Origin of the sequence: Bifidobacterium cebidarum (assembly GCF_009193305.1) — a bacterium.
In the GTDB taxonomy this organism is placed as follows: Bacteria; Actinomycetota; Actinomycetes; order Actinomycetales; family Bifidobacteriaceae; genus Bifidobacterium; species Bifidobacterium cebidarum.
The window spans coordinates 1-461,373 of sequence record NZ_WBVS01000001.1 but is presented as its reverse complement, the minus strand read 5'-3'; the positions used below and the strand labels follow the sequence as shown (position 1 = coordinate 461,373).

Genomic DNA, 461,373 nt, shown 5'->3' with positions numbered 1-461,373 from the left:
TGTCCCAACTCAGGCCAATAATCACCTTTCAGTCATTCGGAGTCGAATGCCGCAGCGTCGACTCCAGTCCACGCCCGGCGAGCCCCGAGGCGAGGAGCAGAAGTAACGAATACGTCACATTCGGCCACCTCGCTGGTCTAAACTGACACCTGACATTGAAGAAGCAGGAGGCGTGAGAATGAACGAAGCCCTTTTGAACGGGTTAGCTTTGGCCGCGGACGGTCCGAAATTCCCGACCGTTAACGACTTCCTTCTTCCGCAGATCATCTTCCCCGGAACTCCGTTCGCCATGAACCGCATCATCATGGTGCGCATCATCGCCACGGTAATCATGCTGATTATCCTCGGCATCTCCGCCGCACGAGCCAAGCTGATTCCCGGCCGCTGGCAGGGAGCTGTGGAATGGGTCATCGAGTTCGTGCGTGACCAGATCGTCTATCAGGTGATGGGCAAGGAGCGCGGCCAGCGCTACCTGCCGATGATCACCACCATGTTCTTCACCATTCTGGTGTTCAACCTGTGCGGCATCATCCCCGGCTTCAACATCGCAGCCACCGCCACCATCACCATGCCGTTGGTCTTCGCCGGCTGGTGCTTCTGCCAGTACTGGATCGCCGGCATCCGCGAGAAGGGCCTCGGCTCCTTCCTGAAGGACGAGCTCTTCCCGAAGGGCGTGCCCGCTCCGATCTACATCCTGCTCACCCCGATTCAGATCCTTGAGCTGCTGGTGATTCGCCCGGTCTCCCTGACCCTGCGACTCTTCGCCAACATGGTCTCCGGCCACATCACCGTCGGTGTGTGCCTTGCCGCCACCCAGTGGTTCCTCATCGAAATCCCGAACAAGCTGTGGTCCATCCTCGGCGTCGGCACACTTGCCGCAGGCCTGATCATGACCCTGTTCGAGATTCTGGTCGCTGCGCTGCAAGCCTTCATCTTCGCCATGCTGACCACCGCATACATCAACATGAGCTACCCGGAAACCGAGTGATTCAAGGGCGTCGCCCCCATCACCGGTACATCAAGATTTTCAAGATTTCCTTCGTTACAGAAGAAAAACCAGAAAGGAAAAACCCATGGATATCATCACCCTCGCTGAGGTCGCTGGTAATCTCAACGCAATCGGTTACGGCCTTGCCGCCATCGGCCCTGGCATCGGTCTGGGCATCCTGATCGGCAAGACCATCGAAGGTACCGCTCGTCAGCCTGAGCTCGGCGGCCGTCTGCAGACCCTGATGTTCCTGGGCCTGGCATTCGTCGAGATTCTGGCCCTCCTCGGACTGGTGGCCGGCTTCATCTTCCAGTGATCGCCGTCGTTACCCGCCGCACGACCGCACGATGCGCATGCATGGCAGCCGACCGGTGGTAACGAAGCAATCGCAAACGGAAATGAAGCTATGAAAGGAGAACGACAATGACTTTAGCGGAAGAGAACGGCATCAACCTGTTCATCCCCGAGGTCTACGACATCGTGTGGTCGCTGGTTATTCTGGCCGTCATCGCGGTGTTCTTCTACAAGTTCTTCATGCCGAAGTTCCAGGCCATTTTCGATGAGCGTACCGCCAAGATTGAAGGCGGCATCGCCAAGGCTGAACAGGCTCAGAAGGAAGCTGCCGAAGCCAAGGCCAAGTATGAGAGCCAGCTGAGCAACGCCCGCGTGGAAGCCGCCAAGATTCGCGACGACGCTCGCGCCGAGGCATCGCATATCGTTGCCGATGCCCGCGCCCGTGCCGAAGCCGATGCCGCTCAGATTACCGCCAACGCTCAGCGTTCGCTGGAATCCCAGCAGCAGCAGGCCATGGTCTCGCTCAAGGGCGAGGTCGGCGCTCTGGCCACCGCTCTGGCCGGCAAGATTCTTGGTGCCAAGCTTCAGGACAGCGATGTGCAGTCCTCGATGATTGACTCCATGATCGCGGACCTGGACGCCAAGAAGTGACCGTGAACATCGTCAGGAACATCCGTAACCAGAAAGGGAGGTGACCATGCGAGGAGAGGCATCTCGTATTGCAGACCGCGAGTCGCGTGATTCGCTGGCCCCGAAGCTGCGTGACACCCGTGAGGATGCATGGCGAATCGGCAATGAACTGTTCAAGATCACCAGTGTGCTGGACCACAATATCGCGTTGGAACGTGCACTGACTGATCCCTCCCGCCCGGTCTCAGACAAGGTTGCGGTGCTGAACGAACTGTTCAAGGGCGAGGCCCACCCGATGACGATGGAGATCATGACCGATCTGGTCGCTCGTCGTTGGAGCCGCGCTCGTGATATCGCCAACGCGGTCGAAGACTTCGGCGTGGACGCCATGATGTACTACGCCGACGCCACCGACGCTACGTTGCAGGTGTCCATTGAGCTCTCCCGGCTGCATTCGGCACTGCTGACCCTGCCGGTCGTGCGCGCCAAGCTGTACGACGATCAGGCTTCCAGCGATGCTCGTGTGAAGCTCTTCCGCGAAATCTTCGACGGCAAGGGCCTGAACAAGATCACGATGAGGCTCGCCGAGCACGCCACCTGCAATCTGCGTCGCCGCCGCTATCTGGAGACCATCCAGTGGTTGATCAACAAGTTCTCGCGCCATATGGGTGAGTCGATGGTCACGGTGACCACCGCGACCCCGTTGAAGCTTGAACAGGTCGAACGCCTGACCAAGGTCTATTCGGCCAAGGCCGGACGCCCGGTGCACATCAACTCCGTGGTCGATCCGAGCGTGCTGGGCGGCATGCGCATCCAGGTGGGCGATGAGGTCACGGACAACACCGTGGTGGCCCAGCTGCAGCACCTCAACCGTACCGTGAAAGCGGGCAGCAACTGAGCGATTGGAGTGCATACAGCACCTGTCGCACAGCGGAACACAAGCAAAGACTTGACTGAACAATAACCAATAGAAGGAGTGATCATGGCAGAACTGACCATCGATCCCGCCTCGATTCGCAAGGCCTTGGACGATTTCGTGTCGTCCTACCAGCCGAGCGACACCCCCACCCAAGAAGTGGGATATGTCGCCACGGCAGGCGATGGCATTGCCCACGTGACGGGGTTGCCTGGTTGCATGGCCAATGAGCTGCTGACGTTCGAAGACGGCACGCTCGGCCTGGCGTTCAACCTTGACGCCCGTGAAATCGGCGTGGTTATCCTCGGCGATTTCGCTGGAATTGAGGAAGGCCAGGAAGTGCGCCGTACCGGCGAAGTGCTCTCCGTGCCTGTCGGCGACGGCTACCTCGGCCGCGTCGTGGACCCGCTGGGCAAGCCGATCGACGGCCTCGGCGAGATCAAGAGCGAAGGCCGACGCATCCTCGAAGCCCAGGCTCCGGACGTGATGCACCGCCACCCGGTCGACGAACCGCTGTCCACCGGCCTCAAGGCCATCGACGCGATGACCCCGATCGGCCGCGGCCAGCGCCAGCTCATTATCGGCGACCGCCAGACCGGTAAGACCGCCATCGCGATCGATACCATCATCAACCAGAAGGCCAACTGGGAATCCGGCGACCCGAAGAAGCAGGTGCGCTGCATCTACGTGGCTGTGGGCCAGAAGGGCTCCACCATCGCCTCGGTGAAGCAGAGCCTGGAAGACGCCGGCGCCATGGAGTACACCACCATCGTGGCCTCCCCGGCTTCCGATTCCGCAGGCTTCAAGTACATTGCCCCGTACACCGGCTCCGCCATCGGACAGCACTGGATGTACAACGGCAAGCACGTGCTCATCGTCTTCGACGATCTGTCGAAGCAGGCTGAAGCCTATCGTTCGATTTCCCTGCTGCTTCGTCGTCCGCCGGGGCGTGAAGCCTACCCGGGTGATGTGTTCTACCTGCACTCCCGTCTGCTCGAACGCTGCGCCAAGGTCTCCGATGACCTCGGTGGCGGCTCGATGACGGGTCTGCCGATCGTCGAGACCAAGGCAAACGATGTGTCTGCCTACATCCCGACCAACGTGATCTCCATCACCGACGGTCAGATCTTCCTGCAGTCCGACCTGTTCAACGCCAACCAGCGTCCTGCTGTGGACGTCGGTATCTCCGTCTCCCGAGTCGGTGGCGCCGCACAGACCAAGGCACTGAAGAAGGTCTCCGGCACGCTGAAGATCTCCCTGGCGCAGTACCGCTCGCTGGAATCCTTCGCCATGTTCGCCTCCGATCTGGATGCGGCATCCAAGGCCCAGCTGACCCGTGGTGCTCACCTGACCGAGCTGTTGAAGCAGCCGCAGTTCCACCCGTACTCGATGGAACAGGAAGTCGTCTCCGTGTGGACCGGTACCCACGGCAAGCTCGACGATCTCGAGCTGGCGGACGTGCTTCCGTTCGAGCAGGGGCTGCTGGACTACCTCGACCACAACACCGATATCCTCAAGACCATCCGCGAGACCGAGGACTTCACCGCCGACACCGAGGCTGCCCTCGCCAAGGCTGTGGATGCCTTCCGTGCCACCTTCGTGACCTCCAGCGGCAAGCCGCTGATCGACAAGAAGCCTGACACCTCCAAGGCCGCTCCGGTCGAGCAGGAAAAGATCGTGGCGGGAGAGAAGTAAGCCATGGGCTCGCAACTCGCATTGAAATCACGCATCCACTCCACTGAGTCGTTGGAGAAGATTTTCAACGCTCAGGAGATGATCGCGTCTTCGCACATTGCCAAGGCCCGCGATGTGGCCCTGAACGCGAAGCCGTACACCGATGCGATTTTCGATGCCGTGCAAGCGTTGGTGGCACATACCCATATCACGCATCCGATCGCTGTGAAGGACGAGAACAACCCGCGTGTGGCTGTTCTCGCCCTCACCTCGGATCGTGGCATGGCCGGCCCGTACACCTCTTCGATCATCCGTGAAACGGAATCGCTGCTGGCCCGCCTTGAGGCGGATGGCAAGCAGCCGGAGCTGTTCGTGTACGGCCGTCGTGGTTCGACGTACTACAAGTACCGCAACCGTGACGTGGCGGCCACATGGGAAGGCGACACCGATCAGCCCGGCGTCGAGATCGCCGAGACGATCTCCAAGACACTGATGGACGCCTATATGAAGCCGGCGGAGCAGGGTGGAGTTTCTGAGCTCTACATCGTCTTCACCGAATTCATCAACATGGTGGTTCAGAAGGTGCGTGTGCTGCGCATGCTGCCGGTCGAGATCGTGGAGAACGAAGCCAAGGTTCCGGATCCGGAGAATGAGAAGGCCGCGGAGGATATTCCGCCGCTGTATGCCTTCGAGCCGAGCCTGGATGAAGTACTGGACGCTATCTTGCCGAAGTACGTTCAGTCCCGTATCCACGAATGCCTGCTGACCGCTGCGGCATCCGAGACCGCAAGCCGCCAGAACGCCATGCACACGGCAACGGACAACGCACGCAATCTGGTCGACGACCTTACCCGCAAGCTCAATGCTTCTCGTCAGGCTTCGATCACCCAGGAACTTACCGAAATCATCGGCAGTGCTGATGCACTGAACACAAAGGAAGAGTAGGAACGCACTATGGCTGAGAATCAGACCACTGTGGCTTCCGAGACCAACGGCGAGCCGATTCACGGACGCGTCACCCGAGTCCAGGGTTCGGTTATCGACGTTGAGTTCCCGGTCGGCCATATGCCCGACATCTACAACGCCCTCCATGTGACCATCGTCAACACGGGCGCCAAGGAGGAAGGCGAAGCCAAGTCGACCGAGATCACTCTCGAAGTCGAACAGCACCTCGGTGACTCCACCGTGCGCTGCGTGGCACTGAAGCCGACTGACGGCCTGGTGCGCGGCGCCGCTGTGTACGACACCGGTGCTCCGATCTCGGTGCCGGTCGGCGATGTGACCAAGGGCCACGTCTTTGACGTGTCCGGCAACATCCTCAACAAGAAGCCGGATGAGCAGATCACCGTCACCGAGCGCTGGCCCATCCACCGCAACCCGCCGGCATTCGACCAGCTAGAGTCCAAGACCCAGATGTTCGAGACCGGCATCAAGGTCATCGACCTGCTGACCCCGTACGTGCAGGGCGGCAAGATCGGTCTGTTCGGTGGTGCAGGCGTGGGCAAGACCGTGCTGATTCAGGAGATGATTCAGCGCGTGGCCCAGAACCACGGCGGTGTGTCCGTGTTCGCAGGCGTCGGCGAGCGCACCCGTGAGGGTAACGATCTGATCGGCGAAATGGACGAGGCCGGCGTGCTTGAGAAGACCGCTCTGGTCTTCGGCCAGATGGATGAGCAGCCGGGTACCCGTCTGCGTGTGCCGCTGACCGCACTGACCATGGCAGAGTACTTCCGTGACGTGCAGAACCAGGACGTGCTGCTGTTCATCGACAACATCTTCCGCTTCACGCAGGCAGGTTCCGAGGTGTCCACGCTGCTGGGCCGTATGCCTTCCGCTGTGGGTTACCAGCCGAACCTGGCCGATGAGATGGGTGCTCTGCAGGAGCGCATCACCTCCACTCGTGGTCACTCCATCACCTCGCTGCAGGCCATCTACGTGCCGGCCGATGATTACACCGACCCGGCGCCGGCCACGACCTTCGCCCACTTGGATGCAACCACCGAGCTTTCTCGTGACATCGCTTCCAAGGGTATCTACCCGGCAGTGGACCCGCTGAGCTCCACCTCGCGAATCCTCGATCCGCGTTACGTGGGCCAGGCTCACTACGAGTGCGCCAACCGCGTCAAGGCCATTCTGCAGCGTAACAAGGAGCTGCAGGACATCATCGCCCTGATCGGTATCGACGAGCTCTCCGAGGAAGACAAGACCACCGTGAACCGTGCTCGTCGTATTGAGCAGTTCCTCGGCCAGAACTTCTACGTGGCTGAGAAGTTCACCGGTCGTCCGGGCTCCTACGTGCCGGCCGACGAGACCATCGAGGCCTTCACCCGCATCTGCGACGGCGTGTACGACGACGTTCCTGAGCAGGCATTCTCGGGCATCGGCGGCATCGACGATCTCGAAGAGAAGTGGCACAACATGCAGAAGGAACTGGGTGAGTGATGGCTGAATCGGAAAAGACCACGATGAAGGTGAATATCGTCGCTGCCGACCATCCTGTGTGGCACGGCGAAGCGGCCAGCGTGACCATTCCCGCCTCTGAGGGCGGCATGGGCATCCTGCCGGACCACGAGCCTGTGCTCACGGTCATCAAGCAGGGGACGCTCACCGTGGTTGAGCCCGATGGCGATCGCCATATGTTCGAGGTGACCGACGGATTCATTTCCTTCGACTCGAACAAGCTCACCGTGGCGGTTGAACGCGGCCGCGACGTTCAGTACTCCAGCACGGAGGCCTGAGATCGCACGGTTGGCTAGCAGCTAGCGCGACATAGCGTAGAGGGGCTTCTCTGATTCGTTCAGAGAAGCCCCTCTTTCATGCCGGGACAACCGCGTTAGAACAATCTCAGCGAATCGTCTTCGGTGCCCTTCATATCGTCATAGTCGAGAATCAGACAGGTGAAGCCGCGGTCCTTGGCCAGCACCTGGGCTTGAGGCGTGATGGTCTGTGCGGCGAAGATGCCATGCACAGGGGCCAATAGCGGGTCGCGATTGAGCAGTTCGCAGTAGCGGGTCAGCTGCTCGACGCCATCGATGCCGCCATGGCGCTTGATCTCCACCGCCACATGCTCGCCTTCGGCATTGACGGCCATGATGTCCACCGGGCCGATGGCGGTCGGGTATTCGCGGCGTACGAGCTTCGCGCCCTTGCCGATGCGTTCGATCTGCTCGGCAAGGTAACGCTGCAGATGGTCTTCCACACCGTCCTTGATGAGCCCTGGATCCTCGCCCAAATCATAGGATTGATCGGAATACACGTGCTGCAACGTGACCTCCAACACATCGGAGCCCTTATCGGCAGTAACGCGCAGTACCTTCTCGGGAGTCTCCTGTTCACTGTCAGGCTCCTGAGCATCCTGTGTATCCGGCACGATTTCCTTGATCGTGCACGGAGCGGTCATCCAGTTGAGCGGCTTGTATGAGCCCAGCTCCGAGAAAATCAGCAGACTGGAATCGGCCTTGATGAGCAGTACTCGTTTGGCCGGCGGAAGTGTGGCGTTGAGTCGGCCGGAGTATTCGGCCGAGCAGTCGGCAACAATAATGCGCATAGGCACCCACTGTAACGTAATCCATAACAAAAAGGCTCCCTTACGTACAGGGAGCCAAAGTCGGAAACCGGGGAAATATAGGAATCAGTACGCGGCGAGGATGTCGATCACGAACACCAGCGTGGAGTTCGCGGGGATCGAGCCCTGAGCTGTGTCGCCGTAAGCCTCGTCCGGAGGGATCACCAGCAGCACTTGGGATCCGACGGTCTGACCGACCAGGCCCTTCTGCCAGCCGGTGATCACCGTGTGCTGGCCGCCGGAGTACAGGTCGGCGTCAAGCGTGGTGTTCTTGGTCCAGGAGGAATCGAACCGGGTGCCGTCGGTGAGCCAGCCGGAGTATTTGACCACCACGGTGTTCTTATCGGTCAGCTCCTTGCCGGAGCCCTTGATCAGCGTCTGGGAGATCAGCGAATCCGTTGCGCCCTGCCCGTTCATATCGATGGAGGGCTTGCCGTTCTTGGCGCGGGTCACCTTGGGCAGGTTGGCCGGTACGTCCTTGACCTCCTCGCCGGTGGCCTTCTCGAGATCCTTGGACTTGGAGACGAAGGTCATCGCCAGAATGTAGGAGTAGCCGGAGGAATCGGAATCGTTGACGCCGAAACCGATGGTGGTGTTGATCTTCGCGCCCTTGATCTGGTTGTAGTAGGTGGAGGAGAGCGTGGAGGAATCCACCTTGAGCGAACAATCCGGGGTGTTCTTGGTCCAGGTGTCCATCAGCTCGGTGCCATCCTTGACGTTGAGGGCGATGCCCTGGGCGCAGACGCGATCGCCATCCTCGATGACATCGCCGTCACCCTTTTGCAGCACTACATAGGAGCCGTCGGACACGGTCATCGGGGTGTTGAAGGAGATGGTCGGCTTTTCGCCGAGCTTGCCTTTGGCGGTCACGCCGGCGATCTGGTTGGCGGAGGACTTCGAGGAATCCTTGGCATCGGAAGAGGAAGAGGAGCTTGAGCAGGCGGCCAGAGAGACGCACATGGCGAGCGAGCAGGCCAGAGCCGCGGCCTTGAGCAGCGGCTGGAAATAAGACTTACGCATGGCATCCCAGCGTACTGGCAAACCCTGATTTTTCGCGTTCCAAGGTAATAGACAGGTGAAGATTGTAGAATAGTGTCGTTATGAGTGCTCAAGAACAGACCATGAGTCCAGATCAGGATGTCATCGATCCCCTGAAGATCAGTGCCGAGGAATCCGAATCCGAGACCAATGATTCCGGGGAGAACAAGGACGGCGAGCCCAAGCGTGCCGCGCGTCCAACTCGTCATGCCATGATCATGCGCGGCATTGTGACGCCGATTTTCGGCCTGCTGGCCGTGGCGTCCGTGGTGTTGGGAGTGTTGAACGCCACGATATGGAAACCGTCCGCCGAGATCACGGCAACCTCCACCATCACCGGTTCGCGGTATATCGTCACCGACCCGGGTGTGCTGCCGCTGCTCGACCAGAAGGTCACGTTGAGTGTGGACCCGGTTTCCTCCAAGAACGAAGTATGCGTGGCGCTGGGCGCGTCCAAGGACGTGGCCGGTTGGGTGGCCTCCGAATCGTCGTATACCCGTATCTCCGGATTGTCCTCATGGACCTCGCTGTCCACGCAGACAAGCAAGGCGACCGGTCAGGTCGAGGCGACCGATAGCGAGAATGCCGTGGAGTTCAAGGACTCGGACATGTGGTCTTCGGTCAAGTGCGGCAACAGCGATGTGTCGTTGACCAGCACCAAAACCACTGATTCCACGATGGCCATCATCGATTTGGGCAGGGGAGCTGCCAGCACAGGCGCACAGGTCTCGATGCATTGGGTGCGTTCGCAGGTGCCTGACTTCGCCATGCCGTTCTACCTGTCCGGTGGTTTGCTGGCCGTTGTCGCCGTGCTGTGCGCTTCCGTGTTCGCCATGCCGCCGCACAAGCGCCGCAAGCGCGTGGTGGAGGGCAAGGCCACCATCCATACCGACCTTTCCTTCGCCGAACGTGCCGAACAGGGGCTGATAGGCGCTCGACTGCCCGAATCCGTGCCAGCGCGCAAGCATCGTCGCCATGCCGCGCATCGCCGTGGTGGCGTTGCCGAAGCCGATCACGAAGCCAACGGAGCCAACGGGTCGGGCGAGCAGATCGGCACCCCGGTGATCGTCGATCCGGCTTCCCGCAACCTCGTGGCCGACCAGCAGGCAGCGGCAGGACGGAACGCTGCCGAAATCCTCCTGAACGGTAACGATTCGGCTGCCGGATCCTCCAAGGCGGTCACAAGCGCTGCCGATGCTGCGGACTCCACTGAATTCGCTACTTCTGCAAGGCCTGTGGATGAGGAGGCGACTTCCGTCATCACATCCGATGAATTGGCCGCGTACTTCGCGCGATTGGCGCAGGAAGTGCAGCAATCCAATGAATCCGCAGACGATACCGATGAGCAGACGAATGAGGAGGGGGGAAACCGATGAGCAAACGTTGGCGTGCATGGAAGAGAATTGGCGTGGCCATGGCCGCGTCCATGGCGCTCGTGCTGCCGCTGGCCGCCTGCGAAGGGCAACTGCCCACCCCTACCGCGGCTACCGCTTCCAAAGCCTCTCCGGATTTGACCGAAGCCCAGGAAAAGAAGATCCGCACCAAGATTCTGGATACCCTGACCAAGGCTGACGAAGCACGTTCCGCCGATGGATATAAGGCGGTGATGGGCGGCCCGCAGCTGGAGATCCGCACAAGCCAGGCGACCATCGCCCAGAAGAGCGGCAGTATGAACAAATACGCCACGATTCCGAAGGATGTCGCCCAGGTGGTGATTCCCACGGATGATGGATGGCCGCGTTCGGTGTTCACGATCACCACGACCACCGAGGATCAGCAGTCACAGCGTCTGCTGGTCCTGGACCAGAACAGCGCGCGTGAGAACTACAAGCTGGTCGCCATGGCCCGTCTGTTCGACGGTGTGAGCATGCCGAAGTTCGAGGTGCCGACATCCGGCTCCCAGATGGGTACCGCCAAGGACGAAGGCCTGGTGGTCACTCCTACCGAGGCATTGACCCAATACGCCGATGTGCTGCAGAACGGGTCGAACAGCAAATACGCATCCACGTTCGCCGATGACATGCTGCGTCAGCGCATCGCCACGTTGACCAGTACGGTGCAGGAAGGCATCGCTCGCAATAACGGCACCCAGTCGCAGACGTTCACCGCGGTGCCGGATCAAATGTGGATTATGCGCACTGCCGACGGCGGTGATCTGGTGGTGGGGCGCATCGACTCCGTGTGGACGCGTCAGGCCGGCGACGGTCGCGAGTCCCAGCCTGCCTCCGATGATGAGAAGATTCTCTACAATTCCGATCAGTACACCAGCACGATGAAGGTCACCTACGTCAATGTGGTGGCGTTGTACGTGCCTCAGTCCGGCGATGGTGCGCAGGTAACCGCGGTTGGCGCGGACCGGCAGCCGGTGAAGGTGGAGGCGCTGTAATCCTGGGCGGGTCCCCGCATAAGCCTCTATAAGCCGCCATCGGCGCTTCAGCGGGTCTCCGCCTATCGCTGAGACGCGACTTTTCCGAAGCTCAATTTCGATGCTGGAACTACAATCGGTTCCAGCATCGTTTTGTTATGCGCAAGTATGTGTGACTATGCGCGATACCATGTGGAGGCAGCAATGGCTGATCAGCAATTCAATCCTGGGGTTTCTCTGGCAGGCGCGGTCGACTTGGAAGCATTGAAGCATCAGGTCAAGGCCGAACCGGGGCAGGCGGGTGGCGCCCCGGCTGCCGGTGGTTACGTGATTGATACCACCGAGAACACGTTCCAGGCCATGGTGCAGACCTCCGCCACCTTCCCAATCCTGTTGCTGCTGTGGGTGCCGACCGATGACCGTCTGTTCCCGATGGCCCGCGCATTGGGCGACGCCGTGAATGCGTTGGACGGCAAGATTCAGCTTTCTCGTATTGATATTGCTACGAATCCGTCTATTGCCCAGGCGCTGCAGGTGCAGGGTGCCCCTGCGCTGTTCGCCTTGATCGGCGGTCGTCCGATGCCGTTGCTGCAGGGCCTGCCGGGTGACGATGAACTCAAGCAGCTGTGCGATGAGGTTATTCCGAAGATCATTCAGGCCGCGGCTCAGGCCGGCGTAAGTGGCACTGCGCCATACTCCGGTGATCCGGATTCCGATGCCGCCAAGAGTGCCGGTGCTGATGGCGCAGGAGCCGCGCAGCAGGTGCCGCCGGAGCATGCGGAAGCGCACCGTCTGGCTGAAGAGGGGGATTATGCCGGTGCCGCCGCCGCATATGAGCATGTGTTGGAAATGAACCCGGGTGATTCTTTGGCTGCACGTGAACGCGCCAAGGCCCTGTTGCTGGCCCGCTCCGGCCAGGCCAATGTGCGCGAGGTGCGTGCTGCCGGTGCCGCCGCCCCGGATGATGTTGAGGCGCAGCTGGCAGTGGCTGACATCGATATGATCGGCGGTCAGATTCAGGATGCGTTCGACCGTCTGCTGGACTTTCTCGCTGCCGGTCACAAGGCTGACATCGAGCCGGTGCGCAAGCGTCTGCTGGAATACTTCGCTATTCCCGAGCCAACCGACGAACGCTTGAAGCGCGCTCGCCGCCGCCTGGCCACGCTGATGTACTGATCACATACGTTTTCTATACGTTCTCGCGGTAGCTGGCGGCCGGGGATATGCCGCTCTCGAGTAAAGCTTGGCCTGAGCGGTCTGGAGCGGCCCCAAGAGTGATATAAATCCCAGCCGCCAGCCTGAAGTCACACCATGCGGTTTTTGCCGAAGTAGGGCTGGAATTTCGGGCCGTTCTCGGCGAGTTCGGCTTCGAAATCGCCGGCCCATTCGTTGAATGGCAAGGCGGCAAGCCCGTCGTTGTTGAATCGAGGCTGATCGGTGATTTCGGTGATGCAGAATTTCGGAATCGTCAGATTGGTGACCGGTCCTGATCGTTCGGCCTCCGCCACGATGAGCGGCGCATTCGGACCGCCGAAGACATCGATGCTCCAGCCATCTTCCGCGATCCACACGGAATAGCGATTTTTGATGATCACCTCGCCGCCGCGCTTGATGAGCTCCGCGGCGATGCGCGTATCGATTTCCCGCTCGACCTCATACCGCGTGCCGCCCACGGATGGGCCTTTGACGGTCACGTAGGCTTCGGTGAAGCGCTCGCGATACTGGTCGAGAATGGCCAGCGGGTCGACGTCGGGCGTCATATCGATGTGCAGCGTATGCGAGGCGAGGCGTATGCGCAGCGCGTAGTTGTCGGCATGCACGTAATAGCTTTGGATGATTAGCGTGGGCGTATCGCCGTCATCGTATTCCGCCGGCAGCTCGCGGCAGAAGAATCGGCGCTCGTATTCGAAGTCATCTGTAAGTTCCGACATAATCCCATTGTAGAGCGGATTTGCGGGATCGCCGGGAACCAGCGGAATACCGAGTTGTGCGACGATGCGGGCGCGGCCGGGTGGCGCGTGGTGTACAGTAGTGAAGTTGTTCGGGTCCGTAGCTCAGTGGATAGAGCGTCTGTCTCCGGAACAGAAGGTCGAGGGTTCGATTCCCTTTGGGCCCACCATCAAGGTCCTGCTTTCCTGACGAAAGCAGGACCTTTTACGTACCAGCCGCGCAGATAATGCCGTTATCAGCCCCAAAACAGGCAGTACATGCGCGGCGCCTTGGCTGGAGCGCGCAGATACACCCTGAGATTTCCCTGAGATAACCATGAAGTTGCCATGAAAGCGGGGGATTGGGCTGCGCTGGCATCGCATAATGAAATCGCTACGTAGTGTGTGCATGCCGAACATGGCTGTGCCGCTTCAGGGAGGTGCGAGATGGCAGGGTCCGAGTGTGTCGCTCAGCTGACAAGCCGGGCGAACCGGCGTTGGATGACGCGGATTCTCATTCTTGTATTGTCGCTGGCTTTGGTGCTGGGCGTGGGAATGCTATCTGCTGTGCGCACGAGGCGCAAAGAGCAGGATGAGGTAGGCGGCTGGCAGGTCAAGCCGCTGAGTATTGCGCACCGAGGTGACGATTCCGCTCCGGAAAACTCCACGCATGCCATTGCCAATGCTGGAGCCAATGGCGCTGATTACGCGGAAGTCGATGTGCGGTTGGATGCCGACGGGGTGCCGGTGGTGTTTCACGACCGCATGACGGGCCGTCTTGCCGCTGGTGGACGCAACGTGCCGGTGGACAGTCTGAGTACGCATGAGCTGCAGCATATGCATATGCGCCAAAACGGGGAGAACTTCCACGTGCCCACGTTGGATGAGGCGATTATGGCGGCGCAGCATGCCAATGATCATTTGGGCTTGCTGCTTGACCTGAAAACCGGGTCGGCTGGTGCCGGGCGGCTGACCCATGCGGTCTCCGACGTGATAGAACGGCGTGACTTCGCCGGCCGTGTGATGGTGATGGCGGTAAACGATGATGCGATTACGGCCATGCGTGCGCTGCATCCCGATTGGCAGATTGGCAAATGCGTGAGTCCCGCCGGTCATCCGGAAGTCGGCTGGCCTCGTGATGCCAGCTTTGTGGTGATGAGGGGCGATCGTATGGACGAGGCTATCGTGAGCCGCGCGAATCGTGACAATGTGCCGATTTATGCCGGGGTGAGCGCCAATTATCGTGAGGGTAGCCGATGCCTGAAGATGGGAGCGGACGGTGTGCTGGGTTCCAGCGCGCGCAGTGTGCATGAATTGGCCGATCGGTTCGCTCTCGCCGTGCATGATGGAGAGGGCGGTTCGGAGGCCGGCCGCCCGGTGTGGAGGTAGTTGGTCGGTGATGCTTGCCTGCGGCGCATGGCACAGGGCCGTATGGTCGTGGGACCCATGGCCGCATGGCGGGCATCATGAATCGTGCGTGGGAAGTCAGCCATTAGACTGCAACGTAATCGGCATATGCCGGGAATAACAGGCGCGGCGGCCGGAGTCCGGAGTTCTGTGCGGCGGATGGTGTGCAATCCGTTCGAATGGAGTGGCATCGGATGCCGCTGGCAATGAGAGGACTCGATCATGAGTGAAAAGATGGAAGCTGTAGCTACTTCCGAAGCGCCGGCAGCTCTGGGCGCATACAGCCAGGCCGTGAAGGTCAACGGTTTCGTGTTCGTCTCCGGCCAGCTGGGCATTGACCCGGCTACCGGCGAACTGGCCGGCGAGACCGCTGGCGAGCAGGCCGCACAAGCGCTGAAGAACATCAAGCATATTCTCGATACGGCCGGTACCGGCATCGAGCATGTGGTGCGTGCCACCATCTACCTGAAGAACGTTGAGGACTTCAAGGAAGTCGACGCTCGTTACGCCGAGGTGTTCATCGGTTCCGTGAAGCCGGCTCGTGTGGCCTTCGGCAACAACATGATCCCCAAGGGCGCCCTTGTGGAGATCGATGCCATCGCCGTGCTGTGATGGCTGCGATATTCCCCCGGATTACGCTAGAAATTTAGGAAAATAGCCGCATCAGCCCGAATTTCTTGCACTGATATGGTGTAAGTGCAAGAAATTCGGGCTGATGCCGTTGATTTCCGGAATTTCTGGCGCTGAGAGCTGCTCAGTGTACAGAATTCGGGCTGACTGGGCGGATTACCCGAATTTCTGGCGCTGCTCACTATTGGATACGCATGTACCGGGGCAATGTCGGGCTGAGTCTCTTTGCCGGCTTAAGTCCCGGGGCGTGCAACAATAGTGGGCATGGCATCCAAAGGAAAACCGTCACCGCGCTCCGCGGTCAGCCCACTCTCTGACGAACAGGTCGCCAAGCTTGCAAAGCGGCATCAGCTGGTTGACCCTATGCATGATTTCCCCACCGGTCCGGATCGCAAAGCCAAGGTTGAGGAAATCAACGCCCAGAACCCCAAAGCCACCAAGCGGTTGCTCACTGGTGTGGACGTAGTGTTCAACGCCAGCTGCAAGACGCTCGCTTGGGGGTTGGACCGTGTTCCCGAGGATGGTCCGTTCATCACCGCCGCAAGCCATGTGACGATGTTCGACGTGTTCGTGCCGATGGCCAGCCTGTTCCATATGGGCCGTAGGCCGCGCTATATGGCCAAGGCCGAGATGGCGAAATGGCCGTTGATCGGCAAATGGTTCCAACTGGTCGGCATGCAGCCGGTACAGCGTCATTCCGGCAAGGCCAAGCAGATCGAAGAGACCTCCATCGACATTCTGACTTCAGGCCGCCCACTGACCGTTTGGCCTGAAGGCACGGTGACTCGCGACCCGAAGAAATGGGTGATGAGCATCAAGGAGGGTGTGGCGTACATTGCGCTGGAGTCTTCCCGCCGATTGGGTCATCAGGTGCCGCTGTATCCGGCTGTGACTTGGGGTGCGGCCTCGATTAACCACTGGTGGCCATGGCCGCGTAAGAACGTGGTGATGTGCTACGACCGGCAGCTTGATTATTCGGATCTGCTTGTCGATATGGATTCCTGGGGGGAGGAGCCTCCGGCTGAAGCGGTGAATGAGCTGATGTGGCGCGTTTTGAAGCGCATGAACACGGTACTCGCCGAGATTCGTGGTGAGCGATTCCCCGCCGAAGGCTATTGGGATTATCGCAGCATGTCGCGCAAGCCGTGGCCGGGGGCCGGCGGACCGTTCCCCGCCGGCGAAGTGGAGTAGCATTGCACAAGGTGCAGTGAAGCTTGAAATTCAGACAGTAGGAGTAATCAAATCATGGGTAAAAAGGTAACGGTTCTTGGTGCAGGAGCATGGGGTACCGCCTTCGGCCAGGTTCTGGCCGACGCCGGCAATGATGTGACCATGTGGGCCATCGAGCCGGAAATCGTGGAAGGCATCCGCGACCATCATCGCAACGCGGTGCGTCTGCCTTCTGTGGAGAAGCTGCCGGACAACATGACCGCCACCGGCGATCGCGCCGAAGCCGTGAAGGACGCCGAAATCATCGTGGTGGCCATTGCAGCCCAGTTCGCGCGCATCGCGCTCGCCGAATTCAAGGGTCTGATTCCCGAGAATGCCATTGTGGTAAGCCTGATGAAGGGCATCGAGCGCAAGACCAACAAGCGCATGGACGAGGTTGTGCGTGAGGCTCTTGACTTGCCGGCCGATCGTTTCGCCGCCATCTCCGGCCCGAACCTGTCCAAGGAGATCGCCGATCGCCATCCGGCCGCCACTGTGGTGGGCTGTGCGGACCTCGACAATGCCAAGAAGGTGGCCGAGACCTGCACCACCAGCTACTTCAAGCCATTCGTGACCAATGACGTGATCGGCTTGGAAATGTGCGGCAGCTTGAAGAACGTCACCGCTCTCGCTGTGGGCATGGCCCGTGGTGCCGGCTACGGCGAGAACACCGCCGCCATGATTGAAACCCGTGGTCTTGCGGAACTGACCGCTCTCGGTGCCGCGGCCGGTGCCGATCCGAAGACCTTCGCCGGTCTTGCTGGCGTTGGCGATCTGATTGCCACCTGCGGCTCCCCACTGTCCCGCAACTACACGTTCGGCTCCAACCTCGGTAAGGGCATGAGCGTTGAGGAGGCCACCAAGGTGAGCAATGGTGTGGCCGAAGGCGTGCCGACCACGGATGCCGTGGTGGCGCTCGGCAAGCAGCTCGGCGTGCCGACTCCGTTGGCCTACCAGATGAGCCGTGTGCTCAACGAAGGCATCTCCTGCTCTGAAATGCTGTCTGGATTGTTTGGCCGTGAGGTCACGGCCGAGTAGGCTACCAGTAGGTTGATTCGCTGATAATCGCTAGTAGACGTGAAGTAGTTATTTAAAGGATGGTTATGGCCAAGAAGCGTATTGTGGTCCTGTACGGTGGTCGCGCGGACGAGCACTCTATTTCATGCATTTCCACGGCCGGTGTGCTGGGTGCATTGGATACCGAGCGTTTTGAGCCGATTCCGGTCGGCATCACCAAAGACGGCAAGTGGATTGTAAATGGTGAGGATCCACGCGGTTGGTCGCTGGATGGTGGCGAGCTGCCGACGGTGAGGATCACGCCGGAATCCCGCCCGGTGATGATCGATCCCTCCCGTGGCAAGGACGGCTTCTTCGCCGGCGAGCCTGCGCATCTCAACGGCACCGATTCCAACCTGGTCAACGTGAACGACCCAGACATGCATCACACGTTGACATCTCTCGGCCATGTGGATGCCGTGCTGCCGGTGCTGCACGGCCCGTACGGCGAAGATGGCACGGTTCAGGGTCTGCTGGAAATGATGGGTGTGCCGTACGTGGGATGCGGCGTGTTCGCATCCGCCGCCTGCATGGACAAGCACTACACCAAGATCGTGCTCAACGCCGCCGGCATTCCCACGGCTCCCGGCATCATGGTGGACGCACGCAACTTCACCGCCGCCGATGTGTTGGAGCAGGTCGAAGCCGCAGACCTCGCCTATCCGCTATTCGTCAAGCCCTCTCGCGCTGGCTCCAGCTTCGGTGTGACCAAGGTCGAAAAGGCCGAGGATCGCGAAACCCAGCAGGACAGGCTGGCCGCCGCCGTGGCCACCGCTGGCGAGCACGATTGGAAGGTGCTGATCGAACAAGGCATCGACGGCCGTGAAATCGAATGCGCCGTACTGTGCCCGAAGGCGGGCGAGGAGCCTGAAGCCAGCTGGCCGGGTGAGATTGTGCTCGACCACCAGGATGACGATCAGTTCTATGACTTCGATTCCAAGTACATGGACGCTTCCGCCAGCCACGTGGAGGTGCCTGCCAACCTGCCGGTCAGCGTCCTGGAAGACGTGCGCGACGTGGCCCGTCGCGCCTTCAAGGCCGTGGACGGCGCCGGACTGAGCCGTGTGGATACGTTCGTGACCCCGGATGGCACGGTGATGATCAACGAGATCAACACGATGCCTGGCTTTACCCCGATTTCCATGTATCCCAAGGCCTGGGAGGCCACGGGAGTCGGCTACACCGAGCTCATCACCCGCCTGATCGAAGGCGTGCTGTGCTAAGCGGCCGATAATTTCGGGAGAAATCCCAAGTTCGTGAAAATGAGCCACTGACTCGTTGCCAGTGGCTCATTTTTGGTAATTTGGCCATATCGCGAGAAGGCGCCACTGAGCAGCCGCCAGTGACGCCTTCTCACGAGGTTAGGCGTTCGACCAGGCTTACGGTCGAGAACAGCATATGCCAGACCCCCAAAACGTCGACTACGTAATTGACACATCGTCAGTAACCGTCACTAATTCACTTTCAGTTTCCTTTTGTTCAACAGATGTACCGCAAACGGTGAAAACAGTTCACCTGAGCGCCAGTGTCGGGACAGATAACCCGCATACCTTCATGTCTTGGAATTATGGGCCGCGCAAGTTCGTCGCCAACCGTGCACGAGCCAAGCGCGAATAGAAGCCCCGACTCCCAAGATTCGGCTTATCAGGCCGCGTCTGGATGTATGTTGAGCAAAGGAATAATCAATGAACAACCTGCGTAAGATTGCGGTTGCCTCCGTGGCTGCCGTACTCGCGTTCTCGATGGCCGCATGCGGCTCCTCTAGCGCTTCCTCCGATGGCAACTCCGGTTCCACCGGCAAGGCCGTGAAGGTGAACGAAAAGTCCGCCAAGGCCACCTCCCTCTCCGATTTCGGCACCATGGACGACCTGGTCAAGGCCGCTGAAGAAGAAGGCGCCCTGAACGTCATCGCTCTGCCGCACGACTGGTCCAACTACGGCGAAGTGATTAGCACCTTCAAGAAGAAGTACCCGAAGATCAAGATCACCGAGCTCAACCCGAACGCTTCCTCCAAGGAAGAGCTCGATGCCGCCAAGACCAACAAGGGCACCGACGCCGCTCCTGACGTGTTCGATGTCGGCCAGTCCATCGCCGCCACCTCCACCGACGCCTTCGCTCCGTACAAGGTGCAGGCCTGGGACAAGATCCCGGACGAGAACAAGGACGCCAACGGCGCGTACTACGCCGACTACACCGGCATCATGTCCATCGGCTGGAACAAGGACAAGTACGGTGAAATCACCAAGCTTGACGACCTGCTCGACCCGAAGTTCGCCGGCACCGTGGCCCTCAACGGCAAGCCTGCCGAGGCCGGCGCCGCCTTCAACGGCTACCTGATGGTCAACCAGCTCGCCGGTGGCGACATCAACAACCTGCAGCCCGGCCTTGACTTCTTCAAGAAGCTCAAGGACTCCGGCAACCTGACCACCGTTGACGTGACCAACGGCACCATCGATTCCGGCCAGACCGGCGTGGTGATGGACTGGACCTACAACCAGGCTTCCTACAAGAAGGAGCTCAAGTCCAAGGGCGTGAACTGGGAGTACAAGACCTTCCCGAAGGCCCAGGTCGTCAGCTACTACAACCAGGCCATCAACAAGGACGCTCCGCACCCGGCCGCCGCACGACTCTGGGAAGAGTACCTGTACACCGCCGAGGCCCAGAACCTGTGGTTCAAGGGTGGCGCCAACCCGGTGCTGCTCGACTCCATGAAGCAGGACGGCACGGTTGATCAGGACACCCTGAAGGATGCCGTGACCATCGAGGGCAAGCCGGTCTCCTACTCCAACGATGATGCCAACCGCATCACCGAATGGCTCCAGAACAACTGGGACAAGACGATCGGCAACTGAGAGATTCTCTCGGGAATAAGGTCTGAATCATTATGACCGCTGCAATCGCACAGAACGGGCCTGCTGCCGCCAAGGCGGCGGGTCCGTCCGCTTCTTCCGCCTCCTCCTCGCTGGCCAAGCATCGCCAGGAACTTGGCACCATCGCCGTCTCCCTGCCGTTCTTCGCATACACCGCGTGCTTCCTGCTGGCGCCAACCGTCATCGTCATCGTCGGTGCCTTCCAGGACCGCAGCGGCGCGTTCACGCTGGCGAACTTCAATAACCTGTTCGCGCCGAATACCATCGCCGCATTCATCACCTCCATTCTGGTCTCCATCGCCTCCTCGGTGATTGGCGCCGTGGTGGGCGGCCTCGCCTCCTACGCGCTGGTGATCGGCGCCAAGCCGAACGGCCTGCTGCGCCGCATGGTCTCCGCCATCTCCTCCGTGCTCGCCCAGTTCGGCGGTGTAATGCTGGCATTCGCGTTCATCGCCACCATCGGCATCAACGGCATCGGCACCATGCTGATCAAAACCCTGACCGGCTACACCGTGAACCCGAATTGGCTGAGCTCCCTGCCTGGCCTGATCACGATCTACTGCTACTTCCAGATTCCGCTGATGATCATCATCTTCCTGCCGGCAGTCGATTCGATTCGCCCGCAGTGGCGTGAGGCCTGTGAATCCCTGGGCGGCAACACTTTCCAGTACTGGACGCGCGTGGCGCTGCCGATCCTGGCCCCCCGCTTCATCTCCGCGTTCCTGCTGCTGTTCGCCTCCGCGTTCTCCGCATACGCCACCGCAGCCGCGCTGTTTTCCCAGCGTTCGATTCTGGTGCCGCTGATGATTCAAGGCGCTATGCGCAACGAAATGGACGCCAACCAGCAGGGCTTCGCGCAGGTGCTGGCGTTCGCCATGATCGTGGTCGTAGCCATTGTGATGCTGCTGAGCCACGCCGTAGAAAAGAGGGCCGGACGTTGGCAGTGAACGAAACCTCTGCAACCACTGAAACGACTGCCGTGGCCGGCGAAACCTCCGCAGTGAAGCCGCCGCAGCTTCGTGCCGCCCGTGTGCGCAAGCAGAGCATCATCAAGTTCGTGATTCTGTTTGTCACGCTCGCCTTCCTGTTCGTGCCGCTCTTGGCCATGCTGATCTTCACGCTGCGCCATCCGCTGTCCGGCCGCTGGTCCGCCGCCCCCTGGATTGCGATCTTCACCGGTAACGGCGAATCCCTGGGCGCCGACCTGACCGTGCTGTGGCAGGGTCTCGGCACCTCGCTGGCATTGAGCGTGGTCACAGTGGTGCTCATGCTGCTGCTGTTGGTGCCCACGATGGTGATCGTGCACATTCGCTCCAAGGCTTTGGAACGCGCCATCGAATGGGTGGCGACGCTCCCGTTGACCATTCCGGCCATCGTGCTGGTCGTGGGTCTGGGCCCGATCTACCGCTGGCTGTCCGCCGACGTGCTCAACACTAATCCGATCTGGCTGTGCTTCGCCTACGTGATTCTGGTCATGCCGTTCGCCTTCCGCGCGATTGCCGTGGGCCTGAACTCCATCGACGTGAAGACCCTGGTCGAGGCTTCCCGCTCGCTGGGCGCCTCCTGGCCGAAGGTGTTCTTCCGCGTGATCATCCCGAACCTGTGGCAGTCGATTCTGTCGGCCTCCTTCATCTCCATTGCCGTGGTGCTGGGCGAATACACCGTCGCCTCGCTGCTTGGCCGCATGAACCTGCAGGTCGCGCTCTACCAGCTCGGCCAGTCCAACTCTCAAATCTCCACCGCCATGTCGCTGCTTGCCTTGCTCTTCGGCGTGGTGCTGCTCGTCGCGCTCGACCTGATTTCCGACGCGATGCGCAAGTCTAAGGAAGGTAAGTAACCTATGACCGCAGAACGCAATATTGCGACTACCCCCATTGCCGCCAGCGCAGCCGCCGCTGAAGACGCATTCAAGAACGATCCCACCGCCACTCTCGAAGGTGTGCGCGGCAAGGACGTGACGAAGGCCGCCAAGGCCTTGCTCAAGGATTCCGCCAAACGCGGTGGCGGCTCCATCCAGATGCAGGATGTCGTCAAGATCTACCCTGGTGCCCACAAGCGTGCACTGGATGACTTCAATCTCGACATCAAGCCGGGCGAAATGGTCGTGCTGCTCGGCGGCTCCGGTTGCGGCAAGTCCACGGCTTTGCGCTCGCTCGCGGGCCTTGAGGATATTCAGGGCGGCCGCATCATGGTCGGCGGCCAGGATGTTACTGGCGTGCCGGTCAACAAGCGTGAGATGGCCATGGTGTTCCAGGCCTACTCCCTCTTCCCTCACATGACCGCACTCGAGAACGTGGAATTCGGCCTTGAGGTGCGTGGAGTCGGCAAGGAGGAACGCCGCAAGGTGGCCATGGAGCAGCTGGAGCTGGTGGGTCTAGCCGATCAGGCCAAGAAATACACCCAGCAGATGTCCGGCGGTCAGCAGCAGCGTGTGGCCCTGGCCCGTGCACTGGCCATCAAGCCGCGCGTGCTGCTTCTGGACGAGCCGCTTTCCGCACTGGACGCCAAGGTGCGCGTGCAGCTGCGCGACCAGATTCGCCGCATTCAGCTGAGCACCGGCACCACCACCGTGTTCGTGACCCACGATCAGGAGGAGGCCCTGGCCGTGGCCGATCGCATCGGCGTGATGAACAAGGGCAAGATCGAGCAGATCGCCGCCCCTCAGGACTTGTACCAGCGTCCGGCCACCGAATATGTGGCCACCTTCATCGGTCTGACCAACCGCTTGCCCGGTGCTTCCAACGGCGAGGAGGCTGTGGTCTTCGGCCAGCGTCTGCCGCTGATCTCCGGTTCCGCCAAGGGAGATTCGGTTGCCGTACTGGTGCGTCCCGAGAACCTTGCGCTGTCGCTGCCTGGCCAAAATGACTCCAAGGTTGGCGAACATGCCCGCGTGGAGGTCATCCACTTCCTCGGCTCCCTGGTGCGCGTGGACACGGTGATCACCTCCGGCGAATTCCAGCGCTGGAACAAGGGCGAGCAGCTCAAGGTCACGGTGCAGCTCCCGGCCAATGAGCTGCCTGCCGGCCTGGCTTCCGGCGATGACGTGATCATCACGCCGCGCCCGGTCGCCGCGCTTGCCTGCTGATTGTTTCCGTAGAGCGATGAAATGAGCCGCTAGATACAACGCTGGCGGCTCATTTTTTCGTAGTGAATCCGACTTTCGTGAGTATGAGCCACTGAGTCATTGTCGGTGGCTCATACTCACGAAATGAAGCCATAGTTCGTGAAAAGAAACCGATGGCAATGGCTCAGTGGCTTCTTTTCACGAAGTTTGGCATAGACTCAAGAATTTAAGCCGCTACCGTTGCAGCATCTTGTGCCGTATCCTGATAGCAAAGGATACGAGCCGTACCGAGCGGGGGATGAGTATGAGCCAGCCAATGCCACAGCCTATTGAACCGCAGCAGCAATCACAGCAATCACAACAACCACAGCGCAACTGGTGGTTTGTGGCTCATCGTCGTTTCGCGTTGATTGGCGCTGCCCTCACCGTGATGATGGTGGCTTGGCTGGGGTTGAATTTTCTGGCCACTGATGCGTTACATCAGTTGTTTGGCTCCAACGTGCCTACTTGGGCGATATTGTTGGCTTCCTCGGGGCCGCTCTATGTGGTGGCAATGCCGCTGAGCATGCTGATATTCAGACTGGTGCCGGCAATCAGAACCCGACAGTATTCGATGAAGCCCGGTGAATTCATACAGCTGTTCATCATGTGTTTTCCGGTGATGTACGCGGGCAGCATCATCGGCAATATTCTCTCCGCCGCTATGACGGATGGTCAGGCATCCAACAGACTCAATGAATTGATGGTGGATGGCGACTGGTGGATGAATGTGCTCTTTATCGGCGTGCTGGCACCGATATTCGAGGAGTGGATTTGCCGTAAGGAAATCATCTCCCGTACCCGTAGGTATGGGGAGAAAACCGCGATCGTATTGTCGGCATTGGCATTTGCGCTGTTCCATTTGAATCTGTTTCAGTTCTTCTATGCCTTTGGCTTGGGCCTGATTCTTGGATATGTATACACGCGCACCTCGAAGCTTCTCTACACCATAGCCATGCATATGTTGATCAATCTCAATGGTTCGGTACTTGCGCCGGCGTTGATGCGCTTGGTTGACCCCAAATTGTTGAGTGGTCAGATGAATCAGAGCGAGATCATGCGCATGGCGGAGAGCGGCAACTCGGTTTGTCTGGAAATCTTCGGATTTTACTCGATGGCGATATTTGCGCTGATTATCGCCGGCATTGTGCTGTTGGTGCGTTGGACCAGGCAGCGTCGCTGGGAATTCTACACTGCGCCTGAAGAGTTGCCGGCAGGGCTCAAAGTGCGCACCGCATATGCCAATCCCGGTGTCGTCATCTACATATTGCTTACCGTGGGATTGACTATCTGGACGTTATTCATGTGATCGGGCAATACGAAAAATCGGCCGAGACCGTCAAAGACCTCGGCCGATTTTTCGTATGATGCGTGCGGTATCGAATCAGCGGATCACAGGTTGTCGGAGGAGCCGCCGTCTTCCACCAGATACTGCTGATCCGATTCGGCGATGGCCCGGGCGGCCTTGTCGCGAATCGTTGAGAGCAACACGCCTTGGCGCGCGAACAGCAACACCTCGCCGGTGATGCCGTAGGGGGAGAATCCAGTGAACTTCACCAGCGGAGGCTGGCCTTCCAGAGCCACGTCCGCAGTGGCAGCGCCGACAAGCGCCAAAATATCGCGACTCACCGTATCCGGGTCGCTGGAGGCCTTGGCCGTGAACTCGAGTTTTGTCATGCTTTCAGTCAACGGAGCGAGCTTGGTCAATGCCGCCGTGTTCAACACGGAATTCGGAATCACCATAATGTCGCCGCCGCGCGTACGTACGGCGGTGTGGCGCCACGTAATGTCGTGCACCACGCCGGTCACGCCCTGCACGGTCACCAAATCTCCCGGCTGAATCACGCGGCCCAGCATCAGGCCGAAGCCGCCGATCACGTTCGCAATCGTATCTTTGAGGCCCAAGGAAAGGGCAACGCCGCCGACGCCAAGGGCGGTGACCAACGTGGTCGGATTGATGCCGAACACCGGCTGCAGCACCATTGCGATTGCCGCCACCCAAATCAATACGCGTGTCAGATTCACGAAAATCGAGGCGCTGGGAATCTGGGAGTTATCCAGCACCTTTCTCAACAGGCGGCTCAGGAAGCGGTCGGCTACGAACGCCACCGCAATCATCAGCACCAGCCAAATCAATCGGCCGGCGTTGGCGTGGAACCATTGTTCGATGCTTAATCCAAAATCATCCATACTGCCCACTGTATCGGTTGATTTGGGGGAAGCTGTGGAGATAGGTGGAGGTTCGCTGAATATACCGGCCGGCTACAAGCAGACGAAGGCAGCCCGTAGCCGGCCGGCATACGATTATTCCTGATGCTCGCGGCAGGTCTGACCGAGACCGCGAGCCAAACGAATCGGGTCGAGAATCTCGTCGAGCTGCTCGGCCGGCAGGTCCGTGCGCTCGCCGGCCACCTCGCGCACCGAACGGCCTGAGTGCACGGCTTCGGCCGCGATGTCGGCGGCCTTCTCATAGCCGATGTAGTGGTTGAGCGCGGCCGCGATGGACGGTGAGGACTGCGCATAGGCGCGGCCGATCTGAGCGTTGATTTCGATGTCCTCCACACAGTTGGTGCGGAAGATGGTCATGGCGCGGGTCAGCAGCGCCATGCCGGTGAGCAGCTCGTGCACCATTACCGGGTCAAAGGCGTTGAGCTGCAGCTGGCCTTCGGCAACCGCCCAGTTCACGGTCACATCCATGCCGAAAATCGTGAAGCAGCACTGGTTGACACATTCGGGAATCACTGGATTCACCTTGGCCGGCATGATCGACGAACCGGCCTGGCGTGCGGGAACATTGAGGTCATTGAATCCGCAGCGTGGGCCGGAGTTGAGCAGGCGCAAGTCGTCGGCCGCCTTCTTCAGGTGCACGGCCAGACTCTTGACAGCGGCGGACGTGGCCACATACGCGCCCATGTCGGTCATGGCGGCCACTGGATCTGGAGCCGCGGTGATGGGCAGCCCGGTGATTCGAGCCAGATGCTCGGTGGCGGATTTGCGGAAACGCAGGTCCGCGCAGATGCCGGTGCCGATGGCGGTGGCGCCGAGATTCAGTTGGGCCAGCAAGGGCACCACGCGGTCGAACGCCGCCAGATCGGACTTCAGCAGAGTGGCGAAGGCGTGGAATTCCTGACCGTAGGTCATCGGCACGGCGTCCTGCAGCTGCGTGCGGCCAATGGTCACGTCATTGATGTGTTTGTCGGCCAGATCATGGAAGGCCTTGGCGAGCTTCTTGGTGGCCTCGGCCAGCGGGCCTATCGCATCGATGAGCGCAAGCTTGCAGGCGGCGGGGTAGGTGTCGTTAGTGGATTGGGATTCATTGACGTCATCGTTCGGGTGGATGTATGCATAATCACCGCGTTTGTGGCCTGCGATCTCCAACGCGCGGTTGGCGATGACCTCGTTCATGTTCATGTTCGCCGAGGTGCCGGCGCCGCCTTGCATCACGTCCACGGGGAACTGGTCGGCCAGCTTGCCGAGTTCGATTTCCTGGCAGGCCTGGCGAATCGCCTCGGCCTTGGTGTGGTCCAACAGGCCAAGCTCTTCGTTGGCTATGGCGCACGCGCGCTTGACTGTGGCGTAGGCGCGGATCAGTTCGGGATGCTGACCGTCCGTGATGCCGGAGACCGGGAAGTTCTCGATGGCGCGCTGGGTGTGGATACCCCAATACACATGGTTCGGCACTTCCTTCGTGCCGATGCAGTCATGTTCCAAACGGGTTGTGTTCTGTTCACTCATACTGTCCATCTTCCTGTGCGGAAGACTGAAACGCCAGTATTGGTGGCGGATTGCGCTTTGTGAGAAACCTCTCAAATCGGGCGGACGCTGCCGGGGCGCTTAGGCGCCTGGCTTTTGCGTGGTGTGCGCGAAGATGCGGTTCCAATAGGTGAGCATGTTCTCACGGCTCATGGCCAGATAAATGCCCATGGCCAGCACGGCCACATCTTCCTTGAGCAGATCCTTAAGTTCGATGGTACCGCTGAGTTCCGGCCAGCGTTGCAACACGGACAGCATGCCGCCAACGGAGAACTCGACCATCAGGTCGGTTTTCAGATCAAGGTGATCCGGGTCTTTTTGCAGCATGCTGATCATCTGCAACCGGGCGAAGTCGCGCAGTGACTCGCCGAGCTCGACCGTGCTGTGCGGGCCGGCGAGCAATGCCAATCGGTCAAGGCGACGATGCTGGTCGGGGTCGGAGAGCAGGGCAGTGATGCGTTCGCGCCATTGCTCCTCCGGGTCGCCGCTCGGGTCGGGGGGCTGATTGATCGGAATGGATTCCACCTGATGCATGATGGCGGAATCGGCCAGTTCGGGAAGGCTGGAGAAGTGGTAGTAGAAGGAATTGCGGTTCACGCCGGCTTCGTGCACCACGTCGGTGACGGTGATTTTGCGATAGTCGCGGTCGGCGAGTAGCTCCCAGAAAGCGTTTTCAAGGCGATCTCTGGCGGGAAGCACTTCGGAGTCATGGCGTGGGCGTGACATTGTTTCCTCGTTCGGTGTGGTTGCTCGCGGCTGCATCGATGATGATGTAGTCATAATGTCTAATTTTGAGCATTATTATACAGCTCAACCAATTAATGGCAAATCATTATTGGCCGAGGAGTGGAGGGCTACTGTTCGGCGGTGGATTCCGATGGGGTGTCTGGTTGCGATTCGTGCGCCGGTTTCGCCGCGCTGTTTTTGGCGGTGGATGCCTTGAGCAAAATCAGTAATGCCGATGTCAGGTGGCGGCGATCCTCTGGAGTCAGGCCCACAAAAGCGCCGAACATCGAAGGCAGCGATGCGGGGAATCGACTCATCATCTCACTGAAGCTGTTCGCTCCCGTGGCGCCAAGCACCGTAAACAGGGCATCGACCGCACGCTCGCGTTGCTCGGTGGTGAGATTGGTGATCCATTGGTTCAATTCCTCGTTGAACAGTTGTGAGCTGGAGCTTAAATCCGGTTCAGTGACGAATCGGTCGCCGTCGACCTGCCATGTGTATGCAGAGTGCTGCATGATGCCCTGCGAATCGGAGGCGACCACACGGCATGGTTCCGGGGTGTCGAAAATCATGCCGACGATCGACGAGCTTGGCACGATTTTCGTCACTTTTGGCTGTATGGCACGGTATGCGGGGCTGGATACCACATGAGGCGGGAAACCTGGGCTGTCGAGTGAATAGACATGGCGGATGCGTTTCTGGACGCTGGCGTCGGCGTTCATCGCGGCGTAAATGGCCAGATTGCCGCCCTTGGAGTGTCCGACCAGCATAATCGGCCCGGCCCATAGCCGGGCCACTGTGTCCAGATAGGCGCTGGCCGCGCGTTGGGCAGGTACCGGGTACTGGAAGGTCATATTGAAGTCCTCCTTCCAGCCGATCAGGGAATCATCGGTGCCCCGGAAGGAGATGACCAAAGTGCCCTTATGCGTGGGATTGCGGCGGTTGCGGCCGTCCGGCAGCTGAAATGTTGCGGCTGCGAATTGGGTCTGCTCGCCGCGATTGATGTGCTCGACCACTGCGCCAAGACGTACGTCGGCAAAACGCGGGGAACGCGCACAAGTTTGGAACAGCGTATGGGTCAGATTCGGGTCGATGACCGAAACGACCTGCGGCTCATGGGGCTTATCATCCGCGGTGGTCGCCAGCGATCGGTGCAGCTCATCGTTCGCCTCGGTGAGACTGACGGATTCAAGCGCGGGATGCCACAGATTTCTGAACCAAATCAGTGGATGATGCGGCTCGAAAGCGCGCAGGCGGGAGGCGAACGAACTGCCGGACGACTGTGGCTGCGATTCGTCCAGCATCAGGGTCGGGCTGATATTGGCCACATCCTCATAGACCAGGGTCGCGATAATCAACGCATCGACCTCATTGAATGGCAGCTCGTGAAACGAGCGCTCCTCGGTGCGCGCGTATTCGGTGATATCGTTCATGCCGCGCCCTCCTTAGTGCCGCCGTTTCCCGTATGCCAACACTGTCTATTATGCGCTTGCTTGTATGCGCTTGTTCTCCGCTCAGGGCCCAATATCTCGCAAAATGTACGTTGGCTGCCGCTCAGCGTACGTTCTGCGAGATGCTATGGTCGCGAAGATCGAAGCGGGAAAGGTCAACGCCCTCGTGTTCCAGCAGTTCGGCCTTGATGTCCAACCGGCCTCCGTAGCCGCCGAACGCCTTTCCTGCGCCGACCACGCGGTGACAGGGCACGATGATGGTGATCGGATTGCGCTTCACTGCGCCTCCTACCGCCTGGGCCGCCATGCGCCCGCCGCCGCGTCGTTCGGACAACTCGGCCGCCAACTCGCCGTAACTCACGGTTTGCCCGTACGGGATTTCGGCGACAAGCCGCCATACTTCATGCTGAAATGTGGTGCCATGCGCGGCCAATGGAGGAGCGGAATCGAGGCTTGGGCGCTTGCCGACAAAATAGGCATCGAGCCACTCGCGTGTCTGCAGCAGTACCGGCAAATCCGAGGTGCCTGCAGTGCGTGCGTTGCTGGTTGGACTAGTCTTGGCCCACCACCAATCCTCGAGGCAGAGCTCCGTCAGGGCTGTGCCGTCCGAGCCCATGAGCATTCGGCCGATTGGTGTGCTCATGGTGGTCCAGAATGTCTGTGTCATGCATCCATTATCGTGCGGTTGGCGGCGTTGCGATGCCTTTCATGGGAGATAACTCGCTTGGCAGGGGTAGGTCGGAGCTCTTTACGGCATCTATCTGCGTTGCAAGGGGTGCCCTGCCGGGTGCCTGACGCTCTGAAATGGCGCAACGCCAACGCTTGAATATCGTTTTTCAGTGGCATGGTACCCCTTGCAACGCAGATAGATGTCGTAAGAGGTTGAAATGTACCCCTGCCAACGCAGAAACCCTGCCGAACGGTAGTGGTCGGCAGGGTTTCGTGAATGAATGAATGAGCTAGAACGCTGAAGCTCAGGCCTCAACGAACTTCAGGAAGGCATCGGCCTCGGCAGCCAGCTTGGCCTTGCCCTCATCGGTCAGGCCCAGTTCGCCGGTGCCCCAAGCTTCCGGAGCCAGGGCGAAGCCAGCCTGCTCGTCCACGGGCAGCACCTCAGCCTTGTTGAAGCCCAGCACCTCGTTGAGCTTGGCACGGGTGCCGGCGCCAGCGGACTGGCCGGCCACGGAGGAGATGGCGACCTTCTTGCCGGCCAGCACGGAGGCGGACTCAGCCGGGAACGGCTCCAGCGGGCGAGACAGCCAGTCGAGCAGGTTCTTCAGCACGCCCGGGTAGCTGTAGTTGTACTCCGGAGAGAAGATCCACACGCCATCAGCCTCAACGACGGCCTTGCGGGCGGCGTTGACGGCGGCCGGCGGGTTCGGGAACTCGACGTCCTGATCGAAGAACGGAACATCGGCGTAGTCGAGGAATTCCACCTCGGCGCGGTCGCCGATCAGGGTCTTGGCTTCTTCGGCCAGCTGGTGGTTGAAGCCGTTCTTGTGGAGGCTGCCCACAACGAACAGAAGCTTGGTCATAATTGCGCTCCTTGCTGATTCGTGGTCGCCTGCCGATACGCGCGAAGTATTCGTGGCAGCGGTATGCGAAACCTGATTGTTATTATTTCCGCACCTATTGTGCGATGGGCCATCCGACAACTTCTTCGCGCTAGGCGGAAGATTGCCGCGTGTGGCGTGTAACTGTGACGAGGGTCACTTTTCTATGTTGTGGCAGGTTGCGCTCTGGTGTGTGATGCAGATGTGCTGGATGATGTGGAACATGTAAAAACCTTGAAATTCTGCGGAGACACGCGGAGGTGATGCATTTTTCCGCAAAGTAGCGTATCTTATTCACCTGTTGCTTCAAAACAACACATGCGGACATAGCTTAGTTGGTAAAGCGCAACCTTGCCAAGGTTGAGACCGCGGGTTCGAGTCCCGTTGTCCGCTCTCGGAAGGCTAGTTCAGCCTGATGGATGACCCGGGCGGTTGGCGCAGTGGTAGCGCACTTCCCTGACACGGAAGGGGTCACAAGTTCGAATCTTGTATCGCCCACTCGCATAGACCGGCATCTTGCCGGTTTTTCTATGCCGATCGGGCGATTGGCGCAGCGGCTAGCGCACTTCGTTCACACCGAAGGGGTCGTAGGTTCGATTCCTACATCGCCCACCCGATATCCCGCCAAGCTGGGCGGGATTTTTGTTTTCTAGGCATATATCTATAGCCCGCGCTGCTTCAGCGCTGCCACGATCTGCACATAGAACTCGCGCACATCGAACCCCGGAATATTCTCGCGATTGAGATCGATCATATCCGCGTGCGAAATGCCTCGAGTGCCGTTTGGCTCCAGCCAGGTGAAGTGCTCGCCCCACGGGAACGACGGCTGCGCCACCAGCCCATCATTGGGTCCGTCAAACCATTTGACCAGCGGATACGTGAAGTTGAGCGGAAACTTGCCGGTCGTGGCATGCGCCAGCCTGGACCCGATGCTCTGGCAGACGATACCGGCGAACGGTCCGGTGTCGCTTACGTGGCCGCTGATCTCATTCCGGTCGCCGATTTCGACGTTGAGCCGGGCGCATCCAGCCTGGGTCAAGTCATGCACGGCGGCCATGAAATCAGGCTGCTTGTCGCCCAGATGCGAGGCTGCGGTATTGTATGCGGTCTCCACCTGCCGTTGAGCGGCCAATGGAATCTTCTCCAGCAGATAATCGGCGAAACCGCAGCCGTGATGAGGCGTATTGATGGTGGTCAGCGATGCGACATATGGTGCCGCTCCGCAGCGGGCGATGGCGTAGCGCATGTCGAGCCCACCCTTGGAATGGGCGATCACATTGACTTTGCCGCAACCGGTCTGTGCCACGATCTGACGGATCCGCTCGGTGAGCTCCCGCGCGGAATCCGCCACTGAAGCGGCCGACTGATGATTGCCGTAGTAGATCACCGCGCCATTGCGCTGCAATTCGGCAGGTATGCGACCCCAATAATTCAGTGCTTTCGTATCGCGGAAGAACACACCATGTACCAACAGCACCGGGTACCGTGTGGCGCAGATACGGGCCCCGGCGCGCGAGCGGTCGAGCTGCTCCTTTGCCGATTCAAAACGCACTTCCTCGCCTACTGTGCGAATAATGAGTCGCAGCGCGATGAGATTGGCAACGGGAATCCAGCCACACAGCACGCCGATGACGCGAATTTTGATGCCGAGCTGCACGGACGTGGCATAGACGGTGATGATGCCGATCCAGAAGATGATGGATTCGATGATGATGACGGCGATTAACGCGATTGTCCATATGGGCCAGCCATCCACCCAAGTAGCCGGCCAGCCGACGGTCAGTATGGTGGTGAGGGAGGCAATAAGGGCGATGGTGGCGATGAGCGTGGTCCACCAGAAAATCCTGAGCATAATGACGCCGAAGCGGCATGCAGCAATGCGACCGGTCATAAGGCCTATGGTAGGCGTGGCCGGTTCCCGCACACTTTGGTTGAGATGAACAAAAAGTGTAGGGATTCTTGTGTTGCAATCGCACATCGTTCATAGACGGTGATTCAGTGCGGGGTCTACCATGTGCAGCATGGCTGGATTAGCGCGATATTCCGATGTGATCTTCGATTTCTGCGATGTGTTAGTCGATTGGCAACCTCGTATGCCTCTGGAGGGTCAGGTGCCGGCTGCGGTAATCGGCCATCTGTTTGATCGCGATGATCCCTATGGCTTCTGGCATTATGATGAGCTGTCCGACCTCGGCTGGAGCGAAGAAAGGATTCTGGCTGATTATGCCGAACATCATGGGTTGACTGGGGTTGGGGCTACTGGCGGCAATGGCGACTATGCAGCTGGAGCGGACTCCAACCGTGCGCTGGATTCAGCGGCGCTCGAAGCTTTCCGGGTGTATTTCGACCGCCAGCGATTGGCCTTGGTCGGTATGTTGCCTGGAATGCCTGAAATCCTCAATGATCTGGCCGCTGCCGGAGTGCGCTGCTGGGGGTTGACGAACTTCACCGTCAAATATGTTGATGCCGCTCGCGAGCTATTTGCGCCGCTGCGGCTTCTCGATGACGTGGTGGTCTCCAGTGCCGAGCGGATTCACAAACCCGACCCGGAAATCTTCCGCCGAGCCATCGCCCGCTTCGGCGTGGACCACGCGCATACCGCATTCGTGGACGATAAGCCGTGGAACGCCGAAGCCGGCACTGCAGCAGGGCTGGGCGGCATCCGCTTCACCGATGCTGAGTCGCTGCATGGCCAGTTGTTTGCATAAGCATTGTTCAGATGCAGGATTGGCAATCCCTCTGATATGAACGGGGTCCTGATTGCAGGAACAATCAGGACCCCGGGCCGTTATGGGCAAGAACGAATCATGGCAGCTGCAATGGCTCGTCCTCCTCGCGCGGGTGTTTCTTGCGCCACCACTGCTGCACGAAGTAGGCGACATAGCAGAGAGCGAGGAATGCCAGTTCCGCGCCCAGCGCGAAACGCTGCTCCTTGTCGAAGAAGACCAGCAGGAACGAGGCGGTGCACAGAATGAAGGCGCCCCAGGACGTCCACGGATATCCGGGCGTGCGGTACTTCAACTCCTCCGCCGTGTGCCCGGAAGCAATCCAACGCTTGCGGAACACAATCTGGCAGTAGGCGATGGCGATCCACACCACCACGGCGGACAGGCCGGAGAGCGCCACCAGCACCAGGTACACGGTGGAGGCGGCCACCACGGAGGAAAGCAGCGCCAGCAGGCCGCCAGCCATGGCCGTGCACAGCGCCAGCACCGGTACGCCATGGCGGTTCGTCTTGGCGAACCAGCGGGGAATCATGCCTTCATGGCCCATCGACCACACCATGCGGGTGGAGGCATAAAGGCCGGAATTCGAGGCGGAAAGCACGGCGGTCAACACCACGAAGTTCATGATATCCGCCGCATACGGGATGCCGATGGAGCTGAACACCAGCACGAACGGGCTTTCGCCCACGCCGGCCTGGCGCCACGGAATCAGCGCGCACATCACCACGATGGAGCCGATGAAGAACAGGACCAAGCGCCACAGCGTGGTGTGGATGGCCTTCGGCACGGCGGTTTCCGGGTCGCGCGTCTCGCCGGCGGTCACGCCGATGAGCTCGGTGCCGGAGAACGCGAAGTTCACGGTCAAAATGGTGGCGAACACCGGCATGAACCCGTTCGGGAAGATGCCGTCCTTCACCAGGTTGCCGAACATCGGGGCGTGCGTGTAGCCCTTCATCGGAATAATGCCGAAAATCGCGAGCAGACCAATGGCGATAAACGCGCAGATGGCGAACACTTTAATCGAGGCGAACCAGAATTCCGCCTCCGCGAAGAATCGTACGGAGAGTGCGTTGAGGGTGAATATCAGTACGATGCAGGCTGCCGACCATGCCCATGTTGGCGTATCCGGGAACCATCGCTGCATCAATAGGCCGGCCGCCGTGAATTCCGAGCCGAGCGCCACCGTCCATGTGAGCCAATATTGAATCGCGATCACGAAGCCGGTGCCGGGGCCGATGAACTTCTCCGCATATACATGGAACGAACCGGTGACCGGCATCGCCACGGACAGTTCGCCGAGCGTGAGCATCACCAAGTACACGATGACCGCACCAATGGCATAGGCCAGGATCGTGCCCATCGGGCCGGCCTGCTGAATCGTGTAGCCGGAGCTCAGGAACAGGCCGGTGCCAATCACGCCGCCGAGCGAGATCATCTGCAGATGGCGTGATTCCATGCCGCGCTTCAGATTCGTGTGCAGCGCGTGCTTGGTGTTATTGCCGGTGCCGATGGTTTCGGTGGATGCTGCCGCCGGCGTATCGGAGATGTGCGGCTGCGACTGTGCGGCCGCGTCGGGTTCGGTCTGACTCATACTGCTCTCTTTGACGTGTGTTCCTGCCAGGGTGGCACGTGGGGATGCAGATGTCCCGCCGCGCCCAGAATAGTATACGCGTGGGGCGGGCCGCAGAGCCGGCCGGTGGAATTCAGGCGCGGCGGGCGAGATTGAGATCCATGGCCAGACGGTAATAGTCGATGAGCCGATCGACCATCATCGGCCATGTGCGGCCCTGCACGGCGGCAAGACCATTGGTGCCCATCAGCCGGCGCAATGATGCGTCTTCGATCAGCCGCGTCACGCAGGCGCGCAGGTCGTCTGCATCATTGGGTTTGTAGAGCAATCCGGTCACGTTGCTTTCCACCAGATCGATTGGCCCGCCGCTGGCTGGGGCAATCACCGGCAGTCCGGAGGCCATGGCCTCCTGAATGGTCTGTCCGAACGTCTCCTCGTTGCCGGTGTGCACGAAGATGCCGAGTGCGGCATAGGCGTCGGCCAGATCGTCGCCGTGCAGCATGCCGGTGAACACTGCGTCGGGCAGACGCTGATGCAGTTCATCCTCCATCGGGCCCGCGCCCACCACAACCAGCTGCACATTGAGATCGTTCAGTGCCGCGAGCTGCTCGACCTGTTTTTCGGGGGCGAGCCGGCCCACATAGCCGATGACCGGCATGGTGCCGTCATGGCTCCATGCGCGGTGCAGCTGCGTCGCTTGTGCATTGGTGGCGCGTGAGGGATTGAAGAGCGTGGAATCCACGCCGCGACCCCACAGCTGGATCAGTGACGGTTTCACTCCGAACGATTCCAAATGCTGCTTCGCCTGATTGGTGGGGGCGAGCGTCAATGTGGCCATATTATGCATCTGTGCGATGCGCTTGGCCACGATGCCTTCGGCTTTGTCTCCCGCCGCTTTGCTGACCTTGCGCAGCCAGCCGGTGTGATGCGGGGCGACTCCATCCACTGCCTGCCGGGCGAATCGACGTGCGTACTGCGCCACATCGGTCTGGTAGATGGCCACAGTCGGCACGCCAAGTTCCTCGCCGGCGATGAGCGCGGCATGGCCGAGTTTGGAGATTGGTGCGGCAATATGAATGATATCCGGTTTAGGCCCGTCTTCGATGGATTGGATAATCGGGGTTTTGGGGGAGATGGCGACGTTGAACTTCTGGATTGGCACAGTCGGGACTTCGTCCACTTCGAATCCCGCGTAAGTGCCGTTCGAGGGAGCCGGTTGCGGCGCGATGACATGGGCGCTGAACCCGCGCTCGGCAAACCGCTCGAGAATATGCTTGACGCTGCCGGATACGCCATTGGTCTGCTCCAGCGACGATTCGCTGACCACCAGCACGGACAGGGGACGTCGACCATCCTTGATGAGATTCGTGCTTGGTAAGGCGATGGGATCGTCGACGATATTGTGCCCCAGCTGCTCGGTCATACCAGCCAATGCTACATTGTCGATTCGTTGAAATTACAGGGATTCACGGTATGGCATCATGCTGTTTCCCTATTGTTTGGCCACGGGGCTGTAAGGTGCGGCTAGGGAGTGCATCTGTTTGTCAATAGCGGTATGCGGAGTTGCCACAACTTGCGAAAGATGCCGTTTCCGTCGATTCGTGGCAACGCTACAGTGTGTTGGGTTTTCTGACTGTTTGAAAGAATGGCGGATTTTCAATGATTCCATATAAGGCGAATTGTCCCGATATGCGATTTCACTGCGGAATCGCACATCGGGACACGGTTGCGTGGTACATGACGGCCGAAAGTCCGATAATCACATATCGTGGCGCATTGGTCTCATAGTCAGAGGCAGCAAAGTCCACGCCATGAGAAGGCTGCTTCTCTCCGCCTAATTACCCTGCATACAACTCCCATCACGCCTTGGTGGGGTCCTTCTGGAGGGTGAGGAAGACCAACGCCACGACGAGCAGAATCGCGATGGACAGCACGCCGAGCGAGGCGTTGCCGGTCAGGGACGTGGTGGTAGCCACAAGGAAGGTGCCGAGAATCGAGGCGGTCTTGCCGAAGATATCGTAGAATCCGTAGTACTCGTTGGCGTGGTCCTTCGGGATGATCTTGCCGTAATAAGACCGCGAAAGCGCCTGGATGCCTCCTTGGAACATGCCGACCAAGATTGCCAGAATCCAGAACTCAACCGCGGACTTCAGAAAGAACGTGGCGAAGAACACGATGCCCATGTACGCCACCACGGCCGCGGTGATCATCGGCTTGCAACCGAAGCGGCCTGCCAGGCGGCCGTACAGAATCGCGCACGGGAAGGCAACGAACTGGGTGACCAGCAGCGCCACCACCAGCTGTGTGGAGTCGATGCCCAGCTGCGTGCCATAGGACGTGCTCATCGAAATCACCGTGTTCACGGCATCGATGTAGAAGAAGAACGCGATCATGAACATCCACAGCGGCTTGTTCTTGACGATCTTGCCAAACGTGGAGCCCAACTCGCTGAACGTACCGTGAATCGCCTCGCGTGCATGGTCGCGAGTGGCGCGGTAATGCACCTGACGGTAGCTGGTGATCAGCGGAATCGTAAAGGCCACCCACCAGATCGCGGTGATCACGAACGAAGCGCGCGTGCAGGCTGCGGTGGACCAGTCGAACAGCGCCGGACCGCCGAAAATCAATGCGATGCACACGATGAACGGCACCGTGGAGCCCACATAGCCCCAGCCATAGCCGTGTGATGACACCTTATCCATACGTTCGTTGGTCGTCGTATCGATAAGCATCGAATCATAGAAGGTCAGCGAACCATTCAGACCGATGGTGGCGAGCACATAAATAATGAGGAACGGCAGCCAAGTCAATGGCAAGGCCATCGCGCAGCACATCACTACACCGGTGCCGAAGAAGCCGAGGAAGAACTTGATCTTCATGCCCTGCACATCGGCGATGGAGCCGAGCAACGGCATCAGCAAAGCGATCACCAGCGAGGCGATCGTCTGCGCATAGCCCCAGGCGGATACGATATTGCCGTCCGCAGGCATCAATGATTTCGCGTAGATCGGGATGACCGCAGTGGAGAGCAGTACGAACGCCGAGTTGCCCACGTCGTAGATGATCCACTTCTTCTCACGTGCGGACAGTTTGCCGTTCGCACCATTGGACGGTTGCGATGCAATGCTGGCAGTGCTCATTAATCCATGCTCCTCGCGGATTTGATATGACTGCATTCCATCGTAAAGGCGGCGAATGGAGTCATAACGCCGTTCAAGTTGAACGGAACATGAACAATGGCATGGATGTGTGATGCACTGCCATGCTCGAATCGGATTTTTGGCTGCGGGCTATGCCGCCTGCTTGATCAGTGCCAGTGCCTCGTCGTAGTCCGGGCACTGCGGGATGCCGTTGCGACTGCGGGAGATGGCGATGGAGGTGGCGGCGTTCGCAATTTTGACTGCTTCGGGCAGTCCTCGACCTTCGGCCAGCATCGCGCACATCACGCCGGTGTGGCATCCGCCGGCGGAGCGGGTGTGCACGGCCTTGGTGGGGAAACCGGGGATGTGCATCGTCTCGCCGCCTGGCTCGCGCACCCAAGCGCCCAACGAACCCACACGCACCACCAATGGGGCGCGCAGCGTAGTGCCCAGTCCATCACAGAGCTGATGCATGAAGTCATCGAGTCCGCCGCCGATGGTCACCTTGCTGTCGTCGATCGGGGCGCCGAGACGTTCGGCCAAAGTCATGGCCTCCTGACGGTTGCATGACCAGATCGGGCGTGCCAGCACCAAGTCCTCGAGCATGTGGTCATTGACCAAGCGCAGCGTATTGGTGGGATTGATCACTAGAGCGTAATCGCGCGTGGCTGGATCGGTGCCGGCCTGCAGCAGGAATCCGTCCACGCCGGCGGCCGTGTGGTCCATCAACGTATTGCCGCTGATGTGCACCACATCATGGTTTTGCGGTTCGAGCATAACGAATGTATCGGCGTCGCCATGGGCCTCGGCGCCGTAGGAGGCGATGAAGGTTTTCTTCGGGTCCCCTGAATTCAGCACCACGCGGAAGCCCGAATCCTCATCCAGCCGGTCCTGACCGATGTGGTTGATGCCGTTGTCTTGGAATGATTGCCGGATGAAGTTGGCCCACAGGCCATTGCCGAGAATGCCGGCGTGCTCTGCGGCAACGCCCATGCGGCTGACCGCCTCGAGCACTCGGTAGCTGCCGCCGATCGAAGGCTTGGGATGGTCGGCCACGGCGAATCCACCTTGTGGCGGCACCGAATCCACGTTCATCATGATGTCCACCCACACTTGACCGAGTGAAATGACGCTTGGTTGATGGGTGCCGATACCTCGCCTGAGATCCAACATGACAGCCTCCTTTGCTTGCCGGTTATGCCGCGTGCCGCTCTGATGCGCGGAGGTGGAGCTGTGCCGTTGCATACGTGCCGCGCCACTTGCCTCGCGGGAGAGCCCCTTCGCTCCCTTGGTCTCTTATATATCGATGTTATATGGGAGTTGGCTGGAACGGTCAATAGACGCGGCGGCGAGTTGTATCGAATTTCGAGGCGTTCCGCTAGACTCGCTCGAAGCGCTCAAGCCGTCATTGCCGCGGCATGATACACGCAAGGGTTGCGGTTGTCGGTATTGAGCTATATATTTGTAAAGTTGTGTGTTCGGCATGTCGGGCAAAACCGGCGGCTGGACGCGTGAAAGACTTGAAACATCAAGGTTTAAGGGAGTCCATCATGGCAGCTCGTTGCGCAGTGTGCGGTAAGGGTCCGCAGACCGGTTACACCGTATCTCATTCGCATCGTCGTACCAAGCGTACCTTCCGCCCGAACCTGCAGTCTGTGCGCACCACCATCGACGGCGAGAACACTCGCCTGCGCGTGTGCGGCAAGTGCCTCAAGGCTGGCAAGGTTCAGCGCGTGGCCGCGTGAATCACGTATTGACGTTTGCGAAACCCGCTTAGCTTCGGCTGGGCGGGTTTTGTTTTATCCCCCACCCGTCATTTCTCCTACCTGGTCTCTTTGACTGTAGGTTTTTGAACACTGACTGTAGGTTTTTGAACGTATTTCGTTCGATTTCCTACAGTCAACGTTCAAAAACCTACAGTCAGAAGAGGTGGGCGGGGCGTGGTGTGGAGAAGCGTGGCTCATAAGGCCACGAAGGGGAGCAATAGAATAGGCAGTCATGAGCATTACGTTGAACACCGCACTCGCATCGTTGATCACCAACAAGCGACGCGTGTCCGCGCTCAAATCGCTGGGCGTCACCACGGTGGGTGAGGCCCTGACCTATTTTCCGTTCCGCGTCACCGACCCAGTACGTCTCGCGACCCTGCGCGAGGCACAGCTCGGCCGGCAGATGGCATTCGTAGCCGCCGTGCGCGATGTGCGTGTGGTGCCAGGCCGTATGCTGCGTGTCATCGCCACTGTTGATGACGCTGATTTCGCCCGTGCCCACAACATGCCCGGCGGCACTGCACAGCTCACCTTCTTCGGCGGGAGAAAGAACTACATCGACTGGGTGAGCATGCGACTCAAGTCCAGTCCGGTATTGGTGGTCTCCGGTACGCCCAGCGAATATATGGGCCAGTTGCAATTCACCCACCCGGATTTTCTGACCGTAGCCCCACCAGAGTTCGCCGGCGCGACTGCTGCTGCAGCACTGCCGACCGGTTCGAAACTCAAATATGACGCCGATTCCATTGACGAAGCAACACTGCGCGTCACTCGCCCGCGCCCGGTCTACCATGCCAGCTCGCGCATCTCCTCCGAACATATCCATGAAACGATTCTGAATCTCTTATGGATGATGGGTGCGCGTACCTCGACTTCGCAAAGCGCGCAAACCTCGTTGGTGCCGCCATCTACCAACAGCATCGCCGTGCAGCCAGGTGAGAATCAGTCGGCTGATACTGCAGAGGACGATGCATCGAACATGCCGAACGACGCCGAGGGTAACAACGCGATGGCATCGGCGGTTGGCGCGCTAGCTCATGCCATTCCCGACATTCTGCCCGAGCAGATCCGTGCGTCCAAAGGCCTGATGCACCGAGCCGAAGCGTTCCTTGCCATTCACGATCCTGATTCACGTGCACGATTCAATGAAGCTATTGATACGCTGCGCTATGAGGAAGCGTTCATCTCCCAGGTATCGTTGCTCAAAGCCCGATCGCATGCGCATACATCCGCGGCCCATCCCTGCCTATTGGATAATACGTCGGCAGCTACTGCAGCGAATATCACTGAAAGTGGCAATGGTGCGCACAACCTGCGCGATCAGTTCATCAGCTCCCTGCCGTTTACGCTGACGTCCGGCCAGCAGCAGGTCATTGACGATATCGCCGCCGACCTTGCCCGCGACTGGCCGATGCAACGCCTGCTCCAAGGCGAAGTGGGCTCCGGCAAAACCGTGGTGGCGCTCGCCGCCATGCTGCAGGCTGTGGGTGCGGGCTATCAGGCCGTGCTTGTGGCACCGACCCAAGTGCTGGCCGAGCAGCATGCCGAAACCATCAGCGCAATGGTGGCAGACCTCAGTCCGCAAGTGCCGGTCACACTTCTGACCGGTGGCATGAAGCTGGCCGCCCGCCGCAAGGCGTTGGCCGCGGCAGCCAGCGGCGAGCAGGGCATCATCGTGGCCACGCATGCGGCTTTCTCCAAAACCTTCCAAGCCCCGCACCTGGCCTTGGTGGTGATCGACGAGCAACACCGCTTCGGCGTGGAACAGCGCGAAAGCCTCAACGCCAAAACCGATGACGGCACCACGCCGCATCTCCTGGTCATGACCGCCACACCGATTCCGCGCACTGCCGCCATGACATGGTTCGGCGACCTCGACATCTCCTGGCTCACCGAGCTGCCGGGCGGGCGCAAGCCGATTCGCACGGTGGTGGTGAACGAAGCCGACGCACCCACGATGGTGCGTATGTTCCAACACATCCGTGCACGAGTTGACGCGGGGGAGCGGGCCTATATCGTCTGCCCACGCATCGATATGGACGATGAAGCTGAGACCGCCTCGGCTGGCAGGCGCAAGCGAAGCGCGGAAGCCGACGACAGCATCGGCATCGATAATCCTTACGAAACCTATGATGACAACGGTGAAGCCGAGGCCCGCCCGCCGCTGCACTCGGTGGAGGAGATTGCCGGGCGCCTGCAAAAGCTGCCGCAGTTCGCCGGCATCCAGTTCGCCACGCTGACCGGTCGCGATAAGGATGAGGTCAAAACCCAAGTCATGGCCGATTTCGCAACAGGCAAGACGCCGATTCTGGTCTCCACCACGGTGATTGAAGTCGGTGTGGATGTGAAACAGGCCAGCTGCATCGTCATTTTCGATGCCGATCGATATGGCCTCTCTCAGCTGCACCAGTTGCGTGGCCGCGTGGGTCGTGGTGGCACGAATTCCTGGGCATTCCTGATTTCGCGGGCTGAACCAGGTTCGATTGCCGAGCAACGACTCGAAGTCATCCATAATTCGCTTGACGGCGCCGAAATCGCACAGGCCGACTTGGAATTCCGCGGTGCCGGCGATGTACTGGGTGATGCCCAGTCCGGTGGCAAGTCAAGCCTGAAGCTGCTTCGCGTGGTCAAGGATGCGGACATGATCGCGGATGCCCGTGTGCGTGCCGAACAGTTGCTGGCTGCCGATCCGGAGCTCAACAATGACGTGCAGTTGGCCGGTGCCGTGCTTGACTTCACGCGCGGCAACGAAACCTTCCTGACCTCCAGCTGAGCATGTAACGCGCCAGTTTACGTGCATTCAGTACGGTGTGGGCCCAACATCAGATTGTTCAATGATGCGGGAGGGCCCATGGGCGAGAACGTGCGCGATGTGCTGTTTCTGGTCGTGCTGTTTGCCGCGAACGTGATTCAGGCGATCACCGGATTCGCGGGAACCGTGCTCGCCATGCCGTTCTCGATGCTGCTGCTCGGCACCGATACCGCCAAAGTGGTGCTGAATATCACCACATTGCTGGCTTGCCTATGGCTGGGCGTGCAGCATCGCGCCCATATTCGCTGGAGGATTCTCGGCGAAATGGTGGGGTTGATGGCCATCGGCATGGCGGTGGGCGTGGTGCTGTATGCCGCATTGCCGCTCGCTCCATTACAGAAGGCCTATGGCGTGTTCATCATCGTGATTGCGCTGAAGAACCTGATATGGCCATCGCATGGCGAGCCGCCGCATTGGCTGCTCATCGTCATCGTGCTCTTGGCCGGTGTGATCCATGGCATGTTCATCTCCGGCGGTGCGCTATTGGTGATCTACGCGGCTGCGCGGCTCAAAGACAAGAACGAATTCCGTGCCACGATGGCGTGCGTATGGGTGGCGTTGAACTCGGTGCTGACCGTGCAGCAAGGGGCTGCTGGCGTGATTACACCGCATGCGCTTATGCTCACTGCCGTGTCGATTCCCCTGCTGATCGTGGCGATTGCTATCGGCAATCGGCTGCAGCAACATGTCAGCCAGGAGGCTTTTCTGAAGCTTACGTATGTGCTATTGGTGATTTCCGGCGCCTCGATTGTGCTGTAATCCAAGACAGTGGTACCAAGACAAGGAGAGGGCGAATGACCGTCCGGTTGAAGGAACTGGTGGAACAGGCCGCCGATAAGGACATGGTGCTGGTGGCCGGCAACAATGGCCTCGAAAAGCCGGTGCGCTGGGTGCATATGGTGGAGAACGAGGAGATCGCCAGCTTCCTGGAAGGGCAGGAGATCGCCTTCACCACCGGTATCGGTTTGGAGACGCAGGAGGATCTGTATCCGCTGGGCAAAAGTGCTTATGCTTCCGGCGCGACGGGCGTGGTGGTGAACATCGGACCGTTCATCCACCAGATTAGCCCGGAAACCATCCGGTTCTGCGATGAACATGATTTTCCGCTGTTCAAGGTGCCGTGGAGCGTGCATATGGCGCAGATCATGCACAGCTTCAGCCTGGCGATCACGATGAGCGAAAAGCACAGCATGGAGTTGGCCGCAGCGCTGGAGAACGCCATATTCCACCCAGACCGGGAGGAAATGTACCTCGAATACTTGGAGCAATCCGGCTTCGGCAAGGATTGGAACTATTGCGTCACCGTGTTCAGCGCATGCGCGGATGCGGAACACGGCGGTCATGATGCCGAGCTCATCGCCAAATATTCGCGCGAGGCCGAATCGCTGATCACGGCGAACCAATGGCGTGTGGCGCTGGTGCATATCGAAGAGCGTCTAGTACTGGTGTTCGCGCGGTACACAGCCGAACAGGTGGAGATGATGGTACGCGAGATCATTGCTGCCATTCGCAGACGTGGTGTGATACTCGAACGCACCTATATCGGCGTCGGCAAAGTCACCAAATCCGCCCGGTGCATCGGCAAAAGCTACAATCAAGCGCTCAAGCTCGAGCGATTGCAGCATCTGCGCGGTCGTGTGGGTGAAGTCGCGCTCTATGACAATTCCGGCATCGACAAGTTGCTATTGGCCGTCTCGGACCGTGCGATTTTGGAGGATTACTACCAGGACAGCATCGGTCCGCTGGTGGAATACGATCGCGTGAACGGCACGGATCTGACCGAAACGTTGCGTGCATATTTCCAGTTCTCCGGCTCGGTCAAAGAGACCGCGGCCAGCATGTTTGTGCATCGCAACACCGTGAGCTACAAACTCAACAAAATCGAGGACATCCTCGGTGTGAGCCTGTCCGATTTCCGTACGCGCGAGTTCCTCTCGGTGGGGTTGCAGGTGCGGGAGATCCTTGACTGCTGACATCTGATTGTGCTGGAGCACAATCATCTTTAGGTTCTGCGATATAGAACATCAGCGCGTTCGCTCGTAGACTGCAAAGCAATCACGGAATCCACAAGGATTTCATGCAGTTGCCGAACGGATGGCTTCGACAGAGTGCAATCCGGTACATGCGAAACAAATGTTTCGATTGTGTATCGTGCACATTTCTGTCTCACGCGGTCTCGTCCATTCGGCCTACCAAAGCCCCAAGAAAGGACGAGACGATGAGCGAATCACTGGCTGAAAAGGAACTGACCGGCGAAGAAGTTGCCGAGCTGCACCGCGAGTATGTGATGCAGTCCTGGCACAAGCAGGGCGAGCCGGTGATGCCGGTCAAGTCCGCCAAGGGCATCTACGTCTACGATTACGACGGCAATAAGTACGCCGACATGTCGTCCTTGCTGGTGTGTTCCAACCTGGGCCACGAACTGCCGGAGATTGTGGATGCCATCAAGGATCAGGCCAGCAAGATGTGCTTCATGGCACCGGCCTACGCATCCGAGCCGAAGTCCAAGCTCGCCAAGATGATCGTCGACCTTGCCGGTAACGACTTCTACCAGCGCGTGTTCTTCACCAACGGCGGTGCCGATTCCAACGAGAACGCCATCAAGATGGCACGCATGGTGACCGGCCGCCAGAAGATCTTCAGCTGCTACCGCTCCTACCACGGCTCCACGCTGGGCGCATCCTTCGCATCCGGCGACTGGCGCCGCTTCGCCACTGAAGCCGGTGGCGCTGCCCCGAGCTTCGTGCACTTCATGAACCCGAACATGTACGAGGACGGCTTCAACCGAGGTGAGGACGACGAGAAGGTCACCGCCCTGTACCTGAAGCGCCTCGAAGACCAGCTCATCTATGAGAACCCGGATGATGTGGCCGCCATCCTGATGGAATCCATCGTCGGCGCCAACGGCGTGATTCTGCCGCCAAAGGGCTACATGGAAGGCGTGCGCGCTCTGTGCGACAAGTACGGCATCCTGATGATCTGCGACGAGGTCATGGCCGGCTGGTGCCGCACCGGCAAGATGTTCGCCTGGCAGAACTTCGACATCAAGCCTGATATCTTCACCTTCGCCAAGGGCGTCACCTGCGGCTACGTGCCGCTGGGCGGCGTGGTCGTCTCCAAGCAGATCTCCGACTACTTCACCGACCACGTGCTGCAGTGCGGCCTGACCTACTCCGGCCACACGCTGGCCTGCGCCGCAGGCGTCGCCGCCGTGAACTACTACGTCGAGCACGACATCGCCGGCCACGTCAAGGAGATGGAAGGCATCCTGAAGCCATTCCTCGAGGAAATGGAAGCCAAGCACAAGTGCGTGGGCGAATCCCGCTGCATCGGCCTCTTCTCCGCCATGACCATCGTGAAGAACAAGGAGACCCGCGAGCTGATGAGTCCGTACCACACCGCCAACCCGGTGATGGGCAAGATCATGGGCGCCTTGAAGGACAAGGGCTTCCTGACCTTCGGCCGCGAAACCAACGTGAACATCTGCCCGCCGCTGACCATCACCGCCGAAGAACTCAAGGCCGAACTGCCCAAGGTGGACGAGGTCCTGACCTGGGTCGACGACAACTTCTGCGACTGAGACGCACTCAGGCTCGGAAAGGAAACACCATGCTTTGGGATTATCAACAGCCGGTGGCTATTCGCTTCGGCAATGGTCGCGTCCGTGAAATCAAGGATGTGGCTGCGGAAATGGGCCTGGCGGACGGCGGTCTGCTGGTTTGCGAGCGGTTCTTCGCCAAGAACGGCACCGCCGAGAAGATCGTCAAGGACTCTGAAGGCGCAATCAGCGAGATTTTCTCCGATTTCTCGCCGAACCCGGACGTCACCGAAGTAGACAAGGCTGCGTCCCTGATTCGCAGTAAGCATCTGAAGTTCGTGGTAGCGATGGGTGGCGGCAGCGCAATGGACCTCGCCAAGTCGGCGGCAAGCATCGCGCTGACCAATGACTCTATCGCCGAATACCACGGCACCGGTAAGGCCATGCCGCAGGAACATCTGCCCATCATCGCCGTGCCCACCACCGCTGGCACCGGCTCCGAAGTCACCTGCGTATCCGTGCTCACCAACCGTGCGCTCGGCAAGAAGGCGCCGATTGTCTCCGACGGGTTCTTCCCGTCCGTGGCCATCATCGATCCGGAACTCACCTACTCGGTGCCGCCGCATGTCACCGCCTCGACCGGCATGGATGTGTTGAGCCAGGCTATTGAAGGTTACTGGAGCAAAGGCCATCAGCCGATCTGTGATGCCTGCGCCATCCATGCGGCACCGCTGGTGTTCAAATACCTGCCGATTGCCGTGGCTGAGCCGGACAATGCCGAAGCCCGCCAGAAGATGTGCGAAGCATCGGTAATCGCCGGCCTTGCGTTCACGTTGCCGAAGACCACGTCTTCCCACGCCTGCTCCTTCCCGCTGACCAACATCCACGGCATTCCGCACGGCGAGGCCTGCGGTCTGACCCTGGACTGGTTCGCCCGCATCAACAAGGACGCTCAGCACGGTCGAGTGCAGGAGTTCGCTCGCGCAATCGGTTTCGAGGATGTCGACGCAATGGCCGACGCCATCCATGAGCTCAAGGTCAAGGTGGGATTGCGCACCGGATTGAAGGATCTCAACCTGAGCGCCGAGCAGATCGCCGACCTGGTGCGTATCAGTCGCCACCCGAACCTGTACAACAACCCAGTCGAAATCACCGATGAGATGCTCCAGGACATGTACGAGCACCTCGCTGTAACCGACTGATCGGCAGCCGAATAACCAGTACAGCGTACGGAACCGGTACACAGTACTAACCAACACGAGGAGACGATGATGGCAACGCTCTACACCGGCGGCACAATCCGCACTATGACCGCGCCTGACGCAACAGCGGAAGCGCTGCTTACGGATGACCGTGGCCGCATCGTCTTCGTGGGAGGCCTCGATGAAGCCCGTGATCGCGCGGGCGCCATGATCACCGTAGGTGGCCGCAAGCCGCAGGAGTGTGATCTGGCCGGTGCCTGTCTGATGCCGGGCTTCATCGACTCCCATTCGCATTTCGCCGGCATGGGTCAGCGTCTCACCGACGCCGACCTGGCCGGCTGCGCCGATTTTGCCGAAATCGGCTCACGACTCACAGAGTTCCTCGCCGCGCACCCGCTGCCCCAAGGCGGCGTGCTGCATGGTTTCAATTATGACCAGAACGAGCTGGCCGAAGGCGTGCATCCCGACCGTCATGTGCTCGACTCCTTATTGGGCGACGTGCCGACGGTCATCGCCCATGTATCCGGCCATGTCATCGTCTGCAACACCGCACTGCTTCGCTTGATTGGCCTCGAGCTTGATGCCGAAGCGCCGGCCGGCGGCGTGTATGGCACAGACGCCGATGGAAAACTCAACGGCTACTTCGCCGAAACGCCCGCAATCATGCCGATTCTGATGCACCCGGCGGTTATGCCCAGTAAAAGCGTTGAAGATCTGGCCGAGGACATTCAGAACGAATATGCGTCCCACGGCATCACCACTTGTCAGGATGGAGCCACTGCTCCCGGATATGCCGAGCGATTCGTCAAACTCGCTGAAGCCCATAAGCTCAAGCTTGACCTGACCTGCTATCCGATGATGGGGCAGGATTTGGATGCGGTGTTCGAATCCGTTGGCTCTTATGCCAGCGGCGGCACCAGTGAAGGCATTCAGTACCTGAATCATCTGCGCTTTGGTGGTGTGAAGTTGTTCGTGGACGGTTCCCCGCAGGCACGCGGCGCATGGCTCTCCGAGCCATACGAGCCGCTGCCCGCATCCGCCAACTCCAGCGAGCCGGCCGGCTACCGAGGCGCGGGAATCCTCAGCGATGAAGCCATGCGCGCGTTCCTTGACCATGCACTCGAGCGTGGTTGGAAAGTCATGGCGCATTGCAATGGCGATGCCGCCAGCGAACAGTTTTTGACCCAATACACCGCCGCCTATCATGCGAGCACCACACTGGGCAAATTCGATCTGCGCCCGGTGATGGTCCACTGCCAGCTCACTCGCCACGATCAATACGCGCGTATGGCTGCCGTGCACATGATTCCCTCGATCTTCGTCTCCCACTGCTGGTTCTGGGGTGATGCGCACATCAAGAACCTGGGATTCGCACGCGCATCCCGCATCTCGGCGGTGCATGACGCACTGGACTACGATCTTCCCTTCACCTTCCACACCGACTCACCCATTGTGCCGCCGGACCTCATCTTCGCCGCATGGTGCGCCATGACCCGCGTGACCAAGCATGGCGTGCAGCTCGACCGGTCGCAGTGCGTCGGGGCATGGGAGGCATTCAGTGCCATCACGCGCAACGCTGCCTACCAGTATGGCGAGGAAGCACGTAAGGGCACCCTGGAAGCCGGCAAAATCGCCGATCTGACCATTCTTGACGCGGACCCGCTGGCCGCGTCGGCGGACAGCGCCGAAGCTGCGGCCCGCGTCCGCGAACGCAACGTACTCGCAACCATCAAGGAAGGAACCACGGTTTGGACAGCGTGACTGCTGCCCGCGAATGATATGCGGCGCAGCGCAAGACTAGAGAGGCAACATCATGGGAAAGACACACAGCAGCAAGTCAGCATCAGCGGACGGCGGTAGCTCGACCGCCGTCAGACCATTCGGCTGGCGAGACAAAATCGGATACATGTGCGGCGATTTCGGCACTGACTTCATGTTCGTGTTTGCCGGCACCTGGTTCATGATTTTCTACACCAAGGTCATGGGCATCCCCGGTACCATCGTCGGCACGCTCTTCCTGCTGGCGCGCGTGCTCGACGCGGTAATGGATGTGACCGTCGGCGTGGTAGTCGACCGTTCCAAGGACCATCCGGGCGGTAAATTCCGCGTAACCATGATGCGATTCACCGCACCGCTCGTGATTCTCTCCTTCCTCATGTACCAGACGTTCGCCATCGACGCCGACATGTGGGTCAAGATCGTCTACATGTCCGTGACCTACGTGGTGTGGTGCTTCTTCTACTCCTGCGTCAACATCCCATTCGGTTCCCTGGCCTCCACCATTTCCGCCGAAGCTGACGACCGCACCAGCCTGTCCACCATGCGCAGCATGGGCGGCACCATCGGAGGCCTGATTCTCGGTATCGTGGCACCTATCGTGATCTATCAGAAGGTGGACGGTCATCAGGTCATCCGTGGTGGAGACGGCACCCACATCTTCGCCATCGTGGCCGCCGTGGTCTCCATCGCCGCATTCATCGGCTACCTGATCTGCTACTTCAACGTGACCGAACGTGTGCATCCCGATCCCGACCAGAACACGAAGGAAGGCGAGAAGCGCTCGCCGCTGCATATGATCGCCAACGCGTTCTCCTCCCGCTCGATGCTGGGCATTGTGGCCGCGGCCCTGTGCCTCTTGGTGGCGCAGCTGTTCAGCAACCAGCTGATGACCTATGTGTACACCGATGTATTCGGTTCGGCGGCGCTCGCCTCCATCTCCGGTCTGCTCGGTACGGCGGTGATGTTCCTGGTGGTGCCGTTCGTGAAGCCGTTGACCCGGCGCTTCGGGCGCAAGTCCATTTGCTCGTTCGCTTCGGCGCTGGGTGCCGTCTCCATGTTGCTGTTGTTTGTGATTCAAACCCGCAATGGCATTGTGTTCCTGCTTGGCGCGGTGTTCATGTACTTCGCGCTGATGGGTTTCAATCTGGTGATTTGGGCCATGATCACCGATGTGATCGACGATATCGAAGTCACCCGGGACACCCGCGAGGAAGCCACCTGTTTCTCATGCTATTCGTTCGCCCGCAAGATCGGTCAGGCTGTGGCTGGCGAACTTGCCGGATTGTCGCTTGACTGGGTCGGCTATCAGTCCGGTGCCACCGCAGTGCAATCCGCCGCGACCAAAACCGCCCTCTACAATGTGGCGACCTTGGTGCCCGGCGTATTCTTCCTGCTCACGTTCGTGTGCTTGGTGATTATCTACCCGTTGAGCCGCGACCGAGTGCTCTACAACGTTGAGGTGCTGCGCGTCAAGCGCAAGGGCGTCACCGGCGAAGAGGCCCGTCTGCTCGTCAAGTACGAGGGCATCACGCCGACTGGTACCGCACCGGAAGGCAGCACAATCGAATGGCCTGACTTCCACGAGCTCGAACGTGCCCGCGAACTGTCCGCTCGTACTGGAGTCGCGATTCGCGATCCGCAAGCTGACACATCCGCTGACGCCGACCAGTGATGCTGCCGGCAACGTGGTGAAGGAACTTGAACAATAAGGAGAGATGACTATGAGCGATGCGACAACACCGGCTCCCAATACGTCGAATACGCCAGACACTCCGGTGGTGGCGGGCACGGCAGTGGTCGGCACCTCGATTGTGGAGGGCGCCGCTACAGCCAAGCGCAAGCCGATGCCGGCGTGGATGAAGTCGAAGAAAATCCAGCCGATTATTTCGCTGATGCTGCTGATTGCCGTCTGGTGGGGCGTGACCTCGGCCGGTTTGATCAATTCTCTGTATCTGCCCGGGCCAAAAGCCGTGTGGGATGCGTTCATCGAAGCCAACAGCTGCCGTCCGGCATCGGCGGGCTCCTCGCGCATCGTCTGCGGTGAACAGCAGTACTTCCTCTGGCAGCATCTCGTGGTCTCGCTCGAACGCATCGGCATCGGCATGGCGCTGGGCATTGCGGTCGGCGTGCTGGTCGGCTTCATTCTGGCAGAAATCGGCTGGCTCAACCGCATCATCCTGCCCTACATCAACTTCATTCGCGCGCTGCCGCCGCTGGGCTACATCGGCCTCTTGATCGTCTGGTTCGGCATCGGCGACACCACCAAGATCTGGCTGCTGTTCCTTGCGGCATTCCCGCCGATCGTGCTCGCCACCGTTGATGGCATCAACGGCGTGAATCGCGATCGCGTGAACTCCGCACTATCCTTAGGCGCATCCCGCCCGAAGGCGTTCCTGTTCGTGGTGTTCCCGAGCGCGTTGCCATCCATTATGAACGGCATTCGACTGGCGGTCGGCTTCGCATGGACCACCGTGGTGGCCGCCGAGCTCAACAATGGCATTCCGGGCATCGGCGCGCTCGCCTACCTCTCCGGCACGGAACTCAATACACCGCTGACCATCGCCTGCATCTTCGTCATCGGCATCGCGGCCTTGCTGCTCGACTGGCTGATTCTGGGCATCACCCATCTGGTGACTCCGTGGGTCGGTAAGGAATAGCACTCGCTCGAGCATCCGAGTAGGCGTAAGAGAAGGACTTGAACATGATGAAGAACCTGTGTGAAACACGTCGTGAAACAATTCGTAAAGTTGGTGCGCTATTGACTTCCGCAGCAGTGCTTGCCGGTCTCGCCGGCTGCGGCAAGATGCCGACCGCCGACGAACTGGTCGGCAACACCTCGGGTGCAGCCGTCGCCGAATGCCCAGTGCCATCGGCTAAGAACGAGGACTTCAGCGGAACCATCCGCATCGCATGGCAGGCCATCCCGAACGCGGATCTGATCGTCAAAGACAAGGGACTGCTGGAAGCCTGCTTGCCGAACGCCACCATCCAATGGAGCCAGTTCAACTCCGGTGGCGATGTGATCCAGGCGTTCGGCTCGAACTCACTGGACATCGGCCTCGCCGGTTCCTCCCCGGCCGTGCGCGCGGCATCCGCTCCGCTGAACCTGCCGGTGAAGGTGATTTGGATTCATGACATCATCGGCGACGCCGAGTCGCTGGTGGCCCGCGGCGGCGACTACAAGTCCATCAAGGATCTCGCGGGCAAGAACATCGCCGTGCCGTTCGGCTCCACCTCGCACTTCTCGCTGCTTTCCGCCCTGCACAACGCCGGTATGAACGAGACCAGCGTGAACCTCATCAACCTTGATCCGGACAAGATGTCCGCCGCTTGGACCCGCGGTGAAATCGATGCGGCCTGGGTGTGGGATCCGGTCTTGAGCAAGCTGAAGGCGGACGGCGGCACCATCGTGACCTCCAGCGCGGCCACGGCCAAAACCGGCTCCGCCACCTACGATATGGAGCTCGCCACGGACGCATTCATCAAGGCCAATCCGAAGGTAATGGACACTTGGACCGCCGTGGAGAATTACGCGGCCGGACTCATCTCCAGCAAGACGGATGATTCCGCAGAATCCATCTCCACCATCCTCGGTAACTCGGTGGCCGATGTGAAGAAGCAATTCAAGGGATACACCTACCCGCAGGCCAAGGACCAAAGCGATATCTTCCATGGGCAATTGCCCGGCATTTTCAAGGACACCGCTGAATTCCTGAAGACCCAGGGCAGCTTGGACAAGGTGAGTGACGACTACTCCAGCGTGCTGTACACCGATGCCATCGACCAAGTGGCCAAGCAGTAGCGGCTGCTCATCCGCAGTAAGAAAGGACCTATCATGGCGAACGACAACGCACTCACTTGGGGTGAGCTCACCGAAAAGAAGACGATGGATGATCAGGGCGTGGCCGTGGATATCCGCGGCGTCAACAAGCGCTTCGTCACCCAGCAGGGCGATCACGTAACCGCCCTGCACGACATCAACCTGACCATCAACAAGCACGACTTCATTTGCGTGGTCGGCCGTTCCGGTTGCGGCAAAACCACGCTGCTCAACATGCTCGCAGGCTTTGAAAAGCCTTCGGACGGTGAACTGATCTCCGGTGGCGTGGCCATCAACGGCCCCAGTCCGAAGCGTGGCGTGGTGTTCCAGAAGCCGCCGCTCTACCCATGGCTCACCGTGCGCAAGAACGTGGAGTTCGGCATGAAAATGCAAGGGGTGCCGGCGTCCGAGCGCAAAGAGAAGGCCGACCACTTCCTTGACCTGGTGGGCCTGACCTCCGCCGCCGACCGTCGGCCATACGAACTCTCCGGAGGCATGCAGCAGCGTGCGCAGATCGCCCGCGTGCTCGCCACCGAGCCGGACCTGATTCTGATGGACGAACCCTATGGCGCACTGGACGCCCTGACCCGTGAAAAACTGCAGAACGAGCTGCTGCGCATCTGGCGCGAACGCCACAGCACGGTGTTCTTCATCACTCACAGCGTGGATGAGGCCATTTTCCTGGCTACCCGCGTGATCGTGATGAGCGCTCACCCTGGCACGGTGAAAATGGATATTCCAATCACGCTTCCGCGCGACCCTGATGATCCGGACAATATGGAGAAGGTGCGCGCCATGCCGGAATTCGTGAAGCTGCGTGAGGAAATCACCCAGGCCATCTACGTCCAGGACGATCAGGAGTAGTTTTCGGCAGCGGCTAAGCTGGTGGCCATGCGCGTAATTTCAGGACGATTCAAAGGCATGGCACTCGCCACCCCGAAGACCGGCACCCGGCCCACCACCGACCGCACCAAGGAAGCGATTTTCTCCCATCTGGACTCATGGGGGGTCCTGGACGATGCCCGTGTCTTGGACCTGTTCGCCGGCACGGGCGCACTTGGCATTGAAGCGTTGAGCCGAGGCGCCCGCGAACTGGTGGCCGTGGAAAGCTCCCGCCCGGCTGCCGCGCTGATTACCAAGACGCTGGCTGATTTGAAGAAGAATCGGTCATGGAGCACCGATCTGCGTGCCCGCGTACTGGTGAAGAAGGCCGAAGCGGTGGCCGAAGGCTTCGGCGAACCGTTCGACGTGATTTTCATCGACCCGCCGTACGCCTATGAGACCGATGCCTGCAATCAACTGCTCTCCGATCTGGCAGCCGGCAGCGCCACCAGCGAGCACACGGTGATCATGCTCGAACGTTCGATTCGCTCCGACGATCCCATCGCGCCCGACGGCTGGGAAATCACCGAGCGCCGCAACTACGGCGAGACCGCCGTCTTTTATATTGAACCTGTTACTGATTAGCGGCGATCGTCAGCTCAACTTGCGCGGGTGGGCGGCGGAAACCTCCCAGCCCAGAGCCATCAACGTTTTGCGATCGGCCTTATCCAGTGCCTTGCAATCCAAGGCTTTGATAAGGTCCGGCCGTATGTCATTGGTGCGGGCCAGCGCCTCATCGCGGCGGAATCGGTCGACCTTGCCGTGATCGCCGGAAAGCAGCACGTCCGGTACCTTCAGACCACGCCACACCGCCGGCTTCGTGTACTGACGATGCTCCAGCAACGCGCCTTCGCCGGTGTAGGATTCCTCCACAATCGAATCCGGGTTGCCCATGAATCCCGGCATCAGGCGGGTGATGGCCTCAAGCATCACGGAAACCGCCACTTCGCCGCCGTTCAACACATAATCGCCAATGGAATACTCGCGCACATCGATGCCTTGCGCGCGGTAATAATCAGGAATGCGCGAGTCATAGCCCTCATACCGACCGCAGCCGAACAGCAGATGCCCGGCATGGCTCAGCTCGGTGGCATCACGCTGAGTGAACAGGGGTGCGGATGGATTCGGGAAAATCAGTACCGGAGCGGCGGCGGAACCGTGAGCGTCAGTTGCCGGCGGCTGCATGGTTGCCGCCTCGGCCTGCGCAGAGGATTCCTGCTGCGCCGGAGCGCCCAAGCCCAGCAGCTCATCCAGGCACTCCGCCCACACTTCCGGCTTCATCACCATGCCGGCGCCGCCGCCGACCGGAGTATCGTCCACCGAATGATGCACATCATGGGTCCAGTCACGCAGGTTGTGCGCGGTGATCTCCAGCAGGCCCTTGTCCTGCGCCTTGCCCATCAGACTCAGATTCAGCACTTCGAAGTATTCGGGGAATACGCTCACGATATCGATCTTCATGAGACACAGCCTACCGATACCCACCCATAAAACGGTGTGACGACCGATGACTGTAGGTTTTCCAACACTGACTGTAGGTTTTTGGACACCGACTGTAGGTTTTCTAACGTTTTTCGTTCAAAAACCTACAGTCGGTGTCCAAAAACCTACAGTCAATGTTGGGCAGCCAGACCATATCTAGGGTTCGGACCGTATTCGGCAGGGGACCTCGGCGCCATAATGCAGGCGGGATGGGCATGTGCAATGTATTCATTACACTATTGCGTGATGAATACGACGATGAGAATCCCCACACGCAAGAAGCCGGAAGTACTGTCTCCGGCCGGCAACCTGCGCGGACTGAAAACCGCGGTCGATTATGGTGCCGACGCCGTCTACTGCGGCGGCAAGGCCTTCGGCATGCGTTCGGCGCCGAAGAACCTGAGCCTTGAGGACTTCGAGGAAGGCTCTCGCTATGCGCATGAGCGTGGCGCCCGCGTCTACGTGACCTGCAATGTGTTGCCGCGCAACAACGAGATCGAGGCGATGCGCGAGTACGTGGGCCAGCTCAAAGACACCGGCGTGGACGCGCTGATCGTCTCTGATATCGGTGTGATGATGATGGCCCGCCAAGTGGCGCCGAATCTGGAACTGCACGTCTCCACCCAGGCTGGCGTGACCAACTATCAGGCCGCCAACGCGTTTTACGAGCTTGGCGCTCGACGCGTGGTGCTGGCCCGTGAGATGGATTTGCAGGCCGTGCGCGATATCCGCGCGAATATTCCGGATGACCTCGACATCGAATGCTTTGTGCATGGCGCAATGTGCATGGCTTTCTCCGGCCGTTGCCTGTTCTCCAATTACCTGACCGGCCGCGACGGCAACCATGGCGAATGCGCGCAGCCATGCCGCTGGAAGTATTCGATCGTGGAGGAGAAGCGCCCCGGCCAGTACTTCCCGATCGAACAGACCAAGGATGGCGCCTATCTGTTCAACTCGCAGGACATGAACATGCTGGGTCACTTGGATGACCTGATCGACTCCGGTGCCACGAGCCTGAAAATCGAAGGTCGTGCGAAAAGCGCTTACTATATCGCCGCCATGACCAATGCCTATAAAACCGCGGTGAACGAGTACATGATTCAGCGCGGCTTCGAGGATGCCGATGGCACGGTATTGAAACCCTTCCATGATCAGGTGATTCGCCCGGGCGATCCGGACTTCGGCAAGGCGGATGATGAGGACGCGATCATGCGCAATGCCGACAAGGCTTTCGCCGGTGTCGCCGACGAAGGCTATGAACGCGTCGAAGCCGGCGATGCCGCTTCCACTCCGGAACCGGACGGTATGAGCTCCCACGCCCGTGCCACCCGCCGCAAGTCCAATACGGCGATTGAAGTGATTGAAAGCAACTGGAAGCATGCGGCGGTACGCCCGGCTCCACACGTTGAACTGCCCGAATGGCTGCTGGGGGAAACCGACAAGGTGGCCCACCGCGACTATTCCACCGGTTTCTATTACCCGGAACACAAGGTGACGCAGAACACCGACCGCTCCGCCTACTTCCGCTCATGGCTGGTGGTCGGCGAAGTGCTGAGCTGGAGTGCCGACGAAGGCGGTCGCGTGACCCTGATGAGCCGCAACAAGATCGAGCCCGGCCAGGAAGTCGAATTCCTGCTGCCAGGTGAGCGGCCTCTGGTGTTCACCGTGCCGGAAGACGGCTTAAGGGATGCCGACGGTTTGCCGGTGCCCGCCATCAATAATCCGGCGCATGTGTTCTCTATGCCCTGCCCGCATCAAGTACCCGTCAATGCGGCCATTCGTTCCCGCACTAAAAAGCCCACCCTGAAAGCCGAATAATTACATATCTTTACGTATCTGTTTATCGTTCTGGTTTCTCAGTGCAAAGATTTCAGGAAATAATCCCATAAATCCTGAATTTCTTGCACTGAGATGATGGCAATGCAAGAAATTCGGGAAGACAGCCTTATTCTCCCGAATTCCTTGCACTGACGAACACTGAGTGCAAGAAATTCCGGCTGTTGCCACTATGTACCGGAATTTCTTGCACTGAATTACGGTAAGCATGGCTATGACAATATAGAAAGCTCGCAATATGACCGAATACAGTGATGAGATCCTCGACTCCAGTGCCATGAGCTCCACCGACCGCAATGGCCGGCCGATTCCGGTGACCATTCCGATCGCACTGGCCCCCGGCATCACCGTGGTATACACCACACGCCTCGGTGGCCTCAGCACCGGCGCCTACGGCAATCTGAACTTGGGCGGCAAGTCCGGCGATGATCCGGAAGCTGTGCTCTCCAATCGCATCGCCTTGTCTGATGCGATACATGCGCCGCTTTCGCTAGTCAGCCAGGTGCACTCCGGCATTGCCATCGACATTGATGAGCCAGGTCATGATCCCAATGTCGACTTCGGCTTTGACGCTTCCGGCACCCATGGCGCAGCGGGGCTTCCCGCTATTGAAGCGGACGGTCAGGTGACCGCCCGCCCGGACATCGCTCTTGGCATGTTCGCCGCAGACTGCCTACCGGTGCTGATGGCCGACCCGGAAACCGGCATCATCGGGGCCGCCCACTGCGGCCGCCGCGGATTGGAACGCGGCGTCATCGGAGCCACCGTGGAACTGATGAAAAGCAAAGGTGCCGATCCGAGCCGCATCATCGCCACGCTTGGCCCCCGCATTTGCGGCGATTGCTATGAGGTGGGCGATGAGATCGCCGATGCCTTTATCAAGCGTTTCCCGTTGACCAAAACCCAGACGCGCTTCGGCGGCGCGGGCATCGACATCGCCGAAGCCGCGATGATCGATTTGGCATTCGCCGGCGTGCATCAGGTGGTCGATTCGATGCCTCGCGTGCATGCGGCTACCGAATACCTCGAGGAAGACGCGGAGCTTGCCGAATTGTGCCGTACCGATGGCGAAGGCCCGACTGAACTGTCCGAGCGCATCGGCAACATCAGCCGCAGCATGTGCACGCTGGAAAACCCGCTGTGGTATTCGCATCGCCGTGCCGCGCTCGCCGGCAAGGCCCATGAAGGCCGACTGCTTGCCCTCATCGTGCGCCACTAGCGCGCACATTCCGTGGAGAAGATGTGAGGCAGGTCACGGACGGGCATGCCTCACCCTACGGTGGAGCCTATGACTGAGACTGAGAGAGCAGACGAGACTGCAATGAATACGATGGCTGACGATTCCAAGCCCCAGGCCGTACCTGTGGTGGCCGTGGTGCTGGCAGCCGGCTTCGGGACGCGATTCGATCCGGACAATCCCAAACAGCTGGTATCCGTAGGTGGCAAGCCCATCGTGTGCTGGAGCATCGAGGCGTTCGAGCGTTGCGCGCGCGTGAGCGATATCGTCGTGGTGGTCAACAGCAAGGTCCGCGGGGAGGTCGAATCATTGATTGACCAGCGGGGTTACGGCAAGGTTCGCGTGGTCATCGATGGCGGCGCCGAACGTGTGGACAGCACGGCGGCCGCTTTGGACACCTTGGCCCAGGCCGGTATTCCAGGCGATGCCAAGATCCTCATTCACGATGCCGTCCGACCATTCGTCGCCCAGTCCGCCATTGATGGCTCCATCGATGCCCTCGACCAGTTCAAGGCGGCCACGGTTGCCTACGCCTCCACCGACACCGTGCTGCTGACCCAGGATCTGGGTGATTTGAAGGTCGTCAAGTCGGTTCCCGACCGTCCGAACACGTTCCGTGCACAGACGCCGCAATCCTTCCGCTTCTCCACGATTCGCAAGGCCTACGGACTGGCCTCCCAGGACCCGGATTTCCATCCCACGGACGATACGCGCGTGGTGGTCGATTATCTGCCGAACGAGCCGGTTGCCATTGTCTCCGGCGCTGAGACCAACCTGAAGATCACTACGCTGGAAGACATCCCAACCGCCGAGCGCATCGCCGAGCAGTTGGAAGGATTCGACCCTAAGGAGGCGGCGCGCGCCCGTATGCATGCCATGCTCGCCCAGGCCGCTGGGCAGATGCGCTAGTGCTTTCAGCTGCGCCAAGACGCTACACTAGGCATTATGCGTGAACTCAATGTGGTGATTTCCGGATTCGACCATTATGAAGGCGTGGATGTCAACCCGGCATATGAAGTGCCCAAGTCCATCGCCGAACAGGGGCTGGGCGCGCCATCAGGGGCCGACGACCCGTTGAACGATGTTCACGTGACCATCCATGCCGTGCAGCTTCCGGTCAGCTTCACCAAAGCATGGCCGCAGCTGAAGGAAACCATCGAGGCCACGAATCCGGACATCATCATCGCCACCGGACTCAAGCATTCAGCTCGCAGCGTCATGCTGGAACGTTGCGCCACGAATCTGATGGACGCCGAACGTCCGGATGCCGATAACGTGATTCAGCGCCGCAAGCCGATAGATCCCAACGGTCCTGCGGCGTACTGGACTCGTCTGCCATTGCGCTCCATTCTGCAGGATTTCACCGATGATTCCATCGCGGCATCACTAAGCTCCGATGCCGGCACGTTCGTGTGCAATTCGCTGTTCTACAATCTGCTGAACTGGACAGCCACGCAGGATCGTGTTCTTGGCGGTTTCGTGAGCTTTCCTCCAGTGCGCCCTGCTGGCTCGGCACAGCATGGACTGCCGCTCGAGCAACAGGTCGAGGCTGGGCGAGATGTGGTACGCGAAGCGATTCGGTATTATCTGAAGCCATCCAGCTCCGATATTCTCATCGCATAGCATACGCCGTTTCCCGTGTTCTCTCCCTGAGGGAAACTGTCCGCATCACGGACTGAAAGAGCGCGTATCGGCAACAAACTAGAACATCATTCGCACGCATTGTAACGATTGCATATCAATGTGTGTCTCCAGTGCCCCTATGCGCTACAGTGCATGAGGACATGCCAAAGGCTTATGGATGTGAAAGGATATTCAGCCATGGTGGATCGTTTCCCGGTGGTGCTGCGAGGATATGATAAAGAGAAGGTTGACTTGGCGTTCGACGCTGCCCAGGACAGCCTGAACCAGGCCCAGAAGACGCTGGCCAGTATGCGCGAGCAGATTGCCGCGGATGATGATCGTATTTTGCAGCTGCAGGCTCAGCTGCAGGAAGAGCGCAACAAGAAGCCGCAGAACAACAGCTTCGCATCGCTGGGCGCCAACGCCCAGCAGATGCTCGCCTCCGCCGAGCAGACCAGCACCGAACTGCTCAACCGCGCCAAGCAGGATGCCTCCGCGACGCGTACCGCCGCTCAGGCTCAGGCTGAGACTCTGATCAACAATGCCAAGCTCGATGCCCAGCACATTCTTGACGATGCCAACGCCAAAGCTTCTTCGATTCTGCAGAATGCCAATAATCAGGCCGAATCCTTGACCTCCTCCGCCAAGCAGGAAACCGATCAGCTTCGCTCCGAAACCACCAAGAACATCACCGAGCAGCGTCAGGCCGTTGAACTCGAGCTCAGCAATGCCCGCGAAGAGCACAACAAGAAGCTGTCCTCCGAACGCGCCACCCAGGAGCGCGAGCTCGCTGAGATGAAGGCCGAAGCCACCGCGAAGATCGCCGAACAGCGTAAGAGCGCCAATGAGGAGATCTCCAAGCTGAAGTCCGACTCCAACGATCAGATCGAAGCCGCACTTGCCGAGGCCAACAAGAAGCTGGCGGACGTGCGCGAGCAGGTCTCCAAGATGATGACCGAAGCACAGCGCAAGGCTGGTGAGATCATCGACACCGCGAAGTCCAAGGCCCAGGAGATTACCGACGAGGCCGAGGTCAGCCGCACCAACACCATCAGCCAGGTCAGCGCCGAAGTGGAGCAGATTCGCTCCGACATCGCCGCCCAGCAGGATGAGGCCACCACCAAGGTCAATGAGCTGCTCTCCCACCTTGAAGAGCGTCGAGCCGCAGCTAAGAAGGAAGCCGACGAACTGGTCAGCCAGGCGAAGACCACTCGCGAAGAGGCTGACTCCTACGCTGCCAACAAGCGTCAGGAAGCCGATGCGCAGGCCGCTGCCATCGTGCACAAGGCCGGTGAGGATGCCGACGCCCAGATCGAAGAGCGTCGAGCCGCCGCTCAGAGCGAGCTTGACAGCCTGAGCAAGCACATCGCCGACCTGCAGGAACGTGAGGCCACCATCACTCAGCGTGTCTCCGAGCTGCGTTCCATGTTCGCTCAGGCCTTCTCCGGCTTCGCGTTCGACGCGGTGAACAAGCAGGAGGAAGCTCAGTCGCTGCCGGTGGTCAACCCGGTTCCTGACCAGGGCAAGGGCGCCGGCGAGCCGGAATCCGATCAGCAGGAGGCTGAATCCGCCAACGAATCCGAGCAGCCGGCCGAAGCGGAAGCTGAAAACTAAGCATTCCTGCATGAATGACAAGCCCTCGACTACACTGCTAGAGGCAAAAGAACTGCGGCACCTGTGCACTTTCGCCAGGTGCCGCAGTCGTTGTAAAACCGCGCCACAAGCGCACCAATCCAAAGAAGGAGTAGACATGAGTGAACTGACGCCGCTCACCGGCGAAGCGCTGAACGCACTGCGCGACGAGTTCGACGCCGATGGCACCAGCCGTCTGGCCATGAACGCCGTGACCGCAGCCGGCATCGAGAAGGTGGCGCGCAACTACGATCGTGCCCGCCTGCTGCAGCGCCGCTTCTCCACCGTGGTCGATAACGGCGAAGCCACCCATCAGGATCGTTCCGGCCGCTGCTGGCTGTTCAGCTCCCTGAACGTGGCCCGCTTCATCGCCAAGAAGAACATGAACCTGAAGGAGTTCGAGTTCTCCCAGAACTACGCGATGTACTACGACAAGCTGGAGCGCGTCAACTACTTCCTGAAGGATATGGCCGCTCTGGTCGCAGCCGGCGAGCCGTCCGACTCCCGTCTGGTGCAGCACCTGCTCGCCGACGTGATGGGCGACGGTGGCCAGTGGACCATGGCCATGAACGTGTACAAGAAGTACGGTGCCGTGCCGAAGGATCTGTTCCCGGAGACCGAATCCTCCAAGAACACCCGTGAGATGAACGTCCAGCTGCGTGCTCTGCTGCACACCGCAGTGGCTCACATGTACGCCGCCGCCGGCGATCAGGCCGCCATCGATCAGATTGTGTCTGACACCACTGCCGCCGGTCACCGTATCCTCACCATCCACCTTGGCGAGCCGCCGGTCTCCTTCGACTGGGAATGGACCGACAAGGACGGCGAGTTCCACCGCGACGGCGAGATCACGCCGGTGGAGTTCTGGAAGAAGTATGTGGGTCCGGCCGGTCTCGAGGATTACGTGTGCCTCGTGGACGACCCGCGTGCCGAGCATGCCAAGGGTAAGAAGATCGGCATCGAGCACCTGGGCAACGTGGCCGGCGGCGACGCCACCGAGTACCTCAACGTCCCGAACCAGTTCATGAAGGACTGCGTCAAGCAGATTCTCGTTGAGCAGGGCATCCCGGTGTGGTTCGGCGCCGACTGCCATCCCTTCATGGATCGCGAGAACGGCGCTTGGGCCACCGATCTGTTCGAATACGGCAAGGTCTACGACGTGGACTTCGACCTCGACAAGGAAGCCCGCGTGCGCTTCGGCGATTCCGCCATGAACCACGCCATGGCATTCGCCGGCGTTGACGTGGCCGATGACGGCTCCACCCGCCGTTGGCGCGTGGAGAACTCCTGGGGCTCCAAGATCGCCGACAAGGGCTACTTCACCATGTCCGACGGCTGGTTCACCGAGTACGTCTACGAGGTGGCCGTCCCGAAGGCCATGCTCCCGGAGGAGTATCAGCAGGCCCTCGAAGAGCCCGCCACCATGCTTCCTGCATGGGATCCGATGGGCGCGCTCGCATAAGAAAGAGCCCGGTGGGCTCTTTCGCGAGCGCGCCGAGCCGCGACAGCGGCGAGGTAATGTTGAGCACCGCCGAAGGCGGTTCCTTAATTGCAGGGCTCGGAGAGCTTTGGCCTGAAATGGAAGTCTCAACTCTTTGCCCGTCCACGCGCCCGGCCGTCCACGAAACGGCCGGGCGCTTCCATATCTACCCGCCCGCAGGTAGACTTACGTCTTCGCATGCTTACGCAATCGGAGAAGAGAGAGGAGAGTCGGCATGGCAGCACTTCGTGGTCCGGATAGTTCCGAGGACGAACGTCGTTTGGGGGAGCAGGCCGTCTTTCCTGAGACGGTTGATGTCAATATTCGTCAGCTCGACCCGATTCCTGCACCTCGCGCGTTCCTGAAGGAACAGCCACTCACTGATGAGATGAGCAATCTTGTGTTGCATTCCCGTCAGGAGATCCGTGATGTGCTCAATGGTCGCGACGACCGTCTGCTCGTCATCGTGGGGCCGTGCTCCATTCATGATCCCAAGGCCGCTCACGAATACGCTGAGAAATTGGCTGCGGTCAAGCGCGAGCTGGAAGACCGCCTTGTCATCGTGATGCGCGTCTACTTCGAGAAGCCTCGCACCACCATCGGCTGGAAGGGTTTGATCAACGATCCTGATCTGGACGGCCGTTTCAATATTCGCAAAGGCATGTGGCTGGCCCGCAAGGTGCTCACCGACGTGTTGAGCCTTGGCCTGCCCGCCGCCACTGAATGGCTCGACCCCATCACCCCGCAGTACATCTGCGATGCCATCAGCTGGGGTGCCATCGGTGCTCGCAACACTGAGAGTCAGGTTCATCGCGAGCTGGCCAGCGGCCTGTCGATGCCGGTCGGCTTCAAGAACTCCACCGACGGATCCATCAAAGCCGCCGCCGACTCCTGCTATACCGCAGGTTTCGAACATCATTTCCTGTCCATCAATCTGGATGGTCGCGTCATTTCCGCCGAGACCAAGGGCAATCCTGATTGCCATCTGGTGCTGCGTGGCTCCAGCTCCGGCCCGAACTACGACGCCGAATCCGTGCGGAATGCTTTGGAGGCGCTGAAGGCTTCCAAGGCTTCCGGACCAAGCCAATACGGTTTGGTCATCGATGCCGCACACGGCAACTGCGGCAAGAATGAGGTTCGTGAGGCCGAAGTCATCGAGGAGATTGCCGCTCGTCTGGCCCAAGGTGAGCAGGGCATCACTGGCGTGATGATGGAAAGCTTCCTCGTGGGCGGCCATCAGAAGCCCGCTCCGCTCGACCAGTTGGTCTACGGCCAATCCGTCACCGATGCCTGCGTGCCGTGGGATCGCACCAACGAGCTGCTGCACACGCTGGCCGACGCCGTCACCGCCCGTCGCGCACTGTAATTTGTGTTGTTGCTGTGGATGACCCAAAGTTATCCACAGCATTGTTTACTGCGTCACAATATGCACATTGCTGGGTGACGCTTGCTTTTTGAGCATCGGCATCCATCATGGGTCTTTACAGGATTAAGCGCGGCTTTGGCGTTGGTGGTAGTTGATGTTGATGGTCTTGGGCGTCAGCGTCAGCGTTGGATGTCGGTGTCGATATCACTGGTGTGCGTGTAGTTGCTGATAATAATGCTGCCGCATTTAACGGCCAGCACTATTGCCGCTATGGTTAGGTATCCTTGGTGTGGATAAGTCACAAGGAGTACAAGACATGCAGCAGCAGCAAGGCGCAGCCTCGGCCGCGAACCCATTTGAGGTCGGGCCGCAGCCATTGAACACGCCTGAAGAGCTTCGCGCTATTCGCCAGGCCATGGGCGAAGGCAAGAATCCATTGATCGCCACGGATGTGCCGCGCTGGGAGGATCAGGTCGGCGTCAGCCGCATCATCAATCGTCGAGTATTGGAGCTCGAGCCACTGCCTACGCCAGCCCAGGTGCTTGCGGAACTGCCTCTGACTCCTCAGGCTCAGGAAATCGTCGCCTATTCGCGCGATGAGATTCGCGCATGCCTCTATGGGCAGGATGACCGACTCCTGGTCATCGTGGGCCCGTGTTCGGTGCATGATCCCAAGGCCGCGCTCGACTATGCGCACCGATTGGCCAAGGTGATGAAGGAAACCGAGCGCGAGCTGCTCATTGTGATGCGCGTGTACTTCGAGAAGCCACGTACCACTGTGGGCTGGAAGGGCCTCATCAACGACCCGGATATCGACGGCAGCCACCATATCAAGAAGGGTCTGCTGCTTGCTAGGAAGACGTTGCTGGGTGTGCTTGGCGAAGGCTTGGCCGCCGCCACGGAATTCCTCGAGCCCACAAGCCCACAGTTCATCGCCGATGCGGTGAGTTGGGGCGCCATCGGCGCGCGCAACACTGAAAGCCAGGTGCATCGTCAGCTGGCCAGTGGTCTGTCGATGCCGGTCGGTTTCAAGAACGCTACGGATGGCTCGGTTAAAGCCGCGGTCAATGGATGTTTCGCGGCCGCCCAGCAGCACACGTTCTTCGGCATCGATCATATGGGCCGCGCATGTGCAGTGGAGACACTGGGCAATCCAGATTGCCATGTGGTGCTACGCGGTTCGATTCACGGCCCGAACTATGACGCCGAATCCGTGGCAAAAGCCATGGCGACCATTCGCGATGAGATGCCGGCTGATTCCGCGGCGTCCCACGGTCTGATTGTGGACTGCTCGCATGGCAACTCCGGCAAGGACGAGCATCGTCAGGCCGAAGTGGTGCGCGATATCGCTCGCCGTATCGCGGCGGGGGAGCGCGGCATCACCGGCATCATGATGGAAAGCTTCATCGAGGGCGGCAATCAGAAGGCCGCGCCGTTGGATCAGCTGGTGTATGGCAAGTCCATTACCGATAAGTGCATCAGCTGGCCGGATACCGAGGCGTTGTTGCATGAACTTGCCGAAGCCGTGGCCGCACGCCGTTGGAAGTAATGGAACTCAGGGAAGGATTTCGATATGGGCATGAAAACCGTTGCAATCATTGGTGCATTGCATGAGGAAGTGGCGTTGATTGCCAAGTCGTTGACTCACGTCACTCATGTGAACAAGGGCAGCCTTGATATCGCCGTGGGTACGGTGGATTCCTTTGGATCCGATGTGATCAAGGTCGCTGCCACCGTCGGCGGCATGGGCTTGGTCAACGCCGCGGCCACCGCCCAGCTGCTGATCGACGAATTCAATCCGGATGCCGTGATCTTCAGCGGCATCGCCGGCAACCTCAACAAGCACCTGCACATCAACGATGTGGTGCTCGGCGGCACGCTGCGCTACCTCGATACCGACATGCGTCTGGTGGGTCAGTGGAAGCCTGGAACCGAGGATAAGCCGGTCACGGAGTTCTTCTCCGATCCCAAGCTGCTCGAAGTGGCCGATCAGGCGCTGAGCAATGCAGACATCACGCATATCACCGGCATCATCGCCTCCGGCAACTACTTTGTGGACACCCCCGAAAAGGTCGAGGAGGTCATTCGTCTGACCGGCGCCGATGCGGTGGAGATGGAAGGTGCCGCCGTGGCTCAGGTCGCGGCCCGCAACGAAGTGCCGGCATTGGTGATTCGCGCGCTGTCCGATAACGCGGATACCGATTATGAGGTGTTCAAGGAATTCGATATTTCCGAATACGCCGATACCGCAGCGCGCCTTGCCGTGGACATCGTCAAGCGCCTGTAGGGCCTTGGGATTTGTCGGCTTCCCATGTGGCGGAAGCCGGCGGTGCGGTTGACTGATGGGAGGTTCACGAGGAAGTGGACCTCCCCTTTTCGGATTGATGGCCGTCTCGCCGATTTCACTATGTGAACTCTCTCGCCTCACTCGCCGCCATGTGGGCCATACTCATGCATCAGGCACAGCGATGTGTGGGGAGCGTTGCTGTGGCCACAAGCCGTAATAGCTCTTCTCCCACTTGCCTGTCGTTGTGCTCAATACTTTGAGCCAAGCAATACATCGATTGCGAGGCCATGCTGCATTCGGATGATATATGCGCAGCATGATGAAGAGAGGGATTATGTCTGCAACTGCTACTGCGGCCGTGAACAAACCGGTGAAGAAGGATTCGGTTCCTGAGATCATCGCCGCTTCCATGGTCGGTACGGCCATCGAATTCTACGACAACTACTGTTACTCCATTGCGGCCGCCAGCTACTTCGGCATGGTGTTCTTCACCGAAGTCGCCAAGTCCAATCAGGCGCTGGCCACGCTGATGGCGTTCGTCACCTTCGCCGTCTCCTTCCTCGCCCGTCCGTTCGGTTCCATGCTGTTCGGCCACTTCGGCGACAAGATGGGCCGCAAGAAGACGCTGGTGATCGCCCTGATGACCATGGGTATCGCCACCTTCCTGGTCGGCTGCCTGCCGGGCTACGACCAGATCGGAGCCTGGTCCGTGGTGATTCTGTGCATCTGCCGTGCATGCCAGGGTGTGGGCCTCGCCGGCGAATGGTCCGGCGCCGCACTGGTGGCCACCGAGAACGCTCCAGCTGATAAGCGCGCCCTCTATGGTTCTTTCCCGAACCTCGGCGCCCCGATTGGCTTCTTCTGCGCCTACGGCCTGAACCTGCTGCTTGAATCCAACCTGAGCCAGGAGCAGATGGTGGCCTTCGGCTGGCGTATCCCGTTCCTGTGCTCCGCAGTGCTCGTGGCCATCGGCCTGTACGTGCGTGCTCGCATGTCCGAGACCCCGGTGTTCCAGAAGGCCTCCGATGAGAAGCGTACCTCCAAGCACCCGCTCACCGACCTGCTGCCGTACTGGAAGGAAGTCCTTCTCGGCACCGTGGCCATGGGCATCACCTACACCCTGTTCTACATCCTCGGCACTTGGTCCCTCGCTTACGGCGTCAAGGGTCTGAAGTTCACTCAGGGTGAGTACCTGCTCATGCAGATGACCTCCGTGGTGTTCTTCGCCATCTTCATCATCATCTCCTGCGTCTACGCCGATAAGATCGGCCGCAAGAAGGTGCTGATCGCGGCAACCTTCTGCACGCTGGTCTTCAGCTTCTTCACCCCGCTGCTGCTCGTGCACTCCGCGGCCCACATCATGATCTTCCTGTGCGTCGGCTTCGTGTTCATGGGCAGCCTCTTCGGACCGTGCGGCGCTTACCTGCCTGAGCTCTTCCCGGTGCATGTGCGTTACTCCGGCGCTGGCTTGAGCTACAACCTGGCCGCCATCTTCGGTGGCGCTTTCGCCCCGACCATCGCCCAGGCTCTGGTCACCTCCAAGTTCGGTGTTGCCGGTGTGGGCTGGTACATGGCCATCATGGCCGCCGTCGCCCTGCTTGCCCTCTTCCTGATCAAGGAGAGCAAGGATAAGGATTACGAGCTGTGATCGCTTGATCTGATTGGCTGACACAGCCGATGTCAAGGCGCCATCCCCAAGGGGTGGCGCCTTTTTTGATGGCATATGGGGAAATGAACAATAGGCGAACTTACGTAGTTTGGCGTGAATGCTACGCCAGGTGCGTTTTACTCTTGAAACCATGAGTATCTGGCAGTTCATAGTGATTGTGGTGCTTCTGGCACTGGTCTTGGCATGGGCCATCGTCATCGCATACGGCAAGGGCCGGGCTTCGGGCCGTGCCGCTGCGGAGGAGGCCTTCTCCTCCGACAAGGATGCGAAGTCGCTATTCGGCGATGACGTGCCCGTGCGGCCCACGGAACGTCGATTGATCGAAGTGCTGCCGGAAGCGTTGATCGTCACCGATCGCAACGGTCTTGTGCACTATGCCTCTCCTGGATCCGTGCCGTTCGGTCTGGTTTCCGGCAAGCGCATCAATTCGCGTGAGGTCGAGGATATTCTGACCCAAGCGGCATCCGATGGCGGCGTACGCGAGCGCGAGGTGCAGCTGCCATTGGATCGCGGCCCGTTCCCCTCGCTCACGGGCAAGGGCATCGAAGCAGGCCAGTTGCGCCCCTCGAACACCAGATACCTGCGTGTGCGCATCGGAGACGTCGGCGATGATCTGTATGCGATTTTCATCAGCGATATGTCCGAGCAGCGTCGTTTCGAAGCGGTGCGTCGCGATTTCGTGACCAACGTGTCGCATGAGTTGAAGACGCCTGCCGGCGCGATCTCCCTGCTTGCCGAAACCGTGACCGACGCCGCCGACGATCCGGATGCCGTGCGCTACTTCTCCGGCCGTATTTCCAAGGAATCCGCGCGCCTGACGGAACTGGTGCATCATCTGATTGATCTGCAGCGTGCGCAAAGTTCGCAAGGCATGAGCGACGCGAAGCGTATTTCCGCGCTGGCCGTGGCCCGTGCGGCGATTTCGGATAACCAGGTGCAGGCCGAAGCCCATCATGTGGACATCCGTTTGAACGCCAACGGGCGTGCCGTGCCGCTTGATTCCACGGATGCGACCGACGAGGACGTCGAAGCCGGCAAGAACCTCACCATCCTCGCCGACGCCGATGCCATGCAGACGGCTGTGAAGAATCTTGTGGAGAACGCCATCCACTACTCGCCCGAACACACCACGGTCGCGGTTGATGTGGCCGTCCGCGATGGCAAGGTCACCATTCGTGTGGTCGATCAAGGCATCGGGATTCCGGAGGAATCCCTGGACCGTGTGTTCGAACGCTTCTACCGCGTCGATCCCGCACGTTCGCGTCAGACGGGCGGTTCCGGCCTGGGCCTGGCCATCACCAAACATTGCGTGCAAGAGAACGGCGGTCGCATTTCGGTATGGTCCAGGCAGGGTGAAGGCTCGACGTTCACCATCGAGCTGCCGGCGGCTCCGCAGAAGGATGAACAGCCGGCGGCCAAGGAAGATAAGCGCGATGGCCGATAATCGCTGCGGGGAAACTGCTGCAAGCGCACAACAGTGCAGTTCATTACGCTGATACGGTGTAGCGTGTAGCAGAAAATTACGTACTTTAGGCAAACGGCAGGCGAACGAAGAGGGAATGGTTACGATGGTATCTGAGAATTTTGCGCTTACGCGAACGGGCACCTACCCGAGAAAGGCCACTATGACACGCATTCTTATCGTCGAAGACGAGGAATCCTATCGCGAACCACTGGTCTACCAACTTACACGCGAGGGGTACGACGTGTCTGCTGCTGCCACCGGCGAGGAAGGCTTGGAGCTGTTCACCAAGGGCGGCATCGACCTGGTGCTGCTCGATCTGATGTTGCCGGGCATCGACGGCACCGCATTGTGCCGCCGCATTCGTGAGCAGAGCCGTGTGCCGATTATCATGCTGACCGCCAAAAGCGCGGAGATCGATAAGGTGGTCGGTCTGGAAATCGGCGCCGATGATTATGTGACCAAACCGTATTCCTTCCGCGAACTGCTGGCCCGCATTCGCGCCGTGCTGCGCCGCAATCAGGTCACCGCCCAGGCCGCAGGCTCCGTGGATGACGATATCCCACTGGTGTGCGGCGATATCTCGATGCAGGTCGGCCAGCATCAGGTCACCGTGCGTGGCGAAACCGTGTTCTTCCCGCTGAAGGAATTCGAGCTTCTGGAATACCTGATGCAGAACAAGGGCCGCGTGATGACCCGTCACCAACTCATCGACCGCATCTGGGGCTCGGACTACGTGGGGGATACGAAGACCCTGGACGTGCATGTCAAGCGCGTGCGTTCCAAGATCGAAGAGGACCCTGCTCACCCCAAATATCTGACCACCGTGCGCGGCCTGGGGTATAAGATCGACACCCCGGCGGAGCAGTAAGGTCCGCTGAGTAGATTCAAGGAGATGTTGCTCCTTCTCAAACATGGGAAAGCGGTCGGAAGCGGCCGCTTTTTCATTGCGCAGACAGGTTCGCGAATGTCTTGGGCACGCGGCGTTCGCCAATCTCATACGCTTGTAAACTACGTAGTATTTACGTAGTTTCATATATCAGCAAGTGTTCATCTTCTGTTTACTGATTTCGGTATAGCGCTCCCTCCAACGCAAATAGGCTTGTAGTTGTCACGAAATGACCGGGCCTTGCGCACATCGTGCACATCGTCCGAGATTTATTGATAGAGGGAATAAGAAACAATTATGCAGAAGAACATTTTCGTTCGCTCCCTTGCCGCTCTGTCCGGCATCGCGATGCTCGCCACCGTCGCTGCCTGCGGCGATAACACTGCTTCCACTAGCAACAGCTCTTCTTCCGACCAGACCGCCAAGGCCGCTCCGATCTCCGGCGACTTCCAGGGCGCTGGCGCTACCTCCCAGCAGGCCGCTGTCGAGGCTTGGATCGCTGGCTTCCAGGGCACCAACCCTGATGCCAAGATCGCTTACAACCCGACTGGTTCCGGCGCTGGTGTGACCACCTTCCTGACCGGTGCTACCGCTTGGGCTGGCTCCGATAAGGCTCTCTCCGATGACAACATCGCCAAGTCCAAGGCCGTCTGCGCTTCCGGCCAGGCCTTCGACGTGCCGGTCTACATTTCCCCGATTGCCATCGTCTTCAACCTGAAGGGCGTTTCCGACGCCGGCAAGCACATCAACCTTGATGCCGCCACCGCCGCCAAGATCTTCGACGGCAAGATCACCACCTGGAACGATCCGGCCATCCAGGACCAGAATAAGGACCTGAAGCTGCCGAGCACCCCGATCACCGTGGTACACCGTTCCGATAAGTCCGGCACCACCCAGAACTTCGTCTCCTACTTCAAGGATCAGGCTCCTGACGCTTGGACTTACGATCTTTCCGAGAACTGGCCGAACGAGGTTGGCCAGGGTGCCAAGGGCACTTCCGGCGTGATCTCCACCGTCAAGCAGGCCGATGGCACCATCGGCTACGCTGACTTCTCCCAGGTCGGCGACCTCGGTACCGCTGCCATCAAGGTCGGCGACTCCTACAACGAGATTTCCGCTGAGGCTGGCTCCAAGGTCATCGAGGACTCCAAGCTCGACGACACCGCCAAGGGTGAGAACCGTGTGGTCGTCAAGATCAACCACGCCACCGAAGCCAAGGGCGCTTACCCGATCGTCTTGGTCTCCTACGACATCGTCTGCCCGGCATACAAGGACACCAAGCAGGCTGAGTTCGCCAAGGCTTGGCTGACCTACGTGACCTCCGACGAGGGCCAGAAGGCCGCTCAGGATGCCGCCGGCTCCGCTCCGCTGCCGTCCAGCCTGACCTCCCAGATCTCCAAGTCCATCGAGGCTATCAAGACCAAGTGAGCAGACGGTTCCAAGAAACCGCATGAATCACTGGCTGGTTCCGATAACTGAAATACAACTGAATAAGACCATTTCGGTCTGAACTTTGAGCCGCAGTCGTAAGCAATACGGCTGCGGCTCAAAGTGGGTCAAGGGGCATACGGTTTTGCAGGCTTTTTGACCACTGATCCTTACATCCTTACCAATATCTTCGTTAAGGAGAACCCGTGAGTTCGCAAGACAAAACGGCTCTCGCACCATCGGGCGGCAAAACCGCCGACAAGGTGTTCCGTGGTGTGGCATACGCCTGCGGCATTTTGATCCTTGTAGTGCTTGCCGCCGTGTTCCTCTTCCTCTTCTTCCGCGCCTGGCCGCTTATCGGCGGCGATCAGAAGGCCAACAGCGATGTGATCTCCAGCTTCACCGGTGGCAAGGTCTCCAGCTTCTGGGGCTATGTGCTGCCGTTGCTGTTCGGCACTGTGCTCATCTCCATCTTGGCCCTGATCATCGCATTCTTCGTGTCCATCGGCATCGCACTGTTCATCTCCCACTACGCGCCGAAGAAGGTCGCCACCGGCCTGAGCTACGTCATCGATTTGCTCGCCGCCATTCCTTCCGTTATCTACGGTCTGTGGGGCGGTCTGATCCTGGTGCCTGCCATCTACCCGTTCTGGAACTGGGTGGCCAACCACCTCGGCTTCATCCCGCTGTTCGCAGGCCCGGCCGCCAACCCGCAGCGTACGGTCGCCACCGTGGCCGTGGTGCTCGCCGTCATGGTGCTGCCGATCATCACCTCCATGTCGCGTGATATCTTCCTGCAGACCCCTACCCTTCAGCAGGAGGCCGCCTACGGCTTGGGCGCCACCAAGTGGGAAATGATCAAGCTCGCCGTTATTCCGTTCGGCCGCTCCGGCATCGTCTCCGCATCCATGCTGGCCCTGGGCCGTGCACTCGGTGAGACGATGGCCGTGTTGATGATTCTTTCCCCGAGCGTCACCGGCTACTCCATCAAGATTCTGCAGGCTTCCCAGAGCAACGCAATCGCATCCAACATTGCCGCCCAGTACCCTGAAGCCAACGATCTTGGTGTGTCCGTGCTGATCGGAACCGGTTTGATCCTGTTCCTCATCACCTTCATCGTGAACTTCGTGGCTCGTAAGATCACCGAGAAAGCGGGTGCCTGATGGCTGAAGAAACCAAGAAGAAGAACTTGGACGGCGCTCCCGTCATCGACTTCGACAAGTTCCGCCCCTCCCGCTCCTCCGAGCAGCGCCGTAATGTCATGGACAAGTTCATGGCCGGCCTCATCGCTTTGGCCTTCGTGATCGCCTGCATCCCGCTGGTCTCCGTGCTGTGGACCACCATCGTCAACGGCATCAAGCGTCTGAACCTGAACTTCCTGACTTACAACATGACCGGTGTGGTCGGCGGCAACCCGACTCCTTCCGGCGGTTACGGCGGTGTGCTCCACGCCATCATCGGCACGTTGGAGATCACCGGCGGCGCCATGCTGATCTCCATCCCGATCGGCATCATGTGCGCCGTGTACCTCGTTGAGTACGCTCACGGTGGCAAGCTCGCCATGACCGTCTCCCTGCTGGTCGACGTGATGAGTGGTATTCCTTCCATCGTTGCTGGTTTGTTCGCGTTCTCGATGTTCACCATCGTGTTCGGACCTGGAACCATCAACGGCATCGAAGGCTCCGTGGCATTGTCCCTGCTGATGCTGCCTACCGTGGTCAAGTCCTGCGAAGAGATGCTCAAGATCGTGCCGAACGATCTGCGCGAAGCCTCTCTGGCACTGGGCGTCACCAAGCAGCGCACCATCGCCAAGATCGTGCTGCGCACCGCACTGCCGGGCATCGTTTCCGGCTGCATCCTCGCCATCGCCCGTGTGATTGGTGAGACCGCACCGTTGCTGATGACCGCAGGCTACATCGCCAGCACCAACGTCAACCTGTTCGCAGGACAGATGACCACGCTGCCAGTGTATGTCTACCAGGAGTACTCCAAGCTCTCCGCCAACTGCCCGGCCAACGCCACCGCAGCTTGCGTGCCCACCATCCCGATGGAACGCGCTTGGGCCGCTGCTCTCGTGCTGATCGTCGTGGTGCTGGTGCTCAACCTCATCGGTCGTCTGGTGGCCAAGATCTTCGCCGTCAAGACCGAGCGCTAAACCGTTCGGAAACAAGGAAAATAAGGAATCATCATGGGACAACGTATTGACGTCAACCACGAGAACATCTACTACGGTGACTTCCTTGCCGTGGAAGATGTGAACATCAACATCGAGGCCAACAAGGTCACCGCCTTCATCGGCCCTTCTGGCTGCGGTAAGTCCACCGTGCTGCGCACGCTCGACCGTATGCACGAGCTCATCCCCGGCGCTCACGTCGAGGGCGAGGTGCTGCTCGAGGGCAAGAACCTCTACGACAAGGACGTGGATCCTGTCTCCGTCCGTCGTGACGTCGGCATGGTCTTCCAGCGCCCGAACCCGTTCCCGACCATGTCCATCCGCGAGAACGTGCTCGCCGGTGTGCGCCTGAACAACAAGCACATCAGCAAGTCCGACGCCGATGACCTGGTTGAGTGGGCCCTGCGCGGCGCCAACCTGTGGAACGAAGTCAAGGATCGTCTGGACAACCCGGGCATCGGCCTTTCCGGTGGCCAGCAGCAGCGTCTGTGCATCGCCCGCGCTGTGGCTGTGCACCCGCAGGTCGTACTGATGGATGAGCCGTGCTCCGCCCTTGACCCGATCTCCACCCTGGCCGTTGAGGATCTGATCAACGAGCTCAAGGACGATTACACCATCGTGATCGTGACCCACAACATGCAGCAGGCTGCTCGTATCGCTGACTACACCGCCTTCTTCAACCTGAAGGCCGTCGGCCAGCCTGGTCACCTCGAGTACTTCGCTGACACCACCACGATGTTCAACAACCCGCAGAACGAAGAAGCCGAGCGTTACATCTCCGGCCGCTTCGGCTGATCCGTGAAGCAGGCAGTCCAGTGGACTGCCTGTAGGATCGGCCTGAGTGAGGCAATAGCCGAACGATGGTGGGTTGAGCCCGCCGTCAGGCGGCCTATTCTTGCTGGGCTGATCGACTGGTTTCGCCTTACTGTTGCGCCAGTGTTTGCTGTGCGTGGCATTTCCACTGATGAGAAGGTCCCGTATGGTTGCTTTCCATACGGGACCTTCCCATATTCACGGAACAATTGCTCTTTGAGGGTTTGTCGGGTATAAAGTTTCAACGGTTTGGCACGACCTGTAGTCAATCGTTCGATGACGTTGTTGTGGCAATATGCAGTGGTACGACTTACTGGCTTCGAGGTTTTACGTCAGTCGTGACAATTATTCTTGCCGCAATCGATTTATTTAGCCTAATTCATGACTATTGTGGCAAGAAAAACGGCATAACATGGTTGCTGCATGCTGAACAGTGTTGGCACATTATTTTTAAACTGGCCGAAATCAATTGTTGTGGCAGGCGCGAAGGCATGTATGAATAATCTTTGCTGGGCGCGATGCACCATCGAATACAAATTGAATACAAAAAGGCTGGACTCGATGAGGAGTCCAGCCTTTTCGCTGTGAATCTATTTAGTAATTCACAGAATCGCCATGCAGACGAAGTCCAGGATGAACAGCGCGGAGACGATCCACAGGATCGGGTGCACTTCCTTGGCCTTGCCCTTGCAGGTCTTCACGATGCAGTACATGATGAAGCCGCCGGCGATGCCGTAAGAGATGGAGTAGGAGAAGGCCATGAACACGGCGGCGAAGAACGCCGGAATCGCGTCATCGATGTTGGCCCAATCGATTTCCTTGAGGGATGCGGCCATCAGGCAGCCCACGATCACCAGCACACCTGCGGTGGCGGCGGACGGTACGGCGGAAACCACCGGAGCCAGGAAGGCGGACAGGGCGAAGCAGACGGCCACGACCACGGAGGTCAGACCAGTGCGGCCGCCCGCGGCGATACCAGCGGAGGATTCCACGTAGGTCGTGGTGTTGGAGGTACCGCAGATAGCGCCGATGGAGGTGGCGATGGAGTCGGCGAACAGGGCCTTATCCATCTTGGAGGAGAAGCCGTGGCCGTTCTCCAGAGCCTCTTCGTCGGCGGCGGAGAAGATGCCGGTGCGGCGACCGGTGCCGATGAAGGTGCCGAGGGTGTCGAACGTATCGGACATCGAGAAGGCGAAGATGGTCACGATGACCAGCGGCAGCTTGGTCGGGTCGGAGAACAGGGCCGGGAAGCCATCGGCGGAGAAGATGGCGCCGAAGGTCTGCGGCAGCTGGGAGAAGGTCTCGGAGATGGACATCGAAGAGCCGAAGTTGGTCACGCCGAACGGGATGCCGATTACCGTGGTGATGGCGATGGCCAGCAGCAGGCCGCCCTTGACCTTCATCACGGTGAACACGATGGACAGCACGAGGCCGATGAGGAAGACCCACAGCACCTTGTCGTTGAAGGTGGCGAGGCCTGGAGTAGCGGCCACGGCGCCACCCTTGGCGGCAGCCTTCGGGTCTCCGGGGGTGAACTTGATGAGACCCACGTTCAGCATGCCCACGTAGGCCACGAACAGACCGATACCGCCGCCGATGGCCTGCTGCAGCACCTCGGGGATGGCCATGATGATCATCTTGCGGATCTTGGTGACGGTGATGATGATGTTGATCAAACCACACAGGAACACCATGCACATGGTCTGCTGCCAAGTGAAGCCCAGGCCGAAGCACACCGTGTAGGTGAAGAATGCGTTGAGGCCCATGCCGGCTGCCTGGGCATACGGCACATTGGCGAACAGGCCCATGACCAGGGTGCCGATGATGGCCGCGATGATGGTGGCCAGGAACACGCCGCCCCACGGCATACCGGTCTGGGACAGGATCTGCGGATTGACGACGATGATGTACGCCATTGCGAAGAACGTAGTCAGGCCGGCCAGGATTTCGGTCGAAACCGTCGTGTTGTTCTCCTTCAAATGGAAGAACTTCTCCATTACTCTCTACTTCCTTGGGTTGTGCGGGGCCTGCACGCGAGCGGATGCGCTCCGGTTGCCCCGGCGAGAATTGCGACTCGCCCTGATCGGCCTGGCCGCGTGCGTATGGCGCGCCCACCCAATCAGAACCATCGCTGATTATAACCGGTGCATATATCGTGAATTTCGCGGGATGGCCCAGTGGGGGCGCGCATTACACTGAAGGCAGTTGCGAAGTGGATTGTGCAAGTACATAAGCCATAGGTAGAGGAATGAGGGAAAGATGGTGAAGACACCGGTGGAAGTCAGCATCACATCATGGCGCAAGAACACGGTGAAGCCAGGTCAGGAGCATGGTCGCGTGCTGCTGATGCCCGGCACCGGATACAACTGCGACCGCCCGCTGCTGTATTGGTCGGCGCAGGCCTTGGCCGAGAACGGCTGGCGCATCGACCGCATGAATGTGCGCAATGCTTCCGATGATTTGTCTACGGTGATTCCGGTGCTGAACAACGCCATTGACGGCTGGGTTGCATCGGCGAAGACCGAACGGCTGTTGCTCATCGGCAAATCGCTGACCACGATGACTTATCCGCACGTTGCCTCCCACTATGGGTTGCCGTTCGTGCTGTTGACTCCGGTGCTGCACCACGCTGATTTTGATCCATCCGCTCGTGTGATTCCGGTGCCTGCCGTCGGCGATGACATTGTGGGGGAGGATGAAGCGCCGAGCGTCGATGAGGCGGCACAGGTGATTCGTTCGGAGCATGCCGGCGATTCCCATGCCCGCGGTTCTCGCTACGCTGGCCCTGCTCCGCTGATTTGCGCCGGCACCGCCGACCCGTTCTATGACAGGATCCGCGCCAATGCGCTGACCCCGCACGTGCATGAGTACCCTGATGCCAACCATTCGATTGAAGTGCCTGGTCATTGGCGCCGCTCGTTGGATTATCTGAAGGAAGTCACCGCCTCGGTGGCACAGTACGCCGCAACGTTGTGATGATTCTCGGACAACGTACGCCGACAGGCCGTCAGCGTACGTTGTCCGAGAAGGGGCTCAGCAGCGGGATAATGGCATCATTGCGACACGCCGAAGTGTCGCGTTGTCGCTGTCCGCACGTAAATTATCAGACCGTAAACCACAGACCGTTGGTTGAAGTGCGCGTGAGTGCGCTTCCGAAGTTTGGTTCGCCAAGCCAACGCAGGTTGAGAGATATAAGCCCGTAAAGGGCTCGTGCAAGTCACTTCACGAGATTATGTTGCTCTGCCTGCGTGCAGGGCTTTTTTATTGCCCAGCCGAGCGTTCCGATTTCAAGTCAACGGCCGATTTAGGAAGGAACGCCATGAAGAGGCCCGAAAAGGAAGCGGTGGTCGCACAGCTTACGGAGCAGTTCCGTAACGCCGATGCTGTCTACCTGACCGAGTACCGCGGGCTTACCGTTCCGCAGGTTTCCGAACTGCGCGAAAAGCTAGGCCGCGATACTTCCTACACTGTGGCTAAGAACACGCTGGCACGCATCGCCGCCAAGGAAGCGGGCATTGAGGGTCTTGACGACCTGCTCAAGGGCCCGACCGCCATCACCTTCGTGAAGGGCGACTTCATTGAGGCTGCGAAGGTCCTGCGTGATTTTGCCAAGACCAACAAGGCTCTTGTCATCTCGGGCGGCTATGCCGATGGCACCGTCTACGACGGCGAGGGTGCAAAGAAGCTGGCAGACATGATGTCTCGTCCGCAGCTTCTGTCCAAGTTCGCTGGCGACCTCAAGGCTACCACTGCCAAGGCCGCTTACCTGTTCGTCGCTCTGCCGACCAAGGCCGTGCGTACGATCGACGCTCTGCGCGAGAAGCAGGAAAAGGCAGCTTGATTTTCATGCGGCTTGCCGCGTGACTCATTCGGAAAACAAACAAAACATTGAGACGGTGCGTCCACCGAGTCGTGTGGATCGCCGCCAGAATGAAAGGAAGCCATCATGGCTAAGTACACCAACGAAGAGCTCCTGGAAGCCTTTGGTGAAATGACCCTCGTCGAGCTCTCCGAGTTCGTCAAGGCCTTCGAAGAGAAGTTCGACGTCGAGGCTGCTGCCCCGGTCGCTGCTGTTGCTGCCGCTCCGGCTGCTGGCGCTGGCGCTGAGGAAGAAGAGAAGACCGAGTTCGACGTCGTCCTGACCGCTGTCGGCGACAAGAAGATCCAGGTCATCAAGGCTGTCAAGGCCATCACCAACGCTGGCCTGGCTGACGCCAAGGCCATGGTTGACGGCGCTCCGAAGACCATCCTCGAGAAGGCCAAGAAGGAAGACGCCGAGAAGGCCAAGTCCCAGCTGGAAGAGGCTGGCGCCACCGTCGAGCTCAAGTGATTTGTGCGGCATAAGCCGCGAATCACGAGCTTTCGATAGCTTGAGAAACCCCGCACCTGAGCAGTCAGGTTGCGGGGTTTTCCGCATTTGCACCATAATCAGGTAGACTTGGCGATTCTTCGCTGATTAATCCATGAAAAATCAGCACAAGATGACACAATTGCACGTAATGTGGTCTGTAGTGCGTTTAGGAAGGCGGTCACGGTGAGCGAGTGGACGGTGCGGATCAATGGGGTTGATCAAGTCAGCGTCAAACCTGGCAATAGCTTGGAGATAGGTCGTAAACCATTGCGCCCGCTTGCCGCTGATGGTGCCCAGCGTCTCGATGTGACCGATCAGACCAAATCGATGTCGAAGCGCCACGTCTTGTTCACGGTGAACGAGAACGGTTCGGCCAGCGTACGCGATCTTGGCTCCACGAATGGATCATATGTGGTGCGAGACAACGGTGATTTGCTGCGATTGCCGCCGAACGCCGATTTTCTGCTGCCATCCTCGCCCATGCGCATGCAGTTCGGCGATGTTCCCGCAGACTTCATCCGCATTGACGAGCCATCATTGAGTGAGCAGCAGCCGGTTCCGGATCTGTTCGGGTACGCCGCCTCGGATGCTCCTCAGGAGCCGGACGCCGCTGACATGTCCGTCGACGACATTCTTGATTTACGCGCGGGCGAGCCCACCGCGATATTCAGTGCGGACAGTGTGAAGCACAAGGTTGATGAGCTCGAAATCGGCAGCCTCAACATCGTGCAGCTGAACCAGAAGCCCGAAGAGCCGGATTTGCCGCGTGACCTGTTCGCGGACGCCGAAGCGAAGCAGCAGGAGGAGGAAGAGCAGCGCAAGGCCAAGGAAGCCATGGCTGCGGTAGCCTTGCCCGACCCGGTGGAACCGGAACCGAAGCCTGCGCTGCGGCCGGGTATCCGTATTTCCGGGCTGGTGCCGGTCGATGCCATTGCGCACCCGGCTCATGTGCAGCCGCATGTCACGATCCTTGCCGACCCAGCTCAGGCTGAGCCGGCAACAGCACCCACTGAACCAACCGAGCCTAAGCATGTGGAACCTGAGACTCCTGCAGTGCCGGAGGAGACGTCTGATGCCCAGGAGCCGTCGCAATTGCCCGCCGCTGCTGGAGCGGCCGATGCCGTTGAGGAGTCCGCAGAGCGGCAGTCCGAACAATCTCAGACTGTTGATGCGGCAGTGGAGCCGCATGTGTCTGAATCAGTGGATGATGGCGTACGGACTGCACAGACTGCGGCAGATCAGGCGGAAGTATCAACGGCACAGCAGGGTGAAGCCGAACAGCCTGATTCACAGAACACCAACCCGGCTTTGGTCTTTGAACCGATAGGGGACACGGCTCACGAGAGTGCGGACGGGACCGTCGGCGCTTCGGATGAGTCGGCTTCCGCGGCCTCGAACGCAACCGCAACCGCTGCGGTTGTGATGAATGATACGGACATGGATGAAAATGGCGGGTACAAGCCGGCTTTTGAACCCGGATCGGTATTCGACCGTGTGGCCAAGGGTGAGCTGAAGGCTCAGGAACCGGTTGTGGAGGTCGATGGATTGAATTCCAACGATGCGAAAACCACGCAGGATTTCTCCCTGCAGTTCGAGATTGCGCGTCATCCGGAGCTCTTGGCCTTCCTCGCCATGAACCCCTACCTGTACGACGACATGTATGCATGGCTTGCCGCTCGCGGCGAAGCTGATATCGACGAAGCTCTGGCCCACAACAAGGGCTACCAGGAATACCGCGAAGCGGTTGGAAAGTGAGCCGGGAGATGACTCAAACGCAGAACCAACAGGATTCGAAGACCGATACCGTATCTACCGACGTTATCGCCAACGGCGGGGCGCCTGCCACTGTGAGCGCTCCGGCCAATCCTGCTGCCGAGGCGGTGATTGGATTGAACCGTATTCGCGGCTGGCGGGACAAGTATCGTGCCATGCTGGCGCCCTCGCCACTGGAGGACGTGAACCAGTTGGTCGCCAAACTGGATATGACCCATGCCCACCCCTCCGGCATCGCCCAGCTGTTCGCATCCGGCCATGTGCGCCTGGATTCGCTGTTCCGCGATACCGGCATGTTGAAGGCGGCCGAGCGTCATCTCACCCGCGTGCTCGATGACCAGACCGCCAAGCGCCGGATTTCCGGTGTGGCCGAGCTGTCGATGGCTGTCGGCGTGGCCACGTGGAAGGGCAATGCTCTGCCGGTGCTGCTGTACCCGGTGACCGTTTTCGTGCCCAAGGAAGGCTCGGCGCCGACCATCCAGTTCGCCGGACGTGTGACGCTCAATAGCGCATTCGTCAATGTGCTGCGCGAACAGCGTGTGTATCTGGATGAAGACTCCCTGTTCGACGGTTCCAGTTACGACAGTGGCACCCCGGAAACCTCGGCCATGTTCTCCCGCATTACCGCAGAGGCCAGCGACTATATTGCCGACTTCTCCATCGAACGCCATATCGTAGTCGGCTGCTTCATGGATCCCTCATCGCTGATTGTGGCCGAAAGCCAACAGTTCATCGACCAGTTGGAGAACGGCGCCACCGGCAACGTGCTGCTTGACGCCCTTGCCGGTGATGAGAACGCACGTGCCTCGCTCAAGGATACGAACCCGCCGCAATACAGCCCGTTCGACTCCGATCCGCATTCCGAGTTCGAAGTCGGCGATGTGGACAATACCGTGCGTTATGCCGCATCGCTGGCCGCTGCCGGCCATAGCATCGTGGTTGACGGCTCTTTCCCCAAGGGTGCCGCCGAACAGGCCGTAGCCATCGCGTCGCGCTGCATTATGAGCGGCCGTTCCGTGCTGTATGTGCCGGGTGTGACCGAACAGAAGCGTCGCTTCATGCAGGCGGCTTCCGCCAATGAGCTGAAGGCCCAGCTGCTGGATGTGTCTGATGAGCAGGGCAACGCCGCCATCGATAAGCAACTAATCGCCGCCGTCGGCTTCCAGCAGGGCGTCGCCACCCAACGATTCGACCAGCTTGCCGATGAACTTGTGGGAGTCCGCTCCCGTCTGACCCGTTACCTGGGCGATCTGCACGGTGTGAGCGACAAGTGGAATGTCTCTGCGTACGAGACGATCCAGAACCTTGCTCGCATCTCCGTGCTGCCCACTCATCCGGCCACGCATGTCAGGCTGCGCGAACAGAGCGCGCTCGCTGTCGGCTCGGATATGGAATCCTGGATCGGCAAGCTGGAACGTGCCGGCGAGCTTGGCGAATTCACCATCGGACCGGAAGACACCGCTTGGTATAAGGCGAACCTCACCACCGAAGATCAGGCCATCGATGTCTACCAGCGCGTGGACGACCTTCTGCGCCGATATCTGCCCGCCACCCGCGAACAGGTGACGCGCACAGTGCAGACCTGTGGTTTCCCGGTTCCTGCCACCACTCGCGAGTGGGAGCGCCAGGTCACGGTGCTGAAGAACCTGAGGCGTGTGCTGGATGTGTTCCAGCCTGAGATTTTCGAACGAGACATCGATTCGATGATTGAGGCCACCATGCCCAAGGCGCAGCGCAAGGCCGAGGGCACTTCGATGGGCTTCTGGGAGCGCCGCCGCCATATCAAGGAGGCCAAGTCGCTGCTGCGCGTCGGCGCGCAGGTGGAGGACCTGCATGAGGCCCTTAAGGTGGTCGCCAAACAAGGCGAACAGTGGCGCCAGTTCGTGCCGCACGGCGGATGGCCGGTGCTGCCCACCAAGCTGGATGACATCATCACCACGCTTGATGGCTTGCTGGGCAACATGACGTCGCTTGATACGGTGCTGGCCACCACACCGACGGGCGGCAATATAGAGACCGCTGATTTCAACACGGTTGAGACGCGTCTCAAGGCATTGCTCGATGATCGCAAGGCTTTGGATACGCTGCCTGAGCGTTGCCGTTTGGAGCAGGAGCTGGCTGCCGTTGGCCTGACCGAACTGGTCAATGACCTGACCATCCGCCATGTCGGCGTCGATCAGGTGCGCGGCGAATTGCAATTGGCGTGGTGGACCACGGTGTTCGACGACATCGTGCGTTCCTCGGCGATCATCTCCAATCAGGATGGTTCGGCGCTGCAGACCGCCTCCGATCGTTTTATCCAGGTCGATGTGGAGCATGTGCGTTCCGTAGGCCCGATGGTGGCTCAGGAATCGATGCGCAGGCTGTGCGACATGCTCTTCTCCCGCACTCAGGAAGCCAACCAGCTGCATACCGTGCTTGCCGGCCGCACCAACGTGACCTTGAGCCGTATTCGTCGCGATCATCCGGAGATCCTTGCCGCCGCCAAACCGATTATGGTGGCCGCGCCTGGCACGCTTGCCGCGCTCACTGAACCGGGCGTGCTCGCCGACGTGGCCATTCTTGACTCCTGCGCGCATATTCCTTCCATCGAACTGCTCTCGATTCTCAGCCGCGTACGCCAGGTCGTGGTGATCGCGCATTGCGCCACCGTGACCAGCGAATCCGTCAAGGAGCTAATCGGCATGCTGCCGCACGTTGAGGTGGCTGCCCAGCCATCCTGCCGCGCTCCTCGTCTGGCGGCATTCCTCGAATCCGAAGGATACGGGGCCGTCGACTACGATGTGGCGACCGAGCCAGCCACCGGCACGGTGAGGTTCCACCGTGTGGAGGCCAATGGCGTGCCGGTGATGTCCTCCGGCTTGGTGGAATCCAGCCAGCAGGAAATCGACGAGGTGGTGCGCATCATCACCGAGCGCGCCGCCAGCTTCACCGTGGTACCGTCACGCTACATTCTGGCCGTGGTGGTGCTGACTGACGTGTTCCGCACCCGTCTGGGTGCCGAATTGAAGTCGCTGGCATCCAAGAACAAGCCGATGGGTCGATTCCTGCGCCATGTGCGTCTGGTTCCGTTGCGCGATGTGGCAGGGACGCAGGCCACGGATGTGATTATCTCCATGAGCTACGCGAAAACCGTGCACGGTCGATTGCTGCAGCAGTTCGGCGTGCTGGAAAACGAAGGCGGTCGCGGCATGCTGCTGGATGCGTTGGCGCTTGCCGATCGCAACCTCGACATCGTCGCTGCCTTTGGTCCGGAGGATATGGATGATGAACGCCTCCACCAGACCGGTCCAAGGTTCCTGAAGACCGTGCTGAGCTGGGTCGATCAGTTGGATGGCCGTCCGGTGCTGCCGGTGCGTAACGCCGATGGAGACAATGTGCTTTTCAACGATATCGCCGATCGTCTGCGTGCTCGCGGTCTCGACGCCGCGGTGGATTACGGTTTCGACAAGGGCATCAAGATTCCGCTGGTCGTGGGTCTGAAGGACAAGCCGTTCGCGTTGGCGGTGGAAACCGATGATGCGAACTTCATGTCCATCCAGTCGACGCGTCGCCGCCATCGCTTGGGCAGTCAGGATCTGATGTCCCTCGGCTGGAACGTGATGACCGTATGGAGCGTGGCCGCGTTCGTGAATCCGGATAAGGAAGTCGACCGCATCGTGGCGCGCATCAGCGAAATCTACCGCGAGGTGGAATAACGATGGCTGAGTATTCGGCAACTCGCCGCACGCCTCGCAAGCACAAGCGCGTGGTGATGAAAGGCACTGAGCGGTTTGATGCCGACGGCGTCAAACTTGAGCCAGGCGATATGCAAACCGCTCAGCAGCGCCAAGCTGATGATGACAAGCGCATCCTCGGCGAGCTGCCGCCTCACTGGGCTGTGTTCAATGAAAAGCGGTGAACGCTCCTCTCACTGCATCACGGCTACAATGGCGCCCGCTTCTTGCAGCTGCATCACTCGTGCGGCGGCATCCGGCGCCATGGCGAACGACACCAACTGTCGACCGTCTGCATAAGACGAGTCGGCAGTCGTGCTGATGCCCATCACCAGTGCATCATCGGCAAGTATGCAGCTATCGCCCTTGATTTCGTTCGTGATTGTGCGATCCGCATCTGTCCCACAGCCGAATGCCGATACCAGCTGCACCGTGTCTCCGACCACGAGTTCATCAATCGAACTGGTCAGCTGCACATCCATTACCGTGGAGCCCGCTGGCACCATGGGTGCGGCACGTGTCATATGCGTGAGTATCGGATCGCCATTCGTGATGTCGATAGATGCTATGCGTCCTGCCGCATCATCAACCGCGCCGATCATCGAATCGCTTACGACCGATGGCGGGAAATGCCGAACAGCTACATCCGTTGGGTTCACCGTGCTTCCGCGAGAGATATGCCGTATGGCGACCACCACTGGCACGGTGGCGATATACGCGGTCACCGTCCCGAGGGCGAACAGCACGGCCAGTCCCGCGCATGCCGCTGCGGCAATACGTCGCAGCATATGCAGCATTCTGCGCTGCTTCAGTGAGCCGGAGGGCAGGAGCCTGCGCATTGAGGGCATAGAAAAGGTCACCATGAATCCATGGTGACCTGAACGCTTGCACCTGCGCAAGCCCAACCGACCTATGTGGTTCGAGCTTGCCGAGTTATCCACATGTCACGGCATGACACCGCATCATGCGTTACTTGGACGACTTGTCCGTACGGTAGAAGCCGTGGCCCTTAAACTCGATCGGCACGGCGGAGTAGACCTTGCGCACCTGCTCCTGGGCGCACTTCGGGCACACGGTAATCGGATCGTCGGAGAACGACTGCTGTTCAGTGAAATCGTAGCCGCAGTTCTTGCAGCGGTAATGATAAGTAGGCAACGGATTCCTCCACACAAATAAACGCAAATTCGCATGGCCTAACGCCATGCCAAGCAACCGTTCATATCCTAGTCATTGCCCTGACACTTTGCTGCGGGGAATATCATGGTTTGCATTACGGTCCAGCAAGCGGAACCCCTTTGGCGTAAGCACCGCGTCGGCGGGCACATCATGCGGTTCGGCGGGCAGGCTACGCTCCATGACTTCCCACGGCCAGCAGATGGCAATCAGTGGGCAGTCCGGGTTGCGATTGGCCAGTGCACGGTCATACCATCCGGCGCCGCGACCCAGACGGTAGCCACGCGGGTCCACGCCGAGCGCCGGCGCGAATACCGCACTGGCCTGAATCAGCGCCTGTGGAGGCAGCGTATCGCCTTCGGGCTCATCAGGGCGCAGATGGCCATGGCCGTCCACCACATGCAGATCGTCCAACGAATGAAGCATGCTCCAGCCGAGGTCCAACCCGGATCCCAGCTTCGGTACAAGTACCTCACATCCGCGTTCCAGCAGCCAGCCGAGCAGCGGTCGGGTTTCGATCTCCGAGCCCATGGACACATAGGCAGCCACTGTGACGCCTGATTTCAGCGCCCCTATTGCCGTGACGAATTCGGGGGAGTCCTTCAACACGCGCACCAGCGTGCGTCCGGCGTCCAATCGCTCCTCGGCAGTGGTGAACTTGCGTTTGGCCAAAGCCTGATGTCGCAGTTCGGTTTTATCGGCGGCCTGACCATTCGCTTTGTCCGTAATCCCTACACCACTCATACCGTTCAACGTAGCACGGCTACAATAAGGGCCGTGTCAGTATTCCAGTCCATTAAAGAGGCGCTCAGGCCGGACAATCAGATTCGCATGCCTCGCCTGACCCATCCTGGTTGTCCAATTGCGCTGCGCCCGCTCACCATGGATGATGAAGAGGCGTGGAACGAAGTGCGTTGGCGCAACAATGCATGGCTGGCTCCCTGGGAATCCGGGGATCCGATGCACGGCGGAGCCATCACCTTCAACCAATGGATCCAACGCCAGCGTCGCAATGAGCAGCATGGCACAGGGGCACTGTTCGCCATCGAATACCAGATGCGCATCGTCGGCCAGATTTCGTTGGGCGCCATATCGTATGGCGCAATGCGCACGGGAGTGGTGGGATACTGGGTCGATCAGCTTTACGCCGGGCGCGGCTTCGCTCCGATGGCCCTCGCCATGCTTGCCGATTGGGCTCTGGCCGATCCATTCGGCCCGGCATTGCATCGTTTGGAAATCGCGATTCTGCCTGACAATGCGCGCTCGCTGGCCGTGGTTCGCAAGGTCGGCGCGCATCATGAGGGGTTGCGCGAGCGATATATGTATGTCAACGGGCAATGGCGGGACCACGTGACGTTCTCACTGTTGGCCGAAAACGCCGGAGAGGGATTCACCACGCGTCTGCTTCAGCCGGGTTCATCATCCGACACGCCCGGCGAGTAACAACCCAGTTCGTCGGCACGTCTCCTATTCTTGACTCTATGGGTTACGAGTCACTAAGCACCATTATTGTGCTGGTGATTGCGGTGATTGTTATTGCTGTATGGCTGCCTGCACGCACGGCCAACGGCATGAAGCGTGCAGCCGAACACCGACAGGATCGTTACTCGCCGTCACTGCGCATAGTGGAAGCGGAGGATGGCAGGCGATTCGGCGATGTCAAGCCGCGTGAGGCGAAAGGGGCAGCAATGCCAGCATCTACAACGTCAGCGAAGCTGACACCGGCGCATATTGCACATGTGCGTGAGCTGCGCAAGCAGTCCATTCGGCGTCGTCAGATTCTGGTCGGTTCGCTGCTTGCCGTGACGGTGCTGGTGCTGGTGCTGGCGTTTACTTTGCGCTTCAGCCCGCTCTTCGCTTTGATTCCGTTTGCACTGACCGTTGTGGTTCTGGCCTTGGGGGCCAATGCAGCACGCCATGCTCGCGAGTGGGAGCACAGGGTGCAGCGCTATGAGCGTGCGCGTAAACGTGCCGCACAGCTGGCCAAGCGTCAGCAGAAGGCCGCCGCAGTTACCGATACAACTGCTGAAAAGAACGTACAGGTGGCAGCACAGGACGCGGCTGATGCCGCTGAATCAACGACTGAGGCCGCTGCCGAGGCCTCCACTGAGGTGATGGAGAGCCGCCAGATTCGCCGTGCTCTGCGCGCGGCTGAAATTGAGCAGGCCAAGGCCAAAGCGGCGCGTGAGGCTGCGGCCCAGAAGAAGGCTGTAGCCGGTGAAGATGCGTCTGATGTGGCCGGTGTGAGCCAGCAGGTCGAGCCGGCCAAGGTGCAGCCTTCCCTGACGGTTCGCGATGAACGCGATGATGAAACTGAAGCTGCTGATGCCACTTCCGAACTGTCTTCGGTCAAGCCTGCACGCGCTCTGGACGTGTTCGATATGGCCACCTCCCAGGACCTCATCTCCTTCTCGCTGGGCGAGCCCCGCAACGAAGGCAACGCCCCTGAGAGCTTGGAGATCAAGTCCACCCGTCAGGTGTCCAAGGCTGAGCCGGTAGCGCCTGAAGTCGCCGAGCGGCTGATCGATGAGGCCCGTGCGGTGAAGGCCGCTGATGACGCCCAGGCCGTGGCCGGCGACAAGTCCGCCGAGGTTGAGTCTGAAGTCGTTGATGCTGGAGCACAGGGCTCGACTGCCGACGATAAGGCTGCGAGCGGCGCTGTTCAGGAGTCCCAGGAATCGTTCCGCGAGCGTGAGGAACATGCCGAAGTGGAGGCTCCGGCTGCTACGTCCGATTCCCTGAGCGTGGGCTTGGACTCCATCCTCGCCCGTCGCGGCAACTGATTTTCTCTCACAGCGTTAGCACTCGAGTTGGCAGAGTGCTAATAATCGCGCTACCATGTGTCCTAGCGCAAAGGGACAACGCAAGTGATCGTCAGCCTCTTGAGGCGTTCTGGCGCGGCATTATCGAACTGAACTACAAGCAGATACGAGGTGACCCACAGTGTCGATTAAGCTCACACCGTTGGAAGACAAGATCATCGTCAAGCAGGCAGAAGCCCAGACCCAGACCGCATCCGGCCTGTACATTCCGGACAATGCCAAGGAGAAGCCGCAGCAGGGTGAAGTGCTGGCCGTTGGCCCGGGCCGTCGTGACGACAAGGGCGAGCGTATCCCGATGGACGTCAAGGTCGGCGACAAGGTGCTGTACTCCAAGTACGGCGGCACCGAAGTGCACTACGAGGGTGAGGATTACCTCATCATCGGCGCTCGTGACGTGCTGGCCATCCTTGGCTGAGACGCTGCGTGAATAACGCTTATCAATCCCGGTTGTTCTTCCTCGAACGGCCGGGATTTTTCATGCCCAATTACCTCAGCAAACGCACACTGAGCCGGTGTAAGCGTACGTTTGCTGAGTAGGGGAGGCGCAGGTATGGCCGACCATGCTCACAGCGTATTTGGGCCAGTACAGACGGCGCACGTACACTGGGAAGCGGTGAAGTCCCTATGAAAGAGGCTGTCTATGACCGCTACCGCTCCCACCTTCGAATCGGTTGCCACTGTGCCTGCAATGCCGCACGCTGAGTCTGTTGCAACGTCAGTCACGCCGGATGCGCTCGTTCGCATCGCCGATATGCTTGAATCCGCGCTGTCCAGTTCTCGCGAGGTCATCGACTTGGTAATCACCACGTTCGCGGCAGGTGGCCACCTGCTGCTCGAAGACGTGCCTGGCGTAGGGAAAACCACACTTGCCCGTGCCATGAGCCAGGCCATCGGCGGGGTTGCCAGCCGCATTCAGTTCACCCCCGATCTGCTGCCCAGCGATCTGACCGGCGTCAGCATCTATTCGCAGGACTCCCATGATTTCGAATTCCATCCCGGCCCGCTGTTCGCGAATATCGTCATAGCCGATGAAATCAACCGTGCGAACCCGAAAACCCAGTCGGCGATGTTGGAGGCCATGAACGAGGGGCAGATCAGCGTCGATGGGCACAGCCACTCGCTGCCCAATCCATACTTCGTCATCGCCACCCAAAATCCCATTGAGCTTGAGGGCACGTATCCGCTTCCTGAAGCGCAGCTTGATCGTTTCATGGCCTGCACGGGTTTCGGGTACCCCTCCGCCAAAGCCGAAGCGGCCATGCTGACCTCCGCTGATTGGTCCAATCCGCTTGACCGAGTCAGTCAGGTGTGCGGCGCGCATGAAGCCAACGCCATACGGGAGGCGGTGCGCAAGGTGGCCGTCGCCAAGACGGTCGCCGATTATCTGGTTTCGATTACCCGCGCCACACGGGAGCATGAGGGTGTGCGCTTCGGTGCTTCTCCGCGTGCCAGCTTGCATTTGGCGGCCATGGCCCGTGCCCGCGCCTATATCGCGGGTCGGGACTATGTGCTGCCGGATGATGTACAGGCGCTTGCCGAGCCGGTGCTCGCCCATCGACTGGTGCTGGATGATGCCGGCTTTGGCTCCGGCGATATGAACCGTGCTCGGCAGATTATCGCGGATATCGTGTCCGGCACCCCTGCGCCTCGCGCATAAAGGCGCGCATGATCATGGCCATGAGCAAACGATTCCAACGGCAGCATCATCGTCGGCACGGATTGATTCGTCCTACGGTTGGCGGGCTCATATTGTTGGGTGCAGGCGGCGCAAGCTGCTTCGGCGGTTTGCTGCTCGACGAGCGGATGCTGATGGATGCGACCATTGCCATAGTGGTGCTGTTCGTGTGCTCATTGGTGATGGTGCTGCTGCAATGGTTTGGTCTGCTGGCCATCGGGCGCCCGAGCTATCGAAAGCAGATCGAGCAACGGGACCAATTCGGACATATGGTGGAGTGTCTGGTCGGCGATCCGCCTGCGGGCCGACGCGGACGCTATGTAACGCTGAGTACGGCGGTGCGTTGGGTCGCGCCATTGGGCCTGTTCACGGCGACCAAAATCATGCCGGCCTCAGACGAGACCCTGATATTGCCGCAGATCAACACCGTTGCCGATACTGTCGGCGTCGCAGCCGATATGCGGCAGGCCGGCAACAGCCATCAGGAGCAATCCGGCGGCGTTCGCACCTATGCCCCTGGCGACCCGCTGAAGCTGATTTCATGGAAGCATACGGCCCGCCGCGGTGAATTGATGACGCGTGAAACCGGGCGCGATGCCCGTCCTGCAATCATCGTGGTGATGCACACCGATGCGAGTGCCCGACAGCTTGATGTTCAGGTGGCTTCCGTGTTGCCGATCGTGCGTGCGGCGGGAAAACGCGGACAGCGCATTGTGGTTACCGATGGCGTTCAAATTCATGAGGGTATCGACAATGTCGAGCGATTCCTGGCGGCGGTATGCCCGGCGGAGCCGATGTCGGTGCGCGTACGTGAAGCAGCCGTCCGTCGCCTTGCCGCCCAAGGGCCGTCGCTGGTGGTAGATGCGACGGAAGTGCAGCCCCTTGCAGTGGAGTTCGCTCCGAAGAAAACGGTTCCAAACGAGGCCTTCTCCTCTACAAGGGGCTGCCTCCCGCTGCTCATCTCCTTCTCCGTTGCTCTCAACGCGCTTACGGGTCTTATCGCTCCAGCGGGCATGTGGATTTGGTTCGCCGCCTCCCTCTTCGCGGTGATCGCCGCCGGAAGCGCTATTTCGAGTGCGCGCCTGGCGACGCGTGTTCATCGCCCGCGATGGGTTGTGGACGCGTTCAGAATCACCGCCTTTGCCATGGTGGAAGTGCTAGTCGTCGCTGTGCTCTCCATCGTGCATCTCAAAGACCTATTGGCTCCGATCTGGTCACGGGGCGGTCTGGCTGCAAACCTCGCTGATTCGTGGAGTCTGTACACCGGCACCGTGGCCAGCGGCTTCAACTCGCTGAATCTGCAATTGCCGCCGCTCAAGGTCGTGGGGCATGCGGACCTGTTTCTGCTGTTGCTCATTGCCGCAGCGGCGCTGCTTATTCGTTTCGTGTTGATTTGGCGGGCGGCCCAACCGGTTATGGCTGTGTTGCCGGTTGCGGCATTGGCTGCGGATTACGCACTTGCCGGCCATACGGCGCCACTATGGGCCATAGGGGCCGTCGTCGTGGCTTTCCCCCTGCTGCTCTGGTCGGCGCATCCTGAACGCGCTCGCCCTGATGCCGTGCTAGGTGCCGGCTGGTCTGGCCATAAGGCTTCTGTATGGGGCGTCAGTGGCAATGTTGCCGCAGCGAAGTCGCTACGTATTCACGCGGCATGGCCATCTCTTGCGAGCGATGCTCGGCTCAACGCCTTGAGACTCACGCCGTTGTTTGCCGCCATACTCGCCGCTGCCGTCACTTTGCCGCTTACCGCATCGGCCTCCGCGTTGGCCTATCGGGTGCCGCTCTCCATCGGCGAAGGCGGTGGCATGTTCACCTCGAACACCGTCAGCCCGATGATCGATCTGAATCGCAACATCGAATCCGGCTCGGATATCACCGTGCTGACCTATCAGGCGTATAAACGCAGTTATCTGCGCCTGACCACACTGGATAACTTCGACGGCGACTCCTGGGGCTATGATCGCGAGCTCGCGCTCGATGCCGGCTTGTACGGTTCGGGCATCCAGCTCGGCCGCAACAGCGAAGACGAGCTCACCCGCGAACAGCGTCGCGGCATGAACCCTTTAAGCATGTACATGTATTCCCTAGGGTACGACGGCTACATGGTGGCCACCTCCAACCAGAACACGCTCGAACAGTTCATGGTGAATGCCACCGTGCGTATCGACACGCTCAAATCCCGTTTTCTCCCAGTGCCCGGCATGGCCTCCTATGTGGAAGGCGCCGGCGATGACTGGCTGATGTATCAGGATGGCACGGTATACAACCGCACATCCGGCACCTCGGCGGACACCTCGTACACCGTGTTCGGAGCGGACATTGACCCCATTACCAATTCAAGCGGGTTCAGCAAGCTTTCCGTCATCGCGGACGCGAAAAACAGTCTGATTGGCACCAAGGCCGCAGCCGGGGAAGAGGAAAAGAACGCGTGGTATCAGGCTCGCCGCAACCTTGCCGATACTGGGCTTGCCAGTATCCAAGACGATACGCTGATTATCAGTGCCGCCATCAATGATGACGGCTCGGTGATCGGACCGTCGGGTTGGTATCTGGGCAAAGCCAGTGATGGCGGCGGAGAGACGCGAACCGCTGACGGTGCATACATCAGTATGCCGAGCGGCATTGTTTTTGACGATACCGTAGTTAATCAACTGGGGTTTGGACGAGATGATTATGTCATTGGTGTAGGCGCACCAAATATCCTTGTGCTCGCCATGCCCATTACTGATACAGGCGGTCAGGCTGTGGGTGGTGGCGCCACCACATTCTATGGCCAGGAATTGTGGGACCGCCAAGCCATTGCCACATTAGAAAGCGCGGACCCGGGGCTTTCCGGCTATACGATGATGCCCGGCAGCGATAGCGACGTCAGCAATCCAATCACTGAACGATTGAAACAGTATGTGGAGCGCAGCGACGAACGTGCGCATGAAAGCCGGTACACGTCCCTGCCCAAGCAGCTGCCGGTCAACATTCGTGCCGTGATTCAGCAGGCTCAGGCGGCAGGAATATCCATCACCAGTTCCAGTTACGACGATCAGGCGCGCGCGATGCGCTGGCTTGTGGAATATTTCACCAATCCAGATAATCACTTCACGTATTCGCTCAACGCCCCGGATGGCGATGGGCGGGACAATCTGGAAGTCATCGACGATTTCCTCGATCCGGCAAACGGGCACACGGGCTATTGCCAGCATTACGCTTCGGCGCTCGCTGTGCTTGGCCGCGCATTGGGTATCCCCACACGCATCGTGATTGGGTACAACGCCGGTGTGGAGCCTCGCAACAAAGACGGCTTCTTCGCTGTGCAATCCAAACAATTGCATGCATGGGTGGAAGCCTATCTGGATGGCGTGGGCTGGGTGCCGTTTGATGTGACACCCGCCACCGCTGAAAATGGATCGGCCTCTTCGAGCGCTGATTCCACTTCCGACACCGCCGGCTCTTCGAGCGACGCCAATGCTCCGGAGACGACGATTTCCCCGGATTCAAACTCATTCGAACAATCCACTGAAAACAACGACACCGGCAATGCTCAATCCTCTGATGCCACCAATAATGCCGACAAGCAGCTGGCTGTCGATACCGTTGCCAATGCCTCTGGAAACATCTGGACCCAAACAGTTGATTGGTTGGTGGCCAGACCGATATGGCTGCGCGTTGTGGTCGTCGCCGCGCTGGTACTGGCAGTAATTGGTGCCGGTTTCGGCATGTCGCGACTATGGCGTTGGCTGAGGCGCAGGCATGTGCTGGCCGTGATAGGTCGGGCGGAAGCCGATCCGGACAATTATCGACTGACTTCAGCGGCATGGCAGGCAGCGTGGCACGAGATACGTCGGACTGCGAAGCCGGCCAGGCCGGCACCCGCCGATACGGATTTGGACATTGCCGAAGCCATCGCGTGCCAATACCCCGATTGTGGCGATGCTATACGTGCCATCGCGCGCAACGTCACCGCATCTGCCTTCGGTGGCGCGCCCAAGTCTGTGGATGGACTTGCCGACCAATTGCAGTCGTTCTGGAGCCTGACGGCGTCCCAACGGTGACGTTGCTCAACGCGCGGATGTGCTCTTCGGATGGGGCTCACACTGCGAAGCCGGCCGCGACCAGCGCGTGATCAATGTCGCGGATCAGATCGTCGGTATCCTCCAAGCCGATTGCCAGGCGGAAGAATCCGCGGTGGAACTCCGGCGGATAGAGGTACTGGCGCTCGTCATCTTCGCCCAAGAAGACGATCAGCGATTCATCATGGCCCAAGGAAACCGCGGAGGTGATCACATTGAGCTTGGAGACGAAGCGGTTGTGGCCGTCATGGTCGGTGTCCAAGCCGAATGAGAGCACACCGCCGAAACCGGAGTCAGGGCGGGCGAGCTGGCTCACCGCGACATCATGATGCGGATGCGATTCCAGGCCAGGATAGGCCACGAACCGCACCGAGGGAATCGACTCCAGGTGCTTGGCGATGGCCAGAGCCGAAGCGTTATGCTGGCGGATGCGCAGCGGTAGCGTCACCGATCCGCGGTTGATGAGCCAGGCGTTGAACGGTGAGATGATGCCGCCGAAGTTCACCTGTGCGGTGAATCGAATCTCGTCGGTGCGCGCCTTCGTGGTGGCGATGACGCCACCCAGTGCGTCGCCATGGCCATTGATGTATTTGGTGAGCGACTCGATGACGATATCCGCCCCCAAATCAAGCGGTCGCACATTGTACGGCGTATTGAACGTGTTATCCACGCTGACCAAGGTCTCGACACCGGTCTTCTTGCCGTGTTCGTGCACCAGATCGGCAATCGCCTTGATGTCGGAGACCTTGAGCGTCGGATTGGCCGGCGTCTCGATATGCACGAGCTTGGTGTTCGGACGCAGCGCGGCGGCGACGTTCTGTGGGTCGGAGGTATCTACGATCGAGGTCTCGATGCCATATTTCTCCGGCAAAATCTGGTTCAGCAGACGGTAAGCCGCAATATAGGTGGTATCGGAGAAGATCGCATGGTCCCCGCGGTTGAGGAACGTGGTGAAGGTGGCGGAAAGAGCGGCCACGCCGGAGGCGAGCACCACCGCGTCTTCGGAGCCTTCCAAGCGGGCGAGCTTCTCCTCCAGATACCGCTGGTTCGGGTGGCCGTTGCGGGTGTAGAGATTCACATCCGAGCTGGACCAGTTGATATCGGACGGGTCGTAGGGAAGCGCATAGGCGTTGGCGAGCGTGATAGGGCGGCGGATGGCGCCGGTTTCGGCGTCGACACCATTGCCGAGATGGATGGACAGCGTGCCGAACCCCAAGGGCTTGCCGTCGAAGGATTTGCCGTGATGTACCAGATCAGAAGTCATGTACCCCAGCATGCCAGCAGCCGGCATTGATGCGCAAGCATGCCCGATCAGCTGAAAACCGCGCAAATTCGGGCTTTTTGAGCACTGTATAAGAAAAACGGTATAGGATAGGGCCATGAGTTTCAAACATCGCAGCATCATCGACACCATCCCCTCCTACAAACAGGGCAAGCCGGCCCCCAAGGTGGAAGGCCAGCGTTCGTTTAAGATTTCCAGCAATGAGAGTGCTTTCGACCCGCTGCCCAGTGTGGTCAAGGCCATTGAAGGCCATGCGTTGCCGCATCTCAATCGTTACCCGGATATGCGTGGTTGGGCTGTGGTGGAGCGCCTGGCCGAGGAGATCGGCGTCAAGCCGGAGAACATCGTGCTCGGCTGCGGATCCACCGAAGTTATCACCCAGCTGGTGCAGCTCGTGGCCGGCCCCGGCGACGAAGTCGTCTATCCGTGGCGCAGCTTCGAGGCTTATCCGATCATCGTGGCTGGTGCTGGAGCCACCAGTGTGCAGGTGCCGAACCTGCCGGACGGCTCGCATGACATCGACGGTCTGATCAATGCGGTCAACGAGAAGACCCGTTTGGTGATTGTCAACAATCCGAACAACCCGACCTCCACCTCCGTGGCCGCAGCCGACGCCCACCGCCTTATAGAGGCCGTGCCTTCCGACGTGCTGGTGCTGTTCGACGAAGCCTACTTCCAGTTCAACACGGATGCCGATACCTCCGTGGCCATGGACCTCTTCCGTGAATTCCCGAACGTGGTGGTGGCCCACACCTTCTCCAAGGCCTACGGCCTGGCCGGCCTGCGTATCGGTTACGGCATCGCCCCGGAGGATGTGATCGACGGCATGCGTAAGGTGGCATTGCCGTTCGGCGTGACCGATGTGGCGCAAACTGCCGCGCTCGCCAGCCTCAATGCCTACGATGAGCTGACCGACCGTGTGAAGTCGATCATCTCCGAACGCAACCGTGTGGTGGCGGCGCTGAAGGATCAAGGATGGGAATTCCCGGAGCCATATGCGAACTTCTTCTGGCTGCCTCTGGGGGAGAAGACCGACGAAGCTGCCGCCCAGTTCCTGGCCGCGGGACTGTCCACGCGCGTCTTCTCCGGTGAGGGCATCCGTATCTCCATTGGTGAGGTGGAGGCCAACGACCTGGTCATCGACGTGTGTGCCAAGCTTAAGGCCGCTGGTTTCTAACTGGCCCTCTTGGGAATTCCAGGGAAAACCAGTTATGTAACGGATAGTGGAGGCTGTTGCGACACGCCGGAAGTGCACCTAAAGTTGCGTGAGTCCGCTGGATGTGTTTATATATCCGAGTTGCCTGTTGAGGTCGAACACCGCAGCGGGAAACAGACTGGCGGATTTCCCAAGCGGTCAAAGGGAGCTGACTGTAAATCAGCCGCTTCGTGCTTCAGTGGTTCGAATCCACTATCCGCCACGCCCCGATAGCTCAGTGGTAGAGCACTTCCTTGGTAAGGAAGAGGTCGTGAGTCCAATTCTCACTCGGGGCTCTCTGGCGGGGTAGCTCAGCTGGCTAGAGCGTACGACTCATAATCGTAAGGTCAAGAGTTCGAGCCTCTTCCTCGCTACAAACTGCGCCCGCTAACCGGTGGGCGCATATTATACCTAGTAAACACAGAGGTGAATGAGAATGGCTAAGAGCGCCGACATCCGTCCGGGCATCACGCTGGCCTGCACCGAGTGCAAGGAGCGCAACTACATTACGACGAAGAACCGTCGTAACACCCCAGATCGTCTTGAGCTCAAGAAGTTCTGCCCGCGCTGCGGCAAGCAGACCGTGCACCGCGAGACTCGTTGATCGCACGGTATCAAGCTTCAAAACCCAGTCCATGTGGCTGGGTTTTTTCATATCTGTCACCGATTACGGGCTGAAATGGACGTTTCTGACGATTCGAAGCGCCAAATCGGTCATTCAAGAGTCGAAAAACGTCCATTCCGGCCCGTATTTCAACTTAAGCCTATTCCCACTAGGATAGAGAACCATGACTAGCTTTGCGGATATCACCACTATGGGCGTGGGCGGCGAAATCGCCCATTTCATTGAACCAACCACGCGTGTCGGCCTGATTGAGGCCGTGGAGGACGCCGATTCCAAGGGCCTGCCGCTGGTGGTGATCGGCGGAGGCTCGAATATGCTTATCGCCGACGAGCCATTCAACGGTGTGGTGGTGCGTGACGCTCGCAAACTCATCACTGTGCCGGATGAGGCCGCGCCGGTGGAAGGTCAGGACCGTACCGTTCATGTGAATGCGGAGGCTGGTGCCAACTGGGATGATTTCGTGGCTTTCACCGTGGAAATCGGGCTCGAGGGCGTTGAAGGTCTTTCCGGCATCCCCGGCACGGTAGGCGCGTCCGTGGTGCAGAATATTGGAGCTTACGGCCAGGAAGTGGCCACCTCGGTGGAATCAGTGGAGGTTTGGGATCGCAAGACCAAGACCACGCGTGACCTGACGCCTGAGGATTTTCATTTCGGCTACCGTTACTCCGCGCTCAAAGCCAGCATGTACCAGGCTCCAGGCGTTCCGGCCGCCGAATTCTTCCCGACCCCGCGTTATGTGGTGCTCTCGGTGACATTCGCGCTCACTCACTCCGCACAAGGCACGGTGGGGTATGGTCAGCTTGCCAGGGCTCTGGGCGTTGAGGTCGGTGATCGCATGTCCACCGAGGAAATCCGCGAAGCGGTGCTCAACGTGCGTGCGGCCAAGGGCATGCTCGAGGATCCCACCCGATATGCATTGCCGGCGATGGCCGATGCCAAGCGTGAGCATAATATTCTGGCTGACCTTCGCCGTTTGGAGACGCTCAACGAGGCGGCCGGCGCCAATCCAACCGAAGATGGTTTGCCCGCCCCCGACTACAATCGCCACAGTTGTGGTTCGTTCTTTATGAATCCGATTTTGCCGGTCGATCAGGCGAAAAACCTGCCTGAGGATGCGCCTCGATTCGATGCGACCTTGCCGAGCGGCGAACCGGGCATCAAGACTTCCGCCGCATGGCTGATTGACCATGCCGGCTGCCACAAGGGATTCGCCATCGCTTCCGATGCGCCGGCCAGCCTGTCCACACAGCATACATTGGCGCTCACCAATCGAGGGAAGGCGACGGCCAAGGATATCGAGCAGCTCGCTCGCGCGGTTCAGCAGCATGTGCGCGACGCGTTCGGCATCGAGCTGATTCCCGAACCGGTGTGCGTGGGCGTGCTGGGCAAGTAGGTGTCATGGAAGTTACCGATAGGTAATAGACAAGTCACACGGCCTCTTCTATACTCGTTTCTCGATGTTTTTTGCGTGCTCAGGTGCGCTCTAGAGAAAAGAGAAGGCTTTATGCAACTGTTCCGTACGAAATCCGTCGAACAGACCATTGCCGAAACAGGTGAAGAGGGCCGCAAGCTCAAGCGCAACCTGACTTGGTGGGATCTGTCCATTATGGGCGTCGCCGTCGCTGTCGGCGCCGGCATCTTCTCCGTGGGTGCTCAGGCGGCCGCCTTCCATGCCGGGCCAGCCGTGATCATCAGCTTCCTGATCGCCGGCATCGTGTGCGGTGCGGCCGTGATGTGCTACGCCGAATTCGCGTCGATGATTCCGGTGGCCGGCTCCGCCTACACCTTCACCTACACCACGGTGGGCGAACTGATGGCATGGATCATCGGCTGGGATCTGATTCTGGAAATGCTCATGGCCGGTTCCGTGATTTCCAAGTACTGGGGCGTGTACCTCAACGACTTCATGCGCCTGATGGGCTGGAACGCCAACACCAACCTGACCTTCGGCTCCTTCCACATCGATGTGGCGCCGATCATCATCGTGGCGTTCTTCACCACCCTGCTCGTCTTCGGCACCAAGATCGGCGCCCGTGTGGATGGCGCGATGACCGTGCTCAAGATTGCCATCGTGTTCTTCGTGGTGATCGTCGGTTTCTTCTACGTCAAGGCCTCCAACTTCACGCCGTTCATTCCGCCGGCCGAGCCGGCCTCCTCGGTGCAGAGCTCCACGGCCGTCTCCGGTGTGATGGGCCAGCCGTTGTGGCAGTGGGCCACCGGCATGGTGCCGTCCATCTATGGCGTGCCGGGCATCCTCTCGGGTGCGGCGCTCGTGTTCTTTGCGTTCATCGGCTTCGACGTAGTGGCCACTGCCTCCGAGGAGACCAAGGATCCGCACAAGAACGTGCCGCTGGGTATCGGCGTGGGCATGGCCCTGATCATCATCATGTACATGCTCGTGGCCATCGTGACCACCGGCATGGTCTCCTACAAGGAGCTCGCCCAGCAGGATAGCCCGTCGCTCGCCACCGCGTTCGAGCTGGTCGGCGCCAATTGGGCGGCCAAGATCATCAGCTTCGGTATCGTGCTGGGCCTCGCCACCGTGGTGATGGTGCTGTTGCTCGGCCTGACTCGTATCGTCTTCGCTATGAGTCGTGACGGCCTGCTGCCTCGCAGCCTGTCCAAGACCGGTAAGCATGGCACTCCGGCAGGCCTGCAGATCGCCGTGGGCGTTGTGGTGGCACTGGTCGCTGCCCTGTTCGACATCGGCGTGCTCTCCGACATGGTGAACATCGGCACGCTGTCCGCCTTCACGCTGGTGGCCATCTCCATTCCGATCATGCGTAAGAAGCGCCCTGATCTGCCGCGTGCCTTCAAGATTCCGGGCAACCCGTGGGTGCCGATTGTGATTGGCCTGGCGAACCTGTGGCTCATGCTGAACCTCACCGTGCTCACCTGGATTCGTTTCATCGTGTGGCTGGTGGTCGGCTTCGCCATTTACTTCGGCTACGGTTATTGGCATGCGCGTCTGGGAACCGGTGACCTGACCGAGAAGCTTTCCGCCGAAACCGATAAGGCCATCAACGGCTGACACGCTCGTTGAAACGCGTGCTGACGCCGTGTCAAAGCGTCCGGTCGCGAGCCTAGAATTGACACAGCGTTATTTCCAAGGAGGATTCCATGCCATACGTTGTTGCGCAGCCTTGCGTGGATGTCAAGGACAAGGCCTGTGTGGACGAGTGCCCGGTCGACTGCATCTACGAAGGCTCTCGTTCTCTGTACATCAATCCGAACGAATGCGTTGACTGCGGCGCATGCGAGCCGGTGTGCCCCACCGAAGCCATCTTCTATGAGGATGATCTGCCGGATGAGTGGGCTTGGTACAAGGACGCCGCTGTGAGCTTCTTCGCTGAAGTCGGCGATCTGGGTGGTGCTTCCGCCCACGGCCCGATTGGTAAGGATCCCGAACAGGTGGCAGCTCTACCCCCGCAGAATCAGTGAATTTCAGTGATGTATTGAGTGCATGCTGATTTGCGCATCTCGAACCCCCGACCGCACTGGCCGGGGGTTCGTCGTATCTTAGGAACAGCACTGTGAAGAAAGGGTTTCTATGGGCTTCCACGCATACTCCTCCCCGTACGATTGGTCTCGCATCGCCGGTTATAAGGCCACAGCCAAAACCGTGCCCGGCGGCATGATTGATTTATCGGTCGGCTCTCCCGTGGACCCTGTGCCTTCCAGCGTGCAGCAGGCGCTCATTGCCGCGGCGGATGCTTCCAATGCGCATGGCTATCCGGTCACCGCCGGTACCGCAGACCTGAAAGATGCCATCGATGATTGGTTCCGCGTCATGCGCGGTGTGGACTTGAAGTCCATCAACGCAGCTGCCGTGCCCACAGTCGGCTCCAAGGAAGCCGTGGCGCTTATGGCCAGTCTGCTGCATCTCGGTCCCGGAGATGTGGTGGTGCAGCCGCGCGTATCCTACCCGACCTACGAAATCGGCACCCAGCTGGCCGGGGCCACCGTGCTCAAGGTCGATGACGTGACCGATGTGGACTCCTGGGCCGACGTGCCGAACGTCAAGGCCATCTGGGTCAACTCTCCATGCAATCCCACCGGTGAGGTCATCGGAGCTGATTGGCTTGCCGGCATCATCGCTGCCGCACGTCGCATTGGCGCCGTCGTGCTTTCGGATGAATGCTATGCATTGATGGACTGGCGCTCGGCGCGTTCGGCCGCTGGCGCTTCCATAAACGGGGAGCTGGAATCCAATGAACCCGCTGCCGCGGACCGTTCCTTCATGCTGTCCGCTACGCCGTGCGCATTGAGCCCGCAGGTCTGTGAGGGGTCTGCAGACGGCATTCTGGTGCTGTATTCGCTTTCCAAACAGTCGAATATGGCCGGTTACCGTACGGCTCTGATCGCCGGTGACTACCGTCTGGTGCGCGAGATGAGCGAATACCGCAAGCAGATTGGCGAGATCATCCCCGGACCGGTGCAGGCGGCCATGGCCGCAGGCCTGCGCGATACCGCTGCCGTGCATCAGCAGTGGACTCGCTATCGTAACCGTTTGACTGCGCTGGTCGAGGCGCTGAAGGCCTATGGGTATGATTCCGTTCGCATGCCTGCCGGCGCGCTGTATGTGTGGGTGCGGGCCAAGTCCGACGATTGCTGGACCGATATGGCCAAGCTCGCCGAAATCGGCATCATTCCAAGCCCTGGCGAGTTCTATGGCGCTCCTGCATACCTGCGTTTCTCCGCCACCGCCACCGATGAAGCCATCCGGGAGGCGTGCGTTCGTCTACGCGCCTAGACGAGCCGCGCTGCTGCCGAATTTGCGGCGAACCGCATCAAGCGCGGCCTCGGCATCATGCCGGCGTGCCTGCGCCGTGCTGCCGTGCGTATCAATGGTTTCCTCAAGCATGTCGTCCAGAGAAGGCTGCACGGCAGTGGACGCGGCGTCACTCAACGACGATGCGCTCATGCCCGCTAGTCGGATCAGTTTCGGCAGCTGGGTATCCGCCCCGACGGCAAGCGGCATGCCCAGCATGATTTTCAACTGCTTGACGGATTCGGGATACAGCACACCTGCCGTATTGGTCGGGCGCTCCATAGTGAACGATCGAGTCTGATAGCTCAGATCGGCAAACCGTAGCTTGACCGTAAGCGTGCGAGCCACCAATCCCTTGCGCCGCAATGTGCAGGCCACCTCATCGCAGGCCGAACGCAGCAGATCGCACACCACACGCATATTGCGCGTATCCTGCATCAGCGTGCGCTCCGAACCAATGGATTTCTCCTCGCGTACCGGGGTGACCTGACGTGCATCCAATCCATGGGAGGCCGCCCATAATCCACGCGCCACAGCTGTGGACCCCGTGGCGCGGGCCAGGGACGTTTCATCCATGCTGGCCAGCTCAGCCACTGAAGCCACACCCCAGGCGTTCAACCGCTTCTCCAGCGAAGGGCCGATGCCCGGTATGCCGCGCAACGGCATCATCTGCACGAATTCAGCGGACCGGGCCGCGGGAATCAGCAGCATGCCGTCCGGTTTGGCGTTGGTGGAGGCCATCTTGGCCACCAGTTTGTTGGTGGCGATGCCAACAGAGCATGTCACATGGAAGCGTTGCGAGACCTGTTCTCGAATCCAAGCGCCGATTGCGCTTGGCTCGCCCCATTGCAGCAGTGCGGCGGACACGTCCATATAGCCTTCATCCACCGAGACCTGCTCAAAGCGGTCGGTGACGGTCAGGAATACCTCATGCATGATCCGGTGCGACATCATGCGGTAATAGCGCATATCCACCGGCAGAAAAATACCGTTCGGGCACAGCTGACGTGCCCGGGCCGAGGGCATGGCCGAATTGATGCCATAACGTCGCGCCTCATAGCTCGCGGCGGACACAACCGAACGCGGCCCGGTGCCGATGATCACCGGCTTGCCTGTGAGTTCCGGATGCCTCGCCACCTCAAGCGAGGCGTAAAACGCATCCATATCGATATGCAGCACCGTGCAGCCGGTCTCATCATGACCCCAATCGCGTTTGGCGGCAGCCAGCCTCGGTGCAGTACTCATGCCATGTATTCTATGTCCACGCAACGTCTTGGACGATGTGTTGGACAGTGTTCACTATGTGTGCATGAATGGCCGAATCCCATCATCGGGTTCGCATCGTGGCACAGTTCACGCGAGCGCGGCACTGTCCCGGCTCTGCGTGTAGCGTGAGGTCTATGAAGAAGGCAGTGGTCGGTATTCTCAATCGTGTTCCTGTGGTGCTTATCGTGATTGGCGAGGCGCTGGTCATCTATACGGCCACGGCCATTGCCAAACTGGCGTTCACTCAACTCGATCCGTTGTATTCCGTGTGGTATCGCGTTGGATTCATGACGCTGCTGCTGCTCGCTTGGCGCAGGCCTTGGCAGCGGTCCAAGCGGAACAGGCTGTTTCGTCGCAGCGCTCGCAGTTGGGGGCTTGTGGTGTTGTTCGGATGCGCATTGGTGCTGATGAACACGATGTTTTATGTGGCCATCAGCAATATGGATATGGGCATTGCCGTGGCCATCGAATTCATTGGGCCTTTATCCGTGGCGGTGATTACCGGGCGTAGCTGGCGCGAACGGTTGGGCATCGGCATCGCCGCGATCGGCGTGGTGTTGCTTGCCGGCATTTCATTATCCAATCCGGCCGGCAGCGGCAGCTTCCTTGTTGGTCTGATCGCGATTCTGATCGGCGGCTCGATGTGGGGCGTGTATATTGTCACTGGGCGTCGTGTGGCTGCTGGCGGCAACTCGTTGGACAATTTATGCATTGCCGTGACCATTGGTTGGTTCGTGCAATCGCTGTTCCTGGGCGTCCCGGCGGTGAAACATGTGATCTGGCCCAAATCCGATGCCACATGGGCGTTGGAGGCAGGCGGGCCGATCAAGTTGCTGGCGCTATTGTTCGTGATTTCCTTTATGGCCTCGTTCATCCCGTACATAGTGGAGCAGATCACGTTGAGACGGGCCACGTCTGGCGCATTCTCCGTCATGCAGTCCATCAACCCTGCCATGGCAGTGGTTGTGGGTCTTGCCATTGGCGAGATTCCAGGTGTCGGGGAACTGATTGGCGTGGCATTGGTCATCTTCGCGGTGATTGTCACCTTCTCCGGTGATGCGGCGCCAGCGAAAGGAAAATGACTGCGCGCGGCACGCCGTATCCGCGGTTCGTGATACAGTAATGTGCTGTTGCGCTCAACGTGCAACGTGGAGTCATGCCTGAGTGGCCGATAGGGGCACCCTGCTAAGGTGTTAGTCGCGTAAGCGGCTCGAGGGTTCGAATCCCTCTGACTCCGCCACCAAGGGTTTTGCGAGAAATCGCAAAACCCTTTTTTTATGCCGAAAACGGCGGAATAATGCCGGTTTCAGAGGTATGGGGCAAGAACTGGAATCGCGGAAATACCTTGTATGGGACCATGTGGGGAGTAAACGAAAGGGCGGAGCCGAATCCGCTGCAGCCGGCAACCGACGTGTAGCGGAGCCGGAGGTACGCCATTGTCCGCCCGTCTCCATCCGCTATTCTAGCGGCAGCGAAAAAACGGCACGGCGAAAAAAGACCATCATTTGACCCGAATGTGTCATATTCTGGCCATGAGAGAAGTTCAACAACGATGTGCGAGGGTGAGGCAATGGGTCATATCAGAGGTCAAGGGCAGCACAGGGGAGCTCGATCAGGCGGTGAGCGCGTTGCCGCTGTCGTCGTATTCATTTGCGCATTGGCCATTGCGCTTGGCGTCGGACTGTGGTTCGGTATTCAGCACCGCAATGCTGCGCAGCAGGATTATGCCTCCGCTACGGCTACGAGCAAAGAGTTGAGCAAAGCGCAGCATGCTCCGGTTCCGGTGTCTGAACATCATGGCAATTCACCGGACTGCCCGGATCAGGATTGCATCGCATTGCTGGTCAATGGCGATTTGCTATTCCATGCTGGTCTGTGGAACCAATTCAGTGGCGTCGATACCAGTGCCACGGATGGCACCGCATTCAACTTCGATCCGCTTTTCGAACCGATGAAGCAGTACATTCAGGCATCGGACATCGCCGTGTGCAATTTCGAGACCCCGGTTGCCCAGCGTGGCGGTCCATACTCCGCCTACCCGATTTTCAATGTTCCGCCTGAAGTGGCGGATGCCGCTCGCAATGTGGGATATAACGCATGCACGCATGCGACTAATCACTCGTGGGACCAAGGTGCGGATGGCATCGCACGCCTCTGGGATACGCTGGCGGCCGACGGCATCGCACAGACCGGTTCCTACAAAACCGAAGAGGACTCCATGCAGCCGTTGGTCATCGATTCTCCGACCGGCGGCGGCAAGCTTGGCTTGATTGCCGGAACGGTGTCGCTTAACGGGCAGGTCGCGGATGCCGACTGGCGCGTCGACCGACTGCGCGACACGGATGACCCCCATCATGCCAGCGATATTCAGCGTGCCGTCGATAAGGCCAACAAGGCGCGTGAACAAGGCGCTGATATCGTGGCCATCGCCATGCATTCGGTCGTGGAATACATCGACTACGCTGACTCCTGGCAGATCACTGAGGCGCATGAGCTTGCGGATACCGGCGCATTCGATGTGATCTACGGCGCCGGATGCCATTGCGCACAGCCCATCGAGAACTATAACGGCACGTGGATCATCTATGGACTGGGCAACGCCGTTACTGAAAGCGCGTCTGCCGAAACCATAGTGAACAACCAAGGTGTCACCGCACGCATCCAATTCGCAGGAAGGAAAGGCGTCAAAGGATCCTGGCGCGTGAGCCGCATCGATTGGCTGCCCACCGCGAACCAGCAGCAGGGCGCATACCGATGGTGCCCGATCTCCAGCGACCACCCGATAGGCGCATGCTGGTCCGAAACGCAGGATGCCCAAGTGCGCCAGCGTATCTGGGATGTCATCTACTCCATGGGCGCGGACCAGAACGTGGTGCGCGAGTGGAACATCACACAGGAATAGCGGCCGAATCATGCTGATTCTCCCATGGGCGGCCTAATGTGGTTGCCATGACCGAGATCTATGAAACGCAGCCTGAACGCACTGATTTGCCGCTGGTCGTTATGCCTTCCGTATTGCAGTCGATGATCGAACCCATCAAGGCCCAATTTCCTGCATTGCATGACGTGGCTCGTGTGCGCATGTTCGAGGAATTCACCTCGGACGAGTCGGTGATTGCCGAGCGAGTCACCGATGCTGATGCCCTGCTTGTGGGCGGTTACCATATCTCGGATGACCTGTTGAATGGTTTGGGTGAACATAGCAATGTCAAATGCATTGTGTTCTGCGGCACTGGCGTGGCCAGCTACATCAATCTGGACCTTGCCCGCCAGCTCAAGATTCGTGTGTGTAACGCCGAACATTACGGTGATCATGCAGTAGCCGAGCATACGTTCGCATTGATGCTCGAACTCGTACGCCGCACCGGTCAGCTGGATGCCGACGTGAAGGCCGGCAACTGGGCATGGGCCGGTGGCGATGGCCTGCAACTGGCCGGTCGCAAGCTCGGCATCATCGGACTGGGCGGCATCGGTTCCACGGTGGCGGGCATCGCACAGGCGTTCGGCCTTCAGGTCAGTGCATGGAACTCGCATGTGCCGGAAGAACACTTCGCGCGCACCGGTGCACGTCCCGTCGATGACTTGGATGAGCTGATCGCCGGCAGCGATATCGTCTCCGTGCATCTGCCGCTCAACAATGCCACGCGAGGCATCATCACCGCTGAGAATCTCGCGCATCTGAGGCCTGGCACGTTGTTCATCAACACCGCACGTTCCGAAGTCATCGAATCCGGGGCTTTGCTCGCACGCCTGAGCAATGGCGACATTCCCGCGGGATTGGATGTGTTCGACCATGAGCCGCTGGCCGCCGACGATCCCATCTGCCATGTGTCCGGTATTGTGCTCACCCCGCATGTCGGCTGGCGCACCGATGGCGCCTTCAAGGAGCTCACTCGCCAGATGATTCAGTGCCTGACCGCATACTTCGCCGGAGAAGACTACAACGTCGTCGTCTCCGAACGCGGATGATTGTTCTGATACGCTCACGCCTATGCAGACGATTCTGAACACTCCCGAAACCCCTGCGCATGATGCGCTGGTCGAGAAAAAGTCCGAATTCATCGGAGACGCCGCGCATGTATCCACGCTCGAAGACGCGATCGCGTTCGTCAACACCATCCGTGAGCGGCATCCCAAAGCACGCCATGTGGCGTATGCGGCGGTGTGCGGCGGTGCCGATGGGCGGCTTTCCGAACGTATGAGCGATGACGGCGAGCCGTCCGGAACGGCGGGGAAGCCGATTCTTGATGTGCTCAAGCAATCCGGCACCACTGATTGCGTGGTGGCGGTCACCCGGTACTTCGGTGGCATTCTGCTGGGCTCGGGAGGCCTGGTTCGCGCCTATTCCTCGGCGGCTTCCTTGGCCATGAAAGCCGCGCAGGTGGCGCGTATCATGACTGCACAACGGTACTGTGTGCGGCTCGAATATCCGCAGCTTGCGCGATTCCAGCAGATATTGGCACAAGTCGGCGGCAGCCAGGAAGATGAGCAGTACACAATGAATGTGGTCTTGACTGCCGTGGTACCTGTGGAATCTGCCGCACGATTCGAAGAACGTGTGCGAGAAGCCTTCAATGCTGCAGTGGTACCGGAATCGCTTGACCGGATCAATATCCCCGTTGCCGTAGCGCACTGAATGCCGCAAAACCGGCTAAGGTGGAGAGCATGACTGACAACGACGAAACCGAACAGCAAATCGACTCGGCAGCCGATGATTCTGCGACAACGGAGGCGAAGAACTTCGAGCCGCTGACCGTGGCGTATGAACGGCTGCGCCACTCCACCGATTCCGCCGAACTCTCGGAATTCGCACGCAGACCCTTGCCGGATCGATCCAATCAGGCCGCGTTTTCCCGTGCCACCGCATTGTTGGAAGCCGTGGCCGGCAATCGTCACACCCCGGTCGAAGATCGCGTATTCCTGGCCACCACCATGCCGTTCCCGAACGTGTTGGTCAAACTATCAGAAGACCCGGAGGCTTCGGTTCGCCAGGCCGTGGCGGCCAACGAGGATGATAAGAACTGGCTGGTGGGCCGTCTGACCAAGGATCCTGTGCCGGAGGTGCGCGACCACGCTTTACGCAATAAGCGCACGAGTTGGAAGATGCGTCTTGAAGGGGCTCAGGACCCCACGGCTGACACCGAGACGCTGGATTTCCTTGGCTCTCTCGGTACCGAGCGTGAAGAGGGCGCTCCAGCGGTACTGGCTTCGATGGTGCGCAGGGCGGTAGCGTTGAACCCGAATACTTCTCAGAGCATGCTGGAGAAGCTGGCGAACGATCCATCTCAGGAGGTTCGTAACGCTCTCGCACAGCGATAGTTTTCGCATCCTCACGGTATCGCCTACTGAACAATAGGAAAATTCAGCCAATTGAGTCGTTTGCGTTACAGCGTTGCGTGCATAAGGGGCGTTAGACTGAGGCTATGAGTGAGAACACTGAGAATGAGGAGCGATTGGCCCGCCCGCTGATTCGTCTTGCCAAGCTTGTCGGCATCGGCACTAGCTACATGGGTATGAGCCATGATTACCACGAAATCGACGACGAAGTCCTGATCGAGGTACTTGCCGCTTTGGGCATCGAAGCCCGTGACGAAGACAGTCAGGATGCCGCGATCCGTCGCATCCTGAAAGAACGCTATTCCAGGCTGGTGGCGCCGACCGTGCTGCACACGGCTGGTGTGGAAGATCAGGTGCTGGTCAACACCGGCATTCTGGAGACCCCGAGCGCCACCATCACGCTGGAAAATGGCGAGATGTACGAGGGCGTGGTGGAGGTAGGGCCGGGGGACGGCTCGCAGGCATTCGACCTCGGCGATCGATTCGTCTCCACCGCCGCGCTGGTCATCCCGGCAGATTTGCCCGTGGGGTACCACAAGCTGCATGTCACGGTGGGCGAGCGTACGCAGGATGCCACGCTGATCAGCGCGCCCAGCAAGGTCGATCTGCTCGACCCGATGAAGAACGGCAGCCTTTGGGGCTGGATGGCACAGCTGTATTCGATTCGTTCGTCCGGATCATGGGGTGTGGGCGATTACGAGGATTTGAAGACGATGCTGGTCGACGCCAAGAAGAAGACCGGTGCTGATTTCATTCTCATCAACCCGGTGCATGCCGCCGAGCCGGTTTCTCCCCTCACTCCATCACCGTATCTGCCGGTGAGCCGCCGACTCGTCAACTTCACCTATATTCGCCCTGAGTCAGTCCCCGAATATGCCGGGCTCCCCGAGGACGCCAGGAATCAGGTGGACTCGCTTCACTCCGATGTGGACCCGTTGAATGGCGATGCGCAGCTGATCGATCGCGACGCCATGTGGCGCAGCAAGATGCACGCGCTATGGATCATCTTCAAGGCGGGCCGCAGCGCACAGCGCCAGGCCGAGTTCGACCAGTTCAAGGCCAACAGCGGCTCCGATCTGGAGGCATACGCCACGTGGTGCCTGTGCTACGACAAGTGGGGTGCCCCCACCGCCGACAAGAACGGTTGGGAACAGGCGCTGAACCGCGATTCCACGCAAATCGCCAATCTGAAAGACCAGTTCCCGGATACCCTGGACTTCTACCGCTGGCTCGAATGGATTGCCGTGGAACAGCTTGCCGCAGCCCAACAGGCGGCTAAGGATGCCGGCATGCGCATCGGCATCATGTCCGATATGGCTGTGGGCGTGCACCCTTACGGTGCCGATGTGTGGTGGAACCCCGAACGGTTCGCCAAGGGTGCCACAGTCGGCGCTCCGCCGGATATGTTCAATCAGCAGGGGCAGAATTGGAGCCAGCCTCCGCTGAGTCCGCTTGATCTTGAAGCCACGGGATACCAGACCTATCGCAATATGGTGCATGACATGTTCGCGCGTGCCGGTGCGGTGCGCATCGATCATATTCTCGGCCTGTTCCGTTTATGGTGGATTCCGGAAGGCCATTCCGCCGTGGACGGTGCCTACGTGTACTACGACTCAGACATCATGCTGGGCATTCTGGCCATCGAAGCCTCTCGCGCAGGTGGCGTGGTCGTCGGCGAGGATCTGGGTGTGGTTCCGGAGCATGTGGCTGATTCTCTGGCGAGCCACGGTATTCTGGGCTGCGCGGTGGAATGGTTCGAGCAGCGTGATGGCGTGTTCCGCAAGCCGTCCGGGTACCGTCCTTATGCGTTGGCCTCGGTGAACACGCATGATTTGCCGCCGGCCGCCGGGTATCTTGAGTATGAGCACGTCAAGATTCGTGAACGGCTTGGCCTGCTCACCGGGCCGGCCGAGGAGTTCGAAGCTTCGGCCAAGGCCGAGCAGGATGCCATGATCGCCATGCTGGTCGATCAGGGCTATCTGGATGCCGCCGCCGCAGAGGATCGCGTGGCTCATGAATCTGAAATCGTCGATGCGTTGTATCGCGCACTGAAGGATGCGCCTTGCAAGCTGTTCGCCGCTTCCATCACCGATGCGGTGGGGGAGAAGCGCGCGCAGAACCAGCCCGGCACCAATAACGAATACCCGAACTGGCGTATTCCGTTGGCTGATGCCAAGGGCAACGTGGTGCCGCTCGACTCGATCTTCGACACCCCGGGGGCCCAGCGGTTCGCACAGATTTTCAACAGCTAAATCGGATTATTTCGGGTACCTCAATGCCGACGCTAGTTGCAGCGTCGGCATTTTCTTTTTGACTGTAGGATTTTGAACACTGACTGTAGGATTTCCAACGTTTTTCGTTCAAAATCCTACAGTCAACGTGTATATTCCTACAGTCAGTGTTCAAAATCCTACAGTCAGTGATTAGTGGAGCGAAACAGGCTTTACGTGGAAGTCGTGCTCGTAGTGGGGCAATGCGGTCGGCGTGTGAAATGTCAGGAGTGGCGATATACTAGTGGATTGTTGTGTTTCCCTAAGGGGTCCTTCAAAGCGCTATCCCACTCGCCATCGAGGACTTTCAGGGAGCCCACGGATAATGAGGTTCAAAGCTTTTTGGATGCGGTCCTAACCAAACCACGCCAGGCAGCCGAGACCCGGAACACAATATATAGAAAAGGTACTCCAGTGAAAACTTTCACTCCGAAGCCAGCTGATCTGACTCACGACTGGTACATCGTCGACGCCACCGACGTGGTGCTGGGCCGTCTTGCCTCCCAGGTTGCAACCCTGCTGCGCGGCAAGAACAAGCCGACCTACGCTCCGCACGCTGATCTCGGCGATTACGTCATCGTCATCAACGCCGACAAGATCGCTCTCACCGGCAACAAGATGGGCAAGGAACTCTACTCTCACTCCGGTCGTCCCGGCGGTCTGCGTCGCGACTCCTACGCCGAGCTGCTTGAGAACAACCCCGAGCGCATCATCAAGGCCGCTGTCAAGGGCATGCTGCCGAAGAACCGTCTGGCCAAGGTGCAGCTTGATCGTCTCCGCGTCTTCCGCGGTGCCGAGCATCCGCACACCCCGCAGCAGCCGAAGACCTTCGAGATCGCTCAGATCTCGCAGCAGGCCAAGTGAAACCTGAGAGGAGATAGATATCATGGCTGAAAACACCAACGACTCCCAGGTTGTCGAGACCGAAGAGGAGCTCACCAACTACACCACCGAGACCAACGCTGGCGCTGGCACCGGCACTTCTGCTATCGAGCCGGGCTACGGCACCGGTCGTCGTAAGGAAGCTGTCGCCCGTGTCCGTCTGGTTCCGGGCACTGGCAAGTGGACCATCAACGGCCGCACCCTGGAGGAGTACTTCCCCTCCAAGCTGCTGCAGCGTGAGGTCAACTCCCCGATCGTTCTGCTCAAGCTCGAAGGCAAGTTCGACGCTATCGTCCTCGTTGACGGCGGCGGCACCACCGGCCAGGCCGGTGCTATCCGCCTCGGCGTTGCCCGCGCTCTGAACGCCATCGATCGTGATGCTAACCGCGCTACCCTGAAGAAGGCTGGCTTCCTGACCCGCGACTCCCGTGTCGTGGAGCGCAAGAAGGCCGGTCTGCACAAGGCACGTCGCGCACCGCAGTTCTCCAAGCGTTAATTTCGCTGCGAACTGTTTCTACCGAGCACAAAGAACCCCTCGTGGATTACCACGAGGGGTTCTTTGGTATGTACCAGGTCCGTTCTAATGCTGAACCTGCTTCATCAGCGTGATGCTCAGCGCCGGCATGGTCCACACGTGAGAGGGCTGAGCCTCGCCTTCATCAGAGGGGGAGATGGCAGGAGTGTCGTCGTTTACGACAGCGGCTGCAGATTGTCCGACTGCGTTGAGTGCTTCGGTGACACGCAGCAATTGCGCAGCGTCCATTGCGGCCTTATCTGCCGCCGCCTTGTCATCGGCAGTGGTGCGAGCTCGCTTGACTGTAGGGAATTCAGCGGTCACTATGGATTCCTCGTCGCTCAGCTGCGTGGTATGCGACTGCACGGTTCGTGCTTGATCGATGGACTGTGCGGGCTTTGTGGATCGTACGTCATTGGTCGGCGTAGCCGCCGCTTTGGCCCGAGCCTCCTCGGCAAGCCTGCGTACAGTCTCATCGGCGTTCTGCACATGCTGCATCCAGACGCTGATATCCTCCGAATCCTGATCCGCCAGCACATGGCCACCCTGTCCAGGCCACAGACCGTTAACTTCCGCGGAGCACCACTTGGGAACCCACGTGCTGTCATCGGGCAGATGGAAGTCACGGTTCTCGGCTATGCCGTTGACCACGATGCACACGTCCACTTCGGTATTGGACAACAAGCGCATCGTGAAACTGCGGATGCCGAGATCGAACCAGTCACGTTCCACCGGCGAGGAACCGTCGGGCAGGAACCACTTCACACGGCTGGAGGGCTTCAAGAGTCCAAGCTGCGTAAGCCTGGTGAAGAAGTCCTCATGGTGGTAGAGGTCAAGCGACTTACGCAGTGAAACCAGCTGGGAAACAGTTTCCAACCGGCGCATTTCACGCGTCTTATGCGGCGAATACAGCCAATCCCAGTTCAACCAGGTCAGATCGTTGTCCTGGCAGTAAGCGTTGTTATTGCCGTCCTGAGTATTACGGAATTCATCGCCGGCAAGCATCATCGGAGTGCCCAGCGACAAGAGCATGGTGCCGGTCAGATTCATGGCAGCCTGCTCACGGGCCGCGATGATCTCCGGCTCGTCCGTGATGCCTTCCACGCCGAAGTTGGCGGAATGATTGTTGGAGGAGCCATCGTTATTATGCTCGCCGTTGGCTTCATTATGTTTGGTGCGGTATCGCGTCAGGTCGGTGAGTGTGAAACCGTCATGGCAGGCCACGAAATTGATGGATGCCGTGGCGCCTCGGCCAGGGTCGGTGGCGAACAGATCCGCGGAACCGCACAGGCGTGTGGCCATCTCCTGCAGGCTGGTGCGGCCATAATCCGCGCTGCCGTCCACATCCTCAAGCCAGAACGTACGCGTGGTGTCGCGGAAACGATCGTTCCACTCGGCGAACGGAATGCCGAATTGACCGGTGCGCCATCCAAGATTCCCCAGATCCCAAGGCTCCATGATGAGCTTCAGGTTGCCGAGCAGCAAATCGGAGCGCAAGGCATATAGGAACGGATGATGCTGGGTGAACTCTCCGTTCAGACGGGCCAGCGTCACGCCCAGGTCGAAGCGGAATCCGTCGATGCCGATGCGCTTGGCCCAATAGCGGAGCGAATCAACGGCGAATGTCACCACATGGGTGTTGGTGAAGTCGAACGTATTGCCGCAGCCGGTGGTATCCTCCAAGCGTCCCGCGTTCGACTTCTGATGGCGGTAGTAGGCCAGGTCATCCAGACCACGCCAGCAGACGGTAGGGCCTTCCACGCCGCCTTCGCAGGTATGGTTGTAGACCACGTCCATAATCACTTCAAAACCGGCCTCATGCAGGGCGCGCACCATGTTGATGACTTCCTGGCGCACGGCCGTGGCGCCCTTCTCCTGTGCGGCTTTCGTGGCGTACGAGGGTTCGGGGGAGAAGTAGCTCAGGGTGGAGTAGCCCCAGTAGTTTTTGCGGCCATGCTCCTGCAGGAACAATTCATCCTGCTTGGCTTGGATCGGCAGCAGCTCGATGGAGGTGACGCCTAGGTTTTGCAGGTAGGCCAGAGTGATGGGATGGGCCAGGCCGGCATAGGTGCCGCGAAGCTCCTCGGGCAGCCAGGGCGCGTTGGCGGTGAAGCCTTTGACGTGCATCTCGTAGATCACGGTTTTACGCCATGGCACATGTGGATGGTCCGGATCGCCCTCGTGCTTGTGCACGTCACGATCATCGATGGCCACAGACACCGGCACGTGACCCAAGGAGTCGATGGTGCTCATCGATCCGTAAGCCGAGCCGATGACTTTGCGGTCCTCGACGGTGCATTCGTAGGAGAATGCGGCCGGATCCAAGTCCATGGATCCCTCGATACCCTTGCCATACGGGTCGAGCAGGAATTTGTACGGGTTGAACCGCACGCCATGCTTCGGGTCCCAGGCGCCATCCACGCGGTAGCCGTATTGCATGCCATCCCAGGCCTTGGGCAGATGCACATACCACAGCCCATAGTTGGGGCCGGTCATGCGGAACAGCGTCTCGCGCAGGTAGAGGTGCTCGAGGATGCGTGTGCAGACCGGGAATTCGTGAATCTGCTGAATAAACGAGGTGTTCGGGTCCGAAAACAGTCGGATCGAGTCCTGGAAGAACGCACTGGGCTTATCGATTGGCTCGAGCACGCACAACCAGACTTGATCGGCGGTTTCCGAGCGGACGACGACGTCCGCGCCACCGTCATCAGTGAAGTACAAACCTGGGCGGGTGGCATAACGATGCAACGGTGGATTTCTCATACACCCATTGTAGGTGTGGGTATGCGCATGGCTAGGTATCGGTTGGCGCGCATCGCGAGAGGGGATGGCTCGTTGCACGTGCATGGCAATGGAGGGGTCTGATCATCTGGCGCTTGTATATGGCCTAGGCGCTGTGGGCTTGGAGTGTCATTGATACTTTGCTAACAGTGTTTGATATTTTGCTGACATGAATGGCGGTATTCGTTTTCCGCTCAAACTTTTTGATTTATTTTTATAAAACCACTAGTCATAAGTCTTCGCATCGGCGCGAAATAGCTGAGATTGGTGGCCAGAACATGCGTGAGATGCACTGTTCTCAGGTGAAAGGAAAACGAGACCATGACTTTCAACAATACTCGCAAAGTAGTTGCAGCGCTTTCAACATTGGCTATCTGCGGCAGCCTTGCTGCATGTGGTTCAAGCAATTCTGCAACAGATGATAAAAATCTGGTATTTCTTGATGGCTACCCGCAATATGATGAGAACTCCGCTTGGGGCAAAGTCGTTCAGAAGTGCGCTCCTGACGGCTATACGGTTGAGCGCCAGCTTCAAGACGAGACCATGAATCCGTTGACGACTGCTGTCAAGGAAGATAACGCTCCGGACATCGCCATGATTGATAACCCGACTTTGCCGAGTGCTGTGGATGCTGGCATGGTGGTCGATCTTGAGGCCGCCGGCGTAAAAACCGATGGTTTCAATGAAGGCATTATTGATACCGGTAAGGTTGATGGTACTCAGTACGGCATCAGTTATGGCATCAATACGCTTGGCCTGTATTACAAGCCCGACATCCTCGAGAAGGCGGGCGTGGACCCGGCCTCCATCACGGATTGGGATTCGCTGAACGCGGCCATCGGGAAGGTGGTGGACGCCGGATACAAGGGCATCACGTTCTCGGGCATCGCCACCGAGGAGGGCGTCTTCCAGTACCTGCCGTGGTTCTGGGGTGCGGGCGGGGACCTGTCCAAGCCCGATTCGCAGGCCGCCCAGGACGCGCGTGACCTGCTGGCCGGCTGGGTGAGCAAGGGCTGGGCCCCGAAGTCCTCCACCACGAACAACCAATCCGCAGCATGGGACGTGTTCATGAGTGAGGATTATGCATTCGCGGAGAATGGCTCTTGGCAGGCGCAGAGCGCCACTGAAAAGGGGTACGAAGTCATCGCAATTCCGTCTAAGGACGGTGGTGACAGTGCTCCTGTGCCATTCGGCGGTGAGTTCCTTGTTCTTCCGTATCACAAGACCGCCAATGACGCCAAGCAGAAGGCCGCGGCGGAGTTCATCAACTGCATGACCGATACCAACCTGCTTGAAGTGTCTGAATCTATTGGCTATTTGGCACCGAAGGACGATGTACTTGAGCAACAGCTGAAGGATCAGACTTACCTCGCGGATTGGGCGGAACCGGCAAGTAGTGCTCAGGGCCGTACTACAGAACTCGGACTGAAGTACGAGAGCATCTCCTCGGGCCTATCCCAGAAGCTTCAAGACGCACTGAACCAGAAGTAAGCAGTTTTGATAAATGGCAGGTTTGTTGGTCGTCGTCCAACGAGGGGCGACGACCAACAAACTAGGCGATGTCATTGTCGCCAAATCAGTGTCATATGAAAAGAGGACTAATGAGTGCGGCTTTATCTACCGGGTCTGAGGCGTTGCCTCAGCGCAATTCCGGTCAAAATTTCTTTTCTCGGTATCGTTCTCGGTTGGCTGCGTTTGGTTTTGCGGCTCCGTTGGTTGTGTATTTGTTGTTGTTCTATGTGTCGCCGTTGGTGCAGAACGTGTCGATGAGTCTGCATCGGTATACGCGTAGGACGTTCGTGACGGGTGATGCGCCGTTCGCGGGGTTGGATGTGTATCGGGAGGTGGTGTCGTCCCGGGAGTTCTGGGTGACGTTGGGTCAGACGTTGGTGTTCGTGTTCGCGTCGATTCTGGTGCAGTATGCGTTGGGGTTGGCGTTGGCGGTGTTCTTCAACCAGAGTTTCCGTCTGTCGGGTTTCCTTCGTGGTGTGTTCCTGGTGCCGTGGTTGCTGCCGCCGATGGTGTCGGGCACGACGTGGCAGTGGATGATGGACGCGGACAACGGGATCCTGAACCGGTTCCTGGGTGTGTTCGGTGTGGATCCGGTGTGGTGGCTGCAGGCGGACAATTCCCTGTGGGCGGTGATTATAGCGAATATCTGGCTGGGCATCCCGTTCAATCTGGTGATCCTGTATTCGGGGTTGCAGAACATCAACGGGGATCTGTACGAGGCGGCGTCGATCGACGGGTGCAACGGGTGGCAGCGGTTCTGGAGGATCACGTTCCCCTTGTTGCGTCCGGTGACGTTGATCACGTTGATGCTGGGTTTCGTGTACACGCTCAAGACGGTGGACATCATCTGGCTGATGACGCAGGGCACGGGCACGTCGCAGACGCTGGCGACGTGGGCGTACGCGCTGGCGTTCGCGAAGGGCAGCCATATGACGATCCAGTATTCGGAGGCCTCGGTGATCGGCACGATCCTGATCCTGGTGGCTTTGGCGTTCGCGTTCGTGTACCTGTGGGCGCAGAAGAGGGAAGAGGAGGCGTGAGATGAGGCATCGTCCTACCTGGTGGAAGACGCTTGTCGCGTTGGTGCTGACGGGGGTCATGCTGTTCCCGTTGTATTGGATGGTGAACATCTCGTTCACGCAGCGCCGGTCGATCCGTTCGGCGGATCTGTGGCCGAGGGACTTCACGCTGGCGAACTACGGGTCGGTGCTCAGGACGCAGCTGCCGTATCTGGGCACGTCGCTGCTGATCGCGTTCAGCGTGGTCCTGGTGACGCTCGTGATCGCGCTGCCGGCGTCGTATTCGGTCAGCTTCCTGGACTTCGCGGGCGCGAGGGCCATGAACTTCGTGCTGATCCTGGCGCAGATGATCCCGGCGGTGGTCATGTCCCTGGGCTTCTACTCGCTGTTCAACGATTTGGGGCTCCTGGACTCGATACCGGGCCTGATTCTGGCGGACAGCACGCTGTCGATCCCGTTCGCGGTGATCCTGCAGACCGCGTTCATGCGGACCATGCCGAGGTCCCTGATCGAGGCCGCGAAGATCGACGGCGCGTCGGACTGGAGGATTTTCACGCAGATCGTGGTGCCCCTGTCGCGCAACACGATCGTGACCACGTCCCTGTTCGCGTTCCTGTGGGCCTGGTCCGACTTCATGTTCGCATCCACGCTCAACCCGGGCGGCGGCAAACTCAGGCCGATCACGATGGGCATCTACGACTTCATCTCCGCGAACAACGAGGAGTGGGGTCCGCTGATGGCCACGGCCGTGCTCGCCTCGGTGCCCACCGCGGTGCTGCTGCTCGTGGCCCAGAAGTACGTGGCCGCGGGCGTGACCGCGGGCGCCATCAAGGACTGACGCCCGCCCCGCCCATCCGCTCGTCCCATTCATCCATTCATTCATTCATTCATTCATTTCATTTCATTTCATCCGTTCGTCGGGAACGCCGGACGGGATCGCCGAAGGAGGACGATCATGACCCAATTCGCTTTATCGGCCGACGGGTCCGCGCTGCTGTGGACCGGCGACGGCGAGTACCTGCGCATCGAGCCGTGGGGCGCCAACAGCGTGCGCGTGCGCTCGGCGCGCATGCACCCGGTCGAGGACACCGCGTGGGCCCTCGGGGACAGGCCCCGCGCCGAGGGCTTCCGCATCGAGATCGACGAGGAGGGCGACGAGGCCGTCGTGTCGAACGGGGGCATCGTGGTCAGGGCCCGCGCCCGCCACTGGTGGAACGGATGCCAGGGGTACGAGGCGTTCGTCTGCCGCCTGTCCTTCCACAGGGCCGACGGCACGCTCCTGTTCGAGGAGACCGGCGAGGGCGGCTCCCTGAATCTCAGGGCCCGCTCCTACCGGCCCATCACCGGAGGCGACCACGAGATCTCGGTCTCCTTCCTCGCGCCGAGGGACGAGCACCTGTACGGCATGGGCGAGTACCAGCAGGACACGCTCGACCTCAAGGGGTGCGAGCTCGAGCTCGCCCACCGCAACTCCCAGGCGTCGGTCCCGTTCGTGGTCTCCTCGGCCGGATACGGGTTCCTGTGGAACAACCCCGCGATCGGCTCGGTCGACTTCGCGTCCAACCGGACCCGGTGGACCGCGCGCTCGAGCCGCCAGCTCGACTACTGGGTCACCGCCGGCGACACGCCCGCCCAGATCGAGTCCCAGTACGCCGACGCGACCGGCCACGCGCCCGCCATGCCCGAATGGGGGCTCGGCTTCTGGCAGTGCAAGCTGCGCTACTGGAACCAGGAGCAGCTCCTCGAGACCGCCCGCGGGTTCAAACGCCGCGGCATCCCCCTCGACCTCATCGTCGTCGACTTCTTCCACTGGCCCCACATGGGCGACTTCCGCTTCGAGGACGAGTTCTGGCCCGACCCCAAGGCCATGTGCGACGAGCTGCACGCCATGGGCGTCAGGCTCATGGTCTCCGTATGGCCCCAGGTCGCGCTCACCAGCGAGAACTACGTCGAGCTCAAGTCCAGGAACCTGCTCGTGCGCCCCGAACGCGGCGAGGACATCGCCATGATGGCCTGGGAGCCGTGCACGTTCATCGACGCGACCAACCCCGACACCCGCGCCTACGTATGGGACAAATGCCGCGCGAACTACGCCGACCTGGGCGTCGACGCGTTCTGGCTCGACGAGGCCGAACCCGAATACGGCTCCTACGACTTCGAGAACTGGCGCTACCACGCCGGCCCCAACGAGCAGGTCGGCAACATCTACCCCGTCGAATACAACCGCGGCTTCTACGAGGGCCAGCAGGCCATGGGACGCGACGGCCGGATCGTCAACCTCACCCGATGCGCGTGGGCCGGCTCCCAGAAATACGGGGCCCTGGTCTGGAGCGGCGACGTCGGCTCCACGTTCGGGGACCTCAAGGCCCAAATCACCTGCGCGATCCACATGGGCATGGCCGGCATCCCCTGGTTCACCACCGACATGGGCGGCTTCCACAACGGCGACATCGAATCCGAGGCGTTCCGCGAGCTGTTCATCCGCTGGGCCCAGTTCTCCTGCTTCCTGCCCGTCATGCGCAACCACGGCAACCGCAGCCTCCACACGCCCGAACACACCCGCGACCAGATCACCCCCCTCGACAAGGCCCACGAGGCCATCCTCTACGAGGAGGGCGCCCTCAAGGAAATGGTCCGCGCCGCCGACGGCACGCCGCGCTTCTACTCCGGCGCCGACAACGAGCCATGGAGCATGGGCCCGCAGGTCGAGGACATCCTCGTCAAATACATCCGCGTGCGCGAGGCCATGCGCCCCTACACGCGGGAACTGTTCGACCAGGCCCACAGGAACGGCCAACCCCTCGTGCGCGGCCTCTTCTACGAATTCCCCCACGACCCGAACACGGCCGACATCAACGACGAATACATGTTCGGCCCCGACCTGCTCATAGCCCCCGTCACCCAGGCCGGCGCCACCGCCAGGACCGTCTACCTGCCCGGCGGCCCCGACACCACCTGGACCGACCTCCACGACAACACCACCCACCCGGGCGGCACCACCATCCAAGCCAACGCGCCACTCGACGTCATCCCCGTCTACGCACGCAACGGCAAACACCACAACCTAACCAACCTGATATAAACAGCGTTCCGCTCATATATCTGACAGTGACCGCTGCTGCGTGAGCATTCCAGCGGTCACTTTTGATTTATTTGAAAGGGGGTTCCTTGAGTACGAAGTTCAATACCGGCGAATTCGAATTCATGGAGCCCCTTCATAATGTGTCAATTCGTTGGGCGGAACACGGATATCCATCGGATTTGGCCCGTTGGCATCATCACGATGAGGTTGAGATACATCTTATCCGTCAAGGATTCGGACAGATGATGGTGGGGGATATGCTTTTGCCTTATGCCCCTGGGCAGGTGTCGATGATTGGCAGGAATGTCCCTCACAATTGGATTTCTGATATAGATGCCGGTGAACGTTTGGACCGGCGTGATGTATTCTGCCAGTTCCGTGATGAGCAAATTGAGTCATTAAGTATTCAATTCCCTGAGACACTGCCCTTTAGGCGTCTGATGAGCCGATCTAATCGTGTCATTGTGTTGCAGGGGGAATCCCGCAGACGTGTAGCCAACATTCTTGAAGTGATGGGCGAGCATAGCGAGACTGATCGGTTCGTGGACCTGATGTCTATTTTGTCGACATTTGTGCAGGCGCCGGATGATGAGTGGAATATGGTGCTTGATGGCAATTATGCTCCTAGCACTCGATTCGATGCCACCGGTCGAATAAATGCGGTGATTTCATATGTGAATGAGCATTTGAGCGACGACATTACTGTGCAAGATGTCGCCAAAGTGGTGGTGATGCATCCGAATGCTTTCTCGCGTTTCTTCCATGCGACATCTGGCATGAGATTTTCTGACTTGGTGACACGGTTGAGGATTTCGAAGGCGTGCCGATTGCTGGTCTCCACTGGATTGAGCATTGCGCAAATCAGAAAAGAAGTCGGCTACTCTAATGCGGCGAATTTCAATCGCAGTTTCTTGAAAGAAGTCGGCTCTACTCCTTCCGAGTATAGAAGGCAACATCGTGATTAGTGGTGAAGTCCTATGATGGGCGGCAAGGAACAAGGATCACTTGAAATCATCGTGTCAGAATGCGATGAGGCAATTCGTTGGTCTGAACACGGTTATCCTTCGGTATTGGCGCGGTGGCATCATCATCCCGAAATTGAGATTCATCTCATCCGAGAGGGGAGCGGGTTCATGATGGCAGGGGATGCCATGGTGCCTTTTCATGAGGGGCAAGTGTTCATGCTTGGACCGAATCTTCCGCACAATTGGATTTCGAATTTAGATGCAGGGCAGACGTTGGCTGAGCGGGATGTACTCTGTCAAGTGCATCCTAATCGTTTGAACGCATTAATACGTGTTTTCCCTGAAGTCTCGAGGCTTTATGGTTTGCTTCGTCGATCTGAGCGGGCGATTGTGCTTGACGGACAATCAGCGGCAAAGGCGGCGCAACTCTTAGAAAAGATGGGACGATGCGTCGGGTTTGATAGGTTAATTGTTCTGCTGAATCTATTGCGGGTTTTTGCGGATGCCCCTACGGATGAATGGTCTTGCGTGGTGACTCCCGGGTATGACTGTAACGTGGCGTCAAGCAGTGAGCAGCGTATTAATGCGGTGCTCTCATACATCGAAGAGCATTTGTCTGAGGATGTATCACTGCAGACGGTCGCTCGTGAAATATCTATGAGCGGCCCGGCTTTTTCTAGATTCTTTAAACAGTCTGCCGGTGTGAGCTTTTCGGACATGGTACGAAGATTGCGAGTCGCCAAGGCTTGCAGATTGCTTGATTCCACAAACTATGGCATTTCGCGTATTCAGGCCGAATGCGGATATGCCAATACAGCGAATTTTAATCGTAGGTTCCGTCAGGAAACCGGCATGACTCCTTCGGAATATCGGCGCAGGCACAGATAGGAGGAATTGTATCTAGGTTTTTGTGGAGGGTGGATGCCGCCGGTGATTCTTTGGACGAAGAATCTATATTTCGATGACCGGTGTTTTCTGTACGTGTCATGAAAGTACATATGTTGGGTACCTCAGTACAGAAAAGGAGGCGTTTAGGCTCTTACGCTTGAGAATACGACGAGGACGTCGATAGGTAATTTCAAGGAGGCAATTATGAAGGCAGTGGTCCTAGAGCGTAAGGGCGTCATCAATGTTCGTCAGGTGCCGGATATGTCCGCGCCTGGTCCTGGCGAGCTCCGTATCGCGCCTCACACCGTGGGGATCTGCGGGTCGGATTTGCATTATTACACCCATGGGCGTGTTGGCAAATACATTGTTGAACAACCCATGATTTTGGGGCACGAGGCATCGGGAACGGTTCTTGAAGTTGGGCCAGGGGTCACTGGTTTCAAGGTCGGCGACCGGGTGGCTATGGAGCCGGGAATCCCCGATATGAATTCCAAAGCCGTCAAATTGGGCCTGTATAATATCGATCCCGCGGTTCGCTTCTTCGCGACGCCGCCGGTGGACGGCTGCCTCTGCGAAGAGGTCATCCATCCAGCTGCATTCACGTATAGACTCCCTGAAAATGTAAGCTATGGAGAGGGAGCTCTTCTTGAGCCGTTGGCTGTCGGAATGTGGTCTGCTACGAAGGCCGCCATAAAGCCGGGCGACGTGGCTGTGGTGGTGGGCGCAGGAACCATCGGCCTGATGGTTGCTGCCGCTGCGATGGCAGGTGGGTGCTCGAAGGTGCTTGTCTCCGATGTCTCAGATGTCAAACTGGCGCTCGCCGGCAAGATTCCAGGTGTGATTCCTGTGGATATCAAGAAGGAAGACTTGCTGCAGCGTATCGCTGAGGAGACTGATGGCTGGGGCGCCGATCGCGTGTTCGAATGCTCTGGCAATTTGAAGGCGTATGACAACCTATGGAAGTTGGGCGCTCCTGGCAATGTGACGGTGATTGTCGGCATCCCGGCTGATGGCGTAGTGCCTATGGACATTACTGAGGTCCAGGCCCGGGAAACGCGAATCGAGAACGTGTTCCGTTACGCCAATGTGTATCAGAAGGCTATTGATTTGGTTGCCGCGGGCAAGATTAATCTGAAGCCGTTTATTTCGGACGTCTTTGATATGGATCATGCCAAGGATGCATTCGATCGTGTGGCTGAAGCTCGTCCTGAAGATGTGAAAATTCAGATTACGGTTGGTTGAGGAGTGTGCTGCAATGATTCGGAGTGACTCACCGTGGCCTGCCGTCATAGCGGTGATAACGGTGCTGGTGATAACTGTTGTGATGATGCTGGCCTATGGCAGCAGCTTGTCGCCATGGAATCTTATGTAGGGCAGCGCCGACGGTTGTAGGAGCGACTGGATATGCGATCCATTCGCTCCTACTTTATTTCAAAACTTTTAGAAAAATGATTTGTGTAAATAGTTTTTAAATGATATGCTTAGAGGCAGCAATTCAAGGAATGGAACGGATTGCGTCAGTTGCCTCTGAACAACGTAGTTGCATGGGGCGTTTTGTACCGAAAGGACCTGCCATGAAGGCTCTCGTGCTTACCGGCGTCAAAGAATTTGAGATTCAAGACCTGCCTACTCCGGAAATCAAGCCGAATGAAGTGTTGATTGACACCGCCTATGCTGGCGTGTGCGGCACGGATCATGATTTGTATGCCGGTCGTCCAGGTTCAGCCGCGGCTGTGCCGCCAATTGTGCTTGGCCATGAGAATTCCGGTGTTGTTGCCGCCATCGGTGCCGAAGTCACCGGGGTAAAGGTGGGCGATCGTGTAGCCGTCGATCCGAACATTTACTGTGGCCAGTGCGAATATTGTCTGACTCAACGTCCTGAGCTATGCGATCATCTTTCCGCGGTCGGCGTGACCCGTAATGGTGGTCTTGCTGAACAATTTACCGCTCCTGCAACCGTGGTGTACAGGTTGCCTGACAATGTCTCCCTCAAGGATGCTGCTGCTATCGAGCCTATTTCCTGTGCGGTGCACGGTGTGGATTTGCTCAAGTTGCGCCCCTATCAGAAGGCTCTGGTGATTGGTGATGGTTTCATGGGGCAGTTGTTTGTGCAGATCGTGCAGGCCTATGGTGTGCATCAGGTGGATCTAGCCGGTATCTTCGACGAAAAACTCCGGCGCAACCAAGAACTCTTCGGTGTCAAGAACGTCTTCAATACCACGCGCGAAGATGTGCCGACTGATGCTTATGATGTGATTATCGAGGCCGTAGGTTTGCCACAGACCCAGGCTCAGGCCGTCGCTGCCGCGAAGAAGGGCGCACAGGTACTCATGTTCGGCGTGGGGCCGCAAGAGGCGCACTTCGAGATGAACACCTACGACATTTACAAGAAGCAGCTGACCATTCAGGGTTCCTTCATCAACCCGCTCACATTCAAGGATGCCATCAGTCTGCTTGAATCAGGCAAGATGAACGTAGCCCCGCTCATCAGCCATGAACTGGAACTTGAGGAAGTTCAGGATTTCCTTGATGGCAGGATTGAGGGCGTCTCCAAGGCCGTGGTGAAGGTCGGCGAGTAATCACATACTTGGCCGCCGGCTTCCCCTTTTTCCCGGCGGCCGAATTCTTGTATTGCATGTTTTCATGTGTCGCACATTTTTTATGGAAGCATGCTTTATTGTTGGTAACAATAGCAATAAGGTTCAAAGGAGAACACCATGGCCGAGCCAATGACTGCATTTACTACGGATTTCCAGCATTCCGGAATGCCTGCAAAAGATTTGGATGAGACTATTGAGTTTTATACTCAGAAACTTGGTTTTGAGCTTGCGGGATTGTTCCATAACGGCGAAAACCGCTGTGCATTCTTGCGTTATGGGCATTTGACCATTGAAACTTGGGAGGGCGATCCCGCGCCGATGGTTACTGGCGCCATTAATCATTGGGCTTTGGATACGCCGGATATTGAGGCTGCATTCGAAAATGCCAAGGCTCTGGGCCTTGAGCTGAAGGATGAATCAATCCAGTCCATTCCTTCTTTCTGGGACAAGGGCATTCGGTATTTCAATATTTACGGTCCGAATGCGGAAACCATTGAATTCTGCCAAATTATCTAGCGGTTGCATTGCTTTGATAGTGTCTAGCCCGGGAACGCCGTGAATAAATACGGCTCCCGGGCTTTTGCGTTGTTGCTCGAATGGCGTGTGTGCGGCATTCGAGCAACGAATCAGTTGTTTTCTGCGCTGCCGAATATGTCATTAAGATAGATTTCCACGAAACGCAGCGCAGCTCCGATATTTTTTTGGTTATCGAGGCAGTAGCTTTTCCTCAGCGTGAAGTGCTCGGTGCCGAACGGACTATGCTGCGTTATTTTTGCTCTCAATGATTCGATGTCGTCGTCTGCAAGATGTTTTGCCGCCTCGCCTCCGATGATGACATCTCCGGCAATGATTGAACGTGCGTTCACGATGGCCTGTGCTACATAATTGAGCCAATTATCCATGCGCTCGCGGTGATGCTGCTCTCCTTGCTCGAGAACGCTGAAGAACCCGGGTATGCTTTCATAATCCTCCGGCAATGTTTCGGGGGAGCAGTATATGTCCATACATCCACGTTGGCCGCAATAGCATTCTCTGCCCCCTGGAACCAAAGTCATGTGTTCGATGGTCCCATTGCATTGGTTGGGACCTTGATAGAGCTTGCCGTTGACAATCACGGCTCCGCCAGGGCGTCGCTCAAGATAGACGCACACGGCATCGGTAAGTGAATGATCAAACCAAAGCTCGGCCATAGCCGCAGCGTCCGAATCATGAATCATCATGCATGGGTAATGGATGGATTGGCAAATTGTGCCTAGCGTCAGTCCGGTGTTCCCCATAAGAGTGCCGAAAGTAATGGTGGAGCCGTTGGGGGAGACGATGCCCTGTATGGCGAATGAGACCCCCAGCACTTTTCCGTGCTTTTTCTCTGTGCGATATGCGAAGCTGTTGATGATATCGCCCATGCGTTGATAATAGGCGTTGTTGTCCCGATATGGAATCGTGTGACGAGTCTCTTCGATTACCTTGCCGTAAAGGTCGATGGCGCAAATCTGCAATTCATTGGTTCTCATCATGACGCCGATGGAGGTGCGATGATCCGCATTGAAGTTATAACTCTGTGCTTTACGCCCTCCCGTGGAATCTTGAAGATTTCCTTTGCGGATAATGCCGTCTTCTTCCAGATAACGGAGATTTTGCGTGATGGTGGGAAGACTCAGTCCGAGTTCACGCTCTAGTTCTTGCTTGGTGACTTGCCGGTGCGCATATAGGTATTGCGTCATGGCATTACGATTATGAGTCTTTAACGCGGTAGATGGCATCGCTCTCATGATCAACCTCCATTGGTGTGATGTATGCGATTGTACTTGAGATGTGCAGTTTTCTATTGGAAGGAGCGTGGCGTGCACAATACGTTGTGTTTTAAGAGTTTGAGTGTACTTATCTAAAACAGCTTTACATAATACTAACTGATTTCATAACTTTTGATAAGTATTTTAGAAAAAGTTGTGAAGTTATTTGCAGGTAAAGCATGTTATTTAACTCAAAAAAAGCACAAAATTGACCAATAATGGCCAAAATGTTAAATTTTGTTAGCTTAAAATATCATTAATTCACAAAAAATAAACAATTTTTCACATGAAACGCCGTTGGTTTTGTTCATGTGCAGCAAACAAAATGCTTCGGTATATTGTGACTCAGGTCACAGCGACTGTGACACAACAAGACACTTTGCCAAACACCCCAAGTTAGATCGAGGAGGACCCGAATTGGCAGAAGCAAAGAAGGTCGAAGCCACCAAGCCGACCCCAGAAGAGAAGCAGGCCGCAGCAGAGGCTGAGGTCAATGCGCTGGTTGAGAAGGCGCAAAAGGCATTGGTCGCCTTCGAGGATCTGGATCAGAAGCAGGTTGATCGCATTGTCGCCAAGGCGTCCATCGCCGCTTTGAACAAGCATCTCGTGCTGGCCAAGATGGCCGTGGACGAGACCGGCCGTGGTCTCGTGGAAGATAAGGCCACCAAGAACATCTTCGCTTGCGAGCACGTCACCAACTACCTCGCCGGTCAGAAGACCGTCGGCATCATTCGCGAAGACGATGTGATGGGCATTGACGAAGTGGCCGAGCCGGTCGGCGTCGTCGCTGGCGTGACCCCGGTCACCAACCCGACCTCCACCGCCATCTTCAAGTCCCTGATTGCGCTGAAGACCCGCTGCCCGATCGTTTTCGGCTTCCACCCGGGTGCGCAGAAGTGTTCCGTCGAGGCCGCTAAGATCGTGCGTGACGCCGCCATTGCGGCAGGCGCACCTGAGAACTGCATCCAGTGGATCGAGCACCCGTCCATCGAGGCCACCGGCGCCCTGATGAAGCACCCGGGTGTGGCCACGATCCTCGCCACCGGTGGCCCGGGCATGGTCAAGGCCGCATACTCCTCCGGCAAGCCCGCTCTCGGCGTGGGTGCCGGCAACGCTCCGGCCTATGTCGATTCCGATGTGGACATCGTGCGTGCCGCCAATGATCTGGTGCTCTCCAAGCACTTCGATTACGGCATGATCTGCGCCACCGAACAGGCCATCATCGCCCACAAGGACGTCTATGATCAGCTCATCAAGGAGCTGAAGACCCGCAAGGCATACTTCGTCAACGCCGAAGAGAAGGCCAAGCTCGAGCAGTACATGTTCGGTTGCACCGCCGGCTCCGGCCAGACCCCGAAGCTCAACTCCGTGGTGCCGGGCAAGTCCCCGCAATTCATCGCCAAGGCCGCCGGCTTCGAAATCCCGGCTGACGCCACCATCCTGGCAGCCGAATGCAAGGAAGTCTCCGACAACGAGCCGCTGACCCACGAGAAGCTCGCCCCGGTGCAGGCCGTCCTCAAGGCCGACAACAAGGAGCAGGCCTTCGAGATGTGCGAGCAGATGCTCAAGCTCGGTGCCGGCCACACTGCCGCCATCCACACCAACAACCAGGAGCTCGTGCGTGAGTACGGCGTCCGCATGCACGCCTGCCGCATCATCTGGAACCAGCCTTCCTCCCTCGGCGGCATCGGCGACATCTACAACGCCATCGCCCCGTCCCTGACCCTGGGCTGCGGCTCCTACGGCGGCAACTCGGTTTCCGGCAACGTTCAGGCCGTGAACCTCGTCAACATCAAGCGCATTGCTCGGAGGAACAACAACATGCAGTGGTTCAAGATCCCGCCGAAGACCTACTTCGAGCCGAACGCCATCAAGTACCTGCGCGACATGTACGGCATCGAGAAGGCCGTCATCGTGTGCGATAAGGTCATGGAACAGCTCGGCATCGTCGACAAGATCATCGACCAGCTGCGTGCACGCTCCAACCGTGTGACCTTCCGCATCATCGACTACGTCGAGCCGGAGCCATCCGTCGAGACCGTCGAAAAGGGCGCCGAGATGATGCGCGAGGAGTTCGAGCCGGACACCATCATCGCAGTCGGTGGTGGCTCCCCGATGGACGCCTCCAAGATTATGTGGCTGCTCTACGAGCACCCGGAAATCGCCTTCTCCGACGTGCGTGAGAAGTTCTTCGACATCCGCAAGCGTGCCTTCAAGATCCCGCCGCTGGGCAAGAAGGCCAAGCTCGTGTGCATCCCGACCTCCTCCGGCACCGGCTCCGAAGTCACCCCGTTCGCCGTGATCACCGATCACAAGACCGGCTACAAGTACCCGATCACCGACTACGCCCTGACTCCGTCCGTGGCCATCGTCGACCCGGTGCTGGCCCGCACCCAGCCGCGCAAGCTGGCCTCCGACGCCGGCTTCGACGCCCTGACCCACAGCTTCGAGGCATACGTGTCCGTGTACGCCAACGACTTCACCGACGGCATGGCCCTGCACGCAGCCAAGCTCATCTGGGACAACCTGGCCGAATCCGTCAACGGCGAGCCTGGCCTGGCCAAGACCGAGGCCCAGGAGAAAATGCACAATGCCGCCACGATGGCCGGCATGGCATTCGGCTCCGCGTTCCTCGGCATGTGCCACGGCATGGCCCACACCATCGGCGCGCTGTGCCACATCGCCCACGGCCGCACCAACTCCATCCTGCTGCCGTACGTGATCCGTTACAACGGCCAGATTCCGGAGGAGCCAACCTCCTGGCCGAAGTACAACAAGTACATCGCTCCGGAGCGCTACCAGGACATCGCCCGCAACCTCGGCATCGACACCGGCAAGACCCCGGCGGAAGCCGTGGAGAACCTCGCCAAGGCGGTCGAGGACTACCGCGACAACAAGCTCGGCATGAACAAGAGCTTCAAGGATTGCGGTGTGGACGAAGACTACTTCTGGAGCGTACTCGACCAGATCGGTATGCGTGCGTACGAGGACCAGTGCACCCCGGCCAACCCGCGTATCCCGCTGATCAACGACATGAAGGACATCGCCATCGCGGCTTACTACGGTGTCTCCCAGGCCGAAGGTCACCAGATTCGCGTCGAGCGCGAAGGCGAGGCGGCCACGGAGGAAGCCTCCGAGCGCGTCTGATTTCAGGATTCGCGTCTGACCAATGACACATAAGGAAGCCCGTCCAATGCGGACGGGCTTCCTTCATATCTGCTGTATGTTCGCAGAAATACTTACATCGAAATCAGTGCATTGGCGATAATGCATCCAAACGCAATCAGGCTGGTAAAGCATTCAGTAATACCCACTATCACTGGTTTTACCGGCTTATGCCATGCGATCAATGGCAATGCCAGAGCGCGGGCGAGCAGAATCACACCTAAAATCGCCAGATACCAGCTTTGATTCGCGGCGGAGATCCACCAAGCCAGCAGCGCGATATGCCAAACCCAAGAAGCAATGACATAAGGACGACTGCCGCGTTCTCGAATCATCGTTTTTACGAACAGTACAGATCCGAATTGGGTTGCGACAAAGCAGAGCGTCAATACCAAGCCGGGAAGTGAGACCTGTGGAATACTCGGTGAATTGGCGCCATAGTGAAGCGTGATTGTAGCCGTGCAGCTGGCCGCAATCACGGATACGGCATTGGCCCATAGCGAGCGTTCGCGGCGGAACCATGCACCGATGAAAGCGACTGCCGCCAATACCATATATAAAGGAGCCCAAACGAGCACATCGATGTGCATAACCAGGAACGGCAGCCCCACAGCGGCAAGCGCGGCGCAGTATCCAATGACCGGTGGCCGATATCGTTTGGCGCAACGGGACTTGAGCCATCGTGCGGCAGTGAACTCGACGCAATAGCACAGCGCCCAGCAGATGAGCAACCACCAGCCGGCTGCAGTGGGGGAGGCATCGCGCGCGGTCGTGGACCATGCCGTGCCGCATATCGCACTGGCGAGCGCGGGCGCCATCGCCATCACCCAAGCGCCAGGTTGGTCGGGAATCCAGTCATGACCAGTGGTACGCCGGCTGCGCCGCGGTTGCCGGGCTGGACGAAGACGCAGGGAAGATTGATCGCTCATATATATAAGGTATCAATCCAATTATCAGTAGAACAAGGGCGCGGAAGGCGGACGGGCCGGAAGGATATGAGAGCTAGTTCGCGTGCCTATCGCCTTCGGCGCTGGTGATCGCTTCGGCGATATTGTCCTGACTGAAGTCATGGTTGCGATATCCAGGGTCGTCCACTGGCAGGTGCGTGACCAACGTATCGAATACCTGGCTGTAGATTTTGCCGTGGCTCAGCACCGCGTCAAGCACATGACCGCCGAACGTATGGTCATCGGAGAGAAAATGTTCATGGAACCCGGCCACGGCGGCGCCATGGAACATCACGGGTGAGAAGTAGCCGAGCATGGTGCCGGTCACATCGTGCTTGAGGAAGATGGCCTGTCTATCGGCTACTTCGAGCAATGTGGGGTAAGGTGCTTGCTGTTTGATCACCGCGCGGGTTTTCATAAAGCTGAATGTACCGTGCACCTTCACCGAAAAGAACGTGTTGGCGCGACCGTTGGCTTCCACAATGCGTTTGTTGAGCTCCTCGAGGCCGATATCCTCACGCTCGCATTGGTATTGAAATGCCGCGCGATGCGAATTGGCGAATGGCATCGTGAAATCATTCGGTACTTGCTGTGCGATACCGGATTGGCCGATTTTATAGGCCACCCCATCGAGGATGATGAGCTCGCCGTCCAGTCCTTCGCCGGTGCCGATGCCGGTGTCGCCATGCTTGAGCAATTCGCCGATGGTGGTGGTGCCTTCCAGCAAGCCTGGCACCAGCAGGGCGAGCGTGCCATGCTGATAGAGCACATTGGCGCCGTGCTCGGTAATGGGACGAATGTTCTTGGCCAGTGATTGTGTCACGATGCTCACCCTAATGCAGTGCCGCTTCGCCCACAATTGCCGATATAGAAAACTGTAGGTGACTTCCGTCACGTTCGGCTGTTGGACAGACGTCGATTATTGTGCGCATGAAGGTGGCAACACGCCCGAGACTGCGAGTCAAGGATTTAGTCCCGCCTCAATGGTTCAATAAACAAGTTGCCTGATTTGGGCTCGCAAATTGGAATTAAAAAAAGCGAGCGCGGGCTGGGAACCACCGCAGGGTGAAGACCAGAAGCCGCGCACTGATGTCGGATGACCGCCAGAGGACGTATGTCCAAGGGAGGCCATGCGCGCCGGTGCCCTGAAGAAGCAGGTTGGTAAACAGTACAACGAATATCGCTAGAAAGGGCGGACGGCAATGGCGGGACAGAAAATCCGCATCAGGCTTAAGTCCTATGACCATGAGGTCATCGACCAATCGGCGAAGAAAATCGTCGAAACGGTGACGAACGCGGGCGCAACTGTGGTTGGCCCCGTTCCGCTGCCGACTGAGAAGAACGTTTTTGTTGTTATTCGTTCTCCTCACAAGTACAAGGATTCTCGCGAGCACTTCGAGATGCGCACTCACAAGCGCCTCATTGACATCGTGGACCCGACCCCGAAGGCCGTGGATTCCCTGATGCACATCGATCTGCCTGCAGACGTCAACATCGAGATCAAGCTGTAAGGGGAGGAGGAAGCATTATGTCTAATCGCAAGGCTCTGCTGGGCAAGAAGCTCGGCATGTCCCAGGTGTGGGACGAGAACGGCTTCTTCGTGCCCGTTACTCTCGTCGACGTGTCCACCAACGTGGTGACCGCCGTCAAGACCGAGGAGACCGACGGCTACAAGGCCGTCCAGCTCGGCTACGGCGCCATCGACCCGACCAAGGTGACCAAGCCGCTCGCCGGCCACTTCGCCAAGGCTGGTGTCACCCCTCGTCGTCACCTCGTTGAGGTGCGTACCGACGATGTCGATCAGTTCGAGGCCGGCCAGGAGCTGACCGCCGAAGTGTTCGCTGAGGGTGCAGAAGTCGATGTCACCGGCACCACCAAGGGTAAGGGCTTCGCCGGCACCATCAAGCGCTGGGGCTTCAAGTCCTACCGTCGTTCCCACGGCTCTCACAAGAACGAGCGCCGTCCCGGCTCTGTGGGCGCATGCGCTACCCCGAGCCGCATCCTCAAGGGCAAGCGTATGGCTGGCCGCATGGGTCATGTGACCGCCACCACCCAGAACCTGACTGTTGTCTCCGCCGACGTGGAGAACGGCATCCTCGCCATCAAGGGCGCCATCCCGGGCCCGAAGGGCGGCATCGTTCTCGTCCGTTCGGCAGTGAAGGGAGCCTGATAAACCATGGCAAACGTTACTCTGAACGTCACTGACGCCAAGGGCCAGGCCGCTGGTACCGTTGAAGCTCCTGCTGAGATCTTCGGCGTTTCCGCTGAAGACGTGCAGGCTCACGTCCCGCTGATCCACCAGGTCGTTATCGCTCAGCTCGCCGCTGCCCGCCAGGGCACCCACGCCACCAAGACCCGTGGCATGGTTTCCGGCGGCGGCAAGAAGCCTTGGAAGCAGAAGGGCACCGGTCGTGCTCGCCAGGGCTCCATCCGCGCCCCGCAGTGGTACCACGGCGGCACCGTGTTCGGTCCGCAGCCGCGCGACTACTCTCAGCGCACCCCGAAGAAGATGAAGGCCGCCGCTCTGCGTTACGTGCTTTCCGATCGTGCCAACGCCGGCCGCGTTGCCGTCGTGGACTTCGGTATCACCGATACCCCGTCCACCAAGGCCGCTCTCGCCGCTTTGACCCCGGTCACTTCGGACAAGTTCACCACGGTTGTGTTCACTCGCGACAACATCAACGAGTGGCTGTCCGTGCGTAACATCCCGACCGTTCACCCGATTTTCGTCGATCAGCTCAACACGTACGACGTGGTTACCGCCCAGTACGTGGTCTTCACCAAGGAAGCCTTCGAGGCTTTCGTGGCTGCCAAGACCGAGCCGAAGGAGGCCTGATTTAGATGGTCGCTATTCACAAGCCCGCACACGACGTGATCCTGAAGCCCGTCGTCTCCGAGAAGAGCTACGCCGCTTCCGACCGTGGCCAGTACACCTTCATGGTGGCCAAGGATGCGAACAAGGTTCAGATCAAGCAGGCAATTGAAGAGATCTTCAAGGTCAAGGTGACGAACGTCAACACCCTCAACCGCGTTGGTAAGAAGCAGCGCACCCGCACTGGTTTCGGCCAGCGTGCTTCCCAGAAGCGCGCTATCGTGACCGTTGCCGAGGGCCAGACGATCGACATCTTTGGCAACTGAAGGCTAGCCGAGAAAAGTTAAAGGAAGAACTACATTATGGCTATCCGCGTTTACAAGCCGACGACTGCAGGCCGCCGAAACGCGTCCGTCTCGGATTTCTCCGATCTGACGCGCTCCACGCCTGAGAAGTCGCTGGTTCGCAAGAAGTCCAAGACCGGCGGTCGTAACTCTTACGGCCGTATCACCTCCCGCCATCGCGGCGGCGGTCACAAGCGCCAGTACCGTCTCATCGACTTCAAGCGTTGGGACAAGGACGGCGTGCCCGCCAAGGTTGCTGAGATCGAATACGATCCGAACCGTTCCGCTCGCATCGCCCTCCTGCACTTCGCAGACGGCGAGAAGCGCTACATCATCGCACCGAAGGGCATCAAGCAGGGCGACGTCATCGAGACCGGTGCCCAGGCTGATATCAAGCCGGGCAACAACCTGCCGCTGGCCAACATCCCGACCGGTACTGTGGTCCACGCCATCGAGCTGAAGCCGCTGGGCGGCGCCAAGATCGCTCGTTCCGCTGGCGCCTCCGTGCAGCTCGTCGCTAAGGATGGCGCTTACGCCCAGCTGCGTATGCCGTCCGGCGAAATCCGTAACGTCGACGCTCGCTGCCGCGCAACCGTGGGCGAGGTCGGCAATGAGGACCACGCCAACATCCAGCTCGGCAAGGCTGGCCGCGCCCGTTGGATCGGCCACCGTCCGATCACCCGTGGTGAGTCCATGAACCCGGTCGACCACCCGCACGGCGGTCGTACCCGCGGTGGCAAGCCGCCGGTTTCCCCGTGGGGCAAGGGCGAGGTTCGTACTCGTCGTCCGAAGAAGGCTTCGAACAAGATGATTGTTCGTCGTCGTCCGTCTGGCAAGAACCGCAAGTAAGGGAGTATCGAGAAGATGACTCGTAGCATCAAGAAGGGCCCCTTCGTCGACGCCCACTTGCAGAAGAAAGTCGACGAGCAGAACGAGAAGGGCACCAAGAACGTCATCAAGACTTGGTCCCGTCGTTCGATGATCACCCCTGATTTCATCGGACACACCTTCGCCGTTCACGATGGTCGCAAGCATGTGCCGGTGTTCGTCACCGAAGCCATGGTTGGTCACAAGCTGGGTGAGTTCGCCCCCACGAAGACCTTCAAGGGTCACGTGAAGGACGACAAGAAGGCCCGCCGCTAAAGGATAAGGAATAGAACATGGAAGCTAAAGCAATCGCTCGTCACGTCCGCGTGACGCCGCGCAAGGCTCGCCGCATGGTCGACCTCATCCGCGGCAAGAAGGCGACCGAAGCCGTCACCATTTTGAAGTTCGCCCCCCAGTCTGCAGCCCTGCCGGTTCGCAAGACCCTGGAGAGCGCCATCGCCAACGCTCGTGTGAAGGCCGACAAGGCCGGCGAGCCGTTCCGCGAGAACGACCTGTACATCAAGGAGACCTACGTTGACGAAGGTGTGACCCTCAAGCGCTTCCGCGCTCGTGCACAGGGCCGCGCTGCTCGCATCAACAAGCGCACCTCCCACATCACGGTCGTCGTGGCTAACAAGGAAGGAGCCCGCTAAAGATGGGTCAGAAGATCAATCCGTTTGGCTACCGTCTGGGCATCACCGAGAACCACCGCTCCAAGTGGTTCTCCGACTCCAACAAGGCCGGCGAGCGCTACCGCGACTTCGTCCTGGAAGATGATCAGATCCGCAAGGAGATGAACAAGGACCTCGAGCGCGCTGGCGTGAGCAAGATCGTGATCGAGCGCACCCGCGACCGCGTTCGCGTCGACATTCACACCGCCCGTCCGGGCATCGTGATCGGTCGCCGCGGCGCTGAGGCCGAGAAGGTCCGTGCCAAGCTCGAGAAGCTGACCGGCAAGCAGGTCCAGCTCAACATCTTCGAAGTCAAGAACGCCGCGCTGGACGCCCAGCTCGTCGCTCAGGGCATCGCAGAGCAGCTGACCAACCGCGTCACCTTCCGCCGTGCGATGCGCAAGGCTCAGCAGGACGCCATGCACGCTGGTGCCAAGGGTATCCGCATCAAGCTCTCCGGCCGCCTCGGCGGTGCGGAAATGAGCCGTTCCGAGTTCTACCGTGAGGGCCGCGTTCCGCTGCAGACCCTCCGCGCCCTCATCGATTACGGCTTCTTTGAGGCTCGTACCACCTACGGCCGCATCGGCGTCAAGGTGTGGATCTACAAGGGCGACATGACCGAATCCGAGTTCGAAGAGCAGCAGGCTCAGCAGAACAACCGTCCGGGCCGTCGCGGCGATCGCCGTCCGCGCCGTGGCAACCGTTCCGCCGCCCAGCAGCAGTCCGCAGCCAAGGCTGAGGCTCCCGCTGCCGAGGCCGCTCCTGCAGCAGAAACGAAGGAGTGAGCAAGAATGCTTATCCCCAAGAGGACTAAGTACCGCAAGCAGCACCGCCCCGTGCGTTCTGGCATGTCCAAGGGCGGCAACGAGATCAACTTCGGTGATTTCGGTATCCAGGCTCTTGCCCCGGCTTACGTGACCAACCGCCAGATCGAAGCCGCACGTATCGCCATGACCCGCTACATCAAGCGTGGTGGCCGCGTGTGGATCACGATCTTCCCGGATCGTCCGCTGACCAAGCACGCTCTCGGCGCCCGAATGGGTTCCGGTAAGGGTGCCCCGGAGTTCTGGATTGCGAACATTCGCCCTGGCCGCGTGATGTTCGAAATCGGTGGCGTGTCCGACGACATCGCCAAGGAAGCTCTGCGTCGCGCCATCGACAAGCTCCCGATGAAGTGCCGCATTATCGCACGTGAAGGTGGTGACATCTGATGGCATACGGTACCGCTGAATACTCCATCAAGAATCTGAACGAGAAGACCAACGCGGAGATCGAAGACTTCCTCAAGAAGTCCAAGGAAGAGCTGTTCAACCTGCGCTTCCAGCACGCGACCGGTCAGCTCGACAACACCGCCCGTCTCAAGGCAGTCAAGCGTGACATTGCTCGCATGTACACTGTGCTTCGTGAGCGTGAGCTTGGCATCAGCCAGGAGCCGGCCGCTACCGAATCCAAGGAGAAGTGATTATGGCTGAAGAGCGTAACTTCCGTAAGGTTCGCCGCGGCTACGTCGTGTCCGACAAGATGGACAAGACGATTACCGTCGAGCTCGAGCAGCGTTCGACCCACCCGCTGTACGGCAAGGTCGTTCGTTCCACCAGCAAGGTCAAGGCCCATGATGAACACAACGACGCCCACGTTGGCGACCTCGTGAGTATTATGGAGACTCGGCCTCTGAGCAAGACCAAGCGCTGGCGTCTCGAAAGCATCATCGAGCGCGCCAAGTAAGTAAAGTTCGGCAAGGCTCGCCATTTACCGGGGCACTGCGGGAAACCATGGTGCCCCGGTAAATGGGGAGAACCAGCTCGGCTAAGGAGAATCAATGATTCAGCAGGAAACGCGGCTTCATGTCGCCGACAACACGGGTGCGAAGGAACTCCTCGCCATCCGAGTGCTCGGCGGATCGAAGCGACGCTATGCCGGCATCGGCGACGTGATCGTCGCCTCCGTCAAGGACGCCATTCCTGGCGGGTCGGTCAAGAAGGGCGATGTGGTGAAGGCTGTCGTCGTCCGTACTGTCAAGGAATCCCGTCGCGCGGACGGTTCCTACATCAAGTTCGACGAGAACGCCGCCGTCATTCTCGGCTCCGGCCGTGAACCGAAGGGCACTCGTATCTTCGGACCGGTTGGTCGTGAACTGCGTGAGCACAAGTTCATGAAGATCGTGTCCCTCGCCCCGGAGGTGATCTGACATGGTAGCCAAGATCAAGAGCGGCGATCTGGTCAAGGTCATCCGCGGCAAGGACCGTGGTAAGGAAGGCACCGTCAAGCAGGTGCTCTCCAACGACCGACTGATCGTTGAAGGCGTTCAGATCGTCAAGAAGCACGTGCGTGCCACCCAGCAGGGTCAGCAGGCCGGCATCGTGGCCACCGAGGCTCCGATCCATCGCTCCAACGTGATGGTCATCGACCCGGAGACCAAGCAGCCTACCCGCGTGGGCGTCACCATCAAGGAAGAGGCGCGTGACGGCAAGGTCAAGACCGTGCGCGTGCGCGTCGCCAAGAAGTCCGGAAAGGAGCTGGCATGACCGATACCACTGTCGAAGCGCCGGCCACCCCGCGCTTGAAGGTCAAGTACAACGAGCAGATCATCCCTGAGCTCGAGAAGGAGTTCAAGTACTCCAACCCGATGCAGGTTGCTCGCGTCCAGAAGGTCGTCGTCTCCATGGGCGTCGGTGCCGCAGCTCGCGACTCCAAGCTCATCGAAGGCGCCGTCAAGGACCTCACCCTGATCACCGGCCAGAAGCCGAAGATCACCAAGGCCAAGAAGTCCGTCGCTCAGTTCCACCTGCGTGAAGGCCAGGCCATTGGTGCATACGTCACCCTGCGCGGCGACCGTATGTGGGAGTTCCTGGATCGTCTGCTGACCCTCGCGCTGCCTCGTATCCGCGACTTCCGCGGTATCAATGGTCACCAGTTCGATGGCCAGGGCAACTACAACTTTGGTCTCACCGAGCAGTCCATGTTCCACGAGATCGATCCGGATTCGATCGATCACGTGCGCGGTATGGACATCACTGTGGTGACCTCCACCAAGGACGACAAGGAAGCTTACGCACTGCTCAAGCAGCTGGGCTTCCCCTTCAAGGAGAACTGATATGGCAAAAACCGCTCTTAAGAACAAGGCGGCCGGCAAGCCGAAGTTCAAGGTCCGCGCTTACACGCGCTGCCAGGTCTGCGGTCGTCCCCACTCCGTCTACCGCAAGTTCGGCCTGTGCCGCATCTGCCTTCGTGAGAAGGCCCACCGCGGCGAGCTGCCCGGAGTTACGAAGTCCAGTTGGTAAACATCGACGCTGAAGGTCCGCGGCCCGTTCCGCCCGTGAGGGCGGAACAGCGGCGGAAACCACGGCGAGAAAGGGCATGAAGCCCAAAATGACAATGACAGATCCGATCGCAGACATGCTGACGCGTCTGCGTAACGCGAGCGCGGCTAAGCACGAAACCGTGGATATGCCGTACTCCAAGTTCAAGGCGAACATCGCCGAGATCCTGAAGCGTGAAGGCTACATCCAGGACTTCACCGCCAAGGAAGCCAAGGTCGGCCAGACTCTTGAGGTCACCCTCAAGTACGGTCCGAACGGTGAGCGTTCCATTCAGGGCATCAAGCGCATCTCCAAGCCGGGCCTTCGTCGTTACGCGAAGTCCGACTCCCTGCCGATGCCGCTCGGTGGCCTGGGCATCGCCATCATCTCGACTTCTTCGGGACTGCTGACTCAGAAGGAATGCCTCGACCGAGGCATTGGCGGCGAGATTGTCGCCTTCGTGTGGTGAGAAAGGAGAGCTGAAACATGGCATCGCATATTGGTAAGCTCCCCATCGCCATTCCTGCTGGCGTTGAAGTCAAGATTGAAGGTCAGAACTTCTCGGCCAAGGGCGCCAAGGGCTCTGATTCCTACGTGATTCCGGAAGGCGTCTCCGCTGCAGTTGAAGGCAACGAGATCATCGTCACCCCGGCTGATGACCTGCGTCCGACCCGTGCCAAGCACGGTCTGGCTCGCTCCATCATGGCCAGCATGGTCAAGGGCGTGCACGATGGCTACTCCAAGACTCTTGAGATCGTCGGCACCGGTTACCGCGCCGTCGCCAAGGGCCAGGGCATCGAGTTCTTCCTCGGCTACTCCCACACCATCACCGTTAACCCGCCTGAAGGCATCACTCTGAAGGTCACCGACCCCACTCATGTGGTTGTCGAGGGCACTGACAAGCAGGCCGTGGGCCAGGTTGCCGCCAACATCCGCAAGCTGCGCGCTCCGGAACCCTACAAGGGCAAGGGCGTCAAGTACGCCGATGAGCGCATCCTGCGCAAGGCTGGAAAGGCTGGTAAGTGATATGAGCGTTGCAATTCTCGGAAAGGGCAAGAAGGTCGCCCTCAAGCGCCGTCACGCACGTATCCGCAAGCGCATCTCCGGTACCGCCGAGCGTCCGCGCCTGGTGGTCACCCGCTCCAACCGCCACATGGTTGCCCAGGTGGTCGACGACACCAAGGGCATTACCCTGGTGTCCGCCTCCACCCTGCAGGCCGATTTCGCCGGCTTCCAGGGCACCAAGGTTGAGGCTGCCAAGAAGGTCGGCGAGCTGATCGCTGACAAGGCCAAGGCCGCCGGCATCACCGAGGTCGTGTTCGACCGCGGTGGCAACAAGTACACCGGTCGCGTCGCAGCTGTGGCTGAAGGCGCCCGCGAGGGAGGTCTTGCACTGTGAGCGACAACGAAGCAAAGGAAACCCAAGTGGCTGAAGAAACTCAGAACACTGTGGCGACCGAATCCAACAACGAGGACCGCAAGGGTCGTCGTGGCCAGCGCGGCGAAGGTCGTCGTGGCGAGCGTCGTAACCGTCGTGAGGAAAACCGCGGCGACGAACTGCTCGATCGCGTGGTGACCATCAACCGTGTGTCCAAGACCCACAAGGGTGGTCGTACCTTCAGCTTTGCCGCCCTCGTGGTGGTCGGCGATGGTAACGGCACCGTGGGCGTCGGCTACGGCAAGTCCCGTGAGGTCCCGGCCGCCATCGCCAAGGGCCAGCTGGACGCCAAGAAGCACATGTTCTCCGTGCCTCGCGTCCGCGGCACCATCACCCACCCGGTTCAGGGCCACGATGCTGCAGGCACCGTTCTGCTGCGTCCGGCTGCCCCGGGTACCGGCGTAATCGCCGGTGGCTCCGTGCGCGCCGTCATGGAATGCGCCGGCATCACCGACGTGCTGTCCAAGTCCATGGGCTCCGCCACCGCCGTGAACGTCGTTCGCGCTACCGTGGATGCCCTCAAGCAGCTTGAGGAGCCGGAGGAGATTGCCGCTCGCCGTGGCCTGTCCCTCAACGAAGTCGCTCCTGACGCTCTGCTGCGTGCCCGCGCCGAAGGCATTGCCGAGGCTCGTAAGGCTCGCGAAGAGGCCGCTGCCAAGGCTGCCGAAGAGAAGGACGGTGAGTGATTATCATGGCTAAGAACCTGAAGATTACCCTGCACCACGGCCTCGTGAACCGTACCCCGGCTCAGCGTGCCACCGCCAAGACCCTCGGTCTGAACAAGATCGGCAAGACCGTTGTCCGCCCGGACACCCCGGCCAACCGTGGTCTGGTGAACGCCGTGCGTCACCTGGTCACCGTTGAGGAGGTTGACTGATTATGGCAGATAACGAAATCCTGCAGATGCACGACCTGAAGCCTGCTCCGGGCGCCAACAAGGACCGCACCCGCGTGGGCCGCGGTGAAGGCTCCAAGGGCAAGACCGCCGGTCGTGGCGCCAAGGGCCAGACCAAGCGCAATCACGTGCGTCCTGGCTTCGAAGGTGGCCAGCTGCCGCTGTACATGCGCCTGCCGAAGCTCCGTGGCTTCAAGAACCCGTTCAAGGTTGAGGCTCAGGTCATCAACATCGCCAAGCTCGTGGAGATCTTCCCCGAGGGTGGCGACGTGACCGCTGCCGACCTGGTCGCCAAGGGCGCCGTTCGCGGCAACGCCCCGGTGAAGGTTCTGGGCGAGGGCGAGACCACCGTTGCTTTCAACCTCAAGGGTGTGAAGGCCTCGGCTTCCGCCAAGTCCAAGATCGAAGCTGCTGGTGGCTCCATCTCCGAAGACTGAGCGTCTCACGGGGAGCCTAAGCAAGGCTAAGACATAGATAAACCCCCGCCCGCCAATCGGTGGACGGGGGTTTATCATTGCCATCGAACGAAAGAAACTCGAGACAAAGGTGTCTTAAGTAGGTACGTTAGACTATGCTCGTTCGATAGTTTGTGTATTTTTGTGCGCTTGATTCGCACTATAGGGAGGAAATCCAGGTGAGGACACTAATCCAGGCCCTGAAGACCAAGGAACTCAGGAAGAAGATTCTCTTCGTCCTGTTCATCATCATTATTTATCGTATTGGATCGTTCATTCCAACCCCTGGTGTGGACTACAACGTAGTGAACGAGTGCATGGCCAAGATCGGCAGCTCCACCCAGGAGAACTTCATCGGATTGGTGAACCTCTTCTCCGGCGGCGCCATGCTCCAGCTGTCCATATTCGCGCTGGGCGTGATGCCATACATCACCGCATCCATCGTGGTGCAGTTGCTCCGCGTCGTGATTCCTCGATTCGAAGCCCTTCATAAGGAAGGCCAGTCCGGCGAGGCTAAGCTCACCCAGTACACCCGATACCTCACCATCGGCCTGGCAGTGTTGCAGTCCACCACGATTCTGGTCACCGCGCGTTCCGGCGCACTCTTCAACTACCAATGCGACCAGGTCATCCCGGACGGCTCCGTATGGAACCTCGTCGTCATGGTGCTGATCATGACCGGCGGCACCGGCTTCATCATGTGGATGGCCGAATTGGTGACCGACAAGGGCATCGGCCAAGGTATGTCCATCTTGATCTTCATGTCCATCTGCTCCGGCTTCCTGCCGCAGCTGTGGGAGATCGGTTACGGTACCAACGGCACCGACGGCAACTGGGGCAAGTTCGCCATCGTGGTCTCCGTGCTCGTCGTCATCCTGATCTTCGTCGACTTCGTGGAACTGTGCCAGCGCCGCGTGCCGGTGCAGTACACGCGCCGCATGATCGGCCGCAAGATGTACGGTGGATCCTCCACCTACCTGCCGCTGAAGATCAACATGTCCGGCGTTATCCCTCCGATCTTTGCTTCCTCCATCCTGGCCATCCCGACACTAATCGCCCAGTTCGGCAAGTCTGACCAGTCCTGGGTCAAGTGGATCAACACCAATCTGGCCAACACCACATCCGTGTGGTACATCGCACTGTATGCGCTGATGATCGTGTTCTTCTGCTTCTTCTACACGTCCATCACCTTCAACCCGGATGAGACCGCAGATAACATGAAGCAGTACGGCGGCTTCATCCCTGGCATCCGCGCCGGCAACGCCACCAGCCGTTACCTGACCTACGTGATGAACCGTCTCAACACCGTGGGCGCTGTCTACCTGCTGTTCGTGGCCTTGATCCCGACCGTGCTGATTATGGCGCTCGGCTTGAATGCCCAGCTTCCGTTCGGCGGTACCACGATTCTGATTATCGCCGGCGTCGGCCTTGACACCCTGCGCCAGGCCAAGGCCCAGACCGAGCAGTTCCAGTACACCGGCTTCCTGCTCGAAAACGTGGACCACAAGGAAGGCAAGTAATTGTTATAGCTCCTCACGTCAGCGGGGAGCTCTGTTTGTTATAGAAAGGACAGAACCATGCGTCTGCTCATCATGGGCCCCCAGGGCGTCGGCAAGGGCACTCAGGCTGCTCTGCTCGCCGAGCACTTCGGCATCCCGACCATTTCCACCGGTGACATCTTCCGATACAACATCAAGAACAAGACTGAGCTCGGTCTTGAAGCGATGAGCTACACCGACAAGGGCGAACTGGTCCCGGATTCCCTGACCAACAAGATCGTCAAGGACCGTCTGGCCAAGGATGATTGCAAGGATGGCTGGATTCTCGACGGCTACCCGCGCAACGCCGCCCAGGTCGAGGCCCTCGACCAGATGCTCGAAGAGCTGGGCACCCCGCTTGATCACGTTGTGGCACTTGAGGCCGATCGCGAAGTGCTGCTGGAGCGTATGAAGAAGCGTGCCGCCGAGCAGGGCCGTGCCGATGACACTCCGGAGGCCATCGCCAAGCGTCTCGAAACCTACGAGAAGGAAACCGCCCCGCTGCTCGACATCTACAAGTCCCGCGGCCTGCTGGTCCTCGAGAATGGCGTTGGTGAGATCAGCGAAATCAGCCAGCGCATCATCTCCGATCTGAAGTGAATGGCTGAGTCGTAGGCATCGGTAGATACCACAGATTTATTTCAGTACCCCTATGCGACACGCCGTGTGTTGCATAGGGGTACTGCTGTATATGCCCCTGTATATATTTGACATTTGGTGTGTCTTCGTATGCACCCGTAGTAATTCGTCCAACGATAGGAAACCAGAGGCATATGGCAAAAGACGGTGTGATTGAAGTCGAAGGTCAGGTAGTGGAGGCACTGCCGAACGCGATGTTCCGCGTTGAGCTCGAAAACAAGCACATCGTGCTCGCCACTATCTCCGGCAAGATGCGCAAGAACTACATTCGTATCCTGCCTCAGGATCGTGTGGTGCTTGAAATGAGCCCCTACGACCTGAACCGCGGACGTATTACGTACCGCTATAAGTAAAGGTACAAGTAAAGGATAACCATGAAGGTCAGCCCTAGTGTGAAGCGAATCTGCGAAAACTGCCGCGTGATTCGTCGTCACGGCCGCGTCATGGTGATCTGCACCAACCCCCGCCACAAGCAGCGTCAGGGCTGAGAGCAGATTCTCCAGCGGCACAAGTAAATAAGGCACTCACTCACAGTGCTTCCCGCAAGGGAACGACACTGAACCACGGGTACGTAGGCCCGTGCCGGGTAACCGGACGAGCGGGTGCAAGACCTACGGCAACAAGAAGGAATCGCAATGGCACGTCTTGCCGGAGTCGACATCCCCAATGAGAAGCGCATCGAGATCGCCCTCACCTACATTTTCGGTGTGGGTCGCACTCGTGCCAAGGAAACGCTTGCCGCGACCGGTATCAACCCGGACATCCGCGTCAAGGATCTTACCGACGAGCAGCTGATTACGCTGCGTGACTACCTCGAGGCCAACTACAAGATCGAGGGTGATCTGCGTCGTGAAATCGATGCGGACATTCGTCGCAAGATTCAGATCAACTGCTACCAAGGCCAGCGTCACCGTAAGGGACTTCCTGTGCGCGGTCAGCGCACCAAGACCAACGCTCGCACCCGCAAGGGCCCGAAGCGCACGGTCGCCGGAAAGAAGAAGGCCACCAAGTAAGCGTGGCATGATCCAAGCCACGGGATGAATGTCATCCCATCGCTCGGACATAAACAACAAAGTTCGTTACTAGGAAACGAGGGTCAATGGCAGCTCCAAAGCAAGCCGCTCGTAAGCCTCGTCGTCGCGATCGCAAGTCGGTCCCGGTCGGCCAGGCTCACATCAAGTCCACTTTCAACAACACGATCATCTCGATCACCGATCCGTCCGGCGCTGTGGTGTCCTGGGCCTCCGGTGGCGATGTCGGCTTCAAGGGCTCCCGTAAGTCCACGCCGTACGCTGCTGGTATGGCTGCCGAGTCCGCTGCTCGCAAGGCAATGGAGCACGGTGTCAAGAAGGTCGACGTGTTCGTCAAGGGCCCGGGTTCCGGTCGTGAAACCGCTATCCGCTCCCTGCAGTCCGCGGGCCTCGAGGTTGGTTCCATCACCGACGTCACCCCGCAAGCCCACAACGGCGTTCGTCCTCCGAAGCGTCGTCGCGTCTGAGCACTCAGCAATACCAAATCAATCCAAAACCGCTTAACCGGTGAGTGCACCACCGAGTTCAAGCTGAAAGGATAACCACAGTGCTTATTGCACAGCGTCCGACTCTGACCGAGGAATCCCTGAATCCGCAGCGCTCCCGCTTCACCATCGAGCCGCTCGAGCCTGGCTTCGGCTATACGCTCGGCAACTCGCTGCGTCGCACGCTGCTGAGCTCCATCCCTGGTGCGGCTGTCACCTCCGTGCGCATCTCCGGCGCTCTGCATGAGTTCACCACTCTGCCGGGCGTTCAGGAAGACGTCACCGAGATTCTGCTCAACATCAAGGGCATTGTGCTCACCAGCGAATACGACGAGCCTGTGGTCATGTACCTGCGCAAGAGCGGCAAGGGCGAGGCTACCGCCGGGGACATCACCCCGCCGGCCGGCGTCACCATTGCCAACCCGGATCAGCACATTGCCACCCTCGCGGAAGACGGCGAGCTCGAGATTGAGTTCACCGTCGAGCGTGGTCGCGGCTATGTGCCGGCCCAGATGAACAAGCAGGACAACGCTGAAATCGGCCGTATCCCGGTTGATTCCATCTACTCCCCGGTGCTCAAGGTGAGCTACAAGGTCGAGGCCACCCGTGTGGAACAGCGCACGGACTTCGACAAGCTCATTCTGGACGTGGAGACCAAGCCTGCCATCTCCCCGCGTGATGCGGTGGCTTCCGCTGGTTCGACCCTGGTGGAGCTCTTCGGCCTGTGCCGTGAGCTCAACACCCAGGCCGAAGGTGTCGAGGTCGGTCCGGCCCCGGTGGCCGAGGAGACCAACCCCGAGATGGCCGTTCCGATTGAGGACCTCAACCTGACGCAGCGTTCCTACAACTGCCTCAAGCGTGAGGGCATCCACACCATCGGTGAGCTTGTCTCCCACACCGAGCAGGACCTGCTCGACATCCGCAATTTCGGTATGAAGTCAATCGATGAGGTCAAGGAGAAGCTGCAGGCCCTTGGTCTGAGCCTCAAGTCCTCGCCGATGGCCTTCGACACCAATAATCTCGAAGGTGGCACCTTCTTCTCGCCGGAAGACGAGTGATCTGCCTCTTTGACAAACCGTTCGTGGAGGCTTGCGGATGTTCGGGCATATGCCCACCTGCAAGCCTGACGGACAATAAGGAGTAAACCCATGCCTACACCTAAGAAGGGCCCGCGTCTGGCTTCCAGCCCTGCGCACGAGCGCCTCATGCTGGCAAACATGGCGACCAGCCTGTTCCAGAACGGCCGCATCACCACCACGCTGCCGAAGGCCAAGCGCCTTCGTCCGCTGGCTGAGCGCCTGATCACCTTCGCCAAGCGCGGTGATCTGCACTCCCGTCGTCGCGTGATGCGCGTCATCCGCAACAAGTCCGTGGTGCACGTCCTGTTCACCCAGATTGCCGAGCAGATGGAGCAGCGTGAGGGTGGCTACACCCGTATCGTCAAGATCGCTCCGCGCGTTGGCGATTCCTCCCCGGCTGCCGTGATCGAGCTCGTGACCGAGCCGGTTGCCAAGAAGGCTGTCGTGAAGGAAGCCGAGGCTGCCACCAAGGTCGCTGACGAAGCTCCGGCCGCTGAAGCCGCTGCCACCGAGGCTACCGAGGCCCCGGTCGAGGAGACCGCAGCTGCTGAGGCTCCGGCCGAGAACGCCGAGTGAGCCATCGCTGAGCCGATGAGCGAATAAGAGGGTTGGAATCGTTTGGATTCCAACCCTCTTTTGCATATTCCGGGAATTGCCGTTTACGGCAGCGTGCGCACGGCTCGAATCGCTTCGGCGCGGGCAGCCAGCTGATCGTCGGCCGGATAGGCAATATGCTCCAACGTCAACCCCTGCGGTGCGATGGGCCCACTTGATCCCTCTCGCGCAGGTTCGGTCATTTTGCCGGCAAACCAGTCCAAGGTCTTTCGCCCAGAACCCACCTTCACACACGAGCCGACCAGCGACCGCACCATATTGCGGGCAAAAGCGTCGGCCACAATCGTAAACACCAGCAAACCGGATTCCAATGACGGTGTCCGATAGACCTCATCCATTGCCAATTCATCAGGCACGAGGGGAGAGACCGGCACTCGCCGCCAATAGGCGGTTTTCACTTCGCGTATCGTCGTGCCTCCGGGATTCGGCGTCGCAAAAGAACCGAAGTCATGCAGGCCAATCGTCAGTGCCGCGGCCTGATTCATCACAGCGATATCCAACGATTCATCCACCCGCAGCACGCAGCCGCGCAGACGAGGATCCACTTCGCTCGAGCGGTCGGCCACACGGTACACGTACGTGCGTTCCAATGCGGAGAATCGCGCATCAAAACCCGCAGGAGCAATCGCAATACGGTGAATCACAATGTCAGCAGGCAATACAGCCCTCAGCCGCCGGGCCAATGCTTCGCATACGGGAACATTCATATGCCCCATGCATCGCGCCAGCGCCGTCTCGGAGACATCCAAATGCGCCACCTGATGCGAAGCATGCACGCCGGTATCCGTACGCCCTGCAACCGTTAGGCGTAGCGGCTCATTGGCATCACCAGCCGACACCCGCAACACTGTATGCAGCGCATCCTCAATCGTGCCCTGCACGGTGCGCAAATCGGGTTGGCGAGCCCAACCGAAGAATCCGCCGCCATCGTATGCCAAATCAATGCGAAGTCGTGTCATAGCCCACCATCTTATCGAACATGGAAGTGCAAGTTTCCTGCCCGTAACACACCAGCACATTTGCCGAAACGGTCCGGCTCTAGGTTGTAACCATCAAACCCGGTCGCGGTGGGTAGGCGTGAGCGCGCGCCAAAGCCGCAACAGCAAGGAGCATGGCACGATGATTGAATCAGCCGCACACAAGCTGGCCCATGAATTAGTGAACCGCCGCGAAGCGATCAACCGTGAGCTGTCTCGAAACGGTGTGCGTTTCGGTATCTACAAGAACAACGAGTATCACGACCGTCTGTTTCCCTACGATCCTGTGCCACGCATCATCGAATCCGACGAATTCGATGAGCTGGAGAAAGGCCTGAAGCAACGTGTCAACGCGCTGAACGCCTACCTGAAGGACATCTATTCGGACAAGTCGATTATCCATGACGGCGTGGTGCCGGAGGAGTACGTCTACACCTCCGCCGGCTACTTCCCGCAGGTGAACGGCGTGACCCCTCCCGGCGGCATCTTCGCGCATATCGCCGGCGAGGATCTGGTGCAGGGCGAGGACGGCCGTTGGTGGGTGCTTGAAGACAACCTGCGCATCCCCTCCGGAGCCAGCTACCCGCTGTTCGTGCGTGACATCGAGCGTCGCATTTCTCCCCGCCTGTTCCGCGATGTGCATATTCGGGACAATCGTGAATATCCGCGTTTGCTGCGCAAGGCCATGGATTTCGTCTCCACCGAGGGCATCGCTGTGGTGCTGACCCCGGGCCGGTACAATTCCGCATTCTTCGAGCACGCCTATCTGGCTGAGAAAACCGGTGCCGCGCTGGCTTTCCCGGAGGACCTCGAAGTGGTGGACAACAAGGTCTTCTTCCTTGATTACGCCGGCAAGCGCCATCGCGTGGGCGTGGTGTACCGCCGTCTGTCCGACGAATACCTGGATCCGTTCGCCTTCAACCCCGATTCGGTGATCGGTGTGCCGGGCATCCTGTCCGCCTACCGCGCCGGCAACGTGGCCATCGTCAATGCGCCCGGCAATGGCGCGGCCGACGACAAGGCCATCTATTACTTCGTGCCGCAGATGATCAAGTACTACCTCGGCGAGGAGCCGATCCTGCACAACGCGCCCACCTATATGCCGATGTTCGAGGCCGACCGCAAGGAGGTCTTGGATCGTATGGGTGAGCTGGTCATCAAGGATGTGGCTGAGGCCGGCGGCTATGGTGTGGTGTTCGGCTCTTCCCTGGACGCGGCTGCACGAGAGGATCTCGCCGACCGCATCAAGGAGGATCCACGCCGATTCATCGCACAGGAGGTCATCCAGTTCCGTGATATCGATGTGGTCGATCCCAAGACCGGTGAGATGTCGCCGCGCAAGTGCGACCTGCGTGCGTTTGTGGTCACCGGCAAAAGCACGCACGTATGGTATTCAGGCCTGACCCGCTACTCGTCGGTGCCCGGCCAGATGATTGTCAACTCCTCCCAGGGTGGCGGTTTCAAGGACACGTGGGTGCTGGCACCGGAAACCGGCGTCGAGCATGAGCTTGGTGCCGAAGTGCAGATCGCTAATTTGCTCAGCCAATCCCGTCATCACTCACTCTCCCTGGTGACCGCTTCCAAGGCTGATAACCTCTACTGGCTGGGGCGTTACACCGAACGCGCGTTCACCACACTGAACCAGTTCTTCCCGTTCTACGACCGTGTGATGGATACCGATGTGGACGCCTTCCGCCCGTTCGCTCATGCGCTCGATCTGCCGGAGGACTTCGAGGACTTCGACGAGTTCGTCAAGAGCTTCCTCTACGACGGCACGAATCCTGATTCCGTGCGTTCCGCGGTCACCGCCGCGTTCAACAACGCGGTGATTCTGCGTCCGGAACTGAGCTCCCGTCTGCTGCAGTATGTGGAGTTGGCGATGACCAACATCACCGATGCCGCCAAGAAGGCCGCCGATGCGGATGACATCTACAACCAGCGCGACATCGCCGACGATATGCTCGCCTTCTGGGGTGGCATCGAGAACTCGCCGGTTGATCCCACGCTGAAGGCATTCGTATTCATCGGCAAATACCTGGAGCGCATCGACCTGTATACGCGTTTCGGCCTATCGATGGAGGAGATGGAGGCCCCGCTGCGCAAGCTCGCCTCCTACTCCATGGTGCTGGACGGCATGCCGTTGCCAAGCTGCTTCGCGGATGGCCTGAGCTGGCTGGTCGGACAGCTGCCCGCGCGCGGATACGATCAGGTGGCTGCACTGCTCAAGAAGTATCTGGATGACTATTCCGGCCGAGTCAGCGCCCTGGCGATCAAGGATATGGGTTCCTTAAGCGCCATGAATATGGACGCCAAGCGCTTCTGACGCGCTGCAATGCTATGGTGATATGACACACGGCCGATGTGAGATTGCGCACGAATAGTGCTTGTGGTCCTTTGCGATACAGTGGCGAGCCACAGTGCTGTTCATGCCCATCTCACGGCGACCATGGCCGGCATAGTGCCTAGAATCATGATGCCTTTGATACTGCAGGAGAATTTGTGAAAAAACTCGTATTCGACTATGAGATGAAACTTTCCTTCAGCTCTCCTGTTACCGACCACCGGTTCCAGCTCCGTTGCATCCCCGCCACGGGCCCGCGCCAGCAAGTGATTGATGTGGAGGTCAAGCTCCAGCCGGACGTTGAACTTGATACCACAATCGATTCCTTCGACTCCGTGGTGATGACCGGTTTCATCCCCGAGCCGCATGATGTATTCAGCTATTCGGTGACCGGCATCGCCTTTGTGGATAACGACCATATCAAAAAGGAGATCTACAAGCCGCTCTATCGATTCAATTCCGCACTGACCATTCCCGGCCCATGTGTGGAAGCGATGATTGACATCTGCAGTCGGCGCCTGGCCAAACTGCCGGATGACGCGACTCCTGTTCAGCGTGCCGCTGAAGTAATGGACGAGGTCTACAAGGCCTTCGTCTACACACCTGGCTCCACGACGATTCGCACCACTGCCGAGCAGGCGCTCGCCCAGCGCAAGGGCGTCTGCCAGGATTACGCCCATGTGATGCTGTCCGTATGCCGCCATGTCGGGCTCACCGCACGCTACATCGCCGGCCTGCTCGGGGGAGAAGGGGCCACGCACGCGTGGGTGGAGGTCTATCAGGGTGGCCGCTGGATCGGTTTGGATCCGACGCACAACCGCATGGTCGACGACAACTACATCACCATCGCCCACGGTCGCGATTACCGCGACTGCATGCTCGATATCGGCATCTTCTCCGGCTACAACGTCGAGCAGTCCCAGTGGGTCAACGCCTCGGTGCATGAGCAGATTTCGTGACGTGCGACAAACCCGACTTGCCTCGTCGGCAAAGTATGGCATAATAAACAAGTTGCCTTTACGGCAATATGGATGAATGTCCGAGCGGTCTAAGGAGCACGCCTCGAAAGCGTGTGAGGTGAAAGCCTCCGCGAGTTCGAATCTCGCTTCATCCGCCATCAGGGTTTCAGGCCTCGCGCCTGAAGCCCTTTCCTGTTTTTGGCCCCGGAATTAGATCCAATGCGCAACACAAGGAATCGCGGATTGCGGCAGTGCTGTTGTGTCCAATGGTTTTGTGATGTACTATGAATCTATCGAAAGTACAACGTTGTATTTGTGAGCAAAGCACCAATAGGATTCGCGAGGATTCTATTCATCGAGTAAGTACAACGTTGTATTAATGGACTCGAGATGAAGGAGCACGTCGATGCGGCAGTCCAGTTCCAGTACAGAATCCTCCCGGCTCGTTGTGGATGATGCTTTCGAGGTGGCGCCAGTGAATGACCGTCTGTTCGGCTCGTTCGTGGAGCATCTTGGCCGTTGCGTCTATGGGGGTATTTACGAGCCAGGTCATCCGGGAGCCGATGACGAAGGTTTCCGTAAAGACGTTATCGATCTGGTCCGTGAGCTTGGCGTCACGACTATTCGATACCCGGGTGGCAATTTTGTGTCCGGATACCGTTGGGAGGATGGCGTCGGCCCGAAGGCGGAGCGTCCTCGTCGTCTCGATTTGGCCTGGCATTCTACGGAAACCAATCAGTTCGGTTTGCACGAGATGGTCAAGTGGCTGCAGGCTGTTGGCGGCAATGAGCTCATGGAAGCTATCAATCTGGGCACGCGAGGGTTGGAGAGCGCTTTGGACTTATTGGAGTACGCCAATATTCCCGGAGGCACTGCATTGTCTGACCGCCGACGCGCCAACGGGGCCGATATGCCGTTCGGCATCAAGATGTGGTGCTTGGGCAACGAGATGGATGGTCCTTGGCAGACCGGGCATAAGAATGCTGAGGACTATGGTACGCTTGCCGCCTCGGCTGCTGCTGGCATGCGCATGATCGATCCCGATGTGGAATTGGTGGTATGCGGTTCATCTCATCATGCTATGGATACCTTCGGCGCGTGGGAGGAGACCGTTCTCGAAAAGACTTACGAAAGCGTCGACTTTGTGTCTTGCCACGCGTATTATCATCCGGAATTGCGTTCGGATGGCACTCGAGACATGGCGAGTTTCCTGGCCTCTGGCGTGGATATGGATGGCTTTATCAACGATGTGGCGGCGGTCATCGACGCGACGAAGGCACGTCTCAAGAGCATCCATGATGTATTTATCTCCTTTGACGAATGGAATGTCTGGTACATCGACGAAGAGCCGAGTAAGAGCCCGGAGGGTATCGATAATTGGCCGGAAGCCCCGAAACTGCTCGAAGATGTCTATTCCGTTGCCGATGCCGTAGTGCTTGGCGATCTTTTGATAACGCTGCTGAAGAATGCCGATCGGGTGCATGCGGCAAGTTTGGCCCAGCTGGTCAATGTCATCGCTCCGATTATGACGGAGCCGAATGGGCCTGCGTGGAGACAGACGATTTTCTATCCGTTCTCACTAACTGCCAAATATGCCAAAGGGGGTACTGTACTTGAGCCCAAGCTCTCTTCCGGCACATACAAAACCGCTCAATACGGCGAAGTGCCGTTGATTAATTCCGTCGCCGTACGCGGTTCGGATAATTCGGTGACTGTTTTCGTCACGAATCGTTCGCTGGATACATCCAATGATTTTGAGATCAGGTTGCCGGAGGGAAGTGGAACCTTCGCCGTGGCGCAAACGTTGCATGAGGACGACATCTTCGCTGCGAACACCTGCGATGAGCAACAGCGCGTGACACCGCATAACAACGAAAGCATCAACTTGGATTCCTCATCTCGCACAGTCCATGTGACGTTGCCTCCGGTCTCTTGGACCGCTGTGCATGTGAGCCGATAAGCGAAAGGGTCCCAGCGATGAAAACCTAACTCACTCGCCGTGTCGAAAAAGTACAACGTTGTTCTCACGGCCATGGCCGGACTCGAATAATCAAGCAACAGAACAGATGCAATACAAAGGAGTATTGATGAAGAAGACAACGAAGTTTATGGCAGTCATGATTGCGGGAGCGACGATGCTTTCCATGGCGGCCTGCGGTGCGCCTGGCGGGGCTGCCGGAGCTTCCGGTATCAATAATGATCCCAAAGCGAATGATGATGCTCAATGCCAGAACACCATCAAGAAGAAGGGCGTAGAGAAAGTCACGCTTTGGGCTTGGTATCCTGCGGTTGAAAAGGTCGTAGACAATTTCAACGAGGCTCATGACGATGTCCAAGTTTGCTGGACAAATGTCGGCAATGGTTCTGAGGCCTACAAGAAGTTTAATACCGCGCTTAAGGCTAAAAGCGGCGCGCCCGATGTCATGCAGGTCGAAGCCGAGATCCTGCCGTCATATGTCTCCGGTGCTGAGAAGCATCTTGTCGACCTGTCCCAGTTCGGAGCCGCCAAAGAGAAAAGCAAGTATACGGAGGGCAGCTGGCGAGATGTGACGCTCGGCGGCGGAGACTCCACATATGCGATTCCGAGTGACGCCGGACCTTTTGCGATGATGTATCGCAAGGATATCTTCGATAAGTACGGAGTCAAGGTTCCTACGACCTGGGATGAATACGAGCAGGCCGGCAAAGAGCTGAAAGCCAAGGGATTCCCTGGGCACATCGGCAACTATGCGCCGAACGGCACCGCGATGAATGTGGCGTTGTTCGCGCAGAAGAACGCCAAAGTCTATGACTACGATGTCAGCAAGCCCGAGGATGTGGGCATCGACCTGACTTCGAAGGAAGTCACGGATGTGATGTCGTATTGGCAGCGGCTTGTTCAAGAAGGCATCGTTACGACAGATGATTGCTACAGCAACGACTGGTACACCAAGATCGTGGATGGTTCGTATGCCACAGTGGTCAATGCATCGTGGCTGATTGGCTATGTCAAGGGTGTCAGTGGCGCACAAGAAGGCGCTGTGTGGCAGGTGACGGATGCTCCAAAGTGGGATTCGTCTACTCCGATGGTCAATCAGGGTGGATCGACCCTGGCGGTAACCGATCAGGCCAAGCATACCGAAGCCGCGGCGAAGGTCGCGATGGGCTTGTGGGACTCCGAGGCGAACCAAGAGGTGGCGGTCAAGGATTCCGGCAACTTCCCGGTGATGAATTCGAAGCTGGAGGCGGATGATTTCATCAATTACGAGGAGCCGTTCCTGAACAACCAGAAGGTCAATGACGTTCTCGCTCCGATTGCACAAGGCTACAAGGGCTACAGCTTCCTGCCTTTCCAGACCTATGCCTATGACGAGCAGACCAAGGCGTTCACCAAGATCGTGCGCGAAGGTGCAGATGTCTCCAGCACCATGAGCGATCTGCAGAAGACGCTTGATACCTACGCCACGCAACAGGGCTTCACCGTCAAGAAGTAGCCATAACGATTGCCGGGAGGATGTCTATCCTCTGTGCCGTCCTCCCGGCCACTTGGCTGAAAGCGAGTCTGATATGTCTGCCAATACAAGCAAGGCCGTTCGTCGTGCCCCGGGACAGGCCGCGCAGCGTGCGAACCTGTGGGGCTGGTTCTTCACCGCGCCATTCGCAGTGGTGTTCGTAGTGTTCCTCATTGTGCCGATGGTGTATGCGTTCTACGTATCGCTGTATTCATATACACAGGTCCGCGGCACGGTGTTCACCGGTATCAGCAACTATGTACGTGCGTTCAAGGATCCAATCTTCTTGCAGGGCATGGGGCGTGTGCTTCTATACACCGCTGTTATGGTGCCGATTCAGATTATTCTCGCCTTGATTTTCGCCTTGATCATCGACGCGATGCGCACAAAATTTGCGGCTGGATCACGACTGGCGATTTTTCTGCCTTATGCGGTACCGGGTGTCATCGGCGCCCTGATGTGGGGCTTCCTGTATTCGAAGGACATGGGGCCTTTCGCCTCTATCTTTGAGCTGTTTGGGATGCAGGCTCCTGCATTCCTTTCGCCCCAGGGTCTATTCGGCAGTTTGGTCAATGTGGTGACCTGGCAGTGGACCGGTTATTACATGGTGATCATCTATTCCGCTTTGCAGTCCATTCCGCATGAATTGTATGAGTCGGCACGTATTGATGGTGCCTCTGAATTGCAGATTGCACTGAGAATTAAAACGCCTATGGTATCCAGCTCGCTGGTGATGGCAACCATTTTTGCTCTCATCGGTACCCTGCAGTTCTATACGGAGCCCATGGTGCTGCGCAATAACGCGCAGTCGGTTATTCCGCCGGAATATACGCCCAATATGTACGCCTACACGCTGGCATTCAACTATAACCAAGTGAACTATTCGGCGACGGTGTCGTTCGCGCTGGGGCTCATTGTGGTCATTATCAGCGTCATCTTCATGCGAATTACCCGTAAGCAGTCCGGATTGGGGGAGTGATTATGAACAAGACATCTCGACGCGCAACGAATGACGCGCGAACAACGGCTGCTCAACATATCAAGACGGGATCACGCGTCCTGCCGCACCTGATTCTTGTGGTTGCCATCGTGTATTTCCTGGCTCCGGTGTGGTGGCTGTTGGTGGCTGCCACCAAGTCGAATTCAGGGTTGTTCCTTGGCAGTGCCGGCCCGATGTGGTTCGATCGTACGTTTGCTCTGGGAGACAATCTGGCCCAATTGTCCACCTACCAAAGCGGCATTTACTGGCGTTGGATTCTCAACTCGTTCTTCTACGCTCTGGTGGGAGGCGTCGGTGCAACCACCATCTCGGTCATGGCAGGCTATGGTTTCGCCAAATACAAATTCAAAGGCCGTGACGTGTACTTCAATATCGTACTTGGAGCACTGATGATTCCGGCGACGGCATTGGTCATTCCGATCTTCATCCTGATGTCGAATATCGGTATGACGAACACGGTGTGGGCCGTGCTGCTGCCATCATTGCTTTCTCCGTTTGGCACGTATCTCATGCGTATCTACTGCATGAGTTCGTTGCCTGATGAGATGATGGAGGCCGCCCGTGTGGATGGTGCCGGTGAATTGCGCACCTTCCTGCAAATTTCGTTGCCGATTATGACGCCGGCGATTACCACCGTGTTCCTGCTGTCGGTCGTTGGATGCTGGAACAACTTCTTCCTGCCTCAGGTGGTGCTATCCGATCCGAAGCTATTCCCCATCACGGTCGGTCTGACTCAATGGCAGGCGCGCTCGAGCGCCGGCTCTGGGGCCGAACAGATCTGGAACTTGGTGACAAGCGGCGCATTCGTGTCCATTGTCCCGCTGGTCATATCGTTCCTGCTGTTGCAGCGGTATTGGGTCGGTGGATTGGCCGCAGGCGCTGTCAAGGCGTAATCGGTGACTTATCGAAGAAATACAAGCCTTTCAAAGGAGAAAAGCATGAAAACGGCAATTAACGCCCGAAGGGCAATCGGCGTCCGCGATCGGATGCTGTACGGACAATTCCTCGAACACTTTCACCGTCAAATCTATGGCGGGGTATTCGATCCCGGGTCGCCTCTGGCGAATGCGGACGGATTGCGCGAGGATGTTATCGAGGCCGTGCGGAAACTCAACGTGCCGATTATGCGCTGGCCTGGCGGATGCTTTGTATCCTCATATCATTGGCAGGACGGAGTGGGGGCGGACCGTGAACCCACTTTCGATAAGACTTGGCGCGTGGAAGAGCCCAATACGTTCGGCACGGACGAATACATCAAGTTATGCAGGGCTTTTGGCTGCGAGCCATATATCTGCACGAATGCCGGCACCGGTACTGCCGAGGAAATGAGCGACTGGGTTGAATATTGCAATCTTGCTGGCAAAGGACGATATGCGAGAATGCGCGCCGACAATGGCCATGCCCGGCCCTTCGGCGTGAAATACTGGAGCATCGGGAACGAGAACTGGGGCTCGTGGGAAATTGGCGCGAAGACACGTGAGGAATGGGGGCACCTAGTCCGCGAATCCGCGAAAATGATCAAGCATGTTGATCCGACCGTGGAGCTCAGCGCTGCGGCTTTGCCGGACATCGATTGGAACCTTAATCTGCTGCGTAGCTGCGGTGATTATCTTGATTGGATTTCCATTCACCAATACTGGGACGTTATCCATGAAACCAACCATGCATCGAAGTTCAATCAGGTCATGGCTATGACGGCAGGTCTCGATGCCAATATCGTCAAAGTTCGTGGCCTGTTGGAGGCATTGGGGCTGCAACATCGAATTCGAATCGCATTTGACGAGTGGAATTTACGCGAGTGGTATCATCCGAAAGCGGTGACGGTGGAGCAGGGAGTCACCGAGGATGAATATCTCACTCCGCGCGACGGCAATGACATCAATGGTCTGTACACCATGGCTGATGCGGTGTTTTCAGCCAGCGTGCTGAATATGCTGCATCGTAATTGCGATGTCGTCGGTATGGCATGCTTCTCGCCGTTGGTCAATACTCGCGGTTGCATCTTTACCCATCCCAAAGGCATTGTGCTTCGTCCGACCTACTTCGTGTTCGATCTATATGCCAACCATCTGGGCGATACCGTGCTTGATTCGTGGAACGACAGCAACGACCTGATTGCGGTGGAAGATGTGCAAGGGCGCTCGGTCATGGTCCCGGCGCTTGATGTATTGGCGACGACCTGGGCTGATCGGCATGCAATTGCCATCGCCGTGGCATCTCGAGACAAGACGCGTTCGCATTCATTGCAATTGGATGTGGGCGATGCGTGGATCGGCAAGACGGTGAATGTGCATACATTGAACGGCTCATCCGAGGAATCCTATAACGATATTGATCATACGGAGGTTGGTGTTGTACAACATGATCTTGGGGAGTATAAACCGGGCCTGTCCGTTCAGGTTGAGCCGCATTCGGTTAATATCATCGAAATAGCCTGATAGGCTTCGGCCGCATCGACCGCATATGACGAAAGACAGCAATATGAAACGAATCACGATTAATGACGTGGCCGCAGAAGCACATGTCTCGATTAAAACGGTGTCGAACGTCATCAATAATGCCGGCAGCATGCGGCCGGAGACGCGCAAACGGGTCCAGGATGCCATAGAGCGATTAGGCTACACTGTGAACTACTCGGCGCGTTCGTTGAAAACCGGCACGACGAAGATTATCGGTCTGGCATTAATGGCGTTCGAACAGCCATGGACTTCCATGTATGCCGGTGAGATCATCAAATCCGCTCGTAAACGTGGCTACAGTGTGGTCATTGACACATATGGTGATGATGGCTTATCCAGCATTATTGATGAGACATATTGCGTTAATGCCGATGGTTGGATTTACTATGCGGATCGCCCATTATCTCGGCGCGGTCGCTTGCTCCAACAACGATATCCCGTGGTCCTCACGGGCGAATCGCTGTCCTACGGTCTGGTCGATAGCGTCACTATGCCCAACCTCCAGCCCATTTATGAGATCGCAACGGCATTGATTCGCCAGGGAGTGCAATGCATTGGTCTCATCGGGGCGCCGGATGACCTGGTGAAGGAGGGGCGACTGGATGAGATTCGTGATCTGAAGGAGGGAACCCGAGTACTGCGTACGCAGGGATATTATCAGGCATTTGCCGATGCTGGACTCTCGGTGAATACGGATGTGGTTGTTGAAGGAGGCCGTTGGGATGTGAACTGGGGTGTTTGGGGAGCCAAACGCCTGCTGGACGTCCCTGCTTTTCGTGAGGCTTCTTCCCGCGCTGTGATTTGCTTGAATGACGCATTGGCGTTGGGGTCTTTGCACGCGTTTAAGGAGTATGGCTGGCATATTCCAGGCGATGTGCAGATTAGCGGGTTCGACGATATTGAGGAAGGGCGGCACTCGGATCCTGCCTTGACTACGGTGAACTCGCAATTGGACCGATATGCCGATTATGCGGTTGACATGCTGATCGAGCGTATCGCGGGTGATACCCAGCCGGTGCGTGCGGTGTCAACGGATTATGTGATCGAACATCGTGGTTCGACGACATTCGCGCGGTGACGATGATCGGGAAGGAGCGTGCCTCCAATGAAAACACAGTCAATCGGTACGACCGGCAGGAAGGCGTCTCGTGTCGCGCTTGGTGTGATGCGCATGGACTCGCTTGCCGATGAACAAGCCTCGGCTTTGGTGGCGCATGCGGTCGGCCTGGGCATAGATTATTTCGATACGGCCGATATCTATGGGTTTCAAGTGCATCGTAATCACGCCAGTTCGGAGATCTTCGGCAAGGCCTGGCATGCCGCCGGCATAGAACGCAGCAGCATCCAGATTCAGACCAAGTTCGGCATAGTGTTCGATCATGATCGACGGGGTGTAGCCCGCTATGATTATTCGGCAAAGCAATTGTTGGGTTCGCTGGACCATGAGTTGAAGGCGCTGAGGACTGACTACGTTGATTCAGTACTGTTGCATCGTATGGATACGCTTGTGGAATTGGATGAATTGGCACAGGTGTGCGATCGGTTGTTGTCGAGTGGCAAAGTGCGATACTTTGGCGTGAGCAATATGGGCCCATGGCAAATCGAAATGCTTGAAGCCGCTCTTGGCCGTAAGCTGGAAATCAACCAACTGCAGTTCGGGCTGATGCATACGCAGATGATCGATGCCGAAGTGTATCTGAACATGGATAATGCATTCGCGGCTGATAGAACCGGTGGCGTCTTACCGTTTTCTCGGCTGAAAGGCATGACCATCCAGGCATGGAGCCCTTTCCAATCGGGAACTCAGTATGGGCCGTTTATCGATAATCCGCAATTCCGTAAGCTCAATGACGCTCTTGGCGATATAGCCGGCATATATGGAGGCAGCAAGGATGCCATTGCCGCCGCATGGATCCTAAGACATCCGGCGAATATCCAGATTGTCGCCGGTACAACGTCTGCGCAACGACTTGGGCGGATTTGCGCTGGTGCTGATATCGCACTTGATCGTCAAACTTGGTGGGACCTGTATAGCGCGGCAGGCCACCGGCTGCCGTAGAAAGAGCCAGTTAGGCAAATATCCGTACGCTCGCGTGGGCGTTATTTGCGCGTACATGCGTACATGACCACGAGTTGGTGGCGGAAATCACCGAAACAGCGCAGCGTCGCTGCTGGGGTAGCCGAGTTGCATGGCGGTGTAGGCATGCTTGGCGGCGAGCGCGGCCAGAATCATCGCGGTGTCGGTATCCGGCTTCGATTGGGTGCCGGTCACCGCCGCGATCTCGGCGCGGGCACAGTCCATTTCGATGGCTGCCGCAGTCGGTACGTTCTGTCCGCTGGCGTTATCCGCGATGGCCACCGGATTGGCCAGCAGATTATCGATGGCGTACACCTTCTGGCGGGGGTCGGCATGCGATGCGGAGCCTGCGGAACCCCGCGCGGCATCAGTCAAAGACACCAACTGCTGTGCGGCGGCCTTATGCATGTCACTGAGCGAGAGTGTAGCACCGGCGGTCTGCCCGCGAGCGGCGAGTACCTCTAGGGCAAATCCTGCACGGTCTTCGGCCAGGGCCATATCGTCCAAGGCGGACGTATCGATTTTTAGCGATGTCACGCCGTCAAGACGGGCTGGAGTCACCTCAGGGGCGGCTTGCCCGTATTTATCGGCCAGCAATGAGACCACTGTTTTGGATTGGGCATTGCGCAGCGCGCCTTCGGCGAACCGGTCGGTGCACTGACCGGCGACATCGATCCAAGCCAGGGGCGCCGTGAGTTCGGTTACGTAATACTGCAGCTGCGGCGTGCCTTGAGGCAACGCGCCACTGGCCGTGGCTGTGGTCAGTGCCTTTTCGCAGGGGCTCATCTGGCGTTCGGCTTCGGCGCGTCCGGCCAAACGGGGCATCGAGCATGCGGATAGTGCACACAACATGGAACCGACGCAGAGTGCGGCCAGGAATCGCTTCCCGGCGTTCGGATTACGGTGGCCGACATGGGGTCGACTGCGATTGGGGAATGGGGCAGATCGGCTGAGGACATCGCTCCCGGATCCGGTTCCTCGGATGGCTGCACCGCGCATGGCCGAATCGAAATCAGGGGAGTGTGTCTGCATGGAAACCTAGACTAGTAGCAAACTGTGACCATTCAAGGCCATGCGCCACATAACTTCATAGGAGGTACGGATCGATGGAACTGGACCTGACAGGAATGCACAAGCTCGCAGCCGAGCAAGGAATCGAACCGGAGACTCTTGATGAGGCGCTGGCTGAAGCTCTTCGCCTCGCCTACCTCAAGACCCCGCATGCAGCCAAGCATGCGCGCGTGGAACTGGACGAGCGTTCCGGCAGCTTCACCGTGTGGGCCGCCGACGAGATTCCGGTGGAGCCTACCGAAGACGACCCGCACCCCGCCCCGAAGCTGGGCGAGGAATACGATGACACCCCGCATGATTTCGGCCGTCTCGCTGCCGCAACCGCACGCCAAGTCATCACCCAGCTGTTCCGCAAAGCCGAGGACGAGAAGATCTTCGGCGCCTTCTCCGGCCAGAAGGGCAAACTGATCACCGGTATCGTGCAGCAGGATGTCTCCGATTCCTCCAACGTGCATGTGGCCATGGGCGATGTCGAAGCCCTGCTTCCTCGTCGAGAGCAGGTGCCTGGCGAGCGTTACCGTCACGGCGAGCGTATCCGTGTGTATGTGGTGAACGTTGCCCGTGGCATTCGCGGTCCGGAAATCGTCGTCTCCCGCTCCCACCCGGAGCTGGTGCGCAAGCTGTTCGAGCGTGAGGTCCCGGAGCTGGTCTCCGGTGCCGTGTCCATCATGGCCATCGCCCGCGAGGCCGGCGCCCGCACCAAGATCGCGGTCAAGGCCAATACCGAGGGCGTGAACCCGAAGGGCGCTCTGATCGGACCCGGCGGCTCCCGCGTGCGCGCAGTAATGGAGAACCTCGGCCCGGAGAAGATCGATATCGTCGATTACTCCGATGATCCGGCCAAGTTCGTGGCTGCTGCGCTTTCCCCGGCAGTGGCGACCGGCGTGCAGGTGATCAGCGAGAAGAACAAGACCGCCATCGCCTTCATCCACGACGATCAGCTTTCGCTGGCCATCGGCAAGGAAGGCCAGAATGCTCGTTTGGCCGCTAAGCTGACCGGCTGGAAGATCGGCATCGAGTCCGCCGAAGCCCACGCCAAGAAGGTGGCCGCGGAGCAGGCCGCACGCGAGGCTGCTGAGGCTGCCGAGGCGCAGGACTGAGAGAGATTGTGCGGACCTGCTTTTGGAGCGGGCCGCAGATACCAACATAGCCCGCCAATAGACCGCGAGCTGTACCGATAGTGGCACGGCTCGCGGCTTTTCTTATGCTATCCAGCGCTATGAGTATGCTTGATTGGCGTATGTGGGTTGTCGCAGTGTGCGTAAAATCGCCCGCACAAAAGCGAGGTAACACGAACATGGTCGAACGATGAGACAGGGTAGGCTTGCCGTCATCACCAACTGACCACGCTCTCGCACGCGTGGTCACAGAATAGGAGTAATTAGTGGGGAAACCACGCGTATATGAATTGGCTAAGGACTTGCACGTCGATAGCAAGACTGTTCTTGAGAAGCTCAAGGATATGGGAGAATTCGTCAAGTCCGCTTCTTCCACCATCGAGCCGCCGGTGGCTCGTCGTCTGAAGGCCGCATTCGCCAAGGACAACGATAAGAGCGGCGATAAGGGCAGCGCTAAGCCCGCAGCTGCCGCACCGCACAAGCCGGTTGCGTCGAGCGTCAATCCGGCTGCCGCTGCACGCAGCGCAAAGAGCGCACAGAACGAGCATAAGCCGGCCGCTCCGGCTGCTCAGAACCATCATGCAGCTCCTACTCCGGGAGCTCGCCCCGCACGCCCGGGCCAGGGCAATGCTCGCCCGCAGGGTGGCGCCCGTCCGTCCGCTCCGTCTCCGGCTCGTCACGGTGGCCAGCATGAGAACCGAGAAGGCGCTCGCCCCGCACGTCCGGGCCAGGGCCGTCCAAACGCCGGCCAGCCGGGGCAGCACCAGAACAACCGCAATGCTTCCGCACGTCCGGCTCCGCACGGCAATGCCAACGGCAATGGCGGCAACGGTGGCTCGAACGCCGCTTCCAATGCCATTCCGCGTCCGCATGCCCAGGGCCCGCGTCCAGGCAACAACCCGTTCTCCCGCAAGCAGGGCATGCATGCTCCCACTCCGGGCGATATTCCGCGTCCGCATCCGATGGCTCGTCCGACCGCCGAGGGCGGTCGCAATGGTCGTCCAGGCCGTCCGGGTCAAGGCCAGGGTCAGGGCCGCGGATTCCGTGGTGGCCGTCCGGGCCAAGGCGGTCCTCGCCCAGGCCAGTGGGGTCATAACCGTCCGGGCCAGGGCGCTGGCGCTCAAGGTGGCGCTCAGGGCGGTGCACGCGGTGGATTCCGCGGCGGTGCCGGTGGCAACAACTTCCAGGGCGGCGGCGCACCGAACAACGGTCCCGCACGCGGTGGTGGCCGCGGTGGCCGTGGCGGCGCTGCAGGCGCATTCGGCCGTCAGGGCGGCAAGTCCTCCAAGGCCCGTAAGAACCGTCTGGCAAAGCGTCATGAGTATGAAGAGCTGAAAGCGCCGACTATCGGCGGCGTTCGCATTCCGAACGGCAACGGCCAAGTCGTGCGTCTGCGCCAGGGTGCTTCTCTTGCCGATCTGGCTGAGAAGATCAATGTCAACCAAGCGGCGCTGGTCACCGTGCTCTTCCACCTGGGCCAGATGGCGACCGCCACGCAGTCCCTCGACGAGGAAACCTTCCAGATTCTGGGCGATGAGATCGGCTGGAAGATCCAGCTCGTCTCTGCCGAGGAGGAAGACAAGGAGCTGCTCCAGCAGTTCGACATCAACCTCGACGAGGAAGAGCTGCAGGATGATGAGGATCTCGAGCCTCGTCCGCCGGTCGTGACCGTCATGGGCCATGTCGATCATGGTAAGACCCGACTGCTGGATACCATCCGCAAGACCAACGTCATCGCACGTGAGGCCGGCGGCATCACCCAGCGCATCGGTGCGTACCAGGTCACCGTCACGCTGGATGGCGAAAAGCGCAAGATTACCTTCCTCGATACCCCGGGCCATGAGGCGTTCACCGCCATGCGTGCCCGTGGTGCCGAACTCACCGACGTCGCGATCCTTGTGGTCGCCGCCGACGATGGTGTGATGCCTCAGACCGTTGAGGCCATCAACCACGCCCAGGCCGCCAAGGTGCCGATCGTCGTGGCCGTCAACAAGATCGATGTGCCTGGAGCCAACCCGGAGAAGGTCCGCGGCCAGCTCACCGAATTCGGCCTGGTTCCGGAAGAGTACGGCGGCGACACCATGTTCGTCGACATCTCCGCCAAGCAGAACATCAACGTGGATAAGCTCCTCGAAGCTGTGCTGCTCACCGCCGACGCCGAACTCGACCTGCGTGCCAACCCGCATATGGATGCCCGTGGCGCCACCGTCGAAGCCCGACTCGATAAGGGTCGCGGTGCTGTGGCAACCGTGCTGGTACAGCAGGGTACCCTGCACGTGGGCGACGCCATCGTGGCAGGCACCTCCTATGGTCGTGTGCGTGCCATGCTGGACGAGAATGGCCAGAACATGAAGGAAGCCGGTCCATCCACGCCTGTGCAGGTGCTGGGCCTGACCTCCGTGCCGACCGCAGGCGATCTCTTCCTCGTGGCCTCCGATGATCGTGCAGCCCGCCAGATCGCCGAAAAGCGTCAGGCCACCGAGCGTGCCGCTCAGCTGGCCAAGCGTCGTAAGGTCGTTTCTCTTGAGGACTTCAAGAAGAAGTTCGCCGAGTCCGAGATCGACATGCTCAACATCGTCATCAAGGGCGATTCCTCCGGTTCCGTCGAGGCGCTGGAAGATTCCTTGATGAAGATCGAGGTGTCCGACGAGGTCGGCATCCAGGTCATCCACCGCGGCGTCGGCGCGATTACCCAGAACGATGTCAACCTGGCTACGGTCGACAAGGCCGTCATCATCGGCTTCAACGTGCGTCCGAACCGTCAGGTCGCCGACCTTGCCGAGCGCGAAGGCGTGGAGATCAAGTACTACTCGGTCATCTACCGTGCCATCGAGGACATCGAGGCATCCCTCAAGGGTATGCTCAAGCCGGAATACGAAGAGGTCGTCACCTCCCACTCCGAGATTCGCGAGATCTTCCGTTCCTCCAAGTTCGGCAACATCGCCGGCGTCATGGTGCAGGACGGCGAAGTCAAGCGTGGTACGAAGTGCCGTATTCTGCGCAATGGCGTTGCCACTGTCAACGACCTCGAGATCTCCTCGTTGCGTCGCTTCAAGGACGATGTCCAATCCGTCAAGGAAGGCTACGAGGCCGGTATCAACCTCGGTACCTTCAACGACATCGAGCTTGGCGACATCATCGAGACCTTCGAGATGCGCGAGGTTGAACGCAAGTAATACATGATGCGTATAGGCCCCCTCTGATGAGGGGGCTGTCAGCCGCAGGCCGACTGGGAAAGAGAATGCTTTCCAAGGTTTTCCAGTCTTCCTACGTTCGGCAGCCCTCCTCGATCAGAGGGGGCCACATTATTGAAAGGAACAACTTATGGCAGGAACCAATCCCCGCGCCGCACGCATTGCAGCGTTGATTCAGCGCGTTGTAGCCTCCTCCATCGAGCGTGAGCTGCATGACAAGCGACTGACCAACATCACGGTCACCGAAGTGCGCGTAACCAACGATCTGCAGATCGCCAAGATCTACTGGACCCAGCTTGGCCATGAAGGTAAGGAGGCCGGTGAGCGTAAGCGCGCCCAGCAGGCCCTTGATCAGGCCAAAGGTCATCTGCGCTCCCTGGTGGGTCACAAGGCCGGTCTGCGTCTGACCCCGCAGCTGCAGTTTGTCTTCGATGAAGTGCCCGGTGAGGCCCACGAAATCGAAGATATCCTGGCCCTTGCCAGAAAGCGCGATGAGGAACTCGCCAAGGCCCGTGCCACCGCCCAGTACGCCGGCGACGCCGACCCGTACAAGCACGATGACGAACCCGACGAGTCCGATGATATCGAGGACGACGATTTCGACGATGACGATGCAGCTGACTTCGAGGATGATTCCCTGACCTCCACTGAAGAGTGAGTCGCCAGTGCAGCTGGCTTCGAAGTAATCCTCGGCTCCCTCTGACGAGGGAGCCGTCAGCGCAGCTGACTGAGGGAGAGACCCCGCCGAAGGCGGAGTAAACCATCTCGAGCGAAGCTCGTCTCTGTTCTTCGAAGGAGAACCATGCCACAATCCATTCCATCTGGCCTGCTCATCATCGACAAGCCGCAGGGCGTCACTAGTTTCGATGCTGTTGCTGCAGTGCGTGGGGCCTTGCATATCAAAAAAGTCGGTCATGCCGGCACGCTTGACCCTATGGCCACCGGCGCATTGGTGATCGCCTTTGGGCATGCCACGCGGCTCCTGAATGCGATTGTGGCGCATGATAAGACCTATGAAGCTACGATTCGCCTCGGTCTGGGGACCACGACCGATGATGCCGAAGGTGAGCTCATTCGTGACGATAAGACCGGTGCGATTCGCCAATTGACGGAATCACGGGTTCGTCAAACCATCGATACGCGCTTCACTGGTGACGTCGAGCAAGTGCCGAACGCTTTCTCCGCCATCAAAATCGATGGCAAACGAGCCTATGATCTGGCCCGTGAAGGCAAAGAAGTGGAGCTGAAAGCCCGTCCAATCCATATCAGCGAGTTCGCGGTGTTGGATTATCGCCGAGGGTATGTGCCGGGCAAACAAGCCGGTGAGCCGCTTCGGGCTGAGGAGCAGTCAACGCGGACGGATGCTGCCGTCCCCGTAGTGGATGTTGCAGTGCGCGTCAGCTGTTCGTCGGGCACGTACATCCGTGCGCTCGCACGAGACTTGGGGGCCGCACTCGGCGTCGGCGGCCACTTGGTTCGATTGCGCCGAACTCGAGTTGGCCATTTCGCATTGCCGGATGACACCAGTGGACTCATGAGCGACGCCTCCATGCATGAGACTCGCACACATACGATTACCGCGCATACGGAACTGAAAACATTCACCAATCGCGAAGGCGAAACCATGACCCGCGGCAAATGCGTGCTGGACGCTCCTGAGGAGCTTTATGGCGAAGACCGCCGCAATTGGTTGCTCAACCATGCGCTCACGATGGAACAGGCGGCACGCGGTGCCATGCCATCATTGGACATCACAACTGAAGAGGCCTCGGAGCTGCGCTTCGGTCGCCGCATCGAGCGGGCGGTTTCCGAGCCCACCGTCGCCATCGTGCCGGAAACGCACGATGTGGTGGCGATTATCGAGCGAGCGAATAGTCATCAGGCCAAACCTGCCACCGTATTCCCCCTCGCGTAGAGTAGACGCGGCTAGTTGCAGACTTGAAAAGGAATTGCACGACATGGAAATCACCTATCTGACTCCCGATGAACAGGGCGAAGTCACTTGGCCTTCGTTCGATAACGATAAGAAGGCCGTGGTGACGCTCGGTGCGTTCGACGGCATGCATCTTGGGCATCAGGCCGTCATCAAGCGCGTAGTGGAGCTGGCCAGGAAGCATGACGCGTTCTCCGTGGTGATTCTGTTCGACCCGCGCCCGGCGTTCGTGCATGGCTGGGCGGCCAAACATGAGGGTCAGGAGCCGACCGAGGCGAATATCGATGCGGAAGCACTGACCAGTGTGCACGAGCGCTTGCAGCGCATCGAGCGGTTTGGTGTGGACCATGTGCTGGTAGTGCGCTACACGCTGGCTTTTGCCTCGAAGTCGTACATCTTCTTCCTTGGACGACTCGTCGGCAAGCTCGGCATGCGCACGTTGGTGCTTGGCCAGGATGCCGCCATGGGCAAGGATCGTGCGGGGGACATCAAGCACATCTCCAACCTTGCCGCCGGTGCTGGCGTGTTCGAACTGGATGTTGTGGACGACCGTGGCCCGGGTGAGGTGCGTATTCCTCGCGATTTCCAGCCGGAAATGCCAACGGAGTGGGGCGAGCCGGCTGATCCTCTGGCCGACGTCACCAAGGCGGAGCGCCGTGCATGGAGTAAAAAGCATCAGGCCAAGGTCATGCGTGCGTGGAGCTCCACCAATGTGCGTTACCTGTTGGCTCACGGCCGTATTCAGGAGGCTAATGCCATTTTGGGTGCTCCGCATGCCATCGAGGGCGAAGTGGTGCATGGTGAGGAGCGTGGACGCACCATCGGTTTCCCGACCGCCAATCTCGGTACGGATATTGAAGGTTATATTCCTGTGGATGGTGTGTACGCCGGCTGGCTGGTTGATTTGGGGCCAAAAGCTTCAGGTGACGATGCAGCTGAGCCACAGGCCGCGCGCCGTTGGCCCGCCGCCATTTCCATCGGCACCAAACCCACGTTCAGCGAGAAAACCGGTCTGCATGAGCGTGTGGTGGAATCCTATTGCATCACCGATGATTGGATTGATCTGTACGGCCACAAGGTCCGCGTGGAATTCACCGGCTTCCTGCGCCCGCAGGTCAAGTTCGACGGTGTTGATGCACTGACTGCAGAGCTCAAGCGCAACGTTGAGGAAACCAAGCGTTTGACCGCGTAATAAACGTGATTCTGTATTATTAGCAAAAGTCCGGCTCCCCTCAATGAGGGGAGCCGTTGCCGTATGACTTGAGCAGACCGGTCGGCGGCCAAAACCTGACTATTTCTTGATTCCTAACGCTTCTAGGGCATCAGTCAACGTACTGGCTTCAATCAGATGCAACCCATCGATATGCACGCTTTTGCGCATGGGCGGCACAACAGCAGTGGTGAATCCCAATCGGGCCGCTTCGCGCAGTCTGTACTCCATTCGTGGCGCAGGCCGAACCTGACCGGTCAGGGAGATTTCGCCTATCGCGCAAGTCGTCCGCGCAACAGGCTTTGCGGTCGCTGCGCTCGCCAACGCGCCGACAATCGCCAAATCGGAGCCAGGCTCCTTCGCTTGACCGCCGGCGATGGTCGATACGTAGAGATCATTGGCCAGCAGGTTCAATTTGCTGTGACGATACAACACCGCCGTCAACATGGCGATGCGGCTGGGATCCACACCGTTGACGGCACGACGAGGTGTGGGCAACACGGATTTGGTGACCAAGGCCTGCACCTCGATCGGCAGGCTGCGGTGACCATCAAGTGTGAAGGTCACGCATGTGCCTTCTACCGGAGCCGACTCCGCATCTCCGGGACCACCTCCGGATAGGAATAGTCCGGAGGGATCGGTGACCTCCTCAATACCTTCGCCGCTCATATCAAAGCATCCGACCTCATCCGTGGGTCCAAATCGATTTTTGACGGCGCGCAGCATGCGAAGCGCGGTCTCGCTGTCACCTTCGAACTGGCACACCACATCCACCAGATGCTCCAAGGTTCGCGGGCCGGCAATCGAACCGTCCTTGGTGACGTGACCTACCAGGAATACCGGAATGTCCAAGGTTTTTGCCGTATCGATCAAGGCGCTCGCCACCTCACGCACCTGTGTCGAGCCGCCTGAAATGCCATCGACCTCCTGGGAAACGATGGTCTGAGCGGAATCCACAATCGCCAACGCCGGCCGATTCTGTTCAATCAGTCCTAAAGCAGTGGCCAGGTCGGTGGTGGACGCCAGTAACAGATTAGGTTCCACCGCATTGATGCGTGAAGCTCGTAATCGGACCTGCGCCTGTGACTCCTCGCCGGAGATATACAGCACTGTTTCGCCGCCTCCATTGCCGGCACGCGCCGCAGTCCGGGCTACGTTGCCGGCCGTTTGCAGGAGCAGTGTCGACTTTCCGATGCCTGGTTCACCGGCGATCAACGTCACCGAGCCGGGGACTACGCCGCCGCCAAGCACCCGGTCGAACTCGCTGAATCCAGTGGACAGCCGTTCCACGGTTTCCGTGCCGATTTCAGTAATCGGCTTGGCTGCGGCACGCGAACTATCCGACACGATGACCGACTGCGTGCGCGATGTACGACCGGGTGCGGCGGTCTTCGATCCAGTGACCGGTCGGGCTTCATGGAATTCCTCCACGGTGCCCCATTGCCCGCACTCGGGGCATTTGCCGTACCACTTCGAGCCGTTCCACCCGCATTCGGAACATACGTATTGCACAGTTGATTTCGCCATGCTTCCACCCTAACGCCGAATCTTGGCCGCGGTAAATTTTTTCCCTGCCCAGAGGCCAATGTAATTCTGATCGCAGAGTGACGAGGCAATCGCCGTAGTTCATGCGAACTGTTGAGCAGCGTCACATGGCTGTGAGAGAATCAGGGGCATGACTAACTCCGAGAATGTTTCGACTACGCAGTCCCATGGCAAGCTGATCGCAGTGGTGGTCGCCGCCGCTGTGGTCATCATTTTGGCGGTGCTTTCCGCTTTCGTCTGGCCGGGTTGGGCCATCGTATCCAAGTCCGATACCAGCACCACGCAAACGGCGCAGCAACAGAATAAGGACACTGAGCCGACCAAGCCCACCATCGATGCCACTGCTTTGCCGGACGATGCCAGCGAGCTGCTCAAGGCCATGCCGGATAGCGTGCTGAACTTTGCACGCACCAAGGCCGAAGCCTCGACTTCATGGAGCAGCGCCTCGCCGCTTGAAGAATATACGGTGACCTATTCCACCGGCGACAACGCCAAGGATATTACGTTGATTGTGGCGCAGTGGTCCACTGCCGACAATGCCAAGACCCAATATGATGCTTTGGCCGCAGCCCAGACCGGTGAGGAACTGGCTTCCGGCAATGTGAAGGTCTCGGGAGACGCCACCGGTTCGTACACCGTGAAGTCCGATCCGTCCGATGCCAAGAAGGCCATTGCCATCTGGCAGAACGATACTGTGGTGTTCCAGGCCAGCGGCAACAAGCAGGCGTTGGAGCGTTTCTACCAGAAGTTCCCGCTGTAAGATATCGCCGTACTCGCCGGTTAGTTGCCGGGTAAAGCGCACATGTACGCCACACGAATTTCCTCTGTCTGGAAAGACGTGTACTATAGTGCGAGTTGCAACTTTTACGATTAATCGAAATGGAGGCTTCAGATGGGTTCTGTCATCAAGAAGCGCCGCAAGCGGATGAGCAAGAAGAAGCACCGCAAACTGCTGCGTAAGACCCGCCACCAGCGCAAGTAGTCTTACTTGGCAATCAAGGCATTGAAAACCCCGTGAGCCATTCGGCCACGGGGTTTCTCATATTCAATTGCACATATGTGCAAAGTCGTGCACCATATTGCACGCCCGTGTATGGTTTGCCGCCAAACTGCGTATTCGCTGATTCCCGTTCATTAGATTCATGATCATCACCCATGAATCACAGACATACATGAGAAGAACGAGGAGAACGGCAATGCTTACCGTCAGTCACCTGTCCAAACAGTATGCAGGCAACCCCGCCTATTCGCTCGAGGACGTCAGCTTCACCATTAGTAATGGCGAAATCGTCGGACTGATTGGCAAGAACGGCGCAGGTAAGACCACGCTGATGAAGATGATGGCCAAGGCGCAGCGCCAGACCTCCGGCAGCATCGTCTACAATGGCGCCGATATCTTCTCGCACGACGATATGCTTGACCGGTTCGGCATCATGATCCAGCCGGTATTCGTGCCGAATATCAGTGCCGAAGACAATCTGCGCTTCTACCTTGGCATTCATGGCGATACCGCCCACGAACGCAACATCCGCCCAGTCCTCGAACTGGTGGACATGTGGCGTTACCGTAACCGCAAGCCCGCTGGATTCTCGTTCGGCATGAAGCAGCGTCTGGCTCTGGCCCTGGCTCTGGTCAACGATCCAGAATTTCTGATCCTCGACGAACCGTTCGTGGGCCTTGACCCGGACGGTGTGCTTCAGCTCATCACCGTGCTCAAGCAGTGGGCCGCCGAACGTAGTATAGCCATGCTTATCTCCAGCCACCAGCTCAACGAGTTGCAGGAACTCTGCGACCGGTTCCTGTTCATTAAATCAGGCCGCCTTGCCGCTGAATTTACCGGGGAGACAGGTGAGATCACCGTCATCGAACTGTCGCGGCCGCTGACGGACGCCGAACGCGCGTCACTGATTGCCGAAACGTTACAGAATAGTGGCCGGTCTGCCGCCACGATTGCTCCGGATGGTACATCGGTGGAGATCGACGCCCGCAGCCTGGAACTGAACAAGACCATCGCTGCACTCGCGTCCACTGCCGGCATCAAAGCAATCCATGACAAGTCCACGCAACTCAACAACTACTTCGGGGAAGGGCGCTGAGAGGCCGCTCGCCCGGATTCCCATCTCCTGTCAGCAATCCAGCATTCATCACTTGTGCTTCGTTCGTCCAATCACATTCAAGGAACACACCATTATGACCGTATTGATCTTTAAGAACCTCATCCGCACTAAAGAAACCTCCATCCTGTTCGTCATGGCCTGCTTCATGCTGATTTTGCCTATCGTGAACCTGTTCAACTCCGATTTCATGCGGATCAGCGGCGAGCCTGAATCAGTCAGTTTCCTGGACTTCCTTGCCGGCGAATTCGATGTGCAGAACATGCTGATTCTGCCCATGGTGGTTATGGCGTATCTGGTGGTCACTGCCATCTATACGCCCGTAGCCACCGGTCGCATGTTCCTGTATAAGGACCTGAGCCGTACTACGATTATTAATGCAAAAGTCCTGGCTCTGCTGGGCATCTATACCATCTATGTGGCGTTGCAGGTGGCGGTGACGTTCGGCCTGTACTACCTGTACATTGTGCGGTTCGACTATGCGTCCGGGCTGTTCCTGCCCGCTTCGGACGCTAGTGCTGCCGCCGATGTGATTTCCATTGCCGGTGTGGTGTTTGGCGAACTGTTGACGATTATGGTGGCGGTGGCACTTGCCACCCGCTTTTCGACCGGCATCATCATGTTTGGTTCAATCCTTTGGATCTGCCTGTGTGCCACGTTGCCGCAATTGGCGGGTGCCCGGTACGCGGTGCCCGGCGGCTATGGTACGCTGCTGCCAAGTTTGGGTTTGCCGGTCACGCTGCTGCTGATGCTTGCCCTCAGCACGGTTTACGCCGCCGGTCTCTATGCCTATGCGCGTCGCCGTTTCTCTCGCCTTGAATACTGACTGTGTGCGCCTTTCCTTCGTGTATCACCGTCATCGTGCGAGTGGCAATTCGGCTCGCAGGAACCATTCGCCATCGTTGCATCGGGTGCGCAGCACGCCGCCGAGTCGTTGAACGGCCGCACGATGGGCCTCGAGGCCGCGGCCATGGCGCATGCCGGCCAGCGGATGCGTGACCTCTCCGTTGCCATTACCGCTGCTCGACGGTTTCGCAGTCACGGTATTGGTCTGCGTAATCGTCAGCTTATTGCCCGTGACGGTGACTGCGACCATGTATTCATCCACGCCGGGCAGCGCGTGGCGGATGATGTTCGCATATACTTCGCGCACCAAATCGAATGCCACGTCATGCGTTTGGGCATCAAGTATCAGTGCGGTGCCGCGTACCACCGAACTACCTTGGAACCCCAGCTGGCTGATGGCCTGTTGCTCGGTGTCCACTAAGGTGCGCATTGCATCGAGGAATTCGACTGGCTTGTCTTGAGACCGCTTGTCCAGGGTGGCGGAGACGTCGTTCTGGACTTCGTCGGAGTTGATAGCGGGCGATGTCGCTGAATCATTGCCGATCAGATCAATGACTTCATGCACATGGTCTAATGCCGATTGCGCATTGCGATACATGATGCCCATTGCCTCGCGGACCTCGGAATCGGCTTCGCTGTTTTGCTGCCACTGCCAGGCAAGCATTGACACGGAGGAAAGCTCCTGCGTCACCGAATCATGCAGTGCCTTGGCCAGATGCTGGTTATGACGCACATGCTCCAGCTCCCGTTGTGATTGCTCGTATGCGGCCAGCCTCTCCCGCTCCCGGCGTGCGTCGGCCCTTCTGCGCAGGGAGAAGCCGATGCCCACCGCAATGAGATACGCCACCACGTTCACGGTGAACCCGGATATGTTGACGTCGCCGTTGCCATTGCCGCCGAACGACAGGGACAGGCCGGTTCCAGTGGGTGCCAGACTCAATATGACGGCTGCAGCACAGGCCCAGGCTGGCGGAGCCAGATATGCCATCAATCCCAGTGTGGGGAAGGCGAGCATGGCGCAGAATGACGGCGATCCGGGCAACAGCGAGGCAACCACGCATGATGCCAGCAGTGTTACGCACAGGGGCAGAGGAACCATGACGATTCCGGCCGACAGCGTCAGCTGTAGGACGAAGATCACCCAAGAAGTCATATCATTCGGATGGTTTGCCGCCATTTCCACAATGGTCAGCACACAGTTCAGCACGGCGATTGCCGTTATGGCTGGGTGGTTGCGTAGAACCGTTCCGATATTGCGCCACTCTGTTTGCGGACGATGTGTGGATGGTGAGGGGAGCGTGGTGTTCGTCATTGTTGCTGGACTTCCATGCGGGAGAGAAGAACGAAGGGCGTTGTCATCGCCGTGCCTCATTATCATAATGCGCATCGGCGTATATGACCATTCCATATAATCAGGAGCAGCGCAGTGAACGAGACCCAGGGTGCCGCCATGAGCGAAACCTATGATGTGGCCGTGCTAGACAATGACACTATGGCGTTGGAGCGCGTGGTGTCCGTATTGCCCAAGCTGATGCCGGGGGTGAGCGTGGACTGGTCCACATGCAGTGCGCCCGAAGCGGTTCGACGTTGCGCCGACGAGGGATGGCGGCCGCGCATGCTCATTACGGATGTGGAATTGGATCATACAACTGGCATGAAGATCTGCCGCGAGATTCGCGAGACCGGGCCGCAACCGTTACTGCTGGCTATGACTTCCTATAACCCCAAGACCTACGCTGTACAGCTTGCCGAATCCGGTGCGCAGGGACTGATGGTCAAAGGTAATATGACGCAGATGGCTGTGGCTCTGCGCCAGGTGCTCTCGGGGAAGACGTTCAGCCCGGTCCCGGGAGTACGATTCCTGAGCGCAGCGGAGTCATATGACCGTCTGCGTACGGCGTCCGGTCCGTCCGATTCGACGGGAAATGATGTGACGTCTTCTTTGAGCGCGTTGGAGCAGCGCATTCTGTCCAGCGTGGCGGAAGGATACTCGAATGAGGAGATTGCCGAGATGCTGTCCATCAGTGCTGCGACCGTGCGCTCGCATACCCGGCATATTCGGGAGAAGCTTGGTGCCAGAACGCTGAGTCATGCCGTGGCCATTTGGCTGACCGCTCAGACGGCGAACTAAAAGAAAAGCCGCACCTGCGCGAATGCAGTGTGCGGCTTTTGCATTTGGATCATGATGTTGTCTATCCCAGGCAACGTCATGAATGACGATTCGTTGGAATCACTTGTTGGCGTTGGTCAGGACGCGCGGGCCGTTCGGGTCGCCGACGATGACCTTGTCCACCATGTTGAGGAACAGGCCGTGCTCCACCACGCCGACGGTGGTGATGAGGTCCTCGGCCAGCTCCTGCGGGTGATCGATGCGTTCCAGATGCAGGTCAACCACGAAGTTGTTCTCGTCGGTGCGCACTTCCTTGCCATCGGCGTCGAGACGCAGCACCGGCTTGTAGCCCTTGGCCTCGAACTTCTTGATCACGTGGCCGGCGCCGAACGGAATCACCTCGACCGGCAGCGGGAACTTGCCGATGGTGTCCACGACCTTGGACTCGTCCACGATCCAGACGATCTGGTTGGAGTTGGTGGCCACGATCTTCTCCCACAGCAGGGCAGCGCCGCCGCCCTTGATACCGTTGAAGTTCTTGTCCACTTCGTCGGCGCCGTCGATGGTGATGTCGATGTGATCCACATCGTCGATGTCCACGATCTTGATGCCGTAGCTTTCAGCCTGGGCCTGGGTGCGACGGGAGGTGGTCACGCCGGTGAACTCCAGGCCCTCCTCCTGATGACGACGACCAAGCTCGTCCACCAGGAACTTCACGGTGGAGCCGGTGCCGAGACCGGCGATCATGCCATCCTGAATGAGCTTGGCGGCTTCGATGCCGGCGGCCTTCTTCAGCGCGTCCTGCTGAGCCTTATCCATGGGTGTTCTCCTTTGTTTTCCTTGGTTTCGACCGTATGTATTAACGGTGTAAAGCCTTCCCTCTTATCCTAACGCGGGTGAGCGAATTTGTGCCCTCGTGTCCGTTTCCTATGCGCATGCGTGCGGCTGTGCGATGAATCTCACATCGCACAGCCGCACGCATGGCAGAAGATGGGCCATCGTATTGGCTTATTTGCGGAAGAATGGCGCGTTGGTGATGGTGAGGTTCCCCTCGCCATCCACATATCCCTCAATTGCGATAGTGCCGGAAATCGGCATTGGCTGGCCGTTGTAGTACGGACTGGTCTTCGGGGCGGGGGAGAAGGTCAACGTACCGGAAACGGTCAATCCGCTGGAAGAGCCTGCGGCTTGGGTCGATGGAGCGGCTGCAGCGGGGGTCGCCGACTCAATTGTGGACACGTCGCTGTGCGCGTTGGTGGGGGCGCTGAAATCAAAATCCGGTACGCCTTCAGGCTCGGTCAGCAGATCGGTGAGCGATTGCTTTTGCGCCGGAACGGTTTCAGTCGCGGGCCTGCGTAGATCGGCGGCATCGGCTTTGCCATCCAAGACCAGCTGCACATCCGGTGGCACATCAGTGCCGTGTGCATATTCGGAATTCAACAACGACTGCCAGCCTTCGATCGGCAGGTAGCCATCGCGTGCGCCGGAGCGGCAGTCCCCGGCATAGGTGCGGGCCAGTTCATCTACGAGCTCATTGCCTGCATCGCCGGCATGGCCTTTGACCCATTTGAAGTTCACTGGGCCGGGCCGCTTCGAAATCTCGGCATCGATTGCCTTGATTAGCTCGACGTTCTTGACCGGCTTCTTCTGCGAATTCTTCCAGCCGTTGCGCTTCCAACCCTTCACCCAAGTAGTGGAGCAATTAATCGCATACTGTGAATCGGATTCGATCAGCAGTGGCTCGGAACCGGGGTGCGCTCGCAATGCCTCGAGCACTGCGCACAATTCGCCGATCTGATTGGTGCCGTTCGTCGCGCCGCCGGCGTCATAGCCGTGCTCGTCATGCTCATGGCCAGGCGTGCCGCCCGCGTTTTTTGCATGGTCGGCCCAGGCCCAACCCATCGGGCCATTGGGATTGCCCAAGGCGCTTCCGTCCGTAGATACCGTAATAGTCATGTGCCCACACTATCGCATAGGGCGTCAGAGGAGGCCCGGTCTCTTTGATTGAGAGCTTCCTTTTGTGACACGATTTGGTAATTCGGGTCTTACCGTGATTTCGTACCATTGAGATCCAACGACCGCTACGGAAGGTTGACGCTTTCTATTGCCACAACGTTATGAATATGTGGCTTCTGAGCGGTTGTGGCAAGAAGCCGTGGTACGACGTTTCCCAAAGAGACAATTTGCCATATTGGGACAATCGAGAAGCGATTGGATCGATCTATGACGCAGACCATTGGCCAGGGTAAGAAGACATTCGCTTGTGGGAACCGTGTACCTCATGTGCTAGAGCATCTGTACGCCTACTTTCATGGTTTCATCACGTTTCATGTGGATAACTCAGCAAGCTCGGACCACATACCCCGATTTAGTTTTACGCTGGCGCGCATCATCGCTATCGTGGCGACATGGGCAATATGATCAACGGTGATTTTTCTGTTTCGTTTCCGAATGAGGGTGCTATGCGAGGCAATCTTGAGCAACGTAAGTATGACATGGCACGTCGTTGCGCTGAAGTCGCTCAACGATTAGGCATAAGACTTCTGTTCGGCATGACCACGTCATTGATTCTGCAATCCGTGCCTATGCCGTCTGATTGTGATCTTGATGCATATGAGCTGCATACGGTCTTCGGCGCGCGGGAGAATCGCGTTCGGATTCGAGGGCTATCCACCCATCCGCATATTTGGAAGCATGTGCCAAAGGCTGGGAAGGTGAAGATCAGCCAGTACGTATTCGCCCTTGATCTCTTTCATACATGGGCTCAACTTGCTACTCATATGTCACTGGATTCGTTGATCGTGCTTGGTGATTCGATTGTCACGGCAATCGCTCGGCAGCCTGCACTGGCGAGAGGACGCACTGCCACCGTTATTTATGATGATTTGAAACGATTTGTAGATGGCCTGGCGGGATTCAAAGGGCGTTTGGCGTGCCAAAGAGCGTTGGTGCTCGTCATGCCAGGTGCCGATTCGCCAAAGGAGTCCGAGGCGCGTCTCGCATTGCGGGCTCACGGCGTACCGCAGCCTGTACTGAATTATGAGGTTCCAGGCGCTGCATTCAAGTCTGCTGCAGTCATAACGCTGGATATGGCATGGCCTGAGTACAAGGTCGGAGTTGAATACGACGGGGATCATCACCGTACTGACAAGATGCAATGGCGTCGTGACCAGGAAAAGCGTGATAAGTTGCGAGGCCGCCAATGGATTGTGTTCGTGGCCACGGCGTCTAGCCTTGCCAATGAGGATGCGCGGGCTGAGTTTGCGTTTAACGTATCTCGCGCGCTCGCGTCGCGCGGGGCCACGTTTGAATTCTTCATGATGCCGAAATCCACCAAGCAATTGGCTGCAGGCACGTGACTCCGGCTGATTGTGTTTGATTGGTCGGCGGGAGTTCGTTTTGCCTCCAATCGTGGGTGGACCCGAGTGGCATGATTCGCCAAAACGGAGGGAATCGGCCGATTGTACCAAGCCATCTTGAACGTCCCGACGAAGGAATGGCGGTTTTGCTTGCCACGATATGGCAATAATGATTTATCGTGCGGTTGTGGCAAGAAACCGTGGCACGACATTGGTTTAGGTCATTGATTGCTATTTTGTGCCACATCCGTATGATGACGCGCATACATAAAGGGCGTTTGGACAGTAAGACACAGTCCAAACGCCCTTTGCGCTATCAGGATTCAGCGAGAAATCACTCGCTCAGAGCCTTGTCGACCACGAGCTTGGCTTCGTCGAGCACCTTGTCGAGGGCCTCGGGGCTCTCGAAGGATTCGGCGTACACCTTGTAGATGTTCTCGGTGCCGGAAGGACGGGCTGCGAACCAGTTGTCCTTGGTGGTGACCTTCAGGCCGCCGATCTTGGCGTGGTTGCCCGGAGCCTCGGTGAGCTTGGCGGTGATGTCTTCGCCGGCAAGCTGGGTGGCGGTCACGTCGTCGCCGGTGAGCTTGGCGAACTTCTGCTTCTGCTCAAGGGTGGTTGGGGTGTCGACGCGCTTGTACCAGGACTCGCCGAAGCGAGCAACCTGATCCTTGTGCAGTTCGGCCGGGTTCTTGCCGGTCTTGGCGGTGATCTCAGCGGCCAGCAGGTCGGGGATCAGGCCGTCCTTATCGGTGGTCCACACACGGCCGTCGCGGCGCAGGAAGCTCATGCCGGAGCTTTCCTCGCCGCCGAAGGCGACCTCGCCGGTGAACAGCGGATCGACGAACCACTTGAAGCCGACCGGGACCTCGACCAGCTTGGCGTTGATGGAGGCGGCCACGCGGTCGATCAGGGAGGAGGAGACCAGCGTCTTGCCGATGCCGGCGCCCGCAGGCCAATCCGGGCGGTTGCCGCCGAACAGGTACTCCACAACCACGGCGATGTAGTGATTCGGGTTCATCACGCCCCAGTTCGGGCAGACGATGCCGTGACGATCGGCGTCCGGGTCGGTGCCGCCGACCAGATCGTACTTGTCCCAAGCGCCGGCGTTGAGCTCGTCAACCAAGCCCTTCATGGCGTACGGGGAAGACGGATCCATGCGGATCTTGCCGTCGTGGTCGATGGTCATGAAGCGCCAGGTCGGATCGACTTCAGGACGCACGACGCCGATGTTCAGGCCGTACTTCTCGTTGATCAGCGGCCAGTAGTTCACGGAAGCGCCGCCGAGCGGGTCGATGCCGAGACGCACGCCGGAGGAACGAATCACATCGAAGTCGATGACGTTCTTCAGATCATCTACGTAGTGCTCGCGGAAGTCGAAGCCCTCGACGTACTCGGACTTGATGGCCTCCTCGTAGGGCACGCGCTTGATGTTCTTGTAGTCGCCGAGCAGCTCGTTGGCGCGAGCGGCGATGGCGTTGGTGGTTTCGGCAGGAGCCGGGCCGCCGGTGACGGGGTCATACTTGAAGCCACCGTCGGTAGGCGGGTTGTGGGACGGGGTGACGACGATACCATCGGCAAGGCCCTCGCCCTCGAAACGCTGGGTGCCATCGGCCGCACGGTTGTGAGTCAGGATGGCCTGGGAGACCACCGGGGTGGGCACGAAGTCATCGCGGGAATCGATGCGCACGTGCACGCCGTTGGCCACAAGCACCTCGATGGCGGTCTTCTTGGCCGGACCGGAGAGCGCGTGGGTGTCGGAACCGAGGTACAGCGGGCCGGTGACGCCAGCCTGCTTACGGTATTCGGCAATGGCCTGGGAGATGGCGATGATATGAGCCTCGTTGAACGAGGTCTTCAGGGACGATCCACGGTGGCCGGAGGTGCCGAAGATGACACGCTGCTCGGGAACGGACGGATCGGGGACAAGGTCATAGTACTTGCCGATGACCTCATCGACGTTGATCAGATCTGCTGGGGTGGCGGGTAAGCCCGCATTTTTTGCTACCATGCTTCCCTATTGTGCCACGGATTTCAACGTTTTGGACGCAGTTATGTTAAGAGTTGTCAACTTTTGTGCGAATGGTGAAAAAAGAGGCGGCAACACGCGGTAAAGAGGCGCTCAAAGGCCATGCAAACCATGGCAAAACGGTAATGGCCGGTATCGTATCCCGGAATAATCGGGTCGATACCGGCCATCGGTCAATGGTGCTTGGGAATCAGTGACGGGAAATCTCCTGCTCGATCTCCTCCAGCGACTTGCCCTTGGTCTCGGGCACAAATCGCAGCACGAATGGGATGGACAGGGCTGCGAACACACCGAAGATGGCGAACGGACCACCCACATTGTTGCCGAACGCGTCGAGCAGCACCAGGAAGAACTGGGAGACGATGAAGTTGCCCAGCCAGTTGGCGGCGGAGCCGAAGGAGGAGCCGATGCCGCGCACGGACAGCGGGAAGATCTCACCGATCAGCACCCAGGCGATCGGGCCCCAGGAGACAGCGAAGCCGAGGATGTAGAAGGCGATGAGGATCATGGTCGGCACTGCGAGCACGGCGACGTCGCCCACGAAGTTCATCACGGCGAGAATGGCCAGGGAGACGGTCATCACGATGGAGCCGAAGATCAACATGCCCTTGCGCGGGAACTTGTCCATGATCATCGTGGCCACGATGGTGGAGACGAAGTTCACCACGCCGATGCCTACAGAAACCCAGATGGCATCCGCTTCGGGGAAGCCGAAGCCCTTGATGAACACCTGAGGCAGGAAGTAGATCACGGAGTTGATGCCGACGAGCTGCTGGAAGAGCATGATGCCGATGGCGGCGACGAGCGCCGGGCGAGCGATGCGGAACAGCTCGCGCACACCACCCTTGGTGTCTTGGGCGGCCACGGCCTTGATCTCGTCAAGCTCCAGCTGCACCTGGGCCTGGTCGACGTCCTTGCGAATCAGGGTCAGCACCTTGAATGCGTTACGCTCGTCACCTTTGTTCACCAGGTAGCGCGGGGATTCCGGCAACATGATGCCGCCAATCAGCAGTAGCGCGGCCGGAACCAGAGCGGAGCCAAGCATCCAACGCCAATCGCGGGCGCCCAGCAGATTGTGGCCGAGGAAGCCGAGGTTGGAGGCATAGGCCAGCAGGATGCCGAACGTGATCATGAGCTGGAACAGCGTGGAGAGGGAACCACGGCGCTCCTTCGGGGCGAGTTCGGCAAGGTAGGCCGGGGTCAAGGCGGAGGCGGCGCCCACGGCAAGACCCAGAATGATGCGGGCTGCGACCATCATCAGGAAGCCAGTGGCGGTGGCACACATGCCAGAGCCGATAAGGAACAGGATGGCGGAGACGATGAGCAGCTTCTTACGGCCGAACTTGTCGGACAGGGCGCCAATGGACAATGCGCCGGCGCAGGAGCCGATAAGCACCGAGGAGGTGATGAAGCCGGTCTGGGAGACGCTCAGGCCGAAGTCGGATTCGATGAGCGGGGATGCGCCGGAGATGATGCCGGTGTCAAAGCCGAACAGCATGCCGCCGAGGGCGCCGAACGTGAAGATGAACGAGCTGTTGAGCGGGAAACGAGAGGAGAATCTACGGGATTCCGCCGCTTCGATGGTTTCGATTGTGTTGGTTGCAATGTTTGCCATTGCGCTGGCGCTGTTCTCGAGCGCTTCGGTGGCGTCCGTCGCCACATTCGTGGATGCGGCTGCAGTGTTTGCCGTCGTCATTGCCATGTTCCTTTCATCGCCATTGACGGAGTGCATTCGGTGCACCCCATGTGCCGCGTGCAGGCAGTACCTCGTTGTGCCACCTGAAAACAAAAAAGACCTGGAACAATGTGGAACACGCATATCCGATACACTGATTATCGCTTACGGATATACCAATTCCACATCGCTCCAGGTCTTGCCTCGTTTCCAAGTAACAACCCTGCTACGCAACGTGTGAAGAAAAGAATACGACTTTTTTGTGCGCGACACTCCGAAGAGCAATAGATTATTGCAATCGTTTGCGTTGAGGTAGGTCTTACCGGGCAATCGGAGTGGATTGCTGATGTTCGATGGACAAAGCTGGACTTGATGCGAGACAATGGCGGGGATGTAGGGTGAAGGGAGTAAACGGTGGCGGCATCGAAAGCATCAGTACCATCTGCGCGAACGCAGGATACGCCGACTATGGATTCCGCCGCGACCGCTTCCGTGCCCGCCGCTTCCGCATCATCGATGGCTCAACAGATTCTCGAAGCCCTCGGCGGCACAAGCAATATTCTTGAACTCACCCACTGCGCCACCCGATTGCACGTCACGCTTTCCGACGAGCGTAAAGCCAATCTGAACCGGATTGAAGCCATCCCGGGTGTGCTCGGCGCATTCCCGCGCGCTGGCGGGCGCTGCCAAATCATCATCGGCGGTGCTGTGGCCTCGGTATATGAGCGCATGATAAGCATGATGAATGCGGCCTCGTCAGAGGTAATTGGCGCATCCGATGTATCCGAAAAATCCATGGAGTCCGTAGACCCTATCGCTCCTGCAGATTCTGGTGCAGCACGTCGCGAGGCCCCACAATCATTCATGTCTCGTGCGTCGTTGCCTCGCACGCCGCGAGCATGGGCAAGCGCCATCCTTGACTACGTTTCCGATGCCTTCCGCCCATTGCTCGGCGTGCTGCTTGGCGCATCAATGATTATTGCGCTCGCCAACGTGGCTGTGGCGCTAGGACTCACCCCGGATGGCAACACTACTGACGGTTGGCGGGCATTGAAGGCCATCTGGGAAGTCATGTTCGTGATGCTGCCCATCATGATTGCCGTCAATGCTGCCCGCAAGCTCAACGTCGACCCCTGGCTTGGCGGCGCGATTATGTCGGCGCTGTTGGCTCCCCAACTTGCAGGATTGAACGGCGGCATCGATGTATTCGGCATCACCATGCCTATCAATGATTACAGTGGCAACATATTTGTGCCGCTGCTCATGGTCGTGCTGCTGGCCGTGGTCTACCACGGGCTGAAACACGTGATTCCAGACAGCGTGCAACTGGTGTTCGTGCCGTTCTGCTCGCTCGTGGTGGTCTATCTGCTTTCCGTACTGTTCATCGGTCCGCTTGGCGTATGGCTCGGCGATGAACTAAGTGCGGGCACTGCATGGTTGAACACGCATGTGCCGTTCCTGTTCGCGCTCTTGATTCCTATGCTCTACCCGTTCTTGGTGCCACTCGGACTGCATTGGCCGTTGAATGCTCTGATGCTGATGAACATTCAGACGCTGGGATATGACTTTGTACAAGGCCCTATGGGCGTTTGGAATTTTGCTTGCTTTGGTGTGACCGCAGGCGTGCTCATGCTGTCTATTCGTGAACATGATGCCGTTATGCGCCAGACTTCGCTCAGTGCACTGCTCGCTGGTTTGCTCGGTGGTGTTTCGGAGCTCAGTTTGTACGGTATTCATCTACAGCATCGCCGTACGTACCGGTGGTTGCTCGCCGGCTGTGCAGCCGGAGGCCTCTCTAGCGCGATGCTCAGTTGGGCGTTCCCCTCAGTGCTGCCCTCAGGGCAGACAATTCACGGAGTAACGACTACGGCGTTCGCTTTTTCCTCGCTCTTGACCATTCCAGTGTTCGATCGTGCATGGGTATATGCGCTTTCCATCGCCATTGCATTTGCTGTTGCCATGATGTTGACGGTGATATTCGATTACCGTATGCCGCAAAGCACTCGCGAAAGCGTCTCCTCGGCAAAGTCGGTGTCTGAGAAGTCCTCTGCCGTAATCACTGATGCCGATGATTCACCGGTCGAGGATTCCGCCGCTCCTGTGCAGCATCGTTGGCATGCCGAATCGCCCAATGCTGTCTTCGCTCCAATTGCAGGCGCAGTGGTCGGTTTGGGGTCAATCGGCGACCCGGTATTCGCGTCCAAGGCGCTTGGCGAGGGCGTGGGTATCGTGCCTGATGGTTCAGCGGGTGTCGCAGCGGTGCATGCGCCGGTGAGCGGCATGATAAAAATGGTGGCTAAAACCGGTCATGCGTTCGGCATCAAAACCGACGATGGCATTGAGGTACTGGTGCATGTTGGTCTCGATACCGTGGATATGGGTGGTGACGGATTCGTTCTGCAGGCTGCGAAGGGGGAGCGCGTCGCCGCCGGAGATGTGCTGCTGCATGTGGACTTTGGCGCGATTGTCCGTGCAGGCCATAACCCAGTGGTGGTGGTGACCGTAGTCAATACGATGACGATGACCTCGGTAGTGCCATTGATCGAGCTTGATAGGCAACAGGACAAATCGAGGAGGGTGACTGCCGGAGTACCTATTATCGACGTAGAACGATAATGGATGACAGCTCAACGATGACGGGAAGGAGGTGCGTCATGGAAATACTCAGGGTCTTCAACAACAACGTCGTGCTTGCCAACGATGGTAATGGCGGCGAAGTGATTCTCACCGGCAGGGGTCTGGGATTCCAAGCCAAACCGGGGCAGTCGGTTGACGAATCGAAGATCGTGCGCACCTTCGTGCCTGCGGACGGCCGAGACCCCGATCATTTGGCACAGATGTTGTCGGACATCGACCCGGAAATCATTCGCATCATCGTCGACGCGATGAAGGAAACCGGTCTGGGGAAGCGTGAGATTGGCAGCACCACACTGGTGATGGCACTTGCCGACCATATCGCCGGTGCCATTGCGCGGCAGAAGCGCGGCATCGCAGTCGAGTATCCGCTGACTGGCGAAGTCAGCAACCTCTATCCCAAGGAATACGAACAGGGGCATGCGTTACTCAAGGCCATCAACGCCAAGCTTGTGGAACCGTTGCCGGATGGCGAGGAGACATCGCTTGCCATGCATCTGGTGAACGCCGGATTCGCCACCGGAGACCTGACCTATACGTATACGATGACCGGCGTGATTCAGCAGATGCTGGACATCATCGAGCATGCATATGGGCTGAAACTCGACCGTGAATCAGTGAACGTGGGGCGTTTCATCACGCATTTGCGCTACCTGTTCATCCGCATCCATCAGAACAAACAGCTCGTAGATGAGCCGGCTCCCATCGTGAAAGCGATTCGTGAAGCCTATCCCGAGGCGCTGCGTTGCGCGTCGACCATTGGCGGACTGCTGGAATTGCGCCTGGACGCAGACGTCAGCGAAGACGAGGTGGCCTACCTCGCCATGCATGTGGCGCGAGTCACCGCCGACGCCCGGCAATAATCAGAGTCCTACTTCACCGGTTCCAGGATGCTCGTCGTCTCCGCGAAATCGGACGTGGCGTTCGCCGCCGCAACCTGCGCGGTCTTCAATGTGGAGGTATCCGGCACACGTACGATCAAGGCACGTTGGTCCACGGAGAAGCGGATGTGTTTGGTTTCCGGCAGCATATCGCCATCCACCTGCGCTTTGGCGGGCTTCTCCAATGTGATTTCCGCGGTGATGCCCTGCACCTGCTCGACGGTGGAGTTGGTGGACAGCGGATTCTGCTCCGGCTTGCCGGTGATGGTCTGATGCACCACGTCGCCGAACAGGTTCGCCCAACCCAGAATGCCGCCGGTGGTGTCGATGATTTCGAAATCAAGGATGCCGTCATCGTACGAGGCGGCGGGCATGAGCGAAAACACGGGGATCTGGCCGCAGTTGCCGGCCATGATCGTACGAAAATCAAGGTTCTTGATGGAATGGGTGGAGCCATCGGCGCTGGTGATGGTGAGATTGCCGCGGAACTTCGGTGCGAACAGGTTCTTGATACCGCCCACAAAGTAGGCCAGCCAGCTGATGTTGGCTTTCAATGCCGGATCGGTGTCATCGATCATGGCCGCATCGAAGCCGATGCCGGCGATGATGAGGAACGCATGGCCGTGATCGTCCTCAGGATGGTCAAGCAAGCGAAGCCGGCCCATATCCACAAGGCGAGAGCCATGGGAGGTGGCTACGGTCAACGCCGCGTCGATATCGTCCACGGGAATGCCCATATTGCGGGCGAACAAGTTGCCGGTGCCGATGGGGATAATGCCAAGCGCATGGCCGGTTCCGGAAACCGCGCTCGCCACTGTGCGCACCGTGCCGTCACCGCCAACGGCGATCACCACATCGGCGCCGTCTTCGAGCGCCTCCAATGCGCAGGCGCGCCCGTCCTTATCGAGCTGCGTATCGTAGAAGCGAATGCGATTCAATCCTTTGGAGCGGCAGAACTCCTGGATATGCAGACGTTGGGTGGCCGCCTGAGGCTTGGAGGGGTTGATGATAAAGGCATACTGCACCTCGTCGTCCCTGCGCTTTTCCAGTGTTTCGGCGAGCCTGCGGCGGCGCTCGGCGCGGATACCCAAGGCGATGGCTGCGATGAACACCGCAAGAAGCAGCACCGCGGCAATGATGATAAGCACTGTAAGCGTGGACTGAGGCATGATTCCTATTTGTAGTGGCAGATTGTCCGTCTTGACTATTGCCGCGCCGTTCGTGAACATTTCCTGCACGGTTGGTGAGATTGGCAGGCGGATGACATGCTTATGTGTCGGCTTGCGGCGGTAGTGTTGGGCGCATGCTTGATATTCAATTCATCCGTGAACACACTGATATTGTCAAGGAATCCCAGCGCAAGCGCGGCGAGTCCGTCGAACTCGTCGATGAAGTGCTTTCCTCCGATACCGCACGTCGTGAAGCGCTGAAGGCTTTCGAAGAGGCCCGCGCCCAGCAGAAGGAAATCGGCAAGAAGGTTGCCGCGGCTCCGGCCGACGAAAAGGCCAAGCTGATCGCCGAAACCAAGGAACTTTCCCAGAAGGTCGCCGAATACAAGTCCAAGGCTGATTCCGCGGCCGAGGAATACACCACTGCCATGTGGAAGCTCTCCAACATCGTGGAGCCGGAGGCCCCGGAAGGCGGCGAGGACGATTACGTGGTGGTCAAGAAGGTTGGCCAGATTCGTGACTTCGCCGCCGAAGGCTTCGAGCCGAAGGATCACCTGACCCTCGGCACCGAGGTGGCCGGCATCGATATGCGCCGCGGCGTGAAGGTCGGCGGCTCCCGCTTCTACTTCCTGCGTGGTGCTGTGGCCCGTATGCAGATCGCCATGCTGACCATGGCTGTGGATCAGGCCGAGGAGCACGGCTTCGTGCTGGCCATCACCCCGACGCTGGTCCGTCCTGAAGTGATGCGCGGCACCGGCTTCCTGAACTCCCATGCCGACGAGATCTACCGTCTGCGCGAACCTGACGACCAGTACCTGGTCGGCACCTCCGAAGTGGCTCTGGCCGGTATGCACGAGAACGAGATCCTCGATCTCGACAACGGCCCGCTGCGCTACTGCGGTTGGAGCTCCTGCTATCGCCGTGAGGCTGGCGCCGCCGGCAAGGACACCTCCGGCATCATCCGCGTCCACCAGTTCGACAAGGTGGAAATGTTTGTCTACGCCAAGCAGGAGGACTCCTACAAGGAGCATGAGCACCTGCTGGCCATGGAGCAGGAGATGCTCGCCAAGGTTGAGGTGCCGTACCGCATCATCGATACCGCCGCCGGTGACCTGGGCTCCTCCGCCGCCCGTAAGTTCGACTGCGAGGCTTGGGTGCCGACCCAGGGTCGCTACCGCGAGCTGACCTCCACCTCCAACTGCACCGAGTACCAGGCTCGCCGCTTGAACATTCGCGAGCGTATGGAAGACGGCAACACCCGTCCGGTCTCCACGCTGAACGGCACACTGGCCACCACCCGTTGGCTGGTCGCCATCCTTGAGAACCACCAGCAGAAGGACGGCTCCATCGAGATTCCGAAGGCCATGCGTCCGTACATGGGCGGCAAGGAAGTCATTGAGCCGACCAAGTGGGAGGCCTGATTTCATCTGGCCTGCTGTTGCTCTGCGGGCAACTATTGTCTTCCTGAAGATGAGGAGTCCAAAGAGCCGGAGGGGGAGGCCGGCGAGGCCGCAAAAGATACATTGCGACAGCGTCGATAATTATTCTCCCTACCGTATGTATAATTGAACATTGTGCGCTTTCGCGGCATGCTGTGGGGCGCGCAGAAGGACAGATGTCTGAGCGGTCTAAAGAGACGGTCTTGAAAACCGTTGAGGGGCAACCCTCCGCGAGTTCGAATCTCGCTCTGTCCGCAAACCGGGGTCTAGGCAGGTGTCTAGGCCCCGTTTCTTTCCGCGGTGCAGGTCGGGTCAGGTGACTCGATGTAGTCGACGGGTGATACGCGGATCCTTGCGGGTTCCTTGACTGCGGCAAGAAAATACGCTTTCACTATTTCTTCATATTTTAGATACATGCCGGTGTTGCGAGAGTTGGGTCGCGTGATAATATGTAACCGGTCACACGGCCAAGCGTTCAAAAGTCAATATGCAGGGATTGTTGCTAAAGTTAACGGAACTTATGTGCGATAAACCAAAGGAACTCAACGTTTTTGTTGGTGGCGCGCAGAAATTGTTAGCAAAGTTGACAATTTTCCTTGAAGGGCATACATTGACAATTGTTCGTCACAGGGAAGTGATGAGACCATATAACGAAGGAGTAGAGATATGGTATCGCATAACAAGCGTCTGGTAGCCGCACTGGCTGCAGTAGCCGCCATGGGCATGGGCCTTGCCGGCTGCGGTAGCGACACTGCCAACACTGGTGATTCCAGCAGCGACGGCGGCAAGGTCACCATCACCTACATGCACCGTCTTCCGGATTCCGAAGGCATGACCCTGGTTAACGACATCGTTGCCAAGTGGAACAAGGAGCATCCGGACATTCAGGTCAAGGCCACCAAGTTCGATGGCAAGGCCTCTGAGATGATCAAGAAGCTTGAGACCGACGTCAAGTCCGGCGAGGCTCCTGATCTGGCTCAGGTCGGTTACGCCGAGCTGCCTGAGGTCTTCACCAAGGGGCTGCTCCAGGACGTGACCCAGTATGCCGAGCAGTACAAGGGCGACTTCGCATCCGGCCCGTACAGCTTGGTTCAGGTGAACGGCAAGGCCTACGGCCTGCCGCAGGACACCGGCCCGCTGGTCTACTTCTACAACAAGGCTGAGTTCGAGAAGCTCGGCATCACCGAGGTCCCGCAGACCGCTGACGAGTTCATCGCCGCTGCTAAGACCGCTGCCGCCGCCGGCAAGTACATCATGTCCTACCAGCCTGATGAGGCCGGCAACATGATCTCCGGTCTGGCTGGTGCTTCCGGTGGCTGGTACAAGGTGAAGGGCGACTCCTGGGTCGTCAACACCGAGACCGATGGCTCCAAGGCCGTTGCTGACTTCTACCAGCAGCTGCTCGACGTCAAGGCGGTTACCACCAACCCGCGTTGGGATCCGTCCTTCGATGCCTCCATCAAGGATGGCCAGCTGATCGGTACCGTGGCCGCCGCTTGGGAAGCTCCGCTGTTCATGACCTCCTCCGGCGGCACTGGCTCCGGCGAATGGCAGGTCGCTCAGCTTGGCGATTGGTTCGGCAACGCTGGCAAGACCGGCCCTGACGGTGGTTCCGCTGTGGCCGTGCTGAAGAACTCCAAGCACCCGAAGGAAGCCATGGAGTTCCTGGATTGGTTCAACACCCAGGTTCCGGATCTGGTTTCCCAGGGCCTGGTGCCGGCTGCCACCACCGAAGACGCCAAGACTCCTTCCGAGTGGTCCACCTTCTTCGGCGGTCAGGACATCATGAAGGAATTCAAGGACGCCAACAACAACATGGGTGACTTCACCTACATGCCTGGCTTCTCCGCAGTCGCCGCCAAGATGAACGAGACCGCTGCCAAGGCCACCGATGGCTCCGGCAAGGTTGCGGACATCTTCTCCGACGCGCAGACCACTTCTGTGGATACGCTGAAGAACCTCGGCCTGTCTGTTTCCGAGTGACATTAACGGCTAAGGTTCCTTCCAGCCGCTAATCTCCTCAATCACACATCGAAAGGCCGGAGCTCAACACTCCGGCCTTTCCTTTTACCTAAGTTCGGTTCGCTGATATCTGACTACACTGATCCGGACTTCATCGCTTACTTTCATTTCTCACTGTTCTTTTGAAAGACAGGTTTTCCCTATGACTGCAACAACGAAAACGGCGAAGACGGGGGTCGCCAGGCGTGCCGCCAAGCCAAAGGCGTCTGACGCTGCCAAGCGTGAGAACCGCACCGGCTGGGCCTTCATGGCACCGTTTGGCATTCTCTTTGCCCTGGTCTTCATTCTGCCTATCATCTGGGCTATTTACTCCAGCTTCTTCCGTCAGGTCACCACAGGCGGTGGCGCATACGGTGGAGGCGAACTGGTCAACAAGTTCGTAGGACTGCAAAACTTCCAATACGTTGTTACTTCCGGCGCTTTCTGGGCTGGCGTAGGCAGGGTGGTGCTCTACACCCTGGTTCAGGTCCCGGTCATGATCATCGCGGCACTTGCTCTGGCAATGCTCATCGATTCCTACATCGTCAAGCACATCACCGCATTCCGTCTGAGCTACTTCCTGCCGTACGCCATCCCGGGCGTGGTCGCATCCATCATCTGGGTGTACCTCTACAACGGTCAGATTTCCCCCATCGTCAAAGGTCTTGCCGCCATCGGCATCAAGGTCAACTTCTTCGGCGATAATGTGGTCCTCGGCTCCATGGCCAACATCACGACGTGGACCTTCACCGGCTACAACATGCTGATCTTCCTCGCCGCACTGCAGGCCATTCCGCACGACCTGTACGAAGCCGCCCGCATCGATGGTGCCAATGGCTTCCAGATCGCCATGAAGATCAAGCTGCCGAACGTACGCGCAGCCGCCCTGCTTGCCATGTTGCTCTCCATCGTCGGCACTATCCAGCTGTTCAACGAGCCTCAGGTGATGTCGATTTCCGATCCGAGCATTTCCAAGTCGTACACGCCAATGATGATGGCCCTCAACACTTCGCAAGGCACGCTGACCCCGGGTGGCGATGGACCTGCATCCGCTGTGGCCATCGTTATGGCACTGATCGCTGGCGTACTCGCCGTAGTCTACACGCTCGTTGAAAGGAAGGTGAACGCAGAATGAGCACCGCAGAAGCTATTGATAAGGAATCGCGTGCGGCAGCGCGCGCTCGCAAGAAGGCCGATAAGATTCGCGATAAGCATGCCAACGATCTGCCTCGTTCCATGCAGCCTTCCGCGCTGGTCAAGACCATCACCATCGTCGTTCTGGTCTTTGCCCTGATTTACTTCCTGTTCCCGATCTACTGGGCCATCATCGCATCGACCAAGACGCCGAGCCAGATGACCGGCAGCAATGGTCTGTGGTTCGCCGTGGGTCTGAGCGATCTGCCTGCAGCCATCGCCAAGAACTACGGCACACTGATTGGTTGGACCCGTGGCCAGTTCTGGCGTTGGGTGCTGAACTCCCTGATCTACTCGGGCGTTTCCGCTCTGGTCGGTACGCTGGTGGCTGTGATGGCAGGATATGCCACCGCGAAGTTCAACTTCCGTGGCAAGAACCTTGCCATCGGCGTCATCATGGGCTGCATGCTGATGCCGGCTGCACTGCTGACCATTCCGCAGTACTCCATCTTCCACGCCATGCATCTGACCAACACGATGCTCTCCATCATCATCCCGTGCTGCGTCTCTCCGTTCGGCTTCTTCCTGGGACGCGTGTATGCGCAGACCTCAGTGCCGAACGAACTGCTTGAGGCGGCTCGCATCGATGGCGCTAGCGAAGCACGAATCTTCTTCACGATTGTGCTGAGGATTCTGGCTCCGGCAATGGTCACGATTTTCCTGTTCCTGTTCGTTGCCACGTGGAACAACTTCCTGCTGCCGTTGATGATGGTCTCTTCCGACACCCTGAAGCCGGTGACTTTGGGTCTGTACGGCATGGTCTCTCTCGCAACCTTCACTGATCGTGGCGCTCTGATGATGGGCGCTCTGCTCGGTGTGCTGCCGGTGATTGTGCTCTTCCTCGGTCTCCAGCGCTACTGGCAGGCCGGTCTCGCCGCCGGTGCAGTCAAGGGCTGACGCGTTTAGCAGACAGCCCGGTGGGCTGTCTGTAGCGTCAGCCTGAGCGAGGCGGCAGCCGAGCGAGGGCCGGATTGAGTCTCGCCGAAGGCGAGTCCGTTCTTGCAGGGGCCGTCAATATTCCCGTCGCCCGGCATCTCGTGCTACTCCTTCCGATGCCGGGCGGCTTCTCCACCAAGTAGCACACAACATACTGACCCGGAGACTTGCTGGTCCTTGCCGATGAACAATTGTCGGCAAGGTCGGCAGGAATCCCCGGTGATGTTGCATTCGCTCTTCCGGCGTCGCCGTAGGGCGCACTAGTGATTTATGCAGTCAGAATCCTGGACGCCCGACGGCGGGGTCGGATTCTTGTTTTATATGCATATATTGTTTACAATTTAATCGGCTACAACAATTACCGACATAATCAATGTCCTCAAAGGAGAGACCATGACCAGTACCGGCCGCTTCACCTTGCCAAGCGAGGAGAACTTTGCCGAAAAAACCAAGGAGCTTGCCGAATTATGGGGTGCGGACGCGATTCGTAACTCCGACGGCACCCATCTGGACGAAGCCGTACTCGCCCTCGGCAAGAAGATCTACAGCGCATACTTCCCGACCCGCGCGCATAACGAGTGGATCACCCTGCATATGGATGAGACACCGCAGGTATACCTGCTGACCGATCGTATTCTGGCCGAATCGGATGCGGTCGACGTTCCGCTGATGGGCGGTTTCTTCTCCGAACAGTTGAAGCCGAACCGCGATGCCGACCCGCACAAGTACTGGGAGGTCGTGGACCGCACCACCGGCGAAGTCGTTCCGGCGGAGCGGTGGGCGCTTGATGCTGGCGAGGACACCGTGCATGTGACGGGCGTGACCCCGTGGCACGAGTACACGGTGAGCTTCCTGGCCTACATCATTTGGGATCCGGTGGAGATGTACAACCACCTGACCAACAACTGGGGCGACAAGGAACACGAGATTCCGTTCGACATCTACCATCCGGCCACCCGCAAGTTCGTGTTCGACACGTTCGAGCAGTGGCTGAAGGACAATCCGCAGGTGGATGTGGTGCGCTTCACCACGTTCTTCTACCAGTTCACCCTGCTGTTCGACCCGAAGCATCGCGAGAAGATCGTGGATTGGTTCGGTTGCGCCTGCACCGTGAGCCCGGCTGCGCTTGATGATTTCGAGAAGGAATACGGCTACCGTCTGCGCCCGGAGGACTTCGTGGACGGCGGCGCCTACAACTCCGCATGGCGTGTGCCGCGCAAGGCGCAGCGCGACTGGATCGATTTCCTCTCCGGCTTCGTGCGCAAGAACGTCAAGCAGCTCGCCGACATGTCCCATGCCGCGGGCAAGGAGGCGATGATGTTCCTCGGCGACCAGTGGATTGGCACCGAGCCCTACAAGGAAGGCTTCGAGGACCTCGGTCTGGACGCCGTGGTCGGCTCCATCGGCGACGGCACCACAACCCGTATGATCGCCGATATTCCGGGCGTTCGGTACACCGAGGGCCGTTTCCTGCCGTACTTCTTCCCGGACACCTTCTACGAGGGCAACGACCCAAGCATCGAAGGCCTCGACAACTGGCGTAAGGCCCGTCGCGCCATCCTACGTTCCCCGATCTCCCGCATGGGCTATGGCGGATACCTGTCGCTCGCGGCCAAGTTCCCGAAGTTCGTGGACACGGTGACCCATATCGCCAACGAGTTCCGTGACATCCACGACCGTACGGACGGTAAGGCCGCCGAAGGCGAGCTCAACGTGGCGATTCTGAACTCCTGGGGCAAGATGCGCTCCTGGATGGCGTTCACCGTGGCTCATGCACTGCCCAACAAGCAGACCTACTCCTACTACGGCATTCTGGAATCCCTGTCCGGCATGCGCGTGAACGTGCGCTTCATCAGCTTCGATGACGTACTGGAGCATGGCGTGGCCGACGACATCGACGTGATTGTAACCGGCGGCCCGGTCGACACCGCGTTCACCGGCGGTGACGTGTGGGCGAATCCGAAGCTGGCCGAGACGCTGCGCGCCTGGGTGCGTGGCGGCGGCGCTCTGGTGGGCGTGGGCGAGCCGAGCTCGCTGCCTCGCTTCCAGGCCGGCCGTTTCTTCCAACTGGCCGACGTGTTCGGTGTGGACGAAGAGCGTTACCAGACCCTGTCTGTGGACAAGTACTTCCCGCCGGTCACCCCGGATCACTTCATCACCGCCGACGTGCCGGTGGACGCCGAAGCCCGCGAGGCGTGGGAGAAGGCCGGTTACCGCATTCCGCTGTCCGGCTGCGGCGGTGGCCAGGGCATCGAACCGCTCGGCGGCATCGACTTCGGCGAGCCGGTGCTCAACACCTACCCGGTCAACGAGGACGTGACGCTGCTGCGCGCTGATCATGGCCAGGTGCAGCTTGCGGTCAACGAATACGGCGAGGGCCGTGGCGTGTACGTGTCCGGCCTGCCGTACTCGGCCGCCAACGCGCGATTGCTGGAGCGTATCCTCTTCTGGGCGTCCCATAACGAAGGCAGGTACGCGGCATGGAGCTCTTCGAACCCGGAGTGCGAGGTCGCACACTTCCCGGAGCGGGGCCTCTACTGCGTGATTAACAACACCGACCAGCCGCAGACCACCACCGTCACGCTGGCGGACGGCAGCAGTGAAACCTTCGACCTCGAAGGCAGCGGCATCGCCTGGCGCAACGCCTGATCTGACATAGTGGCTCCCCTCTTCAAGGAGGGGAGCCAATGTTCTCTTTTGTGAACAAAACGGCTCACGCGAACCGCTTATCGAGCTTGATTTTGTCACTCAGTGCAGTAAACTCAGTCATGAAAGAACAAAAGTGCACATTCAAGAAACAGAAGTGCACATTCTTCAAGGAGAAGATATGACCACTGTTCTGGTTACGGGCGGCGCAGGCTTCATTGCCACCCACACTGACGTTGAGCTGTTGAACAAGGGATACGACGTGGTGTCCGTAGACAACTACGGCAACTCGTCTCCGATTGCTCTCGACCGCGTCGAGCAGATCACCGGCAAGAAGATCAAGCGCTACGACGGTGACGTGCGTGACGAAGCCCTGATGAACAAGATCTTCGACGAGAACCCGATCGACTGGGTCATCCACTTCGCGGGTCTCAAGGCCGTGGGCGAGTCCGTGGCCAAGCCGATTGAGTACTACGACAACAACCTGTACTCCACGCTGGTGCTGCTCAAGGTGATGCGTGCCCACAACGTCAAGAAGATCATCTTCTCGTCTTCCGCAACCGTGTACGGCACTCCGAAGGAACTGCCGATCACCGAGGAGACCCCGACCGGTGGCACTACCAACCCGTACGGCACCTCCAAGTTGTTCCAGGAGCAGATCCTGCGCGACGTGCATGTGGCCGATCCGGAGTGGACTATCGTATTGCTGCGTTACTTCAACCCGGTCGGCGCTCACGAATCCGGCCTGCTGGGTGAGGATCCGAAGGGCATCCCGGCCAACCTGACCCCGTATGTGGCCAAGGTCGCCATTGGCGAGCTCAAGGCCGTGCAGGTCTTCGGCGACGATTACGACACCCCCGATGGCACCGGTGTGCGCGATTACATCCACGTCGTCGATCTGGCCAAGGGCCACGTGGCCGTCATCGACCACATCGAGAAGCCGGGCGTGTTCACCTACAACCTGGGCACCGGCCACGGCTACTCCGTGCTCGAGGTCATCAAGGCCTACGAGAAGGCCGCCGGCCACGCGATTCCGTACGTGATCAAGCCCCGTCGCCCCGGCGACATCGCCGCCTGCTACGCCGACGCCTCCAAGGCAGCCCGCGAGCTGGATTGGAAGGCCGAGCTGACCATCGACGATATGGCCAAGTCCTCCCTGAACTGGCAGACCAAGAACCCTAACGGTTTCCGCGACGCCAAGTGACCTTGTAGGTCACACAATCCGCCTATCGGCGGCCCAACGAGTGAGCTCGGTGCGGTTGGAAAGCTGAAGCTTTCTGAGCACCGAGCTCACATGCGTTTCCACGGTTTTAATCGAAATAAACAATTCCGCCGCCACCTCTTTATAGGTGTATCCGCGGGCGATCAGGCGCATCACTTCCTGCTCGCGGGCGGACAGACGATCCAATTCCTCATCGTGTACTGGTGCATCCGCACCGCCGAACGAGCCGCCTTGGAATGCGGACAATACAAAGCCAGCCAACTTCGGCGAGAACACCGCATAGCCCTCGTGCACCTGCTTGATCGAGGAAATCAAATCAGCGCCGGTAATGGTCTTCGTTACATACCCCTGTGCTCCAGCGCGAATTACCGAACCTACATCCTGCGGTGCATCGGACACAGATAGCGCCAGAAACACGGTATCGGGGGAGTAGGGACGCGATTTCAGCAGAATCTCCGCACCGCCACCGCCTTCGCCGCCCGGCACATGCACATCCAGCAGTACCACCTGCGGCTTGACCTGCGCGATCATCGCCACGGAACTCGGCACATCCGCAGCCTGACCGACAATATCGAATGTGTGCTGCAGTGTGGCAATCACGCCGGCACGAAACATCTCATGGTCATCCACCACCGCCACACGAATCTTTGCGGTGCTGTCCTCGCTCATTGACTCTCTCCTTGCTGTGCGGCACCACTTGGCGCTATTGGCATATGCATACGCACTTCGGTTCCCCACCTGGCTCTGGACACGATTTCCACTGTACCGCCGCGCCGCTCGACGCGACCGATGATGGATTCGCGAATACCCAGTCGGTCCTTCGGTATCGCATTGATATCAAACCCATTGCCATGATCGCGTACAAACACTTCCACCAAAGTGGCATTGGCCTCGCAGTACAGGGAAATCGGCTCACCGCCATGCGTCACCGCATTGACCAACGCCTGACGTGTGGCATCGAGCAGAGCATCGGTCTGCGCACTGGGGCGAGCATCGCCCACGGTCACCACTTCAATGGGCTTGCCATGGCCGTCCTCCACCTCGGCGGCAATCTCCTTCAGTCCGGCGCTCACCGAGCGGTCGGAAGTGACACGCTCTTGATACAACCATTCGCGCAACTCCCGTTCCTGCGCGCGCGCCAACGTGAACACGCTCTCCGGTTCCTTGGCATGCAGTTGAATCAAGGCCAGCGTCTGCAGCACCCCATCATGCAGATGCGCGGCCATATCCGCGCGCTCCTCTTCGCGCTCCTTCAGTGACTGTTCGTGGGCGAGCTGCCGCAGCATGGCGTTGGCCCATGGCAGCACGGCGGTCACCATCGCCGCGATCATCACCAAACCGGATGCCATAATGCGGCGAGGCGACGTGCCCCAGCCAATGAACGACACATTGGATACATACATGGCCCAGCCAATGAAAATCAACGTAAGTCCGCCCAGCATAGAGAACACCTGCATGCCGCGCGGCACCAGATTCATCCATGCCAATGCGATGCCGGCGAATACCAGCATCAGCGGCATGATGACGTCGTTGCTGACTCCTGCGCTCAAGAGCAGCAAGCCAATAGCCATCAATGCGAAACCGCTTAATGCCACCAATGCTGGTTTGGGCGCACGCTTAACTGCATCGGTCAATGATTCAGGCTTACCGATGATTTCCTCGGGTTCGATAGCCGAACCTTGCACATTCACTGGCCGATTACCGTGGGCCAAAGGCGCCTGATTGACGGGCACAGTGCCCGATTGCGCTGCAGCAGCTGCGATCGGATCGCCAGCTGGTACGAAAATCCACAAGAACACGTATCCGACAATGCCGGCGCCATAAAGCATGGTCAGCACAATGAACGCCAAACGCACCCAGGCCGCGGAAATACCAAGGTGCAGTGCGATGCCCTTGCATACGCCGGTCAGCCAGCGGCCGCGTTTGGGCCGCAACAACGGCATGCGCGCGGGCAGTAACGGCTCAGGGGCGAGCAGTGTGGGTGAAGTCATACCTCCATTGTGCCGTGCCTAGGGAACCATCACCAGGTTTTGAGCCTATGTTCAGGGACGAATCAGGGTGGTTTCGGGGGAGTATGGCATAAGACAAGCGCTGTAATGGAACTATGAGCAATCCGAATGTGAATCATCAATACCAACCGCCGCGCGAGGGCAATGGCCTAGATGGTGGTACTACCAATGGCAAGGTTCCTCAGCGCATCTTCGCGTGGATCCGGTGGAGCGGCCTCGTACGCGGCGACGACCGGTGGATCGGCGGCGTATGCAGCGGCATCGCCGCCCGACTTGGCTGGAGCCCCACCTTGGTGCGGGCGCTGGTCATCATCTTCACCCTGTTCTTCGGCTTCGGTGCTGCGTTGTACGCATTCGGCTGGTTCTTTATGCCGGATGTGCGCGACGGGCGCATCTTGGCCGAGGAACTCATCGCTGGCCGATGGGATTGGAACTGCCTCGGCTGCTTCGTGTTCATCGCCGTGGCGATCCTGATTCCGGGAGCCGGCTGGGTGAGCATTGTGGTGGCGGCGCTTGCCTTGTGGTGGCTCGCGAAAAGCGGCATCCGTCAGCGCGAGGGATACGGTTTCGGCGCTCGCGGTAGCCGTGTAAAAGGCGCGCCGACTGGTCCGTACCCTCCATATGGGTTCGGAGCTGACCCTACTGGGCCTGCAAGTCCCAATGTCACGCCGAATGGCATGCCATACGCTCCGGCCGCCCCGTATGGTTCGCCGGCATCGTATATGCAGGCGAACCCGGGCGTAATGCCCAATGTGCCTAGTCCAGCAGGAGCTGGCTACGCTCCGGCCGCTGGTCCTGTCGCGGTTGGTGCGGCACTATACCCAGGTGCGCCTCGACCGATGCCGCAAACAGGTGCAATGCCGCCAAGTCAGCCGCAGCCTTACATTCAAAGCGCTGTACGGACACCGTTCTCGCCGCAAACTGCACAGTCGGTGCCTCCTTATGTTTCACAAGGTGTTTCACAGTCTGCCGCGGCTGCTGCTCCGCACCAATCCAAGCGCCGCAAGCCGGCCGGTCCGATTGTGGTGCTGAGCGTATTGGGTATTTCCTGCCTCTCCTTCGCTGCCCTCATGGGATGGATATGGTTCAATGATCTGGGCATCGAATCCATCATTCGACTGGGTACCGTATGGATTTCCGCAGTGTGCGTGCTGATGGGGCTTGTGGTCGTAATACTCGGTGTCAAAGGCCGGCGAACCGGAGGCCTGATTCCTTTGGGCCTTATCGCCGGATTCTGCGCGGCCTGCATGATCATGGTGTCCGGCACCTATTCGGCCTATTGGTACCGCTATACGCTTGCCGATCGGCAGAACCCGTTGCAGAACATCGAACTGACGCACAACGCAAGCTCCGAGAACTTGTACGACATGAACGAAGTGCAAGTCGGTCGCACCTTTGCGGCTGATTCCAGCGACCATACGTTCAAGAAACTCGAGCAGGGCGTGGCGTTCACCGGCGATAGCTATGAACAAAGCAAAGCCATTCTCGACCTGTCTGCCTGGGACGACACGCATGCGCCGCATCAGGTGAAAACGCATAGTGGCAAAACCATCACCACCAATTGCCCGGCCGGCACCATCAAGGTAGCTGCCAGAAGTGCGCAAGTGCATATCATCCTGCCGGATGGCTGCACGTACGGATTTGGCTCGGGACAATACGGATACATGGTCGGTCCAGCCAGCGTGGGCGGCAAATACGCACTGGTATATGACACCTCTGGCAGCTTCAACTTCAGCTTGGACGGCAGTTCGCCATTCCCAACTGCGCCCATAGGGGGGAAGAACTACGAATGGATGGCGAACCAACCTGACTTGATGCCGGAATCAGGTCGTCCTGAATTGCTGATCGCCGTGCCCTACACCGTGGAAGGCCGCGTCAATGTGGTCTACGCATCCGACTGGGAGGATGCCAACTTCCAGGAATTTGCCGACAAATACGGTACCGAAAGCGGCAACCTCGAACGCCAGCAGTATCTGGACGAAGACAGTGACTACTCGCCTTGGAATCAGGAGCCTGATAACTCCGGCGACGCCAGCAAGGAGGCGAACAATGACTGACGACATCAATGCAACCAAGGAATTCCAGTCCATCGAGGATGTGTCCCAGACACAGACCATTCCCACGGAGCTGCAATCAACGGAATCGGACGCGAATGACACCAAGGTATTCGAATCCGTGGCTGATACTAGCCAGACCCAGGTGCTGCCCACGGCAAACGATGGTCAGCAGACGCAAGTGCTGAACATTGAGCAGCAACCGTCGGATGAGAGCCTTACCCAGTCGATGGCTGCCATCGAGGATGAATCTCAGGTTGCCCAGACCCAAGTCACCAAGCCTCACGATGCAGAGGCTGCAAACGATGAGATCGCGGAAGGCGATCAGCCGGAAGTGGAAACCATCGCATTGCAGTCGGTGGCGGATGTGGAGGAGCCTAGTACCGACGAAGCCGAATCCACTGAGCCTGATGCTGCTGAGCCTGATGCTGATGTCAGAACCGCGCCCGACTTGAACGTTCCCCTTATGGAGGCATTCGCCCAGCCTGCTGCCGCGCATGTTCAGCCTCAAGCTGCAGAGGCGGACGACAACAGCACTGTTGCCGACGATGCGGCTGATTCCAACACCCATACGGAATCGTCTGCGTCCGCCTCGGCGACTTTCGCGACTCCGGCTGCCAGTGCCGCTCCAGCACCGACTGCCGAATCGGAAACAGACAATCCCAAGCGCTCAGCCAGCGTTCCGACCATCATTTTCGGGGTGCTCGGCATGGTGATCGGTGCGGTCGGCCTCGTGTGCGGCTGGGCGTTCCCCGGTCTGCTCATCGAAAGCTTCTATATCGATCCGCGCATACTGACGGCCATCATCTGTGGTGCGGTCGGCGTGATTCTGGTGATTGTGGCTATCATTTGGGCTGTCCTGGGCTCCAAGAAACAGCATCAGACCACTGACCAGTGATACCTCATATGGCGGCTCCTCTTGCTGAAGAGGAGCCGTTTGCGGTTGGAATAGATGGTGTTCTGGCCTGCAAGTTGAGACTGGGTGACGATGCGAGTACACCTATGCCTGTTGCATGAATCGGGAGGATGCGATGAAACGAGTGGTGCGCATTGCGGGTGTTGCGCTGGTCCTGCTGCTTATCTGCGCGCTGCTTGGCTGGGCTATGCTGCCGCGGTGGAATAACCAGCCCTATACCGATCACATCGGCGTAACCTCTGCCGATCCTGCTATCGTTCCGGCGAACATCGCCATCGCTCATGAAGGGCAATACCAGACCCGCGAAACCCAGCTGTCCATCGATGTCGGTGACGGCGAGACGCTGCCTGCCGTGCTCCGTGAGCCGATTAATGCGCCTGGGAAACGGCCTGCCTGCCTGTTCATTCACGGGTCAGGCACCAGCGGCGCCGAGGACTTCGGCGACATCGCCAACGCCATGGCCTCCGCCGGCATCGTGACCTTGGTGCCGGCCAAAAGCAACGACGACTACACGGTATTCCATCGCGACTACCCGCGATTCGCCGGCGAATACAGCACGGCGATGGATGTACTGCGCGGCATCGACGGTGTGGACCAATCCAACACCGGTATCTATGCCGAATCCGAGGGCACTTGGATCGCCACGGTTTTAGCGTCCAAGCGCCACGATATCGCATTTGCGGCGCTCACTTCAGCACCGGTATTCAAAGGCCGTGAGCAGATGGCCGTGGCGATGAGCACGTATGCGCATGAGGCCGGGGCACCAAAGCCGGTGATCGAAGACACGATGAAATTACTGTCTTTGGACTACAAGCCGTTTGGCTTTCAATATGCCGATTTCGATGCCGACTATTATCTCAAATCCTTGACCATGCCGGTGCTGGTGAGCTACGGCGTATACGACACCGCCATGCCCATCGAACAAGGCGCGCAACGTATCATGCGCGTGGCCGCGCGCAGCGGGAACAAGGCGGTGACCGTACGCTACTTCGCCGGCAACCATCAGATGCGCGCCGGTAAGGGGCTGTTCGCTCCTGGGCTTCCTCTCGCCGATGGCTATACACAGGCGTTGGAGAACTGGGTGAACGGTGTGGCGGCTGGAGCATCGACGAGCGGCTGGGCTACGCCGCAAGTGGCGGGCGTCCAGCCGAATCAGCAGTATGCGGCGCCGAGCCGAACCAATTCCGGCATCATCGGATCATTGGGGGTGCTGGTGGGTGTGATGCTCGCCGGGCCGATATTGCTGGGGGCTGCCTTGCTGCTGGGCCTTGTTGCAACCTTGCGCGCGGCATGGCGTGAGCGGGATAACGGATTTGTGCGTATGCCGGGAAAACGTGCGGCATTGTATACGGTGCCGCCATCGCACGCTCGTGGAACGATGTCTGCCAGTATTACCGAACCCTGCTGGGGCTTGGGAGTGAGCCTGCTCACCGCTTCTGCGTTGCTGTACGGCTATCTTGCCGCAGTTGGTGCCGCAGCGGTATTCGCCATGACTCCGGCACCGGGGCTGTTCGATATCGGCTGGCATGCGGTGCAGGTAATTGCTATCCTTTCGGTGATTATTCTCGCGTGGAGTGGGGAGGTCATGTGGAGCATTCGCCATAGCATTACCGGTCTTCAACGTGCAACGTGCTGGCTGGTGATTGCAGCTGCGGTTTTCACGCTGCTCTCCATGGCATTCTGGGGCCTGTTCGGCTGGGCCTAGGTCACGACTGCGCTGCTTGCAGGGCCTCCGCCTCGTCCAGACTGTCGAATCCACCCAGCCTCACCGTGTGCAGCAATGTTTCTTCAGTGATATTGCGTGGAGGAGTAGCGCTCGCGCGCTCGCTGATCATGGCTTCATACAGGTTGAACGTGGCATCTGAATACGTACCGAGTTCGCCACGCAAATAGGTCTCGAACGAGGTGGCTTGAGACGTGTCTTCACTGGTGGTGAGCACGCGCATGGCTTGACCGAGCCTCGGGTAGCGCTCGCGGAAATCAGCAGCCCATGCCACTTGCTGTGTGATGACCTGCTCTTGACGTGCGATGCGGTCTGCCGATAGCTCTGGAATATACGGCTCGATGTTCTTTGCGAACTCGTCTGGCGCAGTGGATGCCATCATGCGGCCATACTTTTCGGTGATGAGGTTGCGGCCGATTTCATCCGCCGCGTCCAGATCCGCCGCATAGGAAACCAACAAATCATGCGGCCATGTCAAGAACTGCGCCAGACGCATCTGATGGAACACTGGCCAGTTACCCTGGCAAGCTGCGCGGCCGCCCTCGTTATTGGTGTTCTGGAATTGGTTCCATTCATGCCGCACAATGGCTTCGCGCAGCTCATCATCATGGTGAGTCATCATAAGCTCCTCAATACAGGATTGTTGGACTGGATATGCTCCTCCACATAGGGGCGCTGCCATTCCAGGAAGGCTTCGCTGGACGTAGTCAAACCTTCGCGTTGCAGCTCTTTGACGATTTCATCGGCAATGTGCTCCACGGTGTTAGCGATGGAATCGGCGGCAGGAGCAGCGCCCTTGCCTCCCTCACCGAATCCGGCCCCACCGAAGCATGCGGCCGAGCTCAGACGCATCACCGTCTCCAATTGTTCGCAGATATCCGGCAATAAGGCGAACATCGAGCCGGACAATTTGCGCAGGGCGGCGAACTGCCACTTGTAATACGGCAAGTAGCCGACGATCAACGGCTTATTAATCAGGAATACCAGCGAAGCTGTAGCGTTCACGAACTCATTGATGGATAGCCAGGCGGCGGCGCCGTCGCCGCGTTTCAGGGAGCGTGGCAGATTGTATTGCCCGGCTTGTGCGATCATGCCGAGACGCTTGGAGATCAGCGACAAGCGCACATCATCCGGCATGTCCTTGAAGCCTTGACGCACTGACGAGAAATCGCCGGTCGGGTCTTGGAATACCGCGCCATTGGTGGCCGCCGCCAGCGTGGCCTCATCCAACATCAGCCACTCATGCGGCGCATCCTGAACGGGGGCTGCGGCATAGCCGGTGATGGAGGTAAAGAACTCGCCGATGCGGAACACGCCATCGCGACGGTTGGCACCTTGCGCGCGCGGCGTGGTGGGGGAGAGGTGCTGGGTGGCGGGCGAGTCGGCAGTCGCGCTATCGTCAGCGGCGTCGGCGGTGCCGGTGAAGTGCACGGCGCCTTGTCCGTCCACCATAAAATCGCGTGGCAGTGCATCATAATCAGCCTGCAACTGCTTGCCGATGGCTGCATAATCCTCATCGTTGAGCCACAAGCAGAAGCGCGGGCCGAAATCATGGTCCTGGGAGTATCGATCGTCGAAGCCATAGCATTCCGAACCGTGGCCGACCAAACCTGCTGCAATACGGGCCGCATAGTCCGGGTAACGCTGCACGATCATCGGTTTGCCGACCTGATTGAAGAATTCGCGCGCCAGCTTCAGGCCGGAAATCGGGCAGGATGAATCTGATGCATCATCAGCGGTACCGACGACAGAGCCAGATGCTGCTGCGGTTGCGGTACTGCCGGTGCCATTGAGCGTAGCAGCATTGCCGTTAGTGTCACCGGCGCTCGCTGTGTCCGCTGCACTGCCAGCCTTAGCTTCAGCCTCGCGCAGATTCTCAGCGGTGATGCGATAGTAGTCCGTGTCCGTGCCATAGCATTCGGCGATAACCGCCAACGCCTTGCGATAGTGGTCCACTGCCTCGCTGTAGCGCTGTTCGGCATAGAGCACTTGCGCAAATCCCGCCAATGCGGAAGCATAATGCGCGGAATGCGTGAGCTTGCCGGTGGCATAAATGGTCAATGCTTGGGCTGCGTGCGTATGGGCATCCTCAAGTTTGCCTTCCTGCAGTAGCACCAAAGCGAGATTGGTGTGGGAGGAGGCCACATCGATATCAGCTTGCGGGTTCACGCTCGATGCTTCGATGATGGTGAGAGCCTTGCTCAGCTCCTCTTCCGCTTGAGGCAGACGGTTGGTCTCGCTGTAGAGCATGGAGAGGTTGTTGTGCAGTGCCGCCAGCCGGCGATCGTTGGCCGGATAGACCTTTTGCGCACATGCCAGCGCTTGAGCATAGAGATCTTCGGCTTGATCGTATTGTTTTGCCGCGCGCATGGCCGTGGCGCAATTGATCAGCGTGGTGGCCCAGACTTCGGAACCTTCCAATCCCATATGCAGTGCCAGTTCGATGGCTCGTTGCACAATCCACTGGTTCTCCTTGTGGCGGCCCTGCGAACGGTAGAATCCCATCGTTTCATTGAGCACGGTCAACAGGCCCGCTTCGTCGCCTGCATTCTCCGCATCCACTGCGGCTTGCTCCAGATATGGGCCTGCCTCGGTCTCTGCGGCGTGACGGTTGAAGATGTCATCCAAGCCGTTGAGGAAGGCGGTGGTGTCAAAGGTTGCGGGCGCCTCACTGCCATCAACGTCATTATTGTCTTGCAAGCCGGCTGTGTCATCCAGATCGCCTGGGTCGTGCGCAAACTGTGCGGCGAATTGCTCGAGCAGCGCGTCTTCGTCAACCATCATGGTCCTCCTTGAACAGACTCTCGTATCAGTCTATGGGCAGGGAGGCGTGCATGTCACTACAACCTTGTGAATTACCTCTCAGTCTTTGTCGGCCAGTCATTCTTGTGGACTGTAGGTTTTTGAACACTGACTGTAGGTTTTTGAACGAAATTCGTTCGAAAACCTACAGTCAGTGTTAGATATCCGTCAGTCAACGTTGATATTGCGCAGACGTTGGGCGGCTTCGGTATCCGTCTCGCAACGCCAGGAATAGAACGCCAGCAAACCCACGGACAGTATGGCCAGCGGCAGTCCGCCCAAGCCAGTGAATCGGTAATTCATCGAGAAGGTGGTCAGCATCAGGCCGCCGACGATGGAGCCGACCGCGTTGCCGAAGTTGAACGCCACCTGCACGGCCGCTCCGGCGATGAGCTCGCCGCCGCCCTGGCCGGCTTCGGTCATCAAGAGCTGCTGCGGTGCGGAAATAAAGAACAGACCAAAGGCGATCCAGAAGGTAAGCATCGCGGTGGTGAAATGATTGCCAGGTAGCAGAATGACCATCAGCAGGCCGATGCCGGAGATGGCCTGACCAAGAGCTGCCGTGCCGGCATGACGCCAACGGTCGGTGATGCGACCGCCGATCAGGCCGCCGACCACCATGCCGAAGCCTGCGAGCATCATCAGGAACGGTACACACGCAGACGGCCATCCGCCGGTTTTCTGCAGCCAAGGGGAGACGTAGCTCCACCAGCAGAACACGCCTGCGTTGCCGGTGAATACGGCGGCGAGAATCACCCACGGGCCGCGACGAGTAAGGAACTTGAACTGGCCCGCGATGCCGGCATCCTTGATCGGCGCTACATAAGGAATCATCATGACGGTGAGCACGATGGTCATGGCGGCCCATGCGGCAAGCACGCCGAAGGCGAGTCGCCAGTTCAGATACTCGGCAAGCAAGGTGCCGGCAGGTACGCCGAGCATATTGGCCACAGTCTGTCCGGTAACCATGATGGATACGGCTTGTGCCTCCTTGCCCTTATCGGCCAGCGTTTTGGCGATGAGCGTGGCGGTGCCGAAAAATGCGCCATGCGGCAGTCCGGATATGAATCGAGCCACGATGAGGATGGCTGCATTCGGCGCGAATGCGGACATCATATTGCCCACAAGCGCAATCACCATAAACAGCACGATGAGATTGCGCGGCGGCACTTTGCGACCGAACACCAGAATCAGCGTGCCGATGCATACGCCGATGGCATAGGCGGAGATGTAGTTGCCGGCGGTCGGGATGGAAACATGGGTGGCTTCGGCGGCCTGCGGAAGAATGCCCATCATCACGAATTCGGCCGCGCCGAGGATGAATGCGCCTGAAGCGAGTGCAAGCAAGCTTTTCTTCATGTTGTGTTCCTCTTGGATTGTGCTGTGAGGCGTAGATGGCCGGGCAATATCACTGCATTGCGCGGCATGCGCATAGCAAAAGGGCCACCGGCTTTCACCGATGGCCCTTTGAGTTGTCGGGCTGGCGGGATTTGAACCCGCGGCCTCTTCGTCCCGAACGAAGCGCGCTACCAAGCTGCGCTACAGCCCGTTTTGGCAACAGACGTAAATACTACAGGATTATGCGATGAGTGCAAAATCGGCGTGTCGCGGTCTTGTTATGTACGATCTGCGCGTGCGTCACATGTGCCTTCTCATGTGTCGGAAGCACCATCAATGGGCCATATGCAGGGCGTGGAAGTTAGCTGTCCGTATAATCGCCGGCCTTGCGTACACTGAAGAACCATGGCTGAAGTTGTAGAACATACCGAAAATACCGAGAACGAAACCCCGGCGGTCCCGCAGATGACCACCGTTGAGCGCGCGGAAATGCTGCTTAAGCAGGACGCCACCATTACCGAGAAGATCAAGTCCGGCGCCACGCTGGACGAGGCCGTGGACCCGTCCAACAAGGAATTCGGCCCGCTGGCTCACCCTGAACAGGTGCAGATGCGCGTGGCCAAGCGCGCTATGATGCTGGACGCCGGCATCGCCCCCTACCCGGTGCACCTGGATGTGACCAGCACCATCGAAGCCGTGCGCGCCAAGTATGATGGCAAGCTCGAAGCCGGCGAAGAGACCGAGGACATGGTCGGCATCGCCGGCCGTGTGCTCTTCCTGCGTAACGCCGGCGGCCTGTGCTTCGTGCAGCTCGCAGCAGGCGATGGCACCAAGATTCAGGGCATGATCTCCAAGAAGGAGATCGGCGCCGATTCCCTGAAGCAGTTCAAGCAGCTCGTTGATCTTGGCGACCACCTGTACCTGAAGGGTCGCGTCATCGCGTCCAAGACTGGTGAGCTCTCCGTGTTCGCCACCGAATGGGCCATCGCCTCCAAGGCCTTGCAGCCGCTGCCGGCTTTGCACAAGGACCTCAACGAAGACACCCGCACCCGCAAGCCGTACATCGCCATGATCGCGGATGAGAAGACCCGCAACATGGTGCGCAACCGCTCCAAGGCCGTGGCCTCCCTGCGCAACACCTTCGCCAGCCACGACTTCCTCGAGGTCGAGACCCCGATGCTGCAGACCCTGCACGGCGGTGCCGCGGCCCGTCCGTTCACCACGCATATGAACGCGTTCGACCTGGACCTCTACCTGCGCATCGCCCCCGAACTGTTCCTCAAGCGCTGCCTGGTAGGCGGCATCGACCGCGTGTTCGAGATCAACCGCGACTTCCGCAACGAGGGCGTCGACGCCACGCATGCTCCCGAATTCACGATGGTCGAGGCATACCAGGCTTACGGCACCTATGATTCCATCGGCCAGCTGGTCAAGGAACTCGTGCAGAAGACCGCCATGGACGTCTACGGCTCCCACAAGGTCACGCTGCTCGACGGCACCGAGTACGACTTCGGCGGCGAATGGAAGTCCATCAGCATGTACGACTCTCTCTCCGAAGCCCTCGGCGAGGAAATCGTGCCGAACGGAGGCCCTGACCACCCCGGCACCTCCGTGGAACACCTTGGTGAGATCGCCGACAAGCTCGGCGTGGAGCGCGACGAAGTCGAAAACCACGGCAAGCTGGTCGAACACCTCTGGGAGCACTTCTATGAGGACAAGCTCTACGAGCCGACCTTCGTGCGCGACTTCCCGGTCGAAACCTCCCCGCTGGTCAAAGGCCACCGTACCAAGCCGGGCGTGGTGGAGAAGTGGGATCTCTACGTGCGCGGCTTCGAACTGGCCACCGGCTACTCCGAGCTCAACGACCCGGTGGTGCAGCGCGAACGCTTCGTGGCCCAGGCCAAGGATGCGCTCGCTGGTGACGAAGAGGCCTGCGACATCGATGAGGACTTCCTCGAGGCTCTTGGCGTGGGCATGCCTCCGGCAGGCGGCATGGGCATGGGCATCGATCGACTGCTCATCGCGCTGACCGGCGCCACGATCCGCGAGACCATCACCTTCCCGTTGGTCAAGCCGCTGGTCGCCTGATTAGTGTTGTGATTCTGGCTCCCCTAGAAAATGGGGAGCCTTTTATTATTGCGAGGAATCATGAATCTGCGTTTATGGCTCAGTGGTTTGCGTCCGAAGACGTTGCCCGCTTCCATCGCGCCGGTGCTGGTAGGAGCAGCGCTGGCGTCGCGAATTATCGATCGACTCGGCACTTGTATCGATAGTTTTCCGGTGCCTGCCGAATGCGTTGCCAATCGAGCTGTAGCCGAGCCATTGCAAGCTCATTTTTGGCCGGTCGCCGTACTGTGCATGTTCGTGGCAATGTTGCTGCAGATTGCGGTCAACTTCGCCAATGACTATTCCGATGGCGTGCGCGGCACTGATGATGGTCGGGACACGGCGGAATCAGATTCAACATCTGATGTGAATAACCGGATTGCCAAGCCACAGCGACTCGTCGCTTCCGGAGTGCCGCCGAAGCATGTGCTGGCAGCTGCCGGCATTGCGGCAGGACTTGCGGCTCTCTGCGGTTTGGCGGCAGTGCTGATCTCCCATGCTTGGTGGCTGCTGGCTGTAGGTGTGCTGAGCATTGCTGCCGGCTGGTTCTATACCGGTGGCAGGCATCCGTACGGGTATGCAGGTCTTGGTGAAGTCGCGGTGTTCCTGTTCTTCGGTCTTGCCGCGGTACTGGGTACTGAATATGCGCTGAGCAGCTCAATCGACGCGCTCGGTGTGGCTGCGGCCATCTGCTGCGGGCTGAATGCCGCGATGCTGCTGATGGTCAACAATCTGCGTGACATTGAATCTGACCGTGAGCATGATAAATGCACGCTGGCAGTGAGGCTTGGGGAGCAGCGCGCCACTGTTCTGCTGATGGTCTGCTGCATTCTGGCGTGGGCCTTGGGATTGTTCCTGTGCATGTATCTGTGGATGCCGTGGGGAGGCATTCTATTGATCTCCGGCATCGCCGTGCCGATTCGTATGGTCTCCAGTGTGCCGAAGCATCAGTTCCGCACAGCGTTGAGCGACGCCGGGTTCCAGACGCTGCTGTTCGCGGTGGTCGCCGCCGTTGCTGCGATGATTGCATAACGTTACCTAAACGATGCGCAAAACATAAGATAAATGTTCGCGTTTGGCTCCTTCGGGCGGTAGACTGGCCGTATGTCTTACAAACTAGTACTGCTCCGTCATGGACAGAGCGCATGGAATAAAACCAACCAGTTCACCGGCTGGGTCGACGTTCCGCTGACCGAACAGGGTGAAGCTGAAGCCAAGCGTGGCGGCGAGCTGCTCAAGGAGAAGAACGTCCTTCCGGACATCGTGTTCACCTCCCTGCTGCGTCGCGCCATCAACACCGCCAACATCGCACTGGATGCCGCGGATCGTCTGTGGATTCCGGTTGAGCGTAACTGGCGTCTCAACGAGCGTCACTACGGCGCTCTGCAGGGCAAGAACAAGACCGAGATCCGTGAAGAGTACGGTGACGAGAAGTTCATGCTGTGGCGTCGTTCCTACGCCACCCCGCCGCCCGAGATTGATCCGAACGACGAGTACGCCCAGAACCACGACCCGCGCTACGTCGGCGACCCGGTTCCGGAAGCTGAGTGCCTGGCCGATGTGGTCAAGCGCGTCGAGCCGTACTTCAAGTCCGCCATCGAGCCGGAGCTGAAGGCTGGCAAGACCGTGCTGATCGCCGCTCACGGCAACTCCCTGCGTGCCATCGTCAAGATGCTGGATAACCTGTCCGAGGAAGAGATCGCCAAGGTCAACATCCCGACCGCTATCCCGCTGCTGTACGAGCTGGACGAGAACTTCAAGCCGATCAAGCCGCGTGGCGAGTACCTGGATCCGGAAGCTGCTGCTGCCGGTGCCGCTGCCGTCGCCGCTCAGGGCCAGAAGTGATCTGAAGCGCCCCCAGCGCTAAGACATTCAAGGGACTGCGCACAATAGTTGTGCAGTCCCTTTTTTTATGCGCCACCGACGCAGATTGGTGCAGTACAAAATCCTGCGTCAGAGCAAAAAGAAAACGGCGCCCAGTTGTAACCGGATCGCCGTTTCGGGCATCCCCTAGGGGATAGGTCTTGAATTATGAAGCCAATCAGTCGATGTCGGTGCCCTCGTCGCGAGTCGGCTTCTTGGAAGGGTCGAAGCCGGAGACGATGTAGGCCACGCGACGTGCCACGGAGACGGCGTGATCGCCAAGACGTTCCAGGAAGCGGCCCAGCAGCACGATGTCCACCGTCTGCTGACGGGTCACGTCATCAGAAAGAGCCAGTTCGAAGGTCTTGTGGTGCAGGTCATCGAGCTTGTCATCGTTCAGGATGATGTTCTCGGCGTGCTTCTCATCACGGTTGTTCAGCAGGTCGACCAGCTCGTCGGTGGTGTGGTTCAGGAAGTCGATCATCTCGGCGAACACCGGCTGTGCGGATTCCGGCAGCGGAGAGGCCGGGTAGGTGCGGCGAGCGGCTTCAGCAACGTGGCGGGCAAGGTCGCCCATGCGCTCGAAGGTGGAAGCCAGACGCAGCGTGGAGACCACCACGCGCAGATCGGTGGCCACCGGGTTCTGCTTGGCGAGCAGCTTCACGCACTGATCGATAACGGAGGATTCAAGGGCGTCAATCTCGATGTCGCCGTCAATCACGGTTTGCGCGGCTTCGACGTCCTGCTTCAGCAGGGCTTCGCCGGCACCGTTGATCGCCTTACGGACATCTTGCGCCATATGGTCGAGGTCGTCAGCAACCTGCTTCAGCTCCTCGTTGAAAATAACGCGCATTTCTCTAGCCTTTCATGCTTGCTTGTTGCAACCTGTACCAGTTTATTATTCCAACTCATGCGCACTACATCAACGTAGTTAAACGCAACCTCAAGTTGTTCAACTGTTCATTGGGTCGTTCACTCGTTATTCATATTAGCGGCGCGCCGCAGCAATGAACAGTAATGACCTTCGGCGTGTGGAAGAATATAAGGCATGATACAGATGCCGCTTGCAGCGCTGATTGCGCTCATCGCGTTGTTCGCCGTTCTGCTGGTTGTGATTGTTGCCATGGCTGTGGGCATCGCCACGCATCGCGTAACGCTGTCCTTCGCCCATCGTGAAGACAATGACATCGATGATTTGCCTGATGACACGGCGGCTTTGCTGTCCATGCTGCCCGGCATTTCGATTGTGGTGGATGAACATGATTCGGTGGTGCGTTCAAGTCCGGCGGCCTATCAACTTGGTGTGGTGGAGGAAGACGCCATTATTGACACCAAAGTGCTCGAGGCCGTGCACGAGGCCAGGAAATCCGGCGGCAAGCGCCAGTTTGATTTAACGACTGCCACACCGGACCGCTATTCGGTGGACCGCGGTGGCAACGATCACGTGACCGCCCAGTCGGTGAGCCGACCGAATTGGCTGAAGATCACGGTGGCGCGTATCAGCGAGAAATTCGTGATCGTGCTAGTCACGGATGTCAGCGAGATCGTGCGTTTCGGCCAGGTTCGTGATTCGTTCATCACCAATGTCTCCGAGCAGTTGTTGAAGCCCACACAGGCGCTGTCCCAATTGGCCGACTCGCTCGAGCAGGGTGATCCCGGCAGCGAGCAGATCGTCAAGGACGCGCGGCTTGTGCGATCCAGCTGCAACAAACTCAACCATATGGTCTCCGACCTGCTGTTGCTGATTCGTGCGCAGGAGCCGATTACGCCGTCCTCGGCCAATAGGCTTAATGTCATGGAACAGCTGCGTGCCACGATCAAATGTCTGGAACCGGAAGCCGAGCGGGCTGGCGTGCAGCTGCGTCTCAAAGGCGATGATGCCTTGGTGATCAATGGATTGGCCGATCAAATCGATAGCGCCGTGACCAAGCTGGTGGAGAATGCCATCGGATACTCCAAGGACAATGGTGTGGTCAGTGTTTCCGCTTCAGCCTCCAAAGATGGCAATCAGGCTGTGATTCGTGTGATTGATCAGGGAGCGGGCATAGCAAAACAGGATCAGAGCCGTATTTTCGAGCGGTTCTATCGCGGTGCCTCGCAGAACGAGCGCACGGCCGATGGCGTGGGCCTTGGTCTGGCCATCGTCAAACATGTGGCGCTGACGCATCATGGCGATGTCTCGGTGTGGAGCGCGGCCGGGCAGGGAAGCACGTTTAGCCTGACGCTGCCGCTCGCGCAATAGGCGGATAGCCGCTACAGGCCAAGCCGCCGGTAATCCCAGCGATCGAAGAACTCCCAGATCAGCAGCAGCAGGCCGATGATCACGCCCGAGGCGCATATCACCACAAACGATTCCGTGCCATGATGAATGGTCAGCGCGATGAGGGCGATGATAAGCGCCACGGCCCACAGGCCGGTGCCGATGCCGAAAACCTTACGCAAATCAACCCGCACCGGCTTCGGTGCGGGTTTGCGAATGGCTGGATCGATGATGGGCGCAAACTTCATAGTCTATGACTGTAGTAAAGAGGAACGTCAAACGCCCCTCTTTACTACTTTTCTTTGGCGTTATGAATGCTTTGGACGTCGTGCCGGCGAATGCGTTACAAATGCTCGACCACGTAATCGATGCACTTGGTCAGACTCACCACATCGGACGGTTCCACTGATGGGAACACGCCGACACGCAGCTGGTTGCGGCCGAGCTTGCGGTAGCCGGCGCAATCCACAATGCCGTTTTCGCGCAGCAACGCCAGTACCTGATTGGCCTGGACACGCTCATCCAAATCGATGGTGACCACCGCATGGGAGCGCGCGGCGGGATCGGAGACGAATGGTTGTGCGTAATCGGAGCGTTCGGCCCATGAATACAACAGCGATGCGGACTTGGCGCAGCGGGTGGTGGCCCAGTCGAGGCCGCCATTGTCGTTGAGCCAGCGGACCTGGTTCTCCATCATGATGAGATTCGCCACGGAAGGAGTGTTCAGCGTCTGGTCCTTGCGGGAATTCTCCAAGGCCTTGGTCAACGAGAGGAACGGCGGCACCCATCGGCGCGCGCCATCGAGATGCGCGCTGGACTCCACGCCTGCCGCACGTTCGATGGCGGCGGGGGAAAGCACGGCCACCCATAGGCCGCCGTCCGAACCGAACGCCTTCTGCGGAGAGAAGTAATACACATCGGTCTGGCTGATGTCGATAGGCAAGGCTCCGGCCGCGCTGGTGCCATCGATTACGGTCAGCGCACCGGCCTCCTGGCTGCCGTGGACGCGATGAATCGGGGCCGCCACACCGGTGGAGGTCTCATTGTGCGCCCAGCAATAGGTATCCACACCTTCGGTAAACTCAGGAAGCCGATATGTGCCGGGTTCCGACGAGAAAATAGCCGGCTCTTCAAGGAACGGCGCGTTGGCTGCGGAAGCGGCGAACTTCGCGCTGAATGAGCCATAGGTGCCGAACGCGGCACGCCGGGTGATTAGGGAGGCGCATGCGATTTCCCAGAATGCGCTGGCGCCACCATTGCCCAAGGCAATCTCATAGCCGTCAGGCAGCTTGAAGAAGTCGTGCAATCCTTCGCGGATTGAGCCGACCAGCTGCTTTACCGGAAGCTGACGGTGAGAGGTGCCAAGCAGAGTAGTGGCACCTGCATCCAGTGCTGCGATCTGCTCCGGGCGCACCTTGCTGGGGCCGGAGCCGAAACGACCGTCTTCGGGCTTTATCGAATCGGGAATCTTTACTGTCATAGTCACGCAGAATAGGGTAGTCAACACAGGGGAATAACGCCAGAACATGATCGGTGGCCGGATTGACATATTGTCGAAAATAGGATATCGAACCGGTTTGACACGCCGATATGCTCGTCGTTTGATTCCTCAATGACGCATGTTCGTTGTAGAGTAAATGGCAGTGTCGGTACAGCGGTACCTGATCATGATGTGCCGTTGTCAACCAAACCAAGGAGTTTATTAGGTATGAAGCATGCTTCGCATAAAGCGGCCAAGGTTACACGCCAGAAGTTTAGCTTAGCGAAGGCGCTGTTCTCCTCTGGTAAGGGAACACATTCCATTCGCTCTGTTCGCGCCGTGCAGTCCGCAGGCGACGATGCAGCCGTGCTGGGGTTGGACCCCGCAGTGGCTGCCAAGATCAACGAGATCGCTCCGCAAACCCGTCGTTCGATTCGGCAGGCCGCCCGTGCCGCCGAACGTCGCAGCCATATTCTCGCCTCCGCGTCGCTCGCCGCTCTGGTGGGCACTGCAGCCGGTGCCATGGCTTTTGCCAACACTGATGAAGACCTGACTGTTGCCGATAGCGCCACGACCACCACGCAAATCAAGCGGGTGAGTGACCTCAGCGCCGCGTCGCGTTCTGAAGCTCGTACCGATCTCACCTCGTCGGTGGCCACTCAGTCTGATGTCGAGGGTGATTGGGGCTTGAGCAATTCCGACGGTGCCTTGGATACCAAGCTGATGAACCGTAACGCGGCAAAGAATGCGGTGGTCTCCGCATTGCTCGATCAGGATGCCGATGTGGTGCCGGACGGGTTCAATCCGAATCATGATACCGGCGCCAACGGCAACACGTACCCGTGGGGTCAGTGCACGTGGTATGCGTATGAGCGCCGTGCACAGATGGGCCTGCCTACCGGCAGTAGGTTCGGCAACGCCACTACTTGGGCTTCCTCCGCCAGCGCTCTTGGATATTGGGTGGATGGGACCCCGCGTCATGTCGGTGACGTCGTGGTGTTCCAGCCGGGTCAAGAAGGTGCCGCCGCGTATTACGGGCATGTAGCTGTGATAGAGAAGATCAACGCGGACGGCTCGATTGAGGTTTCCGAGTCCAATGTCAAGGGATTGGGTGTTATTTCCAGCCGTACCTTCTCCGCTGACCAGGCCAGCAAGCTTCAGTTCATTCATTACTGATGTCCGCTATCTTCATAGTGCTGATTGCTGCGAGGCCGGTTCGTATCTGATTGATGACGGCAAGCGCGACACGCCGGGGAATGTGCATTATCTCATAGCTTTGAATTTCGCTGTGGACGTGATTTGTTGAATGGTGCAGTGTAAGGTGAGGGTTCTATGAAGACTAATTCCGTAATCTCTTCTATGGTGGCAGTGTGCGCCGCAGCTGCATGCTTGTTCGCCTTTGCTCCTGCGGCTTCGGCTGCTTCGGTCCAGGAGACTGTCACCTCCACCAAGTCCTTCCCCGCATACACGCAGGTGCGCAAGGACTTCGCCGCTGAAGCCACCTCCACGGATGTGGCTGATGATGCCAGCTGGGGAGACGTGGAAAGTCTCAACGTTCCTCAGACCAAATCTCAGGCCGAGAAGGATGCGGAGGCTCAGAAGAAAGCTCAGGAAGAGGCGGCTCAGAAGGCCGCCGAGCAGGCTCGGTCTCAGTCTCAGTCCGATGCTGCGGCAAGCCGCAATAATTCCCGTTCCGCGCTGAGCTACTCCGATTCAGAGGCCACTGCCAGCGCTGGCGCCGCGGCTTCTATCGATCGTGCGTATTCGTTGATTGGCGGATCGATGGACTGCACTGCACTGGTGACCAAGGCGCTTGCCGCTCGCGGCATTAACTTCCACGGCTGGCCCGAGGAATACGTCAATGTGCCAGGCGGCTATGTGGTCACTGATGGTTCCCTCCAGCCGGGCGATATTCTGATCTACAAGTACACGAACGGCGCCAATGGCGGTCTTCACTATGATCACGTCGCCTTATATGTTGGCGGTGGCAAGGCCATTCACGGTGGCTGGAATGGCAGCAACGTTGCCTTGGCGGGTATCCTGGCCAGCAAGCTCACCACTGTGGTGCGCATCCCGTAACATATCGGATTGATTGTTCTTCAAAGGCTTTGCAAGTCCCGGAAATGAGGCTTGCAAAGCCTTTATTCATCTGTCGTCATGGGTACGGCTATGGGCGTCGGCAGATGGGATTGTGATTTTTCCCGCGTTTTTATTACCGGCCAACTTGAGCATTGCGGGGTATTGTTAAAGGTATGCGGTGCTGATGCCGTAATAACTTCAAGGAGGTCGTCATGATTAACGACAAGGCCATTCTCGTCGGTGTTGACGGGTCGCATGCCAGTTACAAGGCAACATGGTGGGCCGCGAACTATGCCAAGCATGCCGGACTCACGCTGCAGATCGTCTGCGCGTATTCCCTGCCCAGCTATGCAGCGGTATCATTTGATGCCACCTACACGGCGATGGGGGACGACAATGCCGCGCATTCCGATGCTCAGGAGATTCTGTCCAAAGCTAAGGCCATCGCTGATGAGCAGGGTGTCGAGGCCGCCACGCTGATCGTCACCGGTGACCCGGCATCGGTGTTCGTGGAGCTCTCCCGCAACTACAATCTCATTGTGATCGGCAACCGCGGCAAAGGCGGTCTGGCTGAGCGTCTGCTGGGTACCACGTCCTCCTCGCTGCCGGCTTACGCGTATTGCCCGATTGTCGTGGTGCCGTACACCGATGACGACGGCAACCTGATGCATTTGAACAACACGATCACCAAGGTGGCCGTGGGCTCCGACGAATCCAAGTGGGGTCTGAAGGCGCTGGAGATCGCCGCCGACTTCGCCACGTGCTGGGATGCCGAACTGGACGTGCTTTCCGCTGTGCCGAACCTGAAGGGCATCGACGGCGAAGACGATGTGCTGAAGTCCTATGAGGATGACTTGGAGGTGCGTATCAAGCCGCTGCAGGAATCCCATCCGAACCTGAAGATCAATAAGCACATCGTCTCTGGCCCGGCTGTAAGTGCCCTGACCAAGGCCAGCTACGATCATGATGTTGTGGTGGTGGGCTCCCGTGGCCGTGGCGGCTTCACCGGTCTACTGCTTGGTTCCACCAGTCAGGGACTCTTGCAGCATGCCGTGGGGCCGGTGTATGTGGTGCCGCGCAAGTATGTTGAAGCCGCGGAATCCCGTCTTGACACGGTTCCGAGCTCGCCGGCCGACGTGCCGACCAAGTCGCTGGAGGAGATCGCCGGCGTCGAGGAGATTCCGGTGGACAAGGCCGAGCCGGAAGTCGCCAAGGAAATCGAGAAGACCATCGATCCCGAGCGTCAGTAGACCCAGTAGGCCAGTTGCTAACTGACCGTCATCAGATAAGGGGCATGACGCTGGACACAAGGCCGTTCGGCCAAGCTTACGGTCCAGCGTCATGCCCCTTATCCGATGATTTCGGCAGTGACCGGAATCGACTATCGGGTCAGTTGGTTGATTTAGTGCTTGATGGTCACATTCATGCGCACAGGGGTCTCCTGCACATAGGTGTGCTTGACTGTGCAGCCCTTGTCGATATGACGGGTGATGCGTTCCTTGAGCTTTTCGGCGTCCTCATCGGAAAGGCCGGCGTCGGAGGCATCGACCACAACCTGCTCTTCAAAACCGGTGTAAGCGTCGTTCTCAGGGTCGTAGGAGCCATCCACCACGATCTTGGCGCCCTTGCCCTCGCCGAGCGTGTGCTCGATGGCGAATTGGCTGGAAAGCGCGGCGCAGCCGGCCAAAGCCACCTTCATCAGATCGCCGGGGGTGAACTGACCGCGATCCTTGCCGAACTTGATGTGAGCGCCATCATCGCTGAATGCGTCCCATGAACCGTCCTTGTTGCGCTCCACCCACAGTCGCTTACCCATAGTGTGCCTCCTTACGGCATCTCATGGCATTGATTGACCTTTCCATTATGCCTCGAGCATCGTGATTGCGGGAGTATCAGCCCGTAATGGCTAAAGGATCGTGTTGCTGTGGCACCGATGGCGACGCCGGTGATGACGCTGATGGGGAATTGAGGTCTTGCCCCTGCCGCTACCATAGTGCGCATGGCTTTGACCGAAGAACAACTTGCAGAAATCCGTTCACGTATCCCCGCTCGTCCGCAAACCAATGTCCCCATGCCCTATGAGGACCTGGTGCGCAAGATCCTGACCGAAGGCACGCTGAAGTCCGACCGCACCGGCACGGGCACGATTTCCCTGTTCGGTCAGCAGATGCGATTTGATATCTCGAGCTATTTCCCGTTGCTCACGACCAAGACCGTGTTCTTCAAGGGACTGGCATATGAGTTGCTGTGGTTCCTCAAAGGTTCCACCAATGTGCGGTGGTTGCAGGAACACAACGTGCATATCTGGGATGAATGGGCCGATGAGAACGGTGATCTGGGCCCGGTGTATGGGGCGCAGTGGCGTTCGTGGCCGGCTCCTACGCCCGAAGACCCGAACCGTACCATCGACCAGATCGCCAATGTAATGGATCTGATTAAGCACCACCCGGATTCCCGACGCATGGTGGTGTCGGCTTGGAACCCGGCTGAGGTGGAGCATATGGCACTGCCGCCGTGCCATGCGTTGTTCCAGTTCTACGTAGCCGATGGCAAGCTCAGCTGCCAGCTGTACCAGCGTTCATGCGATATGTTCCTGGGCGTGCCGTTCAACGTGGCCTCGTATTCGCTGCTGACCCTGATGATGGCGCAACAGGCCGGCCTTGAGCCGGGAGAATTTGTCTGGACCGGTGGTGACTGCCATGTCTACGACAATCACATCGAGCAGGTGCTCGAACAGTTGAGCCGTGAGCCTTACCCGTACCCGCAGATTGAGATCCGTAAGGCCGATTCGCTTTTCGATTATCGGTATGAGGACTTCACCATCGTGGGGTACCGGCATCACCCCACTATCAAAGCGCCTGTGGCGGTCTGATAGTCGTCAGTCCGCAACCTTCGGCTCCGCTACTAGTGCGGAGCCGTCTGACATATCAACTACACTAAGGCCCAGTTCCGTTGAATCCAGGAGGAGTAAAGCGAAATGGAGCATGACAGTAGCCGTAGCGGCTATCACGAACCCGAGCCCGGAGTTGCCGGGCTGTCTGCTAATGAGGAGGACTGGGGAGACGACTTTCCCAAGACTTTCTCGGTGAATATGATTTGGGCCGAAGCCCGCGACAAAGAAGGTCGCCAGGGCGCAATCGGCTTTAACGGTGGAATGCCTTGGCATTGCGCTGAAGACATGAAGCATTTCAAGGAGCTGACCGTCTCCCATCCGGTGATCATGGGCCGCAAGACCTGGGAATCATTGGGATTGAAGTACCGGCCGCTGCCGAATCGAGACAATATCGTGGTCTCTCGCGACCCGCTCTACAGCGCACCCGGCGCGACCGTGGTCACCAGCCTCGATGATGCACTTGATTTGGCCCGTCAGGAGGCGATTCCGGATGATGGTCTGGATCGCTCCGAAATCTGGGTGATTGGTGGCGCGCAGTTGTTCGCTGAAGCGTTGCCATTCGCCAACAAGGCGTACATCACAGTGCTGGATGCCGAGGTCGATGCCGATTCCTACGCACCGGATATGAAGGCGCTGGTCGAGGCCGGCCTGTGGCGTGAAGCCGAGATGGGGGAGCGGCTCAAGCCGGCCGACCCCGATTGCGGCATCGCTTCTTACCGGTTCTGCGTGCTGACGAAAACCAAGTGATACGTGGCCCACTGGCTGCATATACGACGACATACGAGACGAAAGTAATCGATGAGCAATACCACCCATCCTTATACCGTGATGACCGTGTGCACCGGCAATATTTGCCGCTCCCCCATGGGGGAGATTATCCTGCGCCACTTTTTCGACGAACGTGGGCTAGGCGACAAGGTGAATGTGGAATCCAGCGGCGTCTCAGACGAGGAGTGGAGCCATCCGATCGATCCGCGTGCCGTGCGCGTGCTGCGCGAACGTGGCTATGGCGATGAAATTCCCCGCGATCATTTCGCCCATCGCATTTCCCGCGACGAAATCAATCGCACCGACCTGTTCCTGCCGATGACCGCTTCCCATATGCGCGCGCTGCTGCGTATGCTGCCGTCTGGCAAGCGTGCCGAAGTGCATATGTACCGCAGCTTCGATCCGAACCTGCCCAAGCCGAAGCCGGGGCGCGAGGACCAGATTGATCTGGTCGACCCATGGTATGGCGGGCCTCATGAGTTCGAGGTTGCCATCGACCAGATTGAAGAGGTCGCACCCTATATTGTCGACTGGGTGGAGAAGCAGCTGAAAGACTGATGCCGATACGCGAAGACCGGGTCCCCTGATGGAGACCCGGTCTTTCGTTGCCGGCTAAAACACCAATTGCACCAGCAGCATGTACACGATTGTGCCGCTGGCGATTGAAAGCAGCATATTGCGTTTCCACCAGTGCAGCAGCACGATTACAGCGCAGGCGATCAGCTCGGGAATGCCATGTGAGCCCGTGAGAATCGGCGTATTGCGCAATGCGTACACCACGAGGAGTCCGGTCATGGCGTAGGGCAGCACCGAGCCAAGGTAATCGATGACGCGTGGCGGTTCTTTGGATTCCGGAAAGACGATGAACGGCAGAAACCGGGTGAGGATGGTGCCGAAGGCCACCACGGCAACGGTAATCACTCCCTGCCATATGGTCATAGTCATTGCTGGTGAGCCTCCGTGTGATTGATGACGGTATCGTCGGTTTCGGTTTGGGTTTCGGGCTTCAGCGTATCCAAATAGGGGCGCAGCGCCATGAACAGCACCAGCATGGCGACAAGAGCGGGAATCATGAAATCATCAGCGCCGAAAATCACCAGGCATATCAGGGAAGCCAGCACACCGATCACCGCGGAGAGACGTTCGTGATGTTTGCCGCCAAGCCACTGATCCAGGAAAATCACCAGAAACAGTGCGGTAAGCACAAATTCGAGGCCTTCGGTGTTGAATTGCAGATGCGAGCCGATCAGGCCTCCAACGGTGGCTCCGACAACCCAATACGATTGATTGAACAGCGTGACCCATAAATAGAACCAACCACGGTCTACGTCCTGCGGAATACGCGCGGAGGAGTTGATGGCGAACGTTTCATCGCACATGCCGTAAATCAGGTACGGGCGCTTCCAGCCAAGGCCTTTGAATTTGCTCAACATGGACAGGCCATAGAACAGATGGCGCGCATTCACCATAAGGGCGAGCAGGAAAGCGGCCAGGGGATTGAAAGCGGAAAGCAGGAGGTTCACGGTGACGAATTCCATCGAGCCCGCGAAAATAAACGCACTCATGCACATGGGCCACACGAACGAGAATCCCTTGGTGCCCATCAGCATGCCGTAAGACGCACCGAGGAAGAGAAAACCCATGCAAATCGGCACCGTGAGCGGAAATGCGGCCTTCAAGGCCTTGACGCGCATGCCGACTCGCTGTTGGCGAGGGGGAGAACCTGCTTCGATTTGCGATTCATGTGCCATGGACGTTCGTGTGCCTCCCACTGTAATGCGCCTACTGAATAGCGGGCGCAGGCGATGAGCATATCGGGGCATCGTGTCCGCGACCCGACATACGAAGATATGAATAGACCTCGACCTTGCCGGCAATATGCGGCAGCGCGCAGACGACCTATCGATTGGCGGCTGGTGCGGATGCGGAAGACTCGTCGTCCACGAGCAGTGTGCCTGCGACGGGTCGTATGGAGGCTCCGTGCATGCGAGCATGATTATTGCCGTCTTTGCGGCCGTCCCATGCGCGTTCCACGAAAACTACGGGTATGGGGGCCATGCCGGTTACGGCGATGCGCCTTCCCACGAGATTGATATCGAGCATGGCCATGAAATGCCGGTGCTCCCATTTCGGGCGCGGATCGGGCAAGCCGTTCAGGGCCTTCCATTGCGCAGCGTCGACATATGCCGGTACATGCATCGATCGATGTTCCGGACTGATCCGCCACATGATACGCTTCACCGGATATTTGAATATATCGTCATCATTGCCCCTAGCGTCGGCATATGAGACAAGGCCTGGGTGAATTCGCTCCGCTTCGATGCCGACAAATGAATCGGACGTGAGTTTGTGGCGGAGACGTTGCCATGAACGCTTGTCGCGCGAGGACACGATCACGATGGACAGCGGCAGGCCCGACGCCAGAAGCAATGCGATTCCACACACCAGAGCCGGCAGGTCGAGCGCTCCAGGCGTCCATATGGGTATGTCTCCATGGTCGGATACCCACAGGGATGATGCCGCTCTGATAAGTAGAAGTATTCCTCCACAGACGAAAAGCGTAAAGATAATCGCTGAACGCACTATGCGGCGTTTGTCATGCCGAATTTCGACGTCTTTCTCCCTGATGGCTCTGAGAACCACGGTGTGACTGCCTTCCAACCATTCCATATGCTCGTCCCTTCTCCCGGCAAGTCATCGGATTCGATCGACGGCGAGGACTGATGCCTGAATTCCCTTAGTGACCACTGTAGTTGGCTTCGGAATAAGCGGACCCCATTATGTGCAACCGCATATGAACATATGAAAAAACCTCGGCCTAATGGTCGAGGTTTTTGTTGAAGTACCCCCAGAGAGAGTCGAACTCTCGTTGTCAGATTGAAAGTCTGGTGTCCTAACCGTTAGACGATGGGGGCGGACAACTCGTCTTACTATAGTGAGCCTCTGCTGTTTGCGCAAATTTTGATTTGCTTCGGCGTGTCGTGTTGGGATTGCTGGGTTTTGCGGGACGGAAATGCAATGGGGTGCATTCTGCAGTTGCATCCCGCTCACTGGTTGTGTCCCACGGTCCGTGTGTGAGAAACGTTGGAATTGCGCCAATCTTAGGTTCTGCTGCAATTGGGGTGCGTGGGATGCAAGTGCATAAATGGCCAAAATGCTTTTCCGCCCCGCAACTATAGCCAGGCCATAACTGCGAGCTCAGCGAAGGGCGACTGCCTGATAAGTGAAGTCGTGAATCACGCGACCGGCGTCCAGACCCTTCTTTTCGAAGTTGGTCAGTACACGACCGTCGAAGCGTTCGGACTCGGTGAAGTCGGCGTGCGGCATATCGGCGGCCATGTCGGCATTGCCCTTACCAACATGCTCCAGCGGCAGGCTTACGGTGATGGTGCCGATGTTCTTCCATCCATTCAGATGATCCATAACCTCATGCGTGTGCAGCGCGTAATCCTCGATGTCGGTGGCGATACGCCATACGCCGTTGTGCGCCAGTGCATTATGAATGTTGCTGGCGAGCTCCGGCTGCACGATGCGGCGCTTGTGATGCTTCTTCTTCGGCCAGGGGTCCGGGAAGAAGGTCCAGACCTCGGCGATGGTGCCGGGGGCGGTGACCTTGAACAGTTCCGCGGCGTTGACTTGGGCGATGCGAATGTTGGTAAGGCCTTGCTTGCCGGCCAGCAGCAGCGTGTGGGCCACGCCCGGGTCGTATACCTCAAGGGCCAGGAAGTTAGTTTCCGGATGGGCTGCGGCCGCGGCGACCACGTTCTCCCCCTGTCCGGTGCCGATCTCCACGATCAGTGGGTTGCTGTTGCCCCACGTGGACTGGATATATGCCTCGGTCAAGGAGAAGCCCTCTCGCACGTCGAGCCGTGCGTTGCCGGCGTCGATGTCCAAAAGGTAGGTGTCGGCATAGTTGTCCCATGCTCGCTGCAGTCGGGTGTCCAGCCGTGCCGAGCGACGGACGAAAGACAGCACTTTATGAATCGGGTGAGCTGGCGCCGTATGTTCCTCGTTGGCGTGCGTTGCGTCGAAATCCTCGTTTACCGGCTCAATTAAGGATTGGGGGTCGGTCATAATGGTGATTGGCCTTTCGTCAAGGTGGTTCATGCCACGCTGTGGTGTGCGAGCTGCTTGTTATATGATTCGCTATCTGACCATTGTGCCACCCGCTATGCCGAGCCGGATGGCGGGTGGCAGGTACACTTCGGCGGGCATAGGGCCATTCGATATGCGTGGGGCCGGCTTCTATGCCGGTACTGTGTGTGACTACGCGAAATCACATCGTGAATGGGTGGTGGTAATTCAATGCAAATCGTTGGAAATCAGCCGGACACGCCGTGGTTTGCGTAAGTTCTGATTTTCAGTATTATATCTATCTGTTGCCTGTCGCAAGACAGAAACAACACGGCCCCGTAGCTCAGTTGGTTAGAGCGCCGCCCTGTCACGGCGGAGGTCACCGGTTCAAGTCCGGCCGGGGTCGCTTGAATGGCCGCTTATTTACAAGCGATCTATTCAATGGCTCTGTAGCTCAGTTGGTAGAGCGAGCGACTGAAAATCGCTAGGTCAACGGATCGACGCCGTTCGGAGCCACCACTGCAAAAGCCCCGCTTTCGAGCGGGGCTTTTTGGTTCTCAGGCCTTCCACCAAGGGCGCAGTGGGTACCACTTGCCGTCCGGGTGGCCGACGCGGTCGGGCTTGACCGCGAGGAACTGGTGAATCTGAATGCCGTCGAGCTCAAAGTTCAACGCGCAGGCCGCCATGTACAGACCCCAGACCTTGGCGCGTTCGAAACCAACCTGTTTGACCGCGTCGTCCCAGTGTTCGGAAAGGTTCTTGTTCCAGTGGTGCAGGGTCAGCGCGTAATGCTGACGCAGGTTCTCCTGATGCACCACGTTGAATCCGGCGTCGTGGATGCAGGATTCAATGAATCCGGGGGCGCCGAGATCACCATCCGGGAAGATGTATCGATCGAGGAATTCGTCGGTGCCGGGCTTGCCGTTCGGCTTGTCATGGCTGATGGTGATCTGATGGTTCAACAGTCGACCCATCGGCTTCAGGAGTCGGAACATCTCCTCGAAATAGCTCTGATAGTTTTTGGTGCCTACGTGCTCCATCATGCCGATGGAGCAGATGCCGTCGAAATCGCGCTCGGGGACTTCGCGGTAATCCTGCACGCGCACTTCGGCCAGATCTTGCAATCCCTCGCGGCGAATCCAATCATTCGCGTATGCCGCCTGTTCCTTGGAAAGAGTCACGCCGAGGGCTTTGATGCCGCGGCGGGCCGCAGTGATGACCATCGAGCCCCAGCCGCAGCCAATATCAAGCAAACGCTCGCCAGGCTGGAGACCAAGTTTGTCAAGAATCAGGCGCAGCTTATTCGCCTGGGCGTCTTCCAGGCTCATGTTCTCATTGTCGAATACCGCGCAGGTATAGGTCATGGAGGGGCCCAGGAAGTCAGCATAGAACTCGTTGGACATGTCGTAGTGGAAGCTCACCGTTTCGGAATCGGCCTTCTCCGTATGAGGCATCAGTCCTCGCTTGATACGGTCGAACTTGCTTGGTCCTTCGGTGGAAGGCACTGGAGGCTTTCTGAGCCCGTGACTGAGGATGCCCGCCGAAACTCGCGCGAAGGAAACCGGTGTGATGGGCTTGACGTACTTGGCCAGCGAAATGAGCTTGCGCATAGCCGGATAAGGGTCGGCGTAATCGATGCCTTCCACATCAAAATCGCCGAGCACGTAAGCGCGGACCACGCCAATTTCATTCGGATGTGCCAAGAGCTGGTACATGCAGTTTGGGCTGGTAATGCGAATACGCAGATCGGCGTCGCTCGGGCCAAAATGCGAGCCGTCAAATGCGTCCACGCGTACGGGTGCCGAGTGATCCACGAATAGTTCCACCATTTGCGCAACGGTCATCGATTTGCCGTTTGCCATACAACCACCTCGATTTCCATATCGACAATATATGAACTTCCAACCGTGCTCATATCCTAGTCCGCTCATACGTGTTTGAAGCCGATTATCATGGTCTGAGCGTTGATGATCGCTGTTGGCGGAAGAATCTCATCGTTCAGGAAAATATTTGATTGCATGGTATCTTCTCAGCGTGTTTTCAGGTTAACGTTCACAGACGCGCTAGACTGAGGAATCGTTAGACCATTCAACGAACGAATGGCTGGAACAGGTACGAGCTCAAAAAGGAGAGCACCTATGGTTTATCGCATGATTTACCGGAGACCATAAGAAACCGCGAAATTCCAACGTTTTAAGCCTGCCAAAACCCCGAAAATCGGGGTTTTTCTTTTTACCCGACGTTTTATCATAGAGGCATGAAAGACACCAGCCTGACGGCCTCGCGGGGCCTCGCTACGCTAACACCAAGCATCACGGTGGTCAACACGCACGGCACAAGAAAGTACCGGGCCTATACCTGCTACCGCACAGCCTCAGGGGACTGGAGACAGATAACGGGGAGTGCGCCCGTACCGGACATACCCGAAGAAGAAAATCCAGCCGTCCACGAAATGGCAAGGTCGATGGCCGTGGCCGCGATGGAGAAGAATATGCGTCGCAAGCTTGCCACCGGCAAGACCGGCACACCGCGCACGCATAAGCTCAGCGAAGCGATAGAGCTTTTCTGGAAGGACAAGACGAAACGCAACGTAAGGGGCAACACACGCTATACGTATGAAAAACAGCTCGCCGCCGTGGGCAAGCGGCTACCGGACAAGAGCATCAGCGCATATAGCACCGCCGAGCTACAGGCCGTCGTGGACGCGATACCAGAAGCGGCCAAGGTACTGAAGAGCATCTATTATCAAGCCGTTCGCGAGGGCTGGATACGAGCGGCGGACGACCCCACGAGGTATCTGCGGATACCCGCTGAGCCGAAAGTGCGCAAGGCTCAAGCGAAGCATACGGAGGACTGGATTAGCAATGCGCCGGGCCTGCTCCTATGGCTAGCCGAACCGGACATAACCGACCCCATGACGGGGGAGACGAAGCCGAACAGATTCCATCGGTTCTACGCGCTATGCCTCATGGAGATGGGAATGGGCCTGCGTCGCGAGGAAGTACTGGGTCTGCAATGGAAGGACGTGGATTTCGACCACCGGCGCGTGAGCGTGGCCGAGCGCGTCATCATCGAAGAGAAGGGCCGGGCCATCGTCAAGACATCCGGAGGCAAGACCGAATCAGCGGCAAGGCTTCTGCCGCTATCGGGAAGGATAGCCGATGTACTGCATGCCAAGCGAGATGCCGAACGGGGCCAACCCGACGATTGGGTTTTCCGTACCGGCAAGGGGACGCACTTCAAGCCGGCATACCTCACGAGCATATGGCAGGAGCTGCTTCTGGCCTATCATAACTGGGCCATACGGGACGACATCACCCGGAGCAAACGGACGGGCAAGCCGCGTCAATGGCCGGACGAAAAGGAAATGACGAAGAAGCAATGGAGCGGTGCATGGTATGGGCCGTGGAAATGGAGGCAACACGACAACCGGCACGTAGCCGAATCCATCATGGAAATGTATTCGGTGGACTGGGCCGTGCGAAAGGACATTCTCGGACATAAGAAAGAGGCTGATGTCACGGCACGGTATACCCATACCACCGAACAGAAGCGCCGGGAGGCCATCGAGCTAATCGACAGCGAGCTAACCCCAAAGGAGCCGGAGGAAAACTACCTCACAGCCGAGGAACTACAGACCATCAAGGAAGAACCCGACTACGACTGACCAGCATCATACGAGCGCGGTACGCACACACCCCGCAACGCGCCGCGCGGGCATCGTCGGCACATGCGGACGCACCGCCGCCGTCCGGCACATCCCCGGCGTTCCGCCTTGCAAGCGGCGGCTCCACGGCGGGGGCACCGGACGGCTTGCGGCACATGCCCGCACACCGCCGCCCCGCGCTATGCGTCACTCTCGCACGGCGTACCGCTACGGCCCGTACGATGCCCCTACGGGGGTTACCCCAAGTCAATCGGGATACCATCAGCATCGACCGCGAACGGCAACGCCGTAGGGCTGGACATATCCACGGGATATGCCTCATCGTTTGCCACCGGCTGAGGCTTCTCAACCGGGGTCGTTTCGGGTTTCTCGACGTACCCATGACCGTCAGCACCCGAGGGGGCTACGCCGGTGGATTCCCCTATCATCGAGCGCAACGATTCATCCGGGAGCGTTTCAATCCACTCAGGGCCTGCGACATGACGAAAGCTAATCGTGTCCCCGTCAGAGCCGAGCGACGCGCACACCGTCGTAATCCTGCGGTTTATCGGTCCCTGTTTCGGCTCGAACTCGTCGTAGCCATACCATCCTGACATTGGCCGATTCGACGTAAAAATCACCGTGGTGTACAACGCATGTTTGTTTGCGTACCGAGCCGTCAGCTCCACGGGATATCTATCCGTCCAGCGCAACACGTCATCGAGTCGCATACGTCCGTCAAAATCCTCGACAATCACCACCGACTCACCCCGGTATGCGTCCCAAGGATGTACGTAATCGGTCAATCGGTATACATCCCTGCCATGCCGTTTACCGTAAAGCCAAGCCCACAGAGATTTGCCTACGCCAGCCTCACCGTATACATAAAGACAATGCACATCACGCATGCCTTTTCCTTTCTCTTTCATCCAAATCTCATAGGCCCGGTCCAAATACTTTGCAAAAGCCAACAACTTCGGGTCTGCCTTCATCAGTTCGTCCGGGTCAGCGCCAGCCAGCACCTTTTTCACTGCATCGTCACGGGTAACTAAATCCGAACGTTTGCCTTGCTGGGGAAATGCGAAGCCGGTCGATTGCCAAGGGCCTTCTATTCGTGTTTCGAGTTTCGAGACATACCGGGCTGCTGCTTCAGGACGACGACACACCTCAATATCCGTTTGGTCTGGGAACATCTTTGCGAAAGTACCGCCATGCATTTGCGGAGTGGCAACGAAAAAGCAATAGTGCCTCATGCCGTTGTATTTGCCGCCGTCCCCGAATAGCCAGACACCATCAGGGGCCTTGGGTCGAGGCCCTTTCTCCCATGCCTTCTTCTCCGGATTCCAAACGGTGGAGCCATCGCCCTCCTCTTTCTGGCCTATCCACGACCATGACGGGTGCCCCTCTAACACATCCGTGATGATACGCACATCACCGCGAACATATTTTGATGGAACCGTAATGAGCCATGCCGACGAGTTCATCACGTGATTCAGCTGCCTAATCTTTTGCTTCGATGGATAACGGATTTCACGCACGAGCGACAAGACCATTCCAAACCTCCTTTTTTGTAGGGAAGTTCCCAACATGCTCAGAACGCCGGAGAAACATATTCATCCAGACCAAGCACACGGTGCATTTCCATGCATATATTTTTTTGTAGGGAAGTTCCCCCGGTTTTGTAGAGAAGTTGCGAAGCCCCGCGAGGCCAATAATTCCAACGGTTTTCACCATTTTGTAGAGAAGTTCCCCGTAAGGTTGCGCGCCCGGCGGCATTCGCCGCCGTCGCGTCTGCGCCCCCTCCGGGGGCTTGACCCCCGCTGACGCGGGGGCCACGGGGAACTTCCCCAGTGTCCACAAATGTGGACATCAGCCCTGCCGGGACCTACGCCAGCTCAGCATGTCGGTGAGCCGGTACCAGCATCGCCCGTTCAGCCGTTGGATGGAGTCACGGAAAACGCCCTGAGCAGTAAGCCGCATAATCTGCGTGTCCGAGACCTCACCCAGCGCGGCGACGTCGGATTGCGAGACGTAAGGCTCGCCGTCAATAATCCTCATCATCGTTCTCACCCCCTTTCCGGTCCCAGTAATCCTTATATGCCTGTTCCCGTTCCCGGCTACGGCCCCAAGCCTCGACCAGCTCGCGAGCGAAAATCCCAATAAAAAGAGCGAGAACCACGCACCATACCGGCACGCGCGTAGACGTAAGCCATTCCAGCACCTCATGCGCTGTCATTGCCCTGCCTCCGAATCTTGCGTAGCCCTCGCCTCGGCCCGCTCTCGTCGCCATCGCTCGTAGCCGTCCCTAGAGACCTCGATACGCTCGCCACGCTCGCCACGCGGGGGTCTATTTCCTCTTCCGTCAGCCCCTCCAGACGGGCGGGGTTCCGTTACATCGAGAGGCTTCTGCTGGGCTTGCAGCCTCGCCAGCTCCCGACGCACCGCCACCCCCACCAACTTCGAGATGGTCATGCCCGGTATCGCCGCAGCCCACATCCTGAGAGCCGAATATGTCGCCGGTTCCAGCCACGCTTTCACGGGCCGCTTTGTCCCGTTCATAGTGAAAATCCTTTCCGTCAATCCAAACAATCGCAACGAAAATCGTTGCCGCCGTTATCGAACCCGCTACGAATCCGATAGCGAAACCTATAAGACCTGCAAGTGTCATCAGTTCCCCCGTCTCCCGTCAGCGAGGGCAAGACCGGCCGCTCGAAGCGCCGCCCTACGTACCTCCTGGAACAACGCCGCGTTGTACGCGACCTCCAGCGGGTCAAAAAGAAACCCCTGACGTACCGCTTCATCAATCGCGTAAAAGTGCGTGATGCCCCAAACGTCATTGACAGCCACATCCGGTGCCCCAGCCCATTTCCAGAAGCGCACGTAATCAATCACGGTCAAACCGGTGCCTTGAAGCGCCTCAGACAAGGGGCAAGGGGCTTGCGTTGGTGACAAGTCTTGAACCGTCATCGTCCCATCCTTCCCTTCCAAAAATCTCCGTGTAATCACCATCGCTCAAAGCATCGGGGCCACCCAGCTCCCCATAGGAGCGAAGCAAAGCGACGTTCCTACGAATGCCTTCAGGTCTGCAAACACAATCCGACTCCGTAGTCACGTCCACGGGCGTAAGACCTATGAAGTCGCCATCGTATGCGTAGACGGTCAACAGGTCTCCCCAAACCGCCTGCCACGCCGCCCGGTATTCATCAGCGGATACGCCCGAGCCTTCCAGCTCCAAGCATTCCTCCAACGGAGCCGCACCACGAGGCCGTGCGAACAATCCAGTCATTTCAAACCTCCCCCATGAGGGGGCGGGGCCGAAGCCCCGCCGACCGGCAAAGCCGGTCACTTGGCAACATCCAAATCATCCACAACGAGCGACCACGCCACGGACGAGTATCCATTACCGGAGGTCTTCACGTACGGGGTCAGAATCACGCTTCCAACTGGGACAAGCTCAGTCAGTTGCGGCCAATCCTTTGCCACACGAGCCTTGACGGAAACGTCGTTAACAACCTGCCAAGTCCCATCAGCTTGCAGAACTTTGACAGCCAAGCCGCGAAGCGGATAAACGGGCTTACCGTCCACAAGCTTCTGCGAGCCGTCCCTATTGGTCTGCGGTTCCGTGCCCTTATAGGACGCGAGAGCAATGAAACGCATCGAAGGAGCAATCGTTCCAGCAGGAACGGTCACACGAGAAAAGCCAGCCATAATAAAGGCTCCCTTCCAAATCATCACGTCGGCCTTTCCGACGTGTCACCGTGTAAATATCGGACACGCGATTTTTCAAAAACCTCGGTGGACCGGGGTTTTCTGCACGACAGAGAATCGTTAACATGTTCGTAACATAAGTTTTACAAATACGTAACATAAGCCTGAAGAAGCAGCTTGCGGAGACATCAAAAACGGGGCCTACGAGGGGGTCTCGGGTGACGAAAAGCCACGGTGGCAGATATTAACTTAGCGAGGCCGGAAAGACCGGCACGGAAAGGCAAACATGAAGACGATACGAATCACGAGCGACCGGGGGCTGGCCTTGCCCCAAGAGCTCGAAGCCGCCTATGAGGAGAGCGCGACCGTGGTCATTCCCGAGGGCATGCCAATGGAGATTGTCCGCGAGGACATTCTGGACGGCGCAACCCGGATTGCAACCGTCGCAATGGAGTGCCTCGGTCTGCCCCTCCTGAGCGAGGACGAAATGCCCACGGAAGATGACAAGCAAAGGTTGCTGGACGTCTTCAATGATTGGGGCTTTGAAGACCGACCAAAAAGCGAACGGGACACATTCGATACGTATAACACCGCCGCCATCCGAGGTACGGGGCCGCTGACATGGGATTGGGACATTTATAGGCCCAGCAAATGGCTTCTATGCCGGTGCCTATCCGCGTGGGTGCTATGCCCCGAAAACATGGTAGGCATCCCCTGCACCGAGGTAGCAATACGCAAGACAAAACGAAAGTGTCCCAAGCTCCGCCTGCCCGCTATGGGAACGAACCAAGCCTACGCCGCCACCGGGATGCTCGACGATGCGGCAAGCTGGATTCGATACGCAAAGAGCCTCCCCGATGCCGAGCTGCAAATGCTGCTCAATAGCGCGGTGGATGACCCCCGGTTTGCCATGCAGCAGCTACGCAAAGCGCGGGGAATAATCGCTGACATTTACTAACACACAACATGCGGGATGTCATACCATCCCGGTCTATAATCATTCGTGAAGGTGTCGTATTCTTTTACCGGACTTTTTACCGGGGAGAATGCGACACCAGCAAAACCCAATGGTTCCAATGCAAAGGAGCATAAAAATGGTCTATCGGATGATTTTCAACCAGACCGCATACTTCGGCCGTGGTGCCATCAAGGAAATCCCCACCGTTGCGAAACAGCACGGGTTCACCAAGGCATTTATCGTCACTGATCCGGTTCTGCTGGAGACCGGCACCGCTGAGAAGGTCACCAAGGTCCTGGACGAGGCAGGCCTGCCATACGAGGTCTTCTCCAATGTCAAGCCGAATCCGCCGGTTGAGTGCATCAAGGATGGCGTTGAGAAGTTCGCTGCATCCGGTGCCGACTTCCTGATCGGCCTGGGCGGCGGCTCCCCGCAGGATACCTGCAAGGGCATCGGCATCATCACCGCGAACCCGGAGTTCTCCGACGTGCTCTCCCTTGAGGGCGTCGCCGACACCAAGAACCCGTCCGTCCCGATTTTCGGCGTGCCGACCACCGCAGGCACCGCATCCGAGACCACCATCAACTACGTGATCACCGACACCGCCAACAAGCGCAAGTTCGTGGCTGTCGACCCGCATGATATCCCGATCGTCGCCTTCGTCGACCCTGATCTGACCGATTCCATGCCACGCGGCCTGAAAGTCGCCACCGGCCTGGACGCCCTGACCCACGCCATCGAGGGCTACATCACCCCGGGCGCTTGGAGCCTGTCCGACTGCCTGTCCATGCAGACCATTCGCATGATCGCCAAGAACCTTGCCAAGTCCGCAGACGGCGACATCCCGGCCGGTGAGCAGATGGCATACGCCTCCTACATCACCGGTATGGCTTACTCCAACGTCGGCCTCGGCTTGGTGCACGGCATGGCCCACCCGCTGGGCGGCCGTCTCGGCGTGGCCCACGGTGTCGCCAACGGCATTCTGCTGGCCCCGGTCATGGAATACAACAAGGACTTCACCGGTGAGAAGTATCGTGACATCGCCGATGCCTTCGGCGTTGAGGACGCCTACACCGGCGACCTCGAGAAGGTTCGTGAAGAGGCCGTGCAGGCCGTCCACAAGCTCACCGTCGATCTGAAGAACCCGACCACCATCTCCGAAGTCGGTGCCACTGAAGCCGATCTCGAGCCGCTGGCCCACGATGCCTTCAACGACGTGTGCACCCCGGGCAACCCGCGCAAGGCCACTGAAGAGGACATCCTCGCCATCTACAAGTCGCTGATGTGATGTTGCGCATGATTCCTTCTTGAAGAGCTTGAAAAGCTTGACGAGCTTGATGAGAAGGAATCAGGCTTGCATAACAAAACTGAGGGAGCCACAGGTATTTGTGGCTCCCTCAGTTGTCTTTAGACCGGTTCGGCGGGTATTACTTCTCGTGTTTCTCGTCGTATTCCTCATCCGTAGGCGTCTCGGCATAGAGCTTCTTGCCCTGTGCCTCAGCCAACTCCATCTGCTCGTTGATCCACGCGGCCTCGGCCGGGTTGATGTCGGCGGTGTTCAACACCTTCTGCCACACCGGGTAGAACAGATGCATCGCCGGGTACATGGCGGTGAACAGAATCTCGGGCTTGTGTTTGCGCCAATGCTGCGGGTGCGCGTTGAACGTGTTCTTGAAACGGCGCATGTAGTTGAGGAACGAGCTCAGCGACGTATCCATGCGTCGGGCACTCATCGCGGCGATCATGCGCGGCGAATACACGGTTTTCAGATCCTTGCCCATCAGATGCAGGGAAATATCAATGTCTTCATGCATCATATCGGCCTTATCTCGGCACACCTCGTCCGCGATCTGATGCCAGGCCGAGGCACGCAGCGCCATATTCGAGCCGAACAGCAACGGCTGACCGCCATCGGCACGGTAGATGCGCTTACGCAGGGAATTGTCACCGCGCAAACCGAAATGGCGTGACGGCATGTCGTAATACATCACTGGCCCCGTGGCACCCATCGCCTCAGGGTCCTCGGTGAAGATGCCGCTGACCACCTCCACCCAATCCGGGCGAATCATGCAGTCGGCGTCGAAGCGACCGAGCACATCACCCGTGGCGTGGTTCAGACCATAGTTACGCGTGGGAATCAGACCCTGCTCATCGTCCTGATGCAGCAATTTGACCGGAGCCTCAGGATGTTCGGCGATGAACTGTTCGACGATCCCGCAGGTGTTGTCGGTGGAGCGATTGTCCACCACCAACACCTCATGCGGCATCACGGTTTGCCTTGTGGCATTCAGCAGGCAATCGCGAATACGTTCGGATTCGTTCCACGCTGGGATGATGATCGAAACGGTAAGCATGGTTCCAAGGATAGAAAAGCGGGTGTACTCCGGCAAACAATCCGGCCCGTTGGCGCGCGGACGGCATGCACATTGCATGAGCATTGCGCGAGCATCTGAAATCGGCCGGCAACATCGAGCCCCTCGCTACAATGGGGAGCCATGAGCGAAAGCGCGCGCAATACCTATGAATCAGGCGCCGGTGATACCACCAGTGCCGCCAATCCACAATCCGGAGCACCCAGAGGGGAGGAAAACCGCATCGACCTGGGTTCTCTGTTCCCCGCCAAAGGCGACCCTCGCAGGCCTCCGGAATGGTTCGGACGCGCGTTGTTCTACGTGGCCATAGCCATTGTGGTGTTCAGCTTCTGTTGGCGTTCCTGGGGCAGCATCTCCTATCTGGTGCTCGATATCATCATTTCCCTGTTCATCGCATTGGCCATCGAACCGTTGGTGCTGGCTTTGGTGGAGCATGGCTGGAAGCGTGGCGCGGCATCCGCCACCGGCATGGTGGGGCTTGCCATCATCATCTGTGTGCTGCTCACCCTGTTCGGCAATATGTTCGTCTCACAGGTCATCGCCATGGTCAGCGGACTGCCGGCCATGTATGAGCAGATTCGTGAATTCATCGGGCAATATAGCACGTTCGAACTGCCTGAAATCAACAGTCTTGGCTCGGAAATTCTCAATAACATCCAGACGTCCTGGGTCACCGACTTCGCAGGCACCGCCATGAGCACGGTAAGCGGGCTGATGGGCTTCCTGCTGAACCTCATGACCGTGATTATGACCACGTATTACATTTCCGCAGCCGGCCCGAAACTGCGCCGTTCGTTCTGCCGTTGGCTCGCTCCCAACACCCAGCGCCGATTCCTGTTGGTGTGGACCGTGGCGCAGGACCAGATTTCGTCCTTCCTGTTCTCCCGCTCAATCCTGGCATTGATTAATGCAGCCTGCACCGCGATTTTCCTCGAGGTGCTGCAAGTGCCGTATTGGCTGCCGTTGGCCCTGTTCTGCGGCGTGGTTTCCCAGTTCATTCCGACGGTGGGCACCTATATCGGTGGCGCTTTGCCGGTGCTGTTCGCCTGGGGCAATCGTGGATGGACGTACGCGCTCGCCGTGCTGGTGTTCATCATCATCTATCAGCAGATCGAGAACCTGATTCTTTCCCCGAGGATCTCCCAGCGCACGATGGACATCAATGCCGCCCTGGCCTTCCTCGCCGTCCTGGCGTTCGGCTCGCTGTTCGGAGCTTTGGGTGCCTTCCTCGCTTTGCCGGTCACGGCTTCGATCCAGGTGATTTTCCGTGCCTACACCAGGCGGTACGAGCTCGTCGATTCGCCGCTGATGTATGACCCGGTACCCGAGAAGAAGTCCAGGATCGTGGAGGCTTCCGAGGCGTTCGGCGAACACGTGCTGCATCCGATTGGCGAGCATGTGCCGCGCGCCGCCAAAGGCTCGACCAAGAAAGTGCCTATGGATGAGGAGCTGCGCAGATTGCAGCAGGAACTGTACGCCCTTGAACAGGGAGGTCCTTTGCTTCCCGAGGATGATGAGTCCGCTACAGTGGCGATTCCGAAGCACGTGCTTTCCGGCAATGCTTCGGGCATGGCAAAGCCTGGTTTGCGAGGTACCGAAGAAGCCAAGGAAGCCGAAGACGGGCGGACCGCAACGCCATCGACCGCTGAGTCGACCAACAAACATGCGAACGGAGTTGATGTGAGCAAATCGGACGAGGCCAAGTCCCCCGCCAGCAGCAACCCGAGAGCGGGGTGGCGCTGATGACGCTGCTCTCTGTGCTTGATGTGCTGCTGTTCATCGTCGGCGGTGCCGGCATGGTGTATCAGGGCGTGTGCATTGTGATGTCCCTGTTCGCCAAGCCCGTGCGATTCCCCGACGCGCCGATGACCAACCGATATGCCGTGCTGATCTCCGCCAGGAATGAGGAGAACGTCATCGGCAACCTCATCGATTCGATTCATGCGCAGACCTACCCGTCCTCGCTGATCGATATTTGGCTGGTGGCCGACAACTGCACCGATCACACCGCCGATGTGGTCCGTGCCCGCGGCTGCCATGTGCTGGAGCGTCACAATATGGAGCAGATCGGCAAAGGATATGCGCTGACCTATCTGCTGAACCATATGCTGGAAACCGGTGCGGCCGATGATTATGCCGCCTATTTCGTCTTCGATGCCGATAACAAGCTCGATAAGCACTACTTCGAAGAGATGAACAAGGGCTTTAGCGCCGGCTTCAAGATCTTGACCAGCTACCGCAATTCAGTGAATCTCGCCGACAATTGGGTGTCTTCCGGTTCCGCGCTGTGGTTCATCCGCGAATCGCGATTCCTTTCCAACTCCCGCATGATTCTGGGCTCCTCCTGCCACGTGGGTGGTACGGGATTCATGTTCTCCTGCGATGTCATGAAGCGCAACAGGGGATGGAAGTTCCATCTGCTGACCGAAGATCTCGAGTTCACGATGGATTCGATTCTGCATGGCGATCGCATCGGGTATTGCGGCAATGCGATCCTTTACGATGAGCAGCCGGTGACGTTCGCGCAAAGCTGGCGTCAGCGCTTGCGTTGGAGCAAGGGCTTCCTGCAGGTATTCCGTTACTATGGTCCCGCGTTGCTCAAACGCGCGGTACGTGAACGTGACTTCTCCTGCATCGATTTCACGTTGATGCTCTGCCCGTTCACCGTGCTCGGCGTGGCACGCGTCATCATGGGTGCGTTGTTCGCGGCATTCGGTTTTGTGAGCTGGACGAGCCAATGGCAGTCTTTGGTGGGGTGGTCGAACGGCATCATCACATCCGTGCTCGGCCTGATGGCGCTCGCCGCATTGACCATTATCGTTGAGCGCGACCAAATCGGCGCTTCCAATAAGGAATTGCTGGCATACGTACTGAGTTTCCCGATCTACATGCTCAGCTACGTACCGATTTCCTTCCAGGCGATTTTCGCCAAGGCTCAGTGGAAGCCGATTACGCATAAGGGCTGAGCTGTCCGGTTTCCGGACCGGCACGAATTCGGGCCGGAAACCGACCGCTGTGTCTTCTTCGACAAAGCGTGGCATTCGAGTGCTTATAGGCTAGAGTGAGTTTATGAGCATAGACAACATGCAGGGGAATGTTGCATTTCCGCCGAATCCACATGCAGCGGTGTCCATCCGGGGTTTGTTCAAACGCTTCGGCAACAACATCGCGGTCAATGGGCTATCGCTTGATATTCCAGTGGGTTCGTTCTATGGCCTCGTAGGGCCGAATGGCGCAGGCAAGACCACCACGCTCAACATGGTCACCGGATTGCTGACTCCGGATGCGGGTCTCGCCATGATTCTTGGCGCCGATGTTTGGCGGAACGTGAATGCCGCCAAACGGATCATCGGCGTGATGCCGCAGCCCGATCAGATCTTCGACCGTCTGACCGGGCTGCAGCTCCTGGTCTACGCAGGCATGCTACGTGGCATGAAGCGCACCGAAGCCACGGCTCGCGCTCGTGATCTGCTTGCCGCCTTCGACCTCAATGCCGCCGCCGGCACCATGGTCACCGATTATTCGGCCGGTATGACCAAGAAAATCTGCTTGGCTTCGGCCATGATTCATAGCCCGCGCATTCTGGTGCTCGATGAGCCGTTCGAATCGGTGGATCCGGTATCCAGCGCCAATCTCAAAGACATTCTCATCGAGTATGCGCGCACTGGCGGCACAGTGATCATCTCCTCGCATGTCATGGCTTTGGTGGAAAAGATGTGCACGCATGTGGCCGTAGTCAACAATGGGCAGGTTTGCGCCGCCGGCACCATCGATCAAGTGGCTCAAGGCGAAGACTTGGAAGACCGGTTCCTGCAGCTGGTCGGAGGCCGTCATGAGGCCGCGCATTTGTCTTGGCTGGATGGCGGAAAGGCCCTCGCATGACTACCGCGCTGACATTGGTACGATTGCGCTGGGCGCTGACATGGGCCACATTGCGCAAATCGGTGTGGCAGACCGTCGCCTATGTGCTCGCCTTGATCATTGCCGTGGCAACGGTGGTGGGCACAGCCATGGGCGCATGGTTCATCGGCGATTCGGACCATATGGCGGCCAGCGGCGTGCTGCCTGCCGATTATGGGGCGTTCGCCTTCATTCGTGGGTTCATCGTTATTTTCGGTGCCGTGATCACTGTGGCCACGGTGTTCGTTCAATTCATGATGTTCGGCGACGGCTCCAGCATGAGTCCCAGGAAATTCGCGCTGTATGGTATCCCGGACCGCAAACTGCACCTGGGACTTCTACTTGCCGGCATGTGCGGTCTGCCGGCCATCACCGGCGTACTTGCCCTGATGCTGTGGACGCTGGCCTACCGTCGTATGGGCCCCGCGGTCATCATCACCTCGCTGATATCGGCGGTGCTCGCCGTGTTCACCATTATCAGCCTATCCAAGCTGTTGCTGTCACTGCTGAGCACCTTGATTACCTCAAAGCGCGGCAAAGCAACGTTCTATATAGTCTCTGTGCTGGGATTCGTGGGGTTGTGCCAATTGCCGAACATCATCGTGAACTCCGATGCCTTGCGTGAAGCCACGGCCGCCGAACGCGGTGCCGGACTTCGCCTGTTCGCGGACGTCACGGCTTGGACGCCTTTTGGAGCGGCTTTCCAGCTGCCGTTCGATGCGGCACGAGCGGATCTGCCGGCATTGGCGGGTCACATGCTGGTGTTGGCGCTCACCTGGGCGGTGTGCTTCGCGGGCTGTTTGTGGTGCTTGAAGTACGAACGCGAAACCACCGGTGCTGCATCGCGCACGATCAGCATTGCGGGGTTGGGCGCCTTTACACGCATGCCGGATTCCATCTCCGGAGCCATATCGGCGCGACTGATCACGTATCTCAAGCGCGATCCTCGCCAAGCACTGTTGTTCGTCATGCCACTGTTCTTCGTGGTGATTTTCGCGGTACAGGCACATGGGGAAAGTCTGGCTATCTGGTCGTCATTGATCACCACCGGCTGGCTGCTTTCCATTGCGGAAAGCAACGGCATCGCGTATGACGGTCGTGGATTCACGATGCAGGTGATTGCGGGCGTCTCTGGCATACAGGACCGTGTCGGGCGTGTGCGAGTGTATGCGAGCATCGCGTTGGCATATCTGACGGTGTTGAGCATCGTGTTGATGATTGTTACCGGTGACTGGACTCGTTCTCGGGGCCTGATGATTGCTCTGCTGTTCTGGTCGTTGGGCATTGCCGTGGCATTATGCGGCATTGGCATGGCGGAGGTCACTTCGACCATACTGATGTATCCGGTGTCTTCGATGGATAAACCATTCTCGTCGCCTCAAGGGCGGGCCATGGCGCAGGGGCTCTTCCCGTTCGTCTATCTGATCGGCACCTTCGTGCTATTGCTTCCCACCGGTGTAGTTGCTTTGATATTGGCCGTCATCGGTGCTATTGATACGATGTTCTGGCTGCTGATCCCTATTTCGCTGCTGAACGGTGTGGGCATGTTGGTGCTGGGGGCATGGCTGGGCGGTAAGCTGATGGATGCGCGAATGCTATCGATTGTTACGACACTTGATTCGTTCGCCTCACTGCAGCATTGACGGCACATAGGGAGAAACAGGGTATGGTCGTGGCGAAGTCACAGGGCAATGGGCGCACGTCCAGACGCAGCAGAGCCAGCCGGCATGTCACCGTTGCGATCTCCTCATTGCTTACCGTCGCATTATTCGCCGGATACTGCATTGCTGATATCGCGGACGTCGCTCCCGGCATGCTGACCATGAAGCCGGTCCCCGACGTCAGCTTCGCCAAACCCGCTACCGCGAACGCCGGCGAAACCATCGTTGCGCAGGTCGATCTCAGCAAATCAATCAATGCCGGTCAAGCCACAAGCCTTGTAAACGAGCTGTTATCCACACAAGGCGTGGGCCAAGACGTTTCCGTGATCATCCAGGATGCGCAAGGCCGCACCGCTGCCGAACATGAGGCTGATACGCCACGCGAACCGGCATCCACAATGAAAACGTTGACCGCTTTGGCCGCATCCGCCACGCTGAACATGGCTTCCACGCTTGATACGCAAACGTTCATCTCGACAGATGATGAGCGCACTGTGGTGACGCTTAAAGGCAATGGCGACATGCTGCTGTCTGCAGACGTATCCGATTCCGATCATGTCAATGGCCGTGCCGGGCTGGTGACCCTGGCCCAGGCCACTGCCGCCGCGCTCGCCCAGCGAGGCATCGGCAGCGTCGAGCTTCACTATGATGACACGTTGTTCGGTGAGAATCGCATCCCGCAAGGGCTTGAAGACGGCGGTTCGGTATCAGGCGACTACACGATGTACTACACGCCGGTCTCCTCGATGGCCATCGACGGCGGGCGTCAATATTCGGATGCCTTCCCCGCCCCAAGCGATCCTGATGATTCGGCCGGATACCCTGAGCTGTCGCAGCATACGGCCATTGACGTCGCACAGCGGTTCGCGCAGCTGATGCAGGACAATGGCATCACGGTGAATGGGGAGCCGACCGCGGCCGCCGCTCCGAGCGACGCCAGCCCGGTGGCCTCGGTGAGTTCCGCGACGCTGTCCGAGATTCTCGCCTATACGCTGCGTCATTCGGACAATACATTGGCCGAGGAGTTCGGCCGTCTGACTGCGCTCGCCAAACAAGATGTGCCCAATAGCCCTGAAGGCGGCACACAAGCGGTGCGTGCGGCGCTGCAGGAGCTTGGCGTCGATACTGCAGGACTGATGATGGCGGATTGTTCCGGGTTGTCCGATGGTTCGCAGCTGACCGTGCGCACGTTGGTATCCGTGCAGCAGCGCAATCTGAAGACCGGTGTTGGTGCCCCGGCTGCGGAAGGATTGTCGATCACCGGCCTGGTCGGCACCGCGGCGGACCGTTACACCGACGATAAGGCAGCTGGCCTTATTCGCGTCAAAACAGGCAGTCTGACGCATGTGACGTCCATGACCGGCAATGTCTCCCGGCTGGGGGGGAGGAGTTCTGGCCTTTGCGGTAGTGGTGAATAATCCCGAGGATTATGAGGCCGCCCGAAATGCCATCAATAGTTTCATTACGAAACTTGTCGATTTGTGATCGGCAGGGGACCGATAAGGACTGATATGGCGTATTCATCTCGGCTGCGTAAAGCCGTTGGCGCAGTGCGCGCCGCCCTGGCCGATATTGGTTTGGAGCGGCAGTCACCGCGATTTGCGAGGCATGGTGAACATGAGCCGTTGGGGGATGCTCCCTTGGTGTTGGTCGCCTGTTCGGGCGGGCGGGACTCCATGGCTCTGGCTGCAGTGGCCCGGATCGTATGTGCGTCGTTAGGGCTGCATTGCGGTGCCGTCATCGTCGATCATCAGCTGCAGGACGGTTCCGATGACGTGGCCGCGAACGCTGCGGGGAACTGCCGCAATCTTGGTCTTGATCCGGTGCTTATTCGCCATGCGAATGTACGTGATGCAGGCAAGGGTGTGGAGGCTGCGGCCAGGGAGGCGCGGTACCGGGAATTATGCGCCGCCTCGCGTGACGCGCACGCCGCTTGCGTGTTGCTCGCCCATACGATGGATGATCAGGCGGAGACCGTGCTACTCGGGCTTTTGCGCGGCTATGGGCTGGATATGGTAGCCGGCATGCCTGCGGTCACCATACGTGAGCAGGTACTGTTCGTGCGCCCGTTGCTGGATCTTACACGCGACGAGACTACCGGCATCTGCAGGGAGGATCTGCACCTGGACTATTGGGATGACCCCACGAACGGCGATGACGCGGATGGCCCGTTGCCGAGAACCTATCCGCTTCGTTCCCGAATCCGCCATGATCTGCTGCCGGCCATCGAACGGTTCGCCGGCGGTGATGTCATTCGCCATCTGGCCGGTAATGCACGCCTGATCCAATCGGATAAGGAGTATCTCGATCGCCAGGCCGACCGTATCGCCGCCCGTAGCGTGACCATCATCGCTGATGCCGGATCGGAGGGCGGCGCGGCCGTAACCATTGATGCGAAAGCGTTGGGGAACGAGCCACGCGCAATGCGGCTTCGCGTAGTGGCGCATGCCCTGAGTCAGGCCGCAATCGAAGTCAGCGCGATCCAGATCGAAGCCATCGATCAATTGGTGGTGAATTGGCATGGGCAGTCAGCTGTGAATCTTCCCAGAGGATATTCAGCGAACCGCAAGAAACACGTCATTCGCGTGTGCCAAGATAGAGCGCATGCGAATCGCTGACGTTAAGGAAGATATTGACCACGAGCTGGTCAGCAGAGAACAGATTGATGCCAAAATCCATGAGATGGCCGCGCTGGTAAGCGAGGATTATCGAGACAAGGATCCGCTGGTTGTCGCGGTGTTGAAGGGTGCCGTGAACACATTGGTGGCATTCACCGAAGCCTTGAGCATTCCAGTGCAGATCGATTTCATGAGTCTGTCCAGCTACGGTTCCGGTACCGAGTCAAGCGGCACCGTGACGGTTCGTCAGGATCTGTCTGCCGATGTTCGCGGCCGGCACATTTTGATTGTGGAAGATATTATCGATTCAGGACGTACGCTCGCATGGCTCGTTGAAGAACTGAAGCGTCGCGGCGCGGCCTCGGTGGAAGTGTTCGCATTGCTGAACAAGCCTTCGCGCCGGGAGGTCGACGTGGACGTGAAGTACCCGGGGTATGAAATCCCGGACGAATTCGTTGTGGGCTTCGGCCTGGACTATGACGAACGCTACCGCAACCTCGAATCGATCGCGGTGCTGAAGCCGTCCGTTTACCAAGGAGAACAAGCATGAGCTTCCCCCAGGGACCTGGGCAGGGCAACGGAAACAATCCGAACCCTAACAACCGTAATAACGGCAACCCGTTCACCAACCCGTTCAAGCGCGGTGACGATGGCAACAAGAAGAACGGCGGCAACGAGAACCGTCCGGTCTGGCAGTCTCCGTGGCTGTGGGGCGCGGTGCTTGTGGTCATGGCCGTGCTGATGTTCCAGATGTTCTCCACCGGCGCCACCAAAACCATTGACACCAAGGACGGTTTCGCGCTGCTGAAGCAGGGCAAGGCCACCTACGCCGAGATCACCGATAACAAGCAGGTGGTGCGCCTCGAACTCAAGGATGACTTCTCCAAGAAGAATCCGGACACCGGCAAGACCACCAATTACGGCAAGGACGTGCAGTTCTACTACACCTTCGCCCAGGGAGCGCAGGTGGCCAAGGCCGTGGAAGACGGTGATCTGGAGAAGGGCTGGACCTCCAACATCGAACAGACCAGCATGCTGAGCTATCTGGTCACTTCGATTCTGCCGTTCATCATCTTCTTCGCGCTGTTCTGGTGGCTGATGAGCCGCATGGGCGGCGCCGGTGGCATGCTCGGCATGGGCGGCAAGAAGAACAACGGCAAGCTGCTCGAGGGGCAGACGCCTACCACCAAGTTCTCTGATGTGGCCGGCGAAGACGAGGCACTTGCCGAAGTCGAGGAGATCAAGGACTTCCTCAAGGACCCGGCCAAGTACAAGGCGTTGGGTGCCCGTATCCCTCGCGGCGTGCTGCTCTATGGCCCTCCTGGAACTGGTAAGACCCTGCTGGCTCGAGCCATTGCAGGCGAGGCCGGCGTGCCGTTCTATGCAATGGCCGGTTCGGACTTTGTCGAGATGTTCGTGGGTCTTGGTGCCTCCCGTGTGCGTGACCTGTTCGATGAGGCCAAGAAGAACGCTCCGGCCATCATCTTCATTGATGAGATCGATGCCGTGGGGCGCAAGCGTGGATCCGGCATGGGTGGCGGCCATGACGAACGCGAGCAGACGCTGAACCAGCTGCTCGTGGAGATGGATGGTTTCGACAACGACACCAACCTGATCATCATCGCCGCGACCAACCGCCCCGATGTGCTCGATTCCGCACTGCTTCGCCCGGGTCGTTTCGATCGTCAGGTGGGTGTGGCCGCACCTGATTTGGAAGGTCGTGAGGCAATCCTTAAGGTGCACGCCAAGGGCAAGCCGTTTGTGCCGGATGTCGATTTGCACATGGTGGCCGTGCGTACGCCGGGCTTCACCGGTGCCGATTTGGCCAACGTGCTGAACGAAGCTGCGTTGCTATGCGCCCGTGCCGGCGCCCAGCTCATCGACAACCGCGCCATCGACGAGGCCATCGACCGTGTGCAGGCCGGTCCTCGCCGCAAGTCCAAGGGCATGGCGCTTGAGGAGCTGCGCAACACCGCATACCACGAGGGTGGCCATGCTTTGGTGGCGGCGGCTCTCAACAACACCGACCCGGTGACCAAGGTGACCATTCTGCCGCGTGGCCGTGCGCTGGGCTACACCGCTGTGATGCCGACCGCCGATCGCTACTCGCAGTCTCGCAACCAGCTGCTCGATCAGATGGCATACGCGATGGGTGGCCGTACCGCCGAGGAGATTGTGTTCCACGATCCGACCACCGGTGCTTCGAACGATATCGAGAAAGCTACGAAGATCGCCCGCACCATGGTGGTTGAATACGGTTTCTCCGATAAGCTCGGTGCCATCAAGTGGGCTGATGATGATGACCAGACCACGGTGATGGACGGTTTGGCTCCGCGCAAGTATTCCGATCGCACCGCTGAAGTGATTGATGAGGAAGTGCTGAAACTGGTGGAAACCGCTCACACCGAGGCGTGGAACATCATCAACGACAACCGTGAGATTCTTGACGAACTGGTTCGTCAGCTGCTCGTCAAGGAAACATTGGACGAAAAGGAACTCGCTCAGATCTTCGCCCCGATTAAGAAGGCGCCGGAACGTGAAGTGTGGCTCTCCAACGAGCGTCGCCCCGATTCCGATAAGCCTCCGGTGGAGATTCCCGAGAGCCTGAAGCGCTCGGCAGGCATCAAGCCTGGAGAGTGATCGCCGTTGCGAAAGAAGCCCGTGGTCTGACTGTGCTGTTGCATAGCCAGACCACGGGCTTGCTCAATTGACTGGTACTTGGAATATATGAGGAGAGCAGATGACTGAGGAGAACGTAGGCACCTACGATGAGGAAGGCGTGCGCGAGGCCGTTCGCCTGTTCCTGAAGTCAATTGGTGAGGACCCGGATCGTGAGGGCCTGGTGGAAACGCCGGACCGTATCGCACGAGCTGGCCGCGAATTGTTCGCCGGCCTCCATGCCTCGCCGGCGGATGTGCTGGAAAAGCACTTTGACGTGGACACCGACGAGCTGGTGCTGGTCAAGGATATTGAATTGTATTCCGTATGCGAACACCATCTGCTGCCGTTCCATGGCGTGGCCCATGTGGGATATATTCCGGCCAAGGATGGTGTGATGGGTTTGAGCAAGCTGGCACGCTTGGTGGAAGTCTATGCTCGCCGCCCGCAGGTGCAGGAGAGACTTACCCAGCAGATCGCCGATGCGCTGGTGGACTATGCCGGTGCGCGCGGCGTGATCGTGGTGACCGAATGCGAGCATCTGTGCATGTCGATGCGCGGCATCAAAAAGTCCTCCGCCCGGACGGTGACCTCCGCGGTGCGCGGTCTCTTGCGCAATCCGGCCACCCGAGCCGAAGCCATGAGTCTTATTCTGGATAAGTAATCACTCTGCCCCCTCTGACGAGGGGACTCCCGGCGAAGCCGGGTGGGGGAGAGACTGAATACCAATAGAAGGGGAAAATAACAATGACCGATTTGCAAGCATTGCATGACGCATCACAGACGTTGGTGATGGGCGTGCTCAACATCACCGAGGACTCCTTCTCGGACGGCGGCCTCTGGCTTGACCCGGACAAGGCGGCGCAACACGGCCGCGACATGATGGCGTCCGGTGCAGACATCATCGATATTGGTGCCGAATCTACGCGCCCTGGTGCTAAGCGTGTGTCCGAGCAGGATGAGCTGTCTCGTATCACTGGTGCCGTCCATGCGCTGATCCCGGCCGGAGCGGTGCTCTCCATCGACACCACACGCGCCTCGGTAGCCTCTGCAGCTCTTGAAGGCGGTGCGCAGATCATCAACGATGTTTCCGGCGGAACCTTGGACCGCGAGCTGCCGCACGTGGTGGCTGACCACGATTGCCTGTACATCGTGCAGCATTGGCGCGGCTGGCTGGCCGGCTCCAAGGGGGCCAACCCTGATCAGGATACGTCCATCTACGAGAATGGCGTGCTGACCGACGTGCACGATGAACTGATGCGTCAGGTGGATGATGTACTGACGGCAGGAGTCAAGCCTGAATGCATCATCATCGACCCAGGTCTGGGCTTCTCCAAGCCGGGCATCGAGCACAATCTGCCACTGCTGGTCGGGCTCGACACATTCCGCTCGACCGGATACCCGGTGCTTATCGGGCAGTCCCGCAAGCGTTTCATTTCCGCAATGTTGGCTGACAATGGCATCGCAGAACCTACAATGGCTCAGCGTGATGATGTGACCGCCGCGTTGTCCGCGTTGAGCGCCGAACATGGCGCGTGGGCCGTGCGCGTGCACGACGTGGCCAAGAGCCGTGCAGCCGTCATCGCGGGCAACATCTGGCGCCAGTACGGCGCAAAGTAGCTGCTTGAGAACAACTAGGAACCGATTATGGACACCATTACACTCACGGGCGTAAGCGCCAACGGTACTCATGGCGTGCTGGATTTCGAGCATCAGCGTGCGCAACCGTTCATCGTTGATGTCACGCTGTATCTTGATCTCCTTGCAGCCGGACAGTCCGATGCCTTGGACGACACGGTTGATTACGGCCGTGTGGCCAAGAGCATCGTGGCGGTGATTGAGGGCGAGCATGTGGATCTGATCGAGAAGCTGGCCCAGAGCATCGCCGAACGCATCCTTGAGATTCCGCAGATTGTTAAGGTCGACGTCACCGTGCACAAGCCGCATGCGCCGATTACTGTGCCGTTTGCTGATGTGGCGGTATCCATCACCCGCGTTCATGATGCTCAGGGTGCAGTGGTTCCGGAATATATGGGCCGATCCGATGCCGTAGATGCCGTGCAGGAAGCTGTTGCGCAATCCATCGCACAGCCGGCAGTGCATCATGCGGTGGTGGCCTTGGGCGGCAATATCGGTGATGTGGAGTCCACCTTGCGCGCAGCGGTACGTGAAATGGATGGATTGCCGGGCACGCAGGTCGCCGGCATTTCACCGCTGTATCGCACGGCTGCATGGGGCATGGCTGATGACACGCCTGATTTCCTGAACGCGGTGGTTGAGCTCGAAACCACGTTAGGCAGTCATGAGCTATTGGCCGCATTGCAGGGCATCGAGCGCGTGCACGGCCGCAACCGCGAGAATCATTGGGATTCGCGTCCTCTCGACCTCGACATCATCGACTTTGACGGCATTACCAGCGCGGACCCGGATTTGTCGTTGCCGCATCCGCGTGCATGGCAACGTGCGTTCGTACTGGCGCCTTGGCTGGCCTTGAACCCCACCGCCCGACTTGCGGGTGCTCACGGCGGATTGGTATCGGATCTACTGACTGCGGCTGCGGATCGCGATGCCGTGCGACTGGACAGTGAGGATTGGATGCTTTCGGGGCATGCTGCCAATGCGGCTGACGATGCTGTGAAGCATGGCGCTGTTGATAAGCATCGTCAAGAAATTGCAGCTCCTGTCTCCCGTAAAGCCGTGATTTCCATGGACTCCGCCGATCATGACGCCGAGCGCTTGTTCCGTGAAGCCATCGTTTCCATTGACAGCATTCCCGGAAACCAAGTGCAGGGTATTTCACCGTTGTATCACGTCAGCCATTTCGATGGTCCGGACGCGTTGAGCGCGGTCATTCAGGTCGAGACCAAGCTGTCCGCAGTTGATTTGATTGCGGCGCTCGGCAGTGTCGAAGCCGCCCACGAGGGTGTGATCGACCTTGATCTTGTGGATATGGATGGCGTCACATCGGATACGCCGGCCTGCCGAGTGCCGTGGCCATCCGCCAAGAATCATGCCTCCGTATTGGCTCCGTGGATGGATATGGATGCCGAAGCCACGTTGGGGTCGGAGCCGGTGTCGTTCCTGCTGGCCATGGCGCCGGATGCCGGACAGGTAGGCATGCTGTCGGATAACTGGATCATGGGTAAGTGAGCCTACACGACACACGATTCACAACATGCAAGGAGAATGACGTGAAAGTACGCCGAACACCATGGTGGCAGTACGTGATTGGTGCTGTACTGGGTCTGCTCGCCGGTATGGGACTCGCCTCGTATGGCGAGCGGTCCGGATTGTCTCTGATCGGCACCCCGTGGGTGGTGGCCGGTCTGCTTGCCGTGCTGGGGGCGATTGTGCTGATCTTGGCATTGCAGGTGCATAAGTATGCGAACACCGATCCGAAGAAGCGCCCGCATAGCTTCATCAATCCAACCGTTGCCGTGAACACGTTGGTGCTTTCCAAGGCATTGGGACTTGCTGGCGCCACGCTTGCCGGATGGTATGTGGGGCAGATTTTGATGAGCGTCAGTCACTTTGAAGCGCCGTTCTATCACGACGCCATCATTGAATGCGCGGTATCAGCAGTGATTTGCGTCGCGGACATGGTTATCGGCATTATCGGTGAATGGCTTTGCCAGCTGCCGCCGAACGAAGGTCCCGAGAATCCCAAGATCGCCGAGGCCAAGCGACGCCAGGAAGTCTCCCCGGCCTACCGTAATCGGTAACATCCCTGCGTGTTTGATCATCTTCATCTTTCCAAAAAATATGGGCGCTGACGATTACTCAGCGTCCATATTTTTCGGAAAGATAAGACCAATCAGTCAGCGTTACCGCTGAGGTACGCGAACCATGGCCTCTTGTGCGATGACGGCCACCAGTTCGCCATCCTGCGAATACACCTTGGCGTTGCCCAGCCCGCGCCCATGTGCGGCAATCGGCGTATCCTGCACGTACAAGTGCCATTCATTGATGTCGATGTCGCGATACCACCACATCGAATGGTCGATGGATGCGTACGAGATGCCCGGTGTGGAGATTGACAGGCCGGCGCGGCGCAGCACCGGTTCCATCATGAGTTGGTCGCATCCGAGAGCGAGCAGCGCGCGGTGCATCACCTGTGGCACATCGGCGTGGCCATCGGCGCGCATCCATACCATCTGTTTGCCGGAATCATGCTCGGCTGACTTCTTGTCAGCGCGAAGCATCACGGTCGGTGTGATATGACGAATGTCGAACGGTGATTTTTCCGCATAATAATTGGCGAATGGCGACTTTTCGGCGAACGGTTCCATGAGCTTCTTCGCGGAAGTCAGCGATTCGGGGTCCGGTAGGTTTTCGGGCATGGGATCGGCGAATTCCACGCCTTCCTGACCGGTCTCCTGGAAAGATGCGATGGCGGTCAAGATCGGGCCTTCGGCTTGGGTGACGTTCACCCGGCGTGCGGAGAAAGACCGGCCGTCGCGCAACGTCTCGACGTCGAAGAGCAGATCCTGGCGGATATCGCCGGCTGCAATGAAGTAGCCGTGGATGGAATGGGGCAAGCGGGAGGCCGGCACGGTTTTGGAGGCGGCGATCACCGACTGCGCGATGACCTGGCCTCCATAGACGCGGCCGGTGGGGAAGAACATGCTTTCGCCGTTGATATAGGTGTGATTGCGGTAGGCGGAAGGTTCACCCAGCCTCAATACCTTGACCAGATGGTCCAATGGGGTAACGGTGGTTGGTTGAGCCATGGCTTCCTCGATTCATGTGACAGTCTTCGTTCGATACTGCTTGGCAGTTTACGCACCGGGGGTTAAGAGTCATGGCAGCATGATGTAACGAGCCTGTGAGGAAGGTTAATTGCCGGTTAGATATGGTCGTGTTTCGCGATGTGACCCCAATTGTGGACCTATATCGAACTCGCCAAACCAGACTGTAGGTTTTTCAACACCGACTGTCGGATTCCTGACACTGACTGTAGGTTTTTGAACGAAAAACGTTTGATTTCCTACAGTCAGTGTTCAAAAACCTACAGTCAAGGGGTGGATAGTGGGGGATATTGGCGTGACGGTTGTTGTGTTGTGCGTGATACTGCACAATGGCGTAAAAAAGAACCGCCACCGTGTATGGTGACGGTTCTTTCGCAAGGATTCAGCAGCCGGCCGATCAGCCGCGCACGAGCTTCTTGTGCAGACGGTGCGGGCGGGCCGCATCCTCGCCGAGGCGGGCCACACGGTTCTCCTGATAGGCCTGGAAGTTGCCTTCGAACCAGTACCACTTGGCCGGGTTCTCATCGTCGCCTTCCCAGGCGAGGATGTGGGTGGCCACACGGTCGAGGAACCAACGGTCGTGGGAGATCACCACGGCGCAGCCAGGGAAGCCGAGCAGCGCGTTTTCGAGGCTTTCCAAGGTCTCGACGTCCAAATCGTTGGTGGGCTCGTCGAGCAGCAGCAGGTTGCCGCCCTGTTTCAGGGTCAGCGCCAGGTTCAGACGGTTGCGCTCGCCACCGGAGAGTACGCCGGTGAGCTTCTGCTGGTCGGAACCCTTGAAGCCGAAGCTGGCCACGTAGGCGCGGGTGGGCACTTCCACGCCGGCAACCTCGATGTAGTCGAGGCCTCCGGAGACCGCCTCCCACAGGTTCTTGTTCGGGTCGAGGCCTTCACGGTTCTGGTCGACGTAGCTGATCTTGACGGTGTCGCCGATCTTCAGCTCGCCGCTGGTGAGCGGTTCGAGGCCCACGATGGTCTTGAACAGGGTGGACTTGCCCACGCCGTTCGGTCCGATGACGCCCACGATGCCGTTGCGCGGCAGGGTGAAGGAGAGATCGTCGATGAGCACACGGTCGCCGAAGGCCTTGTGGATGTGGTTGGCTTCCAGCACCAGGGAGCCCAGACGCGGGCCAGCCGGGATCTGAATCTCGGAGAAGTCCAGCTTCTTGTTGCTACGTGCCTCCTGCTCCATCTGGTCGTAGCGCTCCAGACGAGCCTTGTTCTTGGCCTGACGGGCCTTGGGGGAGGAGCGCACCCAGTCGAGTTCGTCCTTGAGGCGCTTGGCCAGCTTGGCGTCCTTGGCGCCCTGGATCTCCATACGCTTGGCCTTGGTCTCCAGGTAAGTGGAGTAGTTGCCCTTGTACGGGTACAGGTGGCCGCGGTCAACCTCGCAGATCCATTCGGCCACGTTGTCCATGAAGTAACGATCGTGGGTGACGGCGATGACGGCACCCTTGTACTGGTGCAGGAACTGCTCCAGCCACAGGATGGACTCGGCGTCCAGGTGGTTGGTGGGCTCGTCGAGGAGCAGCAGGTCCGGGGCCTCGAGCAGCAGCTTGCACAGTGCCACACGGCGGCGTTCACCGCCGGAGCACACGTTCACCGGGGTATCCGGATCAGGGCACTGCAGGGCATCCATGGCCTGCTCGAGTTGGGAATCAAGATCCCAGCCGTTGGCGGCGTCGATTTCGGTCTGGAGCTTGCCCATCTCCTCCATCAGGGAGTCGAAGTCGGCATCCGGGTTGGCCATCTCCTCGCCGATCTCATTGAAACGAGCCACCTTTTCGGCAATCGGGCCGAAGGCCATCTTGATGTTCTCGCCCACGGTCTTGGTATCGTCCAGCGGCGGCTCCTGCTGCAGGATGCCCACCGTGTATCCCGGGGTCAGCGTGGCTTCGCCGTTGCTCACGGTTTCCAGGCCGGCCATGATCTTGAGCAGGGTGGACTTACCCATACCGTTGGGACCCACCACGCCGATCTTCGCGCCCGGCAGGAAGCTCAGGGTCACATCGTCAAGGATCACGCGGTCGCCGAACGCCTTGCGTGCCTTGATCATCTGGAATACGAATTCTGCCATGAGTTGCAGTTGCTCCTTAGAAAGGTTGGAATTTCGCCGTTTCTAGTCTTATCGTGTTGTTTGTGCGAGCGTGGGCGTTCCGGTACGTGGCCGCGGTGTCTCCCACGGTTTTCGGCGTACTGGCCCAAGCGGTGCGAAGCCTCAGCCACATTACGATCGAATCCCCGTCAAACTACCGCCCACCATGGTATCGGAAGGGCTGGAATGGCGGGGATTGCCACGGGCCGCGTCGAGTCGCAGATCATCGCGTTGGATTACCGATGCTGTCGTAAGTAGTGCGAAGAAGACGAATGGCGTGCAATGCGGGGGATGGAACTACGTAATCGCCTGTTATGCAGTTCCATCCCACACATTGAGCGTCCTACTCCATTTCCGCATTCGCAAGAATGGCGGAATTAAGCCGTTTGTGTATTGTCGTACTATGGGATACGAATGCAGGATGTGGCACGCGAGTGCATATTCGCCGAAAATGCAGATTCGTCCCGCATGATTATTGGATATGAGGTGGGGATACGATGACACCGATTGAATTGGCGACGCGCAGGCGGGTCACCGGACTGACTTCGGGCGAATTCGCCAAACTGTTCGTCACCTTGGAACGCAAAGTGGACGGCGAATCCGCGCAATGGGATGCTTCAGACGTGGAATCCTGGGAGATCGTCGGCCCGCCGGTCGTAGCCGAGCAGCATCTCAATGACACATTCGCCGCCGCCAACGAATTCGTGGCGACGCTGGCCAAACGCTTGTATCGCACGGCCATGCCTGCCCAGGAGGGCACCGCGCTCACCGCATTCCCCGATGATCTGACATTCTGGTCGGAGCAGCCGGATTTCGGCGGCATTCCACATGCCCTGTGGAACATCGCCGCGCTGCAGGCCGCGGAATGGATTCGTCAGGAAACCGGCATCATCTGCGAACTCACCGCCCGCGAACCGCTGGTATAGTCTGCCATGTGCGCTCGCGATGTACGATCATGTAGTTTCGCGAAACATTTGTCTATAGGATATCCAGATTGTTTGATATGCAACAATCGTCGAGACGAATGGAGTCCTATGAGCGAACGCACTGAGTCCGATCAGCGCGCTGACCCGGCGCCCGGTCAGCTGCCCGATGGCGGCAAGCAGCCGGTGCAATCACGGCTGATTATCGCCGTGGTTTCCTTGGCGATTCTTACGTTTCTTGGGATTCTTTCGGAAACGTCGCTGAACATCGCATACTCCACGCTGATGCAGGAGTTCGCCATCGAGGCATCCGTAGTGCAGTGGCTCACCACTGGCTACCTGTTGTTGCTTTCGGTGGCGATTCCAGCCTCGCCGTTTATGGTGCGCCGGTTCGCCACGAAAACATTATTCATTGCGGCGGTATTGATTTTCACTGCCGGTACCGTACTGGGCGCGTTCGCAACGAGCTTCCTATTGCTGCTCGCCGCACGATTGGTGATGGCGCTGGGTACCGGCATCTCGTTGCCGCTGATTACCAACATCATTCTGGAGAAGGCTCCGCTCGAACAACGCGGCGCGATGCTTGGTATCGTCAGTCTCGTGACCTGTGCCGCCCCGGCCATCGGTCCGGTGTTCGGTGGCATAGTCATGGAATTTCTGAATTGGCATTGGATTTTCTATACGATGCTGCCGTTCCTAGTGGTTTCATTCCTGATGGGCATGGCCACCGTACCGGAGATTCGGCATGCCGGAGATAGGGAGCAGGCGAGCATCAGTGTGCCGTCGATGATTCTGGTGGCTCTTGGACTATCGGGCCTGATTGTGGCCGTCAGCTTCTTCGCGACTTGGCAAGGTGACTGGCGGTTCTGGACGGTCTTGGTGGCCAGTGTGGTGGTGTTGGCTGGTTTTGTGATGGTGCAGCTGAAGATGAGCGAACCGCTGGTGCAGGTGCGCGTATTCGCCTACTCGGGATTCTCGCTGGGCATGTTGATTCTGCTCATGGCTTCCGGCAGTGTTCTTGGGCTGAACTTCCTGTTGCCGATTGTGCTGCAGCGTGGATTCGGCATGAGCAGCCTCGCCGCGGCGTTGACGCTGCTGCCGGGTGCTGTGGTCGGCGCGATTTCAGCGCCATTGATCGGCGGCTCGCTGAAGAGCCATTTCCCTCCCAAATTCATTGTGATTGGATTCGTTGCCGTTACGCTCATGGATGCGCTGTTCATCGCAGTCACCGGCAATATTTGGGTGATTGCTGTGGCATATGCGGCGTTTATGGCATTCTCTGGGTTCGTGCTGGTGCCTGACCAAACGCATGCGCTGAACCAGTTGCCAGGCCAACTCAATGCCGATGGCTCAGCCGTGATGAACACCGTGCAGCAAATGGCCGGTGCCATCGGCACGGCGGTGGCCAGTGCGCTGGTTACCGAATTCGCTGTAGCGCAAAGTGCCGCAGGGGAGAGCGTGGCCGACTCATACATGCATGCATTCACACAGAGCATGTGGGTGATTGGTGGCATGGCAGTGGTCGGCGCACTGCTCGCGGCGCTGATGTTCCGCTACTCCACCCGTAGGCCGCCCGAGCTGACCGAAGTGGGCTGATGATTCATCTGCTATTCATGAAAGCTTGGAATGCGCCGGATGCGAGCGTGACACAATGTTGCTATGGGGCAATCATTTCAGCGGTCTTTTCGGCGATCTTTTGAAGATGCGGACCAGGCCGATAGCGGCATGACATCGAGCGTTGTGCTCGATACGGAGCGATCTGCTGCGGCCAGAATTCGAGTCAAGGCATTCGTATGGTTGGCGGTATTCCTTGTCGTGCTGATTGCCGCGGTTATGGCCGGTACGGATCGCAGCGGTGGTCCGGTGCATGCCGAACAGGTGACCGGCACGGTGTCCAGTGTGAATACGGCCAAGAACTCGGTTATGGTCGAGGCGAACGGGGTCGAATATCCGTTTCGCCATCGCACGCATTCGGAGTACTACTATCACGTAGGTGATCGCTTGCAGGTCTATGTATTGAACGGTGAAGTATATGAATCGTTGAAAGGCGTCTCTAACTCCACCATGCTGAACCGGGCGTATCCATGGCTTGCGTGCGCGGCATTCGCCTTGGCATGCGTGTCGCTTACCTATGCAGTGGGATGGCGCAGGGCTTCGACCGTGATACATGATGCTGATGCGGGTGATCCGATTGCCATAGCCTACTTGAAGCGGGGGCCGCAGCTGGGGACGGTCGAATGGTGGTGGGCCACTCCGCCGGTCAGGCCGGCGTCGGAGCGGCGCAAGGTTGTTGCGCTGGGTGTGATGCTGGCGTTCGCGGCGGTGGCCTTCATCGCCATACCGATAGTGATGCGGCTGCTTGGCGGCATTGGCGGGGCATTGGACTTGTTGATGGCATTCGCGCTCTCGGCATTGCCGTTCGTCGCTTTGTCGATATGGTGCTTCGTGTTCGCCGCGCATCCGTCCGAAGGCAAGATTCGGGTGCTCAGGTGGATGGGCTGGGCGCTGCTTGGCGCCGGTCTGCTTGGTGTATTGGCGATTGGCTGGCTTTCGCAGGATTCGTATCTGTATGCGGGCAGCACGCTGGTGATGGTGTATACGGCAGCGCAAACGTTCATCCGAGCGTTGCGGTCGCTGGCGACCATCGCACTGCCCGGACCGGTGACCATGCCTCAGTACCGTGAGCATATCGAGCAGGACATCGCCATGCGCGCTCGAACCGAATCGCAGGTCGCTTCCGAGGGATGGGGATTGGATATGGTGCGTGCGAAGCGGGAACGCAGCATGTTCGTGCGCTATACGCTGATATCCGTTGGTTTCATCGCCATCATAGCGGTTGCGGCGTGGCTGAAAACCGTGATGTAGCACCAATCTCCTGAGCGGACTTTGAATGACTGCGGACGTGCGTGAGTGCGCCCAAAGTCCAGCGGATTACTCCTGCTCCTCTTCCGGATAGGTGAGCCCCCACTGGGCGCGGCGAATCAAGGTCATCATGTCCATCACATCGCGCGTGTAATCCAGGTGCATGATGCTACGGTCGCCTGCGATGGCAGTCTCCATATCTGCCACCTCATAGGCCAGAGCCTTAGCGGTGTCGCCGGCTTCAATCACCTCGGTGTGGCCGTCCTCCACGTAGGTAATGGTGGCGCGCTCGCCGCGAGGATAGTCGTAGATTTCCACATAGCCCTTATCGAAGGACAACAGACCGCGCTTGGGTTGCTTGGCGTGGAGCGACAGCGTGACCGTGGCCATCTGGCCGTCCGCGTTGGTCAGCAGGATGCCCGCCTGCTCATCGACCCCAGTCGGGGCAAGCTTGACCTGGGACAGGATCTGGTTGGGGGTGGAACTCATGAACCATCGTACGAAGGAGAGTGCGTAGACGCCGATATCGAGCATGGCGCCGCCCGCGAGACTGCGGTTGAAGAAGCGATTGGCCATGTCATACTCCTTGTAGGAGCCGAAGTTCATCTGAATCAGCTTCAGGTCGCCGAGCTTGCCGGAGTCGATGACTTCATTGAGCTTCTTATAGAGCGGCATATGGTACAGGGTCATTGCTTCGGCGAGCACCACATTGTTGGCTGCGGCCAGTGCCACGGCCTCATTAAGCTCCTCGCTGTTCAGTGTGATGGATTTCTCGCACAGTACATGCTTGCCGGCGCCCAATGCCTTGCGCAGGAAGTCGATGTGGGTGTTGTGCGGAGTGGAAATGTAGATGACATCCACATCCGGGTCGGTGAACACATCGTCAATAGTGTCGTACACCTTGCCGATGCCGTACTTTTCGGCGAATGCAACGCCTTTGTCGTGAGTGCGATTCGCCACTGAATACAGTTTTCGGCCTTCACCCTCCAGTGCTTGTTCGAGCTGGTTGGCGATGACACCGCATCCTAGCGTAGCCCAATTGAGTTCACGCATGATCGTCTCCTTTGCCTATAACGTTGCCTGAATTGAGGGTTCTGGGCTTCAGCATACATTCAGCGTATTTTTCGGGCACGTATTGTGGCATGTCGTTTACCGGGTTTGATGAAACCATGCGTTGCGTGATGCGGCGTCGTTGCGTATGTTGTGAGTTGCCGTTGCGTACGACACGCCGAGAGTGGACAAGTAGGTCGAAGTTCATATAGTATGTCCTCTCGTGCTTCATTGAGAAACACAACGGCCCCGTAGCTCAGTTGGTTAGAGCGCCGCCCTGTCACGGCGGAGGTCACCGGTTCAAGTCCGGCCGGGGTCGCCATCAAGCTTCCGGCAGGTTCGGAAGCTTTTTTGTTTTTCTGATCTTGTTTGCCTATATTCAATTGTGATTTGATTCCTTGCATTTTCGACACGCCAATAGAACGATTGACGTAATTGCTTTGCAAGTGCCAACGTTTGCGCTAACAATCCTTATATTGCTTGGATGTTGCATGACAACGATTGCGCTATCTGGCATGTTCTATGGCAAACATTTTATGTAACACTTGGTAATTAAGTCATAGCGATTCGTTATTGTTTCGTTATCAGAACAGCCATTTATGTACTCAAGGAGCGAGTCATGACCACACTAGCCGTGGATATCGGAGGCACCAAGATCGCTGCCGCCGTGTGCGATGAAAACGATAACATCATCCAGCGTTGGCGTGTTCCCACGCCGATGGATGCAGACGCCATCAATCAGCACATTGCCAATGTGTACAACGAGGCCGTTGCTTCAGGCCACACTGATATTCAGGCTATCGGCATCTCGGCTGCCGGCAATGTGGGCGCTGATCGCAAGACCCTGACGTTTGCCGCGAACATCCCTGCCTGGATTGACTACAACCTGTCCGAGCATGTCGGCGCGCTGATTGATCATGCTGTGCCGGTGGTTGTGGAAAACGATGCCAACTGCGCCGGTTGGGGCGAATACGTGCACGGTGCCGGCCAGGGCAGCCGGAATATGGTGGCCCTGACTGTGGGCACTGGTCTTGGTGGCGCCATCGTCATCAATGGCGAGCTGTACCGTGGTTCCTTCGGTATGGCCGCTGAGATCGGCCACCTGCCAATGGTTCCGGATGGCGATCACTGCGGTTGTGGTCTGCGTGGCTGCGCCGAACGTTACACTTCTGGCACTTCTCTGGAGAACTTCGCCAAGTCCGCGGTGCGCCGCCGCCCGCAGGATGCCAAGCGTCTGCTCGAGCTGTGCGGGGGCGATGTGACCAAGCTGGAAGGCCCGATGGTCTCCCAGGCCGCTCAGGAAGGCGATGAGCTCGGTCTGTACGCCTTCGGCAAGATTGGTGAATGGCTCGGCCGTACGATGGCCGCCGTCTCCGCCGTGCTGGACCCGGACCTGTTCGTAATCGGCGGCGGTGTGGTGGCTGTGGGCGACATCCTGCTCGAGCCGGCTCGCTATAACTACGCTCGCTTCCTGGAAGGTAGCGCCTATCGCGGCCATGCCAAGATCGTGGCTGCCACCGCTGGCCAGGATGCCGGTCTGATTGGTGCCGCCAACCTGGCTCTGCGCTGACGTAACGACAGCTCATAAGCTAACGGCTCTGTGTGATTTTCGCCAGAGCCGTTTTGCTATCCTCTGAGAGGAAATACTGAAGCGGAGAAAAGGAATTGACATGCAGCGACCGATTATGACATCACGTTCATTCCTGCGCATGCCGGGGGAGGCCGCTGGGCCAGGCGATGAGGCCGTAGCGCAGGATCTCGTGGATACATTAGAAGCTAACCGTTCGCGTTGCGTAGGCATGGCGGCCAATATGATCGGTGTGAGCAAGCGCATCATCGCTTTTGTGGACGATGATCTCGGCGGCCGCATCACAGTGATGATGAACCCGAAAATCACTGCTTCGGATGGGGCCTTCGAAACTGAGGAAGGCTGCCTGTCGCTAACTGGTGAACGCCGCACAATGCGCTATCGCCGCATCGAAGTCGATTTTGAGGACCGCCGTTTCCGCGCTCGGCATGCCACGTTCACCGGATGGGCCGCGCAGATCATCCAGCATGAGGTCGATCACTGCAACGGCATCATCATTTGAGCCATGGCTGGTCATCGCAATCCGTGATAACCAGCCTTTTTATGTGTCTTTTTACATATCGTGCACTGAGATGCGTTCGTGTGTTTGTTAATGTGAGGCAATTCACGGTTTGCATGTAGTGGAGCTCTTGCGTCGAGATGTCCGCGGTGAGCACAATAAAGCATGAGTGGGGGAAATCGCGGGCCGCGGACGGTCGGTGATTGAAACCATGCCGATGACAGCAAGCAAAGGACTCATACGACAATGACGTACGCAACAGTAAATCCATACACTAATGAAACCGTGGCCACCTTCGCTAACGCCACCCCCGAAGAAGTCGATGCCGCGCTCGACACCGCGCACGAATCATTCCTCGTCTGGCGGGATTTGCCGGTGGCGCAGCGCGTCGCCGTACTGGAACAGGCTGCCGAAATCCTTGAAGAGAACCGTGAGAATTATGCCTCGACCATCACCTTGGAAATGGGCAAGATCAGTGCTGAGGCGGCCGGCGAAGTGGACATCTGCGTCGCGATGCTGCGCTATTACGTGGAGCATGGCGAAGAGCTGCTGACTCCGCGCTTCCTGCCCGCCCACGGCTATGGGGACACGGATGTGCAGCTGGTCAATGATCCGATGGGTGTGATTTTCGCCGTTGAACCGTGGAACTTCCCGTACTACCAGGTGGTGCGCATCACCGCCCCGCAGCTGACCGCAGGCAACGTGGTGGTGCTCAAACACGCCTCGAACGTGCCTCAGTGTGCGGCACGCATGGAGGATTTGTTCCGCAAGGCCGCCGTGGCTGCGGGCATCGACGAATCGGTGGCACAGGGTCTGCTCACTAACCTCTATCTGCCGCATGACCAAACCGAACATGTGATCGCCAACCCGGTGGTCCGTGGAGTGGCGCTCACCGGTTCCGAAAAAGCCGGTGGCTTGGTGGCGTCGCTCGCTGCCAAGCATCTGAAGAAGAGCACGTTGGAGCTGGGTGGCGCGGATGCGTTCATCGTGCTGGATGACGCCGACGTGGATAAGGCCGCCGACTGGGCCGTGCGGGGGCGTAACTGGAATGCCGGCCAGGTGTGCGTCTCCTCGAAACGTCTGATTGTGGTCGATGCTGTCTATGACCGTTTCTTGGCTCGGTACCGCGCTGGTGCCGCCAGATTGGTCGCCGGTGACCCGACCAATCCGAGCACCACGCTCGCACCGCTGTCTAGCGAAGGTGCCAAGCAAACGCTGCAACGCCAGGTCGATGACGCCGTGGCGCAGGGAGCGCGTGTTGAGTATCTGGCCGCGGTGCCTGAACGCGGGGCGTTCTTCCCGCCCACGCTACTGACCGGTATCAGCGAGGACAACGATGCCTTCCACACCGAATTCTTTGGTCCGGTGGCGCAGCTCTACCGTGCCAAGGACGAGGATGATGCGATTCGCATTGCCAACGATTCGCCTTTTGGCCTCGGTGGCTCCGTGTTCAGCAAGGATATTCGCCATGCACAGCAGGTGGCTCGCAAGCTTGACACTGGTATGGTGGCCATCAATCATCCGACCATCGTGGCTGCGGATATTCCATTTGGTGGCGTAAAGAATTCCGGCTACGGCCACGAGCTCATCGACCTTGGCCTTAAAGAATTCGTCAACCAGAAGGTCATTGCGGTGGGAGATATCGACGCGCTGTGATGAGATGATGGGGAAGCGACGGTAGATGCCGCTCCGAGACTGTATAGTCCGATAATTCTTCGGTGGACAATCGTTGAACCCTTCGGTGGATAACCATTGTGCATGCCGGTTTATCCACCAATGTGCATGTTGGTTATGCACCGTTGGTTATCCCCAATGGCTTGGTTTATTCACTTATCCACTGATTGATGACTGCCCCTTGCAGCTGCTGTACCAAGTCTCATACAGTGTGTCTCACGGCGGGCAACGAAGCCCGCCGTCCACTAGCAAGGAGGCTGTGATGACTATGACGAGCGTTGCGATCGGGGATGCTGATTTACCGGCGATGTTGAGTTCAAGGGATGTCGCTGATATTTTCAAGCGTTGCAATCTTGCCGTTTATGCCGAAGCACGTCGTGAATTCTTCCGGAAAGTGAATCTCAACCCTTTCAAACCGCACTCCCAGTATGTGCTTCAATTGCTGGATTGGTCGTTTCAGGACTGGTTCTCATTCGACTGCTTGGTGAGCGCCTCGGGGATTACCGGTGATGAATCGGAGGACCTGCGCGTCGAATTGGAGTATGACGCCAGCCGTGGCATCTCGCCATTCCTGGCCATTGGAGAATATCTGCATGGCGGTCAGGAGGGAGACGGTGCCGATGAGCGTGCGGCGCGGGATTTGCGAGAGGTGAACGACACCAATTTCGCTTCGATCTTCTGGATCCGTGATGCTCATACGGCAAGCGGACGACTGATGGTGGAGGATTTGCTGCACGGTGAGTTCTATTCGGTGTTCGACCCGCGCGCGGCGGCTCGATACGACGGGGCGAGAGGCGGCATGATAGTCAATCGCATCGCCCATAGCCGTGGAATGTGGCGGTCATGCGCCATACCGTTATATGAAGCTCGCCGTCCTGATTCGCAGACCGCGGGAGCGGAGGCTGCCAAACTATTTCGGGGTCTGGGATATACGCCTGACTTCGTGGGTCTGGTGCGTTTCTTCTACGGAAGAGCCAAAGATACCGGTCTTGGTTGGGAGGATGCGGTTTCTCGTCGCAACACCAGCATGCTCGACCGTTTTCTGAACCGGGTTTGCGAGTAGCGTGACATACATGTGGGGAAGGCTTCGATCGTCGGCGGATTATCAGGGGAATAATCCGCCGATTTTTTATGTGATTGGAGTTGGCCGCACTTGCTCATTGATGTGAAAACCGTTGCGATTACTGGCAACACGCTGTGCAGCTGCGCATTAATTCAATCATTTGACAAACATAGTTCATTCGTTTTATTATTTATCCCGTAATCCGTTGAACCACTACTGCAAAGGAGCGCCCAAATGGGTCTGTGGGATGTTGACAAGGTTGAGTACGTCGGCCGCGAGAAGGGACCGAAGGAAGGCCTCGCTTTCCATTACTACGATGCTGACAAGGTTGTTGCCGGCAAGAAGATGAAGGATTGGCTGCGTTTCGGCGTCGCTTGGTGGCACACCTTCAACCAGGAGCTCGTTGATCCGTTCGGCACCGGTACCGCTCACCGTCCGTACTACAAGTACACCGATCCGATGGACCAGGCTCTGGCCAAGGTTGACTACGCATTCGAGCTGTTCCAGAAGCTCGGCGTTGAGTACTTCTGCTTCCACGATCGCGATATCGCCCCTGAAGGCGACACCCTGCGCGAGACCGATGCCAACCTGGACAAGGTCGTCGACAAGATCGAAGAGAACATGAAGGCCACCGGCGTCAAGCTGCTGTGGAACACCTCCTCCCTGTTCACCAACCCGCGCTTCGTCTCCGGCGCCGCAACCTCTCCGTTCGCTGACATCTACGCCTACGCCGGCGGCCAGCTGAAGAAGAGCCTTGAAATCGGCAAGCGCCTCGGTGCAGAGAACTACGTGTTCTGGGGCGGCCGTGAAGGCTACGAGAACCTGTGGAACACCGAGATGAAGCGTGAGACCGATCACATCGCTCAGTTCTTCCACCTGTGCGCTGACTACGCCAAGGAAATCGGCTTTGACGCTCAGTTCCTGATCGAGCCGAAGCCGAAGGAGCCGACCCTGCACCAGTACGACTTCGATGCAGCCACCGCCATCAACTTCCTGCGCGAGCACGACCTGACCGACGTCTTCAAGCTGAACCTCGAAGGCAACCACGCCAACCTGGCCGGACATACCTACCAGCACGAGATTCGCGTTGCCCGTGAGTCCGGCTTCCTCGGCTCCCTCGACGCCAACCAGGGCGACAAGCTCATCGGCTGGGATATGGATGAGTTCCCGACCGACCTGTACGAGACCGTCGCCGTGATGTGGGAAGTCCTGCAGGCCGGCTCCATCGGTCCGCGCGGTGGCCTGAACTTCGACGCCAAGCCGCGTCGTACCTCCTTCTACGCTGAGGATCTGTTCCGTTCTCACGTCGCTGGTATGGATTCCTACGCCGCAGGCCTGCTGGTCGCCGACAAGATGAACCAGGATGGCTTCATCCAGGATCTCATGGCCGAGCGCTACAGCTCCTACGACTCCGGCATCGGCAAGGAGATCGAGGATGGCAACGTGACCCTGGCCGACCTCGAAGCCTACAGCCTTGATAAGCCGCAGTCCGAGCTGATCGCCGCTACCAAGTCCGATCACCTGGAGTCCGTCAAGGCCACCATCAACAACTACATCATCGACGCTCTGTCTGAAGTCAAGTGAGTCGATGACCGACCGATGACTGCTTGAGGCGTGAGGCGCGCTTGGTGAACCTCGCGCCTCGGGCATCCATCGCTGATATCCATGCTTGTTCTCAGGTGCGCACATGCCTGAGGGCAGTTTACCCACCTTCCTTTTTCTTTCTTCTCCTTCCACTGGAATGCCGCTTCGGGCAATGATGCTCGAAGCGGCATTCTGGTATGCGCATGTTTTGATTCCAATTACCGTGAAACTCCAATGTTGAGGTGACCTATGGCACATGATCTCGAGCAACTGAAGCGTGATTACCCGGACGTGGCGAAGCTTTTCGCCGATGATTGGCTGCAATACCGTAAATCGAAGATTCTGCCGGAACTCACGCGTGAGGCGCAATCCACCTGCGACCGCATCAATCGCATATATTTCGAGGATACGGCTGAAGCTGAGCGTCTGTTCCGCGAACTCGTGCCGGAGGCCGGCGAGGGGGTGGATTTCAGGCCGCCCATCCGTTTGGATTATGGGTTGGGACTGAAGATCGGTGACCGTACGTTCATCAATATGGACTTTCTCACTGTGGGCGGCGGTCCGATTTCCATTGGCTCGGACTGCCTGATCGGCCCGCGCGTCAGCATCTATACGCCGAACCATGCCATCGCTCGCAAACCTCGTCTGGAGGGCTGGCAACATAACGAAGACGTGACTATCGGCAATAACGTATGGATCGGTGGCAACGCGGTGATTTGCCCAGGCGTCACCGTCGGAGACAATACCATCATCGGCGCGGGCTCTGTGGTGACCCACAATATTCCTGCCGACTCCATCGCCGTGGGCAATCCTTGCCATGTGATTGGCCGAGTGCCCGAGGATTGGACGCCCGAGCAGCGTGCTCAGGCGGAACGCTGAACACTGCTGATTATACGAAAGCGGTTTCCGCTGCAGGCATTGCAATACGTGCTATGGCGGAAACTGCTGAAACCAGGCCATACGAGTTCAACATGGTGATTCGGGGAGTGAGGTCTTAGGCTGAGGCGAAGTGTTTTTCGATTTGCTTTCGTAACATAACAGGTATATGGTTAAATCATTAAACTAAATAATCACATCCACTCTGCGTACTTGCGCAACGTCAATGGAGATACTGCTATGCACGCACATCGAATGCTGTTATTCTCGCTGGCATTGCTGGCCGTGGCTTATGCCGCGTTGTTGTTCGTGAGCCCTGTGGCTGCACCGCTTGGTGCTGTGCTGACGGCTGCCGGTCTGGTTCTGGTTTCCACACGGTATGCTTGGCGGCCGAAGTTCCTGGCGCTTTTTGAGCCGGGGGAGTCGGACTGATGCGTCGCTGATGTGCGATCGTGATTGAGTCGGCTGGATGTGCCGCTCTGCCTACGGGCAGGGCGGCATTGTTGTATATGGGGCGATGCATACGGGGCTTCTTTGTGTGGAGTGAGTGTTGCCGCAGACTGACAATGCGGGTGCCTGTACCTTCGTGGACTGTTTATGCGGTGCGCTCTTTGCGGTGTTTTCTTGGATTTAGGGAATGGGGGCAGTATGTCTGTTGACGCCGTCGATTCCCACTATGAATCAAAATGCGTGTATATGGAATAAATTTGTGTCTTTTTGATTGAATAATGTAAGGTTTTGCTTGGAATGTTGCACTTCGAGCGAGTCTGAAAATTGGCTGGGTGCCGGCGTGTCGTATTTTTTCTTATCGATGAGATATGTACTTTCTTGAACTAAAAAACGTTGATGTTCTGTCATTGTTACCGCTCACATTTAGTTAGTCGGATGAATCAAATCTGCCAAAAACGGCGTCATTTCAAAGAAAGTCACCACTTGGTAATTGTTAAATCAAAAAACTATGTGGTATATTTTTAACAGGTTCGGCAATGACTGCCGAAACCAAGGAAGAGGAAATCAAAAAGTTCCTATTCAGTGACGAAAGGAATACCCATGAACAAGTGGACCAAGGCCCTGGGCGTTATTGCTGCGACCGCCATGCTTGTCCCGCTGGCCGCCTGTGGCGGGTCCCGTGGTGCCACCACCGCCGGTGGCAGCGGATCGGACACCGTCAAGGTCGGTATCTCCATGCCTGAGCAGATGCTCGAGCGTTGGAAGATCGATGGCGAAAATCTGAAGAAGCAGCTTGAGGGCTACGGCTATGACGTTACCCTGCAGTACGCAGACGGCAAGACCGATCTGCAGACTTCGCAGATTCAGAACATGGCTAACAACGGCATGAACTACGTAGTCATCGCATCCATCGATGGCACTGCAACCGGTGCAGCCGCCGAGCAGGTCGCCGCCAACGGTGGCAAGGTCATCGCCTACGATCGTCTGGTTATGAACACCGACGCCGTGGACTACTACACCACCTTCTCCCTCGAGGACGTCGGCCGCATGCAGGGCGAATACATCGAGAAGAAGCTCGGCCTGAAGGATGGACAGAAGGGCCCGTTCAACGTCGAGCTGATGGCTGGTTCCCCGACCGATAACAACGCAGGCTACTACTTCAAGGGTGCATGGGATGTGCTCGGACCGTACTTCAAGTCCGGCGTCCTGCAGTCCAAGTCCGGCAAGGTTCCGTCCTCCGCTGACGATTGGCAGTCCATCGGCATCGACAACTGGGATCGTCAGAAGGCCCAGAACGAGATGGAGAACCGCATCAACTCCTTCTACAACGACGGCACCAAGCTCGACGCAGTCCTCGCACAGAACGACGCCGAGGCAACCGGTACCTACAACACCGTAGAGGCCGCTGGTTGGGATTACTACCCGATCATCACCGGCCAGGATGCTGAGAAGGCCAACGTTCAGGCCATCGTTCAGGGCAAGCAGTCCATGACCGTCTACAAGGACACTCGTGAACTCGCCAAGGCCACCGCTGAAATGATCAAGGCTTTGGTCGACGGCAAGGAGCCGAAGGCCCCCGACACCTTCAACAACGGCGTCAAGGACGTTCCGTCTCAGCTGCTGACCCCGGTTACCGTGGACAAGGACAACCTGAAGGAAGTCCTCGTTGATGGTGGCTACATCTCCGCTGCCGACGCTGGTCTGTGATCGCACACTTTATCAACTGACCAGTAACAAGCGAATCAAATAGATAGGAGGCGCCGCACTGCAGTGCTGCGGTACGGCGCCTTCACCATGCACAGTGACATTACTATCGGAGGAGGTAACTGTGGCTACAAACGATGACGTGATTCTTGAGATGCGTCATATCGTCAAGCGCTTCGGCCCGGTCACCGCGTTGAACGACGTGAATATCACGGTCAAGAGGGGCCAGATATTCTCGATCTGCGGTGAGAACGGCGCTGGAAAATCAACACTGATGAACGTGCTCTCCGGCGTGTACCCGTACGGTACCTACGAGGGCGACATCGTCTACAACGGCGAAACCTGCAAATTCAAGACGATTCGCGATTCCGAAGAAAAGGGCATCGTCATCATTCACCAGGAACTCGCACTTGTTCCCTACATGTCCATTCAGGAGAACATCTTCCTGGGCAACCAAAAGAAAAAGGGCATCGCAATCGATGCCGATGAGCAGCGTCGCATCGCCTACGACGTGATGAAGAAGGTCGGTCTGGACGAGAACCCGGACACCTTGATCTCCAACATCGGCGTCGGCAAGCAGCAGCTCGTCGAAATCGCCAAGGCCCTGACCAAGAACGTGAAGCTACTCATCCTCGATGAGCCGACCGCAGCACTGAACGACGAGGATTCCAAGAACCTTCTCGATCTGATCGACGGTCTGCGCCGCGAGCAGGGCATCACTGCCATCATCATCTCCCATAAGCTCAACGAAATCGCCTACTCCGCGAATGCTGTGCAGGTAATTCGAGACGGCCACACCATCAGCCACATTGACATTGATGCCGAACACCCGCTCGATCAGGATGTGCTGATTCGCGATATGGTCGGCCGCCCGCTCACCAACCGTTACCCGGTGCATGAGAGCCACATCGGCAAGGAGATGTTCCGCATCGAAGACTGGAAGATGCATCACCCGCTTGATGAGAACCGTCTGGTCGCCAAGAACGTGAGCTTCAACGTACGAGCCGGTGAGATCGTCGGTCTTGCAGGCCTGATTGGTGCAGGCCGTACCGAGACCGCAATGAGCGTCTTCGGCCGCCAATACGGCGTGAACGCTTCCGGCAAGATTTTCGTGGAAGGTAAGGAAGTCCACTTCCCGACCGTGCGTTCCGCCATCGATCACGGTGTGGCATACGCTACCGAGGATCGTAAGGTCTACGGTCTGAACCTCATGAAGACCATTCGTGAGAACACCTCCCTCGCAAGCCTCAAAGAACTCTCCAACAAGCTTGGAGTGGTCAACGAAACCAAGGAGAAGCAGGTCGCGGAGAAATACCGCAAGGAATTCCGCACCAAGGCTCCGACCATCGAAATGCCGGCGGGCAACCTGTCCGGTGGTAATCAGCAGAAGGTCGTGCTGGCCAAGTGGATGGCCACCGATCCGAAGGTCCTGATTCTGGATGAGCCCACACGAGGCATCGACGTCGGTGCCAAGTACGACATCTACGAGATCATCGACCAGCTTGCTGACTCTGGTTCCGCCGTGGTGGTCATCAGCTCCGAACTGCCCGAGCTGCTTGGTATCTGCGATCGCATCTACACGATGAGCGCAGGTCAGATCACCGGCGTCTTCAACGCCAAGACCACCAACCAGGAGGAGCTCATGCGCTACATGACCTCCGCGACCCCGCTGCCCAAGGATCAGGTGTTCGCCTGACGCGCGCCGGAAATAACGTTCTTTGAAAGGAAATTGTTAAAAATGTCTACTGCAACCGCAACCCCCGCCGCAAAGAAGGGCGGAGAGGAACAGAGCCTCAAGTCTCTGCTGCTGGGCAACATGCGCTCCTACGGCATCTACCTGGCCCTCGTGCTGGTGATCGTCGTCTTCCAGGTCCTGACCGGCGGCCGCTTGCTGAACCCGAACAACGTGGTGGCACTGTTCCAGCAGAACGCGTACGTGCTTATCGCTGCCATCGGTATGTTGATGATCATCATCGCGACCCACATCGATCTGTCCGTGGGCTCCGTGGTGGCCTTCATCGGCGGCGTCGGCGCACTGGCCATGAAACATGGTGTTCCGTGGTGGGCTGCCATTCTTTTGATGATCGTCATCGGTCTGGCCATCGGCGCATGGCACGGCTTCTGGGTCGCCTACGTCGGAGTCCCCGGCTTCGTGACCACCCTGGGCGGCATGCTCATCTTCCGTGGCCTCGCCACCGTCGTCGCCGGTGAATCCATCCCGGTCTCCAATGCCGCATTCCGCTCCATCTCCAAGGATTACATCCCCACCATCTTCGTCGGACCGTTTGCATTGACCGCGTTGATTGTCGGCATCGCCGCCATCGTGCTCGTGGTTTGGAGCCAGCTGTCCAAGCGCGCCAAGGCCGTCAAGAACGGTCTGCCGGCCCAGCCGATGAGCTTCGTGGTTCTGAAGTGCGTGGTCGCTGCTCTCGCCATTGGCTACGTGACCTACCTGCTGGCCATGTCCGGCAACGCCACTCAGGGTGGTATTCCAATCGTGCTCGTGATCATCGGCGTGCTGGTGTGCGTGTACTACTTCGTCCTGAACCGTATGGTCTTCGGTCGTAACGTCTACGCCGTCGGTGGCAACCGCAAGGCCGCCATCCTCTCCGGTATCGACACCAAGAAGGTCGACTTCGAGATCTTCCTGAACATGGGCTTCCTGGTTTCCGTCGCATCCATCATCACCCTCTCCCGCCTGGCTTCCGCTTCCGCACAGACCGGTATGGAGTTCGAGATGGACGCCATCGCCGCCTGCTTCATCGGCGGAACGGCCGTTACCGGTGGTATTGGTACCATTCCGGGCGCTATGGTTGGTGCACTGATTATGGGCGTTCTGAACCAGGGCCTGTCCATCATGGGTGTGGACGCCGCTTGGGTCAAGACCATCAAGGGCCTCGTCGTGATCGCCGCTGTGGCCTACGATCTGCTCTCCAAGAAGAAGAAGGGCTGATGTTGCACCTGGTAATCAGGGTGTGCGCCTGGTTGCCACGGGGATAGGAACTTATGGTTCCCTCCTCCTCCGAAAGGGACGTCGTCTAGGCGGCGTCCCTTTTTTCATGCGCGTAGGCCGTGCTTCGCGGCGGTGGTGCTGTCGCGCGCCGGCGTACATTGTCTCGCTCAGTTACTGCCTGCTATGCGTTCCCAACAGGCAGTAACTGCGCAGTGCATGGCCAACCAGTGCCGCATACATAGTGAGGATTGGCGCATAAGAAACGGCGCTATGTATGTGGAGCCTTCGTTGTGCCGCATACATAGCGCCGTTTATGACGCAACAAGAGGATGAAACTACTTCTTCTTGGCCTTTTTCACACGCTTGGGCTTGACGGTTGGCTTCTTAGGCTCAAGGAACGGCCATTTGTTGACGGCCCGTGTATGGAGGGCCGGAATCTTACCGATGGCAAAGCCGATGACCAACCCGATGACGATGCCCCAGGTCTCAAGGTCACGGCCTGCGACGAGCAGGCCAATGAAGATTAAGGCGATGACAAAGCACATCATCTGCGATGCTTTGGATTGCTTTGCGGTGACTTGGTCGGCTTTCATCGGAATAAGGCCCAAGAACAGACCGCAGGGGATGCAGATAACTCCCAATACGACGCTGATAATGATGGACATGGTTACGGTGGCTTCCATTGGTGCTCCTTGCACTGACGATGTTCATGAGCGGCTATGACGCATGTGTTGTCTGAAAAACGATACTAGTAAAGCGGTAAGCCGCCGCATAGGCCGCTTACCGCTTGATGATGAACGAACTACTTATTTTGGGCTTGAGGCGACTGCGTCGCGGAGGAGGAATCGGCATCCGTCTGGGAATCTTCAGGTTCGTCCTCGCTGTCTTCGTCTTCAGCGTTCTCTGAAGAAGTCTCATCGTCCTTGCCGGGCTGACGCCACCAGATGATTAATGCATTGGCGGCGCAATACACGGCGGCGATGCCGATGCATACCAGGAAGATGATATTGGATGTGCTGATTATCGTGCCGTCCGACATGGATTCCTTAACGGATTGGTAGATCCAGACCACGCAGGCTACGGCGGTTAGGGCGTACAGCATCATACGGGAGCGATTATTCATAAGAATCTCCAGACTTATTCAAACGCATTGATTATAGCGAGTTTGGTGGATTGCGGCTGAGTTGAGCGACTGGTGCTTGAACGCAAAACCGCCGCGGTGGGCAGCTGAACTTTTTCACGGTTGCCCACCACGGCGGTTTTGCATATTCAGTTATATCGCATTGCAGCGCTGAAATCAGCCACGGGCCTTGGCGTAGGCTTCATAAACCGCCTCAGTCGGCTCGCCGGTCTCCACGCCTTCGATGTTGAGCTCCCAAGTCGGCGGCTCGGCCTCTCCGGAAAGCACCCAGGCGGCCTGGCGTGCGGCACCGATAGCCACATACTCATCAGTGGCCGGGCGGGTCACCTCCATGCCGAGGATGGAAGGCGCCAGCGTGCGGATGGCCACGGACTTCGCGCCGCCGCCGATCAGCAGAATGCGGCTGATCTGTGCGCCGAGCGAGCGAATCAGCTCAAGGCAGTCGCGCTGGGAGCACAGCAGGCCTTCGACGAATGCGCGAGCCAGGTTCTCCTTGGTGGTGTTGTGCAGGGTCAGGCCGGTCAGGGATGCGGTGGCGTCCGGACGGTTCGGGGTGCGCTCGCCGTCGAAGTATGGCACCAGCGTGATGCCGCCTGCTCCGGGCTCGGACTTGAAGGCCAGGTCGGCCAGTTCGTCGTAATTCACGCCGAGGGCTGCGCGTCCGGCATCGAGAATACGGGAGCCGTTGATGGTGCAGGCCAGCGGCAGGTAGTGGCCGGTGCAGTCGGCGAAGCCGGAAACCGATCCGGTCAAATCGTAGACCGGGTTTTCGGCAATGGCTGCGGCCACGCCGGAGGTACCCAGCGAGATAGAGACATCGCCGACGGCCATACCCAAGCCCAGAGAAGCCATGGCGTTATCGCCGCCGCCGGGGCCCAGAATGCATCCGCCTTCAACATCTTTGCCGGCGATGGCGGGGGAGGCCTTGACTGCTGCGGACTCGGTCGGTCCGAGCACGGTGGGCAGCACGATGGCATCGGCGTGGGCCTTGGCGGCTTCCTCGCCTTCAGCGGCGGCAAGCACCATGGCGATCAGATCGCGGCGGTATTCGTTGTGTGCGGCATCATAGTAAATCGTGCCGGAAGCGTCGGAGCGGTCGGTGAACAGAGCCTCCAGATGGGCGTCCTCGCCTTCGGCCACCGGGCCATAACCGGCGATGCGCCAGCTCAGCCAATCATGCGGCAGGCAGACAGCTGCGATCTTCTTGGCGTTCTCCGGCTCGTTTTCAGCCACCCATGCCACCTTGGTAAGTGTGTAGGAGGCCACAGGGGAGGAGCCGACCGCCTTGACCCAGCGCTGCTTGCCGCGGGCGATGACGTCTTCGGGTTCATCTTCCTCGGCTGGGGCCTCGCCAAGCTTTTCAATCAGAGCGGCGGCCTGCGGGGCGGAGCTGATGTCGTTCCACAGCATGGCGTCGCGGATGACGTTGCCCTGCTTGTCAAGGATCACCATGCCGTGCTGCTGGCCACCTACGGCCAGAGCGGCCACATCATCCAATCCGCCGGCCTGCTCGGCGGCCTCTTGGAAGGCCTTCCACCAGAACTCAGGATTGACTGAGGTGCCGTCCGGATGCTTGGCCTGGCCGAAGCGGACCAGTTTACCGGTTGCGGCGTCCGTAACACGAACTTTCGTTGATTGGGTTGACGTATCAACGCCAGCGACCAGAGTCGTTGTCATAAATTCCTCCTCGATGAGGCTTAAGCGCTGTGTTTCGGCGCGTCTTGACCAATAAGTTAGACGATTAAACTATACTGTATGTCAACGCTTGAATGCAAACGGGAACACGCAATGGTGCGGCCCTGACTGTGTTGAATGGCGCATAATACATAGTGGACAAGTAACTGTGAACGCTCACGGGCGGTTCTATCAGCGGGCGACAAAGAGGTGAGGTAACGATGGCGAATCTACGCAGAATCAACCAGGAGGATCTGCGCAACCATAATCTCTCGGTGACTCTTGACGCCCTGCTGCGCGCGGATCATCCGATGAGCCGCGCTGATCTGGCCAAGGAGACCGGGTTGACCAAGGCCACGATGTCGTTGTTGTCGTCGATGCTCTTGGAAAGCAAAATCATCTATGAGGGCGAGCCGGTGGTGTCGACCGCATACGGTCGGCCGAGCACGCCGCTCAAAATCCACGGCGGCAGCGTGGCGGGCATCGGATTGCAGATTAATACCGATGGTTACGGCTGTTTGGCGCTCGACCTCAATGGCGATACGTTGGGACAGGAGTGGGTCAGTGAGGATATGACCGGCACCGACCCCTATGAGATCTTCGCCAAACTTGATGCTATGACCTTCCCCCTCGAGCGCCGACTTAAGCGTCGTGGTTGCAAAGTGGTGGGCGCCGGTCTTGCTCTGCCCGGCATTGTCACTGATGATATGTGGTTGTTGGTGGCTCGCAACCTTGGCTGGGAGAATGTGAATCTTACCCGGTTCAATGTGGTGCGAAGACTTGATGTCGTGGCCGGTAATGAGGCGAAAATGGCTGCTCTCGCTCAGATTCCGGGATATGCCACCGAACGCGCGGATTTCCTGAACGTGGTCGATCGTATGGATTCGTTCATCTACCTTTCCACTGATATCGGCATTGGTGGCGCTGTGGTACGCGACGGTGCCGTGGTGACGGGGTCTCATGGATTCGCCGGGGAAATCGGTCATTTGTCGGTGTCGATGAACGGGCCATTGTGCCGCTGTGGGCGCCATGGGTGCCTGGAAGCATTTGCCGGTCGGCGTGCCTTGGTGGAATCCGCGGGAATCGCGCAGGATGATGAGGCCACCGGTTCCGAAGGCATAGCGGAATTCCTGCGCCGTTGGCGTGACGGTGACCCTGTGGTGTCCAAAGTGGTTGATCAGGCGGCGGACGCATTGGTCTCGGCAATCGCTTCGGCGGTGAATATGGTGGATGTGGATACGGTGCTCCTTGGCGGCCTGTGGACGCATTTCGGCGATGAGCTGGGCAATATTCTGGAAGGTCGTTTGCGCTCGGAGATTCTCGGATATCCCAATGTGAAGATTCGCGTATTCGTGCCGCCGGTGGCGGAGCATCCGTCCCTCTATGGTGCGGCTGAGATGGGATTGCGGCGCTTCATCGAGAATCCTCTGGCGTTCATCGAAGCGGGTGCCAAAGCATAAAAGAGGCTGATGCCTGTTTCAGCATGGCCCCGGCTGTTGCGACCTTGCGCGCAACATTCATGCCGGGATGGTCGCTGGATAGTGGGGCCGTGCTACACTATCCGAGTTGGCTTTTGCCGATGCAAACCAATGTGGGGCCGTAGCTCAGTCGGTTAGAGCATGCGACTCATAATCGCCCGGTCCAGGGTTCAAGCCCCTGCGGCCCCACTCATTTTCGCTCACTGCGACATGTACCACGAAGGTGCGGTACGTCCACATACGCGAGTATTATCTTTCAGGTTCCGGTTCACGCATTGCCATAGGGGCATTGCGACCCGGGTCCCCCGAATCCATAGGAGACGTACAATGAAGCAGGGTATTCATCCTGATTACCACCCCGTTGAGGTGACTTGCTCTTGCGGCAACACCTTCGTGACCCGCACTGCTGGCAAGGAAGACCACATGTTCGTTGACGTGTGCTCTCAGTGCCACCCGTTCTACACCGGCAAGCAGAAGATCCTCGATACCGGTGGTCGTGTTGCTCGCTTCGAGAAGCGCTACGGCAAGAAGAGCAAGTAGCATACTTCACGCCAGTCCGATCGGTTTGGCTTGCCTCGGCATGCCGGCCAAGGACTGGCGTTTTTGTATCTATTAGGCATTTCAAGCCGCTCAGTATTGCGTTCAGTATTGATAGTTGACTTTGGAAAGAAACGTTATGGCAGACGAACAGTTCCCAGCGGCGGCAACCGCGCTTGAGGAGTACCAGTCCATCGAAGAGCAGATGGCAAGTCCCGAAATCGTATCCAACCCGGATAAGCTGCGCAAGCTGGGCCGTCGTCATGCCGAGCTTGGCTCCATCGTGAGCGCGTATAAGGCATGGTTGCAGATCAAGAATGACCTGGAAGCCGCCCAGGAAATGGCAAGCGAAGACGCTGATTTCGCCGAGGAGGCCAAGCGCTTGGAAAGCGAGCTACCGGCAGCCGAAGAGAAGCTGCGCACCGCGCTGATTCCACGCGATCCGGATGATGCCCGCGACACGATTATGGAAATCAAGGCCGGCACCGGCGGTGAAGAGGCCGCACTGTTCGCCGGCGACCTGCTGCGCATGTATACGCGTTACGCCGAAAAGCGCGGATGGACCGTGAATATCCAGTCCGAGAACACCACCGAACTCGGTGGCGTGAAGGACGTGCAGATCGCCATTCGCGCCAAGGGCACTCCGGCGCCGGAAGATGGCGTGTGGGCTTCGATGAAGTACGAAGGTGGCGTGCACCGCGTGCAGCGCGTGCCGGTCACCGAATCGCAGGGGCGCATTCAGACCTCCGCCGCCGGCGTGATCGTGTTCCCGGAAGCCGATGAGGATGATGATGAGATCGAGATCGATCCGAAGGATCTGAAGATCGATATCTTCATGAGCTCCGGCCCCGGTGGCCAGTCGGTGAACACCACCTATTCCGCTGTGCGTATGACCCACATTCCTACCGGCATCGTGGTGAGCATGCAGGACGAAAAGTCGCAGATTCAGAACCGTGCCGCTGCCCTGCGCGTGCTCAAGAGCCGTCTGCTTGCCATGAAGCACGAACAGGAGGCCGCCGAGGCCGCCGATATGCGCCACTCCCAGGTGCGTTCGCTGGATCGTTCCGAGCGTATCCGTACCTACAACTTCCCGGAGAACCGTATCGTCGATCACCGCACCAACTACAAGGCATACAATTTGGATGCCGTATTGGATGGCGATCTGCAGGCCGTCATCGACTCGGACATCCAGGCCGACGAAGCCGATCGTCTGGCTAATCAGCAGTAATTCCTTATTCAGTCCAGCAGAAGTAGTTTGGCCGGGGTTGGCTGGGGCATATGATGTTCGACACACTCAAGGCCGTTCGGCCAAGCTTACGGTCTTACATCACATGCCCCAGCCAACCCCTCCTGTGCTGATATGTTGCATTTGCGGCCGGATGGGATGGATAGGTGACGACCGTTCATGATGTGATTCGGGGCGCGGCGGCACGGCTGCGTGAAGTGGGCATTGAGACGCCTGAACATGACGCCAAACTGCTGCTGGCTGAGGCTGCGGGCGTTGAACTGCGCGATATCGACAGGGCTTTGCTGATGGGGGAGTCGGTCGACTTTGACGATGCGCGATTCCAATCGATGATTGAACGCCGGGCGAAGCGTGAACCGTTGCAATACATCGTAGGGCATGCCCCGTTCAGGTACTTGGATCTGGAAGTCGGCCCAGGTGTCTTCATTCCGCGGCCGGAAACCGAAACCGTAGTGCAGGCTGGCCTTGACTGGATGACCCAGCATGGACTCATGAATCCTCGAGTAGTCGACCTGTGTGCCGGTTCGGGGGCCATCGGTCTTGCCGTGGTCACCGAAGTGCCGGGCAGCCAGGTGTGGGCCGTGGAACTATCGCCGCATACTGCCGAATGGATGCGGAAGAATCTGGTACGTACCGCGCAGCAATATCCCTCCATCGCCTCGAATTATCAGCTGGAGATCGGCGACGCCACATCATTGGCGACATTGGCTCAGCTTGACGGCACTGTGGACATGGTGATTACCAATCCGCCATACATCCCTCAAACCGACGTTCCCGAGCAGCCTGAGGTGCGCGATTGGGATCCGGAATTGGCACTGTATGGTGGCTCCGCAGACGGCACCTTGATTCCAGAGCGCATCATCGAACGCGCGTATCGACTGCTGAAGTCGGGCGGCGCACTGGTGATGGAGCATGACATCAGCCAAGGCGATCGTCTCGTGGCCTATGCGCGAGCCATCGGATTCGCCAATGCCTCCACCGGCAAGGATTGGACCGGGCGAGACCGATACCTGTTCGCGGAAAAATAGTGGTTTTCTTGTCGATGTGCGGGATGCAACTGCAATCTCGGCATGAATCGCAGCCGCATCCCCATGACGAGCAGTCACTGTGCGTAATACTGCAGTATGGACGCGTCCTTATCGGTGATTTCCTTGATCGGGCGTGCGGGATTGCCCACGGCCACCGTGTGCGGCGGAATATCACGCGTCACCACCGAGCCGGCACCGATCACACAGCCCTCGCCGATCGTCACACCGCCGATCACGGTCACGTTGCCGCCGAACCAGCAGTTCGAGCCAATCACAATCGGCTTGCCGTATTCATAGTCATACATCGAACCATCCGCGGCCTGACGCACATTGCGATCCTGCCAGCGCAATGGATGCATCGGCGGTAGTAAAGAGACATTCGGTCCGAAAAGCACGTCGTCGCCGATGGTCACCGGGTTGCAGTCGAGCACGGTGAAATTGAAGTTGGCGAACACGCGCTCGCCGATGGTGGTGTTGCAGCCGTAATCAAAGAAAATCGGGCCGAGTACATCCAAGCCCTTGCCGTGGCCCGGCAGCAGCTCGTCGAGAATGGCGGCACGGGCGGCATGGTCGGCGCGGGAAGTGGCGTTGAAACGCGTGCACAGGTCGGCGGCCTTGTCGCGCAGGGCAACGAGTTCAGGGTCGGCGGGATTATAGAGTTTGCCGGCCAGCATCTCCCCACGCTCGCTGGCGCGCGGCATGCGCGGCTCGATGGGAGGCAGTTCGTTCGTGGATTCGTCGCTCACAGCGTCACTCCTTTATTTGTTTGGAGAAACAAAAATCGTGTCCATTGTATAAGCGTGGAGGAGTGGCGACGATTTGCTGACCATGTGTTGAAGACATGGGTGGAGGCAACGTGCCGGAGCAATGCAAGGCTGAGATGCGTATGCTTGACGCACGTCGTGGTTCGATGATGCAATGGTAGATTGTTGCATACGGTAGTGAACGGAGATGGCAGGAACATGGTGTCCACGCAAACATTGAAAGTCACGGATGAGTCGTTGTCGTTGGCGTCGCGCATCGTGGGCGACGGTGGACTGGTCGTTATTCCTACGGACACCGTGTACGGTGTGGCGTGTGATCCGCGCAATCGTGAGGCCATCAGCCGCGTATATGAGTTGAAGCACCGCCCTCGGTATAAGGCATTGCAGGTGCTGTTGGCGTCCATCGATCAGCTTGACGAGCTTGGGCTGGATCTGCCGTCGCCACTGAACCGCTTGTCTGCGGCTTTTCTGCCAGGCGCGTTCTCTCCGATCGCCGTCGCCCGCCCGGACTGCACGCTGGCAACGTTGGCTGATACCGGGGACGGCCGTCCGGGTACGCAGGGCATTCGTATTCCCAATTCGGCGCTGTGCCTGAGCATCCTGCGCGCCACTGGTCCGTTGGCGGCCTCCAGCGCGAACCGTTCCGGCGAAGAAAGCGCGCAGAGCGTAGAAGAGGCCATGCGAGCGTTCGGCGATGACGTTGATCTGTATTTGGACGGTGGGCCTACTCCAGGGCATGTGTCCAGCACGGTGGTGAAGGCCGACCCCTATGGCCGTGACGGCATTGAAATCCTGCGTGAGGGAGTCATTGCGCAAAGTGTGATTCGCAAGGCACTTCATTTGAATGGCGGAGGACTGGGCGCGTGAGAATTTATCTGCTGATTGCTGCTATTGCCGGCGGTGTGACCTGGCTGGTGACGCCATTGATCCGCCATGTGGCCATTGAGATTGGTGCCGTAGGCGAGGTTCGCGCACGCGATGTGCATACGATTCCGACGCCGCGCATGGGCGGTCTCGCCATGTTGATCGGTTTTACGGTGGCCACGGTATTCGCCAGTAAAACGATGTTTTTGTCTGGATTGTTCACCGGTAATTATCAGATGTGGGTGATTCTTGCCGGTGGCATCATGATCAGTCTGCTCGGCATGGCCGATGATTTGTGGGATCTGGACTGGATGCTCAAGCTCGCCGGCCAGCTGCTGATTTCCGTGTTCGTGGCGTGGGGAGGTTTGCAGATCATCTCCCTACCATTTGGCGGCTCGCTGATCACCGCATCGCCGAGCCTGTCTATGGCCATCACCGCATTTCTGATTGTGGCGTCGATCAACGCCGTGAACTTTGTGGATGGCCTTGATGGTTTGGCTTCTGGCATTGTGGCCATCGGCGGCATCGCATTCGCGATTTACTCCTATATCATCGCGCGCTACTCACCCAGCTACGCATCACTGGCCACGCTGATTGACGTGATGATGGTCGGCATTTGCGTGGGCTTCATACTGCACAACTGGCACCCGGCCAAACTGTTCATGGGTGATTCAGGCTCGATGCTGTTGGGGTATCTGATTACCTGCGCTTCGATCGTGATGACTGGGCGTCTTGATCCCGCGTCCATTCACCCCAGCATTTATCTGCCGGTGTTCATGCCGATCCTGCTGCCGATTCTGGTGCTGTTCCTGCCGGTGCTGGACATGTGTCTGGCGATTGTACGCCGACTGGCCAAAGGGCAATCGCCCATGCATCCTGACCGCATGCATCTGCATCACCGTATGCTCAGGATCGGTCACTCGGTACGTGGGGCCGTGACGATTCTGTGGGGCTGGGCGGCGCTGATCGCATTCGGCTCATTGATGATTCTGTTCTTCCGGGCGCGGTATGTATTGATCGGCATGGCAGTGGCGGTAGTGGTGCTGACCGTGGCCACCATGTATCCATACCTCAAGCATCGTATTCCTGAAATGCAGGCGGAAAGCCGGGCAATGGAGGCGACGCGCGAAGGCGCGCAGCATGCGGCGATGCCGTCGGGAAAGACCGGGAGTTCCAAGGATTCAGGGAAGTTAGCAATCGAGGCCGAACCTGATCAGCAACAGGGCCGGAGTATTGACCGCAATGCGGACCGGGATGCGGGCCAGAGTGTGGAATCAGGCAAGTAGACCGTGCTGATATAAGTTAATCTTGATGATATTGTGACCGCTAACAGGAGTGTGTCGCGTTAGGTCAGCGCATGTTCATATAGTGTTTACATGGCTACAAACCTTGATGAATTGAACGCCCAATCGGCGTACGCCCCCCTTCCCCCGATTTTCGCCAAGCTCGGCCTTGCCTATGACGATGTGCTGCTGCTGCCGAACGAGACGGATGTCATTCCTTCCGAGGTGGACACCAGCACCCATCTGACCCGCAAGATCACGATGAAGGCCCCGGTGCTCTCCGCAGCCATGGATACCGTGACCGAGTCCGAGATGGCTATCGCCATGGCTCGCAACGGCGGTATCGGCGTGCTCCACCGCAACCTTTCCATCGATGACCAGGCCGCTCAGGTTGATGTGGTCAAGCGTTCCGAGTCCGGTATGATCACCGACCCGCTGACCGTCAGCCCGGAAGTCACCCTGGCCGATCTCGACAAGCTCTGCGGCAAGTTCCACATCTCCGGTCTGCCGGTGGTGGACAAGGAAAACAAGCTCGTCGGCATCATCACCAACCGTGATATGCGCTTCATCGCCTCCGAGGATTACGACACTCTGAAGGTCAAGGACGTGATGACCAAGGAGAACCTGGTCACCGGTCCGTCCAACATCTCCAAGGATGACGCCCACCGTCTGCTCGCCCAGCACAAGGTCGAGAAGCTGCCGCTGGTCGACTCCGAAGGCCACCTGACCGGCCTGATCACCGTGAAGGACTTCGTCAAGACCGAGCAGTACCCGGACGCCACCAAGGATGAGCAGGGCCGTCTGCGCGTGGCCGCCGGCGTTGGCTTCCTCGGCGACGCTTGGCAGCGCGCTTCCGCTCTGATGGAAGCCGGCGTTGACGTGCTCGTGGTCGATACCGCCAATGGCGAAGCTCGCCTGGCTCTCGACATGATCTCCCGTCTGAAGCACGACTCCGCATTCGACAACGTGCAGATCATCGGCGGCAATGTCGGCACCCGTTCCGGTGCTCAGGCCATGATCGACGCTGGCGCCGACGCCGTGAAGGTCGGCATCGGTCCTGGTTCCATCTGCACCACCCGCGTGGTCGCCGGTGTCGGCGTGCCGCAGCTCACCGCCGTGTACGAGGCCGCTCAGGCCTGCCGCGCCGCTGGCGTGCCGTGCATCGCCGACGGTGGCATCCACTACTCCGGCGATATCGCCAAGGCTCTGGTTGCCGGCGCATCCTCCGTGATGCTCGGTGGCGCCCTCGCAGGCTGCGAGGAAGCTCCGGGCGAGAAGGTGCTCCTGCACGGCAAGCAGTACAAGCTGTACCGTGGCATGGGCTCCCTCGGCGCCATGGCTCCGCGTGGCAAGAAGTCCTACTCCAAGGACCGTTACTTCCAGGCCGACGTGACCTCCAGCGACAAGGTCGTGCCGGAAGGCGTGGAAGGCGAAGTGCCGTACCGCGGACCGCTGAACGCCGTGCTCTACCAGATGCTCGGTGGCCTGCACCAGTCCATGTTCTACATCGGCGCCCACAACATCGCCGAAATGCCGGATCGTGGCCAGTTCATCCGTATCACCGATGCCGGTCTGCGTGAATCCCACCCGCATGACATCGTGATGACCGCGGAAGCTCCGAACTACTCCGGTTTCCACAACTGATCTGATTTCTGACTTAGTCAGGGTTGATCACCTCAAAAGGGCTCGCCTATGCGGGCCCTTTTTGCGTATATCCCTACAGTCATGCATTGCTTGACTGTAGGAAATTGCACTGTCGCTGTAGGACTTTGAACTCCGACTGTAGGTTTTTGAACACTGACTGTAGGTTTTTGGACATATTTCGTTCAAATTCCTACAGTCAGTGTTCAAAAACCTACAGTCATGAGAAGAATCCTAGGGACAGCACTTCGCATGGCTTGTAGGCGCTGGGGTATAGTCTGAACTGTTCTTATCTCATGGGTGACTTTCACGAAAAGAGGCAGAGACATGGTTGATAGCCATGATGCAGAGACTTACAGCGCCAAGGATTCGCGTCTGATTTGGATTGACTGCGAAATGACGGGACTGGATATCTTTGGCGGCGATGAGCTCGTCGAAGTGTCCGTGGTGCCCACCGACTTCGATCTGAACGTGCTGGACGAAGGTGTGGACTTCGTCATCAAGCCAAGCCAGAAGGCCGTGGACCACATGAACGACTTCGTGCGCAATATGCACACCCGTTCCGGTCTGATCAACGAGTGGGAAAATGGTCTGAGCCTCGAAGAAGCTGAGAAGAAGGTCACCGACTACGTGCTCCGCTTCACTCCGGAAGGTGTGAAGCCGCTCCTGGCCGGCAACACCATCGGCTCCGATAAGAAGTTCCTCGACCATTACATGCCGAACCTGATGAGCCATCTGCACTATCGCAGTGTGGACGTGAGCACGTTGAAGGAGCTCGCCCGCCGTTGGTATCCGGCCGTGTATGAGAACCGTCCGCCGAAGAACGGTGGTCACCGTGCACTTGCGGACATCATCGAATCCCTCGACGAGCTGCGCTACTACCGCAAGGCGTTCATGGCCCCGGCTCCCGGCCCGGATGATGCCCGGGCCAAGGCCATCTCCGAGCAGATCGTGGCCACCAGCCTGTTGAATAAGTGAGCTTCCCGCAGCGAAACATTCTCAATAAGAAGTATGCGGCAGCGTTCGCGTGATTGATATTGTGCGTTTCCCCTGCATGTTTCTTATTGAGAACCATTCGCTGCGATAGAAAGACCAGTATTATGCGCCAAAGTGAAGCCCTTGCCATCTTGAATGCCGGAGCTAACGTCTTTTTGACCGGTGCCCCGGGTGCCGGTAAGACCTACACGCTCAACGAGTTCATTCGCCAGGCTCGCGCTGACGGCGCCGATGTGGCGGTCACTGCATCCACAGGCATAGCCTCCACGCATATCAATGGCCAGACCATTCACTCATGGAGTGGTGTGGGTGTGGCCACGAGTCTGACCGCCAATCTGCTAAAGCTCATCAAAACCCGGCGCAAACGTAAGATTCAGGCTACTGATATTCTCGTCATCGATGAGGTGTCCATGTTGCACGCATGGCTCTTCGATATGGTCGATCAGGTTTGCCGCGCCGTTCGCCGGGATCCAAGACCATTCGGCGGCATCCAGGTGGTGCTGTCCGGCGACTTCTTCCAGCTGCCACCGGTTTCGGTATCTGGGCGCAACAATGATGTGATTGCGCCGACGCCCGAATTCATGGCGGCCCGCGAACAATACGCCAAGGCAGGCAAGAATCCGGAAGGATTCGTGACCGAATCGCTGGTTTGGGATGAACTGAGCCCTGCCATCTGCTATCTGACTGAGCAGCACAGGCAAGATACCGGTGATCTGCTCACTGTGCTCACTGATATCCGCGAAAGCAACGTAACGCAGAATGATCGTGATGTGCTGGTGACTCGTCTGGGAGTCATGCCGGAACCTGGCAAAGTTGCGGTACATCTGTTCCCGGTGAACCGACAGGCTGATGGGCTGAACGATGTGCGATTGCAGCAGATTCCGAGTGTAGGTCATGAGTTCTTCGCTCAGACCGCAGGCCCGGTGAATTTGGTGGACCGTCTCAAGAAAAATATGCTTGCCCCTGAGCACTTGGTGCTTAAAGAGGGCGCCGCTGTGATGGCGTTGCGCAATGATGCCGATCGCCAATTCGTCAACGGTTCGCTGGGCACGGTGCGCGCGTTTGCGCCCGAATCCAAAGGCGGCTGGCCGATTGTGGAATTCGAAAACGGCAACATCGTTACCATGAAACCGGCCACTTGGGAGATGATGGACGGCGAAACCGTGCTGGCATCGGTTTCCCAAGTGCCATTGCGCTGCGCATGGGGCATTACCATCCACAAATCCCAAGGTATGACGCTTGACCGCGCGGTGATGGATTTGCGCCGTACCTTCGCGCCCGGCATGGGCTACGTGGCGTTGTCCCGTGTGGAATCGCTGGGCGGACTGTATTTGGCTGGCGTCAACGAACGCATGTTCCTGGTCTCTCCTGATGCGGTGGTACTCGATGGTGCCTTGCGCGAAGCCTCTACCGCCGCTAGTAATCAGCTCGCCCAAGAAGGTCCGGCCGCCTTCAAGCCGACTGCAACCGCACTTGATTCCGCGGACGATGACTTCGCCCAAGACGCCTTATTCTGACTGATGTGCAACGACTACCATGGAGGTAGGGGTGGTCGTTATGATGCGTTCCGATATCTTCCATGAGAACAACGGTGTTCGTAATGCCGGCAGACTGCATGATGGGTATGTGCGCCCGGCGGCGGTGGCCGGTGCGTTCTACCCGGCGGATAGAACACAGCTCAAGCAGCTGATCAATACGCAACTTGATTATGGGCGCGCTCTGCTCAAACAGTTGGAACCGCAGTTGCCGGCAGGAATTCCGAAAGCGGTGATCGTGCCTCATGCCGGCTACGTGTATTCCGGCACGACGGCGGCGCTTGCCTACGCATTGCTGGAACGTGGGCGTGGGGTCGTAAAGCGCGCGGTGATTGTAGGGCCGACACATCGTGTGCCGGTACGTGGTGTGGCCTGTTCAAATGCTGCGGCATTCGAGACTCCACTGGGCGTGGTGCCGGTTGACGTGGGTGCCGAGCGCAGGGCATGGGGGTCGTTAATCGTCAACGACCCGACCCATGCGCAGGAGCATGCGGTGGAAGTGCAGGTTCCATTCCTACAAACCATATTCGGTCCGGAACTGACCATCGTGCCGCTCAATGCTGGGGACGCAGCCCCTGAGGAAGTGGGCGATGCGCTGCGTGCGCTGTGGGGTGGTCCGGAGACCGTTATTATCATCAGCTCCGATCTGTCGCATTACCACCCTGAGGCATACGCGCGACAGTTGGATGACGAAACCATAAGCGATATCGCGCATGTAAGGTTGCCGATTCATCCACGCAGGGCATGCGGCGCGTATCCAATCAATGGGCTATTGGATGTGCTGACTCGCGGTCTCAAGCCAACACGGCGTGAAACGATACGTGAAACATCCAGCGGAGAGCAAGAACGCAGTGATAAGTCACCAATCGAACCGTTTGATCTTCGGCTTCTCGGCCGCAGTACCTCCGGTGATGACGGCGTAGTGGCGCTCGCCGGTAATTCGCGCCCAGCTATGAACGATCCCGACGAGCCCGTAGTGGGTTATGCTTCGTTCGCCGTATGGCAAACCGAGGATGGCGACGACAATCCTCACGAAGAAAACGCGGCTGATGAGACTCGGACGGCAGTGGGGAAGGCGGATGTCAAAGCATCATCCCATTCCGCGGGCAACCAAACCATGCCGGAAGATCGTCGCACAGTATTATTGAGCCTCGCGCGCGCAGCAATTCGTGAGCATCTTGGACTCGATGACGCACCGGAACACACACCAGAAGCGATTGTCAACCGCAATCCTTGGCTGAACGAACCAGGCGCCAGCTTTGTGACACTCACCGAACGTGGGCAACTGCGTGGATGTATCGGCACATTGGAGGCCTATCGTTCGCTCGGCAGGGACGTTGTGGAACATGCCATCGATGCAGCGGTCCACGATCCTCGATTCTTCCCGGTAAGCAGGGAAGAATATCCATTACTTGACGTGGAGGTTTCCGTACTAGGCAAGCCAGCACCAATGCCAGTACGTTCGCGTACGGAACTCGAACAAGCACTGCGACCTGGCGAGGATGGCCTCATCCTGACCGATCGGCATGGCCGCAGAGCCACATTCCTTCCGCAAGTCTGGGAACAATTGCCGAACCCTTATGATTTCGTCTCGCACCTGCTGACCAAAGCCGGCATCACGCCGTCATATGACTGGAAGAACGGCGAAATCGAATGCGAGCGGTATGAGGTGACCGCATATGCCGAACAGTAATGTGATGCACCGTCCGAGGTCGAATGCAGCATCGTCAAGACAGAATGCGGCATCGAATGCACCGTCAGACACGGTACTTGAAACAGTGCCGCCCGCCGCCATCGGCCGCTGGCAGACCCGATGCAACGATGGCACCCGCCGTGCTCGATGTGAGCTCTGCCCGCGCCGCTGTGTGTTGAAGCCCGGTCAGCGAGGCTTCTGCTTCGTCCGCTCGAATCATGATGGTGTCATTGTCTCCGATACGTATGGCCGCAGTTCCGGGTTCGCGGTCGATCCGGTGGAAAAGAAGCCGCTCAACCATTTTCACCCCGGCTCCAGTGTGCTGAGCTTCGGCACGGCAGGCTGCAATTCCGGGTGCCGATTCTGCCAGAACTGGGATATCTCCAAAGCCCGTGACTTCGACAGGCTCGGCGTGGAGGCCAGCCCGGAGAAAATCGCGCAAGTGGCGGCGGATCGCGGCATCGATTCGGTGGCATTCACCTACAATGATCCGATTGTGTTCGCGGAATACGCAATCGATACCGCCCAAGCTTGCCGTGCACAAGGCCTCCATCCGATCGCCGTCACTGCCGGATACATGAGCGCTGAGGCACGGCCGGATTTCTATGCGGCGATGGATGCGGCGAATATCGATCTGAAAGGCTTTACCGAGGATTTCTACTGGAAGGTGACCGGCACGCATCTGCAGGACGTGCTCGATACCATCGACTATGCGGTGAACGAGGCGCGCACGCCAAGCGGCGATCATGTATGGGTGGAACTCACCACCCTGCTGATTCCCGGGCTCAACGATGATGATGCTCAACTGCATGCCGAATGCGTATGGATTCGAGAGCACCTCGGGCCCGATGTACCGCTGCATTTCTCAGCGTTCCACCCAGCATGGAAAATGCAGAACATACCGCCAACGCCGCATGAAACATTGACTCGTGCACGCACAATCGCACTTAACGAAGGATTGCATTATGTGTACACCGGCAATGTGCATGATCGTGAAGGCGATACCACCTACTGTCCGAATCCAACATGCCATGCCGCGCTCATCGAACGTGACTGGTACCGCATTATCACCGACCGGCTCAGCGGCACTGATGGTCGCTGCCCGGAATGCGGCGCGCCTATTGCCGGGCGATGGTAGCTATGCAATCGGTCGGCGTGACTATCGCAGATCGCTGATGCGCGCCGCGATAGTCCGCATGGATTTGAGACTCGCCTCATAGCGCGCTGCCGCAACAATAAGAATAATGCCGCCGATGAGCAGCCAAACCCACCAGTAATGGCGGGAGAACTCGGCGAGCCATGGCCATACCACAATCAGCAGATGTACGACAAGAACCGCGGTGCCATATATCAATGGTGCTTGCAAGCCCATGATTGCGCCAATAAGCAGTGAGCACAGCGCAATAACAAACAATGCGAGCATGCGGGGCAGTGAGGGCGCCTCCACACAGCTGATCAGTAGTGATGGCACCATGAGCAGGGTCAGGGCCGGCCATAATGCCGGCCAGCTGCGCATGGTCGGGCGTATTTGCAGCCAGCGGATTCCGACAATCAACGCGGCCGCGCCTGAGAGCATGGCGATGAGATCCACAGGCGCATACGGTTGCGGATCGGTCCAAGCCAGAAACAGCAGTACGATGCCGGCGACTGCGGTGAAACAGGTCACCACGATCTGTGCTGCAGTCAGTAGTTTCATGGCTTGCAGTGTGGGTGAAACGTGAGGCTGTGGAATAGGCTGAGCCGGCGATTGCGGCTGCGGAAACACTGGTCCTGGTGCCGGAGGATAAGGCCGCGGTCTCAACGATTCCAGGTGTGGTTGGGTGCTGCGCGCCGGAATGAAAGGCGACGGCGCGAATGATGTCGAAGTGAACCGTGTCGTTTGCGCTGCGATAATCCAGAACACTATGCATATCGCGAGCATGGCAATGTATCCCACCATGGAGGCCACCATCGGCAGTGGGCTGCCATGGGTGAAGTCGCCGGCGATAAGAATCAGCAGCAACCATGAACCCATAGCGCCGGCCGCTATGCGCTCCTGTGAACTGATGGCCGCGTTATGGCGCATCAGCAGTGTGGCACAGACAAGAGCAAAGCCGGCGATAACAATCGCAGCGAAGTCAGCAATGGTGCGTGCGGCCTGGTCATTGCTCATCGCATCGCTCAATCCGCGACGCAGCAATGATTCCACGGCGATCGTCAACGTCCAGAAGAATCCCAGCACAGGCGCTATGCGATGCGTCGGATTCAGTAGCTTGCCTGTGCGGATCGATGGCTTTCGGTGCAGTATGGCAAGAATCGCCGCCCACAGCACCGGAGGAATGAGACTGGCGATGGCGGTGAGCCACAGCGGATCGGCGCCATCGATGGTCGTATAGCCGAACGCGGAAACGATGCCCAGTGTGAGCATTGCCGCAATGACCGATGCCATCCATTCGAAATCGGCGTAGCGGGCCTGTTGCGGAATACGCACCATGGCGGCGAACGCTATGGCTGCCAGTGCGCCAACGGAAAACCCGAGCACCCATTGCACACCGGTGTCGGGAATGGGCAATGCCGAAATGAATGACATGAAAGCGAACGGCAACGCGCACATGGCATACAGCGTGGTGGCTCTGAGCGGCAACGATGATGCGGATACCGCTGAGGACCTGCTGCTGCCACGTTCGGGAAGATGTGCTGCCAGCGCTCGCAGGGCATAGGCCAGTGCAGTAATACCAAGCACGATGACACCTGAGGAATAACCGTCGGGAATGATGCTCGCCACCGGTGGAATGCCGCTGATCAGCACGGCATCGATGGAAAGAGCCGCAAGTCCAGCCCAGGTCAGGCCCTCGGCAGTGACGCGCAGCCGCTTGGTCAGCAGCATGCCGATGACCAATGCCGCGATGCCGACTACGCCAATGCACACTGCGCGGCCGATATCGCCCAGCGCACCATAGGCAAATGAGGCGAACGCAAACACGGCGATGGTCACGAGCGCGACGCCAAGAATCAGCAGCAGTATTTGGATGCTGGAATGTTTGGGCTGATTCGGCTGTGGCGGTTGTGCATATGGGTTCAGCTGAGGTTGTGCAGGTACTGGCGGTATTGGATCGGATTGTTGCATAAATGATTGCGCGTGTGCCTGGGGCTGCGCTGCCAGCTCAGGCTGGGGCTGGAACGGCGAATATTGCGGCGCTGATTGGGCACGTTGCTGCCACACTGGCTGTGCTGACAGCGTCTGTGGTTGTTGATTGTCCCAATGTTCGGTCGGCTGCGTCATCGTGCCCCTCCTGCCCCTTCGTTGCCTTCATTGTTGCACGGCGACTCAGGAAAACCAAGGTGGGAAAGCCTACAAAAAACGATGCGGAATTTGTATCTTGACGCAGTGCGCGGTCGTTGTGCGTATGACGGTGCGACGGGCTTGTCGGTTCACGCGAATATCTTGGAACCTATGACTTCCAATACCCTTCGTATGTCTACTTTGTTCCTGCGCACGTTGCGCGAAGATCCGGCGGATGCGGATGTGGATTCCGCAAAGCTGCTGCAGCGCGCCGGCTACATCCGCAAGGCCGCTCCCGGCATCTGGACCTGGCTGCCGCTGGGCCTTCGTGTGCTCAATAAGATCGAGGCCATCATCCGTGAAGAGATGGCCGGCATTGGCGCCCAGGAAGTGCACTTCCCGGCTCTGCTGCCGCGTGAACCGTATGAGGCCACCCACCGCTGGGAGGAATACGGCGACAACATCTTCCGCCTGAAGGATCGCCACCAGGCTGATTACCTGCTGGCTCCCACCCACGAGGAAATGTTCACCTTGCTGGTCAAGGACATGTACTCCTCTTACAAGGATCTGCCGGTCGTCCTGTACCAGATCCAGACCAAGTACCGCGACGAGTTCCGCCCGCGCGCAGGCCTGATTCGTGGCCGCGAGTTCGTGATGAAGGACGCCTATTCGTTCAACGTGGACGAAGAAGGCATGCGCAAGGCATACATGGACGAGCGTGGCGCCTACGAGCGTGTGTTCCAGCGCATCGGCCTCAAGTACGTGCCGGTGTTCGCCATGTCCGGCCCGATGGGCGGCTCCGCTTCCGAGGAGTTCCTGGCCCCGATGCCTATCGGCGAGGATACCTTCGCACTGGCACCTTCCGGCAAGGCTTGGAACGTCGAGGCGCTGCACACGCCGGAACTGCCGGAGATCGACGCATCCAACACCCCGGCTGCCACCAAGGAAAGCACGCCGGACGCCAAGACCATCGACAAGATGATCGAGCGCGCCAACGCCGATCACCCGCGTACCGATGGCCGTGAATGGGCCGCTTCCGACATTTTGAAGAACGTGGTCATCGCCGTCAAGCACCCGGAGGATGAGGAGCACGACGAGCCGTGGCGCGAACTGATCGTCGTCGGTGTGCCCGGGGACCGTACGGTCGACATGAAGCGTCTCGAGGCGCAGTTCGCCCCGTCCGAGCTTGAAGAGGCCACCGAAGAGGATCTCAAGAAGCATCCCGAACTCGTGCCGGGCTACATCGGCCCGATGGTGCTTGGCCCACAGGCTGAGGCCGCCGGCGTCAAGGAGCCGCTGCGTTACTTCGTGGACGCCCACGTGGTCAAGGGCTCCGCATGGTTCACCGGCGCCGACGAAAACGAAGTGGACTACTACAACCTGGTCTACGGTCGCGATTTCGAGGCCAGTGGCGTGGTCGAGGCCGTCGAGGTTCGCCACGGCGACATGAGCCCGGATGGCTCCGGCCCGTTGAGCTTCGAGCGCGGCGTGGAGATCGGCCAGGTCTTCCAGCTGGGTCTGAAGTATTCCAAGGCCCTGGACCTGAAGGTTCTGGATCAGAACGGCAAGGCCGTGCCGGTGTGGATGGGTTGCTACGGTATCGGTGTTTCCCGTGTGCTCGCATGCGTCGCCGAAACGCACCACGATGAGGCCGGTCTGGCATGGCCGTCCGTGATCGCTCCGGCTCAGGTGCATGTGGTGGCTACCGGTAAGGACGCCAAGGCGTTCGAAGGTGCCGAGAAGCTGGTCGAAGAGCTCGAAGCCAACGGCGTTGAAGTGATCTACGACGACCGTAAGAAGGTCTCCCCGGGCGTGAAGTTCAAGGATGCCGAGCTCATCGGTGTGCCTACCATCGCCGTGGTGGGCCGTGACTTCGTCAACGACGGCACGATCGAGATCCGCGACCGCGATGGTGGCAACAAGGTCGCCGTGCCGGCCGACGAGGCTGTGAAGACCCTGCTCGAGCGCCTGTAAGGGATCACTCTGAGCCGACTGACGCCATCCTGCTGATGCAGGGTGGCGTTTTTCGTTGTCGTTTGTGGATAACCGAAAGTTATCCACAGCGCCGCAAACCCCGTCATAGTATCCACATTTGCCGGTTGCCCTTGTGCTGGCGAACCGCTATGCCTCACAGTGGAGGTACCGCCGAATTCGCCGATCGATGATGACAGCGGATCATGTGGCGGTCCACGGCATGGCGATGAATGAAAGGACTGATCATGGCAATACAACAGGCGACGGTTACGATAACCGGTTTCGTGGCAAACGATCCCGTACTGACGGAAACACCGAATTTTTCCGTATTGAACTTCCGCGTGGGATCGAATAGATCTCGTCTTGATATGTCTACAGGGGAGTGGAGGGATATCGGCTCATGTTGGATTCCGGTTAAAGCCTTTCGGGCGTTGGCGGTCAACACTCATAAATCCATCCGCAAAGGAGATAAACTCATCGTTCTTGGGGCGCTGACCACCGAACAATGGAAAACCGAGCAAGGTGAGACCCGCAGTCGGATGGTGCTGGAGGCCAGCAACATCGGTCATGACTTCAACTATGCGACAACCACGTTGACCAAGGTGCCTCGCACCAATCAGGAGAATAAAACCGACAACGCTGCGGTTCAGGGCGTCACATTGCAAGCTCGCCCGGAGGAGGACGTGAACCAGCCGAATCAGCGGCAGGACATGCCGGTTGACGATGATTTTGAGAACAACCCTGAGATATAAAGGGAACGTGGTGATGTGGCGTAAATCCAGAATTGATTTACGCCACACCAGTCATTGGATTCGGCGGCATCGCCGCGAATTATCGGCGGCCTACCAGATGCGTACGCGATCTGCTGGCGCGAGCCACATGGCGTCGCCTTCGGTGACGCCGAAGGCATCGTAGAACAGGTCCACATTGCTGGCGATGCCGTTGGTGCGGAATTCGGCGGGGGAGTGCGGGTCGATCTGCAGATACTGCTCGGCCAGCTCATCGCGGTTCTTGGTGCGCCAGATGGAGGCGTAGCTCAGGAAGAAACGCTGCAGGCCGGTAAAGCCATCGATTTCAGGGGCGGTATCGAGCAATGCCTTGATGGCGGCGGGCGAACCATCCTCGTCGCCATCGCCGGTGATGGTCCCTGCGGCCTTGCCGAGCGCGAATGCGTAGGCCTTGAGCGCGATGTTCACGCCGCCTAGGTCGCCGATGTTCTCGCCGATGGTCAGTGCGCCGTTGACGTGCGGGGCCTTATCCGGCTCGTCGGCGTACTTCTCGACCAGCTGCTGCGGCACGAAACCGTTGTATTGCTCGATAAGCGCCTTGGTGCGCTCCTCGAAGTTCTTGCGGTCCTCGTCGGTCCACCAGTTGTTGAGCTTGCCGTCGCCGTCGTACTGGGAGCCCTGATCGTCGAAACCGTGGCCGATCTCATGGCCGATCACGGCACCGATACCGCCATAGTTGGCGGCGTCATCGGCTTCCGGGTCGAAGAACGGAGGCTGCAGAATGGCGGCCGGGAACACGATGACGTTCATGCTCGGCTCGTAGTAGGCGTTCACCGTCTGTGGGTTCATCAGCCATTCATCCTTATCGGCAGGTTTGCCGACCTTGGCCAGCTGATAGCCGGTCTCGTATAGGTTTGCGGCCTTGGCGTTGTCGGCGAGCACGGCATCGGCGGAAACATCCAATGCGGAGTAGTCGCGCCAATGGTTGGTGTAGCCGATTTTCGGCGTGAACTTGGAAAGCTTCTCCAAGGCCTTGGCCTTGGTGGTTTCGCCCAGCCAGTCGGAATTCGTGATGGATACGCGGTAGGCGTCGATGAGGTTCGCAACCAGCTGTTCCATACGCTGCTTGGAGCTTTCGGGGAAATGACGACGCACGTATTCCTGGCCGACGTCCTCGCCGCAGATGCCGTTGACGAGGCTGACGCCACGCTTCCAACGGTCGCGCTGCTTCTTCGCTCCGGAAAGCACCTTGCCGAAGAAGGCGAAATTGGTGGCGTCGAATACACGGGAGAGCATGCTGGCGGATCCCACGATCACGTGCACGCGAGCCCAGAGCTTCAAATCAGCCAGATCGGCGTCGGCCCAGAACTGGTCAAGGCCCTTGAGGAAGCTCGGCTCATGCACGATGGTGCGGGCGAATACGGACTTGAAATCGATCGGCTGGGACTTCGCGGCCGTGGTGGCATCATAGGCGGACTGCCAGGCATCAATCCAGGAATCCAGATCGAAGTTCTTCAAGGTTGCGGCGAGGTCGGCGTAATCGGTGGGGTTGTAGGTCTTCACCGAGTCGCGGGTGGCCACATTGTCCCAATGATTGGCGGCGATTCTGGTCTCCACCTCAAGGAAATGGCGGGCCATGGCCAGTGCGGCTTCACTTGGCGCCACTGCTGGTGCTTCGTCATCATCCTCTTGGGTGGATTGCGGCAGTTCATCGCCACCATTGGATTCCGCGGCAGGTGCATAACCGGCGTTTACAAGCTGTGCGGCCACCATGGCCACGTACGCTTCGCGAACCGGTGCGTAATGGTCCTCACGGTAGTAGGCCTCATCGGGAAGCATGATACCGCCCTGTTCGATGTGGGCGATGTTCAGGTCCGGGTTGCCTGGGTCGCCGTACACCGCCAAGCCGAACAGATCCGGGCCGCCAGCGGGGTTGATGGTGCCGAGCACACGGGTCAGTGCGGCCTTGTCGATTGCGGAATCGATGAGATCAAGCTCATCGCGGATCGGGTCGAGGCCGGCCTCCTCAATGACATCGGTATTAAGGAACGAGCGATAGAGTGCGCGAGACTTGATGGCAGGGGAATCATCGTCTTCCAAAATCTCGCGAACCTGGTTCTCGGCGTCTTCGGCGAGTTTGTCAAAAGAGCCGTAGCGAGAACGGTCGTCCGGCAGACGGTAGGTGTCGATCCATGGTCCGTTCACGTAACGGAACAGGTCGTTGACCGGCTTGATGGTGGAGGAGAAGGACGATGGGTCGATGCCCGACTTCGTTGTTGCGGTTTCGTTAGTCATGCCCTCCAGCCTAGACCATGATGCGGCAGGTTCGGCTCACCGTATTGTGCTATGGGCTTATTCCATAGTGCGCAACTCAACAATTAGACACTGTGACCATCTCTGCTTATGGTGCGAATTAGGCAGTTTGTCTAAAATTTGGAATCGAAGCATGAACCTCAGGAGACGACCCTAAGGAGTCACGATGAGCGATCCAAACATGAACAATCAGAACCCGAACGCTCCACAATCGGGACAGCCGCAGTATGGTGCCTATGACACCAATCATGGCGGGCAGTACCCGCCGCAGAATGGGCAAGGCGGACAGAATCCCTACTATGGTCCCTATGCCACCAATCCCAATGGTCAGCCATATGGGCAGCGGCCTTATGGGGGCTACGGTCAGCCAAACGACGCCGGCAACGGCCAAGGCTTTGACCCGTTTGCGGGCCAGCCGAACTGGTATGCCGGCGACTTCAACCCGTTCCGTCTGATCGAGGAATGGCTGCCGCAGCGCGCCAAATCCACCATCCGCGTAATCTACGGTGTCGTTGGCGTTGCCGCCATCGCCCTCGGTGCAGCGCTGCTGATTTCACCGAATAAAACGTTGGCATTGGCCGCACTGCTGCTGGGTGTCTATTTCGTGATTTCCGGTGTGGTTCGCATCGTCAGTGCATTGGTGACGCCACTCTTGCCGGGCGGATGGCGTGTGTTGGATGTGCTGATAGGCATCCTGCTCACCTTTGGCGGCGTAGTGGTCGTGCGCAACTATGGTCTGACCGGGCAAACCCTTGCGTTGCTCATCACGCTGATGGTGGGCTTCGGCTGGATCATGGAAGGCGTGATGGCACTGGTGGAATCCTGGCGCATTCCACGCTCCGGATGGGCCATCGCCTATGCCATCATCTCCATCGTCGCCGGCTTCGTGGTGCTGATGAGCCCGTTAAGCTCCACGGTGTTCATGGTCATCTTCGGCGGTTGCGCAATGGTGGTGATGGGTGTCACGGCCGTGATTCGCGCGTTCACCTTTGGCAAACCACGCAAGTAGGGCGCTGTGAGTAGGCTGGCAGGCATGATCGAACTGAAAACCCCTCGCGAAATCGAGGAAATGAAGCCTGCCGGCCGTTTTGTCGGTGGCATTTTGAAGGAACTGCAGGAAACCACTAAGGTGGGCACCAACCTGCTGGAAATCGACGAATTCGTTCACAAGAAGATCGTGGACCGCAAGGGTGCAGAATCCTGCTACGTGGATTACGCTCCTGATTTCGGCACCGGTCCGTTCGCCCACTACATCTGCACGTCCGTCAACGATGCCGTGCTGCACGGTATCCCGTACGACTACAACCTGAAAGACGGCGACTTGGTCTCCCTCGACCTGGCCATCTCCGTGGACGGTTGGGTCGCCGACTCCGCAGTGAGCTTCGTGGTCGGTAAGGATCCCGACCCGGAAGACCTGCGACTGATCAAGTGCACGGAAGAGGCGCTCGCCGCCGCCATCGACGTGGCCAAGCCAGGCAACCGCCTTGGTGATATCTCCAGCACCATCGGCGACATCGCCCGCGAATACGGCTATCCGATTAATCTCGAGTTCGGCGGTCACGGTGTGGGCCATATTATGCACGGCGATCCGCATGTGCCGAACGATGGCAAGGCTCACCACGGCTACAAGCTGCGCGAAGGCTTGGTCATCGCCATCGAACCGTGGTTCCTGAAGACCACCGACGAGATCTACCAGGATCCGAAGGATGGTTGGACCTTGCGTTCCGAGGACGGCTCCCGTGGTGCTCACTCCGAGCACACCATCGCCATCACCGAAAACGGCCCGATCATCTTCACCGATCGCACCAACCTGTGATATAAGGCTGTTTGTATCAAGGCTTCCCAGAAGGGAAGCCTTTTCTCATTTTTGAGACGGCAACTTGCATTGAAACACGCGTGCCATATAGTGAGCCATACTTTTGAACCGAATGGCATGGTCCATCGGTATCGGCCCGTATCTAAGGGGAGCAACAAGTATGGCAACAGCCCAGCTGAATGTAGATGACAGCAAATACACCTTGCCTGTGGTCAAGGCAACGGCAGGTGCGGACGGCATCGTCGTCTCCAAGCTGCGCAACGACGGTTGGGTGACACTTGACCCGGGCTTCCTGACCACCGCCCAGTGCGAGTCGAAAATCACCTACATCGATGGCAAGCATTCGATTCTGCGCTACCGTGGCTATCCAATCGAACAGCTCTGCGATCAGTCCGATTTTCTGGAAGTGGCCTGGCTGTTGCGCCATGGCGAACTGCCCAGCAAGGAACAGTATGAGAAGTTCGTCTCTGATATCAACCATCGCACGATGGTGGGCGAGGACTTCCGCACGTTCATGGGTTCGTTCCCGCGCACCGCGCACCCGATGAGTGTGCTGGCCTCCGCCATCAACGCGCTGGCCACGTTCTATCCGGACACCACGGATATCTCCGATTCCGACCAGCTCGATGAGGCCGCGGTCATCATCATGGCCAAGGTGCGTACGATTGTCTCCTACATCTTCCGCCGCCGTCGCGATGAGCCGATGCTCTACCCGGATTACGCACGCGGTTATGTGGATGATTTCCTGCGCATGTGCTTCGCCGTGCCGTATGAGCCGTTCGAATCCGATCTGCTGTATGTGCATGCGCTGGGCCGACTGCTCATCATCCATGCCGATCATGAGCAGAATTGCTCGACGTCGGTGGTGCGCATTGCCGGTTCCGCGCACGCCAACCTGTATTCCGCGGTGGCTGCCGGCGTTAACGCTCTCTCCGGCCCGCTACATGGCGGTGCGAACGAGGCTGTGCTGCGCCAGTTGAAGGCGATTCGCGACTCGGGCAAGACGGTGGCCGAATTCGTGGAAGAGGCCAAGAAGAACGGGCAGAAGATCTCCGGCCTCGGCCACCGCGTCTATAAGTCCTATGATCCACGTGCTGCCATCGCCAAGCAGTATTTGGAGAAGATTATGGAACGTGAGGATACCTCCAAGCTGCCGGCCGACGAGCGTGCATTGTTCGATGTGGCCGTGGAGCTGGAGCGCATCGCATTGAGCGACGAATACTTCGTATCCCGCAACCTGTACCCGAACGTCGACTTCTACACCGGCTTGATCTACCGCGCCATCGGCTTCGATCCGGCCATGTTCACCACGCTGTTCGCCCTTGGCCGCATTCCCGGCTGGATTGCCCAGTATCGTGAGATGCTTGCAGACCCGAACACCAAGATCGGCCGTCCGCGTCAGGTCTACACCGGTCCGGTGGAACGCGATTACGTACCGCTCGACGAACGGTGATAGTGATTCGGCATACTTCTAGCATGTGAGCGATATTTGCTCAGCGTGTGATGCGTTGTGTATCAAAGTAATAATTAACTCGAGGATTCGCCTCGTTGAGGGGGTGTTTAGTGAGGCAAATCCTCGAGTCTGCGGTGGTTATGTTGCGCTAAGAGAGCTCACTGAGGCAACGCGCCAATTGAATCGAGGTTTTGCTTCAGTGAGCATGCACTCAGCGAAGCAAAACCTCGAGTGACATACGAAAATGCCTCACTGAAAAATCAAGTGAGGCATTTACGCGTGTTCCTAGTTCTTATGGAGCTTGGCGTTGAGCTCGATTCCCACCTTGCGGTAGCGCGCTTCGATGCGACCGTTCACCGAGTTGCGGATGAAGAGGATGTTGTCCTTGCCGGACAGGTCAGCGCCCTTGACCACTTCGAGCGGTTCGCCGGCTGCGGCTTTGGCCTTGTCCCAGATGGTCACCTTGGTGCCGGCGGTGACGTACAGGCCGGCTTCGACCACGCAGTTGTCACCCAGGGAAATACCGATGCCGGCGTTGGCGCCGAGCAGGGAGTGCTCGCCGATGGAGTTACGGAGCTTACCGCCACCGGAAAGGGTGCCCATGATGGAGGCGCCACCGCCGATGTCGGAACCATCGCCGACCACAACGCCTTGGGACACGCGGCCTTCGACCATGGAAACGCCCAGGGTGCCTGCGTTGAAGTTCACGAAGCCGGCGTGCATCACGGTGGTGCCGGCGGACAGGTAGGCGCCCAGACGCACGCGGTCGGCATCGCCGATACGAACGCCGGTGGGCACCACGTAATCGATCATGCGCGGGAACTTGTCGACGCCGAACACATTGACGGTGGCGGCTGGAGCGGCTGCCGGAAGGCCGGCCTGCGTGGCGAATGCCAGAGCGGCATCGGTGGCCGCGCGTTCCACGTCGGCCTTGCGCAGAGTGAAGTCCTCAACGGCGAACGGGCCATAGTTGGTCCAGACCACATTGTTGAGCTGAGCGAAAATGCCATCCAGATTCAGCGTGTTCGGCTTGGCCATGCGCATGCTCAGCAGGTGCAGCTTCAGGTAGGCGTCGGCCGGCGAGCTGATCGGATCGTCAAGCTGGCTGACGGCGAAGACCGGAATGCGGCGAATGCCGCGGGCATCAGGTTCGTCGTATACCAGAGTGCCGAAGTCATGGTTTGGACGGTCGGCTTCCGCCGGTGCCTCGCCGAGTGTCAGCTCGGGATACCAGACATCCAGGGTGTTGCCGGCAGCGTCGATGCTGGCCAGACCCCAGCCCCATGCAGTGCGCTCTTCGCTCATGTATCGCTCCTTATGTTGTGCGCGTAGTGTGAAGTAATCACTATTGTCTAGCTTAATGGGTGACGCAGCGGGAACACATGCGGTTTTCAGGTTATGGCGCGGGTTTGTAGATGGTGGCCATGCGGGCCCCGGCCTCATAGAGGCGGTTTCGTAATGATTCCGGTTCGACGATGGCCACGCGGCCGTCCCAGGAATACTGCAGAGCCCACCAGAACACGGCACGCTCGGGCGCATTCACGATGACTTCGAACTGTTCGCCATCACGGGAATGCTTGATCTGCGGGTCATCGAACCATTCGAACACGTTGTTGAGCATCGACTTATCGCGAATGGCCATGCGGATGCGCACAGGATCGTCGGCCACGGGGTAGGGGCGATGCCGCATGAATTCCACGGCGTCAAAATCGGCCGGGGCGGGCTGTTCGATCGGCAGCGGTCCATTAGGGCCTTGGGCGCTCACGTCAGCGATGCGATTGACCACGAAGATGCGTAGATTACGCTCTCCATGCAGATGGCAGATCAGGTAGTATCGCCCGTTCTTATACACCATTTGATATGGATCCACCGTATAGGTGCCGGCCCGTCCGCTGGTGTGGCTGGTGTGCGGCACCATGGTGCCGTCCGGGCCGTAATCGCAATACTGGAACGTGACTGCGTGATTATCCTCAATGGCCTGATTCAGCTGGTCGATGGTGGAGAGGAACTCGCCGTTGATATGCGTGTAGGTGGTCACATGATCCAAGTAATCGATGGAATCGCCGGCGGCTCCAGCCAGCTCTCGAATCTTGCCGATGAGTTCGTCCAATGTGTCGAGGCTGATACGCGAGAGGGTGAGACTGTCCGCCAATAATCGCATTTCAGCGGGGGATAGGAAGGCCTCCACATACCAGCCGGGTTGCGGGTCCTTGCATTCGATGCCGGCAATATCATGCTCGGTCAGATATCCGACGCGTCGGCCGAGAAACGCGCTGGTGGTGAGTTTGCGCAGCTGATTGCGCACGGTTTTCGCGGTCGGCAGCTCGTCGGGATCATTGGTGTGATGCATGTTCGCTAGTTCATCAAGAATCTCGCGCACGGATAGGCCATGCCCGAAATAACTATGCCGCCACAGCACTTCGAAGATCTCCAACGCACTGTTGCCCGCATACGTCTTGCGCTTGGCTGAATCATTGGCCCGTTCCTCACCCATACCGTCAAGGCTACCGCGGATTCGTCTAGGATAGGAATGTTGGGCTCCTTGCGATGATTGACGACTTCTTGATCGCGGGAATGTGGATGGCATGGGAAAGGAGATGCGCTCATGGTTGGTGGATATGGTGTGTTTGGGCATGTCTCCAATAACGGTGCTGGGGATTCGGATGATTCCGATGATTTTGCCTATGATGACGTGTTTGGCGACGAGTTTGATGATTCCGCGCGTCGGTGGATTCAACGCAGGCGCAAACCTCAGGCAGGGCGGCTCTCGGACGATGATGCCGCTGTGTTCGGTTCCGACGATCAGCTCACTGCGGATGACATGCCGGTTCCATACGAGCGGTATGCGGATCTTGCTCGCAATGCCTCACGCTCGGTGTGGTTCGGCGATGACAATGCTGCTGTGGCGCCATCCGGGGCTGCCGGCGGTCTGGACGCGATGGGAGCCGGTGGTGCGCAACAGCATCCCATTCCCATTGACGCGCTGCGGCGGGATGTCGAGACCTCCACATCCCGTGCGATCATGCAACGCGCCCATACCATCGTGAACAATGCCGGCATCATGATGATCGGGCCGACCTACGGTAGCAATGAGCGCATCGGATACGCGCAGCTCAACGCCACAATGCGCGGCACTACCAGCCCCGCCAGCCGATACCGCGTCGAAGTGCTGTTCTCACTCGACACCGGCGAGCTCACCGGCGGTTCGTGCACTTGCCCGGCATATGGGCGCGGTTATGGCATCTGCAAACACATGGCGGCGATTGCACTCGCCTTCTGCGACGATCCGCAGCGCTTCGATGGCTACCATGCCGGGGCAGTGCGCCCCTCAAAAGCCATGCTCGATTACATGCGGCGGCTCGACAAGCGCCAGACCCAGGCCAAAGAACGCCGTCGCGCCGCCGTTTTGCGGCGATTTGGCGATATGAAATCCTCTGGCAGCGCATCGTCGTCGCGTCGCGGGACCCAGAGCCGCAGCGGATATCAGGGGCTTCCGCAAACCGTGCAGCCAGGGGAGGTGCACCTTACCCCGATTCTGAGTTTCATCGATGGTACCTGGAGTGTGGAATTCAAAATCGGTTCGATGGCGAATGGTTCCAGTTACGTGATGAAAGCGATTCCGCAATTCGTGCTGGCCATGGACCATGGGGAATACGTGGATTATGGCAAGAAACTGGCGTTCACGCATACCCCGGAGATGTTGGACGCCGAGTCCGAGCCGCTGCTCGGATTCTTGCAATCGGCGCTCGCCGTGCGTCATGCTGCAGAACAGCAGGATCGCTATTACGGTCATATCGCCATTGATCGGCGTCTGACGCTCTCCGAACAGGAGGTAGCCACGCTGTTGTCGTTGCGTGAAGGCAAAGGCGTGCAGCTGGTGTTGGATGCCTGGTTTGCAAGCCAGCCCGCATCAGTGCCGGTGGATGGTGGCGATCCGGAATTAGCCATGCGCATTATGCGCCGGGACTATCGAGTGTATGGTTCGGATGCAGGGTATCTGCTCAAAGGCGAGCCGGGTGTCGAAACCGTGGTGAATGCCGGGAGCCAGTCATGGCTATTGCTCGCATCCACCCAGTCGTCGGCCTTCACTTCGCCGATGATGAGGCAGTCGCAGCGTACAAGCGCAGCAGGATGCCGTTTTGTGCGCTGTCCGAAATCGTTGGCCGCCATTCGCAAGCTTATCGGCGAACTATTCTCCCCGCAGGGCGAGGGACAGGTCGTCGCCGGCGATGATATGGCGTTGTTCGCCAGAACCCTATTGCCGGAACTGATATCTTCCGGTCTGCTTGACGCCCATGATATTCCGCGCGAACTGGCTGAACTGAATCCCATCGAATGCCGCAGCGAGTTCTATCTCGACCGCACCGAATACGGCGTGGAATGCGAGATCAAGGCTCGCTACGGCACTACCATCGTGCCGTTGCTGCCTGCCGGCCCGGCCGTCACAGCTGAGGACGGAACCGTTGCACAGGCCGTTATCGGGCGCGACCTTGACGCTGAACGGCTCGCAATGGACGTAGTGCGTGAATTCTTTGATATGCCCGGGGGCGGCAAATCGGGTGTGGCTACCCCGTCACGGAGATCGGCTCGGGGCTTTGCCACCAAAACCGCTCGCGTTGCCGCCGCCCGTGCCGCGGCTCAAACGCGCGCGAAGCAATCGGGCGCGGCCACCATCGACCGGGATAACACCACCCAGATTGTACGGCTGTTTGACGAGGGCTTGCAGGCTTTGCACGAGGTCGGCAGCGTATTCACCACACCGGCGTTTGACCGACTGGTGGCGCCGAAAGCGCCGAGCGTCAAAGTGGGGCTGTCGATCAAAGGCAATCTGGTGGAAATCTCGCCGATCGCAGACGAAGTGCCTCCGGATGAGGTCGGTGCGCTGTTGGCGTCATATCGGCGCAGGCAGCGTTTCCATCAACTGAAGGACGGCACACTGGTCCGTCTCGATGGCGCCGACCTGAGCACATTGGACAAGTTGGCGTCGGACCTTGATCTCAGCGAGAAGCAGCTTGATTCAGGCACGATAACATTGCCCGGCAATCAGGCGTTCCTATTGGATGGCGAACTGCCCGACGATGGTGCAGACGTAGTCAAGGATACTTCTTTTACTCAATATATTGACGATTTGGCAGTGATCGATCCGGCATCCTATGCAGTGCCGGATAGCCTCAAGTCCATACTGCGCCCATATCAGGCAGATGGTTTCCGTTGGCTGAGCACCTTATGCGATAAGGGTTTTGGCGGCATTCTGGCCGATGAAATGGGTTTGGGCAAATCGGTGCAGCTTATCGCCCTGATTCTGTCCCGCTACCAGCGGGCTGCACAGTCGGAAGCAGCCGAGCCGCTGAAGCCCTCGCTCATCGTCTGCCCAGCCTCCTTGGTATACAACTGGGCCGCCGAGTTTGCGAAATTCGCGCCCAGCTTCAATGCGGTAGTGGTTGCCGGCACCAAAACCGAGCGCCGCAACGCCATCGCCCGTGCATTCCATGCGGACGAACCTACCGTGCTGATCACCTCGTATGACCTGCTGCGCCGTGATGTGGAGGAATACACGGCGGACGATTCCGGCAGCATAAACCAGGGGAGCGGCGCCGATGGCACTCGATGCTGTGCGATTATGGCATTGGACGAAGCTCAGTACATCAAGAACCACACCACGAAAATCGCCAAGGCAGTCAAATCAGTGGCCGCCGATCACCGATTCGCGCTGACCGGTACTCCTATTGAAAACCGGCTTTCCGAACTATGGAGCATTTTCGACTTCCTGATGCCTGGGCTGCTGGGCTCATACAAGCGATTCCGCGAACGGTATGAGCTGCCCATCGCCAATGCGCGCGCTGCGGACAATACGACCGCCGAGGGGCGTGCGGCCGCCGAAGTCAACCCTGAGGCCGCGCGCGTGGCACATAAGCTGCAAGCGCTGGTGGGCGTGTTCATCAAACGCAGGCTGAAAAGCCAAGTACTCACTGATCTGCCAGACAAGCTGGAGAATACGCTGACCGTGCAGTTGGAAGGTGAGCAACGCAAACTGTACGCGGCCCATGAGCAGCGATTGCGCATGCAACTTGAGCATAGCGAGGAGGCGGATTTCAACACCTCGAAGATTCGCATCCTCGCCGAACTGACCCGGTTGCGGCAAATCTGCTGCGATCCGCGTCTCGTGTACGCCGATGCCAAAGACCAGTCGGCCAAGCTGGCGGCCATTGCCGAGCTTGTGGAAACCTGCGTGAGCGAAGGCAAGAAGGCGCTGATCTTCTCCCAGTTCACCAGCTTCCTCGAACTGATCGCCACGCGATTCGACCAGCAGGGCCTGCGCTACTACACCATCACCGGCTCGACGCCGAAGAAGCAGCGCTTGGCATTGGTGGACCGTTTCAACGCGGACGATACGCCGGCGTTCCTGATCTCCCTGAAGGCCGGCAACACCGGTTTGAATCTGACCGGTGCCAGTGTGGTGATTCACGCCGATCCGTGGTGGAATGCGGCAGCCCAAGATCAGGCTACTGATCGTGCGCATCGTATCGGCCAGACCGAGGATGTGAACGTGTACCAGGTCGTTGCCAAAGACACTATCGAGGAACGCATCTTGGAATTGCAGCACACCAAGAGCGAACTGGCTCGTCAGTTCACCGATGCGTCGCTCAACGCCGATGAATCCGGTGCCTTCGACGCTGGTGCATCCGGCGTGCCATCCATCGCCTCGCTGACGCGCGACGATCTGCTCAATTTGTTGGGATGAACTTGCCTTACAGAATCTGCTCCATGCCGATTTTGTAAGGCGTCAATCCCATACGCTCATAGAAAGCCTTCGCGTTCGGATTGCAGGACCATACGTTAAGCGTCACGTTATAGCATCCGGACTTACGCGCGAAATCGAGCACATGGCGATAGAGCGTGGAGCCCACATGCTCGCCGCGTGCCTGTTCGTCCACGCATAGGTCATCGATGTACAGGGTCTTGACATCCGTGAGCACATGGTTGTCATGATGCTGTTGGAAGATGCAGAACGCATAGCCCAGCACGGTGCCTTCGGCGTTGGCGGCTACGAATACCGGGGCCTCATCGTCGGCGAGGATAGCGGCGAGTTCCTCGTCCGTGTACTTTTTGGCACCGCCTTTGAACAGGTCAGGGCGGCCGTGATGATGCACTTGCGCCACTTGGAACAGCAAGTCATTGATGCGCGGCATGTCAGCCGCCACAGCCCTGCGAATCGTAAGATTTCCCATGGTTGGACAGTTTACTCGAACGGGAACTTCAAGCCCCACTCTCCGCGGATCTGATCCATCAGTTCCATGATGCGAATCGTATCCGCATGCGGCATCGCCTCGCACTCGATTTTGCCATCAAGCAATGCGTTCGCCGCGTCGGCGACCTCATACTCGTAGCCGGTCAGCTGCGGCGGCACCGCGATGCTGCGCACAGGCTTATGGTCGTTGTCGTAGAGGTCAATGGCTTCCGGATTGTTGATATTGGTGACTTCCAGATATCCTTCGGTGCCCCACACATAGCCGCCGCGGTCCGAGGAAACCAGCATCGAGCTGCTTGCCACGCCCATAGTGCCGTCGTTGTAATACAACGTGGTGGAATTCTGCGCGTCCACACCAGTTTCATACGGCACCATCGACGTGGCTGTACGCTCAATCGTACGGCCATGATCGGCGCCGATCGCCATATCAAGGAAGTTCAACGGATACACGCCCACGTCCAGCAGCGCACCGCCGGCGCACTCGGGGTCGGTCATACGCGGCACCTTCCACACCGGATAGCACAGATTCGCGCTCGCGGATTTCACTTCGCCGATCTCTCCGGAATCGATGACCTCGTTGATCAGCGCACGGCTGGGCATATAACGCGTCCAAATGGCCTCGGTGCACAGCATCCCGGTTTCCCTGGCCACGGCCAGGGTCTGGCGAGCCTGTTCGGCGTTCGCGGTGAACGACTTCTCCACCAGCACGTTCTTGCCGGCCTGCATGCACAGGATGGCATGCTCGGCATGCAGACTGTGCGGGGTGGCGATATACACCAAGTCCACGTTCGGATCCTCGGCAAGCTCCTCATACGATCCGTACGCCTTGTCCAGATGCCATTGGTCGGCAAAAGCCTGCGCGCGGTCCAAGCTGCGGGCGGCCACCGCATATGGGTGAATCCATGAGGAATACAGCGGGCTTTCGGCCATTTGCGTCAGCGTATCGGCCATGGTGTGCGCAATATTGCCGGCACCGAGAATCGCCACATTGATTTTCGCTCCGCTCGCCTCGAATTCGGCGCGCTTGCCATTCCATCGGCTCATTATTCCTCCTTGAATACGGTGTTAGTCATGCACATTATAGAAGAGAGCGGCTTGTCCCAACAGGCGGATAAAACCAAAATATGGTTAATGAAGCAGTGCAGCAGTCCCTGACGCCGGTTATGTCGCGTCGTGCGCGTGAGGCCAATCCATTCCGTGCCATGGTGTTCGGCGAACAAGCCGACAAGATGATCGCATCCGGCATCAGCGTCATCAAGCTCAGCCTTGGCGAGCCGGACTTCGGTGCCCCGCCGGCCGTGCGCGATGCCATGCGCGAACAATATGACGGCCGTGCGCTTCCATATACCGCCGCCATGGGTCTACCGGAGCTGCGGCAAGCCATCGCCGATTTCTATCGCGACCGCCATGACTTGGATATCGACCCCAAACGTATCTGCGTGACGGCAGGCGGTTCCGCGGCCCTGCTGCTCGCTACGGCGCTTACCGTGGATCCCGGCGACGACGTGATGGTGGCCGATCCCTCATATCCTTGCAACCGCGAGCTGGTGCGCTCGTTCGAAGGCAATGTGATTGATGTGCCGACATCCGCGGCTACGCGCTTCCACCTGAACGCTGAACTGTGTGCACGGTATTGGACCAAACGCACCAAGGCGGTGATGATCACCTCGCCATCCAATCCCACCGGCACCACCATCGATTTCAACGTGTTGAACGATGTGTGCCAGTTTGCGGCGGCGCGTGGCGCGTGGCGCGTGGCGCATCGTGGATGAGACCTATCTGGATCTGGACGATCGTGAGCCGGACGGCACGGAAGTCAAATCCGTGTTGGCCTGCGATCCGGGTGCCATCGTGTGCAACAGCTTCTCCAAGTTCTTCGGCATGACCGGATGGCGCTTGGGCTGGGCGATTCTGCCGGACGATTCCACCGTGCTGGAGGCCGTGGATGATCTGGCCACCAACTATTATCTGTGCGCTCACACGCCCACCCAGCATGCGGCACTGGCTTGCTTCACCCCGGAAAGCCTTGCCGAATGCGAGGCCCGCCGTCAGGAGCTGCTGGCCCGCCGTCGCATCGTCATCGATGGATTGCAACGCATCGGTCTGCCGGTGGAAGTGGAACCGAATGGTGCCTTCTACGCCTACTTCAACATTTCCCGCACCGGCTTGGATGCGTGGACGTTCTGCGAGCGTGCATTGAACGAAGCCCATGTGGCGTTGACGCCGGGTCGTGACTTCGGCGCGGCCACCGCCGATACGCATGTGCGTTTGAGCTATGCGGCATCTCGCGAAGCATTGAGCGAGGGTCTTGAGCGTCTGGGCAGATTCGTGGAATCGCTGTGATACGCCAAAGTGGTGTACAGTAATCACGTTTGCGCTGTCGGCGCCCAGCGTGCGGTGATGGAACTGGGCGCGTGCGGCTTGAGTGCCAAGGCAATAGGAATTGCTGCGATTGCCGGCTGATTGATGCCGGTGCGTCACAGTGGGAATGAGAGCAGGAATCATGGTCAATCTTCGTGCGCATACCACCCGACTCGGTGTGCTCGATATCGGTTCGAATACCATTCACATGCTGATTGTGGATGCGGCACCCGGTGCTCGCCCCGATCCGGAAGCCAGCACCAAGTCCACTGTGCGCTTGATGAAGTACCTCAAGGAAGACGGTTCGATCAAGAAGGCCGGCATCGAAGCGATTCTCGAAGCGGTGTCCGATTGCATGAAGCTCGCTGAGGAATATGACATCACCCAGCTGCTGGTCATGGCCACCTCCGCATTGCGCGAAGCGCCGAACGGCAACAAGGTGATTCACAAAATCGAGGAGATGATTGGTCAGGGCGTCACCGTGCTCTCCGGCACGGATGAGGCTCGACTGACCTTCCTGGCCGCGCGCCGTTGGTACGGCTGGGATGCCGGCCGCCTGCTGGTGTTGGATATCGGCGGCGGTTCCCTGGAGGTGGCCATGGGCTCTGATGAGGAACCGACCGTGGCGCTGTCTGTGCCGGCTGGCGCTGGCCGTGTGACCACCGAGTTCCTGCCGTCCGGTATGGCGACATCCGAAGAGCTGGAGGATGTGCGCAAGAACGTGCGCAAAATTCTGGAGCCGATGGTCAAGGTGTTCCCGCAGTCCAAGCATCCAAACCATGCAGTGGGCACGTCCAAGACCTTCCGCTCGTTGGCCCGCCTATGCGGTGCCGTGGTCCGTCAGCCAGGCCGTGAGGATACGTCGATCATGACGCGTGAACAGCTGGAGGATTGGATTCCTCGTTTGGCTGCAATCGCGCCAGAGCAGCGCGTGGCATTGCCGGGCATTACGCCGGAGCGAACGATGCAGATCGTGGGCGGTGCCGTGGTGGCCGACGAAATTATGAAGGCGCTCAACATCCAGGAAGTCGAAATCTGCCCATGGGCGTTGCGCGAAGGCGCCATTCTACGCTGGCTCGACCAGTTCGGCCGCACACGCCTCGGTTTTTAATATCTCCACTCTGCCTCCCTCTGATGGCGAAGGTGGCTGCCGAAGGCAGACGGAGGGAGAGGCTTGAAGAATCAGCCAGCGAAGCTGTCGTCTACCGCTACCGCATCACATCCACGGTGACCAGCAGCGCCGCATGATCGGACCCGGCGATCTTCACCACCTTGCACTGGCCGGCAGTCATGCCCTGGTCTACCACCACATGGTCGATGCCGGCGAACATCGGCAGCCCCTGCCGATTCGTGGGCCAGGAGAACGTGAATCCGTGCCCGGAGATTCGCGCGGCGTCATGGAATCTGGTGCCAAGGAATTCGCGGAATGGCGCGTGATCGTAGGTGGCGTTGAAATCGCCCATGAAAATGTAGCGGGTATCCGTATGCGTCTGCATCAGACCCAATTCATCCAGCGCTCGCTTCCACTGCCGCCAGTAGCCGGGCACGGGGGCCGTGGTGTGCACGGAGACGAATCGGATACTGTTGCCGCCCATATCCACCGTGCCGGCGGGCATAAATGAGGCGCTGGAATTCACTTCGTCGTCCACCGGTTGGCCGAGCGGTGTGGCGGACCATAAGCCATTGCCATACACGCCATCGGACGATGAGATATTCGAGTATGGCAGGTAATGCTCGATGCCGGCATCCTTCAGTTTCTTGACGAATCCGTCGGTGGTCTCCTGCAGGGCCAGCACTTCGACGCGCTGGTCGCGCACCATATCCACAATGGCTTGCGCGTCGGCTTGGCCTTTGTACACATTGAAGGTCATCACGCGGGCGAATGCATCCGAGGTATTGGCTTCGCTGTAGGCCACCGCATTATGTGCGGCCTGGGGCAGCGGGGTGGTGGAGTAGAAGAACGGGTATTGCCAATACCCGTTAAGCCCTACTGCGGCGATGGCAATCAATGCAGCTAGGATTTTGCGGGACATGACGGCCATGAGCAGCGCGATAAGCCCCAGCAGCATGAACCATGGGGTTGCGGAAATCACGGTGGGCACGTACGGCAACTCCTGCAGGTCGGCTGGCAGCGCGCGTGCTGCAGTGGCAAGAAGTGCCAGAATCGCGAATAAGCCAGCGAAGAAGCCGAGGATACGATGCTTGTTGTGTGGTTTGAGCTGCTCCTTGGTGTACGGTTTCGCCGATGGGCGCGGCTTCGCGGCAGTTGTGCGCTTTGTCGATGTACCGTTCTTGCCGGTAGATGTCGATCGTGCCATCATGCCCTTTCTTGTGTGATATCTGCGAGTTGCCACTGTAGTGGGTCGTACTGTGTGATTTGATGAATTTATAGGGCAGCGACTTGGGTTCGCACCAAACCGGCACGAATTGTACGAATTGCCCGCTGGGCTTGAGTCCGTGTACAATGAAACGTCGTTGCCCGAGTAGCTCAGTGGATAGAGCACCGCTCTCCTAAAGCGGGTGTCGTCGGTTCGAATCCGATCTCGGGCACTTGTTCTTGGACTTTGAATATTGCGATGTTCGTGTATATCGCAGCTTCATTATGCGGAATCATGGCTGTTTGACTGGAATGTGAAGGCTAACATAAGCGGCCATGACTATTGCATACACGGAAGAAAAGCGTTTTACTCAAGATCAGGTGCAGGCGCTGTTTCGCTCGGTTGGTTGGGAGTCGGCGAATTATCCGGAGCGTCTGTTCAAGGCTTTGCGGCATTCCGATACTGTGATCAGTGCTTGGGACGGTGATCGTCTGGCTGGACTGGTTCGCGTGTTGGATGATACCGAGATGGTGGCGTACATGCATTGGGTGCTGGTCGACCCTGCATACCATGGCCATGGCATCGGTGGCCATCTGGTGGAGCTGGTCAAAGCCAAGTACCACGACTATCTGTTCCTCGAGGTGATGCCCGAGGAAAGCAAGAACGCGCCGTTCTATCAGAAGCACGGCTTCCATCTGATGGAAGACGGTCGTGCCATGCAGATCGTGAACCGCGGCTGAGGAAACCTGCCATTATGCGTGTCTAGTGGACGAAACGCCCTAGTGTGTTCATATAATGAAATTATGTCCATACATTGAGCTAATGGTATGGAACTCCATGCGCCTGCGGTATGACTGGAAGCCATGAGCGAAAAGGAATATGACTTTTACGTGGCTGGCCCGTTCTTCGACCCTGAGCAGACCGCAAGCATGGAGCGTCTGGAAAAGGTGCTGGAGGATCACGGCAAGAAGTTGTTCAAGCCGCGATTCGTCAGCCAGATCGAGGAAGTCGGCCCGGAGGGCTGCTTTGCCGATGACATCAACGGCATTAATTCCGCCAAGGCCGTGGTCGCCAACCTCATGGACGAGGATGCGGGAACCATGTTCGAAATCGGTTACGCACATGCGCTGGGCATTCCGGTGTACGGCTATTTCGAGGATCTGACCCCTATGGATCGCGTGAACCTGATGGTGGCGCAGGCGGTGAACATGGTGTTTGCAGGCCCTGAGGACGTAGCGAAATACTTGGAAACCGGTGAACACACTGAGGTGGATTACATCCAGTTCTGAATGACTGTTGTAATCGGTTTCTGACACTAAGCGCATGTACTGCCCTGATTCGATATGAACTTGGATCAGGGCAGTCGCATATGACTATGCGTTTTTTGCATAAGCGGGCACAGAGAAAAGGTATTTGATTACAGCTGCGTTTCGCGGTTCGATAGGGGAGCCTGTGACGAAAGGACTTTCCTATGACTGAAGAACAAGCCGAATCTCGCGAGTCGTATACGCCGCGATTGACTGCTGCCGCCCGTGAATACCTTGGTCGTATGTTCCCCGACGGTGGAGCGCCTATGCTGTCGCAAACCGATCCGGAATTCACTGAACGATTCGATAACTTCGCTTTTGACGAGGTGATTAACGGCGGTGCTCCCGAAGGTGAGGAGCCACTGGATAACCGCACACGTTTCATGGCGATACTGGCCACGTTGCTGGGCTGCCAGGGTGTTGATCAGTTCCGTGTGATGCTGGGCGCGGCCTTGGACATGGGTGTGAAGCCCGTTGAGGCCAAGGAAATCGTGTACCAGGCGGTTGCCTACCTGGGCATTGGCCGCGTATTCCCGTTCTTCGATGTGACGAATGAGGTGTTTGCTGCACGGGCCATCGCATTGCCATTGGAGAATCAGGCGACTACCGAACCTGAGTTCGCAAGCCGTGTCGCCGCAGGCGAACAAGCTCAGGTCGATATCTTCGGCGAAGGAATGAAGGGTTTCGCCGCTTCCGGCAATCCGGAATACCCGCAAATCAACCGCTGGCTGGCCGCCAATTGCTTTGGCGACTATTACACGCGCGGTGGTCTTGGCTTGCGCGAACGCGAAATGATCACCTACTGCTATCTCGCGGCCCAGGGCGGTGTTGAGCCGCAGCTGATCGCCCATGCGAAGGCCAATATGCGCATCGGCAACAGCAAGGCATTCCTATTGAAGGTGGCTTCGGCTTGCTTGCCGTTCATCGGATACCCGCGCACGTTGAACGCGATACGATGCATCGAAACTGCATCTGCTGATTAGTGATTCGTGTTTTCCGCAATGCTGCTGTGATGGCCGCGCGCATTCGATGCTTGCACGTGTCGATGGTGTGCGGCCATTTGTAACAGCCGTGGAGTTACATAGTGGATATGACTGAAAATTTCGCTGATGTGGCGCACAATGACACCACGATCGTCAAAGAGTTCACCAACCCGGTCAAAGAGCCGATTGACAGCGACATCAATCTGTTCGATTTGCTTGATCGCCGTGCCGAACGAGACCCTGAAGGGTCGATGATCGAATACAAGGGCGAAGACGGCGCATGGCATCCATACAGTGCCGAAGAGTTCCGTCGTATGGTCATTGACTTGGCCAAAGGTCTGATCGGTCTCGGTGTGAAGAAGGGCGACGCGGTGTCCATCGTTTCCCACACGCGCTGGGAATGGACGGCGCTGGATTTGGCGATCATGTCCATCGGCGCACTCACCGTACCGGTGTATGAGACCAATTCCGCCAGCCAGGTCAGCTGGATTTTCAATGATTCCCTGGTGACCATCGCCATCGCCGAAGATGATGGTCAGCGTGACAAGATTGAATCCGTGCGCGCCCAAGTGCCTACTTTGCGCAACGTGTTTGTGATTGAAGCCGGTGGATTGGATGCCATCAAGGCATACGGTGGATCGGTGACCGATGCCGAATTCTGGGACTATAAGAACGCTTCCCATGGTGATGATCTGGCCACCATCGTGTATACGTCCGGTTCCACCGGCACGCCGAAAGGTGTGGAACTGACGCACCGCAATTTCGCGTTCCTCGTGCTCTCCGCTCTGCAGTACATGCCTCGCGCCGGTGCATGGCCGGACCGTCGACTGCTGCTCTTCCTGCCGTTGAGCCATGTGTTCGCTCGTTTTATGGAGTTCTTCAGCTTCGGCGGTACCATCACGCTGGCATTGAGTTCGAATATGAAGACCATGGTCAAGGATTTCGAAACCTTTGGCCCGACGCTGCTGCTCGCCGTGCCGCGTGTGTATGAGAAGGTGTATAACGCCGCCTCCCAGCGTGCCGGCACCGGTTTCGCCGGCAAGTTGTTCGCCCGCGCCGCCGAGAACGCGCGCGCATGGTCGCGTGCCGAACAGCAGGGTGAGAAGCTGCCGTTATCAGGTCGTATTGCCCATGCCTTCTATGAGCAGGTGGTGTATAAGAAGATTCGTACCATCTTCGGCCCGAACGCCGACTTCGCCATCACCGGCGGCGCTCCGATGGACTCCGAGCTTTCCCACTTCTTCAACGGCATCGGCATGCCGGTGCTGGAAGGTTATGGCATGACCGAAACCTGCGGCCCGGTGTGCGTGAGCTTGCCGGAGGATAACCGTATCGGCACCATTGGCATGCCGATGTGCGGCATCACCGCCGGCATCGCCGAAGATGGTGAGCTGGTGGTCAAGGGGCCGCTGGTGTGCAAGGGATACCACAACAATCCGGAGGTCACCGCCCAGCAGATTACCGATGGTTGGCTGCATACCGGTGACTTGGGTGATATCAACGAAGACGGTTTCATCTCCATCACCGGCCGCAAGAAGGACCTGATCATCACCGCCGGCGGCAAGAACGTTTCCCCGGGTCTGTTGGAAGCTTCGGTGATGACATCCCCGGTGGTGAACCAGTGCCTGGTGATTGGCGACAAGAAGCCGTTTGTGGCTGCTTTGGTCACATTGGACTTCGCGGATGCCAATGCTTGGTTGGAAGCCCAAGGTGCCAAGCCGGAGCCTGATTTGGCGTCGCTTGCGCAGAACGCCATTGTGCATGCCGAAGTGGAGCGTGCGGTGAACGCCGCCAATGAGGGGGTTTCCCGCGCCGAATCCATTCGCAAGTTCGAGATTTTGCCTGACGAATTCACCGAGGCCAACGGCATGTTGACGCCAAGCTTGAAGACCCGTCGCGCGCAGATCGTCAAGCATTACCGTGAACTCATCGACAACGTGATCTACGTGCCGCTGAAGAAGTAGTGGGCTTGTTGGGCTGACGTACTGTTAGTGGGGTTCTTTGCGCGCACAAAGAACCCCACTTTTTGTGGTTCCCCTAAGTCAGCTTTGACTGACAGCTTCCCTCAAGAGGAGCCGAGGAAAAGACGGAAGACCTAGTCCAGATTGGATTGCGTACCCGCGGTGGCTTCATTGGCGGCCTGATCGGCCTGCGCCTGATCGAGCTTCGCACGCACATCGTTGAGCAGACCCTGCGCGCGCTGAGCCAGTGCTTCGCCGATCTCCCACTGGCGCATCGACTGATCGAGGTTCAAGCCACCGGTTTCCAATGCTTGCACGGCCTGAATGAGCTTGTCACGAGCCTCCTCATATGGCATCTGTGCGATGAGTTTGCGCTCCTCATCGGTCAAAGATGAAGTCGGGGTGGTGTTCTTGTCGGTCATGATGTTCTCCTCTTTCCCTTCGGCTCCCTTGCGGGAGAGCCGATTCACGAAGTGATGTTGAAGGATGATTACCTTATATATGAAACTGTTGGTTGACGGTCGATGATTATTCGTTCGCCGATGTGGCGGTTGCGGTGATAACGCCTCTCTTCAACGTCACGGTGATGTTATCTCCGGAGTTGACCTTGCTGGCATCATCCACCACATGACCATCGGCTGACTGCACTACGGCATATCCGCGGTTCAACGTGGATTGCGGGCTCAGCGCGGTCAGGGATGCGTGGGCCTTCTCAATGGTGAGCTGGGCGTCGTCCACTATGCGTCGAAGTCCGATATCGAGGCGTTGCAATGAATCATCGATAAGCCGTTGATGCGGCTCCAGCATGGTGTGAGGCTGAGTGAGGCTTGGGCGATTGGCATATCCTTCCACCAGGCGAATTTCGTTTTCCACGCGGGAACGCATGCGCAGGCGTATGCGGTCAATGGCGCCTTCAATAAGCTGTGACTGTTCAAAGACGTCCGGAACCACTCGCTTAGCCGCGTCGGTTGGTGTGGATGCGCGCAGATCCGCCACCAGGTCAAGCAGCGTCCAGTCGTCTTCATGGCCGATGGAGGAGATGAGCGGTGTGGCGCAGGCGTATGCGGCACGTACCACGCGCTCATCCGAGAAGCCCATCAGATCTTCGAACGAACCGCCACCTCGCGCCACGATGATGACATCCACTTGGGGGTCTGAGTCAAGCTGCTGGATGGCCTGCACTACATCCGCCGGGCATTGCTCGCCTTGCACGTGGACATGTACAACCTTGAATGAGACGGCTGGCCAGCGCAAATTCACGTTGGTGATCACATCGCCTTCGGCGCGTGCCTGAGGTGCACAGATGAGGCCGATGGTCTTCGGGAATTCTGGCAGTGTCAGCTTATGGTCCGCGTCGAACAGTCCCTCACCTTTGAGCCTCTTGCGCAGTTCGTCAATCATGGCCTTAAGACTGCCGCCTGCGCCGACGCGCAGGATGGTGTCACCGCGTAGGGACAGGGAGGTGCGTTTCATCCATAGATTCGGCTTGCCGTGAATGACCACGCGATCACCCTGCACGAATTCACTGGCTGCCTGAGCGAATCGGCCGAAGCCATTGACCTCCATCGCAATGTCCTCAAAGTCATCGCGCAAGGTGAGGTATGCGGAACCGGCTCGACGAGTGTTGATCTGTGTGATTTGCCCGGTAACCCAAGCCGAAGGCCACCGTTCCACTGCGCCGTAGAACTTTTGGCTGAGCACGCTCACCGGCCACGGGTTCTGTGCGGTGGTTTCGGCGGCGCGTGCCGGCAACTGGTTCGCCGGACGTGGACCTTCTGGCAGATTGATGGTGCCGTCCGTCTGCCCTGCGCCGGCGGCATGCCCCGGGCCAAAACCTGCGGCGGCCAGTGAGGCGGCGGTAGGTGCCGCGCCTGTGTGAGAATACCCCATTGCTGTAGTCATGTTCTCCACTATAAGTGCGGAAAACGAAGAGGGAAAAAATTTACCCCGTCTGAAAAGTCGTGCGATACTTCAGATACGTCGTCGTCGAACCTTGAGAAGGAACAGCTGAATCGGTGGATAAGTCTGTGGATGACACGCCAGTTGAAAACTGTCACGGTAATCACACAGTTGTAGTTTTGGCGGAAAATAGCCGAAAACCACTATAAATAGTCCAACACACCTCTGTGTGGTACTAGATATAGGGGTGGGGTTGCCGTATTGTTCTAGAGGTTCAAGAAAACGACACCCATGTAATTTTGTTTGGCTGGCGTAAGCGCGGCCAAAAACGAGTGTTCGTGAGTTGTTTGTTGAGAGATGAAAGGGGTGCCCGATGGGCGCACAGGTGATGGAAGAGACCGCCACCAAGCATGAGGCGAGAGGCGCTGTCCGTGGTGGCGTGGTGCTCGTGGAGAAGCGTGATGGTCGTGTGGTCGATTTCGATCCGATTAACATCATCTCTGCGGTCAAGTCCGCCTTCAAGGATCTCGATAAGGAGGTCGGCCCGGAAGAAGAGGCCATGATTCGTGGCTTCGCCAACCAGGTGGAAGGCGAGATCAAGGAACGTTACGCCGGCCCCGCCAAGATCGAGGACATTCAGAACCTCGTTGAGCATGCCCTCATTGGCGCTCACCTGTACGACGTGGCTCGCGCCTACACCAACTACCGTCTGGACAAGGACATCCAGCGCGCTAAGGCCACCGACGTGAACGAGGCAGTGGCTCGCTTCATGAACCACGATCCCTCGCTGATCCACGAGAACGCCAACAAGGACTCCAACGTCTACGCAACCCAGCGTGATCTGCTGGCCGGCGCGGTATCCAAGGCCGCGGCATTCAACATGCTGCCCCCGGCGGTCTCCAACGCCCACATGAAGGGCGACATCCACTTCCACGATGCCGATTACTCGCCGTTCACCGCCCAGTCCAACTGCTCCCTGCCGAACTTCTGGGACATGCTGGCCAACGGCTTCACCCTCGGCAATGCTCCGATGGCCTCCCCGAAGTCCATCGCCATCGCCGCCACCCAGATTACCCAGATCATGAAGGACGTGGCCTCCAGCCAGTACGGCGGCCAGACCGCCAACCGTGCCGACGAGCACCTGGCCCAGTACGCCAAGAAGGATTACGAGAAGTTCCTCGAGGAAGCTCGCGAAACCATTCCTGACGGCATGCCGGTGGAATTCGCCCGCCGTCAGGTGGAGAACGCCAAGAAGAACGAGCCGTCCAAGCTGCACTTCGGCAACCGTGCACCACTGCCGATGGACACCCCATTCCACACGGATGTGGACGAACTGGAGCAGGAGCGTGAGATCCTGGCCAAGATTCGTACCCGCAAGGCCATCTACGACGCCATGCAGACCATGGAGTACCAGATCAACTCCAACCGAGTCTCCAACGGCCAGACCCCGTTCGTCACCGTGGGCTTCGGCCTCGGCACCGACTGGTTCTCCCGTGAGATTCAGCGCGCCATCCTGCTCAACCGTATCCGCGGCCTCGGCAAGGAACACCACACCGCCATCTTCCCGAAGCTGGTGTTCACCATCAAGCGTGGCGTGAACTGCGATCCGATCGACCCGAACTACGATCTGAAGCAGCTCGCCCTCGAATCCGCCACCAAGCGCATGTACCCGGATGTGGTGTTCTACGAGAACATCGTCAAGATCACCGGCTCCTTCAAGGCGCCGATGGGCTGCCGCTCCTTCCTGCAGGGTTGGATCAACCCGGAAACCGGCAAGGATGAGGAAGACGGTCGCATGAACCTCGGCGTGGTCACCGTCAACGTGCCGCGCATTGCCATCGAATCCCACGGCGACAAGGAACGCTTCTGGAAGCTGTTCAACGAGCGCATGGAAGTGGCCCACCAGGCCCTGCAGTTCCGCATCATGCGCTGCAAGGAAGCCACCCCGGTCAACGCCCCGACCCTGTTCCGTTACGGTGCATTCGGCCGCCTCGGCGCCAACGACAACGTGGACCAGCTCTTCAAGAACGAGCGCGCCACCGTGTCCCTCGGCTACATCGGCTTGGCGGAAACCACCGCGGTCTTCTACGGCAAGAACTGGATTCGCGACCACGGCTGGGATCCGGAAGGCAAGGAATTCGCGCTCTCCATCGTCAAGCGTATGAACGAGCTGTGCAAGCAGTGGAGCAAGGCTGAGGGATACCACTACTCCGTGTACTCCACTCCGGCCGAGTCCCTGACCGATCGCTTCAACCGCATGGACCGCGAGAAGTTCGGTCGCATCGAAGGCGTGACCGATCACGACTTCTACACCAACTCCTTCCACTACCCGGTGTGGCTGCAGCCCACCCCGATGGAGAAGCTCAACTACGAGAAGGACTTCCCGTACTACGCTTCCGGCGGCTTCATCAACTACTGCGAGTACCCGTGCCTGCAGGACAACCCGAAGGCGCTCGAAGCCGTGTGGGATTACGCCTACAACATCGGCATCGGCTACCTCGGCACCAACACCCCGATTGACCACTGCTTCGTGTGTGGTTTCCAGGGCGACTTCGAACCCACTGAGGAAGGCTTCAAGTGCCCGGAGTGCGGCAACTCCGATCCGGACAAGTGCAATGTGACCAAGCGCACCTGCGGTTACCTTGGCAGCCCGGTTCAGCGACCGATGGTGCATGGCCGCCACGAGGAGATCGCCCACCGTGTCAAGCACATGAGCGGCGAAACCGGTCATGTGACCCTGAATGATGGCACTACGCGCGAATGGTTCGAAGAGGCCAAGTAATCGTTAGCGCGGGGCGTGAGGGTCTCCCTGATATGTTGTACGACACACTCAAGGCCGTTCGGCCGAGCTTACGGTCGTACAACATATCAGGGAGACCCTCACTTGGCTTCCGGCCCAATATTACGGTTGAGCGGGAGCGGAAAGGAAGAGTTGTTGATGGAAGAGTTTCAGCTCGCTGAAAAGCGAGAGCCCAAACGCCATGATTTCGCGGCGGGGGAGACTGGGCGCGGACCTTCTGTTCCTTCCAATGGACTCGCCAACGATCCCAAAGCCGGCCAATGGGACGGACGGCGCATGTCCAAGCGCATGATCGCCGACTACAAAACCTTCATCGTGACCGACGGCGAAGGCGTGCGCAACTCCCTGTACGTCTCCGGATGTCCATTCCACTGCGTGGACTGCTTCAACGCCTCCATCTGGGACTTCCAGGCCGGCCATGAATACACACAGAGGCTCGAGGACAAGATCATCGAGGATCTCAAGGCCCCTTGGGTACAGGGCATCACGTTCCTCGGTGGCGAGCCGATGCTCAACACTCCTGTGCTGGTGCCGCTTGCGCGTCGTATCCGTGAGGAATTCGGTCATGCCAAGGATATCTGGTGCTGGACCGGATACACCTGGGAGGAGCTCATGCGTCCAGGGGAAACCGAAGACAAGCTTGAACTCCTGAAACTCATCGACATTCTGGTCGACGGCCGCTACCTCAAAGACCAGAAGGACTCCCTGTTGCAATTCCGCGGTTCAAGGAACCAGCGCATCCTCGACGTACCGAAGTCGCTTGCAGCCGGCAAACCGATTATCTGGGGCAAGCTCCACGACCAGGAACGCGATATCCCCGAGATTTATCTCAAAGACCGCGAAGCCGGCGAAGGCTCGCAGGCGTCCTGAGATATTGGGAGCGATGGTTCAGGCATATCCGGTCTGATTCCTTGTCTCTGACGTGCTTGGTTCTGTGTGATGGGACGCCAAAACAAGCTATTCGCGGGCGTTCCAATCGATGGTGGTATCCCTGCGGGTGATGCCCGCCGGCGCAATCAGCTCACAGCGCGCGTCACGGTTGCGATTGCCTTCGAGACGGTCGAAAAGCAGATTAGCGGCTCGTTCCGAGAGCTGCTCCGGCGTGGTGGACACGTTGGTGACCTGCCATTCGAATGATGCCGCGGCATAGTCCGAGCAGTATGACACCACGGAAACATCCTGCCCGGGAATCACGTTATGCCGGCGCAATGTGCGTAGCAGCCATTCGGTCGGTTGAGGCTGACGGACGATGATGCCAAGCCGGTTGTCGGCGTGCAGCAGCAGCTGGTCGGCGGTCTTTTCGATGCCGGTCCAGCCTTCGCCGAGTCGCTGCACGATGGAGAATCCCAGCCCTCGTTCGTCCGCGCGTTGATGTGCCGCGGTATAGAACTCGTCGACGAAGTTGTATTCGTTCGGATTGGTGCCCAACGGTGTGCCGATCATCGTGACATGATGATGTCCAGTGTCGGCGAGCTCGTCCACGGCCAGCAGGGCGGCCTTGCGGGCGTCGGCATCCACGCAGTCCAGTCCGCGCGCGTTGGTCGCACGACCCACAAGCGTGACAGGTTGGCTGAGCTCGGCGGCAATCGGGATGCGGGGGTCCTCACGGCTGACATCCATGAGAATGAAGCCGTCACAGATTGATTTGCCGGCCATGCGCTTGAGCGCGGCCACGCCGTCATGCGTGGTGGTGAGGATGACGTCGTAATCGCGTGCGCGTGCGCTGCGCACGATGGCATCGATGTATGGCGTGGTCTCGTTGGCGTCGATGGTCTCGCTCATCTCCACGAACAGCGCGATGATGTTGGTGCGGTTCGTCTTCAAGGTGCGCGCGCCGGCGTTCGGCTGGTAGTTGAGCTTGCGCATCGCTTCCTTGACCCGCCGTCGTGTCGCCTCGGACACGGTGTTCTTGCCGTTGATGACGAACGACACCGTGCTTTGGGATACGCCCGCCAGGGCGGCGACGTCCTTGCTGGTCGGCGGTCGGGTTCCGGCTTGTCTGGTGGTCATGAGGTCCTCTTGCGTTGCATTTCGGCGGGATGCGCCGGCGGTCGCGTCGTTGACACGCCGCTATTCGATATTAGCCCGTGCGGCTAACTCCTTAAGATGTCGGTCTCCTAGTCGGCGTTATCCCATCGACCGAGGGGGTGATGCAAGCCATGCGATCAGCTTTCGCGCGTGAAACGCGGCAGCCTGTCGAGCGGACAAGGCGTATCGATGACGACAGGCCCAGCGATGATTTGCCCGTCGTCCGCACGCCATCGTCCTTCGGGAACCGATACTCGCCGGGAGACCGCATGACGCTGCATGCAGGGGGCGACGATGATGTCACTGCCCAGAAGGAACTGGTCGGTGACGGTATCCATGTCAGGAAAGTGGTAGGCCATCGGGCGGATGATCGGCTCGCCGGTTTGCGCCGCATGATCGGCAAGCCGCAGAATCGTCGGCAGATAATCCTCGCGAATAGCCAATGCCTTGCGTACGGCTTCGAGATGCCGCTTGTCCAGCACACGGGAGGGCGCGGTGGAGAACTGCATCATCGGGGAAAGCGCGGCGATCTGCGCGTAGCGGACGAAGAACTCCTGGTCCACGTCCGAATGCTTGGTGCTGTTGACTTCGCCGCCGCCGATCATATCGGGACAGACGAACGGCTGTCCGATCATGCCCTGTGCCAGCATCTCCGGAATCAGCGAACCGATGCCATGCTCATCCCAAGCGGCGGGCTTGTCCTGAAGCCTTTGCGCGAGCGGTTGTCCGCCCATCTTCCAGCAGGCGCGGAATTCGTTGAACGGGTAGTGCACGCCGATGGCCGCCCATTGTTCGCACATGTCGTTGGCCGTCATCGGAGTGGACGGCAGATCGTCGTCGTGGAAGTCATACAGGTCGGCGCCGTCGAACTTGAAGCCGTCCACGCCGAGCTCACACAGCGCGTCGAGCCGACCGCGGATCCACTGTCGCGCTTCGGGATTGCTCAGGTCGAGCACGGCACTCAACCCGTTCCACCAGCGGCGGATGGCCGTGCGGCCGTGACGGTCGCGCAGCATGAACCCGCGTGCCTCGAGCTCGCGGAACACCGCGGAATCGGGGCTGACGAACGGCACCAGCCATACGATGACGTCGAATCCCTTGCCGTGCAGCTGACGGAGCATCTCCTGCGGGTCCGGGAACGTGGCCGGATCGAAGGTCCAGGTTCCGTAGTCGGGGCTCCACTTGTCGTCGATCATCAGCACGCCCGGGGGCATGTCGGCGGCCAGCATCGCGTCGGCGTAGTCGAGCACTGCCTGCTGGGTTGGACGGTAGGGCATTTCGATCCACGTGTTGTATTGCGGCTTGGTGAACATGGCCTTGGCGGGCGTAGCGCCGGATGGGGGGAAGTGGTTCCGGCTTGCGGCGAGAAAGGCATCGCGCAACGTGCCGCCCTCGGCATTCCGTACGTCGGCCACCCGGCTGGAGCGGATGGTCAGGTGACCGTCTTCAAAGGAGAACGCGAACGACTCGTCGTCCCATATATATCGTCCTCGGGTGGAGATGAGCAGGGGAGCGCTCTGGTTCGATGCTTCGGGCAGCTGGCCGTCTTCATGCTTCCATGCGGCGAGGTCGCAGTCGAACGGCTGTGCGCCGAACGGCATGAAACGGCCGTCGGCGGCCCGGCCTCCCCACCAGCGTTCATCGGGAAGCAGGTCGATTGTTGTGCATTGGGCCATATCGTTCATGGTCGTTCTTTCCTATGTGAGGTATGTGTCTGATGCAGCTGCAGTGCTGCGTATATCTAATACGTATTATTACGACGGAGATATGGTTTTACAAATCTCGGCGTGGCGTGATTTTTTATTGTGTGAGGTGGGGTGTGTCGTTCGTTGCTTTATGTGCTGCAAAACTGCTGTTTTATAGACGTTTTGCAATGATAGAGCTGTAGCGACACGCCGTTTTGCCGCATTGACACCGTGGTGGCATACTGAAGGCACGTAGTTACTCATACGTATTAACAAATCAAAACGGTGCGCAATGGAGGGGCATGGTGGCCTCGAGATTCGAACCGGGCTTAACAATCTTGGCGGTACCAAAGTGGGTATCGCAGGAAGGAAGAAGCATCATGAAGCTCGCAAAGACCGTCATCGCGGCTGTGGCCGCGGCGGCGATGATCGTTCCTCTGGCAGCATGCGGTAGCGGAACGGCCGATTCCGGCAAAACCACCATTACCTACTTCTCGTGGAACAACGAGAATCAGGTCAAGCCCATCATCGAGGCTTTCGAGAAAGCCAACCCCGATATTAAGGTCGACCTGAGCACCGCACAGGGTGAGGCCTCCGATTACGCGCAGACGCTGACCACGCGTGCTGCAGGAAACCAGCTGCCTGACGTGTTCCACATGTCCATCGAGACGCGTAACGAAGTGCTGGACGCCGGCCTGGCCAAGGATCTGACTGGTGAGTCGTTCATGGATTCCATCCCGGACACCAATAAGGATCTTTATACCCGCGACGGTAAGGTCTACGGCATGAGTCCCACCGCATGGGTCGGCGTCATCGTATATAACAAGGACCTGCTCAAGCAGGTGGGATACGATTCCGTGCCTGAGACGATCGACGAGTTTTGCGAGTTGGGCAAGAAACTGCAGGCTGCGGGAATCACGCCGTACATGGACGATCCGACCGTCGTCTCCGGCTCGTTCCAGCCGATGCTCGGCGGCTACTACGCCAAGCAGGGCATCGACACCAGTGAATGGCCGGAAATGGGCGAAGGCGGCAGCTTCGAGAAGCAGTGGACCCCAATCATCAAGGAATGGCAGAAGCTCATCGACTCCGGCACCATGCCCAAGGAAGTCGTGGGCGTGAACAACGACCAGATCAAACAGCAATTCATGACCGGTCAGCTGGCCATGTTCCGTTCCGGCCCGTGGGACTTCCCTGATCTGAACTCCTCCGGCGTCGACTACGCCACCGCTCCGTTCCCCGCAGTGGAAGGCGGCGAACCGTACGTGGGTGGTGGCCCGGACTCTCCGTTCGCCATCTCCTCGAAGATCGACGGCGATAAGCTCAAGGCCGCCGAGAAATTCCTCGCCTTCATGAACTCCGAAGAGGGACTCAAGCTCGAGGAAAAGAACATCGGCCAGATTTCCGTCTCCTCCGAATACGCCGCCGACGTGGCTCCGCAGCTGCAGGATATCTACGACGAGTACGTGACCACCGGCAAGTACTACTGGACCAACTGGTCCCAGAACGGCAACGTGATGGCCACAGAGATGACCTCCCAGTGGCAGCTGCTCATCCAGGGTAGTACGGACGCCGCTTCGGTGGCCAAGCACATGGACGAGACCTGGAAGGCCAACGCCAAGTAACGCGATTGGTGTGAATGCGCAATCAAAGCGAATGCGCAAATCAGCGGCGACCGGTTCTTTGAGTGCTGGGTTTCCACGCTCCAGTGCCAGCCGCCGCTCCGGTCGGGGTGAATCTCCTGACGATTCTCCTCTCCCTTGCGCCTCGAAAGCTTCGCCCCGACGTACTCCTTATGGAAAGGCAATAAAGACATGACGGCACAAACATGCAACCCCGCAATGATGCGGCAGTCCGACAGCAGCGGCGATGCCAGAGTTGGTGGTCATGATGACGTCCGCAAGACGCCGTGGTACAAGACCCGCGGATTCGTTGAATCGGCATCGTCCACCGGATTCCTGATTCCCGTCCTCGCGGTGTTCGTCGTGCTGACGCTGATCCCCCTGATCCAGACGGTGTATTACTCCTTCACCGACTACACCGGATTGAACCCCGACGTGAATTTCGTCGGCTTCGACAACTACCGCAAAGTGTTTACTGATCCCTCCCTGCTGGTGGGTCTGGGATTCACCATCCTGTTCGCGCTTTCTACCACGCTGATCACCACGGTTATAGCCATCCCTCTGGCGGTTCTGCTCAACACGAAGTTCTACGGCCGCTCATTCGCCCGCTCCCTGTTCTTCTTCCTCGGAGTACCTTCGCTGATTGTGTTGGGCATGGTGTGGAGCTTCATCCTCTCCCCGCTCAAAACGGGCGCGCTTAATTCCGTGCTGGTGTCGATGGGACTGGATTCCGTACCGTGGCTGGCCAATGAGAACCTGGCCCGCGGCTGCGTGATCTTCGTAGCCATCTGGGCGGCGGTCGGATGGCACGCCACGCTGTATCTGGCGTATCTGCAGGCGATTCCCACGGACCTTTACGAACAGGCCGCCGTCGATGGTGCCAGCGGATTCCAGAAGTTCATCCACATCACGCTGCCGCAGCTCATTCCCGGAATCGTGGTCTCCACGTTCCTGCTCATCACCAATGGATTGAAGGTGTATGACCTGCCCTTCGGTATGACCAAAGGCGGTCCCGGATATTCCACGAACACCATTACCCAGGCAATCATCGTCCACGGTATTTCGCAGTCACAATACGGTCTCGGCTCTGCGCTGGCGGTGCTGTTCACGTTGGCGTGCCTGATCGTGGTTCTCGGGCAGGCGGCGCTTACCGGTGCCATCTCTAGGAGGTTTGCATAATATGAACAAGCTCAAGCCAAGCACCAGGGCGAAGATCGGCGTATGGGCGCGCACGATTCTCATCAACGCCGTAGCGATTGTGATGGCACTCCCGCTGTACTACATCATCGTCAACTCGTTCAAGACCTCCATCGACATGGCGAAGTCTCCGTTCGGACTGCCTGAGACATGGTCCATCCAGAACTACATCGATGCCTTCGCCAACCTGCCGATCGCCCGAAGCTTTCTGAACTCGCTGATCGTCACGGTCGTGGCGGTGTTCCTTCAGCTGTTCATCGGCTCCCTGGCCGCATATGGCATGATCCTGCGTAAAAGCTGGTTCACCGCCGGAGTTGGCGCCGTGCTGATGATAGCCTTCTGTATCCCGTTGCAGGCCACGCTGATCCCGCAGTACCGCATGGAGGCCAACCTCCATCTTGTCAACACATTGTGGGGCCTGATCGCGCTGTATCTGGTCAACTCGATTTTCTGCTACTTCCTGATCGTCGGATACATGCGCAAGCTGCCAATGGAGGTGCTGGAAGCGGCGCGCATCGACGGTGCCGGCCCGTTCAAGATCTATTACAAGATCGTCCTTCCGATGATCACGCCGATTCTGGCGACCGTGGTCGTGTTCCAGACGCTGTCCACGTGGAACGACTTCCTGCAGCCGAATGTGTTCCTGTCCTCCACGGACAATCGCACGATTATCCTGCAGGTGTTCAACTCCATGAGCCAGTTCACCACCAACTGGCCTGCGTTCATGACCATCACGGTGATCGCGCTGGTTCCGGTGTTCGTCTTCTTCATCTTCTGTCAGAAGTGGATCGTCTCCGGTCTGGTAGCTGGATCGGTGAAGGGGTGATTCGGGAGGCGGGATGGTTGCTTCGGTTTCGGAGCAACCATCCCGTTCGTGATTGATTTCATTTCATGGCGCCTTTCCAGCGCACGCCGTTCGACGATGTCGACGGTGTCGCCGGGGAGGCGACTTTGCTTTCAAGGAGGTTACTGCCATGCCGCAGCAACCGCTCATTATCGTGGAGTCCTGTGGCTCGACGACCGTGGCCTGACGGCGAACGGCGCGACGGCATGGTTATGGATGTTTTGCATACGTAACCAACAATATCTTGAAAATGTTGAAAAACATGCTTTCCGTGAGCGAAATCACGAAGGCGAATGCCATGTTGGGCAGGTGGTCAGACTAAGCTAACCCGAAGAAGTAGCCGGGCGAAGCCGTCCGCAGGGTGCCTGCCAGCCGTCCGAGGCGGTTCTGAGTTCCTTGCGGCGTGAGAAGGCGATTATCCCGGAGGCCGAAGCTAAGAGGAACACATGGTTGATACCGCATCGAACGTGACCACGGATGCCACTCGCACCGCCCGCGAAGGGACTCGGGCGAACGCGAATACCGCCCCGGGCGTGAATGTTGCCGCAGCAGCCGTATCAGGTAACGCCAAGCCTCTGCGCGTGGGATTGGATATCGGTTCCACCACAGTCAAGGCGGTCGTGCTTGATCAATCCGACTCTTTGAAGTCCACTCTGTTCTCTGATTATCGTCGTCATCATGCCAACGTGCGTGCCACCGTGGCCGGCCTGCTCGTGGACATTCACAAGAAGCTGGAGGAACTTGGCCGTGGCGATGAGCCGATTCGCTTGGCCATCACCGGCTCCGGCGGTTTGGCCTTGGCCGACAACATGCATGTGCCCTTCATCCAAGAGGTCATCGCCGAAACCGAAGCCATCGACAAGGAATACCCGCAGGCGGACGTCATTATCGAACTCGGCGGCGAGGACGCCAAAATCACGTATTTGAAGCCGACCCCCGAGCAGCGTATGAACGGCTCCTGCGCAGGCGGTACCGGCGCGTTCATCGATCAGATGTCCACGCTTCTGGACACCGATGCCGCAGGCCTCAACGAAATGGCCAAAAGCTACGAGAACCTGTATCCGATCGCCTCACGTTGCGGCGTGTTCGCCAAAACCGATCTGCAGCCGCTGATCAACGATGGTGCCGCCAAGCCGGATCTCGCGGCCTCCATCTTCACCGCCGTGGCCACACAGACCATCGCAGGCCTCGCATCCGGCCGACCGATTCATGGTACCGTGATCTTCCTCGGCGGTCCGCTGTTCTTCATGTCCGAGCTGCGCGCCGCATTCCAGCGCGCGCTTGAAGGCAAGGTGGACGAGTTCATCGTGCCCACCAACGCACACCTCTACGTGGCGTATGGTGCCGCCTTGCAGGCCGACATCGACTCCGATGATGAAGGCCACCATTTCGAAGCGCACACCTGCGCTGAAATCCTGAAGCGTCTGGAAGAACTTAAGAACCTGCCTTCCAATACGCCCACCATGCCGCCGCTGTTCCCCACCGAAGCCGATCGCGAGGCATTCAACAAGCGTCACCATAAGGAACACATTCATATCGGCACGCTCGAAGGCGCGCACGGCCCGCACTTCCTGGGCATCGATGCTGGTTCCACCACCATCAAGGCCACGCTCGTCAACGACGATCGTGAAATCGTCTGGTCGTCGTATGCCAACAACGAAGGCAGCCCGCTGACCGCCGCCATCAATATCGTCAAGAAGATTCAATCCGAGTTGCCTGAAGGCGCGTGGATCGCACGCTCGTGCGCCACCGGCTATGGTGAAGGCCTGATTACCACCGGCTTGCACTTGGATGAAGGCGTGGTGGAAACCATGGCCCACTACCGCGGTGCCGAAATGGTAAGCCCCGGCGTCACCGCCGTCATCGACATCGGCGGCCAGGACATGAAGTACCTAGCCATCACCGACGGTGTGATCGATTCCATCGCCGTCAACGAGGCATGCTCCTCCGGCTGCGGCTCGTTCCTACAGACCTTCGCCATGTCCATGGGCCTGACGATCCAGGAATTCACGCAGAAGGCGCTTGCTTCCACGCATCCGGTGGATCTGGGTTCCCGTTGCACCGTGTTCATGAACTCCTCGGTCAAGCAGGCGCAGAAGGAAGGCGCCTCGATTGAGGATATTGCGGCAGGCCTGTGCTATTCCGTGGTGCGCAACGCCTTGTATAAGGTCATCAAACTGCGTGATTCCGGCGAACTGGGCGACACTGTGGTGGTACAGGGCGGCACCTTCTTGAATGATGCCGTGCTGCGCGCCTTTGAACTGCTGACCGAACGCGAAGTCACCCGTCCGAACATCGCCGGACTGATGGGCGCATTCGGTGCAGCTCTGACTGCCCGCATGCATTATCAGGACGAAGCCGACCATTTGGATACGGCGGTCAAGGCTGACGGTAGTGAAGAAGAGCAACCGGCTGAAGCCAAGACCGATGGCTTCAAGAAGACTGGTGCTGACGGTTCTGCTGCAGCAGCTGCACCGGAAGTCCATACGGTGATCGTGGACGGCGTGGCCCACACCGCCAGCTCCATCCTGACCGGCGAAGCGCTCGACAACATGTCGATGACCACCGAACGCGATGTGTGCAAGCTGTGCCAGAACCACTGCAAGCTCACCATCACCACGTTCTCCGACGGTTCCCGCTTCGTGACCGGCAACCGTTGCGAACGTGGCGGCGATGCCAAGAAGAAGCGTTCCGACCGCCCGAACCTCTACGACTACAAGTACAAGCGTTGCTTCGCCTACCGTCGTCTTACCGACAAAAAGGCCACCCGTGGCGAAATCGGCATCCCGCGCGCGCTCAACATGTACGAGAACTACCCGTTCTGGTTCACGTTGCTTACCTCACTCGGTTTCAAGGTGATGATTTCCGGCCGTAGCTCCCATGAGCTGTTCGAAACCGGCATCGAATCCATTGCATCCGAGAACATCTGCTATCCGGCCAAGCTGGTGCACGGCCACATCAAGTGGCTGCTCAACAAGGGTGTCAAAACCATCTTCTATCCGTGCGTGAGCTACGAGGAGAACCTGGTTCCCAACACCGACAACCACTACAACTGCCCGGTGGTGGCCAACTATCCGCTGGTCGTAGGCGCGAACATGCCCGAACTGCGCGACCCGGATGTGCGCTACATGCACCCGTACTTCAACCTTGCCAACCATGAGCTCATGGTTGATCGCATCGTCGAGGAATTCGCATGGGCCAACGTAACCCGTGAGGAAGCCGAAACCGCGGTCAAGGCCGCCTACGCCGAAGACAAGGTCTTCAAGCACGACGTGCAGCAGGAAGGCCTTGCGGCACTCGCCTACATGAAGGAGCATGGCTGCCGCGGCATCGTGCTCGCCGGCCGCCCGTACCACATCGACCCAGAAATCAACCACGGTATTCCAGAAACCATCTGTTCGCTGGGTATGGTGGTGCTGTCCGAGGATTCCATCTGCGAACTGCAGCCGGGGGAGAAGCTCAACCTCACCGCCTTCCTCGCCGAAGGCGAGCAGGATCCGCGCTCTAAGAACGCGGCAGGATTCCGCCATGTGGGCGACCGCACCGTCACCAAGATGCCGTTGCGCGTCACCAACCAGTGGGCCTATCATTCTCGACTGTACGCGGCCGCGCACTTCGTCGCCTCCTACCCGGGCCTCGAACTCGTGCAGCTCAATTCCTTCGGCTGTGGCCTCGATGCCATCACCACCGATCAGGTGGCCGAAATCCTTGCTGACAAGGCCGATGTGTACACGCTGCTCAAGATCGATGAGGTGTCCAACCTGGGTGCCGCCAAGATTCGACTGCGTTCGCTTAAAGCCGCAGTCGAGGAACGTGAGGCGAACAAGGCTCGTGAAGCTGCCGCAGCTCAGACCGTGAGCAGACAGACGGCAATCGTCGATGCCGCAGCTCAAGCGGAAGATGCAGCCGCAGCCAAGGCTCGCGAAGCCGCCAAAGCCAAGGCCGAGGCTGACCTGGCTGCTGCCAAGGCCGCCCTTGCCGAAGCTCAGGCCGCAGTCGAAGCCGCCGAAGCCAAGGTTAAGGCGGAGCAGGGCGACTCCACTCAGGCGCAGACCGCCACTGCCGGACCCAAGCCGATGGGCTTCCGCAAGACCGGCTCCAAGGCGCCGACCCCGGGCCGTCAGGTGCTGCTCGACACCACTATGGCTGCCAACCCGAAACTCACCAAGGCGATGCGGGATGCTTCCAAGAAGGCTGCCCGGCGTGACCTCGCCGAAGCGGTCAATGCCAAGAACGTGCTCGCTGGCTCGAACGGTACTGTTGACCAGCCGTCTTCCAAGAAGCCCAAGGACGTCAAGAAGAACGCGCATAACAACGCCACGATGAGCCGTTACGCCCATCGCCAGAAGTTCCTCAAGAACATGAAGCGGGACTACACCATCGTGGCGCCCCAGATGAGCCCCATCCACCTTTCGCTGGTGGAAGCGGTCATCCGCTCCGGCGGATACAAGTTCGACGTGTTGAAGCACGCCAGCCGCGGTGACGTGGAAACCGGCCTGAAGTATGTGAACAATGACGCATGCTATCCGGCCATCATGGTGATCGGTCAGCTCATCGACGCGATTCTCGAAGGCAAGTACGATCCCGACCATGTGGCGTTGGCCATCACCCAAACCGGTGGCATGTGCCGTGCGACCAACTACTTCGGCCTGATTCGCAAGGCTCTGATCGATGCCGGATACCCGCAGATTCCGGTCATCGCCATCTCCACGCAAGGCCTGGAGGACAATCCGGGCTTCAAGGCCACGGTGCCGATGCTGCATCGCGCCATCAAGGCATTGATCCTGGGCGACCTGCTGATGAAGTGCCTCTACCGTGTACGTCCATACGAGGTGGAGAAGGGTGCGGCCAACAAGCTGTATGAGCAGTGGGACACCATCGTGCGCGAAACCATCGAGCACCATGGCTACTCCAAGACCGCGGCCAAGACCCCGTGGCTGAAGAAGGGATACCTGCCCTACGGCACGCTCGCCAAGGAGATCGTGAAGAGCTTCGACGCACTGCCGCTCAAGGACATTCCGCGCAAGGTACGCGTCGGCGTGGTGGGTGAGATTCTGGTCAAGTACCAGCCGGACGCCAACAACCATGTGGTGGACGTCATCGAATCCCAGGATTGCGAGGCCGTGGTACCGGGCATCATGGAATTCATGACCACCCGCCCCTACATCACCGACTGGAACGAGAAGAACCTCGGCATGGGCGGCAACCAGCAGTTGTACGCCCTGATGCGCTGGGGGCTTGACCTGTACAATGCGCCGATCAAGAAGGCCATCGCACTGTCTCACGGCAAGTTCAAGCAGGACGATCCGATGCCTGAACTCGTGCAGAAGGCCGGCGAAGTCACCTCCATCGGCGTGCAGGCTGGTGAAGGCTGGCTGCTCACGGCTGAGATCCTGGAGCTCATCGAACAGGGTTGCCCGAACGTGATCTGCGCGCAGCCGTTCGCCTGCCTGCCGAACCATGTGACTGGCCGCGGTATGTTCGGCAAGATTCGCCGACTGCATCCGGAAGCCAACATCGTCTCCATCGACTACGATCCAGGCGCCTCCGAAGCCAACCAGCTCAACCGCATCAAGCTGATGATCGCAGCCGCCAAGAAGGCGCATCTGGCGAAGTTCTCCGAAGCTGGCGAGCCGCAGGGCTTTACATCTGCTGACTGATGTCTGATGGTCACTAGGCCGTGTCTGGGCGGCGGGTGACATCTTCCGACACACTCAAGGCCGTTCGGCCAAGCTTACGGTCTGAAGACGTCACCCGCCGCCCAAACACTCCACAGCAGTAAGCTGCGCTTTGCATGTTCGACTTTGCGTCTGACAGCGCAAGCACCCGCTATCGGTTTTTTATATAGCCGATTGGCGGGCATTCGGGCGCGGCCATGGCTTGGCTCGCATACCATACCGTGTATGGTTACTCCGAGGATTAGTTATGCGCATTTGCTCGCCAAGCCGAACCCCAAGCATGTCGAAAGCCTGCTGAAGTTCTTCGAAAGCGGCCGTGCCGAGCGCGGCACCGGTGGATTCGGTGTGGAAATCGAGCATCTGCCGGTGCATAACGGCAGCGATACGGCCGTGAGCTATTACGAGCCGAACGGCATCGAGGCGCTGCTCAAGCGGCTTGCTCCCTACTACGACGAGGAAAAGGAGTATTGGGAGAATGGCCATCTCGTGGGTCTTGCGCGTCCAGGAGTCTCGGTTTCCCTGGAGCCTGGCGGCCAGGTGGAGACCTCGATCGGTGTTCTGAAGAAGCCCAGCGATCTGATTACGCTGTATGCCAAGTTCCGGCGTGAAGCCGACCCGATTCTGAAGGACCTCGACTTCCGCCTGGTCAACTATGGCTACCAACCCAAGTCCAGTTTCGCGGATGTGCCGGTGAATCCCAAGGACCGTTACGATGCGATGACCGACTACCTGGGGCGCGTCGGGCAGTTCGGCCCATGCATGATGCGCTGCTCCGCCTCCACGCAGGTCAGCATCGACTTCGTGGACGAGCATGACGCCATCGAAAAGATGCGTCTGGGCACGGTGATTGGTCCGATTCTGGCGTACTTCTTCCGCAATACCCCGTATTTCGAGGGGGAGACGAACCCGTGGCCGTTGCTGCGCCAGCGCATGTGGGATTACCTCGATTTCCAGCGCACGAATGTGATTCCAGGGCTGTTCGACCCCCGCTTCGGCTGGGAGGATTACGCCATCGACGTGCTGTCCACGCCGCTGATGTTCGCCGATCTGACGCATACGCCTGAAGCAGTGGCCTCCGGTGCCAGCCCGAAGGAGCTGCATCGCCCCGCCTTCCGCGAGAATGCCGGCGACGTGTATCCGGATCGCGAGCTCAACCCGTATGAGATCAACCACATCATCTCCACGCATTTCAATGATGTGCGCCTGAAGAACTTCGTGGAACTGCGCCACTGGGATTCGCTGCCAATCGAGCGTGCGGAGCGTCTGACCGAAATCGTGGCCTCCCTGTTCTATGTTCCGGAGAACCGCGAACGTTTGGAAAGCTACTTCGATGGCATCACCGAAGAGGAGGTGTTCGAAGCCAAGGCCAATATCCAGGCGCACGGCCGTCAGGCCTCCCCATACGGCCAGCCGCTCGAATTCTGGAAGGAATTCCTGGGGCTCGAGGGCCTGCTCTCGGATATTCCGGGTGACCCGAATCATCCCGACGTCTTCCAGGAGTAATCGGAACAATTACCTATATGCGCCTACATGCGCCCGGCATCGCAATGATGCCGGGTCATTCGTACGCGCATGGAACCTTCCGCCGTGTGGCTGCCCCAAATCTCGCAGATGGTCACATGACGCCATTCATTGGGGTCAAATTGCGCGGCCATGGTGAGAGCATCATCGAAACATGCGGTCAATGATTCCCGCTCGATGACTTGTCCCTCGGCAGGTCCGCCATCCGGATGGAAAACGGTCAGAGCGGCATCGAAACTGAGATCAACATTCGTCGGCTCGCTACCATCAGCTGCATTGCAGGCACCCTTCGGATCAAACTGCTGATACGCGTACGCCTTATTCTCTAACAAATCCACGAGAATGCCTCGCCGCAGCAGGCGCGGCAAACCGGCATCACGCACAGCGGCGCGCAACGTCGTCATCGCCCTCAAATAAGGCTTCAATTGGAACGAGTCTCCATAATATGGCCAAGACTTTCCCAACATCCATGTTGGCGGTAAATCAGAGCTCACTACGCCATCGGCGGGCATACGTGCCTTACGCGTCACTTCACCGAGATAATCATTAAGACTTGTCTCCAGCGTACGCAACCGCAAGATCTCGCGCGCCACCCGTTCGCGTCCGGTTTCCATCAACGCACGCCAATCCAACGAGCCATCCGTTTTGCGGAACGATTCGATGCAATCCAACGGCACCCCGGCATCCAAGCACAGCCGTATCACATCCATCTCCAGCATCTGATCAGAAGCATAATACCGATAGCCGGTTCGCGAATCGATGACAAACGGCGTCAGAATGCCATGTGCATCGTAATAACGCAACGCTTTGGCGCTGGTGCCATCAATCTTGGCGACTTCACCGATGGTCAGCAGCTCCTCATCCTCGCGCATCGATGACACTCCTTTGTTCATCGCGTTAATTTGACCTTACCCTCGGGGCAAAGTTTAGCATCGCAGCTACCAAGCCCGGCGGTGTCAACGTGGATGCAGCCGAGCCTGGTGCATAAGCGCACGGTGATGTGTGCTGTACCGCGAACGACGAACATAGGAGGTTCGCTCATGGACGAGCACGAAGACAGCAGTTGGTTGGGGCTATCCGGCGACGTATGCGTAGTCACCGGGGCGGTCGGCGGCATGGGAACAGCCATTGCCGCCGAACTGGCGCATGCCGGAGCCCGGCTGGCATTGGTCGATATCAGCGAGGAGCATACTGCGGCATATGCGGCGCAGCTGGCCGCCGAATACGGGGTAGAGGCACGAGGCTACGGCTGCGATATCGCCGATGCGGATGATGTGGAGACTCTCAAGAACAAGGTCGTTGAGGATTTCGGTACGGTCGACGTGTTGGTCAACACGGTCGGCATCCTGCGCTTCGCGCCACTGGAAGACCTGCCGCTTTCCGATTGGAAGGACGTCCTCAATGTGAATCTGACAGGCGCGTTCATCCTTTCCCAGGCGTTCGGCAAGGTGATGCTCGAGCATAAGACGGGACGTATCGTGCACATCTCCACCGTGGCTTCTCACTCGCCGGAAACCTTCTCCGGCGCCTACTCATGCGCCAAAGCCGGCCTTGGCATGCTCTCCAAGATGATCGCCGCCGAATGGGGGCCGTTCGGCATCCGCTCCAATTGCGTATGCCCATGCTTCGTCAAGACGCCGATGAGCGCATCCTTCTACGCCGACCCGAAAGTGACCGAGGAACGCGAACGATTAATCGCTTCCCGTCGTATCGGCGAGGTGCAGGACATCGCCAATGCCGTGGCGTTCCTGGCATCCAAACGGTCCGACTTCGTCAACGGTGACGAAATCAGCGTGGACGGCGGATTCCATTTGATGATGGGCGACCTGACCCCCAAGCCGGGCGGTCGTCGTCAATTCGCCATCAACTCCCTGAAGCAGCGCGGACTGCTGTAACCAGCCAAGCAGCACAGCACGAAAACAGCACAATACGGAAAGGATTATCCATGACTTCCCTTACCGCGGCTTCAGGTGCCGGCACAGTCGCCAAGCATGAACCCAACCGATACGGCGTGCTCTCCGCCGCATTCGTGGTCATGTTCTTCGTGGCTTCAATCGCCTTGTTCAGCGTCTTCCTCAATCCGTTGTCCGAACAACACGGTTGGACGCCCGCCGAAGTCAGCCTCTCATACTCCATCTTCCAAACCGTGATGGCCGTCACCGGCATCTTCTCCGGCCGCATCTCCGATAAGTTCGGCCCACGCACGGTGATGCTCGTCGGCGGTTTTGTCTTCGGCCTCGGCTGGTTCCTGACCGGCATCGCCGACAGCCTGCCGATGCTGTATATCTGCCATGGCCTCATCGCTGCCGTAGGCAACGGTCTGGTCTATAACCCGGCGCTTACCACAGCGCAGCGATGGTTCCCGGACATTCGAGGCAAGGCGTCCGGCATTCTCCTGGCCGCCGCGGCCATAGGGCCGGCCACGCTCGCCCCGGTGGCGAACGCCCTATCCAGTGCATTCGGCGTTTCCAATGCGCTGAAGATTCTGGGCGTGACCTTCTGGGTGACCATTACGCTGGGCTCGCTGTTCGTGCATCCGGCACCGGCTGATTACCGGCCGAAGGGATGGGAGCCTCCAGTTGTCGACAAGCCCGTAGGCGTTGCTGCTGATTCCGCCGACGACGGCAGCTTCGACTTCAAGGCCATGCTCGCCTCGCCGCGATTCTACGTACTGCTCGCCGTCTACGCTATGGCGGCCTCCTCCGGCACCATGCTGGTCGGAGCGGTCTCCTCAATCTCCCAGGAGCATGTGGGGGCCGTCGGCACGATGACCGCCGCCGCATTCGGCGCGATGGCCGTATCGATCTCCACCATCTCCAACTTCCTGGGCCGCTTGACCTTCGGTGCGCTTTATGACAAGTTCGGCGCATTCAAGTGCCTGTCCCTGATGCTCGTGGTCACCGCGCTCGCCATGGTCGCCATGTCGTTCGCCTACAACGCCGTGTTCTTCGTGGCCTGCGTGATCGTGCTCGGTTTCGCCTTCGGAGCCTTGCTCGTCATCTACCCTCCGTTGACCGGCGAGACCTTTGGTACCAAGCACCTTGGCGTGAACTACGGCATCATGTTCCTCGGCTACGCGCTCGGTGCATGGATAGGCCCCCGCTTGGCAACGGGACTGCATTCCGAAGCCTATGGCTACCGCATCGCATTTTATGCAGCGGCCGGCATCACGGTGCTCGGCCTGGTGATTGTGCTGCTACTTGCCGCCAAAGTCAAGAAGGCCGGCACGATGACGCCGGCGCGTAGGTAATCCTTCATTGTGGCTCCCCTTGTCAGGGGAGCTGTCACCGAAGGTGACTGAGGGGTAGTTGCACAGCTAAATCACAACGAGACAATACATTACAACAGTAAAGAAGGAATACATCATGAGTGAACAACTTCGACTGGCCGTTATTGGCGCAGGTGCCATGGGCCGTGACCACATTCGGTATATTCAGGACGATGCCGACGCCCGTCTGGTGGCCATCGCCGATTCGATGCCCGCCGCCGAACAAGTTGCCAAAGACGCAGGCGTGCCTTGGTTCGCCGATTACCAGGAGATGCTGGAATGCACCGCATTGGATGGCGTGGTGATTGCCTCGCCGAACCATCTGCACGTGCCGATGGCCCGCGAAACCATCAGACATGGCATCCCAACCTTGGTGGAAAAGCCAATCAGCGATGATCTGGATGATGCCCGCGCATTTGCCGCCGAAGCCCGTGCTTCGGGCGTGCCGGTGCTGGTGGGGCAGCATCGCCGCCATAATCCCAAGGTTCGTCGCGCCAAGGAAATCATCGAATCCGGTGCGCTTGGCAAGATCGTGACCGTGGCGATCCTGTACAATCTGTACAAGCCCGACACCTACTACGACATCCCCTGGCGCAGGCAAAAGGGCGCGGGGCCGATCCTGGTGAACATGGTGCACGATGTGGACCTGATGCGATACCTCATCGGCGAGCCGGTGGAGATTCAGGGCATGTCCGCGAATGCTGCACGCGGTTTTGAAGTTGAGGATTCCGCCGTGGCCACCGTGCGATTCGCCAACGGCACATTGGGCACCATTACCCTGTCCGATTCGGCGGCGAGCCCATGGAACTGGGAGTCCACCGCGCGAGAGAATCCGTTTTTTGCGCCATACGACACGGATGCCTATTACATCATGGGTACCAAGGCGTCGCTTTCGCTGCCTCGACTGCATCTGTTCTCGCATGCCGGCGGCGTGAGTGACTGGACCAAGCCGTTCGTCTGCGAGGTGCAGGGCGTGCGCGAAGGATTGCCGCACCGCTTGCAGCTGAAGCATTTCGAACGTGTGATTCGCGGCGAGGAGTCGCCGTTGGTGACTCCGGAGGATGCGATCAAGACACTGGAGGTGCTGAACGCCGTCAAGCAGGCGGCGGATGGCGGTGAACTTGTACGCTTGTAAACGGTAGGCGGCATTTGCTGGCCCGCTTTGGCTCTCCTCTGCAATGAGGAGGGCCAAATATTTTTGCGAAGAATGCGCTTTATCGAATAACTATTCGATATAATGACTGGCATGGTGGCAGCGAAGCAGAAACGAGTACGTAAGAGTCCTGAGGAGCGACGCAGCGAGATCGCTCAGGCCGCAGTTCGTCTGGTGGGGGAGAAGGGCTATTACGGCACATCTTTGAAGGATGTGGCGGCGGCGGTCGGCATGAGTCAGCCGGGATTGCTGCATTACATCGGCAATAAGGAAGGGCTGTTGTCGATGTTGGTTACTGACAGTTACGATGCCTCCGGCACCCCGGATGACTTCATGGCATCCGGCTTGCCGGGCAGCGACCCGGACCGTCTGCTGTTCCCCTCGTACCTGCGTTACTTGGTGCGTTACAACGCGCAGCGCCGCGAAATGGTGCGGTTGTACATGAATCTGGAATCCGAGGCGTTCAGTCCGGAGCATCCGCTGTTTGATTACTTCGAGAACCGTCCGGAGGCGGTGTGGGATCATTACTGCCGTTATCCGTGGGTGATTCCTGAGCAGCTGGGCTCATGGGAGGAATCCATGAAGCCGGTGGTGCGCCTGTGCATCGAGGCAATGGACGGCGTGCAGCTGCGCTGGATGCGTCAGCCTCCGGTGGATCTCTATGACGAGTGGCTGAACTTCGAGGCGATGATCTTCCCTTCGCCGCTGTGGGATAACTACCGCTGAAGTCGTGATGCCTGATATGTTGCATGCCGCTGACAGTGCCGTTGGCGGCATGTTTGATAGTGCTCTGTGTCTTGATGAATTAATGATAGATAATATTGGTTCCGCGTGTCGTTGATGGCTATTAACGATTGATAATCGTTGATATTACAATGTTTTCTGCTATCTACTACTTGGTATATAACAATTTGACAAACTTGTATCCGAGGCTTATCCTGTAGTCATATCTAATACATGTTAGATACATGTCAAAGCAGACACAGAAGTAATAGGAACACGAGGTTCAAGGATGAGTGCTTCAACCGCAATCCCCGCAGACGAACGTCTGGCGGCCTTCAATGCGAACATCGAGGCGGCGGACAAGAATCCGTCGCTGTCTCCCGAAACCGGCAAGCCGATGGACAAGGTTACGCTGATTCGCTTCGGCGCCGGCTTCCTGGTCTTCGGCCTGCTGTGGATGAGCGGTCTGGCCATCGTCTCCGCCGTGCTGCTCACCAAGCACCTGCAGTCCATCTTCGGCCCGGACGTTGAAGGTCTGACCGGTGTGATCAACGCCTGCACCGCAGTCGCATCCCTGGTCTCCAACCTGCTGTTCGGCACCCTGTCCGACCGCTCCCGCTCCAAGTGGGGCCGCCGCACCCCGTTCATCGTGCTCGGCGCCATCCTCGGTGGCGTGACCCTGTTCCTGACCGGCATGGTCACCAACGCCGTGGCCATCACCATCATCTACTGCCTGTGCATGTTCGGCCTCAACGCCATGATCGCTCCGCTGGTCGCCATGATCTCCGACCGCATCCCGATGAACGTGCGCGGCACCATGTCCGCCTTCTTCGGCGCCGGACAGACCTGCGGCGCCCCAATCGGCACCCTCATCGGCTCCGCGTTCATCCTGAAGCCGTTCCCGGGCTTCATCCTTGCCGGCATCCTGATGTTCCTTGGCGGCATCGTTGCCGTGATCATCGTGCCGAAGGAATCCTCCGCCGACTTCCTGCCCAAGGATGAGGGCAAGGCCTCCGATGTGCTCCGCAGTTTCATCCCGCCGAAGTTCTCCACCGCACACGACTTCTACAAGGCGTTCGCCGGCCGTATCTGCATGCTGCTGAGCTACCAGATGATCACCGTCTACCAGCTGCTCATCTTCCAGAAGTACATCGGCCTCGACGACACCGCCGCCGGTGCCGCCATGGCCACCATGTCCGTGATCACCATGGTCGTCTCCCTCGGCGGTTCCGTGGTCGCCGGCCCGATCTCCGATCTCATCGGCCGCCGCAAGATTCCGGTCGTTGCCGCATCCGTGCTGTTCGCCATCGGTATGGCCATGCCGTGGATCATGCCGACCACGCTGGGCATGTTCCTCTACGCCGGCATCGCAGGTCTTGGCTACGGTGTCTACTCCTCCGTGGATCAGGCCCTGAACGTCGACGTGCTGCCGAACAAGGAAGAGGCGGGCAAGGACCTTGGTGTGCTGAACCTCGCCACCACCTTGGGCCAGATGCTCGGCCCGGTGCTCATGTCCGTCATCACCATGACCCTCGGCTACGCCGCCGCCTTCCCGATCTCCATCGTGTTCGCGCTGCTCGGCTGCGTGTTCATCATGATGATCAAGGGCGTCAAGTAAACACTCCCATCCGGCTTCTGCCGGATCGGAAACTTCCTCCTTCCGAAATCCCTCCGCTCGTCAGACCGCTCGAAGAGAAACGCATCTCACCGGGCGGTCTGACGCGTATCACCCCGATTTCATCAGGTTCCATACGATCGTCGCTTCATCGATAAGAAAGACAAAGATTATGAGCAAAACCAGCGTTGACCGCATCCTGTTCGGCGCGGCCTACTACGACGAATACATGCCCGCCGGCAAAGACCGCATCGAAACCGATATGCGCATGATGGAGGCCGCCGGCATCAATGTGATCCGTATCGCCGAATCGACGTGGAGCACTTGTGAACCGCAACCGGGCCAGTTCGACTTCAGCCATGTCGACCGTGCGCTTGAGGCCGCGCACCGTCACGGCATCAGTGTGATTGTCGGCACGCCCACCTATGCCGTGCCGTCGTGGCTCGTGCGTATGCATCCGGATGTGTTGGCCACCACCCCGGCTGGCCCGGGCAAGTACGGTCCGCGTCAGATCATGGATATCGTCAACCCCTCCTACCGCTATTACGGCGAGCGCGTGATCCGCCGCCTGATCGCGCATGTGGCGAACCATCCGGCGGTCATCGGTTACCAGGTGGATAACGAAACCAAGTACTACGATTCGGTGAGCCCGGATATGCAGGCGCTGTTCATCAAGTACCTGCGAGGTAAGTTCCATGATGATCTGGATGCGCTCAACGCCCACTTCGGCTTGGACTATTGGTCCAATCGCGTGGACGCGTGGGAGGATTTCCCGGATATGACCAACACCATCAATCAGTCGCTGCGCGGCGAGTTCGACCGTTTCCGTCGTGCACAGGTGGCTGAATTCCTGGCATGGCAGGCGGATATCGTGCGCGAATACGCGCGCGAGGATCAGTTCGTCACGCAGAACTTCGATTTCGAATGGCGTGGCTACTCCTATGGCATTCAGCCGGCCGTCGACCATTTCCAGGCATCCAAGGCCGTGGACATCACCGGCGTGGACGTCTATCATCCCACCGAGGATGAGCTCACCGGCACCGAAATCGCGTTCGGCGGCGATGTGACTCGTTCCACCAAGAACGGGGCCAACTATCTGGTGCTCGAGACCGAGGCGCAGGGCCAGCACGGCTGGGTGCCATTCCCGGGTCAGTTGCGCTTGCAGGCTTACTCCCACCTGGCTTCCGGCGCTGACATGGTGGAATACTGGCACTGGCATTCCATCCACAACTCCTTCGAAACCTATTGGAAGGGCCTGCTGAGCCACGACATGGAACCGAATCCCACCTACGAAGAGGCTGGCGTATTCGGCCGCGAGGTCGCGGACATTGCCGTGGGTGGCCGTCTGGTGCATCTTGCCAAGCGCAACAAGGTGGCCATCATGGTCTCCAACGAGGCGCTGTCCGCACTGGAATGGTTCCGCGTGGAAACCGGCTTCCCGGATGGAGTCGGCATCAACTACAACGACATCGTGCGCCGTGTCTATGATGCCTTCTTCCAGCTCAACGTGGAATGCGACTTCCTGCCGGTGGACGCATCCGCCGAGCGCCTCGCGCGATACGCCATGATCGTGACCCCGGCACTGTATTGCACGCCGGAGCAGACCATCGCGAACCTGCGTGACTTCGTGGCGAACGGCGGCCATCTGCTCTCCACGATGCGCTCGTTCGTTGCCGATGATGAGGTCACGGTGTGGAATGATCGTGCGCCGCACAACCTCACCGACGTGTTCGGCCTGACCTACAACCAGTTCACCCGCCCGAAGGGTCGCGTGGCCGTCGAATTCGCCGATGATGCCCCGCTCGCCGGCGCTGCCGCCGCCCCGGCCGAAGCGCTGATCGAATTGCTGAAGGTTGATGCCGCAGCTCACACTGAAGTGCTCGCCCGCTACGGTCACTACGCGTGGAAGTCCTATGCGGCAGTGACGCGACACCAATTCGGCCAGGGCAGCGCCGAATGGGTCGGCACGCTGCTGGATGACGATACGATGCGCGCGGTGATCCGCGAGGCGGTGACCAGCGCCGGCATCAATCCGGTCGGTCTGCCGCTCGCCGGTGCCGTCACGGTGCGTCAGGGTGTGAATCAGGCCAGCGAAACCGTGACCTACCTGCTCAACTATTCGGCTGACGAGGTTACGTTCCCGAGCCCGGTGGCTGGCTCGGTGGTCGTGGCCCCGGAGGTTATCGGGCCGGATGGCACCGTTGATGAAGCGGCGTCCGCGGCGCTCGCCGTTCGTCCGGGCAGGAGCGTGCAGGTCGGTGAGGAGTTGACGATTCCACGTTGGAATCTGGCTGTCATCATCGATTGAGTGATGTATTGATACGTGCGGATTGAAGGCTCTTCTCCATGTGGGGGAGGGCCTTCGACCATATATGACGACATGCGCTGTATGCGATAACTACTGAAAGGTAGATAAAAATAAAAGAAGCTGACAGTAATTCATGTCGATGGGTGTTTCTTGCTGAAATTATGCGCTACTATATATCTAGTAGCTGTTAGATAAAGAAGTCACCTGACGGCGAAGAGCATAACTCAACGAAGAGCCGCGCGGCTGAGCAAACCGTGCACAATCATCCCCAAGAAAGGAAATCCATCATGACCACATGGATCGCCACCACCCCCGACGCCAAGCTCGTCGATCGTTCGGCTGAAGTCGCGGCCACCGGTGCGACCGCTGCCGCCGACCTGCAGCTTGACGGCAACGAGTACCAAGCCCTGCGCGGCTTCGGTGGTTGCTTCAACGAGCTCGGCTGGCTGCCGCTGCAGACCGTGACCGAAGCCGAACGCGACCAGATCATCAAGGAGCTCTTCGACCCCGAAGAGATGAACTTCACGTTCAACCGCGCGCCTGTGGCCGCCAACGATTTCGCCGACCACTGGTACAGCTACGACGAGGTCGAAGGCGACTATGACATGGAGCACTTCTCCGTCGGTCGTGACGAGGAGACCCTGATCCCGTACATCCACCGCGCCCAGGAGTGGCAGCCCGACATGCGCCTGTTCTCCAGCCCGTGGTCCCCGCCGACCTGGATGAAGCGTCCGAAGGCCTACAACTACGGCCGTCTCATCCAGACCCCGGAAAACCTCAAGGCCTACGCCAAGTACCTGGTCAAGTACATTCAGGCCTATGCCGAGCATGGCATCACCGTGAACCAGCTGCACGTGCAGAATGAGGTATTCGCCGATCAGAAGTTCCCGAGCGCCCTGTGGGATGCCGAGGCCCTGAAGGTCTTCATCCGCGACTATCTCGGTCCTGCCTTCGACGAAGCCGGCCTCGACACCGACATCTGGCTGGGCACCCTGAACGGCCCGGAAGACATGAAGTGGACCGGTGGCGGCTACGGCATGGCCCTGAACAACTACAACCGTTTCGTGGACAACATCCTCTTCGATGATGGCGCTCGCCACTACATCAAGGGCATCGCCTACCAGTGGGCAGGCCAGAACTGCATCGCCCGCACCCATGAATCCTGGCCGGAGATTGAGCTCATCCAGTCCGAATCCGAGTGCGGCGATGGCCAGAACACTTGGGAATACGCCGAATACGTGTTCCACCTGATCAACCACTACTTCCGCAACGGCGCCACCGCCTACACCTACTGGAACATGATTCTGGACGATCAGGATTCCACGTGGGGCTGGTGGCAGAACTCCCTGTTCACCATCACCGCCGACACCCACGAAGTGCGTCGCAACCCCGAATACTACGTGATGCGACACTTCTCCAAGTACGTGCGCCCGGGCGCGGTGCTGCTCGGCACCACCGGCCACTTCAACTCCATGGCCATCGCCTTCCGCAATCCGGACGGCACGGTGGTCGTGGTGGCCCAGAACGCGTTGGAGAACGAGATGCCGTTCGAGTTCGCCGACCCGGCAGACGCATCCCGCGGCCTTAAGGTGACGCTGGCCCCGCGCTCCTTCAACACCTTTGTGCTTGACTGAGTGATGTAGATTACGCTCTGGCTCCCCTCATGCATGTGAGGGGAGCTTTTTGCGTGGTGTGGCACTATAGCGCTTCGGCGCGACGAACATATGGGCCGTATTGATGATATCGTTGTCATGACGATAGGCATCACTTTGCAAAGGAGCGCGGCATGACCTTCCCGAGACTTGCGACCAACCCCGGCATGAATCCGGCGGCTGTGATTCAGGGTGACCGATGGCGAATCGGCGTTCTTACTGAATCGCTCATTCGTCTTGAATGGCAGGAAGACGGCCGTTTTGAAGACCATGCCACGCAGATGGTCGTGAATCGTGACTTTGCCAGTGGAGTCCCGCGCTTCACCCAAACCATGCGCGATGGCCTGCTCATTGTGGATACACCGGCCCTGCGCCTGACCTATGACATGCAGCCTTTCAGCAAAGAAGGACTAAGCATCGTGGTCAAGGGCGTAGCCGACTCCCAGATGAACACCTGGCATTACGGTGACGTGCAGCGTGGCAATCTGAGGGGAACCGCCCGCACGCTCGATGAGGTGAATGGCGAGACCGAACTCGGCCTCGGCGTGATTTCCCACGACGGTTGGGCGGCCGTCGACGATTCGGCCTCGAACATCATCGTGGAAGACGATGAAGCTACCGAAATCAAAGGCGAAGCCAATCCGTTCGGTACGTGGGTGGTACCTCGTGACAACGATGGCATCGACCTCTATTTCTTCGGCTACGGTCACCGTTTCATCGAGGCCGTGCAGGATTTCTACCGTCTGACCGGACCTACTCCGCTACTGCCGCGATTCGCCCTGGGCAACTGGTGGAGCCGCTACCATCGCTATACCGAGGCCGAATATCTCGAACTCGTGAATCATTTCGAGCAGGAGGGGCTACCGTTCACCACCGCCGTCATCGACATGGATTGGCACCTGGTGGATGATGTGGATCCTGCATACGGTTCCGGCTGGACCGGCTACACATGGAATCGCAGCTTCTTCCCCGATCCCGAGCGATTCCAACGCATCTTGCATGAGCATGGTCTCAAGACCACGCTGAACGTCCATCCGCGAGACGGCATCCGCGCCTTCGAAGATGGATACGATGAGGCGGCCGAAGCCATGGGGATTGATCCCCGGAGCGAAGAGCCGGTGGAATTCGACCTGACCAGCCCGCGCTTCATGAACGCCTATTTCCAACTCCACCACGATCTTGAAACCATGGGCACCGACTTCTGGTGGCTTGACTGGCAACAAGGTGGAGTGACCCGCCAACGGGGCCTTGATCCGTTATGGATGCTTAACCACATGCACTACCTTGACTCCGGTCGTGACGGCCATTGGCCGCTCACCTTCTCCCGTTACGCCGGCCCCGGTTCGCACCGCTACCCGGTCGGCTTCTCCGGTGACACCGTGGTCACTTGGGAATCTCTCAAATTCCAGCCGTATTTCACTGCCACCGCATCGAATATCGGCTACGGCTGGTGGAGCCATGATATTGGTGGCCACATGTTCGGCTATCGCGACGAGGAATTGGAGGCCCGCTGGTATCAGCTTGGTGCCTTCAGCCCCATCAACCGGCTGCACTCCACCGATTCGCCATTCAATGGCAAGGAGCCGTGGAACTTCCACCCCGAAACGGAAGTGGCCATGGATATGGCACTGCGACTGCGCCATATGCTGCTGCCGTATCTCTATACGATGAACTGGCGCGCCGCCGCCGAAGGCCGACCGCTGGTCGAACCGATGTACTGGCAGTCGCCGGAGAACGCGAACGCCTACGGGGTGGAGCAGGAGTTCCGCTTTGGCACCGAACTTATCGTGGCTCCAATCGTCACGCCCTCCGACCGCGATGTGCAGATGGCCAAGGCCGACGTCTGGCTGCCGCAGGGCACATGGTTCGATTTCTTCACCGGCCGTCGTTATGAATCGCATTCGCCCAATGGCCGTAAGTTCGAAGTGTGGCGTGGGCTCGACGGCATTCCGGTGTTCGCCAAGGCCGGCGGCATCGTGCCGCTGCAGCAGTTGGATGAGCTGAACGGTCGCAAGAACTCCGTCGATAATCCTGTGCATCTCGAAGTACTGGTGTTCCCCGGTGCATCCGGTTCGTTCGCACTTAAGGAGGACGATGGCACCAACCAGGCCCGTCCGGACGAATCGGCTGCGGCGACCACCGCCATGTCCTTTGCCTGGCATGGGGGAGCGGCCGAAGCCGTGCATGCGGATGAAGCTGCTGGAATGTCCAGCTTCGTTGTCGCACCGGTATCGGGCAATGCCTCGGCTGTGCCCGAGCGCCGCACCTGGAGCATCACCTTCCAGGGCGTGGCGCAGACCGACTTGGCGGTTACCGTGGATGGCAAGCCCGTCGAGGCTCAGGTCTCGTATGATGCGGACACATTCGGTCTGACGGTCGATGTCGCCAATGTGCCGACTGCTGCGGAAATCATGGTTTCCGGAGCGTTGGCCGTCGCAGAAGATCCGGCGATTGACGACGCCTTCCGCGTGCTCTACGACGCACAAATCGACTACCTCACCAAGGAGCGCGCGTACGCGCTCATCCGCGATAACGGTGCCGGGGCATTGGGGGCTTTGCATACGCTGGAGAGCAAAGCCAGCGGCCATCCGCGTCACGACTTCGACGATTCGCATATGCCGGTTTCGGTGATTCAAGCCGTGGCTGAGCCGCTATTGCGCACTGCATGATTCCGCCTGCGATGGTCGCTGATTGATGAGAGGGCCCCGCTGAGAACCGCAACGGGGCCCTTCGTTACCGCTTGGTAATGAGGTGGGTTACACTAGGCAGCTATGGCCGCAGAAACCACTTCCAACCACAAACGAGTCCGCAAATCGCCGCTTGAGCGCAAGCGCGAGATTCTCGACGCCGCAGTGCGTCTGATCTCCGAACGCGGATACAACGGCATCTCCGTGCAGGATGTGGCCGATGCGGTGGGCGTCACCAAGCAGGGCGTGCTGCGATACATCGGCAGCAAGGACAACATGCTCTCCATGGTGTACCTCGAGAACTACAACGAGGGTGGCAACGTCAGTGATTTCAAGGCTTCCGGACTCCCGGGATCCACCGTCGACGACCTTCGTCTGCCGGCCTATCTTCGCTATCTGGTGCACTACAACTCACAGCGACGCATGCTGGTGCAGCTGTTCTCCGTACTGCAGGTGGAGACCTTCAATCCCGACCATCCGCTGCATGGGGAATTCGCCGACCGCCAGAACTCGATCTGGCGCTACTATTCCGGTTTTGACTGGCGTATCCCTCCGGTGTTCGCCTCGTTTGACGAGGTTCGTCCTACCGTGCGCAAAGCATTGGAAGTCATGGACGGCATTCAATTGCGTTGGCTGCGTGAGCCGGCCATCGACCTCAACGAAGAATGGTCCGAATTCGAGCCGCTACTGTTTCCGTCACCCCTCTGGGACGGCTATCGCTGAGTTTCGGGACTTAGACCTTCGCGGACTGCGGGGCGCTCAACTGGCGCTAAGTATGCGACTCAACGATGGTCCCACATACATGGTTTGAGCCCTAGAACCGGCGTTAAGTATGCGGGCGTACCGTTAGCGCGCATACATAGCGCCGGTTTCCACTCCTGAACCGGCGTTAAGTATGCGGGTGCTGTGTTGCGACGCATACTTAGTGTCTTTTTGCTGAGGCTCCAACGTTTTATGTTGTGGTGTCCGCGTGTTGTGTCGTAGGCCGCGATAAACTACCGATTGGTAATTAAAGATGTTCGATTTCATCGAGGAAAGCGAAACCACCATGGCCGAAAAAACTGCAACCGCAGCAATCCTGCCCTACAAGAACCCTGATCTGCCCGCATCCGAGCGTATTGCAGACCTGCTCTCCCGCATGACGCTGGAGGAGAAGGTCGGCCAGATGATGCAGCTCGACGCTCGCGGCGGCGATTTGGATGACCTGATCGTCAACAAGCATGTCGGCTCCATCCTGCACACCAGCCCGGAGGACCTGCCGCGCGCCGTCAAAACCGTCAACGAGAAAACCCGTCTCGGCATTCCACTGGTCATCGGCGACGACTGCATCCACGGGTACTCCTTCTGGCCTGGTGCCACGATCTTCCCCTCCCAGCTCGGCATGGCATTGAGCTGGGACGCCGAAAAAGTGCGTCAAGCGGGCCGCGCCACCGCCGAAGAAGTCTCCTGCACCGGCGTGCACTGGACCTTCTCCCCGGTGCTGTGCATCGCGCGCGATACCCGATGGGGCCGCGTGGATGAAACCTTCGGCGAGGATCCAATGCTGATCGGTGAGCTCGCCTCCGCCATGGTCAAGGGCTATCAGGGCGGTGCGAAGGCCGGCGAGGAACTGCCGAAGGACGCCATCCTGGCCTGCGCCAAGCACTTCGCCGGCTACTCCGAAACCCAAGGCGGCCGTGACGCCTCCGAAGCAGACCTCTCCCACCGCAAGCTCGAATCCTGGTTCCTGCCGCCGTTCGAGCGCGTGGCCAAGGAAGGCTGCGGCACGTTCATGCTCGGCTACGAATCCATCGACGGCGTACCGGTCACCTTCAACAAGTGGCTGCTGACCGACAAGCTACGCGGTGCATGGAAGTACAATGGCACGCTGATCACCGACTGGGACAACGTCGGCCGCTCCGTGTGGGAACAGAAGGTCAAGCCGGATTACGTGCACGCCGCTGCAGACGCGGTCAAGGCCGGCAACGATCTGGTCATGACCACGCCACAGTTCTACGAGGGCGCCATCGAAGCCGTGAAGACCGGCCTCCTGAATGAATCCCTGATTGACGAGGCGGTCGCCCGCATTCTGGCGCTGAAGTTCCGCCTCGGCCTGTTCGAAGACCCGCGTCTGCCTGACGCCGACCGTATCAAGACCGTCATCGGCTCCGAGGCGCACCAGCAAATCAACCTTGAACTGGCACGCGAAGCTGTGGCGCTGCTGCGCAACGATGGCAACCTGCCGTTCGCGGCCGACAAGGCCAAGCGCATCGCCGTGGTCGGCCCGCTGGCTGATGACGCACAGAACCAGCTCGGCGACTGGACCGGCAACTCCGGCCAGGTTTCCTGGATGCCGGACGGCCAGCCGCGCCACATGATCACCACCGTGCTCGACGGCATCAAGCGGTTTGCGGCCGACGGCACCGAGGTCGTGTACTCCCGTGGCGCCAACATCGTTGACCTCGTCACCGACCCGGCCGGCGAACTCTATCCGGATGGCCAGCCTCGCCCGAAGATCGGCGTCTCCGCCGCCATCGATCAGGCGATGCTTGACGAAGCCGTGGATAACGCCCGTAAGTCCGATCTGATCGTGGCCGTGGTGGGCGATACCGTGCAGCTGACCGGTGAAACCTGCTCCACCGCCACCCTTGAACTGCTCGGCGGCCAGAACGCGCTGCTCGACGCGCTCGCGGCCGTGGCCAAGGAAACCGGCAAGCCGATGGTCACCGTGCTGGTGAGCTCCAAGCCGCAGATCCTGCCCGCCTCCATCGTGGGCGCCAACGGCGTCTTCGCCAAGCGCGTGAGCGACCCGGAAACCGGCACGGGATCCATCCTGTGGGCCGCCAACCCGGGCATGAAGGGTGGCCAGGCCATCGCCGAAATCATCTTCGGCCTGACCAACCCGTCCGGCCGCCTGCCCGTCACCTTCCCTCGCCACGCAGGCCAGCTGCCCGTCTACTACAACCAGGTGCGCGGCCAGCACGGCGATCGTTACGCCGACCTCACGCAGGATCCGGCATTCGCATTCGGCGAAGGACTGAGCTACACCACGTTCGAGTACGGTGAGCCGGTTATCACCGGTGGCGCTTCGAACGCCGACGGCACTTTTGCCAAAACCGATACCGTACACGCCGAAATCACCCTGACCAATACGGGCGATATGGCCGGCACTGAAGTCGTACAGGCCTACATCGGCGATATCGTGACCTCCTACAGCTGGACTGATCGCGAGCTCAAGGCCTTCCAGCGCGTGGAACTCGCACCTGGCGAAACCAAGACCGTCTCGTTCGATATCCCGGTCGCTGACTGCACCATCGTCGATTCCGAAGCCAATCGCATCGTGGAGCCCGGCGAATTCGAATTGCTCATCGGCCACTCGTCCCGCCGTGACGACCTGAAGCGCATCACCTTCACCGTGGCATAACAATCACAGAGAAGCCTCGAGCGCGACTTGATATATAGAATGCCCTGTTCCTTGATCAAGGAGCAGGGCATTCTATATATGGCTTACAACTTATCCAATCATGCAAATGCTGCACGCTTGCTTATGCGAGCGAACACCACTGTTGCCAATACGATCATGATTCCTGCAAGCAGTGTTTCGCCAAGCTGCAGCCAGTGCGCCCATGCCGGCACATGCCAGCCGGACTGTGCAAAAACAATCAGTGCATCCTGCAAAGCGGTGGCGGTGATCACCAGTGGAAAGGTGAACGCCGCATACGTGGGGGAGGGCGGCGTGGCGAGCATCCAAGGAATCAGCACCGCCACGAAGGCGAACAGCAGCTGCGAGCAAGTGAGCAGAACCAGCATAAACACCGGATCGTGCACATCGCTCGTGCTGAAATACGAGGCGACCAGCAGGCTGATTGGCGCGCTGCAGATGGTCATCGTGGGCCGAATGCCGGCGGGCAAGCCGTGCCAGGCGATACGGCTGGAGATCAGCACCAGCATAATGATGTCGATAATGAAGCCGACTACGAAAATGATGTGGCCTGCCCAACCGAGGCCAACGGTTCCAGAAGTGACCGCGGCCACCAGAATGCCGACGAAACCAACCAACCATGCCGGGCATACGGTATCCAATCGGAAGTCGCGTACGATGAAATACCAAGCGAAATATGCCATGAAGGCAACAATGCACAGTACCCCGCACCACCAGATGATCTGCGCGCACAACATGCCAAGCGCGCCAACGCGAACGAAGTAGGTTCCCAAAGTAATCAAAGCCATTGGCATGGTGGTGGCTAGAGGCGCGATCATTGGATTGCGATAGTCGACGGCCAGCGATGCGCGCACAGTACTGTGTCGAATGGCGATGCAGTGTCTGGCCAATACCGGTATCAGCAGTGTCAAGCCCAATACCGCGGTGATGATGTGCACCGGCACCCACCATGCTTCCGGCAGCAAGGAGGCGGCAAGATTCCCGAACGACAATGCGGCTAGCGCCACACCGGCTTGGGGAAGCGGTGTGGCGCTAGCGATGTTCATGCCGCGTGCTGCGGCGCTCACAGGTACCGCCGTGCGAATCGGGCGATATCATCAATGGCTTCCAGAGCTTCGGTGTTGGAAGCATCGCCGGCCTGGGTCACGTTGAAGATGTGTCCCAGAACCTTGTCTTGGCCGAGCGGCCACATGCGCAGCTCGCAATCGCGGTTGCGATGCACCATGATGCGGGCCAGCTCCAGGGAATTGTCGGCGAGCACATCCTCGTCGCTGGTGATGAGATAGGTCGGAGGCAGATTGCCGTCCACGATGAGGCGGTCGAGGTCGTTCTTGTATGGTGCGATGGCGATGATCTCGCTCGGCTTGGTGAAGTAGGCGGCGGTGTAGTAGCTGATCAGCGGCTCGTAGACACCGCCCTCCAGACGGAACATGCCGGAGGTCGCCACGAAACCAAGCGGGGTAAGTCCGCTCGGGGCCATGAACCAACGCTGGCGCACCACTTTGGAATTGTTGACGGCCAGCGCGTACATGGCAAGCGTTGCGCCTGCGGAATCGCCGGTGACGAACACCTGGTCGGGGTTGCCCTGATACTCGGCAACATGGTCCTTCACCCAAGTCATGACCGCCAGGGCATCGCGAATCTGGTCGAAGAAGCTCACCTCGGGCACAAGACGGTAGTTGGCGTTGACCACCACGAAGCCCTTGCCGGCCAGAATCATGTCACGGCAGAGGTTGTTCTCCTTGGTGCCATAGTAGAGGCCGCCGCCGTGGAAGTCGATGAACACGGGCAGGGGCTCGCCTTCGGCGGCACCTTCCGGACGGTAGACGTCCACCAGATGATCGGACAGACCATCCTCCAGATAGGGGATGTCTTTGAAGGATTCGATGCCTTCCGGCAGACGCTGCGCGGCGAGATGCGGGGCGTCGTTCTTGGCCATCAGCGCGGCGCGTTCGGCCAACAGGTCGATGGCTTCCTGACGATCGACAATCATGATTATTCCTTATATATAGTGTGGTTCATAAAACGTTGATGTTGCTCGTTATGCGGCGGCTGCTACTTTGGTTTCGGCCAGTTCCTTGCTTTCGTGGAACGGGCGGCCGGCATAGGCGGCGATGACCAGAGCGGCTGCGATGACGTAGATGACGATTCCGCCGGAGATGGAGACCACGTAGCTGCCGGTGGAGTCGAATAGCGTGCCGTGCAGCGTGGTGAATGCCGCGTTGGCGAAGGAGCCGAACATCGAGATGATGGACAGGATGGTGCTGTAGTCCTTTGGGCCGAAGGAGTTGCGGATGATCCACGGGATGCCGACGAGCACGAAGCCCTGGCCGATGCCGGCGAAGAGGCCTGCGACGATGGACAGCGCCTGCATGTGGGAGATCAGCAGACCGCCCCAGCCGAGGATGCCGATGCAGGTGAACAGGGAGACCACGACGGCCGGCTTCAGGTGATCAAGCAGAATGCCGATGAGCATCTTGCCGGTGGCGGCGCCGAGCAGCGTGCCGGTCATCACGAGAGCACCCTGGGAGAGGGTGAAGCCGTACTGCACTTCGTGTGCGGAGATGTGCTGCAGCAGGGAGTTGGAGAACTGCTGGATGATGATGGCGATGGAGATGAAGATGAAGGCACGGGTCATGAAGGCCTTCTTGACGTCGAGACCCTGAGCGGCGGTGTTGACGGCGGTGCCTTGGCCGGCATGCTCTTCATAACCGTACGGCAGCTCGCCCTTGGCTGGATCCGGAGCGAACTTCAGCGCGAAGATGGAGAACGGCAGGATGCAGACGAGCACGGCGATACCGGTGATAAGGTAGGCGGTGCGCCAGCCCTGGGCGGTGATCAGGTTGGAGACAACCGGGTTGAAGATGGCGCCGCCGATACCGGAGATGCCCATGCCGATGCCCATAACGGTGCCAAGCTTCTTGTTGAACCAGTTCGACAGCAGCACCGGCGGAGTCAGGGCGATAGGGATTACGTAGGCGACGCCGAGCACGGCGAAAGCCACGTCGAACTGCCAGATGGCGGTGAAGGTGGAGCCGAGAATGAACACGCCGCCGGCGAGCGCGATGCACACGCTAATTACGATGCGCGAATCAATCTTCTTGAGCAATGCGCCGGCGAACAGCATGGTGATGGCCGCGGTGATCTGCTCGATGGACAGCGGCAGGGAGACCTGCGAGCGGCCGACGCCGAACTCTGCGGACAAGGCGTTGAAGTACAGGCCCTGGGTGTTGACGATGAGGCCGAAGCCGATGAATGAGAGCACGCAGCAGCCGGCGAATACGAACCATGGCCTCCATGCCTTGGTCTTCGGTGCGTTGGTGGACATGATGAACCTCCTTGTAAAGGTTGAGAACCCCGTTGTCTCAAGTAAGTAAGTACTTACTTACAAAAAGAGATGATAGCGAGGGATGGCGTTTTCGGCAATGGGATTGCATCGCTCGGCGTGTTCCATTGCTATGCAAGGGTTGCCTGGGCTCGACTATGATGACTTGGGATTGTTATGTGACCGTATGGAAAGGGAGATTATGGCTGCCGTTGCCTCTTCGGATACCGGGCGCGTGATTCGTCGACGCAAGAGCGGTGATGAGCGTCGGCAGGAGATTATTCGTGAGGCGACCAAAGTCATCGCCGAGCGCGGTTTCTATGGTGCCTCGCTGCAGGAGATCGCGGACGGCATCGGCATCACCCAAGCCGGCATGCTGCGCCATGTGAAGAACAAGAACGAGCTATTGCTACTGGTGCTGGGGCAGTTCGAATCCGATAACCCCACGCAGGCGTGCATGGACGCCATGTTCGAGGACTATCGCGCAACCGGGAAGCTGCAATGCTTCCCTGCCATCTATCGCACGTCGGTCAAGCAGGCGCTGGATAATCCTCGCTTGACGCAGCTGTATCTGGTATTGCGCGCCGAGGCTATGGACCCTCGGCATCCGGCTCATGAGTATTTCGCGCAGCGTGGCCTGAAGGGGCGCCAAAATGTGGCCAAGGTTGCGTGGAATGTGCCTCAGCGGTATCGCGATCCCAAGGCCATCGTCGATCTGTACCTCACGATGGGCAGCGCGTTGGACGGATTGCAGATGCGCTGGCTGGGCGAGGATGACTTCGATCTCGAGCGGCATTGGAAGGTCTGTGAGGACTTCTTCTATCCACTGCCGGAATGGGAAGGATGCCGCTAGGCAGGAGTTGGGGCCGCATGCTCGCGCATCCGGCGATATCGACTCGCCGATTATTGATTTGCCATGTCTGGCGACTCTATGGCTTTCTATGGTTTATCGGTACCTATCCCATTGGGGCAGTGGGAATAAGACGTCCTCGCAATCGGCCCACATCGCATTGAGATCCTGCCCGGGGGAGCGCAACCAGCGCAGCTGAATGCCGTCCATCATGGCGAGGCTCGCCTGCAGGATATGCTCGACGTTCACGTTGTCCGGCATGATCCAATTGATGTTCTGCGCATTGGACACGGTCTGTCGCTCGCGTTCGGCGAAGTAGGCGTGTGCGGGGTGGCTGGGGTCCAATGCCTCGGCGCTCAGCGTGGAGAACATGTGCACCAACGAGGGGCGTTTTGCATTGACGGCAACCACACGGCGCAGCATGTCGGGTATCAAAGGGCGTGCTTCGGCCACCATGCCTGCCATAAGTTCGATGGTTTCCTTGTCATACACTTCGCCGAGCACCAGATTCAGCAGTCCCTCTTTGCTGCCCACGTAATGCAGCACGCCGGCTTTGGTGAGCCCCACCTCAGTGGCGATGCGCTGCAGTGATGTGCCGTAGTAGCCAAGTTTGCCGAATGATTCGACGGTGGCTTCGATGATGGCGTTGCGGCGATCGTCTGCGGAATTGGTGGGGGAGTTGCTGCTCATGCAGGTAACCTTACGGTCGGTTAGTAGTGTTTTCAAATGATTCTGGCGTGTTGTGATTCTGAATTTGGTAATCTACCTACCAACCGGTTGGTCGAGAGAAAACGGCCCGGGATTCACGACTTGGAATTCATAGATGAATGCCATCGGACTGCCGGGCATCGCAGTGACGCTCGACGCCGTACCGCACGTACTACTGACTGATACGCGAAAACTCAAAGAAAGAGGTTCCCATGAGCGAGCAGACATACCCTTCCGTCAAGGATCTGACCCTCGAAGAGAAGGCATCCCTCACCTCGGGTGGCGACGCCTGGCATCTGCAGGGCGTTGAATCCAAGGGTATTCCCGGCTACATGATCACCGACGGACCCCACGGCTTGCGCAAATCCCTGGCCTCCAGCACCGGCGAGACCGATCTCGACGACTCCGTGCCGGCCACCTGCTTCCCGCCAGCAGCCGGCCTGTCCAGCTCATGGAACCCTGAACTCATCCACAAGGTCGGCGAAGCCATGGCCGAGGAGTGCATCCAGGAGAAGGTGGCCGTGATCCTGGGCCCCGGCGTCAACATCAAGCGCAATCCGCTCGGTGGCCGCTGCTTCGAATACTGGTCTGAAGACCCATATCTGGCAGGCCATGAAGCTGTTGGCATCGTCGCCGGCGTGCAGTCCAAGGGCGTGGGCACATCCCTGAAGCACTTCGCCGCCAACAATCAGGAAACCGATCGTCTGCGTGTAGACGCCCGCATCAGCCAGCGCGCTCTGCGGGAGATCTACTTCCCGGCCTTTGAGCACATCGTGAAAACCGCCCAGCCATGGACCATCATGTGCTCCTACAACCGCATCAACGGCGTGCACTCCGCCCAGAACCACTGGCTGCTGACCGACGTGCTGCGCGACGAATGGGGCTTCAAGGGCATCGTCATGTCCGACTGGGGTGCCGACCATGACCGCGTGGCCTCCCTGAACGCCGGTCTGAACCTTGAAATGCCACCGAGCTACACCGACGATCAGGTGGTGTACGCCGCCCGCGACGGCCGCATCGCCCCGGCCCAGCTCGACCGCATGGCCCAGGGCATGATCGACCTTACCAACAAGGCCCGCGCCGCCATGAGCATCGACGGCTACCGTTTCGACGTGGATGCGCATGATGAAGTGGCTCATCAGGCCGCCGTGGAATCCATGGTGCTGCTCAAGAACGAGGACGCCATCCTGCCGCTTGACCCGAACGCTGGCGAGAAGATCGCCGTCATCGGCGAATTCGCGCGCACTCCACGCTACCAGGGCGGCGGCTCCTCGCACATCACCCCCACCAAGATGACCAGCTTCCTCGACACGCTCGCCGAGCGTGGCATCGAAGCCGGCTTCGCCCCCGGCTTCACGCTGGATCTCGAACCTGCCGACCCGGCACTGGAATCCGAAGCCGTCGAAACCGCAAAGACGGCCAGCAAGGTGCTGATGTTCCTGGGATTGCCGGAAGCCGCGGAATCCGAAGGCTTCGACCGCGACAACCTCGACATGCCTGCCAAGCAGATCGAACTGCTTCGTAAGATCGCCGAAGTGAACCCGAATGTGGCCGTGGTGCTCTCCAATGGTTCCGTGGTATCCGTGCACCCGTGGGCCAAGTACGCCAAGGGCATTCTGGAATCCTGGCTACTCGGCCAGGCCGGCGGCCCGGCGCTCGCCGACGTGATCTTCGGCAAAGTGAGCCCCTCCGGCAAGCTCGCCCAGTCCATTCCGCTGGACATCAACGACGACCCGAGCATGCTCAACTGGCCCGGTGAGGAAGGCCACGTGGATTACGGCGAAGGCGTATTCGTGGGCTACCGCTACTACGACACCTACAACAAGGCCGTCGATTACCCGTTCGGCTACGGCCTGAGCTACGCCACCTTCGAGATCTCCGATGTCGCCGCCGCCAAGACCGGGGCCAACACCGCTCAGGTGACCGCCACCGTGACCAACACCTCCGATGTGGACGCCGCCGAAACCGTGCAGGTCTACGTGGCGCCGGGCAAGGCGGACGTGGCCCGGCCGGTGCACGAGCTCAAGGGCTTCGCCAAGGTGTTCCTGAAGGCCGGCGAATCCAAGACCGTGACCATCGATCTCGATGAACGCGCCTTCGCCTACTGGTCCGAAAAGTTCAACGACTGGCATGTGGAGACCGGCGAGTACGCCATCGAAGTCGGCGTGAGCTCCCGCGATATCGCCGCCGCGGCAAGTGTGGAACTCGACGGTGACGGCAAGACCCAGCCGCTGACCGAATGGTCCACCTTCGGCGAATGGTCCACTGATCCAGTCGGCTCCAAGGTGGTCGAGGACCTGACCGCCGCAGGCGAGGCCGGTAAGCTGCCGAAGCTCACTGATAACGCCATGATGCGCATGTTCCTGAACTCCATGCCGATCAACTCGCTGCCCACGCTGATGGGTGAAGCCGGCAAGGATGTCACCAAGTTCCTGCTCGATGGTTACGCCGAGCTGACCAAGTAAAGGAATGCGCGATTGGGCTCCCCTCCTTGAGGGGAGCCTTTTTATGCATCCGTTGCGCAACACGCTGATTGTTGCATGTGCAACTGTTGTATGTGGCATCAATTACACTATTTTGTTGCATTTACAACAGTTGCGCGTGCAACTTTGTGTATCGACAACACTGCAAGCAATCGAATGGGGGGAGCATCATGGACCATCATGCCCTCAGCATCGAAATGCGGTCGCTGACCAAAGCCGTGGACCGGTATCTCGGTGAAAGCATGCCGGAATCCGCGCGCATGGCCACTGGCGGCAACGCCCACATCATCATTTTTCTGGCCCGCAATCGCGGCCGGGATATATACCAGCACACCATCGAACAGAAATTCTGCATCACCCGTTCCACGGCGTCCCGCGTATTGACGCTGATGGAAAAGAAAGGGCTGATCGTGCGGGAGCCGGTGGCTCATGATGCCAGACTCAAACGCATCGTGCTCACCGACAAGGCCGACGCCATCGTGGCCGACCTCAAAGCCAATGGTGAGCGTGTGGAACGGCTGCTGGTCGAAGGGCTGTCCGAAGAGGAGCAAGTGGCTTTGCGTGAATGCGTCAGACGTATGCGAGCCAATATCGATGCCGCACAACGAGCATACGAACACGATATGAAGGAGGAGAGCAAATGAGCGATACCGCAACCAAGCGCAACGCCGCAGCCGGCACTGTGACCGCGGAAGACAGCGCATCCGCCACCGAAGCGGCCATTGAACGCTCGCGCAAGGCCGTCGAGCCTGAACGCCCGAAGCACATCATTCGCACGTTGGCCGGATCGATGCGCGAATACACCAAGGAAAGCCTGTTGGCTCCGCTGTTCGTGTTCATCGAGGCCATTCTGGAAATCGTCATCCCTACGGTGATGGCCACCCTGATCGATCAGGGCATTACCGGCGGCAGCATGCCCGCCATCGTCAAGTTTGGTCTGATTCTGCTGGTCTGCTCCCTGGTCTCCTTGGCCTGTGGCTTCCTGGCCGGAAAGTATGCCGCCATCGCCGCGGCCGGTTTCGCCAAGAATCTGCGCCGCGACCAGTTCGAACAGGTGCAGCGATTCAGCTTCACCAACATCGATCGCTTCTCCACCGGTTCCATCATCACCAGGCTCACCACTGATGTGACCAACCTGCAGATGGCCTACGGCATGATGGTGCGTATGGGCGTGCGCGCCCCGATCATGGTGGTCGTGGCGTGGATCTTCTCCTTCCGCATCAGCCCGTCGATCTCCATGGTGTTCCTTGCCTGCATCCCGATCCTGGCCATCGGCCTGTGCGGGCTCGCAGTGCTGGTGCATCCGGTGTTCGAGCGCGTGTTCCACACCTATGATGCGTTGAACAATGTCGTCGACGAGAACCTGCAGGGCATCCGCGTGGTGAAGTCCTACAACCGTGAATCCTTCGAAATCCACAAGTTCGATCGCATCTCCAAGCGCATCTTCAAGGACTTCACGCTCGCCGAACGCATCATGAGCTTCAACAGCCCGATTATGATGTTCTGCATCTACGCCTCGATGATCCTGATCTCCTGGATGGGAGCCCAGCAGATCGTGGCCTCCGGCAACAACGCCGCACTGGGCCTGACCACCGGTGACCTCACGGCACTGGTGACCTACGCCATGCAGATCCTGATGGCCATGATGATGCTGTCGATGATCTTCGTCATGTTCATCATCTCCCAGGCTTCCGCTGAACGAATCTGTCAGGTATTGCAGGAACAGAGCACGGTGGTCGACCCCGAGAACCCGGTCAAGACCGTGGCCGATGGCTCCATCGAATTCGATGATGTCACCTTCCGCTACTCCGACAGCTCCGAAAAGCCGGTGCTGGATGATATCAACCTGATGATCCCCTCCGGCGCGACCGTGGGCATCGTCGGCGGCACTGGTTCCGCCAAGTCCTCGCTGGTGCAGCTGGTTCCTCGTCTCTACGATGTCTCGGCCGGCTCGCTCAAGGTCGGTGGCCGCGATGTGCGCGACTACGATCTCGAAGTCCTGCGTGACCAGGTGGCCATGGTGCTGCAGAAGAACGTGCTGTTCTCCGGCACCATCGCCGACAACCTGCGTTGGGGCAACCCCGACGCCACCGATGAGGAGATCCGCCACGCATGCCAGCTTGCCCAGGCCGACGGATTCATCCAGGAATTCCCGGATAAGTACGACACCTACATCGAGCAGGGCGGCACCAACGTCTCCGGCGGTCAGCGTCAGCGTCTATGCATCGCCCGCGCATTGCTGAAGAAGCCGAAGATCCTGATCCTGGATGACTCCACATCCGCGGTCGATACCAAGACCGACAAGCTGATTCGTGAAGCCTTCCATCATGAGATCCCGGACACCACCAAGATCATCATCGCCCAGCGAGTGGCTTCCGTTCAGGAATCCGACATGATTCTGGTCATGGACGAAGGTCGCATCATGGCACGCGGCACGCATAGCGAGCTGCTCGAGACCTGCGACGAATACCGCTCCATCTACGAATCCCAAACCAAGAACACCGCTGCAGGCCAGGCCGAGATCGAACAGGCCGCTGCCGAAGAAGCCGAACGCATGAAGAACGCAGCTGAGGAAGGAGAGTCACGATGAGCGATAAGCAGAGCTTCAAGAACCGCAAGCCCGCCATGGGCAAGCCGGCTCCCGGTACCACCAAGCGCATTTTCGGCTACATCATGCAATACAAGTGGCGCGTGGTGGCCATCGTGGTGTGCATCCTCGTCGGTGCCGCCGCCCAGGCCGGCTCCGCGCTGTTCCTCCAGTCGCTGATCGACACCTACATCCTGCCGATGGTCGGTGCCAAGAACCCGGACTGGAACCCGTTGCTGCGGGCGATCACTCTGATGGGATGCCTGTATGTGGCCGGTATCGTGGCCAGCTGGCTCTGGCAGTGGCTGATCGTCACCGTCGAACAGGGCACGCTGAAGAAGATTCGCGACGACATGTTCGCCCACCAGCAGCATCTGCCAATTCGCTACTTCGACACCAACGAGCACGGTGACATCATGAGCCGTTACACCAACGACACGGACACACTGCGTCAGGCCATTTCCCAGTCCTTCCCGCAGATGTTCGCCGCCGGCATCTCCGCCATCGCGGCCGTGATCTCGATGCTCTGGCTCTCCATTCCGATCACCGTGTTCGTACTGCTGTTCACCGTGATGCTGTTCTTCATCGTCAAGGCGATTGTGGGCCGCGCGGGCCGCTTCTTCGTCAAGCAGCAGCACTGGCTGGGCGACGTGAACGCGTTCGTCGAGGAATCCGTGAACGGTCAGAAGGTCATCAAGGTCTTCAACCACGAGGAAGCCACCCAGAAGACCTTCGACGAGAAGAACGAGGAACTGTTCGAAGCCGCAGCCGAGGCCAACACCTGGGGCAACGTCACCATGCCGGTGGTGGGCAACATGGGTTACATCCTCTACATCCTGCTCGCCATCGTGGGCGGTGCCATGGCGCTTGCCGGCGTAGGCAACGTGGGATTGAACGGGTTCGGCCCGCTGACCCTCGGCACGCTGATCTCACTGCTGACCCTCTCCCGCTCGTTCATCAATCCGCTCGGCCAGGTGTCCATGCAGCTCAACATGGTGATGATGGCGCTCGCCGGCGCCTCCCGCATCTTCGCGCTGATGGACGAACCCATCGAATCCGACAACGGCACGGTGACCTTGGTCAACGTGGAGCTGGGCGAAGACGGTCGCACGATGAAGGAAATCGACCATGAGACCGGCCACTGGGCATGGAAGCGCGAGGAAGGCGACGACGGCACGAGATCGCTAAAGGCCGCGGAGAAGCTGCACGGCGCCGCCCGCGAAGTGGCATTGAAGGCCAAGGAACAGGCGATTACTTCGCCCGACGGCCGCCTGACGCTGCTGCAGGGCGACGTGCGCTTCACCAACGTGACCTTCGGCTACAACCCGGATAAGCCGGTGCTGCATGACATCACCTGGTTCGCCAAGCCGGGCCAGAAGATGGCGCTCGTCGGTGCCACCGGTGCCGGCAAGACTACGGTGACCAACCTGATCAATCGTTTCTACGACATTCAGGAAGGTCAGATCCTGTACGACGGCATCGATGTGAAGAATATTCGTAAGCCCGATCTGCGCCGCTCGCTGGGCATCGTGCTGCAGGACGTGAACCTGTTCACCGGCACCGTGATGGACAACATCCGTTACGGGCGCCTGGACGCCACCGATGAGGAATGCATCGAGGCAGCCAAGCTGGTGAACGCGGACGGCTTCATCCGCATGCTGCCGCAGGGTTACCAGACCGTGCTCGAAGGCGACGGCTCCGGCCTGTCCCAAGGCCAGCGCCAGCTGATTTCCATCGCCCGCGCTGCGGTGGCCGATTCCCCGGCGCTGATTCTCGACGAGGCCACCTCCTCGATCGATACCCGTACCGAGGAAGTGGTGCAGGCCGGTATGGATGCGTTGATGAAGGGCCGCACGGTCTTCGTGATCGCCCACCGACTCTCCACTGTGCGCAATTCCGACGTGATCATGGTGCTCGACCATGGCAACATTATCGAACGTGGTTCGCATGACGAGTTGATTGCGCAGAAGGGCGAGTACTACCAGCTCTACACCGGGGCCGTGGAACTGGAGTAAGTTTTCTGGTTCCCCTCTTTGATGGACTGAGCCGTGAAGAAAACACCGGAGATGTTTTTAGGCGAAGGCGAACGACGGTGAGCCAAATTAAGACAGTGTAGGTTGTCCCTAATTGCAGGACGCTGGCAGCGAAGCTGACTGAGGGGAGTTTGCGGGTTATACCGGAGGCTCCCCCCAGTCTTACTTCGTTCGACAGCTCCCCTCGGAGAGGGGCCAACGCATTCCGTGCGCCCGATGCTTGACAAGATTGCCGGCGCGCTGTCCAACGGCATCGTCGGATTTGTGGTTGTGGCCGCCGGCATGGTCAGTTCCGCCACCGCCGCTGACATAACTGCCGCCAACGTACGCACGTTCGAGACCTTCGCGTTCTATATTTCCGCTCGCGTTCATCATGCTGAGTCTGTTGGTGTTCATGTTCACCGTGAAAATCGACGAGAACATGCATGAGAAGATTGTGGCCGAGCTGGAGGAGACGCTTGGTGTGGATGAAGTGGATGGCTCTCGGAACTGAATGAAACTGGATGGCAGGCTGGGGTCAGTCTGCCATCCAGTTGTCACCTCCCGATTTGGCGAATGTGGGTATCTAAGGAAAAACGGTCAATGAGAGAGGGAATTACCCCCTCGCGCGTGATGGAATATCCGGCTGCATAGGTGGCGATTTCAATCGCCTGCTCTAATGGATAACCATAGAGAAGATATGATGCCAATGCGCTGATAAAAGCATCGCCGGCGCCGGTGTTGTCAACGGGGGCAAAGCCCGCGGCGGCAAATCGGCGTTCGCTGGTGCTGGTCTGCAGATAGCATCCGCGTTCTGCAAGTGTCACAATAACATTGCCGGTACCGCGCTCGATTAGCTTTCTGGATTTTTCCTCCATCGAGTCATTTCCTGGTTGCAGGGCATTGAGTTCATTGATGTTGGGCACAAGAATGTCTATTTGCTTGAGAAGACTGTCAGGTAAGTGGTTGCAGGTTGTGGGCTTAAGAATGGTGCGGGCATGATGTTCATGTGCTATACGACAGGCCTCATTGACCGCATCGAGCGGCACCTCGGATTGTATAAGGCAATACCCAGTGTTATCGAACTGGTCTTCTCTTTCCCGGATGTCTTCGGGGCTGAGGGTGGCATTTGCCCCGGATAGTACGGATATCATGGATTCACCGTTGGGGTCTACAAAGATGTAAGCCTTGCCGGTATCGTTGCCAGGTTGCCGTTTGACTCCTGTGGTATCCACGCCCCATTGGGCCATCTCCTTAAAAATGTAATCGGATTCTCCGTCAGTGCCGACGTTGCCGATTAACGAAACGCGGTGACCAAGTTTCGCGGCTCCCACGGCCTGATTAATGCCTTTGCCGCCAGGGTAGCGTGTTGCCGTCTTGGTGATGACAGTCGTTCCTCCTTGTGGCAATGTGGGAACGGAGATATAGGTGTCGGTATTTAGGCTACCTACCACGGTGATTTTCTTGGCTCGTGAAGTTGAGGGGGAATCCAAGGTCAGTGTGTTGTCGAGGTGGAAGTTCTGCACGAAGGAGTGTGGTTCCTCATTGCGCTTTTCCACGATGTTGATGAGCTTTGAGCACAGATAGGCTCCGAAATCTGCATTGCGCATGGTGTAGGTCGAGATTTGTGGACCGCCGGGATATACTAGCGCCTCGCTGGTGTCGTTTTTGATGGATACCAATGACACATCATCCGGTATCAGGTAATGCAAAGAAGCCATGAGCTGACTGAATTCAAGTGCCATGCGGTAATGCGAGGATACGATTCCGGTGATGGAGCGATCGCCGATGCCGGCAATCAGCGAATCATCGAACTCGTAGTGGATCATATCGTCACTGAATGCCATATGATGGTCAAACAGGCAGGCGCGAAAACCTTTTAGGAAATCCTTGGTTCTACGTCCCTGTGTCATCAGGCAAGCTATGGATTGATGCCCACGCTCGATGATTTCTTCGGTTAGTCGATAGGCCGCTTCCTTATAGGGCAGTAGAAGTGTTTTGTCGCCTCCGTAAGGCCCTATGACGAGTGTGGGGATATTGTTGTCTTGTGGATGGGGGATGAGGGTTCGGCTGTCGTCGTTGACGGGTTGCCAGATGACGCCGTCGACCTGGTGGTTCAGCACGGCTGTCATGTTTTTTAATTCCTGTTCATTGTCGGAATATCCGTTGAACACGAGTGTGCTGTATCCGGAGGCCTGTGCGGTCTGAATGATGCCATCGAGCGTGCTATCGATGGATGCGGTAGTCCTGAGCAGCACTGCCAACGTGTATGTTCGGGTGCCGCGCTGTGCTGATGAGCCATAAGGGGTGTAATGGTATTCCTTGGCTACCTTTAGCACTTTTTCGCGGGTTTCTTGACTGATGGTCGAGTCTTTGCCATTGATAATCTTCGACACGGTGGAGGGGGAGACCCCCGCAATTCGTGCGATATCCTTGATGTTCATGGTATGCCCCCGGCTATGTGCTTTTCCTACAGTTTACCGGTTCTGTCCTGCGTGGCGGGCGTTTGACAATGCAGTGCTGCAGCGTTATCCTAACATAAGGAAAACATTTTAAGAAATGATTTTCCTAAGTCCGACGGGGGACTGTGAGCGCGATGGGCGCGCTGCAATGCGACCATAAGCGGTAAGGGTGGTGTCGTCATGGCGAACAAAGCGAAAAAGATGTCATTTTGGGAGGGCATACGGGCTCAGTTCTCAACCAAATCGCTGGTGCTGATACCGATTGCAGCGGGTATCAATCTCATTGGCGGAACACTGTGCTCGGCGTTAAAGCTGCCGTTATTCCTCGATATGATCGGCACAATCATTGTGGCTTGTCTATCAGGACCATGGGTTGCGGCTCTGACAGGACTGCTGACCAATGTTTTCTTGGCGTTGGTGGCCAATCCGGTGTACTTGCCTTATGCCGTGGTATCGATTCTATGTGGCTTGGCGGTCGGATATATGGTCAAGGCCGGATTGTTCCGTAAATTGTGGGGCGTAGTACTGATTTGGTTGGCCTGTACATTGGTCAATGCCGTATCCGCGTCACTTATCACCGTATTTGTTTATGGTGGTGCCACTGGGGTAACGGGCACCTCGCTGTTGACCGCTACCTTGGTTGTTGCGCTGCGGGACATCGCAGCATCGGTGTTCTCGTCAGCGATTGTCACCAATCTGATTGATAAAGGTATCGCGGTACTGATTGCTTACATCATCGTCAGAAAAATTCCTCGTCGTTTCCTGAGCCAATATGCCGCAGATGGTGCAGGTGTCGAAGAAGACATACTCGATGACGATGAGCCGGGTGAGCCCGATGAAGGCGATAAGGACGTGTGAGTCATGGCGGTCAAAATAACGTATGCAAACACTCCAGTGAGTCGTTTGCATCCAATGACGAAGATTATGGCAATCCTTATGCTCGGTTTGTGTGCTTTGGTGTGGCCGGATTTCACACTTGGCTTAGTGCTGGTCATTGCCTTATTCGTGGTATCGTTCGTGGCTCGTATTCCTAGTGACTTTGTCAAGATAATGTTCGGTTTTGGCATTCCCGTTACTGTGATGCTGATGTTTATTCAGGGACTCTATAGTCCTAAGAACCAAACGGTTATTGCTGATTTTGGTTTTGCCCAGCTCGGCCTTGAGGGTGTGTTGTATGCGGCAAAGATTGTGATGGATCTTCTGGTGTTCCTTGGCAGCTTCACCATTATGAGCAAAACTACATATACCGGCGCATTAGTAGCCGCATTGACCTCGGCGGGGCTCAATGCGAAAGCCGGGTATCTTATCTTGGCTTCTCTGAATGTCGTGCCGCAAATGCAACGCCGTATGTCCGTAATCCGTGAAGCACAGAATGCGCGTGGCCTGAGTGAATCCGGCGGTTTATTTTCCCGTCTCGCCGCTTATGTACCGTTACTGGGACCTGTGGTTATGTCATCGCTGACCGATGCGCAAGAGCGAGGCATGACATTGGAAACCCGTGGATTTGGCATTACCGATGTAAAGCAGACCAGTTACGTCGAGGTTCGTTGGCGTACCGTCGACAAAGTTTGTAACTGGGTGCTTGTCATCATGGCCGTCATCGTCACCGCGATATCGGTGGGAATATATATTGGTGTGATTCCCGCCCTGACACCATGGGCAGGTGCATGATGGGTGCGATCGTCGAAGTCAAGGATTTTTCTTTTAAATACCGTGACGCCAGACGGCGGGCGGTCAAACATGTGAACTTTAGCGTCGAAGAGGGTAGCCTTTTTGCCATTATTGGCGCGAACGGAGCGGGCAAATCCACGTTGTGTAATGCGTTGGTGGGACTGATTCCTCATTATTTCTCAGGCGCGAGAGCTGGAAAAATATTGGTTGACGGGTCAGATGTCGCTGATTCGACTATCGCCGAGCTATCGAAGACCATCGGATTGGTATTCCAAAATCCGTTCAACCAGCTGTCGTACACTGCGGGGACCGTTGCTGAAGAGCTTGCCTACGGGCTGGGTAATCATGGTGTGCCCAGAGACAAAATGGTCGAACGTGTTGAAACTGTGGCCAAGCTGATGCGCATCGATCACATTCTTGACAAGAATCCATTGGAACTTTCGGGTGGTCAGGTGCAGCGTGTGGCTTTCGGATCCACCTTCATTATGGAGCCGCGCATTCTGGTGCTTGATGAATGTACCACGCAGCTTGACCCGATGGGCAGTGAGGAAATTTTCGACATCGTCAAGAAGCTCAATGCGAGTGGGGTAACCGTCATCATGGTCGATCATGACATGGAGCGTGTGGCTCGATATGCGGATACCGTCATGGTGCTTGAACGAGGAGAAGTCGCTTCCATTGGCACGCCAATGGAAGTGTTCTCCGATGATTCGATCGAACAGCACGGTGTAGATGTGCCCGATTATGTGAGTCTGAGCCGTGCGTTGGGAGGACCCATCGTAATTACTGAAGAGCCAGCTATCGAGATGGCGAAGGAGGCATTGCGATGACCGTCGAACTTCGAGATCTTGAACATATCTATCCCTCAGGTGATATAGCCCTGGCCGGCGTAACTCTGACGCTCGAGGGCACTGATCCAGTAGCGATTATTGGACAGAATGGTGCAGGGAAAACCACATTGGTAAAGCATTTTAATGGTATCTTAAGGCCCACAAGTGGCTCGGTACTTATTGATGGTGTCGATGTCACTAGCCATACCACTGCTGAGTGGTCCCGTACCGTTGGCTATATCTTCCAGAATCCCGACGATCAATTGTTTCTGGAAAGCGTGCGCAAGGAGTTTGGCTTTGGCCCCAAACATATCGGTATGGATTCCGACGTTATTGAACAGCGCATTGGGACGGTTGCTGAACTGGTCGGATTGAGCCATAAGCTCGACACCCATCCATTTGATTTGACGCCGACTGAAAAGAAGTTCTGTGCCATCGGTGCCGTTCTCATGATGGATCCTTCGGTAGTAATTTTCGATGAACCGACATGCGGGCAGGATCGAAAGGGCACTGCGCGGCTATCGCATATCATTTCCAGCCTGCGTGAGTCTGGGAAATTGTGCGTCATCATCTCGCATGACATGAAATTTGTCACCATGAATTGCCCAAGAATCGTGGTGCTGTGCCATGGAACAGTCCTGCTTGATGGGCCGGCTGACGAAGTATTCGCCCAGCCAGACATACTGCGGCGCTCGTTCATTACGCCGCCACCCATCACCAGGGTTGGCCAAGGTGCGGGGCTTAAGGAAACAGTGTTTTCCGTACCCGCATTCATCAATGCCATCGCTACAGAAAGGAACGCTCGTGGCTGACGTCATCGTACAAATATATGGAATCAGAAGCGTCGAGGATGCGCGCATGGTGGTGGACCTGGGTGCCGAGCATATCGGTGTATCCTATGGCGCTATTAAAAGGACTCCTGCACAGTTGGATTGTGCCAGTGCCAGGCAAATCTTCGAGAGTGTACAGGCTGAAGCTGTCAAAGTCGGATTGACCGTTGCCGAGGATCTTGATGAAATCAGTGCCAATCTTAATGAAGCCATGCCGGATGTATTGCATCTGTCCGGTGACATTGAAGCGATCAGTCCTGAACAAGTTGCCGAATTGAAGCGGCGTTTTCCTGATCTGCGTATTATGCAGGCAATTCCTGTTTTGGCTGATGTTCCTCTGGAAGATCAAAAAGTCATGGAGTACATTCGGGCATACGAGTCGGTGTCTGATTTCTTCCTAATCGACACCAAGGTGCCGGAGGCCGGTGATATTGGAGCTACGGGCCTCACTCATGATCGTTCTATTGACAAGGCCATTATTGAAGCCACCGATGTGCCATGCATCATTGCGGGCGGATTGGATGCGAACAATGTCCGAGAGGCTATTGATTTGACTCACCCATACGGTGTGGATTCCTACAGCTGGACAAATTATGACGGCATTGCGCTCGATGCCAACCGCCGTAAAGATCCCGCCAAAGTAGAAGCCTTCATTAAGGCGGTTCGTCATGGGTGAGGTGGTTGTCGTCGGTGATGCCAATGTTGATATCATCGTGCCCTTTCCTCGGTTCATCGATGAAAGTAGAACACGAACAACTTGGGAACAGCCTCAGATGCAGGGTGGTGGTACTTGCGCCAATACGGCCGTGGCGTTATCACGTCTTGATGTCCCTGTGCTGTTTGTCGGCACTGTTGGCGATGACCAGTACGGACGATATGTGAGACGTGACTTCTCCGAAGCTGGTGTAGATCCTACCGGTCTGGTGTCTGATTCGCGGTGGAACACGGTTGGCGTGTTCGCATTCGTGGATGAGCGCGGTGAGCGTTATTTATGGGGCTGGCCGCGTGAGAAACAGTCATTCAAAGAACTCGATGTCTCTATGATTCCCATGCATCGGATTCGTGCTGCATCATGGGTTCATGCTTCGGGCATGGTGATGGCGTATGACACGAGTGCGAGAGAAGCGCTCATCCATGTGTTCGAGGAGGCACATGCTGCAGGCGTGCCGACTTCCTTCGACCTGAATTTGCGTATTCTCGATGGCAAGCTTGACCCGGCAATGCGTGAAGCCCTCGACCGTCTCATGCCGAACGTCAATTATTTATTGGGAAGCGGGCCGGACGAATTCTCATACATGGGCGACCATGCTGATTGGGAAGAGAATGCCGCTGACTTCGCTGTTGATGGACGTATTGTCATCGTGCGCGATGGCGCACGTGGTGCCCGTGCCTTACAAGGAAAACAATGCTATAAGGCATCGGCGTTTTCTGTTGAGGTCGAAGACACTCTTGGTGCTGGTGATGTGTTCAATGCCGGATTCATCATGGCGATGCTACATCAGATGACATTGCCCGAGGCTTTGACAATCTCGAATGCCGTTTCTGCCTACACGGTGGAACGCAAAGGTTCGCGTAGCTCGCCAGACAAGCAACAACTCATGACATTTTTGAAGGCACATAATGCCTCCGCTTTCATTCATAACCAGGACAACATCAAGGAGTGATGTACATGGGTACCACCAAAAAAGTTATTCTCGATTGTGATCCGGGACATGACGACGCATTTGCGATTATGCTTGCAGTACAGCATCTCGATGTATTGGGCATCACGACCATTGGCGGCAACTGCACGTTGGAGAACGTGACCCGTAATGCCATCAAGGTATTGGAGGTGCTTGGTGCAGCAGACCGCATCGGGGTCTATCCCGGTCATAGCCGCCCGCTCGTCGCGCCGCTGGTCACTGCGCCCCAATTTCACGGTGAGACCGGACTTGATGGGCCGGTGCTACCCGAACCAACGCATGCGCCGCAGAACAAGCACGCGGTGGACTTCATCGTGGATACCGTAATGAGCACCGATGATGTGACATTGATTGCCACCGGACCGTTGACCAATATTGCTTCTGCGTTGAATCGTGAACCGCGTATTGCCGATCGGGTCAAAGAAATATGCATCATGGGAGGTTCCGTTACTTTTGGTAACTGGACGCCCGCCGCGGAATTCAACATCTATGTCGACCCGGAAGCCGCTTACCGCGTGTTCCATTCCGGAATCCATGTGAAGATGGCCGGCGTCAACCTGACTCGACAGTGCTGTCTGAGAACTGAGCAAGTGGTTGAATTCCGCAAGATTGGAACTAAGGCTGCTAATCTGGCTGCCGATCTCACGGAGTTCTTCATCGGTACTTCGGCCAGCGCGGCTGCGCTCGCCGGAGCCAACATGCACGATGCATGCGCCGCTGCATGGATTGTGAATCCTGCGCTGATTACCGCAGTGCCTATGCATATCGATGTGGAGTTGCATGGAGCGCTGACTCGAGGCATGACTGTGTGCGATTATCGCCATTTGCGTGGTTCGAACCCGGCTGTTGACCTTGAGCGTACCCCAACGATGAGTGTGCGTGGTGAACAACCGAATGCGGAAGGCGCGCTGGAGCTCGATTTCCCTGGGTTCATGAATCTTCTGTACCGCACGTTGCGTGATTATCGCTGACGATACTAACGAATGAAAGGAGTGCCCGATGCGCCGGATGGTGTTATGGGATTTCGACGGAACTCTCGCTGACACAGCCGGTGACGTATGGCGATCGCTCGACTATGCGGCAAAACTGTGCGGTGGCAGTCTCCCGGAGACTTATAAGAATGACGCCGCGCATCTCGGAGAACCGATGAGTGACATATTCCGACGCATCGAGCCATTCCCCGGAGAAGCTGCATTCGCTCAATTCAAGAACGGTGTGACAACTCACTATCGCACGATGAACGATTATGCAGCTACCCGTCTGTATCCAGGTGTGTTGGCATTGCTGAGTGAATTGCGGCTGGAACGAATCACGAACGTTATCGTTACGGATAAGCCCAGACAAGCCCTTGAACGGTTACTCAGAGCTAAAGGTTGGGCGGACTTGTTCGATGGATGGGCGAGTCCCGACTCAATCCCCGGACGCCAGATGGACAAAACGGCAATGATTGGAACAATACTGCATCGATATCAAGCTGACGCCAACCACTGCATATATGTGGGTGATCGCTGGGGAGACATCGAAGCGGCCAGACGCAATGGCATTGACTGCATTGCGGTCACCTATGGTGATGGCGAGGCACGTTTGCTGCAAGAACATGCGCCTGCCTATTGCGTCGATGACGTGACATCGCTGGGACTTGCTCTGAAGGAAAGGATGGTCTAATGCGTGATTTCACCTTGAAAATCGGTACCGAATTCGTGTTCGGACATGATGCTGAGACGTTGATTGGTTTGCGTCTTGATTCTCTTGGTGTCACTCATGTGCTCATTCACCACGATGGCGGCGACTATCTGGAAAACAGTGGATTATTGCAATCTATTCGGCACAGTCTGCAGATGTCTGGTATCGAATATACGGAGCTAGGAGGTGTTAAACCGAATCCGAGATTGTCATTGGTCCGAAAAGGTGTAGATCTGGCTCGCGAGTATGGCATCGATGCAGTGGTGGCGGTTGGCGGAGGTAGCGTCATCGATTCGGCGAAGGCCATTGCATTGGGTTCTACCGAAGATCATGATGTGTGGGATTACTTCACTGGTGCGGCACATGTTACGGCAACGCTGCCAGTCGCAGTTGTGCTTACCTGCCCGGCGTCGGGCAGCGAGTCAAGCCAAGTAGCTGTTATCAATAATGATGAGGAACACATGAAACTAACGCTGAGCAATCCAGTGCTTCGGCCAGCGCTTGCTTTCATGAATCCGGCATTGAGCACCACAGTGCCTGCGTTTCCCACTGCCTGCGGCATTGTCGATATGTTCTCGCATATCTGTGAACGCTATTTCAGCGTTGATGACGAAATCGGCGTTATCGACCGTATGGCGGAAGGAGCCTTATGCACTCTGGTAAATGTGGGTCCCCGTTCCCTTGCGGCATTGGACGATTACAATCTCAGGGCCCAGATTATGTGGATCTCCACCATCGCGCAGAACAACACGCTTGGAATCGGACGAGAACAGGATTGGTCCACCCATCTGATTGCCAATGAACTGAGTGCTTTATATGACACGCCGCATGGCGCAACCTTGTCAATCATCATGGGTTCGTGGATGCGTGTGGCATCGGCGTACAATCCCCATCGATTTGCCCGATACGCCGCAGAGGTGTTCGGACTACATGCCGATTCCTTGAATGAGTTTGATCTGATTCGTCGCGGTATCGAGGCCACGGAGTCATTCTTTCGAGCGTTGCATATGCCGGTATGCTTCGCCGACTATGGCCTGCCTATTGACGGAATCGAACGCATGCTTGACAACATCCCCTTCAACGGTTCTGACCATGCGATTGGTTCGATTGCGCGCCTGAACCGAGAGGATTGCCGTCGCATCTACACGATGGCCGCCCGATAACCACAAAATGTGCGCCGGTATCACCGGTGCGGCGGGTTCTTCCCGCCATGAAACAGAAAGGATAATATCATGGCTGAAGCTACGACCAAAGAAAGGGAGAACGGCGTTCCGGTGCCCAAGGAAGGTACGCCGGAATTCGCCGCAATGAACAAGATGGCGAAGAGGGCTTTGCCACTCATCCTCATCATCTACACCATAGGCGTTCTGCAGCAGCAGGCGTTTAACATGATTTATGTCAATATCGGCGAGCAACTTGGTCAAGCAGGAACTGCACCGCTGATTACCTCGCTGCCTGGTATCGTGCTGGGCATCGTGTGCGTGGTATATGGCGCGCTTGGCGATTTTGTGTCCCTGCGCAAGATGGTGGTACTAGGTACGTCCATCTTCGTTGCCGGTTCAGTACTGGGTCTGTTCGGCACCGCCAATATCTGGATTGTTGTTGCAGCTCGCGTGCTGCAGTCCGCAGGCTGGCAGGTGTCCGGATCGTTGGTGCTGGTGCTTGTCTCGAAATACATTGAGAAGCGCAACCGAGTGATTTGGTATGGCATTTTCGTGGCCATCTTCCGTGTCGGCGCGGCTCTGGGCGTGTTCCTTGGCGGATACATGACGCTGATTGATTGGCGTTGGCTGTTTGGCATGGGTATTATTGCCGTGTTCTTCATTCCGGTGCTGCTCAAGAACCTGCCGAACGAGCATGCCAAGGGTGCTCGCGTCGATATCGTCGGTTTGGTGCTTATCGGTGCGTTCTCCGGTTCGGTCACGATGTTCTTTACCGATAAGAATTGGTTCTGGGGCACTGCGTGTATCGTCACTCTTGTAGCTTTCGTCATTTACATCAATAAAGCCGCGAATCCGTTCATCACTCCTGATATTCTCACCAAGCCCGCATACGCGCTGATGATGGTTGTTGTGTTCATCGGATACTTCTATGCCTATACCATCTCCGCCGGTGCCAACGCTATCGGCAAGAATGTGTATGGTATGGATTCCTCGCAGGTTTCCAACCTGCTGGTCTGGGGCTTCATTCTCGCAGCGATTGTCGGCTTCACCGCTGGTCCACTGATCAAGAAGCTCGGCAACAAAATTTCTGTCATTGTGGGGCTTGGCGCTACCGGTTGCGGCTTACTTGCCGTTGCATTCCTGATTCCTCATGGCGCTGTGCTTGCACTTGGTGTGGCTCCTTGCCTGTACTACTTTGGCCAGGCTTTCGTCTATCAGCCGATTGTTGATACTGTGGCCCAGACCGTTTACCCGGAAGAGACCGGACGTGCACTTGGCTTCCGTGATCAGGTGCAGGTGATTGCCTCGTCCATTGGTGGTGTGGTGTTTGGTCAGATCATGGCAAACGGTTCGATGTCCGGTGGCAGTCTCGCTGGCACGGACTCCGGTTCGGCCTCCACTTACGCGAACATGTTCACAGTAGGTGGCTGTGTGGTGCTGTGTGCCTTGGTTATCTTCGTCTGTGCCAGCAAGGTGATTTACCGCGGGTTGGCAGGAGAGAAAACCGAAAGAGCCTGATTCTCGCGAAATCGGGTTCGGTCGTTCTGACAACGATCTCGCTGAACGTGGATACGCCATTACCTTGATGGAGCTGATGGCGCGGTGCTGAGTAGGCCGCTCGTTATGTGTTCGGTTTGTTCTGTAACGCGCCTCGGTTCGGTTGGCAATACCGTATCAGATTCACGAGAATCAGATTGGAACGATTGCGATCAATTACGACTTGCTGAGAACAACATGAAGGATTTCTCATGTCGGTAACCACTCCGCTTACTCTGCTTGACCATATCCATGGCTCTGTGTCCGTTGTCGGATCGATGAACGCGGACTATACGGTCACTGTTGATCGTCTTCCCCATCCGGGGGAAACAGTTAACGCTGGGCCATTACGGATATTGCCAGGTGGCAAATCCGGTAATCAATCCGTTGCGGCTGCACGCATTGGTGCTGACGTCTGCCTGTTTGGAGCGGTCGGCTCCGATGACAATGCAGGCTTTCTCGTCGATTCACTGAATTCGGCGGGTGTCAATACCTCTTGTATACGTCATGTGCCAGGTGCTAGTGGAGCTACGGTCATCACAGTTGACAAAGCCGGAGAGAATACGATTGCTTATTCTTCGGGATCCAATGCGTGCATCAGCGTGGATTATATTGAATCAATGCGTGATGCTCTGACCTCGGCTAACGTGTTGGGGTTATGCCTTGAAAGCCCAATCGAGTCCGTAACTGCTGCCGCTCGTATGTGTCATGGAGCAGGCGTGGTGGTGCTACTCAACGATTCACCATTCGTTGCCGAACTGCCTGCTGAACTTATCGAGGCTTCGGACATCCTGCTGGTCAATGAGCATGAAATGGCACAGCTGTTGGGCATTGCCGAACCGGACGACGATAACTGGGACGGTCTGGACTGGTCCGAAGTGGCGCGGCAAATGCATAACTTCGGCTTTGGCCAAGCGGTCGTCACACTTGGTGGAGACGGTTCGGTGGTCATCGATGGCGATGACATTCATCGCATTGCGCCTGTAAAGGTTGATGCTGTCGACACTACCGGTTGCGGGGATGCCTTTATGGGCACGGTTTTGGCCGGGCTTGCGTCCGGTCATTCTCTAGCGGATAGTGCACAGTTGGCTTCGTACGTTTCTGCGTACGCCGCGACTGGGCTTGGCGCGCAGGCTTCGTATGGCACGGCCGCTCAGATTCGTGAACGGTTTGGTGTTCTTCGGTGATTGATGAGCGCGAAGGATTGCCGGATATGCATCGTATGCAGGTCTAGCCCGTCCATTTATATGCTGTGCGGGAGTGAATTGGACTGACTGTACGTGAATGCGGACATATTCCGTCGTTGGACTGGCGAATTTTGCAGACATAATCCGTCGAGTTATTGGGTTGCGGACATTATAGTTTAGTTATGGCTATAAATCGGCGATAACTGATGCGAATATGTCTGCACCGTCTATAACTTGTACGAATATGTCTGCACTATTCGTAAGTTCGTGGCTAGCCGTGAGCGAATGTCTCTAGATGAACATTCTTGTGGACTTGACCGCGTGACGTGTTAGGATATGCACCGTTGTGAGGCAGTGATCCGTTATCAGCGGGGAGTCTTCGGAAGAACGGCGGCAATCGCCCAGTAGACCCGACGGGATCGGCCCGAGATAGCCGAACACAAGCGGTCGCACAGGCCGTGCTGTACTGAATGCAACAGTTCAGAGCAGCGCAACCGGTGCGATAAGCGAGGTGGTACCGCGGTGCGGGCGCATAAGAAACGCTCGTCATCGTCCTCGTAGGCAGGAACATCATGGTGATGGTTTCGGAACGAGGCGACTATTGAAGCGGCCACTCGAAACAATCATCACGAATGCTCCTGTAGGACCAGTGCACAGTACAAACAGGAGATTTACGGTGAGCGAAAACGTATATCCCAAGGCGAACGAGGGCGGCGAAACCGCGCACGTGGCGCCGAACCCCAGCTTCCCCCATATGGAGGAAACCGTTCTCGACTACTGGGACAAGGACGACACCTTCCAGAAGTCCGTGGAACGCAACCCCTCTGGCGACCACAGCCAGAACGAATTCGTATTCTTCGATGGCCCGCCGTTTGCCAACGGTCTGCCGCACTACGGCCACCTGCTGACCGGCTACGCCAAGGACGTGATCCCGCGTTACCAGACCATGAAGGGCCGCAAGGTCAACCGTGTCTTCGGCTGGGACACCCACGGTCTGCCGGCCGAGCTGGAAGCCCAGAAGGAACTCGGCATCGACTCGGTCGACCAGATCGAGAAGATGGGCATCGATAAGTTCAACGACGCCTGCCGCGCATCCGTGCTGAAGTACACGCACGAGTGGCAGGACTACGTGCACCGTCAGGCCCGCTGGGTGGACTTCGAGCACGGCTACAAGACCCTGAACATCCCGTACATGGAATCCGTGATGTGGGCCTTCAAGCAGCTCTACGATAAGGGTCTGGCCTACCAGGGCTACCGCGTGCTGCCGTACTGCCCGAAGGATCGCACGCCGCTTTCCGCCCATGAGCTTCGTATGGATGCCGACGTCTACCAGGACCGTCAGGACACCACCGTCTCCGTGGCCGTCAAGCTGCGCGATGAAGATGCCTACGCCGTCTTCTGGACCACCACCCCGTGGACCGTGCCTACCAACTTCGCCATCGTGGTCGGTGCCGACATCGATTACGTGGAAGTCCAGCCCACCGAGGGCAAGTTCGCCGGCAAGAAGTTCTACCTCGGCAAGGACCTGCTGGGCCACTACACCAAGGAACTCGGCGAGAACTACGAAGTCGTGCGCGAGCTTAAGGGCTCCGAGCTGGCAGGCCGCCGGTACTGGCCGGTCTTCCCGTACTTCGCCGGTGAGCAGGCCGAGACCGAAGGCAACGTGCCCGGCCCGAACGGCTACACGATCTTCACTGCCGACTACGTCGACACCGTTGAAGGTACCGGCCTCGTGCATCAGGCTCCTTACGGCGAAGACGATATGAACACGCTCAACGCCAAGGGCATCAAGAGCACTGACGTGCTCGACGCCGGCTGCCGCTTCACCTCCCAGTGCCCCGAATACGAAGGCATGTTCGTGTTCGACGCCAACCTGCCGATCCTCAGGAACCTGCGTGCCGGTGACGGTCCGCTCGCCCAGATCGACGAAGACAAGCGCGCCATCCTCTTCCAGGAGAAGAGCTACGTGCACTCCTACCCGCACTGCTGGCGCTGCGCCACCCCGCTGATCTACAAGCCGGTCTCCTCCTGGTTCGTTTCCGTGACCAAGATCAAGCCGCGCTTGCTGGAGCTCAACCAGCAGATCAACTGGATCCCGGAAAACGTGAAGGACGGCCAGTTCGGCAAGTGGCTCGCCAACGCCCGTGACTGGTCCATCTCCCGTAACCGCTTCTGGGGCTCCCCGATTCCGGTGTGGGTCTCCGACGATCCGAAGTACCCGCGCGTGGATGTGTACGGCTCGCTCGAAGAGCTGAAGAACGACTTCGGCGACTATCCGCGCGACAAGGACGGCAACATCAACATGCACCGTCCGTGGATCGACAACCTGACCCGCCCGAACCCGGATGATCCGACCGGCAAGTCCACGATGCACCGCATCCCGGATGTGCTCGACTGCTGGTTCGAATCCGGCTCCATGTCGTTCGCGCAGTTCCACTACCCGTTCGAGAACAAGGAGAAGTTCGAACAGCACTTCCCGGCCGACTACATCGTCGAATACATTGGCCAGACCCGTGGCTGGTTCTACCTGCTGCATGTCATGGCCACCGCCCTGTTCGACCGCCCGGCCTTCAAGAACGTGATTTGCCATGGCATCGTGCTCGGCTCCGACGGCCAGAAGATGTCCAAGCACTTGCGTAACTACCCGGATGTGAACGGCGTGTTCGACAAGTACGGCTCCGACGCCATGCGCTGGTTCCTCATGTCCTCGCCGATTCTGCGTGGCGGCAACCTGATTGTCACCGCCGAAGGCATCCGCGACACGGTCCGCCAGGTCATGCTGCCGGTGTGGAGCTCCTACTACTTCTTCACGCTGTACGCTAATGCGGCCAACGGCGGCAAGGGCTTCGACGCCCGCCACCTGACCGCTGACGAGGTCGCCGGACTGCCGGAGATGGATCGCTACCTCCTGGCCCGTACCCGTCGTCTGGTCGAGAAGGTGGAGAAGTCACTCAACGAGTTCGCAATCTCCGATGCCTGCGATGCGGCCTCCGACTTCATCGACGTGCTCACCAACTGGTACATCCGCAACACCCGCGACCGCTTCTGGAATGAGGACGAGAATGCGTTCAATACGCTGTACACCGTGCTTGAGGTGTTCATGCGCGTGCTCGCGCCGCTCGCCCCGATGGAAGCCGAATCCGTGTGGCGTGGCCTCACCGGTGGTGAATCCGTACATCTGGCCGACTGGCCGTTCGTCGTGGACGAGAAGACCGGCGAGGCCGCTGAACTTGGCCGCGTGCTGGTCGACGATCCGAAGCTGGTCAACGCCATGGAGAAGGTGCGTGAGGTCGTCTCCGGCACCCTGTCCCTGCGCAAGGCCTCCCAGATTCGCGTGCGCCAGCCGCTTTCCAAGCTCACCGTCGTGGTCGAGGATGTGGATGACGTCAAGCCGTACGCTGAGGTCTTGAAGTCCGAGCTCAACGTGAAGGACATCGAGTTCTGCACGATGGAAGATGCCGGCTCCCAGGGCCTGAAGATCGTGCACCAGCTCAAGGTCAACGCCCGTGCCGCTGGCCCGCGCCTCGGCAAGCAGGTGCAGTTCGCCATCAAGGCCTCCAAGACCGGTGCTTGGCATGTGGATGCCTCCGGCGCTCCGGTGGTGGAAACCCCGAACGGCGACGTGGCTCTGGTTGAAGGCGAATACGAGCTGATTAATCGCGTGGAGGAGGAGAACGCTGCCGAGGCGGCCGCTTCCGTGTCCGCAGCCCTGCCGACCGGTGGCTTCGTGATTCTCGACACCGCGTTGACTCCGGACCTGGAAGCCGAAGGCTACGCTCGCGATGCCATCCGCGCCGTGCAGGATGCCCGTAAGGACGCTGGTCTGGATATCGCCGACCGTATCGCCCTGACGCTCACCGTACCGGCCGCCGACGTGGCCAAGGTCGAGCAGTTCAAGGACCTTATCGCCCGCGAGACGCTCGCGACTGCCTTGGATGTCAAGGAAGGTGCCGAGCTCGCCGTCGAAGTGAAGAAGGCCTGAGCGCTTAACCGCATAGTGCCTTCGCATCAGCGGCTGCATCATAGATAGGAAGCCTGGTTCCCATACCCATAGGGAACCAGGCTTCTTTTCGTTGATCAAGTCACATGATTGTGCCACGCCCATGCTCTCGAGATTTGTCATATTCCCGTTAATATTAACGAGGTAAATCAATAGCCGATCGACTATTGATGGCAACACAGGGAAAGGCACTCCCATGACAAAGAAACTCATTCTGGATCTTGACACCGGTGTAGACGACGCCCTTGCCATTTCCTACGCACTCGGCAGCCCGGAAGTCGAGCTGATCGGCATCACCGGCACTTACGGCAACGTATTGCTCGAACAGGGCGTGCGCAACTCGCTGGCCATCACCGACCTGCTTGGCCACCCTGAGGTCAAGGTGTACAAGGGTCTGCCGCATTCCAGCACCACCGATTCCTTCGAAGTGCTTGACATCTCCGCCTTCATCCATGGCAAGAACGGCATCGGCGACGTGGACATCCCTGATTCGAACCGTGAACCGGAAACCGAATCCGCGGTGGACTTCATCATCGATGCGGTGAAGACCTACGGCAAGGACTTGATCTACGTGCCCACCGGCCCGATGACCAATATCGCCGCCGCCCTGAAGAAAGCCCCCGAAATCAAGGACGAGATCGGCAAGATCGTGCTCATGGGTGGCGCGCTTACCGTTTGCGGCAATGTGAATGGCTGGGAGGAAGCCAACATCTCCCAGGACCCGGAAGCCGCCGACTACCTGTTCCGCTCCGGCGCCCCGGCCACGATGGTCGGCCTTGACGTCACTCTGCAGACGCTGCTGACCTACAAGGAAACCCAGACCTGGCGCGACCTCGGTACCAAGGCCGGCAACTTCCTCGCAGACATGACCGACTACTACATCAAGGCCTACGAGACCACGTCACCGCACCTGGGCGGTTGCGGCCTGCACGATCCGCTTGCCGTCGGCGTGGCCGTCGACCCCACGTTGGTCACCACGCTGCCCATCAACATGAAGGTGGACGTCGAGGGCCCGACCCGCGGCCGCACCATCGGCGACAACACGCGCATGAACGATCCGGTCAAAACCATGCAGGCCGCGGTTCAGGTCGATGTGCCGCGCTTCCTCAACGAGTTCATGACCCGCATCACCGCACTCGCCAAGAATGCCTGAGCGGCACGTTTGAGACTTCCCCAAAAGAGAGAAAAGAAATAAAGGAAAACAATAATGGCACAAACCACTACCACCGCGGTCTTCGACCCCTGGTCCGACCCGGAAACCAGCAATAAGATGGCCATCAAGGCCCTGATTTTGCTGCTGATCACCTTCATCCTCGGCACTCTGTGCCTGCAGGGCTTCAATCTGGTGTTCACCCAGGTCGGTGAGGATGTCGGTGCTCCCGCCCAGGCTTCGCTGATCACCGCATTCCCATCGCTGGTGCTTGGCATCGTCTGCTTCATCTACGGTTCCCTCGGCGACTTCGTTTCCCTGAAGCGTCTGGTCGTTGCCGGCTTGATCGCCCTGCTGGTCGGCTCGGTGTTTGGTTTCGTGGCAAACTTCTTTTTCACCGCGAACATCTGGACGGTAATCATCGCCCGCGTGCTGCAGACCGCCGGCGAGCAGGTGGCCGGTTCGGTGTTCCTGGTCATCACCACCAAGTACCTGAAGCCATCCTTGAAGGTCATCTTCTTCGGCCTGTACACCGCCGCCTACCAGCTGTCCGCCTCCATTGGCGTGTTCACAGCCGGCGTGCTGAGCTCCATCGCCTGGCAGTACCTGTTCCTCATCCCCGTGGTGACGATCTTCTTCCTGCCGACCCTGCTGAAGAACCTGCCCGGACGCCAGGGCGACAATGAGCACGTCGACTGGATCGGCTTCACGATCTTCGGCTTCGCAAGCGCCTTCCTCACCCTGTTCTTCTCCTACATGGCATGGTGGATGCTGGGTGTGGCCGTGGCGCTGTTCGCCATCTTCGCCGTGTACATCCACAAGGCCGCCAAGCCGTTCATCACCCCGGACTTCTTCAAGAACACCCGTTGGCTGGCCGCCATCAGCCTGATTCTGTTGTTCTACTTCACCAACTACTGCATCTCCCCGATGTTCAACGCCATCGGCACCACCGTTTACGGCATGACCACCGCCCAGGTGTCCACCTACATTGTGTGGGCCTTCGTGTGCGCCGCCGTGGTGGGCACCTCTTCCGGTTGGATCATGGGCAAGATCGGTCGTCAGGCCGCGCTGATCACCGCCGCTGTACTGATGATCGCCGGCTTCGCAACTGCCGCCCTGGCCGTCAACGCCGGCTTCCTGGTGCTGACGCTCACCGCATGCCTGTTCTACTGCGGCGTGGGTCTGCTCTACTCCCCGGTGTTTTCCACGGTGATTGACACGCTGCCGCAGAGCGAATCCGGCCGTGGCGTGGGCATGAACGATCTGGTCATGAACGTCACCGCTTCCATCGGCATCACCGTGATTGGTGGTCTGATGGGCTCGCAGTCGCTGGCCGGCTCCAGCATCACCGGTGCCACGGGCGCCGCCGCTGGTTACGCCAACCTGCTCCTGATCGGCGCAGGCGTGATCCTGCTCGGTCTGATTGTGTTCCTCGTCTTCCGTAAGAAGATCTACAGCCAGAACTGATTTCGCTAGAAGTTCGGTTGCTTGAAGGCTCGCACACCACCGGTTCCCAGATGGTTGCGAGCCTTTTTCACTATTGACAACGAGATAAAGGAGACTATCAATGACGATTGCCCTAGTGGTCGAAGGTTCAGGATTTACCGCACAGTCCCGAGATGAAGTGCGTTACTTCGAACATTCGCTGTTTTTGATCGATGATCACGGCATGATTCAATCAGTGATCGAGCCGGGGGATGAGCGTTATACGGTCGAAAAGAATCAGGCCCAGGAACGAGGCGTTTATCGGGTCATTCCCGAAGGCTCATACCTGCTGCCCGGTTTCATCGACCTCCATGTGCACGCCCCGCAATGGGCACAGGACGGCACCGGACTGGACGAGCCGTTGGAAGTCTGGCTCGGCAAATACACGTTCCCCACCGAATCCAAGTTCGCTGACGAATCCTTTGCGCATCTCGTGTACGGGGATCTAGTGAACCGCATGCTCTCCACCGGCACCACCACGGCCTCCTATTACGCCACCGTGCATCGAAAAGGCTCACTGGTGCTTGCCGAGGAGGCTGAACGTTTGGGCCAGCGTGCCTTGGTGGGCAAGGTGGTGATGGACAGCCCTGAAGCGAACCCGGATTACTATCGCGATGCTTCCGCTGCAGCTGCCATCGAGGAGACCGAACGATTCATCAATGAAGTCGCTGCACTCAACGAGCACAGCGTACAGGGTATCTACCCGGTGATCACCCCGCGCTTCATCCCCAGCTGCACCGATGAGGCATTGCAGGGACTTGGCGAACTGGCCGCACGATATCAGTCCATCGCCTACATCCAAACCCATTGCAGCGAAAGCGATTGGGAACATGGCTATGCCTACGAGCGGTACGGGCGCAGCGATACGCATATGCTGCACAAGTTCGGACTGTTCACCCGCCGTAGCATTCTGGCCCACAGCGTGTACCCCAGCGAGGAAGACATGCGCATGTTCGCCGAGACCGGGGCGGTTGCCGTGCACTGCCCATTGTCCAACGCGTTCTTCGCCGGTGCCGTGGCACCGATACATCGATACTTGAATGCCGGCATGCATGTGGCGCTGGGCAGTGATATTTCCGGTGGATACAACCCAGACCTGTATGGTGCGATTCGCCAGGCTGTGATTTCCTCACGCATGCTGCAAACCGGTGTGAACCGTGACCTGACGGCAGGGGAGCGGGGTGTGGCGGATAGCGCACTGACGTTGAACAATGCGTTCTACCTGGCCACTGCCGGCGGCGGCGAATCCTTGGACCTTCCCATCGGCCGACTGGAAGCCGGCTACGCTTGGGACGCTCAAGTGATTGATACGACGTTCCCAAGTGCCCGACTGCCTATCTTCGATACGAGCGAGCCGGATTCGGATATCTTCCAAAAGATACTGAATCTGGCTGTTCCTGAGAATATCCGCACCGTGTGGGTGCAGGGGCGTGAAGTCATCAACAAATAATCTGCTGATTGTGGCGTTTGTCGCGACGCGTGCTGCAACGAACGCCACAATCGCCTAGCGCAACCCGAGTTCGGCTTCTTTCTGCCGTACCAACGGAATGACCTGCTCGCTGAACCGCTGCATTTCCTCAAGCTGAGGTGAGAACTGGAGCAGCAGCAGGTTCACGCCGGCGCGTTCATAGGCGATGATGCGATCGGCCACATGCTCCGGCGTGCCCACGAATCCGGGCCTGAGCCCTCTGTTGGACACCGAATAGTCCCTCAAATCGATATCGACGTTCAAATGCGAGTTGCTGACGAACTGTTGGAAATTGTCGTATGCCTTTGACCCCGGCTTCACCGAAGTGATGCGATTAAGCTCCTGCTGCGCCTCCTCATCGGTGTCACGCACGATGATGTATCCGGCCATGCCGAATCCCTCGAAATCGCCGCGCCCCTTTTCCCGCCGGCGTTGGTTGAGATCCGCGATCTTGTCGCGCAATTCCTCCACCGTTCCGCCGTGGGTCACGTAATAGTCGGCGAATTGGGCGATGGTATTGCGCCCGATATCGCTTTCGCCGCCGGAATACAAGGGGATACGTGGATTCGGCTTGGGTTCGGCCCACGTGTTCTCGTAGTCGTAGTAATCGCCGTGGAACGTGAAGGGTGAGGGCTCAGACCACAGCCCCTGAAGCACTTTCACGAATTCCAAGGTGCGCGCGTACCGGTCGTCATGCTCGGGGAATGTTCCGCCGTATTGGCGAGCCTCCTCCTGCCACCAGCCTGAGACGATGTTGATGGCGAATCGGCCATGGCTGATATTGGCCAAGGTGACCGCCTCCTTGGCCACAATCGTTGGCAGCTTGTACACCGGGCGCAATGCGGCGAGAATGGTCAGACGTTGGGTGGTTGCCGCAAGTCCTGCGGAAACAGTCCAGGCGTCCAGGCTTGGTTCGTTGTCGCCCTTGATGTCGTTGAGATTGAGTTCGGGAACCAACGTGAGGTCGAAGCCGTGCTGTTCCGCATACTGTGCGATGGTTTTGAGATGCTCGAAATCCGCAGGTGTGTGCTCGTCCTCGACGTTGCGCAGCCATCCTCCGAAGACCGGCGTCCAATATCCGAATGAAATAGTCATGCTCCTCTGTCTAACGGATGCCCTCGCGGTTTGGCAAGGGCGGACGCGGGGTGTTCCCATGCGTAAAATCTATGGGCTGTTATCAAGGCGTTCGTGTGGTTGGCATAACGCAGACTGCTGTGCGTTGATGTTGTCATCACATGCGCAGATTGGCGTAATTCCGCCATTATTGTGACCTGCATCTCATTTGCCTGATTGAGTGCGGAGGAAATCGTGATGGTGCATGAGATTGATAGCCGCATATCCATTTTTGCTATACGACCCGGTTCTGATCTCGGTGCTGTTCCGGTGCAAAACCCTGCATAATGGAGCGCAATCCTTGTTCCCGAGGGGAAGGGCGGCAAGGGAATGGCCGGCTGAGGCCTCCAACATAGGATACGTGGCACGGAAGGGGATTATCATGAGCGCCACTGCATCACTCGGAACAATCGCACCCACAGACACCGCATCCATCAGCGGCGGCGATGATGGAGCGTCAACAAGCGGGCCTCTGCTGAACGCCGACGGTCAGCGCGAAATACGATTCAATGCGTTCGACATGAACTGCATCGGGCATCAGACCTCAGGCCTATGGCGGCATCCGGATGATCATTCGCGCGCATACAAGGATTTGGACCACTGGGTGAACAAGGCCAAGCTGCTGGAGTCGGGCTATTTCGATGCGTTGTTCATCGCCGATGTGCTGGGCGTCTACGACTTATACGGCGGCAACGCCGACGCCGCGCTACGCACCGCCAATCAGGTGCCATTGAACGATCCGATTCTGTTGACCAGTGCGATGGCCGCGGTCACCAAACATCTGGGATTCGGCATCACCGCAGGAACCGCCTATGAGCATCCATACCCATTCGCCCGTCGCATGTCCACCTTGGACCATCTGACGAAAGGCCGCGTGGGATGGAACGTGGTGACCGGTTATCTGCCGAGCGCCGCGCGCAACTTCGGCGACACGGATCAGCTGAAGCATGATGAGCGCTATGATCGCGCCGACGAATACCTGGAGGTGCTCTACAAGCTATGGGAGGGCTCCTGGCAGGATGACGCAGTCGTCGAAGACCGTGAGCACGATGTATTCGCGGATCCCACGAAAGTCCATCCCATCAATCATCAGGGCAAGTACTACCGGGTTCCGGGCATCCATGTGAGCGAGCCTTCACCGCAGCGGACCCCGGTGATTTTCCAGGCCGGTGCGAGCCCGCGTGGCACGCAGTTCGCGGCGGAGAACGCCGAGGCGATATTCGTGGCCAGCCCCACCGAATGGCAGTTGAAGGAAACGGTGACACGCATCCGTAAGGCATTGGAAGACGCTGGAAGAAGCCGATATGACGCACGCATTTACGCATTGCTCACGGTGATTACCGATGCCACACATGAGAAGGCCGAAGCGAAGTATCAGGACTATCTGCATTACGCGTCGTCGGAGGGCGCGCTGGTACTGAATTCCGGCTGGGCTGGAGTGGACCTGCAACAGTTCGATCCAGATGCTCCGTTAGGTGAGATCAAATCCAACGCGATCCAGTCCACCGCGGCATCCCTGGCCGCCGCCACTGGAGAGGACGGCAGCGCCTGGACGATTCGCGACATCGCCGAGCGGACGAAAATCGGTGGATTGGGACCGGTCTACGTGGGTTCCGGCACCGAAGTGGCTGATTATCTGCAGCAATTGCAAGCCAATACGGATGTGGACGGGTTCAACTTGGCTTACGTCATCAATCCGGGAACATGGGAAGACATCATCGCATACGTGGTGCCGGTACTGCAGGAGCGTGGCGTGTATCCGCGCTCCTACCGGGAAGGTACACTGCGCAACAAACTGTTCGGACGCGGTGACCGAGTGCCCAGCAATCATCGAGGCGCCCGGTACCGCGTCGGCGGCCCTCTAGGCCCTCAGGTGGTCTGAGACCTGAACACCATCGGCATACAACCAACAGTAAGGAAAACGATCAACCATCATGAGTGATTCGACCGCGACGACCCCCAAGGTGTATATCGTTCACGAAAACCCCGAGTGGATTCCTCCGCTGGTCAAGGCGTTCGAGGAGGAGCATGTGCCATTCCAGGAATGGGACATCGCCACTGGCTCGATTGATTTGTTCCAAGAGCCGCCGCAAGGCGTGTTCTGGTCCAGACTATCCGCATCATCGCCGTCACGAGACCATCCGCATGCCAAGGAATACGCGAGAGCGCTCTATGCATGGCTGGAAAGCTATGGGCGCACGGTGGTGAACTCGCTGAACGTATTGGAGCTGGAAGTGAGCAAGGTGGCCCAGTACACGGCGCTCAAGCGCGCGGGATTCGATGTGCCGCACACGGTGGCGGTGTTCGGGCGCAACGATTTGCTTGATCGGGCCCGGGAATTCACCACGCCGTTCATCACCAAACATAATCAGGGCGGCAAAGGTCTGGGCGTGCGCAAATTCGAATCGTTCGAGGAATTCGAGAGATTCGTGGTCAGTGACGAATGGCGCGATCCGATTGACGGTGTGACCTTGCTGCAGGAATACATCGTTACCGCGCAGCCGTTCATCACCCGTCTTGAATTCATCGGCGGCAAGCTGCATTATGCGGTTCGCGTCGATACGTCCGGTGGCAAGTTCACGCTATGCCCGGCGGATGCCTGTGCGATTGACGATGACGGGCATGATCATGCGCATGCTGGTGGTCAGACGACTCAGGGATTCGCGCCGGCGGCCTGCGAGGCACCTGCGAGCCCGTTGCCGCAGGCGTTGCCACACCTGCCTACAGCTGCAGCAACGCTGACGCTGCAACGGCAGGCGCTGGCTCCAGCCGCGTGCGAGCCTGATGCTGTGAGCGGCGTGTCTGCGTTCACCCCGCGCGCTGATATCACACGCGGCACACCATTGGTGCGGCAGTTGGAGGCATTCCTTGCCGACCAGCGGATTGACATCGCAGGCATCGAATTCTTCGAAACCGCTGACGGCCGTACGGTGGTCTACGACATCAACACCAACACGAATTACAATTCGGCGGTCGAAGCGGTGGCGCCGTCGGCGGCCCATGCGGTGGCGCGATACCTGGGAGGATTGCTGGCGCAGGAATCTGCCGTATGATGGCCTGGCCACGGCTATGTCACCGAGTTCATTGATATGGAAAAACCCGCCTTGTAAGGGCGGGTTTTCCTATAGTGCGGCAGATTTGGAAATCACTCGGCGGTTGCGGCGATGGCGGCCTTGAGCTCTTCAACCTTATTGGTCTGCTCCCATGGGAACTCGACATCCGTGCGACCGAAGTGGCCGTATGCGGCGGTCTTCAGGTAGATCGGGCGCTTCAAGTCGAGCTCATCGATGATGGCGGCCGGGCGCAGGTCGAACACCTTGCGCACTGCGGCGGCAATCTGACCACGGGTCACACCCTGTTCGGTGCCGAAGGTCTCCACGTTGATGGACACCGGGTCGGCCACGCCGATGGCATAGGCCACCTGGACCTCGGCCTTGTGAGCCAAACCGGCGGCCACGATGTTCTTCGCAACCCAGCGGGTGGCGTATGCGGCGGAACGGTCCACCTTGGACGGGTCCTTGCCGGAGAACGCGCCGCCGCCGTGGTGAGCGGCGCCACCGTAGGTGTCCACGATGATCTTGCGGCCGGTCAAGCCGGCGTCTGCGGCCGGGCCGCCGAGAATGAAGGAACCGGTCGGGTTGACCAGCTGACGGTAGCCCTCGTACGGCACCTTGTCGCCGAGGACTTCCTTGAGCACCGGATCGATGACACGTTCCTTGAGCTGAGCCTCAAGCCATGCATGCGTGGCCTCAGGATCGTGCTGCGTGGAAATCAGCACGGTATCCAGGCGAACCGGCTTGTCGTTTTCGTCGTATTCGACGGTGACCTGGGTCTTGCCGTCCGGGCGCAGATGCGGCACTTCGCCGGACTTACGCACCTCGGTCAGGCGGAAGGCGAGACGGTGGGCCAGATAGATCGGCAGAGGCATCAGTACTGGGGTTTCATCGGTGGCGTAGCCGAACATCACGCCCTGATCGCCGGCTCCCTGAGCCTCGTAACGCTCTTCGCGGCTGGCGGCGGTTTCCTCGGCGGCGCTCAAGCGGGAGACTCCCTGATTGATTTCGGCGCTTTGGCCGGTGATGGCCACGATCACACCGCAGGAATCGGCGTCAAGGCCGACCTCGGAGGAGGTGTAGCCGATATTGCGTAACGTTTCACGGACCTTGGCCTGCACATCGCAGTAGCCTTCGGAGGTGACTTCGCCGAACACCAGGAATACGCCGGTGGCGGCAGAAGTCTCCACGGCGACGTGGCTCGTGGGGTCTTGGGCGAGAAGGTCGTCAAGAATGGCGTCGGAAATCTGATCGCAAACCTTGTCGGGGTGGCCTTCGGTCACGGATTCTGCGGAAATAAGCCGCTTTTCTTCAGTCATATCATCCCTTTCATTAGGACTTATCGCCCCGCTTGAAATGCGAGGCACAATGATACGGTTCTTCAATTATTGATACAGCAGGGCAGGCATAACAAAAGGGCTCGTGCCAACCAGCGCGGTGGCGCGAGCCCTGTGCATGTTTGCTCTTGTTCGATTTATAGTCTATCGATGTGGCTAAAGCAAGTGCATCGGCAGGAAAACTGCGAGTGACTTGCCTAACATCGGTGGCATATATCGGGGGAGCGTCGAAGTATCAGTTGCCTTCGTTGACGTCGTCCTCGCCCAAGGTCTCCTCGAGCAGGCCCTCGTCAATCTCGCGGAATGCGATGGACAGCGGCTTCTCGTTGTTCTGGTATTCCACCAGCGGGCCGACGTTCTGCAGCAGGCCTTCGTTGAGCTGGGTGAAGTAGGAGTTGATCTGACGGGCACGCTTGGCGGCGAAAATGGCCAGCGCGTACTTGGAGTCGGCGTGCTTCATCAGGTCGTCAATCGGCGGATTTGCAAGACCGGTGGGGTGCGGGTCAGTGCCGAACGCCTCGTTACCCTTAACCTCGGTATCTTCTGCCATAAGTATGTGTCTCCAAACGTTGGAAAATCTATCTCAACCGAAGCAAGTGTAGCCTTGTGGCGGGACTTATGCCTGATTGAGCATCTGCCGGCGCTGGATTGCCGTCTACCAGTTTTCAGCGGAGAAACTGCCGCAGATAGGTGTGAAAAAGGTTACATTTTCGAAAATTCCATTATTCGACTCTTGACAAGAGACGTGTCCCATGCAAGGGCTTGAATGGAGTCATGACTGAAATGCGATCTGCAAAACTCATGTCCGGCCGCGTCTTCGCAGGCGCGCGCGCCCTGTACCGTGCCGCTGGCGTCAGCGGCGACGACATGGGCAAGAAGCCCATCATCGCCATCGCGAACTCCTTCGACGAGTTCCTGCCTGGCCACGTCCACCTCAACAAGGTGGGCCGTCTCGTCTCCGAAGCCATCAAGGAAGCTGGCGGCATCCCCCGCGAGTTCAACACGATGGCCGTGGACGACGGCATCGCCATGGGCCATACCGGTATGCTCTACTCCCTGCCTTCCCGCGATATCATCGCCGACACCGTTGAATACCAGTGCAACGCCCACTGCGCCGACGCATTGATTTGCATCCCGAACTGCGACAAGGTGGTCCCGGGCATGCTGATGGCCGCACTGCGACTCAACATCCCGACCGTGTTCGTCTCCGGCGGCCCGATGGAAGCCGGCACCACCGTGCTGGCCGACGGCACCGTCAAGAAGAACACGGATCTGATCTCCGTGATGTACGCCTCCGCAGACGACAACGTCTCCGAAGAGGATCTGCTCAACTACGAGAAGACCGTCTGCCCGACCTGTGGTTCCTGCGCCGGCATGTTCACCGCCAACTCGATGAACTGCCTGACCGAGGCCATCGGTCTGGCACTGCCTGGCAACGGCACGATTCTGGCCTCCCACTCCTACCGCAAGGACCTGTTCAAGCGTGCCGCCGAGCAGGTGGTGAAGATCGCCAACCAGTACTACCGCGATTCCGACGATTCCGTGCTGCCGCGCTCCATCGCCACCAAGGAAGCCTTCGAGAACGCCATGACCATGGATGTGGCCATGGGCGGCTCCACCAACACCGTGCTGCACATTCTGGCCATGGCCCAGTCCGCGGACGTGGATTTCACGCTGGATGACATCGAGCGTATCTCCCACACCGTGCCCTGCATCTGCAAGGCCTCGCCGTCCGGCAAGTGGGAGATCTCCGACGTGCACCGCGCAGGCGGTATCACCGGCATTCTGGGCGAGCTCGATCGCGCCGGCAAGCTGCACCGCAACGTGCATTCCATCGATTACCCGACCCTTGAGGACAAGCTCAACGATTGGGATATCATGCGATCGACCTGCACCGAGGAGGCCAAGCAGATGTACAAGGCCGCGCCTGGCCACATCATCTCCCCGGAGCCGTGGACGCACACCACCCTGTTCGACACGCTCGATACCGATCGTGAGAACGGCGCCATCCACGACATCAACCACCCGGAGATTCACGAAGGCGGCCTCGCCGTGCTGCGCGGTAACCTGGCTCCTGACGGCTGCGTGGTGAAGACCGCAGGCGTGCCGCAGGAGATCTGGAAGTTCCGCGGCCCGGCTCTGGTGGTCGAATCCCAGGAGGAAGCCATCAAGGTGATTCTGGACGACACCCTGAAGCCCGGCATGGCACTGGTGATCCGCTATGAAGGTCCGAAGGGCGGTCCGGGCATGCAGGAGATGCTGTACCCGACCTCCTTCGTCAAGGGCAAGGGCATCGGCAAGCAGGTGGCCATGCTCACCGACGGCCGTTACTCCGGCGGTTCCTCCGGTCTGGCCATCGGCCATATCGCTCCTGAGGCCGCCAACAAGGGCCCGATCGCGCTCATCAAGAACGGCGACATCATCAACATCGATATCGAGAACCGTTCGGTGAACGTCGAGCTGACCGACGAGCAGCTGGCCGAGCGTCGTGCCGAGCTCGAAGCCGGCGATGGCTACGTTGCCCACCGCGACCGTAAGGTGTCCCAGGCCCTGAAGGCCTACGCCGCCTTCGCTCGCTCCGCCGACAAGGGTGCTACGCGAGATCCCGACCTGATCAACAAGCTTTCGGGACTCGCGTAGCCGTCGCAGCATAGCTGCTCCCCTCACCTATGGACAGCCCACTGGGCTGTCCGCTTAACGGTTCGGCACGCGATCCCGACCTGATCAACAAGCTCTCCGGCCTCGCCTGATAGCGGCACTGCTGGGATTGCCTGCCTTAGTTCCCCTTGTCAGGGGGAGCTGGCGTTGAAGTCGCCTGAGGGGTAGTTCCATAGGAACGCAGCATAGCCTTTCGCCTCGTCGCGAAAGGCTATTTTTGTACCGTATGCCGAAGAGACTATGAATTTGTAAAGGGTGTTTATGTGAGAAAATATGCAAATAAAGAGGAACTGAAAGTTGAAATAAAAAAATCATTTGAAAAATATATTTCAGAATTTGATAATATACCGGAATCTTTAAAAGATAAGATAGTCGATAGCGTTGATAGGACTCCGGCTGAGAACCTCGCTTATCAAGTTGGATGGACGACGTTGGTCCTTAAGTGGGAAAAGGATGAAAGAAACGGACTCCACGTACGTACTCCATCGGACGATTTTACATGGAATCAGCTTGGTGAGCTATACCAGTGGTTTAATGATGAGTACGCTCATCTATCAATCAATGCTTTAAAAGCTCAATTAGAAGAAAACGTTAATTCTTTATATGCACTGATTGATTCGATGAGTGAAGAGGAATTATTTGCTCCGCACATGAGGAAATGGGCTGATGAAGCAACTAAAACAGCAGTGTGGGAAGTCTATAAGTTCATACATGTGAATACTGTTGCACCATTTGGGACCTTTAGAACAAAAATCAGAAAATGGAAAAAAGATAGTGCTATAGATTTTGCATGACACGCATCAATAATGATTGGCGGGAAATATGCGAGAGCGCTGCAGGCTGTTCTTGGGAGAGTCCTGCTTCTTCTCGTGCGCGCATAAGTGCTGCGGTGGAAAACGTACAACCAAAGTGGCGGAAAATGTACAGTCAGAGCGGTGGAAGATGTGTGATCGCTCTGACTGTACAGCGATAGGTAAAGCTGCTACCTCACGCAGGCGGATTCGCTGAGGCGGGCTCCACGGGCCCAGTCGGCGGCGCGCATGGCCTTCTTGCCTTGCGCCTTGACTTGGGTGAGCTCCAGCGCCGTGGTGCCGGTGCCGACCCAGACGTTCTTCTTGCCGGCTCTGAGCTCGCCGGGCTGCAAGCCGGTGGGCGTGTTCGGATGGGTAGTATCAGACGGCTGTGCGGCGAGCACGTGCAGGGTGAGTGACTGAGCGGAACCTTCAGCGGACTCAGCGTTTGCATTTTCCGGCAGGCCTTCCACATACAGCTTGGTCCAAGCGCCCGGATGCGGGGTGCAGGCGCGAATCTGACGGTCGATGGACTCGACTGGATTCGCCCAGTTGATACGCGCATCCTCCACGGTGATCTTGTGCGCGTATTCCAAGCCTTCGGCTGGTTGCGGTGTGAACGTTGCCGTGCCATCGCCCACAGCGGCCAGCGCATCCACATACATGGGTGCGCCTTCCTCGGCCAAACGGTCAAGCAGCTCGCCGGAGGTTTCGCGGCCGGTAAGCGCCACGGTCATCGATGCTACAATCGGACCGTCATCCAAGCCTTCGCCGACTTTGAACACGTCGGCGCCGGTGGTGGCATCGCCCGCCCAGATGGCGCGCTGAGCCGGAGCCGCGCCACGCCACTTCGGCAGATTGGAGAAATGCAGGTTGTACCAGCCCATCGGCACCGCATCCAGCACGTTCTTCGGCAGGATATTGCCGTAGGCGATGACGGCGGCGATATCCGCGCCAAGGGCGTTGAGTGCATCCAGGAACTCGGGGGAGCGCGGTTTGAGATCAATAACCGGCAATCCCAGCTCCACTGCAGCCGACTTCACCGGGCTTGGCATCAATTTGCGGCCACGGCCGGTAGGCGCATCCGGGCGAGTGATGACGCCCACCACATCAAAGCGCGGGTCGGCAGCAAATGCTTTGAGCGACGGTACGGCTACATCAGGGGTGCCTGCGAACACCAGTTTGAGCATGAATCTCCTTATGGTTTAAGCGTTGTTTACTGAACGTTGGGAATTTTGACGCCGTTGGCGATGAGCAGTTGGCGCAGCTTCACCGGGTCTTGGAAACGCACGCCACGGATGCCCACGGCATTGGATCCCACGATGTTCATGGCCTTGTCATCGATGAACACCGCGCCTTCGGCCTTGATGCCGAATTCCCTCAGCGCGGCCTCATAGATTTCCTTGTGCGGCTTGCGCAGTTTGACGAAGCCGGAGACCAGTTTGCCGTCCAACTGCTGCAGGATATCGCACTGCTCTTCGGCCACATGGAACAGGCTGGCCTCCCAGTTGCTCAGTCCCCAGACTCCGATGCCGGCGGCTTTCAAGTCGTTTACCAGCACGCGTGCGCCCGGCACGATGCCGGTCAGCGAATCACGGAAATTGTCGATATAGTACTGCAGCATATCCGCCCATTTGTCGCCCTTACGTTCGCGCATAACGGCGATGGCCTCGTTGGTGCTCATGCCGCCGTCCATCAAGTCATTGACATCATAGAAACCGGAGATATCGTTATCGAGGAACTCGTCGATGGTGTTCTGGCTGTATCGGGGGATGAGCACGGCAGCAGGATCCCAATAAATCAGCACATTACCGAAATCGAAGATCACATCGGTGATTGGTTTGCTGGCGTTGACGGCTGCTTCGCCGTCCGCCACCAGCACGTCGTATTCCATATCCGGTTCTCCTGGCCAACCCTTCATTGCAGCCTCTTTCTGTAGTCGTTGGATATGCGTCAGGTTCCATGGTTCCATGTATCGACGACTGAGTGCGCGGTGCTGATCAGATCAAGTCCTTGGGGTCGATGCGGAACCGAAGTTCGCCCAGCTCCCGTGCCGCCACATGGCGGGCCGTTTCCCGTTGCAGTCGTTCGGCAAGTTCCGCTCGTCGAATCTGCGGCACACGCACCACGGCTTTGACCCTATCGGCTGTGGCCTCCAGTTCACGGGCATCGACCGTCTCCGGTTGCGGGATCGGCACCGGGCCCAGCATGCCGGGCAATTCGCCGCACACAGTCCAATCACCGCCAAGCACGCCGATGCGTTGCATCAGCGTCATCACGGCATCTCTGCGTCCCCATATGCAAGCGGCGGCCACGGCGGGAGGCATGCCGGTTTCCACACGTTCCTGCATATCTTTGGCCGCGAGAATCCGCGAGTCCCAAGTCATCAACGACTGCGCGATTGCTGGGTCGGTTTCCCCAAGGATCAACGCCTGCCCTTCGCGTGAACGTGGCGCGCACAATGCCACCGCACGCATCCATGCGGTAAGGGTGTCCAAACGGGCATCCACGCCAAGCTGGTATAGGCTCGTCCAAGCATCAAGGATTGCGACGGCACGGTATTCCCGCCCAGCGGCACCCTGTGTACTTTCTGCAGGGCGGACCCGAGGCTCGAATCCCGGTGTGGCGATGACGATCAGTGGTTTGGCCGGTACCTCCGGCACCACGCCACGTGCCTTGCTGGACACCACCATGGGTATGCCGCGGAAAAGACCGGCCAATTCCGAGGCCGTACCGGCTGCGCCTACGCGCACCACACGCATTCGTTCATGCTTACAGGCAGGGCATGCCCAATTCAGGGCTGGCGCTCCGCACCAACGGCATCGCGGTGTATTGTCCGCGCGATCGGACGGTACCTGCAATGGGCCAGCGCATTTCGGACATCGAGCCTGGCGGTGGCATTTCGCACAGCTTAAGGTCTCGCTCATGCTGTCCTGAGGGATGGAAAGCAGTACGGGCCCGCTTTCCAATGCTTTGCTTAATACGCGCACGGCGGTATGCGGCACGCGTGCTCCGATGGTGGGGTCGGCGAGCCGAGTCAATTCCTCGCGGTTCAGCCAACGTACCCATGGCGTCGCATCCTTCAAAGGGGAAGCCAATGGATGGATTGCCGCCGAGAACCCGCTCACCGGAGTCTCCACTGTATCCGGCCCAGTGTTTTCCCAATGGCTTTGCGGTGTGCGAGCGTTGGCCATGGCCACGAATACGCCTCCATGGGCCTTGGCCCTAAGCCGCATCACCCCACGTGCCTGCGGATAGGGCATCATGCCGTCCATGTTCTGATAGGCGGCATCTTCAAGAATCGCAAACAATGCGGGGCCTTCAACCGGCGCGTATGCCACGGCTCTGGTGCCGATCACGACCTTCACCTGGCCCAATGCCACCGCCAGATATGTGCGGTACCGGTCGGCTGCTGGCATGGACTCGGCATTAAGCACAGCCACATCGCCCGCCCAGCCCCCATTCGCCGCGGGGGCAAACGGCATCAGCCCATAATTGCGCAATATAGGAAGCAGATCATTGACTTCACGCATGGTCGGCAGTTCCACCACAGCGCATTTGCCAGCGGTCCGTGCTGTGGCCACCATCCACGCCATGTTCTTCTGCCATTCCTGCGCGCCGGGCATCAGGTCGAATACGAATGCTTGGAAACGGTTGCCGGTCAATGATTCCTGCAGCACATGAGCGTCGCCATAATTGGCGCTGATCCGCTGATACGCCTGTTCGGCACCCCTGACTGCCTGAGATGTGAGCTGACGTGTGAACGATGCCGCCAGCCGCTGTTCGGCTTCCACCTTGGCCACACGAGGGGGTACGGCGAAACGTAGGATATTCGCGCGTGTGCCGCCGTATGCTTCAGCAATCAACGAAATATCCTCGCGCATGGACTCCGGCACCAAAACATCCGGACTCACCACGCGTTCCAAATAACGCAGCGAAGATTGAGGCGTAGCGCTGGTCGCGGCACGCCTCCAAATCACGCCATTGACCCGCTGCCCGCCGAATCGAACACGGACCAGCACGCCAGGTTGCGCGGTATCACTGTCCTTCTCATCAACGAGGTAGTCGAATGTCTGGCCTAGATGCAGTGCCTGCACTTCCAGCACGACTTGGGCGATGGGAAGGTGCACGGCCGGCGAATGCTCTGCGGGCGCTCGCTTGCGACGCTTGCGTGGGGCAAGCCCCGCAAGCGTCAACTGTTCCGCACCCTCAAAAGTCATGGAACCACTATAAATGGAGAATCGAGCGAGGGAAAATATTTACCTCAGATAGTCGAGCACCAGACGAAGATCGCGCGTATTGATGGCGTCGTCGGCGGCAAGCTGAGTCTTCGGTTTGGCACAGAATGCAAGACCGAGGCCCGCGGCCTGAATCATCGGAATGTCATTCGCGCCATCGCCCACAGCCACCGTCTGGCTCATCGGCACGCCAAGACGCTCCGCCCAAGCGCGCAACGCATGCAGCTTCACGGTCTTGCACACGATCTCACCGAGCACCTGACCGGTCAGCTTACCGTCCTCGACCTCAAGGCGATTCGCAATCCACAGATCAATGTGGCCTTCGGCGGCAAGACGATCCACTACCTCATGGAAGCCTCCCGACACCACGCCGACCTTCCAGCCGTGCTCATGCAGGGTGTCGATCAGCTCCAAAGCGCCGTTGGTGAAGTGCAGTTTGTCGTGCACAGTGTCGAACACGGATGCCGGCAGACCTTTAAGCAGCGCCACGCGTGCGCGCAACGCATCACAGAATTCCAGCTCACCGCGCATCGCCCGATCGGTCACTTCGGAGATTTCCGCACCTTTGCCGGCGGCCTCGCCCAGCTCATCGATGACCTCCTCGTCAATCAGCGTGGAATCCACATCCATCACCAACAGACCCGGTTTACTCAACGTGGGGGCAGGAATCATCGACAAGGCATCCCCAGCCTCAACCTCGGCGGATTTGTCAACAAAGTGCGCATCTTCTTGCATCATGCCTTAGATTGTCGAAAAACCTTGGGACAATACCCGCTATGAGTTTTTCCCCTGAGCTTGCCGTCTCTCTCGCGGCAGACCCGACCCCGATCTGCACCGCCTCCGATGGGGGGCTGATTGGAGCCATCACCGCATGGTTGATTGCTCTGATGGAAACTATCGGCGGCATAGGCGTGGCCTTGGCCATCGCGTTGGAATCCGTGTTTCCTCCGATTCCGTCCGAGGTGATTCTGCCACTTGCCGGCTTCACGGCGGCTCGAGGAACGTTAAGCCTGCCCGGTGCCATTGTGTGGGCCACCATCGGATCCCTGCTTGGCGCATGGGTGTTGTACGGCATCTCCCGGTGGGTAGGTCTGCATCGCATCAATCGAGCTGCCGATAGGATCCCCGGCGTCAGCCGCAACGATGTAAGCAAAGCAAACGATTGGTTCACCAAATACGGCACCTGGTCGGTGCTGATCGGACGTGTGATTCCGGTGGTGCGCTCGCTGATTTCGATTCCGGCCGGCTTCAACCGTATGAACTTCCTGCAATTCACCGGCTGGACTCTGCTCGGCTCCGCCGTGTGGAACACGATTCTGGTCTCCGCCGGCTATCTGCTTGGCGACCAATGGTGCTCGATCCAGGGCGCGCTTGGCGTGTTCGAGGATGTGGTCATTGCGGCGGTGGTTGTGGTCATCGTATGGTTCGTGGTGCGCAAAGTGCGTAGTGTGGTGCGTAATAGGAAGCAGTAGTAACCGAAAACGCAATCCACGCATAGCCGAGGGAGTCGAATGAGCGAAGCAGAAGACCTCGCCGCATTGAATGATCGTTTGATGGCGCGCAATCATGCGCTTGCCGAAGCATTGTCTCGAGCGGGCAAGGAACTGACCAAAGCGAAATCTCAGTTGGCCCAGCTGGCGCAGCCTCCGCTGACCTTCGCCACCATGGTCAAAGTCGACTCCTCGCATATCGATGCGGAGGGTGTTCAGCATGCCTCGGCAGAGGTCATCTCCGGCGTGCGGCGCATGGTGGTGCCGGTGGCCGCCAATGTGAATGCGGCCCGTCTCACGGCTGGTGCCACGGTGATGCTCAATGAGAAACTAGTGCTGGTCGAGCAGCGGGACAGCGACACCGTGGGCCAGATTCGCATAGTGAAGGAAGCCTTGGATGACGGCAGAATCATCGTCACGGATGCTTCTGGCAATCCGATGCTGATTCGCCGCTCCGGAGCCTTGGCCCACACCTCTATTAACCAAGGCGATCGTCTGATTGTCGATTCATCAGTGCGTCTGGCTTTGGAAGTGCTACCGGTCGAAGGTGATAAGGACCTGGTGCTTGAAGAGACGCCGGATGTCAGTTTCGCGGACATCGGCGGTCTTGATGCCGAGATCAGCCGTATCCGGGACGCCGTGCAGCTGCCGTTCCAGCATCGTGCGCTGTTCGAACGCTACGATTTGAAGCCGCCGAAGGGCGTGCTGCTGTATGGCCCGCCTGGCAACGGCAAGACGATGATCGCCAAAGCCGTGGCCAATGCACTGTGCGAAGGCGGCTACGACATGGACGGCGATGGCACGGTGACTGACACCGAGCGCATGGTCAAAGGTGTGTTCCTATCCGTCAAAGGTCCGGAGCTGCTGAATAAATATGTGGGTGAATCCGAGCGTCTGATTCGACTGATTTTCCAACGGGCCCGCGAACGCGCCGCCGAAGGCAGGCCGGTCGTGGTGTTCATCGATGAGATGGACTCGCTGCTGCGCACCCGTGGTTCGGGTGTCTCCTCGGACGTGGAAACCACCATCGTGCCGCAGTTCCTCTCCGAACTCGATGGGGTGGAGTCGCTGGATAACGTGATGGTGATCGGTGCCTCTAACCGTGTGGACATGATTGATCCTGCGGTATTGCGCCCGGGGCGTCTCGATGTGAAGATTCGCATCGGCAGACCCAAGATGAATCAGGCCATCGCCATCGTCAGCCATTATCTGACCGACGATTTGCCGCTGGAGCCCGGTGTTGATGCGCATACGCTTTCCATGGTGCTGGTGCGCGATATTTATGAGACTTCCGAGCGCCGCCATGTCTGCGATGTGCAAAGCGAATCCGGCCAATGGTCCGCGTTGTTCCTGGCGGATGTGGTCTCCGGTGCGATGCTCAAAAACATTGTGGACCGGGCCAAGACCCGAGCGGTCAAGCAATCAATCGAGTCCGGTGAGGATGTGGCGCTGACCATATCGCTGCTGGCCGCCGCCGTGGAGGACGAATTCCAGGAAACTCGCGACTCCATGACGGATGTGGACCCGGAGCAATGGTCCCGCATCAACGGGATGGATCCGGTGCGACGCATCCGCGCGGTGCAATGATGGTTGATTGACAGGCATTACCCCAGTCGACTGTAGGGTTTTGAACACTGACTGTAGGACTTTGAACACTGACTGTAGGGTTTTGAACATATTTCGTTAGAAAACCTACAGTCAGTGTTCAAAACCCTACAGTCGATAGGATCAGGGTGAGGGAATAGGAGCGGGCATGAGTGTGCAACGAGTGATGGGTACCGAGACCGAATACGCGGTTTCGCTCAAAGGCGCTGGTCATTACAATCCGGTGCAACTTTCCTTTGATGTGGTCAACGGTGCCGCTGACCGGCACAGCAGCACCATCCGATGGGACTATCGGCAGGAAGATCCGGTCAACGATGCGCGTGGCACCCGGCTGGAACGCGCAGCTGCCCGCCCGGATATGCTGACGGATTCGCCGCAGCTCAACATCACCAATGTGATTGTTCCCAACGGCGGCCGTGTATATGTCGATCACGCACATCCCGAATATTCGGCGCCGGAAACCACGGACCCCTTCGAAGCCGTGCGCTACGACCATGCCGGCGACCTCATCATGCAGGCTGCCGCGGAACGTGCCGCAGCGGCAACGGGAACGCCCATCGTATTGCACCGCAACAATGTGGATGGCAAAGGCTCCAGCTGGGGCACGCATGAGAACTACATGATGCTGCGCGGCGTGCCGTTCAATCAAGTCGCTCGCCTGATGACTCTGCACTTTGTTACTCGGCAAATTTATGCAGGTTCGGGCCGCGTTGGACTTGGTGAACATAGTGAACGGACCGGATACCAGTTGAGCCAGAGAGCCGACTACATCCATGCCAAAATCGGTCTGCAGACCACGTTCGAACGGCCGATCATCAACACGCGAGACGAATCCCACGCCACTGACGAATACCGCCGTCTGCATGTGATCGTGGGAGATGCGAACCGTATGCAAGTACCGCAGGCGTTGAAACTCGGCACCACCAGCATGTTGTTGTGGCTGCTGGAGCATGCCGAGGAAGCGGACTTCGACGTTGAAACGTTCCTGAGCGGATTGGAACTCGCCGATCCGGTAGCGGCCATGCACACGGTGTCGCATGATCTTACGCTGAGCGCGCCTCTGCCTTTGGAACGAGGCGGTGAAACCAACGCGTGGCTGATTCAGCTGAAACTGCGTCAGGCCGTCTATCAGGTCGCCGCACTGGTCGACGGCAGCGATACCGCTGGAGAGCCGGCCTGGCCGGATAAGCCGACCACATCGATCATGGCCATGTGGGGTCAGGCGCTCGCCGACGTCGCAGCCATTCGCCATGCCGCCGATGACGACGCCCGATTGGCATTGAGCGATGAGGCGAGGCGCGTGGAATGGCTGGCCAAATGGCAGTTGCTGGAGAAGATGCGCCGCAAAATCGCAGGTGCCGCTCATTCGGCGGCAAACGGCTGGAATGACCCGCGGCTCAAGGCGATTGATCTGGCGTGGGCTGCGCTGGATCCGAAGACCGGCATCTTCACCAAGCTGTCCGCGCGCACGGAACAGGTGGTGCGCGCTGAAGACATTGCGGCTGCGGTTCAGGAACCGCCGGAAAACACCCGAGCATGGCTGAGAGGTAATTTGGTGAGCAGATTCGGCGGCGAAATCGCGGCGGTCAGTTGGTCACGGCTGACCGCGCGCGATGCACAATCCGTGGAACGTGAGGATTCCGCGGAATTCTATGGCAATGCCAGCCATGCCGCTGCATCGGCGGCCAATGTGTTCTCGCTGGACATTTCCAATCCATTGCGATTTACCAAAGAGGATTGTGAGGCTCAGATTGATGGTGCGGAACACGCCATCGATCTGTTGAAGGCGTTGGCCATCACCACGAAAGGTTAGACTGGATTGTTATGGAAGACACAAAGACACAGAGCCCACAGGAACTGCGCAGCCTCGCGCTGACGGTAGCCGCGCTCCTCGAAGAAGCCGGCAAGCATGCCCTCCATGACCAAATTAACCCGCGCAATATTGTGCAGTCCGTTTCGGATGATGGTCGTCCGGGCGTCGGCAACCGCTACAAGTTGGAGGCCGATGGCAGGATACTGCGTTTTATGAGTACTCGTCTGGCCGATATCGCCCATTTCGACGGCTTCTGGTCCACACGCCCGGCGACAAGCCGCCCAGGCCAGCGATACTGGTACATCGGCAAGATCGACGGTGTCATCAACTACGTTCGGCGCATGAGCGAATGGACGTTGACTGCGGCACTGTTCGAATTCGACGAGAACAACGAGCCCAGGCCGATTCTCGGTGTGGTTCACGCCCCGGCGCTGGGACTGACCTATCTGGCGGCCAAGGGAGCGGGCGCAGTGCGCATCCACAAGACCGCTGTGGGCGAAAAGCGAGACAAGGTCGTGCCTTCCATGACCTCATCGCTGGAAGGTTCCGTGCTGAGCTACGGCATGTCATTCCTGCCGGGCGAATCCCAGCGTGCGTTGGACGTGGCCTCCGCCCTGGTGGCCGGCAAACCGGCCGACATCAAGCGAGTCGGCCCGGCTTCCCTCGATTTGTGCAAGGTGGCGGACGGCACGTATGACGCCTACTTTGAGCCGATGCTGCATGTGTGGGATATCCCCGCCATCGCCGCCGGCACCGTAGTGGTATGGGAAGCGCAAGGAACCTTGAGCCGCTGGGATGGCGACCGCATCCACTGGCGTCATGATAATGACGTGGTAGCCACCAACGGTCTTATCGTGCGCGATCTCAAGCAATACCTGAAATAGAAGAAGACGACTATGCCACAGCAATTCGAACAGCCGCAATCCCAGTCGCAGGACATCCATGAGGATGATGTCCTCACGACCGCTGGAACCGATGCACAACAGCAGGGCGAAGACCAGTCCGATGTGTTGGACAGCATTCTGGACGACATCGAGTCCACGCTGGAAACCAATGCCGAGGAATACGTCAACAGCTTCGTGCAAAAAGGCGGCGAATGATGCCCCAATTGCGTGATAGCGGTACCCGTGCCCTCCACGCCACAGAACCCGTGCCATCCGCTGAGATGGACGGGTTCTGCCGTATTTTCGGCGTGGAGACCGAATACGGTGTCGCGGTGACCGGGGCCAATAGACCAGTGGACGCGGGCCAAGTGGCCATGACCATGTTCCAGCCCGTCGTCTCCCGCTCCCGCTCCACCAACACGTATCTGACCAACGGCTCACGCCTGTATCTGGATGTCGGCTCGCATCCCGAATATGCCACGGCCGAGGCGCGCAATCCTCGAGAGGCGTTGGCCCAGGACCTCGCCGGCGAACGCGTGATGCGCAACCTGGCTTTGAAGGCGCAGCGCAAACTGCGTGAATCCTATGGGGGACAGGCGACCATCCACGTGTTCAAGAACAATGTGGATTCAGCCGGTCACGCGTTCGGATGCCATGAGAATTATCTGGTTCGTCGCTTTGTGCCGTTGGAAACCATCGAGCGCCAGCTGTTGCCATTCCTCATCACCCGTCAGCTGTATACCGGTGCAGGCCGCATGACCCCTGATGGTTTCCAGATCACCCAGCGCGCGGACTTCCTGGATGAGGCCGTCTCCTCGGCCACCACGCGCTCGCGCCCGATGGTCAATACGCGTGACGAACCTCATGCCGATCCGGATGCATTCCGCCGTCTGCATGTGATCATCGGCGACTCCAACCGATCGCAGTGGGCGACATGGATGAAACTCGCCGTGACCCATTTGGTGCTGTGCGTTATCGAAGATGCATTCCGACGGGGGGGCTCTTCCGGCTTCGAGGATTGGGCGTTTGCCGACCCGGCCGCCGCTAACCGTACGGTGAGCCGATTCCTGGACGCGCCTGATGCCGAACTGTCGCTGGCTTCTGGAGCATCCGTGACCGCACTCGAGCTGCAGCGCCGGTACCATAGCGCAGTCGAGTCGTTCGTGGCCGGCCATCGTGAGGCGATGGATGCCGCACTCGCCGGTGAGACATCCATGAGGGGCATGTCCGAAAGCACGGCTGCTGTTTCGCCGACAGCCGTGATATTGGAACAATGGGATCGTGTGCTCAGCGTTTTGGAACAGGGCGACTACGATGCGCTTGCCGATTGTGCGGACTGGGCCGCCAAGCGCCGGGTTTTCAAGGCGCTTCGTCATCGTCGCCCGGATGTGACTTTCGTGCAATTGGAGCAGCTGGAACTTGACTACCATGACATCGCCAACGGACGGCTGTATGGTTCGTTGGCCGACCGTTCACAGATGCGCCAGCTATTGACTGCCGATGAGACGGAGCATGCTGTGCATGAGGCTCCGCAAGACACCCGCGCCGCGTTGCGCGGCCGGTTCGTGGAAGCGGCCCTCGCCTCGGGAGCTCAGTTCTCCGCCGACTGGACCCATTTGACCGTGACCGCCCCCGAACGTCGCGAGGCGGTGCTTCTGGATCCGTTCAGTGCCGCATCCACTTCGGAATTTGAAACGTTGATGAATACGTTGAGGTAAAACGAAACCCCGACCATCGTGGTCGGGGTTTCGCTCACTATCTCGCTTTGAAGCGTTAATAGGCTCGCTGGATGCGAAGGGTCACTCGGTGACAGCCTTCTTCAGCAGGGAGCCAGCGGAGATGCGCACGCCGTAGGAAGCCGGGATGTTGATGGTCTCGCCGGTGCGCGGGTTGCGGCCGGTGCGAGCAGCGCGCTTGACGCGCTCAGCGGAGAAGAGACCAGTGAGCTTCAGGCCTTCGCCGGACTTCATAGCCTCGACGAACACATCCTGGAAGGCGTTAACAGCAGCCTCGGCCTGAGCCTTGGTCAGGTTGGACTTCTGGGCAATCTTCGAGACGAGATCAGACTTGTTGTATGCCATAAAGCATCCTTCTTGAGTCAGTGGGCAGGCACGGTTACCTGTCCGTGTTCATCACATGATGATAGCGCATGGGCCTGCCTAAACCCGCATTTTATAAGGCTTTTCACATCTTTTTTCCGTGATTTTTCGTTGAATTCGCTCATTAGATGGAAGTTGGCCCACAATGGGAGGTCCTGTGCGCGGTTTTATTGACGATTTGCCTGTTTTTGGCACTGCAGCGGCTTGCAAGGCCTTCAAAAAGAGGGACTATATGCCAATCACACAAGATTGTGCTGCGCCAGCCATTTCATGGCAGCCGCGCCCAGGGGGATACGCAGCCAGTAGAACACCACACGGTGCAGCAATGTCGCGGACAACGCCACGGCCTGAGGAACGCCCACGGCGACGAATGCGAACGTCAAGGCTGCTTCCACGCCACCCAAACCGCCCGGAGTCGGAACGGCGGAACCAAGCGCGTAGGCCAGCATGAATACGAACGTGGTCTCAATCGGATTGGTGGAATACCCGAAAGCCTGCAACGCAGACCAGAATGCCAACCCGGTGGTGATGTTCTGGAATAATGCGCCAGCGCAGCTGATGGCCAGTTGCTTCGGCTGAGACAGCACATCGAATAATTGGTTGATATAGGTTTTGGCGAGCGGCATCAGTTGCTGCATCACCCAATGGCGTACCGGTGGAATCATCATGGCGATGGAAATCACCACAACTACTGCGCCGAGCACGATCACCAACGTATTCGTGGGGATCGCGCCGGAGAGCATATTGCGGCCGGTGAACATGCCGATGAGCACCAACATGGCGAAATAGACCACGTAATACACCACCAGCGCGGCGCTCATAATGGCCGTGGCCGTGGTGTTGCGGTACCCGGATTTTCTCAGGAACTGCAAGTTCACGAAGGAGGGGCCGACGCCGGCCGGCATGGACACGGTGGCGAAGCCTCCGGCGACCTGGCTCATGAATACGCCAGTGGCATCACGCCTGTTGCGGTCCATCAGTGCACCCAGCGAAATGGATGAGCCGATCCAACCGCAGATGCCGAATGTGAGCGTCACCACGGCCATAATCGGATTCGCGTTCGTCAAGGCATCGATGATCTCTTCTGGTTTGAGCTGGGTGAAGACCACGACCACGGCCACGATGACCAGCAGCATCGTGATCATCGAGCGCCAGGAGAACCGGGCCAACGTCACTGGTTCGGCGGATTCGACGGTATCTTCATCGGACAGTGCGGTGATGCTGCTGCGCAAGGCCTTCAACAGTTGTTTGTCCCACGTGTCCAAGGCGCGAGTGGGGGAGGGGACGGCCACTTTCTGAATGAATGGCGCGAGTGTGCTCATCGTCAGATCGCCCCACGCCTCACGGGCCGCATCGATGGCTGGCTGCACGCCGATCAACGCGGCGAGCAAGGACAGTAATTGGACTTTATCGAGTGCGGTATTCGCCGGGCTGGAGGCGTTATCGCCATTCATCCAACCGGCGATTACGGGAGTGCCGTCTTCAAGACGCGCCAGCGTATCAGGCGTGATGCGTCGATGCGTGTATCCGCGGCGATTGGCCACCGACAGATACCGCATATACGCCACGGCGTCGGCTTTGGTCAATGTCTTGAGGTTGGCGGGCATAGCGATTGTGTGTGCATCCAACACCAGGATGGCGGATTCGTCGGTATCGGCGATGCCATAGGGGGCAGGGGCGGGAAGCTTGATGTTGTGCAGCCCCAACAGCATGGAGAAATGATGCTGCACGGCGTCGCGCACGGACTTGTCTCGGCGGATGGACACGCTGGTGAAACGAATCCAATCCCAAACCTGCTTGAGATAGCCGACCGTATGCGTCTGCGCATCAATCACCGATACGATGAATTTCCGGCCATCAGTGGTTTCGAGATCATAGAGCCGTGAACCTGCGGTCAGATCATCTTCCAGCGAGGCGGCCAATGATCCACGCTTCACCATCACCGGCTCCTGATGTCTCATCAAGGATGCGGCATCAAGTCCAATACCTTTCAGCGCCGTCACTAATGGCATGCCCCAAATGCCTTTGTTCTGCGTGCCGACGATGAATCGGATCAGCATGCCGACGGTGCGTCCCGCGGTCATGGAAACCAGCATGCCGGTGACGGAGTGCCATGAAAGCACCACCATGACCACGGCGGTGACATACAGGATGTTCCAACTCCATTTCACGCTGGAGCGGGTGCGGCGAGGGCCTGCCGCCGTCAGGAATGCGGCCATGCCGGCATACATGTCCGGCAGAAGTCCCGATCCGAATGAGGTGGCGGCGGAGACCAACGCCAAGGCGAGCGTCTGATCGCTGAGCCCGCTGATCAGTGTCGATATGGCCCATACCGTGCCATATCCGGCAAGCATGGCGATGGCGGAGACGGCGGCTTGCAGCCATTCTCGAGCTAAAAGAATCTGTGCCAGCACGATGACCACCATGATGATGGTCACCAGTTGGGTCAGCACAGTGGAAGGATAGTTGGCCAGCCAGTTGATGGCCTGTGCCGCGGTATGCGCGTCGGATTCGACGCCACGGGTCATGCCGCCCATGAACACGGCGAACACCATCACGACGGCTGCAGTCAACAGAGCTATTGCCGCTCTGGTTAGATCTGCGAAATCACGGGTGCGACGAGGCGCTACGTCGTCGATAACCGGTTCTGCCACCTGAACTCCTGTTCGATGCTGGAATGAGGGGAATTGTGCTCTAATGGTAAGGCGCGTACGCAATCGCGCACGCGCCTTAGTGTGTGTCTACAAGACTTTATGCGATTCAGCGGTCAAACGCTACCAGCTTGGAAGCCACGCCGGTGTAGGTGGCAGGGGTCAGAGCCTTGAGGCGAGCCGCGGTCTCGGGGTCGAAGGACTGCTGATCGATGAAAGCCTCGACCTGTTCCTTGTTGATCTCATGGCCGCGCATCAATTCCTTGACCTTCTCATATGGCTTGTCCATGCCCGGCAGACCGCGAAGCTCGCAGGCGCGCATGGCGGTCTGGATCGGCTCGCCAAGCACCTCCCAGTTCTCATCCAGTTCGCGGGAGATCACATGATCATTCGGGTGAATGGACTTCAAGCCACCCATCAGGTTGTACAGGGCCAGCTGGGAGTAGCCGAGCGCGGAACCGATGTTGCGCTGGGTGGTGGAATCGGTCAGATCGCGCTGCCAACGGGATTCCACAAGCGTTGCGGAAAGCGTGTCGAGCAGCGAGCAGGAAATCTCGAAGTTGGCCTCGGCGTTCTCGAAGCGAATCGGGTTCACCTTGTGCGGCATGGTGGAGGAGCCGGTGGCGCCCTTGACGGGCACCTGGGCGAACACGCCACGGGAGATGTACATCCACACGTCCACGCACAGGTTGTGCATGATGCGGTTCGCGTGGGAGACGGTGGAATAGAGCTCGGCCTGCCAGTCGTGGGATTCGATCTGGGTGGTCAGCGGGTTCCAGGTCAGTCCCATACGGTTGGTGACGAACTCACGGGAGACCGCGACCCAGTCCACATCCGGGCATGCGGCCAGATGAGCGCCGAACGTGCCGGTGGCGCCGTTGATCTTACCCAGATACTCCTGGTTTTCGATGTGCTTCAGCTGACGGTTCAGACGGTAGACATAGACCGCCAGCTCCTTGCCGAGCGTGGTCGGGGTTGCCGGCTGACCGTGGGTCAGGGACAACAGGGCCTTATCCTTGTATTCTTCAGCCTTTGCGGCAAGGTGGTCGATGATCTCCTTGAATGCCGGGGTCCACACGTTCTCCATCGCGTTCTTCACGCAGCGGGCGATGGAAAGATTGTTGATGTCCTCGGACGTGCAGGCGAAATGCACGAGGGTCTTCAGCGCATCGTTGATGTTGGTCAGATCGGCCGGAGCCTTGGCGAACTGATCATCGATGTAGTATTCCACGGCCTTCACATCGTGGTGGGTCACGGCTTCATGTGCGGCATGCGCGGCGATGCCTTCAGCACCGAAATCCTCGGGGATGGAGCGCAGGAACGCCTTCTCCTGATCGGTGAACGGGTGGACGCCGTCCACGATCGGCTGGTTGCCGTTGCCATCGAAGCCGTTGGCCAGAAGAATCATCCACTCGACCTCGACGCGCATGCGCTCGCGGTTCAGTGCGGGTTCGCTCAGGTATTCCACGAGCGGGGCGGTGGCGTTATGGTAACGGCCATCAAGCGGGGTCAATGCGATTGCGGGGGAAATATCGGTAAGCTTCATAATCTCCTAGGGTACTTCCAGCCGTGAACCGGCAAATCCGGATGCATGGCTCCACGTGTTGAGCAGCTGATGGGCGCGTTGGCGGACGGCTGGGATCAATCGCTGATCGGCTGTGGCGATTGCCTCCATCATTGCCCATGCCATCGGGATATTGATGTGCTTAGCGGAAGGTGTCGATCTCCTCTGAATAGTCGGATGGCGCCAGAGCGGTGCTTGCGGTCATACGGCCTTGGAAGTAGCGGGTTTCTTTCAACTCCCCGTTGATTACGCCTTGGAAATGCGCTTCGTGACGTTGCAGCGCCGGCGATCCCAAATCGGTGGCGTTTTGGTAGGCGGCTTGATGGTATTTGATCCAATGGCTGATTTCTCGCCCCTCGGTGGATCCTCCTGCCACCGGTGCGGCATCGTATGGAGTGGCGCCATAAATCGGCGTGGCCCCAGGTGCGCAGGAGCCATCGGCATTGATGCTGCCCGCTGTGGCTTCAGGCGCGGGCGAGACATGCCCGCGAATGGTGAGCCAATTCTTGGTCGCCGGGTTTGCCGCTCCATCCAAGGCGCCGACCAGCTCGTCATCGATCTCCACGCTGGTCACCCATGTATCGGCGGGGATGGGATGGTTCGCCACCGGAGAGCCAGCGGTCACCACATGCTCGATGTTGTATGCTTCGGACCAGTCCGATGCGATGGTCGCGGCCACGATGCCGCCCTGCGAATGACCTATCAGCGCCACAGGTTCGTCGGCTCCGATGCCTGCCTGCTCCATGGCCTGAGTGACCATACGCACGCTATCGGCACGAATCCGACGTTCTTTGTCCGAGCTCATCAGCTCGACGTTCTGTTCCCAGCCGAACGGAGAGTCGGACTTGCCATCCGTCCCCGGGATAGTGACCAGCCAGGCGTTGCCGCCATCCGATTTCTCATATCGCTGGATGGCTATGGTGCCGTATTCGAGTCCGCTATCAAGGTCGATCTTGCCCAGACGCTCTTCGGCCAGACGCCGCAGGTTCTCCATCGACGTGCTGACGCTGTTGCTCGCGCCCACCACTTCGTTGCGTGCGTGGACCTCGGTGATATCGATATGATTGCCTTGCGCAATATCCTTGATCGGCCCTGAAACCTTGGCGATTTTCCCTGCGCCTTGATTCACTTCGTCGGTATGTGCCAAGCCTTTGCCAATGGGCACGCCGCCCAGTAGCGCTCCCGCCCCGCTCATCACGCCTTCCTGGATCGGATACGTGGACGTGGACATCCACGATGCGTTTGGCCTGCCCTCTATGACCCATCCTGAAAGCAGTCCTCCAAGGGCCACCGCAGCGGTGCCTATCGCGGCATGGCCGGGCCTGAACTGGGTACCGGCCTGAATCAGTTCGGTGAAGTTGCGCCGGGCTTGAAGTTCGGCTTCGGAATACAAGGCGTGTGCGCGAATCAGCAGACTGGCCGTATCGGCAAGATCGATGCTGAGTTTGCGGCATGCCACGGCATGCTCTTGGCATCGTTGCCCCAATGCCGCATACGGCACGGTCTCATGCCCCGCGACTTTCGTCAATGGGTCTCCGGTCGAGAGCGTGGGGCACAACGGTGCGCTGGTGCTATGTGATTGCAATTGCATCGCCGCGTTGCTCCACGAGACGGAAAGCATGTCGAAGCCGGACGCTTCGGCGTCAAGAGCCTTGGCTATGGCCGTATATTCCTCCAAGGTGGCCGGAGCGTAGCCGATTCCTCCATAAATCGAGGATTCCACTTGCCAGTAATAGTTCGTCTGCACCATGATTAACTCCATGCCAGCTGATGCGTGGTCTCTATCGCTGATGTGAGCGACTGCGAGGTTTTCGCCAGCTCGTCCAATCTGGAGCGGAAAAGATTTGCGGCATTACCGGTCCATACAATGCCTTTGGCTCGAGCGGATGCCTCGGCAAGGCGCTCGCAGACGGCTCGCGTGGCTGCTTGCTGCACGCCGATGAGATTGCGGCTGCGTTCCACGGCTTGGTGGCATGGGCAAACGCCGTAGCTGAACGGCGTCACCGTATTACCGGCGAATCCGGATATAGGATCAATTGGCGTTGCTGTCTGAGCCGCGCTATGGGTGGTGAAAATACTCATGAATCCACTTAACGGGATACGGGCGCAGCTTGTCCAGCCGAATCGACCTGTGTGGTCCGAGCTTATGGAAAAAGGGCTGGTTTATACACATTTGTTGTGCATAAACCAGCCCTAGGCCATATCGCGGTCCCGTCGTTACAAAACCATCACCAGGGTTTGGTGGACCCACTGCCCTTGTTCTGCTGAGTCTTCTGCTCTGACTTGGCATTGGACTGCGTGTCAGTGGATTGCTGATTGGCCTTCATCAGCTCCTCAACCTGCTTCTTTTGCTCTTCGGTCAGTGCGCCGCCCTTTTTGGCATTGGACTTGGAGACATTGCCGGACTGTTGGGCCGCCGTCTCGCTGCTACTGTCGCCGTTTTGCTGGACTTCAGCCTGCTTGAGCGTGATTTTGGTCAATTCGGAGGAAACTGACGCGTTGGCGTCGATTGCATCTCGGATCTGTGGCAGCAGCACCGTGCGCATCTGACCGGCCTCGGCGAACTGGGCGTCGGTCTGCTGCTGTTGCGCATGCAGCGTATTGATGTCAGTGGACTCTTGCTGGGCCGCTTTGATATTCGCGTTAAGCGAGCTGGTGGCCTGATTGAATTTGACAGCCGCGGAAAGATTCACCGCGGCGATGCCGGCCAATGCCGTCAGCACAACCGCCGCGATGATCAACGTGATGCGCACGCCGACGGATACGCGGGCGCGGGAAGAATGAGCGATATCGGATGCGTTCACAGCAACCTCCTTGACGTAGCGATCCAGGCCCCCAATTCCCAAGCGAGCAGCAGCGTCGCCGCAATGGCGAGGGGCCACACCACGGGCGTGGTGCGTGTGCGCTCCTTGGTGGTAGTGGTGATTCTCCACCGCCGAGATGCCTTGGATGAGGTCTCTGATGCCATGGTATTTGCGGAATCCACTGCAACATAGGTGCCGCTGATTTCGTCGGCGATGTCTTTCAGATTCTTCTCATCCATTTTTGAAATGCCAGGCTGGCCGGTATCCGGATCGGTGACCCATTGGTCGGTGGTGTTCGAATCCCCCGCGCCTACGCCATCAGCCACCACTGGAATCTTGCCGCCCTCAGTGGAACCTACTCCAACGGTGAAGCCGTCATCCACATACTGCCGAAGTGAGGAGAACGAGCGTCGGGTCACATTCGAAGTCTGCTCGCCGTCAGTGATGATGTACAGCACGATTGCATCATCGGGATGAGCGTCGCGAATGGCTTTTGCGGCGACCAGCAACTGATCGATTGGTGCATCCAGACTTGAACCGGCGGACACGGAAGTGGACTCCACGGCCAGCGTATCCGCCCAGTTATCGATGGCTGGCGCATCCGGGGTAAGCGGCACATCAAGGGTGCCGGAAGCGCCGAACCGCAAAGCGGCGAAGCTGGCATCCGCATAAGCGGCCGTCACATCATGCACGGCTTTGCGCGCGGCCTCGATGCGGGTGATCGTCTCGTCAGAGCCATAATGCGCATCGGCAACCGCCATTGAGCCAGTGGTGTCCACGGCTACGATCACATCGGTGGCGTTGATGGCTCGTGACGTGGTGGGTGCCACCACGCTAGGGGTCAGCACCATGAACGCGGCAATGATCAGCAATACGGTGCGGCGGACGCATGCCCATGCCGTTTCATCGGTGGCATTGGACTTGCGCCTGTGCACGAACTGCGTGACTTCAACCACGGCCATGAGTGCCAAAACGCCGGCGAAGGCGCCGCCCACGATCCAACCCAAAGCGGGGGAGAAGGTGAATCCGCTCATCGCTTCAACCTCCAAACGCATATCATCGCCACAGCCAACGTCACGGCCAACGCGAGAGTCCACCAGCCGGGGGCGTCGGACATCGAAGCCTTGGCCTTGTTGCTGGATTCGGCGTCTCGACGCGATTGGATATCCTTCACGAGTTCGTTGACGGATTGACCGTTGGATTGGGTGAGGAACACTCCGCCATGGGATTCGATGGCCGACTTCATATCCAATGTGGTCTGATCGCCTTCGTTGGATTTCGGGCCGGAATACAGGCCATCCACGGAGATCTTGGTCTGCTGGGTCAGGTCGAGCGCCTCGGAAAGGGTATAGGTGGGCTTGCCGGAAACCACGTTATCGGTGGCCAGCACGATAGAAGCCGCACGCTGGCGTTCGGCATTCGCCGCCGTCGCGGAACCGTAAGCGAAACCGGGAAGCATGGCAGCGCAGGAAACCACGCCATCGCCGATCAGCGATGTGGCGTCCTTTCGATTCTGGGTGCCTTCCAGCCAATCGGCGATCTTCTGATAATCGGCATCGGACATGTTGTCGATATCATCCTGGGTCTCCACGCCTTTAAGCGCTTTGCTGGCGGCTGTGAGCTGCTTGGTGACCAACTCGTAGTCATCGGTGAGCGGGAATACCGTGCGCGATGTGGAGTTGAAGATGCTCAGGCCGATGCGCTCGCCCTCGAAATGCTTGATTAGCTCGAGATACGTATCGATTACTTCGCGGTCATAAGGCAGCGTGGACCCGGATACGTCGAGGCAAAGCACGATGTCCCTGCTGGAGGAACGCTCATCGCTGGCATCCACCTGAGAGGGACGGGCCACCAATGCGATGCCGAGCGCAAGCGCGATCGTCACCATGGCCACTGCCACGCGGTTCAGCGCGCGCCACTGCCGGAACAGTTTGGAGGCATGCTCGGTGTTGAGATCATCATCCAATGAGAATACGGCCTCGTCGGAGCTGCTCGCACGCCGGGAGAACGCCACGACCAGCACGATCAAAGCCAGCGCCACCAGCGCGCCGGCCAATGCGGCCCAAGGCCAGTGCCATGTCAACATCATGAACGCCACCTTTCCACCAGATTGGCAACCCATTCGGCGGCCTGATCGACGGTAACGGTTTGCGCGTGAGCGTTGAATGCGGGGTCGGCGAACTCAGGTGGATACAAAGCCTCGATGGTCTGGCGCAATGTATCCAGACCCTGCCGATTCGTCGAAGTGCGGTCGATTCGCATCAAATCGGTCAGCGTGCTGGAGTTGAGCGGCCGGCCGCTGGCATCGGAAGCGAAATCGCGTGCGATCAATGCCAACTGCACGAAAGCCTCCTCGCGACTGATATCGCCACGCTCGTGGCGTGCGAGCACGTCGTCGATGCGTGCATGCCATATCGCCTTGGATCCAGCATTGCGATGCGCGCCGCGAAGCTGCTTGGCCTTGCGGGGTTTGCGCGCGGGGCGGGACAGCACGATCGCGGCAACCACCAGTCCGATGGCAAGTGCGATGCATATGGTGATGATCGCGATCAATGGGCCGGTGATGGACAACAAGCCGGTCGGATGCAGGTCGTCTGGATCCACGGCCAGGACCAATGTCAATGATGACACGAATGGGATCATGAACGATCACCAGCCAGCATCAATTCAGGTGCCTCGCCGAGTTGATTGCGTGTGGTACGTGCCAGTGCCACGGAAACCAGTTGTACGAAACGGTTGAACATATCCTCACTTGAATCGGCCCGGATCATGAACGATCCGGTGCGGTTCAGCTCCTGCTCCAATGCGGCGGCAAGATATTGGCGATGGGTTGAAACCTGTTGGGCGCTGATCTTGGAGCGCATGAACGCCGGCACCCTGCGATTGGTCACTCCATCCAAAGGAGCGTCATGGCCTTTGGCCAAGGGCTTGAACGGGTTGAGCGTCGCCACATCGATCAGCACAATCGGATGGGTGCGAGCAATACGGCGGAATTGGACCAGATGCCGCTCGGTTATCGCAAGTTCGTCGGTGGCCAATACGATCAGTGCGTGACGATCCCTGATGCGACGGGCATACTCAAGCAGCGCGTCGATATTGCGCTTATGCTGCCACGCTCGCTGCAGCGATGCATCCAACGTCCGTTCGAACTGGGCGAAACCGCCGTTGAACGGGATTCGGGTGATGCTCGACTCATCGCCGAACACAATCGACACATCGTCGGCGCGACGCAAAGACAACGCTGCGAACATGCGCAACGCGTTGGCGGCGATCTCATACGCCCGTTCCCCGGAGGGGCATGCGCCGGTCATTTCGCGGCCGACATCCATAAGCAGCCATACGCGGGAAGTGGAAAGCCTCTCGCGCTGCACCACCATTGGATGCCCTTGCCTGGCGCTGGTCTTCCAGTCGATGAGACGAGACTCATCACCGGGTTCATAGGCGCGCACATCCATAACGTCGCCATTGCCGCCGCGGCGGCCGGACGCGTGCTCCCCTTCCAGAACGCCCAGCGCCTTGCGCACAGTGGGCAGGCTCATCTGGGTGCCGAGGGTCTCGATCTTTCTGCGGATGGAATCGGAACTCACGGAACAGGAACCGTTTCGACGATCTTGTCCACGATCTGATCGCTGATCACACCATCCGCCAGCGCTTCGAATGTGAGCACAATACGATGACGCAACACCTCGTGGGCGAACGCCTTGATGTCTTCCGGCACCACATAATCACGACCGGAGAGCAGCGCCTTGGCCTGGCCGATGCGGACTAGGGCGATGGTGGCGCGAGGGGACGCGCCCAAACGAACCAGCGTGGAAAGCCCCTTGATCGGACGGGAACCCGCGCCTCGGGACGTGGCGGCGATATCAACCGCGTACTTCATGATGGCATCCGAAACGTGAACGCGACGCGAAGCCTTGCGCAGGAACTCCACATCGGAGACGGTGATGCGCTCGCCGGTGATGGTGTCCGGGCCGATCATGTCCGAACCGCGACGGGTGAGCATGGCCAGCATGCGTGTCTCTTCGTCGGCGGTCGGATAGGTCATCACGGCCTTCATCATGAAACGATCCATCTGGGCCTCGGGCAGGTTGAACGTGCCTTCCTCTTCGATGGGGTTTTCAGTGGCGATTACCATGAACGGCTGAGGCAGGGCGATGCGCTGGCCGCCGATGGTGGTGGCGCCTTCGGCCATGGCCTCGAGCATGGCGGACTGGGTCTTCGCATTGGAACGGTTGATCTCGTCCAGAAGTACGAAGTTGGCATGGATCGGGCCGATCTGGGTGGTGAACTTCTGTGAGGCGAAATCAAACACCTGGGTGCCGGTCAGGTCGGATGGCATCAGATCAGGCGTGCACTGCACGCGCTTGAAGGAACCGGACACGCAAGTGGCCAACGTTTGCGCGGCGGTGGTCTTGGCCAGACCGGGCACCGATTCGATAAGAATATGGCCGCCCGCCACCAATGTGACGATCAGGGATTCACGCAGATTATCCTGACCGACCAATGTCTGGGAGAAACGGGAACGGATGGTGTCCGCCAGCATACGTGCGCGTTTGGCGTCGTCAAGGCCCAAAGGCGCAGCTGCACCCGGCGCGGGCGTCGTCATGGGGGTGGCGAGTGGGCGTTGCGCGGACGGTTGCGGAGGCAATTGCGGTTGCGTTGGGAACAAAGTCATGCCCACCACTGTAACTACCTACACTGACTGCCGGCTGAGAACGTCGGAGCGCTTCGTCGGCGTTCCGGGCGCAAGGCCGACGAAGCTACAGTCGCCAATCCACTGGTTCGGTGCCCATCGAAACCAGAGCCTGATTCGCTCGGGAGAACGGCTTGGAACCAAAGAATCCGCGCGATGCTGACAACGGGCTCGGGTGAGGGGATTTGATGATGAACGCGTTCGTCAACAGCGGTTCAAGGCTCTGAGCATTACGCCCCCAGAGAATCGCCACCAGTGGCTTCGGCCTGCCGCCGTCATCCACTCGGGCATTCAGCACGCGGATGGCTGCTTCGGTGACCTGCTCCCAACCTTTACCCTGATGGGAATTCGGCTGACCCACGCGTACGGTCAGGCACCTGTTGAGCAGCATCACTCCGCGTTCGGTCCACGGCGTCAGATCGCCGTTGGGTGGCATCGGCACCCCAAGATCGTCGACGAGTTCCTTATATATATTGATCAGACTTTTCGGCAGCGGGCGGACATCCGGTGCCACGCAGAAGCTCAAGCCAACCGGATGGCCCGGAGTGGGGTAGGGGTCCTGCCCGACAATCAGCACCTTGATGGAATCGAAGGGAATGGTGAACGCTCGAAGCACGTTATGGCTCGCGGGAAGCCAGGGGTGGCCGGCTGCGTTTTCAGCTCTGAGAAAATCACCCATGCGGTGAATGTCAGGTTCCACGTCGGCCAGAGCCTTCGCCCAACCCGGTTCAACCAATTCGCTCAATGGTTTAATCATGATTCAATACTGTAGCCAAACGTGCATATACCGTGCATGGCAGGCGGTGTGGTGGCCCATTTCGTGCCGGACGGTTACACTCGTGGGTAGTTTTGCATTAAGGAGGGCGGCTTATGGCGCGCGACAAGGTGACCTACGAATCATATGAGCAGGACCTCTTCGATAATCCGCCGAAGGGCCCGGTGGGTGCCCATCGCGGTTCTCGTCCGCTGATCACCCGCATTGCACCGTTTGTCATCGTGATTCTCGTTGCGGCATTGTGCGGCTTCGCCGCATGGGCTGTGAGCAGCGGCGAATACCAGAACCTGCTGAACCTGAAGTCCACGCAGTCTTCGACTACGGCAGACACGGCCACTAAGGCCGAGAAGAAGTCTGATGCCAGTAAGTCCGATTCGTCTTCGGATTCCGCTGACTCGTCAAGCTCCGATGCTTCCGCGAACTCGGATTCCAATGCGTCTTCGGATTCCTCGAGCGGTGATCAAAGCGCTCAGCAGCAGACCGAGACCGCGGCTGTGAACAAGGCCACACAAATTCGCGTGGTGAACGGAACCGGCGTCTCCGGATATGCGGGGCAGAAGGCCGACGTGCTGCAGACTTCCGGGTATACCAGTGTCGAAGCGGCAAATCCGACCGGTTCGTTGCCTTCCTCCACGGTGGTGTGGTACCAGAACGAATCCGATAAGGCCACCGCGCAGGATGTGGCCAATACATTGGGCATCAGCACCGTGCAGCAGGCGCAGGGGTTGGCCACTCCCATCATTGTGGTGCTGATGAACTGATAGCCGGTCCGGCGTCGATTACGATGTTCGGAACGATGATGCATATCGAATAGCGGATATGCTGGGATGCCGCTCTGGCTGATCGCCAAGGGCGGCATTTTGCTATTGTTTTACCGGAGCCGACCGGTGGCTTCCGCTCATTAATTGAGACGGTTCGCCTGCTGTATTGTCATCACGATTTGTATTGTTCCCTCTTCACGGTACAATCTTTCACTAGTCGCGAGGTAGGGGGGAGCGCGATGCGGTTCTTTCTACGTTCCCTATTGGCATTTTTCGCGACGCCTAGGGAACAAAGGAAAGATCAGATATGGCACAAGGTACCGTAAAGTTCTTCCTTGCCAAGAAGGGGTTCGGGTTCATACAGCCGGACGGCGGAGGCGAGGACGTTTTCGTGCATTACGCGGAAATTAAGGACGACGGCAGCAACAACAAGTTCAAGATGCTGTATGAGGGCGACCGGGTGGAGTACACGCCTGTTTCGTCCGGTAAAGGTACTCAGGCTAAGGACGTCGTCAAGTTGTCTTCTGGCGAAGAACGCCCTGAGTGAGTGTTTTTGCCCGCAAAGGTGCTGATTAGCTCCGACTGGCAGGTTCGCAGTCGGAGCTTTTTTGTATGTGATTTCATGCCCATAGCGCAATCGCAAACGCGCTTGTTGGCACTCTCGGTCGGTGAGTGCTAATGTCTCAGTTAGCACTCGGAGGTCGAGAGTGATAACCGGCAGCTGACGGCCGGCACTCGTTCTCGGCGCTTGCGGGTGATAACCGGTATACATAGCCATTTGGAGGAACACACAACCATGGCAAAGATCATTTCTTATGATGAGGAAGCCCGTCAGGGCATGCTGGAGGGCCTCGACAAGCTCGCCAACACCGTCAAGGTCACTCTGGGCCCGAAGGGCCGCAACGTCGTGCTTGACAAGACCTATGGCGCTCCGACCATCACCAACGATGGCGTGTCCATCGCCAAGGAGATCGATCTCGAGGATCCGTACGAGCGCATCGGCGCCGAGCTGGTCAAGGAAGTCGCCAAGAAGACCGACGACGTCGCCGGCGATGGCACCACCACCGCAACCGTGCTGGCTCAGTCCCTGGTTCACGAAGGCCTGAAGAACGTGGTCGCCGGTTCCAACCCGATCGCTCTGCGTCGCGGCATCGAGAAGGCCACCGAGGTCATCGTCAAGGAGCTCGTCGCAGCCGCCAAGGACGTTGAGACCAAGGACCAGATCGCCGCTACCGCCACCATCTCCGCCGCTGATCCTGAGGTCGGCGAGAAGATCGCCGAGGCTCTGGACAAGGTCGGCCAGGATGGCGTCGTGACCGTTGAAGACAACAACCGCTTCGGCCTGGACCTCGACTTCACCGAGGGCATGCGCTTCGACAAGGGCTACATCGCCCCGTACTTCGTCACCAATGCTGACGATCAGACCGCTGTTCTCGAAGATCCGTACATCCTGCTGACGAGCGGCAAGGTCTCCTCCCAGCAGGACATCGTCCACGTCGCCGAGCTGGTCATGAAGACCGGCAAGCCGCTGCTGATCATCGCTGAGGACGTTGACGGCGAGGCTCTGCCGACCCTGATCCTGAACAACATCCGCGGCACCTTCAAGTCCTGCGCCGTCAAGGCCCCGGGCTTCGGCGACCGCCGTAAGGCCATGCTGCAGGATATGGCCATCCTGACCGGCGCTCAGGTCGTCTCCGACGAATTGGGCCTGAAGCTCGACTCCATCGACGTGTCCGTGCTCGGCCATGCCAAGAAGGTCATCGTCTCCAAGGATGAGACCACCATCGTTCAGGGTGCTGGCTCCAAGGAAGACATCGACGCTCGCGTGGCTCAGATTCGCGCTGAGATCGAGAACACCGATTCCGATTACGATCGCGAGAAGCTGCAGGAGCGTCTCGCCAAGCTGGCTGGCGGCGTGGCCGTCATCAAGGTCGGCGCTGCCACCGAGGTCGAGGCCAAGGAGCGCAAGCACCGCATCGAAGACGCTGTGCGCAACGCCAAGGCCGCTATCGAGGAAGGCCTGCTGCCTGGTGGTGGCGTGGCCCTCGTTCAGGCTGCCGCCAAGGCCGAGTCCGATGAGGCTGTGACCTCGCTGACCGGCGAAGAGGCTACCGGCGCCGCCATCGTGTTCCGCGCCATCGAAGCCCCGATCAAGCAGATCGCTGAGAACGCTGGCGTGTCCGGCGACGTGGTGATCAACAAGGTTCGCTCCCTGCCGGACGGCGAAGGCTTCAACGCCGCCACCGACACCTACGAGGACCTGCTGGCCGCCGGTGTCACCGACCCGGTCAAGGTGACCCGTTCCGCTCTGCAGAACGCCGCCTCCATCGCTGGTCTGTTCCTGACCACCGAGGCCGTCGTGGCCAACAAGCCGGAGCCGAAGACTGCTGCTCCGGCCGCTGGCGCTGACATGGGCTACTGATCCGGACGGTTTAGACCGATAGCGTCAAAGCCAACAGCTCGATAGCTGATAGAAGGGAACTCCTTTTCGGGGGAGTTCCCTTTTTCGATTCCGGCGCCGTGTCTGTCGGTGATTATCGGTTTGCTGCCTGCTGCTTTACTGGACGAACAATCGTGAAGCAGCGGCTTCCGCATCGGCATAAACCGTGGAGGCCGAGGCGAGGCTTTGCTGAATGGATTCCAATGATGCCTCCATCTGCTGCTGTGCCGCACGCCACTGTGCCGCAACCGAGGTGAATTGGCTGGCCGCTGAGCCTCGCCACGCCTCTTGCAGGGCGTTGAGATTGGTGTACATGCCGTTCACGGCCTGTCGAATCTGACTGATGGACTGAGCCACGGCGGCCGAGGATGATTGGATTCGTTCCGAATCCACTTGATATTGGGGCATTGAACAGCTCCTTTCCTTATTGGGTCGTATGTGCGATTGCATGTGGGGTTGTATGTGTATGACGCTCGATAATGCGAATACCGAACGCTAATGTGGAGCCTATGGCAAATTCGACTTGGGTACCCGTTCAAACGACCAATGTGGTTCTAGCTTCCGCCTACGGTGAGGAAAATACTCATAGTATGGCCAGGCAATGGCTTGTTCGCGCCATTGCCGTACTGATTGCGATGATGCTGAGCTGCATGTGGACAACCGCTTATGCCTATGGGGATAACTCCGATGACAGCGCCAATGATTCGAACAGTTCGAACAGCGGCGTCACCATTACCGATAACATCACCGATACGGAGAACCTCCTGGGGTCCCATGCCGCGGAAGTCACGGATGCCATCGCCAAAACCGAGCAGGAAACCGGTGTGCATGTGCATTTGCTGTATCTGTCGAGTTTCAACAGTGATCAGACGCCTCAGAAGTGGGCCAGTACCGTACTGGAATCCACCAATCCAAAGCCGAATACCGTGCTGCTGGCGGTCGCCTCGAACGACGGCAATCTCGTGGTGGCTGTCTCCTCGAATTCCGATGAATGGCTGAAAAGCCAGGAAACGGTCGATAAGCTGTCTGCGGCGGCGCAGGAGCCGCTGATGAAAAGCACGCCGGATTGGCCCGGTTCCGCGACCTCCATGATGGAGCAGATCATCCAATCCAAGAAGACCTCCACATCCAGTTCGTCTGTCACGATCGGCGTGATCGCCATGATCGTGGTGCTGGTGGTGTTGGTCATCGTGGTGGCGTTGATGATCATCATTCGAGTTCGCAGCAAGGGCAAGAAGCCGCGTCGTGCGAATCGTCAGACGCTCTCCAGAAACGAGAAGAAGGCCCGCCGGGCGAGGATCGCGCAGCGCAAGGCCCAACGAAAGGCGCGGCAGGCGGCTGAAATGGACTCGCAGTCAGGCCCGAAGCTGGACTCGCAGTCAGCTGCTGATAACCACGACAACGAATAACTTCAAGCGGACATTCAGGAAACGCTCAGACGAACGCGCCACTCTAGGAAGCATGAGTAAGCCTATTGAAGCATCGATTGTTGTTGTTGACGATGAGCCGTCCATCCGTGAACTGCTGGTCGCCTCACTGCATTTCGCCGGATTCGAGGTGAACACCGCGGCTTCCGGTTCGGAGGCCATCGAGGTGATTGAAAAGGTCCAGCCCGATCTCATTGTGCTTGACGTCATGCTGCCTGATATCGACGGATTCACCGTGACCCGCCGCATCAGGCAGGAAGGCATCGACTCGCCGGTCCTGTTCCTCACTGCTCGTGATGACACCCAGGATAAGATCATGGGATTGACCGTGGGCGGCGACGATTACGTGACCAAGCCATTCAGTCTCGAGGAGGTTGTGGCCCGTATTCGCGCCATTCTGCGCCGCACCCGCGAACAAGTGGAGGATGATCCGATTATCCGCGTGGCCGATCTCGAAATCAATGAGGACTCCCACGACGTGACCCGAGCCGGTCAACCCATTGATTTGAGCCCCACCGAATACAAGCTGCTTCGTTATCTGATGGACAACGAGGGGCGCGTGCTGTCCAAGGCCCAGATTCTCGATCATGTCTGGCAATACGACTGGGGTGGCGATGCCGCCATCGTGGAATCATACATCTCCTACCTGCGCAAGAAAGTGGATGGCCTGGAAGTCACCGACGAGAACGGCGAGAAGCATAAGGTGACTCCTCTTATTGAGACCAAGCGCGGCATCGGTTATATGATTCGCGAGCCCAAGCACTGATACGTTGAAGCTATTACGCCTATGAGTGAACCACAGCAGCAGCCGGGAACGCCGGCCCAAGAGACCACTGCGTGCCAAAACGCCCCTGGCGCGCCTTTGACCCAGCGCGTCAAAGAGCATCACGAGCACAAGAAGAACATTTTCTTCCAGCATTTCGACCGCATCTCCCTGGGTGGCAAGCTTATGGCCGCGACCATCGCCGTGCTGCTGGTGGGCATCACCGTCATTTCCTTCTCATTGCGCACCTTGGTGGGCAATTACATGCTGGAGAAAACCGATACCCAGCTTTCCCAGCAAAGCGATCTGGTATTCCAGAACATCGATCTGCTTTCCAAATCGGATACTTCCAGCGGCCTTTCCGGTCCGAATTCGTATTTCTTGCAAATCCAGTACACCGATGGGACCACCGATTCCGATGGCAAGCCCTTGGTGGTGACGCCATTGCTGCCGCAGCTGCAGGACGGCATCGTATCCGTGCCGGTGCTGCCTACCTATGGCAATACCGATGGCATCACCTTGGGCAAGGTGTTCACCGCTCCGGCTGTCGCACGGCAGATTGTCGAAGTGCAAACCAATGATTCCGGGACGTCCGCCAATGGCGGCGATGATTCAGGCGATGCGGGCGGCAGCAATGGCACGAATGCGCCGGATTCATCTGGCGGCCCGGCAACCGATCCCGCGCCGAATGGTTCCAGTTCGTCTGGCTCGGTGACCAAGATCCTCTCCTCGCCGAAGTCGAATGCCAACCGTGCCGCGGTGTCGGCGGCCAGCGCGCCTTGGCGCGTCGTGGCCAAGGAATGGACCGCAAAAACCAGTAATGGCGGCAAGGTCGTACGTGGCGTGGTGTACATCGGACTGTCCATGTCCGATCAGATCGACACATTGAAAACGCTGACCCAATATTGCATTGTGGTGGGCATCGCCGTGGTGTTGCTCGGCGGATCACTGTCCACGCTGATTATTCAGCGTACCCTGATGCCGTTGAAGCGTATGGAGAAAACCGCCGCGAAAATCGCCGCAGGGGATTTGAGCCAGCGTATCCCATCCGCTCCGGAAAACACGGAAGTGGGTTCGCTCGCCGCGTCGCTCAACACGATGCTGACCCGAATAGAAGTCAGCTTCCACGAGCAGGAGGAGACGACCGAAAAGATGAAACGGTTCGTCTCTGACGCCAGCCATGAGCTGCGTACGCCTCTTGCCGCCATTCACGGTTATGCGGAGCTCTACAAGATGCAACGGGACATGCCCGGCGCGTTGGAGCGTGCGGATGAATCCATCGAACATATCGAACGTTCCAGCCAACGCATGACCGTGCTGGTGGAGGATCTGCTGTCGTTGGCGCGTCTGGACGAGGGACGCGGCATTGATGTCACCGGCAGCGTGAACCTGTCCTCGCTGGTCACCGATGCCGTGGACGATTTACATGCGCTCGACCCGGATCGAGTCATCTCCCGCGACCGTCTGGAGCTCGTTCCCGCACGGGATCTGAGCCATCCGGCCTCGTTGCAGACGATAGACGGCGACTGGGATGCCGTCACCTTGCCGGGAGACGCGTCTCGCTTGCGCCAGGTGGTGACCAACATCGTCGGCAACATTCACCGATACACTCCCGCCGATTCCCCGGCACAGGTGGCACTCGGTATCATGCCTGCTGCGATAGATCCGCGGCAGCTTGCGCAAATGCCTACCACGGAAGCCTCGATGAGGCGTTTCGTCGAGGCAGCGGAAGTCGGCCAATCCATGCGGACCGGTTACCGATATGCCGTGTTGCGATTTGTGGATCATGGGCCAGGCGTCCCGCCGGAATCCCGGTCGAAGATCTTCGAACGGTTCTATACCGCCGATCCATCCCGAGCAAGGCAGAAGGGCGGCACCGGATTGGGCATGGCCATCGCCCAATCGGTGGTCAAGGCGCATCATGGGTTCATCTGCGCCACAGGAACGGAGGGGGGAGGCCTGACCTTCACGGTGATTCTGCCTGTGGAGCGCATGGCCGCAACGCCCCTGGCGCAGCCGGCCATCGCCAAGTCCAAGGAGCCCAAGGCGAAGACCTCCTGGTTCGGTGGTGAGCGTAAAGCGTAAGCGACTCCTCCAAAGTGGCGCAGGTCAAGGCCTGTGAGGTACACTGTTCCTTCAGTTCATTACTCCCTATGCACTAAGGAAGGTTTCGCAATGCCCACCGGTCGAGTTCGTTGGTTTGACGCAGCCAAGGGTTATGGTTTCATCACCAATGAGGAAGGCAAGGACGTGTTCCTGCCGGCTCAGGCCCTACCTGCAGGCGCCACTACGCTGCGCAAGGGTGCCAAGGTGGAGTATTCCGTGGTTGACGGTCGTCGCGGACCGCAGGCCATGGGAGTCCAGCTGATCGCTTCGGCGCCGAGCTTGGTGAAGGCCACGCGCCCGAAGCCGGATGACATGGCTGCGATTTGCGAAGATCTCATCAAGATGTTGGACGCGGCCGGCAACACCCTGCGCCGTCATCGTTACCCGTCTTCCGCCGAAAGCAAGAAGCTGGCCACACTGCTGCGTGCCGTGGCGGACCAGTTTGACGTACAGGACTGATTGCATCCATGACTGATTCCACCGAAACCACTGTGACGCCGGATCCTCGCGCCATAGCGCATGCTGTGCTGCTGGAAGTGGCCGACGAGCCCGAGCAAGTGGGGCAGTTCGTTGTCGCCAACGAGCTTGAAGACCACGTTACCGACTTCCGATTCGCCGCGAATATTCGCGGATACGAGGGTTGGCAATGGTCGGTGACGCTTTATCACGATCAGGAGCTGGACTCCTGGACCGTGAATGAATCCTCGTTGATTCCTACGGAGGAGGCGTTGCTTCCACCGAAGTGGATTCCTTGGAAGGATCGTCTTGAACCAACGGATCTTTCTCCCACCGACTCGATCGGCACCGATCCCGATGATGAGCGTCTGGAGACCGGTGAGGTAGAGGAATCCTCGGTACCGGACGTCAACGATGCGGCGGAGACGTTTCGCCTGACACGTCGCCATGTGCTGAGCCCGTTGGGCCGAGCACAGGCGGCCAAACGCTGGTATGAAGGTCCACGTGGCCCGAAGGCATTGAGCACCAAGACCGCGGCCGGCAACCTATGCTCCGATTGCGGTTTCTTTGTGCCGCTGACCGGCGAATTGGATCGCATGTTCGGCGTATGCGCCAACAAGTGGAGCCCAGATGATGGCCGTGTGGTTTCTCTCGATCATGGTTGCGGCGAGCACTCCGAGATCGAGCCGCCGGAACCGAGCCACCTGTGGGTGCAGTCCAAGCCGGCGTTGGATGATTTGCACATCGACATTGTGGCCCGTCCCAAGACTCGTAAGGCTGAGGAATCTGAGCCTAAGGATGAGCCTGCTGATGTCGAGGTTTCGGCTGAGCCGGCCAAGGATGCTGGCGCGGTCGATGGCGTCGACGTCATCGTCGATGCCGATAATGCGGTGGTCAACAATGCCGCCGATGATACTGGTGCGAAGTCGGATGATGGCGTTGCTGCGACTGATACGGCAGTGGACGAATCCAGCGCAACAGCTGTGGACCCAGCCGATATGGATGGTGACACCGACGATCAGTCCGGCACGCAATCCATCGAGCAGCCTATCGATGATTCCAGTGCCTCTGAAGATGCCCTCGATGACGTTGATGCCGGTGAAACCGATGCCGATTACGATGATGATGAGGCCACCGAAGAAGACATCATCAACAACACATCCGTTGATGATGGCGATGATGACATCGACATCGATGACGAGTTCTCCGATACCACGGACGATGTGGCCCCGGAACTCGAAACAGTCATTGATCTGATCGAACAGCTGCGTCAGAGCAAGGCTGAAGAGGAATCCGATGCTGATGATGACAATTCTACTGACTTGGACGCTGCTGATGATTCCGTTGACTCTCAAGCCGGTGTTTTGGACGATTCTGACGAATCCGGCAATGATGCCGACAACGAGCAGTAACAACTCAGCGCGGCAAATTCTCGAGATGGCTATTTTCCCATTATCGACGAACTGTGAGATTCCAGACAGTGCTTACTCTGAAAAACGGTAAGAAACTACGATAGGAAATCGGGTGGTGAGATTACGAAGGGGGAATCCCGCCACCCGATTTGATTGATATCGGCATTGGAATCAGTGTGTTATTGCAATGCCCATGCCGGCTGTTGTTAGTGCACCACGGTCACCGTGCATTCGGCGAAGTTGACGATTTGGCGAGACACCGAGCCAAGGAAGTGCGCGTCCAACCCGGACAATCCACGCGATCCCACCACCAGATGCGAGGCATAACGCGAAGCCGCGATCAGGCCTTTGGAAGCACGGATGTGGAAAGCGTTTGCGGTCACGGATACACCGTCGGGAATGACGGCTTTGGCCATCAGCCCGTTCAGAATCTCCTCCGCTCGGCGCTGGCCGACCTCAACTGGTGGCACGGCGTTCTCGTATCCGGGAACCACACCAAGGTCGCGCAGCTGCCAGCAGAACATCACATGCAGCGGACGATGATGGAGTCGTGCCTCCTCCAAGGCGAAATCGAAAGCTCGGCGAGAGGTTTCGGAGCCGTCGACACCAACCACAACCGGACGAACATTCGGTTCGGTTTCTGGTTCCGGTTGCTCATAGTGCACGGGCTCGTCGCCGGGCGTCAAAGCATTGGCGATGGCATCGGTGACGCTTTCCTCCTCGCCGCCGGTCAAACGCACCACGGTGACCGGTACTTCTGCCTCTTCGGCCAGGGAGGCAGACAATGATCCCAGGAACCAGCGCGCCACGCGTCCCAACGAGCGACGTCCGACTACGATCTGCTGCGCATCATGACCGATCTGCAGCAGGGCAGTGGTGCCGGACGCCTTGACGGACGTGAGTTTCAGGTTGGCGGGGTCGAAATCAATGCCTGTGGTGGCGCGTTCCACCCATTCGCGCAACTCGTTGGCGATATCGTGACGGATCTTGGCCCATGCTTCATCGCTATCCGGTTCAGCGCCCATATCCCAGGAATGTGTCCAACCGAATACGGCATTGACGCTTTGCCCGGACAGTGAGGCCTCCTCCAAAGCCCACTTCAATGCGGCGAATGATTCATCAGAGCCGTCAACGCCAACCACGATGTCGGCCTTGGTGTTCAATTCAGTCATCACAACCTCCTTTGGCATCAGTGTGAATGATGAATATACGTCCAGCATATCGTTTTCTTTCCCGCTTACGGCGCAATTCATGGAATCAGGTGAATAAACGTCACCGCAAATCGGTAGAGTAAAACGGAATGTCTATTGAGGAAGGACAAGCATGTTCGAACGGTTTACCGACCGTGCACGGCGCGTGATTGTGTTGGCGCAGGAAGAGGCCCGGTCTCTCCAGCACAACTACATCGGCACCGAACACCTGCTGCTCGGCCTAATTCGTGAAGGCGAAGGCGTGGCTGCCAAGGCGCTCGCTTCGAAGGGCGTGGAGCTTGATGCCACTCGCAAGCAGGTTGAAGAAATGATCGGCAAGGGCAACGCTGCTCCGAACGGGCACATCCCCTTTACTCCGCACGCTAAGCAGGTACTGGAGTTCTCGCTTCGTGAAGCCCTTCAGCTGGGTCACAGCTACATCGGCACCGAACATATTCTGCTCGGCCTGATTCGCGAGGGTGAGGGCGTCGGCACTCAGGTGCTCATCAAGATGGGTGTTGATCTGGGCGAGCTGCGCAGCGCCACGATTGATATGATTCGTGGTAACTCTGGTACGTCCGGTGATGGTAAGGGCGATTTGGCCAACGCTGGCGGTGTTGCTGATAAGCAGAACAAGTCCGGTTCCGCCATCCTTGACCAGTTCGGCCGCAACCTGACCGCTGAAGCTGCCGAAGGCAAGCTGGACCCGGTGATTGGCCGTACCAATGAGATTGAGCGCGTTATGGTGGTGCTCTCTCGCCGCACCAAGAACAACCCGGTGCTGATCGGCGAGCCCGGCGTGGGCAAGACCGCAGTGGTCGAAGGCCTGGCCCAGAAGATCAATGCCGGCGATGTGCCGGAAACCTTGAAGGGCAAGCAGGTCTATTCGCTGGACTTGGGCTCTATGGTGGCCGGTTCCCGTTACCGTGGTGATTTCGAAGAACGCCTGAAGAAGGTGCTGAAGGAGATCAAGACCCGCGGCGACATCGTACTGTTCATCGATGAGATTCACACCATCGTGGGCGCAGGTTCCGCGGATGGCGCTCTGGGCGCCTCCGATATGCTGAAGCCGATGCTGGCCCGTGGCGAGCTCCAGACCATTGGTGCCACCACGACCGATGAGTACCGCAAGTACATCGAGAAGGATGCGGCTCTGGAACGTCGTTTCCAGCCGATTCAGGTGCACGAGCCCACCATCGCCGAAACCATCGAGATCTTGAAGGGCTTGCGTTCCCGTTACGAGAACCACCATCACGTGACCATCACCGATGGCGCTCTGCAGTCCGCGGCCGAGCTCTCCAGCCGTTACATCCAGGATCGTAACCTGCCGGATAAGGCCATCGATCTGATCGATGAGGCCGGTGCGCGTCTGCGCATCAAGCGCCTGACCGCTCCGCCGGAGCTCAAGGAGCTGGACGAGAAGATCGCCAAGGTGGCAGCCAAGAAGGATGAAGCCATCAAGGCCCAGGACTTTGAGAACGCCGCCAAGCTGCGCGACAGCCAGGAGAAGCTGGAAGCCGATCGCAAGGCCAAGGAGGACTCCTGGCGTGAGGGCGAGTCCGACGTCAAGATGGTCGTGGATGAGGATGTAATCGCCGAGGTCATCAGCTCCACCACCGGTATTCCGGTGTTCAAGCTGACCCAGGCCGAGTCCAAGAAGCTGCTCAACATGGAGGCCGAGCTGCACAAGCGCATCATCGGCCAGGATGAAGCAGTGTCCGCACTGTCCCGCTCGATTCGCCGTACCCGCGTGGGGCTCAAGGATCCGAAGCGCCCGTCCGGTTCGTTCATCTTCGCCGGCCCGACCGGCGTCGGTAAGACCGAGCTGGCCAAGGCGCTCGCCGAATTCCTGTTCGACGATGAGGACGCGCTGATTCGCGTGGATATGTCCGAGTTCTCCGAGAAGTACGCAGCTTCCCGTCTGTTCGGTGCGCCTCCGGGGTACGTCGGCTACGAAGAGGGCGGCGAACTCACCGAAAAGGTGCGTCGCAAGCCGTTCTCCGTGGTGCTGTTCGACGAGATCGAGAAGGCTCACCCGGATATCTTCAACACGCTGCTGCAGGTGCTGGATGACGGCCACTTGACCGACGGCCAGGGTCGCAAGGTGGACTTCAAGAACACCATCATCATCCTCACCACCAACCTCGGTACGCGTGACATTGCGAAGGCAGCCAACACGGGCTTCAATCTGGGTGCCAACAACGAGTCCAGCTACCAGCGCATGAAGGATCAGGTCAGCTCCGAACTGAAGCAACAGTTCCGTCCGGAGTTCCTGAACCGTTTGGATGACATCATCGTCTTCAAGCAGCTTACTGAGCCGCAGGTGCGTCAGATCGTCGATCTCGACGTCAAGCAGCTTAACGACCGCCTGTTCGATCGTCACATGTCGCTCGAGCTTACCAATGCCGCCAAGGACCTGCTCGCGCAGAAGGGCTTCGACCCGTTGCTTGGTGCCCGTCCGCTGCGTCGCGTGATTCAGCGCGATATCGAGGACGCCATCTCCGAGAAGATTCTGATGGGTGACCTCGAAGACGGCCAGCGCGTGGTGGTGGATGCCGAAGGCGAAGGTATCTTGGGCGAATTCACCTTCAAGGGTGAAAAGTTCGAAGAGCCGGCCAAGGCTGAAGATGCTGGCAATGATGAGGCCGCCGGTGTCGACGAACCTGTCGCCGCCAATGAACCGGAATTGGCTGATGCTGCCGCACCAGCCGCTGACTCCGGTTCAGATGACGCTGGCGAACAGTTTGCTGAATAATCCAGCTAGCGCATAACGCATAAGAAAGGCGCCTCGGTCCTGCACGGAACCGAGGCGCCTTTCTTATGCCAGTATTGTTCAGCCGCTGAAATCAACCTCGCCGAGCTTCTCGATGAGCTTCATGTTCTCGGAGTAATCAACCGGGCAGGCGATGATGTCAATGCCGGAGCCGGAACGCAAAGCCGAGCGCAGCGTAGGGTAGAGCTGGTCAGCGGACTCAATCAAATGGCCCTTGGCGCCGAAGCTCATGCCAAGTTCCACCACATCCGGATTGTTGAAGTCCACATATTCGTGGCTGCCGTCATGAATATCCATCTTCCATTTGATCAGGCCATAGGCTTCGTCAACCCACACCAGAATCACCATGCGGGCACCCACGCGCACGGCGGTTTCGATCTCCTGCACGTTCATCATGAACGAACCGTCGCCCATCACCGCCAATACCGGGCGTCCTGGATTCTCCAGCGAGGCCGCCACCGCGCCTGGCAGTGTCCAGGCCATGGTGGACAGGGAATTATCGATCACGCAGGTGTTGGAATAATAGGTGGGGTAGAGACGAGCCATCCACATCTTCAAGGCGCCGGTATCCACCAAGGCGATATCCGTATCCGTCTCCATCGCGCGGCGCGTATCGGCCACAATGCGCTGCGGCTTCATCGGGAACGAATCATCATCCGCGTACGAGGTGTATTCGGTTTCCAACAGTTCATGAATCTTCGGATGAGAGACGCCGAACGTCACATGCTCCGCATGCAGCTGGGCGATCAGCGCCTGCAGCGTGGCGTCGATATTGCCCATAATGTTCAGCGCGGTGGAGTAGTGTGCGTCCGTATCCTCGATGAACGTGTTGATGTGGATGATGGTCTTATCGTCGTTCGGGTTGATCTTCTTCGGGTCGAACTGCTGGATGGAGAAGCCTACCGCGATAATCAGATCGGCCTCATCGAACGCGAAATTCTCATAATCGTGGCGCATGAAGCCCACTACGCCGAGCGCCAGCGGAATGCGATCGGAAATCACGCCCTTGCCTTCGAACGTGGTGGCCACCGGCACATTAAGCTGCTCGGCCAAAGCCAGCAGACGGTTCTCCGCATGACCGCGGGCCACGCCATTGCCGGCCAAGATGATCGGGTGCTTGGCGCCGCGGATAATGCTTACGGCGCGAGAGATCGTGTCGGCAGTAGGCGCGAAGCTCATCGGATTCGGCAACGGCAGCGGGTGAGCGTCTTCAGGAGCCGGCATCTCGGCAACATCTTCGGGCAGAATCAGGCAGGTGGCGCCTGGTCGGTTGCGCTGGGAGATGGAGAAAGCCTTGCGCACCATTTCCGGCACCGAAGCCGGCTCCACAATCATCGACGTCCACTGGGTCAGCGGGCGGAATACGGACACCAGATCCACGATCTGATGTGATTCCTTGTACAGGCGACTCACATTGCCCTGAGCGCAGATGGCCACGAGCGGTGTGGTGCTGGCATTGGCCTGCGCCACGGGGAGCGTCAGGTTCAGCGCGCCTGGCCCCAGCGTGGCCAGGCAGACGCCAGGCTTGCCGGTCAGGTGACCCTGCGTGGCGGCCATGAAACCGGCTCCCTGCTCATGGCGGGTCAGGATGAAACGAATGCGTCCATCGCGTTCGATGGCCTCCATCAGCGGGATGTTCTCCTCGCCCGGGATGCCGTACATGGTTTCCACGCCTTCGTTGACGAGGCATTCCACGAACAGGTCGGCTACAGTGCGAATGTGATTGGTGTTCTGGGTCGCTGTATTCACGCTAGGGAAGTGTAACAGTCGGGATTGAGTACCGGGCATGTCGAGTACCGGGCATGTCGAACCGCGCAAGAAGCAGTAGTCGCCAGTTCCCTCACTATGTATGCGTAAGAACCAAGGTGCCGCATACATAGCGCCAGTTTAGGCGATCGCGGTTGCTGATTGCGTAAGACAAAGAAGCCGCTAAGAGTTAACTTTGACGTTGAATGGGCGTGGAGGTGCATTCAACTAGCTGTCTTAGCGTAACAGTGTGAGCAAGGGCATGGATCGCCGGCAGTGGACCGGCAGGCGGCCTAAGGTCGCCATGGCAGTAATCATCGCGACCGTACTTACGTTTCTTACCGTACCTAACGCTGTTGCAGGAGCAACGGGAACCGTTCCTTTTTCCGGGAATGATGCCGCAACAGGTACTAGAACGGTGACAATCGCCGATATCACCGATTTTCATGGACACATCGAGCGCGGTGCGGACAATGCTGCCGCGTTTACGCTGGCGGACAGCCATAATCCCGGCAATATGGTGCCGGTGTCCACCGGAGACTTGGTCGGCGGTTCTCCGTATGAATCCGCAGTGGCCAAGGATCAGCCGACGTTGGATATGGCAAAATCCTGGGGATTGACGATTTCCGCAGTCGGCAATCACGAATTCGATCGTTCGGTGGCTGATTTCAATAACCGGATTGCTTCGCCGGCCAATGGCATTGATTGGCTGTGCGCCAATACATCCGCTCGTAACAAGGCTGCAGGCGGCAAATTGAGCCGGGTCAAGGAGTATACGATTCGTGAGGTCAACGGCAAGCGCATCGGATTCGTTGGCGCATTGACTGATGCGTTGGGATCCGTGGCGACGCCGCAAATCACGAAGGATGCCGATCTGGACGAGCGTGCGGTGGATGCCGTCAACCGTGTGGCCCATGAACTCAAGCAATCCGGCAAGACGGATGCTGTGGTGGCGTTGATTCACGCTGATGCCACGGCCGCTCAGGGCCTTGGCAAGGATGTGGATGTGGTGTATACCGGCCACACGCATGCACTGAAGTACGGACGTACGGATGGGGGAGCCCCTATCTATGAGGCTGGCAGTTTTGGCCGTGCGATGGCGGTGCAGGATCTGATTATCACCGGGCACGGTCGTCGTGCCAAAGTCACCGTGGAGAATGTCGACCTTGGCAATGGCACCGAACAGGCATCGCCAAGGGTCCCCGGCGTGATTCGCGTGGAAGGTCTTGATGCGCACACCACCCAATCGGCATGGATGTCTGCGGGCTCGACTGGCGAAAGTATGGTGAACCACTCCCAGCAGGTATTTACTGCGGCTCAAGCACATGCGGCTCAGGTGGGTGATGCAACGGTTGGCACATTGGCCGCCGGCGCGAACTTTGATAAACGCATCGAAAATGGTCAGGAAGATTCGGTGGGCCGTTTGGTGGCGGACGCCAACAGGTCTATGATTCAACGCGCTGTATATGCTGGTGAGCGTTTACCGGTGATTGGCTTTTCCAATGATGGCAGCCTGCGCACTGCGAAACTCGACATGGATGGCAATGGCAGGGTCAGTGTGCGTGAAGTGGACTCGTTGATGGCACTGCAGTTCAAAGCCGCGCACGAAACATTGACCGGTGAAGATGTGAAGCGTGTATTGGCTGAGCAGTTCCGATTCAAGGACGGTCAGTTGAAGCGTCGCTGGATTGGGATCTCCTCGAATGTGAGCTATCGATTTGTGGAACGGAATCTGGCCGGAACAGAGGATAATGCGCAGCTCAACACCAGCTTTGATGGTGATGACGATACTCGTGCGGTTGATATTACTGATCTGATGATTGATGGTAGGCCAGTCGCTGATGATGAACTGGTGATTATCGCGTCGAATTCCTATCTGCTCCAGGGCGGCGATGATTACCATGCCTTCCGTGCGGGAACGAATTATGGCGAACTGAACATGTCATATAGCGAACCGTTGAAGCAGTATCTGGCCACGCATCCCGCGCTCGCTCCGGCGAAGGTGCCGCAAACCGGTATGAAGGCCTAGATGGGAACCAGGCCTTGTGTAGGGGGCGCAATCTCCTGATACAAACCACCGATAACGATGATGCCCGCCAGATCACTCTGACGGGCATCATTCGCGTTGCGACGCTATTGAATCCTGGGAAAGATTACTTAATGGCGTTCAGCCACTGTTCCTTGGTGGCCTTCTCAGCCTCAAGCTTGGCTTTCTTCTTCGGATCGGACTCAGCGGCGATCTTGGCGTCGAGCTCGGCGAGCTGAGCGTTCAGCTGCTCTTCGAAGCTGGACTTGCGGGCATCAGCCTCCGGATCGGACTGCTTCCAAGCGGCATCCTCAACGGACTTGATCTGCTTGTCCACAGCGTCCAGACGGTTCTCGATGCGACGCATATCCTCGCGCGGCACGTAGCCGATCTGATCCCACTCTTCCTGAATCTTGGCCAGCTCCTGACGTGCCTTCTTGGCTTCGGCGTCGGTCTTGACCGGCACCAGAGCCTCGGCCTTGACCAGCAGCTCTTCCTTCTTGGCCAGATTCTCCTTCTCGGCGGTGTTCATCTGGTCACGATCGGCCTGACGGGCGTTGAAGAAGGCGTCAGCGGCCTCGCGGAACTTGCCCCACAGCTCGTCGTCCTCGGTACGGCCTGCGCGACCGGCCTTCTTCCAACGATCCATCAGATCGTTGAACTTGCGGGAGGTCTCGCCCCAGGCGGTGGAATCCTTCAGCTCGTTGGCCTCGGCGATGATGGCTTCCTTGACTTCCTTGGCGTGGTTACGCTCGTTGTCGCGGGCCTGGGCCCACTTGCGGCGAGCCTGGTTGAAGGTGGTGCGGGCAGCGGAGAAGCGCTTCCACAGGGCTTCGGCCTCCGGCTTGTCGATGCGGATGGTGGTGCGCTGGTGGTTCTGCCACTCGTCGAACAGGTTGCGGAACTTGTCGGCGGTGGAGCGCCAGTTGGTGTTGTCACCCAAGGATGCGGCCAGGGCTTCGGCCTTCTCCACGATGGCGGTGCGCTCGGCGACGGCCTTGGCAATGGCTGCCTTGCGGGCCTCGGCCAAAGCGGCCTTCTTGGCTTCGCCGGCGGCCTTGAGCTCCTCGAACTGGGCCTTCAGCGCGGCGATATCGCCCACCACGGCCGGCTCATTGGTTTCTTCGCCCAAGAGCTTCAGGGACTCATCGATTTCACGAGCCTTGACGCTCGGGGAATTCAGACGGCCGGCCAGCAGATCAAGCTTGGCCTTCAAATCCAGGAAACGGCGGGCGTACAGTGCCAGTGCCTCTTCCTTGGAAGCATCCGGGAACTGACCGACCTCGCGCTCGGTCTCGCCGTCCTTCACGAACACGGTGCCGTTCTCGTCCACGCGGCCAAAGGCTTCGGCAGCCTTGACATCATCCTCGGAATAAGCGGCGGTGGAGGTCGGGGCGGCGGCGTGCTGCTTGGCCGGGGTCTTCTTGGCGAATGCGGCGGGGGAGGGGGCGTGCGGCTTCGGCATCGAAGCGGGAGTCGGCTTAGCCTCGCTGACCGCGGGTGCGGGTGTCGTTGCCTGCTCTTCGGTTGCAGCGGTGTTTTCGGTTTCGGTGACAGTCTCGTCGGCCATGGCCAGCTCCTTACAAGCGTAGTGTGAGTGAGTGGAAGCGCCTCGCATACCGGAAAATGGCATGGCTTGACGCAACCCTCACCTATTATATTGATTTCGTGGCTAAAGGTGCATCAATATCAGGATTCCCGGAGTGGCTCCCCTCCGAACGTGTTGTGGAGCAGCGTGTTATCGACACGCTTCGCAAGGTTTTTGAGCTCAATGGCTTCATCGGCATTGAGACCAGAGCGGTGGAAACTGGCGCTTCCCTGCTGAAAAAGGGCGAGACCAGCAAGGAGATCTACCTGCTGAGCCGTCTGCAGGAGGTCGGTCATGAATCCGACACTCCCATCGAGGAGCGTCTGGGTCTGCATTTCGATCTGACCGTGCCGCTGAGCCGGTATGTGGTCGAGCATTCGGGCGCGCTGGCCTTCCCGTTCAAGCGTTGGCAGATTCAGAAGGTCTGGCGTGGCGAGCGTCCGCAGGAGGGTCGTTTCCGAGAGTTCGTGCAGGCCGATATCGACGTGATCGGTGCCGGCGAGCTGCCGGACCACTACGAAGTCGAACTGCCGCTGGTCATGGTTTCCGCGCTGGAGGAGTTGCGTGCTTATGGACTTCCGAAGGCTACCGTGCATGCCAACAACCGCAAGCTGTCCGAAGGTTTCTACCGTGGTCTTGGCCTGACGGATATCGAAGGTGTGCTGCGCGAGATCGACAAGCTCGACAAGATCGGCGCTGACGAAGTGGCCCGACTGCTCACCGAAAGCTGTGGTGCCACCGAGGCACAGGCACGCGCCTGCCTCGAACTCGCCGAGCTGACCGCGGCGGATGGCAAGGAACTGGCTGAAAAGTTCGACGCGCTGTGCGCCGAGCATGGCATCGCGCAGGAGAGCGACGCATATGCGCTGGCTCGTCAGGGCCTCGATACGCTGGCCATGATTGTGGACGAAGCCGCTGTGATTCGCCCAGGCTCGGTCATTGCCGACCTGAAGATCGCGCGTGGTCTGGATTACTACACCGGTTCCGTGTACGAGACCTTCCTTGACGGTGCTGCATCCCTCGGTTCCATCTGCTCCGGTGGCCGTTACGACAATCTGGCCTCCCAGGGCAACCGCAAGTACCCGGGTGTGGGCCTGTCCATCGGTCTGAGCCGACTGGTGAGCTACATGCTGCACACCGCGGGCGCCCACGCCAACCGTGTTTCCCCGGCTGCCGTGCTCGTGGCTGTGTGGAACGAGGAAGATCGTCCGGCTGCCAACCGCATCGCCGCCCAGCTGCGTGCCCGTGGCATCGCCACCGATGTGGCACCTACCGCGGCCAAGCTCGGCAAGCAGATCAAGTATGCGGACAAGCTCGGTATCCCTTATGTGTGGTTCCCGGCCAGCGCCGCCGACGGCGAGAACGGCGAAGCCGCGGGTGATGAGGTCAAGAACATCGTCACCGGCGAGCAGGTTGCCGCTGATTGCACGTCTTGGGAGCCGGATACTGTGGTTGCCCAGCAAACCGTCGAAATCTGACGAATTCGCGCGAAAAATCGAGGAGAAATAAGACAATGAGCCAGACGGCTTACAGAACACATCATGCCACTGACGTGACCGAGGCACTGGTTGGCCAGAAGGTCACCCTCGCCGGTTGGGTCGACCGTCGTCGCGACCACGGCGGCGTGGCCTTCATCGACCTTCGCGACAACACCGGTTTGGTGCAGGTCGTTATCTATGACGAGGAAGTGGCCCGCCCGCTGCGTTCCGAGTTCGTGATCCAGGTCACCGGTGAGGTGCGCCTGCGTCCGGACGGCAACGAGAACACCCACCTGGCCACCGGCAAGATCGAGGTCGTTGCCGAGAACATCGAGATTCTCGCCAAGGCCGATGCCCTGCCGTTCCAGGTGTCCACCGCTCTGGAGAACGAATCCGAGAACAAGCTGCCCGGTGAGGACGTCCGTCTGAAGTACCGCTACCTCGACCTTCGCCGCCCGTCCATGCAGCACAACCTGAAGCTGCGCTCCGACATGGCCAAGGCCGCTCGCCACGCCCTCGAAGACATGGACTTCACCGAGGTCGAGACCCCGACCTTCATCAAGTCCACTCCGGAAGGCGCCCGCGACTTCCTGGTGCCGGCCCGTCTGGTGCCGGGCTCCTGGTACGCCCTGCCGCAGTCCCCGCAGCTTCTGAAGCAGCTGCTCATGGTCTCCGGCGTCGAGCGCTACTACCAGCTGGCTCGCTGCTATCGTGACGAGGACTTCCGCGCCGATCGCCAGCCTGAGTTCACCCAGCTCGATATGGAGATGAGCTTCGTCGACCAGGAAGACGTGATGGCCATGGCCGAGAAGGTCATCGCCGCCATCTGGAAGACCGCTGGCTATGAAGTCCAGCTGCCGCTGCCGCGCATCACCTGGCAGGAAGCCATGGATAAGTACGGTTCCGACAAGCCGGATCTGCGCTTCGGCAACCCGCTGGTCGAGCTCACCGATTACTTCAAGAACACCCCGTTCCGTGTGTTCCAGGCTCCGTACGTGGGTGCTGTGCTCTTCAAGGGCGGTGCTTCCACGCCTCGTCGCCAGTTCGACGCATGGCAGGAATGGGCCAAGCAGCGCGGCGCCAAGGGCCTCGCCTACGTGGTCTTCGCCGAAGACGGCGAGCTGAAGGGCCCTGTGGCCAAGAACCTGTCCGAGGAAGAGCGCGCCGGTCTGCGCGAGGCCGTTGGCGCCGAGCCTGGCGACGCCGTGTTCTTCGCCGCCGGTTCCCGCGAATCCTCCCAGCTGCTGCTGGGTGCCGCTCGTGTGGAGCTCGCCCGCCGTGAGGGTCTGCTGGATCCGAAGAAGTTCGCCTTCACCTGGGTTGTCGACTTCCCGCTGTTCAAGCCCACCGACGACCCGGATGATGACGACGTTGCAGTCGGCCACTCCAAGTGGACCTCCATGCACCACCCGTTCACCATGCCGAGCAAGGATTGGATCGACAAGTTCGACAAGGATCCTGAGCACGCCATGTCCGACTCCTACGACATCGTCTGCAACGGCGAGGAGATGGGCGGCGGTTCCGTGCGTATCCACCGCGACGACATTCAGGATCGTGTCCTCAACGTGCTGGGCATCTCCCCGGAGGAAGCCCAGGAGAAGTTCGGCTTCCTGCTCGAGGCCTTCAAGTACGGCGCTCCGCCGCACGCGGGCATTGCCCTCGGCTGGGACCGCACCGTGTCCATCCTGGCCGGTGCCGAGACCATCCGCGACGTCATCGCCTTCCCGAAGGCCGGTGGCGGCCGTGATCCGCTGACCGGTGCTCCGGCTCCGATCACCGACGAGCAGCGTGCTGAGACCGGCGTCGATTACGATCCGGACGAAGAGTAAAACTGAATAATGGAGCGTTAGCTGCGTTGCTCCTCGGTCGACGTACCTTCGTACGCCTTCCCTCGGTGCGCCTTGCTACCGCACGCATTATTCCGTTTTCCTGTGAAAACGCGTGAAAATAATAACGCTTCATAGCTAATGCGAATAGCGCCAGTGGCATGTGCTGCTGGCGCTTTCGCTATTCTGGGCCCCGTTCATTCGCATAATGAGGGGGCATGGCTATGACGTTGGAGATTCTGGACTGGCATGACGGGGGTCTGCTGGCCAAGCCGGTGTTCGACAAGCTGAATGCACTGGTGGCGGCCGGCGTGCCTGAGGAGAAGATCCTCGGTGTGACCATCAACACCGATGAGGAGTCGGACACCGACCTGTGGTGCCCGAAATATGACATCCCGTTCGAAATCACCGGCAATGTGGTAGTGGTCCACACCCATAAGACCCGCAAGGCGCCGCCGCAATTCGCGGCCGCATTCGTTACCGCCGATACCCGTGCGGACCTGAATGGCGTGGTCAAGCACACGCTTGAGGTTTCCAAGGTGAGTTTCGCGCCGATTGATGCGGCAGTGGAGGCGACCGGCATGGAATCCGGCGGCATGTCTCCAATCGGTTTGCCGGATGGTTGGCCGCTGCTTGTCGACCAGCATATCCTTTCGATCCCGAAGCTGTACCTGGGTTCCGGCGTCCGCCCATCCAAACTGGTGGTGGATGGCTCGATTTTCGCTGATATCCCAGGTGTGCGATTTGTCTCTGCGCTAGGCAAGCCACGTGGATGAGGCAAGGGGGACTCTTCGCTGACGATTGCCATCGTCGCCATCGATATTCACGGTTGGGTATGACGTATCCGCTGTAATATCGATGTGAGCGTTCACGATTGCTGCTGCCGCGCCGGTGATAGTTTTTATCTCATATTATGAACGCTTATCGTCCGGCAAGTGTTATTCCGGTAACACAGTGCCGTTATACTGACCGCTTATGTCAGAGAAACAAGAAGAAAAGCGCTCAGTGGCACCGCTGGTGCCGGGCAATGAACCCGCAGGACGACCGCTGGTCGAACTGACCCACGTGGAGAAGCACTTCGGCGACCTCCATGTTCTGAAAGACATTAATCTCACCGTGACCAAGGGCGAGGTGCTCGTGGTCGTCGGTCCTTCCGGCTCCGGCAAGTCCACGATGTGCCGCACCATCAACCGTCTGGAAACCATTGACTCCGGCGACATCCGCATTGACGGCAAGCCGCTGCCCCAGGAGGGCAAGGAACTCGCCAGCCTGCGCGCTGAAGTGGGCATGGTGTTCCAGTCCTTCAACCTGTTCGCCAACAAGACCATTCTCGAAAACGTAACGCTCGCTCCGATCAAGGTACGCCACATGGACAAGAAGGAAGCCGAGCAGCTCGCCATGGATCTGCTCGACCGCGTCGGCGTGGCCAGCCAGGCCAACAAGATGCCGTCCCAGCTTTCCGGCGGCCAGCAGCAGCGTGTGGCCATCGCCCGCGCTCTCGCGATGCGCCCAAAGGTCATGCTGTTCGACGAGCCGACCTCCGCACTTGATCCGGAAATGGTCAACGAGGTCCTTGACGTGATGGTCGAGCTCGCCCATGAAGGCATGACGATGATCTGCGTGACCCACGAGATGGGCTTCGCGCGCAAGGCCGCCGACCGTATCGTGTTCATGGCCAACGGCCAGATTCTCGAGGAAAACACTCCGGACGAGTTCTTCGAGCATCCGCAGACCGATCGTGCCAAGGACTTCCTCTCGAAGATCCTCACCCACTGAACGAGGGGGCACGTATGACATTGAGCAAACGATTCAAACGTACGGCGGGTCGCATCATCGCGGCCGCCTGCGCTTTGGCCTGCACCATGTCGCTTGCGGCATGCGGACAGGACGAAGCCGGCAAGATCCGCATCGGCATCAAATTCGACCAGCCGGGCCTGGGCTTCAAGAAGTCCGGCACCTATGTGGGCTTCGACGTGGATGTGGCCAAGTACATCGCCAAGAAACTCGGCTACTCCGAAGATGAGATCATCTGGAAGGAAGCCCCTTCCAAGCAGCGTGAGGCCATGCTGCAGAACGGTGATGTGGACATGATTCTCGCCACCTATTCCATTACGGACGAGCGTAAGAAGGCCGTCTCCTTCGCCGGCCCGTATTTCGTGGCCGGTCAGGATCTTCTGGTTCGCAAGGACGACCAGTCCATCAACGGCCCGGAAGACTTGAACGGCAAGCGGCTGTGCTCGGTGACCGGTTCGACCTCCGCCGCAACCGTCAAGGAGAAGTTCGCTTCCGAAGTGCAGCTTATGGAGCAGCCCGGTTATGCCGAATGCGCCACCGCACTGTTCTCCGGCATCGTGGACGCGGTGACCACCGACGACATCATTCTTGCGGGTCTCGCCTCCGCTTCCCGCGGCAAGCTTCGCGTGGTCGGCAAGCCGTTCACGCAGGAGTATTATGGCGTGGGCATCAAGAAGGGTGACACACAGTTCGCCACGAAGATCAACAACGCCATCGTGGATATGATTCAGGATGGTTCCTGGGAGAACGCCATCAGCGACAACACCAAGGGAACCAACTACACGCCGGACGTGCGCTACAACCCACCCACTCCAGATGAGGGGGAGGATGCCTGATGAACGGATTCTTGGAACTGTTTTCCCAGTATGACGTGCTTGGCGCGTTCCTGGTCAACATCGAACTGACGCTGTGGAGCACGCTGTTCTCGCTGATTCTCGGTGTGATTCTTGTGGTGATGCGTATTTCGCCGATTTCCTCGCTGCGAGCGGTGGCCGGCGCCTACGTGGAGCTGTTCAAGAACCTGCCGCTGACCATCATCATGGTGTTCATGGTGCTTGGCGCTTACGCACAGCTGAAGCTCACCTTCTCCGACACGTTCGCCACGAACTTCTTCTGGCTGGCCGTGACCGGTTTGAGCCTCTACACGGCGGCATTCGTCTGCGAATCCTTGCGTTCCGGCATCAACACCGTGCCGCTCGGCCAGGCCGAAGCCGCACGCGCATTGGGCCTGGGCTTCATGCAGTCCGCTACGGAAATCATTCTGCCGCAGGCATTCCGCGGTTCGGTGGCTCCGCTCGGCAACACGCTGATCGCATTGCTGAAGAACTCCACCGTAGCCGCCGCCGCATCGGTTTCCACGGAAACCTCTTCCCTGATGAGCCAGATGATCGAGTTCCGCCCGGATGTGATCATCCAGATCTTCCTGATCTTCGCATTCGGTTACGTGATTCTGATCATCCCGATCGGCATGCTCACCACGTACCTATCCAACAAGCTCGCCGTGAGGAGGTGACCAATGGCTGATACTTCGAATTCTGTTCTGTTCGATGCCCCAGGTCCGAAGGGCCGCCGCACCATTCGCATTATCAACTGGGTGGCAGGCTTCCTCTTCGCCGTGGTGTTGGTGCTCATCCTGATGCGACTGCACAATCCGCCGGACGGTGAAAACCAGTTGAGCTGGGAGCTATGGAAGCCGGCCGTCGAGCGTGAGGCTTGGACCGACTTCTATCTGCCTGGCTTGTGGATGACCATCAAGGCCACCGTGCTCGCAGTGATCGGCGCCGTGGCGTTCGGCCTGGTCTTTGGCGTTGGCCGATTGCTGCCGAACCCGTTGCTGCGCGGCATTTCCGCCGTCATCGTGGAGTTCTGCCGTGCGGTGCCGGTGCTGCTGCTGATGATCTTCTTCTGGCGTTGGTTCGCGTTCGCGGGCCTGCCCAGCCCTTCCTACTGGGCCGTGGTCATAGCCTTGGTGCTGTACAACGGCTCGGTGGTCGCCGAATTGGTGCGCTCCGGCGTGGGCAACCTGCCGGGTGGCCAGCGTGAGGCGTCGCTCGCCTTGGGATTGACCGAAACCCAGTCGCTGATGGAGATCGAAGTGCCGCAGGCCGTCTACGCCATGCTGCCGGCCGCCGTCACCCAGCTGGTCGTGGTGCTGAAGGATACCGCTCTGGGCTCCATCATCATGTACACCGATCTGCTGCAGGAATCCCGTCGACTCGGCTCGATGTACTTCAACATCCTGCAGACGCTGGTCATGGCCGCGGTAATCTACTTCATCGCCTGCTGGCTGCTCTCCAGGCTCGCCGAATGGTTGCCTGAGCGCATGCAGCAGCGCACTGCGGCTCCGGCTGAGCCCGAACCGGTCGCGCCGATTGCAGCAGGCGACGCCTCCAACGTCAACCAGATCGCAGTGGCCAAGGAAGTCGAGGAGCTGCCGCTCGGCGGCACGCCGCGTAAGTACCATGTGCATCACCGTGGCACCAACGCCTCGATTCGCAACTGGCGAAAGACCAAGTACGAACAAGGCTACGATGTCACGCATCCTGAGACCATCAAGGAACAGGATCGTGAGAACGGCAAACCGTCGACCCCCAAGGCCAACGATCCGAAACTGTCCTCGAGCGAGCATGAACAGGCCGACCACGGCACCGTGTTCAAGCACGGCAACGATATCGGCAAAGGCCATGTGAAGTTCGGAGGCAAACCGAAGATCTGATCGATTCGGGCCTAAGCCGTGGCTAAGGTGGCACGAAGAGTTCACCAAGTGTTCTATCGTGCCCGAGGCTACGTAGCCTAACGGAGGATAGGTTGGAACGTATGAAGACGTTCCGGAACCTATCCTCCGTTTTTGCTGTTGCCGTATGTCTGCCTCTGGCGTTGGCCGCTGTGCCAGTAACCGCACAAGCCGACCAACTTCCCAATCCTGATTGGGTCTCGCTGCTGTCCGGCTATGAGAAAAACTACTGGCAGGCTCCGGTCGACGCCGAGCATGGCGGCAAAGTGCTGGACGCCAAAACCATGAAGCTGGACGAGGATTTGGCAGTCGAAATCAACCATCTGGGCGCCAAGAACGCCGACAAGAACGGACTGACCGCCCAGCGCAAACGAGCCCTGATCGATTCCGACCTCTACGGTGAAGAAACGCTGCCCGACTCGCTTGGGCCTGTACTCGGCCGATACATGCGTGAAGGCTTCAAGCAAGGCCGGCTCAATAAGATTTCCGACCTGTTCAAATTCAACGTGGCCTCCACCTTCCAATCCAAGCGCGCGGCCATGCATCCGCGTCCATACCTGGACCGTTCGCAAAGCACGTTGGGCGGCGCCAATGATCTGGCTGGCCTGCCGGCCACGCTCGACATCCAGCAGTCACCGTCATGGCTGGAGCATATTCCCGGTTATTCCACGTTGCAGAAAAACAGCTCCTACCCATCCGGTCACACTACAGGCGCCTATTCGTGGGGAATCGCGCTCGCTGGCATATTGCCGGAACTTGCTCCGCAAATCATGGCCCGCACCTCGGAAGCCGGCAACAACCGCATTGTGCTTGGCGTGCATTATCCGCTCGACATTATGGGCGGGCGCATCGGCGCCTCCGCACAGAATGGGCAATACTGGCATAACGAATTCGCCTCGTCGATCGTTCCCGCCGCCCGGCAATTGCGTGACTACCTGACCGAACGATGCAAAGCCGACCATCATGGCGATACGCTCACCGAATGCATCGCCAATGTGAAAGCCAATTCCACGGCGGGCTATACCAATGATTTTCTTGATCCCGTGGCCACCGAGCCGGTGAAGGACCAGGGCTCGGCAGTGCGCGTCTACACGGCGCGTATGACGTACACCTTCCCACAAGTCACATCGCAAGCAGGAGCCGAATTCAGCGCTCCTCGAGGTGCCGCCGACGTGCTGCGCCTTGCTTACCCGCAGCTGCATGCCGATCAGCGCAATGCGATTTTGAAAGCCACGGCCATCGATTCTGGCTATCCGTTATGGGAATCCTCAGAGGGCTGGCAGCGCATCAATTGGGCCAAAGCCTTATGCGCGCGGGTCACGCTCAACTCCAACGGCGATGTAACCAAAGTGGAAACCGCTGACAAGGTGACGCTTTCCGGCCCGACCGTGGTGAACGCGCAATATGCGAATAACGGCAATCATCCGGCATCGGACGTGGCGGCGGGGGAGAACAGCGTGAAGGCGGCCGGACCTGACCTCGCCACATTGCGAGGTGTGCAACAGCCTGCAATCACCGCCGTTGCCGTGGGCACGGTGGCTGCTCTGCTCATTGGCTTCCTGCTGCGCGCCCGCCGCAGGCGCTGATAAAGTTCGGCCAGAGTTCAACTTGCCGATTCCCCTCATTCTTCCGAATAGGGCATCCGATTCATGTTCGCTCCTTACGCTCGGCTCTAAGCCCATGATTGCTCAGCGGAAAGTCACCTTGACTTGAATCCGCTCATGGACGACCGAGGAAGGGGATTGAGCAGTGAAACAACACAACGAATTCAGACGAGGTGCGTCCCGCGCCATCGCACTCGTCGCCTCCATCGCCACGTTGGCGGGATTGGCCGGTATGGCACCTGCGGCATTTGCCGAACCGGCTACTTCTGAGCGGGTTCAATCAACCACTGTCGAAACGCCCAATGGAGTTGAAACCGATTCCGACTCGCTTAATCAGAACCAAGCTGGACGTCCTGACCAAAATGTTCACGAACAGTCTGCTGATACAAAGGAATCCGCCAAGACCACCATCAACCTGCTCAACACCAACGATTTCCATGGTCGTATCGACAAGAATCTGACTGTGCCGTTCGCCGCAACCGTTGAACAGCTCAAGGCCGAATATCCGAACAACTCGTTGCTGCTCGGTGCCGGCGACCTTATCGGTGCCTCGCTCTTCAACTCCTCCGTACAGAAGGACCAGCCTGCCATCGATGTGCTGAACGCCTTGGATTTGAAGGCATCCTCCGTGGGCAACCACGAGTTCGATCAAGGCTATGACGATCTGGTCAACCGTGTGATCGGCAAGGATGATGACCGCAACGCCAAGTGGGATTACCTCGGCGCTAACGTCTACAAGAAGGGCACCACGACCCCGGCGCTCAAGGAATACAGCATCCAGGATGTCGATGGCGTCAAGGTCGGCATCATCGGTGCCGTTACTCAGGAAACTCCCACGTTGGTTGCTCCCGATGGTGTGAAGAACCTGGACTTCGGCGACCCGGTGGAAGCCGTGAACCGTGTGGCCAAGCAGCTGACCGATGGCGACGAATCCAATGGTGAGGCCGATGTGCTCGTGGCTGAATACCATGAGGGTGCTCCTGAGGCCGAAGACGAATCCACCGGTAAGCCGACGTTGGATGAGCAGAAGGCCGCCAGCCCGGTGTTCAAGCACATCGTTGACGACACGGATCCTGCCGTCAACGCCATCTTCACCGGCCACACGCACATGAGGTACTCGTACACCGACCCGGCCAAGAACGGTCGTCCGATCATTCAGACCGGCAGCTATGCCGCTAATGTCGGTCAGGTCGTGCTTGACTATGATGAGGCCACCGGTCAGGTGACCTATGAGAAGACCGGTACCGTGGCCGTGGACACCAGTAAGTCCGATGACGAACTGGCGGCTTCCGGTGATGATGCGGTCAAGCAGGTCAAGTCCATTGTGGATGCGGCTGTGGCCAAGGGCACCGAGGAGGGCAACAAGGTGGTCGGCTCCGTTTCCGCCGACATCACCACCGCATTCAAGGATGGCAAGCGCGACGATCGTGGCTCTGAATCCACGCTGGGCAACCTGGTGGCTGATTCGCTGCTGGCTTCGCTCTCCAGCGCCGACCGCGGTGGCGCCGAAATCGGTGTGGTGAACCCCGGCGGTCTTCGCGCCGAGTTGTGCAAGAGCGGCGACAACGCCTCCTGCCCGCTGGCGGCCGATGGTTCCATCACCTACGCGCAAGCCAATGCCGTGCTGCCGTTCCTGAACAACCTGTGGACCACCACGCTGACTGGTGCTCAGTTCAAGGAAGCCTTGGAACAGCAGTGGCAGACCACTACGGACGGCACCACGCCATCTCGCCCGTACCTGCAGCTGGGCCTTTCGCACAACGTCTCCTACACCTATGATCCGAACGCCGAGCAGGGCCATCACATCATCTCGGTGACGGTGAACGGCAAGCCGCTCGACCTGAAGAAGAACTACCGTATCGGCTCCTTCAGCTTCCTGCTGCAGGGCGGTGACAACTTCCGTGTCTTCGCCCAGGGCGCCGACACCCGTGATTCCGGCTTGGTTGATCGTGACGCTTGGATCGAATACCTAGGCAAGAACGATCCAGTCTCCCCGCGTTACGACCGCCGTGCCGTGGCCGTGACCGGCATTCCAGCTGGTTCGATCAAGGCGGGAGATTCGTTCACGCTGAACTTCTCCAAGCTCACATTGACCTCGCTGGGTGTGCCGGCGGAAACCAAGCTGACCGCCACTATCAACGGCAAGACCGTGGGCGAGACGCCTGTCTCCAATGGTGATACCGCAACCCTCAAGGTGACGGTTCCGGCCGATGCCAAGGCCGGTGACGTGACACTGACCGTGGTCGGCGCCACGGACAAGACCACGGTGACATTGCCGCTGACCATCGCCGCAGGAGCCTCGAACGGAGGCTCTCAGCAGCCGGGCCAGCAAGCCAGCCAGCAGTCCGGCAAGAACAACGGCAACAAGACCGGTGTGGAGGGCCAAGCCAAGCGTACCGCGGACACCGGTGCCGCAATCGCTCCGATCGCAGCACTCGCGTTGCTGCTTGCCGCGGGCGGCACGGTGCTTGCGGTGAAGCGCCGCAACGCTGCCAGCAAGTGATCGGCAGATTGATCGTAAACGATTAACTGGCTGATGCGCGCAGGCAAGGCGTCTGTGGGAACCCTGCACAATATGCAGGTTCCGCGGACGCCTTGTCGTCTTTGTGCGCCGATTGCAATATCGCGCATATGAAGCTCTTTGCGCGAACAGTACGCCGGGAGCGTTGCAGTTCGTAAGGTCGCTAGACTTGAGGGTTATGACTGACGAGAAGGAACAAGCATACGGTTCTTTGGGACGCTTGGCCCCCGAATGGGATGGCAATGAGCGGGAGCGCAATCTCACCGCCGATGACATCTACGAACGGTTCTTTACATGGGTGACCGATGTCAAAGGCATCGAACCGTGGCCGCACCAGGAGGAAGCCATCATGGACCTGTTGGCCGGCGACCATGTGATTCTGAACACGCCTACCGGCTCAGGCAAATCATTGGTGGCGCTCGGCATGCATTTCGCCGCCCTGTGCACCGGCCGCCGCTCCTACTACACCGCTCCCATCAAAGCCCTGGTGTCGGAGAAGTTCTTCGATCTGGTGGAGGTGTTCGGCCGTGAGAACGTCGGTATGATCACCGGCGACAGCCATATCAACGCGGATGCGCCCATCATCTGCTGCACCGCCGAAATCCTCGCCAATCAGGCATTGCGCGAAGGCACCCATGCCGATGTGGGCCTTGTGGCGATGGACGAATTCCATTACTACGGCGATCCGGAACGTGGCTGGGCATGGCAGGTGCCGCTGCTGACCCTGCCACAGACCCAGTTCCTGCTGATGAGTGCCACGCTCGGCAATGTGGATGCCGTGGCCGATAAGCTCGCCGATTTGAACGACACCCCGGATGTGGATGTGATCGCCGATGCGCCGCGCCCGGTGCCGCTGAGCTACGAGTACACGCTTGACCCGCTTGAGAAAACCGTGGAACTCGCCTTCCGCAACGGCGAAACCCCGATCTATGTGGTGCATTTCTCCCAGGATGCCGCATTGGAAACAGCGCAGGCGCTCGCGTCCACCGGCGTATCCAGCAAGGAGCAACGCCAGGCCATCGCCGAAGCCATCAAAGGGGTGAAATTCACGACCGCGTTCGGCAAGATTCTGCAGCGACTGCTGCGCACCGGCGTGGGCATCCATCACGCCGGCATGCTGCCACGCTACCGCCGACTGGTCGAACAGCTTGCCCAACAGGGTTTGCTGCCGGTGATCTGCGGTACCGATACCTTGGGGGTCGGCATCAACGTGCCGATTCATTCGGTGGTGTTGACCGCATTGACCAAGTTCGACGGTTCCAAGATGCGCAGACTCAGGGCCCGTGAATTCCATCAGATTGCCGGTCGCGCCGGACGTATGGGATTCGATACCGAAGGCCTGGTGATTGCCGAGGCTCCCGAATATGAGATCGAGAACCAGAAAGCCATCGCCAAAGCCGGGGGAGACCCGAAGAAGCTGAAGAAGGTCAAGCGCAAGAAAGCTCCCGAAGGCTTTGTGACGTGGAATGAGAACACGTTCAACAAACTCATCGACGCCGAGCCGGAAACCCTGGTGCCGCATCTGAAGATCACGCATTCGATGGTGCTCAACGAAGTGGCGCAAGGCGGTGACGCGCGCGCACGGGTGGAGGATCTCATCGAAGACAGCGCGCAGACCCCGGAGCAGAAGGAGCATCTGCATCAGCGCGCCGACGAGATCTTCCAGACGCTTTTTGACACCGAAGTAATCGAAACCGAAGACCGGCCGGACGGTGGCAAGGACTATTACATGACCTTGGATATGCCGGATGATTTTGCGCTTGACCAGCCGCTTTCTCCATTCCTACTGGCCGCATTGGAGCTGCTGGATCCCGAATCCGAAACCTATGCGCTCGATGTGATTTCCATGGCCGAGGCCACGCTGGAAGACCCGAAGCAGGTGCTCAGGGCCCAGGAGCGCCAGGCTCGGGACAAGGCGCTTGCCGACATGAAGGCGGACGGCCTCGATTACGACGAGCGCATGGACAAGCTGCAGGAAATCACCTATCCGAAGCCGTTGGAGGATATGCTGCAAGCCGCCTTCGACCAATACCGCCATGATGTGCCATGGGCCAACGACTATTATCTGAGCCCGAAATCCGTGGTACGCGACATGGTGGAAACCGCATCCGATTTCACCGGGTATATCGCCCGATACAATATCGCGCGCTCCGAAGGCACGCTGCTGCGATATCTCTCGGACGCCTACCGCACGCTCGCCCGTACGGTGCCACCGGAAAAGCGCGATGAGCAGCTGAAGGATATTATCTCCTGGCTGCGTGTGCTGGTGCGCTCCATCGATTCCTCGCTGGTGGATGAATGGGAGAATGCGGGAGATTCCACCGACCAGTCCGAGGCGGCAGCCTCCCTCGCGGCCCCGGGTCGGAAGAACGCTGTGGTGGAAGACCGCCGTGGTCTTATTGTGCTGGTGCGTAACGCCCTGTTCCGCCGTGTGCAGCTGATGGATCTCGACGATCCGGACAAGCTCGGCGCCCTCGACAAGGACTGGGGCTATGGCGTGCACGAGTGGGAGGATGCGCTCGACGACTACTACGACGAGCATGAGTATGTCGGCATCGGCGCGGATGCGCGCTCGCCGAAACTGTTCATGCTGGACGACAGCCATGAGCAGGATGAGCACACGTGGAAGGTCCGTCAGATCATCGATGACTCCGATGGCAATCATGATTGGGCCATTGAAGGCATCGTGGATCTCGACGCCACCCAAGACACCGGCGAGGTGGTCTTCTACGACTACAAGGTCGGCAACTGAGGGATCGATTGCAAGTCGATTCATCTCGAACACATGTTCGAATGCTGAGGTAGTATGCAAGTATGACTGAGAATGATCTGTTTGGGGCCATGGATGCGCCGGAGTCGATGACCCGTCCGTTGGCGGTGCGTATGCGTCCGCGTACGCTGGACGAGGTCATTGGGCAACAACATGTGCTGGGGAATGGATCCCCGCTGCGTCGTCTAGCCAATCCGGCCAGCCGTGGCAGCCTTACCGCCCCAAGCTCGGTGATTCTCTTCGGACCTCCCGGCGTTGGCAAGACCACGCTCGCCACCATCGTCGCCGGCCAATCCGGTCGCGTATTCGAGGAGCTCTCCGCAGTGACCTCCGGCGTCAAGGATGTGCGCGATGTATTGAATCGTGCCCACGAGCGGCTCGTGGCTCAAGGCCGGGAAACCGTGCTGTTCATCGACGAGGTGCATCGTTTCTCCAAATCCCAGCAGGACGCATTGCTGCCTGCCGTCGAGAACCGTGACGTGACCTTCATCGGCGCCACCACCGAAAACCCCAGCTTCTCGGTCATCAAGCCACTGTTGTCCCGCTCGGTGGTGGTCAAACTCGAATCATTGGAGCCTGAGCAGCTTACCGAACTGGTGCAACGCGCGCTGACCGACGAACGCGGGCTCAAAGGCGAGGTCAAGGCCACTGATGCAGCCATCGCGGATATCGTGCGCATGGCCGGAGGAGACGCCCGCAAATCCCTGACCATTCTGGAAGCCGCCGCCGGAGCGGTCACTGGCGATGAAGCCCGCAAAAAGGGCGCGCGAAGGCCGATTATCACGCCGGACGTCGTGGCCAATGTGATGGATACCGCCACGGTTCGCTACGACAAAGACGGTGACGATCATTACGATGTGATCTCCGCGTTCATCAAATCGATGCGCGGTTCCGATCCGGATGCGGCCATTCATTATCTGGCTCGTATGCTGAAGGCGGGCGAGGATCCACGCTTCATCGCGCGGCGCATCATGATTGCCGCAGCCGAGGAAGTCGGGCTTGCCGCCCCGCAGATTCTGCAGGTCACCGTAGCCGCCGCTCAGGCCGTGGCGCTGATCGGTATGCCCGAGGCACGCATCATTCTGGCCGAGGCCACCATCGCGGTGGCTACCGCTCCCAAATCAAATGCCAGCTATAACGCCATCAATCAGGCGCTTGCCGATGTGGATGCCGGAAAAATCGGTGCCGTGCCGCTGTACTTACGGAATGCGCCCACCAAGCTGATGAAGGAGTGGGGCAATCACGAAGGGTACAAGTACGCCCACGATTGGCCTGGCGCGGTGGCTCCTCAGGAATACATGCCTGAAATACTGCGAGGAACCGAGTATTACCATCCCAATGATCGTGGTTATGAGCATGAAGTAAGCCAGCGGCTCGCCAAGATTCGCCCTATTTTGCATGGCGAAGGCGGTCAGAAGGGGTAAAGTAAAACGGAACGATAACCGCTTTCGGTGGTGTGGGAGAGCGAAGCACAAGATAAGGAGCGTGGAACGGCATGGCGGTCATTTTCATCGTGGACGACGATCAAGCCATTGGCGAAATGCTCAGCCTCGTATTGGAAAATGAGGGTTTCCAGACTGTTACCTGCATGGATGGTCTGCGTGCTGTGGAAATGTTCCCCACGGTCAAACCCGATTTGATTCTGCTTGATGTGATGCTCCCCGGTTTGGATGGCACCGAAGTAGCTCGTCGTATTCGCGAGACCTCGAATGTGCCGATCATCATGCTCACCGCCAAATCGGATACCACGGATGTGGTGGCGGGTCTTGAAGCCGGAGCCGATGATTATGTGCCCAAGCCATTCAAAGTGGCCGAGTTGCTGGCCCGCATCCGCGCGCGCTTCCGTATCGCCCGTCCGTCCGAAAGCGCTGGTGAGCAGAACGGCGGTAATGCGACAAACGTCAATCACATCGAGCGTGGCGGCATCGTCATCGACCGCCTGGAGCATACCGCCACCAAGAACGGCAAGGATCTGAATCTGACCCCTATGGAATTCGAGCTCATGTTCGTGCTTGCGGCCGCTGCAGGAGAGGCCATCAGCCGCTCCACGCTGCTGCATGACGTCTGGGGATATGAGAATTCAGGAGACACCCGTTTGGTGAATGTGCATGTGCAGCGTTTGCGCGCCAAGGTCGAGGACGATCCGGAAAACCCGCAGATCATTCAAACCGTGCGCGGCATCGGCTACAAATTCGTCAATCCTGAGCACTGAGACTGATGTCGACCTCTCCCACTGCATCATCAATCATAGGAACTGTTTCGAATCCACAGACCAGCGGCCTTGACCCGCATCGTCGTTTTCGATTCAGCTTTCGAAGACTACTCAAGCATGGGCGCTCGGAGGTTCGCCGTTCGCTCCAGGCGCGAACCGTGGCGTTGACGGTGATTCTCACCTTGTCCGTGGCTGTCGTGTTTTCCGTGGTTTCGATGATTTCGGTGCGGGCCTCACTGCTGACGCAAACCACATCCCAGTCCCAATCCGATTTCTCCAATATGGTGGAGCAGGCGCAAAACGGTCTGGACGCCTCAGATGCCACCACTACGGTGCAGATTCAACAGCTGGTCAACGATCTGGCATCAAATCTGCAATCCGACGGCGCTTCCAATCTGGTGGGCGTATACATGTGGAGCCGCGAGTCGACTGCGCGCTCCATTATTCCTATCTCCACGGAGCCCACCTATGAGGGTGTCATCACCAGCGACATTCATTCCGCAGTGGCTTCCGATGTGGACGGCAATGTGTTTTATCAGCCGGTCACATTGCCCCTTGCCTCGGATGCATTAAGCGGCAATACGCCGGGCGCGGTGCTAGGCACCGTGCTGGATTATGGTGTGGCGGGCAACCTGGAATTCTTCGCCATTTATTCATATGCCTTGCAGCAGCAATCACTGACGCAAATCCAGCTCAGATTGCTCGCCGTGTGCGTGCTGCTTTCCATTGCGGTGGGCGTCGTGATGTGGATGGTGATACGTGGCATCGTCCGGCCGGTGGAACATGTGGCGTATGCCGCGGAAACATTGGCTTCCGGCAACCTCGATACGCGTGTGGAAGTGAATCGCAAGGATGAGCTCGGTGTGCTGCAGCGTTCGTTCAACGGCATGGCCGATTCGCTCAACCAGAAGATCGATGAGCTGGAGGAAGCCAGCGCATCGCAGAAGCGGTTCGTGTCCGATGTGAGCCATGAGCTGCGTACGCCGGTGACCACGATGCGTATGGCTTCGGATTTGCTGGAGATGAAGAAGGATGACTTCGATCCGGCGACGAAGCGCACGGTTGAGTTGCTTTCCGGCCAAATCAATCGATTCCAGGACCTACTCGCCGATTTGCTGGAAATATCCCGATATGACGCCGGCTATGCCGCGCTTGATTTGGTCGACGCCGATATGCGCGACCCGGTGAACGCGGCAATCGAACAGGTCGCCGGCATCGCGGCGGCCAAGCACGTGGATATTCGAGCCATGCTGCCCAATGTGCAGGTGCTTGCCAAAGTGGATACCCGCCGTGTAACGCGCATCATCCGCAACTTGCTTGCCAATGCGGTTGATTTCGCCGAAGACAAGCCCATTGAAGTCCGTATTGCCGCCAATCGCAAGGCCGTGGTCATCAGTGTTCGCGACTACGGCGTCGGCATGGACGCGAACACCGTGGCCCATGTGTTCGATCGCTTCTGGCGAGGTGATCCATCCCGCTCGCGTATCACCGGTGGCACGGGCCTCGGCCTGTCCATCGCGATGACCGATGCATTGCTGCATCACGGTTCGATTCGTGTTCGTTCGGCGATTGGGCAAGGTACGTGGTTCCTGGTGATGCTGCCGCGCGATCCTGAGCAGGAAGCGGTTGCCGATAGCGATTTGCCGGTTGATTTCGCCCGGCCGTCGTCGAACGACTTCTCCATCACCGGAGGCTTCGGCGTGGCGGAAAGCCCGGTGGCGGAACGAAGCAACGCCATGGCCATCATGCCAATGACCACGTCACATGATCAGGTGATTCCGGACGGCAATGATTCCATGGCTGATGATGAGAAGGACGATGAGCGATGAAGCGGCGAATGCAAGCGGTGGTTGCATCGGCCGCGGTGGCGCTGTGTGCCGCGGCGTTGACTGCATGCTCCAGTCCTCTGGCCTTGCCGACCGGCGGCAACGTACAGACATTGGCTCCTGTGCAGCAGCAGACGCAGCGTGTGTACACCAATCCGCAAGGTCCTGTGGATGATGCGCAGCCTGAGGGCATTGTACAGGGCTTCTACGATGCCATGCCGGCCGGCGTGCAGTCTGACGGCTATCAGGTGGCGCGTGAATTCCTTACCTCTTCGGCATCTTTGGGCTGGAACGGGGATAGTGCCGCGGTGATCTACAGCGGCACCCCCGATTTCCGCCGCCGGGCCAACACCATGACCGCACCTCAGGGGGCGGAAAGCACACTGATCGTGGAAGTGGAAGTCCAAGCGGTGGGGATGTTGGATTCTCGTGGGGTGTATACGCCGGTGCATGAGGCGCAGTCCCGCAAGCTGTCGTACACACTGATCAAGCAGAAGGGGCAGTGGCGTATCTCTTCGCTGGAGAACGGTGTAGTGATTTCCACCGCGGATTTCGATCAGGTGTTCCGTCAGGTTTCCGTATACCAAGTGTCTTCGTCCGGCAAACAGCTGGTGCCGGATGTGCGTTGGCTCAGCTGGCGTAATTGGCGTACACAGGCGGTACGTGAAATCCTGGGCAGTGTGCCGAGCTGGCTGGAGGGTGCCGTTCAGGAGCCTCATTTGGCGACGGTATCGCTGGCGGTCGATTCGGTGCCGATGCAGGACACCGCCGTCACGGTCAGTCTCACCAAGGGAATGAATGCGCTCAGCGATGACGATCGCGGCATGCTGGTGCATCGCATCAGGCTGACGCTGGGCGATGGCAATTCCGGGTATAACCTCAAGGTGACTGGCGACGGCGTGGATTATTCAGACGCCGACTCCAACATCAAGCTCAGCGCCGACCAGCCGGCCGTGGGCGTATACACATTGACCGGTGGTCATATCGTGTCACTGTCCAGCTCCAGCCCATTGCGTGTGGCGGATGCGCCAGGGTTCGATAATGCACTCGGTTTTGCGTTCTCCACCAATGGGGGAGCGGTGCTTCGCGCGGATGGCGTGGTGGAATGCCTGAGCGCCAATGGCGATTCCTGCGGTGTGCTCTTCGGCAACGCGCGCATCCGCTCGGTGACAGCCGGCCTCAATGGCGAGGTATGGGCCGTGGGCAGTGACGGCAAGACGCTCTATGTTCATCGCGACGGGCAGTCCATGAAGATCGCTGTCCCGTGGCTGGATTCGGATGGGCAGGTGACTTCGGTGAACGTCTCCACCGAAGGGTCTCGATTGGCTCTCGCCATTGAGGGAGGGCAGTACGCAGGCGTGGCAATCACCGGCATTGTCCGCGATGATAACAACGATGTGACCGGGCTCAGCAAAGCCGCCGCACAAGTGAGTCTCACCCAGGATGTGGCGATGCTGTCGTTCTATAACGATTTGAACCTTGTATATGCCACTTCTGCCGGCACGGATGGTACGCGGCAGAGCGCCTATCGTCAGATTGTGCCTGGCCCGGCCGTAACCCAGCGATTGCCCGAAGGCACCGTGGTGTCGATGGCGTCCGGGCAAATCAGTCTGTACCGTCGTTTGTCTGTGTTGGATAACACTGGTACCGTGCGCTCGGTGTCCGGCTCCCTCGACGGCTCGTGGTCCATAGCCGACAGTCAGGTTGATGCCCTTGGTTCCCAGTGAGCATGGCTTATTCGTTATGCGGTTATCAGTATCCGGGCATTATCGGTAAAAGATGTCGCTGATATGAATGACTCCCGTACGCTTATGCGCCGGGAGTCATTCATATGCAGAAGCACCGATCAGATGCCGCCGTACTCCTTCTTGAACAGCTCGGCAGGCACTTCGGAGTTCATCGGAACCTCATAGATGAGGTATTCCATGTTGAACGGGATGTTGAACAGGTGGCGGGTCACGCCGTATTCTTCCTTGGTGCCCAGGAAGTTGAAGTTATCCGGGCACTCCGGCTCCCACTTGGCCAGCAGCTTGGCGGCGTCGCCGATGGTGGCAGCCACGCCGGCCAGGTGCTTGACACCCTCAACCTGCTTGATGATAAGGAAAACGGTATCCATAGTGAACCTTTCTATATACCTTGTGGCGGCGGCCTTGTCGCTCGGCCAGCAAGCGACTTTGCCGCTGTGCAACGATTACCATTATGGTAGATAAACGGCCGAATTCCGCCAAGTTTCGCCAATTTCCCGGCACTGTTATCGATTTGTTATAAACCTGTTATCAAAATGTTATCGCTCACGATTGAACAATCAACCTGTTCGCTCCATACTTGATGTTGTCGATGACAAGAAGTCATCAATGTGGATGAATGAACATCCAGAGAACACTGCTCGAGGAGGAGTATTCATGAAGAATTGGAAGAAGGCCATTGCCCTCGTTGCTTCTGCTGCTGCACTGGTGAGTGTCGCGGCTTGCGGTTCTAGCAGCGCCGGCGGTAGCAGCAATGGTGGCAAGAAGACTGTCGGCTTCGTGGCCGTTGGTCCTGAGGGCGGCTTCCGTACCGCTAACGAGAACGACATCAAGGCAGCATTCAAGGATGCAGGCTTTGATCTGGTCTACTCCCCGACTCAGAACAACGATCAGCAGAAGCAGATTCAGGCTTTCAACAAGTTCGTGAACGACGAAGTTGACGCCATTATCCTGTCCTCCACTGAGGATTCCGGTTGGGATGATTCCCTGAAGAAGGCCGCTGAGGCTGAGATTCCGGTCTTCACCGTGGATCGTAACGTCGAGGTCAAGGATGCCGACGCTAAGAAGGCTATCGTTTCCCACATCGGCCCGTCCAACGAATGGGCTGGCGAGCAGGCCGCCGAGTTCGTCAACAAGAACTTCCCGGACGGCGCCAACGGCTTCATCCTGGAAGGCCCTGCCGGCCTGTCCGTGGTGAAGGATCGTGGCACCGGCTGGTCCAACAAGGTTGCCTCCAACATCAAGGTGCTTGAGTCCCAGTCCGCCAACTGGTCCACTGATGAGGCCAAGACCGTGACCGCTGGTCTGCTCGACAAGTACAAGTCCGAGAACCCGCAGTTCATCTTCGCTCAGAACGACGAGATGGGCCTCGGTGCCGCTCAGGCTGTTGACGCTGCCGGCCTCAAGGGCAAGGTCAAGATCATCACCATCGATGGTACGAAGAACGCTCTGCAGGCTCTGGTTGACGGCGACCTCTCCTACGTGATCGAGTACAACCCGATCTTCGGTAAGGAAACCGCTCAGGCCGTCAAGGATTACCTGGATGGCAAGAAGGTTGAGAAGGACATCCAGATCGAGTCCAAGACCTTCGACGCCACCAGCGCCAAGGAAGCCCTGGACAACAACTCCCGCGCTTACTGATAGCACGGCTGTCCAAAACCGATAACTGAACTGAACTCGTAGTGATGGTGTGAGAAGGGAAAATCGATTCCTTCCACACCATCACTCATGTTCGGCCCAAATATCACAAAACGATAACAATTCCCTTCTCGTTTAAGGCAAAGACATGACTGATAAAACCCCTATCGTCGTGATGAAGGGCATCACGATTGAATTCCCGGGCGTCAAGGCTTTGGACGGTGTCGACCTGACCCTCTACCCAGGCGAAGTGCACGCTCTCATGGGTGAGAACGGCGCTGGTAAGTCGACCATGATCAAGGCTCTGACCGGTGTGTACAAGATCGACGCCGGTACCATCACCGTGGAAGGCAAGCCGCAGAGCTTCAACGGCACCTTGGACGCACAGAACGCCGGCATCGCCACCGTGTACCAGGAAGTGAACCTGTGCACCAACCTCTCCGTTGGCGAGAACGTGATGCTCGGCCACGAAAAGCGCGGTCCGTTCGGCATCGACTGGAAGAAGACCCACGAAGCCGCCAAGACCTACCTGGCGCAGATGGGCTTGGAATCCATCGACCCCCACACTCCGCTGAGCTCCATCTCCATCGCAATGCAGCAGCTGGTCGCCATCGCACGCGCCATGGTCATCAACGCCAAGGTGCTGATTCTCGATGAGCCGACCTCCTCCCTGGACGCCAACGAGGTGCAGGACCTGTTCAAGATCATGCGCAAGGTGCGTGACTCGGGCGTGGCCATCCTGTTCGTCTCCCACTTCCTCGATCAGATCTACGAGATCACCGACCGTCTGACCATTCTGCGTAACGGCAAGTTCATCAAGGAAGTCATGACCAAGGACACCCCGCGTGACGAGCTCATCGGCATGATGATTGGTAAGTCCGCCGCCGAGCTTTCCCAGATCGGTGCCAAGAAGTCCCGCCGCGAGATCGAGCCCGGCGAGAAGCCGCTGGCCGAGGTCAAGGGCCTGGGCAAGAAGGGCACCATCAACCCAGTCGACCTGGACATCTACAAGGGCGAGGTCGTCGGCTTCGCGGGCCTGCTCGGCTCCGGCCGTACCGAACTCGGCCGTCTGCTCTTCGGCGCCGACAAGCCGGACTCCGGCACCTACGAGTTCAACGGCAAGAAGGTCAACATCTCCGACCCGTACACCGCACTCAAGAACAAGATCGCATACTCCACCGAAAACCGTCGTGATGAAGGCATCATCGGCGACCTGACCGTTCGCCAGAACATGCTCATCGCCCTGCAGGCCACCCGCGGCATGTTCAACCCGATTCCTAAGAAGGAAGCGGACGCGATCGTCGACAAGTACATGGAGGAACTCAACGTTCGTCCGCGCGACCCCGACCGTCCGATCAAGAACCTGTCCGGTGGTAACCAGCAGAAGGTGCTGATCGGCCGCTGGCTGGCCACCCACCCGGAGCTGCTCATCCTCGATGAGCCGACCCGTGGTATCGATATCGGCGCCAAGGCCGAAATCCAGCAGGTCGTGCTCGACCTGGCAGCCAAGGGCATGGGCGTCGTCTTCATCTCCTCCGAGCTTGAAGAGGTCGTGCGCCTGTCCGACGACATCGAGGTCCTGAAGGATCGTCACAAGATCGCAGAAATCGAAAACGGCGACACCGTCTCCCAGGCGACCATCGTCGAAACCATCGCTAACACCAACGTGAACGGAAAGGAGGCGTGAGATGGCTGAAAAGGCAAAGGAAGAGGGCAACGCTCTCGTGAAGAAGCTGCTGAGCAACAACCTGACCTGGTCGATTGTGGCATTCATCCTCCTGGTCGTCATCTGCACCATCTTCCAGCATGACTTCCTGGCTCTGAGCTGGAACACCAACACCGGCGGTCTGGCTGGCCCGCTGATCACCATGCTTCAGGAATCCGCCCGATACCTGATGATCGCAACCGGCATGACCCTGGTCATCTCCACCGCAGGCATCGACCTTTCCGTCGGTTCCGTGATGGCAGTGGCCGGCGCCGCCGCCATGCAGTCCCTCTCCAACGGCGTGAACGTGTGGGTTGCCATCCTGATTGACCTGCTCGTCGGCCTGGTCATCGGCTGCGTCAACGGCGCTCTGGTCTCCCTGCTCGGTCTGCAGCCGTTCATCACCACCCTGATCATGATGCTCGCCGGCCGTGGTATCGCCAAGGTAATCACCTCC

General features: G+C 58.7%; 379 protein-coding genes, 17 tRNA genes, 5 pseudogenes and 1 riboswitch. Of the genes and pseudogenes, 297 read left to right on the top strand and 104 right to left on the bottom strand.

Annotated elements, in window-relative coordinates; all coding sequences use genetic code 11:
• Nucleotides 1-178 precede the first annotated feature (178 nt).
• The 8 genes from atpB to F7D08_RS01990 all read left to right on the top strand — a co-directional run bounded on the left by atpB (nt 179) and on the right by F7D08_RS01990 (nt 7,240).
• Nucleotides 179-988: a F0F1 ATP synthase subunit A gene (atpB, locus tag F7D08_RS02025; protein WP_152209027.1), complete on the top strand. Its 810-nt coding sequence runs from the start codon at nt 179-181 to the stop codon at nt 986-988.
• Between the two features lie 85 nt (nt 989-1,073).
• On the top strand, nt 1,074-1,304 hold the full coding sequence (gene atpE / locus F7D08_RS02020) for an ATP synthase F0 subunit C (RefSeq protein ID WP_033890625.1): 231 nt from the start codon (nt 1,074-1,076) through the stop codon (nt 1,302-1,304).
• A gap of 107 nt (nt 1,305-1,411) precedes the next feature.
• Entirely contained in the window at nt 1,412-1,933 is a 522-nt protein-coding gene (locus F7D08_RS02015) for a F0F1 ATP synthase subunit B (protein WP_152209026.1), read from the top strand.
• Nucleotides 1,934-1,979: 46 nt separating this feature from the next.
• Complete coding sequence (locus tag F7D08_RS02010) at nt 1,980-2,810, top strand: F0F1 ATP synthase subunit delta (RefSeq protein ID WP_152209025.1); 831 nt, start codon at nt 1,980-1,982, stop codon at nt 2,808-2,810.
• Nucleotides 2,811-2,894: 84 nt separating this feature from the next.
• Nucleotides 2,895-4,523 carry a F0F1 ATP synthase subunit alpha gene (gene atpA / locus F7D08_RS02005; RefSeq protein ID WP_100493372.1) on the top strand — a complete coding sequence of 543 codons (1,629 nt, stop codon included), beginning with the start codon at nt 2,895-2,897 and terminating at the stop codon, nt 4,521-4,523.
• Nucleotides 4,524-4,526: 3 nt separating this feature from the next.
• Complete coding sequence (locus F7D08_RS02000) at nt 4,527-5,447, top strand: F0F1 ATP synthase subunit gamma (RefSeq protein WP_100493373.1); 921 nt, start codon at nt 4,527-4,529, stop codon at nt 5,445-5,447.
• Between the two features lie 9 nt (nt 5,448-5,456).
• A complete protein-coding gene (gene atpD, locus F7D08_RS01995; protein ID WP_100493374.1) occupies nt 5,457-6,944 on the top strand; it encodes a F0F1 ATP synthase subunit beta in 1,488 nt (495 codons plus the stop codon).
• Nucleotides 6,944-7,240 carry a F0F1 ATP synthase subunit epsilon gene (locus F7D08_RS01990; RefSeq protein ID WP_152209024.1) on the top strand — a complete coding sequence of 99 codons (297 nt, stop codon included), beginning with the start codon at nt 6,944-6,946 and terminating at the stop codon, nt 7,238-7,240. Before atpD ends, F7D08_RS01990 begins: the two co-directional genes overlap by 1 nt.
• Nucleotides 7,241-7,335: 95 nt before the next feature.
• Here F7D08_RS01990 and nucS read toward each other — a convergent pair whose 3' ends face one another.
• Both nucS and F7D08_RS01980 read right to left on the bottom strand, forming a co-directional pair.
• The gene (gene nucS, locus F7D08_RS01985) at nt 7,336-8,049 is read right to left on the bottom strand and encodes an endonuclease NucS (RefSeq protein ID WP_152209023.1); all 714 of its coding nucleotides are present in this window, start codon (nt 8,047-8,049) and stop codon (nt 7,336-7,338) included.
• A gap of 84 nt (nt 8,050-8,133) precedes the next feature.
• Complete coding sequence (locus tag F7D08_RS01980) at nt 8,134-9,087, bottom strand: FKBP-type peptidyl-prolyl cis-trans isomerase (protein ID WP_152209022.1); 954 nt, start codon at nt 9,085-9,087, stop codon at nt 8,134-8,136.
• A 230-nt stretch (nt 9,088-9,317) separates the two neighbouring features.
• On the opposite strand from F7D08_RS01980, the gene F7D08_RS01975 reads away from it, so the two are divergent.
• The 3 genes from F7D08_RS01975 to F7D08_RS01965 all read left to right on the top strand — a co-directional run bounded on the left by F7D08_RS01975 (nt 9,318) and on the right by F7D08_RS01965 (nt 12,646).
• Nucleotides 9,318-10,481 (top strand): hypothetical protein, encoded by a 1,164-nt coding sequence (locus F7D08_RS01975; protein ID WP_404979637.1) that lies wholly within the window; start codon nt 9,318-9,320, stop codon nt 10,479-10,481.
• Nucleotides 10,478-11,491, top strand: a complete 1,014-nt coding sequence (locus F7D08_RS01970) for a hypothetical protein (protein WP_152209020.1) — start codon at nt 10,478-10,480, stop codon at nt 11,489-11,491. The genes F7D08_RS01975 and F7D08_RS01970 overlap by 4 nt, the downstream gene beginning before the upstream one ends.
• 183 nt (nt 11,492-11,674) lie before the next feature.
• Nucleotides 11,675-12,646 carry a tetratricopeptide repeat protein gene (locus tag F7D08_RS01965; RefSeq protein WP_152209019.1) on the top strand — a complete coding sequence of 324 codons (972 nt, stop codon included), beginning with the start codon at nt 11,675-11,677 and terminating at the stop codon, nt 12,644-12,646.
• Nucleotides 12,647-12,774: 128 nt separating this feature from the next.
• Here the strand turns inward: F7D08_RS01965 and F7D08_RS01960 are convergent, their stop codons facing one another.
• Nucleotides 12,775-13,401 carry a CYTH domain-containing protein gene (locus F7D08_RS01960; RefSeq protein WP_152209018.1) on the bottom strand — a complete coding sequence of 209 codons (627 nt, stop codon included), beginning with the start codon at nt 13,399-13,401 and terminating at the stop codon, nt 12,775-12,777.
• Nucleotides 13,402-13,513: 112 nt separating this feature from the next.
• On the opposite strand from F7D08_RS01960, the gene F7D08_RS01955 reads away from it, so the two are divergent.
• The 11 genes from F7D08_RS01955 (at nt 13,514) to F7D08_RS01905 (ending at nt 24,982) form a co-directional block, all read left to right on the top strand.
• Nucleotides 13,514-13,589: transfer RNA gene (locus F7D08_RS01955), tRNA-Arg, on the top strand.
• A gap of 256 nt (nt 13,590-13,845) precedes the next feature.
• Entirely contained in the window at nt 13,846-14,787 is a 942-nt protein-coding gene (locus tag F7D08_RS01950; protein ID WP_152209017.1) for a glycerophosphodiester phosphodiesterase family protein, read from the top strand.
• Between the two features lie 240 nt (nt 14,788-15,027).
• Complete coding sequence (locus F7D08_RS01945) at nt 15,028-15,417, top strand: Rid family detoxifying hydrolase (RefSeq protein ID WP_152209016.1); 390 nt, start codon at nt 15,028-15,030, stop codon at nt 15,415-15,417.
• 282 nt (nt 15,418-15,699) lie between these two features.
• Nucleotides 15,700-16,626: a lysophospholipid acyltransferase family protein gene (locus F7D08_RS01940; protein ID WP_152209015.1), complete on the top strand. Its 927-nt coding sequence runs from the start codon at nt 15,700-15,702 to the stop codon at nt 16,624-16,626.
• Nucleotides 16,627-16,680: 54 nt separating this feature from the next.
• Nucleotides 16,681-17,682 carry an NAD(P)H-dependent glycerol-3-phosphate dehydrogenase gene (locus tag F7D08_RS01935; protein WP_152209014.1) on the top strand — a complete coding sequence of 334 codons (1,002 nt, stop codon included), beginning with the start codon at nt 16,681-16,683 and terminating at the stop codon, nt 17,680-17,682.
• Nucleotides 17,683-17,747: 65 nt separating this feature from the next.
• The gene (locus F7D08_RS01930; protein WP_152209013.1) at nt 17,748-18,923 is read left to right on the top strand and encodes a D-alanine--D-alanine ligase family protein; all 1,176 of its coding nucleotides are present in this window, start codon (nt 17,748-17,750) and stop codon (nt 18,921-18,923) included.
• A gap of 462 nt (nt 18,924-19,385) precedes the next feature.
• A complete protein-coding gene (locus tag F7D08_RS01925; RefSeq protein ID WP_152209012.1) occupies nt 19,386-20,552 on the top strand; it encodes an ABC transporter substrate-binding protein in 1,167 nt (388 codons plus the stop codon).
• 32 nt (nt 20,553-20,584) lie between these two features.
• Entirely contained in the window at nt 20,585-21,517 is a 933-nt protein-coding gene (locus tag F7D08_RS01920; RefSeq protein WP_152209011.1) for an ABC transporter permease, read from the top strand.
• On the top strand, nt 21,514-22,407 hold the full coding sequence (locus tag F7D08_RS01915; RefSeq protein WP_404979636.1) for an ABC transporter permease: 894 nt from the start codon (nt 21,514-21,516) through the stop codon (nt 22,405-22,407). The genes F7D08_RS01920 and F7D08_RS01915 overlap by 4 nt, the downstream gene beginning before the upstream one ends.
• 3 nt (nt 22,408-22,410) lie before the next feature.
• Entirely contained in the window at nt 22,411-23,655 is a 1,245-nt protein-coding gene (locus F7D08_RS01910; RefSeq protein WP_226803241.1) for an ABC transporter ATP-binding protein, read from the top strand.
• 295 nt (nt 23,656-23,950) lie between these two features.
• Nucleotides 23,951-24,982 (top strand): CPBP family intramembrane glutamic endopeptidase, encoded by a 1,032-nt coding sequence (locus tag F7D08_RS01905; RefSeq protein WP_152209101.1) that lies wholly within the window; start codon nt 23,951-23,953, stop codon nt 24,980-24,982.
• A gap of 83 nt (nt 24,983-25,065) precedes the next feature.
• Here the strand turns inward: F7D08_RS01905 and F7D08_RS01900 are convergent, their stop codons facing one another.
• The 6 genes from F7D08_RS01900 to F7D08_RS01875 all read right to left on the bottom strand — a co-directional run bounded on the left by F7D08_RS01900 (nt 25,066) and on the right by F7D08_RS01875 (nt 31,138).
• A complete protein-coding gene (locus tag F7D08_RS01900; RefSeq protein WP_152209010.1) occupies nt 25,066-25,863 on the bottom strand; it encodes a mechanosensitive ion channel family protein in 798 nt (265 codons plus the stop codon).
• A 114-nt stretch (nt 25,864-25,977) separates the two neighbouring features.
• A complete protein-coding gene (locus F7D08_RS01895; RefSeq protein ID WP_152209009.1) occupies nt 25,978-27,408 on the bottom strand; it encodes an aspartate ammonia-lyase in 1,431 nt (476 codons plus the stop codon).
• A gap of 99 nt (nt 27,409-27,507) precedes the next feature.
• Complete coding sequence (locus F7D08_RS01890) at nt 27,508-28,152, bottom strand: TetR/AcrR family transcriptional regulator (RefSeq protein WP_152209100.1); 645 nt, start codon at nt 28,150-28,152, stop codon at nt 27,508-27,510.
• 128 nt (nt 28,153-28,280) lie between these two features.
• A complete protein-coding gene (locus F7D08_RS01885; protein WP_193316140.1) occupies nt 28,281-29,585 on the bottom strand; it encodes a DUF2974 domain-containing protein in 1,305 nt (434 codons plus the stop codon).
• Nucleotides 29,586-29,706: 121 nt separating this feature from the next.
• Complete coding sequence (locus F7D08_RS01880) at nt 29,707-30,270, bottom strand: methylated-DNA--[protein]-cysteine S-methyltransferase (protein WP_404979634.1); 564 nt, start codon at nt 30,268-30,270, stop codon at nt 29,707-29,709.
• Nucleotides 30,271-30,577: 307 nt separating this feature from the next.
• Nucleotides 30,578-31,138, bottom strand: coding sequence for an NADPH-dependent FMN reductase (locus F7D08_RS01875; RefSeq protein WP_152209008.1), 561 nt, complete (start codon nt 31,136-31,138; stop codon nt 30,578-30,580).
• 338 nt (nt 31,139-31,476) lie between these two features.
• Between F7D08_RS01875 and F7D08_RS01870 the strand changes: the two genes are divergently transcribed.
• The 3 genes from F7D08_RS01870 to F7D08_RS01860 all read left to right on the top strand — a co-directional run bounded on the left by F7D08_RS01870 (nt 31,477) and on the right by F7D08_RS01860 (nt 31,768).
• Nucleotides 31,477-31,549: transfer RNA gene (locus F7D08_RS01870), tRNA-Gly, on the top strand.
• A 33-nt stretch (nt 31,550-31,582) separates the two neighbouring features.
• A tRNA-Val gene (locus F7D08_RS01865) sits at nt 31,583-31,654 on the top strand.
• Nucleotides 31,655-31,695: 41 nt separating this feature from the next.
• Nucleotides 31,696-31,768 (top strand) — tRNA-Val (locus F7D08_RS01860).
• A gap of 49 nt (nt 31,769-31,817) precedes the next feature.
• Here F7D08_RS01860 and F7D08_RS01855 read toward each other — a convergent pair.
• Nucleotides 31,818-33,047, bottom strand: a complete 1,230-nt coding sequence (locus tag F7D08_RS01855; protein WP_226803239.1) for an esterase/lipase family protein — start codon at nt 33,045-33,047, stop codon at nt 31,818-31,820.
• Nucleotides 33,048-33,177: 130 nt separating this feature from the next.
• Here F7D08_RS01855 and F7D08_RS01850 point away from each other — a divergent pair, with 130 nt between their 5' ends.
• Nucleotides 33,178-33,864 (top strand): HAD family hydrolase, encoded by a 687-nt coding sequence (locus F7D08_RS01850; RefSeq protein WP_193316139.1) that lies wholly within the window; start codon nt 33,178-33,180, stop codon nt 33,862-33,864.
• 97 nt (nt 33,865-33,961) lie between these two features.
• Here F7D08_RS01850 and F7D08_RS01845 read toward each other — a convergent pair whose 3' ends face one another.
• The 4 genes from F7D08_RS01845 to F7D08_RS01830 form a co-directional block, all read right to left on the bottom strand.
• Nucleotides 33,962-35,473, bottom strand: coding sequence for an amino acid permease (locus F7D08_RS01845; RefSeq protein ID WP_152209005.1), 1,512 nt, complete (start codon nt 35,471-35,473; stop codon nt 33,962-33,964).
• Between the two features lie 112 nt (nt 35,474-35,585).
• Nucleotides 35,586-36,875, bottom strand: coding sequence for a glycosyltransferase family 4 protein (locus F7D08_RS01840; protein ID WP_152209004.1), 1,290 nt, complete (start codon nt 36,873-36,875; stop codon nt 35,586-35,588).
• 436 nt (nt 36,876-37,311) lie between these two features.
• A complete protein-coding gene (locus tag F7D08_RS01835; protein ID WP_152209003.1) occupies nt 37,312-38,592 on the bottom strand; it encodes an MFS transporter in 1,281 nt (426 codons plus the stop codon).
• Nucleotides 38,593-38,742: 150 nt separating this feature from the next.
• Nucleotides 38,743-39,765, bottom strand: a complete 1,023-nt coding sequence (locus tag F7D08_RS01830; protein WP_152209002.1) for a PfkB family carbohydrate kinase — start codon at nt 39,763-39,765, stop codon at nt 38,743-38,745.
• Nucleotides 39,766-40,142: 377 nt separating this feature from the next.
• Here F7D08_RS01830 and rpmB point away from each other — a divergent pair, with 377 nt between their 5' ends.
• The 12 genes from rpmB to rsmD all read left to right on the top strand — a co-directional run bounded on the left by rpmB (nt 40,143) and on the right by rsmD (nt 54,979).
• Nucleotides 40,143-40,337 carry a 50S ribosomal protein L28 gene (rpmB, locus tag F7D08_RS01825; RefSeq protein WP_033890590.1) on the top strand — a complete coding sequence of 65 codons (195 nt, stop codon included), beginning with the start codon at nt 40,143-40,145 and terminating at the stop codon, nt 40,335-40,337.
• A 253-nt stretch (nt 40,338-40,590) separates the two neighbouring features.
• Nucleotides 40,591-43,134 (top strand): ATP-dependent DNA helicase RecG, encoded by a 2,544-nt coding sequence (locus tag F7D08_RS01820; RefSeq protein ID WP_152209001.1) that lies wholly within the window; start codon nt 40,591-40,593, stop codon nt 43,132-43,134.
• Between the two features lie 78 nt (nt 43,135-43,212).
• Nucleotides 43,213-43,932: a sulfite exporter TauE/SafE family protein gene (locus F7D08_RS01815; protein WP_152209000.1), complete on the top strand. Its 720-nt coding sequence runs from the start codon at nt 43,213-43,215 to the stop codon at nt 43,930-43,932.
• 35 nt (nt 43,933-43,967) lie between these two features.
• Nucleotides 43,968-45,146 carry a PucR family transcriptional regulator gene (locus F7D08_RS01810; RefSeq protein ID WP_152208999.1) on the top strand — a complete coding sequence of 393 codons (1,179 nt, stop codon included), beginning with the start codon at nt 43,968-43,970 and terminating at the stop codon, nt 45,144-45,146.
• A 245-nt stretch (nt 45,147-45,391) separates the two neighbouring features.
• Nucleotides 45,392-46,753 (top strand): aminotransferase class III-fold pyridoxal phosphate-dependent enzyme, encoded by a 1,362-nt coding sequence (locus tag F7D08_RS01805; RefSeq protein WP_152208998.1) that lies wholly within the window; start codon nt 45,392-45,394, stop codon nt 46,751-46,753.
• 29 nt (nt 46,754-46,782) lie between these two features.
• Nucleotides 46,783-47,913, top strand: coding sequence for an iron-containing alcohol dehydrogenase family protein (locus F7D08_RS01800; RefSeq protein ID WP_152208997.1), 1,131 nt, complete (start codon nt 46,783-46,785; stop codon nt 47,911-47,913).
• A gap of 66 nt (nt 47,914-47,979) precedes the next feature.
• On the top strand, nt 47,980-49,674 hold the full coding sequence (locus F7D08_RS01795) for an amidohydrolase (protein ID WP_152208996.1): 1,695 nt from the start codon (nt 47,980-47,982) through the stop codon (nt 49,672-49,674).
• A gap of 52 nt (nt 49,675-49,726) precedes the next feature.
• Nucleotides 49,727-51,364 (top strand): MFS transporter, encoded by a 1,638-nt coding sequence (locus F7D08_RS01790; RefSeq protein WP_152208995.1) that lies wholly within the window; start codon nt 49,727-49,729, stop codon nt 51,362-51,364.
• Nucleotides 51,365-51,413: 49 nt separating this feature from the next.
• The gene (locus tag F7D08_RS01785; RefSeq protein WP_152208994.1) at nt 51,414-52,349 is read left to right on the top strand and encodes an ABC transporter permease; all 936 of its coding nucleotides are present in this window, start codon (nt 51,414-51,416) and stop codon (nt 52,347-52,349) included.
• A 44-nt stretch (nt 52,350-52,393) separates the two neighbouring features.
• Entirely contained in the window at nt 52,394-53,494 is a 1,101-nt protein-coding gene (locus tag F7D08_RS01780) for a taurine ABC transporter substrate-binding protein (protein ID WP_226803237.1), read from the top strand.
• A gap of 33 nt (nt 53,495-53,527) precedes the next feature.
• Nucleotides 53,528-54,376: an ABC transporter ATP-binding protein gene (locus tag F7D08_RS01775; protein ID WP_226803235.1), complete on the top strand. Its 849-nt coding sequence runs from the start codon at nt 53,528-53,530 to the stop codon at nt 54,374-54,376.
• Between the two features lie 27 nt (nt 54,377-54,403).
• The gene (gene rsmD, locus F7D08_RS01770; protein ID WP_193316138.1) at nt 54,404-54,979 is read left to right on the top strand and encodes a 16S rRNA (guanine(966)-N(2))-methyltransferase RsmD; all 576 of its coding nucleotides are present in this window, start codon (nt 54,404-54,406) and stop codon (nt 54,977-54,979) included.
• Between the two features lie 9 nt (nt 54,980-54,988).
• Here rsmD and trmD read toward each other — a convergent pair whose 3' ends face one another.
• Complete coding sequence (trmD, locus tag F7D08_RS01765; RefSeq protein WP_152208992.1) at nt 54,989-55,855, bottom strand: tRNA (guanosine(37)-N1)-methyltransferase TrmD; 867 nt, start codon at nt 55,853-55,855, stop codon at nt 54,989-54,991.
• 279 nt (nt 55,856-56,134) lie between these two features.
• Between trmD and F7D08_RS01760 the strand changes: the two genes are divergently transcribed.
• The 16 genes from F7D08_RS01760 to pstB all read left to right on the top strand — a co-directional run bounded on the left by F7D08_RS01760 (nt 56,135) and on the right by pstB (nt 75,753).
• Nucleotides 56,135-57,694, top strand: a complete 1,560-nt coding sequence (locus F7D08_RS01760; protein WP_193316137.1) for a peptidase U32 family protein — start codon at nt 56,135-56,137, stop codon at nt 57,692-57,694.
• Between the two features lie 256 nt (nt 57,695-57,950).
• Nucleotides 57,951-58,931, top strand: coding sequence for a polyphenol oxidase family protein (locus F7D08_RS01755; protein ID WP_152208990.1), 981 nt, complete (start codon nt 57,951-57,953; stop codon nt 58,929-58,931).
• A 102-nt stretch (nt 58,932-59,033) separates the two neighbouring features.
• Nucleotides 59,034-59,858 (top strand): IspD/TarI family cytidylyltransferase, encoded by an 825-nt coding sequence (locus F7D08_RS01750; protein ID WP_319624257.1) that lies wholly within the window; start codon nt 59,034-59,036, stop codon nt 59,856-59,858.
• A gap of 36 nt (nt 59,859-59,894) precedes the next feature.
• Nucleotides 59,895-60,572, top strand: a complete 678-nt coding sequence (locus F7D08_RS01745) for a pyroglutamyl-peptidase I (RefSeq protein ID WP_152208988.1) — start codon at nt 59,895-59,897, stop codon at nt 60,570-60,572.
• 198 nt (nt 60,573-60,770) lie between these two features.
• Nucleotides 60,771-62,186 (top strand): cell division protein, encoded by a 1,416-nt coding sequence (locus F7D08_RS01740; RefSeq protein ID WP_152208987.1) that lies wholly within the window; start codon nt 60,771-60,773, stop codon nt 62,184-62,186.
• Nucleotides 62,187-62,322: 136 nt separating this feature from the next.
• On the top strand, nt 62,323-63,666 hold the full coding sequence (locus F7D08_RS01735) for a C1 family peptidase (protein WP_152208986.1): 1,344 nt from the start codon (nt 62,323-62,325) through the stop codon (nt 63,664-63,666).
• A gap of 253 nt (nt 63,667-63,919) precedes the next feature.
• Nucleotides 63,920-65,050, top strand: a complete 1,131-nt coding sequence (locus F7D08_RS01730; protein WP_152208985.1) for a 3-deoxy-7-phosphoheptulonate synthase — start codon at nt 63,920-63,922, stop codon at nt 65,048-65,050.
• Nucleotides 65,051-65,366: 316 nt separating this feature from the next.
• Nucleotides 65,367-66,599, top strand: a complete 1,233-nt coding sequence (locus tag F7D08_RS01725; RefSeq protein ID WP_152208984.1) for a 3-deoxy-7-phosphoheptulonate synthase — start codon at nt 65,367-65,369, stop codon at nt 66,597-66,599.
• A gap of 24 nt (nt 66,600-66,623) precedes the next feature.
• A complete protein-coding gene (gene mtnN, locus F7D08_RS01720) occupies nt 66,624-67,337 on the top strand; it encodes a 5'-methylthioadenosine/S-adenosylhomocysteine nucleosidase (protein ID WP_152208983.1) in 714 nt (237 codons plus the stop codon).
• Nucleotides 67,338-67,671: 334 nt separating this feature from the next.
• The gene (locus tag F7D08_RS01715) at nt 67,672-68,985 is read left to right on the top strand and encodes an MFS transporter (RefSeq protein WP_152208982.1); all 1,314 of its coding nucleotides are present in this window, start codon (nt 67,672-67,674) and stop codon (nt 68,983-68,985) included.
• Between the two features lie 151 nt (nt 68,986-69,136).
• Complete coding sequence (locus tag F7D08_RS01710) at nt 69,137-70,450, top strand: ATP-binding protein (RefSeq protein WP_152208981.1); 1,314 nt, start codon at nt 69,137-69,139, stop codon at nt 70,448-70,450.
• Between the two features lie 181 nt (nt 70,451-70,631).
• On the top strand, nt 70,632-71,339 hold the full coding sequence (locus F7D08_RS01705) for a response regulator transcription factor (protein WP_165773699.1): 708 nt from the start codon (nt 70,632-70,634) through the stop codon (nt 71,337-71,339).
• A gap of 315 nt (nt 71,340-71,654) precedes the next feature.
• Entirely contained in the window at nt 71,655-72,785 is a 1,131-nt protein-coding gene (gene pstS, locus F7D08_RS01700) for a phosphate ABC transporter substrate-binding protein PstS (protein ID WP_152208980.1), read from the top strand.
• A gap of 206 nt (nt 72,786-72,991) precedes the next feature.
• Nucleotides 72,992-73,948, top strand: a complete 957-nt coding sequence (gene pstC / locus F7D08_RS01695; protein WP_152208979.1) for a phosphate ABC transporter permease subunit PstC — start codon at nt 72,992-72,994, stop codon at nt 73,946-73,948.
• Nucleotides 73,948-74,940 (top strand): phosphate ABC transporter permease PstA, encoded by a 993-nt coding sequence (gene pstA, locus F7D08_RS01690; RefSeq protein WP_193316136.1) that lies wholly within the window; start codon nt 73,948-73,950, stop codon nt 74,938-74,940. The genes pstC and pstA overlap by 1 nt, the downstream gene beginning before the upstream one ends.
• 33 nt (nt 74,941-74,973) lie before the next feature.
• Nucleotides 74,974-75,753 carry a phosphate ABC transporter ATP-binding protein PstB gene (pstB, locus tag F7D08_RS01685; RefSeq protein WP_100493425.1) on the top strand — a complete coding sequence of 260 codons (780 nt, stop codon included), beginning with the start codon at nt 74,974-74,976 and terminating at the stop codon, nt 75,751-75,753.
• Nucleotides 75,754-76,373: 620 nt separating this feature from the next.
• Here the strand turns inward: pstB and F7D08_RS01680 are convergent.
• Nucleotides 76,374-77,768, bottom strand: a complete 1,395-nt coding sequence (locus F7D08_RS01680) for an NCS2 family permease (RefSeq protein ID WP_152208978.1) — start codon at nt 77,766-77,768, stop codon at nt 76,374-76,376.
• Nucleotides 77,769-78,033: 265 nt separating this feature from the next.
• Between F7D08_RS01680 and F7D08_RS01675 the strand changes: the two genes are divergently transcribed.
• From F7D08_RS01675 to F7D08_RS01645, 6 genes are all read left to right on the top strand, one after another.
• The gene (locus tag F7D08_RS01675; RefSeq protein WP_152209095.1) at nt 78,034-78,747 is read left to right on the top strand and encodes a hypothetical protein; all 714 of its coding nucleotides are present in this window, start codon (nt 78,034-78,036) and stop codon (nt 78,745-78,747) included.
• A gap of 343 nt (nt 78,748-79,090) precedes the next feature.
• Nucleotides 79,091-79,612, top strand: coding sequence for a 50S ribosomal protein L10 (gene rplJ, locus F7D08_RS01665; RefSeq protein ID WP_033890556.1), 522 nt, complete (start codon nt 79,091-79,093; stop codon nt 79,610-79,612).
• A 105-nt stretch (nt 79,613-79,717) separates the two neighbouring features.
• Nucleotides 79,718-80,101, top strand: coding sequence for a 50S ribosomal protein L7/L12 (rplL, locus tag F7D08_RS01660; protein ID WP_100493428.1), 384 nt, complete (start codon nt 79,718-79,720; stop codon nt 80,099-80,101).
• A 204-nt stretch (nt 80,102-80,305) separates the two neighbouring features.
• Nucleotides 80,306-81,877 carry an FHA domain-containing protein gene (locus F7D08_RS01655; RefSeq protein ID WP_152208977.1) on the top strand — a complete coding sequence of 524 codons (1,572 nt, stop codon included), beginning with the start codon at nt 80,306-80,308 and terminating at the stop codon, nt 81,875-81,877.
• An 8-nt stretch (nt 81,878-81,885) separates the two neighbouring features.
• Entirely contained in the window at nt 81,886-85,593 is a 3,708-nt protein-coding gene (locus F7D08_RS01650; protein ID WP_193316135.1) for a helicase, read from the top strand.
• Nucleotides 85,594-85,595: 2 nt separating this feature from the next.
• Nucleotides 85,596-85,796 carry a hypothetical protein gene (locus tag F7D08_RS01645; RefSeq protein WP_152208976.1) on the top strand — a complete coding sequence of 67 codons (201 nt, stop codon included), beginning with the start codon at nt 85,596-85,598 and terminating at the stop codon, nt 85,794-85,796.
• A 9-nt stretch (nt 85,797-85,805) separates the two neighbouring features.
• Here the strand turns inward: F7D08_RS01645 and F7D08_RS01640 are convergent, their stop codons facing one another.
• The 3 genes from F7D08_RS01640 to F7D08_RS01630 all read right to left on the bottom strand — a co-directional run bounded on the left by F7D08_RS01640 (nt 85,806) and on the right by F7D08_RS01630 (nt 87,528).
• Nucleotides 85,806-86,399: a flagella basal body P-ring formation protein FlgA gene (locus F7D08_RS01640; RefSeq protein ID WP_226803233.1), complete on the bottom strand. Its 594-nt coding sequence runs from the start codon at nt 86,397-86,399 to the stop codon at nt 85,806-85,808.
• Between the two features lie 181 nt (nt 86,400-86,580).
• Entirely contained in the window at nt 86,581-86,766 is a 186-nt protein-coding gene (locus tag F7D08_RS01635; RefSeq protein WP_152208974.1) for an FmdB family zinc ribbon protein, read from the bottom strand.
• Nucleotides 86,767-86,838: 72 nt separating this feature from the next.
• Nucleotides 86,839-87,528 carry a 5-formyltetrahydrofolate cyclo-ligase gene (locus F7D08_RS01630; RefSeq protein ID WP_152208973.1) on the bottom strand — a complete coding sequence of 230 codons (690 nt, stop codon included), beginning with the start codon at nt 87,526-87,528 and terminating at the stop codon, nt 86,839-86,841.
• Between the two features lie 33 nt (nt 87,529-87,561).
• On the opposite strand from F7D08_RS01630, the gene F7D08_RS01625 reads away from it, so the two are divergent.
• From F7D08_RS01625 to F7D08_RS01605, 5 genes are all read left to right on the top strand, one after another.
• Nucleotides 87,562-88,227 carry a GNAT family N-acetyltransferase gene (locus F7D08_RS01625; RefSeq protein WP_226803231.1) on the top strand — a complete coding sequence of 222 codons (666 nt, stop codon included), beginning with the start codon at nt 87,562-87,564 and terminating at the stop codon, nt 88,225-88,227.
• A 38-nt stretch (nt 88,228-88,265) separates the two neighbouring features.
• A complete protein-coding gene (locus F7D08_RS01620) occupies nt 88,266-89,567 on the top strand; it encodes a magnesium transporter (protein ID WP_152208971.1) in 1,302 nt (433 codons plus the stop codon).
• Nucleotides 89,568-89,727: 160 nt separating this feature from the next.
• Complete coding sequence (gene groES, locus F7D08_RS01615) at nt 89,728-90,021, top strand: co-chaperone GroES (protein WP_033890546.1); 294 nt, start codon at nt 89,728-89,730, stop codon at nt 90,019-90,021.
• 225 nt (nt 90,022-90,246) lie between these two features.
• Nucleotides 90,247-91,263 carry an AAA family ATPase gene (locus tag F7D08_RS01610; protein ID WP_152208970.1) on the top strand — a complete coding sequence of 339 codons (1,017 nt, stop codon included), beginning with the start codon at nt 90,247-90,249 and terminating at the stop codon, nt 91,261-91,263.
• Nucleotides 91,264-91,277: 14 nt separating this feature from the next.
• Nucleotides 91,278-95,327 (top strand): transglutaminaseTgpA domain-containing protein, encoded by a 4,050-nt coding sequence (locus F7D08_RS01605; protein WP_193316134.1) that lies wholly within the window; start codon nt 91,278-91,280, stop codon nt 95,325-95,327.
• A gap of 37 nt (nt 95,328-95,364) precedes the next feature.
• Here the strand turns inward: F7D08_RS01605 and F7D08_RS01600 are convergent, their stop codons facing one another.
• Entirely contained in the window at nt 95,365-96,609 is a 1,245-nt protein-coding gene (locus F7D08_RS01600) for a trans-sulfuration enzyme family protein (protein WP_152208968.1), read from the bottom strand.
• Nucleotides 96,610-96,724: 115 nt separating this feature from the next.
• Here F7D08_RS01600 and F7D08_RS01595 point away from each other — a divergent pair, with 115 nt between their 5' ends.
• The 9 genes from F7D08_RS01595 (at nt 96,725) to dapC (ending at nt 103,200) form a co-directional block, all read left to right on the top strand.
• Entirely contained in the window at nt 96,725-97,804 is a 1,080-nt protein-coding gene (locus tag F7D08_RS01595; RefSeq protein WP_152208967.1) for a histidinol-phosphate transaminase, read from the top strand.
• A gap of 159 nt (nt 97,805-97,963) precedes the next feature.
• Nucleotides 97,964-98,045: transfer RNA gene (locus tag F7D08_RS01590), tRNA-Tyr, on the top strand.
• Nucleotide 98,046: 1 nt separating this feature from the next.
• Nucleotides 98,047-98,118: transfer RNA gene (locus tag F7D08_RS01585), tRNA-Thr, on the top strand.
• A gap of 4 nt (nt 98,119-98,122) precedes the next feature.
• Nucleotides 98,123-98,196, top strand: a tRNA-Met gene (locus F7D08_RS01580).
• 62 nt (nt 98,197-98,258) lie between these two features.
• Nucleotides 98,259-98,426 carry a 50S ribosomal protein L33 gene (gene rpmG, locus F7D08_RS01575; protein WP_007053013.1) on the top strand — a complete coding sequence of 56 codons (168 nt, stop codon included), beginning with the start codon at nt 98,259-98,261 and terminating at the stop codon, nt 98,424-98,426.
• Nucleotides 98,427-98,610: 184 nt separating this feature from the next.
• On the top strand, nt 98,611-99,840 hold the full coding sequence (locus F7D08_RS01570; protein ID WP_152208966.1) for a UDP-N-acetylmuramate dehydrogenase: 1,230 nt from the start codon (nt 98,611-98,613) through the stop codon (nt 99,838-99,840).
• A 111-nt stretch (nt 99,841-99,951) separates the two neighbouring features.
• Nucleotides 99,952-101,478 (top strand): amino acid permease, encoded by a 1,527-nt coding sequence (locus F7D08_RS01565; RefSeq protein ID WP_152208965.1) that lies wholly within the window; start codon nt 99,952-99,954, stop codon nt 101,476-101,478.
• A gap of 89 nt (nt 101,479-101,567) precedes the next feature.
• Nucleotides 101,568-101,888 carry a ferredoxin gene (gene fdxA, locus F7D08_RS01560; protein ID WP_100493441.1) on the top strand — a complete coding sequence of 107 codons (321 nt, stop codon included), beginning with the start codon at nt 101,568-101,570 and terminating at the stop codon, nt 101,886-101,888.
• A gap of 109 nt (nt 101,889-101,997) precedes the next feature.
• Entirely contained in the window at nt 101,998-103,200 is a 1,203-nt protein-coding gene (dapC, locus tag F7D08_RS01555; RefSeq protein ID WP_152208964.1) for a succinyldiaminopimelate transaminase, read from the top strand.
• Here dapC and dinB read toward each other — a convergent pair.
• Nucleotides 103,189-104,463 carry a DNA polymerase IV gene (dinB, locus tag F7D08_RS01550; RefSeq protein ID WP_152208963.1) on the bottom strand — a complete coding sequence of 425 codons (1,275 nt, stop codon included), beginning with the start codon at nt 104,461-104,463 and terminating at the stop codon, nt 103,189-103,191. The two genes, dapC and dinB, sit on opposite strands and share 12 nt — an antisense overlap.
• 155 nt (nt 104,464-104,618) lie before the next feature.
• Here dinB and F7D08_RS01545 point away from each other — a divergent pair, with 155 nt between their 5' ends.
• The 9 genes from F7D08_RS01545 to rpsI all read left to right on the top strand — a co-directional run bounded on the left by F7D08_RS01545 (nt 104,619) and on the right by rpsI (nt 113,469).
• Complete coding sequence (locus tag F7D08_RS01545) at nt 104,619-105,566, top strand: EamA family transporter (RefSeq protein WP_152208962.1); 948 nt, start codon at nt 104,619-104,621, stop codon at nt 105,564-105,566.
• A 68-nt stretch (nt 105,567-105,634) separates the two neighbouring features.
• Nucleotides 105,635-105,724, top strand: a tRNA-Ser gene (locus F7D08_RS01540).
• Nucleotides 105,725-106,054: 330 nt separating this feature from the next.
• A complete protein-coding gene (locus F7D08_RS01535) occupies nt 106,055-107,386 on the top strand; it encodes a CapA family protein (RefSeq protein WP_152208961.1) in 1,332 nt (443 codons plus the stop codon).
• A gap of 47 nt (nt 107,387-107,433) precedes the next feature.
• Nucleotides 107,434-108,453 (top strand): D-2-hydroxyacid dehydrogenase family protein, encoded by a 1,020-nt coding sequence (locus F7D08_RS01530; protein ID WP_152208960.1) that lies wholly within the window; start codon nt 107,434-107,436, stop codon nt 108,451-108,453.
• Nucleotides 108,454-108,475: 22 nt separating this feature from the next.
• Nucleotides 108,476-109,120, top strand: a complete 645-nt coding sequence (locus F7D08_RS01525; RefSeq protein ID WP_152208959.1) for an IMPACT family protein — start codon at nt 108,476-108,478, stop codon at nt 109,118-109,120.
• A 29-nt stretch (nt 109,121-109,149) separates the two neighbouring features.
• A complete protein-coding gene (locus F7D08_RS01520; RefSeq protein WP_152208958.1) occupies nt 109,150-109,803 on the top strand; it encodes an AbrB family transcriptional regulator in 654 nt (217 codons plus the stop codon).
• A 104-nt stretch (nt 109,804-109,907) separates the two neighbouring features.
• A complete protein-coding gene (malQ, locus tag F7D08_RS01515) occupies nt 109,908-112,073 on the top strand; it encodes a 4-alpha-glucanotransferase (RefSeq protein ID WP_152208957.1) in 2,166 nt (721 codons plus the stop codon).
• A gap of 432 nt (nt 112,074-112,505) precedes the next feature.
• Nucleotides 112,506-112,955: a 50S ribosomal protein L13 gene (rplM, locus tag F7D08_RS01510; protein WP_033890532.1), complete on the top strand. Its 450-nt coding sequence runs from the start codon at nt 112,506-112,508 to the stop codon at nt 112,953-112,955.
• Between the two features lie 22 nt (nt 112,956-112,977).
• Nucleotides 112,978-113,469: a 30S ribosomal protein S9 gene (gene rpsI, locus F7D08_RS01505; protein WP_034534726.1), complete on the top strand. Its 492-nt coding sequence runs from the start codon at nt 112,978-112,980 to the stop codon at nt 113,467-113,469.
• Between the two features lie 84 nt (nt 113,470-113,553).
• Here the strand turns inward: rpsI and glgX are convergent, their stop codons facing one another.
• A complete protein-coding gene (glgX, locus tag F7D08_RS01500; protein WP_152208956.1) occupies nt 113,554-116,250 on the bottom strand; it encodes a glycogen debranching protein GlgX in 2,697 nt (898 codons plus the stop codon).
• Between the two features lie 339 nt (nt 116,251-116,589).
• On the opposite strand from glgX, the gene F7D08_RS01495 reads away from it, so the two are divergent.
• The 9 genes from F7D08_RS01495 to F7D08_RS01455 all read left to right on the top strand — a co-directional run bounded on the left by F7D08_RS01495 (nt 116,590) and on the right by F7D08_RS01455 (nt 126,850).
• Nucleotides 116,590-117,759, top strand: coding sequence for an ABC transporter substrate-binding protein (locus F7D08_RS01495; protein ID WP_152208955.1), 1,170 nt, complete (start codon nt 116,590-116,592; stop codon nt 117,757-117,759).
• Between the two features lie 308 nt (nt 117,760-118,067).
• Nucleotides 118,068-118,820, top strand: coding sequence for a carbohydrate ABC transporter permease (locus F7D08_RS01490; protein ID WP_226803229.1), 753 nt, complete (start codon nt 118,068-118,070; stop codon nt 118,818-118,820).
• Between the two features lies 1 nt (nt 118,821).
• Nucleotides 118,822-119,637, top strand: coding sequence for a carbohydrate ABC transporter permease (locus F7D08_RS01485; protein WP_152208953.1), 816 nt, complete (start codon nt 118,822-118,824; stop codon nt 119,635-119,637).
• Nucleotides 119,638-119,754: 117 nt separating this feature from the next.
• Nucleotides 119,755-121,881 carry a TIM-barrel domain-containing protein gene (locus F7D08_RS01480; RefSeq protein ID WP_152208952.1) on the top strand — a complete coding sequence of 709 codons (2,127 nt, stop codon included), beginning with the start codon at nt 119,755-119,757 and terminating at the stop codon, nt 121,879-121,881.
• Between the two features lie 86 nt (nt 121,882-121,967).
• Nucleotides 121,968-122,846 carry an AraC family transcriptional regulator gene (locus tag F7D08_RS01475; protein WP_152208951.1) on the top strand — a complete coding sequence of 293 codons (879 nt, stop codon included), beginning with the start codon at nt 121,968-121,970 and terminating at the stop codon, nt 122,844-122,846.
• A gap of 12 nt (nt 122,847-122,858) precedes the next feature.
• Nucleotides 122,859-123,734, top strand: a complete 876-nt coding sequence (locus F7D08_RS01470; protein WP_152208950.1) for a helix-turn-helix domain-containing protein — start codon at nt 122,859-122,861, stop codon at nt 123,732-123,734.
• A gap of 204 nt (nt 123,735-123,938) precedes the next feature.
• A complete protein-coding gene (locus tag F7D08_RS01465) occupies nt 123,939-124,976 on the top strand; it encodes an NAD(P)-dependent alcohol dehydrogenase (protein WP_152208949.1) in 1,038 nt (345 codons plus the stop codon).
• A gap of 332 nt (nt 124,977-125,308) precedes the next feature.
• Entirely contained in the window at nt 125,309-126,313 is a 1,005-nt protein-coding gene (locus F7D08_RS01460) for a zinc-dependent alcohol dehydrogenase family protein (protein WP_152208948.1), read from the top strand.
• A gap of 138 nt (nt 126,314-126,451) precedes the next feature.
• Nucleotides 126,452-126,850: a VOC family protein gene (locus F7D08_RS01455; RefSeq protein WP_152208947.1), complete on the top strand. Its 399-nt coding sequence runs from the start codon at nt 126,452-126,454 to the stop codon at nt 126,848-126,850.
• A 110-nt stretch (nt 126,851-126,960) separates the two neighbouring features.
• On the opposite strand, the gene F7D08_RS01450 is transcribed toward F7D08_RS01455, so the two are convergent.
• Nucleotides 126,961-128,103, bottom strand: coding sequence for an ROK family transcriptional regulator (locus F7D08_RS01450; protein ID WP_152208946.1), 1,143 nt, complete (start codon nt 128,101-128,103; stop codon nt 126,961-126,963).
• A gap of 438 nt (nt 128,104-128,541) precedes the next feature.
• Here F7D08_RS01450 and adhE point away from each other — a divergent pair, with 438 nt between their 5' ends.
• A complete protein-coding gene (adhE, locus tag F7D08_RS01445; RefSeq protein WP_152208945.1) occupies nt 128,542-131,271 on the top strand; it encodes a bifunctional acetaldehyde-CoA/alcohol dehydrogenase in 2,730 nt (909 codons plus the stop codon).
• A 92-nt stretch (nt 131,272-131,363) separates the two neighbouring features.
• On the opposite strand, the gene F7D08_RS01440 is transcribed toward adhE, so the two are convergent.
• Nucleotides 131,364-132,218, bottom strand: coding sequence for a YwiC-like family protein (locus F7D08_RS01440; protein WP_152208944.1), 855 nt, complete (start codon nt 132,216-132,218; stop codon nt 131,364-131,366).
• Nucleotides 132,219-132,291: 73 nt separating this feature from the next.
• Nucleotides 132,292-133,059 carry an acetolactate decarboxylase gene (gene budA, locus F7D08_RS01435; RefSeq protein WP_152208943.1) on the bottom strand — a complete coding sequence of 256 codons (768 nt, stop codon included), beginning with the start codon at nt 133,057-133,059 and terminating at the stop codon, nt 132,292-132,294.
• 379 nt (nt 133,060-133,438) lie between these two features.
• Between budA and rpsJ the strand changes: the two genes are divergently transcribed.
• From rpsJ to rplQ, 29 genes are all read left to right on the top strand, one after another.
• The gene (gene rpsJ, locus F7D08_RS01430) at nt 133,439-133,747 is read left to right on the top strand and encodes a 30S ribosomal protein S10 (protein ID WP_003808013.1); all 309 of its coding nucleotides are present in this window, start codon (nt 133,439-133,441) and stop codon (nt 133,745-133,747) included.
• A 17-nt stretch (nt 133,748-133,764) separates the two neighbouring features.
• Nucleotides 133,765-134,406 carry a 50S ribosomal protein L3 gene (gene rplC / locus F7D08_RS01425; RefSeq protein ID WP_033890520.1) on the top strand — a complete coding sequence of 214 codons (642 nt, stop codon included), beginning with the start codon at nt 133,765-133,767 and terminating at the stop codon, nt 134,404-134,406.
• Nucleotides 134,407-134,412: 6 nt separating this feature from the next.
• Complete coding sequence (rplD, locus tag F7D08_RS01420; protein ID WP_152208942.1) at nt 134,413-135,072, top strand: 50S ribosomal protein L4; 660 nt, start codon at nt 134,413-134,415, stop codon at nt 135,070-135,072.
• 5 nt (nt 135,073-135,077) lie between these two features.
• Nucleotides 135,078-135,374 carry a 50S ribosomal protein L23 gene (gene rplW, locus F7D08_RS01415; RefSeq protein WP_152208941.1) on the top strand — a complete coding sequence of 99 codons (297 nt, stop codon included), beginning with the start codon at nt 135,078-135,080 and terminating at the stop codon, nt 135,372-135,374.
• Between the two features lie 36 nt (nt 135,375-135,410).
• Nucleotides 135,411-136,241, top strand: coding sequence for a 50S ribosomal protein L2 (gene rplB, locus F7D08_RS01410; RefSeq protein WP_100493465.1), 831 nt, complete (start codon nt 135,411-135,413; stop codon nt 136,239-136,241).
• A 15-nt stretch (nt 136,242-136,256) separates the two neighbouring features.
• Nucleotides 136,257-136,535, top strand: a complete 279-nt coding sequence (gene rpsS / locus F7D08_RS01405; RefSeq protein WP_003814508.1) for a 30S ribosomal protein S19 — start codon at nt 136,257-136,259, stop codon at nt 136,533-136,535.
• Nucleotides 136,536-136,552: 17 nt separating this feature from the next.
• Nucleotides 136,553-136,912: a 50S ribosomal protein L22 gene (gene rplV / locus F7D08_RS01400; RefSeq protein ID WP_100493466.1), complete on the top strand. Its 360-nt coding sequence runs from the start codon at nt 136,553-136,555 to the stop codon at nt 136,910-136,912.
• Nucleotides 136,913-136,914: 2 nt separating this feature from the next.
• Nucleotides 136,915-137,715, top strand: coding sequence for a 30S ribosomal protein S3 (rpsC, locus tag F7D08_RS01395; protein WP_152208940.1), 801 nt, complete (start codon nt 136,915-136,917; stop codon nt 137,713-137,715).
• A gap of 6 nt (nt 137,716-137,721) precedes the next feature.
• The gene (rplP, locus tag F7D08_RS01390) at nt 137,722-138,141 is read left to right on the top strand and encodes a 50S ribosomal protein L16 (protein WP_033890511.1); all 420 of its coding nucleotides are present in this window, start codon (nt 137,722-137,724) and stop codon (nt 138,139-138,141) included.
• The gene (rpmC, locus tag F7D08_RS01385) at nt 138,141-138,392 is read left to right on the top strand and encodes a 50S ribosomal protein L29 (RefSeq protein ID WP_100493467.1); all 252 of its coding nucleotides are present in this window, start codon (nt 138,141-138,143) and stop codon (nt 138,390-138,392) included. Before rplP ends, rpmC begins: the two co-directional genes overlap by 1 nt.
• Before the next feature lie 2 nt (nt 138,393-138,394).
• Nucleotides 138,395-138,655, top strand: a complete 261-nt coding sequence (rpsQ, locus tag F7D08_RS01380; protein ID WP_106629628.1) for a 30S ribosomal protein S17 — start codon at nt 138,395-138,397, stop codon at nt 138,653-138,655.
• A 94-nt stretch (nt 138,656-138,749) separates the two neighbouring features.
• Nucleotides 138,750-139,118, top strand: a complete 369-nt coding sequence (gene rplN / locus F7D08_RS01375) for a 50S ribosomal protein L14 (RefSeq protein WP_003829893.1) — start codon at nt 138,750-138,752, stop codon at nt 139,116-139,118.
• A gap of 1 nt (nt 139,119) precedes the next feature.
• Nucleotides 139,120-139,455: a 50S ribosomal protein L24 gene (rplX, locus tag F7D08_RS01370; protein WP_033890508.1), complete on the top strand. Its 336-nt coding sequence runs from the start codon at nt 139,120-139,122 to the stop codon at nt 139,453-139,455.
• On the top strand, nt 139,452-140,024 hold the full coding sequence (gene rplE, locus F7D08_RS01365) for a 50S ribosomal protein L5 (RefSeq protein WP_100493468.1): 573 nt from the start codon (nt 139,452-139,454) through the stop codon (nt 140,022-140,024). Before rplX ends, rplE begins: the two co-directional genes overlap by 4 nt.
• A gap of 1 nt (nt 140,025) precedes the next feature.
• Nucleotides 140,026-140,211 (top strand): type Z 30S ribosomal protein S14, encoded by a 186-nt coding sequence (locus F7D08_RS01360; RefSeq protein WP_003814530.1) that lies wholly within the window; start codon nt 140,026-140,028, stop codon nt 140,209-140,211.
• An 88-nt stretch (nt 140,212-140,299) separates the two neighbouring features.
• Nucleotides 140,300-140,698, top strand: coding sequence for a 30S ribosomal protein S8 (gene rpsH / locus F7D08_RS01350; protein ID WP_100493749.1), 399 nt, complete (start codon nt 140,300-140,302; stop codon nt 140,696-140,698).
• Nucleotides 140,699-140,715: 17 nt separating this feature from the next.
• A complete protein-coding gene (rplF, locus tag F7D08_RS01345) occupies nt 140,716-141,255 on the top strand; it encodes a 50S ribosomal protein L6 (RefSeq protein WP_033890506.1) in 540 nt (179 codons plus the stop codon).
• Between the two features lies 1 nt (nt 141,256).
• Entirely contained in the window at nt 141,257-141,628 is a 372-nt protein-coding gene (gene rplR, locus F7D08_RS01340) for a 50S ribosomal protein L18 (protein ID WP_033890505.1), read from the top strand.
• Entirely contained in the window at nt 141,625-142,353 is a 729-nt protein-coding gene (gene rpsE / locus F7D08_RS01335) for a 30S ribosomal protein S5 (RefSeq protein ID WP_034534734.1), read from the top strand. The genes rplR and rpsE overlap by 4 nt, the downstream gene beginning before the upstream one ends.
• Before the next feature lie 5 nt (nt 142,354-142,358).
• Nucleotides 142,359-142,544, top strand: coding sequence for a 50S ribosomal protein L30 (gene rpmD, locus F7D08_RS01330; RefSeq protein ID WP_033890761.1), 186 nt, complete (start codon nt 142,359-142,361; stop codon nt 142,542-142,544).
• Between the two features lie 2 nt (nt 142,545-142,546).
• Nucleotides 142,547-142,999, top strand: a complete 453-nt coding sequence (gene rplO / locus F7D08_RS01325) for a 50S ribosomal protein L15 (RefSeq protein ID WP_100493471.1) — start codon at nt 142,547-142,549, stop codon at nt 142,997-142,999.
• Between the two features lie 197 nt (nt 143,000-143,196).
• The gene (gene secY, locus F7D08_RS01320) at nt 143,197-144,537 is read left to right on the top strand and encodes a preprotein translocase subunit SecY (protein WP_152208938.1); all 1,341 of its coding nucleotides are present in this window, start codon (nt 143,197-143,199) and stop codon (nt 144,535-144,537) included.
• A gap of 57 nt (nt 144,538-144,594) precedes the next feature.
• Nucleotides 144,595-145,155: an adenylate kinase gene (locus tag F7D08_RS01315; protein WP_100493473.1), complete on the top strand. Its 561-nt coding sequence runs from the start codon at nt 144,595-144,597 to the stop codon at nt 145,153-145,155.
• Nucleotides 145,156-145,328: 173 nt separating this feature from the next.
• On the top strand, nt 145,329-145,547 hold the full coding sequence (gene infA / locus F7D08_RS01310) for a translation initiation factor IF-1 (RefSeq protein WP_003808114.1): 219 nt from the start codon (nt 145,329-145,331) through the stop codon (nt 145,545-145,547).
• Between the two features lie 21 nt (nt 145,548-145,568).
• A complete protein-coding gene (gene rpmJ / locus F7D08_RS01305) occupies nt 145,569-145,682 on the top strand; it encodes a 50S ribosomal protein L36 (RefSeq protein WP_003814578.1) in 114 nt (37 codons plus the stop codon).
• Nucleotides 145,683-145,829: 147 nt separating this feature from the next.
• Nucleotides 145,830-146,207, top strand: a complete 378-nt coding sequence (gene rpsM / locus F7D08_RS01300; RefSeq protein WP_014484255.1) for a 30S ribosomal protein S13 — start codon at nt 145,830-145,832, stop codon at nt 146,205-146,207.
• A gap of 86 nt (nt 146,208-146,293) precedes the next feature.
• Entirely contained in the window at nt 146,294-146,692 is a 399-nt protein-coding gene (gene rpsK / locus F7D08_RS01295; protein WP_003829907.1) for a 30S ribosomal protein S11, read from the top strand.
• A gap of 80 nt (nt 146,693-146,772) precedes the next feature.
• Nucleotides 146,773-147,768, top strand: coding sequence for a DNA-directed RNA polymerase subunit alpha (locus F7D08_RS01290; protein WP_152208937.1), 996 nt, complete (start codon nt 146,773-146,775; stop codon nt 147,766-147,768).
• Nucleotides 147,769-147,858: 90 nt separating this feature from the next.
• Complete coding sequence (rplQ, locus tag F7D08_RS01285) at nt 147,859-148,365, top strand: 50S ribosomal protein L17 (protein WP_152208936.1); 507 nt, start codon at nt 147,859-147,861, stop codon at nt 148,363-148,365.
• Nucleotides 148,366-148,448: 83 nt separating this feature from the next.
• On the opposite strand, the gene F7D08_RS01280 is transcribed toward rplQ, so the two are convergent.
• Nucleotides 148,449-149,363 (bottom strand): tRNA pseudouridine synthase A, encoded by a 915-nt coding sequence (locus F7D08_RS01280; protein WP_152208935.1) that lies wholly within the window; start codon nt 149,361-149,363, stop codon nt 148,449-148,451.
• Nucleotides 149,364-149,523: 160 nt separating this feature from the next.
• Between F7D08_RS01280 and F7D08_RS01275 the strand changes: the two genes are divergently transcribed.
• From F7D08_RS01275 to F7D08_RS01230, 10 genes are all read left to right on the top strand, one after another.
• Nucleotides 149,524-151,704 carry a circularly permuted type 2 ATP-grasp protein gene (locus F7D08_RS01275; protein ID WP_152208934.1) on the top strand — a complete coding sequence of 727 codons (2,181 nt, stop codon included), beginning with the start codon at nt 149,524-149,526 and terminating at the stop codon, nt 151,702-151,704.
• 176 nt (nt 151,705-151,880) lie between these two features.
• The gene (locus tag F7D08_RS01270) at nt 151,881-152,681 is read left to right on the top strand and encodes a transglutaminase family protein (protein ID WP_152208933.1); all 801 of its coding nucleotides are present in this window, start codon (nt 151,881-151,883) and stop codon (nt 152,679-152,681) included.
• A gap of 70 nt (nt 152,682-152,751) precedes the next feature.
• A tRNA-Ser gene (locus F7D08_RS01265) sits at nt 152,752-152,839 on the top strand.
• A 248-nt stretch (nt 152,840-153,087) separates the two neighbouring features.
• Nucleotides 153,088-154,641 (top strand): arabinosylfuranosidase ArfA, encoded by a 1,554-nt coding sequence (gene arfA, locus F7D08_RS01260; protein ID WP_152208932.1) that lies wholly within the window; start codon nt 153,088-153,090, stop codon nt 154,639-154,641.
• 127 nt (nt 154,642-154,768) lie between these two features.
• Entirely contained in the window at nt 154,769-156,154 is a 1,386-nt protein-coding gene (locus F7D08_RS01255; RefSeq protein WP_152208931.1) for an ABC transporter substrate-binding protein, read from the top strand.
• Between the two features lie 73 nt (nt 156,155-156,227).
• On the top strand, nt 156,228-157,151 hold the full coding sequence (locus F7D08_RS01250; protein WP_152208930.1) for a carbohydrate ABC transporter permease: 924 nt from the start codon (nt 156,228-156,230) through the stop codon (nt 157,149-157,151).
• Nucleotides 157,152-157,153: 2 nt separating this feature from the next.
• Nucleotides 157,154-158,065, top strand: a complete 912-nt coding sequence (locus tag F7D08_RS01245; RefSeq protein WP_152208929.1) for a carbohydrate ABC transporter permease — start codon at nt 157,154-157,156, stop codon at nt 158,063-158,065.
• Between the two features lie 45 nt (nt 158,066-158,110).
• Nucleotides 158,111-159,610: an alpha-L-arabinofuranosidase C-terminal domain-containing protein gene (locus F7D08_RS01240; protein WP_152208928.1), complete on the top strand. Its 1,500-nt coding sequence runs from the start codon at nt 158,111-158,113 to the stop codon at nt 159,608-159,610.
• A gap of 25 nt (nt 159,611-159,635) precedes the next feature.
• A complete protein-coding gene (locus F7D08_RS01235) occupies nt 159,636-160,709 on the top strand; it encodes a LacI family DNA-binding transcriptional regulator (RefSeq protein ID WP_152208927.1) in 1,074 nt (357 codons plus the stop codon).
• A gap of 27 nt (nt 160,710-160,736) precedes the next feature.
• Nucleotides 160,737-161,690: an aldo/keto reductase gene (locus tag F7D08_RS01230; protein ID WP_152208926.1), complete on the top strand. Its 954-nt coding sequence runs from the start codon at nt 160,737-160,739 to the stop codon at nt 161,688-161,690.
• Nucleotides 161,691-161,777: 87 nt separating this feature from the next.
• Here F7D08_RS01230 and F7D08_RS01225 read toward each other — a convergent pair whose 3' ends face one another.
• The gene (locus tag F7D08_RS01225) at nt 161,778-162,533 is read right to left on the bottom strand and encodes a hypothetical protein (protein ID WP_152208925.1); all 756 of its coding nucleotides are present in this window, start codon (nt 162,531-162,533) and stop codon (nt 161,778-161,780) included.
• Between the two features lie 281 nt (nt 162,534-162,814).
• Here F7D08_RS01225 and nusA point away from each other — a divergent pair, with 281 nt between their 5' ends.
• From nusA to ribF, 5 genes are all read left to right on the top strand, one after another.
• Complete coding sequence (gene nusA / locus F7D08_RS01220) at nt 162,815-163,879, top strand: transcription termination factor NusA (RefSeq protein ID WP_152208924.1); 1,065 nt, start codon at nt 162,815-162,817, stop codon at nt 163,877-163,879.
• Between the two features lie 284 nt (nt 163,880-164,163).
• The gene (gene infB / locus F7D08_RS01215; RefSeq protein WP_152208923.1) at nt 164,164-167,073 is read left to right on the top strand and encodes a translation initiation factor IF-2; all 2,910 of its coding nucleotides are present in this window, start codon (nt 164,164-164,166) and stop codon (nt 167,071-167,073) included.
• A 148-nt stretch (nt 167,074-167,221) separates the two neighbouring features.
• Nucleotides 167,222-167,749, top strand: coding sequence for a 30S ribosome-binding factor RbfA (gene rbfA, locus F7D08_RS01210; RefSeq protein WP_152208922.1), 528 nt, complete (start codon nt 167,222-167,224; stop codon nt 167,747-167,749).
• A 144-nt stretch (nt 167,750-167,893) separates the two neighbouring features.
• On the top strand, nt 167,894-169,006 hold the full coding sequence (gene truB, locus F7D08_RS01205) for a tRNA pseudouridine(55) synthase TruB (RefSeq protein WP_152208921.1): 1,113 nt from the start codon (nt 167,894-167,896) through the stop codon (nt 169,004-169,006).
• Between the two features lie 43 nt (nt 169,007-169,049).
• The gene (ribF, locus tag F7D08_RS01200) at nt 169,050-170,216 is read left to right on the top strand and encodes a bifunctional riboflavin kinase/FMN adenylyltransferase (RefSeq protein ID WP_152208920.1); all 1,167 of its coding nucleotides are present in this window, start codon (nt 169,050-169,052) and stop codon (nt 170,214-170,216) included.
• 99 nt (nt 170,217-170,315) lie between these two features.
• Here the strand turns inward: ribF and radA are convergent, their stop codons facing one another.
• Nucleotides 170,316-171,761 carry a DNA repair protein RadA gene (radA, locus tag F7D08_RS01195; RefSeq protein WP_152208919.1) on the bottom strand — a complete coding sequence of 482 codons (1,446 nt, stop codon included), beginning with the start codon at nt 171,759-171,761 and terminating at the stop codon, nt 170,316-170,318.
• 148 nt (nt 171,762-171,909) lie between these two features.
• Between radA and F7D08_RS01190 the strand changes: the two genes are divergently transcribed.
• From F7D08_RS01190 to F7D08_RS01170, 4 genes are all read left to right on the top strand, one after another.
• Nucleotides 171,910-172,539, top strand: coding sequence for a hypothetical protein (locus F7D08_RS01190; protein ID WP_193316132.1), 630 nt, complete (start codon nt 171,910-171,912; stop codon nt 172,537-172,539).
• Between the two features lie 132 nt (nt 172,540-172,671).
• On the top strand, nt 172,672-172,761 hold the full coding sequence (locus F7D08_RS01185) for a 30S ribosomal protein bS22 (protein ID WP_004268639.1): 90 nt from the start codon (nt 172,672-172,674) through the stop codon (nt 172,759-172,761).
• Nucleotides 172,762-172,975: 214 nt separating this feature from the next.
• Nucleotides 172,976-173,875: an ABC transporter ATP-binding protein gene (locus F7D08_RS01180; RefSeq protein WP_152208918.1), complete on the top strand. Its 900-nt coding sequence runs from the start codon at nt 172,976-172,978 to the stop codon at nt 173,873-173,875.
• 94 nt (nt 173,876-173,969) lie between these two features.
• Nucleotides 173,970-174,719, top strand: coding sequence for a hypothetical protein (locus tag F7D08_RS01170; protein ID WP_193316131.1), 750 nt, complete (start codon nt 173,970-173,972; stop codon nt 174,717-174,719).
• A gap of 30 nt (nt 174,720-174,749) precedes the next feature.
• Here F7D08_RS01170 and F7D08_RS01165 read toward each other — a convergent pair whose 3' ends face one another.
• A complete protein-coding gene (locus F7D08_RS01165) occupies nt 174,750-176,051 on the bottom strand; it encodes a histidine kinase (protein ID WP_193316130.1) in 1,302 nt (433 codons plus the stop codon).
• 114 nt (nt 176,052-176,165) lie between these two features.
• On the opposite strand from F7D08_RS01165, the gene F7D08_RS01160 reads away from it, so the two are divergent.
• Nucleotides 176,166-176,870 (top strand): response regulator transcription factor, encoded by a 705-nt coding sequence (locus F7D08_RS01160; RefSeq protein WP_152208914.1) that lies wholly within the window; start codon nt 176,166-176,168, stop codon nt 176,868-176,870.
• Nucleotides 176,871-176,969: 99 nt separating this feature from the next.
• Here F7D08_RS01160 and rpiA read toward each other — a convergent pair whose 3' ends face one another.
• Together rpiA and F7D08_RS01150 are read right to left on the bottom strand one after the other, a co-directional pair.
• Nucleotides 176,970-177,668, bottom strand: coding sequence for a ribose-5-phosphate isomerase RpiA (rpiA, locus tag F7D08_RS01155; protein ID WP_044089068.1), 699 nt, complete (start codon nt 177,666-177,668; stop codon nt 176,970-176,972).
• Nucleotides 177,669-177,857: 189 nt separating this feature from the next.
• The gene (locus tag F7D08_RS01150; RefSeq protein ID WP_152208913.1) at nt 177,858-178,805 is read right to left on the bottom strand and encodes a ribonuclease H family protein; all 948 of its coding nucleotides are present in this window, start codon (nt 178,803-178,805) and stop codon (nt 177,858-177,860) included.
• Nucleotides 178,806-179,257: 452 nt separating this feature from the next.
• Here F7D08_RS01150 and F7D08_RS01145 point away from each other — a divergent pair, with 452 nt between their 5' ends.
• Nucleotides 179,258-180,208, top strand: a complete 951-nt coding sequence (locus F7D08_RS01145) for a hypothetical protein (RefSeq protein WP_404979630.1) — start codon at nt 179,258-179,260, stop codon at nt 180,206-180,208.
• Nucleotides 180,209-180,542: 334 nt separating this feature from the next.
• On the opposite strand, the gene pgm is transcribed toward F7D08_RS01145, so the two are convergent.
• Both pgm and F7D08_RS01135 read right to left on the bottom strand, forming a co-directional pair.
• Nucleotides 180,543-182,219 (bottom strand): phosphoglucomutase (alpha-D-glucose-1,6-bisphosphate-dependent), encoded by a 1,677-nt coding sequence (gene pgm, locus F7D08_RS01140; protein ID WP_152208912.1) that lies wholly within the window; start codon nt 182,217-182,219, stop codon nt 180,543-180,545.
• A gap of 208 nt (nt 182,220-182,427) precedes the next feature.
• Nucleotides 182,428-183,933, bottom strand: a complete 1,506-nt coding sequence (locus F7D08_RS01135) for a sugar porter family MFS transporter (protein ID WP_226803227.1) — start codon at nt 183,931-183,933, stop codon at nt 182,428-182,430.
• Between the two features lie 447 nt (nt 183,934-184,380).
• On the opposite strand from F7D08_RS01135, the gene F7D08_RS01130 reads away from it, so the two are divergent.
• Both F7D08_RS01130 and F7D08_RS01125 read left to right on the top strand, forming a co-directional pair.
• Nucleotides 184,381-186,528: a glucose PTS transporter subunit IIA gene (locus tag F7D08_RS01130; RefSeq protein ID WP_152209091.1), complete on the top strand. Its 2,148-nt coding sequence runs from the start codon at nt 184,381-184,383 to the stop codon at nt 186,526-186,528.
• A 38-nt stretch (nt 186,529-186,566) separates the two neighbouring features.
• A complete protein-coding gene (locus F7D08_RS01125; protein ID WP_152208910.1) occupies nt 186,567-187,409 on the top strand; it encodes a PRD domain-containing protein in 843 nt (280 codons plus the stop codon).
• Between the two features lie 8 nt (nt 187,410-187,417).
• On the opposite strand, the gene F7D08_RS01120 is transcribed toward F7D08_RS01125, so the two are convergent.
• Nucleotides 187,418-188,596, bottom strand: coding sequence for a diacylglycerol/lipid kinase family protein (locus tag F7D08_RS01120; protein WP_193316129.1), 1,179 nt, complete (start codon nt 188,594-188,596; stop codon nt 187,418-187,420).
• 134 nt (nt 188,597-188,730) lie between these two features.
• Here F7D08_RS01120 and serS point away from each other — a divergent pair, with 134 nt between their 5' ends.
• From serS to galE, 7 genes are all read left to right on the top strand, one after another.
• The gene (serS, locus tag F7D08_RS01115; protein ID WP_152208908.1) at nt 188,731-190,017 is read left to right on the top strand and encodes a serine--tRNA ligase; all 1,287 of its coding nucleotides are present in this window, start codon (nt 188,731-188,733) and stop codon (nt 190,015-190,017) included.
• A gap of 188 nt (nt 190,018-190,205) precedes the next feature.
• Nucleotides 190,206-190,290: transfer RNA gene (locus F7D08_RS01110), tRNA-Ser, on the top strand.
• Nucleotides 190,291-190,701: 411 nt separating this feature from the next.
• Entirely contained in the window at nt 190,702-192,018 is a 1,317-nt protein-coding gene (locus tag F7D08_RS01105; RefSeq protein WP_152208907.1) for an ABC transporter substrate-binding protein, read from the top strand.
• Between the two features lie 181 nt (nt 192,019-192,199).
• A complete protein-coding gene (locus F7D08_RS01100) occupies nt 192,200-193,171 on the top strand; it encodes a carbohydrate ABC transporter permease (protein WP_152208906.1) in 972 nt (323 codons plus the stop codon).
• Entirely contained in the window at nt 193,168-194,127 is a 960-nt protein-coding gene (locus F7D08_RS01095) for a carbohydrate ABC transporter permease (protein WP_152208905.1), read from the top strand. Before F7D08_RS01100 ends, F7D08_RS01095 begins: the two co-directional genes overlap by 4 nt.
• Before the next feature lie 432 nt (nt 194,128-194,559).
• Nucleotides 194,560-196,815 (top strand): 1,3-beta-galactosyl-N-acetylhexosamine phosphorylase, encoded by a 2,256-nt coding sequence (gnpA, locus tag F7D08_RS01090; RefSeq protein WP_152208904.1) that lies wholly within the window; start codon nt 194,560-194,562, stop codon nt 196,813-196,815.
• Between the two features lie 178 nt (nt 196,816-196,993).
• Nucleotides 196,994-198,016 (top strand): UDP-glucose 4-epimerase GalE, encoded by a 1,023-nt coding sequence (gene galE, locus F7D08_RS01085; protein ID WP_100493501.1) that lies wholly within the window; start codon nt 196,994-196,996, stop codon nt 198,014-198,016.
• 9 nt (nt 198,017-198,025) lie between these two features.
• Here the strand turns inward: galE and F7D08_RS01080 are convergent, their stop codons facing one another.
• Nucleotides 198,026-198,703: a LuxR C-terminal-related transcriptional regulator gene (locus F7D08_RS01080; protein WP_152208903.1), complete on the bottom strand. Its 678-nt coding sequence runs from the start codon at nt 198,701-198,703 to the stop codon at nt 198,026-198,028.
• Nucleotides 198,700-200,025: an ATP-binding protein gene (locus F7D08_RS01075; protein ID WP_152208902.1), complete on the bottom strand. Its 1,326-nt coding sequence runs from the start codon at nt 200,023-200,025 to the stop codon at nt 198,700-198,702. The genes F7D08_RS01080 and F7D08_RS01075 overlap by 4 nt, the downstream gene beginning before the upstream one ends.
• Nucleotides 200,026-200,138: 113 nt before the next feature.
• Between F7D08_RS01075 and F7D08_RS01070 the strand changes: the two genes are divergently transcribed.
• From F7D08_RS01070 to F7D08_RS01060, 3 genes are all read left to right on the top strand, one after another.
• The gene (locus F7D08_RS01070; protein WP_152208901.1) at nt 200,139-202,100 is read left to right on the top strand and encodes a PspC domain-containing protein; all 1,962 of its coding nucleotides are present in this window, start codon (nt 200,139-200,141) and stop codon (nt 202,098-202,100) included.
• Nucleotides 202,093-202,995 (top strand): hypothetical protein, encoded by a 903-nt coding sequence (locus F7D08_RS01065; protein ID WP_152208900.1) that lies wholly within the window; start codon nt 202,093-202,095, stop codon nt 202,993-202,995. The genes F7D08_RS01070 and F7D08_RS01065 overlap by 8 nt, the downstream gene beginning before the upstream one ends.
• 115 nt (nt 202,996-203,110) lie before the next feature.
• The gene (locus tag F7D08_RS01060) at nt 203,111-204,718 is read left to right on the top strand and encodes an alpha/beta hydrolase family protein (protein ID WP_152208899.1); all 1,608 of its coding nucleotides are present in this window, start codon (nt 203,111-203,113) and stop codon (nt 204,716-204,718) included.
• Between the two features lies 1 nt (nt 204,719).
• Here F7D08_RS01060 and F7D08_RS01055 read toward each other — a convergent pair whose 3' ends face one another.
• The 4 genes from F7D08_RS01055 to F7D08_RS01040 form a co-directional block, all read right to left on the bottom strand.
• Nucleotides 204,720-205,358 (bottom strand): DUF4125 family protein, encoded by a 639-nt coding sequence (locus F7D08_RS01055; RefSeq protein ID WP_404979629.1) that lies wholly within the window; start codon nt 205,356-205,358, stop codon nt 204,720-204,722.
• The gene (locus F7D08_RS01050; RefSeq protein WP_152209090.1) at nt 205,355-207,517 is read right to left on the bottom strand and encodes a DUF4037 domain-containing protein; all 2,163 of its coding nucleotides are present in this window, start codon (nt 207,515-207,517) and stop codon (nt 205,355-205,357) included. Before F7D08_RS01050 ends, F7D08_RS01055 begins: the two co-directional genes overlap by 4 nt.
• A 189-nt stretch (nt 207,518-207,706) precedes the next feature.
• Nucleotides 207,707-208,897, bottom strand: a complete 1,191-nt coding sequence (locus F7D08_RS01045; RefSeq protein WP_152208898.1) for an MFS transporter — start codon at nt 208,895-208,897, stop codon at nt 207,707-207,709.
• A 116-nt stretch (nt 208,898-209,013) separates the two neighbouring features.
• Nucleotides 209,014-209,087: transfer RNA gene (locus F7D08_RS01040), tRNA-Pro, on the bottom strand.
• A gap of 194 nt (nt 209,088-209,281) precedes the next feature.
• Between F7D08_RS01040 and lysS the strand changes: the two genes are divergently transcribed.
• The 3 genes from lysS to F7D08_RS01025 all read left to right on the top strand — a co-directional run bounded on the left by lysS (nt 209,282) and on the right by F7D08_RS01025 (nt 212,827).
• A complete protein-coding gene (gene lysS, locus F7D08_RS01035) occupies nt 209,282-210,964 on the top strand; it encodes a lysine--tRNA ligase (protein ID WP_152208897.1) in 1,683 nt (560 codons plus the stop codon).
• A gap of 60 nt (nt 210,965-211,024) precedes the next feature.
• Nucleotides 211,025-212,014: a 1,4-dihydroxy-2-naphthoate octaprenyltransferase gene (menA, locus tag F7D08_RS01030; protein WP_152208896.1), complete on the top strand. Its 990-nt coding sequence runs from the start codon at nt 211,025-211,027 to the stop codon at nt 212,012-212,014.
• Nucleotides 212,015-212,086: 72 nt separating this feature from the next.
• On the top strand, nt 212,087-212,827 hold the full coding sequence (locus tag F7D08_RS01025; protein ID WP_100493512.1) for a phosphoglyceromutase: 741 nt from the start codon (nt 212,087-212,089) through the stop codon (nt 212,825-212,827).
• A 196-nt stretch (nt 212,828-213,023) separates the two neighbouring features.
• On the opposite strand, the gene phoU is transcribed toward F7D08_RS01025, so the two are convergent.
• Nucleotides 213,024-213,698 carry a phosphate signaling complex protein PhoU gene (gene phoU, locus F7D08_RS01020; protein WP_152208895.1) on the bottom strand — a complete coding sequence of 225 codons (675 nt, stop codon included), beginning with the start codon at nt 213,696-213,698 and terminating at the stop codon, nt 213,024-213,026.
• A gap of 195 nt (nt 213,699-213,893) precedes the next feature.
• Here phoU and F7D08_RS01015 point away from each other — a divergent pair, with 195 nt between their 5' ends.
• Nucleotides 213,894-215,087 carry a sensor histidine kinase gene (locus tag F7D08_RS01015; protein WP_152208894.1) on the top strand — a complete coding sequence of 398 codons (1,194 nt, stop codon included), beginning with the start codon at nt 213,894-213,896 and terminating at the stop codon, nt 215,085-215,087.
• Between the two features lie 11 nt (nt 215,088-215,098).
• Here the strand turns inward: F7D08_RS01015 and F7D08_RS01010 are convergent, their stop codons facing one another.
• Together F7D08_RS01010 and serC are read right to left on the bottom strand one after the other, a co-directional pair.
• Nucleotides 215,099-215,353, bottom strand: coding sequence for a DUF2530 domain-containing protein (locus tag F7D08_RS01010; RefSeq protein ID WP_152208893.1), 255 nt, complete (start codon nt 215,351-215,353; stop codon nt 215,099-215,101).
• Nucleotides 215,354-215,448: 95 nt separating this feature from the next.
• A complete protein-coding gene (gene serC, locus F7D08_RS01005; RefSeq protein ID WP_152208892.1) occupies nt 215,449-216,591 on the bottom strand; it encodes a phosphoserine transaminase in 1,143 nt (380 codons plus the stop codon).
• A 222-nt stretch (nt 216,592-216,813) separates the two neighbouring features.
• Between serC and F7D08_RS01000 the strand changes: the two genes are divergently transcribed.
• The 3 genes from F7D08_RS01000 to F7D08_RS00990 all read left to right on the top strand — a co-directional run bounded on the left by F7D08_RS01000 (nt 216,814) and on the right by F7D08_RS00990 (nt 219,914).
• On the top strand, nt 216,814-217,761 hold the full coding sequence (locus F7D08_RS01000) for a CHAP domain-containing protein (RefSeq protein WP_152208891.1): 948 nt from the start codon (nt 216,814-216,816) through the stop codon (nt 217,759-217,761).
• 156 nt (nt 217,762-217,917) lie between these two features.
• A complete protein-coding gene (locus tag F7D08_RS00995) occupies nt 217,918-218,664 on the top strand; it encodes an NlpC/P60 family protein (RefSeq protein WP_152208890.1) in 747 nt (248 codons plus the stop codon).
• 212 nt (nt 218,665-218,876) lie between these two features.
• Nucleotides 218,877-219,914 carry a universal stress protein gene (locus F7D08_RS00990; RefSeq protein ID WP_152208889.1) on the top strand — a complete coding sequence of 346 codons (1,038 nt, stop codon included), beginning with the start codon at nt 218,877-218,879 and terminating at the stop codon, nt 219,912-219,914.
• 152 nt (nt 219,915-220,066) lie between these two features.
• On the opposite strand, the gene F7D08_RS00985 is transcribed toward F7D08_RS00990, so the two are convergent.
• The gene (locus tag F7D08_RS00985) at nt 220,067-220,480 is read right to left on the bottom strand and encodes an OsmC family protein (RefSeq protein ID WP_152208888.1); all 414 of its coding nucleotides are present in this window, start codon (nt 220,478-220,480) and stop codon (nt 220,067-220,069) included.
• A gap of 255 nt (nt 220,481-220,735) precedes the next feature.
• Here F7D08_RS00985 and F7D08_RS00980 point away from each other — a divergent pair, with 255 nt between their 5' ends.
• The 3 genes from F7D08_RS00980 to F7D08_RS00970 all read left to right on the top strand — a co-directional run bounded on the left by F7D08_RS00980 (nt 220,736) and on the right by F7D08_RS00970 (nt 222,883).
• Complete coding sequence (locus F7D08_RS00980; protein WP_193316150.1) at nt 220,736-221,536, top strand: thymidylate synthase; 801 nt, start codon at nt 220,736-220,738, stop codon at nt 221,534-221,536.
• Between the two features lie 105 nt (nt 221,537-221,641).
• Entirely contained in the window at nt 221,642-222,304 is a 663-nt protein-coding gene (locus F7D08_RS00975; RefSeq protein ID WP_152208886.1) for a dihydrofolate reductase, read from the top strand.
• Between the two features lie 51 nt (nt 222,305-222,355).
• Nucleotides 222,356-222,883: a low molecular weight protein-tyrosine-phosphatase gene (locus tag F7D08_RS00970; protein WP_152208885.1), complete on the top strand. Its 528-nt coding sequence runs from the start codon at nt 222,356-222,358 to the stop codon at nt 222,881-222,883.
• Between the two features lie 54 nt (nt 222,884-222,937).
• Here the strand turns inward: F7D08_RS00970 and F7D08_RS00965 are convergent, their stop codons facing one another.
• The 5 genes from F7D08_RS00965 to trmB form a co-directional block, all read right to left on the bottom strand.
• Nucleotides 222,938-223,270 carry a branched-chain amino acid transporter permease gene (locus F7D08_RS00965; protein ID WP_152208884.1) on the bottom strand — a complete coding sequence of 111 codons (333 nt, stop codon included), beginning with the start codon at nt 223,268-223,270 and terminating at the stop codon, nt 222,938-222,940.
• Nucleotides 223,267-224,019 (bottom strand): AzlC family ABC transporter permease, encoded by a 753-nt coding sequence (locus F7D08_RS00960; RefSeq protein WP_152209088.1) that lies wholly within the window; start codon nt 224,017-224,019, stop codon nt 223,267-223,269. Before F7D08_RS00960 ends, F7D08_RS00965 begins: the two co-directional genes overlap by 4 nt.
• Before the next feature lie 205 nt (nt 224,020-224,224).
• Nucleotides 224,225-224,995 carry a hypothetical protein gene (locus tag F7D08_RS00955; protein ID WP_152208883.1) on the bottom strand — a complete coding sequence of 257 codons (771 nt, stop codon included), beginning with the start codon at nt 224,993-224,995 and terminating at the stop codon, nt 224,225-224,227.
• A gap of 173 nt (nt 224,996-225,168) precedes the next feature.
• Nucleotides 225,169-225,240 (bottom strand) — tRNA-Glu (locus F7D08_RS00950).
• A 283-nt stretch (nt 225,241-225,523) separates the two neighbouring features.
• On the bottom strand, nt 225,524-226,399 hold the full coding sequence (trmB, locus tag F7D08_RS00945) for a tRNA (guanosine(46)-N7)-methyltransferase TrmB (RefSeq protein WP_152208882.1): 876 nt from the start codon (nt 226,397-226,399) through the stop codon (nt 225,524-225,526).
• 332 nt (nt 226,400-226,731) lie between these two features.
• Between trmB and F7D08_RS00940 the strand changes: the two genes are divergently transcribed.
• A tRNA-Asp gene (locus tag F7D08_RS00940) sits at nt 226,732-226,805 on the top strand.
• Nucleotides 226,806-226,842: 37 nt separating this feature from the next.
• Nucleotides 226,843-226,918, top strand: a tRNA-Phe gene (locus F7D08_RS00935).
• A gap of 38 nt (nt 226,919-226,956) precedes the next feature.
• Here the strand turns inward: F7D08_RS00935 and F7D08_RS00930 are convergent.
• Nucleotides 226,957-228,261: a class I SAM-dependent methyltransferase gene (locus F7D08_RS00930; protein ID WP_152208881.1), complete on the bottom strand. Its 1,305-nt coding sequence runs from the start codon at nt 228,259-228,261 to the stop codon at nt 226,957-226,959.
• Between the two features lie 395 nt (nt 228,262-228,656).
• Between F7D08_RS00930 and F7D08_RS00925 the strand changes: the two genes are divergently transcribed.
• The gene (locus tag F7D08_RS00925) at nt 228,657-230,066 is read left to right on the top strand and encodes a tyrosine-type recombinase/integrase (RefSeq protein ID WP_152208880.1); all 1,410 of its coding nucleotides are present in this window, start codon (nt 228,657-228,659) and stop codon (nt 230,064-230,066) included.
• Nucleotides 230,067-230,302: 236 nt separating this feature from the next.
• Here the strand turns inward: F7D08_RS00925 and F7D08_RS00920 are convergent, their stop codons facing one another.
• The 5 genes from F7D08_RS00920 to F7D08_RS00900 all read right to left on the bottom strand — a co-directional run bounded on the left by F7D08_RS00920 (nt 230,303) and on the right by F7D08_RS00900 (nt 233,753).
• Nucleotides 230,303-231,598, bottom strand: coding sequence for a P-loop NTPase family protein (locus F7D08_RS00920; RefSeq protein ID WP_193316128.1), 1,296 nt, complete (start codon nt 231,596-231,598; stop codon nt 230,303-230,305).
• A 316-nt stretch (nt 231,599-231,914) separates the two neighbouring features.
• On the bottom strand, nt 231,915-232,106 hold the full coding sequence (locus F7D08_RS00915) for a hypothetical protein (protein ID WP_152208878.1): 192 nt from the start codon (nt 232,104-232,106) through the stop codon (nt 231,915-231,917).
• Nucleotides 232,090-232,281, bottom strand: a complete 192-nt coding sequence (locus F7D08_RS00910) for a hypothetical protein (protein ID WP_152208877.1) — start codon at nt 232,279-232,281, stop codon at nt 232,090-232,092. The genes F7D08_RS00915 and F7D08_RS00910 overlap by 17 nt, the downstream gene beginning before the upstream one ends.
• A gap of 431 nt (nt 232,282-232,712) precedes the next feature.
• Entirely contained in the window at nt 232,713-233,012 is a 300-nt protein-coding gene (locus F7D08_RS00905; RefSeq protein WP_152208876.1) for a hypothetical protein, read from the bottom strand.
• Between the two features lie 375 nt (nt 233,013-233,387).
• Nucleotides 233,388-233,753, bottom strand: coding sequence for a hypothetical protein (locus tag F7D08_RS00900; RefSeq protein WP_152208875.1), 366 nt, complete (start codon nt 233,751-233,753; stop codon nt 233,388-233,390).
• A 286-nt stretch (nt 233,754-234,039) separates the two neighbouring features.
• On the opposite strand from F7D08_RS00900, the gene F7D08_RS00895 reads away from it, so the two are divergent.
• Both F7D08_RS00895 and fucO read left to right on the top strand, forming a co-directional pair.
• Nucleotides 234,040-234,711 (top strand): hypothetical protein, encoded by a 672-nt coding sequence (locus F7D08_RS00895; protein ID WP_152208874.1) that lies wholly within the window; start codon nt 234,040-234,042, stop codon nt 234,709-234,711.
• A 136-nt stretch (nt 234,712-234,847) separates the two neighbouring features.
• Entirely contained in the window at nt 234,848-235,999 is a 1,152-nt protein-coding gene (gene fucO, locus F7D08_RS00890) for a lactaldehyde reductase (protein ID WP_152208873.1), read from the top strand.
• Between the two features lie 139 nt (nt 236,000-236,138).
• Here the strand turns inward: fucO and F7D08_RS00885 are convergent, their stop codons facing one another.
• On the bottom strand, nt 236,139-237,065 hold the full coding sequence (locus F7D08_RS00885) for a glycosyltransferase (protein ID WP_152208872.1): 927 nt from the start codon (nt 237,063-237,065) through the stop codon (nt 236,139-236,141).
• Nucleotides 237,066-237,206: 141 nt separating this feature from the next.
• Here F7D08_RS00885 and F7D08_RS00880 point away from each other — a divergent pair, with 141 nt between their 5' ends.
• The 12 genes and pseudogenes from F7D08_RS00880 to F7D08_RS00825 all read left to right on the top strand — a co-directional run bounded on the left by F7D08_RS00880 (nt 237,207) and on the right by F7D08_RS00825 (nt 251,642).
• Complete coding sequence (locus F7D08_RS00880) at nt 237,207-238,826, top strand: AI-2E family transporter (protein WP_152208871.1); 1,620 nt, start codon at nt 237,207-237,209, stop codon at nt 238,824-238,826.
• Complete coding sequence (locus F7D08_RS00875; RefSeq protein WP_152208870.1) at nt 238,826-240,049, top strand: glycosyltransferase family 2 protein; 1,224 nt, start codon at nt 238,826-238,828, stop codon at nt 240,047-240,049. The genes F7D08_RS00880 and F7D08_RS00875 overlap by 1 nt, the downstream gene beginning before the upstream one ends.
• A gap of 103 nt (nt 240,050-240,152) precedes the next feature.
• Nucleotides 240,153-240,965: an ABC transporter ATP-binding protein gene (locus tag F7D08_RS00870; protein WP_152208869.1), complete on the top strand. Its 813-nt coding sequence runs from the start codon at nt 240,153-240,155 to the stop codon at nt 240,963-240,965.
• Entirely contained in the window at nt 240,962-242,626 is a 1,665-nt protein-coding gene (locus F7D08_RS00865) for an ABC transporter permease (protein WP_152208868.1), read from the top strand. Before F7D08_RS00870 ends, F7D08_RS00865 begins: the two co-directional genes overlap by 4 nt.
• A gap of 23 nt (nt 242,627-242,649) precedes the next feature.
• Nucleotides 242,650-244,129: pseudogene (gene dacB, locus F7D08_RS00860) on the top strand (D-alanyl-D-alanine carboxypeptidase/D-alanyl-D-alanine endopeptidase).
• Nucleotides 244,130-244,155: 26 nt separating this feature from the next.
• Complete coding sequence (gene tilS / locus F7D08_RS00855) at nt 244,156-245,262, top strand: tRNA lysidine(34) synthetase TilS (RefSeq protein WP_152208867.1); 1,107 nt, start codon at nt 244,156-244,158, stop codon at nt 245,260-245,262.
• The gene (hpt, locus tag F7D08_RS00850; RefSeq protein WP_152208866.1) at nt 245,249-245,812 is read left to right on the top strand and encodes a hypoxanthine phosphoribosyltransferase; all 564 of its coding nucleotides are present in this window, start codon (nt 245,249-245,251) and stop codon (nt 245,810-245,812) included. The genes tilS and hpt overlap by 14 nt, the downstream gene beginning before the upstream one ends.
• Nucleotides 245,809-247,902 carry an ATP-dependent zinc metalloprotease FtsH gene (gene ftsH / locus F7D08_RS00845; protein ID WP_152208865.1) on the top strand — a complete coding sequence of 698 codons (2,094 nt, stop codon included), beginning with the start codon at nt 245,809-245,811 and terminating at the stop codon, nt 247,900-247,902. The genes hpt and ftsH overlap by 4 nt, the downstream gene beginning before the upstream one ends.
• 100 nt (nt 247,903-248,002) lie before the next feature.
• Nucleotides 248,003-248,584, top strand: a complete 582-nt coding sequence (gene folE, locus F7D08_RS00840) for a GTP cyclohydrolase I FolE (protein WP_152208864.1) — start codon at nt 248,003-248,005, stop codon at nt 248,582-248,584.
• Nucleotides 248,585-248,667: 83 nt separating this feature from the next.
• Complete coding sequence (folP, locus tag F7D08_RS00835; protein ID WP_152208863.1) at nt 248,668-249,540, top strand: dihydropteroate synthase; 873 nt, start codon at nt 248,668-248,670, stop codon at nt 249,538-249,540.
• A gap of 27 nt (nt 249,541-249,567) precedes the next feature.
• Nucleotides 249,568-251,070: a 2-amino-4-hydroxy-6-hydroxymethyldihydropteridine diphosphokinase gene (folK, locus tag F7D08_RS00830; protein ID WP_152208862.1), complete on the top strand. Its 1,503-nt coding sequence runs from the start codon at nt 249,568-249,570 to the stop codon at nt 251,068-251,070.
• 41 nt (nt 251,071-251,111) lie between these two features.
• Entirely contained in the window at nt 251,112-251,642 is a 531-nt protein-coding gene (locus F7D08_RS00825; protein WP_152208861.1) for a DUF3180 domain-containing protein, read from the top strand.
• 102 nt (nt 251,643-251,744) lie between these two features.
• Here the strand turns inward: F7D08_RS00825 and F7D08_RS00820 are convergent, their stop codons facing one another.
• Together F7D08_RS00820 and ettA are read right to left on the bottom strand one after the other, a co-directional pair.
• Nucleotides 251,745-252,650: an acyl-CoA thioesterase gene (locus F7D08_RS00820; protein ID WP_152208860.1), complete on the bottom strand. Its 906-nt coding sequence runs from the start codon at nt 252,648-252,650 to the stop codon at nt 251,745-251,747.
• A 415-nt stretch (nt 252,651-253,065) separates the two neighbouring features.
• Entirely contained in the window at nt 253,066-254,745 is a 1,680-nt protein-coding gene (ettA, locus tag F7D08_RS00815) for an energy-dependent translational throttle protein EttA (protein ID WP_152208859.1), read from the bottom strand.
• Between the two features lie 515 nt (nt 254,746-255,260).
• Here ettA and F7D08_RS00810 point away from each other — a divergent pair.
• The 3 genes from F7D08_RS00810 (at nt 255,261) to F7D08_RS00800 (ending at nt 258,551) form a co-directional block, all read left to right on the top strand.
• Nucleotides 255,261-255,689, top strand: a complete 429-nt coding sequence (locus tag F7D08_RS00810; RefSeq protein ID WP_152208858.1) for a hypothetical protein — start codon at nt 255,261-255,263, stop codon at nt 255,687-255,689.
• Nucleotides 255,690-255,797: 108 nt separating this feature from the next.
• On the top strand, nt 255,798-257,282 hold the full coding sequence (locus tag F7D08_RS00805; protein WP_152208857.1) for a DHA2 family efflux MFS transporter permease subunit: 1,485 nt from the start codon (nt 255,798-255,800) through the stop codon (nt 257,280-257,282).
• 129 nt (nt 257,283-257,411) lie between these two features.
• Entirely contained in the window at nt 257,412-258,551 is a 1,140-nt protein-coding gene (locus F7D08_RS00800; RefSeq protein WP_152208856.1) for a hypothetical protein, read from the top strand.
• 66 nt (nt 258,552-258,617) lie between these two features.
• Here F7D08_RS00800 and F7D08_RS00795 read toward each other — a convergent pair whose 3' ends face one another.
• Nucleotides 258,618-259,601 carry a Gfo/Idh/MocA family protein gene (locus F7D08_RS00795; RefSeq protein ID WP_152208855.1) on the bottom strand — a complete coding sequence of 328 codons (984 nt, stop codon included), beginning with the start codon at nt 259,599-259,601 and terminating at the stop codon, nt 258,618-258,620.
• A 242-nt stretch (nt 259,602-259,843) separates the two neighbouring features.
• On the opposite strand from F7D08_RS00795, the gene F7D08_RS00790 reads away from it, so the two are divergent.
• The 11 genes from F7D08_RS00790 (at nt 259,844) to mmsB (ending at nt 271,989) form a co-directional block, all read left to right on the top strand.
• A tRNA-Asp gene (locus F7D08_RS00790) sits at nt 259,844-259,920 on the top strand.
• 297 nt (nt 259,921-260,217) lie between these two features.
• Nucleotides 260,218-261,168: an ROK family glucokinase gene (locus tag F7D08_RS00785; protein WP_152208854.1), complete on the top strand. Its 951-nt coding sequence runs from the start codon at nt 260,218-260,220 to the stop codon at nt 261,166-261,168.
• Nucleotides 261,169-261,268: 100 nt separating this feature from the next.
• Nucleotides 261,269-261,688 carry a peptide deformylase gene (locus F7D08_RS00780; RefSeq protein ID WP_152208853.1) on the top strand — a complete coding sequence of 140 codons (420 nt, stop codon included), beginning with the start codon at nt 261,269-261,271 and terminating at the stop codon, nt 261,686-261,688.
• A gap of 243 nt (nt 261,689-261,931) precedes the next feature.
• Nucleotides 261,932-263,341, top strand: coding sequence for an NAD-dependent succinate-semialdehyde dehydrogenase (locus F7D08_RS00775; protein WP_152208852.1), 1,410 nt, complete (start codon nt 261,932-261,934; stop codon nt 263,339-263,341).
• A 280-nt stretch (nt 263,342-263,621) separates the two neighbouring features.
• Nucleotides 263,622-264,422, top strand: a complete 801-nt coding sequence (locus tag F7D08_RS00770; RefSeq protein ID WP_193316127.1) for a hypothetical protein — start codon at nt 263,622-263,624, stop codon at nt 264,420-264,422.
• A 234-nt stretch (nt 264,423-264,656) separates the two neighbouring features.
• The gene (gene xylA, locus F7D08_RS00765; RefSeq protein ID WP_152208851.1) at nt 264,657-266,006 is read left to right on the top strand and encodes a xylose isomerase; all 1,350 of its coding nucleotides are present in this window, start codon (nt 264,657-264,659) and stop codon (nt 266,004-266,006) included.
• Nucleotides 266,007-266,255: 249 nt separating this feature from the next.
• On the top strand, nt 266,256-266,885 hold the full coding sequence (locus F7D08_RS00760; RefSeq protein ID WP_152208850.1) for a sugar O-acetyltransferase: 630 nt from the start codon (nt 266,256-266,258) through the stop codon (nt 266,883-266,885).
• A 237-nt stretch (nt 266,886-267,122) separates the two neighbouring features.
• Nucleotides 267,123-267,314, top strand: a complete 192-nt coding sequence (locus tag F7D08_RS00755) for a hypothetical protein (RefSeq protein WP_152208849.1) — start codon at nt 267,123-267,125, stop codon at nt 267,312-267,314.
• 618 nt (nt 267,315-267,932) lie between these two features.
• Nucleotides 267,933-269,039, top strand: a complete 1,107-nt coding sequence (locus F7D08_RS00750) for a substrate-binding domain-containing protein (protein WP_152208848.1) — start codon at nt 267,933-267,935, stop codon at nt 269,037-269,039.
• A 151-nt stretch (nt 269,040-269,190) separates the two neighbouring features.
• Complete coding sequence (locus F7D08_RS00745; protein ID WP_226803249.1) at nt 269,191-270,732, top strand: sugar ABC transporter ATP-binding protein; 1,542 nt, start codon at nt 269,191-269,193, stop codon at nt 270,730-270,732.
• 42 nt (nt 270,733-270,774) lie between these two features.
• Nucleotides 270,775-271,989, top strand: coding sequence for a multiple monosaccharide ABC transporter permease (mmsB, locus tag F7D08_RS00740; RefSeq protein WP_152208846.1), 1,215 nt, complete (start codon nt 270,775-270,777; stop codon nt 271,987-271,989).
• Nucleotides 271,990-272,324: 335 nt separating this feature from the next.
• Here the strand turns inward: mmsB and F7D08_RS00735 are convergent, their stop codons facing one another.
• The 3 genes from F7D08_RS00735 to F7D08_RS00725 form a co-directional block, all read right to left on the bottom strand.
• Nucleotides 272,325-272,672: a hypothetical protein gene (locus F7D08_RS00735; RefSeq protein ID WP_152208845.1), complete on the bottom strand. Its 348-nt coding sequence runs from the start codon at nt 272,670-272,672 to the stop codon at nt 272,325-272,327.
• 119 nt (nt 272,673-272,791) lie between these two features.
• Complete coding sequence (locus F7D08_RS00730; protein WP_152208844.1) at nt 272,792-273,112, bottom strand: hypothetical protein; 321 nt, start codon at nt 273,110-273,112, stop codon at nt 272,792-272,794.
• Nucleotides 273,113-273,286: 174 nt separating this feature from the next.
• On the bottom strand, nt 273,287-274,807 hold the full coding sequence (locus F7D08_RS00725; RefSeq protein WP_152208843.1) for a xylulokinase: 1,521 nt from the start codon (nt 274,805-274,807) through the stop codon (nt 273,287-273,289).
• 218 nt (nt 274,808-275,025) lie between these two features.
• On the opposite strand from F7D08_RS00725, the gene F7D08_RS00720 reads away from it, so the two are divergent.
• The 5 genes from F7D08_RS00720 to prmC all read left to right on the top strand — a co-directional run bounded on the left by F7D08_RS00720 (nt 275,026) and on the right by prmC (nt 279,093).
• Nucleotides 275,026-276,264: an ROK family protein gene (locus tag F7D08_RS00720; protein ID WP_152208842.1), complete on the top strand. Its 1,239-nt coding sequence runs from the start codon at nt 275,026-275,028 to the stop codon at nt 276,262-276,264.
• Between the two features lie 133 nt (nt 276,265-276,397).
• Nucleotides 276,398-276,471, top strand: a tRNA-Ile gene (locus tag F7D08_RS00715).
• A 138-nt stretch (nt 276,472-276,609) separates the two neighbouring features.
• Nucleotides 276,610-276,822: a 50S ribosomal protein L31 gene (gene rpmE, locus F7D08_RS00710; protein WP_044089693.1), complete on the top strand. Its 213-nt coding sequence runs from the start codon at nt 276,610-276,612 to the stop codon at nt 276,820-276,822.
• Nucleotides 276,823-276,958: 136 nt separating this feature from the next.
• Nucleotides 276,959-278,047, top strand: coding sequence for a peptide chain release factor 1 (gene prfA, locus F7D08_RS00705; RefSeq protein WP_152208841.1), 1,089 nt, complete (start codon nt 276,959-276,961; stop codon nt 278,045-278,047).
• A gap of 164 nt (nt 278,048-278,211) precedes the next feature.
• The gene (gene prmC / locus F7D08_RS00700) at nt 278,212-279,093 is read left to right on the top strand and encodes a peptide chain release factor N(5)-glutamine methyltransferase (RefSeq protein WP_152208840.1); all 882 of its coding nucleotides are present in this window, start codon (nt 278,212-278,214) and stop codon (nt 279,091-279,093) included.
• Nucleotides 279,094-279,167: 74 nt separating this feature from the next.
• Here the strand turns inward: prmC and F7D08_RS00695 are convergent, their stop codons facing one another.
• The gene (locus tag F7D08_RS00695) at nt 279,168-279,794 is read right to left on the bottom strand and encodes a sugar O-acetyltransferase (protein WP_152209086.1); all 627 of its coding nucleotides are present in this window, start codon (nt 279,792-279,794) and stop codon (nt 279,168-279,170) included.
• A gap of 261 nt (nt 279,795-280,055) precedes the next feature.
• On the opposite strand from F7D08_RS00695, the gene F7D08_RS00690 reads away from it, so the two are divergent.
• The 7 genes from F7D08_RS00690 to amrS all read left to right on the top strand — a co-directional run bounded on the left by F7D08_RS00690 (nt 280,056) and on the right by amrS (nt 289,007).
• Nucleotides 280,056-280,724 carry an L-threonylcarbamoyladenylate synthase gene (locus tag F7D08_RS00690; protein ID WP_152208839.1) on the top strand — a complete coding sequence of 223 codons (669 nt, stop codon included), beginning with the start codon at nt 280,056-280,058 and terminating at the stop codon, nt 280,722-280,724.
• Entirely contained in the window at nt 280,721-282,007 is a 1,287-nt protein-coding gene (locus tag F7D08_RS00685; protein ID WP_226803225.1) for a glycosyltransferase family 4 protein, read from the top strand. The genes F7D08_RS00690 and F7D08_RS00685 overlap by 4 nt, the downstream gene beginning before the upstream one ends.
• 90 nt (nt 282,008-282,097) lie before the next feature.
• On the top strand, nt 282,098-283,648 hold the full coding sequence (guaB, locus tag F7D08_RS00680) for an IMP dehydrogenase (protein WP_152208838.1): 1,551 nt from the start codon (nt 282,098-282,100) through the stop codon (nt 283,646-283,648).
• A 324-nt stretch (nt 283,649-283,972) separates the two neighbouring features.
• On the top strand, nt 283,973-284,623 hold the full coding sequence (gene orn / locus F7D08_RS00675; RefSeq protein WP_152208837.1) for an oligoribonuclease: 651 nt from the start codon (nt 283,973-283,975) through the stop codon (nt 284,621-284,623).
• A gap of 122 nt (nt 284,624-284,745) precedes the next feature.
• On the top strand, nt 284,746-286,158 hold the full coding sequence (locus F7D08_RS00670; RefSeq protein ID WP_152208836.1) for a DEAD/DEAH box helicase: 1,413 nt from the start codon (nt 284,746-284,748) through the stop codon (nt 286,156-286,158).
• 40 nt (nt 286,159-286,198) lie between these two features.
• Nucleotides 286,199-287,869, top strand: coding sequence for an AmmeMemoRadiSam system protein B (gene amrB, locus F7D08_RS00665; RefSeq protein WP_152208835.1), 1,671 nt, complete (start codon nt 286,199-286,201; stop codon nt 287,867-287,869).
• Nucleotides 287,856-289,007, top strand: a complete 1,152-nt coding sequence (gene amrS / locus F7D08_RS00660; protein WP_152208834.1) for an AmmeMemoRadiSam system radical SAM enzyme — start codon at nt 287,856-287,858, stop codon at nt 289,005-289,007. Before amrB ends, amrS begins: the two co-directional genes overlap by 14 nt.
• Before the next feature lie 21 nt (nt 289,008-289,028).
• On the opposite strand, the gene F7D08_RS09785 is transcribed toward amrS, so the two are convergent.
• Entirely contained in the window at nt 289,029-291,131 is a 2,103-nt protein-coding gene (locus F7D08_RS09785; protein WP_226803223.1) for an SCO7613 C-terminal domain-containing membrane protein, read from the bottom strand.
• Nucleotides 291,132-291,302: 171 nt separating this feature from the next.
• On the opposite strand from F7D08_RS09785, the gene F7D08_RS00650 reads away from it, so the two are divergent.
• Together F7D08_RS00650 and F7D08_RS00645 are read left to right on the top strand one after the other, a co-directional pair.
• A complete protein-coding gene (locus F7D08_RS00650; RefSeq protein ID WP_193316126.1) occupies nt 291,303-293,105 on the top strand; it encodes a proline--tRNA ligase in 1,803 nt (600 codons plus the stop codon).
• Nucleotides 293,106-293,350: 245 nt separating this feature from the next.
• Complete coding sequence (locus F7D08_RS00645) at nt 293,351-293,857, top strand: single-stranded DNA-binding protein (RefSeq protein WP_152208832.1); 507 nt, start codon at nt 293,351-293,353, stop codon at nt 293,855-293,857.
• 90 nt (nt 293,858-293,947) lie between these two features.
• Here the strand turns inward: F7D08_RS00645 and F7D08_RS00640 are convergent, their stop codons facing one another.
• Nucleotides 293,948-296,128 (bottom strand): M13 family metallopeptidase, encoded by a 2,181-nt coding sequence (locus tag F7D08_RS00640; protein WP_152208831.1) that lies wholly within the window; start codon nt 296,126-296,128, stop codon nt 293,948-293,950.
• A 184-nt stretch (nt 296,129-296,312) separates the two neighbouring features.
• On the opposite strand from F7D08_RS00640, the gene F7D08_RS00635 reads away from it, so the two are divergent.
• The 3 genes from F7D08_RS00635 to F7D08_RS00625 all read left to right on the top strand — a co-directional run bounded on the left by F7D08_RS00635 (nt 296,313) and on the right by F7D08_RS00625 (nt 299,415).
• Nucleotides 296,313-297,155, top strand: a complete 843-nt coding sequence (locus F7D08_RS00635; protein WP_152208830.1) for a DUF308 domain-containing protein — start codon at nt 296,313-296,315, stop codon at nt 297,153-297,155.
• 24 nt (nt 297,156-297,179) lie between these two features.
• Nucleotides 297,180-297,962, top strand: coding sequence for a type I methionyl aminopeptidase (map, locus tag F7D08_RS00630; RefSeq protein WP_152208829.1), 783 nt, complete (start codon nt 297,180-297,182; stop codon nt 297,960-297,962).
• A 160-nt stretch (nt 297,963-298,122) separates the two neighbouring features.
• Nucleotides 298,123-299,415 (top strand): citrate synthase, encoded by a 1,293-nt coding sequence (locus tag F7D08_RS00625; RefSeq protein WP_152208828.1) that lies wholly within the window; start codon nt 298,123-298,125, stop codon nt 299,413-299,415.
• A gap of 285 nt (nt 299,416-299,700) precedes the next feature.
• Here the strand turns inward: F7D08_RS00625 and dapD are convergent, their stop codons facing one another.
• Nucleotides 299,701-300,720: a 2,3,4,5-tetrahydropyridine-2,6-dicarboxylate N-succinyltransferase gene (gene dapD / locus F7D08_RS00620; protein ID WP_152208827.1), complete on the bottom strand. Its 1,020-nt coding sequence runs from the start codon at nt 300,718-300,720 to the stop codon at nt 299,701-299,703.
• Nucleotides 300,721-300,811: 91 nt separating this feature from the next.
• Nucleotides 300,812-301,909 carry a helix-turn-helix transcriptional regulator gene (locus F7D08_RS00615; RefSeq protein ID WP_152208826.1) on the bottom strand — a complete coding sequence of 366 codons (1,098 nt, stop codon included), beginning with the start codon at nt 301,907-301,909 and terminating at the stop codon, nt 300,812-300,814.
• 111 nt (nt 301,910-302,020) lie between these two features.
• On the opposite strand from F7D08_RS00615, the gene F7D08_RS00610 reads away from it, so the two are divergent.
• A complete protein-coding gene (locus tag F7D08_RS00610; RefSeq protein WP_152208825.1) occupies nt 302,021-306,157 on the top strand; it encodes a DEAD/DEAH box helicase in 4,137 nt (1,378 codons plus the stop codon).
• Between the two features lie 7 nt (nt 306,158-306,164).
• On the opposite strand, the gene F7D08_RS00605 is transcribed toward F7D08_RS00610, so the two are convergent.
• Together F7D08_RS00605 and F7D08_RS00600 are read right to left on the bottom strand one after the other, a co-directional pair.
• A complete protein-coding gene (locus F7D08_RS00605) occupies nt 306,165-306,644 on the bottom strand; it encodes a GNAT family N-acetyltransferase (RefSeq protein WP_152208824.1) in 480 nt (159 codons plus the stop codon).
• Between the two features lie 11 nt (nt 306,645-306,655).
• On the bottom strand, nt 306,656-307,708 hold the full coding sequence (locus tag F7D08_RS00600) for a Gfo/Idh/MocA family protein (RefSeq protein WP_152208823.1): 1,053 nt from the start codon (nt 307,706-307,708) through the stop codon (nt 306,656-306,658).
• An 80-nt stretch (nt 307,709-307,788) separates the two neighbouring features.
• Between F7D08_RS00600 and F7D08_RS00595 the strand changes: the two are divergent.
• A pseudogene (locus F7D08_RS00595) lies at nt 307,789-309,007 on the top strand (aminotransferase class I/II-fold pyridoxal phosphate-dependent enzyme).
• A 160-nt stretch (nt 309,008-309,167) separates the two neighbouring features.
• Nucleotides 309,168-310,136, top strand: a complete 969-nt coding sequence (locus F7D08_RS00590) for a Ppx/GppA phosphatase family protein (RefSeq protein WP_152208822.1) — start codon at nt 309,168-309,170, stop codon at nt 310,134-310,136.
• Nucleotides 310,137-310,233: 97 nt separating this feature from the next.
• On the opposite strand, the gene F7D08_RS00585 is transcribed toward F7D08_RS00590, so the two are convergent.
• Nucleotides 310,234-311,346, bottom strand: a complete 1,113-nt coding sequence (locus tag F7D08_RS00585) for an endonuclease/exonuclease/phosphatase family protein (protein WP_152208821.1) — start codon at nt 311,344-311,346, stop codon at nt 310,234-310,236.
• Nucleotides 311,347-311,502: 156 nt separating this feature from the next.
• Between F7D08_RS00585 and F7D08_RS00580 the strand changes: the two genes are divergently transcribed.
• The 5 genes from F7D08_RS00580 to F7D08_RS00560 all read left to right on the top strand — a co-directional run bounded on the left by F7D08_RS00580 (nt 311,503) and on the right by F7D08_RS00560 (nt 315,597).
• Nucleotides 311,503-311,575: transfer RNA gene (locus F7D08_RS00580), tRNA-Arg, on the top strand.
• A 103-nt stretch (nt 311,576-311,678) separates the two neighbouring features.
• Nucleotides 311,679-312,083: a GNAT family N-acetyltransferase gene (locus F7D08_RS00575; protein ID WP_152208820.1), complete on the top strand. Its 405-nt coding sequence runs from the start codon at nt 311,679-311,681 to the stop codon at nt 312,081-312,083.
• A 123-nt stretch (nt 312,084-312,206) separates the two neighbouring features.
• Complete coding sequence (locus F7D08_RS00570) at nt 312,207-312,632, top strand: nucleoside 2-deoxyribosyltransferase (RefSeq protein WP_152208819.1); 426 nt, start codon at nt 312,207-312,209, stop codon at nt 312,630-312,632.
• A gap of 260 nt (nt 312,633-312,892) precedes the next feature.
• The gene (locus F7D08_RS00565) at nt 312,893-313,633 is read left to right on the top strand and encodes a carboxymuconolactone decarboxylase family protein (RefSeq protein WP_226803247.1); all 741 of its coding nucleotides are present in this window, start codon (nt 312,893-312,895) and stop codon (nt 313,631-313,633) included.
• Nucleotides 313,634-313,740: 107 nt separating this feature from the next.
• A complete protein-coding gene (locus F7D08_RS00560) occupies nt 313,741-315,597 on the top strand; it encodes an AMP-dependent synthetase/ligase (protein ID WP_193316125.1) in 1,857 nt (618 codons plus the stop codon).
• A gap of 131 nt (nt 315,598-315,728) precedes the next feature.
• Here F7D08_RS00560 and F7D08_RS00555 read toward each other — a convergent pair whose 3' ends face one another.
• Nucleotides 315,729-316,016 carry an exodeoxyribonuclease VII small subunit gene (locus F7D08_RS00555; RefSeq protein WP_152208816.1) on the bottom strand — a complete coding sequence of 96 codons (288 nt, stop codon included), beginning with the start codon at nt 316,014-316,016 and terminating at the stop codon, nt 315,729-315,731.
• A 106-nt stretch (nt 316,017-316,122) separates the two neighbouring features.
• On the bottom strand, nt 316,123-317,484 hold the full coding sequence (gene xseA, locus F7D08_RS00550; RefSeq protein ID WP_193316149.1) for an exodeoxyribonuclease VII large subunit: 1,362 nt from the start codon (nt 317,482-317,484) through the stop codon (nt 316,123-316,125).
• A gap of 382 nt (nt 317,485-317,866) precedes the next feature.
• Between xseA and nrdD the strand changes: the two genes are divergently transcribed.
• A complete protein-coding gene (gene nrdD / locus F7D08_RS00545; protein WP_152208814.1) occupies nt 317,867-320,275 on the top strand; it encodes an anaerobic ribonucleoside-triphosphate reductase in 2,409 nt (802 codons plus the stop codon).
• Between the two features lie 156 nt (nt 320,276-320,431).
• A complete protein-coding gene (gene nrdG / locus F7D08_RS00540) occupies nt 320,432-321,163 on the top strand; it encodes an anaerobic ribonucleoside-triphosphate reductase activating protein (protein ID WP_152208813.1) in 732 nt (243 codons plus the stop codon).
• 87 nt (nt 321,164-321,250) lie between these two features.
• Here nrdG and F7D08_RS00535 read toward each other — a convergent pair whose 3' ends face one another.
• Both F7D08_RS00535 and F7D08_RS00530 read right to left on the bottom strand, forming a co-directional pair.
• A complete protein-coding gene (locus F7D08_RS00535) occupies nt 321,251-322,303 on the bottom strand; it encodes a LacI family DNA-binding transcriptional regulator (protein WP_152208812.1) in 1,053 nt (350 codons plus the stop codon).
• Between the two features lie 155 nt (nt 322,304-322,458).
• Complete coding sequence (locus F7D08_RS00530) at nt 322,459-324,006, bottom strand: glycoside hydrolase family 31 protein (RefSeq protein WP_226803221.1); 1,548 nt, start codon at nt 324,004-324,006, stop codon at nt 322,459-322,461.
• Nucleotides 324,007-324,386: 380 nt separating this feature from the next.
• On the opposite strand from F7D08_RS00530, the gene F7D08_RS00525 reads away from it, so the two are divergent.
• The 6 genes from F7D08_RS00525 (at nt 324,387) to F7D08_RS00500 (ending at nt 334,850) form a co-directional block, all read left to right on the top strand.
• Nucleotides 324,387-325,631, top strand: a complete 1,245-nt coding sequence (locus F7D08_RS00525) for an ABC transporter substrate-binding protein (RefSeq protein WP_193316124.1) — start codon at nt 324,387-324,389, stop codon at nt 325,629-325,631.
• A 189-nt stretch (nt 325,632-325,820) separates the two neighbouring features.
• Nucleotides 325,821-326,807 carry a carbohydrate ABC transporter permease gene (locus tag F7D08_RS00520; protein ID WP_226803219.1) on the top strand — a complete coding sequence of 329 codons (987 nt, stop codon included), beginning with the start codon at nt 325,821-325,823 and terminating at the stop codon, nt 326,805-326,807.
• 1 nt (nt 326,808) lies between these two features.
• On the top strand, nt 326,809-327,651 hold the full coding sequence (locus tag F7D08_RS00515) for a carbohydrate ABC transporter permease (RefSeq protein ID WP_152208810.1): 843 nt from the start codon (nt 326,809-326,811) through the stop codon (nt 327,649-327,651).
• 48 nt (nt 327,652-327,699) lie between these two features.
• Nucleotides 327,700-327,996, top strand: coding sequence for a hypothetical protein (locus F7D08_RS09780; protein WP_152208809.1), 297 nt, complete (start codon nt 327,700-327,702; stop codon nt 327,994-327,996).
• 206 nt (nt 327,997-328,202) lie between these two features.
• Entirely contained in the window at nt 328,203-333,329 is a 5,127-nt protein-coding gene (locus F7D08_RS00505; protein WP_152209083.1) for an acyl-CoA dehydratase activase-related protein, read from the top strand.
• 243 nt (nt 333,330-333,572) lie between these two features.
• On the top strand, nt 333,573-334,850 hold the full coding sequence (locus F7D08_RS00500) for a glutamate-cysteine ligase family protein (protein ID WP_152208808.1): 1,278 nt from the start codon (nt 333,573-333,575) through the stop codon (nt 334,848-334,850).
• Nucleotides 334,851-334,873: 23 nt separating this feature from the next.
• On the opposite strand, the gene F7D08_RS00495 is transcribed toward F7D08_RS00500, so the two are convergent.
• Nucleotides 334,874-335,740 carry a MerR family transcriptional regulator gene (locus F7D08_RS00495; protein ID WP_152208807.1) on the bottom strand — a complete coding sequence of 289 codons (867 nt, stop codon included), beginning with the start codon at nt 335,738-335,740 and terminating at the stop codon, nt 334,874-334,876.
• 168 nt (nt 335,741-335,908) lie between these two features.
• Here F7D08_RS00495 and F7D08_RS00490 point away from each other — a divergent pair, with 168 nt between their 5' ends.
• From F7D08_RS00490 to F7D08_RS00445, 10 genes are all read left to right on the top strand, one after another.
• Nucleotides 335,909-336,763 carry an SDR family NAD(P)-dependent oxidoreductase gene (locus tag F7D08_RS00490; protein ID WP_152208806.1) on the top strand — a complete coding sequence of 285 codons (855 nt, stop codon included), beginning with the start codon at nt 335,909-335,911 and terminating at the stop codon, nt 336,761-336,763.
• A gap of 50 nt (nt 336,764-336,813) precedes the next feature.
• Entirely contained in the window at nt 336,814-338,118 is a 1,305-nt protein-coding gene (locus F7D08_RS00485; protein ID WP_152208805.1) for an L-lactate MFS transporter, read from the top strand.
• A gap of 115 nt (nt 338,119-338,233) precedes the next feature.
• Entirely contained in the window at nt 338,234-339,271 is a 1,038-nt protein-coding gene (locus F7D08_RS00480) for a Gfo/Idh/MocA family protein (protein ID WP_152208804.1), read from the top strand.
• Between the two features lie 111 nt (nt 339,272-339,382).
• Nucleotides 339,383-340,015: a TetR/AcrR family transcriptional regulator gene (locus F7D08_RS00475; RefSeq protein WP_152208803.1), complete on the top strand. Its 633-nt coding sequence runs from the start codon at nt 339,383-339,385 to the stop codon at nt 340,013-340,015.
• A gap of 286 nt (nt 340,016-340,301) precedes the next feature.
• On the top strand, nt 340,302-341,630 hold the full coding sequence (locus tag F7D08_RS00470) for an MFS transporter (RefSeq protein ID WP_152208802.1): 1,329 nt from the start codon (nt 340,302-340,304) through the stop codon (nt 341,628-341,630).
• A 169-nt stretch (nt 341,631-341,799) separates the two neighbouring features.
• Entirely contained in the window at nt 341,800-343,935 is a 2,136-nt protein-coding gene (locus F7D08_RS00465) for a beta-galactosidase (protein WP_152208801.1), read from the top strand.
• Between the two features lie 287 nt (nt 343,936-344,222).
• Entirely contained in the window at nt 344,223-345,569 is a 1,347-nt protein-coding gene (locus tag F7D08_RS00460; protein WP_152208800.1) for a glycoside hydrolase family 30 protein, read from the top strand.
• Between the two features lie 152 nt (nt 345,570-345,721).
• Nucleotides 345,722-348,256: a glycoside hydrolase family 31 protein gene (locus F7D08_RS00455; RefSeq protein ID WP_152208799.1), complete on the top strand. Its 2,535-nt coding sequence runs from the start codon at nt 345,722-345,724 to the stop codon at nt 348,254-348,256.
• A 102-nt stretch (nt 348,257-348,358) separates the two neighbouring features.
• Nucleotides 348,359-348,997 carry a TetR/AcrR family transcriptional regulator gene (locus F7D08_RS00450; RefSeq protein ID WP_152208798.1) on the top strand — a complete coding sequence of 213 codons (639 nt, stop codon included), beginning with the start codon at nt 348,359-348,361 and terminating at the stop codon, nt 348,995-348,997.
• Between the two features lie 325 nt (nt 348,998-349,322).
• The gene (locus F7D08_RS00445; protein ID WP_152208797.1) at nt 349,323-351,677 is read left to right on the top strand and encodes a glycoside hydrolase family 3 N-terminal domain-containing protein; all 2,355 of its coding nucleotides are present in this window, start codon (nt 349,323-349,325) and stop codon (nt 351,675-351,677) included.
• 98 nt (nt 351,678-351,775) lie between these two features.
• On the opposite strand, the gene F7D08_RS00440 is transcribed toward F7D08_RS00445, so the two are convergent.
• From F7D08_RS00440 to F7D08_RS00430, 3 genes are read right to left on the bottom strand one after another with little or no spacing between them, the layout of a single operon-like run.
• Complete coding sequence (locus F7D08_RS00440; protein ID WP_152208796.1) at nt 351,776-352,762, bottom strand: TDT family transporter; 987 nt, start codon at nt 352,760-352,762, stop codon at nt 351,776-351,778.
• The gene (locus F7D08_RS00435) at nt 352,759-353,688 is read right to left on the bottom strand and encodes an alpha/beta hydrolase (RefSeq protein WP_226803215.1); all 930 of its coding nucleotides are present in this window, start codon (nt 353,686-353,688) and stop codon (nt 352,759-352,761) included. The genes F7D08_RS00440 and F7D08_RS00435 overlap by 4 nt, the downstream gene beginning before the upstream one ends.
• A 48-nt stretch (nt 353,689-353,736) precedes the next feature.
• Nucleotides 353,737-355,023 carry an MFS transporter gene (locus tag F7D08_RS00430; protein WP_152208795.1) on the bottom strand — a complete coding sequence of 429 codons (1,287 nt, stop codon included), beginning with the start codon at nt 355,021-355,023 and terminating at the stop codon, nt 353,737-353,739.
• A gap of 199 nt (nt 355,024-355,222) precedes the next feature.
• On the opposite strand from F7D08_RS00430, the gene F7D08_RS00425 reads away from it, so the two are divergent.
• Nucleotides 355,223-355,873 (top strand): TetR/AcrR family transcriptional regulator, encoded by a 651-nt coding sequence (locus tag F7D08_RS00425; protein ID WP_193316123.1) that lies wholly within the window; start codon nt 355,223-355,225, stop codon nt 355,871-355,873.
• Between the two features lie 93 nt (nt 355,874-355,966).
• Here F7D08_RS00425 and F7D08_RS00420 read toward each other — a convergent pair whose 3' ends face one another.
• Entirely contained in the window at nt 355,967-356,560 is a 594-nt protein-coding gene (locus F7D08_RS00420; protein ID WP_152208793.1) for a TetR/AcrR family transcriptional regulator, read from the bottom strand.
• 230 nt (nt 356,561-356,790) lie between these two features.
• On the opposite strand from F7D08_RS00420, the gene F7D08_RS00415 reads away from it, so the two are divergent.
• From F7D08_RS00415 to F7D08_RS00395, 5 genes and pseudogenes are all read left to right on the top strand, one after another.
• On the top strand, nt 356,791-359,043 hold the full coding sequence (locus F7D08_RS00415; RefSeq protein ID WP_152208792.1) for an exo-alpha-(1->6)-L-arabinopyranosidase: 2,253 nt from the start codon (nt 356,791-356,793) through the stop codon (nt 359,041-359,043).
• Nucleotides 359,044-359,231: 188 nt separating this feature from the next.
• A complete protein-coding gene (locus F7D08_RS00410) occupies nt 359,232-359,705 on the top strand; it encodes a MarR family winged helix-turn-helix transcriptional regulator (RefSeq protein ID WP_152208791.1) in 474 nt (157 codons plus the stop codon).
• Nucleotides 359,706-359,851: 146 nt separating this feature from the next.
• A complete protein-coding gene (locus F7D08_RS00405) occupies nt 359,852-361,651 on the top strand; it encodes an ABC transporter ATP-binding protein (RefSeq protein WP_226803245.1) in 1,800 nt (599 codons plus the stop codon).
• A complete protein-coding gene (locus tag F7D08_RS00400) occupies nt 361,648-363,663 on the top strand; it encodes an ABC transporter ATP-binding protein (RefSeq protein WP_152208789.1) in 2,016 nt (671 codons plus the stop codon). The genes F7D08_RS00405 and F7D08_RS00400 overlap by 4 nt, the downstream gene beginning before the upstream one ends.
• A gap of 207 nt (nt 363,664-363,870) precedes the next feature.
• Nucleotides 363,871-364,174: pseudogene (locus F7D08_RS00395) on the top strand (MFS transporter); the annotation flags it as partial.
• 43 nt (nt 364,175-364,217) lie between these two features.
• Here the strand turns inward: F7D08_RS00395 and F7D08_RS00390 are convergent.
• Complete coding sequence (locus tag F7D08_RS00390) at nt 364,218-366,104, bottom strand: PfkB family carbohydrate kinase (RefSeq protein WP_152208788.1); 1,887 nt, start codon at nt 366,102-366,104, stop codon at nt 364,218-364,220.
• Nucleotides 366,105-366,302: 198 nt separating this feature from the next.
• Here F7D08_RS00390 and F7D08_RS00385 point away from each other — a divergent pair, with 198 nt between their 5' ends.
• From F7D08_RS00385 to guaD, 15 genes are all read left to right on the top strand, one after another.
• Nucleotides 366,303-366,980 carry an ECF transporter S component gene (locus F7D08_RS00385; protein ID WP_152208787.1) on the top strand — a complete coding sequence of 226 codons (678 nt, stop codon included), beginning with the start codon at nt 366,303-366,305 and terminating at the stop codon, nt 366,978-366,980.
• Between the two features lie 3 nt (nt 366,981-366,983).
• Entirely contained in the window at nt 366,984-367,793 is an 810-nt protein-coding gene (locus F7D08_RS00380; RefSeq protein WP_152208786.1) for an energy-coupling factor transporter transmembrane component T, read from the top strand.
• Complete coding sequence (locus F7D08_RS00375) at nt 367,793-368,623, top strand: energy-coupling factor ABC transporter ATP-binding protein (RefSeq protein ID WP_152209081.1); 831 nt, start codon at nt 367,793-367,795, stop codon at nt 368,621-368,623. Before F7D08_RS00380 ends, F7D08_RS00375 begins: the two co-directional genes overlap by 1 nt.
• Nucleotides 368,620-369,435, top strand: a complete 816-nt coding sequence (locus F7D08_RS00370) for an energy-coupling factor ABC transporter ATP-binding protein (protein ID WP_152208785.1) — start codon at nt 368,620-368,622, stop codon at nt 369,433-369,435. The genes F7D08_RS00375 and F7D08_RS00370 overlap by 4 nt, the downstream gene beginning before the upstream one ends.
• Nucleotides 369,428-370,129 (top strand): phosphoribosylanthranilate isomerase, encoded by a 702-nt coding sequence (locus tag F7D08_RS00365; RefSeq protein ID WP_152208784.1) that lies wholly within the window; start codon nt 369,428-369,430, stop codon nt 370,127-370,129. Before F7D08_RS00370 ends, F7D08_RS00365 begins: the two co-directional genes overlap by 8 nt.
• Nucleotides 370,122-371,117, top strand: coding sequence for a carbohydrate kinase family protein (locus F7D08_RS00360; protein WP_152208783.1), 996 nt, complete (start codon nt 370,122-370,124; stop codon nt 371,115-371,117). Before F7D08_RS00365 ends, F7D08_RS00360 begins: the two co-directional genes overlap by 8 nt.
• 5 nt (nt 371,118-371,122) lie before the next feature.
• Nucleotides 371,123-372,106, top strand: a complete 984-nt coding sequence (locus F7D08_RS00355; RefSeq protein WP_152208782.1) for a nucleoside hydrolase — start codon at nt 371,123-371,125, stop codon at nt 372,104-372,106.
• Between the two features lie 28 nt (nt 372,107-372,134).
• Nucleotides 372,135-372,800, top strand: coding sequence for an HAD family hydrolase (locus F7D08_RS00350; RefSeq protein WP_152208781.1), 666 nt, complete (start codon nt 372,135-372,137; stop codon nt 372,798-372,800).
• The gene (locus tag F7D08_RS00345; RefSeq protein ID WP_152208780.1) at nt 372,800-373,981 is read left to right on the top strand and encodes an iron-containing alcohol dehydrogenase; all 1,182 of its coding nucleotides are present in this window, start codon (nt 372,800-372,802) and stop codon (nt 373,979-373,981) included. The genes F7D08_RS00350 and F7D08_RS00345 overlap by 1 nt, the downstream gene beginning before the upstream one ends.
• Before the next feature lie 69 nt (nt 373,982-374,050).
• Entirely contained in the window at nt 374,051-375,499 is a 1,449-nt protein-coding gene (locus F7D08_RS00340; protein WP_152208779.1) for an MFS transporter, read from the top strand.
• Nucleotides 375,500-375,729: 230 nt separating this feature from the next.
• On the top strand, nt 375,730-376,704 hold the full coding sequence (locus F7D08_RS00335; protein ID WP_152208778.1) for a ribokinase: 975 nt from the start codon (nt 375,730-375,732) through the stop codon (nt 376,702-376,704).
• A 676-nt stretch (nt 376,705-377,380) separates the two neighbouring features.
• Nucleotides 377,381-380,686 carry a mupirocin-resistant isoleucine--tRNA ligase gene (gene ileS, locus F7D08_RS00325; RefSeq protein ID WP_152208777.1) on the top strand — a complete coding sequence of 1,102 codons (3,306 nt, stop codon included), beginning with the start codon at nt 377,381-377,383 and terminating at the stop codon, nt 380,684-380,686.
• Nucleotides 380,687-380,900: 214 nt separating this feature from the next.
• Nucleotides 380,901-381,857 (top strand): nucleoside hydrolase, encoded by a 957-nt coding sequence (locus F7D08_RS00320; RefSeq protein ID WP_152208776.1) that lies wholly within the window; start codon nt 380,901-380,903, stop codon nt 381,855-381,857.
• A 54-nt stretch (nt 381,858-381,911) separates the two neighbouring features.
• Entirely contained in the window at nt 381,912-383,321 is a 1,410-nt protein-coding gene (locus F7D08_RS00315; RefSeq protein WP_152208775.1) for an MFS transporter, read from the top strand.
• A gap of 100 nt (nt 383,322-383,421) precedes the next feature.
• On the top strand, nt 383,422-384,789 hold the full coding sequence (gene guaD / locus F7D08_RS00310; RefSeq protein WP_152208774.1) for a guanine deaminase: 1,368 nt from the start codon (nt 383,422-383,424) through the stop codon (nt 384,787-384,789).
• Nucleotides 384,790-384,843: 54 nt separating this feature from the next.
• Here the strand turns inward: guaD and F7D08_RS00305 are convergent, their stop codons facing one another.
• Nucleotides 384,844-385,902 carry an LLM class flavin-dependent oxidoreductase gene (locus tag F7D08_RS00305; RefSeq protein ID WP_226803211.1) on the bottom strand — a complete coding sequence of 353 codons (1,059 nt, stop codon included), beginning with the start codon at nt 385,900-385,902 and terminating at the stop codon, nt 384,844-384,846.
• A 400-nt stretch (nt 385,903-386,302) separates the two neighbouring features.
• On the opposite strand from F7D08_RS00305, the gene F7D08_RS00300 reads away from it, so the two are divergent.
• A complete protein-coding gene (locus tag F7D08_RS00300) occupies nt 386,303-387,802 on the top strand; it encodes an LLM class flavin-dependent oxidoreductase (RefSeq protein ID WP_152208773.1) in 1,500 nt (499 codons plus the stop codon).
• A gap of 52 nt (nt 387,803-387,854) precedes the next feature.
• A complete protein-coding gene (locus F7D08_RS00295; protein ID WP_152208772.1) occupies nt 387,855-388,973 on the top strand; it encodes an ATP-grasp domain-containing protein in 1,119 nt (372 codons plus the stop codon).
• A gap of 92 nt (nt 388,974-389,065) precedes the next feature.
• Here F7D08_RS00295 and metK read toward each other — a convergent pair whose 3' ends face one another.
• A complete protein-coding gene (metK, locus tag F7D08_RS00290) occupies nt 389,066-390,292 on the bottom strand; it encodes a methionine adenosyltransferase (protein WP_152208771.1) in 1,227 nt (408 codons plus the stop codon).
• Nucleotides 390,288-390,349: riboswitch (SAM riboswitch) on the bottom strand. It overlaps the preceding gene by 5 nt.
• 196 nt (nt 390,350-390,545) lie before the next feature.
• Nucleotides 390,546-390,860, bottom strand: a complete 315-nt coding sequence (gene rpoZ / locus F7D08_RS00285) for a DNA-directed RNA polymerase subunit omega (protein WP_033890206.1) — start codon at nt 390,858-390,860, stop codon at nt 390,546-390,548.
• 224 nt (nt 390,861-391,084) lie between these two features.
• On the opposite strand from rpoZ, the gene ilvD reads away from it, so the two are divergent.
• Entirely contained in the window at nt 391,085-392,950 is a 1,866-nt protein-coding gene (gene ilvD, locus F7D08_RS00280) for a dihydroxy-acid dehydratase (protein WP_152208770.1), read from the top strand.
• Between the two features lie 281 nt (nt 392,951-393,231).
• Complete coding sequence (locus F7D08_RS00275) at nt 393,232-393,762, top strand: ClbS/DfsB family four-helix bundle protein (protein WP_152208769.1); 531 nt, start codon at nt 393,232-393,234, stop codon at nt 393,760-393,762.
• A gap of 188 nt (nt 393,763-393,950) precedes the next feature.
• Here the strand turns inward: F7D08_RS00275 and fmt are convergent, their stop codons facing one another.
• The 4 genes from fmt to serB all read right to left on the bottom strand — a co-directional run bounded on the left by fmt (nt 393,951) and on the right by serB (nt 398,735).
• Nucleotides 393,951-394,949, bottom strand: coding sequence for a methionyl-tRNA formyltransferase (gene fmt, locus F7D08_RS00270; protein WP_152208768.1), 999 nt, complete (start codon nt 394,947-394,949; stop codon nt 393,951-393,953).
• A gap of 26 nt (nt 394,950-394,975) precedes the next feature.
• Complete coding sequence (locus F7D08_RS00265; RefSeq protein ID WP_152208767.1) at nt 394,976-395,680, bottom strand: HAD family hydrolase; 705 nt, start codon at nt 395,678-395,680, stop codon at nt 394,976-394,978.
• 79 nt (nt 395,681-395,759) lie between these two features.
• Complete coding sequence (locus F7D08_RS00260) at nt 395,760-397,979, bottom strand: primosomal protein N' (RefSeq protein ID WP_152208766.1); 2,220 nt, start codon at nt 397,977-397,979, stop codon at nt 395,760-395,762.
• Between the two features lie 39 nt (nt 397,980-398,018).
• Entirely contained in the window at nt 398,019-398,735 is a 717-nt protein-coding gene (serB, locus tag F7D08_RS00255; protein ID WP_152208765.1) for a phosphoserine phosphatase SerB, read from the bottom strand.
• 38 nt (nt 398,736-398,773) lie between these two features.
• On the opposite strand from serB, the gene F7D08_RS00250 reads away from it, so the two are divergent.
• The 6 genes from F7D08_RS00250 to pafA all read left to right on the top strand — a co-directional run bounded on the left by F7D08_RS00250 (nt 398,774) and on the right by pafA (nt 405,507).
• The gene (locus tag F7D08_RS00250) at nt 398,774-399,469 is read left to right on the top strand and encodes a DedA family protein (protein ID WP_152208764.1); all 696 of its coding nucleotides are present in this window, start codon (nt 398,774-398,776) and stop codon (nt 399,467-399,469) included.
• A gap of 39 nt (nt 399,470-399,508) precedes the next feature.
• Nucleotides 399,509-401,074, top strand: a complete 1,566-nt coding sequence (gene arc / locus F7D08_RS00245) for a proteasome ATPase (RefSeq protein WP_152208763.1) — start codon at nt 399,509-399,511, stop codon at nt 401,072-401,074.
• A gap of 166 nt (nt 401,075-401,240) precedes the next feature.
• Entirely contained in the window at nt 401,241-402,905 is a 1,665-nt protein-coding gene (dop, locus tag F7D08_RS00240; RefSeq protein ID WP_152208762.1) for a depupylase/deamidase Dop, read from the top strand.
• Nucleotides 402,906-402,916: 11 nt separating this feature from the next.
• Nucleotides 402,917-403,789 (top strand): inositol monophosphatase family protein, encoded by an 873-nt coding sequence (locus F7D08_RS00235; RefSeq protein WP_152208761.1) that lies wholly within the window; start codon nt 402,917-402,919, stop codon nt 403,787-403,789.
• Between the two features lie 12 nt (nt 403,790-403,801).
• The gene (locus tag F7D08_RS00230; protein WP_152208760.1) at nt 403,802-404,005 is read left to right on the top strand and encodes a ubiquitin-like protein Pup; all 204 of its coding nucleotides are present in this window, start codon (nt 403,802-403,804) and stop codon (nt 404,003-404,005) included.
• The gene (pafA, locus tag F7D08_RS00225) at nt 404,005-405,507 is read left to right on the top strand and encodes a Pup--protein ligase (protein ID WP_152209079.1); all 1,503 of its coding nucleotides are present in this window, start codon (nt 404,005-404,007) and stop codon (nt 405,505-405,507) included. Before F7D08_RS00230 ends, pafA begins: the two co-directional genes overlap by 1 nt.
• Before the next feature lie 81 nt (nt 405,508-405,588).
• Here pafA and F7D08_RS00220 read toward each other — a convergent pair whose 3' ends face one another.
• The 12 genes from F7D08_RS00220 to F7D08_RS00165 form a co-directional block, all read right to left on the bottom strand.
• A complete protein-coding gene (locus tag F7D08_RS00220) occupies nt 405,589-405,870 on the bottom strand; it encodes an HU family DNA-binding protein (RefSeq protein WP_003830278.1) in 282 nt (93 codons plus the stop codon).
• Nucleotides 405,871-406,127: 257 nt separating this feature from the next.
• Nucleotides 406,128-408,587, bottom strand: coding sequence for a lysylphosphatidylglycerol synthase transmembrane domain-containing protein (locus F7D08_RS00215; protein WP_404979635.1), 2,460 nt, complete (start codon nt 408,585-408,587; stop codon nt 406,128-406,130).
• A gap of 61 nt (nt 408,588-408,648) precedes the next feature.
• Nucleotides 408,649-410,085 carry an adenylosuccinate lyase gene (gene purB / locus F7D08_RS00210; protein ID WP_152208758.1) on the bottom strand — a complete coding sequence of 479 codons (1,437 nt, stop codon included), beginning with the start codon at nt 410,083-410,085 and terminating at the stop codon, nt 408,649-408,651.
• A gap of 160 nt (nt 410,086-410,245) precedes the next feature.
• Complete coding sequence (locus F7D08_RS00205; protein ID WP_193316122.1) at nt 410,246-411,853, bottom strand: PGAP1-like alpha/beta domain-containing protein; 1,608 nt, start codon at nt 411,851-411,853, stop codon at nt 410,246-410,248.
• Between the two features lie 2 nt (nt 411,854-411,855).
• The gene (locus F7D08_RS00200; RefSeq protein ID WP_152208756.1) at nt 411,856-412,185 is read right to left on the bottom strand and encodes a hypothetical protein; all 330 of its coding nucleotides are present in this window, start codon (nt 412,183-412,185) and stop codon (nt 411,856-411,858) included.
• A 146-nt stretch (nt 412,186-412,331) separates the two neighbouring features.
• Entirely contained in the window at nt 412,332-412,826 is a 495-nt protein-coding gene (locus F7D08_RS00195; protein ID WP_152209078.1) for a DUF6466 family protein, read from the bottom strand.
• Between the two features lie 77 nt (nt 412,827-412,903).
• Nucleotides 412,904-413,941, bottom strand: coding sequence for a vWA domain-containing protein (locus F7D08_RS00190; RefSeq protein ID WP_152208755.1), 1,038 nt, complete (start codon nt 413,939-413,941; stop codon nt 412,904-412,906).
• Complete coding sequence (locus F7D08_RS00185) at nt 413,938-414,996, bottom strand: vWA domain-containing protein (protein WP_152208754.1); 1,059 nt, start codon at nt 414,994-414,996, stop codon at nt 413,938-413,940. The genes F7D08_RS00190 and F7D08_RS00185 overlap by 4 nt, the downstream gene beginning before the upstream one ends.
• Nucleotides 414,993-415,538 carry a hypothetical protein gene (locus tag F7D08_RS00180; RefSeq protein ID WP_226803205.1) on the bottom strand — a complete coding sequence of 182 codons (546 nt, stop codon included), beginning with the start codon at nt 415,536-415,538 and terminating at the stop codon, nt 414,993-414,995. Before F7D08_RS00180 ends, F7D08_RS00185 begins: the two co-directional genes overlap by 4 nt.
• An 8-nt stretch (nt 415,539-415,546) precedes the next feature.
• The gene (locus F7D08_RS00175) at nt 415,547-416,494 is read right to left on the bottom strand and encodes a DUF58 domain-containing protein (protein ID WP_193316121.1); all 948 of its coding nucleotides are present in this window, start codon (nt 416,492-416,494) and stop codon (nt 415,547-415,549) included.
• On the bottom strand, nt 416,491-417,582 hold the full coding sequence (locus F7D08_RS00170; protein ID WP_152208752.1) for an AAA family ATPase: 1,092 nt from the start codon (nt 417,580-417,582) through the stop codon (nt 416,491-416,493). The genes F7D08_RS00175 and F7D08_RS00170 overlap by 4 nt, the downstream gene beginning before the upstream one ends.
• 85 nt (nt 417,583-417,667) lie before the next feature.
• Nucleotides 417,668-418,357 (bottom strand): uracil-DNA glycosylase, encoded by a 690-nt coding sequence (locus F7D08_RS00165; RefSeq protein WP_152208751.1) that lies wholly within the window; start codon nt 418,355-418,357, stop codon nt 417,668-417,670.
• 113 nt (nt 418,358-418,470) lie between these two features.
• Between F7D08_RS00165 and F7D08_RS00160 the strand changes: the two genes are divergently transcribed.
• From F7D08_RS00160 to groL, 3 genes are all read left to right on the top strand, one after another.
• A complete protein-coding gene (locus F7D08_RS00160) occupies nt 418,471-419,136 on the top strand; it encodes a LytR C-terminal domain-containing protein (protein WP_152208750.1) in 666 nt (221 codons plus the stop codon).
• Nucleotides 419,137-419,443: 307 nt separating this feature from the next.
• Entirely contained in the window at nt 419,444-419,683 is a 240-nt protein-coding gene (locus F7D08_RS00155; RefSeq protein WP_033890233.1) for a cold-shock protein, read from the top strand.
• Between the two features lie 249 nt (nt 419,684-419,932).
• Nucleotides 419,933-421,558, top strand: a complete 1,626-nt coding sequence (groL, locus tag F7D08_RS00150; protein WP_152208749.1) for a chaperonin GroEL — start codon at nt 419,933-419,935, stop codon at nt 421,556-421,558.
• A 135-nt stretch (nt 421,559-421,693) separates the two neighbouring features.
• Here groL and F7D08_RS00145 read toward each other — a convergent pair whose 3' ends face one another.
• A complete protein-coding gene (locus F7D08_RS00145) occupies nt 421,694-421,984 on the bottom strand; it encodes a WXG100 family type VII secretion target (protein WP_152208748.1) in 291 nt (96 codons plus the stop codon).
• A gap of 242 nt (nt 421,985-422,226) precedes the next feature.
• On the opposite strand from F7D08_RS00145, the gene F7D08_RS00140 reads away from it, so the two are divergent.
• From F7D08_RS00140 to F7D08_RS00120, 5 genes and pseudogenes are all read left to right on the top strand, one after another.
• Nucleotides 422,227-422,985, top strand: coding sequence for a TPM domain-containing protein (locus F7D08_RS00140; RefSeq protein ID WP_152209076.1), 759 nt, complete (start codon nt 422,227-422,229; stop codon nt 422,983-422,985).
• Between the two features lie 52 nt (nt 422,986-423,037).
• Nucleotides 423,038-423,769, top strand: coding sequence for a response regulator transcription factor (locus F7D08_RS00135; protein ID WP_100493629.1), 732 nt, complete (start codon nt 423,038-423,040; stop codon nt 423,767-423,769).
• A 21-nt stretch (nt 423,770-423,790) separates the two neighbouring features.
• On the top strand, nt 423,791-425,851 hold the full coding sequence (locus F7D08_RS00130) for a sensor histidine kinase (RefSeq protein WP_152208747.1): 2,061 nt from the start codon (nt 423,791-423,793) through the stop codon (nt 425,849-425,851).
• Nucleotides 425,852-425,941: 90 nt separating this feature from the next.
• A complete protein-coding gene (locus tag F7D08_RS00125) occupies nt 425,942-426,331 on the top strand; it encodes a cold-shock protein (protein ID WP_100493631.1) in 390 nt (129 codons plus the stop codon).
• A gap of 8 nt (nt 426,332-426,339) precedes the next feature.
• Nucleotides 426,340-427,584 (top strand): annotated as a pseudogene (locus F7D08_RS00120) (DUF3027 domain-containing protein); the annotation flags it as partial.
• 362 nt (nt 427,585-427,946) lie between these two features.
• Here F7D08_RS00120 and F7D08_RS00115 read toward each other — a convergent pair.
• On the bottom strand, nt 427,947-428,912 hold the full coding sequence (locus F7D08_RS00115) for a universal stress protein (protein WP_152208745.1): 966 nt from the start codon (nt 428,910-428,912) through the stop codon (nt 427,947-427,949).
• Between the two features lie 151 nt (nt 428,913-429,063).
• Here F7D08_RS00115 and F7D08_RS00110 point away from each other — a divergent pair, with 151 nt between their 5' ends.
• Nucleotides 429,064-431,685: an ATP-dependent Clp protease ATP-binding subunit gene (locus tag F7D08_RS00110; RefSeq protein ID WP_152208744.1), complete on the top strand. Its 2,622-nt coding sequence runs from the start codon at nt 429,064-429,066 to the stop codon at nt 431,683-431,685.
• Nucleotides 431,686-431,763: 78 nt separating this feature from the next.
• Here the strand turns inward: F7D08_RS00110 and F7D08_RS00105 are convergent, their stop codons facing one another.
• A complete protein-coding gene (locus F7D08_RS00105) occupies nt 431,764-433,452 on the bottom strand; it encodes an acetolactate synthase large subunit (protein WP_226803203.1) in 1,689 nt (562 codons plus the stop codon).
• 259 nt (nt 433,453-433,711) lie between these two features.
• Between F7D08_RS00105 and F7D08_RS00100 the strand changes: the two genes are divergently transcribed.
• Nucleotides 433,712-435,478: a bifunctional metallophosphatase/5'-nucleotidase gene (locus tag F7D08_RS00100; protein WP_152209075.1), complete on the top strand. Its 1,767-nt coding sequence runs from the start codon at nt 433,712-433,714 to the stop codon at nt 435,476-435,478.
• Between the two features lie 124 nt (nt 435,479-435,602).
• Here the strand turns inward: F7D08_RS00100 and F7D08_RS00095 are convergent, their stop codons facing one another.
• The gene (locus F7D08_RS00095; RefSeq protein WP_152208742.1) at nt 435,603-437,045 is read right to left on the bottom strand and encodes a DUF349 domain-containing protein; all 1,443 of its coding nucleotides are present in this window, start codon (nt 437,043-437,045) and stop codon (nt 435,603-435,605) included.
• 155 nt (nt 437,046-437,200) lie between these two features.
• Between F7D08_RS00095 and hisS the strand changes: the two genes are divergently transcribed.
• From hisS to F7D08_RS00025, 14 genes and pseudogenes are all read left to right on the top strand, one after another.
• The gene (hisS, locus tag F7D08_RS00090) at nt 437,201-438,541 is read left to right on the top strand and encodes a histidine--tRNA ligase (protein ID WP_264371449.1); all 1,341 of its coding nucleotides are present in this window, start codon (nt 437,201-437,203) and stop codon (nt 438,539-438,541) included.
• A 35-nt stretch (nt 438,542-438,576) separates the two neighbouring features.
• On the top strand, nt 438,577-440,370 hold the full coding sequence (gene aspS / locus F7D08_RS00085; RefSeq protein ID WP_152208740.1) for an aspartate--tRNA ligase: 1,794 nt from the start codon (nt 438,577-438,579) through the stop codon (nt 440,368-440,370).
• 221 nt (nt 440,371-440,591) lie between these two features.
• Nucleotides 440,592-441,143 carry a YbaK/EbsC family protein gene (locus F7D08_RS00080; protein WP_152209074.1) on the top strand — a complete coding sequence of 184 codons (552 nt, stop codon included), beginning with the start codon at nt 440,592-440,594 and terminating at the stop codon, nt 441,141-441,143.
• A gap of 199 nt (nt 441,144-441,342) precedes the next feature.
• Nucleotides 441,343-442,143, top strand: coding sequence for an amino acid ABC transporter ATP-binding protein (locus tag F7D08_RS00075; RefSeq protein ID WP_152208739.1), 801 nt, complete (start codon nt 441,343-441,345; stop codon nt 442,141-442,143).
• Between the two features lie 14 nt (nt 442,144-442,157).
• Nucleotides 442,158-442,997, top strand: a complete 840-nt coding sequence (locus F7D08_RS00070) for a glutamate ABC transporter substrate-binding protein (RefSeq protein ID WP_152208738.1) — start codon at nt 442,158-442,160, stop codon at nt 442,995-442,997.
• A complete protein-coding gene (locus F7D08_RS00065; protein ID WP_152208737.1) occupies nt 442,997-443,674 on the top strand; it encodes an amino acid ABC transporter permease in 678 nt (225 codons plus the stop codon). Before F7D08_RS00070 ends, F7D08_RS00065 begins: the two co-directional genes overlap by 1 nt.
• Nucleotides 443,675-443,677: 3 nt before the next feature.
• The gene (locus tag F7D08_RS00060) at nt 443,678-444,877 is read left to right on the top strand and encodes an amino acid ABC transporter permease (RefSeq protein WP_226803200.1); all 1,200 of its coding nucleotides are present in this window, start codon (nt 443,678-443,680) and stop codon (nt 444,875-444,877) included.
• Nucleotides 444,878-444,978: 101 nt separating this feature from the next.
• Nucleotides 444,979-446,481 carry an acid phosphatase gene (locus F7D08_RS00055; RefSeq protein WP_193316120.1) on the top strand — a complete coding sequence of 501 codons (1,503 nt, stop codon included), beginning with the start codon at nt 444,979-444,981 and terminating at the stop codon, nt 446,479-446,481.
• A 424-nt stretch (nt 446,482-446,905) separates the two neighbouring features.
• A pseudogene (locus F7D08_RS00050) lies at nt 446,906-448,832 on the top strand (bifunctional metallophosphatase/5'-nucleotidase); the annotation flags it as partial.
• A 366-nt stretch (nt 448,833-449,198) separates the two neighbouring features.
• Nucleotides 449,199-451,772: a DEAD/DEAH box helicase gene (locus F7D08_RS00045; protein ID WP_152208735.1), complete on the top strand. Its 2,574-nt coding sequence runs from the start codon at nt 449,199-449,201 to the stop codon at nt 451,770-451,772.
• Between the two features lie 62 nt (nt 451,773-451,834).
• Nucleotides 451,835-453,214, top strand: coding sequence for a replication-associated recombination protein A (locus F7D08_RS00040; RefSeq protein WP_152208734.1), 1,380 nt, complete (start codon nt 451,835-451,837; stop codon nt 453,212-453,214).
• A 71-nt stretch (nt 453,215-453,285) separates the two neighbouring features.
• The gene (gene mtrA, locus F7D08_RS00035; protein WP_152208733.1) at nt 453,286-454,002 is read left to right on the top strand and encodes an MtrAB system response regulator MtrA; all 717 of its coding nucleotides are present in this window, start codon (nt 453,286-453,288) and stop codon (nt 454,000-454,002) included.
• Nucleotides 454,003-454,037: 35 nt separating this feature from the next.
• Complete coding sequence (gene mtrB, locus F7D08_RS00030; RefSeq protein ID WP_264371448.1) at nt 454,038-455,831, top strand: MtrAB system histidine kinase MtrB; 1,794 nt, start codon at nt 454,038-454,040, stop codon at nt 455,829-455,831.
• Nucleotides 455,828-457,555, top strand: coding sequence for an LpqB family beta-propeller domain-containing protein (locus F7D08_RS00025; RefSeq protein WP_152208731.1), 1,728 nt, complete (start codon nt 455,828-455,830; stop codon nt 457,553-457,555). The genes mtrB and F7D08_RS00025 overlap by 4 nt, the downstream gene beginning before the upstream one ends.
• A gap of 119 nt (nt 457,556-457,674) precedes the next feature.
• On the opposite strand, the gene F7D08_RS00020 is transcribed toward F7D08_RS00025, so the two are convergent.
• Nucleotides 457,675-457,944 (bottom strand): hypothetical protein, encoded by a 270-nt coding sequence (locus F7D08_RS00020; protein ID WP_152208730.1) that lies wholly within the window; start codon nt 457,942-457,944, stop codon nt 457,675-457,677.
• Between the two features lie 286 nt (nt 457,945-458,230).
• Here F7D08_RS00020 and F7D08_RS00015 point away from each other — a divergent pair, with 286 nt between their 5' ends.
• The 3 genes from F7D08_RS00015 to F7D08_RS00005 form a co-directional block, all read left to right on the top strand.
• Complete coding sequence (locus F7D08_RS00015; protein ID WP_152208729.1) at nt 458,231-459,214, top strand: ABC transporter substrate-binding protein; 984 nt, start codon at nt 458,231-458,233, stop codon at nt 459,212-459,214.
• 145 nt (nt 459,215-459,359) lie between these two features.
• Nucleotides 459,360-460,898 (top strand): sugar ABC transporter ATP-binding protein, encoded by a 1,539-nt coding sequence (locus tag F7D08_RS00010; RefSeq protein WP_152208728.1) that lies wholly within the window; start codon nt 459,360-459,362, stop codon nt 460,896-460,898.
• 1 nt (nt 460,899) lies between these two features.
• On the top strand, nt 460,900-461,373 hold a 474-nt coding region (locus tag F7D08_RS00005; RefSeq protein WP_193316119.1), incomplete at its 3' end, for an ABC transporter permease.

Excerpts from the sequence above, each read along its gene's own strand:
- atpB (WP_152209027.1), top strand. The coding sequence starts at position 179 with ATGAACGAAGCCCTTTTGAACGGGTTAGCTTTGGCCGCGGACGGTCCG.
- atpE (WP_033890625.1), top strand. The coding sequence starts at position 1,074 with ATGGATATCATCACCCTCGCTGAGGTCGCTGGTAATCTCAACGCAATC.
- F7D08_RS02015 (WP_152209026.1), top strand. The coding sequence starts at position 1,412 with ATGACTTTAGCGGAAGAGAACGGCATCAACCTGTTCATCCCCGAGGTC.
- F7D08_RS02010 (WP_152209025.1), top strand. The coding sequence starts at position 1,980 with ATGCGAGGAGAGGCATCTCGTATTGCAGACCGCGAGTCGCGTGATTCG.
- atpA (WP_100493372.1), top strand. The coding sequence starts at position 2,895 with ATGGCAGAACTGACCATCGATCCCGCCTCGATTCGCAAGGCCTTGGAC.
- F7D08_RS02000 (WP_100493373.1), top strand. The coding sequence starts at position 4,527 with ATGGGCTCGCAACTCGCATTGAAATCACGCATCCACTCCACTGAGTCG.
- atpD (WP_100493374.1), top strand. The coding sequence starts at position 5,457 with ATGGCTGAGAATCAGACCACTGTGGCTTCCGAGACCAACGGCGAGCCG.
- F7D08_RS01990 (WP_152209024.1), top strand. The coding sequence starts at position 6,944 with ATGGCTGAATCGGAAAAGACCACGATGAAGGTGAATATCGTCGCTGCC.
- nucS (WP_152209023.1), bottom strand. The coding sequence starts at position 8,049 with ATGCGCATTATTGTTGCCGACTGCTCGGCCGAATACTCCGGCCGACTC.
- F7D08_RS01980 (WP_152209022.1), bottom strand. The coding sequence starts at position 9,087 with ATGCGTAAGTCTTATTTCCAGCCGCTGCTCAAGGCCGCGGCTCTGGCC.
- F7D08_RS01975 (WP_404979637.1), top strand. The coding sequence starts at position 9,318 with ATGATCATGCGCGGCATTGTGACGCCGATTTTCGGCCTGCTGGCCGTG.
- F7D08_RS01970 (WP_152209020.1), top strand. The coding sequence starts at position 10,478 with ATGAGCAAACGTTGGCGTGCATGGAAGAGAATTGGCGTGGCCATGGCC.
- F7D08_RS01965 (WP_152209019.1), top strand. The coding sequence starts at position 11,675 with ATGGCTGATCAGCAATTCAATCCTGGGGTTTCTCTGGCAGGCGCGGTC.
- F7D08_RS01960 (WP_152209018.1), bottom strand. The coding sequence starts at position 13,401 with ATGTCGGAACTTACAGATGACTTCGAATACGAGCGCCGATTCTTCTGC.
- F7D08_RS01950 (WP_152209017.1), top strand. The coding sequence starts at position 13,846 with ATGGCAGGGTCCGAGTGTGTCGCTCAGCTGACAAGCCGGGCGAACCGG.
- F7D08_RS01945 (WP_152209016.1), top strand. The coding sequence starts at position 15,028 with ATGAGTGAAAAGATGGAAGCTGTAGCTACTTCCGAAGCGCCGGCAGCT.
- F7D08_RS01940 (WP_152209015.1), top strand. The coding sequence starts at position 15,700 with ATGGCATCCAAAGGAAAACCGTCACCGCGCTCCGCGGTCAGCCCACTC.
- F7D08_RS01935 (WP_152209014.1), top strand. The coding sequence starts at position 16,681 with ATGGGTAAAAAGGTAACGGTTCTTGGTGCAGGAGCATGGGGTACCGCC.
- F7D08_RS01930 (WP_152209013.1), top strand. The coding sequence starts at position 17,748 with ATGGCCAAGAAGCGTATTGTGGTCCTGTACGGTGGTCGCGCGGACGAG.
- F7D08_RS01925 (WP_152209012.1), top strand. The coding sequence starts at position 19,386 with ATGAACAACCTGCGTAAGATTGCGGTTGCCTCCGTGGCTGCCGTACTC.
- F7D08_RS01920 (WP_152209011.1), top strand. The coding sequence starts at position 20,585 with ATGACCGCTGCAATCGCACAGAACGGGCCTGCTGCCGCCAAGGCGGCG.
- F7D08_RS01910 (WP_226803241.1), top strand. The coding sequence starts at position 22,411 with ATGACCGCAGAACGCAATATTGCGACTACCCCCATTGCCGCCAGCGCA.
- F7D08_RS01905 (WP_152209101.1), top strand. The coding sequence starts at position 23,951 with ATGCCACAGCCTATTGAACCGCAGCAGCAATCACAGCAATCACAACAA.
- F7D08_RS01900 (WP_152209010.1), bottom strand. The coding sequence starts at position 25,863 with ATGGATGATTTTGGATTAAGCATCGAACAATGGTTCCACGCCAACGCC.
- F7D08_RS01895 (WP_152209009.1), bottom strand. The coding sequence starts at position 27,408 with ATGAGTGAACAGAACACAACCCGTTTGGAACATGACTGCATCGGCACG.
- F7D08_RS01890 (WP_152209100.1), bottom strand. The coding sequence starts at position 28,152 with ATGTCACGCCCACGCCATGACTCCGAAGTGCTTCCCGCCAGAGATCGC.
- F7D08_RS01885 (WP_193316140.1), bottom strand. The coding sequence starts at position 29,585 with ATGAACGATATCACCGAATACGCGCGCACCGAGGAGCGCTCGTTTCAC.
- F7D08_RS01880 (WP_404979634.1), bottom strand. The coding sequence starts at position 30,270 with ATGACACAGACATTCTGGACCACCATGAGCACACCAATCGGCCGAATG.
- F7D08_RS01875 (WP_152209008.1), bottom strand. The coding sequence starts at position 31,138 with ATGACCAAGCTTCTGTTCGTTGTGGGCAGCCTCCACAAGAACGGCTTC.
- F7D08_RS01855 (WP_226803239.1), bottom strand. The coding sequence starts at position 33,047 with ATGACCGGTCGCATTGCTGCATGCCGCTTCGGCGTCATTATGCTCAGG.
- F7D08_RS01850 (WP_193316139.1), top strand. The coding sequence starts at position 33,178 with ATGGCTGGATTAGCGCGATATTCCGATGTGATCTTCGATTTCTGCGAT.
- F7D08_RS01845 (WP_152209005.1), bottom strand. The coding sequence starts at position 35,473 with ATGAGTCAGACCGAACCCGACGCGGCCGCACAGTCGCAGCCGCACATC.
- F7D08_RS01840 (WP_152209004.1), bottom strand. The coding sequence starts at position 36,875 with ATGACCGAGCAGCTGGGGCACAATATCGTCGACGATCCCATCGCCTTA.
- F7D08_RS01835 (WP_152209003.1), bottom strand. The coding sequence starts at position 38,592 with ATGAGCACTGCCAGCATTGCATCGCAACCGTCCAATGGTGCGAACGGC.
- F7D08_RS01830 (WP_152209002.1), bottom strand. The coding sequence starts at position 39,765 with ATGTTGGATCTCAGGCGAGGTATCGGCACCCATCAACCAAGCGTCATT.
- rpmB (WP_033890590.1), top strand. The coding sequence starts at position 40,143 with ATGGCAGCTCGTTGCGCAGTGTGCGGTAAGGGTCCGCAGACCGGTTAC.
- F7D08_RS01820 (WP_152209001.1), top strand. The coding sequence starts at position 40,591 with ATGAGCATTACGTTGAACACCGCACTCGCATCGTTGATCACCAACAAG.
- F7D08_RS01815 (WP_152209000.1), top strand. The coding sequence starts at position 43,213 with ATGGGCGAGAACGTGCGCGATGTGCTGTTTCTGGTCGTGCTGTTTGCC.
- F7D08_RS01810 (WP_152208999.1), top strand. The coding sequence starts at position 43,968 with ATGACCGTCCGGTTGAAGGAACTGGTGGAACAGGCCGCCGATAAGGAC.
- F7D08_RS01805 (WP_152208998.1), top strand. The coding sequence starts at position 45,392 with ATGAGCGAATCACTGGCTGAAAAGGAACTGACCGGCGAAGAAGTTGCC.
- F7D08_RS01800 (WP_152208997.1), top strand. The coding sequence starts at position 46,783 with ATGCTTTGGGATTATCAACAGCCGGTGGCTATTCGCTTCGGCAATGGT.
- F7D08_RS01795 (WP_152208996.1), top strand. The coding sequence starts at position 47,980 with ATGATGGCAACGCTCTACACCGGCGGCACAATCCGCACTATGACCGCG.
- F7D08_RS01790 (WP_152208995.1), top strand. The coding sequence starts at position 49,727 with ATGGGAAAGACACACAGCAGCAAGTCAGCATCAGCGGACGGCGGTAGC.
- F7D08_RS01785 (WP_152208994.1), top strand. The coding sequence starts at position 51,414 with ATGAGCGATGCGACAACACCGGCTCCCAATACGTCGAATACGCCAGAC.
- F7D08_RS01780 (WP_226803237.1), top strand. The coding sequence starts at position 52,394 with ATGATGAAGAACCTGTGTGAAACACGTCGTGAAACAATTCGTAAAGTT.
- F7D08_RS01775 (WP_226803235.1), top strand. The coding sequence starts at position 53,528 with ATGGCGAACGACAACGCACTCACTTGGGGTGAGCTCACCGAAAAGAAG.
- rsmD (WP_193316138.1), top strand. The coding sequence starts at position 54,404 with ATGCGCGTAATTTCAGGACGATTCAAAGGCATGGCACTCGCCACCCCG.
- trmD (WP_152208992.1), bottom strand. The coding sequence starts at position 55,855 with ATGAAGATCGATATCGTGAGCGTATTCCCCGAATACTTCGAAGTGCTG.
- F7D08_RS01760 (WP_193316137.1), top strand. The coding sequence starts at position 56,135 with ATGAGAATCCCCACACGCAAGAAGCCGGAAGTACTGTCTCCGGCCGGC.
- F7D08_RS01755 (WP_152208990.1), top strand. The coding sequence starts at position 57,951 with ATGACCGAATACAGTGATGAGATCCTCGACTCCAGTGCCATGAGCTCC.
- F7D08_RS01750 (WP_319624257.1), top strand. The coding sequence starts at position 59,034 with ATGAATACGATGGCTGACGATTCCAAGCCCCAGGCCGTACCTGTGGTG.
- F7D08_RS01745 (WP_152208988.1), top strand. The coding sequence starts at position 59,895 with ATGCGTGAACTCAATGTGGTGATTTCCGGATTCGACCATTATGAAGGC.
- F7D08_RS01740 (WP_152208987.1), top strand. The coding sequence starts at position 60,771 with ATGGTGGATCGTTTCCCGGTGGTGCTGCGAGGATATGATAAAGAGAAG.
- F7D08_RS01735 (WP_152208986.1), top strand. The coding sequence starts at position 62,323 with ATGAGTGAACTGACGCCGCTCACCGGCGAAGCGCTGAACGCACTGCGC.
- F7D08_RS01730 (WP_152208985.1), top strand. The coding sequence starts at position 63,920 with ATGGCAGCACTTCGTGGTCCGGATAGTTCCGAGGACGAACGTCGTTTG.
- F7D08_RS01725 (WP_152208984.1), top strand. The coding sequence starts at position 65,367 with ATGCAGCAGCAGCAAGGCGCAGCCTCGGCCGCGAACCCATTTGAGGTC.
- mtnN (WP_152208983.1), top strand. The coding sequence starts at position 66,624 with ATGGGCATGAAAACCGTTGCAATCATTGGTGCATTGCATGAGGAAGTG.
- F7D08_RS01715 (WP_152208982.1), top strand. The coding sequence starts at position 67,672 with ATGTCTGCAACTGCTACTGCGGCCGTGAACAAACCGGTGAAGAAGGAT.
- F7D08_RS01710 (WP_152208981.1), top strand. The coding sequence starts at position 69,137 with ATGAGTATCTGGCAGTTCATAGTGATTGTGGTGCTTCTGGCACTGGTC.
- F7D08_RS01705 (WP_165773699.1), top strand. The coding sequence starts at position 70,632 with ATGACACGCATTCTTATCGTCGAAGACGAGGAATCCTATCGCGAACCA.
- pstS (WP_152208980.1), top strand. The coding sequence starts at position 71,655 with ATGCAGAAGAACATTTTCGTTCGCTCCCTTGCCGCTCTGTCCGGCATC.
- pstA (WP_193316136.1), top strand. The coding sequence starts at position 73,948 with ATGGCTGAAGAAACCAAGAAGAAGAACTTGGACGGCGCTCCCGTCATC.
- pstB (WP_100493425.1), top strand. The coding sequence starts at position 74,974 with ATGGGACAACGTATTGACGTCAACCACGAGAACATCTACTACGGTGAC.
- F7D08_RS01680 (WP_152208978.1), bottom strand. The coding sequence starts at position 77,768 with ATGGAGAAGTTCTTCCATTTGAAGGAGAACAACACGACGGTTTCGACC.
- rplJ (WP_033890556.1), top strand. The coding sequence starts at position 79,091 with ATGAAGAGGCCCGAAAAGGAAGCGGTGGTCGCACAGCTTACGGAGCAG.
- rplL (WP_100493428.1), top strand. The coding sequence starts at position 79,718 with ATGGCTAAGTACACCAACGAAGAGCTCCTGGAAGCCTTTGGTGAAATG.
- F7D08_RS01650 (WP_193316135.1), top strand. The coding sequence starts at position 81,886 with ATGACTCAAACGCAGAACCAACAGGATTCGAAGACCGATACCGTATCT.
- F7D08_RS01645 (WP_152208976.1), top strand. The coding sequence starts at position 85,596 with ATGGCTGAGTATTCGGCAACTCGCCGCACGCCTCGCAAGCACAAGCGC.
- F7D08_RS01640 (WP_226803233.1), bottom strand. The coding sequence starts at position 86,399 with ATGCTGCGACGTATTGCCGCAGCGGCATGCGCGGGACTGGCCGTGCTG.
- F7D08_RS01630 (WP_152208973.1), bottom strand. The coding sequence starts at position 87,528 with ATGAGTGGTGTAGGGATTACGGACAAAGCGAATGGTCAGGCCGCCGAT.
- F7D08_RS01620 (WP_152208971.1), top strand. The coding sequence starts at position 88,266 with ATGGGTTACGAGTCACTAAGCACCATTATTGTGCTGGTGATTGCGGTG.
- F7D08_RS01610 (WP_152208970.1), top strand. The coding sequence starts at position 90,247 with ATGACCGCTACCGCTCCCACCTTCGAATCGGTTGCCACTGTGCCTGCA.
- F7D08_RS01605 (WP_193316134.1), top strand. The coding sequence starts at position 91,278 with ATGGCCATGAGCAAACGATTCCAACGGCAGCATCATCGTCGGCACGGA.
- F7D08_RS01600 (WP_152208968.1), bottom strand. The coding sequence starts at position 96,609 with ATGACTTCTGATCTGGTACATCACGGCAAATCCTTCGACGGCAAGCCC.
- F7D08_RS01595 (WP_152208967.1), top strand. The coding sequence starts at position 96,725 with ATGAGTTTCAAACATCGCAGCATCATCGACACCATCCCCTCCTACAAA.
- rpmG (WP_007053013.1), top strand. The coding sequence starts at position 98,259 with ATGGCTAAGAGCGCCGACATCCGTCCGGGCATCACGCTGGCCTGCACC.
- F7D08_RS01570 (WP_152208966.1), top strand. The coding sequence starts at position 98,611 with ATGACTAGCTTTGCGGATATCACCACTATGGGCGTGGGCGGCGAAATC.
- F7D08_RS01565 (WP_152208965.1), top strand. The coding sequence starts at position 99,952 with ATGCAACTGTTCCGTACGAAATCCGTCGAACAGACCATTGCCGAAACA.
- fdxA (WP_100493441.1), top strand. The coding sequence starts at position 101,568 with ATGCCATACGTTGTTGCGCAGCCTTGCGTGGATGTCAAGGACAAGGCC.
- dapC (WP_152208964.1), top strand. The coding sequence starts at position 101,998 with ATGGGCTTCCACGCATACTCCTCCCCGTACGATTGGTCTCGCATCGCC.
- dinB (WP_152208963.1), bottom strand. The coding sequence starts at position 104,463 with ATGAGTACTGCACCGAGGCTGGCTGCCGCCAAACGCGATTGGGGTCAT.
- F7D08_RS01545 (WP_152208962.1), top strand. The coding sequence starts at position 104,619 with ATGAAGAAGGCAGTGGTCGGTATTCTCAATCGTGTTCCTGTGGTGCTT.
- F7D08_RS01535 (WP_152208961.1), top strand. The coding sequence starts at position 106,055 with ATGGGTCATATCAGAGGTCAAGGGCAGCACAGGGGAGCTCGATCAGGC.
- F7D08_RS01530 (WP_152208960.1), top strand. The coding sequence starts at position 107,434 with ATGACCGAGATCTATGAAACGCAGCCTGAACGCACTGATTTGCCGCTG.
- F7D08_RS01525 (WP_152208959.1), top strand. The coding sequence starts at position 108,476 with ATGCAGACGATTCTGAACACTCCCGAAACCCCTGCGCATGATGCGCTG.
- F7D08_RS01520 (WP_152208958.1), top strand. The coding sequence starts at position 109,150 with ATGACTGACAACGACGAAACCGAACAGCAAATCGACTCGGCAGCCGAT.
- malQ (WP_152208957.1), top strand. The coding sequence starts at position 109,908 with ATGAGTGAGAACACTGAGAATGAGGAGCGATTGGCCCGCCCGCTGATT.
- rpsI (WP_034534726.1), top strand. The coding sequence starts at position 112,978 with ATGGCTGAAAACACCAACGACTCCCAGGTTGTCGAGACCGAAGAGGAG.
- glgX (WP_152208956.1), bottom strand. The coding sequence starts at position 116,250 with ATGAGAAATCCACCGTTGCATCGTTATGCCACCCGCCCAGGTTTGTAC.
- F7D08_RS01495 (WP_152208955.1), top strand. The coding sequence starts at position 116,590 with ATGACTTTCAACAATACTCGCAAAGTAGTTGCAGCGCTTTCAACATTG.
- F7D08_RS01485 (WP_152208953.1), top strand. The coding sequence starts at position 118,822 with ATGAGGCATCGTCCTACCTGGTGGAAGACGCTTGTCGCGTTGGTGCTG.
- F7D08_RS01480 (WP_152208952.1), top strand. The coding sequence starts at position 119,755 with ATGACCCAATTCGCTTTATCGGCCGACGGGTCCGCGCTGCTGTGGACC.
- F7D08_RS01470 (WP_152208950.1), top strand. The coding sequence starts at position 122,859 with ATGATGGGCGGCAAGGAACAAGGATCACTTGAAATCATCGTGTCAGAA.
- F7D08_RS01465 (WP_152208949.1), top strand. The coding sequence starts at position 123,939 with ATGAAGGCAGTGGTCCTAGAGCGTAAGGGCGTCATCAATGTTCGTCAG.
- F7D08_RS01460 (WP_152208948.1), top strand. The coding sequence starts at position 125,309 with ATGAAGGCTCTCGTGCTTACCGGCGTCAAAGAATTTGAGATTCAAGAC.
- F7D08_RS01455 (WP_152208947.1), top strand. The coding sequence starts at position 126,452 with ATGGCCGAGCCAATGACTGCATTTACTACGGATTTCCAGCATTCCGGA.
- F7D08_RS01450 (WP_152208946.1), bottom strand. The coding sequence starts at position 128,103 with ATGAGAGCGATGCCATCTACCGCGTTAAAGACTCATAATCGTAATGCC.
- F7D08_RS01440 (WP_152208944.1), bottom strand. The coding sequence starts at position 132,218 with ATGAGCGATCAATCTTCCCTGCGTCTTCGTCCAGCCCGGCAACCGCGG.
- rpsJ (WP_003808013.1), top strand. The coding sequence starts at position 133,439 with ATGGCGGGACAGAAAATCCGCATCAGGCTTAAGTCCTATGACCATGAG.
- rplC (WP_033890520.1), top strand. The coding sequence starts at position 133,765 with ATGTCTAATCGCAAGGCTCTGCTGGGCAAGAAGCTCGGCATGTCCCAG.
- rplD (WP_152208942.1), top strand. The coding sequence starts at position 134,413 with ATGGCAAACGTTACTCTGAACGTCACTGACGCCAAGGGCCAGGCCGCT.
- rplW (WP_152208941.1), top strand. The coding sequence starts at position 135,078 with ATGGTCGCTATTCACAAGCCCGCACACGACGTGATCCTGAAGCCCGTC.
- rplB (WP_100493465.1), top strand. The coding sequence starts at position 135,411 with ATGGCTATCCGCGTTTACAAGCCGACGACTGCAGGCCGCCGAAACGCG.
- rpsS (WP_003814508.1), top strand. The coding sequence starts at position 136,257 with ATGACTCGTAGCATCAAGAAGGGCCCCTTCGTCGACGCCCACTTGCAG.
- rplV (WP_100493466.1), top strand. The coding sequence starts at position 136,553 with ATGGAAGCTAAAGCAATCGCTCGTCACGTCCGCGTGACGCCGCGCAAG.
- rpsC (WP_152208940.1), top strand. The coding sequence starts at position 136,915 with ATGGGTCAGAAGATCAATCCGTTTGGCTACCGTCTGGGCATCACCGAG.
- rplP (WP_033890511.1), top strand. The coding sequence starts at position 137,722 with ATGCTTATCCCCAAGAGGACTAAGTACCGCAAGCAGCACCGCCCCGTG.
- rpmC (WP_100493467.1), top strand. The coding sequence starts at position 138,141 with ATGGCATACGGTACCGCTGAATACTCCATCAAGAATCTGAACGAGAAG.
- rpsQ (WP_106629628.1), top strand. The coding sequence starts at position 138,395 with ATGGCTGAAGAGCGTAACTTCCGTAAGGTTCGCCGCGGCTACGTCGTG.
- rplN (WP_003829893.1), top strand. The coding sequence starts at position 138,750 with ATGATTCAGCAGGAAACGCGGCTTCATGTCGCCGACAACACGGGTGCG.
- rplX (WP_033890508.1), top strand. The coding sequence starts at position 139,120 with ATGGTAGCCAAGATCAAGAGCGGCGATCTGGTCAAGGTCATCCGCGGC.
- rplE (WP_100493468.1), top strand. The coding sequence starts at position 139,452 with ATGACCGATACCACTGTCGAAGCGCCGGCCACCCCGCGCTTGAAGGTC.
- F7D08_RS01360 (WP_003814530.1), top strand. The coding sequence starts at position 140,026 with ATGGCAAAAACCGCTCTTAAGAACAAGGCGGCCGGCAAGCCGAAGTTC.
- rpsH (WP_100493749.1), top strand. The coding sequence starts at position 140,300 with ATGACAATGACAGATCCGATCGCAGACATGCTGACGCGTCTGCGTAAC.
- rplF (WP_033890506.1), top strand. The coding sequence starts at position 140,716 with ATGGCATCGCATATTGGTAAGCTCCCCATCGCCATTCCTGCTGGCGTT.
- rplR (WP_033890505.1), top strand. The coding sequence starts at position 141,257 with ATGAGCGTTGCAATTCTCGGAAAGGGCAAGAAGGTCGCCCTCAAGCGC.
- rpmD (WP_033890761.1), top strand. The coding sequence starts at position 142,359 with ATGGCTAAGAACCTGAAGATTACCCTGCACCACGGCCTCGTGAACCGT.
- rplO (WP_100493471.1), top strand. The coding sequence starts at position 142,547 with ATGGCAGATAACGAAATCCTGCAGATGCACGACCTGAAGCCTGCTCCG.
- F7D08_RS01315 (WP_100493473.1), top strand. The coding sequence starts at position 144,595 with ATGCGTCTGCTCATCATGGGCCCCCAGGGCGTCGGCAAGGGCACTCAG.
- infA (WP_003808114.1), top strand. The coding sequence starts at position 145,329 with ATGGCAAAAGACGGTGTGATTGAAGTCGAAGGTCAGGTAGTGGAGGCA.
- rpmJ (WP_003814578.1), top strand. The coding sequence starts at position 145,569 with ATGAAGGTCAGCCCTAGTGTGAAGCGAATCTGCGAAAACTGCCGCGTG.
- rpsM (WP_014484255.1), top strand. The coding sequence starts at position 145,830 with ATGGCACGTCTTGCCGGAGTCGACATCCCCAATGAGAAGCGCATCGAG.
- rpsK (WP_003829907.1), top strand. The coding sequence starts at position 146,294 with ATGGCAGCTCCAAAGCAAGCCGCTCGTAAGCCTCGTCGTCGCGATCGC.
- rplQ (WP_152208936.1), top strand. The coding sequence starts at position 147,859 with ATGCCTACACCTAAGAAGGGCCCGCGTCTGGCTTCCAGCCCTGCGCAC.
- F7D08_RS01280 (WP_152208935.1), bottom strand. The coding sequence starts at position 149,363 with ATGACACGACTTCGCATTGATTTGGCATACGATGGCGGCGGATTCTTC.
- F7D08_RS01275 (WP_152208934.1), top strand. The coding sequence starts at position 149,524 with ATGATTGAATCAGCCGCACACAAGCTGGCCCATGAATTAGTGAACCGC.
- arfA (WP_152208932.1), top strand. The coding sequence starts at position 153,088 with ATGCGGCAGTCCAGTTCCAGTACAGAATCCTCCCGGCTCGTTGTGGAT.
- F7D08_RS01255 (WP_152208931.1), top strand. The coding sequence starts at position 154,769 with ATGAAGAAGACAACGAAGTTTATGGCAGTCATGATTGCGGGAGCGACG.
- F7D08_RS01250 (WP_152208930.1), top strand. The coding sequence starts at position 156,228 with ATGTCTGCCAATACAAGCAAGGCCGTTCGTCGTGCCCCGGGACAGGCC.
- F7D08_RS01245 (WP_152208929.1), top strand. The coding sequence starts at position 157,154 with ATGAACAAGACATCTCGACGCGCAACGAATGACGCGCGAACAACGGCT.
- F7D08_RS01240 (WP_152208928.1), top strand. The coding sequence starts at position 158,111 with ATGAAAACGGCAATTAACGCCCGAAGGGCAATCGGCGTCCGCGATCGG.
- F7D08_RS01235 (WP_152208927.1), top strand. The coding sequence starts at position 159,636 with ATGACGAAAGACAGCAATATGAAACGAATCACGATTAATGACGTGGCC.
- F7D08_RS01230 (WP_152208926.1), top strand. The coding sequence starts at position 160,737 with ATGAAAACACAGTCAATCGGTACGACCGGCAGGAAGGCGTCTCGTGTC.
- F7D08_RS01225 (WP_152208925.1), bottom strand. The coding sequence starts at position 162,533 with ATGCCCCGTTTGGCCGGACGCGCCGAAGCCGAACGCCAGATGAGCCCC.
- nusA (WP_152208924.1), top strand. The coding sequence starts at position 162,815 with ATGGAACTGGACCTGACAGGAATGCACAAGCTCGCAGCCGAGCAAGGA.
- rbfA (WP_152208922.1), top strand. The coding sequence starts at position 167,222 with ATGGCAGGAACCAATCCCCGCGCCGCACGCATTGCAGCGTTGATTCAG.
- truB (WP_152208921.1), top strand. The coding sequence starts at position 167,894 with ATGCCACAATCCATTCCATCTGGCCTGCTCATCATCGACAAGCCGCAG.
- ribF (WP_152208920.1), top strand. The coding sequence starts at position 169,050 with ATGGAAATCACCTATCTGACTCCCGATGAACAGGGCGAAGTCACTTGG.
- radA (WP_152208919.1), bottom strand. The coding sequence starts at position 171,761 with ATGGCGAAATCAACTGTGCAATACGTATGTTCCGAATGCGGGTGGAAC.
- F7D08_RS01190 (WP_193316132.1), top strand. The coding sequence starts at position 171,910 with ATGACTAACTCCGAGAATGTTTCGACTACGCAGTCCCATGGCAAGCTG.
- F7D08_RS01185 (WP_004268639.1), top strand. The coding sequence starts at position 172,672 with ATGGGTTCTGTCATCAAGAAGCGCCGCAAGCGGATGAGCAAGAAGAAG.
- F7D08_RS01180 (WP_152208918.1), top strand. The coding sequence starts at position 172,976 with ATGCTTACCGTCAGTCACCTGTCCAAACAGTATGCAGGCAACCCCGCC.
- F7D08_RS01170 (WP_193316131.1), top strand. The coding sequence starts at position 173,970 with ATGACCGTATTGATCTTTAAGAACCTCATCCGCACTAAAGAAACCTCC.
- F7D08_RS01165 (WP_193316130.1), bottom strand. The coding sequence starts at position 176,051 with ATGACGAACACCACGCTCCCCTCACCATCCACACATCGTCCGCAAACA.
- rpiA (WP_044089068.1), bottom strand. The coding sequence starts at position 177,668 with ATGGATAAGGCTCAGCAGGACGCGCTGAAGAAGGCCGCCGGCATCGAA.
- F7D08_RS01150 (WP_152208913.1), bottom strand. The coding sequence starts at position 178,805 with ATGACTATTACGGTATCTACGGACGGAAGCGCCTTGGGCAATCCCAAT.
- F7D08_RS01145 (WP_404979630.1), top strand. The coding sequence starts at position 179,258 with ATGGGCAATATGATCAACGGTGATTTTTCTGTTTCGTTTCCGAATGAG.
- pgm (WP_152208912.1), bottom strand. The coding sequence starts at position 182,219 with ATGGTAGCAAAAAATGCGGGCTTACCCGCCACCCCAGCAGATCTGATC.
- F7D08_RS01135 (WP_226803227.1), bottom strand. The coding sequence starts at position 183,933 with ATGACGACGGCAAACACTGCAGCCGCATCCACGAATGTGGCGACGGAC.
- F7D08_RS01130 (WP_152209091.1), top strand. The coding sequence starts at position 184,381 with ATGGATTCCGCCGCGACCGCTTCCGTGCCCGCCGCTTCCGCATCATCG.
- F7D08_RS01125 (WP_152208910.1), top strand. The coding sequence starts at position 186,567 with ATGGAAATACTCAGGGTCTTCAACAACAACGTCGTGCTTGCCAACGAT.
- F7D08_RS01120 (WP_193316129.1), bottom strand. The coding sequence starts at position 188,596 with ATGCCTCAGTCCACGCTTACAGTGCTTATCATCATTGCCGCGGTGCTG.
- serS (WP_152208908.1), top strand. The coding sequence starts at position 188,731 with ATGCTTGATATTCAATTCATCCGTGAACACACTGATATTGTCAAGGAA.
- F7D08_RS01105 (WP_152208907.1), top strand. The coding sequence starts at position 190,702 with ATGGTATCGCATAACAAGCGTCTGGTAGCCGCACTGGCTGCAGTAGCC.
- F7D08_RS01100 (WP_152208906.1), top strand. The coding sequence starts at position 192,200 with ATGACTGCAACAACGAAAACGGCGAAGACGGGGGTCGCCAGGCGTGCC.
- F7D08_RS01095 (WP_152208905.1), top strand. The coding sequence starts at position 193,168 with ATGAGCACCGCAGAAGCTATTGATAAGGAATCGCGTGCGGCAGCGCGC.
- gnpA (WP_152208904.1), top strand. The coding sequence starts at position 194,560 with ATGACCAGTACCGGCCGCTTCACCTTGCCAAGCGAGGAGAACTTTGCC.
- galE (WP_100493501.1), top strand. The coding sequence starts at position 196,994 with ATGACCACTGTTCTGGTTACGGGCGGCGCAGGCTTCATTGCCACCCAC.
- F7D08_RS01080 (WP_152208903.1), bottom strand. The coding sequence starts at position 198,703 with ATGAGCGAGGACAGCACCGCAAAGATTCGTGTGGCGGTGGTGGATGAC.
- F7D08_RS01075 (WP_152208902.1), bottom strand. The coding sequence starts at position 200,025 with ATGACTTCACCCACACTGCTCGCCCCTGAGCCGTTACTGCCCGCGCGC.
- F7D08_RS01070 (WP_152208901.1), top strand. The coding sequence starts at position 200,139 with ATGAGCAATCCGAATGTGAATCATCAATACCAACCGCCGCGCGAGGGC.
- F7D08_RS01065 (WP_152208900.1), top strand. The coding sequence starts at position 202,093 with ATGACTGACGACATCAATGCAACCAAGGAATTCCAGTCCATCGAGGAT.
- F7D08_RS01060 (WP_152208899.1), top strand. The coding sequence starts at position 203,111 with ATGAATCGGGAGGATGCGATGAAACGAGTGGTGCGCATTGCGGGTGTT.
- F7D08_RS01055 (WP_404979629.1), bottom strand. The coding sequence starts at position 205,358 with ATGATGACTCACCATGATGATGAGCTGCGCGAAGCCATTGTGCGGCAT.
- F7D08_RS01050 (WP_152209090.1), bottom strand. The coding sequence starts at position 207,517 with ATGGTTGACGAAGACGCGCTGCTCGAGCAATTCGCCGCACAGTTTGCG.
- F7D08_RS01045 (WP_152208898.1), bottom strand. The coding sequence starts at position 208,897 with ATGAAGAAAAGCTTGCTTGCACTCGCTTCAGGCGCATTCATCCTCGGC.
- lysS (WP_152208897.1), top strand. The coding sequence starts at position 209,282 with ATGGCTGAAGTTGTAGAACATACCGAAAATACCGAGAACGAAACCCCG.
- menA (WP_152208896.1), top strand. The coding sequence starts at position 211,025 with ATGAATCTGCGTTTATGGCTCAGTGGTTTGCGTCCGAAGACGTTGCCC.
- F7D08_RS01025 (WP_100493512.1), top strand. The coding sequence starts at position 212,087 with ATGTCTTACAAACTAGTACTGCTCCGTCATGGACAGAGCGCATGGAAT.
- phoU (WP_152208895.1), bottom strand. The coding sequence starts at position 213,698 with ATGCGCGTTATTTTCAACGAGGAGCTGAAGCAGGTTGCTGACGACCTC.
- F7D08_RS01015 (WP_152208894.1), top strand. The coding sequence starts at position 213,894 with ATGATACAGATGCCGCTTGCAGCGCTGATTGCGCTCATCGCGTTGTTC.
- F7D08_RS01010 (WP_152208893.1), bottom strand. The coding sequence starts at position 215,353 with ATGAAGTTTGCGCCCATCATCGATCCAGCCATTCGCAAACCCGCACCG.
- F7D08_RS01000 (WP_152208891.1), top strand. The coding sequence starts at position 216,814 with ATGAAGCATGCTTCGCATAAAGCGGCCAAGGTTACACGCCAGAAGTTT.
- F7D08_RS00995 (WP_152208890.1), top strand. The coding sequence starts at position 217,918 with ATGAAGACTAATTCCGTAATCTCTTCTATGGTGGCAGTGTGCGCCGCA.
- F7D08_RS00990 (WP_152208889.1), top strand. The coding sequence starts at position 218,877 with ATGATTAACGACAAGGCCATTCTCGTCGGTGTTGACGGGTCGCATGCC.
- F7D08_RS00985 (WP_152208888.1), bottom strand. The coding sequence starts at position 220,480 with ATGGGTAAGCGACTGTGGGTGGAGCGCAACAAGGACGGTTCATGGGAC.
- F7D08_RS00980 (WP_193316150.1), top strand. The coding sequence starts at position 220,736 with ATGCCCTATGAGGACCTGGTGCGCAAGATCCTGACCGAAGGCACGCTG.
- F7D08_RS00975 (WP_152208886.1), top strand. The coding sequence starts at position 221,642 with ATGGAGCATGACAGTAGCCGTAGCGGCTATCACGAACCCGAGCCCGGA.
- F7D08_RS00970 (WP_152208885.1), top strand. The coding sequence starts at position 222,356 with ATGAGCAATACCACCCATCCTTATACCGTGATGACCGTGTGCACCGGC.
- F7D08_RS00965 (WP_152208884.1), bottom strand. The coding sequence starts at position 223,270 with ATGACTATGACCATATGGCAGGGAGTGATTACCGTTGCCGTGGTGGCC.
- F7D08_RS00960 (WP_152209088.1), bottom strand. The coding sequence starts at position 224,019 with ATGCGCGTCAAGGCCTTGAAGGCCGCATTTCCGCTCACGGTGCCGATT.
- F7D08_RS00955 (WP_152208883.1), bottom strand. The coding sequence starts at position 224,995 with ATGGAATGGTTGGAAGGCAGTCACACCGTGGTTCTCAGAGCCATCAGG.
- trmB (WP_152208882.1), bottom strand. The coding sequence starts at position 226,399 with ATGACCGACCCCCAATCCTTAATTGAGCCGGTAAACGAGGATTTCGAC.
- F7D08_RS00930 (WP_152208881.1), bottom strand. The coding sequence starts at position 228,261 with ATGGCAAACGGCAAATCGATGACCGTTGCGCAAATGGTGGAACTATTC.
- F7D08_RS00925 (WP_152208880.1), top strand. The coding sequence starts at position 228,657 with ATGAAAGACACCAGCCTGACGGCCTCGCGGGGCCTCGCTACGCTAACA.
- F7D08_RS00920 (WP_193316128.1), bottom strand. The coding sequence starts at position 231,598 with ATGGTCTTGTCGCTCGTGCGTGAAATCCGTTATCCATCGAAGCAAAAG.
- F7D08_RS00915 (WP_152208878.1), bottom strand. The coding sequence starts at position 232,106 with ATGATGAGGATTATTGACGGCGAGCCTTACGTCTCGCAATCCGACGTC.
- F7D08_RS00910 (WP_152208877.1), bottom strand. The coding sequence starts at position 232,281 with ATGACAGCGCATGAGGTGCTGGAATGGCTTACGTCTACGCGCGTGCCG.
- F7D08_RS00905 (WP_152208876.1), bottom strand. The coding sequence starts at position 233,012 with ATGACGGTTCAAGACTTGTCACCAACGCAAGCCCCTTGCCCCTTGTCT.
- F7D08_RS00900 (WP_152208875.1), bottom strand. The coding sequence starts at position 233,753 with ATGGCTGGCTTTTCTCGTGTGACCGTTCCTGCTGGAACGATTGCTCCT.
- F7D08_RS00895 (WP_152208874.1), top strand. The coding sequence starts at position 234,040 with ATGAAGACGATACGAATCACGAGCGACCGGGGGCTGGCCTTGCCCCAA.
- fucO (WP_152208873.1), top strand. The coding sequence starts at position 234,848 with ATGGTCTATCGGATGATTTTCAACCAGACCGCATACTTCGGCCGTGGT.
- F7D08_RS00885 (WP_152208872.1), bottom strand. The coding sequence starts at position 237,065 with ATGCTTACCGTTTCGATCATCATCCCAGCGTGGAACGAATCCGAACGT.
- F7D08_RS00880 (WP_152208871.1), top strand. The coding sequence starts at position 237,207 with ATGAGCGAAAGCGCGCGCAATACCTATGAATCAGGCGCCGGTGATACC.
- F7D08_RS00875 (WP_152208870.1), top strand. The coding sequence starts at position 238,826 with ATGACGCTGCTCTCTGTGCTTGATGTGCTGCTGTTCATCGTCGGCGGT.
- F7D08_RS00870 (WP_152208869.1), top strand. The coding sequence starts at position 240,153 with ATGAGCATAGACAACATGCAGGGGAATGTTGCATTTCCGCCGAATCCA.
- F7D08_RS00865 (WP_152208868.1), top strand. The coding sequence starts at position 240,962 with ATGACTACCGCGCTGACATTGGTACGATTGCGCTGGGCGCTGACATGG.
- tilS (WP_152208867.1), top strand. The coding sequence starts at position 244,156 with ATGGCGTATTCATCTCGGCTGCGTAAAGCCGTTGGCGCAGTGCGCGCC.
- hpt (WP_152208866.1), top strand. The coding sequence starts at position 245,249 with ATGCGAATCGCTGACGTTAAGGAAGATATTGACCACGAGCTGGTCAGC.
- ftsH (WP_152208865.1), top strand. The coding sequence starts at position 245,809 with ATGAGCTTCCCCCAGGGACCTGGGCAGGGCAACGGAAACAATCCGAAC.
- folE (WP_152208864.1), top strand. The coding sequence starts at position 248,003 with ATGACTGAGGAGAACGTAGGCACCTACGATGAGGAAGGCGTGCGCGAG.
- folP (WP_152208863.1), top strand. The coding sequence starts at position 248,668 with ATGACCGATTTGCAAGCATTGCATGACGCATCACAGACGTTGGTGATG.
- folK (WP_152208862.1), top strand. The coding sequence starts at position 249,568 with ATGGACACCATTACACTCACGGGCGTAAGCGCCAACGGTACTCATGGC.
- F7D08_RS00820 (WP_152208860.1), bottom strand. The coding sequence starts at position 252,650 with ATGGCTCAACCAACCACCGTTACCCCATTGGACCATCTGGTCAAGGTA.
- ettA (WP_152208859.1), bottom strand. The coding sequence starts at position 254,745 with ATGGCAGAATTCGTATTCCAGATGATCAAGGCACGCAAGGCGTTCGGC.
- F7D08_RS00810 (WP_152208858.1), top strand. The coding sequence starts at position 255,261 with ATGACACCGATTGAATTGGCGACGCGCAGGCGGGTCACCGGACTGACT.
- F7D08_RS00805 (WP_152208857.1), top strand. The coding sequence starts at position 255,798 with ATGAGCGAACGCACTGAGTCCGATCAGCGCGCTGACCCGGCGCCCGGT.
- F7D08_RS00800 (WP_152208856.1), top strand. The coding sequence starts at position 257,412 with ATGACATCGAGCGTTGTGCTCGATACGGAGCGATCTGCTGCGGCCAGA.
- F7D08_RS00795 (WP_152208855.1), bottom strand. The coding sequence starts at position 259,601 with ATGCGTGAACTCAATTGGGCTACGCTAGGATGCGGTGTCATCGCCAAC.
- F7D08_RS00785 (WP_152208854.1), top strand. The coding sequence starts at position 260,218 with ATGACCACACTAGCCGTGGATATCGGAGGCACCAAGATCGCTGCCGCC.
- F7D08_RS00780 (WP_152208853.1), top strand. The coding sequence starts at position 261,269 with ATGCAGCGACCGATTATGACATCACGTTCATTCCTGCGCATGCCGGGG.
- F7D08_RS00775 (WP_152208852.1), top strand. The coding sequence starts at position 261,932 with ATGACGTACGCAACAGTAAATCCATACACTAATGAAACCGTGGCCACC.
- F7D08_RS00770 (WP_193316127.1), top strand. The coding sequence starts at position 263,622 with ATGACTATGACGAGCGTTGCGATCGGGGATGCTGATTTACCGGCGATG.
- xylA (WP_152208851.1), top strand. The coding sequence starts at position 264,657 with ATGGGTCTGTGGGATGTTGACAAGGTTGAGTACGTCGGCCGCGAGAAG.
- F7D08_RS00760 (WP_152208850.1), top strand. The coding sequence starts at position 266,256 with ATGGCACATGATCTCGAGCAACTGAAGCGTGATTACCCGGACGTGGCG.
- F7D08_RS00755 (WP_152208849.1), top strand. The coding sequence starts at position 267,123 with ATGCACGCACATCGAATGCTGTTATTCTCGCTGGCATTGCTGGCCGTG.
- F7D08_RS00750 (WP_152208848.1), top strand. The coding sequence starts at position 267,933 with ATGAACAAGTGGACCAAGGCCCTGGGCGTTATTGCTGCGACCGCCATG.
- F7D08_RS00745 (WP_226803249.1), top strand. The coding sequence starts at position 269,191 with ATGCGTCATATCGTCAAGCGCTTCGGCCCGGTCACCGCGTTGAACGAC.
- mmsB (WP_152208846.1), top strand. The coding sequence starts at position 270,775 with ATGTCTACTGCAACCGCAACCCCCGCCGCAAAGAAGGGCGGAGAGGAA.
- F7D08_RS00735 (WP_152208845.1), bottom strand. The coding sequence starts at position 272,672 with ATGGAAGCCACCGTAACCATGTCCATCATTATCAGCGTCGTATTGGGA.
- F7D08_RS00730 (WP_152208844.1), bottom strand. The coding sequence starts at position 273,112 with ATGAATAATCGCTCCCGTATGATGCTGTACGCCCTAACCGCCGTAGCC.
- F7D08_RS00725 (WP_152208843.1), bottom strand. The coding sequence starts at position 274,807 with ATGACAACGACTCTGGTCGCTGGCGTTGATACGTCAACCCAATCAACG.
- F7D08_RS00720 (WP_152208842.1), top strand. The coding sequence starts at position 275,026 with ATGGCGAATCTACGCAGAATCAACCAGGAGGATCTGCGCAACCATAAT.
- rpmE (WP_044089693.1), top strand. The coding sequence starts at position 276,610 with ATGAAGCAGGGTATTCATCCTGATTACCACCCCGTTGAGGTGACTTGC.
- prfA (WP_152208841.1), top strand. The coding sequence starts at position 276,959 with ATGGCAGACGAACAGTTCCCAGCGGCGGCAACCGCGCTTGAGGAGTAC.
- F7D08_RS00695 (WP_152209086.1), bottom strand. The coding sequence starts at position 279,794 with ATGCCGCGCGCCAGCGAGCGTGGGGAGATGCTGGCCGGCAAACTCTAT.
- F7D08_RS00690 (WP_152208839.1), top strand. The coding sequence starts at position 280,056 with ATGGTGTCCACGCAAACATTGAAAGTCACGGATGAGTCGTTGTCGTTG.
- guaB (WP_152208838.1), top strand. The coding sequence starts at position 282,098 with ATGGCTACAAACCTTGATGAATTGAACGCCCAATCGGCGTACGCCCCC.
- orn (WP_152208837.1), top strand. The coding sequence starts at position 283,973 with ATGGTTGATAGCCATGATGCAGAGACTTACAGCGCCAAGGATTCGCGT.
- F7D08_RS00670 (WP_152208836.1), top strand. The coding sequence starts at position 284,746 with ATGCGCCAAAGTGAAGCCCTTGCCATCTTGAATGCCGGAGCTAACGTC.
- amrB (WP_152208835.1), top strand. The coding sequence starts at position 286,199 with ATGATGCGTTCCGATATCTTCCATGAGAACAACGGTGTTCGTAATGCC.
- amrS (WP_152208834.1), top strand. The coding sequence starts at position 287,856 with ATGCCGAACAGTAATGTGATGCACCGTCCGAGGTCGAATGCAGCATCG.
- F7D08_RS09785 (WP_226803223.1), bottom strand. The coding sequence starts at position 291,131 with ATGACGCAGCCGACCGAACATTGGGACAATCAACAACCACAGACGCTG.
- F7D08_RS00650 (WP_193316126.1), top strand. The coding sequence starts at position 291,303 with ATGACTTCCAATACCCTTCGTATGTCTACTTTGTTCCTGCGCACGTTG.
- F7D08_RS00645 (WP_152208832.1), top strand. The coding sequence starts at position 293,351 with ATGGCAATACAACAGGCGACGGTTACGATAACCGGTTTCGTGGCAAAC.
- F7D08_RS00640 (WP_152208831.1), bottom strand. The coding sequence starts at position 296,128 with ATGACTAACGAAACCGCAACAACGAAGTCGGGCATCGACCCATCGTCC.
- F7D08_RS00635 (WP_152208830.1), top strand. The coding sequence starts at position 296,313 with ATGAGCGATCCAAACATGAACAATCAGAACCCGAACGCTCCACAATCG.
- map (WP_152208829.1), top strand. The coding sequence starts at position 297,180 with ATGATCGAACTGAAAACCCCTCGCGAAATCGAGGAAATGAAGCCTGCC.
- F7D08_RS00625 (WP_152208828.1), top strand. The coding sequence starts at position 298,123 with ATGGCAACAGCCCAGCTGAATGTAGATGACAGCAAATACACCTTGCCT.
- dapD (WP_152208827.1), bottom strand. The coding sequence starts at position 300,720 with ATGAGCGAAGAGCGCACTGCATGGGGCTGGGGTCTGGCCAGCATCGAC.
- F7D08_RS00615 (WP_152208826.1), bottom strand. The coding sequence starts at position 301,909 with ATGGGTGAGGAACGGGCCAATGATTCAGCCAAGCGCAAGACGTATGCG.
- F7D08_RS00610 (WP_152208825.1), top strand. The coding sequence starts at position 302,021 with ATGGTTGGTGGATATGGTGTGTTTGGGCATGTCTCCAATAACGGTGCT.
- F7D08_RS00605 (WP_152208824.1), bottom strand. The coding sequence starts at position 306,644 with ATGGGAAATCTTACGATTCGCAGGGCTGTGGCGGCTGACATGCCGCGC.
- F7D08_RS00600 (WP_152208823.1), bottom strand. The coding sequence starts at position 307,708 with ATGAGCCGATGGAATGGCAAGCGCGCCGAATTCGAGGCGAGCGGAGCG.
- F7D08_RS00590 (WP_152208822.1), top strand. The coding sequence starts at position 309,168 with ATGGTCAATCTTCGTGCGCATACCACCCGACTCGGTGTGCTCGATATC.
- F7D08_RS00585 (WP_152208821.1), bottom strand. The coding sequence starts at position 311,346 with ATGATGGCACGATCGACATCTACCGGCAAGAACGGTACATCGACAAAG.
- F7D08_RS00575 (WP_152208820.1), top strand. The coding sequence starts at position 311,679 with ATGACTATTGCATACACGGAAGAAAAGCGTTTTACTCAAGATCAGGTG.
- F7D08_RS00570 (WP_152208819.1), top strand. The coding sequence starts at position 312,207 with ATGAGCGAAAAGGAATATGACTTTTACGTGGCTGGCCCGTTCTTCGAC.
- F7D08_RS00565 (WP_226803247.1), top strand. The coding sequence starts at position 312,893 with ATGTTCCCCGACGGTGGAGCGCCTATGCTGTCGCAAACCGATCCGGAA.
- F7D08_RS00560 (WP_193316125.1), top strand. The coding sequence starts at position 313,741 with ATGACTGAAAATTTCGCTGATGTGGCGCACAATGACACCACGATCGTC.
- F7D08_RS00555 (WP_152208816.1), bottom strand. The coding sequence starts at position 316,016 with ATGACCGACAAGAACACCACCCCGACTTCATCTTTGACCGATGAGGAG.
- xseA (WP_193316149.1), bottom strand. The coding sequence starts at position 317,484 with ATGGGGTATTCTCACACAGGCGCGGCACCTACCGCCGCCTCACTGGCC.
- nrdD (WP_152208814.1), top strand. The coding sequence starts at position 317,867 with ATGGGCGCACAGGTGATGGAAGAGACCGCCACCAAGCATGAGGCGAGA.
- nrdG (WP_152208813.1), top strand. The coding sequence starts at position 320,432 with ATGGAAGAGTTTCAGCTCGCTGAAAAGCGAGAGCCCAAACGCCATGAT.
- F7D08_RS00535 (WP_152208812.1), bottom strand. The coding sequence starts at position 322,303 with ATGACCACCAGACAAGCCGGAACCCGACCGCCGACCAGCAAGGACGTC.
- F7D08_RS00530 (WP_226803221.1), bottom strand. The coding sequence starts at position 324,006 with ATGAACGATATGGCCCAATGCACAACAATCGACCTGCTTCCCGATGAA.
- F7D08_RS00525 (WP_193316124.1), top strand. The coding sequence starts at position 324,387 with ATGAAGCTCGCAAAGACCGTCATCGCGGCTGTGGCCGCGGCGGCGATG.
- F7D08_RS00520 (WP_226803219.1), top strand. The coding sequence starts at position 325,821 with ATGACGGCACAAACATGCAACCCCGCAATGATGCGGCAGTCCGACAGC.
- F7D08_RS00515 (WP_152208810.1), top strand. The coding sequence starts at position 326,809 with ATGAACAAGCTCAAGCCAAGCACCAGGGCGAAGATCGGCGTATGGGCG.
- F7D08_RS00500 (WP_152208808.1), top strand. The coding sequence starts at position 333,573 with ATGGTTACTCCGAGGATTAGTTATGCGCATTTGCTCGCCAAGCCGAAC.
- F7D08_RS00495 (WP_152208807.1), bottom strand. The coding sequence starts at position 335,740 with ATGCGCGAGGATGAGGAGCTGCTGACCATCGGTGAAGTCGCCAAGATT.
- F7D08_RS00490 (WP_152208806.1), top strand. The coding sequence starts at position 335,909 with ATGGACGAGCACGAAGACAGCAGTTGGTTGGGGCTATCCGGCGACGTA.
- F7D08_RS00485 (WP_152208805.1), top strand. The coding sequence starts at position 336,814 with ATGACTTCCCTTACCGCGGCTTCAGGTGCCGGCACAGTCGCCAAGCAT.
- F7D08_RS00480 (WP_152208804.1), top strand. The coding sequence starts at position 338,234 with ATGAGTGAACAACTTCGACTGGCCGTTATTGGCGCAGGTGCCATGGGC.
- F7D08_RS00475 (WP_152208803.1), top strand. The coding sequence starts at position 339,383 with ATGGTGGCAGCGAAGCAGAAACGAGTACGTAAGAGTCCTGAGGAGCGA.
- F7D08_RS00470 (WP_152208802.1), top strand. The coding sequence starts at position 340,302 with ATGAGTGCTTCAACCGCAATCCCCGCAGACGAACGTCTGGCGGCCTTC.
- F7D08_RS00465 (WP_152208801.1), top strand. The coding sequence starts at position 341,800 with ATGAGCAAAACCAGCGTTGACCGCATCCTGTTCGGCGCGGCCTACTAC.
- F7D08_RS00460 (WP_152208800.1), top strand. The coding sequence starts at position 344,223 with ATGACCACATGGATCGCCACCACCCCCGACGCCAAGCTCGTCGATCGT.
- F7D08_RS00455 (WP_152208799.1), top strand. The coding sequence starts at position 345,722 with ATGACCTTCCCGAGACTTGCGACCAACCCCGGCATGAATCCGGCGGCT.
- F7D08_RS00450 (WP_152208798.1), top strand. The coding sequence starts at position 348,359 with ATGGCCGCAGAAACCACTTCCAACCACAAACGAGTCCGCAAATCGCCG.
- F7D08_RS00445 (WP_152208797.1), top strand. The coding sequence starts at position 349,323 with ATGGCCGAAAAAACTGCAACCGCAGCAATCCTGCCCTACAAGAACCCT.
- F7D08_RS00435 (WP_226803215.1), bottom strand. The coding sequence starts at position 353,688 with ATGATTGTCGATCGTCAGGAAGCCATCGACCTGTTGGCCGAACGCGCC.
- F7D08_RS00430 (WP_152208795.1), bottom strand. The coding sequence starts at position 355,023 with ATGTCCACCAACGCACCGAAGACCAAGGCATGGAGGCCATGGTTCGTA.
- F7D08_RS00425 (WP_193316123.1), top strand. The coding sequence starts at position 355,223 with ATGGCTGCCGTTGCCTCTTCGGATACCGGGCGCGTGATTCGTCGACGC.
- F7D08_RS00420 (WP_152208793.1), bottom strand. The coding sequence starts at position 356,560 with ATGAGCAGCAACTCCCCCACCAATTCCGCAGACGATCGCCGCAACGCC.
- F7D08_RS00415 (WP_152208792.1), top strand. The coding sequence starts at position 356,791 with ATGAGCGAGCAGACATACCCTTCCGTCAAGGATCTGACCCTCGAAGAG.
- F7D08_RS00410 (WP_152208791.1), top strand. The coding sequence starts at position 359,232 with ATGGACCATCATGCCCTCAGCATCGAAATGCGGTCGCTGACCAAAGCC.
- F7D08_RS00405 (WP_226803245.1), top strand. The coding sequence starts at position 359,852 with ATGCGCGAATACACCAAGGAAAGCCTGTTGGCTCCGCTGTTCGTGTTC.
- F7D08_RS00400 (WP_152208789.1), top strand. The coding sequence starts at position 361,648 with ATGAGCGATAAGCAGAGCTTCAAGAACCGCAAGCCCGCCATGGGCAAG.
- F7D08_RS00390 (WP_152208788.1), bottom strand. The coding sequence starts at position 366,104 with ATGAACATCAAGGATATCGCACGAATTGCGGGGGTCTCCCCCTCCACC.
- F7D08_RS00385 (WP_152208787.1), top strand. The coding sequence starts at position 366,303 with ATGGCGAACAAAGCGAAAAAGATGTCATTTTGGGAGGGCATACGGGCT.
- F7D08_RS00380 (WP_152208786.1), top strand. The coding sequence starts at position 366,984 with ATGGCGGTCAAAATAACGTATGCAAACACTCCAGTGAGTCGTTTGCAT.
- F7D08_RS00375 (WP_152209081.1), top strand. The coding sequence starts at position 367,793 with ATGGGTGCGATCGTCGAAGTCAAGGATTTTTCTTTTAAATACCGTGAC.
- F7D08_RS00370 (WP_152208785.1), top strand. The coding sequence starts at position 368,620 with ATGACCGTCGAACTTCGAGATCTTGAACATATCTATCCCTCAGGTGAT.
- F7D08_RS00360 (WP_152208783.1), top strand. The coding sequence starts at position 370,122 with ATGGGTGAGGTGGTTGTCGTCGGTGATGCCAATGTTGATATCATCGTG.
- F7D08_RS00355 (WP_152208782.1), top strand. The coding sequence starts at position 371,123 with ATGGGTACCACCAAAAAAGTTATTCTCGATTGTGATCCGGGACATGAC.
- F7D08_RS00350 (WP_152208781.1), top strand. The coding sequence starts at position 372,135 with ATGCGCCGGATGGTGTTATGGGATTTCGACGGAACTCTCGCTGACACA.
- F7D08_RS00345 (WP_152208780.1), top strand. The coding sequence starts at position 372,800 with ATGCGTGATTTCACCTTGAAAATCGGTACCGAATTCGTGTTCGGACAT.
- F7D08_RS00340 (WP_152208779.1), top strand. The coding sequence starts at position 374,051 with ATGGCTGAAGCTACGACCAAAGAAAGGGAGAACGGCGTTCCGGTGCCC.
- F7D08_RS00335 (WP_152208778.1), top strand. The coding sequence starts at position 375,730 with ATGTCGGTAACCACTCCGCTTACTCTGCTTGACCATATCCATGGCTCT.
- F7D08_RS00320 (WP_152208776.1), top strand. The coding sequence starts at position 380,901 with ATGACAAAGAAACTCATTCTGGATCTTGACACCGGTGTAGACGACGCC.
- F7D08_RS00315 (WP_152208775.1), top strand. The coding sequence starts at position 381,912 with ATGGCACAAACCACTACCACCGCGGTCTTCGACCCCTGGTCCGACCCG.
- guaD (WP_152208774.1), top strand. The coding sequence starts at position 383,422 with ATGACGATTGCCCTAGTGGTCGAAGGTTCAGGATTTACCGCACAGTCC.
- F7D08_RS00305 (WP_226803211.1), bottom strand. The coding sequence starts at position 385,902 with ATGACTATTTCATTCGGATATTGGACGCCGGTCTTCGGAGGATGGCTG.
- F7D08_RS00300 (WP_152208773.1), top strand. The coding sequence starts at position 386,303 with ATGAGCGCCACTGCATCACTCGGAACAATCGCACCCACAGACACCGCA.
- F7D08_RS00295 (WP_152208772.1), top strand. The coding sequence starts at position 387,855 with ATGAGTGATTCGACCGCGACGACCCCCAAGGTGTATATCGTTCACGAA.
- metK (WP_152208771.1), bottom strand. The coding sequence starts at position 390,292 with ATGACTGAAGAAAAGCGGCTTATTTCCGCAGAATCCGTGACCGAAGGC.
- rpoZ (WP_033890206.1), bottom strand. The coding sequence starts at position 390,860 with ATGGCAGAAGATACCGAGGTTAAGGGTAACGAGGCGTTCGGCACTGAC.
- ilvD (WP_152208770.1), top strand. The coding sequence starts at position 391,085 with ATGACTGAAATGCGATCTGCAAAACTCATGTCCGGCCGCGTCTTCGCA.
- fmt (WP_152208768.1), bottom strand. The coding sequence starts at position 394,949 with ATGCTCAAACTGGTGTTCGCAGGCACCCCTGATGTAGCCGTACCGTCG.
- F7D08_RS00265 (WP_152208767.1), bottom strand. The coding sequence starts at position 395,680 with ATGAAGGGTTGGCCAGGAGAACCGGATATGGAATACGACGTGCTGGTG.
- F7D08_RS00260 (WP_152208766.1), bottom strand. The coding sequence starts at position 397,979 with ATGACTTTTGAGGGTGCGGAACAGTTGACGCTTGCGGGGCTTGCCCCA.
- serB (WP_152208765.1), bottom strand. The coding sequence starts at position 398,735 with ATGATGCAAGAAGATGCGCACTTTGTTGACAAATCCGCCGAGGTTGAG.
- F7D08_RS00250 (WP_152208764.1), top strand. The coding sequence starts at position 398,774 with ATGAGTTTTTCCCCTGAGCTTGCCGTCTCTCTCGCGGCAGACCCGACC.
- arc (WP_152208763.1), top strand. The coding sequence starts at position 399,509 with ATGAGCGAAGCAGAAGACCTCGCCGCATTGAATGATCGTTTGATGGCG.
- dop (WP_152208762.1), top strand. The coding sequence starts at position 401,241 with ATGAGTGTGCAACGAGTGATGGGTACCGAGACCGAATACGCGGTTTCG.
- F7D08_RS00235 (WP_152208761.1), top strand. The coding sequence starts at position 402,917 with ATGGAAGACACAAAGACACAGAGCCCACAGGAACTGCGCAGCCTCGCG.
- F7D08_RS00230 (WP_152208760.1), top strand. The coding sequence starts at position 403,802 with ATGCCACAGCAATTCGAACAGCCGCAATCCCAGTCGCAGGACATCCAT.
- pafA (WP_152209079.1), top strand. The coding sequence starts at position 404,005 with ATGCCCCAATTGCGTGATAGCGGTACCCGTGCCCTCCACGCCACAGAA.
- F7D08_RS00220 (WP_003830278.1), bottom strand. The coding sequence starts at position 405,870 with ATGGCATACAACAAGTCTGATCTCGTCTCGAAGATTGCCCAGAAGTCC.
- purB (WP_152208758.1), bottom strand. The coding sequence starts at position 410,085 with ATGAAGCTTACCGATATTTCCCCCGCAATCGCATTGACCCCGCTTGAT.
- F7D08_RS00205 (WP_193316122.1), bottom strand. The coding sequence starts at position 411,853 with ATGGTGCAGACGAACTATTACTGGCAAGTGGAATCCTCGATTTATGGA.
- F7D08_RS00200 (WP_152208756.1), bottom strand. The coding sequence starts at position 412,185 with ATGAGTATTTTCACCACCCATAGCGCGGCTCAGACAGCAACGCCAATT.
- F7D08_RS00190 (WP_152208755.1), bottom strand. The coding sequence starts at position 413,941 with ATGAGCGGATTCACCTTCTCCCCCGCTTTGGGTTGGATCGTGGGCGGC.
- F7D08_RS00185 (WP_152208754.1), bottom strand. The coding sequence starts at position 414,996 with ATGATGTTGACATGGCACTGGCCTTGGGCCGCATTGGCCGGCGCGCTG.
- F7D08_RS00170 (WP_152208752.1), bottom strand. The coding sequence starts at position 417,582 with ATGACTTTGTTCCCAACGCAACCGCAATTGCCTCCGCAACCGTCCGCG.
- F7D08_RS00165 (WP_152208751.1), bottom strand. The coding sequence starts at position 418,357 with ATGATTAAACCATTGAGCGAATTGGTTGAACCGGGTTGGGCGAAGGCT.
- F7D08_RS00160 (WP_152208750.1), top strand. The coding sequence starts at position 418,471 with ATGGCGCGCGACAAGGTGACCTACGAATCATATGAGCAGGACCTCTTC.
- F7D08_RS00155 (WP_033890233.1), top strand. The coding sequence starts at position 419,444 with ATGGCACAAGGTACCGTAAAGTTCTTCCTTGCCAAGAAGGGGTTCGGG.
- groL (WP_152208749.1), top strand. The coding sequence starts at position 419,933 with ATGGCAAAGATCATTTCTTATGATGAGGAAGCCCGTCAGGGCATGCTG.
- F7D08_RS00145 (WP_152208748.1), bottom strand. The coding sequence starts at position 421,984 with ATGCCCCAATATCAAGTGGATTCGGAACGAATCCAATCATCCTCGGCC.
- F7D08_RS00140 (WP_152209076.1), top strand. The coding sequence starts at position 422,227 with ATGTGGACAACCGCTTATGCCTATGGGGATAACTCCGATGACAGCGCC.
- F7D08_RS00135 (WP_100493629.1), top strand. The coding sequence starts at position 423,038 with ATGAGTAAGCCTATTGAAGCATCGATTGTTGTTGTTGACGATGAGCCG.
- F7D08_RS00130 (WP_152208747.1), top strand. The coding sequence starts at position 423,791 with ATGAGTGAACCACAGCAGCAGCCGGGAACGCCGGCCCAAGAGACCACT.
- F7D08_RS00125 (WP_100493631.1), top strand. The coding sequence starts at position 425,942 with ATGCCCACCGGTCGAGTTCGTTGGTTTGACGCAGCCAAGGGTTATGGT.
- F7D08_RS00115 (WP_152208745.1), bottom strand. The coding sequence starts at position 428,912 with ATGACTGAATTGAACACCAAGGCCGACATCGTGGTTGGCGTTGACGGC.
- F7D08_RS00110 (WP_152208744.1), top strand. The coding sequence starts at position 429,064 with ATGTTCGAACGGTTTACCGACCGTGCACGGCGCGTGATTGTGTTGGCG.
- F7D08_RS00100 (WP_152209075.1), top strand. The coding sequence starts at position 433,712 with ATGGATCGCCGGCAGTGGACCGGCAGGCGGCCTAAGGTCGCCATGGCA.
- F7D08_RS00095 (WP_152208742.1), bottom strand. The coding sequence starts at position 437,045 with ATGGCCGACGAGACTGTCACCGAAACCGAAAACACCGCTGCAACCGAA.
- aspS (WP_152208740.1), top strand. The coding sequence starts at position 438,577 with ATGAGCCAGACGGCTTACAGAACACATCATGCCACTGACGTGACCGAG.
- F7D08_RS00080 (WP_152209074.1), top strand. The coding sequence starts at position 440,592 with ATGACGTTGGAGATTCTGGACTGGCATGACGGGGGTCTGCTGGCCAAG.
- F7D08_RS00075 (WP_152208739.1), top strand. The coding sequence starts at position 441,343 with ATGTCAGAGAAACAAGAAGAAAAGCGCTCAGTGGCACCGCTGGTGCCG.
- F7D08_RS00070 (WP_152208738.1), top strand. The coding sequence starts at position 442,158 with ATGACATTGAGCAAACGATTCAAACGTACGGCGGGTCGCATCATCGCG.
- F7D08_RS00065 (WP_152208737.1), top strand. The coding sequence starts at position 442,997 with ATGAACGGATTCTTGGAACTGTTTTCCCAGTATGACGTGCTTGGCGCG.
- F7D08_RS00060 (WP_226803200.1), top strand. The coding sequence starts at position 443,678 with ATGGCTGATACTTCGAATTCTGTTCTGTTCGATGCCCCAGGTCCGAAG.
- F7D08_RS00055 (WP_193316120.1), top strand. The coding sequence starts at position 444,979 with ATGAAGACGTTCCGGAACCTATCCTCCGTTTTTGCTGTTGCCGTATGT.
- F7D08_RS00045 (WP_152208735.1), top strand. The coding sequence starts at position 449,199 with ATGACTGACGAGAAGGAACAAGCATACGGTTCTTTGGGACGCTTGGCC.
- F7D08_RS00040 (WP_152208734.1), top strand. The coding sequence starts at position 451,835 with ATGACTGAGAATGATCTGTTTGGGGCCATGGATGCGCCGGAGTCGATG.
- mtrA (WP_152208733.1), top strand. The coding sequence starts at position 453,286 with ATGGCGGTCATTTTCATCGTGGACGACGATCAAGCCATTGGCGAAATG.
- F7D08_RS00025 (WP_152208731.1), top strand. The coding sequence starts at position 455,828 with ATGAAGCGGCGAATGCAAGCGGTGGTTGCATCGGCCGCGGTGGCGCTG.
- F7D08_RS00020 (WP_152208730.1), bottom strand. The coding sequence starts at position 457,944 with ATGGATACCGTTTTCCTTATCATCAAGCAGGTTGAGGGTGTCAAGCAC.
- F7D08_RS00015 (WP_152208729.1), top strand. The coding sequence starts at position 458,231 with ATGAAGAATTGGAAGAAGGCCATTGCCCTCGTTGCTTCTGCTGCTGCA.
- F7D08_RS00010 (WP_152208728.1), top strand. The coding sequence starts at position 459,360 with ATGACTGATAAAACCCCTATCGTCGTGATGAAGGGCATCACGATTGAA.